At 70.8% G+C, this 362,001-nt stretch carries 315 protein-coding genes, 3 tRNA genes, 8 pseudogenes and 1 riboswitch; of the genes and pseudogenes, 192 read left to right on the top strand and 134 right to left on the bottom strand.

The features are described from left to right. Positions 1-177: 177 nt before the first annotated feature. Genes ACIO1C_RS24630 through ACIO1C_RS24620 form a run of 3 tightly spaced genes read right to left on the bottom strand, consistent with a single transcriptional unit; the run spans position 178 to position 3,232 of the window. Positions 178-1,338, bottom strand: a complete 1,161-nt coding sequence (locus tag ACIO1C_RS24630) for an Mrp/NBP35 family ATP-binding protein (protein WP_401866857.1) — start codon at positions 1,336-1,338, stop codon at positions 178-180. A 42-nt stretch (positions 1,339-1,380) separates the two neighbouring features. Beyond that, entirely contained in the window at positions 1,381-1,968 is a 588-nt protein-coding gene (locus tag ACIO1C_RS24625) for a DUF1003 domain-containing protein (RefSeq protein WP_401866855.1), read from the bottom strand. Further along, the gene (locus tag ACIO1C_RS24620) at positions 1,958-3,232 is read right to left on the bottom strand and encodes a magnesium transporter MgtE N-terminal domain-containing protein (protein WP_401866853.1); all 1,275 of its coding nucleotides are present in this window, start codon (positions 3,230-3,232) and stop codon (positions 1,958-1,960) included. Before ACIO1C_RS24620 ends, ACIO1C_RS24625 begins: the two co-directional genes overlap by 11 nt. Before the next feature lie 236 nt (positions 3,233-3,468). Here ACIO1C_RS24620 and ACIO1C_RS24615 point away from each other — a divergent pair, with 236 nt between their 5' ends. Next, complete coding sequence (locus ACIO1C_RS24615; RefSeq protein WP_401866851.1) at positions 3,469-4,248, top strand: hypothetical protein; 780 nt, start codon at positions 3,469-3,471, stop codon at positions 4,246-4,248. 96 nt (positions 4,249-4,344) lie between these two features. On the opposite strand, the gene ACIO1C_RS24610 is transcribed toward ACIO1C_RS24615, so the two are convergent. Both ACIO1C_RS24610 and ACIO1C_RS24605 read right to left on the bottom strand, forming a co-directional pair. Continuing rightward, positions 4,345-4,860 carry a hypothetical protein gene (locus tag ACIO1C_RS24610; protein ID WP_401866849.1) on the bottom strand — a complete coding sequence of 172 codons (516 nt, stop codon included), beginning with the start codon at positions 4,858-4,860 and terminating at the stop codon, positions 4,345-4,347. Between the two features lie 43 nt (positions 4,861-4,903). Next, a complete protein-coding gene (locus tag ACIO1C_RS24605; RefSeq protein WP_401866847.1) occupies positions 4,904-6,031 on the bottom strand; it encodes a magnesium and cobalt transport protein CorA in 1,128 nt (375 codons plus the stop codon). Between the two features lie 421 nt (positions 6,032-6,452). Between ACIO1C_RS24605 and ACIO1C_RS24600 the strand changes: the two genes are divergently transcribed. From ACIO1C_RS24600 to ACIO1C_RS24585, 4 genes are all read left to right on the top strand, one after another. Continuing rightward, positions 6,453-7,055 (top strand): suppressor of fused domain protein, encoded by a 603-nt coding sequence (locus ACIO1C_RS24600; RefSeq protein WP_401866845.1) that lies wholly within the window; start codon positions 6,453-6,455, stop codon positions 7,053-7,055. A gap of 152 nt (positions 7,056-7,207) precedes the next feature. Then, positions 7,208-7,846, top strand: a complete 639-nt coding sequence (locus ACIO1C_RS24595; RefSeq protein ID WP_401866843.1) for a DUF6758 family protein — start codon at positions 7,208-7,210, stop codon at positions 7,844-7,846. A 120-nt stretch (positions 7,847-7,966) separates the two neighbouring features. Then, positions 7,967-8,836 carry a PHP domain-containing protein gene (locus ACIO1C_RS24590; protein WP_401866841.1) on the top strand — a complete coding sequence of 290 codons (870 nt, stop codon included), beginning with the start codon at positions 7,967-7,969 and terminating at the stop codon, positions 8,834-8,836. Positions 8,837-8,998: 162 nt separating this feature from the next. Continuing rightward, positions 8,999-9,604, top strand: coding sequence for a MarC family protein (locus ACIO1C_RS24585; protein WP_401866839.1), 606 nt, complete (start codon positions 8,999-9,001; stop codon positions 9,602-9,604). A gap of 120 nt (positions 9,605-9,724) precedes the next feature. On the opposite strand, the gene ACIO1C_RS24580 is transcribed toward ACIO1C_RS24585, so the two are convergent. Then, a complete protein-coding gene (locus ACIO1C_RS24580) occupies positions 9,725-9,877 on the bottom strand; it encodes a hypothetical protein (RefSeq protein WP_327234611.1) in 153 nt (50 codons plus the stop codon). A gap of 177 nt (positions 9,878-10,054) precedes the next feature. Here ACIO1C_RS24580 and ACIO1C_RS24575 point away from each other — a divergent pair, with 177 nt between their 5' ends. Further along, entirely contained in the window at positions 10,055-10,966 is a 912-nt protein-coding gene (locus tag ACIO1C_RS24575) for an NYN domain-containing protein (protein WP_327234610.1), read from the top strand. Here the strand turns inward: ACIO1C_RS24575 and ACIO1C_RS24570 are convergent. Together ACIO1C_RS24570 and ACIO1C_RS24565 are read right to left on the bottom strand one after the other, a co-directional pair. Next, positions 10,960-11,871 (bottom strand): alpha/beta fold hydrolase, encoded by a 912-nt coding sequence (locus ACIO1C_RS24570; RefSeq protein WP_401866836.1) that lies wholly within the window; start codon positions 11,869-11,871, stop codon positions 10,960-10,962. The two genes, ACIO1C_RS24575 and ACIO1C_RS24570, sit on opposite strands and share 7 nt — an antisense overlap. 600 nt (positions 11,872-12,471) lie before the next feature. After that, positions 12,472-14,346 (bottom strand): DEAD/DEAH box helicase, encoded by a 1,875-nt coding sequence (locus ACIO1C_RS24565; protein ID WP_401866834.1) that lies wholly within the window; start codon positions 14,344-14,346, stop codon positions 12,472-12,474. A 483-nt stretch (positions 14,347-14,829) separates the two neighbouring features. Here ACIO1C_RS24565 and ACIO1C_RS24560 point away from each other — a divergent pair, with 483 nt between their 5' ends. Continuing rightward, entirely contained in the window at positions 14,830-15,576 is a 747-nt protein-coding gene (locus ACIO1C_RS24560) for a ferritin-like fold-containing protein (protein ID WP_401866832.1), read from the top strand. 127 nt (positions 15,577-15,703) lie between these two features. On the opposite strand, the gene ACIO1C_RS24555 is transcribed toward ACIO1C_RS24560, so the two are convergent. From ACIO1C_RS24555 to ACIO1C_RS24540, 4 genes are all read right to left on the bottom strand, one after another. Next, a complete protein-coding gene (locus ACIO1C_RS24555) occupies positions 15,704-15,973 on the bottom strand; it encodes a hypothetical protein (RefSeq protein ID WP_327234606.1) in 270 nt (89 codons plus the stop codon). Between the two features lie 148 nt (positions 15,974-16,121). After that, complete coding sequence (locus ACIO1C_RS24550) at positions 16,122-16,349, bottom strand: DUF3107 domain-containing protein (RefSeq protein ID WP_161307078.1); 228 nt, start codon at positions 16,347-16,349, stop codon at positions 16,122-16,124. A 144-nt stretch (positions 16,350-16,493) separates the two neighbouring features. Continuing rightward, entirely contained in the window at positions 16,494-17,135 is a 642-nt protein-coding gene (locus ACIO1C_RS24545; RefSeq protein WP_401866830.1) for a TetR/AcrR family transcriptional regulator, read from the bottom strand. 143 nt (positions 17,136-17,278) lie between these two features. Beyond that, positions 17,279-17,518, bottom strand: coding sequence for a hypothetical protein (locus ACIO1C_RS24540; RefSeq protein ID WP_401866828.1), 240 nt, complete (start codon positions 17,516-17,518; stop codon positions 17,279-17,281). Positions 17,519-17,663: 145 nt separating this feature from the next. On the opposite strand from ACIO1C_RS24540, the gene ACIO1C_RS24535 reads away from it, so the two are divergent. The 12 genes from ACIO1C_RS24535 to moeZ all read left to right on the top strand — a co-directional run bounded on the left by ACIO1C_RS24535 (position 17,664) and on the right by moeZ (position 32,286). Further along, positions 17,664-18,623, top strand: a complete 960-nt coding sequence (locus tag ACIO1C_RS24535) for an alpha/beta fold hydrolase (protein ID WP_401866827.1) — start codon at positions 17,664-17,666, stop codon at positions 18,621-18,623. 7 nt (positions 18,624-18,630) lie between these two features. Further along, positions 18,631-19,971 carry a DUF3152 domain-containing protein gene (locus ACIO1C_RS24530; RefSeq protein ID WP_401866825.1) on the top strand — a complete coding sequence of 447 codons (1,341 nt, stop codon included), beginning with the start codon at positions 18,631-18,633 and terminating at the stop codon, positions 19,969-19,971. 57 nt (positions 19,972-20,028) lie between these two features. Beyond that, complete coding sequence (locus ACIO1C_RS24525) at positions 20,029-20,127, top strand: Ms4533A family Cys-rich leader peptide (protein WP_327234602.1); 99 nt, start codon at positions 20,029-20,031, stop codon at positions 20,125-20,127. Between the two features lie 205 nt (positions 20,128-20,332). Further along, positions 20,333-22,066, top strand: coding sequence for an ABC transporter substrate-binding protein (locus tag ACIO1C_RS24520; protein ID WP_401866823.1), 1,734 nt, complete (start codon positions 20,333-20,335; stop codon positions 22,064-22,066). Further along, entirely contained in the window at positions 22,063-23,085 is a 1,023-nt protein-coding gene (locus ACIO1C_RS24515) for an ABC transporter permease (RefSeq protein ID WP_401866821.1), read from the top strand. The genes ACIO1C_RS24520 and ACIO1C_RS24515 overlap by 4 nt, the downstream gene beginning before the upstream one ends. Further along, positions 23,082-24,071 carry an ABC transporter permease gene (locus ACIO1C_RS24510; protein ID WP_401866819.1) on the top strand — a complete coding sequence of 330 codons (990 nt, stop codon included), beginning with the start codon at positions 23,082-23,084 and terminating at the stop codon, positions 24,069-24,071. The genes ACIO1C_RS24515 and ACIO1C_RS24510 overlap by 4 nt, the downstream gene beginning before the upstream one ends. Beyond that, positions 24,068-25,795 (top strand): ABC transporter ATP-binding protein, encoded by a 1,728-nt coding sequence (locus ACIO1C_RS24505; RefSeq protein WP_401866817.1) that lies wholly within the window; start codon positions 24,068-24,070, stop codon positions 25,793-25,795. The genes ACIO1C_RS24510 and ACIO1C_RS24505 overlap by 4 nt, the downstream gene beginning before the upstream one ends. Before the next feature lie 189 nt (positions 25,796-25,984). Further along, positions 25,985-27,799 carry a glycosyltransferase gene (locus ACIO1C_RS24500; protein ID WP_401866815.1) on the top strand — a complete coding sequence of 605 codons (1,815 nt, stop codon included), beginning with the start codon at positions 25,985-25,987 and terminating at the stop codon, positions 27,797-27,799. Beyond that, entirely contained in the window at positions 27,792-29,132 is a 1,341-nt protein-coding gene (locus ACIO1C_RS24495) for a hypothetical protein (RefSeq protein ID WP_401866814.1), read from the top strand. Before ACIO1C_RS24500 ends, ACIO1C_RS24495 begins: the two co-directional genes overlap by 8 nt. Positions 29,133-29,310: 178 nt before the next feature. Continuing rightward, positions 29,311-30,285: an NAD-dependent epimerase/dehydratase family protein gene (locus ACIO1C_RS24490; RefSeq protein WP_401866812.1), complete on the top strand. Its 975-nt coding sequence runs from the start codon at positions 29,311-29,313 to the stop codon at positions 30,283-30,285. Further along, positions 30,273-31,037 carry a spherulation-specific family 4 protein gene (locus tag ACIO1C_RS24485; protein WP_401866810.1) on the top strand — a complete coding sequence of 255 codons (765 nt, stop codon included), beginning with the start codon at positions 30,273-30,275 and terminating at the stop codon, positions 31,035-31,037. The genes ACIO1C_RS24490 and ACIO1C_RS24485 overlap by 13 nt, the downstream gene beginning before the upstream one ends. Positions 31,038-31,107: 70 nt before the next feature. Continuing rightward, a complete protein-coding gene (gene moeZ, locus ACIO1C_RS24480; protein WP_401866897.1) occupies positions 31,108-32,286 on the top strand; it encodes an adenylyltransferase/sulfurtransferase MoeZ in 1,179 nt (392 codons plus the stop codon). Positions 32,287-32,373: 87 nt separating this feature from the next. Here the strand turns inward: moeZ and ACIO1C_RS24475 are convergent, their stop codons facing one another. Then, entirely contained in the window at positions 32,374-33,966 is a 1,593-nt protein-coding gene (locus ACIO1C_RS24475; protein ID WP_401866809.1) for an alpha/beta hydrolase, read from the bottom strand. A 158-nt stretch (positions 33,967-34,124) separates the two neighbouring features. Here ACIO1C_RS24475 and ACIO1C_RS24470 point away from each other — a divergent pair, with 158 nt between their 5' ends. Beyond that, positions 34,125-34,568 (top strand): SRPBCC domain-containing protein, encoded by a 444-nt coding sequence (locus ACIO1C_RS24470; RefSeq protein WP_401866807.1) that lies wholly within the window; start codon positions 34,125-34,127, stop codon positions 34,566-34,568. Positions 34,569-34,610: 42 nt separating this feature from the next. Here ACIO1C_RS24470 and ACIO1C_RS24465 read toward each other — a convergent pair whose 3' ends face one another. Next, a complete protein-coding gene (locus ACIO1C_RS24465; RefSeq protein ID WP_401866895.1) occupies positions 34,611-37,496 on the bottom strand; it encodes a YbhN family protein in 2,886 nt (961 codons plus the stop codon). Positions 37,497-37,978: 482 nt separating this feature from the next. On the opposite strand from ACIO1C_RS24465, the gene ACIO1C_RS24460 reads away from it, so the two are divergent. From ACIO1C_RS24460 to nudC, 5 genes are all read left to right on the top strand, one after another. Beyond that, positions 37,979-38,404 (top strand): MGMT family protein, encoded by a 426-nt coding sequence (locus ACIO1C_RS24460; protein ID WP_401866805.1) that lies wholly within the window; start codon positions 37,979-37,981, stop codon positions 38,402-38,404. Positions 38,405-38,709: 305 nt separating this feature from the next. Further along, the gene (locus ACIO1C_RS24455; RefSeq protein WP_401866803.1) at positions 38,710-42,492 is read left to right on the top strand and encodes a UvrD-helicase domain-containing protein; all 3,783 of its coding nucleotides are present in this window, start codon (positions 38,710-38,712) and stop codon (positions 42,490-42,492) included. A gap of 160 nt (positions 42,493-42,652) precedes the next feature. Next, positions 42,653-46,369, top strand: coding sequence for a UvrD-helicase domain-containing protein (locus ACIO1C_RS24450; RefSeq protein WP_401866801.1), 3,717 nt, complete (start codon positions 42,653-42,655; stop codon positions 46,367-46,369). A 10-nt stretch (positions 46,370-46,379) separates the two neighbouring features. Continuing rightward, the gene (locus tag ACIO1C_RS24445; protein ID WP_401866799.1) at positions 46,380-47,774 is read left to right on the top strand and encodes a dipeptidase; all 1,395 of its coding nucleotides are present in this window, start codon (positions 46,380-46,382) and stop codon (positions 47,772-47,774) included. 36 nt (positions 47,775-47,810) lie between these two features. After that, a complete protein-coding gene (gene nudC / locus ACIO1C_RS24440; protein WP_401866797.1) occupies positions 47,811-48,761 on the top strand; it encodes an NAD(+) diphosphatase in 951 nt (316 codons plus the stop codon). 98 nt (positions 48,762-48,859) lie between these two features. On the opposite strand, the gene ACIO1C_RS24435 is transcribed toward nudC, so the two are convergent. Next, complete coding sequence (locus tag ACIO1C_RS24435; protein WP_401866795.1) at positions 48,860-49,114, bottom strand: mycoredoxin; 255 nt, start codon at positions 49,112-49,114, stop codon at positions 48,860-48,862. 210 nt (positions 49,115-49,324) lie between these two features. On the opposite strand from ACIO1C_RS24435, the gene ACIO1C_RS24430 reads away from it, so the two are divergent. The 4 genes from ACIO1C_RS24430 (at position 49,325) to ACIO1C_RS24415 (ending at position 52,999) form a co-directional block, all read left to right on the top strand. Then, entirely contained in the window at positions 49,325-51,589 is a 2,265-nt protein-coding gene (locus ACIO1C_RS24430; RefSeq protein ID WP_401866793.1) for an ATP-dependent DNA helicase UvrD2, read from the top strand. Positions 51,590-51,751: 162 nt separating this feature from the next. Next, a complete protein-coding gene (locus ACIO1C_RS24425) occupies positions 51,752-52,132 on the top strand; it encodes a hypothetical protein (protein ID WP_401866791.1) in 381 nt (126 codons plus the stop codon). Positions 52,133-52,304: 172 nt separating this feature from the next. Continuing rightward, entirely contained in the window at positions 52,305-52,676 is a 372-nt protein-coding gene (locus tag ACIO1C_RS24420; protein ID WP_327234585.1) for a WhiB family transcriptional regulator, read from the top strand. Beyond that, entirely contained in the window at positions 52,673-52,999 is a 327-nt protein-coding gene (locus ACIO1C_RS24415; RefSeq protein WP_401866789.1) for a hypothetical protein, read from the top strand. The genes ACIO1C_RS24420 and ACIO1C_RS24415 overlap by 4 nt, the downstream gene beginning before the upstream one ends. Before the next feature lie 87 nt (positions 53,000-53,086). Here ACIO1C_RS24415 and ACIO1C_RS24410 read toward each other — a convergent pair whose 3' ends face one another. Both ACIO1C_RS24410 and ACIO1C_RS24405 read right to left on the bottom strand, forming a co-directional pair. Continuing rightward, on the bottom strand, positions 53,087-54,484 hold the full coding sequence (locus ACIO1C_RS24410; RefSeq protein ID WP_401866787.1) for an ABC1 kinase family protein: 1,398 nt from the start codon (positions 54,482-54,484) through the stop codon (positions 53,087-53,089). 34 nt (positions 54,485-54,518) lie between these two features. Then, positions 54,519-55,667, bottom strand: a complete 1,149-nt coding sequence (locus ACIO1C_RS24405; protein WP_401866785.1) for a TOMM precursor leader peptide-binding protein — start codon at positions 55,665-55,667, stop codon at positions 54,519-54,521. 221 nt (positions 55,668-55,888) lie between these two features. Between ACIO1C_RS24405 and ACIO1C_RS24400 the strand changes: the two genes are divergently transcribed. The 4 genes from ACIO1C_RS24400 to ACIO1C_RS24385 all read left to right on the top strand — a co-directional run bounded on the left by ACIO1C_RS24400 (position 55,889) and on the right by ACIO1C_RS24385 (position 59,715). Further along, positions 55,889-56,443, top strand: a complete 555-nt coding sequence (locus ACIO1C_RS24400) for a M48 family metallopeptidase (RefSeq protein ID WP_401866783.1) — start codon at positions 55,889-55,891, stop codon at positions 56,441-56,443. A 171-nt stretch (positions 56,444-56,614) separates the two neighbouring features. After that, positions 56,615-58,246, top strand: coding sequence for a TerD family protein (locus tag ACIO1C_RS24395; RefSeq protein ID WP_401866781.1), 1,632 nt, complete (start codon positions 56,615-56,617; stop codon positions 58,244-58,246). Positions 58,247-58,259: 13 nt separating this feature from the next. Next, positions 58,260-58,940 (top strand): AIM24 family protein, encoded by a 681-nt coding sequence (locus ACIO1C_RS24390; RefSeq protein ID WP_401866779.1) that lies wholly within the window; start codon positions 58,260-58,262, stop codon positions 58,938-58,940. Between the two features lie 16 nt (positions 58,941-58,956). Then, complete coding sequence (locus tag ACIO1C_RS24385; RefSeq protein ID WP_401866777.1) at positions 58,957-59,715, top strand: AIM24 family protein; 759 nt, start codon at positions 58,957-58,959, stop codon at positions 59,713-59,715. Positions 59,716-59,788: 73 nt separating this feature from the next. Here ACIO1C_RS24385 and ACIO1C_RS24380 read toward each other — a convergent pair whose 3' ends face one another. Together ACIO1C_RS24380 and ACIO1C_RS24375 are read right to left on the bottom strand one after the other, a co-directional pair. Then, entirely contained in the window at positions 59,789-60,325 is a 537-nt protein-coding gene (locus tag ACIO1C_RS24380; RefSeq protein WP_401866776.1) for an NUDIX hydrolase, read from the bottom strand. Further along, the gene (locus tag ACIO1C_RS24375) at positions 60,322-61,773 is read right to left on the bottom strand and encodes a zinc-dependent metalloprotease (RefSeq protein ID WP_401866774.1); all 1,452 of its coding nucleotides are present in this window, start codon (positions 61,771-61,773) and stop codon (positions 60,322-60,324) included. Before ACIO1C_RS24375 ends, ACIO1C_RS24380 begins: the two co-directional genes overlap by 4 nt. A 276-nt stretch (positions 61,774-62,049) precedes the next feature. Between ACIO1C_RS24375 and ACIO1C_RS24370 the strand changes: the two genes are divergently transcribed. The 3 genes from ACIO1C_RS24370 to ACIO1C_RS24360 all read left to right on the top strand — a co-directional run bounded on the left by ACIO1C_RS24370 (position 62,050) and on the right by ACIO1C_RS24360 (position 65,238). Beyond that, positions 62,050-63,162, top strand: a complete 1,113-nt coding sequence (locus tag ACIO1C_RS24370) for an SDR family oxidoreductase (RefSeq protein WP_401866772.1) — start codon at positions 62,050-62,052, stop codon at positions 63,160-63,162. Positions 63,163-63,238: 76 nt separating this feature from the next. Further along, positions 63,239-63,706, top strand: coding sequence for a molybdenum cofactor biosynthesis protein MoaE (locus ACIO1C_RS24365; protein WP_401866771.1), 468 nt, complete (start codon positions 63,239-63,241; stop codon positions 63,704-63,706). Positions 63,707-64,149: 443 nt separating this feature from the next. After that, positions 64,150-65,238: a PDZ domain-containing protein gene (locus tag ACIO1C_RS24360; RefSeq protein WP_401866769.1), complete on the top strand. Its 1,089-nt coding sequence runs from the start codon at positions 64,150-64,152 to the stop codon at positions 65,236-65,238. A gap of 38 nt (positions 65,239-65,276) precedes the next feature. On the opposite strand, the gene ACIO1C_RS24355 is transcribed toward ACIO1C_RS24360, so the two are convergent. Beyond that, the gene (locus tag ACIO1C_RS24355; RefSeq protein ID WP_401866768.1) at positions 65,277-65,831 is read right to left on the bottom strand and encodes a PPA1309 family protein; all 555 of its coding nucleotides are present in this window, start codon (positions 65,829-65,831) and stop codon (positions 65,277-65,279) included. A gap of 176 nt (positions 65,832-66,007) precedes the next feature. On the opposite strand from ACIO1C_RS24355, the gene ACIO1C_RS24350 reads away from it, so the two are divergent. The 4 genes from ACIO1C_RS24350 (at position 66,008) to ACIO1C_RS24335 (ending at position 71,478) form a co-directional block, all read left to right on the top strand. Continuing rightward, entirely contained in the window at positions 66,008-68,986 is a 2,979-nt protein-coding gene (locus tag ACIO1C_RS24350; RefSeq protein WP_401866766.1) for a UPF0182 family protein, read from the top strand. A gap of 77 nt (positions 68,987-69,063) precedes the next feature. Continuing rightward, positions 69,064-69,137, top strand: a tRNA-Met gene (locus ACIO1C_RS24345). A 194-nt stretch (positions 69,138-69,331) separates the two neighbouring features. Next, complete coding sequence (locus ACIO1C_RS24340; protein WP_401866764.1) at positions 69,332-71,347, top strand: tetratricopeptide repeat protein; 2,016 nt, start codon at positions 69,332-69,334, stop codon at positions 71,345-71,347. A gap of 57 nt (positions 71,348-71,404) precedes the next feature. Beyond that, positions 71,405-71,478 (top strand) — tRNA-Met (locus ACIO1C_RS24335). A 123-nt stretch (positions 71,479-71,601) separates the two neighbouring features. Here the strand turns inward: ACIO1C_RS24335 and ACIO1C_RS24330 are convergent. Then, the gene (locus tag ACIO1C_RS24330; protein ID WP_161311743.1) at positions 71,602-72,018 is read right to left on the bottom strand and encodes a Fur family transcriptional regulator; all 417 of its coding nucleotides are present in this window, start codon (positions 72,016-72,018) and stop codon (positions 71,602-71,604) included. Positions 72,019-72,159: 141 nt separating this feature from the next. On the opposite strand from ACIO1C_RS24330, the gene ACIO1C_RS24325 reads away from it, so the two are divergent. Beyond that, positions 72,160-73,611, top strand: a complete 1,452-nt coding sequence (locus ACIO1C_RS24325; RefSeq protein ID WP_401866762.1) for a catalase — start codon at positions 72,160-72,162, stop codon at positions 73,609-73,611. Positions 73,612-73,709: 98 nt separating this feature from the next. On the opposite strand, the gene ACIO1C_RS24320 is transcribed toward ACIO1C_RS24325, so the two are convergent. Both ACIO1C_RS24320 and hisN read right to left on the bottom strand, forming a co-directional pair. After that, a complete protein-coding gene (locus ACIO1C_RS24320) occupies positions 73,710-74,111 on the bottom strand; it encodes a cyclic nucleotide-binding/CBS domain-containing protein (protein ID WP_401866760.1) in 402 nt (133 codons plus the stop codon). A gap of 219 nt (positions 74,112-74,330) precedes the next feature. Beyond that, on the bottom strand, positions 74,331-75,131 hold the full coding sequence (hisN, locus tag ACIO1C_RS24315; RefSeq protein WP_401866759.1) for a histidinol-phosphatase: 801 nt from the start codon (positions 75,129-75,131) through the stop codon (positions 74,331-74,333). Between the two features lie 171 nt (positions 75,132-75,302). Between hisN and ACIO1C_RS24310 the strand changes: the two genes are divergently transcribed. Beyond that, complete coding sequence (locus ACIO1C_RS24310; RefSeq protein WP_401866757.1) at positions 75,303-75,935, top strand: TetR/AcrR family transcriptional regulator; 633 nt, start codon at positions 75,303-75,305, stop codon at positions 75,933-75,935. Between the two features lie 24 nt (positions 75,936-75,959). Here ACIO1C_RS24310 and ACIO1C_RS24305 read toward each other — a convergent pair whose 3' ends face one another. From ACIO1C_RS24305 to ACIO1C_RS24290, 4 genes are all read right to left on the bottom strand, one after another. Further along, positions 75,960-76,283 (bottom strand): multidrug efflux SMR transporter, encoded by a 324-nt coding sequence (locus tag ACIO1C_RS24305; protein ID WP_161308152.1) that lies wholly within the window; start codon positions 76,281-76,283, stop codon positions 75,960-75,962. Positions 76,284-76,372: 89 nt separating this feature from the next. After that, positions 76,373-77,383: a ribosome small subunit-dependent GTPase A gene (rsgA, locus tag ACIO1C_RS24300; protein WP_161308151.1), complete on the bottom strand. Its 1,011-nt coding sequence runs from the start codon at positions 77,381-77,383 to the stop codon at positions 76,373-76,375. Positions 77,384-77,387: 4 nt separating this feature from the next. Beyond that, positions 77,388-78,773 carry a 3-phosphoshikimate 1-carboxyvinyltransferase gene (gene aroA / locus ACIO1C_RS24295; RefSeq protein WP_401866755.1) on the bottom strand — a complete coding sequence of 462 codons (1,386 nt, stop codon included), beginning with the start codon at positions 78,771-78,773 and terminating at the stop codon, positions 77,388-77,390. Between the two features lie 114 nt (positions 78,774-78,887). Next, positions 78,888-79,610 (bottom strand): M50 family metallopeptidase, encoded by a 723-nt coding sequence (locus ACIO1C_RS24290; protein ID WP_401866753.1) that lies wholly within the window; start codon positions 79,608-79,610, stop codon positions 78,888-78,890. Between the two features lie 49 nt (positions 79,611-79,659). Here ACIO1C_RS24290 and ACIO1C_RS24285 point away from each other — a divergent pair, with 49 nt between their 5' ends. The 8 genes and pseudogenes from ACIO1C_RS24285 (at position 79,660) to def (ending at position 87,704) form a co-directional block, all read left to right on the top strand. After that, positions 79,660-80,475 carry an SOS response-associated peptidase gene (locus ACIO1C_RS24285; RefSeq protein ID WP_401866751.1) on the top strand — a complete coding sequence of 272 codons (816 nt, stop codon included), beginning with the start codon at positions 79,660-79,662 and terminating at the stop codon, positions 80,473-80,475. Positions 80,476-80,572: 97 nt separating this feature from the next. Then, the gene (locus tag ACIO1C_RS24280; protein WP_401866749.1) at positions 80,573-81,277 is read left to right on the top strand and encodes an alpha/beta family hydrolase; all 705 of its coding nucleotides are present in this window, start codon (positions 80,573-80,575) and stop codon (positions 81,275-81,277) included. A 273-nt stretch (positions 81,278-81,550) separates the two neighbouring features. Next, positions 81,551-82,210 (top strand): sigma-70 family RNA polymerase sigma factor, encoded by a 660-nt coding sequence (locus ACIO1C_RS24275; protein WP_208298586.1) that lies wholly within the window; start codon positions 81,551-81,553, stop codon positions 82,208-82,210. Then, on the top strand, positions 82,207-82,527 hold the full coding sequence (gene rsrA, locus ACIO1C_RS24270; RefSeq protein ID WP_401866747.1) for a mycothiol system anti-sigma-R factor: 321 nt from the start codon (positions 82,207-82,209) through the stop codon (positions 82,525-82,527). The genes ACIO1C_RS24275 and rsrA overlap by 4 nt, the downstream gene beginning before the upstream one ends. Before the next feature lie 289 nt (positions 82,528-82,816). After that, positions 82,817-84,196: pseudogene (locus tag ACIO1C_RS24265) on the top strand (HD-GYP domain-containing protein); the annotation flags it as partial. Between the two features lie 245 nt (positions 84,197-84,441). Beyond that, entirely contained in the window at positions 84,442-85,791 is a 1,350-nt protein-coding gene (locus tag ACIO1C_RS24260; protein ID WP_401866745.1) for an HD-GYP domain-containing protein, read from the top strand. Positions 85,792-85,896: 105 nt separating this feature from the next. Continuing rightward, a complete protein-coding gene (locus ACIO1C_RS24255; RefSeq protein ID WP_161308126.1) occupies positions 85,897-86,901 on the top strand; it encodes a hypothetical protein in 1,005 nt (334 codons plus the stop codon). A gap of 146 nt (positions 86,902-87,047) precedes the next feature. Next, positions 87,048-87,704, top strand: coding sequence for a peptide deformylase (def, locus tag ACIO1C_RS24250; protein ID WP_401866743.1), 657 nt, complete (start codon positions 87,048-87,050; stop codon positions 87,702-87,704). Here def and ACIO1C_RS24245 read toward each other — a convergent pair. From ACIO1C_RS24245 to ACIO1C_RS24235, 3 genes are all read right to left on the bottom strand, one after another. Next, positions 87,680-88,687: a GlxA family transcriptional regulator gene (locus ACIO1C_RS24245; protein WP_401866741.1), complete on the bottom strand. Its 1,008-nt coding sequence runs from the start codon at positions 88,685-88,687 to the stop codon at positions 87,680-87,682. The two genes, def and ACIO1C_RS24245, sit on opposite strands and share 25 nt — an antisense overlap. A 157-nt stretch (positions 88,688-88,844) precedes the next feature. After that, positions 88,845-89,306 carry a DUF2809 domain-containing protein gene (locus ACIO1C_RS24240; protein ID WP_401866739.1) on the bottom strand — a complete coding sequence of 154 codons (462 nt, stop codon included), beginning with the start codon at positions 89,304-89,306 and terminating at the stop codon, positions 88,845-88,847. After that, positions 89,303-91,258 carry an SMI1/KNR4 family protein gene (locus tag ACIO1C_RS24235; protein WP_401866737.1) on the bottom strand — a complete coding sequence of 652 codons (1,956 nt, stop codon included), beginning with the start codon at positions 91,256-91,258 and terminating at the stop codon, positions 89,303-89,305. The genes ACIO1C_RS24240 and ACIO1C_RS24235 overlap by 4 nt, the downstream gene beginning before the upstream one ends. Before the next feature lie 120 nt (positions 91,259-91,378). On the opposite strand from ACIO1C_RS24235, the gene ACIO1C_RS24230 reads away from it, so the two are divergent. Beyond that, positions 91,379-91,990, top strand: coding sequence for a DUF6584 family protein (locus tag ACIO1C_RS24230; RefSeq protein WP_401866735.1), 612 nt, complete (start codon positions 91,379-91,381; stop codon positions 91,988-91,990). Here ACIO1C_RS24230 and ACIO1C_RS24225 read toward each other — a convergent pair. Together ACIO1C_RS24225 and ACIO1C_RS24220 are read right to left on the bottom strand one after the other, a co-directional pair. Further along, a complete protein-coding gene (locus ACIO1C_RS24225; protein ID WP_401866733.1) occupies positions 91,884-92,912 on the bottom strand; it encodes a ribonucleotide-diphosphate reductase subunit beta in 1,029 nt (342 codons plus the stop codon). The two genes, ACIO1C_RS24230 and ACIO1C_RS24225, sit on opposite strands and share 107 nt — an antisense overlap. After that, positions 92,912-95,353 carry a ribonucleoside-diphosphate reductase subunit alpha gene (locus ACIO1C_RS24220; RefSeq protein WP_401866731.1) on the bottom strand — a complete coding sequence of 814 codons (2,442 nt, stop codon included), beginning with the start codon at positions 95,351-95,353 and terminating at the stop codon, positions 92,912-92,914. Before ACIO1C_RS24220 ends, ACIO1C_RS24225 begins: the two co-directional genes overlap by 1 nt. Positions 95,354-95,496: 143 nt before the next feature. Next, positions 95,497-95,629: riboswitch (cobalamin riboswitch) on the bottom strand. Between the two features lie 102 nt (positions 95,630-95,731). Between ACIO1C_RS24220 and ACIO1C_RS24215 the strand changes: the two genes are divergently transcribed. Next, positions 95,732-96,316: a Uma2 family endonuclease gene (locus tag ACIO1C_RS24215; protein WP_401866730.1), complete on the top strand. Its 585-nt coding sequence runs from the start codon at positions 95,732-95,734 to the stop codon at positions 96,314-96,316. A 62-nt stretch (positions 96,317-96,378) separates the two neighbouring features. Here ACIO1C_RS24215 and mctP read toward each other — a convergent pair whose 3' ends face one another. The 3 genes from mctP to ACIO1C_RS24200 form a co-directional block, all read right to left on the bottom strand. After that, on the bottom strand, positions 96,379-98,013 hold the full coding sequence (mctP, locus tag ACIO1C_RS24210; RefSeq protein WP_401866728.1) for a monocarboxylate uptake permease MctP: 1,635 nt from the start codon (positions 98,011-98,013) through the stop codon (positions 96,379-96,381). After that, positions 98,010-98,303, bottom strand: a complete 294-nt coding sequence (locus ACIO1C_RS24205; protein WP_401866727.1) for a DUF3311 domain-containing protein — start codon at positions 98,301-98,303, stop codon at positions 98,010-98,012. The genes mctP and ACIO1C_RS24205 overlap by 4 nt, the downstream gene beginning before the upstream one ends. 124 nt (positions 98,304-98,427) lie before the next feature. After that, positions 98,428-99,192, bottom strand: a complete 765-nt coding sequence (locus ACIO1C_RS24200; protein WP_327238539.1) for a GntR family transcriptional regulator — start codon at positions 99,190-99,192, stop codon at positions 98,428-98,430. Positions 99,193-99,473: 281 nt separating this feature from the next. On the opposite strand from ACIO1C_RS24200, the gene ACIO1C_RS24195 reads away from it, so the two are divergent. The 4 genes from ACIO1C_RS24195 (at position 99,474) to ACIO1C_RS24180 (ending at position 104,399) form a co-directional block, all read left to right on the top strand. Next, positions 99,474-100,760 carry an extracellular solute-binding protein gene (locus tag ACIO1C_RS24195; RefSeq protein ID WP_401866726.1) on the top strand — a complete coding sequence of 429 codons (1,287 nt, stop codon included), beginning with the start codon at positions 99,474-99,476 and terminating at the stop codon, positions 100,758-100,760. A 131-nt stretch (positions 100,761-100,891) separates the two neighbouring features. Continuing rightward, on the top strand, positions 100,892-101,914 hold the full coding sequence (locus ACIO1C_RS24190) for a carbohydrate ABC transporter permease (protein ID WP_401866724.1): 1,023 nt from the start codon (positions 100,892-100,894) through the stop codon (positions 101,912-101,914). Between the two features lie 68 nt (positions 101,915-101,982). After that, entirely contained in the window at positions 101,983-102,801 is an 819-nt protein-coding gene (locus ACIO1C_RS24185) for a carbohydrate ABC transporter permease (protein ID WP_327238538.1), read from the top strand. An 8-nt stretch (positions 102,802-102,809) separates the two neighbouring features. Then, the gene (locus ACIO1C_RS24180; protein WP_401866722.1) at positions 102,810-104,399 is read left to right on the top strand and encodes a glycoside hydrolase family 3 protein; all 1,590 of its coding nucleotides are present in this window, start codon (positions 102,810-102,812) and stop codon (positions 104,397-104,399) included. Positions 104,400-104,518: 119 nt separating this feature from the next. On the opposite strand, the gene nagB is transcribed toward ACIO1C_RS24180, so the two are convergent. After that, positions 104,519-105,301, bottom strand: coding sequence for a glucosamine-6-phosphate deaminase (gene nagB / locus ACIO1C_RS24175; RefSeq protein ID WP_401866720.1), 783 nt, complete (start codon positions 105,299-105,301; stop codon positions 104,519-104,521). Between the two features lie 527 nt (positions 105,302-105,828). Between nagB and ACIO1C_RS24170 the strand changes: the two genes are divergently transcribed. Beyond that, a complete protein-coding gene (locus ACIO1C_RS24170; RefSeq protein ID WP_327238537.1) occupies positions 105,829-107,325 on the top strand; it encodes a PAS domain-containing sensor histidine kinase in 1,497 nt (498 codons plus the stop codon). Between the two features lie 228 nt (positions 107,326-107,553). On the opposite strand, the gene ACIO1C_RS24165 is transcribed toward ACIO1C_RS24170, so the two are convergent. Together ACIO1C_RS24165 and ACIO1C_RS24160 are read right to left on the bottom strand one after the other, a co-directional pair. Next, positions 107,554-107,811, bottom strand: a complete 258-nt coding sequence (locus tag ACIO1C_RS24165) for a WhiB family transcriptional regulator (RefSeq protein WP_004937597.1) — start codon at positions 107,809-107,811, stop codon at positions 107,554-107,556. A gap of 315 nt (positions 107,812-108,126) precedes the next feature. Continuing rightward, positions 108,127-109,095: a diacylglycerol/lipid kinase family protein gene (locus ACIO1C_RS24160; RefSeq protein WP_401866718.1), complete on the bottom strand. Its 969-nt coding sequence runs from the start codon at positions 109,093-109,095 to the stop codon at positions 108,127-108,129. A gap of 120 nt (positions 109,096-109,215) precedes the next feature. Here ACIO1C_RS24160 and ACIO1C_RS24155 point away from each other — a divergent pair, with 120 nt between their 5' ends. Then, on the top strand, positions 109,216-109,692 hold the full coding sequence (locus tag ACIO1C_RS24155; protein ID WP_401866716.1) for a hypothetical protein: 477 nt from the start codon (positions 109,216-109,218) through the stop codon (positions 109,690-109,692). Positions 109,693-110,198: 506 nt separating this feature from the next. Here the strand turns inward: ACIO1C_RS24155 and ACIO1C_RS24150 are convergent. The 4 genes from ACIO1C_RS24150 to ACIO1C_RS24135 form a co-directional block, all read right to left on the bottom strand. Next, positions 110,199-111,263 carry an RNA polymerase sigma factor SigF gene (locus ACIO1C_RS24150; RefSeq protein WP_401866714.1) on the bottom strand — a complete coding sequence of 355 codons (1,065 nt, stop codon included), beginning with the start codon at positions 111,261-111,263 and terminating at the stop codon, positions 110,199-110,201. Further along, positions 111,260-111,673 carry an anti-sigma regulatory factor gene (locus ACIO1C_RS24145; protein WP_161306966.1) on the bottom strand — a complete coding sequence of 138 codons (414 nt, stop codon included), beginning with the start codon at positions 111,671-111,673 and terminating at the stop codon, positions 111,260-111,262. The genes ACIO1C_RS24150 and ACIO1C_RS24145 overlap by 4 nt, the downstream gene beginning before the upstream one ends. Positions 111,674-111,915: 242 nt before the next feature. Beyond that, positions 111,916-112,176, bottom strand: coding sequence for a UBP-type zinc finger domain-containing protein (locus tag ACIO1C_RS24140; RefSeq protein WP_401866713.1), 261 nt, complete (start codon positions 112,174-112,176; stop codon positions 111,916-111,918). 10 nt (positions 112,177-112,186) lie between these two features. Beyond that, positions 112,187-113,482 (bottom strand): RNA-guided endonuclease InsQ/TnpB family protein, encoded by a 1,296-nt coding sequence (locus tag ACIO1C_RS24135; RefSeq protein WP_401866892.1) that lies wholly within the window; start codon positions 113,480-113,482, stop codon positions 112,187-112,189. A 107-nt stretch (positions 113,483-113,589) separates the two neighbouring features. Between ACIO1C_RS24135 and ACIO1C_RS24130 the strand changes: the two genes are divergently transcribed. Further along, entirely contained in the window at positions 113,590-115,188 is a 1,599-nt protein-coding gene (locus ACIO1C_RS24130; RefSeq protein ID WP_401866711.1) for a Na+/H+ antiporter, read from the top strand. Positions 115,189-115,194: 6 nt separating this feature from the next. Here ACIO1C_RS24130 and ACIO1C_RS24125 read toward each other — a convergent pair whose 3' ends face one another. Beyond that, positions 115,195-116,112, bottom strand: a complete 918-nt coding sequence (locus ACIO1C_RS24125; RefSeq protein ID WP_401866709.1) for a 1-aminocyclopropane-1-carboxylate deaminase/D-cysteine desulfhydrase — start codon at positions 116,110-116,112, stop codon at positions 115,195-115,197. A gap of 52 nt (positions 116,113-116,164) precedes the next feature. Then, a complete protein-coding gene (locus ACIO1C_RS24120; protein WP_401866890.1) occupies positions 116,165-116,743 on the bottom strand; it encodes an N-acetylmuramoyl-L-alanine amidase in 579 nt (192 codons plus the stop codon). Between the two features lie 312 nt (positions 116,744-117,055). Here ACIO1C_RS24120 and ACIO1C_RS24115 point away from each other — a divergent pair, with 312 nt between their 5' ends. The 4 genes from ACIO1C_RS24115 to ACIO1C_RS24100 all read left to right on the top strand — a co-directional run bounded on the left by ACIO1C_RS24115 (position 117,056) and on the right by ACIO1C_RS24100 (position 120,786). Next, positions 117,056-118,462, top strand: a complete 1,407-nt coding sequence (locus tag ACIO1C_RS24115) for a family 2B encapsulin nanocompartment shell protein (RefSeq protein ID WP_401866707.1) — start codon at positions 117,056-117,058, stop codon at positions 118,460-118,462. A 91-nt stretch (positions 118,463-118,553) separates the two neighbouring features. After that, complete coding sequence (locus tag ACIO1C_RS24110) at positions 118,554-119,594, top strand: family 2 encapsulin nanocompartment cargo protein polyprenyl transferase (RefSeq protein ID WP_401866705.1); 1,041 nt, start codon at positions 118,554-118,556, stop codon at positions 119,592-119,594. Positions 119,595-119,717: 123 nt separating this feature from the next. Continuing rightward, positions 119,718-120,302: a dihydrofolate reductase family protein gene (locus ACIO1C_RS24105; protein ID WP_401866703.1), complete on the top strand. Its 585-nt coding sequence runs from the start codon at positions 119,718-119,720 to the stop codon at positions 120,300-120,302. Between the two features lie 43 nt (positions 120,303-120,345). Next, positions 120,346-120,786, top strand: a complete 441-nt coding sequence (locus ACIO1C_RS24100; protein ID WP_401866701.1) for a DUF6304 family protein — start codon at positions 120,346-120,348, stop codon at positions 120,784-120,786. Positions 120,787-120,898: 112 nt separating this feature from the next. Here the strand turns inward: ACIO1C_RS24100 and ACIO1C_RS24095 are convergent, their stop codons facing one another. Beyond that, complete coding sequence (locus tag ACIO1C_RS24095; protein ID WP_401866699.1) at positions 120,899-121,567, bottom strand: hypothetical protein; 669 nt, start codon at positions 121,565-121,567, stop codon at positions 120,899-120,901. A 147-nt stretch (positions 121,568-121,714) separates the two neighbouring features. Next, positions 121,715-122,389 carry a snapalysin gene (snpA, locus tag ACIO1C_RS24090; RefSeq protein ID WP_327234545.1) on the bottom strand — a complete coding sequence of 225 codons (675 nt, stop codon included), beginning with the start codon at positions 122,387-122,389 and terminating at the stop codon, positions 121,715-121,717. 190 nt (positions 122,390-122,579) lie between these two features. On the opposite strand from snpA, the gene ACIO1C_RS24085 reads away from it, so the two are divergent. The 4 genes from ACIO1C_RS24085 to ACIO1C_RS24070 all read left to right on the top strand — a co-directional run bounded on the left by ACIO1C_RS24085 (position 122,580) and on the right by ACIO1C_RS24070 (position 127,296). After that, positions 122,580-123,572 (top strand): LysR family transcriptional regulator, encoded by a 993-nt coding sequence (locus tag ACIO1C_RS24085; RefSeq protein ID WP_401866697.1) that lies wholly within the window; start codon positions 122,580-122,582, stop codon positions 123,570-123,572. 106 nt (positions 123,573-123,678) lie between these two features. Then, positions 123,679-124,077: a RidA family protein gene (locus tag ACIO1C_RS24080; RefSeq protein WP_401866695.1), complete on the top strand. Its 399-nt coding sequence runs from the start codon at positions 123,679-123,681 to the stop codon at positions 124,075-124,077. A gap of 225 nt (positions 124,078-124,302) precedes the next feature. Then, complete coding sequence (locus ACIO1C_RS24075; protein ID WP_401866693.1) at positions 124,303-126,030, top strand: lysyl oxidase family protein; 1,728 nt, start codon at positions 124,303-124,305, stop codon at positions 126,028-126,030. 546 nt (positions 126,031-126,576) lie between these two features. Further along, a complete protein-coding gene (locus ACIO1C_RS24070) occupies positions 126,577-127,296 on the top strand; it encodes a hypothetical protein (protein ID WP_401866691.1) in 720 nt (239 codons plus the stop codon). An 85-nt stretch (positions 127,297-127,381) separates the two neighbouring features. Here the strand turns inward: ACIO1C_RS24070 and sodN are convergent, their stop codons facing one another. Continuing rightward, positions 127,382-127,777, bottom strand: coding sequence for a superoxide dismutase, Ni (gene sodN / locus ACIO1C_RS24065; RefSeq protein ID WP_167027254.1), 396 nt, complete (start codon positions 127,775-127,777; stop codon positions 127,382-127,384). Between the two features lie 151 nt (positions 127,778-127,928). On the opposite strand from sodN, the gene sodX reads away from it, so the two are divergent. Continuing rightward, positions 127,929-128,348: a nickel-type superoxide dismutase maturation protease gene (gene sodX, locus ACIO1C_RS24060; RefSeq protein WP_327234540.1), complete on the top strand. Its 420-nt coding sequence runs from the start codon at positions 127,929-127,931 to the stop codon at positions 128,346-128,348. Here the strand turns inward: sodX and ACIO1C_RS24055 are convergent. Continuing rightward, entirely contained in the window at positions 128,252-128,881 is a 630-nt protein-coding gene (locus tag ACIO1C_RS24055) for a CGNR zinc finger domain-containing protein (protein ID WP_401866688.1), read from the bottom strand. The two genes, sodX and ACIO1C_RS24055, sit on opposite strands and share 97 nt — an antisense overlap. A gap of 100 nt (positions 128,882-128,981) precedes the next feature. Between ACIO1C_RS24055 and ACIO1C_RS24050 the strand changes: the two genes are divergently transcribed. Next, positions 128,982-129,737: a class I SAM-dependent methyltransferase gene (locus ACIO1C_RS24050; protein WP_401866687.1), complete on the top strand. Its 756-nt coding sequence runs from the start codon at positions 128,982-128,984 to the stop codon at positions 129,735-129,737. A gap of 105 nt (positions 129,738-129,842) precedes the next feature. Here the strand turns inward: ACIO1C_RS24050 and ACIO1C_RS24045 are convergent, their stop codons facing one another. The 3 genes from ACIO1C_RS24045 to ACIO1C_RS24035 form a co-directional block, all read right to left on the bottom strand. Continuing rightward, positions 129,843-130,595: an amino acid ABC transporter ATP-binding protein gene (locus tag ACIO1C_RS24045; RefSeq protein WP_401866888.1), complete on the bottom strand. Its 753-nt coding sequence runs from the start codon at positions 130,593-130,595 to the stop codon at positions 129,843-129,845. A 5-nt stretch (positions 130,596-130,600) separates the two neighbouring features. Then, a complete protein-coding gene (locus ACIO1C_RS24040) occupies positions 130,601-131,536 on the bottom strand; it encodes an amino acid ABC transporter permease (RefSeq protein WP_401866685.1) in 936 nt (311 codons plus the stop codon). A 116-nt stretch (positions 131,537-131,652) separates the two neighbouring features. Continuing rightward, positions 131,653-132,609, bottom strand: a complete 957-nt coding sequence (locus ACIO1C_RS24035; RefSeq protein ID WP_401866683.1) for an ABC transporter substrate-binding protein — start codon at positions 132,607-132,609, stop codon at positions 131,653-131,655. A gap of 543 nt (positions 132,610-133,152) precedes the next feature. Between ACIO1C_RS24035 and ACIO1C_RS24030 the strand changes: the two genes are divergently transcribed. Together ACIO1C_RS24030 and ACIO1C_RS24025 are read left to right on the top strand one after the other, a co-directional pair. Further along, positions 133,153-134,442 carry an NADP-dependent malic enzyme gene (locus ACIO1C_RS24030; protein ID WP_401866681.1) on the top strand — a complete coding sequence of 430 codons (1,290 nt, stop codon included), beginning with the start codon at positions 133,153-133,155 and terminating at the stop codon, positions 134,440-134,442. Between the two features lie 103 nt (positions 134,443-134,545). Then, positions 134,546-135,514: a zinc-binding dehydrogenase gene (locus ACIO1C_RS24025; RefSeq protein ID WP_401866679.1), complete on the top strand. Its 969-nt coding sequence runs from the start codon at positions 134,546-134,548 to the stop codon at positions 135,512-135,514. Here the strand turns inward: ACIO1C_RS24025 and ACIO1C_RS24020 are convergent. Next, entirely contained in the window at positions 135,498-136,379 is an 882-nt protein-coding gene (locus tag ACIO1C_RS24020; protein WP_401866677.1) for an MBL fold metallo-hydrolase, read from the bottom strand. The genes ACIO1C_RS24025 and ACIO1C_RS24020 overlap by 17 nt on opposite strands. A 64-nt stretch (positions 136,380-136,443) precedes the next feature. Here ACIO1C_RS24020 and ACIO1C_RS24015 point away from each other — a divergent pair, with 64 nt between their 5' ends. Further along, entirely contained in the window at positions 136,444-136,653 is a 210-nt protein-coding gene (locus ACIO1C_RS24015; protein ID WP_401866675.1) for a helix-turn-helix domain-containing protein, read from the top strand. After that, positions 136,653-137,147: a Clp protease N-terminal domain-containing protein gene (locus ACIO1C_RS24010; protein WP_401866887.1), complete on the top strand. Its 495-nt coding sequence runs from the start codon at positions 136,653-136,655 to the stop codon at positions 137,145-137,147. The genes ACIO1C_RS24015 and ACIO1C_RS24010 overlap by 1 nt, the downstream gene beginning before the upstream one ends. 539 nt (positions 137,148-137,686) lie before the next feature. Here the strand turns inward: ACIO1C_RS24010 and ACIO1C_RS24005 are convergent. Next, positions 137,687-138,652 carry a helix-turn-helix transcriptional regulator gene (locus tag ACIO1C_RS24005; RefSeq protein ID WP_401866674.1) on the bottom strand — a complete coding sequence of 322 codons (966 nt, stop codon included), beginning with the start codon at positions 138,650-138,652 and terminating at the stop codon, positions 137,687-137,689. A gap of 1 nt (position 138,653) precedes the next feature. Then, entirely contained in the window at positions 138,654-139,568 is a 915-nt protein-coding gene (locus ACIO1C_RS24000; protein WP_401866672.1) for a DUF4097 family beta strand repeat-containing protein, read from the bottom strand. A gap of 255 nt (positions 139,569-139,823) precedes the next feature. Between ACIO1C_RS24000 and ACIO1C_RS23995 the strand changes: the two genes are divergently transcribed. After that, positions 139,824-140,555, top strand: a complete 732-nt coding sequence (locus ACIO1C_RS23995; protein ID WP_401866670.1) for a phosphotransferase family protein — start codon at positions 139,824-139,826, stop codon at positions 140,553-140,555. A gap of 23 nt (positions 140,556-140,578) precedes the next feature. On the opposite strand, the gene ACIO1C_RS23990 is transcribed toward ACIO1C_RS23995, so the two are convergent. From ACIO1C_RS23990 to ACIO1C_RS23970, 5 genes are all read right to left on the bottom strand, one after another. After that, complete coding sequence (locus ACIO1C_RS23990) at positions 140,579-140,758, bottom strand: DUF6104 family protein (protein ID WP_327234531.1); 180 nt, start codon at positions 140,756-140,758, stop codon at positions 140,579-140,581. 103 nt (positions 140,759-140,861) lie between these two features. Further along, complete coding sequence (locus ACIO1C_RS23985; protein WP_401866668.1) at positions 140,862-144,770, bottom strand: multifunctional oxoglutarate decarboxylase/oxoglutarate dehydrogenase thiamine pyrophosphate-binding subunit/dihydrolipoyllysine-residue succinyltransferase subunit; 3,909 nt, start codon at positions 144,768-144,770, stop codon at positions 140,862-140,864. A 280-nt stretch (positions 144,771-145,050) separates the two neighbouring features. Further along, positions 145,051-146,106 carry a HAMP domain-containing sensor histidine kinase gene (locus ACIO1C_RS23980; protein WP_161311204.1) on the bottom strand — a complete coding sequence of 352 codons (1,056 nt, stop codon included), beginning with the start codon at positions 146,104-146,106 and terminating at the stop codon, positions 145,051-145,053. A 149-nt stretch (positions 146,107-146,255) separates the two neighbouring features. Further along, positions 146,256-146,993 (bottom strand): response regulator transcription factor, encoded by a 738-nt coding sequence (locus ACIO1C_RS23975; protein WP_161311201.1) that lies wholly within the window; start codon positions 146,991-146,993, stop codon positions 146,256-146,258. A gap of 118 nt (positions 146,994-147,111) precedes the next feature. Next, positions 147,112-147,840 (bottom strand): spermidine synthase, encoded by a 729-nt coding sequence (locus tag ACIO1C_RS23970; protein WP_401866666.1) that lies wholly within the window; start codon positions 147,838-147,840, stop codon positions 147,112-147,114. 248 nt (positions 147,841-148,088) lie between these two features. Here ACIO1C_RS23970 and lon point away from each other — a divergent pair, with 248 nt between their 5' ends. Further along, on the top strand, positions 148,089-150,497 hold the full coding sequence (lon, locus tag ACIO1C_RS23965; RefSeq protein ID WP_401866664.1) for an endopeptidase La: 2,409 nt from the start codon (positions 148,089-148,091) through the stop codon (positions 150,495-150,497). Between the two features lie 108 nt (positions 150,498-150,605). Here lon and ACIO1C_RS23960 read toward each other — a convergent pair. The 3 genes and pseudogenes from ACIO1C_RS23960 to ACIO1C_RS23950 form a co-directional block, all read right to left on the bottom strand. Then, positions 150,606-151,379, bottom strand: a pseudogene (locus ACIO1C_RS23960) (GntR family transcriptional regulator). A gap of 2 nt (positions 151,380-151,381) precedes the next feature. Beyond that, positions 151,382-151,924 carry a GntR family transcriptional regulator gene (locus tag ACIO1C_RS23955; protein ID WP_401866662.1) on the bottom strand — a complete coding sequence of 181 codons (543 nt, stop codon included), beginning with the start codon at positions 151,922-151,924 and terminating at the stop codon, positions 151,382-151,384. A gap of 51 nt (positions 151,925-151,975) precedes the next feature. Beyond that, positions 151,976-152,818, bottom strand: a complete 843-nt coding sequence (locus ACIO1C_RS23950; protein WP_401866660.1) for a lysozyme — start codon at positions 152,816-152,818, stop codon at positions 151,976-151,978. 218 nt (positions 152,819-153,036) lie between these two features. On the opposite strand from ACIO1C_RS23950, the gene ACIO1C_RS23945 reads away from it, so the two are divergent. Further along, positions 153,037-153,525, top strand: coding sequence for a MarR family winged helix-turn-helix transcriptional regulator (locus ACIO1C_RS23945; RefSeq protein ID WP_401866658.1), 489 nt, complete (start codon positions 153,037-153,039; stop codon positions 153,523-153,525). An 89-nt stretch (positions 153,526-153,614) separates the two neighbouring features. Here ACIO1C_RS23945 and ACIO1C_RS23940 read toward each other — a convergent pair whose 3' ends face one another. Then, entirely contained in the window at positions 153,615-154,406 is a 792-nt protein-coding gene (locus tag ACIO1C_RS23940; RefSeq protein WP_401866656.1) for a hypothetical protein, read from the bottom strand. 328 nt (positions 154,407-154,734) lie between these two features. Between ACIO1C_RS23940 and ACIO1C_RS23935 the strand changes: the two genes are divergently transcribed. From ACIO1C_RS23935 to ACIO1C_RS23910, 6 genes are all read left to right on the top strand, one after another. Then, the gene (locus ACIO1C_RS23935) at positions 154,735-158,421 is read left to right on the top strand and encodes a nitrate- and nitrite sensing domain-containing protein (RefSeq protein ID WP_401866654.1); all 3,687 of its coding nucleotides are present in this window, start codon (positions 154,735-154,737) and stop codon (positions 158,419-158,421) included. Continuing rightward, entirely contained in the window at positions 158,418-158,900 is a 483-nt protein-coding gene (locus ACIO1C_RS23930; protein ID WP_161312859.1) for a roadblock/LC7 domain-containing protein, read from the top strand. The genes ACIO1C_RS23935 and ACIO1C_RS23930 overlap by 4 nt, the downstream gene beginning before the upstream one ends. Continuing rightward, positions 158,897-159,367: a DUF742 domain-containing protein gene (locus ACIO1C_RS23925; protein WP_401866652.1), complete on the top strand. Its 471-nt coding sequence runs from the start codon at positions 158,897-158,899 to the stop codon at positions 159,365-159,367. Before ACIO1C_RS23930 ends, ACIO1C_RS23925 begins: the two co-directional genes overlap by 4 nt. Before the next feature lie 160 nt (positions 159,368-159,527). Further along, positions 159,528-160,121 (top strand): ATP/GTP-binding protein, encoded by a 594-nt coding sequence (locus ACIO1C_RS23920; RefSeq protein ID WP_161312870.1) that lies wholly within the window; start codon positions 159,528-159,530, stop codon positions 160,119-160,121. 5 nt (positions 160,122-160,126) lie between these two features. Next, positions 160,127-161,407, top strand: a complete 1,281-nt coding sequence (locus ACIO1C_RS23915) for a styrene monooxygenase/indole monooxygenase family protein (RefSeq protein ID WP_401866650.1) — start codon at positions 160,127-160,129, stop codon at positions 161,405-161,407. Positions 161,408-161,484: 77 nt separating this feature from the next. Beyond that, a complete protein-coding gene (locus tag ACIO1C_RS23910; protein ID WP_401866648.1) occupies positions 161,485-162,714 on the top strand; it encodes an acyl-CoA dehydrogenase family protein in 1,230 nt (409 codons plus the stop codon). 9 nt (positions 162,715-162,723) lie between these two features. Here the strand turns inward: ACIO1C_RS23910 and ACIO1C_RS23905 are convergent, their stop codons facing one another. The 4 genes from ACIO1C_RS23905 to ACIO1C_RS23890 all read right to left on the bottom strand — a co-directional run bounded on the left by ACIO1C_RS23905 (position 162,724) and on the right by ACIO1C_RS23890 (position 166,718). Then, the gene (locus ACIO1C_RS23905; protein ID WP_401866646.1) at positions 162,724-164,205 is read right to left on the bottom strand and encodes an NlpC/P60 family protein; all 1,482 of its coding nucleotides are present in this window, start codon (positions 164,203-164,205) and stop codon (positions 162,724-162,726) included. A gap of 151 nt (positions 164,206-164,356) precedes the next feature. Beyond that, a complete protein-coding gene (locus ACIO1C_RS23900) occupies positions 164,357-164,641 on the bottom strand; it encodes a hypothetical protein (RefSeq protein WP_401866644.1) in 285 nt (94 codons plus the stop codon). Between the two features lie 48 nt (positions 164,642-164,689). Beyond that, positions 164,690-165,667 carry a diiron oxygenase gene (locus ACIO1C_RS23895; protein ID WP_401866642.1) on the bottom strand — a complete coding sequence of 326 codons (978 nt, stop codon included), beginning with the start codon at positions 165,665-165,667 and terminating at the stop codon, positions 164,690-164,692. A gap of 109 nt (positions 165,668-165,776) precedes the next feature. Beyond that, on the bottom strand, positions 165,777-166,718 hold the full coding sequence (locus ACIO1C_RS23890) for an ornithine cyclodeaminase family protein (RefSeq protein WP_401866640.1): 942 nt from the start codon (positions 166,716-166,718) through the stop codon (positions 165,777-165,779). A gap of 128 nt (positions 166,719-166,846) precedes the next feature. Here ACIO1C_RS23890 and ACIO1C_RS23885 point away from each other — a divergent pair, with 128 nt between their 5' ends. Then, positions 166,847-167,752: an ADP-ribosylglycohydrolase family protein gene (locus tag ACIO1C_RS23885; protein ID WP_401866638.1), complete on the top strand. Its 906-nt coding sequence runs from the start codon at positions 166,847-166,849 to the stop codon at positions 167,750-167,752. Positions 167,753-167,781: 29 nt separating this feature from the next. Here ACIO1C_RS23885 and ACIO1C_RS23880 read toward each other — a convergent pair whose 3' ends face one another. The 6 genes from ACIO1C_RS23880 to ACIO1C_RS23855 form a co-directional block, all read right to left on the bottom strand. After that, complete coding sequence (locus ACIO1C_RS23880) at positions 167,782-168,246, bottom strand: DUF3291 domain-containing protein (protein WP_401866636.1); 465 nt, start codon at positions 168,244-168,246, stop codon at positions 167,782-167,784. Beyond that, the gene (locus ACIO1C_RS23875) at positions 168,243-169,364 is read right to left on the bottom strand and encodes an amidase family protein (RefSeq protein ID WP_401866634.1); all 1,122 of its coding nucleotides are present in this window, start codon (positions 169,362-169,364) and stop codon (positions 168,243-168,245) included. The genes ACIO1C_RS23880 and ACIO1C_RS23875 overlap by 4 nt, the downstream gene beginning before the upstream one ends. 52 nt (positions 169,365-169,416) lie before the next feature. Further along, on the bottom strand, positions 169,417-171,453 hold the full coding sequence (locus ACIO1C_RS23870) for a hypothetical protein (protein ID WP_401866632.1): 2,037 nt from the start codon (positions 171,451-171,453) through the stop codon (positions 169,417-169,419). A gap of 152 nt (positions 171,454-171,605) precedes the next feature. Next, positions 171,606-173,078, bottom strand: coding sequence for a penicillin-binding transpeptidase domain-containing protein (locus ACIO1C_RS23865; RefSeq protein WP_401866630.1), 1,473 nt, complete (start codon positions 173,076-173,078; stop codon positions 171,606-171,608). Further along, positions 173,078-174,466 (bottom strand): FtsW/RodA/SpoVE family cell cycle protein, encoded by a 1,389-nt coding sequence (locus tag ACIO1C_RS23860; protein WP_401866628.1) that lies wholly within the window; start codon positions 174,464-174,466, stop codon positions 173,078-173,080. Before ACIO1C_RS23860 ends, ACIO1C_RS23865 begins: the two co-directional genes overlap by 1 nt. Positions 174,467-174,569: 103 nt before the next feature. After that, positions 174,570-174,899 carry a zinc-ribbon domain-containing protein gene (locus ACIO1C_RS23855; protein ID WP_401866626.1) on the bottom strand — a complete coding sequence of 110 codons (330 nt, stop codon included), beginning with the start codon at positions 174,897-174,899 and terminating at the stop codon, positions 174,570-174,572. 103 nt (positions 174,900-175,002) lie between these two features. Here ACIO1C_RS23855 and ACIO1C_RS23850 point away from each other — a divergent pair, with 103 nt between their 5' ends. Beyond that, complete coding sequence (locus ACIO1C_RS23850; protein WP_401866624.1) at positions 175,003-175,845, top strand: nuclease-related domain-containing protein; 843 nt, start codon at positions 175,003-175,005, stop codon at positions 175,843-175,845. A gap of 25 nt (positions 175,846-175,870) precedes the next feature. On the opposite strand, the gene ligD is transcribed toward ACIO1C_RS23850, so the two are convergent. Next, positions 175,871-176,764, bottom strand: a complete 894-nt coding sequence (ligD, locus tag ACIO1C_RS23845) for a non-homologous end-joining DNA ligase (protein ID WP_401866622.1) — start codon at positions 176,762-176,764, stop codon at positions 175,871-175,873. Between the two features lie 81 nt (positions 176,765-176,845). On the opposite strand from ligD, the gene ACIO1C_RS23840 reads away from it, so the two are divergent. The 3 genes from ACIO1C_RS23840 (at position 176,846) to ACIO1C_RS23830 (ending at position 178,684) form a co-directional block, all read left to right on the top strand. Then, complete coding sequence (locus tag ACIO1C_RS23840) at positions 176,846-177,817, top strand: Ku protein (RefSeq protein ID WP_401866620.1); 972 nt, start codon at positions 176,846-176,848, stop codon at positions 177,815-177,817. Positions 177,818-177,868: 51 nt separating this feature from the next. Further along, positions 177,869-178,501, top strand: a complete 633-nt coding sequence (locus ACIO1C_RS23835; protein ID WP_401866884.1) for a response regulator — start codon at positions 177,869-177,871, stop codon at positions 178,499-178,501. 111 nt (positions 178,502-178,612) lie between these two features. Next, positions 178,613-178,684: transfer RNA gene (locus tag ACIO1C_RS23830), tRNA-Arg, on the top strand. Between the two features lie 91 nt (positions 178,685-178,775). On the opposite strand, the gene ACIO1C_RS23825 is transcribed toward ACIO1C_RS23830, so the two are convergent. Next, positions 178,776-179,516 (bottom strand): SDR family NAD(P)-dependent oxidoreductase, encoded by a 741-nt coding sequence (locus tag ACIO1C_RS23825; RefSeq protein ID WP_401866618.1) that lies wholly within the window; start codon positions 179,514-179,516, stop codon positions 178,776-178,778. A gap of 94 nt (positions 179,517-179,610) precedes the next feature. Between ACIO1C_RS23825 and ACIO1C_RS23820 the strand changes: the two genes are divergently transcribed. Next, positions 179,611-180,228, top strand: coding sequence for a TetR/AcrR family transcriptional regulator (locus ACIO1C_RS23820; protein WP_401866617.1), 618 nt, complete (start codon positions 179,611-179,613; stop codon positions 180,226-180,228). Between the two features lie 7 nt (positions 180,229-180,235). Here ACIO1C_RS23820 and ACIO1C_RS23815 read toward each other — a convergent pair whose 3' ends face one another. After that, a complete protein-coding gene (locus ACIO1C_RS23815; RefSeq protein ID WP_401866615.1) occupies positions 180,236-180,637 on the bottom strand; it encodes a hypothetical protein in 402 nt (133 codons plus the stop codon). A 100-nt stretch (positions 180,638-180,737) separates the two neighbouring features. On the opposite strand from ACIO1C_RS23815, the gene ACIO1C_RS23810 reads away from it, so the two are divergent. The 24 genes and pseudogenes from ACIO1C_RS23810 (at position 180,738) to ACIO1C_RS23695 (ending at position 205,775) form a co-directional block, all read left to right on the top strand. Continuing rightward, positions 180,738-181,220, top strand: a complete 483-nt coding sequence (locus ACIO1C_RS23810) for a response regulator (RefSeq protein WP_401866613.1) — start codon at positions 180,738-180,740, stop codon at positions 181,218-181,220. Between the two features lie 167 nt (positions 181,221-181,387). Next, complete coding sequence (nrtL, locus tag ACIO1C_RS23805) at positions 181,388-182,494, top strand: ArgS-related anticodon-binding protein NrtL (protein WP_401866611.1); 1,107 nt, start codon at positions 181,388-181,390, stop codon at positions 182,492-182,494. An 81-nt stretch (positions 182,495-182,575) separates the two neighbouring features. Further along, positions 182,576-183,967 carry a diaminopimelate decarboxylase gene (gene lysA / locus ACIO1C_RS23800; RefSeq protein WP_401866609.1) on the top strand — a complete coding sequence of 464 codons (1,392 nt, stop codon included), beginning with the start codon at positions 182,576-182,578 and terminating at the stop codon, positions 183,965-183,967. Between the two features lie 95 nt (positions 183,968-184,062). After that, positions 184,063-185,352: a homoserine dehydrogenase gene (locus tag ACIO1C_RS23795; protein ID WP_401866883.1), complete on the top strand. Its 1,290-nt coding sequence runs from the start codon at positions 184,063-184,065 to the stop codon at positions 185,350-185,352. Positions 185,353-185,359: 7 nt separating this feature from the next. Then, positions 185,360-186,451, top strand: a complete 1,092-nt coding sequence (gene thrC, locus ACIO1C_RS23790; RefSeq protein ID WP_401866607.1) for a threonine synthase — start codon at positions 185,360-185,362, stop codon at positions 186,449-186,451. Positions 186,452-186,747: 296 nt separating this feature from the next. Beyond that, the gene (thrB, locus tag ACIO1C_RS23785) at positions 186,748-187,674 is read left to right on the top strand and encodes a homoserine kinase (protein ID WP_401866605.1); all 927 of its coding nucleotides are present in this window, start codon (positions 186,748-186,750) and stop codon (positions 187,672-187,674) included. A 433-nt stretch (positions 187,675-188,107) separates the two neighbouring features. Next, a complete protein-coding gene (gene rho / locus ACIO1C_RS23780) occupies positions 188,108-190,198 on the top strand; it encodes a transcription termination factor Rho (protein WP_401866603.1) in 2,091 nt (696 codons plus the stop codon). 209 nt (positions 190,199-190,407) lie between these two features. Next, positions 190,408-191,508, top strand: coding sequence for an LCP family protein (locus ACIO1C_RS23775; RefSeq protein ID WP_401866601.1), 1,101 nt, complete (start codon positions 190,408-190,410; stop codon positions 191,506-191,508). Positions 191,509-191,729: 221 nt separating this feature from the next. Next, positions 191,730-191,951, top strand: coding sequence for a 50S ribosomal protein L31 (rpmE, locus tag ACIO1C_RS23770; RefSeq protein WP_161309761.1), 222 nt, complete (start codon positions 191,730-191,732; stop codon positions 191,949-191,951). Between the two features lie 120 nt (positions 191,952-192,071). Beyond that, entirely contained in the window at positions 192,072-193,151 is a 1,080-nt protein-coding gene (prfA, locus tag ACIO1C_RS23765) for a peptide chain release factor 1 (protein ID WP_161309762.1), read from the top strand. Between the two features lie 106 nt (positions 193,152-193,257). Continuing rightward, a complete protein-coding gene (gene prmC, locus ACIO1C_RS23760) occupies positions 193,258-194,097 on the top strand; it encodes a peptide chain release factor N(5)-glutamine methyltransferase (RefSeq protein WP_401866881.1) in 840 nt (279 codons plus the stop codon). A 55-nt stretch (positions 194,098-194,152) separates the two neighbouring features. Then, entirely contained in the window at positions 194,153-194,800 is a 648-nt protein-coding gene (locus ACIO1C_RS23755) for an L-threonylcarbamoyladenylate synthase (RefSeq protein WP_401866598.1), read from the top strand. Beyond that, complete coding sequence (locus tag ACIO1C_RS23750) at positions 194,797-195,462, top strand: protein-tyrosine-phosphatase (RefSeq protein WP_327234494.1); 666 nt, start codon at positions 194,797-194,799, stop codon at positions 195,460-195,462. Before ACIO1C_RS23755 ends, ACIO1C_RS23750 begins: the two co-directional genes overlap by 4 nt. Positions 195,463-195,677: 215 nt before the next feature. After that, the gene (locus tag ACIO1C_RS23745; RefSeq protein ID WP_401866596.1) at positions 195,678-197,009 is read left to right on the top strand and encodes an MraY family glycosyltransferase; all 1,332 of its coding nucleotides are present in this window, start codon (positions 195,678-195,680) and stop codon (positions 197,007-197,009) included. Between the two features lie 273 nt (positions 197,010-197,282). Next, positions 197,283-197,720, top strand: coding sequence for a hypothetical protein (locus ACIO1C_RS23740; RefSeq protein ID WP_401866594.1), 438 nt, complete (start codon positions 197,283-197,285; stop codon positions 197,718-197,720). A 213-nt stretch (positions 197,721-197,933) separates the two neighbouring features. Continuing rightward, positions 197,934-198,773: pseudogene (atpB, locus tag ACIO1C_RS23735) on the top strand (F0F1 ATP synthase subunit A); the annotation flags it as partial. Between the two features lie 146 nt (positions 198,774-198,919). Further along, positions 198,920-199,156: a F0F1 ATP synthase subunit C gene (locus ACIO1C_RS23730; RefSeq protein WP_327234492.1), complete on the top strand. Its 237-nt coding sequence runs from the start codon at positions 198,920-198,922 to the stop codon at positions 199,154-199,156. A gap of 42 nt (positions 199,157-199,198) precedes the next feature. Next, positions 199,199-199,756, top strand: a complete 558-nt coding sequence (locus ACIO1C_RS23725; RefSeq protein ID WP_401866592.1) for a F0F1 ATP synthase subunit B — start codon at positions 199,199-199,201, stop codon at positions 199,754-199,756. Next, positions 199,753-200,568 (top strand): F0F1 ATP synthase subunit delta, encoded by an 816-nt coding sequence (locus ACIO1C_RS23720; protein WP_401866590.1) that lies wholly within the window; start codon positions 199,753-199,755, stop codon positions 200,566-200,568. Before ACIO1C_RS23725 ends, ACIO1C_RS23720 begins: the two co-directional genes overlap by 4 nt. A 137-nt stretch (positions 200,569-200,705) precedes the next feature. After that, a complete protein-coding gene (gene atpA, locus ACIO1C_RS23715; protein WP_401866588.1) occupies positions 200,706-202,298 on the top strand; it encodes a F0F1 ATP synthase subunit alpha in 1,593 nt (530 codons plus the stop codon). 20 nt (positions 202,299-202,318) lie between these two features. Next, complete coding sequence (locus tag ACIO1C_RS23710; RefSeq protein ID WP_401866586.1) at positions 202,319-203,236, top strand: F0F1 ATP synthase subunit gamma; 918 nt, start codon at positions 202,319-202,321, stop codon at positions 203,234-203,236. Further along, positions 203,236-204,690 carry a F0F1 ATP synthase subunit beta gene (atpD, locus tag ACIO1C_RS23705; RefSeq protein ID WP_401866584.1) on the top strand — a complete coding sequence of 485 codons (1,455 nt, stop codon included), beginning with the start codon at positions 203,236-203,238 and terminating at the stop codon, positions 204,688-204,690. Before ACIO1C_RS23710 ends, atpD begins: the two co-directional genes overlap by 1 nt. A 134-nt stretch (positions 204,691-204,824) precedes the next feature. Further along, complete coding sequence (locus ACIO1C_RS23700) at positions 204,825-205,199, top strand: F0F1 ATP synthase subunit epsilon (protein WP_327234486.1); 375 nt, start codon at positions 204,825-204,827, stop codon at positions 205,197-205,199. 129 nt (positions 205,200-205,328) lie between these two features. Then, on the top strand, positions 205,329-205,775 hold the full coding sequence (locus ACIO1C_RS23695) for a DUF2550 domain-containing protein (RefSeq protein WP_161309773.1): 447 nt from the start codon (positions 205,329-205,331) through the stop codon (positions 205,773-205,775). 78 nt (positions 205,776-205,853) lie between these two features. Here the strand turns inward: ACIO1C_RS23695 and ACIO1C_RS23690 are convergent, their stop codons facing one another. The 4 genes and pseudogenes from ACIO1C_RS23690 to ACIO1C_RS23675 all read right to left on the bottom strand — a co-directional run bounded on the left by ACIO1C_RS23690 (position 205,854) and on the right by ACIO1C_RS23675 (position 209,147). Beyond that, complete coding sequence (locus ACIO1C_RS23690; RefSeq protein WP_401866880.1) at positions 205,854-207,626, bottom strand: glycosyl hydrolase family 18 protein; 1,773 nt, start codon at positions 207,624-207,626, stop codon at positions 205,854-205,856. A 261-nt stretch (positions 207,627-207,887) separates the two neighbouring features. Beyond that, positions 207,888-208,121, bottom strand: a pseudogene (locus ACIO1C_RS23685) (helix-turn-helix transcriptional regulator); the annotation flags it as partial. 16 nt (positions 208,122-208,137) lie between these two features. Beyond that, positions 208,138-208,359, bottom strand: coding sequence for a hypothetical protein (locus tag ACIO1C_RS23680; protein WP_401866582.1), 222 nt, complete (start codon positions 208,357-208,359; stop codon positions 208,138-208,140). A gap of 215 nt (positions 208,360-208,574) precedes the next feature. Continuing rightward, positions 208,575-209,147, bottom strand: coding sequence for a cob(I)yrinic acid a,c-diamide adenosyltransferase (locus ACIO1C_RS23675; protein WP_401866580.1), 573 nt, complete (start codon positions 209,145-209,147; stop codon positions 208,575-208,577). Positions 209,148-209,373: 226 nt separating this feature from the next. Here ACIO1C_RS23675 and ACIO1C_RS23670 point away from each other — a divergent pair, with 226 nt between their 5' ends. From ACIO1C_RS23670 to ACIO1C_RS23660, 3 genes are all read left to right on the top strand, one after another. Then, positions 209,374-210,222, top strand: a complete 849-nt coding sequence (locus ACIO1C_RS23670) for a 3-hydroxyacyl-CoA dehydrogenase family protein (RefSeq protein WP_401866578.1) — start codon at positions 209,374-209,376, stop codon at positions 210,220-210,222. 156 nt (positions 210,223-210,378) lie between these two features. After that, positions 210,379-210,702: an STAS domain-containing protein gene (locus ACIO1C_RS23665; protein ID WP_401866576.1), complete on the top strand. Its 324-nt coding sequence runs from the start codon at positions 210,379-210,381 to the stop codon at positions 210,700-210,702. Between the two features lie 257 nt (positions 210,703-210,959). Further along, the gene (locus ACIO1C_RS23660) at positions 210,960-213,551 is read left to right on the top strand and encodes an ATP-binding protein (protein ID WP_401866574.1); all 2,592 of its coding nucleotides are present in this window, start codon (positions 210,960-210,962) and stop codon (positions 213,549-213,551) included. 90 nt (positions 213,552-213,641) lie between these two features. Here ACIO1C_RS23660 and ACIO1C_RS23655 read toward each other — a convergent pair whose 3' ends face one another. Both ACIO1C_RS23655 and ACIO1C_RS23650 read right to left on the bottom strand, forming a co-directional pair. After that, positions 213,642-213,884 (bottom strand): hypothetical protein, encoded by a 243-nt coding sequence (locus ACIO1C_RS23655; RefSeq protein WP_401866573.1) that lies wholly within the window; start codon positions 213,882-213,884, stop codon positions 213,642-213,644. 5 nt (positions 213,885-213,889) lie between these two features. After that, a complete protein-coding gene (locus ACIO1C_RS23650) occupies positions 213,890-214,153 on the bottom strand; it encodes a hypothetical protein (protein ID WP_401866571.1) in 264 nt (87 codons plus the stop codon). A 179-nt stretch (positions 214,154-214,332) separates the two neighbouring features. On the opposite strand from ACIO1C_RS23650, the gene ACIO1C_RS23645 reads away from it, so the two are divergent. After that, complete coding sequence (locus ACIO1C_RS23645; RefSeq protein ID WP_401866569.1) at positions 214,333-215,028, top strand: type 1 glutamine amidotransferase domain-containing protein; 696 nt, start codon at positions 214,333-214,335, stop codon at positions 215,026-215,028. A 36-nt stretch (positions 215,029-215,064) separates the two neighbouring features. Here the strand turns inward: ACIO1C_RS23645 and ACIO1C_RS23640 are convergent, their stop codons facing one another. Together ACIO1C_RS23640 and ACIO1C_RS23635 are read right to left on the bottom strand one after the other, a co-directional pair. Next, positions 215,065-215,778, bottom strand: a complete 714-nt coding sequence (locus ACIO1C_RS23640; protein WP_401866568.1) for an SDR family NAD(P)-dependent oxidoreductase — start codon at positions 215,776-215,778, stop codon at positions 215,065-215,067. A 139-nt stretch (positions 215,779-215,917) separates the two neighbouring features. Beyond that, the gene (locus tag ACIO1C_RS23635) at positions 215,918-216,376 is read right to left on the bottom strand and encodes a MarR family winged helix-turn-helix transcriptional regulator (protein ID WP_401866566.1); all 459 of its coding nucleotides are present in this window, start codon (positions 216,374-216,376) and stop codon (positions 215,918-215,920) included. Positions 216,377-216,439: 63 nt separating this feature from the next. Here ACIO1C_RS23635 and ACIO1C_RS23630 point away from each other — a divergent pair, with 63 nt between their 5' ends. From ACIO1C_RS23630 to ACIO1C_RS23615, 4 genes are all read left to right on the top strand, one after another. After that, complete coding sequence (locus ACIO1C_RS23630) at positions 216,440-216,808, top strand: VOC family protein (RefSeq protein ID WP_401866564.1); 369 nt, start codon at positions 216,440-216,442, stop codon at positions 216,806-216,808. Between the two features lie 211 nt (positions 216,809-217,019). After that, positions 217,020-217,976 carry a MerR family transcriptional regulator gene (locus tag ACIO1C_RS23625; protein ID WP_401866562.1) on the top strand — a complete coding sequence of 319 codons (957 nt, stop codon included), beginning with the start codon at positions 217,020-217,022 and terminating at the stop codon, positions 217,974-217,976. Between the two features lie 214 nt (positions 217,977-218,190). Next, a complete protein-coding gene (locus ACIO1C_RS23620; protein ID WP_401866560.1) occupies positions 218,191-218,772 on the top strand; it encodes a DUF6232 family protein in 582 nt (193 codons plus the stop codon). Continuing rightward, a complete protein-coding gene (locus tag ACIO1C_RS23615; RefSeq protein ID WP_401866558.1) occupies positions 218,769-219,113 on the top strand; it encodes a hypothetical protein in 345 nt (114 codons plus the stop codon). The genes ACIO1C_RS23620 and ACIO1C_RS23615 overlap by 4 nt, the downstream gene beginning before the upstream one ends. A 156-nt stretch (positions 219,114-219,269) precedes the next feature. Here ACIO1C_RS23615 and ACIO1C_RS23610 read toward each other — a convergent pair whose 3' ends face one another. After that, complete coding sequence (locus ACIO1C_RS23610; protein ID WP_401866556.1) at positions 219,270-219,836, bottom strand: ATP-binding protein; 567 nt, start codon at positions 219,834-219,836, stop codon at positions 219,270-219,272. Between the two features lie 4 nt (positions 219,837-219,840). Beyond that, positions 219,841-220,191 carry a recombinase family protein gene (locus tag ACIO1C_RS23605; RefSeq protein WP_401866554.1) on the bottom strand — a complete coding sequence of 117 codons (351 nt, stop codon included), beginning with the start codon at positions 220,189-220,191 and terminating at the stop codon, positions 219,841-219,843. A gap of 385 nt (positions 220,192-220,576) precedes the next feature. Between ACIO1C_RS23605 and ACIO1C_RS23600 the strand changes: the two genes are divergently transcribed. Then, positions 220,577-221,395, top strand: a complete 819-nt coding sequence (locus ACIO1C_RS23600) for a helix-turn-helix domain-containing protein (RefSeq protein ID WP_401866553.1) — start codon at positions 220,577-220,579, stop codon at positions 221,393-221,395. Between the two features lie 13 nt (positions 221,396-221,408). Further along, positions 221,409-221,615, top strand: coding sequence for a DUF397 domain-containing protein (locus tag ACIO1C_RS23595; RefSeq protein ID WP_401866551.1), 207 nt, complete (start codon positions 221,409-221,411; stop codon positions 221,613-221,615). 66 nt (positions 221,616-221,681) lie between these two features. Here the strand turns inward: ACIO1C_RS23595 and nucS are convergent, their stop codons facing one another. After that, positions 221,682-222,341: an endonuclease NucS gene (nucS, locus tag ACIO1C_RS23590; protein ID WP_327234469.1), complete on the bottom strand. Its 660-nt coding sequence runs from the start codon at positions 222,339-222,341 to the stop codon at positions 221,682-221,684. 213 nt (positions 222,342-222,554) lie between these two features. On the opposite strand from nucS, the gene ACIO1C_RS23585 reads away from it, so the two are divergent. Next, on the top strand, positions 222,555-222,947 hold the full coding sequence (locus ACIO1C_RS23585; RefSeq protein WP_167027054.1) for an SCO5389 family protein: 393 nt from the start codon (positions 222,555-222,557) through the stop codon (positions 222,945-222,947). A 66-nt stretch (positions 222,948-223,013) separates the two neighbouring features. Here the strand turns inward: ACIO1C_RS23585 and ACIO1C_RS23580 are convergent, their stop codons facing one another. Next, positions 223,014-224,027 carry an LLM class flavin-dependent oxidoreductase gene (locus ACIO1C_RS23580; protein WP_401866550.1) on the bottom strand — a complete coding sequence of 338 codons (1,014 nt, stop codon included), beginning with the start codon at positions 224,025-224,027 and terminating at the stop codon, positions 223,014-223,016. Between the two features lie 211 nt (positions 224,028-224,238). Between ACIO1C_RS23580 and ACIO1C_RS23575 the strand changes: the two genes are divergently transcribed. After that, positions 224,239-224,568, top strand: a complete 330-nt coding sequence (locus ACIO1C_RS23575) for an ATP/GTP-binding protein (protein WP_401866548.1) — start codon at positions 224,239-224,241, stop codon at positions 224,566-224,568. Positions 224,569-224,614: 46 nt separating this feature from the next. Here ACIO1C_RS23575 and ACIO1C_RS23570 read toward each other — a convergent pair whose 3' ends face one another. From ACIO1C_RS23570 to mce, 7 genes are all read right to left on the bottom strand, one after another. Next, the gene (locus tag ACIO1C_RS23570; RefSeq protein WP_401866547.1) at positions 224,615-225,478 is read right to left on the bottom strand and encodes an ABC transporter permease subunit; all 864 of its coding nucleotides are present in this window, start codon (positions 225,476-225,478) and stop codon (positions 224,615-224,617) included. Continuing rightward, positions 225,475-226,662, bottom strand: a complete 1,188-nt coding sequence (locus tag ACIO1C_RS23565) for an ABC transporter ATP-binding protein (protein ID WP_401866545.1) — start codon at positions 226,660-226,662, stop codon at positions 225,475-225,477. Before ACIO1C_RS23565 ends, ACIO1C_RS23570 begins: the two co-directional genes overlap by 4 nt. A gap of 193 nt (positions 226,663-226,855) precedes the next feature. After that, positions 226,856-227,635, bottom strand: a complete 780-nt coding sequence (locus ACIO1C_RS23560; RefSeq protein WP_401866878.1) for an ABC transporter permease subunit — start codon at positions 227,633-227,635, stop codon at positions 226,856-226,858. A gap of 9 nt (positions 227,636-227,644) precedes the next feature. Then, positions 227,645-228,595 (bottom strand): ABC transporter ATP-binding protein, encoded by a 951-nt coding sequence (locus ACIO1C_RS23555; RefSeq protein ID WP_401866543.1) that lies wholly within the window; start codon positions 228,593-228,595, stop codon positions 227,645-227,647. A gap of 119 nt (positions 228,596-228,714) precedes the next feature. Beyond that, the gene (locus ACIO1C_RS23550) at positions 228,715-229,653 is read right to left on the bottom strand and encodes a cellulose-binding protein (protein ID WP_401866541.1); all 939 of its coding nucleotides are present in this window, start codon (positions 229,651-229,653) and stop codon (positions 228,715-228,717) included. Between the two features lie 133 nt (positions 229,654-229,786). Further along, on the bottom strand, positions 229,787-233,503 hold the full coding sequence (gene scy, locus ACIO1C_RS23545) for a polarized growth protein Scy (RefSeq protein ID WP_401866540.1): 3,717 nt from the start codon (positions 233,501-233,503) through the stop codon (positions 229,787-229,789). Positions 233,504-233,663: 160 nt separating this feature from the next. Next, positions 233,664-234,092, bottom strand: a complete 429-nt coding sequence (mce, locus tag ACIO1C_RS23540; protein WP_167027030.1) for a methylmalonyl-CoA epimerase — start codon at positions 234,090-234,092, stop codon at positions 233,664-233,666. A 169-nt stretch (positions 234,093-234,261) separates the two neighbouring features. On the opposite strand from mce, the gene ACIO1C_RS23535 reads away from it, so the two are divergent. The 3 genes from ACIO1C_RS23535 (at position 234,262) to ACIO1C_RS23525 (ending at position 237,467) form a co-directional block, all read left to right on the top strand. Continuing rightward, complete coding sequence (locus tag ACIO1C_RS23535; RefSeq protein WP_401866538.1) at positions 234,262-235,470, top strand: acetyl-CoA C-acetyltransferase; 1,209 nt, start codon at positions 234,262-234,264, stop codon at positions 235,468-235,470. An 87-nt stretch (positions 235,471-235,557) separates the two neighbouring features. Further along, positions 235,558-236,532, top strand: a complete 975-nt coding sequence (meaB, locus tag ACIO1C_RS23530; protein WP_401866876.1) for a methylmalonyl Co-A mutase-associated GTPase MeaB — start codon at positions 235,558-235,560, stop codon at positions 236,530-236,532. An 83-nt stretch (positions 236,533-236,615) separates the two neighbouring features. After that, positions 236,616-237,467, top strand: coding sequence for a hypothetical protein (locus ACIO1C_RS23525; RefSeq protein WP_401866536.1), 852 nt, complete (start codon positions 236,616-236,618; stop codon positions 237,465-237,467). Between the two features lie 115 nt (positions 237,468-237,582). On the opposite strand, the gene ACIO1C_RS23520 is transcribed toward ACIO1C_RS23525, so the two are convergent. Continuing rightward, positions 237,583-238,299: a PepSY domain-containing protein gene (locus tag ACIO1C_RS23520; protein ID WP_401866534.1), complete on the bottom strand. Its 717-nt coding sequence runs from the start codon at positions 238,297-238,299 to the stop codon at positions 237,583-237,585. A gap of 116 nt (positions 238,300-238,415) precedes the next feature. On the opposite strand from ACIO1C_RS23520, the gene ACIO1C_RS23515 reads away from it, so the two are divergent. Then, entirely contained in the window at positions 238,416-239,078 is a 663-nt protein-coding gene (locus tag ACIO1C_RS23515; protein WP_401866532.1) for a response regulator transcription factor, read from the top strand. Between the two features lie 29 nt (positions 239,079-239,107). Then, positions 239,108-240,682, top strand: coding sequence for an ATP-binding protein (locus tag ACIO1C_RS23510; protein WP_401866874.1), 1,575 nt, complete (start codon positions 239,108-239,110; stop codon positions 240,680-240,682). 39 nt (positions 240,683-240,721) lie between these two features. Here ACIO1C_RS23510 and ACIO1C_RS23505 read toward each other — a convergent pair whose 3' ends face one another. The 4 genes from ACIO1C_RS23505 to ACIO1C_RS23490 form a co-directional block, all read right to left on the bottom strand. Beyond that, positions 240,722-241,198 (bottom strand): MarR family winged helix-turn-helix transcriptional regulator, encoded by a 477-nt coding sequence (locus ACIO1C_RS23505; protein WP_401866530.1) that lies wholly within the window; start codon positions 241,196-241,198, stop codon positions 240,722-240,724. Between the two features lie 135 nt (positions 241,199-241,333). Beyond that, positions 241,334-242,101, bottom strand: a complete 768-nt coding sequence (locus ACIO1C_RS23500; RefSeq protein ID WP_401866872.1) for an AIM24 family protein — start codon at positions 242,099-242,101, stop codon at positions 241,334-241,336. Between the two features lie 23 nt (positions 242,102-242,124). Further along, positions 242,125-242,775 carry an AIM24 family protein gene (locus ACIO1C_RS23495; protein ID WP_401866528.1) on the bottom strand — a complete coding sequence of 217 codons (651 nt, stop codon included), beginning with the start codon at positions 242,773-242,775 and terminating at the stop codon, positions 242,125-242,127. Next, positions 242,775-243,455, bottom strand: a complete 681-nt coding sequence (locus tag ACIO1C_RS23490; protein ID WP_401866526.1) for an AIM24 family protein — start codon at positions 243,453-243,455, stop codon at positions 242,775-242,777. Before ACIO1C_RS23490 ends, ACIO1C_RS23495 begins: the two co-directional genes overlap by 1 nt. A gap of 144 nt (positions 243,456-243,599) precedes the next feature. Between ACIO1C_RS23490 and ACIO1C_RS23485 the strand changes: the two genes are divergently transcribed. From ACIO1C_RS23485 to ACIO1C_RS23470, 4 genes are all read left to right on the top strand, one after another. Then, positions 243,600-243,941: a DUF3817 domain-containing protein gene (locus tag ACIO1C_RS23485; protein ID WP_401866525.1), complete on the top strand. Its 342-nt coding sequence runs from the start codon at positions 243,600-243,602 to the stop codon at positions 243,939-243,941. Beyond that, positions 243,938-244,231, top strand: a complete 294-nt coding sequence (locus tag ACIO1C_RS23480; protein ID WP_401866523.1) for an MTH1187 family thiamine-binding protein — start codon at positions 243,938-243,940, stop codon at positions 244,229-244,231. The genes ACIO1C_RS23485 and ACIO1C_RS23480 overlap by 4 nt, the downstream gene beginning before the upstream one ends. Before the next feature lie 145 nt (positions 244,232-244,376). Next, positions 244,377-246,239 carry a glycosyltransferase family 2 protein gene (locus tag ACIO1C_RS23475; protein WP_401866522.1) on the top strand — a complete coding sequence of 621 codons (1,863 nt, stop codon included), beginning with the start codon at positions 244,377-244,379 and terminating at the stop codon, positions 246,237-246,239. Further along, entirely contained in the window at positions 246,236-248,200 is a 1,965-nt protein-coding gene (locus ACIO1C_RS23470) for a galactose oxidase-like domain-containing protein (RefSeq protein WP_401866520.1), read from the top strand. The genes ACIO1C_RS23475 and ACIO1C_RS23470 overlap by 4 nt, the downstream gene beginning before the upstream one ends. A gap of 31 nt (positions 248,201-248,231) precedes the next feature. Here the strand turns inward: ACIO1C_RS23470 and ACIO1C_RS23465 are convergent, their stop codons facing one another. Both ACIO1C_RS23465 and ACIO1C_RS23460 read right to left on the bottom strand, forming a co-directional pair. Continuing rightward, positions 248,232-249,272 carry a glycoside hydrolase family 6 protein gene (locus ACIO1C_RS23465; protein WP_401866870.1) on the bottom strand — a complete coding sequence of 347 codons (1,041 nt, stop codon included), beginning with the start codon at positions 249,270-249,272 and terminating at the stop codon, positions 248,232-248,234. A gap of 124 nt (positions 249,273-249,396) precedes the next feature. Continuing rightward, the gene (locus ACIO1C_RS23460) at positions 249,397-250,422 is read right to left on the bottom strand and encodes a DUF5937 family protein (RefSeq protein ID WP_401866519.1); all 1,026 of its coding nucleotides are present in this window, start codon (positions 250,420-250,422) and stop codon (positions 249,397-249,399) included. A gap of 94 nt (positions 250,423-250,516) precedes the next feature. Between ACIO1C_RS23460 and ACIO1C_RS23455 the strand changes: the two genes are divergently transcribed. The 5 genes and pseudogenes from ACIO1C_RS23455 (at position 250,517) to ACIO1C_RS23435 (ending at position 257,970) form a co-directional block, all read left to right on the top strand. Next, positions 250,517-251,842 (top strand): MFS transporter, encoded by a 1,326-nt coding sequence (locus ACIO1C_RS23455; RefSeq protein ID WP_401866518.1) that lies wholly within the window; start codon positions 250,517-250,519, stop codon positions 251,840-251,842. A gap of 10 nt (positions 251,843-251,852) precedes the next feature. Continuing rightward, positions 251,853-252,362, top strand: coding sequence for a MarR family winged helix-turn-helix transcriptional regulator (locus ACIO1C_RS23450; protein ID WP_401866517.1), 510 nt, complete (start codon positions 251,853-251,855; stop codon positions 252,360-252,362). Between the two features lie 89 nt (positions 252,363-252,451). Continuing rightward, on the top strand, positions 252,452-252,790 hold the full coding sequence (locus ACIO1C_RS23445; protein WP_401866515.1) for a DUF3817 domain-containing protein: 339 nt from the start codon (positions 252,452-252,454) through the stop codon (positions 252,788-252,790). A gap of 81 nt (positions 252,791-252,871) precedes the next feature. Next, a pseudogene (locus ACIO1C_RS23440) lies at positions 252,872-257,605 on the top strand (putative T7SS-secreted protein). After that, complete coding sequence (locus ACIO1C_RS23435) at positions 257,605-257,970, top strand: DUF6086 family protein (protein WP_401866513.1); 366 nt, start codon at positions 257,605-257,607, stop codon at positions 257,968-257,970. Before ACIO1C_RS23440 ends, ACIO1C_RS23435 begins: the two are co-directional and overlap by 1 nt. Positions 257,971-257,995: 25 nt before the next feature. Here the strand turns inward: ACIO1C_RS23435 and ACIO1C_RS23430 are convergent, their stop codons facing one another. After that, entirely contained in the window at positions 257,996-258,466 is a 471-nt protein-coding gene (locus ACIO1C_RS23430; RefSeq protein WP_401866511.1) for a DUF4334 domain-containing protein, read from the bottom strand. Positions 258,467-258,527: 61 nt separating this feature from the next. Continuing rightward, on the bottom strand, positions 258,528-258,779 hold the full coding sequence (locus ACIO1C_RS23425) for a hypothetical protein (protein WP_401866510.1): 252 nt from the start codon (positions 258,777-258,779) through the stop codon (positions 258,528-258,530). Here ACIO1C_RS23425 and ACIO1C_RS23420 point away from each other — a divergent pair. The 4 genes and pseudogenes from ACIO1C_RS23420 to ACIO1C_RS23405 form a co-directional block, all read left to right on the top strand. Further along, positions 258,688-259,080 (top strand): annotated as a pseudogene (locus ACIO1C_RS23420) (hypothetical protein); the annotation flags it as partial. The gene ACIO1C_RS23425 and the pseudogene ACIO1C_RS23420 overlap by 92 nt on opposite strands. Before the next feature lie 86 nt (positions 259,081-259,166). Continuing rightward, positions 259,167-259,289 (top strand): annotated as a pseudogene (locus tag ACIO1C_RS23415) (DUF3817 domain-containing protein); the annotation flags it as partial. A gap of 749 nt (positions 259,290-260,038) precedes the next feature. Further along, complete coding sequence (locus tag ACIO1C_RS23410; RefSeq protein ID WP_401866508.1) at positions 260,039-263,644, top strand: LamG-like jellyroll fold domain-containing protein; 3,606 nt, start codon at positions 260,039-260,041, stop codon at positions 263,642-263,644. Positions 263,645-263,807: 163 nt separating this feature from the next. Next, the gene (locus tag ACIO1C_RS23405; protein WP_401866506.1) at positions 263,808-270,782 is read left to right on the top strand and encodes a polymorphic toxin-type HINT domain-containing protein; all 6,975 of its coding nucleotides are present in this window, start codon (positions 263,808-263,810) and stop codon (positions 270,780-270,782) included. Positions 270,783-271,360: 578 nt separating this feature from the next. Here ACIO1C_RS23405 and ACIO1C_RS23400 read toward each other — a convergent pair. From ACIO1C_RS23400 to ACIO1C_RS23375, 6 genes are all read right to left on the bottom strand, one after another. After that, a complete protein-coding gene (locus ACIO1C_RS23400) occupies positions 271,361-272,668 on the bottom strand; it encodes a tyrosine-type recombinase/integrase (protein WP_401866505.1) in 1,308 nt (435 codons plus the stop codon). Beyond that, positions 272,668-272,889: a helix-turn-helix domain-containing protein gene (locus tag ACIO1C_RS23395; protein ID WP_401866503.1), complete on the bottom strand. Its 222-nt coding sequence runs from the start codon at positions 272,887-272,889 to the stop codon at positions 272,668-272,670. Before ACIO1C_RS23395 ends, ACIO1C_RS23400 begins: the two co-directional genes overlap by 1 nt. Further along, on the bottom strand, positions 272,889-274,319 hold the full coding sequence (locus ACIO1C_RS23390; RefSeq protein WP_401866501.1) for a replication initiator: 1,431 nt from the start codon (positions 274,317-274,319) through the stop codon (positions 272,889-272,891). Before ACIO1C_RS23390 ends, ACIO1C_RS23395 begins: the two co-directional genes overlap by 1 nt. Positions 274,320-274,470: 151 nt before the next feature. Then, a complete protein-coding gene (locus ACIO1C_RS23385) occupies positions 274,471-275,217 on the bottom strand; it encodes a DUF2637 domain-containing protein (RefSeq protein ID WP_401866499.1) in 747 nt (248 codons plus the stop codon). Between the two features lie 36 nt (positions 275,218-275,253). Next, entirely contained in the window at positions 275,254-276,657 is a 1,404-nt protein-coding gene (locus tag ACIO1C_RS23380; protein ID WP_401866497.1) for a cell division protein FtsK, read from the bottom strand. Next, positions 276,654-277,007, bottom strand: coding sequence for a hypothetical protein (locus ACIO1C_RS23375; protein WP_401866495.1), 354 nt, complete (start codon positions 277,005-277,007; stop codon positions 276,654-276,656). The genes ACIO1C_RS23380 and ACIO1C_RS23375 overlap by 4 nt, the downstream gene beginning before the upstream one ends. Before the next feature lie 155 nt (positions 277,008-277,162). Here ACIO1C_RS23375 and ACIO1C_RS23370 point away from each other — a divergent pair, with 155 nt between their 5' ends. From ACIO1C_RS23370 to ACIO1C_RS23345, 6 genes are all read left to right on the top strand, one after another. Continuing rightward, a complete protein-coding gene (locus ACIO1C_RS23370; RefSeq protein ID WP_401866494.1) occupies positions 277,163-278,002 on the top strand; it encodes a GntR family transcriptional regulator in 840 nt (279 codons plus the stop codon). A 579-nt stretch (positions 278,003-278,581) separates the two neighbouring features. Beyond that, positions 278,582-279,829, top strand: coding sequence for a helix-turn-helix domain-containing protein (locus ACIO1C_RS23365; RefSeq protein WP_401866492.1), 1,248 nt, complete (start codon positions 278,582-278,584; stop codon positions 279,827-279,829). A 157-nt stretch (positions 279,830-279,986) separates the two neighbouring features. Beyond that, on the top strand, positions 279,987-280,325 hold the full coding sequence (locus ACIO1C_RS23360) for a hypothetical protein (RefSeq protein ID WP_401866490.1): 339 nt from the start codon (positions 279,987-279,989) through the stop codon (positions 280,323-280,325). Beyond that, the gene (locus tag ACIO1C_RS23355; RefSeq protein ID WP_401866488.1) at positions 280,318-280,605 is read left to right on the top strand and encodes a hypothetical protein; all 288 of its coding nucleotides are present in this window, start codon (positions 280,318-280,320) and stop codon (positions 280,603-280,605) included. Before ACIO1C_RS23360 ends, ACIO1C_RS23355 begins: the two co-directional genes overlap by 8 nt. Before the next feature lie 180 nt (positions 280,606-280,785). After that, positions 280,786-281,154 (top strand): hypothetical protein, encoded by a 369-nt coding sequence (locus tag ACIO1C_RS23350; protein ID WP_401866486.1) that lies wholly within the window; start codon positions 280,786-280,788, stop codon positions 281,152-281,154. A gap of 19 nt (positions 281,155-281,173) precedes the next feature. Beyond that, positions 281,174-281,590 carry a hypothetical protein gene (locus ACIO1C_RS23345; protein WP_401866484.1) on the top strand — a complete coding sequence of 139 codons (417 nt, stop codon included), beginning with the start codon at positions 281,174-281,176 and terminating at the stop codon, positions 281,588-281,590. Between the two features lie 897 nt (positions 281,591-282,487). Here the strand turns inward: ACIO1C_RS23345 and ACIO1C_RS23340 are convergent. Continuing rightward, complete coding sequence (locus ACIO1C_RS23340) at positions 282,488-282,823, bottom strand: hypothetical protein (RefSeq protein ID WP_161308249.1); 336 nt, start codon at positions 282,821-282,823, stop codon at positions 282,488-282,490. Between the two features lie 180 nt (positions 282,824-283,003). On the opposite strand from ACIO1C_RS23340, the gene ACIO1C_RS23335 reads away from it, so the two are divergent. The 14 genes from ACIO1C_RS23335 to ACIO1C_RS23270 all read left to right on the top strand — a co-directional run bounded on the left by ACIO1C_RS23335 (position 283,004) and on the right by ACIO1C_RS23270 (position 294,805). Next, positions 283,004-283,846, top strand: coding sequence for a helix-turn-helix domain-containing protein (locus ACIO1C_RS23335; RefSeq protein WP_401866482.1), 843 nt, complete (start codon positions 283,004-283,006; stop codon positions 283,844-283,846). Beyond that, the gene (locus ACIO1C_RS23330; protein WP_401866480.1) at positions 283,828-284,037 is read left to right on the top strand and encodes a DUF397 domain-containing protein; all 210 of its coding nucleotides are present in this window, start codon (positions 283,828-283,830) and stop codon (positions 284,035-284,037) included. Before ACIO1C_RS23335 ends, ACIO1C_RS23330 begins: the two co-directional genes overlap by 19 nt. A 98-nt stretch (positions 284,038-284,135) precedes the next feature. Further along, positions 284,136-284,330: a DUF397 domain-containing protein gene (locus tag ACIO1C_RS23325; RefSeq protein WP_401866479.1), complete on the top strand. Its 195-nt coding sequence runs from the start codon at positions 284,136-284,138 to the stop codon at positions 284,328-284,330. A gap of 106 nt (positions 284,331-284,436) precedes the next feature. Next, positions 284,437-284,652 carry a DUF397 domain-containing protein gene (locus ACIO1C_RS23320; protein WP_401866868.1) on the top strand — a complete coding sequence of 72 codons (216 nt, stop codon included), beginning with the start codon at positions 284,437-284,439 and terminating at the stop codon, positions 284,650-284,652. A 95-nt stretch (positions 284,653-284,747) separates the two neighbouring features. Continuing rightward, a complete protein-coding gene (locus tag ACIO1C_RS23315) occupies positions 284,748-286,448 on the top strand; it encodes a methylmalonyl-CoA mutase (RefSeq protein ID WP_401866477.1) in 1,701 nt (566 codons plus the stop codon). Positions 286,449-286,551: 103 nt separating this feature from the next. After that, complete coding sequence (locus tag ACIO1C_RS23310) at positions 286,552-287,061, top strand: MarR family winged helix-turn-helix transcriptional regulator (protein ID WP_401866475.1); 510 nt, start codon at positions 286,552-286,554, stop codon at positions 287,059-287,061. Continuing rightward, positions 287,058-287,909 carry an ATP-binding cassette domain-containing protein gene (locus tag ACIO1C_RS23305; protein WP_401866473.1) on the top strand — a complete coding sequence of 284 codons (852 nt, stop codon included), beginning with the start codon at positions 287,058-287,060 and terminating at the stop codon, positions 287,907-287,909. The genes ACIO1C_RS23310 and ACIO1C_RS23305 overlap by 4 nt, the downstream gene beginning before the upstream one ends. Continuing rightward, the gene (locus ACIO1C_RS23300) at positions 287,869-288,798 is read left to right on the top strand and encodes an ABC transporter permease (protein ID WP_401866471.1); all 930 of its coding nucleotides are present in this window, start codon (positions 287,869-287,871) and stop codon (positions 288,796-288,798) included. Before ACIO1C_RS23305 ends, ACIO1C_RS23300 begins: the two co-directional genes overlap by 41 nt. A 171-nt stretch (positions 288,799-288,969) precedes the next feature. Further along, positions 288,970-289,914 carry a helix-turn-helix domain-containing protein gene (locus ACIO1C_RS23295; protein WP_401866469.1) on the top strand — a complete coding sequence of 315 codons (945 nt, stop codon included), beginning with the start codon at positions 288,970-288,972 and terminating at the stop codon, positions 289,912-289,914. Between the two features lie 2 nt (positions 289,915-289,916). After that, positions 289,917-290,351: an SgcJ/EcaC family oxidoreductase gene (locus ACIO1C_RS23290; protein WP_401866467.1), complete on the top strand. Its 435-nt coding sequence runs from the start codon at positions 289,917-289,919 to the stop codon at positions 290,349-290,351. 219 nt (positions 290,352-290,570) lie between these two features. Beyond that, on the top strand, positions 290,571-291,548 hold the full coding sequence (locus ACIO1C_RS23285) for a tetratricopeptide repeat protein (RefSeq protein ID WP_401866465.1): 978 nt from the start codon (positions 290,571-290,573) through the stop codon (positions 291,546-291,548). 699 nt (positions 291,549-292,247) lie between these two features. After that, entirely contained in the window at positions 292,248-292,814 is a 567-nt protein-coding gene (locus ACIO1C_RS23280) for a DUF6230 family protein (RefSeq protein ID WP_401866463.1), read from the top strand. A 112-nt stretch (positions 292,815-292,926) separates the two neighbouring features. Beyond that, a complete protein-coding gene (locus tag ACIO1C_RS23275) occupies positions 292,927-293,481 on the top strand; it encodes a DUF6114 domain-containing protein (RefSeq protein ID WP_401866461.1) in 555 nt (184 codons plus the stop codon). Continuing rightward, complete coding sequence (locus ACIO1C_RS23270) at positions 293,471-294,805, top strand: hypothetical protein (RefSeq protein ID WP_401866459.1); 1,335 nt, start codon at positions 293,471-293,473, stop codon at positions 294,803-294,805. Before ACIO1C_RS23275 ends, ACIO1C_RS23270 begins: the two co-directional genes overlap by 11 nt. Before the next feature lie 84 nt (positions 294,806-294,889). Here ACIO1C_RS23270 and pyk read toward each other — a convergent pair whose 3' ends face one another. From pyk to pta, 3 genes are all read right to left on the bottom strand, one after another. Beyond that, entirely contained in the window at positions 294,890-296,320 is a 1,431-nt protein-coding gene (gene pyk, locus ACIO1C_RS23265) for a pyruvate kinase (RefSeq protein WP_401866457.1), read from the bottom strand. 74 nt (positions 296,321-296,394) lie between these two features. After that, the gene (locus ACIO1C_RS23260; protein ID WP_401866455.1) at positions 296,395-297,639 is read right to left on the bottom strand and encodes an acetate kinase; all 1,245 of its coding nucleotides are present in this window, start codon (positions 297,637-297,639) and stop codon (positions 296,395-296,397) included. Beyond that, positions 297,636-299,717, bottom strand: a complete 2,082-nt coding sequence (gene pta, locus ACIO1C_RS23255) for a phosphate acetyltransferase (RefSeq protein ID WP_401866454.1) — start codon at positions 299,715-299,717, stop codon at positions 297,636-297,638. Before pta ends, ACIO1C_RS23260 begins: the two co-directional genes overlap by 4 nt. 269 nt (positions 299,718-299,986) lie before the next feature. Between pta and ACIO1C_RS23250 the strand changes: the two genes are divergently transcribed. The 3 genes from ACIO1C_RS23250 (at position 299,987) to eccCb (ending at position 305,902) form a co-directional block, all read left to right on the top strand. Beyond that, positions 299,987-301,012: an ATP-dependent 6-phosphofructokinase gene (locus tag ACIO1C_RS23250; RefSeq protein ID WP_401866453.1), complete on the top strand. Its 1,026-nt coding sequence runs from the start codon at positions 299,987-299,989 to the stop codon at positions 301,010-301,012. A gap of 117 nt (positions 301,013-301,129) precedes the next feature. Further along, on the top strand, positions 301,130-301,522 hold the full coding sequence (locus tag ACIO1C_RS23245) for a hypothetical protein (protein WP_401866451.1): 393 nt from the start codon (positions 301,130-301,132) through the stop codon (positions 301,520-301,522). A gap of 15 nt (positions 301,523-301,537) precedes the next feature. After that, complete coding sequence (eccCb, locus tag ACIO1C_RS23240; RefSeq protein ID WP_401866449.1) at positions 301,538-305,902, top strand: type VII secretion protein EccCb; 4,365 nt, start codon at positions 301,538-301,540, stop codon at positions 305,900-305,902. 37 nt (positions 305,903-305,939) lie between these two features. Here eccCb and ACIO1C_RS23235 read toward each other — a convergent pair whose 3' ends face one another. Together ACIO1C_RS23235 and ACIO1C_RS23230 are read right to left on the bottom strand one after the other, a co-directional pair. Continuing rightward, positions 305,940-306,614 carry a response regulator gene (locus ACIO1C_RS23235; protein ID WP_401866447.1) on the bottom strand — a complete coding sequence of 225 codons (675 nt, stop codon included), beginning with the start codon at positions 306,612-306,614 and terminating at the stop codon, positions 305,940-305,942. Continuing rightward, positions 306,611-308,365: an ATP-binding protein gene (locus ACIO1C_RS23230; RefSeq protein ID WP_401866445.1), complete on the bottom strand. Its 1,755-nt coding sequence runs from the start codon at positions 308,363-308,365 to the stop codon at positions 306,611-306,613. The genes ACIO1C_RS23235 and ACIO1C_RS23230 overlap by 4 nt, the downstream gene beginning before the upstream one ends. Before the next feature lie 134 nt (positions 308,366-308,499). On the opposite strand from ACIO1C_RS23230, the gene ACIO1C_RS23225 reads away from it, so the two are divergent. Continuing rightward, positions 308,500-309,903, top strand: a complete 1,404-nt coding sequence (locus ACIO1C_RS23225; RefSeq protein ID WP_401866443.1) for a cation:dicarboxylate symporter family transporter — start codon at positions 308,500-308,502, stop codon at positions 309,901-309,903. Positions 309,904-310,036: 133 nt separating this feature from the next. Continuing rightward, on the top strand, positions 310,037-311,032 hold the full coding sequence (locus ACIO1C_RS23220) for a GNAT family N-acetyltransferase (RefSeq protein WP_401866441.1): 996 nt from the start codon (positions 310,037-310,039) through the stop codon (positions 311,030-311,032). A gap of 60 nt (positions 311,033-311,092) precedes the next feature. On the opposite strand, the gene ACIO1C_RS23215 is transcribed toward ACIO1C_RS23220, so the two are convergent. After that, a complete protein-coding gene (locus ACIO1C_RS23215) occupies positions 311,093-311,926 on the bottom strand; it encodes a MerR family transcriptional regulator (RefSeq protein WP_401866439.1) in 834 nt (277 codons plus the stop codon). A gap of 140 nt (positions 311,927-312,066) precedes the next feature. Here ACIO1C_RS23215 and ACIO1C_RS23210 point away from each other — a divergent pair, with 140 nt between their 5' ends. Then, entirely contained in the window at positions 312,067-312,426 is a 360-nt protein-coding gene (locus ACIO1C_RS23210; RefSeq protein ID WP_401866438.1) for a nuclear transport factor 2 family protein, read from the top strand. Positions 312,427-312,459: 33 nt separating this feature from the next. Here the strand turns inward: ACIO1C_RS23210 and ACIO1C_RS23205 are convergent, their stop codons facing one another. Beyond that, on the bottom strand, positions 312,460-313,071 hold the full coding sequence (locus ACIO1C_RS23205) for a CAP family protein (protein WP_401866437.1): 612 nt from the start codon (positions 313,069-313,071) through the stop codon (positions 312,460-312,462). Between the two features lie 357 nt (positions 313,072-313,428). Here ACIO1C_RS23205 and ACIO1C_RS23200 point away from each other — a divergent pair, with 357 nt between their 5' ends. Next, positions 313,429-314,142 (top strand): tectonin domain-containing protein, encoded by a 714-nt coding sequence (locus ACIO1C_RS23200; RefSeq protein WP_401866435.1) that lies wholly within the window; start codon positions 313,429-313,431, stop codon positions 314,140-314,142. Positions 314,143-314,363: 221 nt separating this feature from the next. Next, the gene (gene murF, locus ACIO1C_RS23195) at positions 314,364-315,773 is read left to right on the top strand and encodes a UDP-N-acetylmuramoyl-tripeptide--D-alanyl-D-alanine ligase (protein WP_401866433.1); all 1,410 of its coding nucleotides are present in this window, start codon (positions 314,364-314,366) and stop codon (positions 315,771-315,773) included. A 100-nt stretch (positions 315,774-315,873) separates the two neighbouring features. On the opposite strand, the gene ACIO1C_RS23190 is transcribed toward murF, so the two are convergent. Beyond that, positions 315,874-316,599, bottom strand: a complete 726-nt coding sequence (locus tag ACIO1C_RS23190; RefSeq protein ID WP_401866431.1) for a dienelactone hydrolase family protein — start codon at positions 316,597-316,599, stop codon at positions 315,874-315,876. A gap of 274 nt (positions 316,600-316,873) precedes the next feature. On the opposite strand from ACIO1C_RS23190, the gene ACIO1C_RS23185 reads away from it, so the two are divergent. The 4 genes from ACIO1C_RS23185 to ACIO1C_RS23170 all read left to right on the top strand — a co-directional run bounded on the left by ACIO1C_RS23185 (position 316,874) and on the right by ACIO1C_RS23170 (position 318,843). Next, positions 316,874-317,260: a hypothetical protein gene (locus tag ACIO1C_RS23185; RefSeq protein WP_401866430.1), complete on the top strand. Its 387-nt coding sequence runs from the start codon at positions 316,874-316,876 to the stop codon at positions 317,258-317,260. A gap of 193 nt (positions 317,261-317,453) precedes the next feature. Next, positions 317,454-317,951: a hypothetical protein gene (locus ACIO1C_RS23180; protein ID WP_401866428.1), complete on the top strand. Its 498-nt coding sequence runs from the start codon at positions 317,454-317,456 to the stop codon at positions 317,949-317,951. A gap of 74 nt (positions 317,952-318,025) precedes the next feature. Beyond that, positions 318,026-318,364 carry a YciI family protein gene (locus ACIO1C_RS23175; protein WP_401866427.1) on the top strand — a complete coding sequence of 113 codons (339 nt, stop codon included), beginning with the start codon at positions 318,026-318,028 and terminating at the stop codon, positions 318,362-318,364. A 77-nt stretch (positions 318,365-318,441) separates the two neighbouring features. Continuing rightward, positions 318,442-318,843: a DUF2255 family protein gene (locus ACIO1C_RS23170; protein WP_401866426.1), complete on the top strand. Its 402-nt coding sequence runs from the start codon at positions 318,442-318,444 to the stop codon at positions 318,841-318,843. Between the two features lie 224 nt (positions 318,844-319,067). Here the strand turns inward: ACIO1C_RS23170 and ACIO1C_RS23165 are convergent, their stop codons facing one another. Together ACIO1C_RS23165 and ACIO1C_RS23160 are read right to left on the bottom strand one after the other, a co-directional pair. Further along, the gene (locus ACIO1C_RS23165) at positions 319,068-319,481 is read right to left on the bottom strand and encodes a hypothetical protein (RefSeq protein WP_401866424.1); all 414 of its coding nucleotides are present in this window, start codon (positions 319,479-319,481) and stop codon (positions 319,068-319,070) included. After that, positions 319,478-319,921: an ATP-binding protein gene (locus ACIO1C_RS23160; protein ID WP_401866423.1), complete on the bottom strand. Its 444-nt coding sequence runs from the start codon at positions 319,919-319,921 to the stop codon at positions 319,478-319,480. Before ACIO1C_RS23160 ends, ACIO1C_RS23165 begins: the two co-directional genes overlap by 4 nt. Positions 319,922-320,185: 264 nt before the next feature. Here ACIO1C_RS23160 and ACIO1C_RS23155 point away from each other — a divergent pair, with 264 nt between their 5' ends. Both ACIO1C_RS23155 and ACIO1C_RS23150 read left to right on the top strand, forming a co-directional pair. Continuing rightward, positions 320,186-321,061, top strand: coding sequence for a helix-turn-helix domain-containing protein (locus ACIO1C_RS23155; protein WP_401866422.1), 876 nt, complete (start codon positions 320,186-320,188; stop codon positions 321,059-321,061). Beyond that, positions 321,061-321,285: a DUF397 domain-containing protein gene (locus ACIO1C_RS23150; RefSeq protein WP_401866421.1), complete on the top strand. Its 225-nt coding sequence runs from the start codon at positions 321,061-321,063 to the stop codon at positions 321,283-321,285. The genes ACIO1C_RS23155 and ACIO1C_RS23150 overlap by 1 nt, the downstream gene beginning before the upstream one ends. Positions 321,286-321,376: 91 nt before the next feature. Here the strand turns inward: ACIO1C_RS23150 and ACIO1C_RS23145 are convergent, their stop codons facing one another. Continuing rightward, positions 321,377-321,814, bottom strand: a complete 438-nt coding sequence (locus ACIO1C_RS23145; RefSeq protein WP_401866419.1) for a hypothetical protein — start codon at positions 321,812-321,814, stop codon at positions 321,377-321,379. Positions 321,815-321,917: 103 nt separating this feature from the next. Then, positions 321,918-323,402, bottom strand: a complete 1,485-nt coding sequence (locus ACIO1C_RS23140; RefSeq protein WP_401866417.1) for an aldehyde dehydrogenase family protein — start codon at positions 323,400-323,402, stop codon at positions 321,918-321,920. A gap of 104 nt (positions 323,403-323,506) precedes the next feature. Here ACIO1C_RS23140 and ACIO1C_RS23135 point away from each other — a divergent pair, with 104 nt between their 5' ends. Then, a complete protein-coding gene (locus ACIO1C_RS23135) occupies positions 323,507-324,070 on the top strand; it encodes a TetR family transcriptional regulator (RefSeq protein WP_401866416.1) in 564 nt (187 codons plus the stop codon). A gap of 35 nt (positions 324,071-324,105) precedes the next feature. Here ACIO1C_RS23135 and ACIO1C_RS23130 read toward each other — a convergent pair whose 3' ends face one another. The 3 genes from ACIO1C_RS23130 to ACIO1C_RS23120 form a co-directional block, all read right to left on the bottom strand. Next, positions 324,106-324,309 (bottom strand): hypothetical protein, encoded by a 204-nt coding sequence (locus ACIO1C_RS23130; protein WP_401866414.1) that lies wholly within the window; start codon positions 324,307-324,309, stop codon positions 324,106-324,108. Positions 324,310-324,496: 187 nt separating this feature from the next. Next, on the bottom strand, positions 324,497-324,838 hold the full coding sequence (locus ACIO1C_RS23125; protein ID WP_401866412.1) for a hypothetical protein: 342 nt from the start codon (positions 324,836-324,838) through the stop codon (positions 324,497-324,499). Between the two features lie 68 nt (positions 324,839-324,906). Continuing rightward, positions 324,907-325,917, bottom strand: a complete 1,011-nt coding sequence (locus tag ACIO1C_RS23120; RefSeq protein WP_401866410.1) for an aldo/keto reductase — start codon at positions 325,915-325,917, stop codon at positions 324,907-324,909. 157 nt (positions 325,918-326,074) lie between these two features. Between ACIO1C_RS23120 and ACIO1C_RS23115 the strand changes: the two genes are divergently transcribed. The 5 genes from ACIO1C_RS23115 (at position 326,075) to ACIO1C_RS23095 (ending at position 332,601) form a co-directional block, all read left to right on the top strand. Next, entirely contained in the window at positions 326,075-326,956 is an 882-nt protein-coding gene (locus ACIO1C_RS23115; protein ID WP_401866408.1) for a helix-turn-helix transcriptional regulator, read from the top strand. A 46-nt stretch (positions 326,957-327,002) separates the two neighbouring features. Further along, entirely contained in the window at positions 327,003-327,449 is a 447-nt protein-coding gene (locus tag ACIO1C_RS23110; RefSeq protein ID WP_401866406.1) for a MerR family transcriptional regulator, read from the top strand. Then, complete coding sequence (trxA, locus tag ACIO1C_RS23105) at positions 327,446-327,778, top strand: thioredoxin (protein WP_401866405.1); 333 nt, start codon at positions 327,446-327,448, stop codon at positions 327,776-327,778. The genes ACIO1C_RS23110 and trxA overlap by 4 nt, the downstream gene beginning before the upstream one ends. A gap of 137 nt (positions 327,779-327,915) precedes the next feature. Further along, positions 327,916-330,300 carry a HelD family protein gene (locus ACIO1C_RS23100; protein ID WP_401866403.1) on the top strand — a complete coding sequence of 795 codons (2,385 nt, stop codon included), beginning with the start codon at positions 327,916-327,918 and terminating at the stop codon, positions 330,298-330,300. A gap of 165 nt (positions 330,301-330,465) precedes the next feature. Continuing rightward, on the top strand, positions 330,466-332,601 hold the full coding sequence (locus tag ACIO1C_RS23095; protein WP_401866401.1) for a SpoIIE family protein phosphatase: 2,136 nt from the start codon (positions 330,466-330,468) through the stop codon (positions 332,599-332,601). Positions 332,602-332,822: 221 nt separating this feature from the next. Here the strand turns inward: ACIO1C_RS23095 and glgB are convergent, their stop codons facing one another. The 4 genes from glgB to ACIO1C_RS23075 all read right to left on the bottom strand — a co-directional run bounded on the left by glgB (position 332,823) and on the right by ACIO1C_RS23075 (position 340,908). Further along, a complete protein-coding gene (gene glgB / locus ACIO1C_RS23090; RefSeq protein WP_401866399.1) occupies positions 332,823-335,225 on the bottom strand; it encodes a 1,4-alpha-glucan branching enzyme in 2,403 nt (800 codons plus the stop codon). A 361-nt stretch (positions 335,226-335,586) separates the two neighbouring features. Beyond that, positions 335,587-337,008, bottom strand: a complete 1,422-nt coding sequence (locus ACIO1C_RS23085; RefSeq protein ID WP_401866398.1) for a maltokinase — start codon at positions 337,006-337,008, stop codon at positions 335,587-335,589. A 190-nt stretch (positions 337,009-337,198) separates the two neighbouring features. Next, entirely contained in the window at positions 337,199-338,923 is a 1,725-nt protein-coding gene (gene treS, locus ACIO1C_RS23080; protein WP_401866396.1) for a maltose alpha-D-glucosyltransferase, read from the bottom strand. Further along, positions 338,920-340,908 carry a maltotransferase domain-containing protein gene (locus ACIO1C_RS23075; RefSeq protein ID WP_401866866.1) on the bottom strand — a complete coding sequence of 663 codons (1,989 nt, stop codon included), beginning with the start codon at positions 340,906-340,908 and terminating at the stop codon, positions 338,920-338,922. The genes treS and ACIO1C_RS23075 overlap by 4 nt, the downstream gene beginning before the upstream one ends. Positions 340,909-341,428: 520 nt before the next feature. Here ACIO1C_RS23075 and glgP point away from each other — a divergent pair. From glgP to ACIO1C_RS23055, 4 genes and pseudogenes are all read left to right on the top strand, one after another. Continuing rightward, positions 341,429-344,137: an alpha-glucan family phosphorylase gene (gene glgP, locus ACIO1C_RS23070; RefSeq protein WP_401866394.1), complete on the top strand. Its 2,709-nt coding sequence runs from the start codon at positions 341,429-341,431 to the stop codon at positions 344,135-344,137. A gap of 183 nt (positions 344,138-344,320) precedes the next feature. Beyond that, a pseudogene (locus ACIO1C_RS23065) lies at positions 344,321-345,550 on the top strand (alginate lyase family protein); the annotation flags it as partial. Next, a complete protein-coding gene (locus tag ACIO1C_RS23060; RefSeq protein WP_401866864.1) occupies positions 345,551-345,997 on the top strand; it encodes a ricin-type beta-trefoil lectin domain protein in 447 nt (148 codons plus the stop codon). It abuts the pseudogene before it with no gap. 177 nt (positions 345,998-346,174) lie between these two features. After that, entirely contained in the window at positions 346,175-347,419 is a 1,245-nt protein-coding gene (locus tag ACIO1C_RS23055) for an alginate lyase family protein (protein WP_401866392.1), read from the top strand. Between the two features lie 113 nt (positions 347,420-347,532). Here the strand turns inward: ACIO1C_RS23055 and ACIO1C_RS23050 are convergent, their stop codons facing one another. The 4 genes from ACIO1C_RS23050 to glgX all read right to left on the bottom strand — a co-directional run bounded on the left by ACIO1C_RS23050 (position 347,533) and on the right by glgX (position 356,042). Next, positions 347,533-349,566: a M4 family metallopeptidase gene (locus ACIO1C_RS23050; RefSeq protein WP_401866390.1), complete on the bottom strand. Its 2,034-nt coding sequence runs from the start codon at positions 349,564-349,566 to the stop codon at positions 347,533-347,535. A 424-nt stretch (positions 349,567-349,990) separates the two neighbouring features. Further along, positions 349,991-351,841 carry an ABC transporter ATP-binding protein gene (locus tag ACIO1C_RS23045; protein WP_401866863.1) on the bottom strand — a complete coding sequence of 617 codons (1,851 nt, stop codon included), beginning with the start codon at positions 351,839-351,841 and terminating at the stop codon, positions 349,991-349,993. A gap of 44 nt (positions 351,842-351,885) precedes the next feature. Next, complete coding sequence (locus ACIO1C_RS23040; protein WP_401866388.1) at positions 351,886-353,763, bottom strand: ABC transporter ATP-binding protein; 1,878 nt, start codon at positions 353,761-353,763, stop codon at positions 351,886-351,888. A gap of 83 nt (positions 353,764-353,846) precedes the next feature. After that, on the bottom strand, positions 353,847-356,042 hold the full coding sequence (glgX, locus tag ACIO1C_RS23035) for a glycogen debranching protein GlgX (protein ID WP_401866861.1): 2,196 nt from the start codon (positions 356,040-356,042) through the stop codon (positions 353,847-353,849). A 342-nt stretch (positions 356,043-356,384) separates the two neighbouring features. On the opposite strand from glgX, the gene ACIO1C_RS23030 reads away from it, so the two are divergent. The 6 genes from ACIO1C_RS23030 (at position 356,385) to ACIO1C_RS23005 (ending at position 361,832) form a co-directional block, all read left to right on the top strand. Next, entirely contained in the window at positions 356,385-357,605 is a 1,221-nt protein-coding gene (locus ACIO1C_RS23030) for an Ig-like domain-containing protein (RefSeq protein ID WP_401866386.1), read from the top strand. A gap of 144 nt (positions 357,606-357,749) precedes the next feature. Continuing rightward, on the top strand, positions 357,750-359,039 hold the full coding sequence (locus tag ACIO1C_RS23025) for an Ig-like domain-containing protein (protein WP_401866859.1): 1,290 nt from the start codon (positions 357,750-357,752) through the stop codon (positions 359,037-359,039). A gap of 111 nt (positions 359,040-359,150) precedes the next feature. Further along, positions 359,151-359,921 carry an enoyl-CoA hydratase/isomerase family protein gene (locus ACIO1C_RS23020; RefSeq protein WP_401866385.1) on the top strand — a complete coding sequence of 257 codons (771 nt, stop codon included), beginning with the start codon at positions 359,151-359,153 and terminating at the stop codon, positions 359,919-359,921. A 255-nt stretch (positions 359,922-360,176) separates the two neighbouring features. Further along, positions 360,177-360,689, top strand: a complete 513-nt coding sequence (locus tag ACIO1C_RS23015) for an ATP-binding protein (protein WP_401866383.1) — start codon at positions 360,177-360,179, stop codon at positions 360,687-360,689. Between the two features lie 183 nt (positions 360,690-360,872). After that, positions 360,873-361,514: an ADP-ribosyltransferase gene (locus ACIO1C_RS23010; RefSeq protein ID WP_401866381.1), complete on the top strand. Its 642-nt coding sequence runs from the start codon at positions 360,873-360,875 to the stop codon at positions 361,512-361,514. 102 nt (positions 361,515-361,616) lie between these two features. Next, entirely contained in the window at positions 361,617-361,832 is a 216-nt protein-coding gene (locus ACIO1C_RS23005; protein WP_161309364.1) for an EF-hand domain-containing protein, read from the top strand. Positions 361,833-362,001: the final 169 nt, after the last annotated feature.

Below are 362,001 nucleotides of genomic sequence, written 5' to 3'. Positions count from 1 at the left end.
GCGCGACCGGCGGCGGCAGGGGGGCGTCCGGCCGGGGGTCCGGGGCGAGCGCGCACCCCCCCCCGCCCCCCCCCGGGCCCCCCCCCCCCCCGGCCCCCCCCCCCGGGGGGGGGGGGGGCGGCCGCGCCCCCCCCCCCTCACCCTGTCCCCGGCCCGCGTCACCACGGGCTCAGAGGCTCAGAACTTGTTCCTCGGGGTGATCCCCAGCGACATGCCCGACAGGCCCCGCTGACGGGCACCCAGCTTGTTCGCGATGTCCCGCAGCGCCACGCCCGCCGGCGACTCCGGGTCGGAGAGCACGACCGGCTTGCCCTCGTCGCCGCCCTCCCGCAGCCGTACGTCGATCGGGATCGCGCCCAGCACCGGCACCGTCGCCCCGGTCGTCTTCGTCAGCCCGTCCGCGACCGCCTTGCCGCCGCCCGTACCGAACACGTCGATCATCTCGTCGCAGTGCGGACACGGCAGACCCGACATGTTCTCGACCACGCCGACGATCTTCTGATGCGTCTGTACGGCGATGGAGCCGGCCCGCTCCGCCACCTCGGCCGCGGCCTGCTGCGGGGTGGTGACCACCAGGATCTCCGCGTTCGGCACCAGCTGCGCCACCGAGATCGCGATGTCGCCGGTCCCCGGCGGGAGGTCGAGCAGCAGCACGTCCAGATCGCCCCAGTACACGTCCGCGAGGAACTGCTGGAGCGCCCGGTGCAGCATCGGCCCGCGCCACACCACCGGCGCGTTGCCCGGCGTGAACATCCCGATCGAGATGACCTTCACCCCGTTCGCCGACGGCGGCATGATCATGTTCTCGACCTGGGTGGGCTTGCCGGCCACCCCGAGCATCCGCGGAATGCTGTGCCCGTAGATGTCCGCGTCGACCACCCCGACCTTGAGCCCGTCGGCCGCCATCGCCGCCGCCAGGTTCACGGTCACCGACGACTTGCCGACGCCGCCCTTGCCGGACGCCACCGCGTACACCCGGGTCAGCGACCCCGGCTGGGCGAACGGGACCTCGCGCTCGGCCTTGCCGCCGCGCAGCGACGCCGCCAGGTCCTTGCGCTGCTCGTCGCTCATCACGTCCAGCGTGACGTCGACGCGGGTGACGCCCGCCACCCGGGCGACCGCCTCCGTGACGGTCCGGGTGATGGTGTCGCGCATCGGGCAGCCGGACACGGTCAGGTAAATGGTCACGGCCACCGCGCCGTCGCCGCCGATCTCCACCGATTTGACCATGCCCAGGTCGGTGATCGGCCGGTGGATCTCGGGGTCGTTCACCGTCGCCAGTGCGTCGCGCACCGCGTCTTCCGCGGGAAGGACGGTTCCGTACGTGTCGGTAGCCATACCGAGATGGTACGGCGCCCGGCACCGCCACCGTGAAGACCGTCAGCGGTCGGATTCCTCACGCGCCTGGCCGCCCTCCGCCAGACGGTCCCGCTGCTCACCCAGGTCCTTCATCAGGTCCTGGAGCTCGGAGCGCAGCCAGTCGCGCGTGGCGACCTCGCCGAGCCCCATCCGCAGCGCCGCGATCTCCCGCGTCAGGTACTCGGTGTCCGCGATCGACCGCTCGTTCTGCACCCGCTCCTGCTCCTGCGTGACGCGGTCCCGGTCGTCCTGGCGGTTCTGCGCCAGCAGGATCAGCGGCGCCGCGTACGACGCCTGGAGGGACAGGGCCAGCGTCAGGAAGATGAACGGGTACTCGTCGAAGCGCAGCGCCTTCGGGACGGTGATGTTCCAGATCACCCACAGGATGATCACCAGCGTCATCAGGACGATGAAGCGCCCCGTCCCCAGGAAACGGGCCACCCGCTCCGAGAGCCGCCCGAAGGCCTCCGGGTCGTAGTCGGGGAGCAGCCTGCGCCGCTGCGCCCGGGGCTGGTCGAGCCGTACGCGGGGCCCGCGGGTCAGCGCCGTCGACCCAGCCCGGGCCCGCTCTCTGGCGGCGCCGTCCTTCTCCGTACGGTCACTCGCCACGGCCGCCCTCCTCCAGGCCGCGGAAGCCCGTCTCCCGCCAGTCGTCCGGCAGCATGTGGTCCAGCACGTCATCGACCGTCACCGCGCCGAGCAGCGAGCCGCTCTCGTCCACGACGGGCGCCGAGACCATGTTGTACGCGGCCAGATGACTGGTGATCGCCGGCAGCGGGGTGCCCGGGGACAGCGGCGGCAGGTCCGTGTCCACGATGGAGCTGACCAGCGTGAACGGCGGGTCCCGCAGCAGCCGCTGGAAGTGCACCGTGCCCAGGTACTTGCCCGTCGGGGTGTCGTCGGGCGGCCGGCAGACGTACACCTGCGCGGCGAGCGCGGGGGACAGGTCCTGCTGCCGTACGCGCGCCAGCGCGTCCGCCACCGTCGCGTCGGGGCGCAGCACGATCGGCTCGGTCGTCATGAGACCGCCCGCGGTGCGTTCCTCGTACGACATCAGGCGCCGCACGTCCGCCGCGTCGTGCGGCTGCATCAGGGTCAGCAGCCGCTCCTTGTCCTCGTCGGGCAGCTCGGACAGCAGGTCGGCCGCGTCGTCCGGGTCCATCGCCTCCAGGACGTCCGCCGCGCGCTCCTCCTTGAGCTTGCCGAGGATCTCCACCTGGTCGTCCTCGGGCAGCTCCTCCAGGACGTCCGCGAGCCGGTCGTCGTCGAGGGCCGCCGCCACCTCCGCGCGCCGTTTGGGCGTCAGATGGTGCAGCACGTTGGCCAGTTCGACCGGGCGCAGCCGCTCGAAGGTCGCGACCAGGTTCTCCGCGCCCTGCCCGTCCTCCTCCAGCGAGAAGCCGGTGACGGCCGACCACTCGACGGTCAGCGCCTCGCCGCGCCGCCGCAGCGCGCCGCCCTTGCCGCGCCGTACGAAGACCTTGTCGATCTCCCACTCGCGGCGGGCCGGGAGCTGATGGATCGCCACATCGAGGACCGTCACCTCGTCGTCGCTCTCCACCAGCCGCACCCGGCGGTCCAGCAGCTCGCCGAGGACCAGACGCTCCGTCGGCCGCTGTTCAAAGCGGCGCACGTTCACCACACCCGTGGTGATCACCTGGCCCGACTCGATGCCGGTGACCCGGGTCATGGGCAGGAAGATCCGGCGCCTGCTGAGCACCTCGACGACGAGGCCGAGCAGCCGCGGGGGACGCCGCCCGACGCGGAGCATCGCGACCAGGTCGCGCACCCGCCCCACCTGGTCGCCACTGGGATCGAAGACCGGCACCCCGGCGAGGTGCGAGACGAAGACCCGAGGCGCGCCTGCCGCCATCCGAGCGCCTCCTTGATCGTCCGTTGTCGTTCCGCCGCTGTTCCGCCGACCGGGCTCTTGCCCGTGATTGTCCTTCTATCCTGCGGGATTACGGGTTCAGGCTAGCCCGTACCCGTGCGGCACGCCCTGGTGGATCCGTCCGTACGGCGTCCCCGAGGCTCCGTGCCCGACCCCTCGCCCGGCCCCGGTACGCTGCGGTCTGCCACCTCCCACCGCGTATGAGAGGCAGTGTGTACGTGACCGCTCCCATGTCCTCCGGCCGTGCCCGCCGGGCCGTGTTCTCCCTCGCGTTGTGCGCCGGGCTCGTGGCACTCCTCGCGGCGTGCAGCAGCCCCGAGGACCCGGACGCGGGGACCAACGGGGTGGGGAAGCTGACGGCGGCCGGGATCGAGAAGAAGGCGCAGGCGGCGGTGGACGGCGCGGGGGCCGTGCGGCTCTCCGGGGCCCTGGTCAGCCAGGGGGAGACGTACCGCCTCAACATGCGTCTCAAGGAGAACGGCGGCACCGGGTCGGTGACGTCCAAGGACGACACCTTCGAGCTGCTGCGCATCGAGGACGAGCTGTTCCTCAAGGCCGACGCCGGTTTCTGGACGCACGAGAGCGATTCGGACGGCAAGGAGGGCGTGCCGCCCAGCACGAGCGACACCGAGGCGGCGGACAAGCTCCAGGACAAGTACGTGAAGGTGCCGCGGGAGGACCCCTCGTACAAGCAGCTGCGCGGCTTCACCGACATCAAGGTGCTGCTCGGCGGACTGCTGTCGCTCCACGGCGAACTGACGAAGGGTGACTACAGCAAGGTCGGCGGCATCCGCACGATCAAGGTCATCGCCAGCAAGGGCGCGGGCGGCACGCTCGACGTGTCGCTGGTGGGGGTGCCGTATCCGCTCCAGCTGATGCGGGCGGGCGGCGCGGGGACGCTGACGCTGACGGACTGGGGCAAGGAGTTCACCCTGGAGGCGCCGCCGAAGGGGCAGACGGTCGACTACGGCAGCGACCTGCCGGAGTCGTCCTCCTAGGGCGTGTCCGCGAAGTGGTGTCCGGCTCGCGACGCGCTCCAGGGCGGCTGACGGCCCGTCCGGCCCGCGGGTGGTTTTCGCGCGGGGACGGCGGGCTCAGCCCTTGGCGCGCTTCCCGCGCGGGAAGAGGAGCCGTCCCAGGGCCGCCGGAACCGGCTGACGGGTCGTCGCCCCGGTGGGCAGCGGCGCGGCCGCCAGCGAGCCGTCGGGCAGGTCCCGCAGTACGTCACCGGGCGTCAGCCGCAGGACCCGGCACTCGCGCGCCCAGCGCTCCGGCATCACCTCGGCGTCGGGCGCGTTCAGCCGCTTCCCCTTCAGCTCGGCGACGGCCGCCTCCCACTCCTCCGAGCGCGGTACGAGTTCGGCCACGGACGCCGTCCAGGCGACCAGCCGGCCGCCCTTGTCCTTGCTCCGTACGGTCACCTCGGCGGCTGCCCCGTCGGCGAGACCGGGCAGGGGCTGCTCTCCCGGGCCGTCGCCGACGAGGTACAGGGCGCCTTCGTGCCACACGTACCAGAGCGCCCTCTCGGGCCCGGAGCCCCGCACCCAGACGATGCCGGACTTCTTCGTGGCCTCCTCGACGAGCGCCTGGCCGAGCAGTGGTTCAGTCATGCGCCGCAGCTTAGACCGACCGGCAAACGCGGGCTGATACGGCTCAGAGCCAGCCGTTGCGCTTGAGGGTGCGGTGGATCGTCAGGCAGGCCACCCCGATCGCGACCAGCACCATCGGGTAGCCGTACTTCCAGTGCAGCTCCGGCATGTGGTCGAAGTTCATGCCGTAGATCCCGCAGACCGCCGTCGGGACGGCGATGATCGCCGCCCAGGAGGTGATCTTGCGCATGTCCTCGTTCTGCGCGACCGTCGCCTGCGCCAGGTTGGCCTGGAGGATCGAGTTCAGCAGCTCGTCGAAGCCGATGACCTGCTCGTGCACCCGGGCCAGGTGGTCGGCCACGTCGCGGAAGTACTTCTGGATGTCCGGGTCGACCAACCGCATGGGCCGCTCGCTCAGCAGCTGCATCGGCCGCAGCAGCGGTGACACCGCCCGCTTGAACTCCAGCACCTCGCGCTTGAGCTGGTAGATCCGCCCCGCGTCCGAGCCGCGCGGCCCCGCCGCCTTCGACGGCGCCGAGAACACGTCGATCTCGACCTCGTCGATGTCGTCCTGCACGGCCGCCGCCACCGCGACGTACCCGTCCACCACATGGTCGGCGATGGAGTGCAGGACCGCCGAGGGCCCCTTGGCCAGCAGCTCCTCGTCCTCCTCCAGGCGGTGGCGGAGGGTGCGCAGCGAGCCCTTGCCGCCGTGCCGGACGGTGATCACGAAGTCCCGGCCCGTGAAGCACATCACCTCACCGGTCTCGACCACCTCGCTCGTCGCGGTCAGTTCGGTGTGTTCGACGTAGTGGATCGTCTTGAAGACGGTGAACAAGGTGTCGTCGTACCGCTCCAGCTTGGGCCGCTGGTGCGCGTGCACCGCGTCCTCCACCGCCAGCGGGTGCAGCCCGAACTCGGCGGCGATCCCGGCGAACTCCTCCTCCGTCGGCTCGTGCAGGCCGATCCAGGCGAATCCGCCGCTCTCCCGCACCCGCAGCATCGCCTCGTGGGGCGTGACACACGGGTCCTTCTTCACCCGCCGGCCGTCGCGGTAGACGGCGCAGTCCACGACCGCGGTCGACGCGGAGGGGTCGCGGGTGGCGTCGTACGTGTCGTACTTGCCGTAACTGGAACTGGTCTTGCGCAGGGACGGACGGACCGCTGCGCGCAGGTCACGAATCATCGACATGGCGGGCTCCTTCACGGAGAGGCCGTCGGCGAGGCGTGGCACAGCCCGGAATGGGGACGTGATGCGTACGTCCGCAAAGCGGGCGGTACCGCGGAGTCGCGGTAACGGCGTTCGCTACAGACAGGCGAGAAAAAAGGGAGCTGAAGCGCTCTTCCGTCGTGCGAACTGCCGCAGGCCCGAGAGGGGCGGGGCCTCAGATCACAGAGGAAAGGAAAGGTGCGGAAGAGCGGCTGGTACTGGCCGGGTGACTTCGATCCACCGCAGCCCCACCTCCTCCGGCCGGTCCCCCGTGGGGGACGACGTGTGTCGGGACTCGAGAGACACGCTTCTGCGTGCTGTCCCTACCGGCGGCCAAGACTATCAGCTGACAGCGGGCCAATAGATCCTCCTGCCCGTTCCTGACGCGATCTATGCTCCCGGCATGGGAGAAATACTTGCTCGGGTCGAGGCCCACCTCAGGACCGCTCTGGGCGAACCGGACGCGCGCGCGGCGGTGACCTTCGTGGGCACGGACCGCTTCGAGGTGCTGCGCTTCCAGGACTCCCCGGGCGGCGGCGACGACGAGGTGGTGCGGTACGCGACGCTCGGCATGTCCGCGCAGCCGATGGGGGACCCGGCGCAGATGCTCGCCGACCCGGTGAAGGGGCCGCGGGCGGAGCTGGTCCTGTCGGTACGGGCCGGGCTCGCCGCCACCGACCAGGTGCTGCGCCCGCTGGCCGTACTGGCCGCGTCGCCGCAGGTCGAAGGGGTGGTCGTGGCCCCGGGTGCCTCGCTGGACGTCGGCGGGCCGCTGTGGCCGGGGGCGCCGTTCCACTCGGTCCTGGTGGGGGAGCCGGGCGGGCTGGTGGCGGATCTGGCGCTGGACGCGCCGCTGGATCCGGTGCGGTTCCTGCCGCTGCTGCCGATGACGGTGAACGAGGCGGCGTGGAAGCGGGTGCGGGGGGCGCGGGAACTCCAGGAGCGGTGGCTGTCCCGGGGCACCGACCTGCGTGATCCGCTGCGCCGGTCGGTCCCGCTGGACTGAGCGCCCTGGCTCGAACCCGACGGTCGGCGAACCGCCCGTCCGCGATGATCAGTGACGATCAGGGACGATCGGGGACGATCAGGGACGTCTCCCCGGACCGGCCAGGTGATCGTCCTTGACGGGGCGTCGAGCGGGGAGGACCGTGGGGCGCTATGAGGGGCGAACCCAGTTGCCCGAAGTGCGGTGGCCGGATCAGGGCGCCCGGCCTCTTCGCCGACTCGTGGGAGTGTGGCGCGCACGGCGCGATCCAGCCGCTCCAGCCGGTGATACCGCCCAGCGTGGAAGCGCTCGGCGTGGTGGTGAACCGGGCGCGCGTCCCCGTCTGGATGCCCTGGCCCCTGCCCGTCGGCTGGCTCTACACCGGCGTCGCCTACGCGGGCGACGATCGCAGCGGCGGACGCGCCACCGCCGTCGCCTGCTCGGGCCCCGCGCCGCTCGGCGGGGTCGGGGAACTGCTGCTGGTCGCCGAGGAGCTGGGGGTCGGGCTCGGGGCGCGGTACGCCGGGATCGGCGGCCCGGACCCGGGGCCGCGGATACGGGTCGACCGCCCGCCGCACGCCAAGCTGCTCGCCGCCGGGCGGCCCACTCCTCTGTGGCAGGTGGACGGTGCTCCGGACGACCGGGCGGTGTTCGCGGGGGAGGCGCTCGGGCTGTGGCTCTGGGCGATCGTCTGGCCGGAGCAGTCGGGGCTGCTCCTGTACGACGAGTTGGTGCTGACGGACCTGCGGGACGCGGGCGCGGAGGTGGAGCTGCTGCCCTGCGGGGCGCTCTCGCCGCGACTGCTGTCCTGACGGGGCTTCCCTCCTGACGCGGCTTCCCTCCGGCATCCGGAACCGGGCGTTCGAATCCCCTGTTCCCCCCGTTATCCTGGAGCGTCCCCCAGCCCGTCCCGAGCCCCGGAGTCCCGCGTCGTGCGCATCGACCTGCACACCCACTCCACCGCCTCGGACGGCACGGACACCCCCGCCGAACTGGTCCGCAACGCGGCCGCCGCCGGACTCGACGTCGTCGCCCTGACCGACCACGACTCCACCCGGGGCCACGCCGAGGCGATCGCCGCCCTGCCCGGCCTGGACCGGGACCTGACCTTCGTCACCGGCGCCGAACTCTCCTGCCGTATCGACGGCGTCGGGCTGCACATGCTCGCGTACCTCTTCGACCCCGACGAGCCCGAGCTGCTGCGCGAGCGCGAACTGGTACGGGACGACCGCGTCCCCCGCGCACAGGCGATGGTCCGCAAGCTCCAGGAGATGGGCGTCCCGATCACCTGGGAGCAGGTCGCGCGGATCGCGGGCGACGCCTCCCTCGGCCGCCCGCACATCGCCACCGCCCTCGTCGACCTGGGGATCGTCGAGACCGTCTCCGACGCCTTCACGCCCCAGTGGCTCGGCAACGGGGGCCGCGCGTACGCCTCCAAGCACGAGCTGGACCCCTTCGACGCCATCCGCCTGGTCAAGGCGGCCGGCGGGGTCACCGTCTTCGCCCACCCCCAGGCCGTCACGCGCGGCGCGGTGGTGCCGGAGTCTGCCATCGAGCGCCTCGCCGCCGCGGGACTCGACGGCATCGAGATCGACCACATGGACCACGACGCGCCGACCCGCGCCCGGCTGCGCGGCCTCGCCGCCGACCTGGGACTGCTGGGCACGGGGTCGAGCGACTATCACGGCACCCGGAAGTTCGTGGAACTCGGCGCGTGCACCACCGATCCGGAGATCTACGGCGAGATCACCCGGCGCGCCTCGGGCGCCTTCCCGGTACCGGGCGCGGGCGGACGCCCGTAACCGACGACGCGGTACGCCTCCCGGCGCCGATTCCGTACCTCCGCACACCCCACCCCACACCTCTCACCGCACACCCGCGCGGCCCCGCCGTGTTCTGCGCTTCTCCGCCCACCCACCGAACGGGCCCGACCGACGGCCCGTCACTCCCGCTAGGCCCTCACCGTGTTCGACCTCGCCATATTCGGCTCCCTCTTCCTCACCCTGTTCGTGATCATGGACCCGCCCGGGATCACGCCGATCTTCCTCGCCCTCACCTCGGGCCGGCCTGCCAAGGTCCAGCGCTCCATGGCCTGGCAGGCGGCGGCCGTCGCCTTCGGCGTGATCGCGGTCTTCGGCGTCGCCGGCCAGCAGATCCTGGACTACCTGCACGTCTCCGTGCCCGCCCTGATGATCGCCGGCGGACTGCTCCTGCTGCTCATCGCGCTCGACCTGCTGACCGGCAAGACCGACGAGCCGAAGCAGACCAAGGACGTCAACGTCGCCCTCGTACCCCTGGGCATGCCCCTGCTCGCCGGTCCGGGGGCGATCGTCTCCGTCATCCTGGCCGTGCAGCACGCGGACGGCGCGGCGGCGCAGATCTCCGTCTGGGCGGCGATCGTGGCGATGCACGCCGTGCTCTGGGTGACGATGCGGTACTCGCTGGTCATCATCCGGCTGATCAAGGACGGCGGGGTGGTGCTGGTGACCCGGCTGGCGGGGATGATGCTCTCGGCGATCGCCGTTCAGCAGATCATCAATGGCATCACCCAGGTCGTCCAGAACGCCTGAGCAGACAGCAGCGCCCCCGTACGGGTGATCCGTACAGGGGCGCTTTCACAAGGCGTCGGTCGTCAGGCGTCCGTCGTGCGTGATCGGTCGTCGAGCGGTGGTCCGGGTATGGGGTAAGTGTTACGAGGCCGAGGTCTCGGCCGGTCGGATGTAGATGCGCTGCCCCATCGCTGCGGCCTGCTGCACGATCCGATTGACGGAGGCGGCGTCCACGACGGTCGAGTCCACTGCGGAACCGTCGACATCGTCAAGACGCATGATTTCGAAGCGCACGCGCTTCTCCCTTCGTCTGATCCTCCTGCTGGAGAACTATGGATGGCGGGCTTGCCCACCGTTGCTTACAAGAGTCTGCAACGGCTTGCCCTCTGCAAACATTCCCTACGCTAAGGAAATTTTTCGGGTGGCTAACTACTGGCGGGTACGGTGCGGTCCACGGAGAATGAAGCGCGTATGAACGAGGCAGAGATCAATCCAGAGCTCCACGACATCGGTGCCCGTCTGGAGCGCACCAACGAGCTGCTCCAGCGCATGCTCGCCGAGGTCGCCAAGACCCCGTCCACGCATGCCATCTTCGTCGACGCGGGTTACGTCTATGCTGCGGCCGGGTTGCTTGTAGCGGGCACGGAAGACCGGCGGTCCTTCGACCTGGACGCCGAAGGCATCATCGAGGCCTTCATCGACAAGGCCAGGATCATCTTCGCGGACAGCCGGCTGCTGCGCGTCTACTGGTACGACGGGGCCAGACGGCGGATCCACACCCCGGAGCAGCAGTTCATCGCCGAGCTGCCGGACGTCAAGGTCAGGCTCGGCAACCTGAACGCGAACAACCAGCAGAAGGGCGTCGACTCGCTGATCCGCACGGATCTCGAATCGCTCGCCCGGCACCGCGCCATCAGCGACGCCGCCCTGGTCGGCGGGGACGAGGACCTGGTGTCCGCGGTCGAGGCGGCGCAGGGGTACGGGGCCCGGGTCCACTTGTGGGGCATCGAGGCGTCCGAGGGGCGGAACCAGGCGGAGCCGCTGCTGTGGGAGGTCGACAGCCAGCGCACGTTCGACCTGGACTTCTACAAGCCCTTCGTCACGCGGCGGCCGGTCACGACGTACGAGCACGAGGGCGATCCGCCGCCCTCCCGCGACCAGGTGCGCTTCATCGGCGCGCAGATCGCGGCGACGTGGCTGGCGGAGCGGGGCCGGATGGCGATGGGGGAGCTGCTGCCGGGCCATCCGTACCTGCCGGGGCCGGTGGACCAGGATCTGCTGATCGAGGCGGAGAAGCTGCTCCAGCGGTCGCTGCGGGGGCACTCCATGCTGCGGCGGGCGCTGCGGGACGGGTTCTGGCAGCACCTCCAGTCCAACTACTGACGCCGTTCTTTCGGGGTGCGCGTTGTCCAGTACGCGTCGTCCCAGAAGTCGGCGAGTGCCTCGGCCGTCGCGGCGGGGCGGTCGGTGTTCGGCGAGTGCTGGGCGCCTGTGATCACGGTCCTGCGGGCGCCCAGCCGGACGGCCATCGCGTCCAGCCAGGCCACGGGCCAGGTGTCGTCGCGCTCGCCCGACATCACGTGCTTGGGCAGCGGCTGTACGGCGGCCAGCTCGGCGACCCGGTCCGGCTCGGAGCACAGCTGGCGGCCGGCGGCGATCAGCTGGGCGGGGTGGGTGCGCAGCCAGCGGCGGCGCAGGTCGGCGCCGTCCGTGGGGGTCTCCTCGGTGGGCGCGTCCATCGCCCGCATGGCCTCCCACACGTCCTCCATCGACATGGTGGTGAGGGCGTCGCGGAGCAGCTTCAGCTTCTCCCGCTGGGCGGGGGCGACCTCGGCGGGGCCGGAGGACAGCAGCGTCAGCGAACGGAACGGGGTGCGGTCGAGGAGGACGGCGGCGCGGGCCAGGTGGCCGCCGAAGGAGTGGCCGAGGAGGTGCAGGGGGGCGCCTGCGCCGTTTGCCCCGCCTGCGCCGTTTGCCCCGAGGGCTTCGGCCTGGGCGAGGATGTCGGCGGCCAACTCGCCCTGCGTGTAGGCCTCTTCGGTGTCGGGCCCGTCGGTCTCGTACTGGCCCCTGCCGTCCACGGCGACGACCCGGTAGCCGGCCTGGGTGAGGGGCTCCAGCAGCGCGATGAAGTCCTCCTTGCTGCCGGTGAACCCGGGAACGAGCAGCGCGGTGCCCTGCGGGACGCCGACGGGGCGCGCGTCGAGCGCGGCGAAGCGGCCGCGGCGGGTTTGGAGGTGGGTGGCGCGGGTGCGGGGCGGGGGCGTCCAGGTGGGGGGCCGGCTCATGTTCCTGAGGCTAACCCGTTGGGCGCGGTGTGCCCGGCGGGCGGCGCGGGTTACCGATGTCCTCAATCGCCGGACGGGCTTGATTTGCCCGCTGCGGGCTGGCTTTTCGGGTGCGGGTTGTTGCCGGGGGCCGGTCAGGGGTCGTGTCCTGCACTGCATGTTTTACGTCGCGTTCAGCACCTTGTCTTAGCAACGGTCGCCATGCGACACAAAACACGCTCTACGTTCCGGACACGACCCCTGCCCGTCCCCCTTCCAGGCCCGCGCCAAAACAACTCGGCCCGTCCGGCGTTTGAGGACATCAGTAAGCCGCGCGCATGCACTGCGCGGTAGAGGCTTCGGGGCGGGCGGGGTCGTTGAGTCTCCCGTCCGGCGTGAGGGGGGTGGGGTCGGAGGAGGTGCGTGTGTCCGGACGTAGAGCGTGTTTTGTGTCGCGTGGCGACCGTCAATCAATTGGACCGGTTGAACGCGACGTAAAACATGCAGTCCGGACATACGTGCCTCCGGAGGCCCCGCCCCCCGTCACCACGACAAACCAAGCCCGTCCGGCGATTGAGGACAACAGGCACGGCCGCCAGGCCGGGCGCACCGCCCACCCGGTCAGGCTTCCGGCGTCTCCACGGCGACCTTCGCGCGCGTACGCCGACGCGGCTTCGTCTCGGCGACCACGGCCTCGGGGGCCACGGCCTCCGCAACAGCCGCCTCGGCCGCCTCGGCGGCCTCCGCAGGCTTCGCGGCACGCGTCCGGCGGCGACGCGGCTTGGCCGCGCCCTCCGCGTCCGGCTCCGCCACCGGCGGCTCCGCCACGATCACCGGCGTCGCCGTCTGGAACGTCGCTTCCGGAGCGGCGTCCACCGCCGCGCGGGTGCGGCGACGGCGGCGCGGGGTGCGCGCCTCCGCCGACTCCACCGCGTCCGGCGTCTCCAGCACGACGGCCGTCTGGAACTGGGGCTCAGGCGCCTGGGTCGGCGGCGCCAGCGGCTCCAGCCGGACCCGGGGCTGGGCCGAGGACTGCTGGGCCCTGGAGCTCCGGGCCGAAGAAGGCGCCTTCGCCGAGACCGGGGCCGCAACCGGGGCCGCGACCTCGGCAGGGGCCGAAGCCTGGGCCGGCGCCGAAGAAGACGCCACGACCGCAGCCGTGTTCCCTTCCGAACCGCCACGCGTCCGGCGCCGCTGACGCGGCGTACGCGTACGGGCGGGGCGCTCCTCCCGTACCGCGGTGGCAACCGCCGCCGCAGGCGACTTGCGGCCACGGCCGCCCGTCTCGCCCAAGTCCTCGACCTGCTCCGCCGACAGACCCGCGCGGGTCCGGTCGGTGCGGGGCAGGATGCCCTTCGTGCCGGCCGGGATGTTCAGCTCCTCGAACAGGTGCGGAGACGTCGAGTACGTCTCCGGCGGGTCCGGGAAGCCGAGGTCCAGCGCCTTGTTGATCAGCTGCCAGCGGGGGATGTCGTCCCAGTCCACGAGCGTCACGGCGATGCCGGACGCGCCCGCGCGGCCGGTGCGGCCGATGCGGTGGAGGTACGTCTTCTCCTCCTCGGGCGACTGGTAGTTGATGACGTGCGTCACACCTTCGACGTCGATACCGCGCGCGGCGACGTCCGTGCAGACCAGCACGTCCACCTTGCCGTTGCGGAAGGCGCGCAGCGCCTGCTCGCGGGCGCCCTGGCCCAGGTCGCCGTGGACGGCGCCGGACGCGAAGCCGCGCTGGGCGAGCTGGTCCGCGATGTCCGCCGCCGTGCGCTTCGTACGGCAGAAGATCATCGCGAGGCCGCGGCCCTCGGCCTGGAGGATGCGCGCGACCAGCTCCGGCTTGTCCATGGAGTGGGCGCGGTAGATGCGCTGGGTCGTGTTGGCGACCGTCGCGCCCGCGTCGTCCGGCGAGGTGGCGCTGATGTGCGTCGGCTGCGACATGTACCGGCGGGCCAGCCCGATGACGGCGCCCGGCATGGTCGCCGAGAACAGCATCGTCTGGCGCTTCGGCGGCAGCAGCTGGATGATCCGCTCGACGTCGGGCAGGAAGCCCAGGTCGAGCATCTCGTCGGCCTCGTCCAGGACGAGGGCGCGGATGTGCGAGAGGTCGAGCTTCTTCTGGCCCGCGAGGTCGAGCAGCCGGCCCGGGGTGCCGACGATCACGTCGACGCCCTTCTTGAGTGCTTCGACCTGGGGCTCGTACGCCCGGCCGCCGTAGATGGCGAGCACGCGTACGTTCCGCACCTTGCCGGCGGTCAGGAGGTCGTTGGTGACCTGCTGGCACAGCTCGCGGGTCGGTACGACCACGAGCGCCTGCGGCGCGTTCGTGAGCTTCTCGGGGGCCGCGCGGCCCGCCTCGACGTCCGCGGGGACGGTGACGCGCTCCAGGAGGGGGAGACCGAAGCCCAGGGTCTTGCCCGTGCCGGTCTTGGCCTGTCCGATGACATCCTTGCCGGACAGGGCGACCGGGAGGGTCATCTCCTGGATGGGGAACGGGGACATGATGCCGACGGCTTCGAGTGCTTCTGCCGTCTCGGGGAGGATTCCGAGGTCTCGGAAAGTCGTAGTCAGGGTGCTGCCTCTTCTGTGAGACGCGACGCGAGGCGAACGCTGGGGGTCGTACCGCACCTGGGTACTCGGCCGGCCGTGGATTGGCCGGATGGCGCGGGACCACTGCCGTCGCTCGAGCGCTCGTGCCGCTGAGGGGGCCCCTCATCTGGGAGTCGTTCGCACCTGTGCGTACGATTCCGCGCGGAGGGCGGTCGGGGCGGAGCCGATCGGGCCACCGACCGGGCATCCTCGTAAGGCCTGGCCGCGGGGGATCCCACAGTCAGACACTGCGATGGCCCGCCGAATACTCGGCAGGCGCATTACCACTGTACCCCGGAATCGCGCACATGTGTCGGGCGAATTCGTCGGAACGGTGTGGCGGCCGTGTCCGACCGGCCCCTTCCGGGGTGCGCGGAGCGGGCTATTGTGCGGTCCATGGAGACGCCCGACAACGCCACCGCGCCCGTAACCGCAGCCCAGGAACCCACCGGAATCGCCGCCCAGGACTGGGAGACGGCGTCCACGGAGCCGCAGTACCGCGCCGCGGTCGTGGATCTGCTGGGAGCGCTCGCGTACGGCGAGCTGGCGGCCTTCGAACGGCTCGCCGAGGACGCCAAGCTGGCGCCGACGCTGGCCGACAAGGCGGCGCTGGCCAAAATGGCCGCCGCGGAATTCGGCCACTTCGACCGGCTGAACGACCGGCTGCGCGCGATCGACGCCGAGCCCACCGAGGCGATGGAGCCGTTCGCCAAGGCGCTCGACGACTTCCACCGCCAGACCGCGCCGTCGGACTGGCTGGAGGGCCTGGTCAAGGCGTACGTCGGCGACTCGATCGCCAGCGACTTCTACCGGGAGGTGGCGGCCCGGCTGGACACCGACACCCGCGCCCTGGTGCTGGCCGTCCTGGACGACACCGGGCACGGGAACTTCGCCGTCGAGAAGGTACGGGCCGCGATCGAGGCGGAGCCGAGGGTGGGCGGCCGGCTCGCGCTCTGGGCGCGGCGGCTGATGGGTGAGGCACTGTCGCAGGCGCAGCGGGTCGTGGCCGACCGTGACGCGCTGTCGACGATGCTGGTGGGCGGGGTGGCGGACGGGTTCGACCTCGCGGAGGTCGGGCGGATGTTCTCCCGGATCACGGAGGCGCACACGAAGCGGATGGCCGCGCTTGGCCTGGCGGCCTAGGTTCGGGGTGTACGGCGGGTCGTTTCGGGTTACGGCTCCGGCCGGGGGTGCGGCGCGGCCTTCGGCCGCAGTGTCCTCAATCGCCGGACGGGCTTGAGAGAGCCCCGACGGGCTTGAAGTGGCTGCCTCAGGACGGCATGGCTTCCCGGTAACGCCGGCGTGCCGGACGCAGGAGCAAGGACACCACCACCGCTCCCACCGTCGCCGCGCCCGCCAGGGTCGGCAGGGCGTGGCCCGGGCCGAGGGCCATGTGCGTCAGGTACGCGCCGAACACCGTGCCCAGGGTGCCCGCGAGGAACACCGTGCGGCGGGCCGGAAGCCGGTGCGGCAGGAGGTGGGCCGCGGCCCACGAAAGACCGAGTCCGAGCAGGACCGAGACAAGAGCTTCCGAGACCACTGCTGTTCACCTCACGACGCCGGGAGTGGGTCCTACGATCATGCGAAACCGCTGACCCGTCACTACCCGCGGTGGACCGGACACAACCCTCGCAGCGCGAAGGCCCGGCGGAACCCCGCCGGGCCTTCCCGTCACTCCTTGCCGAAGGCTAGAGCGCGCCGAATCCGACGCGTCGTGTCGCCGGCTCACCGATCTCCACGTAAGCGATCCGCTCGGCCGGTACGAGGACCTTCCGCCCCTTGTCGTCCGTGAGGCTGAGCAGCTGCGCCTTGCCGGCGAGCGCGTCGGCCACGGCGCGCTCGACCTCCTCGGCGGACTGCCCGCTCTCCAGAACGATCTCGCGGGGCGTGTGCTGCACGCCGATCTTGACCTCCACCGCTATGTCCCTCCGAACGGTCAGTGCGTTGCGCGGCGAGCCGCGCTGTACGCAGCACACATTAGCCCGGAGAGACCATCGGGAAGGCGCCGGACGAGCACGCCCGCAGCGAACACGGGACGCCCGCCCCGGGAACGCCGCCGGTCAGTGCTGCTCGCTCCCGTGCAGCGGGAAGCCGGCGATACCGCGCCAGGCCAGGGAGGTGAGGAGCTGGACCGCCTGCTCACGCGGGATGGCGGACTCGCTGGAGAGCCAGTACCGGGCCACCACCTGGGAGACCCCGCCGAGGCCCACGGCCAGCAGCATGGACTCCTCCTTGGACAGCCCGGTGTCCGAGGCGATCACGTCCGAGATCGCCTCGGCGCACTGGAGGGCGACCAGGTCGACCCGCTTGCGCACCTCGGGCTCGTTGGTGAGGTCCGACTCGAACACCAGGCGGAACGCGCCGCCCTCGTCCTCCACGTACGCGAAGTAGGCGTCCATCGTCGCCTCGACCCGGAGCTTGTTGTCCGTGGTCGACGCCAGCGCCGTACGGACCGCCTGGAGCAGTGACTCGCAGTGCTGGTCCAGCAGCGCCAGGTACAGCTCCAGCTTGCCGGGGAAGTGCTGGTAGAGGACGGGCTTGCTGACGCCCGCCCGCTCCGCGATGTCGTCCATCGCCGCCGAGTGGTAGCCCTGCGCGACGAATACCTCCTGCGCCGCGCCCAGCAGCTGGTTGCGTCGCGCGCGGCGCGGCAGACGGGTGCCTCGCGGGCGTGCCGCCTCGGTCTGCTCTATGGCTGTCACGCCGCCTCCCAAAAATTCGTTCTGTGCGCGCGGTGCGCCGCGCCGCCATCGTACTTTTGGGCAACGGGGCCGCGTGTGGTGCGGAAGCACAATTTCACGGACCGGACGGCCGGTGACGTCCCTGATCCTCCCGTACGGCGGGATCAGCGGTATTCGTCCTCGTCGAGGATCACCGTCCTCGCCTGTTCCGCGGCGTCACCCTCGTCCACCTCGGCCGGGTCGCCGCCGAGCGGTCCGCCGGAGGCGGCGTCGTTGTCGTCCTCGTCGTCGGGGCGGACCTCCGCGCGCTGCTCCGCGGCGTCGTCCTCCGGCGTCTCGGTGCCGATCTCGTCGATGTCGTCGATCTCGTCGATGCCCTCGACGTCCCTGGGGTCGGCCGTCATCACTGCCCTTTCTCTTCGCGTAGGAAAGGGGCGGGGGGCGAAGGCCCCTTCCTCCGAGGGTAGGAGCAGGGGCCGCGCGGCGCCATGGGGGACTGTGACGGCGAACACACGAATCCGTGCGTGATCGTCTCGTAACATTGCCCGCATGTCTTCGACCGAGCTGCCGGAAACCCTTGCCGCCGCCGTGGCTCCACGGGTCAGCGCCGTACGGATCAGGCAGGGGGAGCGGCTGCGCCCGGTGGTGCTTCCCGGGCTCACCCTGACCGTACGGTCCCGGCCCGCGACGCACACCGGAGCACCGCCCGCGCTCTACGTCCACGGGCTCGGCGGCTCGTCGGAGAACTGGTCGGCGCTGATGCCGCTCCTGGAGGACGTGGTGGACGGCGAGGCCGTCGACCTGCCCGGCTTCGGGGACTCGCCGCCGCCGGACGACGGGAACTACTCGATCACCGGCCAGGCCCGCGCGGTGGTCCGGCTGCTGGACGCGGACCGGCGCGGGCCCGTGCACCTCTTCGGCAACTCGCTCGGCGGCGCGATCGCCACGCGCGTCGCCGCCGCCCGCCCCGATCTCGTCCGGACGCTCACGCTGATCTCGCCGGCGCTGCCCGAGCTGCGGATCCAGCGCAGCGCCGTCCCCACCGCGCTGGTGGCCCTCCCCGGCATGACGGCGCTCTTCGGGCGGCTGACCCGGGGCTGGACGGCGGAGGAGCGCACCCGCGGACTGCTGGCCCTCTGTTACGGCGATCCCTCGCTCGTCACCGACGAGGAACTGGCCAACGCGGTCAAGGAGATGGAGCGCAGGCTCGAACTCCCCTATTTCTGGGACGTGATGGCGCGCTCGGCGCGCAGCATCGTGAACGAGTACACCCTCGGCGGTCAACACGGTCTGTGGCGGCAGGCCGAACGGGTCCTGGCGCCGACGCTGCTGGTGTACGGGGGCCGGGATCAGCTCGTTTCGTACCGTATGGCCCGCCGGGCGTCGGCCGCGTTCCGTGATTCACGGCTCCTGACGCTTCCCGACGCCGGGCATGTTGCCATGATGGAGTATCCGGAGCGGGTCGCCCAGGCCTGCCGGGACCTCATCGACGACAACCACAGGAGCTGACCGGGGCGTGGGACGACACAGTCGCAAAGGCCCCGTGCCGCAGGGCTCGCGGAACAGAGGCGGCCAGGCGCCCGGCGCACCGGTCGCCGACCCCCCGGCCGCCGGACCCGAAGGCCCCGGGGGCGGGCGGCGGCGCTCCGACGGCGCCGCCGGGTCCGAGCAGCACCGGGGCACGCCGGACGCCCCCGCCGCGCCCGGCGGACCGCAGGTGCGCGGCGGGCATCCCGAACAGCGGGAGCCCGGGGGCGGTTGGGGCTCCCCGCAGCGCTACGGCGACCGGCAGGGCGTGGCGATGCCCACGGGCCGTACCCGCTCCGGCGCCGGGACCGTGTCACGTGTCCCGGGGCCCCGGCGGGAGTTCGTCGACGCGTTCGACGGCTTCGACGCGTTCGACACCACCGGCTCCCTCCGTACGGTCTCAGGACCGGGGACGGCGCCCGGCTTCGGCCCGGCGCCCTGCGACCTCGACGGGCCGCCCGCCGGTCCGCCCGGCGCGGCGACGGACAGCGCCCGCCCCGCCCGGGGCGGCAAGGGCCGCGCCCTGACCGGCATCGCGGCCGCCGCGGTGACCACCGTCCTCGCCGTCGTCGTGGCCGGACAGGTCGCCGACGGCGGCCCCCGCGAGGTGAGCGCCAAGGCGTCCGGCGGTACGGACCGCGGCACTGCGGACGACATCACCTCCCGCTCGGAGGGCCGGCCCACCCCGCCCCTGGAGGCGGCGCCGGAGCGGGTCGTGGCGGCGCCCCTCACGTACGCACAGCTGATGACCAAGCAGTTCCCGCTCGACCCGAAGCTCAAGGCGTCCGGCGACTTCGGCGCCGTACCGGGACTCGACAAGGGGCCCGGCAAGGGGCAGAAGTTCCGCTACCGGGTCGACGTGGAGAAGGGACTCGGCCTGGACGGGGAGCTGTTCGCGGAGGCCGTGCAGAAGACGCTCAACGACGACCGGAGCTGGGCGCACAACGGCGCCATGACCTTCGAGCGGATCTCCAGCGGCGATCCCGACTTCGTGATCACCCTCGCCAGCCCGGGGACCACCGCGTTCTGGTGCGCCAAGTCCGGTCTCGACACCACCGTCGACAACGTGTCCTGCGACTCGGCCTCCACCGACCGCGTCATGATCAACGCGTTCCGCTGGGCGCGGGGCTCGGAGACGTACGGCGACCGGGCGATGTTCGCGTACCGGCAGATGCTGATCAACCACGAGGTGGGGCACCGGCTCGGGCACAGTCATGTGAGCTGCCGCACGCCGGGGACCCTCGCGCCCGTCATGCAGCAACAGACCAAGTCCCTGAACGTGGAGGGGATCAGGTGCAAGCCGAACCCCTGGGTGTATCCCACACGTTGAGACCGCCGTCTCAAATCACATTGACATCCGGACGCGGGGTCGTTCATATTTCTCGGCATGTCTCCCCGCCGCACCGCCACCTCCGGTCATGCCGCCATTGAGCTCGCGCTCATCGGCGTGACCGCGCTGTGCGTGGCGGACATTCTCTGTCGCTGACGCCTGCCCTCGCGCGCGCCGGCCTTCCCGCCGTCGTTCACCGCACTGGGCGTACTCCGTCCGTACGCAGGCGCGGCCAGCCGGTTCACTCTCCCCACCTCGGTCACTGCTGCCTGCCTCCGGCCGGAGGGCGATTCCCGCCGTCCGATCTCCCGGCACCACCCCAACCCCCCTGCCTGTGCAGCACACCGAGAGGCTTCTTCCGATGCGTCAACCGTCCGTCATTTCCCGCCGCGTGGCAGTGGCAGCCGTCACCCTGGCCATGGCCGCGGGCGCCGCCGCCTGCGGCCCCGAGGACAACGATGCCAAGGGCGACGGCGGCGCGGCCTCGGCCTCCGGCAAGCCGCAGAAGGGCGGGACGCTCTCGGTGCTCAACAACGAGCCGCAGACCGACTTCGACCCGGCGCGCCTCTACACGTCCGGCGGCGGCAACGTCCCCTCGCTCGTGTTCCGTACGCTCACCACCCGCAACCGGGAGAACGGCGCGGAGGGCAACAAGGTCGTCCCCGACCTCGCCACCGACACCGGCCGCCCCAACGCGGACGCCACCGAGTGGGCGTACACCCTCAAGGACGGGCTGAAGTTCGAGGACGGCTCCCCGATCACCAGCGCCGACATCAAGTACGGCATCGAGCGCTCCTTCGCGGCCGAACTGTCCGGCGGCGCCCCGTACCTGCGCGACTGGCTCATCGGCGGGTCCACGTACGAGGGCCCGTACAAGGACAAGAAGGGCCTCGCCTCGATCGAGACGCCCGACGCGAAGACCATCGTCTTCAAGCTCAACAAGCCCGAGGGCGACTTCCCCTTCCTCGCCACCGCCACGCAGTTCGCGCCGGTGCCGAAGGCCAAGGACACCGGGACGAAGTACGAGGAGAAGCCCGTCTCGTCCGGCCCCTACAAGGTCGTCAAGAACGAGGGCGACGGCGAGCACCTCGTCCTGGAGCGGAACCCCAACTGGTCGGAGAAGACCGACGACGAGCGGCACGCCTACCCGGACAGGATCGACGTGAAGGCGGGCCTCGACGCGGCCGTCATCAACCAGCGCCTGTCCACCAGCACGGGCGCCGACGCCGCCGCGATCACCACCGACACCAACCTGGGACCGGCCGAGCTGGCCCAGGTCGGCAGCGACAAGAACCTCGCCTCGCGTGTCGGCACCGGGCACTTCGGGTACACCAACTACCTCGCCTTCAACCCGAAGGTGAAGCCGTTCGACAACCCCAAGGTGCGCCAGGCCATCTCGTACGCGATCAACCGCACCAGCGTCGTCAACGCCGCCGGCGGCTCCGCGCTCGCCGAGCCCGCGACGACCTTCCTGCCCAACCAGCCGGCCTTCGGCTACACGCCGTACGACCCGTTCCCGGCGGGCAAGACCGGTGACCCGGTCAAGGCCAAGGAGGTGCTGAAGGAGGCCGGTTACCCGAAGGGGCTGACCATCACCCTCACGCACTCCACCGAGCAGAACCGCGAGACGAGCCCCGAGGTCGCCACCGCCGTCCAGGAGGCGCTCAAGAAGGCCGGCATCACCGTCAAGCTCGACGGCCTGGAGAACAACGCCTTCGGCGAGGCCCGCAAGACCGTCTCCAAGGAGCCCGGCTTCTTCCTCTCCCGCTGGGGAGCCGACTGGCCGTCCGGCGGTCCCTTCCTCGCCCCGATCTTCGACGGCCGCCAGATCGTCAAGGACGGCGCGGGCAACTTCAACCACGCGCAGCTGAACGACCCCGCGGTCAACAAGGAGATCGACGAGATCAACAAGCTGACCGACCCGGCCGCCGCCGCGAAGCGCTGGGGCGCGCTCGACAAGAAGATCGGCGAGCAGGCGCTCGACGTCCCCCTCTTCCACCCCGTGTACAAGCGGTTGGTCGGCAAGGACGTCAAGAACGTCGTCATCAGTGACTGGACCGGCGTCCTCGACATCTCGCAGGTCTCCGTCAAGTGACCGCCGCTGATCTCCTGACGTCCGAGGCGGCGACCCCCGTCGCCGCCTCGGGCGGGCGCCAGGTGTGGCGACGGCTGCGCTCCCGCCCCTCGGCGGTCGTCGCGGCCGTCGTCCTCGTCCTGCTGGTGGTTCTGGCGCTCGCCGCGCCGCTGCTCGCCGCGCTGGAGGGCCAGGACGCCAACACGTACCACGACAGCCTGGTGGACTCCGCGCGCGGCGGGGTGCCGACCGGCTCCTTCGGCGGGGTGAGCGCCGACCACTGGCTCGGTGTCGAACCCGGCACCGGGCGCGACCTGTTCGTACGGATGCTGTACGGCGCCCGGGTCTCCCTCCTCGTCGCCCTCGGCGCCACCGTCGTCCAGCTCGCCATCGGGGTGGCCGTCGGCCTCGCGGCCGGCCTCGGCAACCGCTTCCTCGACACCTTCCTCAGCCGCGTCACCGACGTGATGGTCGCGCTGCCGTTCCTGGTCATGGGCATCGCCCTGACGGCCGTGGTCCCCTCCGAGTTCCCCCGCTCGCTGCTGCTGATCCTGATCATCGGCCTGCTCAACTGGGGCGGTACGTCGAGGATCGTGCGGGCCCAGACCCTCAGCCTCAAAGAACTCGACTTCGTCGCCGCCGCCCGCCTCGGCGGCTCCGGCAAGCTGCGGGTGGCCCGGCGCGAACTGCTGCCGTCGCTCGCCGCGCCCGTCATCACGTACGCCTCGATCCTGCTGCCCTCGAACATCGTGACCGAGGCCTCGCTCTCCTTCCTCGGCGTCGGCGTCAAACCGCCGACCCCCTCCTGGGGACAGATGCTGTCGAGCGCGCAGACGTGGTTCCGCGCCGACCCCATGTACGTGCTGCTGCCCTCCGGGGTGCTGTTCGTGACCGTCCTCGCCTTCACCGTGCTCGGCGACGCGGTCCGCACCGCGCTCGACCCGCGCGAGGCCAGCCGGCTGCGGATCGGCCGCACCCGCAAGAACGCGGCCCGTACCCCCCGTACCGCACGCAAGACGCCCGAGGGAACGGCCTCATGACGCGCTACCTGCTCAGACGGCTCGGCGGCGCGCTGCTCGTCCTGCTCGTCCTGTCCGTCGTGATCTACGCACTCTTCTACGTGGCCCCGGGCGACCCGGCCCGGCTCGCCTGCGGGGAGCGCTGCTCGCCGCAGCAGGTCGCGCAGGTCAGGGAACAGCTCAAGCTGACCGACCCGGTGTGGTTGCAGTACGCCCACTTCATCCAGGGCATCGTGGCCGGCCGGGACTACTCGACCGGTACGGCCATGCTGCACTGCGACGCGCCCTGCCTCGGCTTCTCGTACCAGACCGACCAGCAGGTCACGCAGCTGATCATCCAGCGGCTCCCCGCCACCGCCTCCCTCGCGTTCGGCGCGATGGTGGTGTGGCTGGTCATCGGGGTCGGCACCGGCCTGCTGTCCGCGCTGCGGCGCGGGGGGATCACCGAGCGGGTCCTGACCCTGTTCACCCTCGCGGGCACCAGCACCCCCGTCTTCATCCTCGGGCTGCTGATCCTGATGGTGGTCTGCGCGTACCTCCAGTGGCTGCCGTTCCCGTCGTACGTGCCGCTCACCGAGGACCCCGAGCAATGGGCGTGGAACATGCTCCTGCCGTGGTTCACCCTCGGCCTGTTCGAGAGCGCCAAGTACGCGCGGCTCACGCGCAGTTCGACACTGGAGACACTCGCCGAGGACCACATCCGCACCTTCCGCGCGTACGGCGTGGGGGAGCGGACGGTGGTCGGCAAGCACGCGCTGCGGGGCGCCGTACCGCCGGTCATCGCGCTCAACGCGCTCGATGTCGGTACGGTCCTCGGCGGCGCCGTCCTCACCGAATCGCTCTTCAACATCCCCGGCATCGGCAAGACGCTGATCGACGCCGTGAAGGTGATCGACCTGCCGGTGGTGGTCGGGGTGGTCCTGGTGATCGGTACCGCCGTTGTCCTGGCGAACGTGCTCGCCGATCTGCTGTACGCCGTGGCCGACCGGAGGGTGGTGCTCCAGTGACCGAACGACTGGTGACGGAAGGTGGGCCCTTGGTTGTCGTCAAGGGACTCACCGTCGATTTCACGACGGGGCAGGAGTCGGTACGGGCCGTGGACGGCCTGTCCTTCACGCTCGACGCGGGCCGGGCGATCGGCCTGGTCGGGGAGTCCGGCAGCGGCAAGAGCACCGTGGCCGCCGCCCTGCTCGGGCTGCACCGGGGGACGGGCGCGGAGGTCGGCGGCACGGTCCTGGTGGACGGTACGGACGTGAGCACGGCCTCCGACCGCGAACTGCGGGCGCTGCGCGGGGCGGTGGCGGCGATGGTCTTCCAGGACCCGCTGTCCTCCCTGGACCCGTACTACGCGGTCGGCGACCAGATCGCCGAGGTCTACCGCGTGCACACGGACGCCTCGCGCAAGGCGGCGCGGGCGCGGGCCGTCGAGGTCCTCGACCGGGTCGGCATCCCGGACGCGGCGCGGCGGTCCCGGTCCCGGCCGCACGAGTTCAGCGGCGGGATGCGGCAACGCGCGCTCATCGCGATGGCGTTGGCGTGCGAACCCCGGCTGCTCATCGCGGACGAGCCGACGACGGCCCTTGACGTCACCGTCCAGGCCCAGATCCTGGACCTGCTGCACGACCTGCGCCGGGAGACGGGCATGGGCCTGCTGCTGGTGACGCACGACGTGGGGGTGGCGGCGGAGAGCGTGGACGAGGTGCTGGTGATGCGCCACGGCCGCCAGGTCGAGACGGGCACGGTGACAGAGGTCCTGAGCGCCCCGAGGGAGGCGTACACGCGGGCACTGCTGGCGGCGGTCCCAAGGGTGGACTCACCCCTGACGAGGACGTCCGGGCCACACCCAGCCCGTCCGGCGCTTGAGGACGGAACCGCCCACCCCGTGGGCGCGCACCGCGACGACGACGTCCTCCTGGAGGCCGTGGACCTCCGCAGAGAGTTCAAGCGCGGCCGCACAACCATCACCGCGGTCGACGGCGTCAGCCTAAGCGTCCGCCCCGGCGAAACCCTCGGCATCGTGGGCGAGAGCGGCAGCGGCAAGACCACCCTCGGCCGCATGCTCGTCCGCCTCCTCGACCCCACCGCCGGACAGCTCCGCTACCGGGACGCCGACATCGGCGCCCTGTCCGAGAAGGAGCTGCGCCCCTACCGGCGCGAACTCCAGATGGTCTTCCAGGACCCCGTCTCCTCGCTCAACCCGCGCAGGTCCATCGGCGAGTCCGTCGCCGACCCGCTGCGGGCCGCCGGCGTGCTCGACCAGGCGAAGACCGTCGCGCGTGTACGGGAACTGCTGGAGCGCGTCGGGCTCGACCCCGACCGGTACGACCGGTACCCGCACGAGTTCAGCGGAGGCCAGCGCCAACGCGTCGGCATCGCACGGGCCCTGGCCGCCGAACCCCGGCTGATCGTCTGTGACGAGCCCGTCTCCGCGCTCGACGTCACGACCCAGGCCCAGGTCACCGCCCTGCTCGCCGAACTCCAGCGGGAGCTGGGCCTCGCGCTGGTCTTCATCGCGCACGACCTCGCCGTCGTCCGGCACGTCAGCGACCGGGTCGCGGTCATGCGGGCGGGCCGGATCGTCGAACAGGGCACGGTCGAGGAGGTGTACGGGGCGCCCTCCGACCCGTACACCCGCCAACTGCTCGCCGCCGTGCCCGCGCTCGATCCCGCGGTCGCCGCCGAGCGCAGGGCGGCGCGTACCGGACCGCGCAAGGACGTGGCCGTAGTCTGACGGTGCGTGACGTAAGCGCACCGTAGCGCGACGGAACGCCACCGGTGCGGGAAAGTTACGTGGATTCACCCCTTCTGGTGGTGCGACGGACAACCGTCCGTCGCACCACCGTCATGTCCGCTTACGGTCGTCCCGCTGCGAGTCGCCGATCAACGGCGGCCGCTCACAAGGGAGATCGGGGGTGTCCTCGTGCGGATCGGACTGCTCACGGACGGTGGCTATCCGTATGCGACGGGTGAGTCCAGGCTGTGGTGCGACCGGCTCGTGCGCGGGCTCGCGCGGCACGAGTTCGACCTCTACGCGCTGAGCCGCAGCGCACGCCAGGAGCGGGGCGGCTGGATCCAACTGCCGCCCCACGTCCGGCGGGTGCGCACCGCGCCGCTCTGGGCCCCGGCGGACGACGGCCGTACGTACGGACGCCGCGACCGCCGCCGGTTCGCCGCGCACTTCGGCCGGCTCGCCACGGGGATCTGCGCCACCGGGAGCGGCCGGGCGGGGCACGGCTTGAGCGACGGCTTCGGCGACACCTTCAGCGACACCTTCAGCGACGGCTTCAGTGACGACTTCAGCGAAGGGCTGTACGGGCTCGCGGACCTGGCGCGGGAGCGCGGCGGGCTGTACGCGGCCCTGCGCTCCGAGGTGGCCGTACGGATCCTGGAGGCCGCCTGCCGCGCGCCCGGCGCACGCCGGGGTGTCCAGCACGCGACCGTCCCCGACTACCTCGCCTTCGCCGACCGGCTGGAGCGCGCGCTGCGCCCCCTTTCGCTCCCTTGGTACGGGGACAGCGGCTCCTGGTACGGGGACGGCGCCTCCGGCGCGGACCGGGGTACGGACCCCGGCGCGCGGGACGGCCTCGGGGCGGTCGACCTCTGCCACGCGGCGTCCGGCGGCTCGGCCGCGCTGCCGGGTCTGCTGGCCAAACGCTTCTTCGGCGTTCCGCTGCTGGTCACGGAGTACGGCGTGCGGCTGCGGGCGCACTACCTGGCGACGGGCGGCCCCGACGCGCCCTTCGGGGACTCCGCCGAGGACCCCGGGTCGGGTGCGCCGCTCCGGACGCTGCTCGCCGCGTTCGAGGGCCTGCTGGCCGCCGAGGTGTACCGGCGGGCCGACCTCGTCACCCCCGGCAACACCCACGCGCGCCGCTGGCAGGAGCGGTGCGGGGCCGACCGTACAAAACTGCGCACGGTCTACCCCGGGATGGAGGCGGAGCGTTTCTCCACGGTCGGGGAGGCCGCGGGGAAGGCCGGCCACGGCGGCGATCCCGGCACGCTCGTCTGGGTCGGCAGGATCGAACCGGCCAAGGACCTCATCTCGCTCCTGCACGCCTTCGCCCAGGTGCGGCGGGCGGAGCCGGGGGCGCGGCTGCGGATCATGGGCGCGGCGGCAGAGGGGGCCGAGGCGGCGGCGTATCTCGCCCACTGCCGGGCCCTGGCCGACCGGCTCTTCCCCGGCGGGGCCGCCGACGCGCACCCCGCCGGAGAACACCCCGTCTCCTTCGAGGAGATCGGCGGCCCCGGGGCACCCGAACTGCCCGACGCCTACGCGGCGGGCGGGGTCGTCGTGCTCTCCAGCGTGGTCGAGGGCTTCCCGGTCAGCCTGGTGGAGGCGATGTTCTGCGGCCGCGCGACCGTCTCCACGGACGTGGGCGCGGTGGTCGAGATCGTCGGCGGCACCGGGCTCGTCGTGCCCCCGCGCAATCCGCGGGCACTCGCCGACGCGTGTGTCGCGCTGCTGCGCGACCCGGAGCGCCGCGAACGGCTCGGCGCGGTGGCGCGCGCCCGCGCGCTCGAACTCTTCACCGTCGAACAGAACCGCGCCGCGTTCCACGGCATCTACCTGGAACTCATCTCGCGCGCCCCCGTGCACCGCCCGGCGGACACGGTGGACGCCGCAGGCTCCCCCCTCCCCTTCGCCCGCCCGGCGGAGGGATACGTCCCCGGCCGCTGGACCACCTCCCGCGAACCGGTCGGCGCCCGCGCGGGAGCCGGAGGCCTCCATGTCTGACCACGCCCCCCGCACGCCCCCCACCCCGGCGCGCACGCCCCGCACCCCCGCCCGCGCGACCCCGCCCGCGCACCGCGACACGCCCCCGCCGACGGCCCCCCAGCCGTCGACCCCTCTGACGGGCCACGTCCCGGCCGGCGAGACGCGCATAGCCCGGCCCGCCATGACGGCGGGCCCCCTCGCCCCGGCCGCCGGGCCCGCCGACCCCGCTGCCGTCGTCTTCACGCCGCTCGTCACCGGCGGGCCCGTACGGCGGCCCGCCGCCCACGGCGGATCCGCCGATCCCGTCCGGGGGCTGATGCACCGGCACCGGGAGCTGTGCGAACGGGCCGTCGACCCCCTGGAGATCGCCGCCGGACTCGAGGCGTACGGAATGACCGACCGGACCGCCGCGCGGTTCCGGCACCGTGACGTGTTCTCGCTCGCCGAGGAGCTGTACGCACGCGTCCCGCGCGGGGCACACGGGACCGCCCGCCCGGCGCGCGTCGCCGATGCCCGCGCCGGGTGGGCGGGGCGGACCGGACGCGGCGGCTGGGCCCTCCTGGTCCTCCTCCCCGGGCTTGTCAGCGCCCTGACCCTGCTCGGCCTCGACCACAGCGGGGGACAGCGACATCTCGCGGTCGGCCTCGCGGGCGCCCTCGCGCTCTCCGGCGCCCTGTCCGCGTGCCTGCGGCGCGGCCCCCTGCGCGCCGACGACCGCCGTACCGTCCCCGCCGCGGGCCTCTCCGTCCACTGGCTGCTCGTCTATCTGGTCTGCGGCGACGGACTCCTCGACCAGCTGGTCGGCGGCGGCCCCGACGGCCCCTGGCCCGCGTCCCTCACCCCGCTCGCCGCGCTTTCGTTCGCCGTCGCGCCCGCCGCCTGGTGCGCCCACCTCTTCTCCGTACGGGCGCGGCGCAGACTCCACCACAGCCGGGGTCTCGCCGACTTCACCGCCCGCGCACGCCCCCTGCTGCTCACGCTCGTGGGCCTGTACACCGTGGCGCTGGCCGGGCTTGTCGCGGCCGCCGGGCGGGTCTTCGGCGAGGGGGGCGCGCCCGCGCACGCCGTCGCCGTGGGCACGCTCCTCCTCCTCGCCCGGCTGCTCACCGTCCATGGCTTCCCCGGGCCCGCCGCCACCGGACTCGTCACCGCCTGCGCCGTCGAGGCCCTGGCCTGCGCGTCCGTGCTCGCGGGCCGCCTCCCCGGCGCCGACCTGCTCGCCGTACCGGTCGCCGGCCTCGTCCAGGCCTGGGGCCCGGGCGCCGTCCCCGCCCTCGCCTGCGGCGGCGCCGCGCTCGGCCTGCTCGCCCACGCCGCCCTCGTACTCGCCCGCGCCTCGGCCCACACCTGAGGAGCCACCCCCCTACCCCCGTATGCCCTAGGACCGCACCACCCCCGTATGCCCCTACGAGCACCACCCCTGTACGCCCCCATAAGGAGACGACCCACATGACCCCGCACTCCCCAGCCCCGGCCCCGGCGCCCGCGCCGGACCACCGCCCCCGTCGGCACAGAGGGGCGGTCGCGCGATGAGGGTCCTGCTGCTCGGCGCCAACGGTTTCCTCGGCCGCTTCGTGGCCGACCGGCTGCTCGCCGACCCCGCCGTGCATCTCACCGCACTGGGCCGGGGCGACGACGCCGACGTACGGTTCGACCTCGCCGGCGGCAGCCCCGGCGCGCTCACCCGCTTCCTGGACGCCGTCCACCCCGGGGTGGTCATCAACTGCGCCGGCGCCACGCGCGGCGGCGCCCGCGAACTGGTCCGCCACAACACCGTCGCCGTCGCCACCGTCTGCGAGGCCCTGCGCCGCAGCGGCTGCGGCGCGCGCCTCGTCCAGCTCGGCTGCGCGTCCGAGTACGGGCCCTCCCCGCAGGGCTCGTCGACCGCCGAGGACGCCGTGCCCCGGCCGGGCGGCCCGTACGGCGTGAGCAAGCTCGCCGCGTCCGAACTCGTCCTCGGCTCCGGCCTCGACGCCGTCGTCCTGCGGGTCTTCTCGCCCGTCGGCCCCGGCACCCCCGCCGGCTCCCCGCTCGGCCGCCTCGCGGAGGCCATGCGCCGCGCCATGCAGTCCGGCGACGGCGAGCTGAAGCTCGCCGGCCTCGGCGTGCAGCGGGACTTCGTGGATGTACGGGACGTGGCGCGCGCGGTCCACGCCGCCTCCCTCTCCGCCGCGCAGGGCGTCGTCAACATCGGCACCGGACGCGCCGTGAAGCTGCGCGACGCCGCCGCCGTCCTCGCCAGGGTCGCGGGCTACGCGGGCGCCCTGCACGAACTGGACGCGCCCGGCGGCCCGGTCCGCACCGGTCACGCCGCCCTCGGCGCGCAGCGCGGTGAACCGCTCGTGGAACACCTGGGCATCGGGCCCTCCCCGTACCCCGACGGCTGCGGCAACTGGCAGCAGGCGGACGTACGCACCGCCCGCGACCGGCTCGGCTGGCGTCCCCGCATCAACCTGGAGGAGTCCCTCGCGGACATCTGGATGGAGGCGGCATGCCGCATCTGACCACCGCCGGAGGCCGTCTCTCCGCCACCGGCGCGGACCGCCTCGGCCTCGGTGTCCCCGGATACGCGCACCCGCTGCTCGCCCCCGTCGAGTGGGCCGGGCTGACCCGCGCGGGCACGCCCCTGCACTGGGCCGTCCTCAACGTCGCGGACGGCCCGGGCTCCCGTCCCGACCCGCACTGCCTGGAGGCCGCGGGCCGCCTCGGCAACGCGGGCGTGCGGGTGCTCGGGCATCTCGACCTGGCGTACGGGGAGCGGTCGTTCGGCGAGATCGTCGCCGAGGCACAGGACTACACCGACTGGTACCGGGTCGGCGGCTTCTACCTGGACCGGTGTCCCTCGACCGGCTCGGACCTGACCGGCATACGGCTGACGGCGGCCACCCTGGAGGTGGTGTCCGGCGGCGGCCACCTCGTCCTGGGCCACGGGACCCATCCGCACCCCGGGTACGCCGAGATCGCCGGCCAACTGGTCACGTTCTCCGGGCCCTGGGACAGATACCGCTGGTCACAGGCGGCCGAGTGGACCGCCGACCACCCGCCGGAGCGGTTCGTCCACCTCGTCCACGGGGTCCCGCGCACCCATCTCGACGAGGCGATGCGCGTCGCCCGCTGGCAGGGCGCGGGCACGATCTTCTTCACCGACCGCTTCACCGACCGGGGCGACAGGACGGGAGAGAACAACCCCTTTGCGACGTTGCCCGGCTACTGGGACGAAATCGTCTCGCGAGTCGGACCAGGTGTCTCGGAATGAGCCGGGCCGTGGCAGTGTTACAGGGAAGAATCCTTATTGAATGACCGACCAACCCCATGTTGAGGTCCCTGTGTCGCTGCCCCCCCTGGTCGAGCCCGCTGCCGAGCTCACCGTCGACGAGGTCCGCAGGTACTCCCGTCATCTGATCATCCCGGACGTCGGGATGGACGGGCAGAAGCGGCTGAAGAACGCGAAGGTGCTGTGTGTGGGGGCCGGTGGCCTCGGCTCACCGGCCCTGATGTACCTGGCGGCGGCCGGTGTCGGCACGCTCGGCATCGTGGAGTTCGACGAGGTCGACGAGTCGAACCTCCAGCGCCAGATCATCCACAGCCAGGCCGACATCGGCCGGTCCAAGGCGCAGTCCGCCCGTGACTCCGTCCTCGGGATCAACCCCTATGTGAACGTGGTCCTCCACGAAGAGCGGCTCGAAGCCGAGAACGTGATGGACATCTTCTCGCAGTACGACCTGATCGTGGACGGCACGGACAACTTCGCCACCCGCTATCTCGTCAACGACGCCTGCGTACTGCTGAACAAGCCGTACGTATGGGGTTCGATCTACCGCTTCGACGGCCAGGCCAGCGTCTTCTGGTCCGAGCACGGCCCGTGCTACCGCTGCCTCTACCCGGAGCCCCCGCCCCCCGGCATGGTCCCCTCGTGTGCCGAGGGCGGCGTGCTGGGCGTGCTCTGCGCGTCCATCGGGTCCATCCAGGTGACCGAGGCGATCAAGGTCCTCACGGGCGTCGGCGAGTCGCTCGTCGGCCGGCTGATGATCTACGACGCCCTGGAGATGCAGTACCGCCAGGTCAAGGTCCGCAAGGACCCGGACTGCGCGGTCTGCGGGGAGAACCCGACCGTCACCGAGCTGATCGACTACGAGGCCTTCTGCGGCGTCGTGTCCGAGGAGGCCCAGGAGGCGGCGGCCGGCTCGACCATCACTCCCAAGCAGCTCAAGGAGTGGATGGACGACGGCGAGAACATCGAGGTCATCGACGTCCGGGAGCCGAACGAGTACGAGATCGTCTCGATCCCCGGCGCCAAGCTGATCCCGAAGAACGAGTTCATCATGGGTACGGCCCTGGCGGGCCTGCCGCAGGACAAGAAGATCGTCCTGCACTGCAAGACGGGTGTCCGCAGCGCCGAGGTGCTTGCCGTGCTGAAGTCGGCGGGCTTCTCGGACGCGGTGCACGTGGGTGGCGGGGTCATCGGCTGGGTCAACACGATCGAGCCGGAGAAGCCGGTCTACTAGACCGCGTCCTAGGACGTCAGGTGTACGACTGTGGGGCGGGCCGGACGCGGCCCGCCCCACAGTCATGTCCGGCTGTCTCTCAGGCTTTCAGGTGCAGACCGTGCCCGCCTTCGGCACCTTCCCGTTCAGCAGGAAGCCGTTCACCGCCTTCTGGACGCAGGCGTTGCCGCTGTTGTACGCCCCGTGGCCCTGCCCCTTGTACGTGATCTCCACGCCGACGCCCTTGCCGAGCGCGTCGACCATCGCCCTGGCCCCCGCGTACGGCGTCGCGGGGTCACCGGTGTTGCCGATGACCAGGATCGGCGCGGCGCCCGGCGCGCTGACGTCCGGGTGGGCCCACTGCCCCGGGACCGGCCAGCGCGAGCAGGACATCATGCCCCAGCCCAGGAAGTCCCCGAAGACGGGCGACGCCTTCCGGAACTCGGGCAGCCTCGCCCTGGTCTGCTCCAGGGTGTAACGGTCCTTGGAGTCGACGCAGTTGATCGCCGCGTTCGCCGCCTGGAGGTTGCTGTACCGGCCCTGCTGGTCGCGGCCGTTCATCGAGTCCGACAGGGCCAGCAGCAGGGCGCCGCTGCCCGCGTCCGCCTCGTCGAGCCCCTGTTCCAGCAGCGGCCAGAACTCCTGGGAGTACAGGGTCTGGGCGATGCCGTTGGTGGCCTCGGTCTGGGTCAGCTTCCGGGTTCCGATGCCGGCGATGGGCTTCTTGTCGAGCTGCCCGAGCAGCCCGGTGATGAACGCCTCGATCTCCTTCGGGGTGGTCCCCGGCAGCTTGCACGCGCCGCCGCGCGACACACAGTCCTTGGCGAAGTTGTCCAGCGCGAGCTGGAAGCCCCGCGCCTGGCCGAGCGAGCCCTGCTCGGAGTCCTGGCTCGGGTCGACCACCGCGTCGAAGACCGTCCTGCCGACGGACTTCGGGAACTGGTGGGCGTACACGCCGCCCAGTTCGGTGCCGTACGAGATCCCGAAGTAGTTCAGCTTCTTGTCGCCGAGGACCTGGCGCATCATCTCCATGTCCCGCGCGGCGCTGGTCGTGCCCACGTGGGGGAGTGCCTGGCCCGAGTTCTTCTCGCAGGCCGAGGCGTAGGCGGAGAGGTTCTTGGTGAAGGTCTTCTCCTCCGCCGCGGTGTCGGGGGTGGCGTCCTGCGCGTAGTACGTGTCCAGCTGCTTGTCGCTCTCGCACTCCACGCCGTCGCTGCGGCCCACTCCGCGCGGGTCGAAGCTGACGAGGTCGTACCGGCCGCGCAGGGTCTCGTAGTCCGGGGCGAAGGACGGCAGCGCGGTGATCCCGGAGCCGCCGGGGCCGCCGAAGTTGAAGACGAGCGAGCCGAGGCGCTTGCTCTTGTCACGGGCCTCGGCCCGGATCAGGGCCAGCGCGATGGTGTCGCCGTCCGGCTTCGCGTAGTCGAGCGGCACGTCCATGGACGCGCACTGCCACCGCACGCCCCCGGGGAGCGGCGAGGGGGCCGTACCGCCGCCCTGCGCGGCGCTGGGCGCCTTGCACGCCGTCCAGTCCAGCCGCTGGGAGGCGAGGTCCTTGGGCCTGTTCCGGTCGCCGCCGTCCCTGCTGACGGGGCCCGCGCTCATGGAGCCCCCGCTGTCGGAGCATCCGGTGACGGCCAGGAGGGCGGCGGCGGTGGCAGCGGCGAGCGGCGCGGTGCGCCGGGCGGAGGGGGTCGGCATGGATCCATCCTGCGCCCGGTCCCGCCGGGGCGCCCGGGGCCGCGGGCCAAGCGGGTGGCGGGCCCGACGTACACCGGACCGAATTGGACCGATGACTTTCGGGGCCCGCCCCGGTCTGCACTGATACAACCCGGCAAGAGTGAGACATGGAGCCTGAGATGACCAAGGAACAGACGACCGCCGACGGTTTCTCCTACACGCTGGAGCGCACGTTGGAGGCTCCTGTGGCGGCGGTGTGGAACGCCTGGACCACCCCGGAGCCCTACGCGCAGTGGGCCTACGCCGCCCCGGGGTCCGTCGAGATGGACGTGCGGCCGGGCGGTAAGTGGAAGGCGACGGTGGTCACCCCGGACGGCGGGGAGTTCCCGCTGACCGGCTCGTACGCCGAGGTCGAGGTGAACCGGCGCCTGGTGACCGGCATGGACGTGCCGGGGAAGGACGAGCCCGCGCTCATGACCGTGGAACTCGCCGAGGAGGGTGCCCACGGGACCCGCCTCACGGTGGCCCAGACGTGCGACACCGCCGACCAGCGCGACACCGCCGAGCAGGGCACCACGATGCTCCTGGACAGCCTGACGGCCTTCCTGAAGAGCGCGAACTGACACCGCACGGCTCTCGCGCTGCCGGGCGGGTGCGGAGACTACCTACAGCGCTCCCTTGCGCGTCAGGTGGTTGAACGACACCCAGCCCGGCAGCACCGGCAGCCACAGCGTCATCAGGCGGAACAGCAGCACCGCCGGCGCCGCGACCTCCTTGGGCAGGCCGACCGCCAGCAGACCCAGCGTCAGCGCGCCCTCCACGGCGCCCACACCGCCGGGCGTCGGCGCCGCCGAGCCCAGCGCGTTGCCGGCCAGGAAGACCACGGCGATGCTCGCGTAGCTGAGCTGCTGGTTGCCGTTGTCGAACGCCCGGATCGACGCGTCCAGGCACATCACGAACGTGCCGGTCAGCAGCAGCATCCCGCCGATGCCCGTGAGCAGCTTCATCGGCTGCTGGAGCACGTCGAGCATGCGCGGCACGACCCCGGCGAACAGCGACCGCAGCCGGGTCACCACGAACTTCCGCAGGAACGGGATCGCCGTCACGACCAGCACCAGCACCGCGACCGTGAGGAGGCCCGCGATCACCGTCCTGGACGGGGTCAGGGAGGCCGTCTTCTCCGTACCGGTGAGATAGCCGAACGAGAGCAGCAGCACGATGTGCGCGCCGAGCCCGAAGAGCTGCGAGGCGCCCACACTCGCCACGGCGAGCCCCGGCCGGACGCCGGACCGTTGCAGGAAGCGCGTGTTCAGCGCGACCCCGCCGACCGCCGCCGGGGCGACGATCTTGACGAAGGACCCGGCGACCTGCGCCTCGACGGTCCGTTTGAACGACACCCGCTCCGGTACGAAGCCCAGCAGGCTCATCGAGGCGGCGACGTAACTGAGCGCCGAGAACGCCGCCGCGGCGGCCACCCAGCCCCAGTGCGCCTCGCCGACGACCGTGCCGAAGTCGACCTGGGTGATCTGCGTCAGCAGGAAGTACGCGGCGACCGCGCCCGCGATGAAACTGAGGAGCGTACGGGGCTTGATCCGTTCGAGGCGCACCGGCTCGACCGGCGCCTGGGGCCTGATCAGCAGCACCTGCTGGCGGATCTGCGAGAGCAGATCCTCCTCGCGCGCCTCGTCCAGCGCGTCGTCTATGGCGCGCTTCTCCGCCTGCTTCTCGGCCCGCAGGGACTTCCGTACGGCCCGCCGGGGACCCTCGCCCTCGACGGCGGCCGCACGGGCCGCGCCCTCGGCTGTCTGTCCCGCGTGTGCGGCGCCGTCGGCGGGGTGGTCTCCCGCGTGTGCCGCGTGGGTCTCCTCCAGCCGGGCGTGTTTGTTCGCCGCGGACGCCTTGAGCACCGCGTCCCGCTCGCGCTGCGAGCGCTCGCGCGCGAGCCGGCGCAGCGTCGCGCGCGTGGAGCGGCTCAGCGCGATCGGCTGGAGCAGCGGCAGGCTGTCCGCGATCGCGTCGGGGCCCAGCACCTCGACCCCGGCGGCGACCGAGCGCTCCGCGCCCACCCGCAGCCCTATGGTCGTGAGCAGCTGGGCGGTGTCCATCCGTAGGACGACGTCGCCCGCCGCGATCTCGCCGCCGCGCAGCTCGGTCAGGACGACCCTGCCGGAACGATCCACCACCAGCGCGTCGCCGGTGAGCCTGCGGTGCGCGATGCGGCGCGACTGGAGGGCGCTGACCTGGCGCCAGGCGCTGCGCACCAGCTCGTCGGTGATCTCGTTGTCGGCGAGCGCGTCCAAGGACCGGCCGCCGAGGTGCTCGTACACGAGCATGACGGCGTCGGGGCCCAGCTCCGAGGTGGCGATGAGCTTGGGGGCGTTGGCGCCGGCGGCGATGGCCGCGTACGCGAGCAGGGCTTCCTGTTCGAGGGCCTGGCGCAGGGAGGGGATGGATCTGCGGGTGGTGATGGAGCGCAGGGTCAGCTGCCGCCACACGCGGTAGAAGAAGCCCTGCGCCTGCTGTTCGCGGTCCACGACCGTGACGTCGAGCGGGGAGCCGTCCTCCAGGGGGACGAAGTAGCGGCGGCCCCGGTCGCCCTGCTCGGCGGAGTCGGGGACGTCCTCGGCGCGCATGGCGCTGATCGGGCGGAAACCCACCCGGCGCAGACCCGCCATCAGCGTCTGCCCGGTGGGACGGACGTTGGGCGAGCCGACCGTGTAGAGCGTGCCGTACGCGACGGTCCAGCCGATCAGGACGGTGAGGATGATCGAGAACGGGGTGGTGTACCCGGCGACCAGCATGGCGAAGGCGTCGAGCAGCAGCACCACCCACAGGACAACCCGCCAGCGGGGTCTGCGGGCCATCCCGACGGCCGTCATGTAGGCGATGACGGGGGCGAGATAGCCGTGTACGGGGTCGGTCAGCCCGGCGCCCAGCTGAGGTCTGGTCAGCGCCTCCTGGATGGAGTCGGGCGCGGACCGGGCGACCCAGAGGTCGGTGGCGAGGGTGACGCCGTGCGCGAGGACGGCGGCGAGGACGCCGTCGGCGATGCGCAGTCCGTCGCGCTTGATCAGCCGCTCGATGGCGAAGGCGACCGGGACCAGGAGGACGGCGATGGAGGACGCCAGGCCGGCCAGCTTGACCATCAGGTCGGGGGCCTGTCCTGTGCCCTTGCTGATGTCCTGTTCGAGGCCGGCGGTGGTGCCGTGGGCGAAGGCGGAGAGGCCGATGACCAGGCCGATGGCGAGCAGGCCGATCAGCAGGCGGAGCAGGTCGGAGGGGCGGTGCACACGGGCGGCGAGGAGCGGCTCGTCGCCGGAGAGGCGGTCGACGCGGGTGGCGCCGCCGGTGGTGTCGTCGCAGGCTTCGTCGGCGTCGGCGTCGGCGTCGGCGTCGGTGGCGGCTTTGGCGTCGGCCTTGGCTTTGGCGTCCGAGCGGGTGGCTCCGGTGTGCTCGCCGCGCGACGTGGGGAAGCCGGAGGGGTCCGACGGGTCGGCGGGGTCCGACTGCGTCGGTGATCCGTGGGACGTGGGGGGTTCGTGGGGCGTGATGGGCGCGTGGGACGGCTCGGGCCGTGACCCGGAGCCGGCACCCGACCCCGTACCTGATCCTCCGCCACCCCCACCCCCAGCCCCAGCCCCCGGCCCTCCGCCGGATCCGGAGGCCGCCCCGGGGCCCGGCCCGGAGTGCGCCCTCGCGCGGCCGTCGTCGGAGGACCGTCCCGGCCGCGGCCCGGTGGACGCGTCGGGGCGCGACTCAGCCCCTGAAGTGTCCGCCGCCGCAGGTGGCTGCACGCCCTGCCCCTCCGCCGAGTCCGTCTCTTCTTGATCTCGTATCACCAGTCACCGCCCGCATGATGGTGGCACGAGCGGCCGACAGACGGGGGCATCAGGGTGCATTGCGGGGGCGTGGAGTGTGCGAGATACGTCCCTTTGCGTGTGTATGCACACACGGTGACCGAACGAATGCGCTGGGGCGCGAGGGGGTGACGGGGGCGGGCGGGTTGTCGGTGGCGTGCGGCAGGATGGGTCGGATGAGGCACGAGGAGCGGGACAAGCCGGACACGGGGCTGTCCGGGGAGCGGGAGGGGCCGGAGGAGCCGGGCGACCTGCCCGCGTACGCGGAGCGGGTGCTGGAGGTCGCCGAGCTGGTCCCGGCCGGCCGCGTGATGACGTACGGAGATGTCGCGGAGTGGCTCGGCGAGGGCGGCCCGCGCCAGGTCGGCCGGGTGCTGGCGCTGTACGGCGGCGGTGTGCCGTGGTGGCGTGTCGTCCGCTCGGACGGGGTGCTGCTCGCCGGCCACGAACTGCGGGCCCTGGACCACTACCGCGACGAGGGCACCCCGCTGCGCGAGGCCGCGCGCAGCGCCGAGGGCCATCTGCCGCGCCTCGACATGAGACGGGCCCGATGGGACGGCGGGGCTGCTGACGCGGACGCCGGCGACGGGGCTCATATATGACAGCTTCCGCCATCCGGCCGCGCGGCGGGGAATCCGGCGGCGGCGCGGGGGACCGGACGGAGTACGGATCTCCGTACCGACCTGTGTACGGGGCGGCGTACGGCGGTACCGCGCGCGGCCCCCGGTACGGCCCGGAGCGCCCGCGTCCCCACCCGGGAACGGCGTAGCGTCGGCGCCACGCGCCCCGTGCGCGTCGCCACGGCCCGGGCGTCCCGCCCCGCCCCGTACTCCCACCGCTCTCTCCCGCTCCCGTACGCTCCCCAACTCCAGCTCCAGCAGCACCCTCTCCAGGACCGGCGATCCACGTGAGTTCCTCCTCCCCCTCCACCGGGCGTACCCCGCACCGTCGGGTACGGCAGCGGACTCCTGGCGCGTACCGACTGGTCCGTACCGCGCCCGCGCCGGTGGACCCCCCTGTGCTGGACGCGGCGCAGCGCGCGGTGGTTGACCACGGCGCCGGGCCGCTGCTGGTGCTGGCGGGTCCCGGCACGGGCAAGACCACGACGCTCGTGGAGTCGGTGGCGGCGCGGGTCGAGGGGGGCGCGGATCCGGAGCGGATGCTGGTGCTCACGTTCAGCCGCAAGGCGGCGGTGGAGCTGCGCGACCGTACGGCGGTGCGACTCGGCGGCACGCGCGGGCCGCAGGCGACCACGTTCCACTCCTTCTGTTACGCCCTGATCCGCGCGCACCAGGAGGCCGAGCTCTTCACGGAACCGCTGCGGCTGCTGTCGGGGCCCGAGCAGGACGTGGCCGTAAGGGACCTGCTGGCGGGTCAGCTCGACCTGGAACGGGAGGGGCGGTCGCACGTCCGGTGGCCGGACGAGCTGCGGGCGTGCCTGACCACACGCGGCTTCGCCGACGAGGTACGGGCGGTGCTGGCCCGCAGCCGTGAACTGGGCCTGGGTCCGGACGCGCTGGCGGCGTTCGCGCGGCGTACGGGCCGGCCGGACTGGTCGGCGGCGGCGTCCTTCCTCGCCGAGTACTTGGACGTCCTGGACATGCAGGGGGTCCTCGACTACGCGGAACTGGTCCACCGGGCCGTGCTGCTGGCGTCCCGTCCCGAGGTGGCGGCGCAGCTGGCCGGGCGGTACGACGTGGTGTTCGTGGACGAGTACCAGGACACGGACCCGGCGCAGGTGAGGCTGTTGGAGGCGCTGGCGGGGCAGGGGCGCACGCTGGTCGCCTTCGGCGACCCCGACCAGTCGATCTACGCGTTCCGCGGCGCGGACGTGAACGGCATCCTCGACTTCCCGTACGCGTTCCCCGGCCAGGACGGCTGCCCGGCGCGGGTGGAGGTCCTGACGACGTCCCGCCGCTCCGGCGAGGGGCTCCTGGCCGCGACGCGGCTGCTGACCCGCCGGATGCCGCTGCCCCGGCTCCCCGCCGAGAAGATCCGGGCGCACCGCGAACTGGCGGCGGTCCGGGAGGGCGGCCGGGTCGAGACGTACACGTACCCGACGGCCTCCACGGAGCTGGAGAACATCGCGGACATCCTGCGCCGCGCGCACCTGGAGGACGGCGTCCCCTGGTCGGACATGGCGGTCCTGGTCCGCGCGGGAGGCCGCACGATCCCCTCGATCCGCCGCGCCCTGACGTCGGCGGGCGTCCCCCTGGACGTGGACGGCGACGACGTCCCCCTCCGCCACGAACCGGCCGTGTCCCCCCTCCTGACGGCCCTGAGAGCGGTGGCGGAGGCGGCGACCCACCCTCCGGCCCCGGCTCTGCTGCCGGCACCGGGGGCGCCCGACGAGGCGGCCGGTTCCGGCCGGGCACTGTCCGAGGACGAACCCGCCCCCGGGCTGCCGGAGGCGCCCCCGCCCGGCAGGGCGGGCGGACCGGCCGTGCCCGGCCAGGCACGGCCCGTGGTTGAGGCCGGCCCCCCGGGGGCGCCCGGGGCGTCCGCGTCCCCTGAGGGTGCGCGGGACGGGGCCGCCGCCCCTGGGGGGCGGGGGCTCTCCGTGGACGGGACCGACTCTGTATCGGCTACGGGTGGGTCCGGCAACGCGCCGCATGGCGACGATGTGGCCGTGCACGCGTCGGCCGGTGCGGTGACCGTCGGTGCGGACGCGGCAGGTGGGCCCGGGGCGCGCGGGACGGGGGACGGTCTCGGAGGTGTGGGTGGCGACGGCCCGGACGGTCCTGGCGTCGGCGATCCCCGGTCCCCGGAGGAGCGCGGCGTGGGCGATTCCCGTCCCCCGGACGGGCGCGGCGTCGGGTGGCTCGGGGTCGAGACCGCGCTCTCGTTGCTCGCCTCGCCCCTCGGCGGGATGGACACCGCCGATCTGCGGCGGCTCGGGCGGGCGTTGCGTGACGAGGAGCGCGCCGCCGGGAACCGGCTGCCGCCGCCCTCCGACACGCTGCTCGCCCTCGCGCTCGCGCAGCCCGAGCGGCTCGTCGCCCACGACCCGGCGTACGCCAGGGGCGCCCAGCGCCTCGGCGCGCTGCTGCGCAAGGCGCGTGAGCTGCTCGAAGGCGGCGGCACCGCCGAAGAGGCCCTCTGGGAGCTGTGGGACGGCACGCCCTGGCCGGGACGGCTGGAGCGGGCCGCCCTGCGCGGTGGCGCGGCCGGCCGCAACGCCGACCGCGACCTCGACGCGGTCTGCGCCCTCTTCGACGCCGCCGCCCGCGCCGAGGAGCGCACCGGCGGCCGGGGCGCGCTCAACTTCCTCGAAGAGCTGGACGCCCAGGACATCGCCGCCGACACCCTCAGCCGCCGCGCCGTACGCCCCGACGCCGTACGGCTCATGACGGCCCACCGCTCGAAGGGCCTGGAGTGGCGGCTCGTTGTTGTCGCGGGCGTACAGGAGGGACTCTGGCCCGACCTGCGGCGCCGCGGGTCCCTCCTGGAGGCCGACAGGATCGGCCGCGACGGACTCGCCGAACCGCTCAGTCCCGGCGCCCTTCTTACGGAGGAGCGCCGCCTGTTCTACGTGGCCGCCACCCGCGCCCGCGAACGCCTCGTCGTCACCGCCGTCAAGGCGCCCGCCGACGACGGCGACCAGCCCTCCCGCTTCCTCGCCGAACTGGGCGTCGAACCCCGGGACGTCACCGGCCGCCCCCGCCGCCCCCTCGCCGTCGCCCCGCTCGTCGCCGAACTGCGCGCCACCACCGTCGACCCGGAGGCCACCCCCGCCCTGCGCGACGCCGCCGCCCGCCGCCTCGCCCGGCTCGCCGCGCTGACCGACGAGGACGGCCACGCCCTCGTCCCCGCCGCGCACCCGCACAGCTGGTGGGGGCTGTACGAGCCGACCCGCAGCACGGTCCCGCTGCGCGACAGGGACCTCCCCGTCGCGCTCTCCGGGAGCACCCTCGACCAGCTGGAGAACACCTGCGCCCTCCAGTGGTTCCTGGGCCGCGAGGTGAAGGCGGACGCCCCCGCCACCGCCGCCCAGGGCTTCGGCAACGTCGTGCACGTCCTGGCCGACGAGGTGGCCTCCGGCCGTACCCCCGCCGATCTCGCCGTCCTCATGGAGCGCCTGGACTCCGTGTGGGACGGACTCGCCTTCGACGCCCCCTGGAAGTCCACGCAGGAGAAGGAGCACGCGCGCGTGGCGCTCGAACGCTTCCTGCGCTGGCACGTGACGGACCGGGGCGGCCGTACCGCCACCGCCACCGAGCACGGCTTTGACGTCACCCTCGAAGCGGGTCCGTACGAAGTACGGATCAGGGGCTCCATGGACCGCGTCGAGCAGGACGCGGAAGGCCGGGCGTACGTGGTCGACTTCAAGACCGGCAAAGCCGCGCCCACCAAGGACGAGGTGGCGCACCACCCGCAGCTCGCGGTCTACCAGCTCGCGGTCCGCGAGGGCGCCCTCGACGAGGTCTTCGACGGCCGCCGCCCCGAGCCGGGCGGCGCCGAACTCGTCCAACTGCGCCAGGCCGCGCCCAAGAAGGAGGGCGGCGAGGACTTCCCCAAGGTCCAGGCCCAGGAGCCGCTCGCGGGCGAGTGGGTCGGCGACCTCCTGGCCTCCGCGGCCGGCCGCGTCCTGGACGAACGCTTCACCCCGGCCACCGGCCAGCACTGCGCGCACTGCGCCTTCCGCGCGTCGTGCAGCGCGCAGCCCGAGGGCCGCCAGATCGTGGAGTGAGCGCGGGGCCGCCGGAATTGACGCCCCCGGCGCCCCGGCGCCCCGGCGCCCCGGAGTCCTGGACACCAGCGCCCCGGAGTCCAAGACACCCGCCGGCCCCCGGCTCCGGGCGGACGCCCGCCGCCCGGCGCTGTCAGTGGTGGCCGATAGCCTTCCTGGGGTGTCCGCACACCTCACCCACCCCGAGCAGCTCAAGGAGCTCCTCGGCATCCCCTTCACCCCGGAGCAGACGGCCTGCATCACCGCGCCGCCCGCCCCGCAGGTCATCGTGGCCGGAGCCGGGTCGGGGAAGACGACGGTCATGGCCGCCCGGGTGGTGTGGCTGGTGGGGACCGGGCAGGTCGCCCCCGAGCAGGTCCTCGGGCTGACGTTCACCAACAAGGCCGCGGGCGAGCTGGCCGAGCGGGTCCGCAAGGCGCTGGTACGGGCCGGTGTCACCGACCCCGACACGATCGACCCCGACCACCCCCCGGGCGAACCCCGCATCTCCACGTACCACGCCTTCGCCGGACAGCTCCTCACCGACCACGGCCTGCGCATAGGCCTGGAGCCCACGGCCCGGCTGCTCGCGGACGCCACCCGCTTCCAGCTCGCCGCGCGCGTGCTGCGGGACGCGCCGGGGCCGTACCCCGCTCTGACCAAATCCCTCCCCGCGCTGGTCAGCGACCTCCTCGCGCTCGACGCCGAGCTGTCGGAGCATCTCGTACGGCCCGGCACCCTCGGCGCCCACGACGTCGCGCTGCTGCGCACCCTGGACGGCGTCCGGCTCAGCAACGCCGAGCTGCGCAAGGTCCCCGAGGCCGCCATCGCCCGCCGTGAACTGCTCGACCTGGTCGGGCGCTACCGCGCGGCGAAGAGCGCCCGCGACCTCCTCGACTTCGGCGACCAGATCGCCCTCTCCGCCGAGCTGGCGACGACCAGACCCGAGGTCGGCCGGATCCTCCGGGAGGAGTTCCGGGTGGTCCTCCTCGACGAGTACCAGGACACGTCCGTCGCCCAGCGGCTCCTCCTGTCCGGCCTCTTCGGCGGCGGCACGGGCCACGCGGTGACCGCCGTCGGCGACCCCTGCCAGGCGATCTACGGCTGGCGCGGCGCGTCCGTCGCCAACCTGGACGACTTCCCCGTCCACTTCCCGTACGCGGACGGGACGCCCGCCACCCGCTTCTCCCTCAGCGAGAACCGCCGCAGCGGCGGCCGCCTCCTCGACCTGGCCAACGGCCTCGCCACGCCCCTGCGCGCCATGCACGAAGGCGTCGAGGCGCTGCGCCCCGCGCCCGGCGCGGAGCGCGACGGCATGGTGCGCTGCGCCCTCCTGCCCACCCACGCGGAGGAGATCGCCTGGCTCGCCGACTCCCTCGCGCATCTGGTGCGTACGGGCAAGGAACCGGGCGAAGTGGCCGTCCTGTGCCGTACGGCAGGCGACTTCGCCGAGATCCAGGGCGCGCTGGTGGCCCGGGAGGTGCCGGTCGAGGTGGTGGGGCTCTCCGGGCTGCTGCACCTCCCGGAGGTCGCCGACCTCGTCGCGGTGTGCGAGGTCCTCCAGGACCCGGGGGCGAACGCGTCGCTCGTACGGCTCCTCAGCGGCCCGCGCTGGCGCGTCGGCGCCCGCGACCTGGCGCTGCTGGGGCGCAGGGCGCGGCTGCTGGTGCACCGGGGACCTGGGCCGGACGGGGAGGACAGCACGGAGGCGCGGCTGGCGGCGGCCGTCGAGGGGACGGACCCGGCGGAGGTGATTTCCCTCGCGGACGCCCTGGACACGTTCCTGGAGTCGGCGGGCGCCCCGGACGACGGTCTGCCGTTCTCCGCCGCCGCCCGGGTCCGCTTCGCGCGGCTCGCCACCGAGCTGCGCGACCTGCGCCGGTCGCTGGCCGACCCGCTGATGGACGTCCTGCACCGCGTCCTCGCCACGACGGGCCTGGAGGTCGAACTGGCCGCGTCACCGCACGCGCTGGCCGCCCGCCGCCGGGAGACGCTGAACAACTTCCTGGACATGGCGGCCTCCTTCGCCGCGCTCGACGGGGAGGCAGGACTGCTGGCGTTCCTCGCCTTCCTAAGGACGGCCGCGCAGTACGAGAAGGGGCTGGACAACGCGCTGCCTGGCGGCGAGAACACCGTGAAGGTGCTCACCGCGCACAAGGCCAAGGGCCTGGAGTGGGACGTGGTCGCCGTCCCCGGGCTGGTCGCCGGCCAGTTCCCCAGCAACCGGGCGCGCGAGGCGTGGACGTCCCAGGCGAAGGTCCTCCCGCACCCGCTGCGAGGCGACGCCCCCACGCTGCCGGAGGTCGCCTCCTGGGACGCGAGGGGCCTCACGGCGTTCAAGGACGAGATGAAGGCGCACCAGCACACGGAGGAACTGCGCCTCGGTTACGTCACCTTCACGCGCCCGCGCTCGCTGCTGCTCGGCTCCGGCCACTGGTGGGGCCCGACCCAGAAGCGCACCCGCGGCCCGTCGGACTTCCTGCACGCGCTGTATGACCACTGCGTGGCCGGCCACGGCGAGATCGAGGCGTGGGCGGGCGAACCGGCCGAGGGCGAGGAGAACCCGTCCCTGCGGGCCCCCTCGGCGCCCCAGCCCTGGCCCCTCCCGCTGGACCCCGACGCCCTGGAGCGCCGCCGCGCGGCGGCGGACACGGTGCTGGCCCATCTGGACGAGCTGCGCTCGGGCGCTGCCGGGGAGCCGCCGCCTGCCCTCGCCGACGAGCCGTGGGAGTCCCCTTTCGAAGACGAGGCTTTCGGGGAGGAGCCGGACGACCTGGAGGACACGTACGCACCGCCGGACGTCGACCACGCTCCGGCCGAAGACGACAACAATGCCGCCGCTCCCGCCGGGGCGGCGCACGAGGACCTCCTGGACTGGGACGACTGGCCGACGGACCCCGACGCCGCCGGCCCGGTGGACCTCGACGCGGCCGGGCCGCCGGGGCCCGAAACGCCGCACACCGGGCCCGTACCCGAGCACGCCGGGCCGGCGCACGCGCGTGTCGAGCCCGAGCCGGAGCAGGCCGAGCCCGGGCCTCCGCCCGCGCCCGCCGCACCCGCGCGCACCGGATCCGCGGCCTCCGTCCCCGCTCCTCGCGGAGCGCCCGCGCCCCCCCGCCCCGCGCCCGAGGAGGCCCGGATCCTCGCCTCCTGGGACCGTGATCTCGACGCGCTCGCCCGAGAGCTGCGCCGCTCGCGGGCGGGCGTCCGCGACGTCCCCGTACCGCCCTCGCTCTCCGCCTCCCAGCTGATGCGCCTCGCCGCCGATCCGGACGGCTTCGCCCATGAGCTGGCGCGCCCCATGCCCCGGCCGCCGCAGCCCGCCGCCCGCCGGGGCACCCGGTTCCACGCGTGGGTGGAGTCGCGGTTCGAGGAGCTGCCACTGCCCCTGCTCGGCCCCGACGAGCTGCCCGGCGGCGACGAGGACGAGCCGGAGATCGCCGACGAGCGCGACCTGGCCGCGCTCAAGGCGGCCTTCGAGCGCACCCCGTACGCGCGCCGGACGCCGTACCGGGTGGAGGCGCCGTTCCAGCTGACGCTCGCGGGGCGGGTGATCCGCGGCCGGATCGACGCCGTCTACCGCACCACCGACCCCGGGACCGGCGCGGACACGTACGAGATCATCGACTGGAAGACCAGCCGTGCCCGTACCGCCGACCCCCTCCAGCTCGCCGTGTACCGCCTCGCCTGGGCCGAGCAGCACGCCCTCCCGCCGTCCGCCGTCACGGCCGCGTTCCTGTACGTGCGGACCGGTGACGTCGTCCGCCCCGACCGCCTCCTCTCCCGCACCGAGCTGGAAGCGATCCTCACGGGTGAAGACGGGGGCGGAGACGGCGACAGAGACGGAGAAGGGGGCGGAGAACGGACAGCAGACCGGACGACCGCCGGATCCGGTTAGGCTCGATGTCATGAGCGACACCCCGGACAGCGTCGTCCGTACGTACATCGAGTCCCACCGCGCCGCGTTCCTCGACGACCTGGCGGACTGGCTCCGCATCCCGTCCGTGTCCGCCCAGCCCGATCACGCCGCCGACGTGCGCCGCAGCGCCGACTGGCTGGCCGCCAAACTCCAGGAGACGGGCTTCCCGGTCACCGAGATCTGGGAGACCCCGGGCGCCCCCGCCGTCTTCGCGGAATGGCCCTCCGACGACCCCGAGGCGCCCACCGTGCTGGTCTACGGCCACCACGACGTGCAGCCCGCCGCCCGCGAGGACGGCTGGTCGAGCGACCCCTTCGAACCGGTCGTACGGGACGGCAGGATGTACGGACGCGGCGCCGCGGACGACAAGGGGCAGGTGTTCTTCCACACACTCGGCGTCCGCGCCCATCTCGCCGCCACCGGCCGCACCACCCCCGCCGTCCACCTGAAACTGCTCGTCGAGGGCGAGGAGGAGTCCGGCTCCCCGCACTTCCGCGCCCTGGCCGAGGCCCGCGCGGCCCGCCTCGCCGCCGATGTCGTGATCGTCTCCGACACCGGCATGTGGGCGGAGGACACCCCGACCGTCTGCACCGGCATGCGCGGCCTCGCCGACTGCGAGATCGAGTTGTACGGCCCCGACCAGGACATCCACTCCGGTTCCTTCGGCGGAGCCGTCCCCAACCCGGCCACGGTCGCCGCCCGCATCGTCGCGTCCCTGCACGACGAGGACGAACGGGTCGCGGTCCCCGGCTTCTACGAAGGCGTCACCCCGCTCACCGGCGAAGAGCGCGCGCTGTTCGCCGCGCTGCCCTTCGACGAGGAGCGCTGGCTGCGTACGGCCAAGTCGCACGGCACCCTCGGCGAGGCCGGGCACTCCACCCTGGAGCGGATCTGGGCCCGCCCGACCGCCGAGGTCAACGGCATCGGCGGCGGCTACCAGGGCCCCGGCGGCAAGACGATCGTGCCGTCCTCCGCCCAGGTGAAGCTCTCGTTCCGGCTGGTGGCGGGACAGGACCCCGACCGGATCGAGCGGGCCGTACGGGACTGGATCGAGGCCCGCGTCCCGAACGGCGTCCGCCACAAGATCACCTTCGGCGCCGCCACCCGCCCCTGTCTGACCCCGCTCGACCACCCGGCCCTCCAGTCGCTCGTACGGGCCATGGGCCGCGCCTTCGAACGCACGGTCCTCTTCACCCGCGAAGGCGGCTCGGGACCCGCCGCCGACCTCCAGGACGTCCTCGCCGCACCCGTGCTCTTCCTGGGCATCTCCGTACCGTCCGACGGCTGGCACGCACCCGACGAGAAGGTCGAACTGGACCTGCTGCTCAAGGGCGTGGAGACCACCGCCTACCTCTGGGGCGACCTTGCCGCCGCTCTCCGCTGAACAGAACCCATCCATCCGGGGGAGTTGGAAGTACCTGTGAGCACCATCAGCAGTGCCGATCTCGCACACCGACCGATCGGTCTCACCGCGCCCAGCGGTGTCGACCGCGCCGCACACCACCGTCTCGACGAGGCCTGGCTGGCGGCTGCCTGGAGCCACCCCACGACCCGGGTCTTCGTGGTGTCGGGCGGACAGGTGCTGATCGACGACACCCCGGACGGCCGCACCGAGCTGGTCATGACCCCCGCCTTCGAGGCGCCCGTCACCGAGACCCACCGCTACTTCCTCGGCACGGACGAGGACGGCGTCAGCTTCTTCGCGCTCCAGAAGGACGCGCTGCCCGGCCGCATGGACCAGTCGGCGCGCGCGGCGGGCCTGCGCGAGGCGGGCCTGCTGCTGTCGCAGCGGGACGCCGGCCTGATGGTGCACGCCGTCGCGCTGGAGAACTGGCAGCGGCTGCACCGCTTCTGCTCGCGCTGCGGCGAGCGCACGGTGATCGCGGCGGCGGGCCACATCCGCCGCTGCCCGGCCTGCGGCGCCGAGCACTACCCGAGGACCGACCCCGCGGTGATCATGCTGGTCACGGACGAGGAGGACCGGGCGCTGCTCGGGCGGCAGGTGCACTGGCCCGAGGGCCGGTTCTCCACGCTGGCGGGCTTCGTGGAGCCCGGGGAGTCCATCGAGCAGTCGGTGGCCCGCGAGGTCTTCGAGGAGGCGGGGGTCACGGTCGGCGAGGTCGAGTACGTGGCCAGCCAGCCGTGGCCGTTCCCCTCCAGCCTGATGCTGGGCTTCATGGCCAGGGCCACGTCCTCGGAGATCACCGTGGACGGCGAGGAGATCGAGGAGGCGCGCTGGTTCTCCCGGGAGGACCTGCGCACCGCGATCGAGACGGGCGAGATCCTGCCCCCGGCGGGCATCTCGATCGCCGCGCGCCTGGTGGAGCTCTGGTACGGCAAGCCCCTGCCGAAGCCGCTGCCGCAGGAGTAACAGCCGGTCCCCGGCAGGGTCACACGCACAGCACTGATCCCCTCCGAGGCGTCGGCCTCGGAGGGGATCGGTGTCGGAGGAGCGGGGTGGCCGCGGCGTCAGACGCCGAGCGCCTGCTTCACCTGCGCGAGGCTCGGGTTGGTCATCGTGACGTCGACGCCGGTCGGCGCGACCACGACCACGGTCGGCACCGTCTGGTTGCCGCCGTTCGCCTTCTCGACGAAGGCCGCGGACGCGGCGTCCTGCTCGATGTTGATCTCCGTGTACGCGATGCCTTCGCGGTCCAACTGGCCCTTCAGCCGACGGCAGTATCCGCACCACGTGGTGCTGTACATCGTCACAGTGCCCGCCATGTCCCTCGCGCTCCTCTGCTTCGCTCTCGCTCTGTGCGCCGGCCGTGGGCCGTGGGCCCCGGTGGGTGCACCGGCGTCCGCCGCAATCCGTGGAACGTACGCGGGGCGGCGGCCATTCCCGTAACGGTCCGGACCGTATTCGTATGACAGACGCGGCACAGCTGTGGACAACGGGAACAGCTGTCTCCGGCGACCTGACAGCATGGCGGGGTGACAGCAGCAACGCATTCCCCACTGTTCCCGCAGGACCCGCACGAGGGCCGGACCGCCGGTCCCGGTCAGATCGTCGACCCGCCGCGGGACGCCGACGCGGTGCTCGAAGGGCTCGACCCCGAGCAGCGCGAGGTCGCGACGGCCCTGCACGGCCCGGTGTGCGTGCTGGCCGGGGCCGGTACGGGCAAGACGCGCGCGATCACCCACCGGATCGCGTACGGCGTGCGGGCGGGGATCCTCCAGCCGGGCAGCGTGCTGGCCGTCACGTTCACCAACCGCGCCGCCGGCGAGATGCGCGGGCGGCTGCGCCAGCTCGGCGCGGGCGGGGTCCAGGCGCGTACGTTCCACTCGGCGGCGCTGCGCCAGCTCCAGTTCTTCTGGCCCAAGGTCGTCGGCGGTGAGATGCCGAGGCTGCTGGAGCGCAAGGTCCAGCTGGTCGCCGAGGCGGCGGCGCGCTGCCGGATCAGGCTGGACCGCAACGAGCTGCGGGACGTCACGGGCGAGATCGAGTGGGCGAAGGTCACCCAGACCGTGCCCGCGGACTATCCGGCGGCGGTCGCCAAGTCGCTGCGCGACGCCCCGCGCGACGCGGCCGAGATCGGCCAGGTCTACGGGATGTACGAACAGCTCAAGCGCGACCGCTCGGTGATCGACTTCGAGGACGTCCTGCTGCTGACGGTCGGCATCCTCCAGGACCGGCACGACATCGCCGACCAGATCCGCCGCCAGTACCAGCACTTCGTGGTGGACGAGTACCAGGACGTGAGCCCGCTCCAGCAGCGCCTCCTGGAGCTGTGGCTGGGGGACCGGGAGAGCCTGTGCGTCGTCGGCGACGCCAGCCAGACCATCTACTCGTTCACCGGCGCGACCCCGGACCACCTGCTGAACTTCCGCACGCGGCACCCGGGCGCCACGGTGGTGAAGCTGGTCCGTGACTACCGCTCCACCCCCCAGGTCGTCCACCTGGCCAACGGCCTGCTCAACCAGGCGCGCGGCCGGGCCGCCGAACACCGCCTGGAGCTGATCTCCCAGCGGGGGGCCGGCCCCGAACCGGTCTACACGGAGTACGCGGACGAGCCGGCGGAGGCCGAGACCACCGCCCGCCGGATCCGTGACCTGATCGCCGCGGGCGTCCCGGCGGGCGAGATCGCCGTGCTGTACCGGATCAACGCCCAGTCGGAGGTCTACGAACAGGCCCTGGCGGACGTGGGGGTGGCGTACCAACTGCGCGGCGCGGAGCGCTTCTTCGAACGCAAGGAAGTACGGGAAGCGGGCGCCGCCCTGCGCAGCGCGGCCCGCTTCGGGGGCAACGACGCGGTGCTCGACGACGTGGTCGAGCTGCCCTCGCAGGTGCGTGCGGTGCTCTCGACGTCGGGGTGGACCACCGAGCCCCCGACGGGCTCCGGCGCGGTCAGGGACCGCTGGGAGTCGCTCGCCGCGCTGGTGCGGCTGGCCGAGGACTTCGTACGGGCCAAGCCGTCCGCGACGCTCTCCGACCTGGTGGCCGAGCTGGACGAGCGCGCGGCCGCCCAGCACGCGCCCACCGTGCAGGGCGTCACGCTCGCGTCGCTGCACTCGGCCAAGGGCCTGGAGTGGGACGCCGTGTTCCTGGTCGGGCTCACCGAGGGCATGATGCCGATCACCTACGCGAAGACGGACGAACAGGTCGAGGAGGAGCGCCGTCTCCTCTATGTCGGCGTCACCCGCGCGCGGGTGCACCTCTCTCTCTCCTGGGCGCTCTCCCGCTCGCCCGGCGGCCGGGCCTCCCGGCGTCCCTCGCGCTTCCTCAACGGACTGCGGCCGGGCTCCGCGGTGCCGGGCAGCAGGCGCGCCGGCGCGGGACAGGGCGGGTCCTCCGAGCGCCCCGGCGCGGGCGGCACTGTGGGTGGGGCCCTGGGCGGGGCCGCGGGCGCGCGGCGCAAACGGCGCGGCCCCGTGCTCTGCCGGGTGTGCGGGAAGACGCTCACCGAGGCGGGCGAGATGAAACTGACGCGCTGCGAGGACTGCCCGTCCGACATGGACGAGGCGCTGTACGAGCGGCTGCGCGACTGGCGCGCCGGGCAGGCCAAGCGGCTGGGCCAGCCGGCCTATTGCGTCTTCACCGACAAGACGCTTATGGCGATCGCCGAGGCGGTGCCGGGCAGCGAGGGGGAGTTGACCGGGATCGCCGGGGTCGGCGGCCGGAAGCTGGACCGGTTCGGCGCCGACGTACTGGCCATCTGCGCAGGTGAAGAGGTTGAGGGCGGTCCGGAGGACGAGTGAAGGAAAATCGACGGGAAAATAGTTTGCGCCCGCCCCGGGAATCCCCATAGGTTCTTAACCACGGGAACAAGAGCTTCACGAAGCTCTCTCCCCGTGCTCTACTTGTCCATACGCATGACTGGCTCCGGCCGGTCCCAGAGACGCCGAGAGGAGGCGATTCCAGTGTCCAGGATTTTTGAGATCAAGACCGGTACCACCGTTGTCAACACCGGCGGCTCCGCTGTCAGCACCGTCAAAATGACCGATCTGCTGGTCGCCTCCGTGTGCTCGCTCGACGTGTCGCGTATCGAACTGAACGGCAATGGTCTGCCCGGCGTCTCCTCCGTCGTGCCGTCCGCCGGCTTCGCGGGTCTTCCCGTCCTGCCGGTGGCACGCGATGAGCGACCGATCCAGGCACTGGAAGCAGGAGCGGCAGCGGTGGAGGCCCAGGCCTACGCCTACGCGGCGGCCAGTGCCGAGACCGGACGGCAGACGAGCAAGACGACCAAGCACCACAAGATGTGGGCCTTCCGTGGGCCTGAACCCTGGAGTGATCCAGCCTGATCCACCATCAGGCCGGCGCCTTCAGGGCCGCGGAACCCCACCCGGGATCCGCGGCCCTTCTGTTTGTCCCGAACGGGACGGACGGAGCGAAGGGGCCTCGGGATTGAGAACAACAGGTACCAGCCGCAGCCCGGCCGACCGGCCGGAACGACCAGACGAGGAATCACACCCCGTGCAACTCGAAGCGCACGCCCCGTCCGTACCGCCTTCCGAAACGATCCCCCCGCCCGGCCTCACGGAGGACTCCACCTTGATCCCCCTCACCGCGCTCACCGCGCTCGACGACGCCATCGAGAACCTCGGCGTACCCGTTCCGTGCCGTGCCTACGACCCGGAGGTCTTCTTCGCGGAGTCCCCGGCCGACGTCGAGTACGCCAAGGCGCTCTGCCGCACCTGCCCGCTGGTCGAGGCCTGCCTCGCCGGGGCCAAGGAGCGCCGCGAGCCCTGGGGCGTCTGGGGTGGCGAGCTCTTCGTCCAGGGCGTGGTCGTGGCCCGCAAGCGGCCCCGCGGCCGTCCGCGCAAGAACCCGGTCGCAGCGGCATGACCATCAGCGGAACCATCGACCGTCCCTACACGCACGATCCCAAGAAGCAGGCTCCGATGACCTCTTCCCTGCGTGAGCCCACCGGCTCCGCGGCCCCAGCCGTCAGCAGCACCACCGACGCGGACGACTCGCGTCAGAACAGGACCCGCGAAATGCAACTCATTCCAGAAGCCATGGCTCGTGTCCATATGGCGGACCGCATGCGTGAAGCCGACGCGGAACGCCGGGCCGTGCGCCTGGTCGCCGCCCGTCGGATGCAGCGCCGCGCCGAGCGCGTCTCGATGCGCGCCCGCCGCGCGCTGGCCATGGCGGTCATGCAGTAACAGACCCACCGCTCCACAGCACATCAGTACGCGGTGAGTCCCAGGAAACGGGGGGCCGGTCCTCAGGACCGGCCCCCCGTCGTCACGTCACGTCTCGTCCGGCCCGGCCTCTTCGGCGGTGCCGTCCTCGGCGGCGTCCTCTTCTTCCTCGTCCGGCAGGAAACCGGGCAGCCAGTCCTCCAGCTCGTCCCGCAGCCGCACGGTCGCGTTCAGCTGGCAGAGCACGCCGATGGTGCTCAGCGTGACGCGGTGGATCAGCAGATAGGCGGGCGGCAGATTCAACTGCCTGCCCAACTGGTGGGCGGGCGACCGGGGATCGGCGATCCTGGCGGCCTGGTTGCGCATCCAGCTCCGGGTGAACGTGAACTCATCAGCCGCCGCCGGCTCGATGATCGGCAGCAGATAGTCCAGCACCGCGTCCGGGTCGAGATCGATGGACTCCTTGACGAACCCGTCCTCACGCAGCAGGTCGTACACCCCCTCCGCGTCCCCCTCCAGCGTCATCCGCAGCGCGTAGCCGATGGTGTCGGGCAGCCCGCCGGGCAGCCGGTCGACCGTCCCGAAGTCGAGCACCCCCAGCCGGTACTCGCCGTCCTCCACGCCCTCCTCCGGGGGCAGCAGCCGGAAGTTCCCCGGATGCGGGTCCGCGTGCAGCAGACCCGTACGCGCGGGACCCGAGAAGAGGAAGCGGGCCAGCAGCTGGCCGGCGCGGTCCCGCTCCTCGGCGGAACCACCGGAGATCACGTCCGCCAGCGGCTTTCCGTCGATCCACTCGGTGATCAGCACCTGCTCGCTCTGGTGCACCACGTCGGGCACCAGCACATCGGGATCGTCCGCGAACTCCGCCGCGTGCTCCCGCTGCGACTCGGCCTCCAGCGCGTAGTCCAGCTCCTCGGAGACCCGGTCGCGCATCTCGGTGATCAGCGGCTTCATGTCCATGCCCGGGATCAGCGGCCCCAGCAGCCGGACGAACCGGCTCAGCTGGGTCAGGTCCGACAGCAGGGCCTCCCCGGCGCCCGGATACTGCACTTTGACCGCGACGATCCGGCCGTCGTGCCACACCGCCCGGTGCACCTGCCCGATCGACGCCGCCGCCGCGGGCTTCTCCTCGAACTCCAGGAACAGCTCGCGCCAGTCCTCGCCCAGCCGCTCGGTCAGCACGGCGTGCACCGTGCTGCTCGGCATCGGGGGCGCCGCCTCCTGGAGCTTGGTCAGCGCCGCCCGGTAGGGCCCGGCGACCTCCTCGGGCAGCGCGGACTCGAAGACGGACAGCGCCTGCCCGAACTTCATCGCACCGCCCTTCAGCTCCCCGAGGACCTTGAAGAGCTGGTCCGCCGTGCGCTGCTGCAACTCCTTGGAGACGATCTCCGCGGACTTCCCGCCGATCCGTCTGCCCAGGCCCCAGGTGGCCCGTCCCGCGAAACCGATTGGCAGCGCCGCCAGCTTCGCGGTGCGGGTGACCGCCTTCCGGGGAAGATCAGACATCAAGCCCTCCAGACAGCCATGCCGCGTACGGCGGTTACCCAGTCATTGTGTCGTGCTGTGGCAAGGCTTCCGCCAGGCGCTCCCCCTCCTGTCGCCCGGCCGCCCCGCAGGGGCATTCCGGATGGGGTGCCATCCGGCGTGACCGCCAGTCGAGCTGGGGAAGTGACACCTCCCATCGTGCACCTGTCGTGGCCGGCAGTTCACCATCCAGGAACGACAGGGCGTGCGCCGCCGCCAGTCCCGCCACTGTCGTGGCCAGTCCGGCATCGCAGGCCTGCGCCCCCGCGGCCCCCCGCCCGGACCGCCACTGGGCCAGCAGCCGGGGCCACCCCGGGTCCAGGTCCGCCCGCTCCAGCGCCAGGCACCCCGCGCACGCCGAGCCGCCCGGCAGCACCAGCGGCCCCACCACACCCGTGGCCTCGATCACGCCCGCGTACAGATGCGGCGTCCCCGAGGCGATCCAGGCCTCCGCCACCACCGGATCGGGGGCGTGGACCGCCAGGCCGTCCCGCGGCGCCACGACCACCAGGGCCAGCGGCGGCTCCCCGCCGGCCGGCGACCACGCCCGCTCCGCCTCCCTCGGCGCCCGGCCCGGCGCCGACCGCCGCACCAGCTGCCGGGCCGCCGTGTCTCTCCGTTCCCCCACGGACCCGTACGGCAGCCCGCCCGGCGCCACATCGCCCTCCTGGGTGAACCCGCCGTCCAGCACATCCACCCGCCCCACCCCGGCCGCCGCGAGCACCGCCGCCACGGCCGCCCCGACCCGCCCGGCGCCCCTGACCTGGACCCGCAGCGCCCGCCGCGCCGCCATCCGCGCCATCCCCGCCCCCGGCTCCCGGTGGATGACGGAGAGCGACGCCAGGTCGGGCCGCAGCCGCTCCACCACCCCCGCCCGCTCCCGCAGCGCGTCCGCCGCCGCGCCACCCCCCGCCGGGTCGTCCAGCACCCCCGCCGCGGCCAGCCGCTCCACCAGCGCGTCCGCCCGGCCGTCCGGCAGCCCGATCGCCCGCGCCTCCTCCCGCAGCAGCGGCAGCCCCCGCGTCCCGTCCAGCAGCTCCAGGAAGCTCCCCGTCGCGGTGTCGACCGGCCCCACCAGCACCGCGTGCGCCCGGGTCACCCCGAACTGGACCGTCTGCCGCTCCCGCCAGGCCCGCCGCAGCGCGGGCTTCACCCTCGGATGCATCTCGCCGTCCCCCGTTCCTTTCCGGCTCCCCGAACTCCGTCCCCGCCCTGTTTCCCGCTCGTCCAGCTGTTTCCAGAATGCAAGGAACCGCATCCCGGCGCGAAAAGTTATCCACAGGCGTGGGATATCAGTCGTTCAAATGGTGGACGCCACTCAGTGGATCAAGAAAGGACCGACCCGGAGGCGGGACTTCCCGCACACACAGCGGGTAACGTCGTGGCGTGTCCGCCGATCCCTCACCCCGCCTCACGGCGACGAGCGCCGTCGAGGTGCGCCGGAGCGCCCGCAGGAGCCGGACCGTGTCGGCGTACCGCGAGGGCGACCGGACGATCGTGCTCATTCCCGCCCGCATGTCGGAGGCGGAGGAGCGGCGCTGGGTGACGGTGATGCTCGACAAGCTCGCCGCCCAGGAGAGCAAGCGGGTCATCGGCGACGAGGCGCTGATCGAGCGGGCCGAGCGGCTGTCCGCCCAGTACTTCGAGGGCCGTGCCCGGCCGGTGTCGGTCCGGTGGGTGACCAATCAGAACACCCGCTGGGGCTCGTGCACCCCCGCCGAGGGGAGCATCCGCCTCTCGCACCGGCTCCAGGGCATGCCGGAGTACGTCGTCGACTACGTCCTCGTCCATGAGCTGGCGCACCTGCTGGTCCCGGGCCACGGGCCGCGCTTCTGGCGGCTGCTGGAGTCCTATCCCCGTACCGAACGCGCCCGCGGCTATCTGGAAGGCGTCGTGGCGGCGGACCGGCTGCCCCATTCGCCGTCGACCCGCGACGACTGAACGCCCTTTGAACACCCTGGGGCGGCCGATCACCGTGGAGACGGCTGATCATCCTTGATCCGCGTCTCTGCCCGATCCTGTACCGAATGCGTACCGGCTTGGTCCAATGTCGGACACAGCCGTTAGCCTGACGCGACGTATTTCATTCGGGATGGGGGACGGTCGTTACGCATGGCGAGGGAATTCCAACGCGGGCACAAGGCCAAGATCAGTGATCTCACTCCGGGGACGGATCTGTACGTAGGTGTGCAGATCGCCGCTCCCGGGCTGAGCTTCGACATCAGCTGTTTCGGCCTCGACGCCGACGAACAGCTTTCGGACGACCGCTACTTCATTTTCTTCAACCAGCCGAAGTCCCCCGAGGAATCAGTCCAGTTGCTGGGCGCGCAGGCGGGCGACACCGAGTCGTTCCGCGTGACACTCGACCGGATCCCGGCGACCATCCACAAGCTCTCGTTCACCGCCACCATCGACGGCGCCGGACAGATGTCCCAGGTCGCCCCGGGATACATCCGCATCGTCGCGGGCGGTGAGGAAGTGGTCCGGTACGCGTTCAACGGCTCGGAGTTCACCACCGAACGCGCCGTGATGCTCGGCGACTTCTACCTCAAGGACGTATGGCGCTTCGCCGCCGTCGGCCAGGGCTTCGACGGCGGACTGGACGCGCTGCTCAAGAACTTCGGCGGCGAGGTCGCCGAGGAGGAGCCCGCCGCGCCCCAGCCGCAGGCCGGCGGCCCCGCGCCGTCGTTCGCCCCGCCGTCGTTCGCGCCCCCGCCGGGTGGCGCCCCCGCCCCGTCCTTCGGCGCACCGCCCGCGGCCCCGGCGCCCCAGGCCCCGCCGCCCGCGCCCTCGTTCGGCGCCCCGGCCGGACCTCCCGCCCCCGCGCCGACCCCTCCGCCCGTGCACGCGGCCCCCACGCTCATGGCGCCGATGTCCCCGCCGGGCGGCACCGTACCCCCGCCGCCCGCGCCGTCCCCGTACGGACAACCGCCCCAGCCTCCGCAGTTCGGCCAGCCGCCCCAGCCACCGCAGTTCGGCCAGGTGCCGGGCCAGGCCGCCGGTCAGATCCCGGGCCAGGTCCCGCCGCCCGGCCCGCCCCAGGGCCTTCCCCAGGGTGTCCCGCAAGGCGTCCCCCAGGGCGGAGCCGGCCTGACAGCGGCCCTCCAGCCGTACAAGGAACTGGCCACCGGCCAGCGCTGGACCCCGCAGAACGGCCAGCTCATGCGGGTCGACCTCGCCATGGGCGGTACGCCGGTCCTCGCCCGCCAGGGCAGCATGGTCATGTATCAGGGCAAGGTCGAGTTCGGCCACAAGGGCGCGGGCTTCGCGGGCCGGATCGTCGGCAACGCGACCGGCCAGGAGATGCAGCTGATGCGCTGCTCAGGCCGGGGCCAGGTGTTCCTCGCCGAGGACGCCGCGCACCTCCACCCCATCGAACTCCAGGGCGACGGCATCTGCGTCTCCGCGGAGAACGTGCTCGCCTTCGACGAGGGCCTTCAGTACGAGGTCCGCCGTATCGAGGGCCACGGCATCCCCGGCGGCGCGCTGTTCACCATGCAGTTCCAGGGCACGGGCACCGTCGTCGTCAAGACGCACGGCACCCCGGTGGTCCTGCCCGTCACCCCGACGACCTTCGCCGACTGCAACGCCGTCGTCGCCTGGTCGTCCGCCTCCCAGGTGATCATCTCCAGCCAGGTCAGGCTGCGCCGCAACGCGTACCCGGGCCACAGCGGGGAGACCGTGAACCTCCAGTTCCGGGGCGCCCCCGGCAACTTTGTCATTGTCCAGCCGTACGAGGTCTGAGGGAGCCCGGACTATGAACCAGCAGCTCGCGGGCTACGCCCCCACCCCCATCGCGGCCCGGATGGAGAACCACGGCCGCGCCATGCTCAAGGTCGCGATGGCCTCGGGACAGGATCTCTTCGCCCGTACCGGCTCGATGGTCGCCTACGAAGGCTTCATCCAGTACGAGCCCAACCCGCCGGCCCTGCGCCAGGTCGCCTCCCAGTGGGTGACCGGCGAGGCCGCGCCGCTCATGAAGTGCGCCGGTGACGGCCTGCTCTACCTCGCCGACTACGGCGCGGACGTCGTCGTGATCAATCTCAACAACGACGCGCTCTCGGTCAACGGCAGCAACCTGCTCGCCTTCGACGCCCACCTCCAGTGGGGCGTCGAGAAGGTCAAGGGCATGGCCAAGTTCGCCGGCCAGGGCCTTTGGAATGTGCAGATCTCCGGGAGCGGCTGGGTCGCCCTGACCTCGCGCGGCACCCCGATCGTCGTCGACTGCGGCCGGGGCGAGGACGAGACGTACGTGGACCCGGACGCGCTCGTCGCCTGGTCACCGGCGCTCAAAGTGAAGGGCAAGCGCAGCTTCAAGGCCTCCGCCCTGGTCGGCAGGGGCAGCGGAGAGGCCTACCAGATGGCCTTCTCGGGCCAGGGAATCGTGGTCGTACAGCCGAGCGAGGACAGCACCGACCGCCTGCGGATCCGGGGCTGAGGGGGAGCAGGGAACCATGCAGAGTCCGCTTTTCGCATATACGGAACAGCAGTCCCAGGACCGCTACGTCGTGCAGAACCCGCAGCTGCTGCGGGTCGCCCTGACCGGCCAGGACGACGTCCTCGCCCGCAAGGGCGCGATGGTGGCGTACCAGGGACTGATGGACTTCGACGGTGAGTACCAGTCGGGCAGCCAGCGGCGCGCCAGGGCGCGTACGGGCGAGGGCCTCGACCTCATGCGCTGCTCCGGGCAGGGCACGGTCTATCTCGCCAACCTCGCGCAGTACATCCACGTCGTGGACGTGGAGCACGACGGCATGACCGTCGACAGCGCCTACGTCCTGGCGCTCGACTCCGCGCTGCACACCGAGGTCATCGCGGTGGACAGCCAGTACGGCATCTCCGGCTCCGGCAAGTACCAGCTGAACATCTCGGGCCGGGGCAAGGTCGCGCTGATGACCTCGGGCCAGCCGCTGATGTTGCAGGTCACGCCGGACAAGTACGTCAACGCGGACGCCGACGCGGTGGTCGCGTGGTCGACGTCGCTACGGGTCCAGATGCAGGCGCAGACCCATTCGTCGGGCGTCACCCGGCGGCGCGGCAGCACCGGCGAGGGCTGGGAGCTGAGTTTCCTGGGACAGGGGTTCGCGCTGGTCCAGCCCAGCGAGGTCATGCCGCCGCAGAACGCGGGGATCGGCCAGGGCGTCGCAGCGCAGTTCGGCGTGGGCGCCCAGGGCGCCCACGCCCAGAACCAGGGCAACGCCTGGAGCCGTTAGGGCCTGTCCACCGGGCTGAGGTGACAGACGGAAGGGGGCGTCCTCCCAAGGAGGACGCCCCCTTCCGTCACACTCAGGCTCCGAGCGCCGCCCTGGTGCGCTCGATCAGCCTCAGCACCGAGCCGTCCGCCACCTTCGCGGCCTCCTCGAAGCCGAACCAGCGCAGGTCCAGGGACTCGTCACTGATCCGCTCCAGCGCCCCGGCCGGCGCCGGCGCCGCGTACTGGACGTCGAGGTGCCAGTTGCACGGCGCCGGAATCGGGTGCCGGTCCAGCTGTACGGGTCCCACGGGCAGCAGCGTCAGGTCCGGGATCCCGGACTCCTCCGTGGCCTCCCGGAGCGCCGCCCCCGCCAGCGTCTTGTCGGAGGGCTCGCAGTGGCCGCCCATCTGGAGCCACATGTTCAGCTTCCGGTGCAGGGTGAGCAGCACCTTCCCCCGCTCCGGGTCGATCACCAGCGCGCTGGCCGTCACGTGCCCGGCCTCGCACGCCTTCCACATCCCGTCCGGATGAGCCGCCAGATGGTCCAGGTAGAGCCCGCGCAACTCCTCCTGACCGCCCCGGGAGTCGTATTCCTTCAGTACGAGAACTGCGTCGTGGTGCAGGCTCACTTGTCGGGGTTGTCCTCGTCGTTCCCGGCGGGCTCGTCCGGCTCCGCATCGTGCTTCTTCAGATCCGGCTTGCCGCCCGCCGCCTCACCGAGCATCTTGTCCAGCTCGGAGAAGTCCAGCTGCTCGTGGTGGACAAAACCGTCGGGATCGTCCAGGTCCGAGGCCGTCGGCAGGTTGTCCGGGTGCTCCCACAGCGCGTCCCGGCCGTCGGCCCCCCGCGCGTCCGTGAGCGAGGCCCACAGCCGAGCGGCGTCCCGCAGCCTGCGCGGGCGCAGCTGGAGCCCGATGAGCGTGGCGAAGGTCTGCTCGGCGGGACCGCCCGAGGCACGCCGCCTGCGCAGCGTCTCGCGCAGCGCGTCGGACGCCGAGAGCCGGTCCTTCGCGGCCTCGTGCACCACCGCGTCGACCCAGCCCTCCACCAGCGCCAGAGCCGTCTCCAGACGGGCCAGGGCGGCCTTCTGCTCGGGCGTGTCCTCCGGCTGGAACATGCCGGACTGGAGCGCCTCCTGGAGCTCCTCCGGATTGGCCGGGTCGAACTGGCCGACCACGTCCTCCAGCTTGCTGGTGTCGACCTTGATCCCGCGCGCGTACGCCTCGACCGCGCCGAACAGATGCGACCGCAGCCACGGCACATGCGTGAAGAGCCGCTGGTGGGCGGCCTCGCGCAGGGCCAGATACAGCCGGACCTCGTCCTTGGGGACGCCCAGGTCCTTCGTGAACGCCTCGATGTTCAGCGGCAGCAGCGCCGCCTTGCCGACCGGCGCCAGCGGGAGCCCGATGTCCGTCGAGCCGACCACCTCGCCCGCGAGCACGCCCACGGCCTGTCCGATCTGCTGGCCGAACATGGCGCCTCCCATGGAGCGCATCATGCCGATCAGCGGACCCGCCACATCACGCATCTCCTCGGGCAGCACGTCGCCCATGGCGGCGCCCACCCGCTCCGCGACCGGGTCCACGAGCTGCTGCCACGCGGGCAGCGTCGCCTCGACCCACTCCGCGCGGCTCCACGCCACGGCCGTGTGGGCCCCGGAGGGCAGGGACGTCACGCCGTCCAGCCACAGGTCGGCCAGCCGCACCGCCTCGTTGACCGCCGAGCGGTCGGAGGGGCCGACGCTCGCGTCCTTCGTCCCGTCGGAGGTGCCCTGCGCGACCGTCTGGCGCGCGATCTGCTTGGCCATGTCCCAGTTCACGGGACCGCCCTCGTAGCTGAGCATCTGGCCGAGCTGCTGGAAGGCCGCCCCCAGGTCGTTCGGGTTCAGAGAACCGAACATCGCGGCGAACGGATTGTCTCCGCCGCCCGCGCCGCCCGGCAGGCCGAACCCGAAGTTCCCGAAGGGATTGCCGGGACCACCGGCACCCTGACCACCTCCGGCGGGGTCCTTCTTCTTGCCGTCGCCGTCCTCCGGCTCCTCCGGCGGAAGGCCGAATCCGAATGGAGAGTCACTCACGGGGTTCCTCGGCTCGTAGGGCCGGCGGCTTCTCGCCGACGGCGGCTGCCCGACTACACACCCAGCCTAAGACCGACCGGCACCTGGGGCGTCGGTCTGAGCGGCACGGCGTCAGCAGGCTGATCTGCGGACCGCCACCGCCTCGAACTGCGCCGACACCCGGGCGGCTTCCGGGCTCGGTGCTGAGTCGGCCGACGGTCTGCGGCAGGATGGACATCACCTGGTACGGACGCGTGCGTTCACATCCGTACTGAAGACAACCGCTGGAGACGCCCGGTGAGTTCCCCAGATCCGCAGGTTCGCGCAGCGCGAAACCGATCGACTCCGACCCCGTCCCGAGGCCCGGTCGTCGCGGTCACCGGCGCCGCCTCCGGCGTCGGTGACCTGCTCACCCGCCGTCTGGCGGCCTCGGAGGAGATCAAACAGGTCGTCGCCCTCGACGAGCGCCGCGGGGACGTGCCGGAGGCCCAGTGGCACATCCTCGACATCCGCGACCCGGCCATCGCCGAGAAACTGCGCGGGGTGGACGTCGTCGTGCACCTCGCGCTCGACCTGGATCTGGAGACCGACGCCGCCGCCCGTACCGCGTACAACGTGCGCGGCACCCAGACCGTCCTGACGGCGGCGGCCGCCGCCGGCGTCCACCGGGTCGTGCTCTGCACCTCCGCCATGGTCTACGGGGCGCTGCCCGACAACGGCATCCCGCTCTCCGAGGACGCCGAGCTGCGCGCCACGGCCGAGGCCACGGGGGTCGGCGATCTCCTGGAGATCGAGCGGCTCGGCCGCAGGGCGCCCCGCGCGCACCCCGGGCTCCATGTCACGGTCGTCCGGCCCGCCGTCCTCGTCGGCGGTACGGACACGGCCCTCACCCGCTACTTCGAGTCGCCCCGGCTGCTCGTCGTCGCGGGCTCCCGCCCCACCTGGCAGTTCTGCCACGTCGAGGACCTGGTCAGCGCGCTGGAGTACGCCGCTCTCGAAAAGGTCGACGGCGAGCTGGCGGTGGGCTGCGACGGCTGGCTGGAGCAGGAGGAGGTCGAGGAGCTGAGCGGGATCCGCCGGATGGAGCTGCCGTCGGCGGTCGCCCTGGGCGCCGCGGCCCGCCTGCACCGCATCGGGCTCACCCCCTCGCCCGCCGGTGACCTCGCGTACACGATGCATCCCTGGGTGGTCAGCGTCAGCCGGCTGCACGACGCGGGCTGGCGGGCCACCTGGACGAACGAGGAGGTCCTGGCCGCCCTGCTGGCGGAGGTCGAGGGGCGCCACACGGTCGCGGGCCGCCGGCTCGGCCGCAAGGACGCCACCGCGGCGGGCGCGGCGGGGGCGACGGTGGCCCTGCTCGGCACGGCCGCGCTGGTACGCCGGGCCCGCAAGGCCCGCCGCCGCATCTAGCCAGTCGTACGGCCGGGCGCGCCGCCCAGCGGAAGACGGCTTCCACCATGCGGTCTTGTACGGCACGATGGGCGGTATGGCGACCACTCCCACCCACCCCGGTGAGCAGACGGCACAGGACCCGATCCGGCTGCTGGCGATACGCGACACCCCTCTGAGCGTGGACGAGGTCTTCCACGCGGTCGGGGACGACGCCGCCGGCGGCACCGCCCTGTTCGTCGGTACGGTGCGCAACCACGACGGCGGCGCGGACGTGGACGCGCTCGGCTACACCGGCCACCCGTCGGCCGAGGAGGAGCTGCGCCGCGTCGCGGAGAAGGTCGTGGCCGACTTCCCGGTGCGCGCGCTGGCCGCCGTCCACCGGGTGGGCGATCTGGCGGTCGGCGATCTGGCGGTGGTCGTGGCCGTCTCCTGCCCGCACCGGGCCGAGGCGTTCGAGGCCTGCCGCAGGCTGATCGACGACCTCAAGCGCGAGGTTCCCATCTGGAAACACCAGACCTATTCCGACGGGACCGACGACTGGGTGGGGGCGCGGAACGACTGAATCCGGTTCCGGATGCGCCCGCCGACCCGCGGGCGGGCCCCCGCGGACGGGTCGGCGGGGCCCAAACCGGTCGGGCACCCGTACGGCCCGATTTGCGTAACCGGTGCCCTGCCCGGAGCGTTGGACCAGCAGATGGTTAATCTGCTGATCGGTCGGTCGCAGGCGCTGCGAACGCTCATGGGGGTCGGGAGGTCCGAATGGCCGCACTCACCTGGTTGCTCATTCCACTTTTTGCCGCGGTAGGTGCCGCGATATGGGGAAGCTGGGCCCAGAGGAACCGCACGACGGGAGACATAGCCACGCTCAACGGCTACGCACGGTTCCGTGACGCGATGGAAAAGGTACATTCCGGCTCAGGACCGGCCTGACGACGACGGCCGGGGGCTCCTCGTACGGACCGGCCCCAGGGGTGCACTGACAGACCCTTCCCGTACTGTCGTTCCATGCCACGGCGCACCGCGACCATGCTCGCTTCCACCCTCGCCCTCATCGGGTTGCTCTGCGCGGGCCTGCTGCTCCCCGTGCCGTACGCGGAGATGAGCCCCGGGCCGACGGTGAACACCCTCGGTGAAGCGCGTGGCGAGCCGGTGTTGCAGGTGTCGGGGCACAAGACGTACCCGACGTCGGGTCATCTGAACATGACGACGGTCCGGGTGACCGGAGCCGATTACAGGATGAACGTCGTCGAAGCGGTGTACGGCTGGCTGGCACACGACAACGTCGTGGTGCCGCACGACACCCTCTACCCGGACGGCAAGACGGAAGAGCAGTCCACACAGGAGAACGCCGAGGAGTTCAGCCAGTCCCAGGAGAGCGCCAAGGTCGCCGCCCTGGAGGAGCTGAACATCCCGGTCACCTCTTGGATCATCGTCGCGTCCGTCGTCAAGGACAGCCCCGCCGAGGGCACACTGCACGCCGGGGACGTCATCAAGGCGGTGGACGGCTCCCCCGTGAAGGACCCGGCGGACGTCGCCAAGCTCGTCACCAAGCACCGGCCGGGCCAGGACGTCGTCTTCACGGTGGTCCCCGCCAAGGACGCGAAGGCGGCCGAGAAGGCCGGCAAGGAGCCGACGGGCACCAAGGACGTCACCATCACCACCAAGAAGTCCGACGACGGCGACCGCGCGATCGTCGGCATCCAGGCCGGGACCGACCACACGTTCCCGTTCACGGTCGACATCAAGCTCGCCGACGTCGGCGGGCCGAGCGCCGGGCTGATGTTCGCCCTCGGCATCGTCGACAAGCTCACCCCCGGCTCCCTCACGGGCGGCAAGTTCGTCGCCGGTACGGGCACGATCGACGACCAGGGCAAGGTCGGCCCCATCGGGGGGATCGAGATGAAGCTTGTCGGCGCGCGCGACGCGGGCGCCGGGTACTTCCTCACCCCGGCGGAGAACTGCGCCGCCGCGGCCTCGGACATCCCCGACGGGCTCACGCTGATCAAGGTGAAGACCATCGCCGACGCCAAGACGTCCTTGGACAAGGTCCGCTCGGGGGACACGGCCGGCCTGCCGAGCTGTTCGGCAAGCTGACCGGCCGCGCCACCGTCACAGCGGGTCGGACCGGGTGATTACGCCTCGAAGGTGGCGGACAGTGCCTCGGCCAGGCCCGGGACCAGGCCGGAGCCGGTGAGGACCTCGGTCGGCGAGTCCTTCTCGCGCAGCCGCAGCGCCGAGTCCCGCGCGCCGTCACGCAGCACCGCCACCGTCATCCGTACCTCCTGACGGTCGGGGTGGGAGGCGACCCAGTCGGCCAGGCCGGCCTCGTCGAGGCCGTCCGGGACGGACGCCTCCGCGGACGGCGGCAGCATCAGCCGCTCGACGGTCATCGCGCAGCCCGCCACCGCCCCGGGCCACGCGATCGTGGCGAGGAACTCGTCCAGCGGGGTGCCGGCCGGGATCTCGTCCTGCTCGATAGGGGTGAGGGGCGCGGTCGCGTCGCCGTCGTCGAGGCCCAGCTGGGCCGCGAGCTCCGGCTCGTCGGTGCGCAGCCGGGCGGTGTCGACGAGGGCGAAGAGCCGGGCCGGCTGGTCCCAGCCGAGCCCCGCCGCGTACTCGTCGATTTCGAGGACCGCGCGGGTCAGCGGGCTCGCGGCCATGGGGGTACCTGAGGAAACGTTGGACATGGCCGATATCCTGCCCCCTCGGGGACCGCGGACGGGAACTAGGTAAAGCCTCAGTAAGTTGCATGAGTGGGTCCTACGATCGCGGGACCGCTGCAAGGCTGATCCGTTCGACGCTGATTTTAACGACGCTGATCCATACGACCGCGAACTTCGAGGTGCGCACGTTGGCTTTCCAGATGCCGGACCGCGGCGCAGGCCCCGCCGGGCCACGGATGAGAGTGGCCCGCCCGTCCCGGCGTGTCCGGACCCTGCTCATGACGCTGGGGGTGCTGGCCGTACTGGCCATGCTCTTCGTCATGTTCGCCGGGTTCTGGACCGACTGGCTCTGGTACCGCTCGGTCGATTACTCATCGGTTTTCACCACCACGCTCTGGACCAAGGTCGGACTGTTCGCGGTCTTCGGCCTGTTGATGGCCGCCGCCGTCGGGTTCAACATCTGGCTGGCGCACCGGCTGAGGCCGCCGCTGAGCGCCATGTCGATGGAGCAGCAGAACCTCGACCGTTACCGGATGGGTATCGCCCCGTACAAGAAGTGGGTGCTTCTCGCGATCACGGCCCTCGTCGGGCTGATCGCCGGAGCGTCCGCCTCGGGCCAGTGGCGTACGTGGCTGATGTACGTCAACGGGGTGTCCTTCGGGCAGAAGGACCCGCAGTTCCACCTGGACGTGTCCTTCTACGCGTTCGACCTGCCGTGGTACCGCTTCCTGCTGGCCTTCGGCTTCGCGGCCGCCGTGCTCTCCGTGATCGCCGCCGCCGTGACCCACTACCTGTACGGCGGGCTGCGGGTGACGAGCCCGGGAGCGCGCGCGACCGGCGCCGCCACCGGCCACCTCTCCGTGCTGATCGGCGTCTTCGTCTCGCTGAAGGCCGTGGCGTACTGGCTCGACCGGTACGGACTGGCCGTGAAGTCCAGTGACTTCAAGGCGGCGGACAACTGGACGGGTCTGCGGTACGTGGACGCCAACGCGTACCTGCCGGCGAAGACGATCCTGTTCTGCATCGCCGTGATCTGCGCGGTGCTGTTCTTCTCGACCATCTGGCGCCGCACGTGGCAGCTGCCGGTGATCGGCTTCGGCCTGCTGGTGCTGTCGGCGGTCCTCATCGGCGGCCTCTACCCGGCGATCGTGCAGAAGTTCCAGGTCGAGCCGAACGAGCAGGCCAAGGAAGCGCCGTACATCAAGAAGAACATCGACGCGACGCGCACCGCGTACGGCATCGCGGACGCCGATGTGCAGGACTACTCGGGGCAGAGCGATCCGGCGAAGCGGACCGACCAGCGCAAGGCGGCCGACTCCGCGGCCAGTTACCGGCTGGTCGACCCGAACGTGGTCTCGCCCGCGTTCCAGCAGATCCAGCAGGAGCGCAAGTACTACCAGTTCCCGGCGACGCTCGACGTGGACCGCTACGCGGGCGCGGACGGCAAGCCGCAGGACACGGTCATCGGCCTGCGCGAGCTGAACATCAACGGTATCCCCAAGAGCAACTGGATCAACGATCACTTCACGTACACCCACGGGTACGGTGCGATCGCGGCCAAGGGCACGGCCCCGGTGATGTCGAACGACAACGGGAAGACGATCGGCGCCCCCGACTTCACCGAGTCGGGTCTGCCGACGACCGGCGGGCTCCCCACGTACGAGCAGCGGATCTACTACGGCGAGAAGACCGAGCAGTACTCGATCGTCGGGGGCCCGCAGAAGGAGCTCGACTACGAGAAGAACGGCGAGAAGACGACGAGCTACGCCGGCAAGAGCGGCGTGGACCTCTCGAACCCGGTGAACCGCGCGGCGTACGCCGTGGCGTTCAGCGAGCCGCAGATGATCTACTCCGGTGCCATCGGCGAGGGTTCGCGGATCCTGTACAACCGGACGCCGAAGGACCGGGTCGAGGCGGTCGCCCCCTGGCTGACCATCGACGGCGACGCCTACCCGGCGGTGGTCAAGGGGCGGATCCAGTGGATCGTCGACGCCTACACCACGACCAACGGCTACCCCTACGCGTCGCGTACGACGCTGGGGGACACGACGGCCGACTCGCTGACCGACAACCAGCGCGCGGTCGTGGCGCAGCAGAATCAGGTCAACTACATCCGGAACTCGGTGAAGGCGACCGTCGACGCCTACGACGGCAAGGTCACGCTCTACCAGTGGGACACCGAGGACCCGGTCCTCAAGACCTGGATGAAGGCCTTCCCCGGCACGGTGAAGCCCAAGGCGGACATCGACCCGGACCTGCTGGCGCACCTGCGCTACCCGCAGGACATGTTCAAGGTGCAGCGCGAACTGCTCACCCGCTACCACGTCACCAACGCCTCGCAGTTCTACAGCGGCAGTGACGCGTGGCAGGTGCCGGACGACCCGACCAACAAGGACAGCAGTGCGGTTCCGCCGTACTACCTGAGCCTCAAGATGCCGGGCCAGACGGACCAGCGGTTCTCGCTGACGACCACCTTCACGCCCAACGGGCGCCCCAACCTGGGGGCGTTCATGGCGGTGGACGCGGACGCGACCAGTCCGGACTTCGGCAAGATCAGAGTCCTGAGAGTGACCTCCAACGTCCAGGGTCCACAACAGGTCCAGAGCGAGCTGAACGGTGTCGACAAGGTCGCCGAGTTCGTACGGAACCTGAGAGGCACCGACTCGGACATCGAGTACGGAAATCTCCTGACGGTGCCGCTCGACGGAGGGTTCCTCTACATCGAGCCGGTGTACGCGCGCGGTGGCAGCGCCAACTACCCGCTGCTCAAGATGGTGGCCGCCTCCTACGGAGGAGGCAAACCGGTCTTTGAGGAGAGCCTGACCCAGGCGCTCAACGCGGTGTTCGGTACGGAGGGCTCCCAGCCACCGTCGACCACGCCACCACCGCCGGGCGACACCACCAAGCCGCCGCCCACCGGCAGCACGGCGCTCAAGCAGGCCATCGCCGACGCCCAGAAGGCGTACGACGAGGGTCAGGCGGCGCTCGCGAAGCAGGACTGGACGGCGTACGGCAAGGCCCAGGACGAGCTCCAGGCGGCGCTCAAGCGGGCCGCCGAGGCGGACGCGACGGCCGGCACGTCGGAGAAGCCGGGCGACAAGCCGTCCGGCTCGGCGTCGGGGAAGCCCGGTGACAAGCCCTCGGGCTCGTCCACGGAGAAGCCGTCAACCGGAACGTGAGCCGGTGAGCCTCGCGAGCCCCCTGAGTGACTGAGAAAGCGTCACCCCCGCGTCGTGGTACGGTTGGGACACAACGACGCGGGGTGGAGCAGCTCGGTAGCTCGCTGGGCTCATAACCCAGAGGTCGCAGGTTCAAATCCTGTCCCCGCTACGCGAAGTCAAGGGCCCGGATCCTTCTAGGATCCGGGCCCTTGACGTGTGCCGCCGCCACCTGTGTCTCAGGTAGGCCGCGTTGGTTCCCCATCGGGTTTGACTTGTCTCTCTGTGGGCAAGTCGACAAAACGCAACGATGACCTCTCCGGCCGCGATATACCAGCTGTACGTGGGTGGACAGGTGGTGCGACGATGGTATTTATGGGGGATAGGGCAACTCTGTTGGAGACAGGGCGGTTTGTGCAGCAACACGAGGCCTCGGACGCCGAGGCGGAAGCGCGTCACCGCCGCGCCGCCGAGAACGGCGACACCGCGTCGATGAGCGTGCTCGGCGCCCTGCTGCTGCGCCGTGGCGACCTCGACGCCGCCGAGCCCTACCTGCGCGCCGCGACCGCCGAGGGCGAGCGTGCCGCCGCCAACAACCTGGGTGTCCTGCTCCACCAGCGCGGCTATGTCGAGGAGGCGGCGGGCTGGTGGCGGATCGCCGCCGTCGCCGGATCCGCCGCCGCCGCCCACGCCCTCGGCCGCCACTACCGCGAGCGCGGCGACGAGCCCGCCGCCGAGTACTGGCTGCGCCAGTCCGCCGAGCAGGGCCACGCCCTCGGCGCCTACGCGCTCGCCGACCTGCTGGAGCACCGCAGCGACGTCGGCGCCGAGCGCTGGCTGCGCGCCGCCGCCGAGCAGGGGCACCGCGAGGCGTCGTACCGGCTGGCCCGCGCGCTGGAGCGCCGGGCCAAGGAGAGCGCGCGCTCCGGCGCGGACGTCGTCTACAGCAGCAACAGGGGCCAGTACGAGACCGGTACGGGCCGGCCGGTCCCCCCGGGCGCCCGGGGCTCCGCCGCGCCCTCCCCGCCGCGTGCGGACCGCGCTGACCGCACGGACCGCGCAGTCCGCCTCGATCGCACGGACCGCGCCGACGGTCTCGACCGTCTCGACCGCCTCGACCGGCCGGGCCGCCCCGGCCGCCAGGACCGCCGTGCCGGGGCCGACGGGCCGACGCTGATCAGCGAGGCGGCGCAGTGGTACCAGCAGGCCGCCGCACGCGGCCACCGCCGTGCGGCCCTGCACCTCGGCGCGATCCTGGAGAAACGCGGCGAGCTCAAGGAGGCCGGCCGCTGGTACCTGACCGCCGCCAAGGACGGCGAGGCCAGGGCCGCCTGCGCGCTGGGCTTCCTGCTGCGAGACGCCGGGGACGAGGAGAGCGCGGCCGTCTGGTGGCTGCGCGCCGCCCAGGACGGGGACGGCAACGCCGCCAACGCCCTCGGCGCGCTCCACGCCGCCCGCGGCGAGCCGCAGACCGCCGAGCGGTGGTACCGCGCCGCGATGGACGCGGGCGACGTCAACGGCGCGTACAACCTCGGGCTCCTCTGCGCCGCCCAGGACCGTACCGTCCAGGCCGAGCAGTGGTACCGCCGCGCCGCCTACGCGGGCCACCGCGAAGCCGCCAACGCGCTCGCCGTCCTGCTCCTCCAGGCCGACGACGCGACCGGCGCCGAGCCCTGGTTCTCCAAGGCCGCCGAGGCGGGCAGCGTGGACGCCGCGTTCAACCTGGGCATCCTGCACGCGGGCCGCGACGAGGACCGTACGGCCCTGCGGTGGTACGAACGCGCGGCGGCGGCCGGGCACACGGAAGCGGCCCTCCAGGTGGGCATCGCCTACCTGCGGGACGGCGACGAGCAGTCCGCCGAGCGGCACCTGCGCTGCGCCGCGGGCGGCGGCAGCGCCGAGGCCGCCTTCCGGCTGGCCACGGTGCTCGACGCGCGCCGGCCGCCCCCGGGGCCGCCCGCGCTCGGGGAGACGTATCCGGAGAAGAGCGAGTGCGAGCAGTGGTACGAGCGCGCCGCCGAGCAGGGCCACCGCCGGGCGCAGGTGCGCGTCGGCATGCTCGCGGCGGGCCGCGGGGACATGACCGACGCCGCCCGCTGGTACCGCGAGGCCGCCGAGGCGGGCAGCCGGAACGGCGCCTTCAACCTCGGCCTCCTACTGGCCCGTGAGGGCGGCGAGCGGGAGGCGGCCCTGTGGTGGACCCGGGCCGCGCAGGCCGGGCACGGCCGGGCCGCGCTGCGCCTCGCGCTGCTCGCGGCCCGCCGGGGCGAGCTGACCGAGGGGCAGCGCTGGTGCGCCCGCGCCGTCGAGCTGGGCCCCTCGGAGGTGTCGGAACGGGCGGCGCGGCTGCGCGAGGCACTCCACCAGGAGCTGACGGCGTGAGCCCGGCGGAGGTCATTTGCGCTGGTCGACGCCTTGACGTAATGTTCAGTTCAACGGCGCGGGGTGGAGCAGCTCGGTAGCTCGCTGGGCTCATAACCCAGAGGTCGCAGGTTCAAATCCTGTCCCCGCTACTGATAACCGAGGCCCGGATCCCGCAAGGGATCCGGGCCTCGGTTCTGCGCGACGACGGAAAGTGCCCGGCTCCCCAGGATCAGGAGCCGGGCACTTCTGTGTCTCTGCTTTACACCGCTGCTTTACGCCGCCGCGCAGTTCGGGCACGTACCGCGGTACGTCACCTCGACGTCCGAGATCGAGAACCCGAACCGCTCGCCGTCCGGAAGGGACGCCAGCGGGTCACCCGTCGGATGCACGTCCTTGATCGCGCCGCACTGGGCGCAGACCAAGTGGTGGTGCGGGTGATGGGCGTTGGGGTCGTACCGCTTGGCGCGGCGGTCCGTGGACACCTCGATGACCTCGCCCAGCGTGACCATCTCACCAAGGGTGTTGTAGACGGTCGCGCGGGAGATCTCCGGGAGCCTGGCGACGGCACGCGCGTGCACCTCGTCGGCTGTCAGGTGCACATGGTCGCCGTCGAGGACCTCGGCCACGACACGCCGCTGTGCGGTCATACGCCAGCCGCGCTCGCGAAGTCGTTCCAACAGGTCACTCATGGGCCCAGCCTAACAGTGAAGGGACTCAGGTCCCGAACGAGTGTGACTTTGGATGTTTACTTGACTTAGACAGAGTCCATCGTAGGATCGGGATCGGCAAACGCCAAGGGACTGAACGCAGTAATGACGCTGGAGGCGCACGTGACGCAGGGACCACTGACGACGGAGTCCGGGGCTCCGCTGGCCGACAACCAGAACAGTGAGACCGCTGGTGCCGGTGGTCCCGTCCTGGTGCAGGATCAGGCGCTGCTCGAGAAGCTCGCGCACTTCAACCGCGAGCGCATCCCGGAGCGCATCGTGCACGCCCGCGGCGCCGGCGCGTACGGCACGTTCACGCTCACGCGTGACGTCTCGCAGTGGACCCGGGCGAAGTTCCTCTCCGAGGTCGGCAAGCAGACCGAGACGTTCCTGCGCTTCTCCACCGTCGCGGGCAACCTGGGCTCGGCGGACGCCGTGCGCGACCCCCGCGGCTTCGCGCTGAAGTTCTACACCGAAGAGGGCAACTACGACCTCGTCGGCAACAACACCCCGGTGTTCTTCATCAAGGACGCCATCAAGTTCCCCGACTTCATCCACACCCAGAAGCGCGACCCGTACACGGGCTCGCAGGAGGCGGACAACGTCTGGGACTTCTGGGGTCTGTCGCCCGAGTCCACCCACCAGGTGACGTGGCTGTTCAGCGACCGCGGCATCCCGGCGACGCTGCGCCACATGAACGGGTACGGCTCGCACACGTACCAGTGGAACAACGAGGCCGGCGAGGTCTTCTGGGTCAAGTACCACTTCAAGACGGACCAGGGGATCAAGAACCTCACCACGGAGGAGGCCGTCCAGGTCTCCGGCCTGGACCCGGACAGCCACCAGCGTGACCTGCGCGAGTCCATCGAGCGCGGCGACTTCCCCTCCTGGACCGTGCAGGTCCAGATCATGCCGGCGGCCGAGGCGGCCACGTACCGCTTCAACCCGTTCGACCTGACCAAGGTGTGGCCGCACGCGGACTACCCGCCGATCGAGATCGGCAAGCTGGAGCTCAACCGCAACCCGGAGAACATCTTCGCCGAGGTCGAGCAGTCCATCTTCTCGCCGGCGCACTTCGTGCCGGGCATCGGTCCCTCCCCGGACAAGATGCTCCAGGGCCGTCTCTTCGCGTACGGCGACGCCCACCGCTACCGCGTCGGCATCAACGCCGACCACCTGCCGGTGAACCGCCCGCACGCCACGGAGGCGCGGACGAACAGCCGGGACGGCTTCCTGTACGACGGCCGTCACAAGGGCACCAAGAACTACGAGCCCAACAGCTTCGGCGGCCCCTTCCAGAGCGACCGTCCGCTGTGGCAGCCGACCCCGGTCACCGGTGTCACCGGCAACACCGAGGCGCCCGTGCACGCGGAGGACAACGACTTCGTCCAGGCGGGCAACCTGTACCGGCTGCTCTCCGAGGACGAGAAGAGCCGCCTGATCGACAACCTCGCCGGCTTCATCTCGAAGGTGTCGCGTGACGACATCGCCGAGCGCGCGGTGAACAACTTCCGCCAGGCGGACGGCGACTTCGGCAAGCGGCTGGAGTCCGCGGTCCAGGCCCTGCGCGGCTGACAGCTTCGCCTCGCCGAGACGTCAGGGGCCGGATCCTTCGGGATCCGGCCCCTTTCGCCGTGTTTCGCGGTGTTGTCGGGGCCACCGGCCCGGTCGTATCACCCCGCCATGACCGCGGCCCGGGTCTTGGCCGGGGCCCAGCAGCGGATGATGTCGCGTACGGAGACGACGCCGACCGGTTCGTGATCGTCGAGCACGATCAGGTGGCGGAAGCCGCCGTACGTCATCGCTTCCGCCGCCTGTTCGAGCGTCCACGACGGGGCGGCGAAGACGACGTCGCCCGTGGTGTGGGTGCCCGCGGTCTCGGCGTCGGGGCTCTGTCCCGCGCCGAGCGAGACCAGGATGTCCCGCTCGGTGAGGATGCCGATCCCGCAGTGGTCGGCGTCGAGGACGACGGCGGCGCCGACCCGGCGGGCCGCCATCAGCCGGGCGGCCTGGCGGAGGGTGTGGGCGGGGCCGATGGTGAGGACCACCGAACTCATGGCGTCACGGACGAGCATGGGATGGAGCCACCTCCTAGGTGAATCGTCGCGCGGGGTACGCGGGGCGCACACGGCGCGTGCGCGATGCGTACGGAACGTAACGAGAAGCGATTCACAAGTTCACAAGTGGGGGGACTCCCAGAGTCGCACCGATGCGCCGGGTCAACAAGAGGGGCGTAGGAGTGCGGAGGGGGCTTGAAAAGATCACACAAAGCGCCGTCGAGGCATGCCTCACGCTCAGTAGCGCTGGTTCAGGTAGCCGAGCAGCTCCTCGTGGAGCACGCCGTTCGAGGCCGCCGCGTTGCCGCTGTGCGGTCCCGGCTGCCCGTCGAGCCCCGTGAAGCTGCCGCCCGCCTCCTGGACCACGACCGCCACCGCCGCCATGTCCCACAGCGACAGCTCAGGCTCCGCGCACATGTCCACCGAGCCCTCGGCGACCATCATGTAGGGCCAGAAGTCGCCGTAGGCGCGGGTGCGCCAGACGGCCCGGGACAGGTCGAGGAAGCCGTCGAGCCGGCCCTGCTCCTCCCAGCCGGTGATGGAGGAGTACGCGAACGACGCGTCGCCCACGTTCGCGACGTCCGAGACCCGCAGCCGGGTCGCCGAGGAGAGGCTGCGGCCGGTGTAGGCGCCGCCGCCCTTCGCCGCCCACCAGCGCCGGCCCAGCGCGGGCGCGGACACGACGCCGACGACCGGTTCGTACCCGCCCTCGGTGGCCACCATCAGGGAGATCAGCGTCGCCCAGACGGGCACCCCGCGCACGTAGTTCTTGGTGCCGTCGATGGGGTCGATCACCCAGCGGCGCGGCCCCGTGCCCTCGATGCCGAACTCCTCGCCCAGGATCGCGTCCCGTGGCCTGGCCCGCTGGAGATGGCCACGGATCAGCTCCTCGGCGGCCTTGTCGGCCTCGGTCACCGGAGTCATGTCCGGTTTGGTCTCGACCTTGAGGTCGAGCGCCTTGAACCGGTCCATCGTCGCGGCGTCGGCGGCGTCCGCGAGAACGTGGGCGAGGCGCAGATCATCGTGGTAGTCGGGCATGGGCGTCACAGTATCGACCGGTCACCGGGCCGGGCTACGGGGCACGGCCCGGGGGCGGGGGGCGGCGTTGACGCGGTACGGGGACGCGCACCGCGCGCGTTGCCGCGACTCTTGACACTGCGCGACGGCCCGTCAACTCTGAGCGCAGAGCCGACACCCCCGGAGGCAACGATGCCTACCGCACGTGAAGCCCTGCTCGACGCCGCCCAGTCGGCGCTCGCCGAGCTGCCCTGGCAGGCCGTCAGGATGGTCGAGGTGGCGTCCGCCGCCGGGGTGTCCCGGCAGACCCTCTACAACGAGTTCAGCGGCAAGGACGGACTCGCCCGCGCGCTGGTGCGCCGCGAGGCCGACCTCTATCTGCGGGGCGTGGAAGGGCAGTTGGCCGGTACGGACACCCCGGCGGAACCGGCCGACCGGCTGGCGGCCGTCGCCGAGTGGACCGTCGCCCGGGCGGGGGACCGGCCCCTGCTGCGGGCGCTGCTCACCGGCTGCTGGAGGGAGTGGCTGCCCGCGCCGCGCCCGTTACGTACCCCTGGGGCGCCCGAGGCGGTCCCCGCGCGGCGCGCGGCCGACGCGGGACCGCCCGTACCGGCCGAACTGGTGGCGCTCGTACCGGCTGAACTGGTGGCCCTTGTACGGGACCGGTCGGCGAGCACGCTGGACGGGGGGCGTACGGATCACAATCTGCACCGGTGCGAACTGGCCGTACGCCTGGCGCTCTCCCACCTGGTCGCGCCCGGCGCACAACCGGTGGGTCAACTGGTCCGCAGGGCCGTCACGGCGGCGCCCGGCGTGCAGGGCTGACAGACGGCGCCCGCCCCGTGAGGCTCAGTGCGCCGAGCCCGAGAGCTGGAGGCCGATGACGCCGATGATCACCAGCGAGATGGAGACCAGCTTGAGGACCGAGACGATGTCACCGAGGAAGATCATTCCGTAGATCGCGGTGCCCGCCGCGCCGATGCCCGTCCACACCGCGTACGCCGGACCGACGTCGAGCTTCTTCAGCGAGAGCGTCAGCAGACCGAAACTGCCGAGGGCGAAACACGCGAAGGCGATGGTCGGCCACAGCCGGGTGAAGCCGTGCGAGAGCTTGAGACAGACCGCGAAACCCGTCTCCAGGATCCCGGCGACCACTACCAGCAGCCACGCCATCTTCTGGGGCCTCCCGCGTCGGTGACTGCTCGGTGTCGCTCGGTGCGATTATGCACTTACCAACGCCCGGGGTCCGCAAACGTGTTGTGTCAGTCGCCTTCGCGTCGCTCGCGTGTGGCGAGGAGCCGCCGCAGCGAGTAGAGCCGGGCCGGGCTCGCGTGTCCCTCCGCGACCCACGCGTCCAGCGCGCAGTCCGGCTCGTCGTGGCTGCACGCGCGCGGGCAGCCCTCCGTCCCCGGCACCAGGTCGGGGAAGGCCAGGATGACGCGCGACGGGTCGACGTGGTGCAGCCCGAAGGACCGGATCCCCGGGGTGTCGATGACCCAGCCGTCCGCCTTCGCGAGCGGCAGGGCGAGCGCCGAGGTGGTGGTGTGCCGGCCGCGCCCCGTGACCGCGTTGACCAGGCCCGTACTCCGGTGCCTGTCCTCCGGGACGAGCGCGTTGACGAGCGTGGTCTTGCCGACGCCGGAGTGCCCGACGAACGCGGTCGCCTTGCCCTCCAGATACTCCCGCACCCGGTCCGCCGCGAACCCGCTCTCCAACTCGTCGCGCCGCGTGACGACATAGTGGATGCCGAGGTCCTGGTACGTCTCCAGCAGCTCGTCCGCCGACGCCAGGTCGGACTTGGTCAGCACCAGCAGCGGTTCGAGTCCGGCGTCGAACGCCGCGACCAGGCAGCGGTCGATCAGCCGGGGGCGCGGCTCGGGGTCGGCGAGCGCGGTGACGATTGCGAGCTGGTCGGCGTTGGCGACGACCACCCGCTCGTAGGGGTCGTCGTCGTCGGCCGTGCGCCGCAGGACCGAGGTGCGCTTCCCGATCCGTACGATCCGCGCCAGCGTGTCCTTCTTGCCCGACAGGTCACCGACGATGTCGACCCGGTCGCCCACCACCGCGGCCTTGCGGCCCAGCTCGCGGGCGGTCATCGCGAGCACGACCCGGTCCTCGACGAGGCAGGTGAGCCGGCCGCGGTCCACGGTCAGGACCATGCCTTCCGAGGCGTCCTCGTGCTTGGGCCTGATGTTCGTACGAGGCCGGTTGCCCTTCGGGTTCGGGCGGGTACGGATGTCGTCCTCGTCGGGGTTCTTGCCGTAGCGGCGCATCGCGTCAGGCTCCCGCGCCCGCACCCGGGCCGGGGCTCGCTCCCGCGAGCATGTCGGTCCACATCTGCGGGAAGTCCGGCAGCGTCTTGGCCGTCGTCCCCACGTTCTCGATCTCGACGCCGTCGACCACCAGGCCGATGATCGACCCGGCCGTGGCCATGCGGTGGTCGTCGTACGTGTGGAAGACGCCGCCGTGCAGGGGGCGGGGGCGGATGTGCAGCCCGTCGGCGGTCTCCGTGACATCACCGCCCAGCTCGTTGATCTCCTTGGTCAGCGCGGCCAGCCGGTCCGTCTCGTGCAGCCGCAGGTGGGAGACCCCGCGCAGGGTGGACGGGGAGTCGGCGAGGGCGGCGACGGCCGCGATGCCCGGCGTCAGCTCACCGACCTCGCTCAGGTCGACGTCGATGCCGTGGATCCGGCCCGTGCCGGTCAGGGTGAGGGCACTGCCCTCGTTGGTCACGCTCCACTCGCAGGAGCCGCCCATCTCCGTGAAGATCTCGCGCAGCGCGTCCCCGGGCTGCGTGGTGTGCTCCGGCCAGTCGGGGATCGTGACCCGGCCGCCGGTCACCAGCGCGGCGGCGAGGAAGGGCTGGGCGTTGGAGAGGTCGGGCTCGACGGTCAGGTCCCGGCCGAGCAGCGCGCTGGGGGAGACCCGCCAGACGTTCGGCTCGCCGCCCGTCTCCGGCTCGTCGACCTGGGCGCCGACCGCGCGCAGCATGTCGACCGTCATCCGGATGTGCGGCATCGACGGCAGGGACGACCCCACGTGCCGTACTTCCACGCCCTGGTTGAACCGCGCGCCCGACAGGAGCAGCGCCGAGACGAACTGCGACGACGAGGAGGCGTCGATCTCCACGGAGCCGCCGTCCAGCGCCCCGCCGCCCTGCACGGTCAGCGGGAGCGAGCCGCGGCCCTCGTCGTCGATCCGCGCCCCGAGGACGCGCAGCGCCTCGATGACGGCGCCCAGGGGGCGCTCGTAGGACCGGGGGTCCCCGTCGAAGTGCACCGGGCCGTCGGCCAGGGCCGCGACCGGCGGCAGGAAGCGCATCACCGTGCCGGCGTTGCCGACGTCGACGGTCGCGGGGCCGTACAGACCCGCCGGGATGACCCGCCACGCCTCGCCCGTGAAGCCGTCCCGGCCCGCGGCGGCGGAGCTGGACGACACCGTCTCCTCGATCCCGACGCCCATGGCGCGCAGGGCCTCGGCCATCAGCAGGGAGTCGCGGGAGCGCAGCGGGCGGCGCAGCCACCCGGGCTCGGCGGCCAGCGCGGCGAGGATCAGTCCGCGGTTCGTGACCGATTTGGATCCGGGCACGGTGACCGTCGCTTCGACGGCCCCGCGCGCGTAGGGGGCGGGCCAGAGGGCGGGCTGCACGGAGCTTTCGGTCATGCCTTCACTTTAGTGGTTTCGCGCCGACTCGGATCCTGACAAAAAGCGCGGAAACCCGGACGTAACCCAGGTTTGGTAAGGCGGCTACACGGGCGGCGCGGGATCGGGCGCGGGTCAGAGACCCAGCATCCAGCGCCCGCCGCCGATGAGTGAGCAGACCGAGACGGCGTGGAAGAGGAACAGCCACAGCACGGGCGGTACGTTCGTCAGCCGCGCCAGCTGGTCCGCGTCCGAGTCGCCCGCCCCGCCGTGCCGGCGCTTGGACTGGAGCTCGAAGGCCGGCCGTACGCCCCCGAGCAGCAGGAACCACACGGCGGTGTACGCGAACGCCGACTGGACCGTCGGGCCGGTGAGCCAGGAGATCAGCAGGAAGGCCGCGCCGGTCAGGATCACGGTGAGCGCCCCGTACGCGTTGCGGATCATCACCAGCATCGCGATCAGCAGAGCGGTCGCGAGCCACAGCAGCAGCGTGATGTGGTGCGCGGAGAGCAGCCAGGCGCCGCCGAGCCCGAGCAGCGGGGGCGCGGTGTAGCCGGCGGCGGCCGTCAGGATCATGCCGATCCCGGCGGGCTTGCCGCGGCTGACGGTCAGGCCCGAGGTGTCCGAGTGCAGCCGGATCCCGTTCAGGCGGCGGCCGGTGACCAGTGCGATCAGTCCGTGGCCGCCCTCGTGGGCGATGGTGATGGTGTTGCGCGACACCCGCCAGACGGGGTGGGGCACCACGGTGGCGAGGGCGACGACCCCCGTCACGACCACCAGCCATTGGGCCGGCGCCGGCTGACTGCCGAAGACGCGGTCCCACAGGTTGGATATGGACGTGACGTCGATGCTGGCCATTTCTCGGTCGGCTCCTCAACTGGGACGGCGTCGTGGCAGTCTGGCACTTATGTGCGGACGGTATGCGGCGAGCCGGCGGCCCGAGGACCTCCAAGGGCTCTTCGGGGTGGAGAAGTGGGAGCCCGAGGAGACCCTGGCGCCCGATTGGAACGTGGCTCCGACCAAAGAGGTCTACGCGGTTCTGGAACGTCCTGTGAAGGACGCGGAAGAGCCGGATCCGGTTCGGCAGTTGCGCAGGCTCAGGTGGGGGCTCGTGCCGTCGTGGTCGAAGACGCCCGAGGGCGGGGCCCGCATGATCAACGCGCGGGCCGAGACCGTCCACGAGAAGCCGTCCTTCCGCCGTCCCTTCCTCGCCCGGCGCTGCATCCTGCCGGCCGACGGGTATTACGAGTGGGTGACCGGCGTCGACGAGCGGGAGCTGGAGGTGCGGGGGAAGAAGAAGCGCCCGCGCAAGCAGCCGTACTTCGTCACGCCGGCCGACGGTTCGGTCATGGCGCTGGCGGGTCTGTACGAGTTCTGGCGCGACCGGACGCTGCCCGACGAGCACCCGGGCGCCTGGTGGGTGACCTGCTCGGTGATCACGACCGAGGCGGAGAAGTCCCCGCTGGCCGTGGCGCCCGCCGAGGGTCCCGGATCGCTCGCCGACATCCACCCCCGTATGCCGCTGATGCTGACGCCGGACCGCTGGGACGCGTGGCTGGACCCGGCCCGTACGGACCCCGACGACCTGCGTGAGCTGCTCGCGCCGCCGCCGCCCGGGCTGATGCGGGCGTATCCGGTGGCGACGGCGGTCAGCAATGTCCGCAACAACGGGCCGGAGCTGCTGGAGGAACTGGCCGCGCCGGAGGAGAGCACGCTGTTCTGAGGCGGGCTGAGGCGGGCTGAGGCGGGCTGAGGCGTTCTGAAGCGTGGATGACACGTGCTGAGGCGTTCCGGAGCGCGGGCGCGGCAGGATGTGCGTTGTGACTCCTGACACGCGTGGGACGCGGATCCAGACCGTCGGCACTCCGGGCGGCGACGCCCGTATCACCTGGCACCCGGCGGAGGCCCCCCGGCTGGTCCTCGCCCTCGGCCACGGCGCGGGCGGCGGTGTCGAGGCCCGCGACCTCCGGGCCCTCGCCACCGCGCTGCCCCCGCTCGGCGTCACCGTCGCGCTGGTGGAGCAGCCCTGGCGGGTGGCGGGCAGGAAGCTCGCGCCGGCGCCGAAGACCCTGGACGCGGGATGGCGCGCGGTGTGGCCCGCGCTGGCGGAGGCGGGGTCGCCGGTGGTCGCGGGCGGGCGCAGCGCCGGCGCGCGGGTGGCCTGCCGTACGGCCACGGAGCTGGGGGCGTACGCCGTACTGGCCCTCAGCTTCCCCCTGCACCCGCCGGGGAAGCCGGAGAAGTCCCGGGCGGCCGAACTGCTGGGCGCGGGGGTGCCCACGCTGGTGGTCCAGGGCGGAAACGACCCGTTCGGGAAGCCCGCGGAGTTCCCGGACGCGGGTGACGCGTGTGACGCGGGCGGGGAGAACCTCGCGGGTACGGACGGTGGAGGCGCGTACGCGCTGTGCGAGGTGCCGGGCGCCGACCACGCGTTCGCCGTGGCGAAGGGCGCCGCCGTGTCGCAGGAGCAGGCCCTCGCGATCATCACCGCGAACGTGGCGGAATGGGCGGCGAAATTGGCCTGAGGACCGGGTCGTGGCCGGGAATGTGGGACAGATGTCCACTGTTCCACTAGGCAACGGAACACAGAGCATGGAGAGGGAGTCCGTCGTATGGGTTCGACCATCTGCCCGCGCCGCTCAGACGCCAGTGAACTGGAGTGGACGGTGCTTTCCGCGTCCAAGAACGCTCCGGTCCGGGCGGCCGGCGGAGCGGACCACCGGCCCTCGTTGTCACAAGGTCGACTATTCTCCGATTCGAGTGGGTCCGCTTTCGGGCCCGCCACAGCGTTGGAGGAGGTGGGTCCGGTCACTGGGACCGACGCAGGGACCGACGACGGCGGCATCGAAGAGACCACGGCCGAGCGCAACGCCCGTTTCGAGCGGGACGCGCTGGGCTTCCTCGACCAGATGTATTCCGCCGCGCTGCGCATGACGCGCAACCCGGCGGACGCCGAGGACCTCGTGCAGGAGACGTATGCCAAGGCGTACGGCTCCTTCCACCAGTTCCGCGAGGGGACCAACCTCAAGGCCTGGATGTATCGCATCCTCACCAATACCTTCATCAACTCGTACCGCAAGAAGCAGCGTGAACCCCAGCGCAGTGCCGCCGAGGAGATCGAGGACTGGCAGCTCGCGCGCGCCGAGTCGCACATGTCGACCGGTCTGCGCTCCGCGGAGGCGCAGGCGCTCGACCACCTCCCGGACTCCGACGTGAAGTCGGCGTTGCAGGCGATCCCGGAGGAGTTCCGCATCGCGGTGTATCTCGCCGATGTAGAGGGCTTTGCCTACAAGGAGATCGCGGACATCATGGGGACACCCATCGGTACGGTGATGTCGCGACTGCACCGGGGGCGCCGCCAGCTGCGCGGCATGCTGGAGGACTACGCCCGCGAGCGCGGGCTCGTCCCGGCCGGTGCCGGGGAGTCGTCGGACGATCGGAAAGGTTCGGGCTCATGAGCTGCGGAGAGCCGCATGAGACGGATTGCTCCGAGGTACTCGATCATTTGTATGAGTTCCTCGACAACGAGATGCCGGACAACGACTGCACCAAGTTCGAGGTGCACTTCGAGGAGTGCTCCCCGTGCCTGGAGAAGTACGGCCTTGAGCAGGCCGTGAAGAAGCTCGTCAAGCGCTGCTGCGGCCAGGACGACGTGCCGTCCGACCTGCGGGCCAAGGTCATGGGCCGGATCGATCTGATCCGGTCGGGCGAGATCGGGCCGGAGCGGCAGGTGTCGGCGGCGGGCGCGGACGTGCCGCGGGCGGCGCAGGACTGACGTACGGTACGGGCCCTCCGAGCAGGGCCTCGCACCACGGGCCTCGCACCACCCCACAGCCCCCCTTCGCACGGGGCACGAGGGCGTGCCGCGCATCGCGCGGTGCGCCCTCAGCCGTGTCCGCGGCGCTGTGCCGCCCGTACCGCCGTATCACCGGCGGACCGGCCATGTCACTCAAAGGTGCTAATCGTCCTCATCCGGCCTCCGTCCGTCCCCCGACTCGCTAGCCTGACGCTTTGTTTCGGGCCCTTCCGGGCCGGATCGAGGAGCCGAGGAAGGGCGAGAACCCGTGAGGGCCATACCGGGTGCGGCGCGCGCGTACATTCTGGGCGCCGCGCTCTGCGCCGCCGTCTGCCTCCTTCCCGCGTTCCGCCCCGGCACCCCGTGGCGGGCCGTCGCGCTGCTCGCCACGCTGTACGCCTTCTGCGAGATGCCGGCCCGCTGCCGCTTCCTCGGGCGCTCGCTGCACGGCTCCGTGCCGGTCGCCGCCGGATCGTTCCTTCCCGTCCTCCTCGCCTCCGCCCTGTTGCTGCCGCCCGCCGCCGCCGCGCTGGTCGCCGTGCCCGGCGCGCTGCTGGGGCGCGTCGAGCAGCGGCCGAAGGGCGCGCGCCGGGTCTGGCGGGCCGCGCAGCTCTCCCTCGCCACCTGGGCGGCGGCGCGGGTCCAGGTCCTGTTCGGCGGTCCCGTCGCCCTCGGGGGTGGTGGCTACGGGCTCAAGACGCCGGACTTTCCCTATGTGTTGCTACCCGCCGGGGCGGCGACGCTCGCCTTCTGTCTGGTTCTCGCCACGCTCGACGGCGGGGTGCTGGCGGCGGCCGAGCGGCTGCCGCTGCGGAGCGCGTGGCGCGGGCTGTTCGTCCGCTCGCTGGCCCCGCACGGGGCGCACGGCCTCGCCGGGCTGATGATGGCGGTGCTGTGGCGGAGCCCGTACGGCCCGCTCTCCGCGTTCTTCGTCCTGCTGCCCATGTACATCTCCTGCTGGGTCTTCGCGCAGTACCACCGCGAGTCCGCCGCGCACCAGGCCACGATCAGGGCGCTCGTGCAGGCCGTCGACATCAAGGACAAGTACACGCGCGGGCACAGCGAACGGGTGGGGCGCGCCTCGGTGTTGATCGCCCAGGAGCTGGGCATGGACCGGGACCGGGTGGAGGTGCTCCGGTTCGCCGGGATCCTGCACGACGTCGGCAAGCTCGGCGTACCGACGCGGGTGCTGCGCAAGGACGGGCCGCTGACACCCGACGAGCGGCGGGTGATCGAGCTGCACCCCGAGTACGGGCACGAGATGGTGCGCGGCATCGGCTTCCTCGGGGAGGCGCGGGAGGCGATCCTGCACCACCACGAGCGGCTGGACGGCAGCGGGTACCCGTACGGGCTGTCGGGCGCCCAGATCCCCGAGTTCGCACGGGTGGTGGCGGTGGCGGACGCGTTCGACGCGATGACGTCGACCCGCTCGTACAGCAGGGCGAGACCGGTGGGCACGGCGGTGGCCGAACTGGAGCGCTGCGCGGGCACCCAGTTCGACCCTCACATGGTGAACGCCCTGGTCCGGGCCCTGTCCCGGCACGGCTGGCAGACGACGGTGACGGCGGACGAGGCGGGGGCGCCTCCGGCGCCGGGTGGGGGTCCGCCACCGGGCGCGGCGCCGCCGTCGGCAGCGGGTCCCCACCCGGCCGCCGGGCCGCCGACGGCGGGACCGCCGCCGGGGGCGGGCGGGACGGCGCCGACGACACAGCCGGGCCCCGCACTGCCGCTGCCTCCACCGAAGCCCGCTTCCGGCCCGGTCGCGGAGCCTCCCGCCCTGGGGTGGGTACCGGCCCCCGCTCCAGCCCCCGGTGGCCCCCACACCCGCCGTCGCGGTCTCCCGCCCGCGTCCCGTCTCTCCGTCTCCCCGCGCGTGCCCCCCAGGGGGCGCAAGTGAGTGCGGGCGCGGTTCCGACGCCGGCGCTCGCGGGCGGGGCGCGGCCCGCGTTCGCCGTTGTCGGGGTGTACGGCGCCGCCGCCCTCCTCACCGGGGCCGCGCTCGGCGCGACGCTCTGGCATGGGCTCGCCGAGCCCCGTACCGCCCTCGCCTTCGGCCTGCTCGTCGTCGTCGGGGAGCTCGCCCGCTGGGGCGCACTCCCCGGCGAGCGGGAGCCCGCGCCCCTCGGGGCCGCCGGTGCGCTCGCGTACGCCCTCCTCGGCGAGAACGCCGGGCAGCGCACCACCCACGGCGTCCTCCAGACCCTCGCCGTCGTGGTCGCGGCCACCCTCGCCGGATCCGTACCGCACATCGCCAAGGGCCGCGGCCCCGCGCTCGACCACCTGGTCCGCCGCGTCCTGACCGTCGCCTTCGCCGCCGTGTGCTTCCAGCCGCTGTACAACGCGGGCTACACCTCCGCCTACCTCCCCGGCGGCTCCGACGGCCTTCCGGAGCGCTTCGGCAAGGGCCCCTTCTACGCCGTGACGCTCCTGCTCCTCCTCGTCCTCACCGCCCTCTGCGACGCCGTCCTCGCCGCCGTGATGGTCCGCGCCCGCACCCGCCACCCCTTCGGCCCCCTCCTCCGCGACGAGCTGCGTGCCCTCCTGCACATCGGCTCCGCCGTCTGCGCCACCGGCGCCGTCATCGCCCTCGGGGTCGCCGTCGCGGGACTCTGGGCGCTGCCCGTGTTCTGCGTACCGCTGCTGCTGACCCAGCTGTCCTACCGGCGGTACGCCGCCGTGCGGACCACGTACCGCCAGACCATCGCCTCCCTCGCCCGCGCCACCGAGATCGCCGGCTACACCCCCCACGGCCACGCCCGCAGAGTCGCGGAGCTGAGCCGCGCCGTCGGCCGTGAGCTGGGCCTCTCCGGACCGGAGCTGACCGTCCTCGAATACGCCGCCCTCATGCACGACATCGGACAGCTCTCCCTCGTCGACCCCGTCCCCGAAGGCGCCACCGCCCTCCTCCCGGCCGACGAACAGCGCCGTATCGCCCTGCTCGGCGGCGCGGTCGTCCGCCAGACCGGAGTGCCCGCCGCCGTCGCCGTCGTGGTGGAACGCCAGGCCGATCCGTACCGCGAACAACCCCTCTCCGCCAGGATCGTCCGCACCGTCAATGCGTACGACGACCTCACCGGGGAATGTGCCAGTGCGAGTGGATCGCCCGGCGGACCGCTCAGCGGACCGCTCGGCGCACTGGAGCGGCTGCGGCTCGGGACGGGGCACGACTACCAGCCCGAGGTCGTGGAATCCCTGGCACGCGTGCTGTCCCGCGGCGGCCCCGCCCCCGGCAGGGTCGGGTAACCCATGGGTAATGAGCGGGCGTGGGACCGGGCATGGTTGGATGCGAAGAAGAGGAAGAAGAGGGTGTCCGGGGGCACAGACCCGAGCGACCGGCAGGCGGGAATCGTGAGGATCTTCGGGAAGGTACGGCATCGGCCCTCCGCCTCGTGGCGGCAGGCCACCGACCGCGCGTTCACGCTGATCGGTGACGGCCGGTACGAGGACGCGGGCGCGCTGCTCACCCGTGCGGCGGACCTGGAGCCCTGGCTCTCGGAGTCGTGGTTCAACCTGGCGCTGCTGCACAAGTTCCGCCACGACTGGGAGCAGGCGCGCGCCGCCGGGCTGCGCGCCGTCGCGCTGCTCGACAAGGAGACCGGCGCTCCCGACTGGTGGAACGTCGGCATCGCCGCCACCGCCCTCCAGGACTGGCCGCTGGCCCGCCGTGCCTGGCAGGCGTACGGGCTGAAGGTGCCCGGCAATCCGCACAGCGTCGAGGCCAACGGCGAGCCCGAGGGCATGGAGCTGGGCAGCGCCGCCGTCCGGCTCTCGCCGGAGGGCGAGGCCGAGGTCGTGTGGGGCCGCAGGCTCGACCCGGCCCGCATCGAGCTGCTCTCGATCCCGCTGCCGTCGTCGGGCCGGCGCTGGGGCGAGGTCGTGCTCCACGACGGCGTACCGCACGGTGAGCGCACGACGGCCGCCGGGCCGGACGGCAACACCCGCGCGTACCCCGTCTTCGACGAGATCGAGCTGTGGGCGCCGTCGCCCGTCCCGACCTGGGTGGTGCTGCTGGAGGCGGCCACCGAGGAGGACCGGGACGCCCTGGAGCGCCTCGCGGCCGACGCGGGTTTCGCGGCCGAGGACTGGTCGTCGTCCGTACGACTGCTGTGCCGGGCCTGCTCGGAGAGCCGGATGCCGAGCGCCGAGGGCGACGGGGAGCACCTGGACCCGCACGACCACAGCGAGCCGGGGCACCCGGGTCCGCTGGGGCACCGTACGGCCGGCGAGCTGTGGGTGCCGGAGCGCGAGTGCGGGATCGCGGCGCCGCAGGGGTTGGTGCGGGGGCTGCTGGACGGGTGGGTCGCGGACAGTCCGGACACCCGGGAGTGGCGCGATCTCGAAGAGGTCTGCTGAGGTCCGCCTTCGCCGGGCAGAGGCAGGAGACGCCGGCCGGATCCCGCCGACGGCTGAACGGCACTGAGTGCTGCCCTTAGGCTGTACGGGCACATCGTGCCGATCGTGCGGGCAGCATCGGGAACCGAGGAAGGCGTACTGCGGACATGGCGCAGCAGGAGACGGACCAGCGGATCGACAGTGGGACCACCGTGGCGGGGACGGCGGACGGGTTCGCCGACGACACGGAGGGCGCCGCGGAGCGTGAGCTGGCACACCGCGAGCGCGGCACGCCCCGCCCGATCACCGTCGTCGGGAATCCGGTGCTCCACAAGGAGTGCCGGGACGTCACGGAGTTCGACGACTCCCTCGCCGCGCTGATCGACGACATGTTCGCCAGCCAGCACACGGCGGAGGGCGTCGGCCTCGCCGCCAACCAGATCGGCGTGGACCTCAAGGTCTTCGTGTACGACTGCCCGGACGACGACGGCAAGCGCCACGTCGGGGCCATCTGCAACCCGGTGCTGGAGGAACTGCCGCCCGAGGAGCGCCACTTGGACGACTCCAACGAGGGCTGCCTGTCGGTCCCGACGGCGTACGCGGCCCTGCCCCGCCCCGACTACGCGGTGGTGCGCGGCCAGGACGCCCAGGGCAATCCGGTCAAGGTGGCGGGCACCGGTTACTTCGCCCGCTGCCTCCAGCACGAGACGGATCACCTGTACGGATACCTGTACATCGACCGGCTGTCGAAGCGGGACCGCAAGGACGCGCTCAAGCAGATGGAAGAGGGAACGCCGCGCTACGAGACGGTCCCGAACGCCTGAGCGCCTGAGGCCAGGACGGAAGCGGGGGCCGGGGCCGGCCCCTGGAACGTGCGCCGGTACGCGTTCGGCGTCGTCCCGAGGGTCCGCAGGAAGTGATGGCGGAGCCCCGCCGCGTTCCCGAACCCGGCGCGCCCCGCGACCCGGTCGACCGTCTCGTCCGTCCCTTCCAGCAACTCCTGCGCCAGCAGCACCCGCTGGCGCAGGAGCCAGCGGTACGGAGTGGTCCCCGTCTCCTGCTGGAAGCGGCGGGCGAAGGTGCGCGGTGACATGTGGGCCCGCGCGGCCAGCTGCTCCACGGTCATCTCGCGGTCCAGGTGGCGCTCCATCCAGGACAGCACCTCCCCGACGGTGTCGCAGGCGACGGGCAGCGGCCGCTCGATGAACTGGGCCTGGCCGCCGTCGCGGTGGGGCGGGACGACCATGCGGCGGGCGAGCGCGTTGGCGATCTCCGGGCCGTGTTCCTGCCGTACGAGATACAGGCACGCGTCGATGCCGGCGGCCGTACCGGCGGACGTGATCACGGGGCCGTCCTCGACGTACAGCACGGCGGGCTCCACCCGCGCCTCGGGAAAACGCCGGGCGAGGTCGGTCGCGTGCCGCCAGTGCACGGTGCAGCGGCGCCCGTCGAGGAGGCCCGCGGCGCCGAGCAGATAGCCGCCGGTGCAGACGCTGAGCACCCGTGCGCCCCGGTCCACGGCACGCCGCAGCGCCGCCAGCAGCTCCTCGGGGAACTCGCGCACCGCGTAGGCGTCGCCCGCGGGTACGGCGATGAGGTCGGCCTCCTCCAGCCGTTCGAGCCCGGCCAGCGAGCCGAGGGTGAACCCGGCGTGGGTACGCAGCACGGGCCCCTCCCCGGAGACCACCGCGAAGTCGTAGACGGGCAGCCCGTCGTCGCTGCGATCCAGCCCGAACACCTCGCAGACGACTCCGAGTTCGAAGGGGTGGACTCCGTCGAGCAGGACGGCGGCGACGTTTTTCATCATGCGACCAGTGTGGCAGTAATTCGAGGTTCGACGACAGTCCTGCCACTGCCTTCTGTCGAACATCTCCACGACGCTGGATGCATGGACACCTTCCTGGCGTTTGTCGCCCTTACGGCCCTGTTCGTCCTCCTGGCCCTCCCGGCCCTGCTCTGGCTCCTCAAGGATCTGTCGATCGACCGCCAGTTGCGCCACGCGACGGTCCGGAGGGGGGATCCGAAGGCCGCACGGGGCGACGGACGGGCGCCGAGCGGGCCGAGCGCGCCGGCACCGAGTGCAGGACTGCTGCCGCGCCGGCGCCGACCGCGTACCACAGCAGGTCAGGTGCGTTGAAGGTCGAACCCAGCACCAGCCGGGCGAGCCCGCTGCGCGCGGCGAGGCCGGCCGGGACCGGGGTGAGCTGGAGCAGTTCGACCGCGCAGCTGAACACGAACGCGCCGACGGCGACGGTGCGGGGCCGTACCCGGGGGACGGCGCACACGACGAGGGTGTGGACGAGCGCGGTGTACAGCGCGTCGCCCGCGTACTTGGCGAGATCGCCGTCCGCCCACGCCCTGATCCCGAGCCCCGCGGCGACGGTCGACACGGCACACGCGAGAGCTGTCAGCCGTGTACGGATCACGGCGTGAGCGGAGAGCCGGACCACGGCGGGACCTCCAGGCTGTGCAGGCGGCCCAGCACCACCGCGTCGTGGTTCACCGACACCCCGAACTCCGCTGTCAGGGCCTCGCACAGCCACCGCGCCGGTGCGCTGTGGTCGACGGCGGCCGGGTCGTCCGTGACGGGCCCGGTCGCGAGACGGCGGCGGGGGTCGAGGGCGGGCGGGACCTCTCCCCGGGCCTCGGGTTCGGTGATCCCGGGCGGCCCGACGGTGACCTCCCACACGATCCGCCCGGCCTCGGCGGCCGTGACCCGCAGAATCGGCGCGTCCGGTTCGAGGTTCATCGTGCTGCCCATACTCAGGACGAGGCCGCCGGAAACCGCCGACGCGGCCGGGGCGGGCGACCGCATCACTCCCTGTCCTGCCCTCTCCACCAGGGCGAAGGCCCAGCCCCCGGCCTCGGTGTCCGTGCCGGCCCGGCCCACCGCCGCCGCCGAGGGGAACCCGTTCGCGAACACGGGCGGGACCACCAACTGTCCCGGCCGGTCCTTCATCACCAGCGGTGGCTCCGGCGGCGGGAACGCCGTTTCGCGCCGCCTCTCCTCCGTCACCGGATGCGGCGACAGCCCGCGCCCGGTGCCCAGGAGACCCGGCAGCTCCGTCGGCTCCACTCCGCGCGCCAACACCAGCCACCACTTGGCCCGGAACCCGCGCTCCTCCGCCACCAGCCACGCCAGCCCGTCCGGCTCCACGGCGGCCTCCGCCGCGGCGGCCCTGTGCGAGGCCGAGAGCAACTCCCGTCCCCGCCGGGGTGTCAGCAGCGGCCCCAGCACACCGTCCGCGACGAGCCCCAGCGGGACCACGTGCTCCTCGTCGTAGGGGCGCCACTCCCGCATGCTGTCGCGCAGCGTCGCCCACGCCTCGTCCACGGAACCCCAGCGCGCGAGCTCCCATGCCCGTGCCACCGCTTCCCCGAACGGACCCTCGACGGTGTGGCGGTACGTGCCGTCGGCGACCGCGTGCGACACCGACTCGATCACCGCGGGATCGACCGCCGGGAAATCCTTCCGCAACCACTTCTGCTCGGGCCCCTCGCCGGAATAGTCCCGTTTTGCCGCGGCCCGGCATCTCATCGGGAGCAACTCCCGCACCGTGTACGCCGAGTCGGGGAAGCGCGCGGCGGATCCTCCGCCCGCCGGAGGTCCGCCCAGCAGGACGGCGAGCTGATTCTGGATCGAGGCCGCGCGTTTACGGCCGGCCCGCACCGCCGGCGCCAGCAGCGTCAACGCCCCGTCCGGATCACCGGCCAGGGCCAGCCGCCGTGCGCGCTCCACGTCCGCGTCCAGGGCGTCTGTGCAGGGGCTCACGAAGTGGGGATCGCGGACAGCGGCGTCGGCGAGGAATCTCTCGTGGGCGGACTCCATGTACGCCCGGAACGACGGGTACCGGGCGGGCTCCGAGCCGCTCCACGCCGACCGGACCCGCACGGCCCACTCGCCGTCCTCCGCCACGTCCAGCGGGTCGAGCAGCACGTCCACGAGGGCCGAGTCGTCGGCGAGCCGCAGCGACCGGCCCCCCGGCCCCGCCCCGTCCCGGGCGTTCTTGTCGTCCCGGCCGGCGTGCTCCTTCCGTATCACCCCCGGATCGGCCGGGCCACCGTCGATCCGGATCGTTTCCGTCCGTGCCAGCAGCCATACCGACGGGCCGATCATCCGCCACCCGTCGGTGACCTCCAGGAACGCCCGGAACGACGGCGGCAGCGGACGCCCCGCCCGCGCCTCCAACACCGCGACGGCCTTCGGATCCGCCGGCTCGAACCCGAGCCACCGCCGCTCCCGCGCCTCACGCAGCCCGTGCCTGTCCGCCACGGCCGGATCGACCGAGGCCGACTCCGCGCTCCACCCGCGCAGGAACGGCCGCCAGTCGAACTCCTCGCCCGGGTGGGGACGGCCGTGCCGCGTGTTCGTCGTCATGTGCCCATCGTGTACGGCCCCACTGACAACGCGCCGCCCGCCCCTGACAACGCGGCGCCCGCCCCGCACCCTCCCGGAAAAGCCTTCGCCTCGATCCGCCGGCTCACCGACCATGGGCGCATGGCACCCACAGACACCCTGGCGCGGGTCGAGGCGGACCTGGCCGCCGGGCGGACACCTCTGGCGCGTCAGCGGTTGCGCGGCCTCGTCGCCTCTTACCCGTGCGACCTGACGCTCCGGCGCCGGCTCGCCGACATCCACCGGCTCTACGGCGACCGTGCCGAGGCCGGGCGGTGGACGTACCTCGAAGAGGACAGGGACGCCGGCGAGACCGCCGCCTTCGAGGCGCGGTACGCCACCCCCGAGCGGCTCATGCGGGCGCTGGCCTGGCACGGGCCCGAGGCGCTCGCCGCCTCCACGTTCGCCGCCGCGCAGCTGGCCGCCGTACGGACCGCCTGCTCGGCCGCTTTCGGGCGGCCCGTCGACTGGGACTCCGTACCGACGGCCGCAGCGGACGAACCCCAGGGGGACGCACGGCCGTTCGGCCTGCTCGGGAAGCTCCCAGAAGCGCGCCCCCCCCCCGCCGCAGCGGAGGCGGGGCGCGCCCCGGTCGTACAACAGCGGCCTAGAAGTCGTCGTCGAAGCCGACCGACCCCTCCACCGCCACCTGGTACGCCGACGGGCGGCGTTCGAAGAAGTTGGTCAGTTCCTGCACACCCTGGAGCTCCATGAAGGAGAACGGATTCTCCGAGCCGTACACCGGCGCGAAGCCCAGCCGCTGGAGGCGCTGGTCGGCGACGCACTGGAGGTACTCGCGCATCGACTCCGTGTTCATGCCCGGCAGGCCGTCGCCGCACAGGTCGCGGCCGAACTGCAACTCCGCCTCGACGGCCTCCTTCAGCATGTCCGTGACCTGCTGCTGGAGCGCGTCGTCGAACAGCTCCGGCTCCTCCTTGCGTACGGTGTCCACGACCTCGAAGGCGAAGTTCATGTGCATCGTCTCGTCACGGAACACCCAGTTGGTGCCGGTGGCCAGGCCGTGCAGCAGACCGCGCGAGCGGAACCAGTACACGTACGCGAAGGCTCCGTAGAAGAACAGCCCCTCGATGCACGCCGCGAAGCAGCTCAGGTTCAGCAGGAAGCGGCGGCGGTCCGCCTTTGTCTCCAGGCGGTCGATCTTCTCCACCGAGTCCATCCAGCGGAAGCAGAACTGCGCCTTCTCGCGGATCGACGGGATCTCCTCCACCGCGTCGAAGGCCGCCGCGCGGTCGTCCGGGTCGGGCAGATAGGTGTCGAGCAGCGTCAGGTAGAACTGGACGTGCACGGCCTCCTCGAAGAGCTGGCGGGAGAGGTACAGCCGCGCCTCGGGGGAGTTGATGTGCTTGTAGAGCGTCAGCACCAGGTTGTTCGAGACGATCGAGTCGCCCGTCGCGAAGAACGCGACCAGCCGGCCGATCATGTGCTGCTCGCCGGGCGAGAGCTTGGCGAGGTCGGCGACGTCGGAGTGGAGGTCGACCTCCTCCACCGACCAGGTGTTCTTGATCGCGTCGCGGTAGCGCTCGTAGAAGTCCGGGTAGCGCATGGGGCGCAGGGTCAGCTCGAAGCCCGGGTCGAGCAGGTTCTTCTCGGCGGGACTCTTCTCGGGGGAACTCATTACTGGCAGGCCTCGCAGGACTCGGGGTTCTCCAGGGAGCAGGCGATCGCGTCCGCGTCCGGAACCATCGGGTTCGCGGGGGCCGGGGACGCCTGCTGGAGCGGGATGGTGGTGGCGGCCGCGCCGGCGGGCGCGGGCACGGTGGCCGCCGCCTGGGCGCTCCCCGCCGCGCGGGCGATGCGCGTCGCGGGGCGCGAGCGCAGGTAGTACGTGGTCTTGAGGCCCTTCTTCCAGGCGTACGCGTACATCGAGCTGAGCTTCCCGATGGTCGGCGTCTCCAGGAACAGGTTCAGCGACTGGCTCTGGTCGAGGAACGGCGTACGGGCCGCCGCCATGTCGATCAGACCGCGCTGCGGGATCTCCCACGCGGTGCGGTAGAGCTCGCGCACCTCCGCCGGGATCCAGGTGAAGCCGGCCACCGAGCCGCTGGACTCGCGCAGCGCCTCACGGGTCTGCGCGTCCCAGACGCCCAGGTCCTTGAGCTCCTGGACCAGGTACGAGTTGACCTGGAGGAACTCGCCCGACAGCGTCTCGCGCTTGAAGAGGTTGGAGACCTGCGGCTCGATGCACTCGTACACGCCCGCGATCGAGGCGATGGTCGCCGTCGGCGCGATCGCGAGGAGCAGGGAGTTGCGCATGCCGCTCTTCGCGACGCGGGCGCGCAGCGCGTCCCAGCGCTCCGGCCAGTTCAGCTCGACGTCGTAGTGGTCGGGGTGCAGCACGCCGGCGGCGGTACGGGTCTCCGACCACGCCGGGAGCGGGCCGTTGCGCTCGGCGAGCGCGCAGGACGCCTCGTACGCGGCCAGCATGATCCGCTCGGCGATCTTCGTGGAGAGCGCGGCGGCCTCGGCGGAGTCGAACGGCAGGCGCTTCTTGAAGAAGACGTCCTGGAGGCCCATCGCGCCCAGGCCCACCGGACGCCACTTGGCATTGGAGCGGCCGGCCTGCTCGGTCGGGTAGAAGTTGATGTCCACGACCCGGTCGAGGAAGGTGACGGCCGTACGGACGGTCTCGTCCAGCCGCTCCCAGTCGATCTCGCCCGAATCGAGCACGAAGGCGCCGAGGTTGACCGAGCCGAGGTTGCAGACGGCGGTCTCGCCGTCGTCCGTGACCTCCAGGATCTCCGTGCAGAGGTTGGAGGAGTGGACGACCTTGCCGGGCAGGGCGGTCTGGTTGGCCGTACGGTTCGACGCGTCCTTGAAGGTCATCCAGCCGTTGCCGGTCTGGGCGAGCGTACGCATCATGCGGCCGTACAGCTCACGGGCCGGGATGGTCTTCCGGGCCAGGCCGGCGGCCTCCGCCCCGCGGTACGCGGCGTCGAACTCGTCGCCCCACAGGTCCACGAACTCCGGCACGTCGGCGGGGGAGAACAGCGACCACTCGCCGTCCGCCTCGACGCGGCGCATGAACTCGTCCGGGATCCAGTGGGCGAGGTTCAGGTTGTGCGTACGGCGGGCCTCCTCACCGGTGTTGTCGCGCAGCTCCAGGAACTCCTCCAGGTCCGCGTGCCAGGTCTCCAGGTAGACACAGGCCGCGCCCTTGCGCCGGCCGCCCTGGTTGACCGCCGCGACCGAGGAGTCCAGGGTCCGCAGGAACGGGACGATGCCGTTCGAGTGCCCGTTCGTGCCGCGGATCAGCGAGCCGCGCGAGCGGATGCGGGAGTACGAGAGGCCGATGCCGCCCGCGTGCTTCGACAGGCGCGCGACCTGGTGGTAGCGGTCGTAGATCGAGTCCAGCTCGTCCAGCGGGGAGTCCAGCAGGTAGCAGGAGGACATCTGCGGGTGGCGCGTACCGGAGTTGAAGAGCGTCGGAGAGGACGGGAGGTAGTCCAGGCGGCTCATCAGGCGGTAGAGGGAGGCGACCTCCTCCAGCGCGCGGACGCCGGTGTCCTCGGCGAGACCGGCGCCGACGCGCAGCATGAAGTGCTGGGGGGTCTCGACGACCTTGCGGGTGATCGGGTGGCGGAGCAGGTACCGGCTGAAGAGGGTACGGAGCCCGAAGTAGCCGAAGCGGTCGTCGGCGTCCGGGTCGATCAGCGCGTCCAGGAAGTCGGCGTGCAGCGCGACGAAGTCGGCCGTACGGTCCGCGATCAGGCCCTCGCGGTGCCCCACCGCGACGGACGCGGAGAACGCCACGGCGCCCTGGCTCGCGGCCTCTTCGGCGATGGTACGGGTGAGCAGCCGGGCGGCGAGCCGGGAGTAGGCCGGGTCCTCGGAGATGAGCCCCGCGGCCGCCTCGGTGGCGAGCTCGCGCAGCTCGGCCTCGTCCGACCGGGCGTTGCGGCCGCGCAGCGCGGCGCCGGCGACGCGTCCGGGGTCGGTGTCGGGCAGATCGGCGGTCAGGTCGGTCAGGAGCCGCAACAACGCGGTCCCGGGTCCGTCGGTCTCCTGCGCGGAGACCTCGGAGATGCCTGAAGCCGGATCGGCTGGCGCGATGGTCACGTGGTGCTCTCCCTCGCTCGGCTCTGGGCCGTCGGCGGGGAAGCGGGGGCGCGTGGATCCGGCACGGCCCGTCTCCGGGCAGCACGAACCACGGCGTCTCCGGCCCAGCCTCGGGGCCCGGACGTCCTGGCATCCGGTTCGGTCGAGCCGGACGCGTCGCCGGCAGGTATTCGGACTCACGGGTATGACAAAGCACACCACAGCAGACCGTTGCGGGACAGTTCCGGATTCACACCGGATTCCCCTGCGTCGACAACGAGGTTGAGCATACATCTGGGGGGCGCACGGTGAAGCACCCCCTAGATGTTGTGTCGCGCCCCACTTCGCCCGCCTGTGTCGGACCTCTCCGCTATCGTCGTTGGGACAAGGAGGTGCGTCATGACAGCCCCTGATTACACGACCCAGATCCTTCCCGAGGAGTTCGACGAAGCCACCCGGATACTGGCCCGGACGATAGAGGGCATCCGGCTGGAACTCATCGACGGGAAGATCAGGAGCAGGGTTGTGCCGGACGGGGACCACGACACCATCGTCGAATGGCTGACGCGTATCTGCATGCAGTCCCGGCCCGAGCTGTGGCTCTACCCCGATCGCGGGCTCCAGGTACAGGAGTACCGAAGCGGGAGGGCACGCCCGGACGGTGTGCTGGCCCCCAGCCGCGTCTTCGCAGGCCAAGGAGAATGGGCCGACCCCACCCCCGTCCTCATGGCCGTCGAAGTCACTTCGTACGACTCCGACACCGACGAGCGGGACCGCGTGCAGAAGCCGCGTGCGTACGCCCAGACCGGCATCCCGGTCTATCTGCTGATCGACAGGGACAGCTGCGTAGTGACCGTTTACAGCGAGCCTGATGGCGCTAGGTACGAGAACACCCACACCGTGCCGTTCGGCAAGGACGTCAGGCTCCCTGACCCCGTGGGGATCACCCTGGAGACCGAGCAGCTCAAGGAATGGGTGCGCTGACGACGGACGGGCCGCCGGATGGTTCCGGCGGCCCGTCGTGTGTCATGCGTTCCCGCAGCCCCTCAGCGCACCGGGTCCGGGTCCGCCGGAGCCAGGGGGAGGTCCTTCTTCACGCCGGGGTCGCCGATGTCCGCCGTGTAGTCCGACGGGCTGGTCTCGTCCACGCCCTCCGGGGCCTTGGCCGCCTTCAGGACGAAGGTCAGGACCACGCTCACCACGAGGTTCAGCACGAACGCCGTCAGGCCGATGTAGCCGATCTCGCCGATTCCGGGGATCTCCTTCGAGGAGCCGCCGAAGTGCGCCTGCGTCGGGCTCGCCACGCCGTACGCCGCGATCGTGCCGTACAGCATGCCCACCGCCCAACCCGTGAGCAGGGCCCAGCGGTGGAACCAGCGGGTGAAGAGGCCCCCGACCAGCGCCGGCATCGTCTGGAGGATCCAGATCCCGCCCAGCAGCTGGAAGTTGATCGCGACCGTCTTGTCCATCGTCAGGACGAAGGCCAGCGCCCCCACCTTCACCAGCAGCGACACCATCTTGGAGACCTTCGTCTCCTGCGCCGGGGTCGCGTCCGGTTTGATGAAGTCCTTGTAGATGTTGCGGGTGAAGAGATTCGCCGCCGCGATCGACATGATCGCGGCCGGCACCAGCGCCCCGATGCCGATCGCCGCGAAGGCCACCCCGGCGAACCAGTCGGGGAACATGTTCTCGAAGAGCTGCGGGATCGCCAGCTGCCCGTTGTCGACCTTCACCCCGGCGGCGATCGCCATGAAGCCGAGCAGCGCCAGCAGGCCCAGCATCAGCGAATACAGCGGCAGGATCGTGGTGTTGCGCCGGATCACCTCACGGCTGCGGCTGGAGAGCGTCGCCGTGACCGAGTGCGGATACATGAAGAGCGCGAGCGCCGAGCCGAGCGCCAGCGTCGCGTAGCCCCACTGCTGGGCCTCGCCCGGCGCGAGCGCGCCGCGTGGCGCCCCGGTCGCCGGGTTCTTCTGCGCGAACGCGTCGCCCGCCTTCGCGAAGATGTCGTCGAAGCCGCCCAGTTTGATCGGGATGTAGATGATGGCCACGATGATCACCAGATAGATCAGGGTGTCCTTCACGAACGCGATCAGCGCGGGCGCCCGCAGACCCGAGGAGTACGTGTACGCGGCGAGCACCGCGAACGCGATCAGCAGCGGCAGGTCCTTCACGAACCAGTTCGTGTCCTCGCCGCCGCCGACGCCCATCACGTCCAGCACCGCCTGGATGCCGACCAGTTGCAGCGCGATGTACGGCATCGTCGCGAGGATGCCGGTGACGGCGACCGCCAGCGACAGGCCCTTCGAGCCGAACCGGCCCCGGACGAAGTCCGAGGTGGTCACGTACCCGTGCTTGTGCGACACCGACCAGAGCCGGGGGAGGAAGGTGAAGATCAGCGGATAGACGAGGATCGTGTACGGCACGGCGAAGAAGCCCGCCGCGCCCGCCGCGTAGATCGCCGCCGGCACGGCCACGAAGGTGTACGCCGTGTAGAGGTCACCGCCGAGCAGGAACCAGGTGACCCACGTCCCGAACGACCGCCCGCCCAGGCCCCATTCGTCGAGGCTCTGCTCGTTCTCCGCGCGGCGCCAGCGCGCCGCGAGGAACCCCATGACCGTGACGGCCAGGAAGAAGAAGATGAAGACGCCGAGGGCGACGCCGTTCACACCGTCGTTCATCGCGACGCACCTCCCGCGCGGGACCCCGTACGGGAGCGCTGGTCGCGCTTCCACAGCTGGTGGGCGATCATCGTCAGCACGGCCGACACGACGACCCAGAGCATCTGGTACCAGTAGAAGAACGGGATCCCGATGTACGTCGGTTCGGTCTTCGCGTACGAACCCACCCAGAGCAGCGCCACGAAGGGCGCGATCAGGCAGAAGGCGATGATCACACGTGCGGGTGTGACCGTCGGTGGAGGGTTCTCCTCAGGTGCTTCTGAAGGTGCTGCTGGAGGTGCTTCTGACATGCGCGGCTCCGTCCCCTCACTGCTCGCCGTGTGACTGATCGCTTTCGCAACGCGCAGGAAATCTAGGGGACGGCCCCGGCCGAGGGAAGACCGCGACCGGTCGGTCAGTCGGTCAGTCGGTCGGTCAGTCGGTCGGCCTGCGCAATCTCGCCACGAACTTGTAACGATCGCCGCGGTACACCGACCGTACCCACTCCACCGGTTCGCCGTTCCCGTCGATCGAGTGGCGCGACAGCATCAGCATCGGCAGCCCGACGTCGGTGCCCAGCAGCCCGGCCTCCCGCGGGGTGGCGAGCGAGGTCTCGATCGTCTCCTCGGCCTCGGCGAGGCGCACGTCGTACACCTCCGCCAACGCCGTGTAGAGCGACGTGTACTTGACGAGCGAGCGGCGCAGCGCGGGGAAGCGTTTCGCCGACAGGTGCGTGGTCTCGATCGCCATCGGCTCCCCGCTGGCGAGCCGCAGCCGTTCGATCCGCAGCACCCGCCCGCCTGCGGTGATGTCGAGCAGCCCGGCGAGCGTGTCGTCCGCCGTGACGTACCCGATGTCCAGCAACTGGGATGTGGGTTCCAGTCCTTGGGCCCTCATGTCCTCCGTGTAGGAGGTGAGCTGGAGGGCCTGCGAGACCTTGGGCTTGGCCACGAACGTGCCCTTGCCCTGGATGCGTTCGAGCCGTCCCTCGACGACCAGTTCCTGGAGTGCCTGCCGAACCGTCGTTCTCGACGTGTCGAACTCGGCGGCGAGAGTACGCTCTGGCGGAACCGGTGTGCCGGGGGGCAGCGTCCCCGTCATATCGAGCAAGTGCCGCTTGAGACGGTAGTACTTGGGCACGCGCGCCGTGCGTACGGGAGCCGTACCCTCGGACTCCGTACCGCTCCCGTCCGTGGCCATGGCCTGCCTTCCCGACTGTGCTGCTGCCGTCACCGGCTCCTCCGTCTGTCGCGGCTCACATGGTGGCACGGACCGCTCACGGGTCGTCGCCCCTCCTCAGGTGTCGGTCCGATAACGGACGCGACTGTCCTTCTTATACACCCTTGACACCCCCAAAGGTCTAGGCCAAGCTCCCGGTACTGGTCTAAACCATTTAAGGCCAAGCCCCCGACCCCACAGTCACTACTAGTCGTATGGCTTCGCGGTGGGCAGCAGTTGCAGGCATCCCTGAGGAGGGTGGCGTGAAGCGCAAGCTCGTCGCGGCGATAGGTGTCGCGGGCATGATGGTCAGCATCGCCGCATGTGGTTCGGACGACGACAAAGGTAGCGACACAAAGGCCGGCGGCAGCAAGAACCTGACCGTCTGGGTCATGGACGGCTCCGCCCCCGACGCCTGGATCAAGGGTGTCAACAAGGAGTTCGAGGCGGCCCACAAGGGCGTCAAGGTCAAGGTCGAGATCCAGCAGTGGAACGGCATCCAGGAGAAGGTCACCACGGCCCTCTCCGAGGACACCCCGCCGGACGTCCTCGAACTCGGCAACACCCAGACCGCGGGCTACGCGGTCACCGGCGGTCTCGCGGACCTCACCGGTGACAAGGCGGCGCTCGGCTACGACGGCTGGAACAAGGGCATGCTGGCCTCCACCGAGCTGGACGGAAAGCTGTACTCCGCCCCTTGGTACGCCGCCAGCCGCGTCGTCGTCTACGACAAGGCCATCTTCAAGAAGGCCAAGGTGACCCCGCCGACCACGCGTGACGAGTGGATCGCCGGCCTCAAGAAGATCCAGGCGTCGGACAAGAAGGTCCAGCCGATCTACCTGCCCGGCCAGAGCTGGTACGTGTACTCCGGCTTCGTCTGGGACGAGGGCAGCGACCTCGCGGTCAAGGACGGCGACCAGTGGAAGGGCAACCTGGCCTCCCCCGAGGCCACGGCCGCCATCAACTTCTACAAGGAACTCCAGTCCTTCTCCACCGGCCCCAAGGACAAGGACGAGGCGACCCCTCAGCAGTCCACCGACGTCGTGCCCAAGGGTGACGTCGCGTCCTGGATCGGCCTCGGCTGGGAGGCCGGCGGCGCGATCGACGCCATCAAGAAGGCCGGCAAGACCGCCGACTTCGGCTACTTCCCGATCCCGGGCAAGACCGCCGACAAGCCGGGCTCCGTCTTCTTCGGCGGCTCCAACCTCGCGGTGGCCGAGCGCTCCCCGAACAAGGACCTCGCCAAGGAGTGGCTGGCCCTCGCCGCGGGCAAGGACCAGATGGCCAAGTACGCGGAGGCCACCGGCGGCGCCCTGCTGCCGAACAACGACGCGTCGCAGTTCGCGCCCCCCGCGGCCTCGTTCGCCGAGGCCATGGCCAAGTCGGCGCCCGTCGGCAAGATCACCCCGGTCACCCCGGGCTGGGCGAACGTCGAGACCGCGCCCAACCCGATCAAGGACTTCATGACGAAGGTCCTGAACGGTGAGGACCCGAAGAAGGCCGGCGAAGCGGCCGACAAGGTCATCAACGAGCGCCTCAACCAGCAGTAGTCGTCACCACCCGGTGGTGCGGGCGGTGTTCTGCACCGGCCGCGCCACCGGGTTTTGTTCGTGCACAGCGGCCCGTCGTCCACGGGTCGCGCCCGGCGGGCGCGGGAGCCCCAGAACCGCGAGGAAAGACCATGACCGTGCACTCCCAGGGAGCGGTGACCGCCGCACCCGAGGACGCGCCCGGAAGGGCGGCAGGGGAGTCGACGACTCCGCCTCCCCCCACCGGATCCCAGGAAATCCACACCCCTCCACGCGGTAGACGCTCCCGGCTCGGCGGGCTGGTGCCGTACCTGCTGATCGCCCCCGCGGTCCTCTCGATGGCGGTGCTGCTCCTCTATCCGCTCGTCAAGAACGTGATCCTCTCCTTCCAGCAGGTCAACAGGAAGGAACTGATCACCCGGCTCCCCGAATGGGTCGGCTTCGACAACTACACGGAGCTGCTCAAGGACCCGGACTTCTGGACCGTCGTCGTCCGGAGCCTCGTCTTCACGGTCGCCAACGTCGTCCTGATCATGCTCCTCGGATCGCTGATCGGCGTGCTGCTCAACCGCCTCGGCACCAAGATGCGCCTGGTCCTCTCGCTCGCGCTCATGCTCGCCTGGGCCATGCCCATCGTCGCCTCCGTGACCGTCTTCCGGTGGCTCTTCGACGAGCAGTTCGGCGTCGCGAACTGGGTGCTCCGTACCCTCGGATTCTCCGGCTACGAACAGCACAACTGGTTCGAGACCGGCTTCTCCACCCTCGTCATCGTCACGCTGCTGATCGTCTGGGGCTCGATCCCCTTTGTCGCGCTCAACATGTACGCCGGTCTCACCACCATCGGCAGCGAGCTGTACGAGGCCGCGAAGATGGACGGCGCGAACGGCTGGCGCACCTTCTGGTCGGTGGTCTTCCCGAACCTCAGGCCCTTCTTCATGATCACCACGTTCCTGGAGATCATCTGGGTCTTCAAGGCATTCGCGCAGGTGTACGCGATGAACCAGGGCGGCCCGGACCACGCGTCCGAGACCCTCCCCGTGTACGCGTACATCACCGGCCAGGGCCTGTTCCGCTACGGCCTCGCCGCCGCGATCTCCGTACTGACCATCGTGATGCTGATCGCCATCATGTCCTTCTACTTCCGCCTGATCCTGAAGCAGGAGGAGGAGCAGTGAGCACCACCCTCACCAAGCCGCCCGCCGACGCGGTCCCCGCCGCCCCCGCGGTCCGCAACAAGAAGCCCGTGCGGCCCGGCGCGATCGCCAAGAACGTCGGCGCGCTCCTCATCGCCCTGGTCCTGATCTTCCCGGTCTACTGGATGTTCGCGTCCTCGCTGAAGCCGCAGAGCCAGATCCTCACCAAGGACCCGGTCTTCGTCTTCACCCCGACCTTCGAGAACTACACCAAGGCGACCGGCGTCGACCTGTTCTGGACGTACGTCACGAACAGCCTGATCGTCACGATCGGCGCGGTGCTCATCTCGCTGGTCGTCGCCCTGGCCGCCGCCTTCGCCATCGCACGGATGAAATTCCGCGGGCGCAAGGGCCTGGTGCTCGGCGTCATGATGGCCCAGATGGCACCGTGGGAAGTCATGGTCATCGTGGTCTACATGATCGCCCGTGACGGCGACTACCTCAACAGCCTCGGCACCCTGACGGCGATCTACTTCGTCATGGTGCTGCCCTTCACCATCTGGACCCTGCGCGGCTTCATCGCCGCCGTCCCGGTCGAGCTGGAGGAGGCGGCGCTGATCGACGGCTGCAACCGCGGCCAGGCGTTCATGAAGGTGATCTTCCCCCTGCTGGCCCCCGGCCTGATGTCGACCTCGCTCTTCGGCTTCATCACCGCCTGGAACGAGTTCGCGATGGTCCTGATCCTGAACAAGGAGAAGGAGTCGCAGACGCTGCCGCTCTGGCTGACCCAGTTCCAGACCGCCTTCGGCAGCGACTGGGGTGCGACCATGGCCGCGTCCACGCTCTTCGCCCTCCCCGTGCTCCTCGTCTTCGCCTTCCTCCAGCGCCGCGCCGTCGGCGGTCTGACGGCCGGCGCGGTGAAGGGATAACACCACCCATGACCACACTCCTGACGGGTACGGACACCCTCACCCGCGACGCCCTCGCCGTCCTCCAGCCGGGCTTCGCCGGGGCCACGGCCCCGGACTGGGTCCTGCGGCGGATCGGCGAAGGCCTGTCCTCCGTCGCCCTGTTCGGCCGCAACATCCGCACCCCGGACCAGATCGCCGCGCTCACCGCCCAGCTGCGGGCCGAGCGCGACGACCTCCTCGTCGCCATCGACGAGGAGGGTGGTGACGTCACCCGCCTGGAGGTCAGGCACGGCTCGTCCTTCCCCGGCAACTACGCGCTGGGTACGGTCGACGACCTCGACCTCACCCGGGGCGTCGCCAGGGAGCTGGGCCGCCGGCTCGCCGCGTGCGGGGTGAACTTCAACTGGGCGCCCTCCGCCGACGTCAACTCGAACCGGAACAATCCGGTCATCGGGGTACGGTCCTTCGGCGCCGATCCCGACCTGGTGGCCCGGCACACCGCCGCGTACGTCGACGGTCTCCAGAGCGCCGGCGTCGCCGCCTGCGCCAAGCACTTCCCCGGGCACGGCGACACCGCCGTGGACTCACACCACGCGATGCCCCGCATCGAGGTGGACCTGGACACACTGCACGCCCGTGACCTGCTGCCCTTCCGGGCGGCCGTCGCGGCGGGTTCCAAAGCGGTGATGAGCGCGCACATCCTGCTTCCCGCGCTCGACCCGAACCGCCCGGCGACGCTGAGCCCGCAGATCCTGCTCGGCCTGCTCCGTGAGGAACTGGGCTTCGACGGCCTCATCGTCACCGACGGCATGGACATGGAAGCCATCGTCGCCACGTACGGGATCGAGCGCGGCACCGCCCTCGCGATCGCGGCGGGCGCCGACGCGATCTGCGTCGGCGGCGGCCCGTCGGACGAGGGAACCGTACTGCGGCTGCGCGACGCGCTGGTGGCGGCGGTACGGGACGGCGAACTGGCCGAGGAGCGTCTGGCCGACGCGGCCGCGCGGGTGCGCGCGCTCGCCGACTGGACGGTTCGGGTCAGGGGGGCTTCGGAGCCGGGCGCGGATTCACCGGAGGGGACCGCGCCCGGCACCACAAGCGTGACCCTGAACGGCGCTGTGAGCGCTCCCGCGACCGGCACCGCGGACGACGCCCCGATCGGCCTGGTGGCCGCGCGGCGCGCGGTGCGGGTCACCGGGGCGGGCAAGCCGCTCGACGAGGCGCCGTACGTCGCCGCCTTCACCCCCATCGCGAACATCGCCGTCGGCGACGAGACGCCGTGGGGCGTGGCCCCGGAGCTGGCGCGGCTGCTGCCCGGCACCGAGACGGGCGCGTACAACAGCGCCGGGATCGACGGTACGGACACCGCCGCGCTGACCGGGAAGGTGCTCGCGGCCGCCGGTGACCGCACGATCGTCGCCGTCGTGCGGGACGTGCACCGGCACGCGTGGATGGCGGACGCCCTGGACGCGCTCCTCGCGGCGCGGCCCACGACGGTGGTGGTCGAGATGGGCGTGAACGAGGCGGAGCCCAGGGGCGCGCTGCACATCGCCACGCACGGCGCGGCACGGGTGTGCGGCACGGCGGCGGCCGAGGTCATCGCGGGCCGCGTCTGAGGAGCTGAGTCCCGGCCGGTGGCGTTGTCCTGGCCGGGACGGAAATGACGAGTGCCGGACCGCCCCCCGTGGGTGGTCCGGCACTCGTCTTCGTACGTCCGGAGAAAGCGTGGTGGTCCTTACAGCCCCTGCCAGTCCGGCTTGGCGGCGTAGGTGTCCCGGAAGTACTCCGCGAGCTTGAGCTTCGAGGCCGCGGCCTCGTCCACGACGACCGTGGCGTGCGGGTGCAGTTGCAGCGCGGAGGCGGGCACCAGCGCGGCGACCGGTCCCTCGACCGTCTGGGCCACGGCCTCCGCCTTGCCCTCGCCGGTGGCGAGCAGGATCAGGTGGCGTGCTTCCAGGATCGTCCCGATGCCCTGGGTGATCACGTGGTGCGGGACGTCGTCGATGCTGTCGAAGAAGCGCGCGTTGTCCTCGCGGGTCTGCCGGGTCAGCGTCTTGATGCGGGTGCGCGAGGCGAGCGAGGAGCACGGCTCGTTGAAGCCTATGTGCCCGTCCGTGCCTATGCCGAGCAGCTGGAGGTCCACTCCGCCGGCCTCGGCGAGCGCGCGGTCGTACGCCTCACACGCCGCCAGGATGTCCTCGGCACTGCCGTCGGGGCCCAGGAAGGACTCCTCGGAGAGGCCCAGCGGCGCCAGGACCTCGCGCAGGACGACCGAGCGGTACGACTCCGGGTGGCCCTGCGGCAGTCCCACGTACTCGTCGAGCTGGGCGATCCTGGCGCCCGAGGCGTCCACCGCCCCGGACCCGACGAGGGCCGACAGCGCCCGGTAGATGGGCAGCGGGGTCGATCCCGTGGCCACACCGAGGAGGGCGTCGCGCTTGCGGTGCAGCAGCGCGGCGATGGTGTCCGCGATGAGTTCGCCGCCTGCCGTGGCGTCCTGGACGATGACAACTTCCACGCTGGGGCCTGCCGATCTGAGGAGAGGGCTTTTTGTGGTATAGACCAATCTAGCAGAGGGGACGCACAGGTCCAGGGGTCCAGAGGGCCGGGCGGGCGGGTGCGTGCGCCGGGCGCGGATGACGGAAACGCGCCGGGGCGCGGGGCCGGGGCGGGCGCCCCCGGGGGCCGAAACACCCGCGGGCCGCGGCGCCGCGACGGGACCCTCAACCCGTCCGGCACCGCAGCCCGGAGTTACTACGGCCGGCAGGTGTGCGGTCCCGCACGGCCGTGGGGGAGGCCTCGGCGCAGTCAGGGCAGAGAGCGCCGGGTACCTCGTTCCGCGCTCCTGTGCGGGGAGCGCGGAAGCTCTTTACCGAATCATTGTGGACTAGACCATTCCGCCCTGTCCATCCATTCGGCAGGCGATTTCCGGCCCTTGGCGGCCCCGGAGAGAGCGGGCCGGTGGCCGGCCCGCGGCCCGCCCGGGAGGCCTGATCGCGGTTCGTCCTGGTTCCTGCCGCGGGTACGCTCCCCTGTGTGCCCTCCATGAACGACCTCGTCCGCCAGCACACCGCCCTGAGCGAATCCGACCTCGAGTGGCTTCACCTGCTGGTCTCGGAGTGGCAGCTGCTCTCCGACCTGTCCTTCGCCGACCTCGTGCTGTGGGTGCCCACCCGGGACGGTACGCGCTATGTCTCCGTGGCCCAGATGCGCCCCAACACCGGCCCCACCTCCTACCAGGACGACATGGTCGGCCACCTCGTCCCCCGGGGCCGCAGACCGCTGCTGGACGCCGCGCTGGACGAGGGGCGGATCGTCCGCGAGGGCGACCCGGAGTGGCGCGAGGAGGTGCCCGTACGCGTCGAGTCCATCCCCGTACGCCGGGAGGGCCGCGTCCTCGGCGTCATCGCCCGCAACACCAACCTGCTGACGGTCCGCACGCCCAGCCGGCTGGAGCTGACCTACCTCCAGTCCGCCTCCGACCTCGCCCAGATGATCGCGGCCGGCTCCTTCCCGTTCCCCGGCCAGCAGGTCGACATGGACGCCTCCCCGCGCGTCGGCGACGGACTCATCCGGCTCGACGCCGACGGGGTCGTCCAGTACGCGAGCCCCAACGCCCTCTCGGCGTATCACCGGTTGGGACTGGCGTCCGACCTGGTGGGACATCACCTCGGACGGACGACCGACGAACTGGCGCCCGCCCGGGGCCCGGTGGACGAGGCCATGGTCAAACTGGCCAGCGGCTACGCCCCCCGGGAGACCGAGGTCGAGGGCAGCGGCGGGGTCATCCAGCTGCGCGCCATCCCGCTCAAACCCAAGGGCGTCCGGATCGGTTCGCTGGTCCTCTGCCGTGACGTGACGGAACTGCGCCGCCGCGAGCGGGAGTTGATCACGAAGGACGCCACGATCAGGGAGATCCACCACCGGGTCAAGAACAACCTCCAGACGGTCGCCGCGCTGCTCAGGCTCCAGGCCAGGAGGATGGACTCACCGCAGGGCCGGGAGGCCCTCAACGAGGCCGTACGGCGCGTCGGTTCGATCGCGATCGTCCATGAGACGCTGTCCCAGAATCTGGACGAGCGGGTTGAGTTCGACGAGATCGCCGACCGGGTCCTCGCGATGGTGGCGGAGATCTCTCCCGGGGTGGTCGCCTGCCGGCGTACCGGACGCTTCGGGATCCTGGACGCCGAGGTCGCCACCCCGCTCTCGATGGTCCTCGCCGAAATCCTCCAGAACGCGCTGGAACACGCCTTCGCGCCGGGCGAACAGGGCCGGGTCGAGGTCTCGGCGGTCCGCAGCGGCGAACAGCCGGCGGCGAAACGCGGCGAAGGGGTGCGCTCCGACGCCCGGTTGCTGATCACCGTTCAGGACGACGGTGTCGGTCTGCCCGAGGGGTTCGACCCGCAGCGGACCGGAAATCTGGGGCTCCAGATCGTACGGACCCTGGTGGAGGGGGAGTTGGGCGGCAGCTTCGACATGGTCCCCAACCCCGGGGGCGGCACCCGTGTGGTCCTCGACATACCGGTGGAGCCGCAGAAGTAGTCGCCAGAAGTAGCCGTAGGGGTGAGGCCGTTCGACCCCGTTCGTCTCACCCCAAGCATCGAGCCCCTCACCCCAAGCATCGAGCCCCGGACCGTGGTGACGGTCCGGGGCTCGGTTCGAAGCTCACATTGCGATGCGCATCGGGGGGTACTGCGCGCTGCGTTTCGGGGGCGGGGCCGTGCGCACTCTCTGTGCGCTCCGCCTGGCCGGGGCTCGTTGCGGGGTGGGTCAGGCGGTCGCGTTACGCGCCCGGTTGCGAGCGGCGCGGCGCTTCATTGCGCGGCGCTCGTCCTCGCTGAGGCCACCCCAGACACCCGAGTCCTGGCCGGACTCGAGCGCCCACTGCAAGCACTGCTCCATGACGGGGCAGCGACGGCAGACGGCCTTGGCTTCCTCGATCTGCAGCAGCGCAGGACCGGTGTTGCCGATGGGGAAGAAGAGCTCGGGGTCTTCCTCGCGGCAAACGGCGTTGTGACGCCAGTCCATGGCTGCTACCTCTCTTGGTGTGACGAACATGTTGCTTGTGAATGTGAACGCTTTCACGAATCCCCCGACAAGGGAAGGGCCGACCGCCAGACAAGCTGGTGTGGTCCTTGAATGAGGAGGGGTTCTGGTTCTCAGGGAGGCCGGTGTTGCGGGCCGTCCCGATCGCCATGTAGAGATTCGCAAACCTCGGCGGCGGATACAACCCCTTCAGGAAAGTTTTTTTTGATTCCTCGGTGACGACTCCGTCACAGCCGTACTTCCATGGGGTGGATGCCAGCCTAAACGTTCGAGTGGAAGGACTTTGTGTCCTTCCACTCACACAATCACACGCAGTGCACGGCGAACGCCTGTGAACGTCACACTGGTGCGCAGTCCCAGGTGGTCGCCGTCCATCTGGAAGGGCAGACGCGCCTTGGAATGCAAGGTGAAGTCCGTCAGGTCGTGGAGCGACACGGCATGGCGCCCGTGGGGTCCTTTTTCAGGGGACGAAGTGAGCAATTGGGTCGCGTACCGCGCCACCGCCGCAGGGCTCAGACTGTTCAGCCCGAGCACGTCCAGCGCGGTGTCGAACGAGGCGCCGGGAGACGCGTACAGCGGACGATTGCCCAGGTAGGACCAGGGGGCGGTGTTGCAGACTATGGACAGGACGAGGTCCGTCACGGGGTCCTCGCCGGGGCGGTCCAGGGTGATCATCCCGTGCCGGCGGTGGGGCTCCTCCAGGAATTGCCGTACCACCTGGCGCACATAGAGGGCGTGCGTCGATCTTTTCCCGCGCTCCCTCTGTTGTTCGACCCTTCCGACCACTCCCGCGTCGAATCCGAATCCGGCACAGAAAGTGAACCATCGTGACGGAACCGATTCGTCCTCCGTCCCCGGAGTCCCGGCCGCCAGTCCCAGGCCGACCGTACGTTCGCTCTGCCGGGCCAGGGCGTCCAGAATCGCGCCGGTCGCCTCGACCGCGTCATTGGGCAGTCCGAGCGCACGGGCGAACACATTGGTCGAACCGCCGGGAACCACCGCGAGACGCGGCAGCCGGTCCGGGTCGGGCCCGTTGTGGAGCAGCCCGTTCACGACCTCGTTGACCGTCCCGTCCCCGCCGAGGGCGACCACCAGTTCTATGTCGTCCGAGTCCGCCGCCCGCCGGCCCAGGTCCCGGGCGTGCCCGCGGTACTCCGTCGTCACGGCCTCCAGCTTCATCTTGCTGGCGAGCGCGTGGATCAGCACGTCACGGGTGCGGGCACTGGTGGTGGTTGCTGCCGGATTGACCACGAGGAGTGCGCGCATGGTCAGCAGATTACCGGCCGGGGCGCGGTCAGGTCGCCTCGGGACGGGGGAGGCCTACCCGGCGGTACGGGAAGAGGCCTGGCCGGCCGCGCGGGAAAAGGCGGCGGCTACCCTGCTGGGGTGAGCAGCAGCGAAGAGACCGGCCCCGCGTCCACGCCCGCGTCCCCGCCCGCGCAGGCCCCCGCGTCCGGCCCGCGGCCCCCGCGTGTGACCGCGCTGGCGGCGCTCTGCGGGCTCGAGGCCCTCACGCTGCTCGGCGCCGGCGGGTATCTGCTGGTCATGGGGTTGCTGGGACGGCCGGACAGCCCCCGGCAGGCCGAGACGGGCGGCCTCACCGTGATCGCCCTCGCCCTGCTCCCGCTGCTGGCGGTCCGGGGCCTGCTGCTGCGGCGCTCCTGGAGCCGGGGCCCCGCGCTGATCATCCAGATCATGGCGCTGCCGGTCGCGTGGACCCTGCTCCAGGCGTCGGGCATCTGGATCCCGGCCGGCATCGCGCTCGCGGCGGTGGCCGTGACCGGGTTGGTCCTGCTGCTCCACCCGACGACGACCGAGGCGCTCGGGATCGGCCCCGGGGCGCGCGACTCGACCGGCGACTGACTCCTGAGGCGTGTCCGCGAAGCGCCGTCCGGCCCGCGACGGCGGCCACGTGCGTGCGTCGCGTCGTCCCGCCCCCGACGGCCGGTACCTGCGCGCGTCGTCCCGCCCCCGACGGCCGGTACCCGCACGCGTCGCGTCGTCCGACCGGGCGAGCGCACCGGCTACGCGCCCGGTCCTCGGCCTTGCGCCGGCCCGCGCGGGACGCCGCGGCCACGCCCTGCGGGCCACGCCCTGCTGGCGAACGACGCCTCTGAGCGGTCACGCCCCAGGGGCGGTTCGGCAGGTGACTCCGCCCGCTACTCTCGGCGGCGGTCGGCCCTGATCGCCACCGCACCGGGTGCGGGCGCCGCGTCGGCGGTGCACCGTCGCGGCCCCGGCGGGGCGTGGCCCGCCCGGCGACCGCCCGGTGGCCCGGCCCGGCCCCCGCCACCCGGCGGGCTGTCCACCGGCCCGGCCCCGGAGGGCGGGGGCGGGGAGCCTCGGAGCCGTACCGATTGATGCTTGTCCTACTCCTCGACCAGCAGGCGCTCGCGCAGCTGCGCCAGCGTCCGGGCCAGGAGGCGGGAGACGTGCATCTGCGAGATGCCGACCTCCTGCGCGATCTGGGACTGCGTCATGTTGCCGAAGAACCGGAGCAGCAGGATCCGCTTCTCGCGCGGCGGCAGATCCTCCAACAGCGGCTTGAGCGACTCGCGGTACTCGACGCCTTCCAGCGCCTCGTCCTCCGAGCCCAGCGTGTCCGCCACGGCCGGCGACTCGTCGTCCGTGTCCGGGACGTCCAGCGAGAGCGTCGAGTAGGCGTTCGCCGACTCCAGCCCCTCCAGGACCTCCTCCTCGGAGATGCCCAGCCGCTCGGCCAGCTCATGGACCGTCGGCGACCGCCCGTGCTGCTGCGACAGCTCCGCCGTAGCCGTCGTCAGCGACAGCCGCAGCTCCTGGAGCCGCCGCGGCACCCGCACCGCCCAGCCCTTGTCCCGGAAATGCCGCTTGATCTCCCCGACGACCGTCGGCGTCGCGTACGTCGAGAACTCGACACCGCGCTCCGGGTCGAACCGGTCCACCGACTTGATCAGACCGATCGTCGCGACCTGCGTCAGATCGTCCAGCGGTTCGCCGCGATTGCGGAATCGTCTCGCCAGATGCTCCACCAGCGGCAGGTGCATCCGCACCAGCTGGTTCCGCAGATCCGCCTTCTCCGGCGACCCGTCCGGCAGCTCGCGCAGCGTGACGAACATCAGCCGCGCACCGCTGCGGTCGTGGGGATCGTGCTGCTTCTGCTCGGTGCGCTCGGTGCGCTCGGTCTGCTCGGTCTGCTTGGGGTGCTGCTGCTCGCTCTGCTCGCTCATCGTGGCCGCCCGCTCTGCCTGCGCCTGCTCCGCCGCGGCCTTCTGGCCGTCAAGCCCGTCCTCCGGGTGGGGACGGGCCTGCTGCTCCGGGATGCCCGCGGGAGCGAGCACGGGCTCCACCGGAGCCCCGTGCCCTTCTCGCGGTCCCGCCGGCCGGGATCCTTCCGGCCGCGCGTCCCGTGGGACGCGCCCCTCGTCACGCACCGGCCCTTCCCCGTTCCTCACGCCGGCCCGGGTCCCGCGCCGCGCTGTTTGTACAGGCTGATGGAGACCGTACGGTCCTCCGCGACCGTCGAGTCGACCTTTCCGGCCAGTGCGGAGAGCACCGTCCATGCGAAGGTGTCCCGTTCCGGAGCCCGCCCGTCGGTGGTCGGCGCCGAGACGGTCACCTCCAGGGAGTCCTCGACGAGCCGGAAGACGCAGCTGAGGACGGAGCCGGGCACGGCCTGCTGGAGCAGGATCGCGCAGGCCTCGTCCACCGCGATGCGGAGGTCCTCGATCTCGTCGAGGGTGAAGTCCAAACGCGCCGCGAGGCCGGCCGTGGCCGTACGCAGCACGGACAGGTAGGCACCCGCAGCGGGCAGCCGGACTTCCACGAAGTCCTGGGTCCCGGGCTCGCCTGCGATCTGGGACACCCTCACCTCCAAGGTGGCACAAGCTCTTCAGGGCTCCGGACAAGGGACGTCCCGAAGCCTCGCGGTACGTAGTCGGTACGCAGCCGGTCTGGACTGGCGACGCTATCGCGATCCATAGTGCCCTGTCGCCGGACCCCCGTCCGACGGGTGTCACTCATGGTAAGCCTATGAGTACGGAAAGTCGCCGGACGTGCGGCGCCCTCAAATACAAGAAACCGGCGGAGGGTTGACGTACCCAAGCGTCAGACGATCGAACCGTCCGCGTAACACCACCGCCAGCTCTCTCCGGGTTCGATACTCCTCATGACCTCATGATCGGTGTTCTTGAAATGCTGTGTGGCGTGTTGGTACGGCGAGGAGTCGCAGCACCCCACGTTCCCGCAGACGAGGCAGAGCCGTAGCTGGACCGGATGACTCCCGACCGCGAGGCACTCCAGACAGGTGTCGCTCTGCGGTTCGGGCTCGGGGCGCGGCAGTTCCGCGGCATGCAGGCACTCGCTCATGATGGCCAGGTTACGACGCCCGACGAGGGCGACGGCGACTCGTGAGGACGGTGTGGTGACTCCGCCCCCGGCCGGAGCCGCGGGCTTCTCGCTCTGCCGGGTCGGCGTGACGACGGGCCAGCCCGGCCCGTAGAACGTTGGTGGCTCCGACTGTGTCGGCGTGTCCGGTGTGGCCGCAGGCGACGCAGTGGAATTTCTCCTGTGTGGGCCGGTTTTCCTTGGCGGTGTGCCCGCATTCGGGGCACACGCGGGAGGTGTTGCGGGGGTCCACGGCGATCACTTCCCGTCCGGCGCTTTCAGCCTTGGCGTGCAGGATCGCGAGGAACACCCCCCATCCGGCGTCGGCGATGCTGCGGTTGAGTGCGGCCTTCGCGGCTGCCCCGTTGGGCAGGAATCCGCCCGGACGGTCGGGATTGGGCTTGGGTGCGGGGGCCTTCTTCATGTTGCGGATCTTGAGGTCCTCGTGCGCGATGAAGTCGTGCGTACGGACCAGAGCGAGGGCGGTCTTGTGCGCGTGGTCGAGGCGTCGGCGTCGTACCTTGCCGTGCAGCCCCGCGACCTTCTCCACGGCTCGCCGGTGGTGGGCGGTGCGGTCCTTCGCCTTGCGGCGCGGGAACCGGGACAGGGCCCGCTGTGCGGCTTCGAGCTTCGCGGCGGCGGTGCGGCCGTGGCGTGGGTTGGGGACGAATCCGCCGTCTGAGTCGGCGAGGAAGTGGGCGATACCCAGGTCGATCCCGACCACGCTGCCGGTCGGAGGGAGCGGCTCGGGTCGCTCCTGCTCGGCGGTCAGCACGACGAACCACTTGCGGCCCTCACGCTTCACCGACACCGTCTTGACCCTGCCGATCACCGGTCGGTGCCGGTTGACTTTCACCTGCCCGACGCCCTGGAGGCGGACACGGGTGGCCCGATCGTGCGGGGCCGCGTCCCAGCGGCAGCCGTCGCCGTCCTTCGGGAACTCGACCGTGTCGAACCAGTTCACCCCGCGAAAGCGGGGGTAGCCGGGTGCGTCTCCGGCTTTCACCCGGCGGAAGAACGCGGCGAAGGCTTTGTCCAGGCGGCGCAGCGTCGCCTGCTGCGAGGAGAACGACCAGCGTCCTTGATGCTCCGGGTCGAACGCCCGGATATCCCTGAGCTGTGCGGACTGCGTGCCGTACTTGACGCTGGTCCTCGACGGGTGCCGGTAGGCGTCGCGGCGTTCCTGCAAGGCCCCGTTGTAGAGGGAGCAGTGGTCACGGAGCATCTCGCCCAGGGCGGCCGTCTGCCGCACGGTGGGCCGCATCAGGAATTTGTACGCACGGATCACCCCGCCACCCCCTCCGATACGCACGGAGCACTCAATACTCCGCTTCTGGGCCAGGGATTGTATTCCCGCCTTGTCCGGAGCCCGGGATATCCTGCGAAGATCTGGGGATGGACGTATTGCCGCTGGTCGCGTTGGTGGCGGGGAGCGCGGCGATCGCCGGCGCGGCCCGCAGGACGCCGGTGCCCGCTCCGCTGCTGCTGGTGACCGTGGGGCTGATCGCCGCGTACGTGCCGGGCGTGCCGGACTACACGCTGGATCCGCACATCGTGCTGCCCCTGCTGCTGCCGCCGCTCCTGTACACGGCCGCGGTGGACAGTTCGTACCTCGATCTGCGCGCCAACATCCGGCCCGTCGCGCTGCTCTCGGTGGGGTACGTGCTCTTCGCGACGGTCGTGGTCGGCTATCTCGCCTATCTGCTGGTGCCGGACCTGCCGCTGACCGCCGCCCTGGTGCTCGGCGCCGTCGTCGCGCCGCCGGACGCCGTCGCGGCCACCGCCATCGCCCGGAAACTGGGTCTGCCGAGCCGGATAACGACCATCCTCCAGGGCGAGTCGCTGGTCAACGACGCGACCGCGATCACCGCCTTCAAGGTGGCGCTCGCCGCGGCCGTCGGCGAGGGCGCGAGCTGGGGCGGCGGGCTCGCCGAGTTCGCGCTCGCCTCCTTGGGAGGCGTCGGCATCGGGCTGGTGATGATGGTGCCGCTGCACTGGCTCCGTACGCATCTGAGGGAGGCGCTGCTCCAGAACACCCTCTCCCTGCTGATCCCGTTCGTCGCCTACGCGGCGGCCGAACAGGTCGGGGCCTCGGGGGTGCTGGCCGTCGTGGTCGTCGCCCTCTACCTCGGCCACCGCTCCTGGCAGGTCGACTTCGCGACGCGGCTCCAGGAGGCGGCGGTCTGGAAGATGGTCGCCTTTGTCCTGGAGTCGTCCGTCTTCGCGCTGATCGGACTGCAACTGCCCTTCGTCCTCAGGGGCCTGGGGGAGTACGGCGTCGGGGAGGCGCTCCTGTACGCCGTCGGCGTCTTCGTCACCGTGGTGGTGGTCCGGTACATCTGGGTCTATCCGGCGACCTTCCTGCCGCGCAAGCTGTTCCCCAAGATCAGGGAGCGTGAGCCCGACACCGACTGGCGGTCGCCGCTGATCGTCGGGTGGGCGGGGATGCGCGGGGTGGTCTCCCTGGCGATCGCCTTCTCGATCCCGCTGACGATGCACGACGACCAGCCCTTCCCGGGGCGCAACCTCGTCCTGTTCCTGACCTTCACCACCGTCATCGGGACGCTGGTCGTGCAGGGGCTCACCCTGCCGCCGCTGATCCGGCTGCTGAGGATCCCGGGGCGCGACGTCCAGGCCGAGACGCTGGCCGAGGCGCAGGCGCAGAGCGAGGCGTCCAGGGCGGCGGAGGAGCGGCTGGACGAGCTGCTCGCCGACGAGAGCAACGCGCTGCCGCAGCCGCTGGCCACGCGGCTGCGCGCCGTCCTGGAGCGCCGCCGTAACGCCGTGTGGGAGCGGCTCGGGACGGTCAACGAGGTGACGGGGGAGTCGGCCGACGACACGTACCGGCGGCTGTCGGGGGAGATCCTGGAGACGGAACGTTCGGTCTTCGTGGAGCTGCGGGACCGCCGGGCGATCGACGACGAGATGATGCGGACGCTGCTGCGGCGGCTGGACCTGGAGGAGGCGTCGGCGTACCGGGAGGAGACGCCCTAGCCTTCGTCAGGGGGCGCCCGTGATCACCGCGGCCACCGTCGTGCCCCCGGGGAACGCGCCCTCCTCGGTCAGCGCCGTCAGGCCGTAGAGCATCTTGGCCACGTACAGCCGCTCGACCGGCAGCCCGTGCCGCGCCCCGAAGTCCTCGGCGAACGTGTCGAGGGCGGGGGTGGTACGGGCGTAGCCGCCGAACGTGAAGCGGCCGTCGAGGCGCCAGTCGCCCGTGGGGCCGCCGAACGCGGCGCGCTGGAGCTCCCGTATCCCCGCCTCCAGGAAGTCCCCGCCGACCACCGGGAACCCCAGCGCGCGCTGTCCGGGGCCGAGCCCGGCCGCGAGGCCGGCGAGCGTCCCGCCCGTCCCGCAGGCGACGGCCACGACGTCGGCCGTCCCGCGCAGCTCCTCGCCGAGGGCGGCGCAGCCGCGTGCGGCCAGGGCGTTGCTGCCGCCTTCCGGGACGACGTGGACGGCGTCGGGGCGGAGTTCCGCCTCCGTGAGAAGCGCGCTCAGGACGGCGGGTTCGGTCTTGCGGCGGTAGGTCGCGCGGTCGACGAAGAGCAGTCGCATCCCGTCCGCCGCGCAGCGGGCGAGGGAGGGGTTGAGCGGCCGGTCCGCCAGCTCCTGGCCCCGGACGACACCGACCGTGGCGAGGCCCAGCAGCCGGCCCGCGGCGGCCGTGGCGCGCAGGTGGTTGGAGTAGGCGCCCCCGAAGGTCAGCAGGGTGTGCCGGCCCGCCTCGGCGGCGGCCCGGAGATTGGGCGCGAGTTTGCGCCATTTGTTGCCCGGCAGCTCCGGGTGGATCAGGTCGTCGCGCTTGAGGAGCAGCCGTACGCCGTGCCGGGAGAAGCGCTCGTCCTCCACGGCGGTGAGCGGGGACGGGAGCCGGGGCCGCAGGGCGGCGAGGTCGGGGGCTCCGGGCGGGGTCACGGCCCCATTGTCGCGGGGCGGCCGCGTGTGTTCACCCCGTGGCCGCGTGTGGTCACTTCAGGCGGTCGCGGATACGGGTCCGCATCGACGCCATCGTGAACCCGCGCGGGTCGACCTTGCCCGGCTGCCACTCCAGATGGCCGATGACGGACGGCGCGCTCCAGCCGTGGTAGCGGCAGATCGCGGCGGCGGCCTTCTCGATGGCCTCCAGCTGGACGGCGGGCCAGGGGTCCTTCCCGTCGCCCAGGTTCTCGCACTCGAAGCCGTAGAAGTAGCGGTTGCCGTCGGTGTTCGACTCGTTGTCCGCCGGGAGGGCCTTCTCGGCGATCACGGCGCGCAGGACGTCGTCGTCCCCGCTCCCCGCGTGGTTGGCCCGCCCGTAGCCGACCAGGTGGACCCGGCCGTCCTTGGCGATGACACCGTGGCACAGCGGGCCCGGCAGGGCCGCGTACCCGTCCCGGCAGATGCGGACCGTGGCCGCGGTCCCCTTGGTGACCGTGTGATGGATCATCACGCCGTGGACCGGGCCCCAGGGGCCCTTGTGGTTGCGGTTGTGGGTACGCCAGTCGCCGACCTGGACGACGGTCAGCCCTTCGTTCTTCAACACGTCGAGAAACTTGCTCGCGGACATGGGTGAGGACACGGCCGGCCCCTTCGGACGGTAAGCGGAATATCCCGTACCGCGCTCCTACCCCAAGGGCCGCGCCACCAACAGCCGTTCGTATCGCCTTCGCACGGCGTTCGCACGGTGTGCGAACCGATCCGGACACGGGAACGAAGAGGGCGCCGAAACGGGCCCCCGATGGGCCGACCGGATGATTTTCGGCGTGTTGTGCCCCGTTCCAGGTGATCCAGTCCCACTCATTTGTGTAATGGCGCGCCGACTCTCCGTGCTGAAAGTGTCTGTCGTGCAGGTCAGTACATGAACTGAAGGGGAGACTTCATGTCGGTTGGTGACGAGGTCCGCGAGTCGCAGGCGCCGCCCCAGCAGAGTCTGGGAACGGACGCCGCGCGCAACTTGGCGACCACCACCAAGTCGGTACCGCAGATGCAGGAGATCACCTCGCGGTGGCTCCTGCGGATGCTGCCGTGGGTGCAGGTACAGGGCGGCACCTACCGGGTCAACCGCAGGCTCAGTTACGCGGTCGGGGACGGGCGGGTGACGTTCGTGCAGACCGGGGACCGGGTGGCGGTCATCCCCGCGGAGCTGGGCGAGCTGCCCGCCCTGCGGGGGTACGGGGACGAGGCGGCGCTCGCCGAGCTCGCGGGGCGCTGCGAGCAGCAGGAGTTCGCGGCCGGGCAGGTACTCGCGTCCGCCGGGGACACGGCGGACCGGGTCTACCTGCTGGCGCACGGCCGGGCGGAGAAGGTCGGGACGGGGCCCTACGGGGACGACGCGGTGCTGGAGACGCTCGCGGACGGGGCGTACTTCGGCGATCAGGCCCTGGTGGACGGGGAGGCCACCTGGGACTACAGCGTCCGTGCGGCGACGGCGTGCACGGTGCTGGTCCTGACCAGGGCGGACGTCCTGAACCTGGCGGACCGCGCCACCTCGCTGCGCGAGCACCTGGACGCGCTGGCGAGCGTGCCGCACCAGCGGACCAACAAGTACGGCGAGGCCGAGATCGAGCTGTCCGCCGGGCACGTGGGGGAGGCGGTCGTTCCTCACACGTTCGTGGACTACGAGGGAGAGCCGCGGGAGTACGAACTGAGCGTGGCCCAGACGGTGCTGAAGGTGCACAGCAGGGTCGCGGACCTGTACAACCAGCCGATGAACCAGACCGAGCAGCAGTTGCGGCTCACGGTCGAGGCGCTGCGCGAGCGCCAGGAGTTCGAGCTGATCAACAACCGCGAGTTCGGTCTGCTGCACAACAGCGACTACGGCCAGCGGCTCCAGCCCCACGGCGGCGGGCCCAGCCCCGACGACATGGACGAGCTGCTCTCGCGCCGCCGCGGCTCGAAGCTCTTCCTGGCGCATCCGCGGGCCATCGCGGCCTTCGGGCGTGAGTGCAACAAGCGCGGGATCTACCCGGACAGCGTGGAGGTCGGTGGGCACCACGTGCCCGCGTGGCGGGGTGTGCCGATCTTCCCGTCCAACAAGATCCCGATCTCGGCCGCCAGGACGACCTCGATCCTCTGCATGCGTACGGGCGAGGCCGAGCAGGGCGTCATCGGGCTCCAGCAGAGCGGCATCCCGGACGAGATCGAGCCGAGCCTGTCCGTCCGCTTCATGGGGATCGACGAGCAGGCGATCATCTCCTACCTGGTCACGGCGTACTACTCGGCGGCGATCCTGGTGCCGGACGCGGTGGGCGTGCTGGAGAACGTGGAAGTGGGCCGCTGGAGCTGAGCCGGCCGGCCGGAGGGGTCGGCGCCGCGCCGGCCCCTCCCGGCACCCGCACGCCCGGTCCGACACAGTGACAGAGGAAGTGACCGTGACCATGACCAGTACGGATGCCGCCACCGAGGGCCACGAGGCGGTAGCCCTCCTGGACCGCACCCGCACCGCCGTCCATCCCCAACTGCGCTCCACGGTGGAGTCGTTGCCGGACTCCATACGCCGTGTCGCGATGTACCACTTCGGCTGGGAGCACGCCGACGGCACGCCGGCCTCGGGAAGGGCGGGCAAGGCCATCAGGCCCGCGCTCGTGCTCGCCTCGGCCCGGGCGCTCGGCGGGGACCCGCTCCATGCCGTCCGGGCGGCGGTCGCCGTCGAACTGGCCCACAACTTCACGCTGCTCCACGACGACGTCATCGACGAGGACCTCACGCGGCGCCACCGCGCGACCGCCTGGACGGTGTTCGGCACCCCGGACGCCATCATCGCGGGCGACGCGATGATGGCCCTCGCCCTGCGGCTCCTGGCCGAGGACCCGCATCCGGCGTCGGGCGCGGCCTCCGCCCGGCTCGCCGCGTGTGTCATCGAGCTGTGCGCGGGGCAGCAGGCGGACTGCGCCTTCGAACAGCGGGCCCCCGACGAGGTCTCCCTGGACGAGTGCGTGGCGATGGCGATGGCCAAGACCGGTGCGCTGCTGGGCAGTTCGTGCGCGCTGGGCGCGCTGTACGCGGGCGCGGGCGAGGAGGAGATCGCCGCGATGGACGCCTTCGGCCGGGAGGCGGGCCTCGCTTTCCAGCTGATCGACGACCTGATCGGGATCTGGGGGGACCCCGACCGTACGGGCAAACCGGCCGGCGCCGACCTCGCCGCGCACAAGAAGTCGCTGCCGGTGGTCGCCGCGCTGGCCTCGGGGACTGAGGCGGCGGAGGAGCTGGCCGAGCTGTACCGGTCGCCGATGGACGGCGCCGCGATCCGCCGGGCGGCGGACGCGGTGGAGCGGGCCGGGGGGCGTGACTGGGCGCAGGTCCAGGCGGCCGACCGGATGGCCAGGGCCGTACAGCAGCTGTCCCGGGCGGTGCCCGACCTCACCGCGGCGGGCGATCTGCTGGCGCTGGCGGAGTTCGTGACGCGCCGCACGCGGTGAGGTGCGGCGGGGAAAGGGGTTGCATCACCACTACGGTCTGAGCACTATGGATGAAGTGGTCAGGTGCTCCGTCACGTCCTGGGGCGCCTGACCGCCTTCTGTCCCGCGACCCAGAGGATCCGTGTGCGCAAGCTGACCTATTTTGTCGCTGCTTCGATCGACGGCTTCATCGGCGATCCGACCGGGGACGCCACCTGCTTCATGCGCTTCGTGGACGAGGAGTTCCTCGCCTACCTGACGTCGGACTGTCCGGAGACGATGGCGAGCCCCGGCCGCCGGGCGCTCGGCATCGACCACCTCAAGAACGAACGGTTCGACACCGTCGTCCAGGGCCGGGCCAGTTATGACCTGGCGCTGGCCGAGAACGTGACCAGTCCGTACGCGCACATGCGGCAGTACGTGGCCTCACGGAGCATCAAGGAGAGCCCGGATCCGGCCGTGGAGATCGTGGCCGGAGATCTGGCCGAAAAGGTTCGGGAACTGAAAGCGGAGGACGGCGACCTGGGGATCTACCTCTGCGGAGGCGCCGATCTGGCCGGACAGTTGAAGGAGGAGGTGGACGAACTGGTCATCAAGACCTATCCGCTGGTCCTCGGCTCGGGAATGCCGATGTTCGCGGCCGATTTCGCGATCGGGGAGTTCACGCTGGAGTCCGTGGAGACGTTCGGAAATGGTGTGGTGGTCCGGAAATACGTCAGGAAGCGGTGACCCGTGCTGCGGGGGAAGATCCCTTACCGCTACAGTCCGCGCCATGACAGCGGAGTCGACGGATTCATGGGCAGGCTGGTACCGGGACCGCCTGGGCGCGGAAGCGATCACGATCCTCTCGGGTGGACAGCAAGTACGCACCAGCATCAGGGGAGTTGAGTACGAGGGCACGGAGTTCGCCACGCTGGAGCCGGTGGGCGCGGGCGCGGTGCTGTCCTCCTGCGTCATGGAGTGGGACATGCCGATGCCGGTCAGCACGGAGGGCGCGGTCCAGCGGGCCACGCTCAACTGCCTGCTGGCGCTGGGGGAACGGGCGTCCGGTGACCCGCTCGGGCGCGCGGAGCTGAGCCTGACGCTGCGGTGCGGCGGCGCGGCGTACGAATCGGGCATCGCCGGGGGCGGGTTCGAGGAGGCGCTCGGCCGTATCCGCCGCCAGCTGCCGACCGACACGGAGCTGGGCGGCAGGCCGCTGGTGGGAGCCTGACCCGTGCCTGACCCATGCCCGGCCCGCGACCGGCCCGTGCCCGCTCCCCCGCCGGCGAACCTTCTGCTGTCGCTGTACGGGTGCGCCGCGCCGCCCGGCCGCCGGACGACCCCTACGCGCCCGGGTGGTCGTCGAGGAGGACAAACTCCTCCTCGACGTCGGCCGGCCGGAAGCCGGCCCCGGCCAGGGCGTCGAGCAGCGCGTCCAGCCGGGCCCGGGCAGACGGCCGGCCGGCCCCGAAGGCGCGCTGGGTCACGTACCGCTCCTGGACCCCGCCGGACAGCGCGCGCCGGGCGGTGCGCGAGACCCGCGCGGTGTGCTGTTCCACGACGGCGGCGAGCCGCTGGGTGTCGTACGGGATCCGCGGCCGCAGCGTGACGCGGTGGGCGAAGTGGCAGTGCGCGGGCAGTACGGACGCCTCGGCGTCGGTCCCCGGCACCCCCGCGTTCCAGGGCGCCGCCGCGATCGTCGTCCGTACCACCGGGAATCCGCTCTCCGCGAGCCGGCCGGACCACAGCTCGGCAACGCGCCGCTGGGCGTCGAGGCTGCCCGTACCCCGCAGGGTCAGCACCGGGCGGGAGGGCGTGCGGCCGCGGTCCCGTACACCGGTGGTGAGGTCGAGCCCCTGGGCGCCGGCCCAGGCGGCCAGCCGGGCGGCCGACTCCGGCCGGTCGGCCCGTACCGTCAGCCGTGTCGCGAAGTCGCCCTCGACGGTCAGGGCTGGATCGCGCCGGGCCGCGGCGGCGATATCCGTCCTGCCGATATCCGTACTGAAGTCCACCGCACGACGTTACCAAGGGGGAGGGGCGCCCCGTGGTGCACTTCGGGACGCCCCTGTGAAGCCGCGCTGTCATGCGCGTGTCGTACGTGGTTGTCGCGCTGTGACGGGCCTGGTGAGGGGCCTTGTGAGGGGCCTTTGTGGCGAGGGTCAGGACAGCTTGGCCACGGCGGCCGCGAGGCCGTTGACCCACAGCTGGTTCACGCGCGAGCGCTCCGCCGCGTTCGGCTGGGAGTTCTGGCAGGACGTGCCGGGGCCGCCGCCGGACATCAGCTCGCTGCACGGACCGCTGTAGTGGTCCGGGAGGCCGAGCACGTGCCCGGTCTCGTGCGCGGTGACGCGGGTCGAGTTGTACTGCTGGTTCTGGGCGTAGTCGAGGAAGATGTAGCCACTTCCGTGGCCGTTGGTGCTGGCGAACGAGCCGCGCGGGTCGTTGCCCTCGCGGTACGTGAAGTCGGCGTTGCTGCCCGACTGGAGCTTCACATTGCTGACGGAGCTGTTCCAGATCGAGGTGCTGCTGGCTATCTGGCTGCGGAAGCTGGGCGCGGCCGACGCGTTGTAGACGACGGTCACCACGGCGGCGCCGGGGTTCGCCGCGCGCTTCTCGGCGACCGACTTGAGGACCGCGTCGAAGAACGCCTTGTTGTTGGCGGCTTCGGCCTTCGAGCCTTCGTAGGCGGCGTACGAGGACGCGGCCGGGACGCCGGTGGGGGCGGCGTCGGCGGGCGCGGCGGAGGCGGGTGCGGCGCTCAGCGCGGTCGCGAGGGCCAGGCCGAGGCCGGCGATCGCGGAGAGAGCGGACTTCGAGACTCTCGGGTGACGCATGTGGGGGGCTCCTAGTCGTCCGGTGAACGGGTTCGGTACCGGAGAGTCTCGGGGAGTCCGCCTCGTGACGGATGATGTCAATCGGCGATAGCACCAGCGCATATCCCTGGTTGGCTTTCTTCGAATGCGCTCCGGATTACTGCGATTTGGGTGTCTGGTGCGGCTCAGGACCCGGCTCTACTCTTCGGGAATGGAGCTGGAGGTCAGGCATCTGCGTGCCCTGTGTGCCATCGCCGAAGCGGGCAGTCTGCGCAAGGCGGCCCGGCAGCTGGGGATGAGCCAGCCGTCGCTGACGACCCAGCTGCGGCGGATCGAGAACGCGCTCGGCGCGGAGCTGTTCGCCCGCGAACGCACGGGCTGTCGGCCGACTCCGCTGGGCCACTCGGTGCTGAGCCGCGCCCGGCCGCTGGTCGACGGGATGGCGACGCTGGTCGCCGAGGCGCGGGCGGCCGCGGATCTGGCGGGCGGGCCCCGGCTGCGGATCGGCTCGACCGCGAGCCGGGCGCTCGGCGGCTGGCTGCGGCGGCTGAGGGGGCGGCTGCCCGGTACGGACATCTCGCTCCACATGGACGTCTCCGCCGGGGCGTTGCTGCGGATGGTCGCCGCCGGGCGGCTGGACGTGGCGTTCGTGCACGAGGTGGAGGGCTGCCCGCTGACGGTCCCGGACGGCCTCGAACGGCGCGTACTGGTCGAGCGTGAACCGCAGTTCGTCTCCATGGCCCGCGACCATCCCGCCGCCGCGAGCCCTGTGGTGGAACTGGCCGACCTGGCGGGGGACCGCTGGGTGGTCGACCCGACGGTGGACGGCGAATGGGACGGCCTGCGCCGGGTCCTGGTCGCGGCGGGCCTCAACCCGGCGGTCCTGCACGGGGATTACCTCACCGCGGCCACGCTGATCGCCGTCGGCGAGGCGGTCGCCCCCTGCCAGCCCACGTCGGGCCCGCGCGACGACATGGCGATCCGCCCGCTGCGCGACGATCCGCTGGCCGTACGCCTCCAGCTGTTCTCGCGCCCGGGAACCACACCCGCCGCCGGGGAACGCCCTGCGGGCATACGGTCCATGGCGGACGAGGTGTACGCGGACCTGGAGGCGGCGTACCGGGAGGCGGCGCTGCGGGCGGTGGGTTACCGTCAGTGGCTGACCCACCACAAGAGCCCCCTGCTGCACGCGCCGGCGGCGTAGGGGGCCAGGGCCTGTCCGGCGGGCGGCGGGACAGTTCCCGGCCGCGAGGACGATTTCTGGCCGGGGAGGCGCTTCCCGGCCGGCGAGACCGAGGAGATGCGACAAGGTGGCCCGACGTGTGACCGTCCCCGGCCTGTTCCCCCCGCCGGACTACGCGCACGCCGCCGTCGTGGAGACGGACCGGCGCCTGGCCTTCCTGGCCGGAGCCGTACCGCTCGACCCGGACGGGGAACTGGTCGGTCCCGGAGACCTCACCGCCCAGACCGGGCAGGTGCTCGCCAATCTGGCGACCGCGCTGGCCGCGCTCGGATGCGGCCTGGGTGATGTCGTCGCCACGACCGTGTACGTGGTCGCGACGGATCCGGCTGATCTCGGCCGCGTCTGGGAGACCGTCCGCGCGGGGGGACTTTCCCTGGGCCCGCACACGTCCACGCTGCTCGGTGTCGCGTGCCTGGGGTACGCGGGGCAGTTGGTGGAGATCACGGCGGTGGCGGAGCTGCCCTGACCGGTCCCGCGCACTCGCGCGCTCGCGCGGGCGGACAAATACCACATCCCGGGATCCCGTCGGCCTCCATCCGGTCGACAATGGCTTGATCCGCGTTCAAAGGTCTGGTTCCGGCCAAGGATGGGTGACTTTCGAGGGCGTCAGGCAACCCGGGGCGACGTGCCTCCGATCTCACAGGGTGTTCACAGGTCCGATGCCACTGTGGCACTCGCAGACGAGGAACCGATGACCAGAGATCACCGCAATCGTTTCGGGCGGTCGGCGCTGGCCGCCTCCGCCGCCCTCGCCGTCGTCGCGGGCGTGGCAGGTGCCGCGCCCGTCGCCGGGGCGGCGGCGCCCGCCGGTCCGAAGATCAGCCTGATCGCCGCCTCCACCACCGTGATCCTCGACCGGTGGGAGGGGGAACCGGGGGTCTATCTGGACCTCGGCGCGTACGTCACCGTCGACGGCGGCCCCCTCGAATTCAAGGTGACGCGCGCGTCGTACAAGACGCCCGTGGTCGCCGACCAGGTGATCCACGACGGGAAGAAGACACGGACGAAGCGGCTGCCGACCGGGCTGGTCAAGGACTTCTCCGGTCTGCCGGGCTTCATCGAGGTGTCCGTCAAGAACGCGGCGGGCAAGCAGGTGTTGAAGACCAGCGAGTCGTTCTGCCCGAACAACGCGTCCGGGCGCATCCGCCCCGACGCCCCGGCCACCTCGAAGTATCCGGAGAGCTGCCCGACCAACCCGTTCACGCTCGGTTCGGTGTGGGGCGTGGAGAAGGGCTGGGCGTCGAACACCAGCAACGGCTACTACTCCGACCCCGTCGACCTGCCGGCCGGCGGCTACACGGCCACGGTCTCGGTCGGGAAGAAGTACCGCGACCTGCTGGGCATCGCGAACAAGCCGCAGACGATCAAGGTGACGGTACGGGAGCAGACGGACGGGGGCGAGGGTACGGCCAGGTCGGCGGCGCTCTCCGGCCACGACGCGGCGATGCAGGGCCACGACATGAGCAGCATGGGCACCGCCCACGGCTCGACCAACACGACCCACAGCACCGGCACCAACACCCCCACCGGCACCGGCCCCGCCCACGTCTACAGCAACGGCCGCGGAGCCGACGCCCCCACCCCGCCCGCCCGTCCCCACGCGATCGGCCCGCGTGCCCTCACCCACCTGGGCGACGGCCCGGGACACACCGACGGCTCGCGCATCGCGCCCGCCCTCAAGCCCAACGCGAAGCGCCCCACGGGCGCGGCGAAGGTGCCCGACGTACCCAAGCCCGACCTCCGCTCCCTGCCGGCCTGGGACATCGGCATCTCCGACGGGGAGGACGGCGACATCCCCGGCAAGGACTACATGGTGTTCAGCGCCAACGTCTGGAACGCCGGCCCCGCGCCCCTGGTCGTGGACGGATTCCGCAGTCCGGGCAAGGAGTTGATGGACGCGTACCAGTACTTCTACGACGCCAAGGGCAAGCAGGTCGGCTACACGCCCACCGGCACGATGGAGTGGGACCCCCGCGTGGGCCACGAGCACTGGCACTTCACCGACTTCGCCAGCTACCGCCTGCTGAGCGCCGACAAGTCCGAGATCGTACGCAGCGGCAAGGAGGCGTTCTGCCTCGCCAACACGGACGCCATCGACTACACGGTGAAGAACGCCAACTGGCACCCCAACAACACGGACCTGTCCACCGCCTGCGGCCAGCAGAACTCGATCTCCGTACGCGAGGTCCTCGACGTCGGCTCCGGTGACACGTACACCCAGTACCGCCCCGGCCAGTCCTTCGACGTCACGGACCTGCCGAACGGCACGTACTACATCGAGGTCATCGCCAACCCCGAACACCGCCTGCAAGAAACGAACCTCAAGAACAACGTAGCCCTGCGCAAGGTGGTCCTGACCGGCAAAACAGGCACCCGCAAGGTGACGGTCCCCCCGATCGACCTGATCACCACGCCCTGACCCCGCACCCCACGAGAGCGCCGCACCCACGAACAGGGTGCGGCCCTCGCGCGCGGCTGCGGGCCTTCGCCACCCACCGCCGCACTTTCACGCCACCGTACAAGTCTGTGACCTGCGCAAACGCGGCGAGGAAAGCGAAACGCCGCGCTCGCGCCAGGACGCGCCGGTCTGTAGCGCGAACTGCTGCACGCACCCCGCGATGGCTGTGACCACAGACCACAGTCAGGACGCTCACCGACAGCTGCCCCCACTCGGAGTGGAGGGCTGACAGCTTGCGCTTCCCGCACTTCTTCGGTCGAATCATCGTTCAGTACCTTCCTCACATGCTTCCCGACGATCATCCGGGACCGCTGCTCGGCGTGAGCAGAGGAACGTGGGCAAGAGAGGCTGAACTCGAAAAACCTACCGCGCGGATCACGGGGGTTGGCCGGGAGCGGGCATTCGCCACTGTTCGCCAGCCCCCGCCGGATGAAGAACCACCCGCCGAGGCGGGGGCGAGGCGTTGCCTTGTAACGTCGTTGGCCCGGTGCGGTGAGGAAAGAGTTCGTGGCCAAAGAACGTGTGACCGTCTGTCTGGCTCCCTGTGAGCCCGTGGATCTCCAAGAAGCCATCGGCGCGGCCATGGCGCCGTACTTCTACTACCCGGAGGAACGGCCCGATCCGGACTGGGTCGGGGAATGGGACTACTGGTACGTCTCCGGCGCCGGCTGCGAGTTCGCCGTGCGGGCGGGGTGCGAGGGCGATCCGAGGATCGTGCGGGAGGAGGGACCCGAGGCGGTCGACCGGCCGCCTCTGCCCCCGGACCGGTGTCATGGCGGGCCGCGAGGGCTGCTGGACTTCGAGACCGACCGGGCGGAGGTGGCGGAAGAGGCGTCGCGCGCGTGGTCGGAGTGGCAGGAGTTCGCGGACGGCTGTCCGGTCTCCCTGGCGCAGGGTCACTTCTTGCAGAGGACGTACGACGATCCCGTCGGCTATCCGCAGAAGCGTGCGCTGGACGACTTCTCACACCAGCCGGTGATCAGGGCGCTGCACGCACGGCCGGAGCTGGAAGAGCGATTCAGCGGCGACCCGGTGGGGCGCTTCGGGCAGCGGCGGGAGTTGTACGTCGAGGCGCGGGTCGCGCACGTGCTGCCGACCACCGCCCTGCTCACCCTGGACGGACGCTGGACAGAGGCCGCCACCCACGAACACCGCCGCTGGGCGTCCACCTATCTCGACGCCCTGCCGGCGGACACCATGGTCGTACGGGTCCTGTACCACTCCTGAACAAGACCGCACCCGCACCGTCAGCGCGCCGGGATCGGGGCGGGCTGCGGGGCGGGTGCGGAAGTGGGGCGTGACCATGGGCGGGTCAGGCCTTCTTTGTCTCCCAGAAGATCTTGTCGATCTGGGCGATGTAGTCCAGGGCCTTCTGGCCCGTCGCCGGGTCCGTGGAGGCCTTGGCGGCCGAGAGGGCCTTCAGGGCGTCGTTGACCAGCTGGTGGAGCTCGGGGTACTTCTCGAAGTGCGGCGGCTTGAAGTAGTCGCTCCAGAGCACCGACACGTGGTGCTTGGCGAGCTCGGCGCGCTGCTCCTTGATGACCGTCGCGCGGGCCTGGAAGTGTGCGTCGTCGTTGCCCGCCATCTTTTCCTGGACGGCCTTGACCGACTCGGCTTCGATGCGGGCCTGGGCGGGGTCGTACACGCCGCAGGGGAGGTCGCAGTGGGCGCTGACCTTCACCTTGGGGGCAAACAGGCGGGAGAGCATGGAGCTGTCCTTCCTCGTGATCGTCTTCTCAGGTGGGACATTACTCCGTGAGAAGCGTGATTTCGCGAGTGCCCCCGTGGGCTTAGGACAAAAGTCCGGGGCCAAAATGGGACAGGCGGCGGAACGGACCGCGGGACCGGGAGGGTGTCGGATGACGGAGCACGAGCGTGAGCCGAGAGCGCCGTTGGGGATCGCGGAAGTGACCGGGCCGTCCATGTACCCGACGCTCCGGCACGGCGACCAACTCCTCGTCCACTACCGCGCCCCCGTCAGGGCCGGCGACGTGGCCGTGCTCAAGCACCCGCTCCAGCAGGACCTGCTCATCGTGAAGCGGCTGGTGGAGCGGCGCGACGGCGGATGGTGGGTGCTCGGGGACAATCCGGGGGCCGAGGGGGACAGCCGGGTGTTCGGCGCCGTTCCCGAGGAGCTGTTGCTGGGGCGGGTGAGGGCCAGGTACCGGCCGCCGGCGGACGGTCAGCGGTCCGTGCTCGGGACGGTCTCGTGGCTCGTCTCGGCGCTGAGGCCGGTGCTCGCCGACCGCTCGGTCTCCAGGCGCTTGCGCGCCCGGTAGGCGGCCACGTTGGCGCGGGTCGCGCAGCGGTCCGAGCAGTAGCGGCGCGAGCGGTTGGTCGAGGTGTCCAGGTAAGCGTTGCGGCACGGCGCCGCCTGGCACAGCCCCAGCCGGTCCACGCCGAACCCGGTGAGGTGGAAGGCCAGCCCCATCGCCGCCGTCGCCGCGTACCCCGCGGTCGCGTTGGACGGGTGCTCCGCCAGGTGCATGTGCCAGCGCGGGCGGCCCTCCTCGTCCAGGAAGTCGTGCCCGGAGACCTGCGGGCTGACCGGGAACTCCAGCAGCAGCGAGTTCAGCAGGTCGACCGCCTGGGCGCCCTCGCCCTCGTCGGCCGCCGTGAAGACGGCGCGCAGCCGTGCCCGTACCGCCCGGAAACGCGTGAGGTCCGCCTCCGTCGCCCTGCGGGCCAGCTGGGTGCTCGCGCCGAAGAGGGCACGGATGTCGTCCACCGAGGTCAGCGTGTCCGTGCCACGGGCCGGCTCCTCGGTGTTGACCAGGCGCACGGCGTAGTCCGAGTAAGAGGCCAGTTCCACTTGTAGTCCTTACGGCTGCGGTCTAGGTTGGTTCGTCGGAAGAGGATGTAATGGGCCGTTGCCCTATAAGGGTATTACGGATGGGTGGAGGAGACGTTTCATGTCGCTTGTCGACGCCGACTGGATGGCCTGGCAGCAGAGCTGGGACCGCCAGCAGGAGTGGTACATGCCCGACCGCGAGGAGCGCTTCCGGGTGATGCTGGACATGGTCGAGGCCCTCGTCGGCCCCGAACCGAGGGTGCTGGACCTCGCGTGCGGTACGGGCAGTATCACCGACCGGCTGTTCAGGAGGTTCCCCGGCGCCACGAGCACCGGCGTCGACCTCGACCCCGCGCTGCTCACCATCGCCCGCGGCTCCTTCGCCGGGGACGACCGCGTCACCTTCGTGACCGCCGACCTCAAGGACCCGGACTGGCCGGGGCTGCTCCCCGCGGGACCGTACGACGCCGTCCTCACCGCCACCGCCCTGCACTGGCTCCACAGCGAACCGCTGGCGGTGCTGTACGGGCAGCTCGCCGGGGTCGTCAGGGAGGGCGGGGTCTTCATGAACGCCGATCACATGCCGGCCGACGACACCCCCCGTATCAACGCGGCCGAGCGCGCCCACCGGCACGCCGCGATGGAACGCGCGAAGGCCGAGGGGGCCCTCGACTGGGCCGACTGGTGGGACCTGGCCGCCAAGGACCCGGTCCTGGCCGGACCGACCGCCGAGCGCTTCCGTATCTACGGCGAACACGCGGACGGCGACACCCCCTCCGCCGCCTGGCACGCGCGCACCCTCCGCGAGGCGGGCTTCGCGGAGGCGCGGACGGTCTGGTCCTCGCCGTCCGACGCGCTTGTCCTCGCGGTGCGGTAAGGGCGGAGTGGAAAGGCCGCAAGGCGGAGAGTGAGGCGGGCGGTACGAAGATGGACGCGGCGGTACGGACATCTCCGTACCGCCCCTCCTCCCGACCCCGCCCCGCTACAGCACCTTCGACAGGAACGACTTCGTACGGTCGTGCTGCGGGTTCGTCAGGACGTCCCTCGGGTGTCCCGACTCGACCACCACCCCGTCGTCCATGAACACCAGCGCGTCCCCGACCTCCCGCGCGAAGCCCATCTCATGGGTGACCACGATCATGGTCATGCCCTCCTCCGCCAGCCCGCGCATGACGTCGAGGACGTCACCCACCAGCTCCGGGTCGAGCGCCGACGTCGGCTCGTCGAAGAGCATCAGCTTCGGCTCCATCGCCAGAGCCCGCGCGATCGCCACCCGCTGCTGCTGGCCGCCGGACAGCTGCGCCGGGTAGCTGGCGGCCTTGTCGCCGAGGCCCACCCGGTCGAGCAGCAGTACGGCCCGCGCGCGGGCCACGGCCTTCGTCTCGCCGCGGACCTGGACCGGCGCCTCCATGATGTTCTCGATCGCCGTCATGTGCGGGAAGAGGTTGAAGCGCTGGAAGACCATGCCGATGTCCCGGCGCTTCCTGGCGACCTCGCTGTCCTTCAGCTCGTACAGCTTGTCGCCCTTCTGGCGGTAGCCGACCAGCTCCCCGTCCACGGACAGCCGGCCGGCGTTGATCTGCTCCAGATGGTTGATGCACCGCAGGAACGTCGATTTGCCGGAACCGGACGGGCCGATCAGGCAGAAGACCTCCCGGGGGGCGACCTCCAGGTCGATTCCCTTGAGGATGTGCGCGGCGCCGAAGGACTTGTGGACGCCCTCCGCCCTCACCATGGCGGTCATGCGGCGGCTCCCGAACGAGTGCTGAATCCGGCCAGATTCCTCTTGACCTTCTGGAACGGCGTCAGCGGCAGCGAGCGGCTGGAACCACGCGCGTAGTACCGCTCCAGATAGAACTGCCCGACGCTGAAGACCGTGGTCAGGATCAGGTACCAGGCCGCCGCGAGGAAGAGCATCTCCGCCGCCGCGCCCGAGGTGGTCCCGATGTCCTGCGCCGTCCTCAGCAACTCGGTGAACTGCACCGCCGAGACGAGCGACGTCGTCTTCAGCATGTTGATGACCTCGTTGCCGGTGGGCGGCACTATCACCCGCATGGCCTGCGGGATGACCACCCGGCGCAGCGTCTTGCCGTGGCTCATGCCCAGCGCGTGCGACGCCTCGGTCTGGCCCTCGTCGACCGAGAGCAGGCCGGCCCGGCAGATCTCCGCCATGTACGCGGCCTCGTTGAGGCCGAGTCCCAGCAGCGCCGTCAGGAACGGCGTCATGAACGAGGACCAGTAGTCCTTGTAGATGGGGCCGAGGTTGATGTACTCGAAGACCAGTCCGAGATTGAACCAGACCAGCAGTTGTACGTAGACGGGCGTACCGCGGAAGAACCAGATGTAGAACCACGCGATGGACGACGTCACCGGGTTCTTCGACAGGCGCATGACCGCGAGGATCACGCCCCCGACCACCCCCATCACCATCGCCAGGACGGTGAGGAGGAGGGTGTTGCCGACCCCGGAGAGGATCCGGCCGTCGAAGAAGTAGTCGGGGATGGCGCCCCAGTTCACCTTGCCCTGCGAGAAGGCGTAGATGAGCGAGACGAGCAGGGCGATGGCGACCACGGCGGACACGTACCGGCCGTAGTGCCGGACCGGGATCGCCTTGATGGCCTCGGGCCCGGCGGGGGGCGTGTCGACGGGCCCCGCCTTTTCGATGTCAGCAGTCACAGGTGTTGCCTCTCAGCGCCGGATGTCCGGTCGGGACGCCCGGCCGGGACATTCGCTCGGAATGCCCCGGCGGGGATGGTCAGGAACGTCCGGTCGGGACAGTCGGGAACGTCCGGTCAGGAACCGCCGTTGAGCTTGGCCTCGGTGACCGCGCCGGACTCGGCGCCCCACTTGGCGAGGACCTTGCCGTACTCGCCGTTCTTGATGATCGCGTTCATCGCCGCCTGGAGCGCGGCGGAGAGCTCCTTGTTGTCCTTCGCGACGGCGATGCCGTACGGAGCGGCCTCGACGGTGTCGCCGACCAGCTCGAAGTCGTTGCCGCCGCCCGAGGTCTTCACCGCGTACGCGGCGATCGGGGAGTCCGAGGAACCGGCGTCGGCGCCGCCGGAGCGCAGCCGTACCTGGGCCTGCTGGTCGTTGTCGAAGGACTCGATGGCGAGCTTCTTGCCGGCCGGACACTTCTTCGCCTGGTCCTTGGCGAGGTCCTCGGAGACGGTGGCGCGCTGCACGACGATCTTCTTGCCGCAGAGGTCGTCCCAGGTCTTGATCCCCTGGTTCTTGCCCTTCTGGGTGTAGATCGAGACACCGGCGGTGTAGTAGTCGACGAAGTCGACACCCTCGCCGACCTTCTTGCCGTCCTCGACGCCGTCCTGACGGTCCTTGGTGTCGGTCATCGCGGACATCGCGATGTCGTAGCGCTTGGCGCGCAGCCCGGTGACCAGGGTGTCGAAGGTGCCGTTCTCGAACTCGAACTTCACACCGAGCTGCTTGCCCAGCGCGTCCGCGAGGTCCGGGTCGATGCCGACGGTCTTGCCGGACTTGTCCTTGAACTCCACCGGCGCGTACGCGATGTCGGAGCCGACCTTGACGACACCCTTGTCCTGGATGGTCTGGGGCAGCTGGTCGAAGAGCGGTGCCTTGTTGGTGTCGGCGGACGCGGCGCTGTCCTTCTTGCCGCTGTCGGTCTGGTCGCCACAGGCGGTCAGCAGCATGGCGCCCGCGACCGCGATCGCGCCGGCCGCGGCGATCCGGGACTTCGCGGCGGTCGTACGACGTGTGGTGCTAGCGGTCATGATGAGAATCCTCCGGCGGGTCGGGCGGGTGATGAACCGCCACAAAGGCGGGACAATCCGGCTGGCACACACCTTCGATTTTCGCAACGGTGTGTGATGAGAGGCATCTTGCCATTCGGACTGACCCGTTCAGGGGACCAGTCATGTCAAAATCGGGTAACGGGACTCACCCCTACCCCGTCCGCCCCGTCCATCACGGCGGGACCATTTACCGAGTTGTCTCTTTCCGACCGGAAAATCTCCCGTTCGTACCGGCTTGTGCGCGCGATTCGCGCGGTCCGCCGTAGGTGTCCACATTTTCGGTTATGAGGCATGTCACCGCGTCGGTGTGGAGTCGCAGACGGCGTTGTCCGTCCGGTATGAAGGACGTTTACGCCCCGCATCCGGGGCCCGGGGCGCGTGTGCGGCGCGCCCGCGCGTATGTACCACCCCCTGGCCGAGCCAGCTGGACCGCCGGGCCGGGGCACGTACGCGGTGCTCACCCACCCCTCCTCGACCAGGAGTGGACACCCTCAACTGATGAAGACCTAAGGGGTCACAGAAATGGCAGCGGAGATCGTCAATCCTCGCAGCGCGAACGGTACGGACAGGGTGGCAGGAGCCGGGGGTGTCCCCGGAAGCGTTCCCGGGGTCGCGGAAGCCGGGACCGTCCCCGGGGGTACGGAGAGCACGCCCGACGAGCCCTTCGATCCCGCCTTCGCGCTGCACCGCGGGGGCAAGATGGCCATCCGGGCGACCGTGCCGGTGCGCGACAAGGACGATCTGTCCCTCGCGTACACGCCCGGGGTGGCCAAGGTGTGCAGCGCGATCGCGGAGAACCCGGAGCTCGTCCACGACTACACCTGGAAGTCGCAGGTCGTCGCCGTCGTGACGGACGGGACGGCGGTGCTGGGGCTGGGTGACATCGGCCCCGAGGCTTCGCTGCCCGTGATGGAGGGCAAGGCCATCCTGTTCAAGCAGTTCGGCGGGGTCGACGCCGTGCCGCTCGCGCTGGCCACCACCGACACGGACGAGATCATCGAGACCGTCGTGCGGCTCGCGCCGTCCTTCGGCGGGGTCAACCTGGAGGACATCTCGGCGCCCCGCTGCTTCGAGATCGAGCGCAGGCTCCAGGAGCGGCTGGACATCCCGGTCTTCCACGACGACCAGCACGGCACGGCCGTCGTCACCCTCGCCGCCCTGAACAACGCGGCGAAGCTGACCGGGCGCACCCTCGGGGATCTGCGGGCCGTCATCTCCGGGGCGGGCGCGGCCGGGGTGGCGATCGCCAAGTTCCTGCTCGCCGCCGGCATCGGCGACGTGGCCGTCGCCGACCGCAAGGGCATCGTCAGCATCGACCGCGACGACCTGACGGACGTCAAGCGGGAGCTGGCCGAGATCACCAACCGGGCGGGCCACTCCGGTTCGCTGGACGCCGCGCTGTCCGGCGCGGACGTGTTCATCGGGGTGTCGGGCGGTACGGTCCCGGAGCCCGCGATCGCCTCGATGGCGCCGGGGGCGTTCGTCTTCGCGATGGCCAACCCGAACCCCGAGGTCCACCCCGACATCGCGCACCAGTACGCGGCGGTGGTGGCCACCGGGCGCAGCGACTACCCGAACCAGATCAACAACGTCCTCGCCTTCCCCGGGATCTTCGCGGGCGCCCTCCAGGTGCGGGCGTCGCGGATCACCGAGGGCATGAAGATCGCGGCGGCGAACGCGCTGGCGGACGTCGTGGGCGACGAACTGGCGGCGGACTATGTGATCCCGTCCCCGTTCGACGCCCGGGTCGCCCCGGCGGTGACGGCGGCGGTGGCCGCGGCGGCACGGGCGGAGGGCGTGGCGCGGCGCTGACGGGGACGACGGGGGCCGCGTCGCGCGTCTTCCGCGTGACGCGGCCCGTGTCACACGTCGTTCCGGTACCGCCCCGCCCGGCCGCCGCCCTATCGTCAGGGCCATGTTCGCCGCCTACGCAGCCCGCATCGACCGTGACCACCCGCTGAACGGCCTGGAGCTGGGCGAACGCCCGGCGCCCGGGACGCGGCCCGGCTGGACCACCGTGACCGTACGGGCCGCCTCCCTCAACCACCACGACCTCTGGTCGCTGCGCGGCGTGGGGCTGCCCGACGACCGGCTGCCGATGATCCTCGGCTGCGACGCCGCCGGTGTCGACGAGGACGGCAACGAGGTGGTCGTCCACTCGGTGATCGGGGCGACGGGCCACGGCGTCGGGCCGCGCGAGACGCCGTCGATCCTGACCGAGCGCTACCAGGGCACCTTCGCCGAGCAGGTCACCGTACCCACCTGGAACGTCCTGCCCAAGCCGCCCGAGCTGACCTTCGAGCAGGCCGCCTGTCTGCCGACCGCCTGGCTCACCGCGTACCGCATGCTCTTCACCAACGCCGGTGTACGGCCCGGGGATTCGGTCCTCGTCCAGGGCGCGGGCGGCGGGGTCGCGACGGCCGCGATCGCCCTCGGCAGCGCCGCCGGGCTGCGGGTCTACGCCACCAGCCGCGACGAGACGAAGCGGGCGCGGGCCCTCGAACTGGGCGCGGCGGAGGTCTTCGAGCCGGGCGCGCGCCTGCCCCGGCGGGTCGACGCCGTCATCGAGACGGTCGGCGCGGCGACCTGGTCGCACTCCCTCAAGTGCCTGCGCCGGGGCGGCACGTTGGTGATCTCGGGCGCGACGAGCGGCGACGCGCCGGCCCATGCCGAGCTGACGCGGATCTTCTTCCTGGAGCTCAAGGTCGTCGGCTCGACGATGGGGTCCAAGGACGAGTTGGAGGACCTGTTGTCGTTCTGCGCGCTGACGGGCGTACGGCCGGTGATCGACGAGGTGCTGCCGCTGGAGCGGGCGCGGGAGGGCTTCGAGAAGCTGGAGGCCGGGAGCCAGTTCGGGAAGATCGTGCTCACTCCGTCCGCGTAGGCCCCTCGTGGACGAGGACGAAGTCGCCGTACGGATACGACCCCGGCCGGCCCCCGGTCTCGTCCAACGCCCGCCGTAGCGTGCGCAGATGGGCGGTGGTCAGCGCGAGCGGCGCCTCGTCCGGCTGGTGGACCGTGCCGCGCGGATACTCCACGTCCGGTGTGGTGGTCATCTCGATGTGGCACCCGAGGACGTGGGTGACGTCCCTCGCGCCGCAGAAGCCGAGCAGCCGGTCGACGGTACGGCCGTACGCGTCCGCGTCGTTCACGTAGAGCCGTCCGGGGTAGAGCGAGTCGCCGGTCAGCAGCAGCCCGGTGTACCGGTCGTGGAAGACGACGGCGGCGTCCTGGTGGCCGGGGCCGGGGACGACGTCGATGATCCGCCCGCCGAGATCGACCGTCCCGAGCCCCTCGGGCCACGCGTCCAGCCCGAACGCCTCGGTGACGGCGGCGAGTTCCGGCCCCACGACGGTGGTGTGCGGGCGCCCCTCGAACTGGCCGTCGGCGGCGATGTGGTCGCCGTGGCCGTGGGTGTGGGCGACGAGCAGTCCGTACTCCTCACGGGGATGGCGGGCCAGCCATTCCGCGATCTCCCGGTCGACGGTCGCGCGCAGCGGGAAGAGGGCCGGGTCGGCGGTCGCGCCGGTGTCGAGCAGGAGGGCGCGCTCGTTGCCGAAGAGCAGGAACAGGAACGGTGCTTCGAAGTGCACGGACTTGTTCTGGCGCAGGACCAGGGTGTGTTCGTTGTACGTGTGCACGTGCACGTGCAGGGGCTCGTCGGGGCGGCCGGGGCCGGCGGGGCCGACGGGGCCGGCCAAGCCGGCGAGGGTGCCGGGTGCGGGGGTGTGCGCGAGGTAGTCGATCACCGGGCCACTCTAAGCATGTCAACGCTGGTTGACGGCAGGTGGCGTGTCAACCTACATTGACACCGTGACGGAAGCAACGGATCTCGCCGAACGGGCGAACGACCGCGACCCACGGGTCGGGCTGAGAGCCGTCGCCGCGCTGCGGCGGCTGCTGGAACAGCTCGAAGCCGTCCAGGTGCGCAGCGCCCGTAACCAGGGGTGGTCATGGCAGGAGATCGCGAACGAACTGGGCATCAGCCGGCAGGCGGCGCACAAGAAGTACGGGAGGCGATGATGTTCGAACGGTTCACCGAGGGCGCGCGGGGCGTGGTGACCGGCGCGGTCGGACACGCGGAGCGCGTGGAGGCGGAGCTGGTGACGGAGGAGCACATGCTGCTGGCGCTCCTGGACCAGGAGGGCACGCGCACGTCCTTCGCGTTCGCGTGCCTGGGCCTCACGCCCACGGACCGCCGGTCGTCGATGGAGACGGCGCTGGCGGAGGCGCGACGGCCTCCGGCTGTGGCGGGCGCGGGGGCGCGGGCGCGGGCGCGCGGCTGGTCGGGGCGGTTGCGGTTCGCGCCCGGCGCGAAGGGGACGCTGGAGAAATCGCTCCGGATCGCGGTGGGGCGCGGGGACCGGCGCGTGGGGGGCGAACACATGCTTCTTGCGCTGGTTGCGCGGGCGGGGGTGGTGTCGGAGGTGCTGGCGTCGCATGGGGCGACGTATGCGGGGGTTGAGCGCGCGATGTTCGGGGGCGCGTCTGCCCGGGGCGCGGGCGCGGCTTACTGATTGTCCTCAATCGCCGGACGGGCTTGGCGGCTCCGCCGCGTGGTCACCGCGCTTCGCGCGAGTTGCGACGCTTTACGTCCGGACACACGCACCTCCTCCGACCCCGCCCCCCTCACGCCGCCGGGGAGACTGAACGACCCCGCCCGCCCCGGAGCCTCTGCCGCCCGGTGCATGCGCGCGGCTTACTGATGTCCTCAATCGCCGGACGGGCTTAAAGACCCGGAGCGGGCCGGGTTGTTTTGGCGCGGGCCTGGAAGGGGGACGGGCAGGGGTCGTGTCCGGAACGTAGAGCGTGTTTTGTGTCGCATGGCGATCGTCACGCAATTCGGAGTTGCTGAACGCGACGTAAAACATGCAGTGCAGGACACGGCCCCTGCCCGGCCCCCGGCAACGACCCGCGCACAAAAAGCCGGCCCGCAGCGGGCAAAATCAAGCCCGTCCGGCGATTGAGGACAACACGGACCGCAACCCGGTCACCGAGAACGCGCGGCCCACCGGCCCCAGAACGCCCGTCCGGCGATTGAGGACAAGCAGTGACCTCAACCCACACCAGGCCGAAGCACCGCCGCGACCCGCGTCGCCGCCGTCGACAAGTGCCGCCTCGCTTCGGCGAGCTGCGCCTCCGTCACCCCGTTGTCCCGCGCAGCATCGCGGATGTCGTCGCGGAAGCGGTCCAGCAGCCGGTCCAGGTCGCGTGCCGGGTCGCCCGTCCCCGTGGCGTCCTCTCCCCAGCCGGCCGCGTCGGCGGCGTCCTTCGAGGCCGACCCGGTCGGGCGCGGCGAGCCCCCCGACCCCCCGTACACCCCCCGCAACTGACCCGTAAGCTCCGACAACCCCTCCCGCAGCCCCGTAGGCCAGTCACCCCGCGCGAAGTGTCCCTGCACCTGGTCCTGGACCTGCTTCGCGATCCGCTGCATCTCCTGGCGCGCCGTCTCCTGCGCCTCCTTGGCCTGCCGACGCGCCTGCTGCGCGTCCTCGCGGGCCCGGCGGGACTCGTCCTTCGCCCGGCGGGCCTGTTCCTTCCAGCCCTGCTGCGCGCGCCGCAGTTCCTCCTTCGCCGCCCACCAGTCGCCCGGCGCGGCGGCCTCGTCGGAGCCGGTCGCCTTGGACGACGACCGGCGGTTCTCCGACGCCGCCGCCCGCATCTCGCTGCGCAACTGCCCCGCCGCCCCCCGCACGTCGTCGCGGATCTCGGCGGCCAGTTCGGAGACGGAGTCGCGGATCTCCAACTCCAGGTCGGCCAGTTCACCGCTGCGCCCGGCCAACTCCGCGCGCCCCGCGTCCGTGATCGAGTAGACCTTGCGGCCGCCCTCGGTGGCGTGCGTGACCAGGCCCTCGGCCTCCAGCTTGGCCAGGCGTGGGTAGACCGTGCCCGCGGAGGGGGCGTACAGGCCGTGGAAGCGTTCCTCCAGCAGCCGGATCACCTCGTAGCCGTGGCGCGGGGCCTCGTCCAGGAGCTTGAGCAGGTAGAGGCGGAGTCGTCCGTGGGCGAAGACCGGGGGCATGTCAGAGCTCCTTCGTGGCGGCGGGGGCGCCCGGCGCGGGCGCCGGGGGCGGGGGCGCGGCGGGGGAGTCGTACGGTTCCGCCGCGGGCCTCCGCAGCAGCGCGATCGAGCCGGACACCGTGGTCGCCTTGAGGCTCCCCGTGCCCGCCCCCAGCGTGCCGGTGATGTTCTTCGACCCCCACCGCCCGCCGACCCGCAGGTCGTCGAACGCGTTGGAGACCCTGCCGCTCGCCGTGTTCGCCTCCACCTGGGCGTCCGTCAGGTGCGGCAGCCGGATCGCGACCTCGCCGGAGACCGTGGCGACCTGGATCTCCGTGGGCCTGCCCGCGTGGTCCAGGTCGATGACCATGTCACCGCTGACCGACTCGGCGCGTACGGAGGAGCCCGCGCCGTCGAGGACCGTCAGGTCGCCCGAGACCGACTGGAAGTGGAGGTCGCCGCTGACGGCCTGGGCCTCCAGGTTGCCGGAGACGGACTCCGCGCCGACCGGCCCCGAGAGGCCGACGAGCGTGGTGTCTCCGGTGACGCCGCGTACGTCCGTACGCCCCCGGATCCCCGAGACCACGGCCTCCGCGTTCACCACCCCGACCTCGACGGACGACCCGGCGGGGACGGCGACCGAGACGACGGCCTTGCGGCGCCAGCCCTGGGGGTCCAGCCACTTGAGGAAGCCCTTCCAGGGCAGGTCCTCGTACGCGACCGTCAGCGTGGAGCCCTCCTGGGTCACGATCAGTGGGGGCCCCTGGATCCCGGAGATCTCCAGGTGGGCCGCGCCGTCCGTGCCGACCACGTTCACCGTGCCGTCGACGATGCGCACGCTGAGCGCCGTGACCGGGTCGTCGAAGACAAGTTTCCTCGGCTCTGAGACGGACCACTCCATGGTGCTGACCTCCCGGGGCCGGACGTGACGCAACATATCGCGTCTCCTGGGAAACACGATATATCGTGGTTATGAGAAGTCAAGGCCCGCGCCGCGCCGCACCCTTGGGCCGACACCGCACCTGTGGTCGGATGGTCTTCGTCCGCCGACCATCTCGGGAGGGAAGCAGATGACCGGCCACGGCCTGCCCGACGCCGAGACGGCAGTGGCGTTCCCGCTCTGCTGCCCCGCGGCCTGGCCGCACCGCCGGACGCGACCGTCGTCGGCCACCGCGGTCTCGACTGGATCGTCATGCGCGACCTCGGCGCCGTCCTGCACCGGCCCTGGACCACCGCCGCCGCCACGACGACCGCCCTGCGCGCCGCGCTGTTGTACGTTCCGGGAGCCTCGGACCCCGGCCTCCTCGACGTCCCGTGGCTGGAGCGCGAGGGCCATGCCGCCTACGTCCACCACATTCCGGCCGGCCACGACAACCTCGACGCACTGGCCCACGAGCCGCGGTTCAAGGCGCTGTTCACTCATGAGCAGGTCCACGCCCTGCACACCTGCCTGGACGCGGCCGCGGAGCTGACCTCACGCGCCGCCTCGCTCCCCACCACTCTCGTCCACGGCGATCTCACTCCGCGCAACGCCGGCCTGGACAGCGACGACACCCTCGTCCTCATCGACTGGGAGCACGTCGGCGCCGGCCCCGTGGGCTTCGACCTGGGCACCTTCGTCTCCCTCTACCGTACGTTCGGCGGCCACGGCGAGCTGGACGAGCCGGCCCTCCTGGAGGCCTACGGCCGAGCCCTCGGCGAGCTGGCCGGCACCGAGCTGCGCCACGCCGCCGCCGTGGGCTTCGCCACCGTCCACCTCACCTGGGGGCCGCACCTGCGTCTCGGCCCCGGTCTGACGGCGGTCCGCCAGGGTTTCCACGCCGACGACCCGGGGGTACTCGCCCGGCACCTCGACGACATCCGCTCGGGATGCCTGCGGGCGCTGTCGTGGGCGTCAGCGGCCGGAGTGGCCGCAGGCCACTGACCAGCGCCACTGGCCGCTACGCGTCACTCGTCGTCCTCGTCGTCCGACCTCGCCAGCCACGTGGCCAGCCGCTCCACCGGCACCTCGAAATCGGGGTTGAGGTCGACGAAGACGCGCAGCTGCTCGGCGAGCCAGGCGAAGGTCACCTCCTCCTCGCCGCGTCGCTTGTCCAGTTCCTCGATCCCTCGGTCCGTGAAGTACATACGACCAGCGTAACGACCCTGTGGAGCGGTGGAGAACGCCTGAGGGCCCGGCTCCGCGAGACGTGCTCGCGGGGCCGGGCCCTCAGGGCCGTACCACCAGAGGTCAGGCGTCGAAGACCTCGTTGACCAGCTGGGCCTGCTCCGCCTGGTGGCGCTTGGCCGAGCCGACCGCCGGGGACGAGGAGTGCGGCCGCGAGATGCGGCGCAGGCGCTCGCCGTGCGGGATGTCGGCGCCGACCGCCAGGTCCAGGTGGTCGATCAGGTTGAGCGCGATGAACGGCCACGCGCCCTGGTTCGCCGGCTCCTCCTGGGCCCACAGGTACTTGTCGGCGTTCGGGAACTTGGCGATCTCCGCCTGGAGTTCCTGGCCGGGCAGCGGGTACAGCCGCTCCAGGCGCAGGATCGCCGTGTCCGTCGAACCACGCTTCTGCCGCTCGGCCTCCAGGTCGTAGTAGACCTTGCCGGCGCAGAAGACGACCTTGCGCACCGCGGCCGGATCGACCGTGCCCGCCGCGACCGCCGTGTCGCCGATCACCGGGCGGAAGCCGCCGGTGGTGAACTCCTCCGCCTTCGACGCGGCCGCCTTGAGGCGCAGCAGCAGCTTCGGGGTGAAGACGATCAGCGGCTTGTGGTGCGGGTTGTGGACCTGCCAGCGCAGCAGGTGGAAGTAGTTCGACGGCAGCGTCGGCATGGCGACCGTCATGTTGTTCTGCGCGCACATCTGGAGGAAGCGCTCGGGGCGCGCGGACGAGTGGTCCGGGCCCTGGCCCTCGTACCCGTGCGGCAGCAGCAGGGTGACGCCGGACGTCTGGCCCCACTTCTGCTCGGCCGAGGAGATGAACTCGTCGACGACCGTCTGCGCGCCGTTGACGAAGTCACCGAACTGCGCCTCCCACATGACCAGCGATTCCGGCCTGGCGAGGGAGTAGCCGTACTCGAAGCCCATCGCCGCGTACTCGCTGAGCAGCGAGTCGTAGACGTTGTACCGGGCCTGGTCGTCGGTCAGGTAGAGCAGCGGGGTGTAGTCCTCGCCGGTCTCCTGGTCGACCAGGACCGCGTGGCGCTGGCCGAACGTACCGCGGCGGGTGTCCTGGCCCGACAGCCGGACCGGCGTGCCCTCCATCAGCAGCGAGCCGATGGCGAGGGTCTCGCCCATGCCCCAGTCGATCGTGCCGTCGTCCACGGACGACGCGCGGCGCTGGAGCTGCGGCATCAGACGGGGGTGGACGGTGACCGTGTCGGGGATGGAGACCTGCGACTCGGCGATCCGCTTGACGACCTCCTGGGAGACGGCCGTGGTGACCGCGACCGGGAACTCCGCCTGGGCGTCCGGGACATGGGTCGGGGCGGGCTGCGAGGTGGCCTCGCGGACCTCCGCGAAGACCTTCTCCAGCTGGCCCTGGAAGTCCTGGAGCGCCTGCTCCGCCTCTTCCAGCGTGATGTCGCCGCGACCGATGAGCGACTCGGTGTAGAGCTTGCGCACCGAGCGCTTCTTGTCGATCAGGTTGTACATCTGCGGGTTGGTGAACTGCGGGTTGTCGCCCTCGTTGTGACCGCGGCGGCGGTAGCAGATGAGGTCGATCACGACGTCCTTGTTGAACGTCTGGCGGAACTCGAACGCCAGGCGCCCGACGCGGACGACCGCCTCCGGGTCGTCACCGTTCACGTGGATGATCGGCGCCTCGATCATGCGCGCGACGTCGGTCGCGTACATGGAGGAGCGGGACGCCTCCGGGGCGGCGGTGAAGCCGACCTGGTTGTTGATCACGATGTGGACCGTGCCGCCGGTGCGGTAGCCGCGCAGCTGCGACATGTTGAGCGTCTCGGCGACCACACCCTGGCCCGCGAAGGCCGCGTCGCCGTGGAGCGCGACGGGCAGGACGGTGAAGTCCGTGCCGGCCTTGTTGATGATGTCCTGCTTGGCGCGGGCGATGCCTTCGAGGATCGGGTCGACCGCCTCCAGGTGCGAGGGGTTCGCGGCCAGCGAGACCTTGATCTGCTCGCCGTCCAGACCGGTGAAGGTGCCGCTGGCGCCCAGGTGGTACTTCACGTCGCCGGAGCCGTGCATCGACTTCGGGTCGAGGTTGCCCTCGAACTCGCGGAAGATCTGCGCGTACGACTTGCCCACGATGTTCGCGAGGACGTTGAGGCGGCCGCGGTGGGCCATGCCGACGACGACCTCGTCCAGGCGCGCCTCGGCGGCGGAGTCGAGGACCGCGTCCAGCAGCGGGATGACGGACTCGCCGCCCTCCAGCGAGAAGCGCTTCTGGCCCACGTACTTGGTCTGGAGGAACGTCTCGAACGCCTCCGCGGCGTTCAGCCGGCGCAGGATCCGCAGCTGCTCCTCGCGCTCCGGCTTGCCGCGCGGGCGCTCGACGCGGTCCTGGAGCCACTTGCGCTGCTTCGGGTCCTGGATGTGCATGAACTCGATGCCGGTCGTGCGGCAGTACGACTCGCGCAGCACGCCCAGGATGTCGCGCAGCTTCATCATGGACTTGCCGGCGAACCCGCCGACCGCGAACTCCCGCTCCAGGTCCCACAGCGTGAGCCCGTGCTCGGTGATGTCCAGGTCGGGGTGCTTGCGCTGGCGGTACTCCAGCGGGTCGGTGTCGGCCATGACGTGGCCGCGCACCCGGTAGGAGTGGATCAGCTCGAAGACCCGGGCGGGCTTGGTGACGTCCTCGTCGTGGGAGGCGTCGATGTCCTTGAGCCAGCGGACCGGCTCGTACGGGATCCGCAGCGACTTGAAGATCTCGTCGAAGAAGTCGTTCTCGCCGAGCAGCAGTTGGCTGAGGATTCGCAGGAACTCGCCGGAGGCGGCGCCCTGGATGACGCGGTGGTCGTACGTGGAGGTCAGCGTCATGACCTTGGAGATGCCCAGCTTGTTCAGGGTGTCCTGCGAGGTGCCCTGGAACTCGGCGGGGTAGTCCATCGCGCCGACACCGAGGATGAGGCCCTGACCGGGCATCAGGCGCGGCACGGAGTGGACGGTGCCGATGCCGCCGGGGTTGGTCAGCGACGCGGTGACTCCGGTGAAGTCCTCCATCGTCAGCTTGTTCGTACGGGCGCGCCGGACGATGTCCTCGTACGCCTGCCAGAACTCGAAGAAGTTGAGCGTCTCGGCCTTCTTGATGCCGGCGACGACGAGCTGGCGGTCGCCGTTCGGCTTCACCAGGTCGATGGCCAGGCCCAGGTTGACGTGTTCGGGCTTGACGAGGGTCGGCTTGCCGTCCTTCTCCGTGAAGGAGTAGTTCATCGTCGGCATGGCCTTGAGCGCCTGCACCATCGCGTACCCGATGAGGTGCGTGAAGGAGATCTTGCCGCCACGCGCGCGCTTCAGGTGGTTGTTGATGACGATGCGGTTGTCGAACAGCAGCTTCACCGGGACCGCGCGCACGGACGTGGCCGTGGGCAGCTCCAGCGACGCGTTCATGTTCTTCGCGACCGCGGCGGACGGGCCGCGCAGCGTCACGTACTCCGGGCCTTCGGCGGCGGCCGGCGCGGCGGGGGCGTTGCCGTTCGTCGACGGCTTCGCCGCGGCCGGGGCCGTCGCGGGCTTCGGGGTGACCGGCGCGGTGGTCACGGGCGCGGGCTGTGCCTGCTGTACGGGAGCGGCGGCGGCCGGGGCCTGCGCGGCGGGGGCGGGCTGTGCCTGCGGGGCCGGGGCGGCGGCCGGTGCCTGCGCCGGTGCGGCGGGCTGTGCCGGTGCCGTGGCCTGCGCCGGAGCCGGGGTGGCTGTCGGGGCCGGGGTGGCGGTCGGCGCGGCGGCCGGGGTCACCGCGGCCCCCGCGACGGCGCTCTCCGCCGGCTTGTCCGCCGTGCCGGACGTGCCCGGCTTGTAGTCGGCGAAGAAGTCCCACCAGGCGCGGTCGACCGAATTCGGGTCCTGGAGGTACTGCTGGTAGATCTCGTCGACGAGCCACTCATTGGCGCCGAAGGCGGCGGCGGGGTTCTTCCCCTGCCCGTCTTCATCGGTCGAGATACTCGGCTTACTGGGGGACTGAGACGACACGGCGTGAACCGCCCTCTTCCGCTTCACAAGGTGATGGACAGCGGGAATCAAGGCTACGCCTAACCGGGCCCCCAGGTGCAGGCCAGGCGGGCCATCGTCGTGCAAGTCACATCTGACGGCAGGTTTCAGCGTATGAAATGGCGGGAAACAAGCCTGGTTCGCCTCGCCGGGAGAGCGCCCGTGAAGCACTGTGCCCGGCTACGGCGGGTCCGCGGCCCGCAGTCCGCCCGTCCCCGACTCCGTACCCGGAGATCGTGCGCTTACAAGTCCGAACTCTACGTCAATCCCGGGCCTGGGGAATTCCTGGAAGAGTGACGCGTATCCGGCAGCCGCGCGCGGATTCGGCCACACCGATGCGCCCGCCGTGCAGATCGACCGCCCAGCGGGCGATCGCCAGCCCCAGACCGGTGCCCCCGTCGCTGCCGGGACCGTGCGGCGAGGGCGCGCTGCCGCGGTTGAACCGCTCGAAGACCCGGTGCCGTTCGGCCTCCGGTATCCCGGGACCTTCGTCCTGGACCTCCAGGTCCAACGACTCGGGGCGGGGGCCGCGCCGGGCCCGTACGGTCACCCGTCCGTGCGGCGGGCTGTGCTTGACCGCGTTGTCGATGAGGTTGGCGACGACCTGGTGCAGGCGCTCCGCGTCGGCGTGCGCGGTCAGTTCCGGCGGCGAGACGTCCAGATGGAGGTGGACGTCCGTACGGGTGTGATTGCCGGACCCGGAGCTGAGCGCGCGCTGCGACGCGGCCAGATTGGCCTCTTTGAGTACGCCGGACAGGTACGGCCACACCTCGAAGCGCTGGGCCCTGAGCGTCACGACGCCGTTGTCGAGCCTGGACAGGTCGAGCAACGTCTCGGTGAGCCGCCCCAGCCGTTCCGTCTGCCGCAGGGCGGTGCGCATCGTCTCCGGGTCCGCGGCGGACACGCCGTCCACGACGTTCTCCAGGACCGCGCGCAGCGCCGCGATGGGGGTGCGCAGCTCGTGCGAGACGTTGGCGACCAGCTCCTTGCGGTGCCGGTCCACGGCCTCCAGGTCGTCCGCCATGCGGTTGATGGTGGCGGCGAGGTCGCCCAACTCGTCGCGGCGGTCGATGCCGCTGACCCGGCGGGTGTAGTCGCCGTGGGATATGCCCTTCGCGACGGTGTTCATCTCGTCGAGCGGCGCGGTGAGGCCGTGCGCCACGAACTGGGTGATGAGGAGGGTGGCGATCACCGAGAAGACGGTGATGAAGCGCAGCTCCGTCTCCGTACGGAGGGCCACCATCAGCAGGCCCGTGGTGATGAAGACGGAGACGACCACCAGCGTGCCGAGCTTGGTCTTGATGGAGAAGGGACGCAGCCCGGTCTTCTCCGGGACCCCGGCGCGCCGGCCGGGGTGCTTGGGCCGGCCGCCCGGGCCGGTCCTGGGTGCGCCGTACGGGCCGTCGAAAGGACCGCCCCGACCGCCGCGCGGGGTGGCTCCCCGGCGCGCGCCGTCCCGGGGCCGGGTCATGGGGCCGGGGTCTCCAGGGCGTAACCCACCCCGTGGACCGTACGGATCCGCTCGGCGCCGATCTTCCGGCGCAGCGCCTTGATGTGGCTGTCGACCGTACGGGTGCCCGACGCGTCCGCCCAGTCCCACACCTCGGCGAGGAGCTGCTCGCGGGAGAGCACCGCGCGCGGGGTGCTCGCCAGGCAGACCAGCAGGTCGAACTCGGTGGGCGTCAGGTGCACGTCCTCGCCGCGCACCCGGACCCGGCGCTGCGCGTGGTCGATCTCCAGCTCGCCGAGGCGCAGGATGCCGCTGCGCGGGGTGACGGCGGCCAGCGCCGCGCGCTCCACGCGGCGCAGCAGCACATGCACGCGCGCCGCCAGCTCCCGCATGGAGAAGGGCTTGGTCATGTAGTCGTCGGCGCCGACGCCGAGCCCCACCAGCATGTCCGTCTCGTCGTCGCGGGCCGTCAGCATCAGCACCGGCACGGGGCGCTGCGCCTGGACGCGGCGGCAGACCTCCAGGCCGTCGAAGCCGGGCAGCATCACGTCGAGGACCATCACGTCCGGCTGCCAGGCCTCCGCCGCGTCGACGGCCGCGGGGCCGTCCACCGCCGTCTGGACCAGGAAACCCTCGGCCCGCAGCCGGGCGGCGATGGCGTCGACGATGGTCGCGTCGTCCTCGACGACCAGGACCCTTCGCTGGGCTCCCGGCGTCGCCGCGACCCCGTTGTGGCTGGTCTGTGTCTGCTCCATGGCCCCGCCCCTGCTGGCTGGTACGCGTTCCGCGATCGTCGATCCGGTGTATGCGATCTCCATGTAGATGTAGATCGCGTGTGTCGGGAGCAGCGTAGAGGCAGGAACAGGGTCACGGCTACGCAGTGCGAGCGGCGAGATGAACGACGTCCGGTACGCCCCGGGCAACAGGGATCTCTTCGGTCCCAACGCGGCCGAACCCGGCATTCCGTAGCGCTTCGCCGAAGGCGGGCGACGGCCGCGCGGACCAAATGGCCAGTACACCGCCGGGATTGAGGCGCTCGCGGCACGCCGCGAGCCCGGCCGGCGTGTACAGACTCCCGTTGTCCTCGGTGACCGTCCAGTCGGGACCGTTGTCGATGTCGAGGCACAGGGCGTCGTAGCTGTCCGTGGCGGTCTCCATGTGAGGGACCAGATCGGTGTGCAGGACCACCGTGCGCGGGTCGGCGAGCGCCGCGCCCGAGATCCGGGCGAGCGGGCCGGTGCGGTGCCAGTCGATGACGGCCTGTTCGCGCTCGACGACCACGATCCTGCCCCAGCGGGGGTCGGCGGCGGCGTGCGCGAGGGAGAAGCCGACGCCGAGTCCGCCGACGAGGACGGAGGGCCGTTGATCGCGGCGGTCCCCGGGGAGGGCGGCGAGCGCGGCGTCGATGAGGAGGCGCTCGGAGCGGCCGTCGGAGGTGTCCATCAGGAAGCACCCGTTGGCGATGATCTCCAGCTCGGCGCCGCGCTGCCGGAGGACGACCTCGCCGTACGGGCCGTCGCGGCGGTCGAGGACGACGGGGCGGTCGTCGTGATCCGGTGAGTGGTGCGATTCCGGGCCTGGTGCCTGGACGGATACGGGCATGGTGCGGCCTCTCCGGGGGACTGCTGGTGTCGTCGCTCTCGGTCCCATCCTGGTGCGCGGCGGGGGCCGCCGACAAACCGTTTCGGGTACGGGAAGCGTCACCCCCTTCAGGGCGTTACAGCTCCCGAGCCCCCGCCTCCAGTACGAGTACGAGAGTGATCGCTCAGAGCGAACGCCCCCGAGGGAACAACAGGAGGCTCACAAGCATTGAGCGGGTATAGCTCAACTTGAATGCTGAAGGGGAGATCATGGCTCTCACGTCCACATCGCTCACGCTTCCCGTGCTGCCGCTCGACGACGAGGTCGTGCTGCCCGGAATGGTGGTTCCGCTCGACCTGTCCGACGCCGAGGTCCGGGCGGCCGTGGAGGCCGCGCAGGCAGCGGCCCGCGCCGAAGGGGGCGGGGGCAAGCCGCAGGTGCTGCTCGTCCCGCGCATCGATGGGACGTACGCCGGCACGGGCGTGCGGGGCACCGTCGAACAGGTCGGCCGGCTCTCCGACGGCGACCCCGGCGCACTGATCCGCGGCCGTGGCCGCGTGCAGATCGGCGCGGGGACCTCCGGACCCGGCGCGGCCCTCTGGGTCGAGGGTCTGAGCGTCGAGGAACTGGCGCCGGACCCGCTGCCCGGTTCCGTCACCGACCTGATGAAGGAGTACAAGGCCCTCGCCGCGGACTGGCTGAAGAAGCGCGGCGCGTGGCAGGTGGTCGACCGCGTCCAGCAGATCGAGGACGTGTCGCAGCTGGCGGACAACGCCGGGTACTCACCGTTCCTCTCGACCGCGCAGAAGGTCGAGCTGCTGGAGACCACCGACCCGGTGGCCCGGCTCAAGCTCGCCACCGACCAGCTCCGGGAACACCTCGCGGAGCAGGACGTCGCGGAGTCCATCGCCAAGGACGTCCAGGAGGGTGTCGACAAGCAGCAGCGGGAGTTCCTGCTGCGGCGCCAGCTCGAAGCCGTACGGAAGGAGCTGCGCGGGCTCAACGGCGAGGGTGACGAGGACGAGTCCGACGACTACCGGACCCGTGTCGAGGCCGCCGACCTGCCCGAGAAGGTGCGGGAAGCCGCCCTCAAGGAGGTCGAGAAGCTGGAGCGCTCGTCGGACCAGAGCCCCGAGGGCTCCTGGATCCGCACGTGGCTGGACACCGTCCTCGAACTGCCCTGGAACGTCAGGACCGAGGACGAGTACGACATCAGGGGCGCCCAGCGGATCCTCGACGCCGAGCACGCGGGCCTGGAGGACGTGAAGGAGCGCATCACCGAGTACCTGGCCGTGCGCAAGCGGCGCGCGGAGCGCGGGCTCGGGGTGGTCGGCGGCCGTCGCGGCGGTGCCGTACTGGCCCTGGTCGGCCCTCCCGGCGTCGGCAAGACCTCGCTCGGTGAGTCGGTCGCGCACTCCATGGGACGTAAGTTCGTGCGGGTGGCGCTGGGCGGCGTCCGTGACGAGGCGGAGATCCGCGGACACCGGCGTACGTACGTCGGCGCGCTGCCGGGCCGTATCGTCCGGGCGATCAAGGAGGCCGGTTCGATGAACCCGGTCGTCCTGCTCGACGAGATCGACAAGGTCGGCTCCGACTACCGGGGCGACCCGGCGGCGGCGCTGCTCGAAGTCCTGGACCCGGCGCAGAACCACACCTTCCGCGACCACTACCTGGAGGTCGAACTCGACCTGTCCGACGTGGTGTTCCTCGCCACGGCGAACGTCCTGGAAGCGATTCCGGAGGCGCTGCTCGACCGGATGGAGCTGGTCAGGCTCGACGGCTACACCGAGGACGAGAAGGTCGTCATCGCCAGGGACCACCTGCTGCCCCGGCAGCTGGAGCGCGCGGGCCTGGAGCCCGGCGAGGTCACGCTGGAGGACGAGGCGCTGCGCAGGCTGGCGGGCGAGTACACCCGCGAGGCGGGCGTCCGTAACCTGGAGCGGTCCATCGCCAGACTCCTCCGCAAGGTCGCGGCGGAACACGAACTGGGCCGCAGGGAACTGCCGTTCACACTGGGCCCCGACGACCTCCGCAAGCTGATCGGCCGTCCGCACCACGTCCCCGAGTCCGCCCAGGACCCGGCGGAGCGCCGCACGGCGGTCCCGGGCGTGGCGACGGGCCTCGCGGTCACCGGTGCGGGCGGTGACGTCCTCTTCGTGGAGGCGTCGCTGGCCGATCCGGAGACGGGTGGCTCGGGTCTGACCCTGACCGGTCAGCTGGGTGACGTGATGAAGGAGTCGGCACAGATCGCGCTCTCCTTCCTCCGCTCGCGCGGCGCGGAACTGGAACTGCCGGTCGCGGACCTCAAGGACCGGGGCGTGCACATCCACTTCCCGGCGGGCGCGGTCCCGAAGGACGGCCCGAGCGCGGGCATCACGATGACGACGGCCCTGGCCTCGCTCCTCAGCGGCCGCCTGGTCCGCACGGACGTCGCCATGACCGGCGAGGTCTCACTGACCGGCCGCGTCCTGCCCATCGGCGGCCTGAAGCAGAAGCTCCTGGCGGCCCACCGCGCGGGCATCACGACGGTCGTGATCCCGAAGCGCAACGAGGCGGACCTGGACGACGTCCCGGCGGAGATCCTGGACAAACTGGAGATCCACCCGGTGACGGACGTACGCCAGGTCCTGGACATCGCCCTGTCCCCGGCGGAAATGAGGGTCCCGGCGGCGGCGTAAGGGCCCCGACCCGCTGACGACGGCCGCGCCCGCCTGGAACGTAGATTCCGGGGGGGCGCGGCCGTCGTTGTGTGCCTTGCGGCCGGATCCCGGCCCGCGCCGGTCACGTCACTCGGGCGTGAACTCGTACCGCAACTCGTAGAGATGACCGGCCTTGATCATGACGGTGGCCTCGATCGGGCGGTGGTCGTCGCTGTAGACGACGCGCAGCGTACGCAGCACGGGGAGGTCGCCGGGCAGCCGCAGCGCCTCGTACTGCTCCTGCGTGGGCACGCGGGCGGAGACGTGGTCGACGCTCAGGCGGGGCGGATGGCCGAGGCCGGCCAGGAGCGTCGGGGTGCCACCCTTGATCCGGCTGCGTTCCATGAGCGGCGTGCCGCGGGCGATGTCCGGTGGCTAGTACGAGTGCACGAGCTCCACGGGTTCGTCGTCCTGCGTCAGCAGCTGGTGTCGGAGCAGGGCGGTGCCGCCTTCCGGCAGGCCCAGGGAGGCGGCGACATCGGCCGGTGCGGTGACCTCGGCGACGGTGATGAGCTTGCTCCGGGCCTGGGCGCCCTGTTTCGCCGCCTCGCTCAGCCAGCGGTACGGCTCCCCGGCCTCGGCCGGTGCCATGTAGTCGGCGGGCCGTACCGTCCGCTGCCGGTGCTCCCGTACGGTCACGGCGGCGCCCGCGCGCCCGACGACCAGCCGCTCGTCCTTGAGGAGTGGCAGCGCCTTCTGCACGGTGGCGTTGGAGGCGTCGAACCGCTCCTTGAGCTGGGCCGTGGAGGGCACCTTGGCGCCGGGCGCCAGCTCGCCGGTCATGATCTCGTCGCGCAGGTCGGCGGCCAGCCGCTCGTGGAGCGACCGGCGGTCGTACGCGTCTTCCTCGGTCCTGGGCATGGTCAGCCGATCCGGATCTCGTAGCGCAGCCGCTGGAGTCGGGCGGGCATGGTGATCAGGTCGAGCTGGATGGGCCGGTCGGCGCTGTCGAAGGTGACGCGCGTCAGGTGCAGCAGGGGTTCGCCGGGTGGGATGTCCAGGGCCTCTTGCTCCTCTTCGCCGGGCAGGCGGGCGGTCACGTCCTCACGGACGCGTACGCCCACGTGACCCAGCTCGGCGAGGAGGGTGACGGCCCCGCCGGGGATCTTGGCCGTCCCGGCCAGACGGGTGCCGCGTGCGAGGGCGGCGGGGTAGTAGGTGTCCGTCAACTCACTGGGCCGGTCTTCGAGGTACATGACTCGCCTGCGAACGATCACCGTCTCCTCTCCGTCGAGGCCCAGCAGGTCGGCCACGTCCGGAGACATCGGCACCTCGTCCGCGTGGACGACGCGCTGACCGCCCCGCCGCCCCCGCGCGGCCAACTCCGCACCCCAGGCGTCCTGCTGCCCGTCGGGCCGCGGAGTCAGATACGGCAATGAGGAACTGACCCACTCGCTGACGCTCACGACGTCCTCCTGCTCCTGGTGGCCCTGCGGGGGCGGTCGTGCGGGGTGGTCTCAGCCGGTGGCCAGGGACTTTACGCCCGACAGGGGGCCGTTGAACTTGTTGTGGTCTCCTACCGTCGGGCCCGAGGACGTGTACTGCCAGATCGTCTGGAATTCCCAGCCCGCCGGGAGTTCGCCGACCGTCTTGTCGTAGCGGGCGATCCAGAGCGGGTTCGTGGTGCCGAAGCCCGCGTAGTTGTCCGTGCAGTCGCGCCACCAGTTCGTGGACGTGTAGATCAGGGCCGCGCGGCCCGTGCGGGTCTTGTACGTCGTCAGGAAGTCGCGGATCCAGGAGACCAGTTGGGTGGGGGTCTTGCCGTAGCAGGCCGCGCCGTACGGGTTCCACTCGATGTCCAGGACCCCCGGCAGCGTCCTGCCGTCGGAGGACCACGTCCCGCCGCCGTCCGCGAAGTACGTCGCCTGCTCGGCGCCGCCGGAGTCGTCCGGGGCGGCGAAGTGGTACGCGCCTCGGATCATTCCGGTGTTGTACGAGCCCTCGTACTGCTGGCCGAAGTAGGGATTCTTGTAGTAGCTGCCTTCCGTGGCTTTTACGTACGCCCACTTCACCCCGCTGTCCCACAGCTTGGCCCAGTCGACGTCCTTCTGGTGGCTGGAGACGTCCACCCCCTCTGTTTGCGCCACCCGTACGTCGGCGGGCGCGTCGCCTTGGCCCTCGTGCGTCAGGACTCCCGTGCCCATGTGCGCCGACCCCCTCGCCGGGGGGACGGAGGTGGGGGCGGCGGGCGTTGCCGTCGACGTCGACGGGAGTGTGAGGAGGAGTGCGGGGACGGCCAGGAGCGTGGCCGCCGTGGACCGTAACAAGCGGCCGGTCGTCGTGAATCCGGGCGTGGGCATGCGTGGTGCCTCCAGGGGGCGGGCCGGTGATCCGGATGGGGGATTTGGGCGGGTGATCCGGATGGTGATCCGGACGGGCAGCACGACGCTACGCACGGTCACCCACCCGCACGTGGCGCGGCACGCTGATGCCACTCCTACGAGCCTGCGAAATACTGTTCGGTACCCGCGGCAACGGCCGCCGGCCAGGAAAACCTTCAGGAGCGGGAAAGCGCGCGATGGCTGCTGACGTACACGCGAGCGGTACGGCACACGACCGGGCCCCGGCGGGCGGGCGCGGGGTGGACCACGAGTTCCTCGCTCTGGAGCGCGAGCTGGCCGTCTTCCTGCGCCGCGCCAGAGCCAACTCCGGCGAGATGGCCCGCGAGGTCCACCCGGAGCTGGAGCCCGCCGCGTACGGACTGCTCGTACGGCTGGAGGAGAGCGGCGGCCAGCGCGCCACCGCCCTCGCCGGGTACTTCGGCGTCGGCAAGGCCACCATGAGCCGTCAGCTGCGCGCCCTGGAGGAGCTGGGCCTCGTCACCCGCGAGCCCGACCCCGCCGACGGGCGCGCCTCGCTCGTGCGGATCACCGACGAGGGCCTGGCCCGCTTCCGCCAGGTGCGGGACGCGCGCCGCGACATGTACGTACGCCGGCTCGCCGAATGGGACCGCACCGAGGTCGCCGAGCTGGCCCGGCTCCTTCATCAGCTGAACAGCCGCGTCTAGGGCCTGTCCGGCGGGGCGCGAGGAGATCTGTGCGTACGTCACGGCTCCATGTACGTCACGGGTCCACGCAAGTCACCGGTCCACGTACGTCACAGCTCCACGTACGCCACCGTCGCGTCGTCACTCGTCTTCCAGCGCCGGAACACCGCCCCGTCCGGGTCCGCCGACTCCGCCGCCCGCACCCGGTCCACCAGCTCCTGCGGGCCGCTCTTGCGCACCAGCGCCAGGCAGTCCGCCCAGCCGCCCTCCCGGAACATCTCCACCCACCGCGCCGCCCCGTCCGTGAGGGCCAGGGCGCCGCGCACCTCCGCCGCGGGCGTCCGGCCCGTCACCGCCTTCGACGCGACCGCCGGGTCCGCCGCCGCCGTGAAGAAACCGCCCTCCGCGTTGCGCAGGGCGTCCGCCGTCGCGACCAGGCGCAGCGCCTCCCGGGGGATCCGGTCCAGGCGGTCGTCCAGCACGGCCCGTACCGCGCCGTCCGGCGACTCCAGCAGCAGGGTCGAGTCCGACAGCACCAGGTGCTCCACCGCGTCCGTGCCCCAGCGGACCAGGACGACCGTCGCCTGAGGCGTCCGTACGTGAGAAAGGTCACAGGTGTCACGGTGAGCGTCCGCCGTGCGCAGGATCGCCGCGGACAGGATCGCGTCGAGGGTCATATCCCGCCGTGAACCGGACAGTTCGACCAGTGCGCCGCCCAGCCGGGCGGTGAACCAGGGCACGCCGTGAACACAACCGTCACAAGCGTCGTCACCCGCCGGCGGGGTCACCCCGTCCAGGACCACCAGCACACCACCCTCGCCGCCCGCGGGCAGCGACACGGCTGTCCAGTCCTCATTGGGGCGTTCGGTGGTGCCGGGGGCGGTGACGAGTTCGATGCGCATGGAGGCCAGTCTGCACGACCCCCGCACCCTTCCGCATGGGTCCTTCACGCCGTCTGCATGGTTGGTCAGTGGCCTTTACACCCAGGTCAGACGGTGTGTTTCGGTGGTGGAGCATCCCTCCGGGGAGCTGCGGGCGCGCATCCTGCCAAAGCGTGCGCGTAAGGTCCACCCGGCGTAACAGGTTCCGGTAGTGCGCCCCCTGGGAAGAGTTGTTGGTCAACTCCTCTGTGATGTTGACTCGTTCAGGTGGCGGAGCGGCCGATGTCTCGTCGCTGACCGGATGTCATCTCCGCTTCATGGGCGGACGAGAACAAGAATGTGAGCACCGGTGCGAAAGAAGCGGCCTCGGGGCAACGGCGTCACGCGCGGTGAGACTCCGGGCGGCCCCCTGAACCCTGGAGCGAACGGGACCACCGGTGTCACCGGTGCCACGGGTGCTACTGCCGTGCCCGCCGGACGCCGGGCGCGGGTGCGCAACCGGCTCGTCGTCGGCGTTGCCCTTGTCGGGGTGACCGTTGTCGCGGCGGGCGCTCCCGGCCTCCTCATCGTCTCCGCCGACCTCAACGACGCGCAGAACCTGGTCACCCTCGCCCAGCTGAACCAGCAGGCCGTGACCCTCTCCCACTCCCTCGCGGACGAGCGCGACGAGGTCGTCGTGTTCATCGCGGCGGGGCGCGAGCAGGCGGGCGGCGGCGAGGGCGAAGGTGGCGACGGCGACAAGAAGAACGGGCACGAGGTCTCCGCGACCCGCAGCACCCGCGTCGACCGCCAGATCGACGAGATCCGCGCCGCCGCGACGGCCTCTCCCGGCCTCCTCCGCGATCTCGCCACCGTCCCCTCCCTCCGGCGCGCCGCCCTCACCGGCAAGGGCTCGGCCCTGGAGGCGTACCGCGCGTACTCGGACGTCATCGCCAAGCTCCAGGCCCTCGCCGACGAACTGGCCGAGAAGGCCCCGGCCGAGGCCGCCGACGGCACCCGCGCGCCCGCCGACCTCGGCCGCGCCGTCGAGCAGGCCTCCGCCACCCGCGGACTGCTGCTCGCCGCGCTCGCCGTGCCCGGCGCGCAGAGCGCGGAGCCCCAGTTCGACCCGGTCACGGGTCTGGCGCTGGAGCCGTCCGCCGGCAGCGACAGCAAGAAGAACGACGCGCTCCGCGACTCCCTCAGCGCGGCCGCCCAGCAGTCCCGCGTCCGGGAGCTGGGCGCCCTCGCCGACTTCGACCAGGCCGCGGGCGCCGAGGCGCGCGACTCCTTCGCGGCCACCGTCACCGGCCCGGACGTCAAGGCCGCCGACGGTTTCCTGACTCAGCTCACCGACCGGCCCGAACTGTCCGAGTCCGAGCGCCAGGCCGACCAGGAGAAGGTCGGCGCCGCGCTCTCCGCCCGGATCGACCAGATGCGCGGCGTCGAGTCCGGCCTCGGCTCCAGCCAGGTCGCCCGCCTGGAGACGCTGCGTGACGACGGCGTCACCGACCTGGAGCTGCGTATCGCGCTCCTCGGCGGCTGTCTGCTGATCGCCGTCGGCGTGTCCACGGCCGTCGCCCGTACGCTCACCCGCCCGCTCGCCGTCCTGCGGATCGGCGCGGCCCGCGTCTCGGGTGCGCCCGAGACCGAGGAGCCGATCAGGTTCACCGGCCGCAACGACGAGTTCGCCCAGGTCGTACGGTCCCTCAACACGCTGCACGGCAAGCTCCTCGACCTCTCCACCCGTACGGACCAACTGGACAGCGACCGCGACGACTTGATCGGCGCGCGCGAGAAGGTCGTCGCGCAGCGGTCCGAACTCCAGGAAGCCACGGCCGAGATAGGCGTCCAGCTCCAGCAGCTGCGCCACACCGTGCACCACACCTTCGTCAACCTGTCGCTGCGCACGCTCGGCCTGGTCGAGCGCCAACTAGCCGTCATCGAGGGCCTGGAGGAGCGGGAGCAGGAGCCGGACCGGCTCGCCACGCTCTTCAAGGTCGACCACCTGGCGACGGTCATGCGGCGGCACAGCGAGAACCTGCTGCTGCTCGCGGGGTACGAACACGCCCACGCGCCCACCGGGACCGTGCCGCTCGTGGACGTACTGCGCGCGGCGGTCAGTGAGATCGAGCGGTACGAGCGGGTCACGATCCAGGAGCTGCCGCAGCACATCCAGGTGGCCGGGTTCGTCGCGGACGACCTCAGCCACCTCGTGGCCGAACTGCTGGAGAACGCCGCGTCGTTCTCGCCGTCGGACGCCGAAGTGGAGCTCTCCGGCTGGCTGTTGGAGAACGGCGAGGTGATGCTCTCCGTCGAGGACCAGGGCGTCGGCCTGTCGGCGGCGCGGCTGGAGGAGCTGAACGCGCTCCTCGCCGAGCCGACGGCGGAGCCCGAGGCGGGCACCGGCCAGGTGGCCGACGGGCTCGGGCTGCGGGTGACCGGGCTGCTGGCCGCCCGTCATGGCGTACGGGTCGAACTGCGCGAGCACGAGCAGGGGGGCGTGGCCGCGGTGGTCGTACTGCCGCAGGCGCTGCTCCCGGCGGTGGCGGCGGAGCCGCGGGAGCCGCGGTCGAAGGAGAAGGCGAAGGACAAGCCGAAGGACAAGGCGCCCACGTTCCGGCTGCCGGGCTCGGTGGCGGAGTCCAACTCCAACGCCCTGCCGGGCCGTTCGGAACCGGACCCGTTGGTGGTGGCGGCGGAACAGGCGATCCTGAAGGCAGAGGCGACCGGGTCGCTGCACGCGGCTTCCGCCGACGCCGACGCCGACGCCGACGACCTGGCGGGCGACGCGGACTCGGGTGCGGACGCGGCGGACGGCGCTGCCCGCGCCCGAGGCACGGACACGGGCGCGGGCCCGGACGCGGCGGGCACCGCCCTGCCGCAGCGGGGCGCCGGTGGGAAGTCGGCGGAGGCCGACGAGGAAGCGTTGTGGGCGGCTGCGGAAGCCCGAAGCGGGGCTGCCGGATCCGTTCGGGACGCGGCGGACGCCGCCGTGCCGGGGCGGGACGCCGGTGTGGATCCGGCGGAAGCCGAGGAAGCGCTGTGGGCGGCCGCTGAGGCCCGGAGCGGCCGGAGTGGGGCCGCCGGGCCGGGCCGGGACGCGGACGCCGCCGAGGAGGCCCTGTGGGCCGCCGCCGAGGCCCGGAGCCAGGGGGCCGGGGCCGTCACGGGTGCCGTGCCCGCCTCCGCCGCTACCGACGCGTTGAGCGAGGCCCTCAGCCGGCTGAACACCGAGGACGCCGCCGCCGCTGCCGCCGCCGAGGAGGCCCTCTGGGCCGCCGCGGAAGCGCGGAGCGCCGCTACCGGTCAGGCCGGCGGGGTGGACGCGGCCGAGGCCGCCGCCGAAGCGCGCGGCGCGTCGTCGGGCGGTCCGGACGAGGAGCACGTCTCCGCCGCCACCACCCTGAGCGAGGCCGTCGACCGGTTGAACGCCGAGGACGCCGCCGCCGCCGAGGAGGCCCTGTGGGCCGCCGCCGAGGCGCGGAGCGCGGCCGGGGGTCAGGTCGGGGGCGTGGACGCGGCGGAGGCCGCGGCGGCCGCTCTGCGGGCCGCCGCCACGGCGCGCGAGGCCACGTCCGACGCTCCCGTACGAGACGGGCGCGGCGCCCCCGAGGGCACCCGTACCCGGCCCGGACCCGACACCGACCCCGACAACGCCCCCGTCGCCCCGGGGCCGTACGCCATCGGGCCCGACGCCCATGAACGCACCCCCGACCAGGACACCTTCACGATGCGGCTGCCCCGGCAGCCGGGCGCGGCTCCGGCCCGGACGGGGGACGGATCCCCCGCCCCCGCCCGGGGGGAACGTGTCACCGACAAGGGCCTGCCCAAACGGACCCCCAAGATCGTCACGCCAGTCCCCCTCGCCCCCCAGGAGCGGACCGGGAGCATCGACGCGGAAGAGCTGCGCCGCAGGCTCGGCGGCTTCCACCAGGGGGCGAAGAACGGCCGGCGCGACGTCGAGGCCGAGCTCGCGGAGCTGACAGAGCCCGAAGAGCAGACCGCGGTACACACCGAAGAGACGGGGGAGACAGTCGAGGAGGCACGCAGTTGACTGCGACCGGCACATTCGGACTGAGCAGCGAAGCCCGTAACCTGCACTGGCTGTTGAGCAATCTGGTCGAGGAGGTACCAGGAGCGCGTTCGGTCGCCGTCGTCTCGTCCGACGGACTGCTGCTCCTCTCCTCCGACCCGGAGCAGAACGCCGAGGCGGCCACCACCGTGACCCGGGAAGGCCCGCGCGGCTCCAGCGCCGATCTGGCCACCATCGTGTCCGGCATCGGCAGCCTCACGATCGGCGCGGCCAAGCTCATGGACGGCGGCGGGGTCAAGCAGACCATGGTCGCCATGGAGGAGGGCAGTGTCTTCGTCATGGTGATCAGCGACGGCTCGCTGCTCGGGGTGCACGCCACCCCGGACTGCGACATGAGCGAGGTGGCGTACCACATGGCACTGTTCGTGGGCCGCGCCGGACACGTACTGACACCCGAAGTACGGGACGAGCTACGCAAATCGATGGAGAGCGCCGAATGACGCCCGCCGACGGTGTCACCGGTGCGACCGCCGACGCCACCGAAGGCGGCGGCGGCAAGCCGGGCGGCGATCGAGGACGCAGGCTGCCGGTGCGCGGATCGGACCGCAGGCCCACCCGGGTCCGGCCCTACTCGCTCACCGGCGGCCGCACCCGCTTCGGCCATGTCCTGCTCGTGGAGACCTTCGTCGCCGCGATCGAACCGGCCGAGGAACGCAAGGAGTTGACCGACGGCGGACCGCCCGCGGGCGTGATGCCGGAGATGCTGGCGATCGTCGAGCTGTGCCGCCGTATGCGTACGGTCGCCGAGATATCGGCGCTGCTCAAGATGCCGTTGGGCGTGGTCAGGGTGCTGCTCAGCGACCTGGCCGACCAGGGAAAGATTCGTGTGTACGGGACAGGGCACGGCGACGGCCAGCCCGACAGAGCGCTGCTGGAAAGGGTGCTGAGTGGACTCCGCCGTATCTGACCTCTCCGATGTCGCCGAACAGGGGGCGACCGGAAAAGAGGCCACCGACCGGGAGGTCGAGGACAAGAACAAGGTCGGCACCGCCGACACGCAGGACCTCTTCACCCGGGACCCCGGAAGGAAGAAGGCCACGGCGGAAGCACCCGACGACGCGCCCCTCATGGTGCCCGAAGAGGACGCCAGGGCCTGGCAGTTGGACCGTACGCGCGCACCCGTCGCGACCAAGATCGTGATCGCGGGCGGGTTCGGCGTCGGCAAGACGACCTTCGTCGGGTCGGTCTCCGAGATCCCGCCGCTCCAGACCGAGGCGCTGATGACCCAGGCGGGCGCCGAGCTGGACGACGTCACGCACACGCCCGACAAGCTCACCACGACCGTGGCGATGGACTACGGCCGTATCACGCTCGACGACGACCTGGTGCTGTACCTGTTCGGTACGCCCGGCCAGCAGCGTTTCTGGTTCATGTGGGACGACCTGGTGCGGGGCGCGATCGGCGCGGTCGTCCTGGCCGACACCCGGCGCCTGCCCGACTGCTTCCCGGCGCTGGACTACTTCGAGAGCTGCGGGCTGCCGTACATCGTGGCCGTCAACCACTTCGAGGGCACTCCGCCCTTCGAGCCGGAGGACGTGCGCGAGGCGCTGACCGTACCGGAGCACGTGCCGATATTGATCATGGACGCGCGTGAACGGCTCACGGCGGTCAAGTCGCTCTTCACCCTGGTGCGTCACGCGCTCGCGTCCTCACCCGAGTAACCGCCGTGCGGAGGGTGCTCATCGTCGGGGCCGGTCAGTCCGGGCTTCAACTCGCCCTCGGACTCCAGTCGCACGGCTACGAGGTCACACTGATGTCGAACCGTACGGCGGACGAGATCAGGACCGGCCGGGTGATGTCCACCCAGTGCATGTTCCACACGGCTCTCCAGCACGAACGCGATCTCCGGCTGGACTTCTGGGAGGCGCAGGCGCCCAAGATCATGGGCGTCGGCGTCTCCGTCGCCGATCCCGCCGCGCCGGCCGAGCTGTCCCGTCCCGTGGACTGGCTCGGCCGGCTCGACGCGTTCGCCCAATCCGTCGACCAGCGGGTGAAGATGGCGGGCTGGATGGACACATTCGCCCGGCGCGGGGGCCAGTTGGTCATCCACGGCGCGGCCGTCTCCGACCTGGACTACTTCTCGCGTACGTACGACCTGGTCCTCGTGTCGGCGGGCAAGGGCGAGATCGTCTCCATGTTCGGCCGCGACGCGGCGCGTTCGCCGTACAGCAGCCCGCGCCGGGCACTGGCCGTCGCGTACGTGCACGGGCTCGGCCCCCGGCCCGAGCACCCCGCCGACGACGCGGTCCGCTGCAACCTGGTGCCGGGGGTGGGGGAGTTGTTCGTGATGCCGACGCTCACCACCGGCGGGCGCGCGGACATCCTGTTCTGGGAAGGGGTGCCGGGCGGCCCGCTGGACGTCTTCGAGGGGGTACGGGATCCGGCGGACGTGCTCTCGCTCGTCCTGGAGCTGATGGAGCGGTTCACACCGTGGGAGTACGGGCGGGCGACGAAGATCGAACTGACGGACGCGAACGCCACGCTGTGCGGGCGCTACACCCCGACGGTCCGTGACCCGGTCGGCCGGCTGCCGGGCGGCGGTCTGGTGCTCGGCGTCGCGGACGTGGTCGTCGCCAACGATCCGGTCACCGGGCAGGGGTCCAACTCCGCGTCGAAGTGCGCGGCGGTGTATCTGGACGCGATCCTCACGCGCGGGGACCGGGAGTTCGACGAGGCGTGGATGCGGACGGCGTTCGACCGTTTCTGGGACAGCGCGCGGCATGTCACCAAGTGGACCAACGCGATGCTGGAGCCGCCCCGGGACCACGTCCTGCGCCTGATCGCGGCGGGCACGCAGTACCCGGCGGTCGCGGACCGCATCGCGAACGGCTTCAACGACCCGGCGGACTTCGAGGACTTCTTCTACGAGGAGGAGAAGGCGGAGGGGTATCTGGCGAAGGTGGCGGGGGCGGCGAAGGCGGCGGGGGCGGGCGGCTCCGAGGCTTAGGAGACGTCTGTGGCGGACCGTAGCACCACTGTCCTTTATTGGATGAAATGGTCGCTTCGGGGTTAGCCTTGGACCGCATGACCGATACGAAGGCTCCCAGCACACCCGACCCCGGGGTCGAGGTCGCGGGACGGCCGTCGCGCTCCGGCCTGACCGGCGGAGAGCAGGCACTCGTGGCCGCGGCGGCAGAGCTCGTACCCCTCCTGCGGGACAACGCGGACCGGGCGGACCGCGACCGGAAACTGCCCGAGGAGAACATCGCCGCCCTGCGGGAGGCGGGTCTGCTCCGGCTCTCGGTGCCCGCCGCCTACGGAGGTCACGCGGTCGGAACGCGTGCGCTGCTGGCGGTTCTGGAGGAATTGGGCCGGGGCTGCGCCTCGACGGCCTGGGTGCTGTCCATCTTCTACAGCGGCGGCGTTTTCGCGGGTCTGCTGGGCGACCCGGTACGACAGCAAATCTGGGCCGGAAATCCTGACGCGACACTCTGCGGGGTGATCGGCGTGCCCGTCCCCGTCCGGACGGTGGACGGCGGTCTTGTCCTCGACGGTCAGTGGGGCTGGGCCTCGGGTCTGCACCACGCGGACTGGATAGGCCTCGACGTCGTGACCGAGCGGGGAGGCGCCCCGGAGCGGGGTGTGGCACTGCTGACGACCGCGGAACTCTCCACCCGGGACACCTGGCACATGACCGGCATGCGGGGCACCGGCAGCGACAGTGTGGTGGCGGAGGAGGTATTCGTACCGGAGGAACGGTTCCTGTCCTTCGCCAGGTCGGCGACCGGCGCCTATCGGCGCGGCGGTGAGGACGAAGCCCTGACGCGTACGCCCTTTCCCGAGGGCCTGATGGTTCCCTTCATCGGATCGCTGCTGGGCATGGGCAGGGCGGTGTACGAGCAGATCGTGGACAAGCTGAAGGCCGGCCGTCCCGTGGTCTCGGCGGCGAGCCCGCACGCGCGGGCCGTCGACGCCCCGGGCGTGCAGGCGAATGTGGCGGACGCGGCCACGCTCATCGACAGTGCGGTGCTCCAGGCGGGGCGCGCCGCCGACGACATCGACCGGGCCGCGCGCACCGGAGTGGCTCTGACTCCCGTGGTCCAGGCGCGCCTTCGGGTGGACACCAGTTTCGCCGCACGGCAGATCCGCCGGGCGGTGGACCTGCTGCTGGACGTCGGCGGGGCGAGTCGCTTCGACCTGTCGAGTCCGGTGCAGCGGATCTGGCGCGATCTCGGGACCGCGTCGCGGCATCCGGCGTTCACCGCCGAGATCAACCGGGAACGGTACAGCCGTCTGCTTCTCGGCATCGACTGACCCAGTCCCTCAGGCGCCCGGGGTGGCGGGGACAGTTCGAGGGGCGTCGTACATGCTCACGTCATTGCCGAGGTCGGAGGAGTCGGAGGAGTCGGAGGAGTTGGGGGAGTCGGAGGAGGCCGCGTCGGCGTCCGGCGGGAGTACGGGTGGCTCGTACGACGTCATGGGGTCGGCGTCCGGGTCCGGGCGTACGGCGCCGAGCAGCGGGTTCGCCGCGATCGGCGAGACCTTGATCCGGGCGCCGGGGCGGGGGGCCTGGATCACCATCCCGTCGCCGAGGTAGATCGCCACGTGGGTGGCCTTGGGGAAGTAGACGACCAGGTCGCCCGGGCGCAGCCGGTCCAGCGGCACGCGGGGGAGGTCGCGCCACTGCTGCTGGCTGGTGCGGGGGACGGCGACCCCGGCGCGCGCCCAGGCCTCGGAGGTCAGTCCGGAGCAGTCGAAGGACCCGGGCCCCTCCGCGCCCCACTCGTACGGCTTCCCGATCTGGTCCACGGCGTACGAGAGCGCGTCGCCGCCTTGCGGGGAGGGGGCGCCGGACCGCGCCGGGCGGTCGGATCCTGTCCGGAGGCCGGCTTCTGCCCGGCCGGCCGGCCCGGCTGATCGCGCCGACCCGACCTGCCTCCCGGCTGATCCCGCCGACCCGCCCTGCCCCTTGGGGCCGCCCTCCGCGCTCGCACCCGGTGGGTCCCCGAGCGCGCCCGACGTGATCAGCTCCCGCTGGGCCTTGTCCGTGGCGGCCTTCTCCAGTGCTGCCAGCGCCGCGATCTGGCCGGGGGTGAGGGAGGCGAGCAGCTTCTCGACCTCGCCGAGCCGGGCCCGTACCGTGTCGTGCTCCTTCTTCTGCCGTGCGGCGAGCACCTGTTGGCGCCGGAGGGCCCAGCGCGCGGCGTCCGCCAGGGCGCTCGCCCGCCGCTCGCCGCCGGTCAGGCGCGTGAGGGTCTCGGCGCGGACGCGGGCGGCGCGTTTCATGAGATGGCCCTCGTCCAGGGCGGACCGGGGGTCGCGGGCGAGGAGGAACCGCGCGTAGCCGGAGAGCCCGGACCGGCCCTGGTACTGCTCACGGGCCAGGCGGCCGGCGTCGTCGCGGCTGAGGGCGAGCGCGGTACGGGCCCGGTCGAGCCCGCTGGTCAGGCGCCGGGCCTCGGCCCGCAGCCGCTCCAGCTCCACCTCGGTGCCGTTGAACGCCTCCCCGGCCTCCTCGGCGTCCTGATAGAGCCGCTGAAGCCTGGCGAGCATCCCCGCGATACCACCGGGGGCGGTCGCGCCGGGGCCGGATGCGCCGGGGACCGTACCTGCGGGGCCGCCCGCGCCCGGGGCCGTACCCGTGGGGCCGCCCGCGTCACCCGGGCCCTCCGGCGCGATCCGGCCCGAGCCGACCGGGGCAGGTTCCGGTTCCGCCGTCGCCGTCGGGGCCAGCGGCACCACCGTGAGGGCCGTGGCGGTGATCAGCGCCGTCGTGCAGAAGGATCGCAGCGTTCTTGCTGACACTCCCTCACCTCCCGTTGCGGGACGGATCGTCCGGTACCCGACGATGATGGGGTGGTGGGGCGGTGCTACTGGTGTGGCTATCGCACCATTGGGCGGTTCGGCGCAAGAACATCACCCTGGGCGGGGAACTCCGGCCACGGTCGGCGCGCCGTCAGCCCGTGCGGTTCGGTTTTGACCAGGGCCAGCGGGGACGGCCGCCCTCGCCGGGGGTGCGGCCCTCGGGGGCGTACACGTACTTCCAGCCCCGCTGGATCCCGAGGCGCTTCGTGTGGCCGGCCGGTTCGCGGCGGTAGGTGAGCACGGTGGGCGGGCCGCCCTCGGCGTCCGGGACCGGGACCTCGTACCACTTGGGTGGGTTGCCCGTCGCTCCGGTCAGGACGGGCAGGACGCGCCCGTCCAGCGGGCCGCCGGCAAAGAGGGTGTCTTCGGTTCTCACCCGCCCATCCTCGCGCAGGCCGGCCCCGCTTCGCGGACACGCCCCCGGTCAGGCCAGGAGGCCCGACGCCTTCCACATCCTGCGGCCCGCGCCGCGCAGCACGCCGATGTCGTCCAGGAAGTCTGTCAGCTTCCGCGCCCCCGACTGCATCACCTCCCGGCGGTGGCCGCTCAGGCGGACCTGGGTGACGGCCTCCCGCCGGTCGAGTCCGACGTGGTCGTACACGCTCGGATTGACGAAGCAGACGGAGAAGACACGCGCGGCCTGGCCGCAGCTGAGGCGGGTGAGTTCCTGCTCCCACTTGGGCGCGGTCACCATCTGCCGCCGCAACTCCTCGCGGGCGTACCGGACATGGCGCGCCTCCTCCACCACATGGATCCGCGTCACGCCCCGGACGAGCGGCTGGACCCGCTCGTCCGGAAACGTCAGCCGCTGCATCCAGTCCAGGATCTCCTCGCCCAGGAGCGTCGCGGCGAAGGAACCCGGCGTGGTGGAGACGGTCTTCAGGACGCGCGCCAGGTTGTGGTAGAGCCTCGGCACCGGGTACGAAGGCGTGCCGCCCTTGTCGATCATCTTCGCGAACATCATCGAGTGCCGGCACTCGTCCGCTATCTCCGTGAGCGCGTAACGGACGTGGTTGCTGGTCACGGGCTTGTCGTAGATGTGCCGGACCAGCAGCTGCATGAGGATGATCTCGAACCAGATGCCGAGCGAGGCGAGCGAGGCGGCCTCGTGCCTGGCCAGGTCCATCCGCTGTCCCTCGGACATCTTCCGCCAGAGCGGGGTGTCGTAGAGGGAGACCAGCTCCGGCGGCCAGAACCACTTGCCGCTCTCGGCCGGCGCGTCCCAGTCCACCTCCTTGTCGGGGTCGAAGGAGTGCTTGGCGGAGGCTTCGAGGAGCCGCGCGGCGACCTGCTCCCGGTCCCTGAGCGGACCGAGCGCGTCACGGAGGATCTCCACGTCCCGCTCGGTGGCGGGAGCGGACGCGGGGGACGGGACGGGCGTCGGAGCAGTGGCTCGGGGCATGGGTGGGAACACCTCATCGCTGGGTTACCGGCGGTCACCCTTTATGAGACTACCTGTCAGTAGGGGCGTCAATCCCTCTGTGAGATCGGTTCCGGGCCGAGTTGGGGCGTCAGGTCGCCTCCGGCGGGAGCAGCGCCGCTGCCAGCGCCACCTCCGTGCCCGCCAGTCCTACCGAGCAGAACACCGTGATCTGTTCGGGAGCGGTACGGCACGGCGTCGCGCCCGCCAGTACGGCCCCCAGCTCCCCCATGCGCTCGGGCGCGAAGAGGTGGGGTTCGGGGTAACCGGCCGCCTGGGCGCGGGAGTCGGTGAAGGCCACGTCGGCCCGGGACGGCAGTGCGGCGGGGACCTCGTGGCCGGCGGCGGTCTTGGGGCCGAGCGTGCTGACGTGTGTCCCCGGTGCGATCCAGTCCATGTCCAGGACCGGGGTGGTGCTGTCGGTGGCCACGATCACCACGTCCCGTTCGCGTACGGCGTCCTCCACCGAGCCCACCGCCCTGACGCGGACGCCCAGTTCGTCCGCCGCCCGGCGCGCGAAGGCGGCGGTGCGCTCCGCGCTGCGGGCCGCCACAACGACATCCTCCAGCCGTCGGACCGCGCCGAGCGCCCAGAGCTGCGTCCACGCCTGCCGGCCCGCCCCGACGATCCCCAGGCGGACGGGCCCCGGGTTGGCCGCCACGTCCACCGCGACCGCCCCGATGGCGCCGGTCCGCCGGGGCCCCAGCTCCGAACCGTGCACCAGCGCCTTCAACCGGCCGTCGGCGCTGTCCCACACGGCCACCAGCTGCTCGGCGCCGACGACGGTGTCGTACGCGCGGAAGCCGTACAGCCCTCGCGTACTCGTGCGGAGGTGTCCTGCCGTGATGACCAGGGCGGATCCGTCGCCGAGGACGGCGTTCAGGCGCGGGGGAGCGTGCAGGGCGCCGGTGTGGTGGGCGAGGAGAGCGGCCCGTACGGCACCGACGGCCGTGGCCGCGTCGAGGGCGCGTACGTCATCGTCGTCGAAGAGGAGCGGGGACACGGGAAGCGGGGACACGGGAAGCGGGGACACGGAAGGGGCACGCACCTTTCACCGCCGGGCACCAGGGGCAGGCACTACCGATCGCTGTTGATCAGCATGGCACGGGCCGCTGGCACAACGGATGTACGCCCGGACCGGGAACGCGGGACGATGGGCGCATGACCATCCCGACCGCTCGTGAAGAAGGCGCCGACCGCGCGGCCGCCCGTCGCAGCCTCGAAGGGCTCGCACTGGGCGACGCGTTCGGCGAACGCTGGTTCCCGCTCTTCCGCGACCCCGACCAGGCGTTCAAGGACATCCAGGCCCGGCGCACCCCGCCGGAAGCGGAGTGGCACTGGACGGACGACACGGCGCTCGCCCTCGCCGTCCACCAGGTGCTCGGGGAGTACGGAACCGTCGACCAGGACCGTCTCGCGGCCTGCTTCGCCCTCACCTTCGACGCCGATCCGGCCCGGGGGTACGGACACGGCATGCACGTCCTGCTCCCCGCCCTCCTCACCGAACCGGAGCGCTGGCGCGCACTCGCCCCCGAGCTGTTCGAGGGCGGCAGCCTCGGCAACGGCGCGGCGATGCGGGTGGCGCCACTCGGCGCCTGGTTCGCCGCCGACCTGGCGCGCGTGTCCGAACAGGCCGTGCTGTCCGCCGAGGTGACGCACGCCCACCCGCAGGGCATCGCGGGCGCGGTGGCGGTCGCCGTGGCGGCGGCGCTCTCGGTACGGGGAGAGCTGTCCGTGGCGGCGGTGGCGGAGGCCACTCCCGAGGGGGTGGTACGGGACGGCCTGGCGCGCGCCGCCGAGCTGCCGTTCACCACCGCTCCCTGGAAGGCCGCCGACGTCCTCGGCAACGGGCAGCGCATCCGGGCCGACGACACCGTCCCGTTCGCGGTCTGGACGGCGGCCCGCCACCCCGACGACCTGACGGCCGCGCTGTGGTCGACGGCGGAGGGGTTCGGGGACGTGGACACGACGTGCGCCATCGCGGGCGGGATCGTGGGGGCGCGGACGGGGGTGTCCGGGGTTCCGGGGGAGTGGCTGGAGAGGCGGGAGGGGTTGCCGTTGCCGTAATCGCACCTCACGTGCCGACCCCGCCGCTCTCAGACCTGGTCGTCCCCGCCCGGCGGCGGGAAGCTCTCCCTCAGCGTGAACGTGTACGCGGCCGGCCCGTTCTCCCGCAGGTGGCGCAGATGCCGTTCCGCCTCCGCCACCGTCGGGCGGTGGCCCGCCGGCACCCACCACAGGGCCGTCATGGCCTCCTCCACCCGCTCGAACCACTCTCTGCGCCGGGTGAGCAGTTCGCGGTGCTGCCCCTCGTACATGAAGGCTTTCAGGGCGTCCTGGTCCCGCCACACCGACAGGTTCACGATCAGCCACTCGTCGCCGAAGACGGGGACGTCCGTGGCATTGCCGCTGTCGCTCCGCAACCGCCACACAAAGCCGTCGGACTGGTCGGCCACGGCGTTCACCGGGTCCAGGGCGTCCACGAAGTCCTTCAACTCAACGGAATCCAAGGGGTACTTGAGTCGGGCTATGTTCACCTGGGCAAGCTCGTACGCGGTCATGGCCGCACCCTAATCGCGACCTTCTCCGCCGCGACGGCCATTTCCACCAGCCGGACATCGGCTCCCCGCCGCGCCACCAGTTGCAGCCCGACGGGACAGCCGTCGGCGGTGAAGCCGGCCGGGATGCTCGCCGCGGGATGGCCGCTCAGATTGAACGCCCAGGTCAGCGCGGTGGAGTAGACCTCGCCTGGGCCCTCGTGCCCATGCGGCCTGTTGGGGGTGACCGGGGTCAGCAGCAGCTCCGTCCCGGCGAAGAGGCGGTCGAGCCGCCGGTCGTTCTCGGCCCGCACGCCCGTCGTGTCGCCCGGGTCCCGTACGCCCTCCGCATCGCCCGCGTCCCCTGTGCCCGCTGCCCCGCCCCGTACCTCCCGCCACGCGTCACGTGGGTCCAGCAGCGTGAACGGCGTCCGCCGGCGCGGCAGTTGTACGACTCCGGCCGCCACCAGCCGGTCCACCGCCGCCCATACGACCGCCGCCACCCCGGGATCCGTCCGGGCGAAGCCCAAGTCCGCCGAGAAGACGGCGGGCAGGGGCAGCGGGAGCGGCGGGGGGATCCGTACCTCCGCCGGTGTGCCCAGCACAAAGTCCAGATACGTCCGCGCCTCCGCCGCCGACCGGGTCAGCACCCCGGCCGACGCCAGCCCCGTCCGGTCGGGCGACGGCAGCAGGCCGTTGGTGGTCTTGAGGCCGAACACCCCGCACCAGGCCGCCGGGATCCGTACCGACCCCGCTCCGTCGCTGCCCGTCGCCAGCGGCACCATGCCCGCCGCGACCGCCACCGCCGAACCGGCCGAGGACCCGCCGGGGGTGCGGTCGGCGCGGTAGGGGTTGACCGTACGGCCGTGTCGGCCCTGCCCCCAGGTCTGCCAGTACGTACCGGGGCCCGGCACGGCCGTCGACCCGACCGGCACGGCACCGGCCGCGATCAGCCGTTCCGCCGCGTACGAACGGATTCCCGTCGGGCCCTTCACGGCGAACGGCATTCCTGCGAGGGGCAGTTGGCGGTCCACCGTCCGCGCCCGCTCGCGGGCCTCCTCGCCCCACACCTCGACAAACGCGCACAGCCCGGGGTCCAGCCGCCCGATCCGCGCCAGCGCCTCCTCGACCCGTTCGGTCACCGGCCCCCCGCCCCCTCGATGCGCCCGCCCGGCCCGCGGCCCGCCCAGCCCGTCACGTGCGGCGCCGGAAGAGACCGCGCAGCGTCGGCCTCCGTACCGCCTTCGCGCCCGCCTTCCCGTCCGCGCCTGCTTTCCCGTCCGCGCCCGCACCCGCTGCCACACCCGCGCCCGCCACCGCGCCCGGAGCCGCGCTCGCCCCGCCCCCCGCCAGCAACTCCTTCCCCCGCGCCGCCACTTCCTCCTCGTCCGGCTCCTCCTCGTCCTCCCGCCGGATCGACTCCAACAGATCGGCCGCGAGCCCGGTGAAGGCCGGGTCCAGCCACGCGCACGCCAGGACGAAGTGGCACAGCGAGCCCAGGATCTCCACCGGCCGGGTGCGGAACGCCTCCGCCGCGTCCAGCATCCGTTCCACCAGCCGGCGCCCGATGTCCTCGCGGGTCGCCGGATCGCTCCAGGCGATCGCCAGCAGCGCGAAGCCGGCCGCCTCGGTCACCCAGTCCTCCGGCCCGTCCAGCAGGTCCAGCAGGATCCCGCGCCGCACCGACCCCTCCCACGGCTCGTCGGTGCCGTGGTGCGCGATGCCGAGGCAGGCGAACGCCTGCACGCTCCGTATCCACAGCTCCGGCAGGTGCTCCGTGAGGAACCGCCCCTGCTCGTCCTCGCGCGGCAGCGGCGGACGGACCAGGACGCCGAGCAGGTCGGCGGGGGCGATCGCCGCCAGTTCCACGGCGTGGTCGTACGCGGCGGGCAGGTGCGGCCAGCGCAGCTCCGCCACCGCCCTGACCGCCTCCGCGACGGCGGCGGGCGGCTCGGGCACGGCCGCCTCGGCGACCAGGCCCTCGTACCGCCACACCGCCGTGGCCACCTCGCGCCGCGCCGGGCGCGGATCGGGATCCGGTACGGCCCCGAAGCGCACCTCGCCCTTGGGGAAGGCCCGTTGGAGGGTCAGTACGGCGCTGGGCGCCTCGATCACGGACGTGTTCAGCCGAAGGGCACTGTCCCGGTGGGCGGGGTCCCCGCCCTCCGCCGCCCGCTCCAGGAACTGGTGCAACACGTTGACCGTGGCCTCCCGCGCCCCCGTCACCCCCGACAGCCAGGGCAGATCCTCGCTGTGGCGCTGGAGGACCGTGTGCGCGTACGCGTGCTCGGGGTGGTCCCGCAGATGGTCGGCCAGCGCCAGCAGATGCGTACGGCCCCCGTCCACGGCGAAGCGCACCCCGTGGATCGCCGGGGCGGCCTGCGGATGGGCCGGATCGACCGCCAGCGCACGCTCCAGCCAGGGCAGGCCCGACTCCGGGCGCCCCGACATCGCGTACAACTCGGCCACGTCCACGTACAGGGACAGGTCCGAGGGGTCGCGTGCCAGCTCCGCCTCCCAGCAGGCCAGGGCCTCGTCCACGCGCCCGGCGGCGCGCAGCGCGTAGCCGAGCATCACCGCCGGGGTGTGGCCCGGGTCGAGCCGCTGCGCGTGGCCGGCCCAGGCGATCGCCTGGTCGTACGCGGCGAAGCGCCGGGCCAGGCCCGAGGCCATGGTCAGCAGGAGGGTGTGGTCCGGGTGCAGGGCGAGCGAGGCGCGCGCGAGATCCAGGAAGGGCCGCAGGGGCGCGGCCAGTTCGGGCGGCAGCGGGTCGGGTATGCCTCCGCCGACGATGCGGGCGATGACGCTCGCGAGGTTCTGCGGCGAGACCAGCCCGGCGAGATCCGGCCGGGCGACCCAGGCGACCCCGGCCCAGGGGCGGTCCGGCTGTTCCCGTACCACCGCCGCCAGGGTGGAGAGGGCCTCGTCCCAGCGGCCGGCGGCGGCGAGCAGATGCGCGTGGCACGCCACCGAGCCGATGTAGGGGCGCTCGTCCGAGAACAGGTCCAGCGCCGCCTCCGCCCCGCCCGCGCGCCCGGCGAACTCCGTCAACGCCTCGTGCGCCTCGGGGAGTTGTGGCGCCTCCGCGAGGGCGTTGCCGAGGTGGGTGGCGGCGTGCGGCAGGTCACCCCCGTCCATCGCCAGGCGGGCCAGGGCGATTTCGCCCTCGGCGTTGAGTTTCTCCTCGCCGTCCACAGAACAGTGGTGCAGGTCTTCCAGTTCGTCGGCCATGAAGGCCCCCCTTGCCGCGCGGCCCCACCGTGCCGTACCGGTGCGGCACGCGGGAATGCGCAGACCCTAGCGGAGCCGTGTGGCGCGGCAGGTGCCGGGGAATGCCGGAGGCCCCCGCCTCGCTCGTCCAGGCCCCGCTCGTCCAGGCCTTACTACTCCAGGCCTTGCTCCTCCGCCAGCGCCGCCTCCATCACCGCCCGCGCGATCGGCGCCGCGTCGCCGCCGCCGCTGATGTCCGAGCGGTCCGCCTCCGCGTCCTCGACCACCACCGCCACCGCGACCGCCGGCTCTCCCGCGTCGTCGGCCCGGGCCCAGGCGATGAACCAGGCGTACGGGACACCGGCGTTGCCGATGCCGTGCTGCGCCGTGCCCGTCTTCCCGCCGACCGTGGCGCCGTCGATGCCCGCGTTCGTTCCCGTGCCCTCCTCGACGACGTCGACCATCAACCGCCGTACCTGCCGGGCCGTGGAGCGGTCCATCACCTGCCGGTAGGTCCGCTCGCCGGTGCGGGAGACGGTTTTGCCGTGGGCGGACGTCGTCCGGTCGACCAGGTAAGGGCGCCTGAGCTCACCGCCGTTGGCGACCGCCGAGGCCACCATCGCCATCTGGAGCGGGGTCGCCCTGGTGTCGAACTGCCCGATCGAGGACAGCGCCAGCTGATCGTCCGTCATGTCGGTGTCGAAGTTGGACGCGGCGACCCCGGACGGGATCCGGATCCCGGTGTCGTTGAAGCCGAACTTCTCCACCGTGCCGAGCATGCGGTCCATCCCGACCTTCACCCCGAGCCCCGCCATCACCGAGTTGCAGGAGAAGGCGATTGCGAAGGCCAGCGAGGCCCGGTCGCACCCCTCCACCTCGTTGGGCAGCGTGGTGGTCGTGCCCGGCAGGACGTACGGGTCGGGTACGGAGGTCGGCGCGTCGACGTCCGAGACCACCCCCGAGTCCAGCGCCGCCGCAGCGGTCACGATCTTGAAGGCGGAGCCCGGCGGATAGGTCTGCCGGATCGCCCGGTTGAGCATCGGCTGGGCCTCCGCGCCGGTCAGCGCGGTCCACGCCTCCGTCACGGCGGGACCGGTGCCCGACAGCTGTGCCGGGCTGTACGACGGGCTGCTGACCAGCGCCAGGATGCGGCCGCTCGCGGGCTGGATCGCCGCGACCGCGCCCCGCCGCCCGGCCAGCCCGTCGAACGCGGCCCGCTGCATCGACGCCCGCACGGTCGTGACGACCCGGCCGCCGGGCTGGCGGCCGCGTGTGACGTCGTTCCAGAAGGGCAGGGGCGCCAGCAGCGGGTTCGTACCGGTGAGGATGTTGTCCTCGGCGTTCTCCAGCAGGGTCGTGCCGTACGTCTGGGAGGCGTAGCCCGTGACGGGCGCGTACAGGGGGCCGTCCCTGTACGTGCGCTCGAAGCGCAGTTGCTCGCCGGTGTCCTTGGAGCCCGTGACCGTCCTGCCGTCGACGAGGATGTCGCCGCGCCGCTGCTCGAAACGGGCCACGGTCTGGCGGCGGTTGGCGGGGTTGTTGTCGAGCGTGTCGGCCTCGATGACCTGGATCCGGCCCGCGTTGACGAACAGGGCGACCAGCAGGAGCAGGCAGAAGACGGTGGTGTGGCGAATCTGACGGATCATCAGCGTGCCTCCGTCCCCTCGGCCACCGGGACCACGATGTCCGGCTCCACCGGTTCGGGGCGCGGGGCGCGGGCCGAGTCGCTGACCCGGATCAGCAGGGCCACGATGATCCAGTTGGTGACGACCGAAGAGCCGCCCTGCGCGAGGAAGGGCATCGCCATGCCGGTCAGCGGGATCAGCCCCATCACACCGCCCGCGATCACGAAGACCTGGAGGGCGAGGATGGAGGAGAGCCCGACGGCCAGGAGCTGTCCGAAGGGGTGGGGCAGGGCGAGGCCGGCGCGGTAGCCGCGGCCGACGAGCAGCGCGTACAGCAGGAAGATCGCGGTCAGTCCGACCAGGCCCAGTTCCTCGCCGGCGGTGGCCAGGATGAAGTCGGACTTGGCGGCGAAGCCGATCAGGACGGACTCCCCGAGGCCGAGTCCCGTGCCGAACATCCCGCCGGCGGCGAACGCGAAGAGGGACTGCGCGAGCTGGCCCGGCCCCTGGCCCGCGTCGATGGACGCGAACGGGGAGAGCCAGTCCTCCACCCGGCCGTGGACGTGTGGTTCGTACGACCCGACCACGAAGGCCCCGACCCCCGCGAGCAGCAGGCCGACCGCGATCCAGCCGATCCGCCCCGTCGCCACGTACAGCAGGATCACGAAGAGCCCGAAGAAGAGGAGCGAGGTGCCGAGGTCCCGTTCGAGGACCAGGACGATGACGCTGAGGAGCCAGATCGCGACGATCGGCCCGAGCACCCGGCCGGTGGGCAGCTGGAGCTTCCACCAGAGGCGGCGGCCGGTGTAGGCGAGGGCGTTGCGGTTCGCGGCGAGGTACGAGGCGAAGAAGACCGCGAGCAGGATCTTGGCGAACTCCCCGGGCTGGAAGGAGAGTCCGCCGATCCTGATCCAGATCTTGGCCCCGTTCACGGCCGGGAAGAAGATCGGCACGATCAGCAGGACGAGCGCGGCGGCGACGCAGAGGTAGGCGTACCGCTGGAGGACGCGCGCCTCGCGCAGGAACAGGACGGCCGCGATGAACAGCGCGACGCCGAGCGTGGACCAGACCAGCTGGGCGGGCGCGGCCCGGTCGTGCGGGGTCTCCAGGTCGAGCCGGTAGATGAGCACCAGGCCGAGGCCGTTGAGGAGGACCGCGATGGGGAGCAGGAGCGGGTCCGCGTAGGGGGCGCGGAGGCGGACGGCGAGGTGCGCGAGGAGCGCGAGCAGGCCGAGGCCGGCGCCGTAGCGGGCCGCGTCGGGGGGTACGGCGTCGCTCCTGCCGAGCCCGACGCCGATGTATCCGAAGACGGAGATGAGGACGGCGCAGACGAGGAGGGAGAGTTCGACACCCCGGCGCTTGGGGAGGCGTGGCTCGGGCGGGGGCGGATCCGCCCTCGTTGCGGTCATGCTCCGCAACGTAGCAAGGAGGCGCGGCTTATGCCCGCTTATGTCACGGCGCGAGGCATGTCGAACTCACGTCAGGGGGTGCCGGTGTGTCCGGGTGCGGGTCCTAGTGCTGGTACGGGTTCTGCTGGCCCTGGCCCTGGCCGCCGCCGCCCTGTCCGTACGCCTGGCCCCCGCCCTGCCCGTACCCCGGCCCGGGTGCCGCGCTCTGCGCCAGCAGCTGGTCCGCCTGCTCCTTCTGCAACCGCTGCTCGGCGCCGCAGAACGTGCACTGCGTCTGGTACTTCGTGGAGAAGGGGAACAGCGGCACGAAGAAGAGCGTGAACTTGGTGACACGCTTGCGGAGGGTGTGCGCCGAAGGGTTGCCGCAACTGCCGCACACCAGCGTCAATATGGCCAGTTGATAGAGATAGCCCTTGGTACCAAAAATGATCATGGGTGGGATTCCTTCCGGGGGACACGTGTCTGGGGAGAGTGTGCCGTACGGAGGCGACGCGTCCGGGGGCATTTCCGTCCGCCGACGTGGGGAGTGATGAGGAATGACCCGATTACGTGTCGCCCCGGCGCTCCGGCACAGCCAGGACCGGCTGTACGTGACGCTGCCGGACGGTACGGGCGTGGCCTGGTACGACAGGGGCGCCGGACGCGTCAGCCTCCTGCCGGGGGCGGGGCGCGAGGAGGTGCTGGCCGCGCTCGCGCCGTACCTGAGCGGTGAGGTGACCGTGGGGCCCCCGCCCGTGCCGACCCCCGCCGAGCTGGACCGGCTGGCGCTCCACCCCGACGACGACCTGGCGCCCAACCGGCCGGGGGAGGAGCTGCACGCCGCGCTGGACGGGCTGCCGTCACCGGGGCGGGCGGGGCCGCGGCGGGATCCGCGCCACGGCGAGCTGCTGGCGCGGCAGGTGGTGGGGGACCGGCTGGACGGACTCGACCGGTCGGCGGGCGTGGGTGTGCGGGTCCGGGTGCTCCACTCCGTACCCCTGCCGGGGGCGGATCCGGCCGTCCGGATCGACCATCTGCTGATCGGCCCGGCCGGTGTCCTGGCGATCCGTACGCTGCCTGCCCGCAACCGGCGGATCCGCGTCGCCGACCCGATGGTCCGTACGGGCTTCTCGGCGCCCGTGCCCCTGCTCGGCCACCTCCGCGAGGCGGCGGAACGGGCCTCGGGGGCGCTGGCGACGGCGGTGCGGCCGGTGCTCGTGGTGGTGGGGGCGTCCCGGCTGGAGGTCGCTCCGCCGCCGTTGGACGTACGGATCGTGCGCGACACGGAGGTGGCGGCGCCGGCGGACGCGGAGGGCGTCCTGAAACCGGCCGACGTCGAGTCCCTGTACGCGACGGCGCGGGACCGGAGGGCCTGGTCGGGGGGCCGGCGGGGGCGCTGAGGTCCCGCGAGCCACACGCCGCCGCTCAGAATCCCGGAGGCAGCCGCCCCGCCCGCCCGGTGTCCAGGAGCGGGGCGAGGATGTCCCCGTACCGCTCCAGCCGTCCCGCCAGATCGTCCAGCCGGAGCACCAGCTGCTCCGCGTCCGTGCAGCGCTCGACCTCCTCCCAGGTCAGCGGGGTGGAGACGGTCGGTTCCCGCCGCGCCCGGAGGGTGTAGGGGACGGCGGTCGTCTTCGCGGCGTTGTTCTGGCTGTGGTCGACGAAGACCTTCCCCGGCCGCAGGGAGCGGTTCATGCGGTGCAGCGCCAGCCCGGGCCGGGCGCTCTCCGCCTCGACCGCCAGGCGTTTCGCGTACGCCGACACCTCCTCGGAGTCCGTGGGCTCCAGCGCCACCAGCAGGTGCAGCCCCTTGGAGCCGGAGGTCTTCGCGTACGCCGTGAGCCCGTCCGCCGCCAGCCGCTCCCGCAGCCACAGCGCCACCGCGCAGCACTCGACGGCCGTCGCGGGCGCCCCGGGGTCCAGGTCGAACACCAGCCGGTCGGCGCGGCGCGGTGCCTCGACCCGCCACTGGGGGGTGTGGAACTCCACCACCAGGTTCGCCGCCCACATCAGCGTGGGCAGGTCCGCGACCACCACCTGGCGGCCGACCTGCGCGGTCGAGCGGGGCACGTCGGCGATCCGCACCCAGGCGGGCGTACCGGGCGGCGGATTTTTGGTGAAGAAGCGCTGGCCGTCCGGGCCGTCCGGATAGCGCAGGAAGGAGACGGGCCGGTGCGCCAGATGGGCCAGCAGGGGGGCCGCCGTCCGGGCGTAGTAGTGCAGGACCTCGCCCTTGGTGGTGCCGGTGGCGGCGTACAGCACCTTGTCGAGGTTGCTCAGGCTCAGGCGCCGCCCCTCCACTTCTGTGATCGGCGTCATACGATGAGAATCCCACAGGTTCCTCGCATTCCGGTGAATTCAGAACATTCGGGTTCAGGCGCACGAAAGGGAGGGATCGACGTGCGATCCATCTGGAACGGCGCGATCTCCTTCGGGCTGGTCAGCATCCCGATCAAGCTGGTGAACGCCACCGAGAACCACTCCATCTCCTTCCGCCAGATCCACAAGGAGGACGGCGGGCGCATCCGCTACCGGAAGGTGTGCGAGCTGGAGGAGCGGGAGGTGTCGTCGGCGGAGATCGGCAAGGCGTACGAGGACTCCGACGGGTCCATGATCCCGATCACGGACGAGGACCTGGCGTCGCTGCCCCTGCCGACGGCGAAGACGATCGAGATCGTGGCGTTTGTGCCGGCGGCCTCGATCGACCCGCTCCAGATGGACGCGTCGTACTACCTCTCGGCGAACGGGGTGCCGGCCGCGAAGCCGTACACACTGCTGCGGGAGGCGCTCAAGCGCAGCGAGAAGGTCGCCATCGCGAAGTACGCGCTGCGCGGGCGCGAGCGCCTCGGCATGCTGCGGGTGGTCGACGACGTGATCGCGATGCACGGCCTGCTCTGGCCGGACGAGATCCGCGCCCCCGAGGGGGTCGCGCCGGAGGCCCCGGTCTCGGTACGGGACGCCGAACTCGACCTGGCCGACGCCCTGATGGACACCCTCGGCTCGGTCGACCTGAAGACCCTGCACGACGACTACCGGGAGGCGGTCGAGGAGCTGATCGCCGCCAAGGCGTCGGGCGGGGCGGTGGCCGAGAAGGGGCCCGCCGAGCGTGGCGGCGGCAAGGTGCTCGACCTCATGTCGGCGCTGGAGAGCAGCGTACGGGCGGCGAAGGAGTCGCGGGGCGACGAGGAGGCGCAGGTCACCCAGCTCCCTCGGCGGAAGCAGGCGGCCAAGAAGGCGGCGGCGAAGAAGACGCAGCCGGCGAAGAAGTCCACGGCGAAGAAGGCGGCGACGGCCAAGAAGACCGCGGGAACGAAGAAGACCACCGAGACGAAGAAGACGTCTCCGGCACGGAACAGGCGGTCCTCGGCCTGATGACAGACTGCGCGCGTGACCGGAACCCCTACCGCCCAGACCCTCCGCATCATCCTGGCGGAGGACAGCGTGCTGCTCAGAGAAGGCCTGACCGCCCTGCTGGACCGCTTCGGCCACCAGGTCGTGGCGGCGGTCGGCGACGCGGACGCCCTGACGGCGGCGGTTGCCCGGCACACCCCCGACCTCGTGGTCACGGACGTACGGATGCCACCGGGCTTCCAGGACGAGGGACTGCACGCGGCCGTGGCACTCCGTGAGAGCCACCCGTCCCTCCCGGTCCTGGTCCTCAGCCAGTACGTCCAGCGCACCTACGCCGCCGACCTCCTCGACTCCGGTGACGGCACGGGCGTCGGCTACCTCCTCAAGGACCGGGTCGGCCAGGTCGAGGACTTCGAGGCGGCACTCCGGGCGGTGGCCGCCGGCGGCACGGTCGTGGACCCCGAGGTCGTACGCCAACTGCTGCGCCGTCGCCGCGATCCCCTGGAACGCCTGACCCCCCGCGAGCGGGAGGTGCTCGCCCTGATCGCGGAGGGCAGGTCCAACGCGTCGGTCGCCCGCCAACTCGTCGTCTCCGAGGCCGCCGTGGGCAAACACATCGGCAACATCCTCGCGAAACTGGACCTCCCCCCGGCGCACGACACCCACCGCCGGGTCCTGGCGGTCCTCACGTACCTCCGCGCCTGACACGGCCCCCGACCGCCGCCCCCGGCCCCGGAGCGCCACCCCGAAATACCTGTTCACGGCCACCCCACCGGAGCTGGTAAGGTTTCACCCGTCGCCGCACAAAGCGACAACGCCCCCGTAGCTCAGGGGATAGAGCATCGGCCTCCGGAGCCGGGTGCGCAGGTTCGAATCCTGCCGGGGGCACTTCCGGACAGACCCTCTGATCAGCTGAAACGCTGAGCAGAGGGTCTTTTTCATGCCGTCGTACCGCGTGAGTGCGCGCGCGCCGTGCGCATCACGCGGTGTAGCCGCCGTCGACGGCGAGCGACGTGCCGGTGATCCAGGCCGCGTCGGGGCCCGCGAGGAAGGCCACCGCGCCGGCGGTGTCCGAGGCCGCGCCGAGGACCTTCGCCGCGGTCCGCAGGCGCTCCTCCCCGGCCTCGGCCGTGCCGTCCGGGTTCATGTCCGTGACGGTCGGGCCCGGGTCGACGATGTTGACCGTGATGCGCTGCGGCGCCAGGTCGTGCGCCAGCCCCTTGGTGAAGCCGATGAGGGCGGACTTGCTCATCGAGTACAGCGTCACGTCCGGTACGGGGACGCGGTTGGCCCAGCAGCTGCCGATGTTGATCACACGGCCGCCGTCCGTCATGTGCGCGACGGCCGCCTGCGTGGCGAGGAAGACGGCCCGCACGTGGACGGCGAGCGTCCGGTCGATCTCTTCGAGGGTGACGTCCTGGAAAGGTCCGTAAGGGAAAACACCGGCGTTGTTGACCAGGATGTCCAGGCCGCCGAATTCGGCCGCCGCGCGGGCGACGGAGTCGGCGACCGCGACCGGGTCCGCGCTGTCGGCCCGGAGCGCCAGGCCCCGGCGGCCGAGGCCTTCTATGGAGGCGACAACTTCCCGCGCCTTGTCGGCGGCGTTCACATAGGTCAGGGCGACATCGGCTCCCTCCCGCGCCAGTCGGAGGGCCGTGGCCGCGCCGATCCCACGACTGCCACCGGTCACCAGCGCGATTTTTCCCGCAAGTTGCGACATTTTGCTCCGCCTTGATTCCATTCCGGAATGGATGCTGCACAAATCCCTAACAGGTAAGCTGAGGCAGGGTCAAGCCCCGTTGGAGGATGGGAATATGACAGAGCGAGGCAGGCCGCTCACGTTCGACCGGGCGGCGGCGTTGCGGCGCGCGATGGAGACGTTCTGGGAGCTCGGGTACGAAGGCGCCAGGATGACCGACCTCACCGACGCGATGGGCATCAACTCGACCAGCCTCTACAACTCCTTCGGATCGAAGGAGCAGTTGTTCTACGAGGCGGTGGCCCTCTACGACCACACCGTCGGATCGGCCACCCACCGGGCCCTGCGCGACCGGCCCACCGCGCGGGGGGCGATCGAGGCGATGCTGCGCGGGAACATCGACGCCTTCACCGACCCCCGGACGCCGAGCGGGTGCATGATCGTGCTCGCGGCGACCAATTGCAGTACGCGCAACAAGGGCGTGGGCGACCACCTGGCCTGGCGGCGGCGGAACGCGGTGGCGGCGCTGGAGGAACGGCTGGAACAGGCCGTGGACGAGGGCGAGTTGCCCCCGGACGCGCACGTGGAGGGCATCGCCGCCTTCTACTCCACGGTGCTCCACGGGCTGTCCGTGGAGGCGCGTGACGGTGTCGCGGTGCGGAAGCTGGAGTCGGCCGTGGACCTCGCGATGTCGGCCTGGGACCTGCTCGTACGGCAGGGGGCGACGCCCTGACCGCCCGTCAGTTGTCCTGCGGGGGGCGGGACATGCGCAGGGCGAGTTCGCGCAGGAGGTCCTCGGACGTGATGTCCGTACGGCCGGCGTCGTGGAGCTCGGCCAGCTCGGAGTAGACGTACGTGAACGCCCCGATCAGCTGCATGATGGCCGGCAGCGCCGCCTCGGTGACCGCGTGGGCCGCCTCCAGCGGGGTCGCCTCGGACGACACCGCGAACGAGGGGAAGACCTCGGCGAGCAGCGACCCGATCTGCCCCTCGCCGGAGCCCCGCCCGGGGGCCGCGCCCGGCTCCGCGCCGGCGGTGCCGGTGCCGTCCGTGCCGCCAGGGTGCCGGCCCGTCGTACGGATCCACTCCGCGGACTGGGTGAGGATGCCGATGGCCCTGAGGACAACTTCGTTCTGCTCCATGCGTGGAGCGTAGGCGGTACGGGCGGGGCGGGCGGCTCTCCGCGCCCCCGGCCGTCCGGTGCGTCGCGCCCGCCGTCCCGCCTCCGGGGCCGACCGGCAATTGGCCAAAACCCGGACGCGGCGCGGAAGTCCGACCTACTCTCGATATGTGTCAGGCGCATCCGGCCGGGTGCTCGTTGTCGACGACAACCGAGTGATCAGGCAGCTGATCAGGGTCAATCTCGAGCTGGAGGGCTTCGAGGTCGTGACCGCGGCCGACGGTGCCGAATGCCTGGAGGTCGTGCACGAGGTCAGGCCGGATGTCATCACCCTCGACGTGGTCATGCCGCGCCTCGACGGCCTGCGGACGGCCGCGCGGCTGCGCGCCGATCCGCGCACCAGCCGGCTGCCCCTCGCGATCGTCAGCGCCTGCACGCAGTACGAGGTCGAGGCCGGGCTCACGGCCGGGGTGGACGCGTTCCTCGCGAAGCCCTTCGAACCGGCCGAGCTGATCCAGCTCGTCCGGCGGCTGACCCACCAGGAAGGCCCCCCGTCCTTCGACGGACGGTACGGCGCGGGCCACGCGGGAAGCGCGCGGGGCTGACCACGGAGATCCCCGGGGGCCGGCCGCTTCCTGCCGACGGCATCGCGGACGGCGTCCCTGACGGCCGCGGCCGTCCCCTGCCGACATCGCCGCCGACACCCTCGGCCGCCGACCGCATCGCGGAACGAGGTCGCGGAGGGGACCCCCTCCTCCCCTACGCTGGTCCCGTGACCCCCGCCGATCTCTCCACGACCGTGCTGCGCGCCGTGCGCCGCGCGGTGGCGGACGGCGCCCTGAGCGTGGCCGTGCCCGAGCGGGTGACGGTCGAGCGGCCCCGGCCCGGCGGGAGCGGGGACTACGCGACCAACGCGGCGCTGCGCCTGGCGGCCGGCGCGGGCCTGGCGCCCCGCGAGGTGGCGGAGATCCTGCGCGCCCGGGTCGCCCCCGCCGACGGCATCGCCCGGGTCGAGATCACCGGCCCCGGCTTCCTGAACTTCACGCTGGCCGAGGACGACGGCGCGGACCTGGTCCGTACGGTGCTGAGCGCGGGCCCCCACTACGGCCACGGCAACGCCCTGACGGGCACCACGGCGGTCTTCGTGAACCCGCACGGGCCACGCGCCCGCGTCTGGACGGAAACGGTGGTCGCCGTGCTCCGGAGCCAGGGCGCGACGGCGTCGATCGCACCCGCGGTCCCCGGCGGCCGGGACGCGGCGGTCGCGCCCCGTGGCGCCCGCCCGGACGTGAGTGTGACGAACCCCACAGCCGCATCCGCCGCACCGCCCCCCGTACCCGAGACCCTCCGGGTCGTCCCCGCCCCCGACGGGGACGACCTCTTCGCCCGGCTGGGGGCCGACGCGGCCCGCTGGGCCCTGTTGCGGACCGCCGCGCACGACCGGCCGCCGAGCGGCTCCGTGGCCGGCGAGCTGCTCGTACAGCGCGAGAGCAACCCCCTCTTCCGCGTGCGGTACGCGTACGCCCGCACCCGCGCCCTCACCCGCGCCGCCGAGCGGCTGGGCATCACGCGGGGCACGCCCGAGAACGCGGCCCAGGCACCCCACCCCACGGAAGCCACCCTCACCCGCCTCCTCCGCGACCACCCCGCCGTCCTCGAAGCCGCCGCGCGCCACCGTGCGCCCGACCGGCTCGCCCGCGGGCTCGAACAGGTCGCCGAGGCCGTCCTGCGTTTCCAGGAGAGCGGCCGGCCGCTGCCCCTCGGGGACGAGAAACCCTCGGCCGCCCACCGCTCCCGGATCGCGCTCGCCGAGGCCGCCGGAGCCGTGCTGGCCGGCGGCCTCCTCCTCCTCGGCGTCGATGCCCCGGAATTCCTTTAGATCGTCCAGATCGTCGTCCAGATCGTCGTTGAGATCGCCCAGATCGTCGTTGAGACCTGAGAGACCTAAGAGAGCCACGAGATGAGCCGTTCCGCACACCCCGCAGGGCCCCGCCACGCCGATGTCTTCCCCGACGGGCACTACTCCGCCCCCGCCGCCGACCTCAACGTCCTGGACGAGAAGGTCTGGTCGCGTACGGTCCGGCGCAACGACGACGGCGTCGCCACCGTCGCGGGGATCGAGGTGACGCGGCTGGCCGAGGAGTTCGGCACCCCGGCCTACTTCCTCGACGAGGCCGACTTCCGGGCCCGCTGCCGCGCCTGGTCCGACGCCTTCGGCCCGAACGCCGACGTGTTCTACGCCGGCAAGGCGTTCCTCTCCCGCGCCGTCGTGCGCTGGCTCACCGAAGAAGGGCTCAATCTCGACGTCTGCTCCGGCGGTGAGCTGGCCACCGCCCTCGCCGGCGGCATGCCCCCCGAGCGCATCGCCTTCCACGGCAACAACAAGTCCACCGAGGAGATCGAGCGCGCCGTCTCCGTCGGCGTGGGCCGGATCGTCCTCGACTCCTTCCAGGAGATCGTCCGCGTCGCGCACATCGCGCAGCGCCTCGGCCGCCGCCAGCCTGTCCAGATCCGCGTCACCGTCGGCGTCGAGGCGCACACGCACGAGTTCATCGCCACCGCCCACGAGGACCAGAAGTTCGGCATCGCGCTCGCCGACGGCCAGGCCGCGGAGGCCGTCAGGCGGGCCCTCAAGCTCGACGGCATCGAGCTGATCGGCATCCACTCGCACATCGGCTCGCAGATCTTCGACATGGCCGGATTCGAGGTCTCCGCCCGCCGCGTCGTCCAGCTGCTCGCCGAGATCCGCGACGAGCACGGCGTGGAGCTGCCCGAGATCGACCTCGGCGGCGGCCTCGGCATCGCGTACACCTCCGAGGACGACCCCAAGGAGCCGTACGACATCGCGAAGTCGCTGCTCGACATCGTCACGCGCGAGTGTGACGCCGCCCGCCTCACCACCCCCCGGATCTCCGTCGAGCCGGGGCGCGCGATCGTCGGCCCCACCGCCTTCACGTTGTACGAGGTCGGCACGATCAAGCCACTCGAAGGGCTGCGGACGTACGTCAGTGTCGACGGCGGCATGTCCGACAACATCCGTACGGCCCTCTACAACGCCGACTACAGCGTGGCGTTGGTCTCACGCCGCTCCGAGGCGGAGCCCATGCTGTCGCGCGTGGTCGGCAAGCACTGCGAGAGCGGTGACATCGTCGTACGGGACGCGTACCTGCCCGCCGACCTGGCGCCCGGCGACCTGATCGCCGTCCCCGCCACCGGCGCGTACTGCCGTTCGATGGCGAGCAACTACAACCACGCGCTCCGCCCGCCCGTCGTGGCGGTCAGGGACGGCGAGGCCAGGGTCGTGGTCCGCCGCGAGACGGAGGAAGATCTCCTGCGGCTGGACATCGGATGATGGAATTGGTGTCTCGGGATCTGGACGGACGGTAGATACTTCCGTCCGGTGCGTGAGACTGGTTCACACTCAGTAAGAGGAAACGAGGTCGGATGATGCGTACGCGTCCGCTGAAGGTGGCGCTCCTGGGCTGTGGCGTGGTCGGCTCAGAGGTGGCGCGCATCATGACGACGCACGCCGACGACCTCGCCGCGCGGATCGGCGCCCCGGTGGAACTCGCCGGGGTCGCCGTCCGCCGCCCGTCCAAGGTCCGCGAGGGCATCGACCCCGCGCTGATCACGACCGACGCCACCGCCCTGGTCAAACGCGGCGACATCGACGTGGTCATCGAGGTCATCGGCGGCATCGAGCCCGCCCGTACGCTCATCACCACCGCCTTCGAACACGGCGCGTCCGTCGTCTCCGCCAACAAGGCGCTGCTCGCCAAGGACGGCACGACCCTCTACGACGCCGCCGCGCTGCACGGCAGGGACCTCTACTTCGAGGCCGCCGTCGCGGGCGCCATCCCGCTGATCAGGCCGCTGCGCGAGTCCCTGGCGGGAGACACCGTCAACCGGGTCCTCGGCATCGTCAACGGCACGACGAACTTCATCCTCGACCGGATGGACACCGCGGGCGCCGGCTACTCGGAAGCGCTGGACGAGGCCACCGCGCTCGGATACGCGGAGGCCGACCCGACCGCCGACGTCGAGGGCTTCGACGCCGCCGCCAAGGCCGCCATCCTCGCCGGGATCGCCTTCCACACCCGCGTACGCCTCGACGAGGTGCACCGCGAGGGCATCACGGAGGTCACCTCCGCCGACCTCGTCTCCGCCCAGCGCATGGGCTGCACGGTCAAGCTCCTCGCGATCTGCGAGCGCGCGGCCGACGGGAAGTCGGTCACCGCCCGGGTCCACCCCGCGATGATCCCGCTCAGCCACCCGCTCGCCTCCGTGCGCGAGGCGTACAACGCGGTCTTCGTCGAGGCCGAGGCCGCCGGGCAGCTGATGTTCTACGGCCCCGGCGCGGGTGGCGCCCCGACCGCGTCGGCCGTCCTCGGCGACCTGGTCGCGGTCTGCCGCAACAAGCTGGGCGGCGCCACCGGGCCCGGCGAGTCCGCCTACACCCGGCTGCCCGTCAGCTCGATGGGCGAGGTCGTCACGCGGTACCACATCAACCTCGACGTGGCCGACAAGCCGGGCGTGCTCGCCCAGGTCGCGACGGTCTTCGCCGAGCACGGCGTATCCATCGATACGGTCCGCCAGAAGGGAAAGGACGGCGAGGCCTCCCTCGTCGTCGTCACCCACCGCGCGGCCGACGCGGCCCTCTCCGGGACCGTCGAGGCGCTGCGCAAGCTCGACACCGTGCGCGGTGTCGCCAGCATCATGCGTGTTGAAGGGGAGTAAGGGACCCATGACCACCAGCATCGGCGCCCAGCGGGGCACCCATCAGTGGCGCGGCATCATCGAGGAGTACCGGGACCGCCTCCCGGTGACGGACGGAGCGGCCGTCATCACCCTCCGGGAGGGCGGTACGCCGCTGGTCCCCGCGCAGGTGCTGTCCGAGCGCACGGGCTGTGAGGTGCATCTCAAGGTCGAGGGCGCCAACCCCACCGGCTCCTTCAAGGACCGCGGCATGACCATGGCCATCACCCGGGCCAAGGAGGAGGGCGCGAAGGCGGTCATCTGCGCCTCCACCGGCAACACCTCCGCGTCGGCCGCCGCCTACGCGGTCCGCGCCGGCATGGTCTGCGCCGTGCTCGTACCGCAGGGGAAGATCGCCCTGGGCAAGATGGGCCAGGCCCTCGTCCACGGCGCGAAGATCCTCCAGGTCGAGGGGAACTTCGACGACTGCCTGACCCTGGCCCGCTCGCTCTCCGACAACTACCCGGTGGCGCTGGTCAATTCGGTCAATCCGGTCCGTATCGAGGGCCAGAAGACCGCGGCGTTCGAGATCGTGGACGCGCTCGGCGACGCCCCGGACATCCACGTACTGCCCGTCGGGAACGCCGGCAACATCACGGCTTACTGGAAGGGCTACACCCAGTACGCCGCGAACGGGCCCGCCGCCCGCACCCCGCGCATGTGGGGCTTCCAGGCGTCGGGTTCGGCCCCGATCGTGCGCGGCGAGATCGTCAAGGACCCGCACACCGTCGCCACCGCGATCCGGATCGGCAACCCGGCGTCCTGGCAGTTCGCGCTCAACGCGCGTGACGAGTCGGGCGGGTTCATCGACGAGGTGACGGACCGCCAGATCCTGTCCGCCTACCGCCTGTTGGCCGCGCAGGAGGGCGTGTTCGTGGAGCCCGCCTCGGCCGCGTCCGTCGCCGGACTGCTCAAGGCCGTGGACGAGGGCAAGGTCGACCCGGGCCAGCGCATCGTCTGCACGGTCACCGGCAACGGCCTCAAGGACCCGGAATGGGCCACCGCCGGTGCGCCGCAGCCCTCGGTCGTACCGGTCGACGCGGTGGTCGCCGCACGCCGCCTGGGACTCGCGGACGCGTAGGACACGGCGGTTGGACACTTCGCGGGAGATTCTTGATCACGGGCGCACACGCAGGCACGCGACACGCATCGTGCGCCTCCTGTGCGCCCTATGTCGCCATGGAACCTTCCTTCGATAAGCTGGGACCAACCCGCGGTGCCGCAACGTGCTGCCGCGCTGTCGACCCCGCGGCACGGGCGTCCGGTATACCGTCGTACCGCCGAAATCCCGCCGTATCGTAAAACCCCACGCACATCCCCACGCAGGCCCCGCCGATCCCCACGCACGTCCCGCAGTCAAGGAGAGTCGTCAGAACGATGGCCGGTCCCTCGTTCCGCGCCGCCGCCGTACGGGTGCGCACCCCCGCCACCAGCGCCAACCTCGGTCCTGGCTTCGACGCCTTCGGCCTGTCGCTGGGGCTGTACGACGACGTGGTCGTCCGCGTCGCCGACTCCGGCCTGCACGTCGACATCGCGGGAGAGGGCGCCGAGACGCTTCCCCGCGACGAGGACCACCTGCTCGTACGGTCCCTGCGCACGGCCTTCGACCTGCTCGGCGGGCAGCCGCGCGGCCTGGAGGTCGTGTGCGCCAACCGCATCCCGCACGGCCGCGGGCTCGGCTCGTCCTCGGCGGCGATCTGCGCCGGCATCCTCGCCGCCCGCGCGGTGACGATAGGCGGCGACGCCCGCCTGGACGACGCGTCGTTGCTGGAGCTGGCGAGCGAGATCGAGGGACACCCCGACAACGTCGCGGCGTGTCTGCTGGGCGGTTTCACCCTGGCCTGGACGGACGGGGGAGCGGCCCGCGCCATCAGGATGGAACCGGCCCGTTCCATCGTTCCGGTGGTTTTTGTGCCCGGCAGGCCCGTGCTGACGGAGATGGCGCGCGGGCTGCTCCCGCGCTCCGTCCCCCATGTGGACGCGGCGGCCAACGCGGGGCGGGCCGCCCTGCTCGTCGAGGCGCTGACCAGGCGTCCCGAACTGCTGCTGCCCGCCACCGAGGACCGGCTGCACCAGGACTACCGGGCCCCGGCGATGCCGGAGAGCATCGCGCTCGTCAACCGGCTGCGCGCGGACGGTGTGCCCGCGGTCATCTCCGGCGCGGGCCCCACGGTGCTGGCGCTGGCCGAGGATGGTGCGGCCGACAAGGTCGCACGACTGGCGGGCGAGGGCTGGGCGGCGAACCGGCTGTCCCTCGACGCCGGGGGCGCGTGTGTGCTGCCGCTCGGTCCGGACAGGGCCTAGGCAGGCGGAGAAAAGCACGGACAGGGCCGACAGGGCCCACAAGGCCGGTAAGCCGGGATTGCCGGTGAGTGAGAGGGGGAATGTTTGTTGGAGCCGGTAGTGTTAACCTCAAGTCTGCAACCGACGTCTTTCAGGCGCGGTGCATCGTGTCCCGTTTCGGGACCACCTTTCTTCCGGGAGCCTCCCCAACTGCCTGAGCAGCCTGCCTGAGCAGTTTTGAGCACGCACCGGAACCGGCACGACACCCCCCGTTTTTCCCAGCGGTGGGCCGAGCAGGGGGACCTCGGGCCGGACCCATGGCACGTACGCATGTTTCTCCGCCGTACCCGGCGGGACCACCGCCCCGGCACGGTCCACAAGATGGGACCGCAGCCGGCAGCACAACCGGTCGCCGAGCCAGAAGGCCGACGTCCGCTCCAGGGAAGGACCCTTCGTGAGCGACACCACCGATCTGATGGGCGTGACTGCCGACAACAGCGTCGACACGACCGCGCCCGCCGAAGGTGCTGCCACTGGCACCACCGCACGGCGCCGCCGCTCCGGCACCGGCCTTGAGGGCATGGTCCTGGCCGAGCTTCAGCAGGTCGCGTCCGGCCTCGGCATCAGGGGCACCGCGCGCATGCGCAAGAGCCAGCTGATCGAGGTCATCAAGGAGACGCAGGCCGGTTCCTCGTCCGCGCCGAAGAGCGCCGAGACCGCCGGCTCCGACGCCGAGACCAAGCCGAAGCGCCGCGCCACCTCCAAGGCCCGTACGGGCGAGTCCGCCGCTGCCGCCGCCGCGCAGGAGGCCGGCCAGGCCGAGCAGGCCGTGGCCCAGCAGCAGATCGACATCCCCGGTCAGCCGGCCAGTGACGACCAGCCCGCCGGCGAGCGCCGCCGCCGCAGGGCCACCGCCCAGGCGGGCAGCCCCGAGGGCGCCCGTTCCGAGGCGAGGACCGACACCAGGACCGAGGCCGCGCCGGCCGACGTCAAGGTCGAGGCGCAGCCCGACACCAAGGCCGAGGCCGCCGTCTCCGTGTCCGCGCAGGGGAACGCGCAGGGCGACGCCGACGGCCGCCGCGACCGCCAGGACCGCGGCCAGCGCGGCGAGCGTGACCGCGGCGACCGCCGTGACCGCCAGCGCGACCGCCGGGGTAAGGGCGACGAGCAGGGCGGCCAGCAGCAGGGCGGCGGCCAGGGCCAGCAGCGCCAGCAGCGCGACAGCCGGGGCGCGGGCGCCCCGGCCCAGACGGGCCCCCAGAACAGCGGCCCGCAGAACAACGGCCCCCAGGACGACTACGACGACGAGGCGGGCGGCCGCCGAGGCCGCCGCGGACGCTACCGCGACCGCCGGGGCCGTCGTGGCCGCGAGGAATTCGGCCCCGACCAGCCGCAGGTGGCCGACGACGACGTGCTGATCCCCGTCGCGGGCATCCTCGACATCCTCGACAACTACGCGTTCATCAGGACCTCCGGCTACCTGCCGGGCCCCAACGACGTGTACGTGTCTCTCGCCCAGGTCCGCAAGAACGGCCTGCGCAAGGGTGACCACGTCACCGGCGCGGTGCGCCAGCCCAAGGACGGCGAGCGGCGCGAGAAGTTCAACGCGCTCGTGCGGCTCGACTCCGCGAACGGCATGGCGGCCGACTCCGGCCGCGGCCGCCCGGAGTTCCAGAAGCTGACCCCGCTCTACCCGCAGGACCGGCTCCGCCTGGAGACCGACCCGGGTGTGCTGACGACGCGGATCATCGACCTCGTCGCCCCCATCGGCAAGGGCCAGCGCGGTCTGATCGTGGCCCCGCCGAAGACCGGTAAGACCATGATCCTCCAGGCCATCGCCAACGCGATCACGGTCAACAGCCCCGAGTGCCACCTGATGGTCGTCCTCGTGGACGAGCGGCCGGAAGAGGTCACCGACATGCAGCGGTCGGTCAAGGGCGAGGTCATCTCCTCGACCTTCGACCGCCCGGCCGAGGACCACACCACCGTCGCCGAGCTGGCCATCGAGCGGGCCAAGCGCCTGGTCGAGCTGGGTCACGACGTGGTCGTCCTGCTGGACTCCATCACCCGACTGGGCCGTGCGTACAACCTCGCCGCGCCCGCCTCGGGACGCATCCTGTCCGGTGGTGTCGACTCGACCGCGCTCTACCCGCCGAAGCGCTTCTTCGGCGCGGCGCGCAACATCGAGGACGGCGGCTCGCTGACCATCCTCGCCACCGCGCTCGTCGAGACCGGCTCGCGCATGGACGAGGTGATCTTCGAGGAGTTCAAGGGCACCGGCAACATGGAGCTCAAGCTCGACAGGAAGCTCTCCGACAAGCGCATCTTCCCGGCGGTGGACGTGGACGCGTCCTCCACCCGTAAGGAAGAGATCCTGCTCGGCAGCGACGAGCTGGCCGTCGTCTGGAAGCTGCGCCGGGTGCTGCACGCGCTCGACCAGCAGTCCTCGATCGAACTGCTCCTGGACAAAATGAAGCAGACGAAGTCGAACGCGGAGTTCCTGCTCCAGATCCAGAAGACGACGCCGGGCAACGGCAACGACTGACGGTTCCGCCGCTCGTACGCTCCCCAGAACCGCCCCGGCACCCCGTGCCGGGGCGGTTCTGTACGTTCCGCCCGGGTTGTGGAACCCCGCTCGGTCCTTCACCGTCTGTATATGTGACGATAAACAGCCCGGTGACGAGAAACGGTACGTTTCGGGCCTCGATCCCGGCGGGAGGTAGCGGTACCGGCACCACGGACTGAGGGAGACCCATGACCGAACCGAGCGGCGGGCCCGTAGGGGCCGGCGGCAGACGCCACAGGGCGCCCGGCGGACGCCGCCGGCCGGTCGTCGTCCTGGTGTGGTGCCTGGCCGTCCTGCTCGTGCTCTGCGGCGGCGGTCTCACGTACGTCTATTTCAAGCTCAACGGCAACATCAAGGGCGTCGACATCAACGCCCAGCTGGGGACCGCGCGCCCCCACGACGTCGACAACGGCTCCGAGGACATCCTGGTCCTGGGCTCGGACTCGCGGGCCGGCAAGAACGACGAGTACGGCCGCGACAGCGGTACGGCCCGTTCGGACACGGCGATGGTCGTGCACGTCTACAAGGGCCACAAGAAGGCCGGCGTGGTGTCGATACCGCGCGACACCCTGGTGGACCGGCCCGCGTGCACCGACTCCAAGGGCCGCCCGGTCCCGGCCGCGCACCTCGCCATGTTCAATTCGGCGTACGAGGTCGGCGGCCCCGCGTGCGCGGTGAAGACCGTCGAGTCGCTGTCCGGCATCCGCATGGACCACTACATCGAGGTCGACTTCACCGGCTTCAAGAAGATCGTCGACGAGCTGGGCGGGGTGAAGATCACCACCACCAGGGCCATCGACGACCCCAAGAGCCACCTGAAGCTGGCGGCCGGCACCCACACACTCCACGGGGAGCAGGCGCTGGGCCTGGTCAGGACCCGGCACAGCATCGGCGACGGCAGCGACCTGGGCCGTATCCAGCTCCAGCAGGTCTTCATCAAGTCGCTGATCAGCCAGATCAAGAGCGTCGGGGTGTTCAGCAACCCCAAGAAGCTCTTCGACCTCGCCGACACCGCCACCAGCGCGATCACCCCCGACTCCCAGCTCGACTCGGTGAACAAGCTGATCGGCTTCGCGGGCGGCCTCAAGGACATCGGCGGCAAGAACCTCAAGATGATCACGCTGCCGGTGCGCTACGACCCGGCCGACGGGAACCGCGTACTGCCGCTCCCGAAGGAGTCCGGACAGGTCTGGACCGCCCTCGCGCACGACCGCCCGATCCCGGCGTCCGCCACCAAGGACTCGGCGGGCGACAAGGAGAACGTGGGCCGGGTGGTCGAGGGCGGCTGACGTACATCCCCCGGGGAGTGCATCCCCCCGGGCAGTGCATCCCCCCTGGGAGTACATCCGTCCGTACGCCCCCCCGGAATACATCCGGGCGCCCCCCGGTTTGGGCAGATGCGGCCGGTCCTGGCAGACTGGTCCGTCGGCCCCGGTTCACGTACGAGCACTCCGCGCGTGCGACCCGGCGCCTTCCCCGCCCCCGGCGGGGATGTTCCCTAGGAGACACCTTGAAGCGCGACATCCACCCCACGTACGTCGAGACCCAGGTCAGCTGCACCTGCGGTGCGTCGTTCACCACCCGGAGCACGATCGAGTCGGGCACCATCCGCGCCGACCTCTGCTCCGAGTGCCACCCGTTCTACACGGGCAAGCAGAAGATCCTCGACACCGGTGGCCGCGTGGCCCGCTTCGAGGCCCGCTTCGGCAAGGCCGCCGCCGCCAAGAAGTAGCGAGCATCCCGCGCCGGTCCTCGGTGCCCTCTTCCGGGCGCCGAGACCGGCGCTTTGGCGTCCCGAAGCACCTTCGAAGCCCGTGTGCAGCACCTTCGCATCAACCCAGGAGAGACCCCGATGTTCGAGGCGGTCGAGGAACTGATCGGCGAGCACGCCGATCTGGAGAAGAAGCTCGCCGACCCGTCGGTCCACTCGGACCAGGCCAACGCGCGCAAGCTCAACAAGCGTTACGCCGAGCTGACCCCGATCATCACCACGTACCGCTCCTGGAAGCAGACCGGGGACGACATCGGGACGGCCCGCGAGTTCGCGGTCGACGACCCCGACTTCGCCGCCGAGGTCAAGGACCTGGAGAAGCAGCGCGAGCAGCTCACCGAGAAGCTCCGGCTGCTGCTGGTGCCCCGCGACCCCAGCGACGACAAGGACGTCATCCTGGAGGTCAAGGCGGGCGCGGGCGGCGACGAGTCGGCGCTCTTCGCCGGCGACCTGCTCCGGATGTACCTGCGGTACGCCGAGCGCGTCGGCTGGAAGACCGAGATCATCGACGCCACCGAGTCCGAGCTGGGCGGGTACAAGGACGTCCAGGTCGCGGTGAAGACCAAGGGCGGCAACGGCGCCACCGAGCCCGGCCAGGGCGTCTGGGCACGGCTCAAGTACGAGGGCGGGGTGCACCGCGTGCAGCGGGTGCCCGCGACCGAGTCGCAGGGCCGCATCCACACCTCCGCCGCCGGTGTCCTCGTGACCCCGGAGGCCGAGGAGATCGAGGTCGAGATCAACCCCAACGACCTGCGGATCGACGTCTACCGCTCCTCGGGGCCCGGCGGCCAGTCCGTCAACACCACCGACTCCGCCGTGCGCATCACCCACGTGCCGACCGGGGTCGTCGCGTCCTGCCAGAACGAGAAGAGCCAGCTCCAGAACAAGGAGCAGGCCATGCGCATCCTGCGCTCGCGGCTGCTCGCCGCCGCGCAGGAGGAGGCCGACCTCGCCGCTTCGGACGTCCGTCGCAGCCAGGTACGCACGGTCGACCGCTCGGAGAAGATCCGTACGTACAACTTCGCGGAAAACCGGATCTCGGACCACCGTGTCGGCTTCAAGGCGTACAACTTGGACCAGGTGCTCGACGGGGAGCTGGACGCGGTCATCCAGGCCTGTGTGGACGCCGATTCCGCCGCGAAGCTCGCCGCCGCCCAGTAAACCCGTCCCCGACCCACTCTCGCAGTCCGGAGGAACCAGCGTGCAGCCATCATCTGGGGGGCCCAGCGACCCTCAGCGGCTCCGCCGCGGGCCCGCGCCCCGCAGTCTGCTGCTCGCCGAGGTGGCCCAGGCCACCCAGCGGCTGGCGGACGCGGGCGTGCCCTCACCGCGCTTCGACGCGGAGGAGCTCGCCGCCTACGTGCACAGCGTCAAGCGGGGAGAGCTGCACCACGTCAAGGACACGGACTTCGACGCCCGGTACTGGGAGACGATCGCCCGCCGGGAGGCCCGTGAGCCGCTCCAGCACATCACCGGCCGCGCCTTCTTCCGCTACCTGGAGCTCCAGGTGGGCCCCGGGGTCTTCGTGCCCCGCCCGGAGACCGAGTCGGTCGTCGGCTGGGCGATAGACGCCGTACGGGCCATGGACGTCGTCGAGCCCCTCATCGTGGACCTCTGCTCGGGCTCCGGCGCGATCGCGCTCGCCATGGCGCAGGAGGTGCCGCGCTCGCGCGTGCACGCCGTGGAGCTGTCCGAGGACGCCCTCACATGGACGCGGAAGAACGCCGAGGGGTCCCGGGTCACCGTGCACCAGGGAGACGCCCTGACGGCCCTCCCGGAGCTCGAAGGACAGGTCGACCTGGTCATCTCCAACCCGCCGTACATCCCGCTCACCGAGTGGGAGTACGTCGCCCCCGAGGCCCGTGACCACGACCCGGAGATGGCACTCTTCTCCGGCGAGGACGGCCTCGACACGATCCGCGGCATCGAGCGCACCGCGCACCGCCTGCTGCGGCCCGGCGGGCTCGTCGTGATCGAGCACGCGGACACCCAGGGCGGCCAGGTGCCCTGGATCTTCAGCGAGGAGTCCGGCTGGGCGGACGCCGCGGACCACCCCGACCTCAACAAACGCCCCCGCTTCGCCACGGCCCGCAAGGCCATGCCGTGAGCGTGCGGACCCCCGGCGGCACTCACAGAGTTTCGAAGAACGAGGAGTCAGGCTGATGGCACGGCGATACGACTGCAACGACGCGACCGACCGTACGACGGGTCTGCGTGAGGCCGCGTCGGCGATTCGCCGCGGTGAGCTGGTCGTGCTGCCCACCGACACCGTCTACGGGCTCGGCGCGGACGCCTTCAGCGGCGAGGCCGTCGCCGACCTGCTCGACGCCAAGGGGCGCGGCCGCAACATGCCCACCCCTGTCCTCATCGGCTCCCCGAACACCCTCCACGGCCTCGTCACGGACTTCTCCGAGCAGGCCTGGGAACTGGTCGACGCCTTCTGGCCGGGCGCGCTCACCCTCGTCGCCAAGCACCAGCCGTCCCTCCAGTGGGACCTCGGCGACACCCGGGGCACGGTCGCCATCCGCATGCCCCTGCACCCCGTCGCGATCGAGCTGCTCACGGAGGTCGGCCCGATGGCCGTCTCCAGCGCCAACCTCACGGGACACCCGGCTCCCGAGGACTGCGACGCCGCCCAGGAGATGCTCGGGGACTCCGTCTCCGTCTACCTCGACGGCGGCCCGACGCCCGGCATCGTCCCGTCCTCGATCGTGGACGTCACCGGCAAGGTCCCCGTGCTGCTGCGGGCCGGATCGCTCGACGCGGCCGAGCTCCGCAAGGTGGTACCCGACCTCGAGGTGGCCAATTGACCGCCCCTGAGGGGCGTGGCATAGCGGAGACCGCATACACCGGCAGCAACATCGACACCTTCCGCATCCTCCACGTCAGTACCGGCAACGTCTGCCGCTCGCCCATCACCGAGCGGCTGAACCGGCATGCCCTGAGCGTGCGCCTCGGCGCGCGCCTGACCGACGGGCTGATCGTGGAGAGCGCGGGCACCTGGGGCCACGAAGGGGCCCCCATGGAGTCCAACGCCGAGGCGGTCCTCGCCGACTTCGGCGCCGACGCGTCCGGGTTCGTCGGCCGCGAATTGCTCGACGAGCACGTCATCCGCGCCGACCTGGTCCTCACCGCGACCCGCGACCACCGCGCGCAGGTGATCTCCATGGGCCACTCGGCGGGGCTGCGCACCTTCACGCTCAAGGAGTTCACCCGGCTGGTACGGGCCATAGACCCGGCCACGCTGCCCGATCCGCTGGACGAGGGCATGGTGGAGCGCGCCCGCGCCCTGGTCCGCGCCGCGGCGGCCCTGCGCGGCTGGCTGCTGGCGCCCAGCGCGGAGGCCGACGAGGTCTACGACCCGTACGGCGCCCCCATCACGTTCTTCCGTTCGATCGGCGACGAGATCAACCAGGCGCTGGACCCGGTGGTCACGGCGCTCACCGGGGTGCCGGCCCGCCGCGTCTTCTAGGGCGTGTCCGCGGACCCCGCACACCGGCTCTTCCCGGCCGGCCGCTGTCCGCCGTACGGCCCCCTTTCCCGCATGGAATTGGTGTCGACAGGAAGCCGTGCAACCATCTGCCAGAACCGTGTGTCCTCCTCCTGGGGGACGCGGTATCCGTCCGCGCTTCCGGCGCGGGCTAATGTGTGGGCCTCAGATGGCCAGCGATTCCTGTGGGGCAGCCTGTGCGTGATTACCTGCTGACGCTCTGTGTGACGGCCGCGGTGACCTACCTGCTGACCGGCCCGGTGCGGAAGTTCGCGATCGCGACCGGCGCCATGCCGGAGATCCGCGCCCGTGACGTGCACCGGGAGCCGACTCCGAGGCTCGGCGGGATCGCCATGTTCCTCGGGCTCTGCGCCGGACTGCTCGTCGCGGACAACCTCCAGAACCTGAGCGGGGTCTTCGAGCGCTCCAACGAGCCCCGCGCGCTGCTCTCGGGCGCCGCGCTGATCTGGCTGGTCGGGGTCCTGGACGACAAGTTCGAGATCGACGCCCTGATCAAGCTCGGGGCGCAGATGATCGCCGCCGGTGTGATGGTCATGCAGGGCCTCACCATCCTGTGGATCCCGGTCCCCGGTGTCGGCACCGTCGCGCTGACCGCCTGGCAGGGCAATCTGCTGACCGTCGCGCTGGTGGTCATCTCGATCAACGCGGTGAACTTCGTGGACGGCCTGGACGGCCTCGCGGCCGGCATGGTGTGCATCGCGGCCAGCGCGTTCTTCCTCTACTCGTACCGGCTCTGGGTCGGGTACGGCATCGAGGAGGCCGCCCCCGCGACGCTGTTCGCCGCCATCCTCATGGGGATGTGCCTGGGGTTCCTGCCCCACAACATGCATCCAGCGCGGATCTTCATGGGTGACTCGGGCTCGATGCTCATCGGCCTGGTGCTCGCCGCGAGCGCCATCTCCATCACCGGCCAGGTCGACCCGGACCGGCTGGGCCTGTTCGCCGGGTCCGAGCGGGAGGTCACGCACGAGATGCTGCCGGTCTTCATCCCGCTGCTGCTCCCGCTGACGATCATCGCCATCCCGTTCGCGGACCTGGTGCTGGCCATCGTGCGCCGTACCTGGAACGGCCAGTCGCCGTTCGCGGCCGACCGGGGGCACCTGCACCACCGCCTGCTGGAGATCGGGCACTCGCACAGCAGGTCGGTCCTGATCATGTACTTCTGGTCCGCGCTGATCGCGTTCGGTGTGGTGCTCTACTCGGTGCACTCGACGGCGATGTGGATCCTGCTGCTCATCGTGCCGCTGAGCGCGCTGGGTCTGGTGCTCCTGCTGCTGCCCCGGTTCACACCGCGGGCGCCGCGTTGGGCGGAGTCGTTCGTCCCGCCCCGCTACCGGCGCCGCCGGCGGGCGGAGATCACGGTGGAGGACATCGTGCCCGGACTCGCCCCCGACGCGGGGGAGATGCCGGAGGAACGCACGCCTGTTCCCGCCGGCGTCAACGGCGCGACCGCCCTCGGCGCTCGTTCGCGTCTTCCTGAACGCGGCAAGGCCGGTTCCCGGCGATGACGTTTTTCCATTTACCGCATTGAGGTCCAATACCACACAACACGCCCCCTCTTGTGACGCACATGGGCGCGGTCACTCTCACGTGTGACAGGTGGCACACCACCAGGGTAAAGACCTCATCAAATAGTTTGTGATACTGTTCACGAGACCCGGCGACAGAGCCGAAGGACCGTAGTGCGACGGTTCGTTGGCCCGAGAAACCTTCTCTCGGACCGGGCCTACGCTCGTCCATGACGACACCATCTGCCCCACCCAGCAAGCGGAGCTGCCGCCATGCCGTCCAACGACGTCCGGAACCTCCTTCACACCGCCGTGCCCACTGCCGCCGCCGGTGCCATCGCCGCTGTCGTCAGTGGTGTGGTCGCGGGGGGAAAGGGCGCTCTGGGCGCGGCCGTCGGCGCGCTGATCGTGATCCTGTTCATGGGGATCGGGTTGGTGGTGCTCGAACGGACGGCGAAATCGCTGCCGCACCTGTTCCAGGCGATGGGCCTGATGCTGTACACGGCCCAGCTGTTGCTGCTTTTCATCTTCGTGGCCGCGTTCAAGAACACCACTCTGTTCAATCCGAAGGCCTTCGCCGCCACGCTCGTCGCGGCCACCCTCGTGTGGATCGCCGCGCAGGCGCGTGCGCACATGAAGGCCAAGATCCTCTACGTCGAGCCCGAATCCTCGAAGGGCAGCGAGCCCCAGAAGTCGGGGTCCTCGACGTGAGGGGTAGGGCCGGGATAAGCGACTGTTCGGGACCCTGCTATCGTCCGGTGCCAACTGCGGCATTGCGGGCGCGGGCATCCGAGCTGACGCCTGTTGTTTCGACGCGAGGCTCGAAACCCGACCGCCGCTCCCACACCTGTTCCACCTGTCCAGTGCCGAACCGCGGCTCCGCGCCGCGCCGACACAACGAGGTTGCCGTACCTATGCGCCATGCTGAAGGAGCCCGCGGTGAGTGCTGACCCGACGCAGGTGCTCGCCTTCGAGACCGACTGTCACATCTTCGACGGGTGTGGTTTCCCGGCACCCGGCCTGCACTCGTTCCTGTTCAAGCCCCTTGTGGGGCACGGCGGTAACGGCACCAGTTGGTACTTCGACAAGACCATGCTGCTCGCCGTTCTCGGCTCGATCATCATCGTCGCCTTCTTCTGGGCGGCGTTCCGCAAGCCGAAGCTCGTCCCGGGCAAGCTCCAGATGGTGGCCGAGGCCGGATACGACTTCGTACGCCGCGGCATCGTCTACGAGACGCTCGGCAAGCGCGAGGGCGAGAAGTACGTTCCGCTCGTCGTCTCGCTGTTCTTCTTCGTCTGGATGATGAACCTCTGGTCGATCGTCCCGCTCGCCCAGTTCCCGGTGACGGCGATCATCTCGTACCCGATCGGGCTCGCACTGATCGTCTACGTCCTCTGGGTCTCGCTGACGTTCAAGCGGCACGGCTTCATCGGCGCCTTCAAGAACTTCGGCGGCTACGACAAGTCGCTCGGTCCCGTACTGCCGCTGGCCATGGGCATCGAGCTCTTCTCGAACCTGCTGGTCCGGCCCTTCACGCACGCGGTGCGACTGTTCGCGAACATGTTCGCGGGCCACACGCTGATCCTGCTGTTCACGATCGCCAGCTGGTACCTGCTGAACGGCATCGGTATCGCCTACGCGGCGGTGTCGTTCGTGATGGTCCTCGTGATGACCGCCTTCGAGCTCTTCATCCAGGCGTTGCAGGCCTACGTGTTCGTCCTGCTGACCTGCACCTTCATCCAGGGTGCTCTCGCGGAGGGCCACGGTGAGTCCCACCCCGAGCCGACCCGCGAGAAGCAGGGCGTGCTCGCCGAAGCCCACTGATCGTCTCCCCTTACCCCGACCTCCGCTCCCGTAATTTGTCCGGTGGCCAACCCCCACCGGTCCGTGAAAGAGAAGGAAGAACTGGCATGTCCCAGACTCTTGCTGCCGCCGCTGTCTCCGGTTCGCTCGGCTCCGTCGGCTACGGCCTCGCCGCCATCGGCCCCGGCGTCGGCGTCGGCATCATCTTCGGTAACGGCACCCAGGCCCTCGCCCGCCAGCCCGAGGCCGCCGGCCTCATCCGCGCCAACCAGATCCTTGGTTTCGCGTTCTGTGAGGCGCTCGCCCTCATCGGTCTGGTCATGCCGTTCGTCTACGGCACCTGATCTCCAGATCCGCCGCAGACTCACTAGACGAAAGGCACTGATGTGAGCCATCCCCTGGTTCAGCTCGCGGTCGAGGAATCGGAGAACCCGCTGGTTCCCCCGATCCCCGAACTCATCATCGGCCTGCTCGCCTTCATCATCGTCTTCGGTTTCCTCGCCAAGAAGCTCCTCCCGAACATCAACAAGGTTCTCGAAGAGCGTCGCGAGGCCATCGAGGGCGGCATCGAGAAGGCCGACGCCGCCAAGGCCGAGGCCGAGAGCGTCCTGGAGCAGTACAAGGCGCAGCTCGCCGAGGCACGTCACGAGGCCGCACGTCTCCGCCAGGAGGCGACCGAGCAGGGCGCCGCGATCATCCAGGAGATGAAAGCGGAAGGCCAGCGGCAGCGTGAGGAGATCATCGCCGCAGGTCACACGCAGATCGAGGCGGACCGCAAGGCCGCGGCCGGCGCCCTGCGCCGCGACGTGGGCAAGCTCGCCACCGATCTCGCGGGCAAGCTCGTCGGTGAGTCCCTGGAGGACTCCGCCCGGCAGAGCCGCACGATCGACCGCTTCCTCGACGAGCTCGAGGACGGCGCGTCCAAGACGGAGGCCACACGATGAACGGAGCGAGCCGCGAGGCGCTGGCTGCCGCTCGTGAGCGTCTGGACGCGTTGACCGACAGCACGTCGGTCGACGCCGCGAAGCTCGCGGACGAGCTGGCCGCCGTCACGGCGCTGCTCCAGCGCGAGGTTTCGCTGCGCCGGGTCCTGACCGACCCGGCGCAGGACGGCGAGGGCAAGGCCCAGCTGGCGGCGCGGCTGCTGGACGGGCAGGTGGGCGGCACGACCGCCGACCTGGTCTCCGGCATGGTCCGCTCCCGCTGGTCCCAGCCGCGCGACCTGGTCGACGCGGTCGAGGAGCTGGCGGCCATCGCAGACCTGACCGCCGCGCAGCGGACCGGTTCGCTGGACAACGTGGAGGACGAGCTGTTCCGGTTCGGCCGGATCGTCCTCTCCAGCCCCGACCTGCGAGCCGCGCTGACCGACAGGTCGGCCACCGTCCAGGCGAAGACCGCGCTGCTCAGGACCCTGCTCGGCGGTCGCGCCGAAGCGGTGACCGAGCGCCTGGTCGTGCGACTCGTCGCACAGCCGCGTGGACGTAGCCTTGAAGCAGGAATCCACACGCTGTCCACGATCGCCGCGGAACGGCGCGACCGGCTGGTCGCCGTCGTCACGTCGGCGGTCCCGCTCAACGACAGCCAGAAGCAGCGCCTCGGCGCCGTACTGGCACGGCTTTACGGCCACCCGATGCACCTGAACCTGGACGTGGACCCCGAGGTCCTCGGCGGGATCTCGGTACGCGTCGGCGACGAGGTCATCAACGGCACGATCGCGGACCGTCTCGACGAGGCGGCCCGGCGACTGGCCGGCTGACCCGCACCACAGCAGAACAGCAGGACGAGCGGCCCGGTTGGGCCGTGCAGAGATTGCAGAAGATTCCTGGGGGTCGCCCCCAGACCCGCAGACCCCCAAAGAAACTTCGGGCCCAACAAGGAGAGCAGGGAACCCAGATGGCGGAGCTCACGATCCGGCCGGAGGAGATCCGGGACGCGCTGGACACTTTTGTCCAGTCGTACCAGCCGGACGCGGCCTCGCGCGAGGAGGTCGGTACGGTCAGCGTGGCCGGCGACGGTATCGCCAAGATCGAGGGACTTCCCTCGGCCATGGCGAACGAGCTGCTCAAGTTCGAGGACGGCACCCTCGGTCTCGCCCTCAACCTTGAGGAGCGCGAGATCGGTGCCATCGTCCTCGGCGAATTCAGCGGCATCGAGGAGGGACAGCCGGTCAGTCGTACCGGCGAGGTCCTGTCCGTCGCCGTGGGCGAGGGATACCTGGGTCGCGTCGTCGACCCGCTCGGCAACCCGATCGACGGCCTCGGCGAGATCGCGACCGAGGGCCGCCGCGCCCTTGAGTTGCAGGCCCCTGGCGTCATGGTCCGCAAGTCGGTGCACGAGCCGATGCAGACCGGCTACAAGGCCGTCGACTCCATGGTGCCGATCGGCCGCGGCCAGCGACAGCTGATCATCGGCGACCGCCAGACGGGCAAGACCGCCCTGGCCGTCGACACGATCATCAACCAGCGCGACAACTGGCGCTCGGGCGACGTGAACAAGCAGGTGCGCTGCATCTACGTCGCCATCGGCCAGAAGGGCTCCACCATCGCGTCCGTGCGCGGTGCGCTGGACGAGGCCGGCGCCCTGGAGTACACGACCATCGTCGCGGCCCCCGCGTCCGACCCGGCCGGCTTCAAGTACCTGGCGCCGTACACCGGCTCGGCCATCGGCCAGCACTGGATGTACCAGGGCAAGCACGTCCTGATCATCTTCGACGACCTCTCGAAGCAGGCCGACGCGTACCGCGCCGTGTCCCTGCTGCTGCGCCGTCCGCCGGGCCGCGAGGCCTACCCGGGCGACGTCTTCTACCTGCACTCGCGTCTCCTGGAGCGCTGCGCCAAGCTCTCCGACGAGCTGGGCGCCGGTTCGATGACCGGTCTGCCGATCGTCGAGACGAAGGCCAACGACGTGTCGGCGTTCATCCCGACCAACGTCATCTCCATCACCGACGGCCAGTGCTTCCTGGAGTCCGACCTGTTCAACGCCGGCCAGCGGCCCGCGCTGAACGTCGGTATCTCGGTCTCCCGCGTCGGTGGCTCCGCCCAGCACAAGGCCATGCGCCAGGTGTCGGGACGACTGCGCGTGGACCTCGCCCAGTTCCGTGAGCTGGAGGCGTTCGCGTCCTTCGGTTCCGACCTGGACGCGGCGTCCAAGGCGTCGCTCGCCCGTGGCCAGCGCCTGGTCGAGCTGCTGAAGCAGTCGCAGTACGCGCCGATGCCCGTCGAGGAGCAGGTCGTCTCCGTGTGGGCCGGTACCACCGGCAAGCTGGACGACGTACCGGTCCTGGACATCCGCCGGTTCGAGTCGGAGCTGCTGGAGTACCTGCGCCGCGAGCGCAAGGACCTCCTCACCAGCATCGCCGAGGGCGGCAAGATGTCCGACGACACGATCCAGTCGATCGGCGACGCGATCACCGCCTTCAAGCAGCAGTTCGAGACCTCGGACGGCAAGCTGCTCGGCGAGGACGCCCCGGCCGGCGCGGCCAAGTGACGACGGAAGGGACCTGACTCATGGGAGCCCAGCTCCGGGTCTACAAGCGTCGCATCAAATCCGTCACCGCGACCAAGAAGATCACCAAGGCGATGGAGATGATCGCCGCCTCGCGCATCGTCAAGGCGCAGCGCCAGGTGGCGGCCTCCACCCCGTACGCGACCGAGCTGACCCGCGCGGTCACCGCGGTGGCCACGGGGTCCACGACCAAGCACGCCCTGACCACCGAGGCCGAGTCCCCGGTCCGGGCCGCGGTCCTGCTCGTCACGAGCGACCGCGGACTGGCCGGCGGCTACTCCTCGAACGCCATCAAGGCGGCGGAGCGGCTGACCGAGCGGCTCCGCGGTGAGGGCAAGGAGGTCGACGCGTACATCGTCGGCCGCAAGGGTGTCGCCTACTACGGCTTCCGTGAGCGCAAGGTCACGGAGTCGTGGACGGGCTTCACCGACAACCCGACGTACGCGGACGCCAAGAAGGTCGCGGCTCCGCTGATCGCGGCCGTCCAGCAGGACACGGCCGAGGGCGGCGTGGACGAGCTCCACATCGTCTTCACCGAGTTCGTGTCGATGCTGACGCAGACGCCGGTGGCGAACCGGCTGCTGCCGCTCAGCCTCGAACAGGCGGCCGAGGAGGCGGGCACGAAGGGCGAGATCCTTCCGCTGTTCGACTTCGAGCCGTCGGCGGAGGACGTCCTCGACGCCCTGCTGCCGCGGTACGTCGAGAGCCGTATCTACAACGCGCTGCTCCAGGCCGCCGCTTCCAAGCACGCGGCGACCCGGCGTGCGATGAAGTCGGCGACCGACAACGCCGGGGATCTCATCAAGAGCCTTTCCCGGCTCGCCAACGCGGCCCGCCAGGCCGAAATCACCCAGGAAATCAGCGAGATCGTCGGAGGCGCGAGCGCCCTCGCCGACGCGACCGCGGGGAGTGACAATTAATGACGACCACTGTTGAGACGGCGACCCCGGGGAGCACGGCCACGGGCCGCGTCGCCCGGGTCATCGGCCCGGTCGTCGACGTGGAGTTCCCCGTCGACGCGATGCCGGAGATCTACAACGCGCTGCACGTCGAGGTCTCCGACCCGGCCGAGGCCGGCAAGAAGAAGATCCTCACGCTTGAGGTCGCCCAGCACCTGGGTGACGGCGTGGTCCGCGCGATCTCGATGCAGCCCACCGACGGTCTGGTCCGCCAGGCCCCGGTGACCGACACGGGCTCCGGTATCACGGTGCCGGTCGGCAACGTGACCAAGGGCAAGGTGTTCAACACCCTCGGTCAGATCCTGAACCACCCCGAGGCCGAGGCGGAGATCACCGAGCGCTGGCCGATCCACCGCAAGGCCCCGGCCTTCGACCAGCTCGAGTCGAAGACCGAGATGTTCGAGACCGGCCTGAAGGTCGTCGACCTGCTGACCCCGTACGTCAAGGGCGGCAAGATCGGTCTGTTCGGAGGTGCGGGCGTCGGCAAGACGGTCCTCATCCAGGAAATGATCATGCGTGTCGCCAACCTGCACGACGGTGTGTCCGTCTTCGCGGGTGTCGGTGAGCGTACGCGTGAGGGCAACGACCTCATCGACGAGATGACCGAGTCGGGCGTCCTGGAGAAGACCGCGCTGGTCTTCGGCCAGATGGACGAGCCGCCGGGCACCCGTCTGCGGGTCGCCCTGTCCGCCCTGACCATGGCGGAGTACTTCCGCGATGTGCAGAAGCAGGACGTGCTGCTCTTCATCGACAACATCTTCCGTTACACCCAGGCCGGTTCCGAGGTCTCCACGCTGCTCGGCCGTATGCCGTCCGCGGTGGGTTACCAGCCGACCCTGGCCGACGAGATGGGTGTGCTCCAGGAGCGCATCACCTCGACGCGTGGTCACTCGATCACCTCGATGCAGGCGATCTACGTCCCCGCGGACGACCTGACCGACCCGGCCCCGGCCACGACCTTCGCGCACCTCGACGCGACGACCGTGCTGTCGCGTCCGATCTCGGAGAAGGGCATCTACCCGGCGGTGGACCCGCTGGACTCGACGTCCCGCATCCTGGACCCGCGCTACATCTCGCAGGCCCACTACGACACGGCCAGCCGCGTCAAGGGGATCCTCCAGAAGTACAAGGACCTCCAGGACATCATCGCGATCCTCGGGATCGACGAGCTGGGCGAGGAGGACAAGCTCGTCGTCCACCGTGCCCGTCGCGTCGAGCGCTTCCTGTCGCAGAACACCCACGCCGCCAAGCAGTTCACCGGCGTGGACGGCTCCGACGTACCGCTCGACGAGTCGATCACCGCGTTCAACTCGATCTGCGACGGGGACTACGACCACTTCCCCGAGCAGGCGTTCTTCATGTGCGGTGGCATTGAGGACCTCAAGGCCAACGCCAAGGAGCTCGGCGTCTCCTGACCCGGTCTTCCGACCTGGTGGACGCTCGGAGGGGGGCGGGTCATCCTGCCCCCCTCCGACGCATCCACCGGTACCCCATAGAATCAATACCAACACCCGGCCGCAGGGCCGGGTGGTGACCCGAGGAGCCACCCTTGGCTGCTGAGCTGCATGTCGAGCTGGTCGCCGCCGACCGTAGTGTCTGGTCCGGCGAGGCCACCCTGGTCGTCGCGCGCACCACGTCCGGCGACATCGGCGTCATGCCCGGTCACCAGCCCCTGCTGGGTGTGCTGGAATCGGGCCCGGTGACCATCCGTACGAGCGACGGCGGCACCGTCGTCGCCGCGGTGCACGGCGGTTTCATCTCGTTCGCCGACAACAAGCTCTCGCTGCTGGCGGAGGTTGCCGAGCTGGCGGACGAGATCGACGCCCAGCGCGCGGAGCGTGCGCTGGAACGTGCGAAGTCCGGCGACGACGATGCCGCCGAGCGGCGCGCCGACGTCCGGATGCGCGCGGTGTCGGTGCGCTGAGCAGCGCGCTGCCACGACGGAATTACCCTCAGCCGCGGCCCTGGCTGGACTTCCAGACCGGGTCGCGGCTGAGGCGATGCAGGTGCAGTTCTGGGTCCGGTACTGGATATGGCGAGGAGGTCGGTGTTGATGGTCCTCGCTCTGCTCGTAAGCGGACTGGTCGTCGTACTGGTTGCGGTGGGGCTCTTCGTCTTCGGTCTGCGCCGGCGGCTGATCCAGCGCTCCGGAGGGACCTTCGACGCCAGCCTGCGATGGGACGTGCCGGAGGAGACCGACCTCTCCGGCAAGGGCTGGGTGTACGGCGTCGCCCGCTACAACGGTGACAGCGTCAACTGGTTCCGGGTCTTCTCGTACGCCCCCCGCCCCCGCCGCACGCTGGACCGCGCGTCGATCGAGGTGACGGCCCGCCGTGGCCCGCAGGGCGAGGAGGAACTCGCGCTGCTCTCCGACGCGGTGGTCCTCGGCTGTGTGCACCAGGGGGTCCGGCTGGAGCTGGCGATGAGCGAGGACGCGCTCACGGGCTTCCTGGCGTGGCTGGAGGCGGCGCCTCCGGGCCAGCGGGTGAACGTGGCGTAGGCGTGGAGGACATGGTGAAGGGGGCGGCGCTCAGAGCGCCGCCCCCTTCATTCATGCGGGTGTGTCACATGCCGGGCTCTACTGGAGACCGTTGCTGATCGCCGTCACCAGCTCGCCGTTGGCGGTGTCACCGGTGAAGTCCCAGAAGAACGCGCCGCCCAGGCCCTGCTGCTTGGCCCAGGTCATCTTGCCCGCGATGGTGGCCGGGGTGTCGTAGCTCCACCAGTTGTTTCCGCAGTAGGAGTACGACGTCCCGCCGACGGTGCCGGTGGGCGGGCACGAGGTCTTGAGGACCTTGTAGTCCTCGATGCCGGCCTCGTACTTGCCGGGCGCCGCGCCCGTCGCCGAGCCGCCCGGGGCGGCCTGGGTGACGCCGGTCCAGCCGCGGCCGTAGAAGCCGATGCCGAGCAGCAGCTTGGCCGCCGGCACGCCCTGCGCCTTGAACTTGGCGATCGCGTCGGCGGAGGTGAAGCCCTGCTGCGGGATGCCGGTGTAGGAGTTCAGCGCGGAGTGCGGGGCCGTCGGGCCCGCCGCGTTGAAGGAACCGAAGAAGTCGTACGTCATGACGTTGAACCAGTTCATGTACTGGGCCGCGCCGGCGTAGTCCGTCTTCTCGATCTTGCCACCGGCCGAACCGTCGGCCGTGACGGCCGCGGTGACCAGGTAGTTCGCGCCGAACTTCGCGCGCATGGCCTGCATCATGTTCTTGAAGGCGGCCGGGCCGCTGGTGTCGCAGGACAGACCGCAGGAGTTCGGGTACTCCCAGTCCAGGTCGATGCCGTCGAACACATCGGCCCAGCGCGGGTCCTCGATCAGGTCGTAGCAGGACTGCGCGAACGCGGTCGGGTTCTTCACGGCGTCGGTGAAGCCACCGGACCAGGTCCAGCCGCCGAAGGACCAGAGAACCTTGATGTTCGGGTTCGCGGCCTTGAGCTTGCGCAGCTGGTTGAAGTTGCCGCGCAGCGGCTGGTCCCACGTGTCGGCGACCCCGTCGACGGCCTGGTCGGCGGTGTACGCCTTGTCCGTCGCGGCGTACGCGTCACCCATGACGCACTTGCCGCCGGTGACGTTGCCGAAGGAGTAGTTGATGTGCGTGATCTTCGAGGCGGAGCCCGACGTCACCAGGTTCTTGACGTGGTAGTTCCGGTCGTAGACGCCCCACTCGGTGAAGTACCCGAGCTTGATCTTGCTGCCGGTGCCGGGGGTGCCGGGGTCCGTGGTGCCACCGGTGGTGCGGACCGCGCGGGCGCCGCTGACGGGGCCCACCTGGTCGATGGTGTCACGGGCCTGGACGGTGTACGAGTAGTCCGTACCGGCGGTGAGGCCGGTGTTCGTGTACGAGGTGCCGGTGACCGTGGCGACCTTCGTGCCGTTACGGAAGACGTCGTAGTTCTTGATGCCCTTGTCGTCCGTCGCCGCCGACCAGTTCAGCGTGACCGCCGTGTTGGTGATGTTGCTGGCGGTGGGGGTGCCGGGGGCCGAGGGGAGCGCGTCGCCGGGGACGCTGGGGCCGCCGTCGCAGGAGGCGCCGTTGAGCTTACAGCCGGAGGGCGATCCCGGTCCCGTGCCGTTGAATCCGAAGGATATGGACGCGCCGGGGGCCAGCGTGCCGTTCCAGGTCTTGTTCTTGCCCGTCCAGTGGTTGCCCGAACCGGTGACGTCCGCGTCCCACGCGGAGGTCACGGCGGTGCCGGAGGGGAAGTCCCACTCGACGGTCCAGGAGCTGAGGGTCGTGGTGCCGGTGTTCTTCACCGTCCACTTGCCCTCGAAGCCCGTGCCCCAGTCGGAGGGCTTGGTGAAGGTGGCCGTCGCCGACGCGGCGGCTTCGGCGGGGGCGGCGAGCCCGACCATCGCGGCCAGGGGCAGCAGCAGCGCGGTGAGGCCCGCGACCGCTCTGGATCTGAATCTGGCCTTGAGAGGCTGGATGTTCAAAGGTGCTCCTCGGTGGAGTGAGTACCGGACAATTCGGGGGTGGTCCGTGCACTGGGCACACCACGTCGGCTCACCGCAGTGTGTGCGGTGAGAGTAGGAAGGTCTGGACCAATCGTCAATAGGTCCAGACCACCTACGCCGATAGGTGGCCTGGGCACCCAACTCCTGGGCGAGCACGGCCGCTTGCACCCGGCTGCGCGGCGAAAGCTTCCCCAGCACCCTACTGACGTGCGTCTTCACCGTAGCCTCCGCCATGTCGAGGCGTACGGCGATCGCCGCGTTCGACAGCCCCTCACCCAGACATGACAGCACTTCACGCTCCCGCCGGGTAAGCGCTTCCAGCGCTTCCCGTACGGCCGGGTCCGCCGCGCGCACCGCCGACTGGTCCTCGGCGACCAGCACCCGGATCGTCATCGCCCGTCACGTTCCCTCATCGCCCGTCACGTTCCTTGCCGGCGGGCGGCCGGGCCCGTACCCGCCATATCTTCCGGCCGCCGTCGTCGGTGACGGGACCGGAGGCCAACACACCGTCCAGCAGCGCCACCTGGCGGGTCCGCGGCCTGACCCCGCGGTACGCGGCGGGGCGACGGCGGCCGGGGGCGGCGGTCCTGCTCCTGGAGCCGCTGCCGGAGGTCGTCCTGCCGGCCGCCACGGCGGTCGACCTCAGGAACGGCGCCGAGCCGGACGGGAAACACGGCCTGGCCGCGCTCCACCTCGGCCACCCCGTCGCGTACGGGCACTCCACGGTCCGCTGGATCGACGGGCACGTCGCCCACCGCTGGGCGGCCCGCCCCCGCGCAAGCCCAAGAAGGACCCGGCGTCCGTCGGCGGCGGCTCCCGGAAGGACGGCTGACCCGCGCTCTCGCCCTACCGCTCGCCGCCCGGCACCCACAGCACGTCCCCGACCTCCTTGTTGGCCACCCGCGCCAGAATGAACAGGAGGTCGGAGAGGCGGTTCAGGTACGTTGCCGTCAGGGCGTTCATGATGTCGCCGTGCACCTCCAGCGCCGCCCAGGTCGAGCGCTCCGCGCGCCGTACGACCGTGCACGCCTGGTGCAGCAGCGCCGCGCCGGGGGCGCCGCCCGGGAGGATGAAGCTGCGGAGCTTCTCCACCTCCTCCAGGAAGCGGTCGCAGTCCGCCTCCAGCTTGTCGACGTACGCCTGCTCGACCCGCAGCGGCGGGTACTCGGGGTTCTCCACCACCGGGTTGCACAGGTCCGCGCCCACGTCGAAGAGGTCGTTCTGGACCCGGACGAGGACCTTCACGATCTCCTCGGGGAGCCGGCCCAGCGCGATTGCCGTACCGATGCACGCGTTCGCCTCGTTGGCGTCGGCGTACGCGGCGATCCGCAGATCGGTCTTGACCGTACGGCTCATGTCGCCGAGCGCCGTGGTGCCCTTGTCGCCGGTGCGGGTGTAGATACGCGTCAGATTGACCATACGACCAGCGTAGTGACGGCCCCGGAGGTGCTACGCCGTACGGGGGAGAACCCGCACAAGTGCCCGGCGCGGGGCCCCTGATGGGCCCCCACGGTGTGATGTCCGTCATGTGAGACGTGACGCGCATCTCTTCGCCGCCATCCGGCCGCCCGCGAACGCTAATCTCCGGCAGAGCACGCAAATGTAAACCCGGCGTTAAGACCGGGGGCGATTCAAGGGGTGTGTCGTGGCCAGGAAGCTCGCCGTCATCGGGGCCGGACTCATGGGGTCCGGGATCGCGCAGGTCTCGGCCCAGGCCGGCTGGGACGTCGTCCTGCGTGACGTCACCGACGCGGCCCTGGCCCGCGGGATCGACGGCATCAGAGCCTCGTACGGCAAGTTTGTGGCCAAGGGCAAGCTCGAAGAGGCCGACGCCGACGCCGCGCTGGGCCGGATCACGACCACCACCGACCTGGACGCCGTCGCCGACGCGGACCTCGTGGTGGAGGCCGTGTTCGAGCGGCTGGACGTCAAGCACGAGATCTTCCGTGAGCTCGACAAGCTCGTACGGGACGACGCCGTCCTCGCCTCCAACACCTCGGCCATCCCGATCACGAAGATCGCCGCCGTGACGGACCGTCCGGAGCGTGTCGTCGGTACGCACTTCTTCTCGCCGGTGCCGATGATGCGGCTGTGCGAACTGGTCCGCGGGTACAAGACCAGCGACGAAGCGCTCGCCACCGCGCGGGAGTTCGCCGAGTCCGTCGGCAAGACGTGTGTGGTGGTCAACCGCGACGTGGCGGGCTTTGTGACCACCCGGCTGATCTCCGCGCTCGTCGTGGAGGCCGCCAAGCTCTACGAGTCGGGCGTCGCGTCCGCCGAGGACATCGACACCGCCTGCAAGCTGGGCTTCGGACACGCGATGGGCCCGCTCGCCACCGCCGATCTGACGGGCGTCGACATCCTGCTCCACGCCACCGAGAACATCTACACCGAGTCGCAGGACGAGAAGTTCGCCCCGCCGGAGCTGATGCGCCGGATGGTGGACGCGGGTGACATCGGACGCAAGAGCGGGCAGGGGTTCTACAAGCACTGAGCCGCGCCTGAGCCGCACCGACCGTCGCGACCTCACCCCACCGGGTGAATTCGGTATCGGTTCGCTCACAGACGGCAACTTCCACGGCTGCGTGACAGTCAGTGGGTTGCGAGACCGAACAGGCCACGGAGCACTGACCACTCTCGGGGAGCGCATATGCACATCAGGGGCGACCACGCCGAGCTGGTAGTCGAGGGCCGCCTCGACGTACGCAGCGCGGCGGACGCCCGTACGGTCCTGCACGCGGCCGTCGACGACGGAGCCGGCGACCTCGTGCTCGACCTGACCGCTCTGGACTCCTGGGACGCCACGGGACTCGGCGTCATCATGGGGGCCCACCGACGGGCGGGACGGTGTGGACGGAGACTCGTCCTGCGCAACGTCCCGCCGCAGATGCAGCGGCTGCTCGTGGCCACCCGGCTGCACCGCATCCTCGCCATCGAGGGCGGAATCGCTGCGGAGTCGCTGCCGCGGGTGTGAGGCGTGTGGGCGTGAGGCCTGCGCGCCCCGCGCGCCTCGGTGCGCCGTACGCACTCCCCAATGCGCCGCACAATCCTCACGAGAACGTGACTTCCTGGGCAGGCCACCACCCCGCCTGTTCGTAGATACTGTCCGGAGCTTAGGGTTTCGGCCGTCTGCGGATCGACCGACCCATGGAGCAGGCACCGGACCGGAGCGACAGACAAGCGTGCGAGGCCGGGGGGCAACCGCACGCCACGATCTGGGGGACTTTCACGATGGACCCGATGAGCCGGGGAGCGGAAGAACACGGCCACGACGGCGAACCCGCCGCCGCGAGCACCGACGAGCAGCCGCCGGCGCGCGAGCCCCTCACACCGGCGCTCGGACACCTCAAGGGCGCGGGACCGGCCACCCCCGCGCGCGCCCGTACGGTCCAGTTGATATCCGGCGACTTCCTGCTCACCGTCAACCCCGTCGACGGCACGGAGATAGAGCCCTGCCCGCCGGGCCGTAAACCCGCCGCACCCATCCGGCGCAGCGCCACCGAGCGCACCGACCTCCAGCGCGCCGGCCGCCCGCCCGTGCCGGCCGGGCCCGCCGCGCCGCCCCTCCCGCTCCTGGAGCGCGGCGCCGAGCACAAGGAACTGGTCGAGCTGCTCGGCCGCGGCCGTTCCGTACGCCTCACCGGACAGCCCGGATCCGGCCGCACCGCGCTGATCGAGGCCGTCGGCGCCGAGTGCGCGGACCTCGCGCCCGACGGTGTCGTACGGCTCTCCGGCCACCGCCGCACCACCACCGAGCTGCTGTACGACCTGTACGCGGCGGTCTACCGCATCGAGCTGTCCCGCCCCGACCGGGCCGCCCTGCTCGAACGGGTCCGCGACATCGGGGCCGTCGTCCTCCTCGACGACCTGGAGATCGGCGGGGAAGCCCTCGACGAGCTGCTCGCCGCGACCCCCGAATGCGCGTACCTGCTCGCCACCGCGCCCGACGCCGACCCGCCCTCCGCCACCGCGCGCCTGCACGAGGTCCTGCTCGGCGGCATCGGGCGAGGGGGCTCGCTGGAACTGATGGAACGCGCCGTCGACCGCCCCCTCACCGACGAGGAGGCGAACTGGGCGGGGGACCTCTGGTTCGAGTCCGAGGGTCTGCCCCTGCGCTTCGTCCAGGCCGGCGCGCTGCTGCGCCAGCGCGACGTCCTGCGGGGCGCGTCCGCCGAGGCCCTGGACGAGTTCGAGCCGTTCGCGGAGACCACCGGTGACGTACCGCTCGTCATCCGGCTCGGCGCCCCCGACGGCTACGACCCGCCCCTGCCCACCGTCGGCGAGGGCGCCGCGCCCGCGGCCCTGCTCGCCTCCCGGCTGAGCGAGTCCGCCCGCGCCACCCTGCGCTTCGCCGTCGCGCTCGGCGGTGAGGTGCCGCACCAGGCGCACCTGCCCGCGCTGATCGGCGACACCCACGCGGACGCCGCCCTCGGCGAACTGATGGCCTGTGCGCTGATCTCGCCGGTCGGCACCCGCTACCGGCTGGCGACCGGCGTCGCCGTCCAGCTGGAGGCGGTGGGGTACGGCGAGGACGCGGTGTCCCACGCCCACACGGCGGCCCAGCACTACGCCTGGTGGTCCGCGCACCCCTCGGTCACGCCGGAGCGCGCCGCCGCGGAGGCCGACGCGATCCTCGCCGCGATGGCGCCGCTCGTCACGAGCCAGGAGGCGGGGCACGCCAGCGCGGCCGTCCTGCTGGCCCGCAGCGCCGCGCCCGCGTTCCTGGCCGGGCTGCACTGGGGCGCGTGGGAGCGGGCCCTGCGGTCCGGCTCCGAGGCCGCCAGGCTGGCGGGAGAGGTCGCCGAAGAGGCGTACTTTCACCACGAGTTGGGGGTCCTCGCGCTGTGCGTGGGGAATCTGGAGCGCGCCCGTGCGGAGCTGGAGGCCTCGATCGGGATGCGGGGCGCCGTCGCCGACCGCAGCGGTACGGTCGCCGGCCGCCGCGCGCTGGCCCTCGTCACGGACCGCGAGGGCGGACTGACCGGGATCCCCGGCCTGTCGGGCTTCGGGGTGGCGGGGAACGCCTTCGGCGCCCGTACGACCCCGCAGGGCGACGCGACGCCCCCCACGCCGAAGGCGCTCGCGCTGGGCGGCGGCTCCGGGGTGGTGGCGGCGCTGCCCGCGCTGCCTCCGGGCGGCGGGGACAACCAGGCCGGCGGGAACAACATGCTGGTCACCCGGCAGGACACCCCGGTCGGCGGCACCCCGTCGGTCGGCGCACCCCCCGCGCCGCACCGCCGCCGACGCCGCTCGGTCCTGGGCGGCGCGCGCCGGAACCTGGTCGCGGCGGGCACGGGCGCGGTGCTGGCCGCCGTACTGGGCACGGTCGTGACCCTGGGCGCGACGTCCAACAACGACAACAACCAGCTCGACCACGGGACGCCGGGGCAGTCGGTGGACCCGGAGGACGGCGACGGCGGCGTACCGCAGGACCAGCCGGACGCCGGCTCGACGAACCGCCCCGGCGGCGGAAACGCGGCGGTCCCGGGCGAGGCGGGCCCCCCGTCCCCGACAGGCACGGGCACCGCGTCAGGCAGCCCGACCACCACAAAGAGCCCGTCCCCCACCACAAGCTCCACCGCGACGGACCCGGACGACGACGACCCGTCCACCCCCACCAAGTCACCCACGAAGTCCCCGTCGCACCCGACAACCCCGTCGGACACCCCCACGGACCCCCCGAGCGAAACCCCGTCGGACACCCCCACGGAAACCCCCACCGAGACCCCGTCGTCGGACGCGACACCCCCGACGGCCAGCTCCTCCCAGCCGAGCCTGAGCGCGGGCACGCCGTCAGGCACACCTGGCGGCGTCATCGCCTGACCCGTACAACACACCGCCCGGCCCACCGAAATCTACGGCGGACCGGGCGGTTCGGCTCTCGGACGCCAGCGACTCCGTCCATCGGAGCCGTCAGACGTAGACGACGCGGACGACGGTCACCACGAGCACAGCCGCGCTGATGTAGTAGCGGACGACAACTCCACCGACGGTGGCCTCGCGGCGATCGGCGTCCGCCTTGACCGGCGTGGAGCCGTGCCCGTACGGATCGGCGGTCAGGCGGCGTATGCCGGCGTCGAAGACGGTCTGTAACGCACGAGGCATCGCGCTGCGGGCCTGGTCAGCGGGCGGCGCGTACTGAAGCCGGTAGCTCATGCGACCTACGAGCCGGGCGGGGCATCCTTCGCACCGATGTCCTCGCCGCGGGCCAGCCTCTCGAAGAGGGCGTCGTCCTCGTCGTCCGCACGGGTGCCGGCCAGTGCCCAGCGCACCAGGGTCGCGGGGAGTTCGGCGGCGGGCGCGTGCTCGATCTCGCGATTGAACTCTGCGGCCCTGCCCGCGTCCATGGTCGCGCGCACGGCCGCGATCGTGCCGGGCAGCTCTACGAGTTCCCCGCCGATGACGGTCTTGAGAGTGGTATCCACGCTGTTCTCCTTCCGCGTCGTACGGTACGCGCGGCTGTACAGCCGGTGGGCGCCTCGTCACCGAAATTCACTCGTCCGGGTCGGCCCACGGGTCCCTGAACACATGCGTCCGATCGGGCACCTGATTAGGCTGAAAGTGGATAAATCGGCTTCATCATCCGAATGGAGGCGCATGAGTGATGGCGAAGATCCTTTTCATAGTGAGCGGGGCGACGTACTGGGTGCTCAAGGACGGCACCAGGTATGCCACCGGCTACTGGGCCGAGGAGTTTGCGAACCCGTACAAGGAGATCACCGACGCCGGGCACGAGGTGGTGGTCGCGACGCCCGGTGGGGTGACGCCGAACGTCGACATGATGAGCCTGCGCCCCTCCATGGTGGGCGGCGAACAGGAAGCCCTCGATCTTGAGGCCGTCATCCGCGACGCGGAGGTGATGCGGCGGCCGATCAAGCTGTCGGACGTACGGCTTGAGGACTACGACGCGGTCTATCTGCCCGGGGGCCACGGCCCGATGTCGGACCTGGCATTCGACGCGGACGTCGGTCGGCTGCTGTCGGCGCAGCTTGCCTCGGGCAATCCGCTCTTCATCGTGTGCCACGCCCCCGCGGCGCTGCTCGCCACCAGGATCCATGGTGAGTCGCCGTTCAAGGGCTACAAGGTCACCGGCTTCACCAACGAGGAGGAAGAAGGCGTCGGACTGGCCTCCAGGGCCACATGGCTGCTGGAGACCGACCTCAAGGAGAAGGTCGGCGTCCAGTTCAGCCGCGGCCCGGCCTGGGAGCCGTACATGGTGGAGGACCGCAACCTGGTCACGGGGCAGAACCCCCACTCGGCCGCCGTCCTGGGAGAGCGGCTGCTCAAGGCCCTGGTCTGAGACTCGGAGGAGAGGGCGAGCAACCCACCCCCCACCTCAGTGCCCCGCGCTCTGCCCCCCGTCGACGTGCGAGATCTCACCGGTGACAAACGGGGCCTGCTCCAGGTAGAGCACGGCCCGGAGGACATCGTCGACCTCGCCCATCCGACCGACCGGGTGGCGCGCCGCCTGGAACCCGCCGGGGTCCGTCGGGTGCATCGGGGTCCGGATGACGCCGAGCGAGACGGCGTTCACCCGGACACCGCGGGTGGCGTATTCGATCGCCAGCGACTTCGTGACGCCGTTCAGCCCACCTTTGGTGAGGGACGTAAGGGCCCCGCCCACGGCGGCGTCGGCGTTCTCGACAAGGCTGCTTGAAATATTCACCACATGCCCCCCACCCTCCCGGGAGAGCATCGCGGCGATCACGCTGCGCGAGACCTCGAAGAACCCGCGCACGTTCACCCCGACCACCAACTCGAAGTCCTCGTCGGTGTACTCGACGAACGGCTTGGAGACGAACACCCCGGCACCGTTGACCAGTGTGTCGATACGCCCGAACCGTTCGAGGGTCGCGCCGACCAGCCGCGCCCCGGCCCCGGGCTCGGTCACGTCGGCGGCCAGCGCGAGCACCCCGGCATCACTGGACGCCGGGGCGGCCCGGTCGGTGGCGGTGACCGCGTACCCCAGTCCGCGATAGGCCGCGACGAGGGCCCCGCCGATACCCCCGGAGGCCCCCGTGATGATGGCGACCTTCTGCTCGCTGCCCACAAGAGTCTCCCGTCATCCGAACCACATCCAAGCCGCGCCGGACGTCCACACCTTTCCGGATACGAGGCGATCGGCAGAGCGACTCCGCCAGGACCACGAAGCATGGAAACCATTCGGCGTACGCGCCCACGGCGCAGAGCTATGCGCCGTCGCTGCCGTCGCGCAGGGACCGAACCATGCTCCGCAGTATCCGGAACGCGTCCGACTGCTCGGTCTCGCTCATGCCCGCCAGCATTCTGACCTCGACGGACCGGACCGCCGCGGTCGCCTTCTCCAGGCTCCGCCGGCCGCGAGGCGTGAGCCGTGCGGGAAGAACCTTCCCGACGGGCGCCTCCGCGGGCCTGGTCACGTAGCCGTCTCGTTCCAGGGTCTGGAGCAGCACGTTCATCGACTGCCGTGTCACGAACGCGCCCCGCGCGAGCTCGGAGTTCGACAAGCCCGGCCGTTGAGCCAGCAGCTCTAGGCAGGAGTAGTGCGTCACGCTCATCCCGAGTGGCCGCAGCACCTCCTCCATGGCTGCGCGCAGGGCGCTCGAAGCCTCTTTGAGCAGGTAGCCCAGTGATGTGTCCAGGTTGATGCCGGCACCTATTTGACTCATGTCAGGATTCTGACATACGTTGGCTGGTGTCAGTAAACTGACACGAAAAGAAGGAGCGACATCATGCCCGCCACCGGCCCCGACTTCATCTCACTCCAGGCGCGCGACCTCGACGCTTCCCAGGCGTTCTACGAGCAGTACCTCGGCCTCGTCCGCTCGCAGGCCGGACCTCCGCACGCCGTCGTCTTCGAGACGAAGCCGATCGCGTTCGCACTCCGTGACGTCGTCCCCGGCACCGATCTCGCATCCGTCACCCAGCCCGGCATCGGCGCCGCGATCTGGCTCCACGCCACCGACGTCCAGGCCATCCACGACGCCCTCGTCACCGACGGCCACACCATCGTCTCCGCACCGATCGACGGCCCCTTCGGCCGGACCTTCACCTTTGCCGACCCGGACGGCTACCACATCACCCTCCACGACCGCGCCTGACACGACCGACGCCCCCAGGCCATGGACGACGAGCTCAACCAGCTACGGCCGTCCCGCGGACCCTGTTCCTTCGCCCCGCCCTCGGGGACGCGGACATCGCTCTGTACGCGGTGAAGGTGGCGCGGAGCAGTGTGTGGGGGGTTGCACCTTCCGTAGCGGCATGTGGTCCTGTGGACTCGCGTCCCGATCCGTTGGGGAAAGGTCCTTGCTCATGCGTTCGTCCTTCGTGCCGCCCCGCCAGGTCAAGATCGGTGACGCGGCGGCCTTCACCGGCAGCACGCCACGGGCGATTCGCCACTACCACGAGATCGGCCTGCTCCCCGAGCCTGAGCGGGGCGGCGACGACCGCCGCCGCTACGGGTACGAGGACATGATCCGCCTGCTGTGGATTCGCAGGATGGCCGACGCAGGGATCGCCCTGGACGACATCCGTGACGCCTTCACCACCGGCACGGCTTCCGCCGGTGCGGACAGCGGAGACGGTATCGCGGGCATCCTGGAGCGGTTGGAGGAAACCCTCGCCGAGCAGGAGGCGGAGTCGAGGCGGCAGCGGACCGCCGTGCGGCGGATGCGCGCCGAAGGCAGCCGGATGGGCCTGCTCTCCGACTTCGTCACCGCACGCCTCACGAGCCTGCCTGAGGGCTCCCTTCGCCAGGCGGACCTGGACAGTCTGCTGGTCACTGAGCGGATCTTCGGCCCGCTCGGCGCGGCCGTCCAGGCCACCCGCTTCGTCGCCCTGGCCACGCATCCCACGCTGCGGGAGGATTCCGACCGCGTCGATGACGCCGAGGAGGCACTCGACGACAGCGTCGCCGTCGATGATCCACGGGTGGTTCAAGTGGCCGCCGAGCGGCACGCCTTCGAAAGCGCCCTTCAGGCCGTCATCGAGGAGTCCGGCCTGGGCATGGGCGACGATGACCTCTTCGACGCCTGGGACACTCTGCACCCTGGTACCGCCGATGACGGCGAGGACGAGGACGAGGACGAGGCCGACCTCAGCTCTGACAGACGGGAGGCTGACTCCATGAGCGCGTCCGAAGCCACCGGCAAAATGCCCTACGACTTCTCCCCGGCCCGCCTGCGCTGTATGGAACTGGCCGAAGAACTATCCGCACGGTCGGCACCAGCGCCGACAACGCGGCCTGCGAGAGTTTCCACGCCTCCCTGAACGCGAGACCTTCCGGGCACCCACGACTACGGCGACGCCGGCACCACGCCGCTGAACTCACAGTCGCCACGTGATCAATAACCGCGTGCCCACCTTCACGGGGAGAAGGCCCATGGACTCGGAATTGGCTGCTTCTCGTCTCCCGCGCGGAGCTGAGTTGCTGCTTAATAGGGCTCCCGCGCGTGCGGGTGAGTGACGAGTACACGGGGAGCACATGAACACCACGGGGGGCTTTGGGCCGCCGTCGACACCCACGCCACCGTCAGGACCGCCGCCCTCCCGCCCGCCGGATCCTCCGTCCGGGCCTCCCTCGACGCCGCCGCCGCTACCGCCGCTGCCGACCCCGGACGGCGTCCTGGAGATTTCGGTCAAGCGCCGGATGCTCTGGATCGGCGCGGCGGCCCTGCCGCTGCACAACCTCACCCGGGTCGAGGCCATCAAGCTCAGGCCGGATCGGAACCTCGTCCGCTACCTGATGGGGCTGGCGCTTGTCGCCGTCGTCTACTCGGTGACCGACTGGACACTGGTTCTCCTCCTACTGATCGTTCTGGCCGCCTTCTTCGTTGCGGCGCTGATCAAACCGGAGAGGCCGGTCCTGGTGGTGGAGACGGCAGGCGGCTCCTTGGTGCTCGTGACCCTGCCGAGCGTGGACGAGCTGCGGGTGATCGCCGGGCGCATCGTCCACGCGATCGACCACCCGGAGGCGGAGTTCACGGCGTACGTCAACCAGTTGAACAACTACAACGGCCCCGTCTTCAACCAGAGCGGCGGTCAGAACACGGGGATCAGGCTGTGAGCGAACCGACGCACCACTCGACCTACAACGCGCCGGTTTTCAACCAGAACGGCGGTCAGAACATCGGCATCAACTACGGCTACGTCGGTGCCGCTCAGGACCCGGAATTGCGCGCGGCCGTCGAGGAGTTGACCGCTCGGCTCCGCGACCTCGCCGCCCACCTCACCCCGGACCAGGCGCGTGCGGTCGAGGAGACCCTGCCTGTCCTCGCCCTGGACCGCGAAGCCATGACCGAACGCGGCCTCACCCTGGCCCGTCTCGGCCAGATCACCGCGGCGGTCGGCCCGGTGGCCCAGCCCGTCGGGGACGCGCTGGGACGATTGCTCGGACTGCTTGGCTAGTACTGCGAGCGTGTGTGGCGTGGCGGTGTGTCGGTTCGGGGGCTGTGGCCTCGTCTGCCCGTACGCCTCACCAACGGTCAGCCATGCGAACGTCACCCGCGCGGCGAGGGCCCGCTCGCGTCTTTTACCGCGTTAGATGTGTGCCCGTAGCCCGAATTACAGCCTGCGCAGGCCTTCCAGAACGCGTTCCATCAGTGCGCTTTCGGCCTGTTCTCTTGCCTTGCCCTCGGGGACCCGGACGTCGCTCGGTACGCGGTGAGGGAGCGGGGGTGTCTCGGGGGTGAGATCGGGGGCTTTGGTGAGCGGCAACTCGGCCCACACGATCTTGCCCCCGGCCGGTGGGCGAAAGGTGCCCCACCTTCTGGTGAGCGACTGGACCAGCAGGAGTCCACGTCCACCTTCGTCGTCTGCTGACGGTGCCTTGGTCGCCGGCATCTCGCTGCCTCTGTCCCACACCTCGACGTACAGGTTCATGTCTACGATGCGGAGCTGTACGCCGAGGACATGCTCCGCCTTGACGTCCGACCACGTCGGCTCTGGGGTGTTCGGGCCGGTTGCCTTGACGGCGTTCGTCACCAGTTCGGAGATGATCAGCAGCGCGTCATCCACGACGTCGGTCGCGTCCCACCAGCGCAAGGTGCACTTGGCGAAGGTGCGGGCGCAGCACACCGCCGTGGGAACAGCCGCCAGCGTCAACCGGTCCCAAGCGCGAAGTCGCGACACGCCACTACCTCTTGTCTGCCGACGAGAGGTTGTCTTGGGTCGTACGTGTCGCGAGCACGTGGACGTGTGCCTGAAAGCGGTCTTCCAGGCAGTCGAGCAGCGCGTCTTGAAGCACGTCGTTCGTGGACAGATGGCGCAGCGACGGCAGTACGACGTCGTGCGCGTCCGCACGCCGTAACGCGACCCCCAGCTCGTAGAAGGCTTCGTGCGAGCCGGACTCGACGTCGTGGAAGACCGCCGCCAGCTGGAAGCCGGCCGCTTGGGCGAAGTGCCGCATCCCTTGTTCGGTTGTGTACACCTGCTGATCGGTGACGTCGGAGAAGAGCCGCATGCAGCCGTAGATGAGTGGTTTCACAACGTGCCTCCCTTGCATCGGGAGCCGTGCGGATTCACACGCTGCCGCACCGGCCAGGCAAGTCGGCACGTTCTTGTGACCCTCGGTCGCCACGGATGACCGAGCGTGTTCTCGGCCGGACATGCCGCGCCGAGGTGCATCCCGCTTCTGGGTGCACCTTCGTCACATCACCACCGGCCGGAACTGATCGTGCCAGGCTTGCGTTTGCTCAGCATGCCTCAGCCTGGCAGTACTGTGCAAGGTCATCGAATGCATACCTTGCACACGCAATCTGACTTGCTGTGATGGGTGGGGTTCGGTCAAACTCGTCCGTGACAGCCGTGCACATGAAGGGATGGGGCGAGTGGCGCCGAAACGGCAAGCACCCCCGATTCGTCTCCGCCGCTTGGCGGCCGAACTGCGGCGGCTGCGCGAGATAAGCGGTCTGACCAGGGATGACGTCGCTGAACAGACAGGCATCAACGCCGCGACGCTCTACCGGATCGAGACGGCCAAGGTGCGTCCGCAGCAGCGGACGCTGGTCGGACTGCTGGATCTGTACGGAGTCGCCGACCCACAGCGCTCGGAGATCTTGGCGCTTTCCCGTACCGCGGACGAACAAGGCTGGCTGCGGCCGTATCACGCCGATCTGCCCAATGAATACACTGCGTACATCAGCTTCGAAGCCGAAGCGCGCGGCGTCCGGAACTACGAGTCATTGTTCGTTCCTGGTCTGCTCCAGACCGAGGACTACGCGCGCGCCGTGATCCGGGGCGGAGCTCCGACGGCCACCCCCAAGGAGGTTGACCAGCGGGTACAGGCGCGGGTCGAACGGCAGGCCGTCTTCGAAAAGCAACACCCGCTTGAACTCTGGGCGATCGTGGACGAAGCAACGCTGCGGAGAAGTGTTGGTGGCTCCAAAGTCATGGCCGACCAGCTGAACCGTCTGGTCGCGTCAGCCGCCGAGCCGCACATCACGCTCCAGGTCATCCCCTTTGACACGGGCGCGCACCCCGGGATGCCGGGCAGTTTCGTGCTGATGGACTTTCCGGAAACCTCAGATCCTTCGGTCGTCTACATCGACAGCATGGCCGGTGATCTTTTCCTCGAGGCTGAGGAGGACATCCGGCGGTACAGCCAGATCTTCGATCACCTGCGCGCCCAGGCGATGAGTCCGAATGACTCGGCTGCCTTGATCGGGACGTTGGTTCGAGAGGCCAAATGAGAGAAGGGTAGAGATGAAGCAGGTGGATCTTTCCCACGCTGTGTGGCAGAAGAGCAGTTACAGCAGTGCCAACGGTCAGTGCGTGGAGGTTGCCTACGTCAGTGACGTGGTGGCCATGCGTGACAGCAAGAACCCGATCGGTCCGGCCCTGATCTTCACCCCTGGCGAGTTCAACGCGTTCATATGTGGGGTTGCGGACGGGGAGTTCGGCCGGTCGTAGCCGTCCGCCGGCAGCCGTACGACAAGAAGGGCCCGACCCGCTCGCGAGGTCGGGCCCTTCCGTGCGTCAGAACAGGCGCAGTTTGTCGTCCTCGATGCCTCGCATCGCGTTGTAGTCCAGGACCAGGCAGCCGATGCCTCGGTCCGTGGCCAGGACCCTTGCCTGGGGTTTGATCTCCTGGGCCGCGAACACGCCCTTCACCGGGGCCAGGTGGGGGTCGCGGTTGAGCAACTCCAGGTAACGGGTCAGCTGTTCCACGCCGTCGATGTCGCCTCGGCGCTTCAGTTCCACCGCTACCGTCGCGCCGTCCGCGTCCCGGCACAGGATGTCCACCGGGCCGATCGCCGTCGGGTATTCGCGGCGGATCAGGGTGTAGCCCTCGCCCAGGGTCTCGATGCGGTCGGCGAGGAGTTCCTGGAGGTGTGCCTCCACGCCGTCCTTGATCAGGCCGGGGTCGACGCCCAGCTCGTGGGACGAGTCGTGGAGGACCTCCTCCATCGTGATGATCAGTTTCTCGCCCGCTTTGTTCACCACCGTCCAAGAGCCGTCATCCTCTTTGAGGGTGCAGGGCGGGGACATCCAGTTGAGGGGTTTGTACGCCCGGTCGTCGGCGTGGATCGACACACTGCCGTCGGCTTTGACCAGGATGAGGCGGGGCGCGGAGGGCAGGTGGGCGGTGAGCCGGCCCGCGTAGTCCACGGAGCAGCGGGCAATGACGAGACGCATGGTCGGCAACGCTACTCGACCACCGAGGTCGCGCGCGATTCGCCCCGGAAGCCCCGTTCGTTATTGGCCGGTTGTGTTCCCATTCGCCTGGTGCGGGCCCGACCACACGCCTAACGTGGATACCTGAGGTCGCCGGTCGTGCACGCTGCGTCGTCGTCGCCTCTTTTCCGTGCCCGCAAGACCCCGGTCTTCGGGGTCGCGAGAGGAGAACCCATGTCGCTCGACGTCTCACCGGCACTGTTGGAACAGGCCGAGCGAGGCGAGGTCGACGAAGCGGCTTTCGTCGACTGCGTCCGGACCTCCCTGCCCTACGCGTGGGAGATGATCAGTTCTCTGGTGGCTCAGCTGAAGGTGGACGGTGGACAGTTCGCCGACAACCAGACGCCGCCGCCGGACGAGCAGGCACGTGGTCAGTTGCTGCGCGCCCTCGCGAGTGATGCCATTCGCGGTGCGTTGCAGCGGCACTTCGGAGTGCGTCTCGCCTTCCAGAACTGCCACCGTGTCGCGGTGTTCCCGCTGGATCCCTCGGTCGACGAGCGGCTGGCCCGATTCACCTCGATACGTGGCCAGTTGCTCAACCAGTCCCCCGAACTCCGGGACTGCTGACGTCCCTCGCCGCCACTCCGCCGCCTGAATCGGCGGAGTGGCGGCGCTCAGCGGTCAGTTCAGCGGTCAGTCCACCAGGGGGAGTACGTCTGCGCCCAGCCGCCGTACGTTCTCCTCCGTCGTCGCCAGGTCGCCCGAGCCCTCGACGAGCAGTGCGAAGCGTGTGATCCCGGTACGTTCCGCCGTGGCCGCCAGGCGGTCGGCGGCGAGCCGGGGAGAGCCCACCGGGTGCATGCCGCAGAGCAGATCCGTATAGGCGACGGGGTCGCGCATGGGCCGCTCCCGGCCGTCCACCGTCACATGGGCACCGAGCCCCTGCCGCAGCCAGCCGGGCATCGCCTTGACGAGGCTCTCCCTCGCCTCCGCGGCGGTGTCCGCGATCTGGGCGACCCCCGCCGACACATGGGACACGCGCGGATCGTGTCCGGCCGCGCACGCGTACGTACGCCACAGGGCGACCATCTCCGCCTTCTCGCCGTCTCCCGTGTGCATGCCCAGCAGCATCGGCAGCCCGCGCTCGCCCGCCAGTTGCACGCTCCGGGGCGAGGTGCACGCGACGACCACCTCGGGGCCCGCCGTGTCCAGCAACTCGTCCGGCCGCGGCACGACCGCGACCTCGCGGAAGGTGAAACGGCCGCCCGCCGCTCCGACCCGGCTCTCGCGCAGCCAGCGCAGGAGCAGGTCGAGGGATTCGGGGAAGTCCTCCTCGAAGGCCCGCAGGCCGTTGCCGAACACCTCCAGGTCCACCCAGGGGCCGCCCCGGCCCACCCCGAGCGAGAACCGGCCGCCGGAGATGAGATGCAGCAGCGCGGCCTGCTCGCCGAGGGCCACCGGATGCACGTTCGGCAACACACTGACCGCCGTACCCACCCTGAGGCGCCGGGTCCTGCCGAGCAGCAGCCCGGCCAGGGTCACCGCCGACGGGCACACGCCGTACGGCACGAAGTGGTGTTCGGCCAGCCAGACCGCGTCCAGCCCCGACTCCTCGCCGACCTCGGCGGTACGCACCGCCCGGTGCAGCGCCTCCCCCTGTCCCTGGCCCGGAAACTGGGCCGCGAGCACAAAAGCTCCCACACGCATCGCTCTCTGCCTCCTTGCGGCCGACGCGACTCCCCCTTACCGGCAACAACGTCTGACACGTGCCAAAGGCACGGCTCTCCACAAAGTTCTTGCGATTGTCCGGTAAGTCCCTCTTGGGGTGGGAGTCGTCCTGGGCCGTGTGCGACGTCTACCCGCGAGCCTGGGCCGTAGGCTGGACGGGAACCGTGCTGCCTGCCCCGTGAGGTGTCCTGTGTCCCCGCGCCGCAACCGCCCCCGAGGCGGCGAGAAACCGACCGATCCCGCCGGTGACGCGGGGGACCGGTACGGCGGTTTCCAGCGCTCGGAGGGGTGGCAGGGCGAGCAGTGGTCCGTGCGCCACGTCGCCGGCGCGAGCGCCGCGGGCAAGCGCTACCGCTGCCCGGGATGCGACCAGGAGATCCCCTCGGGGGTCGCGCACGTGGTGGCCTGGCCCGAGTACGGCGGGGTGGAGGACCGGCGGCACTGGCACCAGGCGTGCTGGAACGCGAAGGACCGCCGCACCTCGCGGGTGCAGCGGTCCCGTAACGCGCCTCGGTACTGAAGCCCGGTATTGAAGCCCCGGTAGCCCCGGTATTGAGCCCCGCGACTCAGACGTCGCGGCGGTCCAGTGAGAAGAAGGCGCCCGTCATCGCGACCGCCGTCACCCCGATCATGATCCACAGCGGCTGCCAGCCGGACGGCCCCGCGCCGTCGGCGGAGACGCCCGCGTTGTCGTAGAAGACCGCGAGCTGGTTGGGGATCGAGTAGTTGAACAGCCCGTCGCGCAGCGCGCTGAGCGACTGGGCGAACATGAACATCGCCAGCACCAGCGGCATCAGGACGACCCCGATCATGATGGTGATCGCGCCCGCCGAGTGCCGGATCAGCGCCCCGACGGCCAGTGCCAGCAGCCCCAGCGTGGCCAGGTAGAGGCTGATCCCGACCGTCGAGCGGAACCACTGCTCCCCGGACGGCGAGGGCGCGTCGATGATCGCCACCTGGAGCGCGCCCACGACCGCCGTGGTGACCACGGCGAGGACGAAGATCAGCAGGAAGAAGACCAGCGACTTGGCGCCCAGCACCCGCACGCGGCTGGGGCACGCGGTCAGGGTCGTACGGATCATGCCGGTCGTGTACTCGGACGAGATCGTCAGCACGCCCAGCGTGATCACACAGATCGAGCCGAGCAGCACACCGAAGAAGCCGAGGGTCAGCACGTCGTCGTTGAGCGAGTCGGTGGACGAGGAGACCACCAGGGCGGTGAGCGTCCCGATGCCGACCATCAGGACGAGCATCACCCCGAGGGTCCACATCGTGGAACGTACGGACCGGAGCTTGGTCCACTCGGAGGCCACGGCGTCGCCGAGCGTGGCCCGGCGGACGGGGATCGGGGAGACATAGCCGCCCACCGGGCCCGCGCCCCGCTGGGGGGCCGGCGGCTGCGGAGCCTGCTGCTGGTACGGGGTCGTCATCGGGCGTCCTCGTTGCTGTCGCGCTTGGTCGTCTGAACGGCCGGGGCGGGAGCGGGAGCCTCCGCCGGTGCCGGAGCCTGTACGGCGGCCGGCGCGGGAGCCGCGCCCGGTGCCGGCGGGGACGCGTACGGATTCTGGCCGGGCGGCGGGGGCGCGTACCACCCCTGCTGCGGTGCCTCCTGGACCACCGGCGGTACGGGGGTGCCGTACCCCTGGCTTTGTCCCCAGCCCTGCTGGGGCGGCGGCTGGAAGCCCTCCAGCGCGTCCGCCGTCGACCGGTAGTCCACCGCGCCCTGCGTCATCCGCATGTACGCCTCCTCCAAGGAGGCCTGGTGCGGCGACAGTTCCCAGATCCGTACGTCCGCGTCGTGCGCGAGATCGCTGATCCGGGGGAGCGGCAGCCCCGTGACGCGCAGCGCGCCGTCCGGCTCGGACAGCACCTGGCCGCCGGCCTCCGCCAGCGCGGACGTCAGCTTCTCCCGCCGCGGCGGGTCGATCGGCGCGGTGCGCACCCGCGCGAAGTCCGCGGAGTTCGCGGAGATGAAGTCCGTGACGCTCATGTCGGCGAGCAGCTGCCCGCGCCCGATCACGATCAGATGGTCGGCGGTGACGGCCATCTCGCTCATCAGGTGCGAGGAGACGAAGACCGTACGGCCCTCGGAGGCCAGCCGCTTCATCAGGTTGCGGACCCAGAGGATGCCCTCGGGGTCGAGACCGTTGACCGGCTCGTCGAACAGCAGCACCTGCGGATCGCCGAGCAGCGCCGCCGCGATGCCGAGCCGCTGGCCCATGCCGAGGGAGAAGCCCTTGGAGCGCCGCCGTGCCACGTCCTGGAGGCCGACGACCCCGAGGACCTCGTCCACCCGGGCCGCCGGGATGCCCGACAGCTGGGCCAGCGAGAGCAGGTGCGTACGGGCGGTACGGCCGCCGTGCACGGCCTTCGCGTCGAGCAGCGCGCCGACCTTGCGCGGCGCGTTCGGCAGCTGCCGGAAGGGATGTCCGCCGACCGTGACCCGCCCGGACGTCGGCTGGTCGAGGCCGAGGATCATCCGCATCGTCGTGGACTTGCCCGAACCGTTGGGGCCCAGGAACCCGGTCACGGTGCCGGGCCGTACCTGGAAGGAAAGGTTGTGCACGGCCGTCTTCGCGCCGTAGCGCTTCGTCAGGCCGATCGCCTCGATCATTCGCCAGCCCCATCGACAGGTCAGGTCGTCGGGGCAGTGGCCGCTTCCGGACCGAAGGCCCCCCGTTTGAGTTAGGAGGATATCCGGGCCTTGACGGTTCCGGCCAAGTCGTTACAACGGTGCGGCGCGCCCGGCGGCGGTGCGGCGCGCCCGGTCAGGCGTCGCGATCAGGCGTCGCGGTCAGGCGTCGCGGTCAGGCGTCGCGCCTCTTCAGCACGATCCAGCCACCCACCAGCGCCGCCGCGACCCACAGGACCAGGATCCCCAGGCCCTCCCAGGGCCCGTACGGCGCCCGGTCCGAGTTCATGGCGTCGGGCACCACCTGGAGGATCTTCCGGCCGGCCTGGTCGGGGAAGTACCGCGCGACGTCCTTGGCGCCGGGGACCGCCGCCAGGATCTGCGAGACCAGGAAGAAGAACGGCATCAGGATGCCCAGCGACAGGATCGAGCTGCGCAGCATCGCCGCCACGCCCATCGAGAAGACGGCGATCAGCGCCATGTAGAGCCCGCTGCCGATGACCGCGCGCAGGACGTCCGGCTCGCCGATGGTCGTGCTGTGGTCGCCGAGCAGCGCCTGGCCGAGGAAGAAGGAGAGGAAGCCGGTGAGGAGCCCGACGATCAGGGCCAGCACCCCGGCCACGAAGATCTTGGAGAAGAGGAAGAGGGAGCGCCGGGGCACGGCGGCCAGTGAGGTACGGATCATGCCCGACGAGTACTCGGAGCCGACCACGAGCACCCCGAAGACCACCATCGCGAGCTGGCCCAGGACCATCCCGGAGAAGCTGGCGAACGTCGGGTCGAAGGTGGCCCGCTGGGCGTTGTCGAGATCGTCGAACGTCGCGTTGTACACCGCGCAGAGGACAGCGCCCAGGGCGACGGTCACCACCAGGGCGCTGATCAGGGTCCAGGTGGTGGAGGAGACCGTACGGATCTTGGTCCACTCGGACTGGAGAACCGCCGGTGCCGCTGTCAGTGCCATGGGTCAGGCTCCCTTGCCCTCGAACTCCCGGGGCGGGCCGCCGTCGGCCGCCGCGTGGGCGTGGTACTCGACGGACTCCGCCGTCATCTGCATGAAGGCGTCCTCCAGCGACGCGCGCTGCGCGCTCAGCTCGTGCAGCACGATGCCGTGGCGCGCGGCCAGCTCGCCCAGCTCCTCGGTCTCGGCGCCGTCGATCTCCAGGACCCCGCCCTCCGTCTCGACCGGCGTGTACCCCTCCGCCGTGAGCACGTCGTTCAGCCGCTCGCGCTGCGGGGAGCGCAGGCGCGCGTAACTGCGGGAGTTGTCGTGGATGAACTGGGCCATCGAGGTGTTCGCGAGCAGCCGTCCCTGCCCGATCACGATCAAGTGATCCGCCGTCAGGGCCATTTCACTCATCAGATGACTGGAGACGAAGATCGTCCGGCCCTCCGCCGCGAGGGCCTTCATGAGATTGCGGATCCAGTGAATTCCTTCTGGGTCCAGGCCATTGACCGGTTCGTCGAACATCAGGATCTCGGGATCACCCAGCAGCGCCGAGGCGATTCCGAGGCGTTGGCCCATACCAAGGGAGAAACCCTTGGACTTTTTCCGCCCCACGGCCGTCAGTCCGACCATGTCCAGCACCTCGGACACCCGGCGCTCCGGGATCCGATTGCTCTGCGCGAGACACAGGAGATTGTTGTACGCGCTCCGGCCGCCGTGCATGGCCTTGGCCTCCAGCAGCGCCCCTATGTGCTTGAGCGGCTCGGTGAGGTCGCGGTAGCGCTTGCCGTCGATCCTGACCGAGCCGCCGCTCGGGTTGTCCAGATCGAGCATCATCCGCATCGTGGTCGACTTGCCCGCGCCGTTGGGCCCCAGAAAACCCGTCACCACACCGGGTCTGACCTCGAAGGAGAGCTGATCGACGGCGACCTTGCGGCCGAAGCGCTTGGTGAGACCCTCAACCTCGATCATGCGGACAACCTAAAGGCACAAAAAGCCCCCCGCCACCGGAGTGGCAGGGGGCTTACGCGATCGTTACCCGCTGGGGCTCGCGGCCGCGAACCCGCTGGGGCGCGGGTCCGCGAAGTGGGTCAGCGCGACTGCTGCGCCGGCACCCCGCGGGAGATCGGCTCGTCGTCGGCCGGGGAGCCGGCGGCGGCCACCGCGGCACCGGTCAGCGTGGCCAGCATCTCGCGGACGTTGGTCAGCTGGGCGTTGATCGAGTCGCGGCGGTTGGTGAGCGCCGCCAGCTCGCGCTCCGACTCGCTGCGGATCCGGTCGGCCTTGGCGTTCGCGTCGGCCACGATGTCCTCGGACTGACGCTGAGCGGTCTCCACCGTCTGACGGGCGCGGCGCTCCGCGTCCGTACGCAGCTTCTCCGCCTCCAGACGCAGCTGCTCGGCGCGGTGCTCGATCTCCGCCAGGCGCTTCTCGGCCTTCGCCTGACGCGTCGCGAGGTCACGCTCGGACTGCTCACGCCGCTTGGCGAGGTTCGTCTCGAAGTCCGCGGCGGCCTGGGCGGCCTTGGCGCGGGTCTCCTCGAAGAGCGCGTCCGCCTCCTCGCGCTTGGCCTGCGCGTCCTTCTGCGCCTCCGAACGCAGCGTCGAGGCATCGCCCTTCGCCTTCTCGACGATGCGCGTGCCCTCGTCCTCGGCCCGCGCCTTGCGCTCCGTCGAGAACGACTCGGCGTCGTTACGGACCTGCTGGGCCGCCGACTCGGCGAGCTCGCGGTGCTGTTCCGCCGCGCGACGGGCCTCCTCGCGCAGGTCCTTGGCCTCCTCCTCGGCGAGGCGGAGGATCTTCTCTACGCGGGCGCCGAGGCCGGCGTACGACGGCTCCGCGTCGCTGACCTGGGCCTGAGCATTCTGCGTTTCGAGATGCAGCTCCTCGATGCGCTTTTCCAGCGCGGTGATGCGGGCCAGGGCGCTGTCACGGTCGGCGACGAGTTTGGTAATGCGGTCGTCCACCTGACCACGGTCGTAACCACGCCGCACGAGCTCGAAGCCGAATGGGGAGGATGTGTCACTCATGGGGTTCCTGTCGAATGAGACCGGTGAGGTGATAGGGGGAATCCTAGGGGCCGGAGCGGCGTGTCATCGTGTTGATGCCGGTTTGATATGGAGAATGTCCAGCCTTTTGAGTGGCTGAGGGCGTTTTCAAGCCCTAGCCGTCGGAAGACTTGCCACCCGAACGATTCGTTCCGGCCGCCGCGCCCGCCTTGACCGGGTTGTCCTTCGCCGGGCCCGACGGTGCCTCCAATGACCCCAACGCTTCGAGCACGTCCTGGACACGGGAGATCTCCGTCTGGATGTCCGCGCGTCTGCGGGTGAGAACATCCAGGTCCCGCTCGCCGTCCTCGACCATCTGCTTGGCGGCCTGCTGGGCGTCCGCGCGCAACTTCTCGCCCTCCTTGGTCAGTTCGGCCTTCTTCAGCTCGGCCTCCTTGAGGAGACCCTCCGCCTTGCGTACGGCGGCGATCCTGACCCTGCTCGCCTCGGAGTTGGCCTCGGAGACCAGCTCCTCCGCCTTCCGCGCGGCCTCGGCACGCTGTTCCTCCGCGGCCTTCATCAAGGCGTCGACCCGCTCGCCGGCCGTCCGCAGCTGCTCGGACGTCTCGCGCCGGGCCCGCTCGTGCAGTTGCTCGATCTCGGCCTCGACGCGCTGACGCAGTTCCTCGCCCCGCTCGCGTATGGCCGTGGCGTCGCGCCGGGCCCCCACGAGCAGTCCGTCCGCGTCCGTACGGGCCTTCTCCACCAGGGAGTTGCCCTCGATCGTGGCCTCCGCGTCGATGCGCTCGGCCTCCTTGCGGGCGGCGGCGACCATCCGGTCCGCCTGCTCCTCGGCCTCGGTGGCGGCGCGCAACGCCTCCTCCTGGGCCTTGTTGATGAGCTGGTCCGCCTGCTCCGCCGCGTCCGCACGGCGCTTGGCCGCGTCCTTGCGCGCCTCGTCGAGCAGCCAGTCCGTCTCTTCCTGCGCCTCGTTCCTGAGCCGCTCCGCCGCGTCCTCGGTCTCCGCCTTGATCCGCTCGGCCTCGGCCCGCAGCCGCTCGGCGGCCTGCTGCGCCGAACCCAACGCCTCGGCGGCCTCGGCGCGCATCCGCTCGACCTCGCTGGTCGCCTCCGTGACCAGCCGGTCGGCCTGCGCGGCCGCGTCGCCGCGGATCCGGTTGGCGTCCTCCCTGGCCTCGGCCCTGGCCCGCGAGGCGTCCTGCTCCGACGCCACCAGCGAATCGGACGCCTCGGTCCTGGCCCGCTGCGCGTACTCCGCGCTGTCGGCCCGCAGCCGCTCCGCCTCCGCGATCGCGTCGCCGACCGTCCGCTCGGCGAGCGCCTGCGCCGCCTCGGACTCCGCGCTCGCGCGCGTACGGATCCGGTTGGCGTCCTCCGTGGCCCGCTCCCGCTCCGCGTACGCGTCGCCGCGCACCCGGTCGGCCTCCTCCTGCGCCTCCGTGCGCGTACGGTCCGCCGCGTGCTCGGCGGCCGACCGCAGCCCGGCGATCTCCTGCTCGGCCTGGTCCTGGAGACCGGCCACCGCCTCCCGTACCTGCTGGGCCGTCTGCTCGGCGGCGGCCACCAGCTCCGTCGCGCGCCGGTCGGCCTCCTCGACCAGCCGCTGCGCCTCCGCCTGCGCCTCCTCGACCCGCTTGCGGGCCGAGGCGAGCAGCTCTTCGCTCTGTTCGCGGACGCTCGCGCGCTCCTGGTCCGCCTCCGCGCGGGCGGCGGCCAGCGTCTCCTCCGCCTCGCGGCGGCGCCGGGCCGCCTCGTCCTGCGCGGCGGCCAGCGCCTCCGCGGCCTCCGCACCGACCCGCTCGGCGGCGGCGGCGGCCTCGGCCCTGATCCGGTCGGCGGTCTCCTGCGCCTCGTTCTTGAGCCGCTCCGCCTCCGTCGCGGCCTCCGCGCGCAGCCGTACCGCGTGCGTCTCCGCCTCCGCGCGGGACTGCGCGGAGTCCGCCGCCGCTTCCGTACGGAGCCGCTCGGCCTCCTGCTCGGCCTGCGCCTGGAGCGTACGGATCCGCTCGGCGGCCTCCGCGCGCAGCCGGTCCGTCTCCTCGCCGGCCTCCCGGCGGATCCGCTCGCTCTCGCCGCGGGCGTCGGTGAGCGCCACCTCGGCCGACGCGAGGCGCTGCTCGGCCTCCGTGTGCAGCCGGGTCAGCTCGCCCGCCGCCTCGGCCTTGCGGGACTCGACCCCCCGCTCCGTCTCCTCGCGCAGCGCCGCCGCGGCCTCCTCGGCCGCCTTCTTCGTCGCCTCGGCCTGCTCCTCGCCCTCCACCCGCAGCCGCTCGGCCTCGGCGCGGGTGCGCTCCAGCGTCTCCTCGGCCTGCCGGCGCAGGGTCGTGGCGCGCTCGATGGCTTCGGTACGGACCCGCTCGCTCTCCGCCGTCGCGTTCGACCGCGCCTCGTCCGCGTCGGCCTTCGCCTTGGTCAGCAGCTCCTCGGCGGACCTGGCCGCCTCCTCGATCTGCTGGACGGCCTCCCGCCGCGCCTCGCCCCGGATCCGCTCGCCCTCGGCGACCGCGTCGGCCCGCAGCTGCTCGGCCTCGCCGCGCAGCCGGCGCGCCTCCTCCTGGAGCTCGACGGTCTTGGCGCGGTACTCCTTCGTGTCGTCCTTGGCCGCGCCCTTGAGCTGGTCGGCCTGCTCGGCCGCCTCCCCGCGCAGCCGGTCCGCCTCGGCCTCGGCCTCGCGGCGGATCCGCTCGGCCTCCTCGCCCGCCGACCGGATGGTGGCCTGGGCGTCGTCGGATGCCTTGTTCAGGACCTCCTCCGCCGTACGGGCCGCCTTGGCGAGCTGCGCGGCGGAGTCCTCCGCCGCGACCGTACGGGCCCGCTCGGCCGCTTCCGCGACCAGCTTCTCCGACTCGGCGCGGGCATCGGCGAGCGCCTGCTCCGCCTCGGCCTTGGTCGCCTCGGCCTCCTGCGTGGCCTCGCCGACCAGCCGGGCGATCTCGGACTTGGCCGTACGCGTGCGCTGTTCGTTCTGCGACTCGGCGGCGGCCATCCGCTTGGCCGCGGCCTCCTTGGACTCCGCGTCGACCTTCTCGGCCTCCGCGCGGGCCTCGCGCAGCCGCTCCTCGGCCTGCTGCATCCGCTGCTCGGCGGCCCGGCTGATGTCGCCGGCCTGCTGGCGGGCCTGGTCGGACTCGGCGGTGCTGGACGTACGGAGCTGCTCGGCGTGGCTCGTGACCTCCTGCGCCTGCGCGGACGCGGCGTTCAGCAGCCGCTCGGCGTCCCTGCGGGCGCGCTGGAGGAGCGCCTCGGCCTCGGCGCGGGTCGACTCGGCCTCGGAGCTGAGCCGGCGGCGGGCCTCGTCGGTGACCCGGGCGGCCTCCGCGCGGGCGGCGGCCAGCGACTGCTCGGCCTCGGCGCGGGACTCGTCGAGGAGCCGGCGGGCCTGGGACTCGGTCCTGGCGCGCAGCTGCTCGGCCCAGGCGACGTTCTCGTTGACGTGCGACTCGACGGTCTGGCGGCGCTCGGCCAGCTCCTGGTCGAGGCGCTGGCGGCGCTGGACGGCCTCCGCGTGCAGCTCGGCCTGGAGCCTGGCCTGGTGCTCGGCGTGCTCCTGGAGGATGCGCTGCGTCTGGGCCCGGGCGTCGCGCAGCTCGCGCTCGGCGTCCGTGCGCATCTGCTCGGCCTGGATCTGGGCGTTACGGAGCAGCTGGTCGGCCTGGTAGCCGAGGTCGGCGTTGTCGTAGGAGGGACGGGTCGCCAGATTGCGGCGCGCCTCGTGCAGCTTGGCGCGCAATACCTCGACCTGGTAACCGAGGTCCTCGGCGTGCTGGACGGCCTTCTCCCGCGCGGTCTTCAGCCGTTCCATCTCGGCTTCGAACCGCGAGAGGTGGTCGTCGTCAGCTCGGTGGCTCTCCTGGCGTTCGTAGCCCCGCACTGCGCGGTCCCATCCGTCCCCTGGTCGCAACTGCCCTATAGAGCCCGTTCTTTCGGTGAACGGCCCCCCGGGGAATGGTGTCAGATCTTCGGTCGGGGCGCGGCCCCGGCCCGGCCCCGGCCCGGAGCGGTCCACTCTACCGGGCCGGGAATGCTTGAGGTCAGTGCTCCGGGGCCGAGGTGACCAGTTCTGTGAGGACTCCGTGACAGTCTTTGGGATGCAAAAAGGTGATGCGGGAGCCCATGGAACCGGTGCGGGGCTCGTCGTACAGCACCCGGACGCCCTTCTCGCGGATGTCCTGGGCGTCGCCGTCGACGTCCGCCGTGCCGAACGCGAGGTGATGCACGCCCTCACCGTTCTTGGCCAGCCACTTCCCGACGGCCGAGTCCTCCCGGATCGGCTCCAGCAGCTGGAGGTACGAGGCCCCGCCGTCGGAGGTCCCGTTGATCCTGAGCATGGCCTCGCGGACCCCCTGTTCCTCGTTGACCTCGGTGTGGAACACCTCGAAGCCGTAGGTGGCGCGGTAGAACTCGACGGTGGCGTCGAGATCGAAGCAGGCGATTCCGATGTGGTCGATGCGCGTCAGCATGGTCCCAGTGCAGCGGTACGGCGCCGGTTACGCAACGTGCGCGCCGTCACACGCGCCGCCGGGTGACCGGGGGTGCTACCCCTCAGTACATTGGGGTTAACCCTCGTTCACCTCCTCACGCCGCACCGCAGCGGCAACACAAAGGGGATCGCGTCTGATGTCTGCTCTCATGTCCGATACGAACAAGACGAACAAGACCACCTCGGTGATCGTCGCGGGCGCCCGTACCCCCATGGGCAGGCTGCTCGGCTCCCTCAAGACCTTCTCCGGCGCGGACCTCGGCGGGCTCGCGATCAAGGCGGCGCTGGAGCGAGCCGGGATCGGCGGCGAGCAGGTGGAGTACGTGATCATGGGCCAGGTGCTCCAGGCCGGCGCGGGACAGATCCCGGCCCGCCAGGCCGCCGTCAAGGGCGGCATCCCGATGAACGTCCCCGCGCTGACGATCAACAAGGTCTGCCTCTCCGGCCTCGACGCGATCGCGCTCGCGGACCAGCTGATCCGCGCGGGCGAGTTCGACATCGTGGTGGCCGGCGGGCAGGAGTCGATGACCAACGCGCCTCACCTGCTGCCCAAGTCCCGCGAGGGATACAAGTACGGAGCCGTCGAGATGCTCGACGCCATGGCGTACGACGGGCTGACCGACTCCTTCGAGGACATCCCCATGGGCGCCTCGACGGAGAAGCACAACACGCGCCTGGGCATCGCCCGCCCCGCCCAGGACGAGTTCGGCGCGCTGTCCCACCAGCGGGCGGCGGCGGCCCGCAAGAACGGGATCTTCGAGGCCGAGATCGTGCCGGTGGAGGTCCCGCAGCGCAAGGGCGACCCGCTGCTCTTCGCCGAGGACGAGGGCATCAGGCCCGAGACGACGGTGGACTCGCTGGCCCGGCTGCGGCCCGCCTTCGCCAAGGACGGCACGATCACGGCGGGCACGTCGTCGCAGATCTCCGACGGCGCGGCGGCGGTCGTGGTGATGAGCCGGGCCAAGGCCGAGGAGCTGGGCCTGGAGTGGCTCGCGGAGATCGGCGCGCACGGCAATGTGGCGGGACCCGACAACTCGCTCCAGTCGCAGCCCTCCCACGCCATCAGGCACGCCCTGAAGAAGGAGGGCCTGGAGGTCGGGGCCCTCGACCTGATCGAGATCAACGAGGCCTTCGCGGCGGTGGCGGTCCAGTCAATGAAGGATCTCGGGGTCTCCCCGGAAAAGGTGAACGTGAACGGCGGGGCGATCGCCCTCGGGCACCCGATCGGCATGTCCGGCGCCCGGCTGGTGCTGCACCTGGCGCTGGAGCTCAAGCGGCGCGGCGGCGGCGTCGGGGCGGCGGCGCTCTGCGGGGGCGGCGGCCAGGGCGACGCGCTGATCGTACGGGTGGCGAAGTAGCCGGTCCCTGAATGGCCGGTCCCTGAGTAGCTGGTCCCTGAGATTCGTACGACATGGCAAGCAGCAGTAGGAGGAACGGGAGCTGTGATGCAGGACGTCCCCGGCCTGGTGGCCCAGGCACGTGAGGGCAGGCCGCGGGCCGTGGCCCGGCTGATCTCCCTGGTGGAGGGGGCGTCCCCGCAGCTGCGCGAGGTGATGGCGGCGCTGGCACCGCTCGCGGGCGGCGCGTACGTGGTCGGTCTCACCGGTTCGCCCGGGGTCGGCAAGTCGACGTCGACCTCGGCGCTGGTGACCGCGTACCGCAGGGCCGGCAAGCGGGTCGCGGTGCTGGCCGTCGACCCGTCGTCGCCGTTCTCCGGCGGGGCGCTGCTGGGCGACCGGGTACGGATGTCCGAGCACGCGTCGGACCCCGGCGTCTACATCCGCTCCATGGCGACCCGCGGCCACCTCGGCGGCCTCGCCTGGTCCGCGCCGCAGGCGATCCGCGTCCTGGACGCGGCCGGGTGCGACGTGATCCTGGTGGAGACGGTCGGGGTCGGCCAGTCGGAGGTGGAGATCGCCTCCCAGGCCGACACGTGTGTGGTGCTGCTCGCCCCGGGCATGGGCGACGGCATCCAGGCGGCGAAGGCCGGGATCCTGGAGATCGGAGACGTGTACGTCGTCAACAAGGCGGACCGCGACGGCGCGGACGCGACGGCCCGCGAGCTGAACCACATGCTGGGGCTGGGCGCGGCCCGGGGCGCCGGCGACTGGCGGCCGCCGATCGTGAAGACCGTCGCGGCCCGGGGCCAGGGCATGGACGAGGTGGTCGAGGCGCTGGAGAAACACCGCGCGTGGATGGAGGAGCACGACGTCCTCACCACGCGCCGGGCCGCCCGCGCGGCCCGCGAGGTGGAGACGATCGCGGTCACCGCGCTCCGCGAACGCATCGCGGACCTGCACGGCGACCGCCGCCTGGAGACCCTGGCGGGCCGGGTCGTGGCGGGCGAGCTGGACCCGTACACGGCGGCGGACGAACTGATCGCGGGCCTCACGGAGCACGAGCCCGGACAGCGGTCCTGACACGGCCGTGGCACGGCCCTGACGCGGCCCTGAAAGGCGGAAACGGCACGCGCCGCCCGTGAACGTCTCGTTAGGGTTTCGCCATGACCCGACATACCAAGGCGAACAGTTCAACTCCGCCCACCTCAGTGGTACTTCGCGACCGCTCGGCGCGGCTGTGCGCGGAGCCGGGGGCGCTCCTGCTCGACCGGGACGGGACACGAAGACGCATACCGCTGGCGGCGGTCGAGAGAGTCCGGGCCGACGACGCCCGGCAGCGGTCGGTCGCGGTGGTGCTGACGGCGGCCGACGGCGTCCCGGGCACGGTGTTCCGGCTGAACTGCCGCAACAGCGCGGCCGTCACGGCGTTCGCGGACGCGGTCAACGGCGCGCTGCCCCGCCGGGAGGACGGCGCCCCGCGGCGGGACGGCGCGGAGCTGGTGCGGGTGCTGCCGCCGAAGCGCCGTCAACCGTGGGAGCCCAACTGGTGGTTCGCCGGCATCACCGCCGGCCTGGTGTTCTTCGTGGCCGGTTTTGTGACCCTGGTCGCGAGGGGCGACGTGATGGGGGCGATCCTGTGGATCATCGGCGTCTCGCCCCTCGTCAAGGGGCTGGCCGTCCTTTTCCTCGTGGTCAGGGCGCTGTGCGACCGGCTGATCCTGTGGCGCCGCGGTATCACCGTGCTGGCGGTGCGCTACGGCAGCGGTTACGCGTTCACCGACGCCAAGGGCACGGAGCGCCGGGTCGAGATCGACGGCGCCGCGAAACCCGTGAGTACGAAGCCGGCCCGGTACGAGGTCAGTTACGACCCTCTCCGCCCCGGGCGGACCGCGGCGGTCCTTCCCGTGGGGAGCTGGATCCTCAGGACCCTGGGTGTTGTCTTCCTCCTGCTGCCCGTGGTCGCTCTCGGGCTCTATCTCGTGCCCTTCCAACTGGTCGAGTCGCTCTTCCTCTGAGCGGAAACCGGGCAGCTGAGCGGAAACCGGGCAGCGGGCAGCCGAACGGCCCGGCCGGGGAGCCGGGCCGTTCAGGCGGTCGCGGTGGGGGACGCGACGGCTCGGGGGAGGCCGGTCAGTCGTCGTCGCCGTGGTCGTCGTGGTCGTCGTGGCGGGCGTCGTCGTCGCTCGGGTCGTCGTCACGGTCGTGGCGGTCGTCGGTTGTCCTGGCGGCCGCGACCTGGCCCGTCTTCGTGTGGACGGTCAGTTCGTGCGTACGGCCGTCCTTGCCCCGTACGTCGACGTCCCAGGCGCTCGCGTGGTCGTCGTCCAGGTCCACGGAGGTGACCGTGCCGGGGACGGAGGCCAGGGCGGCCGCCGCGGCCTCCTGGGCGTCGACCGTGGCGGCACCGAGCGCGGCGCGCTCGTCGCGGTTCTCCCGGTCGTCGTCGCCGTCGTCGTCATGGCGGTCGTCGGCGCGCACCGTACCGGCCGCGTCGATCCTCAGCTCGTGCCACCGGCCGTCCTTGCCGAGCAGCTCGACCTCCCAGACGCTCCCGCGGTCGTCGTCGCGGTCGACCGAGGACACGGCGCCGGGGTACTTCTTGAGCGCGGCGGCGGCCGCCTCGCTCGCGGTGCCCGGCGCACCGGCCGCCGGGATCGTGGCCGTACTGCTCCTGTCGTCCGCCGACGGGTCCGTGACGGCCGGGACGGTGAGGGGGGACGCCGGAGCGGTCCGGGTCGCGCCGCCGTTGTCGTCGCGTCCTTCGCCGCCCACGGCGACCGCCGTGTACGTACCGCCGCCGACGAGTGCCGCCGCGGTGACGGCCGCGATCACCAGATTGCGCTTCATGGGGATTCCTTCCAAAGTCGGTCCGTAGCGAGTGACTTCAATCTGGCGCAGCGACCCTGAAGGCAGGCTGAAGCCACCTGAAGAGATCTTCAGGTTGGGTTTGCGAAGCTGGTGGCATGCGCCTGCTGATCGTGGAGGACGAAAAAAGGCTCGCGGTCTCGCTGGCCAGGGGACTGACGGCCGAGGGCTTCGCCGTGGACGTGGTCCACGACGGCCTGGAAGGGCTGCACCGGGCCGGGGAGGGCGTCTACGACCTCGTCGTGCTCGACATCATGCTGCCCGGCATGAACGGCTACCGCGTCTGCGCCGCCCTGCGCGACGCGGGCAACGAGGTGCCGATCCTGATGCTGACCGCGAAGGACGGCGAGTACGACGAGGCCGAGGGGCTCGACACCGGCGCCGACGACTACCTGACCAAGCCGTTCTCGTACGTGGTTCTCGTGGCCCGGGTCAGGGCGCTGCTGCGCCGCCGGGGTGCGGCCGGCGCCTCCCCCGTGCTGCGGGCCGGTGCCCTGCGCATCGACACGGCCGCCCGCCGCGTCTTCCGCGAGGAGACCGAAGTGTCGCTCACCGCCAAGGAGTTCGCCGTCCTGGAACAACTCGCCGTCCGGGTGGGCGAGGTGGTCGGCAAGCCGGAGATCCTGGAGCACGTCTGGGACTTCGCGTACGACGGCGACCCGAACATCATCGAGGTCTACATCAGCGCGCTGCGCCGCAAGATCGGCGCCGCGAGCATCCAGACCGTGCGGGGGGCCGGGTACCGGCTGGTGGCCACGTGAGCCGCCCGCCGGGCCGCCGGGGCGGCCGGTTGTCCTCCGTACGGGCCAAGGCGTCCCTCGGCGCCACGCTGGTCGTCGCGGTCGCCCTGGTGGCGGCGGGGCTCGCGGTGCTGCTGTCGCTGCGCTCCGACCTCACCGACCAGGCGGACCGGCAGGCGGACGCGGCCGCGCGCGAGGTGGCGCTCGACATCATCGCCGAGCAGGTGCCCGGCAGGACCCCGTACAGCCGCCTGGAGCTGCCCGGCGCCGAGGAGCGCCCGGTCCAGGTCGCCGACGAGCAGGGCCGGCTGATCGCGGTCAGCGACGACCTGGAGGGGATAAGCGGTACGGGCGTGGCGGCGGTGACGCCCGTAGGGAGCCCCGCCCCGCAGCCGACCGCCGCCGGCCAGGACGACGACGATGCCGCCGGCTCCGACGATGCCGCCGGCTCCGACGATGCCGCCGGCTCGGACGACGACGCCTCCGACGCCTCCGACGACGACAACGGCTCCGGAGGCGGCGGCAGCAGCCGCCACAGCGGCGGCAGCGACGACGACGACGATCCGGCGATCGGTGCCGTCGGGAAGCCCGGCCCCCTGACGACGGGCCGGGCCACGGTGGACGGTACGACCGGCGAGTACCGCTTCTCGTCGATCGAGGTGACGGACACCTCCGGCCGTACGGTCGTCGTCCACGCGGGCGCCTCGCTGGCGGCCCGCCAGAGCGCCGTCGGCACGGCCGCGGCGGCGATGCTCGTCGGGCTGCCGGTGCTGCTGCTGGTCGTCGGGGGAGTGACCTGGCTGGTGACCCGGCGGGCGCTGCGCCCGGTGGAGGGCATCCGGCGCGAGATGGCGGCGATCACCGCCTCCGAGGACCTCTCCCGGCGGGTCCCCGAGCCCGCCACGCACGACGAGGTCGCCCGGCTGGCCCGTACGACCAACGAGACGCTCACCGCGCTGGAGGCCTCCGTCGAGCGCCAGCGCCGCTTTGTCGCGGACGCCTCGCACGAGCTGCGCAGCCCGATCGCCTCGCTCCGCACCCAGCTCGAAGTGGGCGACGCGCACCCGGAGTTGCTGGACGTCCCGGGCGCGGTCGCCGACACCGTACGGCTCCAGCAGCTCGCCGCCGACCTCCTGCTGCTGGCGCGGCTGGACGCGGGGGAGCGGCCGGGGCAGGCCCGCTTCGACCTGGGCGACCTGGCCGCCGAGGAGATCGCCGCGCGCACGACGGACCGCGTGAAGGTGTGCCTGGAGGCGCGGGAGGCCGGGGCGGACGAGGCGCTCGAAGTGACGGGCAGCCGGGGGCAGTTGGCGCGGGTCCTCGGCAATCTCCTGGACAACGCCCAGCGGCACGCCGCGTCGGCGGTCACCGCCTCCGTCCACCGGCGGGGCGGCCGGATCGTGCTGGCGGTCGCCGACGACGGTCCTGGCGTGCCGGAGGCGGAGCGGGAGCGGGTCTTCGAGCGGTTCGTACGGCTGGACGACGCCCGCGCCCGCGACGACGGCGGCGCGGGCCTCGGCCTCGCCATCGCCCGCGACGTGGCCCGCCGCCACGGCGGCACGCTCACGGTCACCCGGGCGCCCGCGGGCGGCGCCCTCTTCGAGCTGGCACTGCCCCCGGCGTGAGGAGGCCCGGTTCGCGCCGGGCGTCCCCCCATCCACCGGTCAGAGCTTGCCGCGCCGCCCGCGCAAATGCTCGGCGACCGGCGTGAGCGACGCGCTCAGGGCCGCCAGCGCCTCGGGCGACAGCAGGTCGATGAAGTGCTTCCGTACGGAGTCGACGTGGAAGGGCGCGACCTTCTGCATGGTCTCCATGCCCGCGTCCGTCAGCACCGCGAACAGACCGCGCCGGTCCGACTCGCAGTTCTCCCGGCGCACCAGGCCGGCCGTCTCCATCCGCGTGATCTGGTGCGAGAGGCGGCTCTTCGACTGGAGTGTGGCGGCGGCGAGGTCACTCATCCGCATCCGCCGTTCCGCGGACTCGGACAGATTGACCAGGATCTCGTAGTCGTTCATGGTCAGGCCGAACGGTTGGAGATCCTTCTCCAGCTGATGGGTCAACAGTCTGTTGACATCCAGGTGCGTGCGCCACGCGCATTGCTCAGCCTCGGTCAGCCAGCGGGTTTCCGTCTCGGTCTCCATATGAGCATTCTACCTAAGAAGTTGAATTTTGGACGAATCCTCGGTGGTGACGTGCCGCACCCGCCCACGGCATTCCCCGAGGCGTCCCGGGGGAAACGGCGCAGACGTTCGACGTCACCCTCCGTAGACTACCTCTCACAGACCGAAGCGGCGCTGGAGATCCCCCAGCTGACCGGGCAACCGGGGAGCGGCGCCCTGTTGACCCGCGCCGGGACCATGCCCGGGCACACCGGGCCCGCCGCCCGGCACCCCCGCCTGCTGGGGCACCGCGCCTGTCGGCTGCTCGGCCATCAGGACCTCGGTCGACTGGAGCAGGACCGTCCCCGCGCCGACGAACTCGAACTGGTGCTCCTCGCCGGACGCCCCGCCGATCCCCGTCATGGCCCGCAGTCCGCCCAGCAGACCGGTCATGTACCCGTGGTCGTAGTGGTGGCAGGGGGACGGACAGTCCGCCCAGCCCACCAGCGCCTGCGGATCCACCTTGAGCGGCGGCTCCATGAAGACCACGGGCCCGTTCGACGCGGCCACGAACTTCCCCGTACCGATCAGGGTCAGGAAGCCCGGCACGATCGACTGCTTGAGGGCCAGCGTGGGCTGGTACGCCAGCAGGTTCCCGGAACGGATCGTCAGATTCCCGTCCGCCAGGTCGTACGAGTTCACGTCGAAGGCCCGGTCGGCGAGCAGCATCTTCCCGCTGCCCTCCGCCACCACCCAGTCCGCCGCGTGCAGCGGCGAGTGGAAGCTCGTCCGCAGCAGCCCCTCGAACCGGCCGTGGCCGATCCCGTTGAAGTCGATGCGCCCGTAGTAGGCGATCATCTTGCCCTTCTGGAGGAACCACTGGCTCCCCTTGAGCTCCACGCAGAAGGTGTACGCGTTGACGTTGTCGTCGCTCGGCAGCGTCATCGGGTCATGGATCACGGGCCCGTTCACAGCTTCTCCTCCGACGCCTGGACGTACACCGCACCGTTGCCGCTCAGCTCCAGCTGGAACGCCTCGCCCGAGCCGCGCCCCACCATGTCGCGCCAGCCGAGGGCGGTGGAGAGCTTGTTCCGTACGTCCCCGTGGTGGGCGACGTACGCCTGCGGGTCCACATGGACCGGACGGCCCGGCGTGATCGGCACCTCGATCACCCCGCCGTGTGCCATGACCGCGACCGCGCCGTGGCCCTTGAGGGTGGTGGTGAAGAGCCCCTGTCCGGTCACCTGGCCGCGCACCATGCCCATGACCCCGCCCTGCGAGCCCATGAACATCGTGCCCTGCTGGAGCGTGCCGTCGAAGGCGAGCAGCCGGTCGGCCTCGACGTACAAGGTGTCGCCGGTCAGCCCGATCACCTGGATGTGGTGGCCGCCGTGCCCGAACATCACCGTGCCGTTGCCCTCGACGGTCATCAGCGGCGCCGCCTCGCCCGCCACCCGCCGGCCGATCATCGAGGCCAGGCCGCCCTGGCCGCCCTGCATGTTCGGGGTGAAGCTGACCTCGCCGCGGTACGCGAGCATCGCGCCGCGCTGGCTGAACATCTTCTGGCCGGGCAGGACGGTCGCCTCGACCATCTTCGAGTTGATCTCACGGAACGGCATCAGACGTCACCCCCGATGGTGTTCCGCTCGCTCGGCTGCACGTACACGAGCCCGTCGCCCTCGAAGCGGATCTGGAAGGCCTCGCCCGAGCCCTCGCCCATCAGTGTCCGGAAGGTCACGCCGGACTGGAAGTTCTGCTGGAGGTTGCCCTGGTGCGCGATGTACGCGCCCGGGTCGACCGAGAGCGGGTACTGCGGGGTCACCCGCAGGACGACCGCCGGGCCGTCGGACATGATCGCCGCCTGGCCCGTGCCCTCGACGGTGGTGGTGAACAGGCCGTTGCCCGTCGCGCCCCCGCGCAGACCGGTGAACGACGTGCCCGTACGGAGGCCCGCGTCCGTGCAGAGCAGGTTGCTGGACTCCACGTACAGCTTGTCGCCGTGCAGCGAGACGAGGTTGATCTCACTCGCCCGGTCGGCGAAGTAGCAGGTGCCCTGGCCCTTCACCTCCATCATGACCATCTGTTCGCCGGTCAGCCGGCGGGTCACCATCCCGCGGATCCCCTCACCGCCGCCGGACATCTTCTTGAAGGCCATCTGGCCGTCGTACGCGACCATCGAGCCGTTCTTCGCCTTCACCGCGTCGCCGGACATGTCGACGGCGAGCACCTTGCTGCCTTGCAGTCGGAACTGAGCCACAGGACGACGGTAGTCGGCCGGGGTCCCCCGGGAACAGAGCATCCAGGCTCTTCCCCTCCCTGACCGGACCCTGATAAAGCGGCGACCGGACCCTGATAAAGCGGCGCGGGGGCGGCCTGCGACAATGGGGCGGCGCTTGTGCACGCATTCACAAGATCCCATTACAACGACGAAGGTGCCTGCCTCGTGGACATCAAGACCGCCTCCGCCCTTCACCGCCTCCGCCTGGTCTCCGCGCCCGAGGCCGTGTCCTTCCTGCTGCTGCTCGTCTGCTCGGTGCTCAAGCGCACGACGGACTTCAACGCCGTCCCGGCGATGGGCATGATCCACGGTGTGCTCTTCATCCTGTACGTGGTCTTCTGGGCCCTCGCGTGGCAGCGCACCCGGTGGTCCTTCGGGACGGCCGCCCTCTACTTCATCCTCTCCGTCCTGCCGACCGGCGGCTTCTTCGCCGAGCGCAAGCTCAAGCGCGCCGCCGACGACGAGGTCGCCTCGCGCATCCGCGGGGAAGCTAAGGTCGGCGCATGATCGTTGCCTTCTCCGTCTCGCCCGTCGGTGCCGGTGAGGACGTCGGCGAGTACGTCGCCGACGCCGTCCGTATCGTCCGCGAGTCCGGCCTGCCGAACCGTACCGACGCCATGTTCACCTCGATCGAGGGCGAGTGGGACGAGGTGATGGACGTCGTCAAACGGGCCGTCGCCGCCGTCGAGGCCCGCTCCCCTCGCGTCTCGCTCGTCCTCAAGGCCGACATCCGACAGGGCGTCACCGACGGTCTGACGTCCAAGGTCGAGACGGTCGAACGCCACCTCGCGGGCTGACCCCCGTAGACCTCGCGGACTGACCCCTACTCCACCCGGGGCCAGTCCGCCCTTTACGCCACCCGCTCGGCCCGTCTCCAGTCGACACGCCGGTCGATCTCCCTTTTTGTGGGGGTATCGACCTTGCTGATCAGCTGGAGGCACCGTGCGGCCCGAAGGCTACGACTACGACAGCCACAGTTGCCTGTCCGGTCCCCTCATGGAACCGGACCCGGCGGCCGTCTACCGGGTGGGGTACCGGAGTCTGCTGGCCAAGGAGCCGCACCGAATACGCGCCATCCTCCTGATGACCCTGGCGCCGCTGCTCTCGGGCGTCCTGCTGCTCTACCTCGTGTGGCCCAGCCACCGCACCGAGCGGGAGGGCGGCCAGCGCTGGCTCATCGCCTTCGACCACGTGATGCTCGTGTCGATCGGGCTCATCGCCTTCTTCATGCTGGTGAACGTGGCCTCGGTCGCCCACGCCACCCTCGTCGCCAGGGACCCCGTCCCCGTCCCCGCCGAGGTCGGCACCCGCGTCGCGTTCCTCACCACGTACGTCCCCGGCAAGGAACCGCTCTCCATGGTGCGGGCCACCCTCGAAGGGGCCGTGAGCCTGCGTCACCAGGGCCTCCTGGACATCTGGCTGCTGGACGAGGGCGACGACCCGCAGGCGCGGGCGCTCTGCGAGGAGCTGGGGGTCTGGCACTTCACCCGGAACGGCGTACCGGAGTGGAACCGCGCCAAGGGCGCCCACAAGGCGCGTACCAAACACGGCAACTACAACGCGTGGCTCGCCCGGCACGGCGACGACTACGACTTCTTCGCCTCCGTCGACACCGACCACGTACCGCTGCCCAACTTCCTGGAGCGGATGCTGGGCTTCTTCCGCGACCCGGACATCGCCTTCGTCGTCGGACCGCAGGTGTACGGGAACTACACCTCGCCCGTCACCAAGGCCGCCGAGTCCCAGCAGTTCCTCTTCCACGCGCTGATCCAGCGGGCGGGCAACCGCTACCACGCGCCGATGTTCGTCGGCACGAACAACGTCGTACGGATCACCGCCCTCAAGCAGGCCGGCGGCCTCTTCGACTCGATCACCGAGGACATGGCGACCGGGTTCGAACTGCACCGCAGGAAGAACCCCCTCACGGGCCGGTTCTGGCGTTCCGTCTACACCCCCGACGTGCTCGCGGTCGGTGAGGGCCCCGCCTCCTGGACCGACTTCTTCACCCAGCAGCTGCGCTGGTCCCGGGGCACGTACGAGACGCTCCTCAAGCAGTACTGGAAGGCACCCTTCCGGATGCCGCCGGGCCGGCTCGTCAGCTACACGCTGATGCTCGTCTACTACCCGATGACGGCGGTCAACTGGTTCCTCGGGATCCTCAGCTGCGTCCTGTTCCTCTGGCTGGGCGCCTCGGGGACCCAGGTCTCGTCCTCGGTCCTGCTGATGCTCTACAGCGACGCCGCCGCCTTCCAGGTCGGCCTCTACCTCTGGAACCGGCGGCACAACGTCTCGCCCCACGAGCCCCGGGGCTCGGGCGGCCTCGCCGGGATGGCGATGTCCGCGCTCTCCGCCCCGATCTACCTCAGGTCGCTCGGCTCGGCGGTGCTGCGCACCCGTGGCCGCTTCGTGGTCACGCCCAAGGGCGGCGAGACCACCACCGACCGGCTGATGACCTTCCGGATCCACCTCTTCTGGGCCGCCGTGCTGGTCAGCTCGCTCATCGCGTCCGTCTGCCTGGGGCACACCCACGCGGCGATGCGCACCTGGGCCGTCCTGGCCCTCGCGATAGCGCTCGCGCCGGTCGCGATCTGGGCGGGGACGGTACGGCGCGACCGGCGCGCGGCCGACCTCGCGGCCCGTCCGGTGGCCACCGCCCCGGGTCCGGTCACCGCCCCGGGTCCGGTCATCACCCTGGATCCGGTCACCGTCCCGGATCCGGTCCCGGCGGCGCCGCCCGGCGAGGAGCCCGCGCCGGCGCTCGCCCCGACGCTCGCCTCGACGACAACTGGAGGAACTGAGTCATGAGGTACCGGTACCGGCCGACGGACAAGTTCAGGAAGACGCTGCTGGGCGGCGGGGCACTGGTGGTCCTCGCGGGGCTCAACGCCCCCGCCGCGCTCTCCTTCGCGGGGGAGAAGTACCACGCGTACAAGATCTCGCAGCCCGGCTACAAGCAGCGGTACGGCTCCTGGGACCTGCTCGACGTGCCGGAGGAGTTCCGTACGAACGCGATCCACGCGGCCCTGCTGCACACCGGCAAGGTCCTGATCATCGCGGGCTCGGGCAACAGCCAGAAGAAGTTCGACAAGGGCTCCTTCGACACCATCCTCTGGAACCCGGCGGACAACAGCTTCCGCAAGATTCCCACCCCCGAGGACTTCTTCTGCTCGGGCCACTCCCAACTGCCCGACGGGCGGCTGCTGGTGGCCGGCGGCACGGCGCGGTACGAGGTGCTCGACGGAGAGGTCGACCGGGCGGGCGGCGGGATGCGGGTCAAGAACGAGAACCCGGACAGGGCCGTCACCTTCAAGAAGGGCACGCGCTTCCGCTCCCCCTCGGGGGTCGAGTACGTCAGCAGGTTCGACGTCACCGTGCCCAAGGCGAAACGGCAGTTCAAGATCTCGTACGCGCGCACCGGCCGGATGATGCCGTGGAGGACGAAGGTGACGGCGGGCGAGGCGCGCGTCTTCGTGGAGGCGGCGAAGGCGGGTCCCGAGGCGCTGACGACCGAGGCGGCGCAGTACGAGATCCTCGGCCTCAAGGGCAAGGACGCCGACAACCTGTACGGCCTCGCGCAGAAACTCACCACGGAGAAGCAGGACTTCCAGGGCATCAAGGCGGCGTACGAGTTCGACCCCAGGGCCGAGAAGTACATCCCCGTCAGCCCGATGAAGGAGGCCCGCTGGTACCCGACGCTGGTGACCCTGGACGACGGCAAGGTGCTCGCCGTCTCCGGGCTCGACGACGTGGGCGCCGTACTGACCGGGGACAACGAGATCTACGACCCGGCGACCAAGAAGTGGTCCAAGGGGCCGACCCGCTACTTCCCCACCTACCCCGCGCTGTTCCTCACGAAGGGCGGCAAGCTCTTCTACTCCGGTTCCAACGCCGGGTACGGGCCCGCCGGGAAGGGCCGGCAGCCGGGCGTGTGGGACGTCAAGAAGAACACCTTCGCCCGGGTCAACGGACTCACGGACGTCGACCAGACCGAGACGTCGGCCTCGCTGATGCTGCCGCCCGCGCAGGACCAGAAGGTGATGATCCTGGGCGGCGGCGGGGTCGGCGAGTCGTCGCTGGCGACCTCCCGTACGGCGATCGTCGACCTCAAGCGGGACAACCCCGGCTTCGAGAAGGGTCCCTCGCTGCCACAGGGCACGCGCTACCTGAGCAGTGTGCTGATGCCGGACGACTCCGTCTTCACCACCGGCGGATCCTCGGACTACCGGGGGCGTTCGGCCAGCGACATCCACAAGGCGCAGTTCTACGACCCGCCGCGCAACGCGTTCCGGCGGGCCGCCGACCCGACGGTGGGGCGCAACTACCACTCCGAGGCGCTGCTGCTCCCCGACGGCCGGGTGGTCACCTTCGGCTCGGACCCGCTCTTCGACGACGAGGACAACACCAAACTCGGCACGTTCGAGCAGCGGGTGGAGATCTACACGCCGCCGTACCTGCACGGGGGCGGGGACAAGAACCGCCCGGTGCTGGGGAAGGGGCCGGCCGCGCTCGTCGCGGGCGGGCGGGCGACCTTCCCGACGGCGGACGCGGACCGGATCGCCAAGGCCCGGCTGATGCGGCCGAGCGCGGTGACGCACACGACGGACGTGGAGCAGCGCTCGATCGCCCTGACGCTGACGAAGGGCGCGGGAGAGGTGACGGTCGAGGTGCCGAAGGACCCGACGCTGGTGCCGCCGGGCTGGTACATGCTGTTCGTCACGGACGCGGACGGGGTGCCGTCGGAGGCGAAGTGGCTGAAGGTGGGGTGAGTGTCCTGCCGGGTCGTGCGCGCGTGCGGGTTCAGCTCTTCGCCCTCCTGGCCAGCCCCAGGGCGTAGTCCGGCCACCACGTGCCGGCGGCCGGGCCGCCCCGGCAGGGGCCGTCCGACTCGCCGGGGCGCTTGATCCACAGATAGGCGTCGACCAGTTTGTCGCCGGTCCGGGTGGTCGGGGGTGTGCCGAGCGCCCGTCCCGGCGGATTGCACCACGCCTGGGCACGGTCGCCGGGCAGCGGTCCCTGGCCGTTACGGCTGGTGTCGACGGTGAAGTGGGCGCCGCCGAGCAGGGCGGAGAGCCGGGCGCCGAACGCCCTGACCGTGTCGTTCGACTGGAAGTTCGACACATTGAGGGAAAAGCCGTCGGCGGCGTTGACGCCGGCCCGCTCCAAGGGGCCCGCGAGCCGGGCCGGGTCGGAGATCCAGGCCGGATTGCCCGCGTCGAGGTAGACGCGGGTGCGCGGCTGCTGCTTGAGCCGGCTGACCGCCTGGGCCAGCAGCGTGTAGCGCTCCTCGTGGTGTTCGGCCGGCGTGCAGCCGTCCGCGAGGTGCGCGATCGCGTCGGGCTCCAGGATCACCACGGCCGGGGCGCCGCCGAGGGCGGTGGCGAAGGAGTGGACCCAGTTCCGGTACGCGGAGGCGTCGGGGGCGCCGCCCGCCGAGTAGAGGCCGCAGTCGCGGTGGGGGATGTTGTAGGCGACGAAGACCGGGGTGCGCCCGTCGGCGGCGGCGCCCCGTACGGCGTGCTCGACCTGCGGTACGGGGTTGTCGCCGGACGGCCACACGGCGACCGGGCGCTCGGCGATCCGTCGCAGGGCCTGGGCGTCGGCGGCGCGGCCCCGCCGCTCCCATCGCGCGACCTGGCGGGCCGCCTCGCTGTCGGGGTCGACCCAGAACGGCGACGCCCCGTCCGGGGCCGCCTCGCCGTGGCCGACGGAGGAGCCGCCGCGCTGGGCGTCTCCGTCGCCGGCCTCCGGGGACGACGAACACCCGCCCAGTGCCAGGGCGAGGACGAGGGCGACGATCGAGGCGGCGGTGATGGGTGAGCGCGGTCTGCGGCCGGACATCCAGCCCCCTCGGGCGATAACGGCGACGATGACGATGACGATGACGATGACGATGACGATGATGACGACGCCGACGCCGACGACGTATGACGTACGACAGGTCCGGCACATCGTGACATAACGGTCAGTCAGGGAGGGGCTGCGACACCGCGAGGGTGATGCCCAGCGGGGTCCGCTCGTAGAGCACCTGGTGGCCGTACCGCCGCGAGGTCAGCAGCCCGGACTCGCGCAGCACCGAGAGATGCGCGGAGACGGAGGAGGGCGCGAGGCCGAGCCGGTGCGCGAGCGCGGTGGTCCCGGCGGGCTCGTCCAGGGCGCACAGGACGTCGGCGCGGGCGCGGCCGAGCAGCCGGGCGAGGACGTCGGGCGTACGGTCGGCGGCCTCCGTCCACAGCCCGCCGATGCCGCGTGCGGGGTAGATCAGGGCGGGCTGCCAGGGCGCCTCGTACCCGCTGACGACCCGGGGCCAGCAGAAGACACTCGGCATCAGGACGAGCCCCTGGCCACCGAGCACCCGGACGTGGTCGCCGTGCGTCCCGACGATGGTGAGCGTGGCGCCGCCGCCGGACGCGCCGTCCGGGGTGGCCTCGCCCCACCTGAGCTGCGGGCTCAGCTCCCCGAGCAGCCGCTCGAAGCCGCCGTCCGCCAGCCGGCGCGAGTGGTAGGCCACATCGGCTTCCAGCAGCGCGCGCAGCCGTGGCCACTCCGGCTCGATCAGCGCCTGCCACGCCCGCTCCAGCAGATCGGCCAACTCCCGTACGGCCCGCGCGGGATCGGCCAGCATCGCGCGACCGGCCGGGGTGCCGGCCGCGCCGGGGGTGTCGGCGAGGGCGAGCGCGATGTCGGTGCGGGCGGCCTCGGGGGAGGTGGCCCGTACGCCCTCGATCTCCTCCTCGAAGGACGCGAGGGCGCTGAGCGGCGCCGGGCAGAGGAAGTCGGGATTGTGCCCGGCGTCGGGCATCAGGAGGTACAGCGGCCCCAGATCGATCCCGGCCGCCGCGTCCCGCACCCGCCGGAGCCAGGGCAGGTGATAGCCGTGCCGCTCGGGCCGCGCGAGGGTCCGTACCGCTTCCTGCGTCTCCCAGAGCGGGGAGACGGCGAACCGGAAGCGGAGCAGATCGCTCTCGCCGAAGTGAAGGTGAAAGGGCATGGCCTGATCGGCTCCGGAGGTGTCGGGGGGCCAGAAGATTCGCCCGTACCCGAAAGTCTACCGACCCCGGACCCACCCCGGGCAGTCTGCGACCATGCCCGCCAAGAAGGACACAGCACCCACCACCGCCGCCCCCCGTGGGTACCGCGCCGTCTTCGCCGTCCGCGAGTTCAGGTTCGTCTTCGCCGCGCACCTCCTCTCCCTCCTCGGCGTCGTCGTCAGCGAGATCGCGCTGACCGTCCTCGTCTACGACCTCACCGGCTCCCCGTTCCTGAGCGCCCTCACCTTCGCGCTCGGGCTGCTGCCGTACCTGTTCGGCGGGATCCTGTTCGCCGGGGTCGCCGACCGGTACCCGGCCCGGCGGACGCTCGTGACCTGCGACCTGATCTGCGCGGCCTGCGTCGCGGTGATGGTGCTGCCCAGCACCCCCGTCGCCGGCCTGCTCGCGCTGCGGTGCGCGGTGGCGGCGGTCTCGCCGGTCTTCACCGGGACCCGGATGGCCGCGCTCACCGACATCCTCGGCGAGGGGGACCTCTACGTCCTCGGCCGCTCCCTCCTGCGGATCGTCTCGCAGAGCGCCCTGCTCGCGGGCTACGGCGTCGGCGGGGTGCTCCTCGCCGTCATCCCGGCACGCGGCGCGATCGGCGTCACCTTCGGTACGTTCCTCTGCTCGGCCGCCCTCCTGCGGCTCGGCACCCGCAAGCGCCCGGCCCGCAAGGCTGCCGGGAAGAGCGCCGGGAAGAGCGCCACCGGAAACCGGGCGGACAAGCCCCACGGCATGATGCGCGAGTCCCTGGCGAGCGCCGGCTTCCTCCTCCGCGACCGCCGCATCCGCGTGCTGCTCCTGCTCTTCTGGATCCCCGCGATGTTCGTCGTCGCCCCCGAAGCCCTCGCCGCCCCGTACGCCGACGCCATCGACGCCGGCCCCGCCGCCCTCGGCCTGATGATGTGCGCCATGCCGGTCGGCCACATCTCGGCGGAGCTGTACGTCGGTACGGCACTGTCGCCACGCGCCCGCAGCCGTATCGTCCTGCCCGTCGCCGCCCTCGGCCTCGTACCCCTGCTCGTCTACGCGGCCCGCCCCGGCCTCGGCTGGGCCCTGCCCGCGCTCGCCCTCTCCGGCGTCGGCGCCGCGTACGTCATCGGCCTCGACCAGTGGTTCGTCGCCGCCGTCCCCGAGGAGCGGCGCGGCAGCGCGATGACCCTGCTCACCGCCGGTCTGATGACGATCCAGGGCCTCGGCATGGCAGTGGCCGGGGCCGCCGCCGAGTTCTTCCCCGTCCACCACGTCGTCGCCTGGTCCGGTGGCATCGGCACCGTGTGCTGTCTGCTGCTCGTACGGGAGGCGCGCAGGACCGCCCCGGAGGCCGGGGCGACCGAAGTGCGAGACGGGTCGGGCCGGCAAGTGACCACTGGGTAAGGTCGTGGCCGTGTCAAAGCCGCTCAGCCTTCCCTTCGACCCGATCGCCCGCGCCGACGAACTCTGGCAGCAGCGCTGGGGTCCGGTGCCCTCCATGGGGGCGATCACCTCGATCATGCGCGCCCACCAGATCCTGCTCGCCGAGGTCGACGCCGTCGTCAGACCGTACGAACTCACCTTCGCCCGCTACGAGGCACTGGTGCTGCTCACCTTCTCCAAGGCCGGCGAACTGCCGATGTCGAAGATCGGCGAGCGGCTGATGGTCCACCCGACCTCCGTCACCAACACGGTGGACCGGCTGGTGAAATCGGGTCTGGTCGACAAACGGCCCAACCCCAACGACGGTCGTGGCACCCTCGCTTCCATCACCGACAAGGGCCGCGAGGTGGTCGAGTCCGCCACGCGCGACCTGATGCGGATGGACTTCGGCCTGGGCGCGTACGACGCCGAGGAGTGCGCCGAGATCTTCGCGATGCTGCGCCCGCTGCGGGTCGCGGCGCAGGACTTCGAGGACGAGTAGGGCCCCCACGAGAGGCGACCAGCGGCCCCGGGAGGCGACAGGCGCCCCCCGCGAAGATCGCCCGGAACGTGCCGGTTACGCTGAGTGCCATGAAACGAAGCGTGCTGACCCGCTACCGGATCATGGCCTACGTGACCGGCGTGCTGCTGGTCCTGCTGACTCTCGGCGTGATCGCCAAGTACGTGCTGGACATCGACGGCGCCAGCGGCTTCACGAGCGTCGTCGGTATCGCGCACGGCTGGCTCTACATCCTCTACCTGGTCTTCGCCTTCGACCTGGGCGCCAAGGCCAAGTGGCCGGTCAAGCGCCAGATCTGGGTGCTGCTCGCCGGTACGGTCCCCACGGCCGCGTTTTTCGTGGAGCGCAGGGTCACCCGGGAACTGGAGTCCAGGATCACCGAGGAAGCCCCCCTCACGGCGAAGGTGTAACCCCCACGCCCCACCGCGATCCGCCCTACGCTTGACCCCGCGTTCGCAGCGCGGGCGACAGCCGTCGGGGGGAGCTGAGTCGTGGGCATCGGTGACTTTGTCAGTGACATCACGCCGGACGTGGTGGAGGACGCGGTCGAGGACGGCGTCGAGTGGGCCGGTGACCGGGTCGAGGACGCCGGGAACTGGACCGCCGACCGGCTGGACGACGCGGGCTGGGAGTCCGGTGCAGATTGGGTACGGGACAAGTCCCGGTCGCTCGCGAACCGGATGGGTGCCGAGGTCGACGAGCTGGATCTCGGGCAGACCGAGGACAAGACGAAGCTGATCCACGGATCACCGTCGGAACTCCGCTCCACCGCCTCTCATCTCAAGGACTTCCAGACCGCCTTCGACAACGTCGGCAAAGGGTTGGGCGGTCTGGACTCCGCCTCGCTCAAGGGCCAGGCGGCCGACGCGTTCCGGGCGACGGTCGCGATCGAGCCGCCGAAGTGGTTCAAGGGCGCGGACGCGTTCGAGAAGGCCGGGGCCGCCCTGGAAGCGTTCGCGGGGACGGTGGAGTGGGCGCAGGGGCAGGCGCAGGCGGCGATCGACAAGTGGAAGGCCGGGACGAAGGCCTCCGAGGAGGCGCGGGACGCGCACAACGCCAAGGTCGACACCTACAACAAGGCCGCCGACGCGTACAACGCCAAGCCCGCCGACCAGCGCGACCCCGCCACCCTGCCGCCGAAGCCGGGCGAGTTCAGCGATCCGGGTACGGCCCGGATGCGGGAGGCGCAAGAACTCCTGGCCGAGGCCCGCCGCCAGCGCAACACCGCCGCCGAGACCGCCCGTACCGCTGTGCGGGCCGCCCGTGACACCGCGCCGCCGAAGCCCTCGTACGCCGAACAGGCCACCGACGGCCTCAATGAACTCAACGTCATGCAGGACCACTTCGGCGGGGGGGATCGTCAAGGGGACGGCCGGGCTGCTGACCTTCGCCCGCAGCATCAACCCCACCGACCCCTACAACCTCACCCACCCCGCCGAGTACGCGCTGTCGCTGAACAACACCGTCGCCGGACTCGTCCAGGTCGCCAACGACCCCTGGGGCGCGGGCAAACAGATGGTCACCGACTTCATGAAGGACCCCGCGGAGGGCTTGGGGCGTCTCGTCCCCGACCTGCTGATGACCGCCGCGACCGGCGGGGCGGGCGCCGGGGTCAAGGGCGCACGGACCGCCAAGGAACTCGCCGACCTCGCCGCCGACGCCAACCGCGCCCGCCGCGCCTTGGACGACGTACCCAAGGGCACCCACAACCGCCCCGACGGCGAACGTACGACCACCGGCACCGACCCCGTCGACCTCGCGTCGGGCCGGATGTTCCTGCCGCAGACCGATGTGGTGCTGCCGGGGATCCTCCCGCTGGTCTTCACCCGCCGCGTCGAATCCGGTTACACCTCAGGCCGCTTCTTCGGCCCGTCCTGGTCCTCCACCGCCGACGAACGCCTGGAGATCGACGCCACCGGCGTCATCCACGTCACCCCCGACGGCCTCCTGATCACCTACCCCCGCCCCGTCCCCGGCCTCCCCACCCACCCGGAGACCGGCACCTCACGCAGCACCCTCAGCCGTGACGAGCGGGGCGACTACACCCTCACCGACCCCGACAGCGGTCTGACGCGCCACTTCACCGCCCCACCCGCCACCGAACCGGGCGGCGACGGCGACGCCTGGCTCGTCCAGATCACCGACCGCAACCACCACACGATCACCCTCGACCGCACCGACGACGGCACCCCCCAGGCGATCGTCCACTCCGCCGGCCACCACCTGACGCTGACCACCACAGACGGCCGCATCACCGCCCTGACCCTCGCCGGAACGAACGGCGAAGCGCCGCCTCGGCCCGTCATGTCGTACGGCTACACGGACGGCAACCTCACCACCGTCACCAAGCCCTCCGGCGCCGCCCTCACCTTCACCTACGACACCCGCCGCCGCGTGACCGCCTGGATCGACTCCAACAACCGGCGCTACGACTACGCGTACGACGACCAGGACCGTACGGTCGCCGAGGGCGGCGAGGCGGGACACGTACAACTCACCCTCGCGTACACCGACCCGGACCCCGCCACAGGCCACCGCACCACCACCCTCACCACCGCCCAGGGCCACACCACCCACCACCTCATCGGCCCCGGCAGCCGCGTCCTCGCCACCACCGACCCCCTCGGCCACACCACCCGCCACACCTACGACACCCGGGGCAACCCGCTCACCCGCACCGACCCCCTGGGCCGCACCACCGTCTTTTCGTACGACGAGAACGGCCGGCTCTCCACCGTCACCCGCCCCGACGGCAGCGAAGTGCGCTGTACGCGGGACGGGTTCGGCCGGCTGACGGAGTTCACCGGCCCCGACGGCGCCCGCCGGAAGCAGGAGTTCGACGAGCGCGGCAACCGGACCGCCCTCACCGACGCCGCCGGGCAGACCACCCACTACACGTACGACGCCCACGGCCGTCCCACCACGCTCACCGACGCGTCGGGCGCGGTCACCACCGTGCGCTGCGACCCGTCGGGCTGCCGGTCGAGATCATCAGCCCGGCCGGTGGCGTCACCCGTTACGCACGCGACCCCTTCGGCCGCCCCGTGCGCATCACGGACCCGCTGGGCGCGGTCACGCTCCTGGAGTGGACCCCCGACGGCGAACTCGCCCGCCGTACCGGCCCGGACGGCGCGACCGAGTCCTGGACCTACGACGGCGAGGGCAACCGCACCAGCCACACGGACGCCGTCGGCGGCACCACCCGCTTCGCGTACGGCCACTTCGACCTCCTCGTGTCCCGGACGGGCCCGGACGGCGCGCGCCACGAGTTCGACCACGACGCGGGCCTCCGCCTGACGCGGGTCACGGACCCGCAGGGCTTGATTTGGTCCTACAGCTACGATCCGGCCGGTCGGCTGATCTCCGAGACCGACTTCGACCGGCGCACGGTCAGCTACACCCTGGACCCGGCCGGGCAGCTCACGGCCCGGACCAACGCACTCGGTGAGACCATCGCCTACACCCACGATCCGCTCGGTCGGGTGACCGGGAAGAACGCCTCGGGCGAGGCGACCACGTACGCCTACGACCCGGCCGGGCGCCTGGTCCACGCCGTCGGTCCCGACAGCGAGCTGCTCTACCAGTACGACCAACGAGGCCGCGTCAAGACGGAACTGGCCGACGGCCGCGCCACGACGTACGCGTACGACACCCTGGGGCGTCGCACCCGGCGTGTCACCCCCACCGGCCAGGTCACCACCTACGGGTACGACAGCGCGGGCCGTCCCACCCATCTGACCGCCGGCGGCCACCGCATCGCCTTCACCCACGACGCCGCCGGCCGCGAACTGGAACGCGCCGTCGGCGACCACCTCACTTTCACCTCCGCCTGGGACGACGCCGGCCGTCTGGCCACCCAGCAACTCGCCACCGGTGCCCGCACCCTGAACCGCCGCACCTACACCTACCGCGCCGACGGTCACCTGATCGCCCTGGACGACACCCTGCGCGGCACGCAGCGCTTCGACCTGGACCCGGCGGGCCGGGTCACGACGGTCACGGCCGCCGACTGGACCGAGAAGTACACCTACGACGCGGTCGGGAACCAGACGTCGGCCTCCTGGCCGTCCGCCCACGCGGGGTATGAATCCACAGGCCCCCGCGCCTACAGCGGCACCACCCTCACCCGTGCCGGAGCCGTCCGCTACGAGTACGACGCGGCCGGCCGTATCACCCTGCGCCAGAAGACCCGTCTGTCCCGCAAGCCCGACACCTGGCGCTACACCTGGGACGCGGAGGACCGCCTCACCGCTGTCACCACCCCCGACGGCACACGGTGGCGCTACCGTTACGACCCTCTCGGCCGCCGTACGGCCAAACAGCGTCTCGCCGACGACGGCCGGACCGTCGCCGAGGAGACCCGGTTCACCTGGGACGGTACGGTCCTGGCCGAACAGACCACGACCCACCCCGACCGGCTCCCTCACCCGGTCACGCTCACCTGGGACCACCGGGGCCGTACGCCCCTCGCCCAGACCGAGCGACTGTCCGACGAGACCACCCAGCGCGAGATCGACAGCCGTTTCTTCGCCATCGCCACCGACCTCGTCGGCACCCCTACCGAACTGGTCGACGAAGCCGGCGACATCGCGTGGCGCACCCGCGCCACACTCTGGGGCACGACGACCTGGGCCAGGACCGGCGCCGCGTACACCCCCCTCCGCTTCCCCGGCCAGTACCACGACCCCGAAACCGGCTTCCACTACAACCATCACCGCTACTACGACCCGGAAACCGCCCGCTACACCACCCCCGACCCCCTCGGTCTCGCACCCGCCCCCAACCCCGTCACCTACGTCCACAACCCGCACACCTGGTCCGACCCTCTCGGGCTGACGCCTTACAGCCCCCGTGACGGAGTGTCGAACCGTGAACGACCTCCGGTGGAAGGCGACTCCAATTACATCGTGGACAATCCTGCCAACTGGGCGGACACCATCACGGATATCGACAGGATCGAGGACGGGATACTCTGGGAGGAGAAGACGGCCACGGGGCAGAATCCGAACATGAGAGTCGAATCATGGGTGGACAAGCACGTCCACAAGAAGCTCGATTCCTATGTCCGGGCAAGGTCTCATCTGGAGGGCTGGGAGAACGCCCCGATCGGTCTCGACTTCGTCCAACCAGGGGCCACCCCCGAATTCGGGAGCGCGGTCGGAGAAGCAGTGGACGCCTGGCGTCGTGACAACCCTGGAGCCGACGTGAGAACACGGTGGTCCTGATGAGTTGCTTCTTCTCCGTCGACGGGGTCGACGTGTGGAATCCTTCGAACAGGGTGGCGAGACTCTTCACCGGTCAGGCTGAAGTGGCCGCCGACGTCTACGGCGTGGGCAGTGGACTGGGGGGGATCGTGGACGACGAGTGCGAAGTCGACCGCGAGATCTTCTCGCAGTTCATCGACACGCTCGTCGCCAAGCATCGGGAATCGAACAATCAAGTGCTCAGGGTTCTGCTTGAGGGGGTGATCCCTGTGGGCCTGGTTCTTCTGGATCGGGCCGGAGAAACGATGGACGGCATGGATGCCGAGGCGATCGCGTATTGGCGGGAGCGTCGCATCACCCTGTCCCGAAGCATGCCTCCCGGCTAAACGGGTCACAGGTCGGCGGCAGGAGCTATGACGCTTCGCGCTCGAGCCAGAAGTAGAACGGGGGATCGACTCCCAAGGTTGATGCCAGCTTTCCTTCCATGACGGCCATGAGGGAACTGTCGTCGACCCGTGCGAAATGGTCGACCCATGGCATGCAGTCATAGACCAGAGCTGCCGTGACCTCGTCGCGGAATTCCATCGACCACATGGAGGCTTCGCCGTTCCCGCAGGGTTCGGTGTTCGAGTAGATTTCGCCGGCCTCGTTCCGGCACAGGAGCGGCTTGACATCGAGCGGGCCGTTGAATTGCTTGCCGTACCAGTTCATTTCTTCAAGCGCGCCGTTGACGGCGTGCCCGGTGGCAAACATCCCACCCCGCCACCTCCCGAGGAGCTCCTGAGTTGTCACTGGGGTCAGACGGGGCCAGAATTCGGTGAGCTGATCGGAGGAAACATGATCGGTTGACCGGAGTTCGTCAAATGCACGTTTGGTCTCCATGCCGAAATTTTACGCCGCGGCCGCGGTTCCGGCCACGGCTTCCGGATCCTCGCATTTGTGATCAGGCCTCGGGCAGACCCCCTGGTGAAAGCCTGAGGGCTGTGCGGCTTCGGGTGTTGGCTTCGGATACTCGGGCGCTGAGTAGTTCGGTGGGGGTCGGGGGGCGGACTCGGGTGGGGTCGGCGTCCCATTCCCGGCCGCCGCCGAGGGGGCGGAGTTGGATGTACGGGCCGACCCCGCCCATGACGATGCCGACGCGGTCGCGGGCGGGGTCGTGGACGGTGTCGCCGACGGCCGGGGGGCCGTCCGTCACCGGGTGGTGCCCTTCACGATCACGGCGGCGAGTGCGAGGGCGACCGGGGCCGAGCAGACGCCCAGGTAGACGAGGGCGTAGGGAGAAGGGCGAGACGGTCGGCGGTCCGGAGGACGTGCAGGCGCTCGATACGTATTACGGGACGCCGGGGTTACTGCTGGCCGTGTGGGAACTGGCCGTGAGTGACAAGGCGCAGTTCCGCGAGCGCTACCGGCGGTACATGGCGCTGGAGGCCGAGGCGGTCAGCCTGTGGCACTTCGCGGTGAGTGTCCCGCCGGGTCTGTTGCAGACGCGGGCTACGCGCGAGAGGGTCTGGCGGGCGACGACGCACCGCCGTTCCGCACGATTCTGTCGGAGGCTGTGCTGCGGACGCCGTTCCGGGATGTGGCCGAGTGGCCCGTCAAGCGCCAGATCTGGGTCCTGCTCGCCGGTACGGTCCCGACGGCCGTGTTCTTCGTGGAACGCAAGGTCACCCGTGAGCTGGAGCCCAGGATCACCGAGGACACCCCCCCTCACGGCGAAGGTGTAACCCCGCTTTCTCCCTCAGCTCGCACCCGAGGTAGGTCCGAGCCTCTCGGTGTCCACCACACGGTCGGTTTCGAGACCGCTCTCGTGGACACCGATCAGCTCGCGGGGGAGCTGTGGAGCATCCTCACCCACCGAGACCCTGCCGAGCTGCCCTTGCGCCCAGGGTTCTGCATGATTTTCGGCCATGGCATCGTCGCGGGAGCCGCCGACTCTCCTTGCTGAGAGGCCTACGGCCGAAGCCCGCTCGCGGGCGCCCACTGTTGCCTTAGGGCTGCCGCAGGAAGCGTGCCGTCGCGCACGGCTGCCCCCGAGAGGGCCTCAACCTCGCGCATTCCCACACAGACCGAACGGCCCCGACCTCGCACGTGTGTTGCCGTCGGCGACAAGGGTCGTGAAAGGCGAAAGCAGGCCAGAGGCCTTGAGTACTCCTTGACGTGTGCCGATCATGGTGGATATTTTGCCTTCACTTTGAAGATCTTGTGACTCCGAAGTGGGGATTTTATGGAGTCGGGGGGCGGTGGGGGATGGGCTCGTCCGTGTGGTCTCGCGGTGTCGGCAGAGCGTTCGTGACTGTGGTTTCGGTCGCGGTCGTCGGGGGTGTGCTGCCGGTGTCCGGCTACGGCGTAGTGGCCCAGGCCGCGTCCACGTCGGCTTCGGAGACCGCGGGGGCGGGGGCTGTCCCGGCGGAGGCTCAGTCTGCTGCGGTCCGGGCGACGGAGTCGGGGGAGCCGGTGGAGGTGCTCTTCGAGCGCACCGAGTACTCCCAGGTGTTCGCACAGCCGGATGGCGGCTTCAAGCTGACCCAGTCGACCACGCCGCAGCGGACGCGGGGCTCGGGCGGTACTTGGCGGGCGGTGGACGCCACTCTGGAGAAGCGTGCCGATGGTCGCATCGCGCCGAAGGGCGCGGTCGCGGACCTTTCCTTCTCCGGCAGGGGGCCGGGTTCCGACATGATCCGGATCGGGGATCGTCAGGGGCGCGCTCTGACCCTGGGGTGGGAACGGGAGTTGCCGGAGCCTGTGCTGGATGGGGATACAGCCACATACCGTGAGGTGCTTCCCGGGGTCGATCTTCTGCTGACCGCGACACCGGAGTCGTACCGCGAGGTGTTGGTGGTCAAGACACCACAGGCGGCGGCGAGTCCGGCACTGGACAGGGTGGTGCTGAACGTTGTGGGCGAGGGCCTCAAGGTCCGGTCCACTGCCAACGGCGGTCTTGTGGCGGCGAATGAGGACGGGGTGGAGGTATTCACCGGGCCGCCGGGACGTATGTGGGATTCCGCTGGCGAGGCGCAGGCTCCGGCCCCTCGGACCCTGAAGGGCTCGAAGGCGGCTACGGCTGAGAGCGACGACGAGGAGACGATCGACCCGTCCGTCGGCCCGAGTGACGGCGACGCTTCGGCCATCATGCCCGTGGAGGTGTCGGACGACAGTGTCGCCGTGGTGCCGGACGGAGAGGTCCTGGCGGGCGAGAAGACGGTCTATCCCGTCTACATCGATCCGGCGGTCGGGATCGGGCACACGTACCGTACGGTCCTGTCCTCGGACGGTGACAGCTTCTGGAAGTTCGATGGTTCCGGCTACGGTATCGGCCGATGCGGCAACAACTCGCAGGGTGCTTGCACCACCGGTGCCTGGTACACGAACCGGATGTACTTCCAGTTCAACTCCGCCAGTTCGCTGAACGGCAAGTACGTGATCGACGCTACGTTCCGGGCCTATGAGACGTGGTCGTTCGACTGCAACGCGGCCTGGGTGGACCTGGAGCGGACGGACGGCATTTCGTCGGGCAGTAAGTGGCCGGGGCCGGGCGGTCCCAAGTCCGACAACACCTGGGATCAGATGGGTGACCAATTGGTCTCGGCCGGCCGCGGCACTGCTTGCTCTCCGGAACAGCCGAACGTGTGGGTCGAGTTCAACGACAATCCGGGTGAGGCGGACGAGAACCTCAACTCCACGGTGCGGAATTTCGCTGACGGCAAGATCGACAATCTCACGCTCATGCTGAAGGCGAAGGACGAGTCGGACGTCACCGCCTGGAAGCGTTTCGACGACAACGCAGAGCTTTCCGTGGATTTCGCCTACCGGCCTGGGGTGCCCACTCGCTATGGACTGTGGCCGGGCAACCCTGGTGCGGACCCGGACGATGTGGTGTGTGCCACGTCGTCGGCGAACCCGATGATCGTGACTCGGGCCGAGCCTTTCGTACAGGCGGCGGTACAGACCAAGGTGGAGAGCAACAAGGGCGAGTCGGAAGGCCTGTTGCAGGCTGAGTGGGTGATGGAGCGGCGACAGGCCGACGGCACGTGGGTAGCCAGCTGGAGCGACTACAAGCCTGACAGCGGATGGGTTCCGGACGGCACCGTGGAGAGCGCGAAAGTTTCCCCACGGGCGGACAAGACAACCTATCGAGTCAAGGCCAGAACCCAGTCGCACTGGAGCATCCCGGGGAAGTCGGGAGACCTCTTCTCGTCGTACACACCCTGGTGCTACCTCAAGATTGATGCGGATCGGCCCAAGGCTCCCGTGGTCACAGCAGTTCAGGGCGGCGTCTACACCCTGTGTGCGACCGAGGACTGTGCGGGGCAGGGAGGTCCCGGCACGCGGGGCAAGCTCCATTTCGCGCAGAACGCGGCAGACACGGACGTCGTGAAGTACGAGTGGCGACTGCCCGGAATGACGAAGACCGACTTCGTCACCGGCTCCAGCGTGGACGATGACATTGTTCCCCTCGTGGCCGGACGGCAGACCTTGCAAGTGCGCGGCTGGGACGCGGGTGGTTCGGGGGAGTGGGGTTACGCCAAGCTCAAGGTGGCCGCTGCCCAAGGTGCCTCCGGCCGCTGGCACTTCGACGACTATCCGGCGGGTTCGCAGGAGAAGCTGGCAAAGGACACCGCGGTCGAAGGCGGCATCCGGCACAACGCCACGCTGTACACCGAAGGCGCCGGCTTCTCCTCGCTGGCGAGGCGTGGTGATGCCGACCAGTCACTGTGGCTGGACAGCTCGGACCCGTCCAGGCAGCAGGCATACGCGGCGACGTCGACACCCGTCCTCAACACCGCTGATTCCTTCACCGTGTCGACCTGGGCGTATCTCACCGACGCCTCGGTCAACCGTGTAGTGCTCGCTCAGCCGGGCAGCGCGGCGAACGCGTTCGCGCTCTACTACTCCACCTCGCTCAAGGCCTGGGTGTTCAATCGCAGCGACCAGGACAGGGCCGGCCCGGTGTTCCTGCGTTCGGTGGCTGACCAGGTGAACCCGCAGCTCAAGGTGTGGACGCACCTGGCGGGCGTGTTCAAGACAGAGGGGGATGACGGAATACCCGACACCGATCCGGGCAACGACACAATCCAGTTGTTCGTCAATGGCCGGCCCCAGGGGCAGCCGGTGAAGCCGGCCGCTTTGTCCTCCACCTACCAGCCCTGGTCCGCCTCCGGCGGCCTGCAGTGGGCCCGCTCGGTCTGGGCCGGCGTCGGGAGTGAGTTCTTCCGAGGCCGACTGGACGAGACGGCCGTGTGGCAGCGGGCTCTGACCGAGGCCGAAATCCGCCTGGACGGTGCTCTCAGGGAGAACGAGTCGCCGGCAACCGAGTTGATGGCGGAGTGGGACGCTTCCGCGTCGACAGGAACTGCCTTGGCGGAGAAGTCGGGCTACCCCTTCGCAGCGATGACCCTCAAGGGACACGCTAAATACGCTGAGACTCCACAACTGCTGACCTTGGACGGCGCCGACAGCTATGCGTCCACCACGGGACCAGCGGTGGACGAGGCCGGGTCTTTCACCGTCAGCGCCCTTACGCGGGTGGACTCTTCGGGGCTGGTCGGCAAACCGGACGGCTACACCGTCACAGTCGCCGCACAGAAGCTCGGCAACGAGGCGTCGTGGGCGTTGAAGCTCATCAAGCTGGCAGACGACGTCGACGGCGACAGCAGACCTGAGTGCCTGTGGCGCTTCGAACGCACCACAGTCGATGCGACCGGCAACAAGACACTCAGCACCCAGGTGTCGTCCACCGCCACGGCTGTGCTGGATGAAGCGGTACAGGTCACCGGGGTGTACAACGCGGCCGAGGAGTTCGCCGACGGCGACATGAGCCGGTTCGGCAAGCTCCACCTGTTCGTCGGAGCCGATGAGCAGGTGGATGAAGCCACCGAGCCGAACTTCCCCCATCCGCAGCAGGGCACAGGCGAACTCGCCATCGGCCGCGCGCACAGTAACGGAACGCCGGGACAGTACCTGCCGGGTGCCGTCGAGGACCTGCGGATCTGGGCGGGCTCCATGGAGAGCCGTCAGATCGCCGAACGAGTCCTCGGCGACACCACGCCGACGACGGGATAGCTCCGTCCAGGCGGGACTGCTGCCGTAACCGGTGCCTGCGCCCGCTCCCGCGCACACAAGCAAAGACGCAGACCGACACGCGCACATCAGTGCGGGTCAGACGATGACGATGGGGCGGACGAGGGTCATGAGGGCTTCACACGGGGTAGGGCGTCGGCGCTGGATGGGGCGCGCGGCGGCTGTTCTTGCGCTGGCCATGCTGCCGGGCCTGCTGACGCCCACCGAATTCATAGCCGAGGCCCAGGCCGAAGCACTCGGTCGGCCGAAACTGCCCGCCCCTCGCGAGGCCGATTTGCGTCCGTTCAGCGGGGCGCCGGACAGGAAGAGCGCCGCGGCGCTGAAGAAGGCGGAGGCAGCTGACAAGGCCGCAGCCCAACGCGCCCGTGACGAGCAGGCCGTGGCGCCCGTGTGGCCGACGCCGGGCACCGTGACCGTGACCGTGCCGACGACGGGCACCACCCGTGCCGCGGCGGGCTCGCTGCCCATCGTGGTAGCTGCCCCCAATTCCAAGCGGAAGGTCCCGGCCGACGAAGTCACCGTCACGGTCCTGAACCGTGACAAGGCCCGGGCGGCAGGCGTCGACGGGGTGCTTCTGACTGCCGAGGGAACGCAGAACGGCACTGCCGCCCGACTGGCTGTGGACTACGGCAAGTTCGCCTCCGGCGGCGGAGACTTCGGAGGCCGGCTCCGCCTGGTCCAGCTGCCCGCCTGCGCGTTGACCACACCCGAGAAGCGTGCCTGCCGGATCCAGACAGAACTTCCCTCCGCCAACAACCGCCAAGACGCCGTGGTCACAGGAGATATCACTCTCACCGCGCCTACAGAGGCGAAGGCCGAACAGCGGTCCTCCGGGGAAGCACCGCAAGCCCACCGGGCAACGGTTCTTGCGCTGGCCGCTGGGGCCGCGTCAGGACTCGGCAGTTACCAGGCCACCCCGCTGTCCGCGTCCTCCAACTGGCAGGCCGGCGGCTCGTCGGCATCGTTCACCTGGAGCTACCCCTTCGGAGTACCCGCTCCGGCGGCCGGTCCCAGGCCGGACCTCGCCCTCTCCTACGACTCCGGCAGCGTGGACGGCCGGACCGCGAACACCAACAACCAGGGGTCCCTGGTGGGAGAGGGCTTCGACCTCACCTCCTCCTACATCGAGCGCAAATACGACTCCTGTGACGACGACGGCCAGAGCGGCAAGTACGACCTGTGCTGGAAGTACACCAACGCGTCACTGGTGCTCAACGGCAGAGCGTCCGAGCTGGTGAAGGACGACACGGACGGCAAGTGGCGTCTGGCGAACGACGACGCGTCCAAGGTCGAACTGCTGACCGACACCGCCCTCGGCAACGGTGACAGCAGCGGCGAATACTGGCGCGTCACGACAGGTGACGGAACCCGCTACACATTCGGCCTCCACAAACTGCCGGGCGCCCCTGCCGGCGAGCGCACCAACTCCGTATGGACGGCACCCGTCTTCGGCGACGACGAGGGCGAGCCCGGCTACGCCGGCGGCACCAGCTTCGCAACCCGGTGGGACATGCAGGCCTGGCGGTGGAACCTCGACATGGTCGAGGACACCTACGGCAACGCCATGACGTACTGGTACGCGGCGGAGAAGAACTACTACGCGAAGAACGGGGTCGATTCCCCGGGCACCGAGTACACCCGCGGTGGCTACCTGGAAGAGATTCGGTACGGCCAGCGCGCCGGCACACTGTTCACGGCCACCCCGGCCGCCTCCCACAAGGTCACCTTCTCTGTCGCCGAGCGCTGCCTGGCCGCCTCACCCGGCTGCACCACCCTGGACGAAGAACACCGGACCAACTGGCCCGACGTGCCGTACGACGCCATCTGCAAGCAAGGCGACGCCTGCACCGACCTCAGCAGTCCCACCTTCTTCACTCGCAAGCGTCTGACAAGCGTCAACACATACTTCTGGAACACCAAACTCGCCACTCCGGGCTTCGACTTGGTCGACACCTGGAAGCTCAAGCACCTCTACCTGGACCCGGGAGAGGTCGGTGACTCCTCCGACCAGTCTTTGTGGCTCGACGAACTCCAGCGGGTGGGCAGCTACGGAACCGACATCACGATGCCGGCCGTGACGTTCGGCCATCAGATGCTGAAGAACCGGGTCGACGGCACCGCCGACAACGTCCTGCCCCTCGGCAAACCCCGCCTGTCCACGATCGTCTCCGAAACCGGCCAGCAGACCAGCGTCACCTACATGCCCGCCGACTGCACCGCCGGCATGACCAAACCGGCCGAGGACAACAACACCAGACGCTGCTACCCCGTCTACTGGGCACCCAACGGTGGATCGGTCCCCACGCTCGACTGGTTCCAGAAATACCCCGTCTCGGACGTGAATCTGAGCTCCAAGTACGGGGGCACACTCCCGGTCAACCACCACTTCGACTACGCGGGCGGCGGGGCCTGGCACTACAACGACGACCCCATGACAGCCCAGAAAGAGCGCACTTGGTCCATCTGGCGCGGTTTCGGGAAGGTGACCCACACCGTCGGAGACGACACCGGACCCAAGTCCAAGGATGTGACGGTCTACCTGCGCGGCATGCACGGGGACAAACAGAAGGACGGCTCCACCCGCACCGAAAAGGTCTCCGGCATCAAGGCCGAAGAGATCACGGATCTCGACCAGTACGCCGGCTTCACCCGTGAACAGGTCACCTACGACGGTGCCAACGAGGTCTCCGGCAGAATCGACGACCCCTGGTCCAAGAAGACCGCCACCCAGCACAAGTCGTACGCCGACACCGAGGCGTACTACCTGCGTACGGAAGCCAGCCACGCCCGGACCCGAGTGACCTCCGGAACCAGCGGCACGGACAAGACACGCACCACACAAACCACATTCGACGGCTACGGCATGCCCACGACGGTCCAGGACTCCGGCACGGAAGCATCCGGCGACGAAGTCTGCACCCGCACCTGGTACGCCCGTAACGCCGACGCCGGTCTCACCACGCCCGTCTCACGTGAGCAGATGGTCTCCAAGCCGTGCAGCGTGGCGATGAGCGCACTCGACCTGCCGGCCGACGACTCCCGTCCCGGTGATGTGATCGCCGACACCGCCACCTCGTACGACACGATCACGTGGTCGGCCGATCAGAGGCCCACCCAGGGGGCGGTGCGTTGGATAGGCCGCGTGGACGGCTACGAGACGTCGGACACTCCCCGCTGGCAGAAGGTCACCGCCACCGACTACGACACCCTCGGCCGCGCGACCCTCGTGTCCAACGCCGCCGCCGTCGGCAAGACCACCCGTACTACCTACTTCCCCGCGGCAGCCGGCCCACTGACGCAACTGGACGTCATCAACGCCAAGGAACACAAGAGCATCACGGTGATGGATGCCGCCCGCGGCCTCCCTCTGAAGACGACGGACCCGAACGGCAAAATCACCGAACAGGGTTATGACGCCCTCGGCCGGCTGACCGAGGTCTGGCTGCCGAACCGGTCCAGGGTGATCGCCCAGGGCGGCAACTACAAGTTCGGCTACAACATCTCCAACACCGCACCCTCAGTGGTCTCCACCTCGACTCTCGGAAAGACCCAGTACAACACCAGCTATGCCATTTACGACCCGCTGCAAAGAGTGCGCCAGACGCAGGCTCCCTCTCCCGTCGGCGGACGGATCGTCAACGAGACCCTCTACGACGACCGCGGCCTCGCCGTCGAGAGCAACGCCGATCTCTGGGACACGAACGCACCCTCCGGCACTCTGGTCGCCACGGCAGGCGGTTCGGCCCCTCTGCACACCGACACCAGCCACGACGGCACGGGCCGTCCGACGCAGGTCGTCACCAAGACCGGCAACACCACTCGGTGGACCACTCAGACCACGTACACCGGGGAATCCGTCACTACCACCGCTCCCGCCGGCGGGAGCGCCGTAACCGTGGTGGCCAATCTCCTCGGACAGGTCACCGAGCGCCGCCAGTACCCCAATCCCACCCCGACCGGCACGCCGGCCACCACCGCATTCACCTATGCCCCAGGCGGCCAGACCAAGACCATCACCGGTCCCGACGAAAAACAGTGGTCCTACGGATACGACCTCAACGGACGTCGCACCAAAGCCACCGACCCCGACAGCGGGACCACCGTCTCCTTCTACGACGACCTGGACCAGCTCGAGTCGACCACGGACTCCGAGAACAGAAAGCTGATCTACGGCTACGACGAACTCGGCCGCAAGACGGGCCTGTGGCAGAACGAGAAAACCGAGGCCAACAAGCTCGCCGCCTGGAATTTCGACAGTGTCCCCAATGCCAAGGGCTATCCCGAGTCCGCCGTCCGCTACGTCGGAGGCACGACAGGCAAGGCCTACACCCAGAAAGTCACGACTTACAACGGCCTCTACCAGCCGCTGACCTCGGAGCTGCAGCTTCCGCCGGCCGCCGATGAACCTCTCGTCGCCGCCGGAGTCCCCCAGACCCTGCAGTTCGCAACGGCCTACAACGTCGACGGCACCGCCCAGTACACGCGGGAGCCCAAGGTCGCGGGACTGCCCTCCACGGGCACCCAGCCCTATGAACAGATCGACTACGGCTACAACCCTCTCGGAATGCCCGACACCGCCAAGGGCGTCACCGGCTACCTGCTCGGCACCACGTACACGCCTGTCGGACTGTTGGAACAGCAGACCCTGGGAAGCGACGCGGCAGGCAAGAAGGTCTTCGTCGCCAACCAGTACGAGAACGGCACCCGCCGCCTTAAAGAGTCCGACGTCACCACCGACACCCACAGCTACATGCTGCAGGACCTGCAGTACTCCTACGACGACGCCGGCAACATCACCAGCATCTCCGATGCCGCCACGTGGCAAGGAACATCCCAGGCCGACAACCAATGCTTCCGGTACGACGGTCAGAGCCACCTCACCGAAGCCTGGACCCCCAAGACCGCTGACTGCTCCGACACCGGCCGCACCACTTCCAACCTGGGTGGCGCTGCCCCCTACTGGTTCAGCTACCAGTACAACGAAGACGGCCAACGCCGAACGGAAACCCAGCACGGACTGTCCGGCGACACCACCATCTCCCACTCCTACGGCACTCCTGCCGGGCAACCGCACCCCCTGGTAAAGACGGAAGCGACCGTCCCGGGCAGCTCCACACCGATCACGCGCACCTACGAGTACGACAAAACCGGAAACACGACCAGCCGGCCCGGAACCCAAGCAGCGCAGACGCTGATCTGGAACAGCGAAGGGCAACTCGCCCAGACCCGCGAACCCGCCAGCGGAACCAAACCCGCCACGAGCACCAACTACCTGTACGGCGCCGACGGTGAACTCCTCATCCGCCGTGCCGCCACCACCGACGGCGAATCGATCCTGTATCTCGGCGCCACCGAGGTGAAATTCACCGTCTCCAACAGCGGCACGACGAAGGCACTCTCCGGCACTCGCTACTACGCCGGCGGCGCGATACGAACGGTCACCGCGGGCAGCAGTGATCTCTCCTTCCAGGCTGGCGACCACCACGGCACCATGAGTCTGACCGTCAAGAACAACGCGACGCAGGCCGCCACCCGCCGCTACCTCACGCCGTTCGGAGCCCCTCGCGGAGGCGAGCCCACCACCTGGCCGGACGACAAGGGTTTCCTGGGCAAGCCGGCGGACAGAACGACCGGACTGACCCACATAGGCGCCCGCGAATACGACCCGGGCATCGGCCAGTTCATCAGCGTCGACCCCATCCTCGACGGCAACAACCCTTTGTCCCTCAACGGCTACAGCTACGCGAACAATAGCCCCGTCACGCAGTCGGACCCCTCCGGACTGTTCTGCGACGGCTGCAGCGCGAACAACCCAGACACGGTCTGGACGCCGGACAACGGACCCGGATGCACCCACAACGCGTGCTATGACGACAGTGGGGATGTCCTCTACCCGATTGATCACAGCGAGTCGAGCAGCGGCAACGACAGCAGCAGTGGCAGCGGTAGTGGCAACGCCAGCACCGGCGGTAACTCGAACGCGCAGCCCGAAATCGTTCCCGGTGTAGCCATACCCACCGAGGAAGACCTCCGCAACCGAGGCTACGACCCGTGGCGAAACAAGACATACTCGCAACTCCTCGTCATGTGGGCCGATGGAAAGTGCCTGAGTGACGCAAGGAGCGATGCTTGCGGAGCCCTTGACCAACTGGGCTGGCTCAGCCCGACGGGTGACTTCCTCGAAGTAATCGGCGTACGCGACGCCATCCGCTGTGCTCACGGAAGTGTCAGCGGCTGTGTCTGGACAGCAGTGGGATTCCTGCCGATAGGAAAACTCGGCAAAGCGGCCAAACTCCTCAAGAAGGGCGACGACGCTGCCGCGCTTCGCCTGGCGGACGACGAGGTTAACGGGCTTCGCGTGGGCTGCAGTTTCCTTCCCGGAACCCGCGTCCTCATGGCCGACGGTACAACCAAAGCCATCGAGGACCTGAGAGTCGACGATGAAATCCTTGCCACAGAGCCTAAAACTGGAGAAACCTCACCGCAGAAGGTGACGGCCGAGCTTTTGAGCGAGGGGCTTAAGAACCTCGTAAAGGTCACCGTCAAGGGTAAATCGGGAGCTCAGCAAAAACTCATCTCCACCGATAATCATCCATTCTGGGTCATTGGCCTACGTAAGTGGGTGGAGGCGGCGGATCTCAAGCCGGGGCAGTGGCTCCGCACGTCTGCCGGGACGCGCGTCCAGATCGACGCTCTTCAGCCATGGACGCAAACAGCCCGCGTGCACAACCTGAGCGTCTCGGGTCCGCGCACGTACTATGTGCTGGCGGGTGAGACTCCGGTACTCGTTCACAATGCAACGCCAGGTCAGAAGTGCGATCTGACACTGGGGGCTGGTCCGAATGCCCGAGAGGGAGTTGGTCTGGAGGACGGCGACATCGAAGCAGATGGCGTTCGAGATCTGATCAATGAATCAGGAAATGCGCACGGCTGCCACACTTGCGATGCCACGACCCCTGGCACCAAGGAGGGGGATTGGATTCCAGATCACCAGCCGCCGTCTAGCCTCGTCGCTCCCGGATCTCCGCAGACGGCGTATCCTCACTGTCTGCCCTGTGCTAGGCGGCAGGGTGGGGTCGTCTCACAACTTTCACAAGGAAAGAGCAAGAAGGAATGGTAGCTAATAGCCCTGCGGTTGCATTCCTGGCGAAAATCGAGCACGGGTGCCTGATCTTGCGGGATGCGGGAAGTGACGATGACGTCAGCGACTGGGATCCGGAGTCGAGCAGCTGGTATCGAGAGGGTAGTTCGCTCATCTTCGGCGTTCAGGCCAGTGTTGACGGTCCTGTCGAATGCGAGGTGTGGAAGTCGGCTCCGCCTGTGGTGCTTCCTGCGAACCTCTTGGAGGTGTCACTCCCATGTCCGTCTGGGTGGCTCGTATTGCACGACCCGAACGAATATGCCCGAATGCAATTCACGGGATTCCGTGGCTCTGTGATCTGTTCGGTAATGGTGGATGATCTGCAATTTCCGTCAAAGGTTCAGATCTTGCTGAGGGAAGAAGGCAAGTAGTTTCTTGACGCTTGCAGGAACGGGCGAGGTTCCATTCGGGGGTCTCGCCCGTTTCTCGCGGCGTGAGGGAGCTGTTTCCCTGGGGGTATGACCTTTCCGCACGGTTCCGAACTGCAAAGTTGAAGCCCCGTCAGCTGCGTCCTGGCGGGGCTTCTGCACGGGTGACGGCAGTAGTTGACGGCAACGTCAGCGGACGATGGCTCCGCACAGTGGCGGGTCGTTGCCGTCGTCGCGGGTCGGCTCGTGGCCGGCAGGACCGTCGAGCGCAGTGCTGAGGGTGTCGATGGCGTTGCGCTGGAGGCGGAGCCGGACGTGGGCGTAGACGGTGGCGGTGACGCCGATGTGGGCGTGGCCGAGGAGTTCCTTGATGACGACGAGTTCGACGCCCTGTTCCAGCAGCAGGGTGGCGGTTGAGTGGCGGAGGTCGTGGAAGCGGATGCGGCGGAGGCCGGCCTTGCGGAGGAGCGTGATGAAAGTCCGGGTGAGGTTGGTCGGATCGACCGGACCGCCCTGCGGCGTGGTGAAAACATGCCCGCTGTGCTGCCACGCGGTGCCCGTGGCCTCCCGCTCGCGCTGTTGCTGTTCGTGGTGGAGCTTTAGCGACTGGGCGCAGCGGGTCGGCAGGGCGATGCGGCGTTCGGAGGCCCGGGTCTGGGTGGGCAGCGTGGTGAGCCCGCCGGTGCTGGTGCGCTGGAGTGTGCGGCGGATGGCGGCGGTGCCGGCGTCGAGGTTGAGGTCTTCCCAGTGGAGGCCGAGGAGTTCGCCCTTGCGGAGTCCGGTGTGCAGAGCGAGTTCGAACAGCGGCTGCAACCGGTGACCGCTGGTAGCGGTCAGGAACATGCGGGCTTCGTCGGCGGTGAGGGGTTCGAAGCGGCGGGGCCGTGGGGTGCCGGTGCGAACGTTGCGGGCGACGTTGCGCGGGATCTCTTCCTCGCGTACCGCGTGCTCCAGGGCGGACTTGAGCACGGAGTGCACGTAGGCCAGGGTCAGCGGCGAGAGCCGCTTGGAGCAGCACTTTCCGACAGCGCAGCAGCGGGGCTGGTCGCGGGCGGTGTCGAGGCCGCGGGTGCAGCACTGGCAGGTGGTGCGGAGCTGGTTGAGCCAGGTGCGCACATCCTTGGCGGTGAGCTTGGCGAGCTTCTTCCGACCGAGGCCGGGGATGAGGTAGAGGCGGGTGACGGCGGTGTAGCGGGCGTGAGTGTTCTCGCGGAGCTGGTGGACGGCGACAGCGTCGAGCCAGTACGTCAGGTACGCGGCCACGCTGCCCTGAGCGGACGGGATGGGGAGGCCGCGGTTGCTGGCGGCGATCTTCTCCGTGAGCTTGGCCAGGGCCTCCTTCCTGGTGGTGCCGTAGACGCGGATGCGCTTGCGGGTGTTGCCGGGGGCCAGCACGTATCCGGCCGCTTCCCAGCGGCTGTCCTTGCGCTTGTAGACGGTCCCGTCGCCGTTGGCTCGGACGCGGCGGGAGGCAGGGGTGTCGCGGGGCGTGGTCATCAGGCGGCGTCCTGTTCGAGGCGAATACGGATGAAGTCGGTGAGGGCGTGGGTGGGAATGCGGCGGGCGCGGCCGAGGGTGATCGAGGCGAGTTGCCCCGTGCGGAGTAGGTCGTAGACGGCGGAGCGGCCGAGCTGGAGGCGGGCCATGACCTGGGGGACTGTCAGCAACTCCAGGGCCGCGTTGGCGGGTTGGAGGACGGCAGCCGCAGGAGAGACCATCAGCAGCCCCCTTCGGCCGTGAACTGTCGTTCCAGTTCCTTGCGGTGCCGGACGTGGGCGGCGAGGAGGGCCGCGCCGGGGCTGTAGCCCGTGCCGAGGTAGTCCCAGTGGCCGACGACGAGGGTGGTCGTCGGGTCGGGCTCGGGAAGGCTGGCGTGAGCGTGGGCCTGTTCGGTGCGCCAGATGTGGCGGGTTTCGCGCAGCGCGCCGAGGGTGGTCGAATAGCTGCGGGACTTGGTGGAGAAGTGGCCCCGGAAGCCGAGCATGTGGGCCCACTTCCAGAGCTTGAGGTCGGCGAACTCGGCGAGCTTGCCCAGCTCCCAGCAGGTGCGGATCATCTGCCGCACGTGCCGGGCGACGGCGAGGCGGGGCAGCGGCCGGGCCTGCCCGGTGCCGTCGCAGGCGGTGCAGGGGAGCGGGGTTCCGTGGGGCAGGAGGGTTGCGCCGCGTCCCTGGCAGGGGCGGCAGTACAGGGCGCGGTCGAGGGTGCCGGAGGCGTCGGCGGACTTGGTGGCGTACTTGGCCACGTATGCGGCGACCGCTTGATCGGTCAGTTCGGCGTCGGTGCCGAAAGCGGCGATCTCGCGTACGTCGAGCTGCTGGCCCCAGCCGAGTTCGCGTTCCCCGACCGCGTCCGACACGAGCGTGATGCGGACGCGCGGCGCGGCGGCGCGGATGGCGTCGCTGAGCACGCGGACGGTGGCATACGGGGGCGGAGGCTGGGTGCTGCCGTCGGGGCCGTCGAGCCGGATCACGGCGTGAAAATGGACCAGGCCGCGCTTCTGATACTCGGCGACCTTGGCGAAGGAGACCCGCAGAACCGCGCGGGCGGCCTTCTGAGTGAGGCCGAGTCGGGTGGCGAGCTCGCGGCGCAGGTAGGTGGTGAAGCGTGCCCACAAGGCCCCGGCGTGGGCGTTGAAGAGGACCGCGCCCGCGTAGTCGTACGTCGCCGGATTCAGCGGTGTGCCGAGCAGAGGGTCAGCGGGTTCGTGGCGGGTGCCGCAGCGGCAGGGGCGGGCGTCGGGGCGGTTGTGGACGGGGCCGAAGGAGGGGGCGGTGAGGGTGGCGAAGACGCGGGGGTGGGTGCAGACGGTGTCGGGCACGGTCTTGCCGCCGGAGAGGCCGGCGCGGATGAGGTGGTAGGTGTCGGCGGCGTAGAGGCGGGAGCAGGCAGGGCAGCGGGAGGAGCGGCGGTTGCCGCACGCGGTGAGCAGGCTGCCCGTGGGCTCGTCGGAGGAGGCGTAGGAGCGCAGGACCTCGCCGGTCGTGGTGTCGACGGTGGTGGTGTGGCCGGTCAGGCGGACGGGTTCGGTGCAGCCGCCGACGTGTTCGATTTGCTGCTGTGCGCGGTTGAAGTCGGGGTGGTTGACGAGGTGGAGCAGGTCCCGTACGGCGGGGCTTGCCACGTGGCGCAGGTCCAGGGTGACCATTCGGGGCGTGTCCCTATCTGTTCGGGTGGGTGGCCCCGAGCAGCAACCAGCGGAGCCAGAGGGCGTGTTGGTGCTGCTCGGGGCATGGCGAACCAGGCCCAGGGGCGGGCGTGGGTTCAGCGAGGGGGATGTGGCCGGTGGGGGCCGGGGCTCAGAGCTGAGCGAGTGCGGTGGTGGCCACCGGCAGGGCGATGCCCATGCGTGTGCCCAGGTGGGCGGCGGTGATCGGTGTTCCGTGCTCGGCGCGGTGGGTGTCCGCGATGCGCCGGGCCGCGTCCAGCAGGGCGGCCGGAAGGGCAGGGCCGGAAGCGGGTCGGCCCGTCGTGGTGACGGCGACCGGCAGAGCGGCGGCCGCAGCGGGCTCCAGTTCCTCGATCAGGGAGGCGGCGATCTGCGGGGCGGGCGTCGGGGGTGCCGATTCGGGTGATGGTGCGACGTCGGGCACCGGCTCGGTGGCAAGGGTGGCGGCGGTGGCCTCCAGGTGCTGGTTGGGGCGGGTGTGGGTGTGGAACTGGGCGAGGAAGGCGGGGCCGACGTGGCCCCAGCCGAGGAGCAGGAGCGGGGCGACGGTGTCCAGGCAGGCCCGTCCGTAGCGTCCGGCCAACAGCGGTTCGGCGGTGTTCAGTCCGAGGGTGAGCAGGCCGCACAGGTGCAGCAGCCGGGTGCCGGCCTTCAGCTCCGCCTTGGGGACGCCGCGCAGAGCGAGGAAGCGCAGGGCGACCAGGAGCCCGACCACGGACAGGTCGACCATGGGGGCGATCAGTGGCGCGATCGGGTGGGGGACGCCGAGCCGCAGGGCGAGTGCCCAGACGTTGCCGAAGGAGAAGACGAAGGCCAGGGACGCGATGACCGCCATGACCACGGTCACGGTGCGCCGGGTGAACCGTTCCTCCGCCATGTCCTCAACCTCCCTTCCGGTGTGGGCTTTTCGGGGCTACTTGGCGAGCGACGGCAGGGGTGCCGTGGTCAGGCCGGGCGAGGCGAGAAGGGCGTCCAGGCACAGGTCCGGATCGGCGGTCAGGTGCGAGGTGGCTTCGGCGACGCGGGCGGCGTCGGCGTCGGAGACGTAGGGGGTGCGGATGCGGGTGTAGCCGGGGCGGCCCTGCATCGCCATCACCGCGACGCCGACGTAGGCGGGGTCCTGCAAGGTGACCGGGCTGGCATCGGGCCAGTTGCGGATGTCGTCGCCGAGTGCGGCCACAGCGGCTTCCACGGTCTTCTGTGCGAAGGACAGCCCGATGGGGCACACGTCGCGGATGAAAGTGGGGATGGCGTCGCCGGTGGTCTTCTGGCTGATCAGGATCACCAGGATGCCGACGCTGCGGCCCTTCTTGACCATGTCCTCCACCAGCCGGGCGTTCTCCGCCGTCAGCGCGGCCAGCCGTTTCGTGGCCGGGTCGCTGCCCTTGTACTCGCGGAAGTACGTGTGCGCCTCATCAATGATCAGGACGGTGAGCGGCCACTGCGGCGAGGGCCCGACGTGCCACATGTTCTTCACGCCCAGCACGTCACGGATGGTCGCCGAACGCCGCTTGCGCAGCTCCACCAGGCGCTTGAACAGCGCGTTCGCTTCATCGAGATCGTCTCCGCAGAACGCGAACATCCGCTTCACCAGGTCGGCGTAGTCGCCCTCCGAGGCCCGCGACACCTTGCCGTCAGCCGTCACGAACTGCACGGACGCAGACGGCGCGAAGTCACAGACGAACTTGTTGACCCCCGAGGTCTTGCCCGCACCCGGGACGCCGGCCACCGTCACCCCGGGCACGTTGGCCAGGGACACGCACACCTTCGCGGCGTACTCGTCGATGCCCAGCTCCCAGCGCGTCAGGTCCACGGGCGGGAGGCCAGTGGGCCGGTGCGTGGTCGGCGTGGTCAGCGGGTCGGAGCGCACGCCCCGGATCACCACCCTGCCGGGGCCGTCCGGCAGCACGGACACCCGCGTGCACCGCCAGGCATCCGCCAGGAACCGCGCCGACTTTTGGTACTCCTCCAACCCGACCTTCGGCAGAGTCTTCGCTCGCACGACCACGCCGAACCGGTCCGGCTTCACCTTGATCCGGGGAGTGAGCACCCGAGGTGCGGGGGCGGGGCTGTCTTTGGACGCGGTGATCTGCGCGAGCAGTCCAGGCGTTTTGTCGGTGACCGTCAGCCCGGCCATCCGCGCGAGCCGCACCCAGCCCCAGCGCACCCGCACGGCCTGCCGCATGCTGACCCGCGTGCCCCGGTCGGCCCGCACATAGCGCACCACCGTCACCAGCAGCCACACACCGACCAGCACGGCCACGGCCAGCAGCACGTCCGGCGCGTACTCCAGCACTGAATTTTCGAAGCGGATCACTGGGCCGCCTCCACCGTCACCAGCTCCAGACGGGCGGCCCGGTAGGCAACGCCCTCGGAGAGCTGACCGTTGAAGATCCGCGCCCACGGGGTCGCGAACAGCTCGACGGGCCGCACCATCACGCCCGGCTTGAGCCCGGCGGCCAGGCCGGTCTCCGGGACGGTGATCTTCAGGACCTCGGCCCGGCCGTCCTCCATGAGCATCACGGTCACCGTGTACAGCGACGCCCCGGTCTCCCGATCGGTGGCGACCTCCCCGGTCTGCTGGTCCTTGATCTTCAGCACCGGCTCGGTGCCCGCGATGCACACCGCCGACGGCAGCAGAGCAACACGGATACGGGTCATGGCCATGCCATCACACCCCTTGTTCGATGGAGCCGCTTGATCGACTCGCCATGACCATAGCGCTACGGCGATACAGACGCAACGCTCGATTAGGTGGGACGGTCGATCAGGTCGGCCACGCGGGCATGCGTCGTAGGCGCTACGGCCGCTACGGTTGGCTCATGACACTGCCTTTGGACGAGGACCCGCGGCCCCCCTATCTCCAGGCTGCCGAAGTGCTGCGGGCCGCTATCCTCAGCGGCGAACTCCAGCCCGGCGAGCGCCTGCCGTCGGCACGTGACCTGCAAGAGCGGTTCGGCGTCGCCAGTTCCACGGTTCAGAACGCCCTGCGCGTCCTGCGGCAGGAGGGGCTGGTCTTTTCCGTGCTCGGCCGGGGCAGTTACGTCAGCCTGCCTCTCGACGAGAAGGACATCGAGGGGCGAGAGGCAGAAGAGGAGGGCCCTTTCCCGCCCGGGTGGCGCTCGGCCCGAGCCGAGGACAACCGTCCTCCTTTCGTCCGAACAGCGGACACCCTGCGCGAAGAGATCGAAGAAGGGGTCTTCCCTCCGGGCAGTCAACTTCCCTCGGCGCGTGAGCTGCAAGAGCGGTTCGGCATCGCCAACTCCACCGCGCAGAACGCCCTCCGCCTCCTGAAGAGCGAGGGGCTGATCTACGCAGTCAAGGGACGTGGCGTCTTCGTCCGCACCGTCCCCACGCCGGGCAAGCACTACAGCTCCAAGGTCGTTCAGCACCTCCAGCGCGAGGAGCTCGAACGCCAGGCCCGGAGTACGGCCGGCGAGTTCTCACACCTTTCCGACGCCGAGCTCAAGGCGCTCGCCAGCCAACTCCACGACGAGCTCAACCGAACCCGCGACGCCTACAAGGCGGCGGTCGAGAAGGGGCGGAAAATCACCAGAGAACTGGCCCGCCGAGGCCAACTCGCGCCACCGCTCCACGACGACCCCGCAGCAGCCCGCAAGGAACTCGAAGACAAGCTCTCCCAGGCGAAGAAGCGCCGCTGACAAGCGGTCCACATCCCATCAGACGGCCCTGTCCAGCCGTCGCAGTGGGTGAGCTGTTCAGAGTTTCTTTACTTGATCAAGGCGACCCGCTTGCGCGGGTCGCGCGCGCCCGGCCCCACGGGGCCGCCGCCCGCTCCTGTCGCCGCCCCGCTCGCCGCCGACCCCGCCGGACCGGGCGCGCAACAGCCAGCACAGCGAACCACTTCCGGGGCTCCGCCCCAGACCCCGGCCCTCCCTCCGAGGGGCAGGGGGCCGAGTCAAGGTGCGGCCTCGTCGTGGTGTGGGGTCGCGGGTCGCGGGAAGGGTCCCTCGCCGCCCGGTCACCGAAGGCGTACCAGGAACCCCCGGGGGCCGCCAAGGCCGAGCGCACGCGTCACGATGTGAGCCTTGGCGGCCCCCGGGGAACCCTGGCACGGCGAAGCTGCCCGACCGACGAGGGACCCCTCCCGCTCAGGCCCCGATTCTGCCGGAGTTCCGGCGCGCCAGGTGGTGGGGTAGCCCCTGTGGGTGGGTGTCTGCCGGATCGTCCCCGGGTGATGTGCCGCCCGGGCGTACCGTGGAGTGGGAGGTGGTGAGTTGATGATTACGGAGCTGGCCGACAACGTCCGAAAGTACCGGCGTCGCGCGGGGATGAGCCAGGAGGAACTGGCCCATGCCGCAGGCGTATCGCCGGGCACGGTTCGCAAGGCCGAGCAGGGCGGCACTCTCCGCATGGAGACCCTGCACACGCTCGCCCGAGCGCTTGGGGTGACCACCGCCGCGTTGATGGCGTCCGATGCCCCGGAGCCCGTCGGGCAGACCGAGGAGCCGAACCGCGTCAATCTGATCCAGCTCCGCGCCGCCCTCACTCCAGCCGTCGGACTTGTGGACCAGGACGCCGAAGCCGTGGGCGAGGAACCGAACCTGCGCACCTTCCGACGGACGCTGCAAGACGCACGGGTGCTGTACTTCTCCGACAGCTACAAGAGCGTCGCCGCCCAACTGCCGGTCCTGCTGCGTGATGCCGGGAGGGCCGTCGCCTACTACGACAGCGGGGACGAGCACCGGCAGGCTCTGCTGGCCCGTGCCGAGGCGCTGCGTCTGGCCGGCACCTACCTCACCCAGGTACGGCAGTACGACATCGCGTACGCCGCCGTGCGCGGCGCCATCATGGACGCCCGTCAGGCCGGGGACATGCTTGCGGCGGGCTCCGGTGTCGGCTGCATGTGTTGGCTGCTGGTGCGGCAGGGCCGCTTGGACGAGGCGGAACAGGTCGCTGCCCGGAGCATGGACGCGGTGGAGCCGAAGATCACCGGGGCCGAGCCGGACCACTACGCGGTGTGGGGCGGCCTGGCGATGGAGGCCGCTGCCGCAGCCGCGAGGAACAACCGTCCCGACGAGGCGAAGGCGTACCGTCAGGCCGCCCGGGTCGCGGCAACCGCGGTCGGCACAGCGCATCGCAACGTCTCCCGGCACTGGTCCGTCTTCGGGCCGGTCACCGTCGCGGTCAAGGCACTTGAGGATTCCCTGGTCGTCGGCGACGCCCGCGCGGTGGTGCGCAAGGCAGGCGAGCAGGAGGAGTTGTCGCCCAAGGCGTGGAAGCGCCTGGGCAGGCCCAGCACCAACGACGGGAACCGCTTCACCCTCGATGTGGCGCGCGCCCACACCCGGACCGGCGACCTGTCCGCCGCCATGGACGAGTTGACCCGCGCTCGGGAAGCCGCCCCGCAGTGGCTGCGGCACCAGAACGGGGCCGCCGAGACCATGCAAGAGATCCTCGGCAAACGCAAGCGCACCCTCACGACAGAGATGCGCGAAATGGCCGACTACCTGGGCGTCGTCGGGTAGCTGCCACGCAGCGTGGCAGTTCGTGAACCAAGAGTCGCGAACTGCCATGACTCCTGGCTGGGGTGACGATCAGTCAGTGCCTAGGGTCGGTGTGTCCACCATCAGTGACCCAGGCCGGGGGTGCCCAGTGAGCCAGCCCAGGAGCGATGCCGACCGCATGCGTCGCAGAGAGCTGTACGACGCCGCGTCGGGCGGGGGAGGTCCCCGCTTACTGCCGTGGACCAGCCCGGAGGGGAAGCCCTGCTACCTGAGCACCGACGGCCGGGGCTACCTCTCCACCCTCGCCGACAGCATCGAGACGGTACAGCTCAGCATGGGCCAGGAACTGCTGGAGTACGCCCGAGACGCCACGGCACCTGGCGCGAAATCCCGGTCGGCGACCGAATACCGCTGGCTGGCCCGCCGGTTGGCAGAAGCCCTGACGGACGCGCTCAGGGTCGCGGAATCGCGCGGACAGCGCATCCCGGATCAGGAAGTGGCGACCGAGGATGCCTGACTCTCCGAACGCCGGCGCACCAGTACGCGATGCCTCTCGGGGGCGCTACCGCTTCCGCGAGTACCGCGTGACCACCGTCCCCGACCCTCTGGCGCTGCCGACCATGGAGGCGGTCTGCGTCACTGGCGAAGAGCGCAGCTGCGGTGCCACGTCAGGCACGCTGCACACCTCGGACGAGCTGACCCGTTGGATCGCCGGACACCGCGCCCAGAGCGGCCACGAACTGTATGAGCAGACCGTCCGCGCCCTCGTCCGTGCCGAGCCTGGCCCATGGCACTGAAGTCCCCGAGGGTGACACCACGCCAGCGGCAACGCGACCGCGCGGCCCGAGCCCTTGACGGCAGTAGCGACGGCAACACCCACGGATTCCCCCGCACAACCACGGACACCAGAGGAACCCGAAACAGGCGCTGACCTGCAAAGAAGCAGGTAGAAGGTGTCCGCGTAGCACACGTACTATGTGCTGGCAGGAACCACGCCGATCCTGGTCCACAATGACGACAAGAACCTCTGCAAGCTGCTTGGGATCACTCAGCCGCAGCTCAATAAGCTGGTCGGCGATGCCTATCGCGATCACATTGCAGACTCCTACCGGCAGCGGGGAATGAACGTCATCACGGACGCAACAAATCCAGGTCCGCTGACCTTCCCTACTCCATGGGGTGATCGTGTCTACGATATTGGAATTCTCGATTCGAATGGCGGTGTCGCGCATTACATAGAGACGAAGTCGGGGAATGCAGGGAAAAATGCATTGCAGATGAAGAAGGATGCTTACATTGAGCAGAAATTCGGGGTTCGTGCCAACTATGTCTTTGACGGCAACTGAGTGTCAGAGGTAAGTAATCATGGCATTTGAGTGTGGTGCCCTCGGGCGTTCAGGCGGCAAGACTGCTCTGGAGTGCTTGCATTACCTTCTGGCGTACTTGCTGGCTGAAGATTCCGACGTCTCCCCCGGTTCGATCAGGGAAGGCGAGGGCTGGGCTGCCACCAGAATCCAGATCGCCCGCCCCGGAGAAGCGATCATGGAGCAGTACGTTCAGGTGAGCGTCGGCGGAGAGATTGTGGACATTTACCTTGAGAGTGCTCGTGAGATGTTGAGCGACGACGATCTTCAGGGGCGGGATCTCATGATGACAACTGTTCTCAGTGGAGTAACTGATCCCGTGGTCAATGATCGAATCATGGCCTACGCACTGACGGAGTGGAACGGAGTTTCATGGGACGAGACATCCGGATTTACCGTCCCGGGATCGCCTGATTAGCACCATTCCGTAGCCGGGTTAAGCCGTCAATGGAATTCCTGCTGACCCTGCCTGACTTCCGATCGGGCAGGGCTGGCAAGATGAACCATTCTGGGCTTGATAGAGATCCCGGAGGGTGCTCTGTGAGGGTGCGGGCGGTTCGGCGGCGCCGGCAGGATTTCGCATAGATTGCCGCCTCACGCTCCGGGCGATAGGGAAATGTGACCTCGGCGTCCCTACTGGAATCTATTCTCAGTAGGGACGCCGAGGCGCTTGGTGGCGGTAGTTGATGACGCCGCACAGCAAGCTCGGGGCGCACAGCCTGCAGGCGCGGTGGTCTGGATCATCGCCGTACGCCGGGGATGGCGTCCGTCTCTGTCGTGGGCTCAAGCTGTGGCCTGCGGGGAAGCCGAAAGTAATCGGCCTGGTCCGTTCGTAGCAGCGAGCGTTACGTCGCATGGGCGTAGCTACTTGGCACCCTTCGTCAACGCGTACGGAAGTTGCGACCTTCACCCGTAGCTGGATGCCCGGTCGCGCACTGAACCGCGTGGTTCGCAATCCTCGGCTATGGGGATTGGGGGCCCTCCTCTGGTGGCAAGCCTGCTCACCTACTCGTGGGCTCTTCTGGCCGTGGGTGCGCTGTGCACCGTATGTGGCCATCTCCTGAAGCCCATCGGTCAGTGGGTGGGGAATCATGTAGGCCGAGGGCTGTGCGGCTTCGGGTGTTGGCTTCGGATACTCGGGCGCTGAGTAGTTCGGTGGGGGTCGGGGGGCGGACTCGGGTGGGGTCGGCGTCCCATTCCCGGCCGCCGCCGAGGGGGCGGAGTTGGATGTACGGGCCGACCCCGCCCATGACGATGCCGACGCGGTCGCGGGCGGGGTCGTGGACGGTGTCGCCGACGGCCGGGGGGCCGTCTGTCACCGGCCGGTGCCCTTGACGATCACGGCGGCGAGAGCCAGCGCGACCGGGGCGGAGCAGACGCCCAAGTAGACGAGGGCGTAACGGGTGGCCCGGCCCGCGTCGTCGTCCGTGTCGCCTTCCGTCTCCGGCCAAGGGGTACGTACATCCATGGCGGGCAGTTGGATCCCCGCCGCCGTCAGCGCCTCGGCGAGCGCGTCCCTCGCGTCAACCGCCTCCTGGATCTTGGCCGTTCCGACCAGGCCCTCCGGAGGTACGAGAACGCTGTGTGCGGGGGCGGGAGTTGCTCCCGGTGTGCGGCGGGGGAGCGGCGAGTGGGGAGGCTGCGGCGTCATGGGGGGCCTTCCTTCGGCTGTTCTTGCGCGGAATCTCCGCCCCGGTCGCGAGTCGCGTATTACTGTGCGTGAGGGGCGTGTTACGAGAATGCGCCACCGGGGGTACGGGCCCCGCTGTGGGCGGGTGCTGCTTCCCTCGCATCCGAAGCACGTTCCACACCTTCCACGGAGGGCAGCACCATGCCGACGAGACGAGTGGTCACCAGCCGCAGCAGGGAACCCCGCGCACGGTTCGCGGAGGAACTGCGCGCCATGCGGGTTCAGCGCGGCGAAAGCCTGCGGCAGCTGGGCGAACGGGGGGGCTGGGACTGGTCGTTGTTCGGCAAGATGGAGAAGGGCGAGACGGTGGGCGGCCCGGAGGTCGTCCAAGCCCTCGACACGTACTACGGGACGCCGGGGTTACTGCTGGCCGTGTGGGAACTGGCCGTGAGTGGCAAGGCGCAGTTCCGCGAGCGCTACCGGCGGTACATGTCGCTGGAGGCCGACGCGGTGAGCCTGTGGCACTTCGCGGTGAGTGTCCCGCCGGGCCTGTTGCAGACGCCGGGCTACGCACGAGAGGTTCTGGCCGCCGGTGGCCTCAGGGGCGAGGAGTTGGACCAGCAGGTCGAGGCACGGATGGGTCGGCGAGAGCTGCTGGCGAGCGACGACGCACCACCGTTCCGCACGATCCTGTCGGAGGCGGTGCTGCGGACGCCGTTGCGGGACGCGGCTGAGTGGCGGGCGCAGCTGGAGTACTTGCTGGATGCGGGCGAGCGCAGGAATGTGACAGTGCAGGTGTTGCCTTTCAGCGCGGGGCTGCATGGCTTGCTGAGCGCTGACATGTGGTATCTGCGGCTGCCGGACGCTCGGACGGTGGCCTACGCGGAGAACGGCTACCAGGGCGAACTGATCGAGGAAACGGCACCTGTTGAGCGGTTGCAGCTCAGGTACGATGCGGTGCGCGACATGGCTCTGTCCCCTGCCGAGTCGCGGAAGTTCATCCTGCGCCTGTTGGAGGAAGTGACGTGCGATCCGTCGACCTGAGCGTTGTGACTTGGCGTAAGAGCAGCTACAGCAATCAGGACGGTGGCGCTTGCGTCGAAGTCTCAAACGACTTCGACGCCATCGTCCCTGTCCGGGACAGCAAGAACCCGCATGGCCCTGCGCTCGCCTTTCCGGCCGATGGCTGGTCGTCGTTCGTCTCGGCCGTGAAGAGCGGCGCGCTGGGAGTCTGAGACGCCAGTTGTACGAGACGGGCTCCCGCAGGCTGGTTGTGCCGGTCTGCGGGGCCCGAGTAGCCGGAGTTCACCGTGCGCAGCCTGGAGGACGTGCCGTGAGCGCTACCACATGGCGTAAGAGCAGCTACAGCAATTCCGACGGCGGACAGTGCGTCGAGGTCTCCGACGACTTCGTTGCCGTCGTCCCTGTTCGGGACAGTAAGGACCCGCATGGCCCTGCGCTCGCCTTTCCGGCCGATGGCTGGTCGTCGTTCGTCTCGGCCGTGAAGAGCGGCGCGCTGGGAGTCTGAGGCATCGACTGTACGAGAGGAAGCGTCGTGCGATCCCTTGGCCTGACCGTAGTGGCTTGGCGTAAAGAGCAGCTACAGCAATCCGGACGGTGGTGCCTGCGTCGAGATCTCAGAGGCGCCCATCGACCTGAGCGCCAGCACGTGGCGTAAGAGCAGTCACAGCAACTCGGACGGCGGCGCTTGCGTCGAGGTCGCCGACAGCTTCGTCGCGGTCGTTCCCGTCCGGGACAGCAAGAACCCGCGCGGCCCCGTGCTCGCCTTCCCGGTCGGCGGCTGGTCGTCCTTTGTGGCGGCCGTGAAGGACGGTGCGCTGAGCGTCTGAGGCGCCCGTTGTGCGACCGCCCCGCGCCCTTCCCATCGACATTTACTTGGACGTCCTAGTAAATTGGATGCATGGAAGGCAAGGAGGGTGAAGGTATGGACGCTCACGCCGTCGAAGAAGGCCGCCGTCGCTGGCAGGACCGGTACGACAAGGCCCGCAAGCGCGACGCGGACTTCACCACGCTGTCCGGGGACGTGGTGGAGCCGGTGTACGGGCCCCGGCCCGGGGACACGTACGAGGGCTTCGAGCGGATCGGCTGGCCGGGGGAGTACCCGTTCACGCGTGGGCTGCACCCGACCGGGTACCGGGGCAGGACGTGGACCATCCGGCAGTTCGCCGGCTTCGGGAACGCCCTCCAGACGAACGAGCGCTACAAGACCATCCTCGCCAACGGCGGCGGCGGGCTCTCCGTGGCCTTCGACATGCCGACCCTGATGGGCCGCGACTCCGACGACCCGCGCGCCCTGGGCGAGGTCGGCCACTGCGGGGTCGCCATCGACTCCGCCGCCGACATGGAGATCCTCTTCGGGGACATCCCGCTCGGCGACGTCACGACGTCGATGACGATCAGCGGCCCGGCCGTCCCCGTCTTCTGCATGTACCTCGTCGCGGCGGAGCGCCAGGGTGTCGACCCGGCCGTCCTCAACGGCACGCTCCAGACCGACATCTTCAAGGAGTACATCGCGCAGAAGGAGTGGCTGTTCCAGCCCGAGCCCCATCTGCGCCTGATCGGCGACCTCATGGAGCACTGCGCGAGCTCCATCCCCGCGTACAAGCCCCTCTCGGTCTCCGGCTACCACATCCGCGAGGCGGGGGCGACGGCCGCGCAGGAGCTGGCGTACACCCTCGCCGACGGCTTCGGCTATGTGGAACTGGGCCTGAGCCGGGGCCTGGACGTGGACGCCTTCGCCTCCGGGCTCTCCTTCTTCTTCGACGCGCACCTCGACTTCTTCGAGGAGATCGCCAAGTTCCGCGCGGCCCGGCGGATCTGGGCCCGCTGGATGAAGGAGGAGTACGGCGCCAGGACCGACAAGGCGCAGTGGCTGCGCTTCCACACCCAGACGGCCGGGGTGTCGCTGACCGCGCAGCAGCCGTACAACAACGTCGTACGGACGGCGGTGGAGGCCCTGTCGGCCATCCTCGGCGGGACGAACTCCCTGCACACGAACGCGCTGGACGAGACCCTCGCCCTGCCGAGCGAGCAGGCCGCCGAGATCGCGCTGCGCACACAGCAGGTGCTGATGGAGGAGACCGGCGTCGCCAATGTGGCCGACCCGCTCGGCGGCTCGTGGTTCGTGGAGCAGCTGACCGACCGGATCGAGGCCGAGGCCGAGAAGATCTTCGAGCAGATCAAGGAGCGCGGGCTGCGGGCCCATCCGGACGGACAGCACCCGATCGGCCCCATGACCTCGGGAATTCTCCGGGGCATAGAGGACGGGTGGTTCACGGGCGAGATCGCCGAGTCGGCGTTCCAGTACCAGCGGTCCCTGGAGAAGGGCGACAAGCGGGTGGTCGGCGTCAACGTGCTCCACGGCTCGGTCACCGGCGACCTGGAGATCCTGCGGGTCAGCCACGAGGTCGAGCGGGACCAGGTCAGGGTCCTCGGCGAGCGCAGGGCCGCGCGGGACGACGCACGGGTCACCACTGCCTTGGAGGCGATGCTGACGGCCGCCCGCGACGGGTCGAACATGATCGCGCCGATGCTGGAGGCGGTACGGGCGGAGGCGACGCTCGGTGAGATCTGCGGGGTCCTGCGGGACGAGTGGGGCACGTACACGGAGCCGCCCGGCTTCTGAGACGCGGCTCCGACGACGCGGGCTTTTTTCCCCCGGACCGGTTGTATGGGGTCCGGGGGATGCTTTTGGCATTTAGCTCTTAGTGAGAGCTAAAATAGGTGGCATGACCACAGAGACGCCGGAGACCGCCGCCGGAACGACGGAGACCGCCGAGGGCACCGCCCACGCCGACGCCCTCGCGGACGCGCTCGCCGGGGTCCAGCGGCTCGTCCGGCGGCGTCTGCGGCGTGAGCTGGACGTCTCGCCGATGCGCGGCGCGCAGATCGAGCTGCTGCGCCTGGTCGCGGCCCGCCCCGGCATTGGAGTGTCGGCCGCCGCCCGGGAGCTGCACCTCGCCAACAACTCCGTATCGACCCTGGTCAACCAGCTCAGCGGGGCCGGCTACCTGCGCCGCGAGACCGACCCGGACGACCGGCGCTCCGCCGTACTGCTGCCCACCCCCGAGGCCACGGAGCGGCTCGCCGCCTGGGCGTCGCGGCGCGGCGCGCTGATGCGCGAACAGCTGGCGCGGCTGACCGTGGAGGACAGGGCGGCCCTCGCGGCCGCCGTCCCCGCACTGAACAGACTCGCCCGGAACCTCCGCGAAGACCACGAAGAGGGGGAGCGCGCATGACCGACGAGAAGACCGACGCCGTCACCTGTGCCGGGCTCGACTACGCCTTCAACGGTACGAAGGCCGTCGACGACCTGGACCTGTCCGTCGGCGCCGGCGAGGTCTTCGGGCTGCTCGGCCCCAACGGCGCGGGCAAGACCACCGCCATCCGCTGCGTCACCACCCTGCTGCCCGTCCCGGCCGGCATGGTCCGGGTCTTCGGCCACGACGCGGCGAAGGAGCCCATGGCCGTACGCCGCCTGCTCGGCTACGTACCCCAGCAGCTCTCCGCCGACGCGACCCTGACCGGCCGGGAGAACGTCACCCTGTTCGCCCGGGTCTTCGACGTCCCCCGCCGGGAGCGGGCCGAACGGGTCGCGCAGGCCCTGGCGGCCGTCGACCTCACCGACGCGGCCGACCGGATGGCCAAGACGTACTCCGGCGGCATGATCCGCCGTCTCGAACTGGCCCAGGCGCTCGTCAGCGCCCCCCGGCTCCTCATGCTGGACGAGCCGACGATCGGCCTGGACCCGATCGCCCGCACCAGCGTGTGGGAGCACATCAACGCCGTACGGAAGGCGACCGGCATGACCGTTCTTGTCACGACCCACTACATGGACGAGGCCGAGCAGTACTGCGACCGGATCGCCCTGATGCACCACGGCCGGATCCGCGGCCTCGGCACCCCCGGCGAGCTGCGCGGCGAACTGCGCGCCCGGCGCGTGGCAGCGGGCACCGCCACGGAGAAGGACCCGCTCCCGACCCTGGAGGACGTCTTCCGCGACGTGGCCGGCAGCGGCCTGGACGAGGAGGGAGGGGACTTCCGCGATGTCCGTACGACCCGGCGCACCGCCTCCCGTGTCGGCTGACGGCCAGGGCGGCGGCCAGGGCGGCGGCCCGAGCGGCGGCCCCGGCGGCGCCCCGGCCCCCGGGAGCAAGCCCGACCTCAGCAAGCTGAACCTGCTCCTCGTCCCGCCGCGCCCCCGCACCGGCTGGCGGGTCCTGCTCGCCCGGGTCGCCGCGATGTGCGCGGTGGAACTCCAGAAGCTGCGCCACGACCGCACCGAGCTCTACACGCGCGCGGTCCAGCCCGCGCTGTGGCTGCTGATCTTCGGCGAGACCTTCACCCGCATCCACGCCATCCCGACGGGCGGCACGCCGTACCTCGACTTCCTGGCGCCCGGCATCATCGCCCAGTCCGCGATGTTCATCGCGATCTTCTACGGGATCATGATCATCTGGGAACGGGACGCCGGCGTCCTCACCAAACTGCTCGTCACCCCCACCCCCAGATCCGCGTTGATCACCGGCAAGGCGTTCGCCGCCGGGGTGAAGGCGCTGATCCAGGCGGTCGTGGTGATCGTCATCGCGGCGGCGCTCGGCGTCGGCCTGACCTGGAACCCGCTGCGGCTGCTCGGGGTGGCCGTCGTGGTGATCCTCGGCTCGGCCTTCTTCGCCTGCCTGTCGATGACGATCGCGGGGATCGTGCTGACCCGCGACCGGCTGATGGGCGTCGGCCAGGCCATCACGATGCCGCTGTTCTTCGCCTCCAACGCCCTGTACCCGGTGGCGATCATGCCCGGCTGGCTCCAGGTGATCAGCCGGATCAACCCGCTGAGCTACCAGGTCGACGCGCTGAGAGGCCTGTTGCTCGGGACGTCGTCCCATCATCTGCTGCTGGACTTCGGGGTGTTGGCGTTCGCCGCCGCCGTGGGCGTGGCCGCGGCCTCCTCGCTGCTGGGCCGCCTGGCCCGCTGAGGGGCCCGGCCCGCTGAGGGGCCCGGCGGCGCACGGCCGGCCGGTCGCCGGCCACGAACCGCGTGGCAGCGGTGAAGATGGAACACTGCCGTGATGGACGGTGATGGGCCGCGGCTGAGCGGCGTCGCGAAAGCCGGGGCCCGAACGAAAAGCGCCGACGGCTTTCTGGAGATGCTTGAGCGCAGCAACCTGCCGCCGCTGCGCGGCGACCGGCACACGGGCGGGGACTTCCGCGCCGGCGTGGTGAGCCGCGCCCTGGGCCCCTTGCGCCTGACCGAGCTGGTGACCCCGGAGGGCGAATGCTTCCGCGACGCCCGCTCCGCACGTGCCCGCGACAGCGAGCTGTGGCAGGTCGAGGTGGTGACGCGAGGACAGGTACGCGCCGAGCAGGGCGGCAGCACCGCCGTGCTGGGACCCATGGACCTGGTCCTCATCGACCCGGTACGGCCGGTGCGGTTCGCCAGTTCCGCGACCACCCACGTGACCATGCTGATGCCGCGAAACCTGCTGCGGCTCGGCGCGGACGACGCCGCGCGGCTGGTCGGCGTAGGGATTCGTGGTGACCGGGGCCCCGGGGCTCTGGTGTCCTCGCTCGTACGGGACATGACGCGGACCCTGGACGGGTTCCGCGCCCACGAGGCGGACCGGTCGGCGGCCGCGCTGATCGAACTGCTCTCGGTGACGCTGGCGTCCCGCCTGGGGGACGTCCGCCCGGTCGACGACGACGTACTCCGTACGAGAGTCGTCGGCTTCATCGAGGCGAGACTGTCCGACCGGGATCTCACCCCGGCCAAGGTGGCCGCGGCACACCATGTGTCGGTGCGCCGGCTGCACAAGCTCTTCCAGGACCAGCCCCTGACCGTGGCCGCCCTGATCCGCCGGCGGCGCCTGGAGCGGTGCTACGCGGATCTGGCCCGGAGGAACACCACGGTCGCCGCGGTGGCCGCCTCGTGGGGTTTCGCGGACCCGGCGCACTTCAGTCGTCTGTTCAAGGCCGCCTACGGACACAGCCCGCGGGCACGCGTGTCCAACGACGGTGCACTGATCGTCAATGACCGTCTCGCCGGACCCGGCAAGGATGGCGGTGGAAAAGAAGAACAGCGGAAAGGGCCCTGAAAATGAATGCGTCGCTCGGCACACTGCGTGCTGTCCCTGCCCGGATGATCGAGGGGTGGAACCGTGGTGACGCGGCCGCGTTCGCCGCGGACTTCGCGCAGGACGCCGAACTCATCGATTTCGACGGCACTGTCCACAAGGGCCGTGACACGGTGATCGCGTTTCAGCAGCCGGTCTTCGACACGGTACTGAAGGGCTCCCGGCTCGTGCGGAGCGAGGTGGAGTTCACCCGGCTCGTCGGGCCGGGCTGCGCCGTGGTGCACCACCGCTTCGGCATGACGATGGCCGGCGAGGAGGAACCGCCGCCGACCCGTTACTTCCTCCAGCTGTTCGCGATGGTCTGGCAGAACGACCGCTGGGAGATCGCGACGCTGCAGAACGCGCGCCTGGTCTCGCTGGAGTCCGCCATGACCCTGGACGCGCAGGCGACCACGTAACGGAGGCCGGTGCCCGCCTGGCCGGTCCGGCCGGCCGGTGACCTGCTGTGAGGCAGTTCACGGCAGAGATCCCACGTGCGTCTCGCGGGTGAAAGTTAGGCTGCGACCGGTGCCGGAAGCCGTGCCGTACCGCCGTTCGGCCCGCGACGACAGCCGCGGGGAGGAATGGGTGTACACGCCGCTTTTCTCAAGCGCGCGCGGAGGGGGGAGGATGTACTCATGCAGCCTAGGAACATGTCCATGAGCGGCGTTGTCGACCTCGCCGCGGTGAAGGCGGCCGGTGAGGCCAAGGCGAAGGCGGAGCAGGCACGCGCCGAGGCCGCCCGCCACGGCGGGACCGCCGCCGTACCCCCCTCCAGCCTCGTGATCGACGTCGACGAGGCCGGCTTTGAACGCGATGTCCTCCAGCGGTCCTCCGAGGTCCCGGTCGTCATCGACTTCTGGGCCGAGTGGTGCGAGCCGTGCAAGCAGCTGAGCCCGGTGCTGGAGCGCCTCGCGCACGAGTACAACGGCCGGTTCGTGCTGGCCAAGATCGATGTCGACGCCAACCAGATGCTGATGCAGCAGTTCGGGATCCAGGGCATCCCCGCGGTCTTCGCGGTGGTCGCCGGGCAGGCGCTGCCCCTCTTCCAGGGCGCGGCCCCCGAGGCCCAGATCCGCGGGACCCTGGACCAGCTGATCCAGGTCGGCGAGGAGCGTTTCGGCCTGACCGGCATCGCGGTCGACGCGGAGGCGGAGGGCGCGCAAACGGCCGAGGCGGAGGAGGTCGTACCGGTCGGACCGTACGACGCCCTGCTCGAAGCCGCCGTACAGGCCCTGGACGCCAACGACTTCGGCGGCGCGGCGCAGGCGTACCGCAACGTCCTCGCCGACGACCCCGGCAACACCGAGGCCAAGCTGGGCCTGGCCCAGGCCGAACTGCTCACGCGCGTCCGGGACATGGACCCCCAGCAGGTGCGCGAGGACGCGGCGGGCAAGCCGGCGGACGTCCAGGCGCAGATCGCCGCGGCCGACCTGGACCTGGTCGGCGGTCATGTGGAGGACGCGTTCTCCCGGCTGGTGGAGACGGTCCGCCGGACGGTGGGCGACGACCGGGACGCGGCGCGGGTACGGCTGCTGGAGCTGTTCGAGGTCATCGGCGGGGACGATCCGCGGGTGACGGCGGCACGTCAGGCGCTGGCGAGGGTGCTGTTCTGACGCTGCGGGATTCTGTACGGGGATCCTGTACGGGCGGCTTCCGGCGCCCGGTATTCCGTATCCGGCCAATTCACACACGCAGCAGCCGCGTTTTGCTAAAACTTGGGGAACGCGGCTGCTGTTACTGCCAGTAAATCAACCGGCTTGCTCTGTCCGGTTTTTGGTGCCGATCCCCCCTTCTGTCGCCCCCCTTCGCGGCACCCTGAGTGGCGGGTCGGCGCCGGTGGGTCGCGGGCCGGTTATCTCGCCGTTACTAGCCAGTAACGAGCCCCCTTGTGTAGAGCTCGTGAATGCACGACGATCGGCGACGCTCGGTCCAATACCGCACCGGCACGGCAGCCAGCCGCGCCCGCCGGTCGAGGGTTCCCCGCCGAGTGGGCCGGCGGTACCGCCGCCGGGCCGGACAGGGGGGTTCCTGCTCGCGGGCAGGGCCTGTCCAGAGGTTGCGCGAAGGCGTGGCCAGTGGTTGTCGCTCGGGGGTGATCGCCGGAGAATCGGACGCGGCCCGCACGCACGTTGCGGCCCGCGCACCCGATCCGGGCGCTCCCCTTCCCGAGGACGTAGCACTTCTCCCATCCCAGGACGGGCCAGACCCGATCCGGAGATGTACGTCCGAGAAGGAGGAAATACATGGAGTCCCCAGCCCAAGTCCGTGGCGGGACCAGATGGCGGCGGTTCGCCGTTGTCATGGTGCCGAGTGTGGCCGCCACGGCCGCGATCGGTGTCGCTCTCGCACAGGGCGCGCTCGCCGCGTCGTTCAGTGTGTCTGGGCAGAGTTTCAAGGTGAAGGCGGCTCAGCTGGACGGTACCGATTTTGTCCAGTACGGCGGGGTCGCACCGGGACCCGGCGGTGTCTCGCATCCGGTGGTTGTCTCGGGGTTCAAGACCGCGACGATCACCAAGATGTGCCAGTCCGTGGCCACGAAGCTGCCGATCATCAACGAGAGCGTGACGCTGGTTCTCAACGCGGGCGGCGGCAAAGAAAAGGTCTCAGCGACAAATCTGTATCTCGACGTCGCTTCGCTTCAGACGGACGAGGCCACGTTCGGGGACATGGAGATCGGCGTTCCCGCCGGCCCGCTCAAGAAGGCGGGTGAAAAGGGAGACCTCAGCCCTTACGCCTTCGGACAGAAGGCCGCGACGGCCAAGCTGACGAACGTCAGGCAGACGGCCTGGGCGACCACTGCCGGGTCGTTCACCCTGCCGGACCTGAGTCTGAGCCTCAAGGTCGGGGATCCCAAGAACAACGAGTGCTATCAGGACTGAGCGCTCGACTCGGGCGGGCCGAGCCGCCCCGGGACCCTTCCCCGGTGCTGTTCGGCTCGCTCGGCCCCACTCCTACCGCAACCGCAACACCGCTTCCAGGGAGCTGTTTTCCATGAAGGCCGAGGCCGCGACCACAGATCCCCGCGGATTCACCTACTGGCGGCTTCGGTTCCGAGCCTGGCGTGGCAACCGCCCCTTCTGGGCCGGCCTGTTCACCCTCCTCGGCGGAATCCCGATCGCCTACTTCCCGTACGGGAATCTCAAGCTGGGCAACCTCACGCTGGCCATGTCCACCACGGCCGGGGCGGGTTCGCTGATCATCGGTGTCCTGCTGGTCACCCTGGGTCTGACGATGTGGTACCACAGCCTCGTCCGGGTGTTCTCCGGCGTGGCCGCGATCCTGCTGGCCCTGGTCTCGATCCCCATCTCCAACTTCGGCGGCTTCCTGCTCGGTTACCTCTTCGCGTTGGTGGGGGGCGGGCTCGCGCTCGCCTGGGTCCCCGTCAAGCACTACGTGCCCGAGGAGCCCGCGGAGGAGTACGACGAGTGGGCCCCGGAGCCCGATCGCCCCGGCGACCCCCTCCTCCCCGCCCCGCGCGAAGGGGCGGAACCGAACGTGACGGAAACGACTGCCGAGGCCAATGGCGGGAGGAACAGTGCGGGGTGACCACGCGCAGTGGACCGCGGCCGGGGACGACGACCCCCGGGTGCGGAGGGGGCCGCGTCACGCGGCACCCAAGAAGTCGCTCCTGAACAAGCTCCAGATACCCGCCGGCAAGGCGATGGCCCTGGCCGCGATGCCGACGGCGGTCTTCGTGGGCATGGGGCTCACCCCCCGGCTCGCGCTGGCCAGTGACAATCAGGACATCCCCTTCCTGCCGGGGCCGTGTGTGACCCGTTCCGACGAGCCCGACCCCTCGGAGTCGCCGAGCGGCTCGCCGTCGCCGTCGCCCTCGTCGTCGGAGTCCGCCGACCCGTCGGACCCGTCGGACCCGGCGGACCCGTCAACGCCGACCCCGTCCGACAGCGGTACGGCCCCCGCGCCGCAGCCGTCGGCGAGTTCGGCCCCCGCGCCGCAGCCCCCGGACCCGCCCCAGGGCGAACCGCAGCCCACGCCCACCCCGAAGCCCACGAAGACCAGGAACCCGCTGGACCCGCTGGGCCTCGGAGACGCGCTCGGCGACCTGCTCGGTGGCGGGAGCAAGAAGACGACGCCCCCGCCGGAGCCGGACAACACGGCGACGGCGACCCCGGAGCAGCCCGTACCGACCCCGTCGAAGACGCGGTCGTCGACCGACAGGCCGACCTCGACGCCGGAGCCGGACCGGCCCACCGGCCAAGCGTCCGACACCACCGACACCACCGACCCCGCCAAGGCCGCCGAGGACGCCATCAAGGACGCCGCCGACAAGGCCGGCGCCACGGTGGAGGAGCTGGACAAGGACGCGAAGGGGCTCGACACCCGCAAGGACGAGGAGATCCCGGAGGACGCGGACGGCAAGGAGCCGTTCCCGTGCCCGACCGCGGACCCCGAGGCTTTGGCCAACGCGAAGCAGGAGCAGGGCGTTCCCCGGCTGGCCAATGAGCCCTGGACGCTGGAGAGTTCACTGCTGACCCTGAACGGCCTCGACTACCACGGCATTGTGGAGGTGGAGACCGCGAGCGGCGAGCTCAAGAAGGTGCTCAAATTCACGGCCTCGTCCCTGGACATCAAGGACCTGCACCAGAGCTGGATCCACCCCGCGGGCGGACTGGGCCACACGACGGGCGGCCCGGGCACCACGTCGACCATCCGGGGTGCCGAGGTGACCATGTACACGGAACAGCTGAAGGGCAACCTCTTCGGTCTGATCCCGATCACCTTCAGCCCGGCGACCCCGCCTCCGCTGAACATCCCGTTCGCGTTCTTCACGGACGTCACGGTGCTCCAGGCGGGCCAGTTCGGCGGCACGCTGACGATCCCGGACCTCAAGAACTACGTCACGAACTGAACGTACGAGCACCGCGTACGGCTGTGGGCCGCACCCCCGATCCGGGATGCGGCCCACAGCCGTACAAGGAAAGACCAAACGCGGTCAGTCGCGGCCCTGGCCGCCGAGGTGGTGCACCCGGACCATGTTCGTCGTGCCCGGGATCCCCGGAGGCGAACCGGCGGTGATGATCATGATGTCGCCGTCGTTGTAGCGCTTGAGCTTCAGCAGCTCCACGTCCACCAGGTCGACCATCTCGTCCGTGCTGTTGACCCACGGCACGATGAAGGACTCCACGCCCCAGCTCAGCGAGAGCTGGTTGCGCGTCGACTCGTCCGTCGTGAAGGCCAGGATCGGCTGCGCGGCGCGGTAGCGGGAGAGGCGGCGGGCCGTGTCGCCGGACTGGGTGAAGGCGACCAGCGTCTTGGCGCTCAGGAAGTCGGCGATCTCACAGGCCGCGCGGGCGACCGAACCACCCTGCGTACGGGGCTTCCTGCCCGGGTTCAGCGGCTGGAGGCCCTTGGAGAGCAGCTCCTCCTCGGCCGCGACCACGATCTTCGACATCGTCTTGACCGTCTCGACCGGGTACGCGCCCACCGAGGACTCGGCGGAGAGCATGACCGCGTCCGCGCCGTCCAGGATCGCGTTCGCGACGTCGGACGCCTCGGCGCGGGTGGGACGGGAGTTGGTGATCATCGACTCCATCATCTGGGTCGCCACGATCACCGGCTTGGCGTTGCGGCGGCACATCTCGATGAGCCGCTTCTGGACCATCGGGACCTTTTCGAGCGGATACTCGACGGCCAGGTCACCGCGGGCCACCATGATGCTGTCGAACGCCGCGACGACGCTCGCCATGTTCTCGACGGCCTGCGGCTTCTCGACCTTGGCGATGACGGGGACCCGGCGGCCCTCCTCGTCCATGATCTTGTGCGCGTCCAGGATGTCGTCACCGTCGCGCACGAAGGAGAGCGCGATCATGTCGCAGCCCAGGCGCAGCGCGAAGCGCAGGTCCTCGACGTCCTTCTCCGACATCGCGGTCACGTTCACCGCCGCGCCGGGCAGGTTGATGCCCTTGTGGTCGGAGATCACCCCGCCCTCGATGACGATGGTCTTGACCCGGGGGCCCTCGACCTCGACGACCCGCAGCTCGACGTTGCCGTCGTTGATCAGGATCTGGTCGCCCTTGGAGACGTCCCCGGGCAGCCCCTTGTAGGTGGTGCCACAGATGGACTTGTCACCCGGGACGTCCTCCGTCGTGATGGTGAACTCGTCCCCGCGGACCAGCTCCACCGGACCCTCGGCGAAGGTCTCCAGACGGATCTTGGGGCCCTGGAGGTCCACCATCACGCCGACGGCGCGACCGGTGTCGGCGGCGGCCTGACGGACGCGGTGGTACCGCTCCTCGTGCTCGGCGTGACTTCCGTGGCTCATATTCAGGCGGGCCACATTCATTCCGGCCTCGATGAGCGACTTCAGTTGCTCGTACGAGTCGACGGCGGGGCCCAGTGTGCAGACGATTTTGGAACGGCGCATGAGGCGGATCCTATCGGTTTGTTTCGGCGCGGAATATTCCGTCTGGTGGAAAGTACAAATGGGCGGACTGCCGCTCAGGAGAGAGGCGTTCGAATCTCGTCCTTTCGTACGTTCTCCGTGCCGACCAGCGCGAAAGTCCGCTGCGCGATTTCCAGCTCCTCGTCGGTCGGGACGACGGCCACCACGACCCGCGCACCGTCCTGCGAGATGATCCGCGGCTCGTCGGAACGTACGGTATTGCGTTCCGGGTCCACCGTGAGACCCATGGGCTCCAGACCTGCGACGGCGGCCTCGCGGACCGCCGCCGCGTTCTCCCCGACGCCCGCCGTGAAAGCCACCGCGTCCACCCGGCCGAGCACGGCGGTGTACGCGCCGATGTACTTCTTCAACCGGTGGATGTAGACGTCGAAGGCCAGTCGGGCGCGCTGGTCACCGGCGTCGGAGCGGCGCAGGATCTCGCGCATGTCGTTGTCCCCGCAGAGGCCGGTCAGACCGCTTCTCTTGTTGAGAAGTTCATCGGTCTCGTCGACGGACATCCCGGCCACCCGCTGGAGGTGGAGGGGGACGGCGGGATCGATGTCACCGGATCGGGTGCCCATCACCAGCCCCTCCAGCGGCGTCATTCCCATCGAGGTGTCCACACACCGCCCGCCCCGGACCGCCGACGCGGAGGCGCCGTTCCCCAGATGCAGGACGATCACGTTCACGTCGGCCGGGTCCTTGCCCAGGAGCGAGGCGGTTTTACGCGAGACGTAGGCGTGCGAGGTCCCGTGGAAGCCGTATCTGCGGATGAGATGCGCGTCCGCCGTCTCGACGTCGATGGCGTAGCGGGCGGCGTACTCCGGCATCGTCCGGTGGAAGGCGGTGTCGAACACGGCGACCTGCGGGAGGTCCGGCCGCAGCTTCCGGGCGGTACGGATCCCGGTCAGGTTCGCCGGGTTGTGCAGCGGCGCCAGCGGCACCAGCCGCTCGATCTCGGCCAGTACGTCGTCGTCCACCACGACCGGTTCGCCGAACCGCGGCCCGCCGTGCACGACCCGGTGGCCGAAGGCCGCCAGCGCGGGGGAGTCGAGGCCCAGCCCGTCCTCGGCCAGCTCCTCGCCGACGGCCTTGAGCGCGGCCGTGTGGTCGGCGAAACCGCCCTTGCGCTCGCGCTTCTCTCCCGTACGAGGGGTGTGGACGAGCCTCGGGTCCTTCTCGCCGATGCGCTCCACCAGACCGACCGCGAGGCGGCTCGCGTCCGCCATGTCCAGCAGCTGGTACTTCAGCGACGAGGAACCGGAGTTGAGAACGAGTACCCGGGTGGGAGAGTCCGTCATGCCGTTCCGTCCTGGGCCTGGATCGCCGTGATCGCGACCGTGTTGACGATGTCCTGCACGAGCGCGCCCCGCGACAGGTCGTTGACGGGCTTGCGCAGCCCCTGGAGGACCGGCCCCACCGCCACGGCGCCGGCCGAACGCTGCACGGCCTTGTAGGTGTTGTTCCCGGTGTTGAGATCAGGAAAGATGAAAACTGTCGCCTGCCCAGCCACGTCCGAGCCCGGCATCTTGGTCGCCGCGACGGACGGCTCGACGGCCGCGTCGTACTGGATCGGGCCCTCGATCCGCAGCTCGGGGCGGGCCGCCCGTACCAGCTTCGTCGCCTCCCGCACCTTCTCGACGTCCGCGCCGGAACCGGACGTGCCCGTCGAGTACGAGAGCATCGCGATGCGCGGCTCGACCCCGAAGCGGGCGGCCGTGGCCGCCGCCTGGACCGCGATGTCCGCGAGCTGCTCGGCGTCCGGGTCCGGGTTCACCGCGCAGTCGCCGTACACCAGCACCCTGTCGGCGAGGCACATGAAGAAGACCGACGAGACGATCGAGGCGGTCTCCTTGGTCTTGATGATCTCGAACGCCGGGCGGATCGTCGCGGCCGTCGAGTGCACACAGCCCGACACCATGCCGTCGGCGAGGCCCTCCTCGACCATCAGCGTGCCGAAGTAGTTCACGTCCGCCACCACGTCGTACGCCAGCTCCACCGTCACGCCCTTGTGGGCGCGCAGCTCCGCGTACCGCTCGGCGAAGCGCCGGCGCAGGTCGGAGGCGGTCGGATCGATCAACTGCGTGGACGGGGCGCTCAGATCGATCCCCAGGTCCGCGGCCTTCTTGCGGATGACCTCCGGGTCGCCGAGCAGGGTCAGGTCGCAGACGTTCCTGCGCAGCAGCACGTCCGCCGCCCGCAGTACGCGCTCCTCGGAGCCCTCGGGCAGGACGACCCGGCGGCGGTGCGACCTGGCCTGCTCCAGCAGTTCGTGCTCGAACATCATCGGGGTGATCCGGCCGCTGCGGGCCACCGACATCCGCTCCAGCAGGTCCGCCGTGTCCACGTGGCGCTCGAACAGCCCGAGCGCGGTCTCCGCCTTGCGCGGGGTCGCCGCGCTCAACTTCCCCTCCAGGCCGAACAGCTCGGTCGCCGTCGGGAACGACCCGCCGGCCACCGAGATCACCGGCGTGCCCGGCGCCAGCCGGGACGCCAGCGTCAGCACCAGGTCCGCGGGCCGCTCGTCCAGCGTCAGGAGCACCCCCGCGATCGGCGGGGTGCCCGCCGAGTGCGCGGCGAGCGCGCCCACCACCAGGTCGGCGCGGTCGCCCGGGGTGACCACCATGCAGCCCGGGGTGAGCGCGCCCAGGAAGTTCGGCAGCATCGCCCCGCCGAACACGAAGTCCAGCGCGTCCCTCGCCAGGCCCGCGTCGTCACCGAGCAGCACCTCGCCGCCCAGGGCCTGGGTGATCTGCGCGACGGTCGGGGCGGCGAGCGCGGGCTGGTCGGGCAGGACGTAGCAGGGCACCGGGAGCTGCGACACCAGCCCCTCGGCGATGGCCGTCCGGTCCTCGGCGGCGACCCGGTTGACCACGACGCTCAGCACGTCACAGCCGAGGGCCTCGTACGCCCGGTGGGCGTTGCGCGCCTCCGACCGTACGGACTCCGCGGACTGGTCCTTGCCGCCCACCACCGCTATCACCGACGCGCCGAACTCGTTCGCCAGCCGCGCGTTGAGCGACAGCTCGTCGGGGAGCTGGGTGGCGGCGAAGTCGGTGCCGAGGACGAGGACGACCTCGTACTCCCGCGCCACCCGGTGGAAGCGGTCCACCAGGCGCGACACCAGCTCGTCCGTGCCGCGCTCGGCCTGGAGCGCGGTCGCCTCGTGGTAGTCGAGGCCGTACACCGCGGAAGGCTCCTGTGACAGCCGGTAGCGGGTGCGGAGCAGCTCGAAGAGCCGGTCGGGGCCGTCGTGCACCAGCGGACGGAAGACGCCCACGCGGTCCACCTGGCGGGTCAGGAGTTCCATGACCCCCAGCTCCACGACCTGCCGGCCGTCCCCGCGATCGATCCCGGTCACGTACACGCTGCGCGTCACGCGTGCTCTCCTGTCCCTGTCGGTGGGTGTTCGTCGTTTGTTCGTCGGGTGTTTCGTCGGTGATGTTTCGGTGGTGTCTGCGGGCGGCAATTCCCTCTTGACAATACCTCTGGGTACGGCTAGGAGCCGTTGGTCCCGTCCCCCGGACTCGGGGTGGCCGGATGCGCGGCTTCGCCGCCCCGCGTGGGAGGATCGAAGCGGCTCATGCGTGGGGTGCGGAGGGCCCGCCCCCGGAAAGCACAGCACTAGCGAGCGGGAGACACGGCACGATGCGTATCGGAATTCTCACCGCGGGCGGCGACTGCCCCGGCCTGAACGCAGTGATCCGGTCGGTCGTGCACCGGGCCATGACCGGGTACGGCGACGAAGTCATCGGCTTCGAGGACGGCTTCAAAGGACTCCTCGACGGCTACTACCGCCCGCTGGACCTGAACGCGGTCAGCGGCATCCTCGCGCGGGGCGGCACCATCCTCGGCTCGGCCCGCCTGGAGCGCGACCGGTTGCGCGAAGCTGCCGAGAACTGCGCGGAGTTGGCCCGCCGGTACGACATCGACGCGCTCATCCCGATCGGCGGCGAGGGCACGCTCACCGCCGCGCGGCTGCTGTCGGACGCGGGGATGGCCGTCGTCGGCGTCCCGAAGACGATCGACAACGACATCTACTCGACGGACCGTACGTTCGGCTTCGACACGGCGGTCATGGTCGCGACCGAGGCGATCGACCGCCTCAAGACCACGGCGGAGTCCCACCAGCGCGTCATGGTCGTCGAGGTCATGGGCCGCCACGCGGGGTGGATCGCGCTGGAGTCCGGCATGGCGGGCGGCGCGCACGGAATCTGCCTGCCGGAACGGCCCTTCGAGGTGGACAGCCTGGTGAAGATGGTCGAGGCGAGGTTCTCCCGGGGGAAGAAGTTCGCCGTCATCTGCGTCGCGGAAGGCGCGCATCCGGCCGAGGGTTCGATGGAGTACGGCAAGGGCGAGATCGACCAGTTCGGCCACGAGCGCTTCCGGGGCATCGGCAACCGCCTGGCCGCCGAGCTGGAACACCGCCTCGGCAAGGAGGCCCGCCCGGTGATCCTGGGCCACGTCCAGCGCGGCGGCACGCCGACGGCGTACGACCGCGTGCTCGCCACCCGCTTCGGGTGGCACGCGGTGGAGGCGGTGCACCGGGGTGAGTTCGGCCGGATGACCGCGCTGCGGGGGACGTCGGTGGAGATGGTTCCGCTGGCGGAGGCCGTGACGCAGCTGAAGCGGGTCCCGGAGAACCGGATGCGCGAGGCGGAGTCGGTCTTCTAGACGTCCTCGACTCCCTTGGACAGACGCCCTCGGAGTGGTCAACGGGCATGCTCACAAGGGTTGTTCTGTGCCAAGCTGGGGCTCTGACCGACCGGAGAGCAACGGGGGAACCATTCCATGCGACCCATGCGGATCGCCGTCGCCGTCGAGGCGGCGGAAGGCGACGCGGAAGAGACCGACGCCCTGACCCGGGAGCTCCAGGAGGAACTGCTGCTGCTCGACGCGGCCGCGTCCGTCGATCGCCCGGAGGGCGGAGACGCCCCGGCGGGTTCCAAGGGCGGCACGGTCACGACGCTCGGGGCCCTGCTCGTCACCGGAGCGTTCTCACGGGCGGCTCTGAACACGCTGGTCAGCCTGGTGAGCGAGTGGCGGCAGCGGGCGCAGGCGCGCCGCGTGGAACTCACCGAGGGTGACGACTCGCTGATCGTCGAAGGTGTTTCGAGCAGTGACCAGAAGGCGCTGATCGAGGCGTGGCTCCAGCGCCGGTCCGGCAGCGACCCCCAGCCGTAGGCCCGGGGAGACACCGTGAGCCGCGTCGCCCTGCTCATCGCCACCACGGACTACATCGACTCCGGACTGCGCCGCCTGCGCTCTCCCGCCTCCGACGCCCGCCGTCTGGGCGCGCTGCTGGAGGACAAGGCGATCGGCTACTTCGACCGGGTCATCCCTCTGGTCAACGACTCGAAGGCGGAGATCGAGGAGCACGTCGAGCGCACGCTGCGTGACCTCGGGCCCCACGACACCCTGCTGCTCTACGTGTCCTGCCACGGCATCCGGGACAAGCACGGACGCCTGTTCTTCACGACGCTGCGCACCAAGCGGGACCTGCCCGAATCGACCGCGATCTCCGCGCGGTTCATCGAGGAGCAGATGAGCCGCTGCCGCGCCAGAGGCAAGGTGCTCCTGCTCGACTGCTGCTTCGGAGGGGCGTACGTCCAGGGCATGGCGCCCTTCGCGCCCGACGACGGTGACTTGTCGGTGCAGGCGGCCGGCAAGGGCACGTACGTCATGACCGCCTCGGACGTCCTGGAGTTCGCCTTCGAGGGCGAGACGGTGAAGAGCCGGTCGGGAGTCTTCCACTCGGTGTTCACCGAAGCGATCATCGACGGCCTGAGCACCGGGCGCGCGGACATCGACAACGACGGTGTGATCACGGCGCACGAGCTGTTCCAGCACGTCGAGCGGCACGTCCGGGCGAGCGGGGCCCCGCAGACGCCGACCGAGTTCCGCTCCGGAGTGCAGGGCAACATCCCCCTCGCGACCGCCGCGTTGTGGCACCGGGGGCGGACCGCGGAGACCGATCCCTTCGTCTCCGACAGCCTCTCCCTGGGGGAGTTGCTGCCGGCGCTCGTGACAGGCCCCGACCGCGGTCTCTGCGCGCCCGACTGGCCGCCGAACGGACAGCTCACCGTGCCGCTCGGGAGGATGTACGACCCGGCGCAGGGTCTCCAGGAGACCTTGACGCTCGACCTGTCCGGGGGCGCGCCGCACATCGGCGTCGTGGGCGGCAGGTGGAGCGGCAAGACGTCGGTCCTGCGCACCCTCGCCTGTTCGCTGGCGCTCACCCACACCCCGGACGAGGTGCAGATATACGCCCTGCACGGCGAACCGGACGGGATGACGCGCCTGGACGCCCTGCCGCATGTGGGGATGGTGGCGGACTACGCCCGCGGCGACGACGTACGCACCCTGGTCGACGGCATCATGGCCACGCTGAAACGGCGCGAGAGGCTCTGCAACGCCCTGCGTATCCGGTCCCCGAAGGCCTTCCGCCAGAAGCGGACGCAGGGGGCGCTGGAAGGCGAGTCGAACGGCGAAGTGTTCCTCCTCGTCGACTCCTGGCCGGACTTCGCGGCGCGCTACCCGGAGGAGTCCCGCCTGCTGCTCGGCGTCGCCCAGCAGGGTGTCTACTACGGCATCCACCTGGCGGTCTCCACCGACCGGTGGAAGGACCTGCCCGAAGACCTCTTCCTGCACCTCGGTACGTGGGTCGAACTCGCCCTCGCCGACCCGCAGGAGTCGCGGATCGACAGTGACCTCGCCGGCGGGATCCCGCCGGGCCAGCCCGGCTTCGGACTGACCCGGGGACGGCGCTACGTCCGGCTGGCGGTCCCCGCGCTGGCCACGGCGGGGAGCCCGGGGGAGACGGCCACGCCCCCGGGGACCGGTGACGAGGGTGCGGAACTCGACGCGCTCCTGCACCAGGTGGCCGCGGCGTGGCGGAGGCCGGGCGCCCGCCCGCTGAGCACGTACCGGGACGACGGCGACTCCGTCCCCCGCCTCCTGGAGCTGCTGCCGCTCCCCGGGGAATGGGACGCCGACCCCTCGTCCGCCTGGACCACGAAGCCGGAGCGCAGACTCACCACCCCGGTGGGCGTCGACGCCAACGGTGCCCCGGTCGTGCTGGACCTGAAAGAGGCCGCACTGGGAGGCTGGGGCCCGCACGGTGTGTGTGTCGGCGCCACCGGTTCCGGCAAGTCGGAGCTGCTGCGGACCCTGGTCCTCGGGCTGGCGGTCACCCACTCCCCCGAGACGCTGAACTTCGTCCTGGTGGACTTCAAGGGCGGTGCCACCTTCGCGGGGATGGCCCGCCTGCCCCATGTGGCGGCGGTCATCACCAACCTGGCCGACGAGCCGTCCCTGGTCGGCCGCATGGGCGACGCGATCCGCGGCGAGGTCAACCGCCGGCAGCAGGTACTGCGCGACGCGGGCAACTACCCCAACATCCATGAGTACGAACGGGCGCGCGCGGCGGGGACACCGCTGATGCCGCTGCCGACCCTGGTCATGGTCATCGACGAGTTCACCGAGCTGCTGACCGCCGAGCCCGGCTTCCTGGACGTGCTCGTCCAGATCGGCCGCATCGGCCGTTCGCTGGGCATTCACCTGCTCCTGGCCTCGCAGCGCCTGGAGGAGGGACAACTGCGCGGTCTGGACACCCATCTGTCGTACCGCATCGGTCTGCGTACCTTCTCGGCCGGGGAATCACGCGCGGTACTGGGCGTGCCGGACGCCTACACGCTGCCGTCCGTGCCCGGCTCCGGTTATCTGCGGTTCGACATGGACCACATGGTCGGCTTCCGGGCGGCCTACGCGTCCGGCTGGGCCGGGGCGGACGCGCGCGGCGCCGACGGCGACTCCCCGATGGACCTCATCCTGAACCGCCTCAAGGATCAAGGCCCCCCGGCCCACCCGATCTGGCTGCCGCCGCTGGACCAGGCACCGCCGCTCGACGCACTGCTGCCGGGCCTGACGGTCGCCGAGGGGCGCGGCCTGACGTCCCCCGGCCACACGGCCGAAGACCTGCCGCTCGTCGTGCCGTTGGGCCTGGTGGACAAGCCGTACGAGCAGCGTCGCGACGTCCTGTGGCGCGACTTCGCCGGCGCCGCGGGCAACATGCTGATCACCGGTGGCCCGCAGTCCGGCAAGTCGACCCTGCTGCGCACCCTGGTGTCGTCCTTCGCCCTCACCCACACCCCGCAGGAAGTCCAGTTCTACGGACTGGACTTCGGCGGAGGAGGTCTGTCCGCCGTGGCGGAACTGCCGCATGTGGGCGATGTCGCCTCCCGGCTCGACCCGGAGCGGGTCCGGCGGACCGTGACGGAGGTGGCCGGGATCCTGGACCGGCGCGAGGAGTACTTCCGCTCCTTGCGTATCGAATCCATGGCGGCCTACCGGCGCGGTCGTGCGCGCGGAGAGATCACCGACCAGCCATGGGGGGACGTCTTCCTCGTCGTGGACGGCTGGGGAAGTCTCCGCCAGGAGTACGAGACGCTGGCGGAGACCGTCACCGACCTCGCGTCGCGTGGCCTCGGCCACGGAATCCACGTCGTCCTCACCGCCAACCGCGACGCGGACGTGCGTCCGGCGCTCAGGGACCACCTGATGAACCGGCTCGAACTCCGGCTCGGCGACCCCGCGGAGTCGGAGTTCTCCGTCTCCGTCGCCGCGAACGTCCCGGCGGGCACTCCCGGGCGCGGGCAGACGCCCGAGAAGCTGCACTTCATCGCGGCGCTGCCACGGATCGACGGCGTCGCCTCCGACGAGGACCTGCCCGACGCGACTGCCTCCATGAGCCGCGCCGTCGCACAGGCCTGGCAGGGCCCGCCCGCCCCACCGGTCCGGTTGCTCCCCGGAGTGCTGTTCGCCGACCAGCTGCCGACAGGCAACGCCACCCCGGCCTACGGTGTCGCCTTCGGCATCGACGAGAGCGCCCTGCAACCCGTTTACGTCAACTTCGAGACCGATCCCTTCTTCCTGGTCCTCGGGGAGAGCGAGTCCGGGAAGACCGCGCTCCTGCGCCTGCTGGCCAAGCAGATCTGCGAGCGGTACACGCCCGACGAGGCGCGCGTCGTCGTGGTCGACTACCGGCGGAGCTTGTTGGGCAGCGTGCCGGACTCGCATCTGATCGAGTACGCCGCCTCGCCCACCACGGTGGACACGCACATGGAGGCACTCAGGGATCTCTTCGTGAAGCGTCTCCCGCCGGAGGACGTCACTCAGCGGCAACTGCGCGACCGGAGCTGGTGGTCCGGTCCGAGGATGTTCGTGTTCGTCGACGACTACGACCTGGTCGCGACCTCGCGCGGCAACGCGTTGGCCGTGCTCACCGAACATCTCCCCTTCGCCCGCGACGCCGGCGTCTGCTTCATCATCGCCCGCACCTCCGCCGGCGCCTCCCGCGCCGCGTACGAGCCGTTCACCCAGAGGGTCCGGGAACTGGGCGCCCAGGGCGTGGTGCTCTCGGGCGACCCCACGGAGGGCGAGATCCTGGGCAACGTCCGGGCCCGGCCGCTGCCTCCTGGCCGGGGCCACTTCGTCTCCCGCCGGAAGGGCGCCACCCTGATCCAGGTGGGCTGGCAGCCAATAAGCCCGTCCGCCGCTCAATAAGCCCGTCCGGCGTTTGAGGACAAGGCGGCACGCCCGCCTAACGCCACCGATACTGGAGCTCCGGCCGACCCACGTGCCCGTACTGGGGGCTCCGTTCCGCCCGCCCCACCGTCACCAGGTGCTCCAGATACCGCCGCGCGGTAATCCGCGAGATCCCCGCCCGCTCCGCCGCCTCCGCCGCCGTGAGGCCACTCGCGGACTCCCGCAACGTCCGCGTCACCGCCTCCAGCGTCGGCCCGCTCAGCCCCTTCGGCAGGGACGCCGGACCAGGCGTACGGAGCGCGCCGAGCGCCCGGTCCACCTCGTCCTGACCACTCGCCTCCCCCGACGACGCGCGGAACTCCGCGTACCGCACCAGCCGGTCCCGCAGCGTCGCGAACGTGAAGGGCTTGAGCACGTATTGCACGACCCCGAGCGACACCCCCTCCCGTACGATCCCCAGATCCCGCGCCGACGTCACCGCGATGACGTCCGCCTGGTGCCCGCCGGCCCGCAGGCTCCGCAGGAGGTGGAGGCCGTGGCCGTCGGGCAGGTACAGGTCGAGCAGGATCAGGTCGATCGCCGTACGCTCCAGCACCCGCCCCGCCTCCGCCCGCGAGTGCGCGACACCCGCGACGGCGAAGCCGGGCACCCGGCGTACGTACAGCTGATGGGCGTCGGCGGCGACGGGGTCGTCCTCGACGACCAGCACCCGGATGACGCTCCCGGTCACGACGCGGCCCCTCTCGGCCGGGGAACAACGGACACGCCACCCGAGCCGGACGCGCCACCCGAGCCGGACGCGCCACCCGAGCCGGACGCGACAGCGCCACCGACCGCACCCCCGCCGGAGGCGACCGGCAGCCGTACGGTGAACTCCGCCCCGCCCTCCGGCCCCTGCGACAGCTCCACCGTCCCCCGCGCCCGGTGCACCGCCTGCTGGACCAGCGCCAGGCCCAGCCCCCGCCCCGGCCCCCGTGTCGACCAGCCGCGCCGGAACACCTCGGCCCGGTCGCCCGGTTCGACCCCGGCGCCGGTGTCCCGTACCCCCAGCAGCAGCACCCCGTCCTCGACCAGCGCCGTCACGGTGACACGAGCGGCACCGACGGAACCGCCTCCGCCCCCCGCCGCCCCGGCGGCCCCCGCCCCCGCCGCGTCCACCGCGTTGTCGATGAGGTTCCCCAGAATCGTCACCAGGTCGCGCGCGGGCAGCGACGCCGGCAGCACCCCGTCGTCGATCCGGCTGTCCTCCGCCAGGACCAGCTCCACACCCCGCTCGTTCGCCTGCGCCGCCTTCCCCAACAGCAGCGCCGCCAGCACCGGTTCGGCCACCGCGCCCACCACCCGGTCCGTCAGCACCTGAGCCAGCTCCAGTTCCGCCGTCGCGAACTCCACCGCCTGTTCCACGCGGTCCAGTTCGATGAGCGACACGACGGTGTGCAGCCGGTTCGCCGCCTCGTGCGCCTGCGACCGCAACGCCTGCGTGAAGCCCCGCTCCGAGTCCAACTCGCCCGACAGCGCCTGGAGTTCGGTGTGGTCGCGCAATGTGATGACCGTGCCCCGCTGCTCACCCCCCACCACAGGACGGGTGTTGACCACCACGATCCGGTCGTCGGTCATGTGCACCTCGTCGACCCGGGGCTCCGACGCCAGCAGTGCCCCCGTCAGCGGCACCGGCAGCCCCAGGGCCGCGACCGGCCGCCCCACGGCCGAGTCGTCCAGGCCGAGCAGCTCCCGCCCGCCGTCGTTGATCAGCGCGATCCTGCGCTGTCCGTCGAGCATCAGCAGCCCTTCCCGTACGGCGTGCAGCGCGGCCTGGTGGTAGTCGTGCATCCGGCTCAGCTCCGCCGCGTTCATGCCGTGCGTGTGCCGCCGCAGCCGCGCGTTGACGACGTACGTCCCCAGCCCGCCCAGCATCAGCGCCACCCCCGCCGCCAGGAACAGCACCCGCACCTGCTCGGTCACCTGCGTGGAGATGCGGTCGACGGTGATGCCGACGCTGATCAGCCCGGTGATCTCCCCGCCGTCCTTGATCGGGGTCACGGCCCGCATGGAGGCGCCGAGCGTGCCGGTGTAGGTCTCGGTGAACGTGTGTCCTTCGAGCGCCGGGGCCGTACGCCCCAGGAAGGGCATGCCGATCTGCTTCGGATCGGGGTGCGTCCAGCGGATCCCTCGCGGATTCATGATCGTCACGAAGTCGACCCCGGTGTCGTGCCGGACCCGCTCCGCGTACGGCTGGAGGGCCGCCGTCGGGTCGGGCGTACGGATCGCCTCCCGTACGGAGGGCGAATCGGCCATGGCGCGCGCCGCGGCCAGAACCTGCCTGCGTGCCGTCTCGTCCGCCTGGGCACGATCGGTGACGTACGCGAAGACCGCGCAGCCCGCCACGACGGCCGCCACCAGCACGACCTGCATCGCGAAGAGCTGGCCCGCCAGGCTGCGGGGGCGGGGGAGGCGGCGGAGCAGCCGTCGGAGCAGACGCATGGCCCAAGTCTGCCTGTCCGGAATCGTATGAACGAAATGAACGCAAGGGTGACCGGGGTCACACGGTGGTGGATAGTCGCCGGGACCCCAGTCGGGACGACGGGGGCATCGCAGGGACGAGTCAAGGAGGACCCGTGGCCGCAGCAAGGCGGGACCGTACGCATTATCTGTACATAGCGGTGATCGTAGCCGTCGCGCTCGGCATCCTGGTGGGCTTCGCGGCTCCTGGCGTCGCCGTCGAACTCAAGCCGCTGGGCACGGGCTTCGTGAACCTGATCAAGATGATGATCTCCCCGATCATCTTCTGCACGATCGTGCTCGGAGTCGGCTCGGTCAGGAAGGCCGCCAAGGTCGGCGCGGTCGGCGGACTGGCCCTCGGCTACTTCATGGTGATGTCGACCGTCGCCCTGGCCATCGGCCTGGTCGTCGGCAACATCCTGGAGCCGGGCTCTGGCCTGCACCTCACCGAGGCCACGAAGGGCGTGGGCGCGGCGCAGGCGGAGGGCGCGAGCGAGTCCCTGCCGGACTTCCTGCTCGGCATCATCCCCAAGACCATGGTGTCCGCCTTCACGGAGGGCGAGGTCCTCCAGACGCTGCTGGTCGCGCTGCTCGCGGGCTTCGCGCTCCAGGCGATGGGCAAGGCGGGTGAGCCGGTGCTGCGGGGCATCGGGCACATCCAGCGGCTCGTCTTCCGGATCCTCGCCATGATCATGTGGGCCGCTCCGGTCGGCGCCTTCGGCGCGATGGCCGCGGTGGTCGGCGAGACGGGCGTGGACGCGCTCAAGTCGCTCGCCGTCATCATGATCGGCTTCTACATCACCTGTGCGATCTTCGTCTTCGTCATCCTCGGCGCGCTGCTGCGGTTCGTCGCCGGGATCAACCTGCTGCTCCTGCTCAAGTACCTGGGCCGCGAGTTCCTGCTGATCCTCTCCACCTCGTCGTCGGAGTCGGCCCTGCCGCGCCTGATCGCGAAGATGGAGCACATGGGCATCAGCAAGCCCGTCGTCGGCATCACCGTGCCGACCGGCTACTCCTTCAACCTCGACGGCACCGCCATCTACCTGACGATGTCCTCGCTCTTCATCGCGCAGTCGATGGGCGACCCGCTCTCGATCGGTGAGCAGATCTCGCTCCTCCTCTTCATGATCGTTGCGTCCAAGGGCGCGGCGGGTGTCACCGGCGCCGGTCTGGCGACCCTGGCCGGCGGCCTCCAGTCGCACCGCCCCGAGCTGGTGGACGGGGTCGGCCTGATCGTGGGCATCGACCGCTTCATGAGCGAGGCGCGCGCCATGACGAACTTCGCGGGCAACGCGGTGGCGACCGTCCTGGTCGGCACGTGGACCAAGGAGATCGACAAGGAGCGGGCGGGCGAGGTCCTGGCGGGCCGCATCCCGTTCGACGAGACGACGCTCCTGGACGACCACGGTCCGCACGTCGGTGACTCCGACGCCTCCGACGCCTCCGACTCCGACTCCGAAACCCCGGCGTCCGAGCCCACCGGGAAGATCGTCACCGAGAAGACCCAGGCCGGGGTCTGACCCCCCTCCATACCCCTGGCCTTTCCCAGGACCGGCCCGTACGACGCACACGTACGGGTCGGTCCGCATTTCCGTGGCGTGGCCAATAGTCGTATTTGGGCGATTGGTCGCTTTTTCGTCTACGGTTCGGATCATGAGCGCAGACCCCGTCTGGTCGGTACGCCCGCTTCGCGCGGCTGATGTGGACGGCGCCGTGGAGTTGTTGATCCGTGCGAGCGCGGCCGACATCCGGCACCTTTTGCGTACGGACCTGTCCGTCACCGTCCGGGACGCCGTCGGCGGCGCCCTGGTCGCCGAGGGGGACGGACGGCTGGTGGGCGCGGCGAAGGTGACCGCCGACCCCGTCTTCCCCGGCACGGCCACCGCCCTGGTCGCCGTCGACCCGGCGGAGCGCGGGCGGGGGATCGGGACGGCGCTCGCGGACCGGCTGATGGGCGCGTGGGAGCGGGCCGGTGGCGGGCGGGCCGGTGGCGGCGGGACCGTGAGCAGCATGCTGCGGGACGACCTCCCCCGCGGGCGGGCGTTCGCCGAGCGGTACGGCTTCGGTGTCGTCCATCACAGCGTCGGCTTCCGCTTCGACCTGTGCGGGCACGAAGGGGAGTTGGCCGCGCGGGCCAAGTCCGCGCTGGAGCACGCGGGCGTACAGGTCCGGCTGGCGACCATGCTCGCGGAGGAGCGGACGATCGTGGACTGTTTCGAGCGGTGCGGGCAGGGCCTTCCGCTTCCGCTGGAGGCCCGGCCCGACCCGCGCGCGTGGCTCGCGCTGTGCCCGCCCGACACCGTCTTCCTGCTCGCCGAACCGTCCCCGGCGGACGCGGGCCCGGCGCCCGGGACGGCCGCGGTGACCGGGACCGTACGCCCCGAGGGCATGACGATCCTCTTCCCCCGGACGGACGCGAACAGCTGGCACGTGGCCTTCACGGGCACCGACCCCGACCACCGGGGCCAGGGCGTGGCGACGGCGGTGAAGGCGGCCTCGCTGCTGTACGCGTGCCGGGCCGGCGTCGAGACGGTCACGACGCACAACGACGAGTCGAACCACGCCATGATCCGCGTGAACACCGTGCTGGGCATGGTCCCGGACGTCGGCTACTGGACCCTGACCCGTACGCCGGCCACCGCTGACTGACCAGCTCGGACCGGCGGCGGGGATGATGCAGCCACGAGCGGTGAGTGTGCGATCGGGCGATCATGGTCCCGTTTCGTGGTCGTCGTCCGCGCGGAAAATGGGCCAGCCGATCTCCGTGATCCACTGGGAGGCCTCGGGTGTGTCACGTGCGTCGCGCAGGTAGTACTCGCGCAGCGGGCCGGCGATGCCGATCTCGTGCCGTGCCGTGTAGGCGCCCAGTTCGCCGTAGGTGAGGTCGGCGTCGGCCAATGAGCCGCGGTGGGTGATGACCGCCAGCTCGGCGGCCGGAACGACCAGGGCCTCGACCCGGCCGATGGGGCGTACGTGCCCCTCCACCGGGACGAAGACGGTGGCCCGGCCGCGGTCGTCCTGGAAGATCTCATCGGCGTACAGGCCGCCGCCGGGACCGGCCGGATTCAGGTCCTGGGCCTGGACCGCGGCGCGCAGTTCTGCCCACGCGCCCTGCCACCACGCCAGCAGGTCGGCGCGGTCCACCACGGTGCTGATGCCCATGGCCGGGCAGGCGGGCACCGTGCGGTGCTCGACCGGGGCCGCTGCCGGGCGTCGCAGCAGGTTGCGCAGGGAGTCGACCGCCGAGCGGGTCCGGGCCAGCTCGGATTCCAGGCGGTCCAGGTGGGTGGCGATCAAGGCGCTGCGTGTGGCGACGTCCGGGGTGGCCAGGACGGCTTTGACGTCCGTGATCGGCATGTCCAGGTCGCGGAGCCGGCGGATGACCTGTGCGGTGGGAATCTGGTCGGGTGTGTAGTAGCGGTAGCCGGTGTCCGGGTCGACCTCGGCGGGGTGCAGGAGGCCGACCTGGTGGTAGTGCCGGAGCGTCTTGACGCTCAGGTGCGTCACCCTGGAGAAGTCCCCGACCATCAGTGCCTGCCTCATGGGGTCAGTATCGACTCTCCCCCTGCCGGAGGGTCCACGTGCGGGCCGAGTGTTGACCCTCCCGCCGGGGGAGCGCCGAAGGTGGTGATCAGGCCCACCGAAGCGGTGGCGCAAACCCCGTCTCAGGGAGGTTCGCTCTCATGTCGGACACCACACTGATTCCGGTACTGGCCCAGCACGTACGTGCCGTCAACGCCTTCGACGTGGACGCCGTCCTCGCCACCTTCGCCGAGGACGCTTTTGTCAACGACGCGCGCCGTGAGTTCTGCGGCGCCGCCGCCATCCGCCGCTGGGTGACCAAGGAAATGGTCGGTGACAAGGTCACTCTGGAGGTGACCGAGGTCGTGGACCACTACGGAGACCAGATCGTGCGGGCCCGCTACGACGGCCAGTACGACAAGACCAACCTGCCAGGAGACCTGATCATGACCAACTACTTCACCGTGTGTGACGGCAAGATCACTTCCCTGATCGTCATCCGCAACGAACCCGCCTACTGACCACCCGCCTACTGACTCGTGCTGACCCGTGCCCTAACGCACCTCGTCCCGTACGTTCTCCCGGAACCGGCCCTCCTCGTTCCCCGGCGGGCTGAACGTCACCACGACGTAGTTCTCGAACCACTCCTCGCCCCGCCCGGTCGCCCTGGCCGCGCCGATCCTCTTCGATCCGCGCCACACCAACTGGGTGAAGTGCCCGGTGGCGCGGCTGAATTCGCCGGCCCGGAAGTCGTACGAGGCGACCTCGTCGTACCACGCCTTCACGGCCGTCGGTCCGGGCAGGTGGTTCGGCTCGGCGGAGCCGGACCAGTACAGGTTCTCTCCGTACCCCCGGTCCAGGCCGCGGTGGCCCTCGCGCAACCGCTCGTGTGAAGACACCTCCCGTGCGCGGGACTTGGCGTACGCGTTCAGTTTCCGGTCCAGCCGCACCGGCCGCGCGCCGTGTCTCGCGCGGTAGGTGTTGACCGCCTTCACCACCTGCTGGAGGAACGCCCGGTCGGTGGTGTCGGGCAGGGGGCGGCGCGCCTCCACCGACGAGGCCGAGTGGGCCGAGTGGGGCGGCCGGCTCGGTGGCGTGGCGCCCGCCGTCACACCGACCAGGGCCGCCGTCGCGAGCAGGACACCGATTTTCTTCCGTTTCAGCACGGTTCATCCATGGCCAGCCAACTCGCCCATGAATCAGTAGATTTGGCCAACGGCAGGGTCGGTATCCGGCCGTCGGGGGCGTATCCGAACGGAAAGGGCGGGTAGCTGGGCGATCTTGATCCCGGTTCGGTGACGTGGCCGAACCAGGCGCTCGTGTCAATCCCTCCTGGGTGGGACGGCGGTTCGAGCCGAACTGCTGGCGGCCGAGCGTCTTGCGCCTCCCGTCCCGCAGAGCGAAAGGATTTCAAACGCTGATTTACCGTCGGTTTGGTATTAGTACGTATATTCACCCGTTTTTTGGGCCGTCTCTTTGCCGAGGATGGCAGGTAACACCGGTTCGGCGAAGGGGATTTCAGCATGGCGGATTGGGTGAAGGTCGCAGGCAGTCTCTCGGCCATCTCGGCGGGGTCCAGGACGACGGTGTGGGGTGTGAACGCGGCGAGCGCGATCTACCGGTACACCAACTACGACGCCAACCCCTGGATCAACATCCCGGGGGCGCTGAGTGACATCGGCGCGGGTGCGGACGGCACCGTGTGGGGCGTCAACGGCGGTAACCAGATCTTCCGGTACGCGGGGGACCAGGGGGCCTCGAACCCTTGGACGAACATCAACGGCAGCCTCGTCCGCATCGACGCGGGGTCCCGGACGAACGTATGGGGGGTGGACTCCGCCGACGCCATCTACCGGTACACCAACCACGACCCCAACCCGTGGATCAAGATCCCCGGGGCGCTGAGTGACATCGGCGCGGGCGCGGACGGCACGGTGTGGGGCGTGAACGGCGGCAACCAGGTCTTCCGGTACACCGGGGACCAGGACGGCTCGAACCCGTGGAAGCACGTCAACGGCAGCCTGAAGCGCATCGCGGTGGGCTCCCGGACCAACGTGTGGGGCGTCGACCCGGGCGGCAGTATCTACCGGTACACCAACAACGACGCCAGCGGCGGCAACCCGTGGATCAAGATCCCCGGAACCGCCACCGACATCGCCGCCGGCGCCGACGGCACCGTGTGGCACATCAACAGCGGCGCCGAAATCTACCGGTACACCGGCGACCAGCCGAGCTGATCTCGTCCGTGTCACCTGTCCGGTCCCCGACCCGCTGTGTCGGGGACCGTACGGACCGCTGCCGCCGCCAGTGATCACTGTCCCGGTCGTCCCGGACCCGGTTTCTTCGGTGCTCTGGCAGGTCTCCGCAGCGCCGGGCGGTGAAGGCGTTACGGTCGCAGGGCCGGACCGGTCGGCCGGTGGCCGCGCCGGGAACCCCCTGCTGACGCGGAGGTCGTCTCGTGATCCCCCTCTCCCTCGAAGCCGTCGCGGCGGCCGTCGGCGGCCGTCTGTACGACGTGCCGGACCCCTCCGTGCTGATGAGCGCGCCCGCGGTGGTGGACTCGCGCGCGGTAGGGCCCGGTGGGTTGTTCGCGGCGCTGCCCGGTGAGCACGCCGACGGGCACGCCTTCGCGGCGAACGCGGTGAAGGCCGGTGCGGTGGCGGTCCTGGCCATCCGTCCCGTCGGCGTCCCGGCCGTGGTCGTGGACGACGTGCTGGACGCGCTCGCCGCGCTGGCCCGTACCGTACTGGCCGCCGTACCGGAGGCGACGGTCATCGGGCTGACCGGCTCGGCGGGCAAGACCAGCACCAAGGACCTGCTCGCGCAGGTGCTCCCCGAGATCGGCCCGACGATCGCCACGGTGAAGTCGTTCAACGGCGAGATCGGCATGCCGCTGACGGTCACCCACCTGGACCGGAGTGTGCGGTACGTCGTGCTGGAGATGGGCGCGCGGGGCATCGGCCACATCGCTCATCTGACCCGTATCGCCCCGCCCGCCGTCGGTCTGGTCCTCAACGTGGGGACGGCGCACGTGGGGGAATTCGGCGGGCGCGAGCAGATCGCCCAGGCGAAGGGGGAGTTGGTCGAGGCGCTTCCGGAGGACGGGCTGGCGGTCCTGAACGCCGACGATCCGCTGGTCGCCGCCATGGCGCCCCGTACCCGCGCCCGGGTGCTGACCTTCGGTGTCGGGAACGACGCGGATGTACGGGCCCTGGACGTCGCCGTCGACACCTCGGGCCGCCCCTCGTTCACGCTCGCCGCCGACGGCGCCCGGGCGCGGGTCGACCTGTCCCTGCACGGTGTGCACCACGTGTCGAACGCGCTGGCCGCGGCGGCCGTCGCGATCGGGCTGGGGGTCGGTGTGGAGAAGACGGCGGGGGCCCTGTCCCGCGCGGTCCTGGTGGCCTCGGGGCGCATGGAGGTCACCGACCGGCCGGACGGGGTACGGATCATCAACGACGCGTTCAACGCGAACCCCGACTCGATGAAGGCGGCGTTCACGGCTCTCGCGGCCATGGCCACGGATGGGCGCCGGACCGTCGCGATCCTGGGCGAGATGAAGGAACTCGGCGCCGACGGCACCGAAGAACACCGGGGGGTGGGCCGCCTGGTCGCCGCCGCCGGCATCGACGTACTGATCGCGGTAGGCGCCGACGACGCACGGACGCTGGCCACCGCCGCGCACGCGGACAACCCGCGGCTGACGGTGGCGCACGCCGACGACCGGGACCGGGCCCTGACACTGGCCCACGACCTGATCCGGCCGGGAGACATCGTCCTGGTGAAGGGCTCCCACAGCGTCGAACTGGAGCACACGGCCCAGCGCTTGGCGGCGGAAGCGCGCTTCCCTGGCGGCGGCGGGGCCTGAGTACGCGTATGTGGCACGCGTACGTGGCCGTGTTCGCCGGGGCGGTGCTCATCCGCACGATCGGTCTGTACAGGCCCGGTCTCCGAGTGAGGGTGTGGGCTCAGGTGGCGGCGAGGGCACGGTCGAGGAGGGGCAACAGGCGGTCCCAATGCCGTCGCAGCGCCGCTGGGTCGAAGGCATCGGTGTCGGACATGGTGAAGCCGTGGACGGTGTCGGGGTAGATCTCGGAGGTGTGATCGACACCTGCGGCGTCCAGGGCCTGGTTGAGTTCGCCGAGGGCCTCGGGCGTCAAGTCGCCTTCGGCGTGGCCGAGGTGGACCTGGGCAGTGAGCCCGGAGAGAGCGTCGACGTCCACGGGGCCGTGGAACGCGGCGAGGGCGGCCACGTGGCCCGGGTGGGCCGCGGCGGTGCGCGTCGCCAGAAGACCGCCGATGCAGTAGCCGGTCACCGCGACCGGCCCGGCCGCGACCTCGGGCTGGGTGGTGAGGAACCCGAGGTAGGCGTCGGCGTCGCGGAGGACACGTTCGGCGGTGTGCGCCTCGATCAAGGGCATCAACCGCGCGAAGACCGCGGACCGGACCTCGTCCCCGATGTGCTCGGGAAGTTCGATCACCGGTGCCGGACCCTGCCGGTAGAAGAAATTGGGGACGAGAACGTAGTACCCGTGCCCGGCCAGTTCACGGGCCATCTCCCGCAGCACGGGCCGGACCCCGAAGCCGTCGGGATACATCAGCACCCCTGGGTGCCGCTCGCCCCCGTCGGGGAACGCGGCGAACGCGTCGGACCGGCCGTCCGCGGTGGGAATCCGCACTGTCTTGATGGGCATGACTTCTCCTGTCGTGGTTGACGTGTCGAGCTGTGAGATCAACACGACAGGAGGCGGAGCCCGCGCGGCGGCGCGGGATCCTGGAACCAACAGCGGGCCGATACCGGCCCGTACGGCGCTCAGAGGGGCGCCGGGTCGTCAATCCGTGTGTGGCGCGATGCCGTCCCGGTAGTCATCGCCGCACAACCTAGCCCACCGCACAAGATCGATGCCAGCCCCGGCCTCCGTTTCCCGGCCCCCGGCCCCCGGCCCCGGGGGATCTATCCTCCCGGTCATGGGGAACAGGGAGCTGAGAGCGCTGATAGCCGTGGTGAGTGCGAGCGCGCTGTGCTGGGGGGTGGCCGGAGCGGTGCACTTAGGATTCGTCCACCACCGAGGTTCGGGACGTACCGGCTCCTGGAGCCTTCCCGCCGGGGGCGGATGGTACGAGTTCGCGGTCGTCGTCGGATTCATCGTGACGGTGTACTCCGTCCCTGGTCTACTGCGGCGCGGCGAGTGGTGGCCGGCTCTGAGCCTGAGTCTCGGAGCCGCTGTGGGAGCAGTCTCGGTACTGGCGTTGGGGCAAGGGCCGCGGTACTGGGTCGCCGCCCTGCTCATGACACTCGTGGGAGCCGCGGCCCCGCTGGTGAACAGGCTCTGGGGCCGCCACCACCCCATGTGAACAGGCCCCAGGGGTTGGTCCGGTCGGGGAGGTCGAGGCGGCGGGCCAGGGCCCGTTCGACGGTGTGCGCGATGGTTAACAGGTCAACAGGTCAACAGGTCAACAGGTCGACGGGGGCGGGCCCGGGGCGGCAATCCGTTCGCGCGGTGGGGAGACCGAGCGCGCGGAACGCTTCCTCGTATCTCCGCCCGAAGTGCCCCTGCTCCGGTGGGAGGACGAACTTCCCGAGCCGTGCGTGCTGCATCCCGAAGAGGTGGACACCCACCCCTGGGCGGAGGACGACACGCTGCCCGCCCCACTGATCGCCCGCATCGACTCCTGGGACGACGCCCAAGTGGCGGAACACGGCCCCGGCGCCCCCAGCTACCAGTCCGATCTCTCCATCCCTCCCGGATGGCGGGTCGGCGGCTTTCCCAGCTGGGCGTCGACGGGCCCGATGGCCGTCGACTGCGCGTCCTGCGGAACACCGACGCGGCTGCTGCTGACGGCCGAGGGCTACGAGATGGACGCCGGCTCGCTCAGCTGGCTGCCGCTGGAGGACCGCCACGCTTTCCCGCGAGGGAAGGCACCGACCGGGGCCGGTCGGTCCGTTGCGCAGCCCACGCGCCTCCGCTTCGGCCGGGACCGGGACCTGCACGTCTTCACGTGTCCGGCCGACCCCGGACATCAGCCCCGATGGGTGCTTTCTTAAGGACGGCGTCGGGGTGTTCGTCGTAGGGTGATCGGCGGCTGACGGAGACCAACGACCTGGGGAGCCGGGCACGTATGACGCGGTACCTGATTTCGTTCGACGACGGCACGATGATCATCCCCGAGGAGGATCTGCCCGAGGTGTCCGATGCCTCCCACGCGGTGGTGCGGCAGGCTCAGGACGCCGGTGTGTGGGTCTTCGGCGGGGGGCTGCTGACGCAGCGGGCGAGCGTCGTGGCCACGGACGGGACCGTCACCGACGGCCCGTACCCGGAGACCAAGGCGGTGCTCGGCGGGTTCTCGATCATTGACGTGCCGACACGTGAGGACGCGCTGGAGTGGGCCGCCAAGTTCGCCGCCTCGTGCCGGTGTGCGCAGGAGGTACGGGAGATCGCGGACGACCCGGACGCCTGACCTGGCCGACCTGGCCGACCTGTCTGGCCCGTCCGACATGTCCGGCCCGCGGTGCCGCCACGCTCACGATCGAGGGAATGGGGAAGGCGCGCCCGGCCGCCCACGAGGATGCGGCCATGACTGCCGCAATTGATTACCTCGCCAACACCGACACCGTTCGGATCGCCACCGAGCTGAGCGACGGAGGTGAGGTCGTGACCCCGATCTGGTCGGTCGTTGTCGACGACACGGCCTACATCCGCAGCGCCTACGGTCCTGAGTCGAAGTGGTACCGCCGGGTCAGCCGCAGCGGCCGGGCGAAGTTCGTGGATGGCGCTCAGCGCTACCCGGTGACGGTCGAGCCGGTCAACGACGATGCGGTCAACGCGAACGTGGACGGCGCGTACAGGACGAAGTACGCCGCAAGCCCTTCGCTCCCGGATCTCCTCAGCCCGGACGTCCGCGGCCTGACCTTGCGCGTGATCCCGCAAGGCGGCTGAGCACAACGGCTCGGCCTGTCCGCCGGTCCGTACCGGCCCCGGTCTCCTGTTCGTCCGGCCTTCGCGGACGAGCGGGAGACCGCGTGCCCGCCACGTCCTCGCCCCGTCCCCGCCGTCGACGGGGAAACGGGCCGATGGTGCTCAGCGACGCCAGAGCGCGAGGACGAGCGAGCCCCCGACGGCCGTCACCGCGAGGACGTAGAGGGCCTGCGCCCCGAGCGGGCTCAATGTTCCTTTCCCGTCCGGTGCGACCGGTACAACGCGGCGAGCGATTCGGTGACCGCCGCCAGGGCGCGCATGTGCTCGTACGCGGTGAGGGGCGGTGTGTCCGGGCCCGGACGTACGCGCGGATCGAGCAACACGTACGCCTCCCGGTGCACCGCCCGCGCCGCTGGCGTGTCGGTGTCACCCAGGTCTTCGCGCAGCAACAGGTCGACGTGTCCCCGGAGTTTGGTGGTAGTGATGTCCACCCAAACTCTTTCAGGGAGGTCGAGGCGGCGGGCCATGGCCTGTTCGACGGTGTGCGCGATGGTCAACAGGTCGACGGGCAGGGCGTCTTGCGGCGTGCGCCGCAGGGCGGCGAGTAATCGGCGGAGTGTGTGACTGTCCGCCGAGAAGAGGGAATCCTCCCGCGTCACGGCGAACTCACCTCCGCCGTGGCCACGGTGCACCAGGTACGAGTCCCCCGCCGCCCCCACGCCCGCGCGAGCGCCGCGACGAGGAACATGCCGCGTCCGCTCTCGTCCTCGGCGTTCAGCGGACGCACCTCCACGCACGCGCGTGACTGGTCGTCCACTTCGATCCGTACGTCGCCGGCCTCGTCGTACGCGAAGAGGAACCGCACCCGGTCGCCCCGCCCGTGCACCACGGCGTTGGTGACGATCTCGCTGACGAGCAGTTCGACGGTCTGAACGGTGTCCTCGGAGAGTTCCCGCTGCCGGAGCAGCGCCCCGGCAACGCGCCGCGCGTACGCGACACGGCGGGGATCCGGCTCGAAGGAGAGGCTCAGCCGTAGTGCGTCCCCTATTCCGACGAGGTTGGTGAGGGCGGGAGTTGGGCGCTGCGCGAGGGGAGGCATCGGGAGTCCTTAGCGTTGAGCCATGGGGATGCGCATGCTCACGCACAGCTCTGATATGAAAGCGGTGCGTGAGTTTCGCGTACAGCCTGACACCAGAGCGACTAGCGTTGGAACCGATCAGGTGGAATCTGCCGACCAAGTTCGCTCGTGAAATCCCGCTCATGTGTGGGCCGTTCGCGGAGAACCGAGATGTTTCGCCGCGACGCAGAACGTTCGTTGCGGGAGCGGAAGAACCACCGCACACTGATTGCGGGAGGACAGCAGATGATGACGGACATGGAATCGGCGACGCCTGCTCTATGTCGATTACAACTGGGCTACGAGCTGCGCAAGTTGCGAGTGGCCGCCGGCTTCACTTCCCGTGAGGTCGTCAAGAAGCTGATCTGGAGCCCGTCCAAGCTGACGCGCCTGGAGACCGGCGAGAACGCCACCGTGGAACCGTCCGACATCATGGCGCTCTGCAAGATCTACGCGGCGGACCCGGACATGTGCGAGCTGCTGGAGGGCTACGCCGTCGTCACCAAGACGAAGCGGGAGTGGTGGCAGTCGGCGGTCTACCGCTCGGTCATCAGCCCAGGTTTCAGGGCGTTCCTGAGCATGGAGGGGGCCGCGTCGGCGCTGCACAGCTACGAGTCCGAGTGGGTCCCGGGGCTGCTCCAGACCGAGGAGTACGTACGCGTCATCCACGAGGCACACACAGCGCTCAGCCGTGAGGAGGTGGACCGCAAGGTCGTGCTGCGCATGAAGCGGCAGAAAGTCCTGCACCGTGATCCGCCGTTGAAGTTCGCCGCGGTCATCAGCGAGGCCGTACTGCGGCGCCAGGTCGGCGGCCCGGATGTCATGCGGGCACAACTGGCACACCTGATCGAGGCTGCCTCCGCGCCGAACGTCCGATTGCAGGTGTTGCCGTTCAGCGTGGGCTCCCACCCGGGCATGAACGGGGCCTTCGCGACCTTCCAGTTCCGCGACCCGGTCATGCTCAAGCCGATCGTCTACCTGGAGAACCTGGCCGACCACTGGGTCACCCGGAACGACGCGGACGTGGAGCTGTACGAAGACGCGTTCAGAGATCTCCAAGCTCTTGCTCCGGGGCCGCAGGAGTCCCTGAGCATCATGAAGCAAGCGATGAAGGAGCATTGATGCACCCGGCGAACACGACCCACGCGCTGACCGGCGCGGAGTGGTTCAAGTCCAGCTACAGCGACAACAACGGCGGCAACTGCGTAGAGGGCGCCCGCCTCGCCGGCGGCGCGATGGCCGTACGCGACTCCAAGCTCCCCGACAGCCCTGCGTTCGTGACGAACGCCCCCGCGTGGACCGCGTTTGTCGGGGCCCTCGCCGAGGGGGACTTCGGCGCGGCGTAACCGTAACCGCAAAGGGCTGCTCCCCACCCCGGGAGCAGCCCTTTTACGGCAGTCGCCCCGCCCCGGCCGTGGCTCCGCTCCGGATCACCGGTCACATGAGAGGGCGATTCGAAGCCGCGTACTCGTCCGCGATGTTGAAGACGCTGGCACAGCGTGGGCATTCCGCGCCGCCGAAGAGATGGGTGATTCCGTCGGCGAGCACAACTTCCCCGTCGCGGACGGCGGTCGCGTGCATCCAACGACCCAGGCCGGAGAGCCCCTTGGGGGAGGCCGGCCTCAGTTCGCGTCGGTCCACGTCGCCCAGGTTCCAGTCCCGGATCGCTGAGTAGCGTCCGTAACCGCCGATGGCGATCGTCACCTCCACAGCGCAGTGAGGGCAGGCGACCTGGTAGAAGTCGTCCGAGAAGTCCCCCAGGACCGCACTCCAGTGGTAGTGCCCTTCGACCGCGATCAAGTCGCGGAACGGCGCGAGGTAGTCATCCGGCCGCGACCACAGGTGCCGACAGTCGTACATCTGTGTCCAGTTCACCACCTGAGCATTGAACCGTCCCGAGGTGCTGTCCCGAGATGCAGTCCCGAGGTGCCGTCCCAAGGGGCCGGGGACGGCCCCGCGCCAAGGTTCCGGCCACGCGTCAGAGGTGGACCATCACCGTCTTCGTCTCCGTGTACGCGTCCAGGACCTCGATGCCGTGTTCCCGGCCCAGGCCCGACTGCTTGAAGCCGCCGAACGGGACCGAACCCGCGCTCATGTCCGCGTACGCGTTGATCCAGACCGTGCCCGCGCGCAAGCCGCTCGCCGTGCGGTGGGCGCGTTCCAGGTTCGTGGTCCACACCGACGCGGACAGGCCGTAGATGGTGTCGTTGCCCTGGGCTATCGCGTCGGCGGTGTCCGTGAACGTCAGCAGGGACGCGATCGGGCCGAAGATCTCCTCCCGTACGACACGGGCGTCGGCGCCGACGTTCTCGATCAGGGTGGGCGGCATGTACAGGCCGTGGCCGAGTTCGCCGGCCGTGTGGAGTGTGCCGCCCTCCTCGCGGGCGATGTCCAGGTACGAGGACACCTTCGCGAAGTGCTGCGGCGAGGCCAGCGGGCCCATCCGGGTGTCCGGGTGGAAGGGGTCGCCGAGGGTGAACGACTTCATCTCCTGGAGCAGGAGTTCGCGGAAGCGCTCGCGGACGGACTCCTGGACGAAGATCCGGGTCCCGGCGACGCAGCCCTCGCCGCTGCCCTGGGCGAATCCGGCCACGGCGCCCTTGGCCGCGGCCTCCAGGTCGGCGTCGTCGAAGACGATCGTGGGGGACTTGCCGCCCAGTTCCAGCGTCACCCGCTTGAGGTCCTTGCTGGAGACCTCCAGGATGCGCTTGCCGACGGCGAGGGACCCGGTGAAGGAGATCTTGTCGACGCCCGGGTGGTTGGTGAGGGCCTCGCCCGTCGTGACGCCGTCGCCGGTCACGATGTTGACGACGCCGGGCGGCAGGTCGGTGGTCAGGAGGAGTTCGCCGATCCGCAGCGCGGACAGCGGTGACCAGGCGGCCGGCTTGGCGACCACCGTGTTGCCGGTGGCCAGCGCGGGCCCCAGTTTCCAGGCCAGTTGGAGGACCGGCCCGTTCCAGGCGGTGATCGCTCCGACCACGCCCAGCGGCTGGCGCAGGGTGTAGTTGAAGACCGCGGGATCGGACGGCGCGGTCTGGCCGTAGATCTTCGTCGGCCAGCCCGCGTAATGCCGGAAGACCTCCACGGAGTGGTCCACGAGCCAGCGGGTCATCCACAGCGGGCCGCCCATGTCGAGCGAGTCCAGGACGGCCAGTTCCTCGGCGTGGGCCTCGATGACGTCGGCGATCTGGAGCAGCACCTTGCTGCGCTGGTACGGGGTGATGTCGGCCCACGACGGCGCCTCGAAGGCCCGCCGGGCGGCGGCCACCGCCAGATCCATGTCCTCGGGACCGCCGGCGGCCACGTGCGCCAGCACCTGGCCGGTGGCGGGATCGGACGTCTCGAAGGTCGCGCGGGCACGGGGCGCGGTCCACACGCCGTCGATCAGCAGTTTCTTGGCCGCGCCGTCGAGGAACGCGGGGGCGGGGCGCGCGGCGGCGTCCAGCGTCAGGGGAATGGTCATGAGGGTCTCCTCGTCAAAGACAAACGAACTGGTTCGTTCTCTTTCTCGAACGTACCCCGGTCGCCGCCACGAGGCAAACGAACCAGTTCGTTTAAGATGGAGGCATGGACAAGGGACAGGCCAGCAGACGACGCCTCCTCGACGCCGGCGCCGTCGAATTCGCCGCCCACGGCATCGCCGGCGCGCGGGTCGACCGCATCTCGGCCGACGCGAAGGTCAGCAAGGCCCAGATGTACGCGTACTACGGCAGCAAGGAGAGCCTTTTCGACGCGGTCCTCATCGACCAGGTCGCGGGCATCCTCGACGCCGCGCCACTGACACCCGAGGATCTGCCCGGCTACGCCGTCCGCCTCTACGACGCGTACCTCGACCGTCCCCAACTGGTCCGCCTGGCCACCTGGGCCCGCCTGGAACGCACCCCCACCGGATTCCTGTTCACGGAGGCCGACGAGATCCCCAAGATCGAGGCCATCACCCGCGCCCAGGCCGCCGGGCACATCGACCCCGCCCTGCCGGCGGCCGACGTGCACTCGATGGTGATCTCCATGGCCATGACCTGGTCACCGAGCAGCCTCACCTACACCGCGACCACAGCCGACCCCGCCGCCGACCACGACCGCCGCCGCACCACCCTGGCCACGGCGGTCCGCCACGCCTTCACCCCCTGACCGACCCGCGGCGAACACGGCTCGCGCGCTGCTCCCTACCCCGGGAGCACTCCGAGCCGCCGCTCGACGCGGAGGCGTGCCGCGCGGGCACGGCGGTCGTCGTACGGGGTGAGGAGCCGTATCGCCGATCTCCAGTGCTCGTGCGCCTCCGTCAGGTCCGTGCCGGCCAGCGCCGTCGCCAGGCCGTCCAGGGCCAGTGCTTCGTGCCAGGCATCGTCCAGTTCGTGGTGGGCCGCCACGGCCCGGCGGTGGAAGTGCGCCGCCTCCTGCGCCCATCAGCGTGAGTAACTGTGCTGCCTGTCTTCCCCGGTAAACCTCACGCCTGGCTGCCGTATGTGCGATGCCCGCCTACGCCTCGTACCTCATGGCCATCATGGAGGGCTTGAGCCGGGCGGTGGAGAGCATGTCTCTGGCTGCACTGCCTGGCTACGCCCGCCAGCCCCACTCCGGCCAACGGCCCTCCCACCCGAAGGACGAAGTGCTGCTGCGGTCGGGGCCGGGATCGGAGTTCAGGCCGGGGTTGAGTCCGGCGTCGGGGGCGAGGCCGGCGTCGGCGGCCGTCGGGTCGGCCCTCCGGCCGTCCTGGTCCAGGATCCGGGTGACCCGTTCGACGGCGGCGTCGAAGGGCAACGGGAGGACCAGCTCGATCTCGTGGACGTCCTTTTTCAGCAGGCTGTGGACCAGGCCGAGCAGCCGCGCGCTCCCGCCCCATGCCGTGGCCAGCGTGCCGAGTTCACGGGTCAGGATCGTGTCCTCGTCGTCATGCATGGTGTTCTCATCCCCGCCGCGGCCCGGTCTCCGTCTGCCCGCTCATACAATCAGATGCCCCGGCCCCCTCAGAAGCGCCGCAGGCGCTTGTCGGCCAGGGCCGGGGGTGTGTAGTAGATGTCGTCCTGGTTGAGGTTCGTGCCCGGGGGGACGATTTCGTCGATGCGGTCCAGGACGTCCGGGCTCAGCTCGGTTTCCGCGCCCGCCAGCAGGTCGTCCAGGTGTTCGGGGCGGCGGGGGCCGATGAGGACCGACGTGATCGCCGGGTGGGATCGTACGAACGCCGTGGCCAGGTGCGACAGCGGCATCCCCGCCTCGACCGCCAGTTCCGTCAGCCGTCTGACCGCCTCCGCCTTCGTCTGGTTCGCCGGGACGGACAGGTCGAAGGTCTTCGGGCCCAGCGCCGCGCGGGCGCCCTTCGACGGGTTCGCGCGGCCCGAGAGCCAGCCGGAGCTGAGCGGGCCGTAGGTCAGGACGCCCATGCCGTACCGCTGGGTGGTCGGCAGGACGCTCGACTCGATGCCGCGCAGCAGGATCGAGTACGGGGGCTGTTCCGTACGGAACGGACGGTGGCCGTGCCGCTCCGCCGTCCACCGCGCCTCCACGATCAGCTCGGCGGGCGTGCACGAGGAGCCGATGGCCCGGACCTTGCCCGAGCGGACCAGGTCGGAGAGGGCGGCGAGCGTCTCGTCGATGTCCGTGTGGGGGTCGGGGCGGTGCATCTGGTAGAGGTCGATGTGGTCGGTGCCGAGCCGCCGCAGGCTGTTCTCCACCGCTTGTACGATCCAACGCGGCGAGCCGCCCCGGCGGTTGAGGTCGTCGCCCATCGGCCAGCCGAACTTCGTCGCCAGGACGACCTCGTCACGGCGGCCCTTGAGCGCCTTGCCGACGATCTCCTCCGACTCGCCCTCGCTGTAGACGTCGGCGGTGTCCACGAAGTTCACCCCGGCGTCCAGGGCGCGGTGGATCATCCGTACCGACTCGTCGTGGTCGGTGTTGCCCATCGCGCCGAACATCATCGTGCCGAGCGCGACCTCGCTGACCGACATGCCCGTACCGCCCAGAATCCTGCGCTTCATCTCGCTCCTCGACCCTTCCGATCGGTGTGGCTCACCTTCCACACAACCATCGGTGCGTCCGGTTCGCAGGGGTGGTGGGGAGTCCCCTTTCACCGGGGGTCCGGCAGTACCCCTCTCGGGCGGTGTGGGGCCGACGGCCCCGGCCTACGCTGGATGGATGACCGATATCTCCTCCTCAGGCGGGAGCAACACCGAGCTGCGGGAGTTCCTGCGCTCGCGCCGCGCGCGCGTCACCCCCGAGGACGCCGGGCTGCCCCCGCACACCGGGGCACGCCGGGTCCCGGGGCTGCGGCGGGAGGAGGTCGCCCAGCTGGCGGGGGTGAGTGTGGACTACTACGTACGGCTGGAGCGGGGGCGCGGCAGCAACGTCTCGGAGAGCGTGCTGGACGCCGTCGCGCGCGCCCTGCGTCTGGACGACACCGAGCGCGGTCACCTCTTCGCCCTGGCCAGGCCCACCCGCAAGCAGGGCCGGCCGCTGCCGCCCCAGCGCGTACGGCCCGGGATGTACCGGATCCTGGACACGCTGACCGACACCCCGGCGCTGGTGCTCGGCCGCCGTCTGGACGTCCTGGCGGCGAACCCGATGGCGCGGGCGTTCTACACGGACTTCGAGGCGCTGCCGCGGCGGGAGCGGAACATGGCCCGTTTCCTCTTCCTGGACGAGGCGGCCCGCGAGCTGTACGTGGACTGGGAGGCGTCCGCGCGCGGTACGGTCGCCGCGCTGCACCTCTACGCGGGGCGCAACCCCCACGACCCCCGGCTGGCCGAGCTGATCGGTGACCTGTCGCTGGGGGACCAGGACTTCCGCCGCTGGTGGGCCGACCATGACGTGCTGCGCCGTACGTACGGGAGCAAGCGCTACCACCACCCGCTGGTGGGCGAGCTGACGCTGGACTACGAGGCGCTCAACCCGACCGGTGACCCGGACCAGACCCTCGGCATCCACACCGCCGAGCCGGGCAGTCCCTCGGCGCACGCGCTGAGTCTGCTGGCCAGCTGGACACGGGAGCCGGCGGCCGGGGGCGTCACAGAGCCCTGAGGCACTCCTTGCCTTGACGCCCACGTCAACGCTTACCGTCAATGACATGCGCATCGGCGAGCTGGCGGAACGGGCGGGCACCACCACCCGGGCCCTGCGGTACTACGAATCACGCGGGCTGCTGCCCGCCCGGCGGGCGGTGAACGGCTACCGCACGTACGACGAGGACGATCTGCGGCTCCTCCAGCAGATCAGGACGCTCCAGGACTTCGGGTTCGACCTGGAGGAGACCCGGCCGTTCGTCGAGTGCCTGCGCGCCGGGCACCCGGCGGGCGACGCGTGTCCCGCCTCGCTCGACGTCTACCGCCGCAAGCTCACGGAGCTGGACGGGCTGATCGGCCAGCTCCAGTCGGTCCGCGCGCAGGTCGGGGCGCAGCTGGCGCAGGCCGAGGCGGAACTGCCGGGCGGTCCGGAGCCTCTGTGCGACCTGACGGACGCGCTTGCCCGGGGAATTCATCAAACTCGTCCAACTCACGGAGGTACGGACGCATGATCACGATCGAGGGTGTCGACGCCGTCACGGACACGGACTTCGACGCGGTGGTAATAGGGGCCGAGTTGCCGGTCCTCGTGGAATTCACCGCCGACTGGTGCCCGCCGTGCCGGCAGCTCGCGCCCGTCCTCAGCGCCGTCGCCGCCGAGGAGGCCGGCCGGCTCAAGATCGTCCAGCTCGACGTGGACACCAACCCGGAGATCACGACGCGGTACGGCGTGCTCGCCATGCCGACACTGCTGCTGTTCCGCGACGGTGAGCCGGTGAAGTCGATGGTCGGCGCCCGGCCGAAGCGCCGGCTGCTGGAGGAGCTGGCTGACGTGCTCTGACGCCTTTCGACGCGCACCCAAAGGCGTCGGCGCGCATCAAAAAAGCCCCCACCGAATTGACGGTCGGGGCTTGCGTTCGCGTATATTGGTTGTTTCATGTCTCCGTGCTATTTGCGATGAAAGACATGACTCAAGCAATGGATGCAGCGTATTGGACAGGGGCTCAATTGTCAACCGAGGAATTGCAGAACGAACAGCAATTCGTCACTCTCCTCTACGAGCGCCTCGACGCCCTGAGGGAGCAGGCCGAGGACGCGGTGGAGGCCACCGCCGGACAGGTCGGCACCGGTCGGCAGGCGAGGGTCGAGCGTGACATCACCGTGGCCGAGCAGTCCGGCCGGGTCTCCTCGCTCAACGCCGTGGAGTCCGGGCTGTGTTTCGGCAGGATCGACCTCGCGGACGACACGACCCACCACATCGGGCGCATCGGCATACGGCGCGACGACGAGGAACGCACCCCCCTGCTGGTCGACTGGCGCGCCCCCGTGGCCCGGCCCTTCTACCTCGCCACCGGCTTCGAGCCGATGGGGCTCCGGCGGCGCCGCCACCTGACCACCCAGGAGCGGCGGGTCACCGCCCTGCACGACGAGATCATGGATCTCACCGACACGCGGCGCACGGGGTACGAGGACGCGGACGCCGACGCCGTCCTGCTCTCCGCGCTCAACTCCGCCCGTACGGGCCGGATGGCCGACATCGTCCAGACCATCCAGGCCGAGCAGGACCGCGTCATCCGCGCCCCGTACCGGGGCGTGCTGGTGGTCGAGGGCGGGCCCGGCACCGGCAAGACGGCGGTCGCGCTGCACCGGGCCGCGTACCTGCTCTACGCCTACCGCGAGCAGCTGGCCCGCCGCGCCGTGCTGATCGTCGGGCCCAACCCGGCCTTCCTCGGCTACATCGGCGAGGTGCTGCCCTCGCTCGGTGAGACCGGGGTGCTGCTGGCGACGACCGGGGAACTGTTCCCCGGCGTACGGGCCGTCGGGACGGACACCCCGGCGGCGGCCGAGGTCAAGGGCCGCCTCGCGATGGCGGAGGTGCTGGCCGAGGAGATCGCCGACCGGCAGTCGCTGCCCCAGCCGAGCGTCGAGATCGCGCACGAGGACCACGGCACGCTCGTCCTGGACCGCGAGACGGCGGCCGAGGCCAGGCAGCGGGCCCGCGAGACCGGCCTGCCGCACAACCTGGCGCGGCCGGCCTTCGCCTTCCGGATCATCGACGCGCTCACCGCGCAGCTCGCGGAGCGTATCGGCGCGGATCCGGAGGGCGGGCCCAACCTGCTGGCCCCGGAGGACGTGGCGCAGCTCGGCAAGGAGGTCGCCACCAGCCGTGAGGTGCACGCGGCGATCGAGTCGCTGTGGCCGGCGCTGACCCCGCAGCAGTTGGTCGCCGACTTCCTGGCCGCGCCCTGGCGGCTGGACGCGCGCGACGCGGCGGCCGTACGCCGTCCCGGGATCAGGACCGGCGCGGACGCGCCGATCGACTGGACCCCGGCGGACGTGCCGCTGCTGGACGAGGCGGCGGAGCTGCTCGGCGAGGACGACAGTGCGGCACGCGCCGCCGCCGCGCTCGAACGGCAGGAGCAGATCGCCTACGCGCAGGGCGTGTTGGAGCTGTCGTACGGCTCCCGCACGCAGGAGTTCGAGGACGAGGACGAGTCGGAGGTGCTGGCGGCCCACGACATCATCGACGCGGAACGGTTCGCGGACCGGCACGAGGAGGCGGACACGCGCAGCGCCGCGGAGCGCGCGGCGGCCGACCGTACCTGGGCCTTCGGGCATATCGTCGTGGACGAGGCGCAGGAACTGTCCGCGATGGCCTGGCGGTTGCTGATGCGCCGCTGCCCGAGCCGGTCCATGACGCTGGTCGGCGACCCGGCGCAGACCGGGGACGCGGCGGGCTGCGACTCGTGGCAGCAGATCCTCCAGCCGTACGTGGGCACGCGCTGGGAGCTGTCGCGGCTGGGCGTCAACTACCGTACGCCCGCAGAGATCATGGAGGTCGCGGCGGAGGTACGGCGGCTGGCGGACCCGCTCTTCGAGCCGCCGAGGTCCGTACGGTCGACGGGCACGGCCCCTCTCGTACGGGCGGTGGCACCGGCCCTGATGGCGCGTACGGCAGCCGAGCTGGCGGCGGAGCACCCCAGCGAGGGGCGCCTCGCGGTGATCGCGCCGCCGGCGCTCGTCCCGGAACTCGGCGCCGAACTGCCCGACGCGTCCTGGGGTGTCGCGCCCGACCTGACCCGCCGGGTGGTCGTGCTCGACCCGCGTCAGGCGAAGGGGCTGGAGTTCGACACGGTGATCGTGGTCGACCCGGAGGGGATCCTGGACGGCTCGCCGCGCGGGACGAACGATCTGTACGTGGCCCTGACGAGGACGACGCAGCGGCTGGGGATCGTACGCAACGCGGAGGTGCCGTCCCGGTTGAAGTCGACGAGCGTGACCGGGACGACCGGGACGACCGGCGGGGAGGCGCCGGAGGAGGAGCCCGGTCGGGAGGCGGGGCGGGAGCCGGGGCGGCCGTAGGGGTCCCCGGCTGGTATGCCGCGCGCCTGGTATGCCGCGCCCCCGGGCCCGGGATGTCGCCGTCCCGGGCGGGGACTAACATCCACATATGGGTGATATTCGATCTGACCGGTTCGACGTCCCCCTGGGAGAAGCGGGCGGCGACGCGGCCCCTGCTGGGGCGGCGTGAGCGTGGCGGAGGACGGCGCCTCCACCACGGTGGAGATGGAACGAGCCCTGACGGACGTGGGACAGGCCACCGGTGCGCACCTCGGCGCGGTGTACCTGCTGGAGCCCGGGGACCAGGTCGTACGCATGGCCTTCGTGACCGGCGTGTCCCGGAGGGTGGCCACGCCCTGGTCCCAGGTGGCGCTCGCCTCGACGGTCCCGGTGGCCGAGGTGGTGCGCGAGGGGCGGCCGGTGTGGGTGCCCAGCCACACGGAGCTGGCCCGCCGCTTCCCCCGTACGGCCATCGCCCTGCCGTACCACGTCGCCCTGGGCGTCGTACCCCTGTCGTCCGGTACCACCCGCTGGGGCGCGCTGCTCCAGATCTGGCCCGGTACGCACGCGCCCGAGCTGTCCGACGCGGAGACGCGGGCGCTCGACGAGGGCGCGGGACGTATCAGCGACCTCCTGCTGCGGGCCGCGGAGGAGGGGCGTCCGATACGGTCCACGGAGCTGCGCGCGGTGCGCCCGCCGCCGGCCAGGCACGCGGAGCCCGGAGCCGAACTCACCGAGCGCTTTCCGGAAGGCACCTGCGCCCTGGACCTCGAAGGCCGCATCACCTTCCTCAACCACACCGCCGTCGACCTGCTGGGCGGCACCCACGACGGTCTGCTGGGGGCCCGGCCCTGGGAGGCGCTGCCCTGGCTGAACGACCCGGTCTACGAGAACGCGTACCTCGGCGCGCTGTTCAGCCGGCTGCCCGTGTCCTTCACCGTCCTGCGGCCCCCCGACCGGTGGCTCGCCTTCCACCTCTACCCCGACTCCACCGGGGTCAGCGTCCGCGTCACCGCCGGCGTGGCGCCCGGCGACGGGCACGACCCGGTCCTGACGCCGGCGCCGGCCGCCGCGGGGAACGCCCGCCCGGGCGCCCTCTTCCAGCTGCTGCACCTGTCGTCCGTCCTCACCGACGCCGTCGGGGTGCGGGACGTGACGGAGACCGTCACCGACCAGATCATGCCGGTCATCAACGCCCAGGCCCTGGCCCTGGTCACCGCCGACGCGGGGCGGCTGTCGGTGGTCGGCTTCCGCGGTTTCCGGAAGGAGATCGCGGTCGGCTTCGACGGCCTCGCCCTGACCGCGGACACCCCGGTCGTCCGGGCGGTCCTGAACGGCACACCTCTCTTCTCGACGGACGGCGACGAACTCAGACGCACCTCGCCGAACGTTCGACTGAGCCCGGAGAAAGCCTCATTCGCCTACCTGCCGATGTTCGCCTCCGGACGGACGATCGGCTGCTGCGTGCTGGGGTACGACCGGCCGCACGCCTTCCCGCCGGACGAGCGCACCGCCCTCATCTCCCTGGCCGGGGTGATCGCGCAGGCGCTGGAGCGGGCCCGGCTGTACGACTCCAAGAACCAGGTCGCGCTGGGTCTCCAGGCCGCGCTGCTGCCCCACGACCTGCCGAAGATCCCCGGGCTCCAAGTCGCGGCGCGCTACCTCCCGGCGACCCGGGGGCTGGACATCGGCGGCGACTTCTACGACCTGATCCGGCTGGACGACACGTCGGTCGCGGCGGTCATCGGTGACGTGCAGGGCCACAACGTGAACGCGGCGGCGCTGATGGGGCAGGTCCGTACCGCCGTCCACACGCACGCGAGCGCGGGCGCGCCTCCGGACGAGGTGCTCGCGCGTACCAACCGCCTGCTGATCGACCTGCGTTCCACGCTCTTCACCAGCTGCCTGTACGCCCACCTCGACCTGCGGCACCACCGGGCGCGGTTCGCGACGGCGGGGCACCTGCCGCCGATCCTGCGCCATGCCGACGGCCGTACGGAGATCGTGGACGTCCCGACCGGGATCCTCCTCGGCATCGAGCCGGAGGCGGAGTACGGGACGGTGGACGTGCCACTGCCGCCGGGCGCGGTGCTCGCGCTCTACACGGACGGCCTGGTCGAGGTGCCCGGCACGAACCTGGACACGTCGATCGCGGCGCTGGCGGGGCGGTTGGCGCGGGCGGATACGCGTTCGCTGGACACGCTGTCGGAGTCCCTGGTCCGGCGGGCGGGCCGGACTCGGCAGTCGTTCCGGGGGAGCGACGACATTGCGCTGCTGCTGTTGAAGGTGGAGCGGTGTGCGGGTGCGGGTGCGGGTGCGTGACGGTGGGGGCGTGGGGTTGTCCTCAAGCGCCGGACGGGCTTGAATTTCCCGCCCGTCCGGCGGATGAGCCGTCCCGCGCTTGCGGACGAAGCCTGGTCACATCAAGCCCCGTCCCGCACTTGCGGAGCAAGCTTGGCCACGTCAATCCCCTCCCGCACTTGCGGACGAGGCGCGGCCCCTATCAAGCCCGTCCGGCGATTGAGGACAAGGCCGCTCACGCGTCAGGGCGTCGGGCGCAGCCAGATCGTGGACAGGGGCGGGAGCGTCAGGTGGAGGGACGCCGGGTGGCCGTGGGACGGGGTGGATTCCGGCTTCACCGGCTCCGGGTTCAGGACGTCACTGCCCCCGTACCTCGCCGCGTCCGTGTTCAGGACCTCCGTCCACGCCGCGTACCGCTCCGGCACCCCGAGCCGGTACTCGTGCCGCACCACCGGCGCGAAGTGCGAGACCGCCAGCAACGGCGACCCCGCCGCGTCGAAGCGCAGGAACGCGAACACGTTGTCCTCCGCCGCCCCGCCGTCCACCCACGCGAAGCCCTCCGGGGAGGTGTCCCGCTCCCACAGCGCCGGTGTGGAGCCGTAGACCGTGTTCAGGTCGCGGACCAGGTCCCGTACCCCCCGGTGGTCCGGCGCCGCCTCGTACGACGGGTCCAGCAGCCACCAGTCCGGGCCGTGCCCCTCCGACCACTCCGCGCCCTGCGCGAACTCCTGCCCCATGAAGAGCAGTTGCTTGCCCGGGTGCGCCCACATGAAGCCGAGATAGGCCCGTTCGTTCGCGCGCTGCTGCCACCAGTCGCCGGGCATCTTGGAGACCAGCGACTGCTTTCCGTGCACGACCTCGTCGTGCGAGATCGGCAGGACGTAGTTCTCGCTGTACGCGTACACCATGGAGAAGGTCATCTCGCCGTGGTGGTACTTCCGGTGCACCGGCTCCTTGGAGACGTAGTCCAGCGAGTCGTGCATCCAGCCCATGTTCCACTTCAGCCCGAAGCCGAGACCGCCGAAGCCGTCCGGGCCGACGAGATGCGTCGCGCGGGTGACCCCGTTCCACGCCGTGGACTCCTCGGCGATGGTCACCACCCCCGGACAGCGCCGGTACACGGTCGCGTTCATCTCCTGGAGGAACCCGACCGCGTCCAGATTCTCCCGGCCGCCACGCTCGTTGGGGGTCCACTGGCCCGCCTCGCGGGAGTAGTCCAGGTAGAGCATCGACGCCACCGCGTCGACGCGCAGGCCGTCGATGTGGAACTCCTCGCACCAGAACACCGCGTTGGCGACGAGGAAGTTACGGACCTCCGTGCGGCCGTAGTCGAACTCCAGCGTGCCCCAGTCGGGGTGTTCGGCGCGCTGCGGGTCCTCGGACTCGTACAGCGGCCGCCCGTCGAAGCGCGCCAGCGCCCACTCGTCCTTGGGGAAGTGGGCCGGCACCCAGTCCACGATCACACCGATGCCCGCGCGGTGGAGCGCGTCCACGAGGAAACGGAAGTCGTCGGGGGTGCCGAGGCGGGAGGTCGGGGCGTAGAAGCCGGTGACCTGGTAGCCCCAGGAACCGCCGAAGGGGTGCTCGGCGACGGGCATCAGCTCGACGTGCGTGAAGCCGAGATCCTTGACGTACGCGGGCAGTTGGACGGCCAGTTGACGGTACGTCAGACCCGGGCGCCAGGACGCGAGATGGATCTCGTACACGGAGAACGGCGCCTCGTGCACGGCGCGGTCGGCGCGGTGCGCCAGCCACTCCTCGTCCTGCCAGACGTGGTGGGACGCGGTCACGATGGACGCGGTGGCGGGCGGCACTTCGGTGCGGCGGGCCATCGGGTCCGCGCGCATGGTGTGCGTGCCGTCCGGGCGGGTGATGTCGAACTTGTACAGCGCGCCTTCGCCGATGCCCGGCACGAACAGCTCCCACACACCGGTGGCGCCGAGCGAGCGCATGGGCAGGCTGGTGCCGTCCCAGTAGTTGAAGTCGCCGGAGACCCTGACGCCGCGGGCGTTGGGCGCCCAGACCGTGAAGCGGGTGCCGGTGACGCCCTGGTGGGTCATCGGGCGGGCGCCGAGCGCCTTCCACAGCTCCTCGTGGCGGCCCTCGCCGATCAGGTGCAGGTCGAGGTCGCCGAGGGCGGGGAGGAAGCGGTACGGGTCGTGGACCTCGACGTCGTCGACTCCGTCGGTGTCCCCGTAGCGGATGAGGAGGGAGTACGCGGGGACGGCGGGGAGGGGAAGGACCCCGGAGAAGAAGCCGTCGCCGTCGTCGTGGAGCGGGGTCCGCGTGTCGTCGGTGACGACGGTGACGGCGTGCGCGTACGGGCGCAGGGTGCGGATGGCGATGCCGCCCTTGACGGGGTGGGCGCCGAGGAGGGCGTGCGGGTCGTGGTGCGAGCCGCTGAGCAGGCGCTCGCGGTCGGTGGGGTCGAGGGGCGGGGCGGAGGGCTCCGCCGCGTCGGTGGCTTGTTCCGGTCGCTGGGACACCGTGGCCTCCTTGGCCTCCTTGGCCTGCTTGGCCGGTTTCGGCTGCTTCGCCTTCGCCTTGGCCTCTTTGCCGCTTGCCGGCTTCCGGGTGCGGTCGGCGGGGGCCGGGACGGACGGTGTGCCGGACGGGGTGTCGGGCGACGACGGACGGGCGGTCACGGGCGGTGCCTCCTCGTTGGGCGGGGTGAGGTGTCTCGGTGCGGTGCGCGGCCTGCGGCCTCGCGGTGTCCTCAATCGCCGGACGGGCTTGATTGTCGCGGCCCGCGGTGGGGATGCGCGAGCGGTCGGTGGGGGTGCGCGGCCTGCGGCCTCGCGGTGTCCTCAATCGCCGGACGGCCTTGATCGTGCTCGGCCGGACGGGCGCGATCGTGCTCGGGCGGACGGGCCGGATGGTGCTCGGGTGAGCGGGCCGGATGGTGCTCCGCCCGGCGAGCGGGGTCCCGCTGGGTTGCGCGGGCCGGGAAATCAAGCCCGTCCGGCGCTTGAGGACAACCCAGGACCGGCGCCGCGCGGCACCGCGTCATCGTTCGCCCGCCAGCCGGCGGATCGCGGCCATGGGGACCGGGAGCCAGTCCGGGCGGTGGCGGGCCTCGTACAGGACCTCGTACACCGCCTTGTCCGTCTCGTACGCCCGCAGCAGCTCCGGCTCGGAGCGCGGATCCGTGCCCGACGCCTGCGCGTACCCCTCGCAGAACGCCGCGCGGCACCGCGTCGCCCAGTCCGCCCGCCACGGTTCGTGCGAACGCGCCGCGTAGTCGAAGGAACGCAGCATGCCCGCCACGTCCCGGACCGGTGGTTGCGGGCGGCGGCGTTCCGCCAGTGGTATGGCCGGTTCGCCCTCGAAGTCGATCACCGACCAGCGGCCGTCAGGGGTGCGCAGCGCCTGGCCGAGATGGAGATCGCCGTGCACCCGCTGGGCCGGGCGGCCCCGTGCCGCCTCGTCCAGGCCGGCGAGCGCGTCGAAGGCGGCCCGCAGCCCCGGCACGTACGGCATCAGCGCCGGTACCGCCTGCGCCGCCACGTCCAGGCGGCCCGTCATCGCGTCCGCGAACTGCCCGGCCTGCCGGCGGCCCAGCGTCACGGTCGGCAGGGCCACGGCCAGCGCGAGATGCACCTCGGCGGTGGCCCGCCCCAGCGAGCGCGCCTCCGACGTGAACTCCCGGTCCGCGCCCAGCGCCGCCAGCGCCAGCTGCCAGCCGTCCCGCGACCCGCGCAGATACGGCTGGAGCACACCGAGCGTGAGGGTGTCGTCGCTGCCCGTCGGATCGTCCGCCTCGAACCACGCCACCGGCGCCGGCACCCGGTCGCAGCCCTCGGCGGCGAGGGCCAGCGGCAGCTCCAGGTCCGGGTGCGGACCGGGAAAGACCCGGCGGAGGATCTTGAGGATGTAGGCGTCCCCGTAGACGAGGGACGAATTGGACTGCTCCGCGTCCAGGAGCTTCCCGGTCAGGGAGTCGGGGATCGGCCGCGCGCGGTCGAACCGTAGCGGTCCCCATGACCCTGGGTTGCGCAATCGTTCCAGCAGCAGCTCCGCGACCCGCGGGTCGTGCAGGCCCTCGTACACCGTGAGCCCGGCCAGCGGGCCCTGGGCCGCCCGGCCGACGCGCGCCGCCGCCAGGTGCGGGGGCAGGGCCTCCCGGACGCCGAGCAGCAGCTGGTAGCAGTCGCCGGCCGAGGCGGAGACCCCGGCGGCGCCCTGTTCGACCCGTACCAGCAGGTGGAGCAGGGCCGGGTCGCCCGGGCGCATCGGCTGGAGCTCGGTGACCGTCACCGGCACGAAGCCGGTGACCGTACGCCCCTTGCCGGCGAACCAGCGCTGGCGGGGCAGCCAGTCGTGGAGCAGTGGCGCGAGCGACCCCAGGAGCGCCGCCGCGTCGGTGGGTGACACGGCGCGGTCGGGCGCGCCGTACGGCGTGATCCGGGTGGATGCAGCCTTCGTCATGGCCTCGCGTCCTTTCCCCGGGCACACCACAGGATGCGCAGAGTGTCCCGGATTGCGGCATCTGCTGTCCGGCTGTGCGGGACGTGTCGGGTGACGATGATCCGTACGGACTCGATTCCGTACGCGTCGGACGTGGGGAACGTGCCCCGTGCGGGGCGGTGGAAACCGCCCCGCACGTCATCCGGTCGCGTCAGCTCGACGCGACATCCTTCCTGAGCCTGAACCAGTAGAAACCGTGCCCCGCCAGCGTGAGCAGGTAGGGCCACTCGCCGATGGCGGGGAAACGCACCCCACCGATCAGCTCCACCGGGTGCCGCCCGCTGAACTCCTTGAGATCGAGCTCGGTGGGCTGGGCGAACCGCGAGAAGTTGTGGACGCACAGGACGAGGTCGTCGCCCTTGCCGTCCTGGGAGGGCGCCTCCCGCAGGAACGCCAGCACCGCCGGGTTCGACGACGGCAGCTCCGTGTACGAGCCGAGCCCGAAGGCCGGGTTCTGCTTGCGGATCTCGATCATCCGGCGGGTCCAGTGCAGCAGCGAGGACGGCGAGGCCATCGACGCTTCCACATTGGTGACCTGGTACCCGTAGACCGGGTCCATGATCGTCGGGAGGTAGAGCCGGCCGGGGTCGCTGGACGAGAATCCCGCGTTCCGGTCGGGGGTCCACTGCATCGGGGTCCGTACGGCGTCCCGGTCACCGAGCCAGATGTTGTCGCCCATCCCGATCTCGTCCCCGTAGTAGAGGATCGGGGATCCCGGCAGCGACAGCAGCAGAGCCGTGAACAGCTCGATCTGGTTGCGGTCGTTGTCGAGCAGGGGGGCGAGGCGGCGCCGGATGCCGATGTTGGCGCGCATCCGGGGGTCCTTGGCGTACTCCGCGTACATGTAGTCGCGCTCTTCGTCCGTGACCATCTCGAGTGTCAGCTCGTCGTGGTTGCGGAGGAAGATGCCCCACTGGCAGTTCGTAGGGATCGCGGGGGTCTTCGCCAGGATTTCCGAGACCGGGTAGCGGGACTCCCGCCGTACGGCCATGAAGATCCGCGGCATCACGGGGAAGTGGAAGGCCATGTGGCACTCGTCGCCGCCCTTGGCGTAGTCACCGAAGTAGTCGACGACGTCCTCGGGCCACTGGTTGGCCTCGGCGAGCAGCACCGTGTCGGGGTAGTGCGCGTCGATCTCCTTGCGCACCCGCTTGAGGAAGGCGTGGGTGGCCGGGAGGTTCTCGCAGTTGGTGCCTTCCTTCTGGTAGAGGTACGGCACGGCGTCCAGCCGGAAGCCGTCGATGCCCAGGTCCAGCCAGAAGCGCAGCGCGGAGATGATCTCCTCCTGCACGGCCGGGTTCTCGTAGTTGAGGTCCGGCTGGTGCGAGAAGAAGCGGTGCCAGTAGTACTGCTTGCGCACCGGGTCGAAGGTCCAGTTGGAGGTCTCCGTGTCGACGAAGATGATCCGGGCGTCCTGGTACTGCTTGTCGTCGTCGGCCCAGACGTAGTAGTCGCCGTACGGTCCGTCGGGGTCCTTGCGGGACTCCTGGAACCAGTCGTGCTGGTCGCTGGTGTGGTTCATGACGAAGTCGATGACCACACGCATGCCGCGCTGGTGCGTGGCATCGACGAACTCCACGAAGTCGGCGAGATCGCCGAACTCGGGGAGGACGGCGGTGTAGTCGGAGACGTCGTAGCCGCCGTCGCGCAGCGGCGACTTGAAGAACGGCGGCAGCCAGAGGCAGTCGACACCGAGCCATTGGAGGTAGTCCAGCTTGGCGGTGATGCCCTTGAGATCACCGATGCCGTCTCCGTTGCTGTCCTGGAACGAACGCACCAGAACCTCGTAGAAGACGGCTCGTTTGAACCAGTCGGGATGACGGTCCTGGGCCGGGGTGTCCTCGAACGTGTCGTGGACGGGCTCGTTGACGATCATGATGTGGGTGACCCTCCGATCGGCGGGGACGGTCGCAGGACCACGACGTGCGCGGGCGTGACGCCCGGCTCTAGGCGCACGTAGTTGGCCCTGCCCCAGTGATAGGTCTCGCCGGTGAGCTCGTCGCGCACCGGGACGGTCTCGTGCCATTCGAGGCCGAGCCGCTCCATGTCCAACGAGACCGTCGCCTCCTGGGTGTGGTGAGGGTCGAGGTTGACGACCACCAGAACGATGTTCGAGCCCGCCCGCTTGCTGTACGCGATGACCGCGTCGTTGTCGGCATCGTGGAAGTGGATGTCGCGCAGCTGTTGCAGCGCGGGGTGCCGTCGTCTGATCCGGTTGAGCGTGGTGATCAGCGGCGCGATCGTACGGCCTTCACGCTCGGCCGCCTCCCAGTCCCGGGGCCTCAGCTGGTACTTCTCGGAGTCACGGTACTCCTCGCTGCCCGGCTTGGCGGGGGTGTTCTCGCAGAGTTCATATCCCGCGTACACACCCCACGACGGCACCATCGTCGCGGCGAGCACCGCGCGCACCTCGAACGCGGGCCTCCCGCCCTCCTGGAGATAGGCGTGGAGGATGTCAGGAGTGTTCACGAAGAAGTTCGGACGCATGTACGCGGAGGTCTCGCGGGACAGCTCGACCAGGTAGTCCGTCAGCTCCTGCTTGCCGGTCCGCCAGGTGAAATACGTATACGACTGCTGGAAGCCGACCGCCGCCAGCGTGCGCATCATCGCGGGGCGGGTGAACGCCTCGGCGAGGAAGATGACATCGGGGTCGGTGCGGTTGATGTTGTTGATCACCTTCTCCCAGAAGAGCACCGGCTTCGTGTGCGGGTTGTCGACGCGGAAGATCCGTACCCCGTGGGACATCCAGTACCGCAGCACGCGCACGGTCTCCCGGACCAGGCCGCGCAGGTCGCTGTCGAAGGCGATCGGGTAGATGTCCTGGTACTTCTTCGGGGGGTTCTCGGCGTAGGCGATGGAGCCGTCCGCGCGGTGGTGGAACCACTCCGGCTTCTTCACGACCCAGGGGTGGTCGGGGGAGCACTGGAGGGCGAAGTCGAGCGCGACCTCCATGCGCAGGGTGCGCGCCGTCTCGACGAAGTGGTCGAAGTCCTCGATCGTGCCGAGGTCGGGGTGGATCGCGTCGTGGCCGCCGTCGGGCGAGCCGATCGCCCAGGGCACGCCGACGTCCTCAGGACCCGGGGTGAGGGTGTTGTTGGGGCCCTTGCGGTGGGTGGTGCCGATGGGGTGGACCGGGGGCAGATAGACGACGTCGAACCCCATCGCGGCGACCGCGGGCAGCCGTTCGGCGGCGGTACGGAAGGTGCCGCTGACGGGCGGCTCGCCCTCCTTCACCACCGCGCCCTCGGAGCGCGGGAACAGCTCGTACCAGGAACCGAACAGGGCCCGCTTGCGCTCGACCAGCAGGCGCGCGGGGCGCGAGGAGGTGACCAGCTCGCGCAGCGGGTGACGGCCGAGCGCGGCGGTGGCGTCCTGGGAGAGGGCGGCGGCCAGCCGGGCCCCGGCGGGGCGGCCCCGGTCGCGCAGCGCGTCGACGGCGGCGAGCACGGCCTCCCGGCCGTCCTTCTTCGGTACGCCGACGGCGGCGCGCTCGAAGAGGTCGGCCCCCTCGGCGAGGACCAGTTCGGTGTCGATGCCCGCCGGGATCTTGATCCCGGCGGTGTGGCGCCAGGTCGCGACGGGGTCGCTCCAGGCCTCCACGGTGTAGGTCCAGCGGCCTTCCTCGGTGGGGGTGACCTCGGCGCCCCAGCGGTCGGTGCCGGGGGCGAGCTCGTGCATGGGGGTCCACGGGCCGGGGCGGCCCGATGGATCCGTGAGGACGACATTGGCCGCCACCGCGTCATGGCCCTCGCGGAAGACGGTGGCGGTGACCTGGAAGGTTTCACCGCTCACCGCCTTCGCGGGGCGTTTGCCGCAGTCGACGAGCGGATGGACGTCCAGGACGGGAATGCGACCAATCAGCGGTTTCACTGGATCACCTGGGTGCTGTGCGGGCGTGACAGGCAGGGCGGGTGCTTCGGGTGGTACGGGTGGTCTGGTGGAAGGGGTGGTTGAAACGGGGGGAACTGGGGGAACGGGGGGAACGGGCGATGTGGAAGAGGACCTGTGGGGGCTCCGTAAGTTCTGTGGTCTTTTGGGATGTTTTACCGTTCTTTGTAGCTGCTCGGTCGGCGACTGAGAGGCTGCGGGCATGTCGGCTCCCGTCCGCGTTCACTCGAATAGCGCTGGATCGTGTGCCGTACGTACCGCATGAGCCTTCCCAATATTTTCCGCCGGACAATCTGTTCGCGCGTATCTCCTACGTCATCAGCAGATGAACGGCTACCCTCTCCACCCCCTCCGGCCACCTCCTCAGGGGGGCGCACACGTTCAATGCGCCGTGGTTGGAACGGGGGGCGTACGGCTACCGTCGGGGGGACGGTGGGACGCACATCGTCGTGTGTCCCCTCTGGCCCGTACGTCCCCTGCGAAGGTGGAGCACGTGAAGGCAATCCGTCGGTTCACCGTCCGCCCCGTCCTGCCCGACCCGCTGCGACCACTCGGCGACCTGGCGCGCAATCTGCGCTGGTCCTGGCACACCGAGACCCGAGAGCTCTTCGAGTCCGTCGACCCCGCCGGCTGGCGGGAGGCCGACGGCGACCCCGTGCGGTTCCTCGGGGGCGTCTCCGCGGCGCGCCTCGCCGAGCTGGCCGAGGACCGCGCCTTCCTGCGCACCCTGAGCGCCGCGGCCGCCGACCTCGACACGTATCTGCACGGCCCCCGCTGGTACCAGGAGAGCGACGGAGGCGGCGGAGAGCTGCCCGCCGCCGTCGGCTACTTCTCGCCCGAGTTCGGCGTCACCGCCGCGCTGCCGCAGTACTCGGGCGGGCTCGGCATCCTCGCCGGCGACCACCTCAAGGCCGCCAGCGACCTCGGCGTACCGCTGATCGGCGTAGGCCTGCTCTACCGGCACGGATACTTCCGGCAGTCCCTCTCCAGGGACGGCTGGCAGCAGGAGCAGTACCCCGTCCTCGATCCGAACGAGCTGCCGCTGACCCTCCTGCGCGAGGAGGACGGCACCCCCGCGCAGGTGGCCCTCACCCTGCCGGGACACCGCACCCTGCGCGCCTGCGTCTGGCAGGCGCAGGTGGGCCGGGTCCCGCTGCTGATGCTCGACTCGGACGTCGAGGAGAACGGCCCCGGCGAGCGGAACGTCACCGACCGGCTCTACGGAGGCGGCAGCGAGCACCGGCTGCTCCAGGAGATGCTGCTCGGCATCGGCGGGGTGCGCGCGGTGCGTACGTACTGCCGGCTCACCGGCCACGCCGCGCCCGAGGTGTTCCACACCAACGAGGGGCACGCCGGCTTCCTCGGCCTGGAGCGCATCCGTGAACTCGCGGACACCGGGCTCGCGTTCGACGCGGCCCTGGAGGCCGTCAGGGCCGGTACGGTCTTCACCACCCACACGCCCGTGCCCGCCGGCATCGACCGCTTCGACCGCTCGCTCGTCGCCCACCACTTCGGCGACGACGGCGAGCTGCCCGGGGTGGACGCCGAGCGCATCCTCGCCCTCGGCCTGGAGACCTATCCGGGCGGCCAGCCCCACCTCTTCAACATGGCCGTGATGGGGCTGCGGCTCGCCCAGCGGGCCAACGGGGTCTCCACCCTGCACGGCGCCGTCAGCCGCGAGATGTTCTCCGGGCTGTGGCCGGGCTTCGACCCGGAGGAGGTGCCGATCGGCTCCGTGACCAACGGCGTGCACGCGCCGACCTGGGTCGCGCCCGAGGTCGCCCGGCTGGGCGCCGAGCGGGTCGGCGCCGAACGGGCCGAACACGCGCTGTCCGTGGGCGGTTCGCCCCGCTGGGACTCGGTGGAGGACATCCCGGACGGCGACATCTGGGCCGTACGGAGGTCGCTGCGCGGGCAGTTGGTCGAGGAGGTACGGGACCGGCTGCGCGCGTCCTGGCTCCAGCGGGGCGCGGCGGAGGCCGAACTGGGCTGGATCGACGGCGTGTTGGACCCGGATGTCCTGACCATCGGCTTCGCCCGCCGGGTCCCCTCGTACAAACGCCTCACACTGATGCTGCGCGACCGCGACCGGCTCAGGGCGATGCTGCTCCACCCGGAGCGGCCCGTCCAGATCGTCGTGGCGGGCAAGGCGCATCCGGCGGACGACGGCGGCAAGCGGCTGGTGCAGGAGCTGGTGCGGTTCGCCGACGATCCGCGGGTGCGCCACCGCATCGTCTTCCTGCCCGACTACGGCATGCGGATGGCGAAGAAGCTCTACCCGGGCTGCGACGTCTGGCTGAACAACCCGCTGCGCCCGCTGGAGGCGTGCGGGACCAGCGGGATGAAGGCCGCGCTCAACGGCTGTCTCAACCTGTCGGTGCTGGACGGCTGGTGGGACGAATGGTTCGAGCCGGACTTCGGGTGGGCCATCCCGACGGCGGACGGGGTGACCGCCGACGAGAACCGCAGGGACGACCTGGAGGCGGGCGCGCTCTACGAGCTGATCGAGGACCGGGTCGCGCCGCGTTTCTACGACCGGGACGGGCGGGACGGCCGCGACGGCCGGGACGGCGGCGGGGAAAGTGTCGGCGGTGGCGGCGAGGGTCTGCCGGGCCGGTGGATCGAGATGGTCCGGCGCACCCTGGTCACGCTGGGGCCGAAGGTGCTCGCGGGGCGGATGGTCCGTGACTACGTGGAGCGGCTGTACGCGCCCGCCGCCCGCGCCCACCGCGCCCTGGACGCCGCCACCGCCACCGAACTGGCCGAGTGGAAGGGCCGGGCGCGGGCGCTGTGGCCCCGGGTCTCGGTGGACCACGTCGAGACGGTCCCGTCCGCCACGGCCTCGGTGGAGACCACGGCCGGCGGCACGGCGGAGCTGGGCTCGACCCTCGCCCTGCGCGTCCGGATCGGCCTCGGCGACCTGCGCCCCGACGAGGTGGAGGTGCAGGCGGTGGCCGGGCGGGTCGGCTCCGACGACGCGATCGCGGACGCGCAGACCTTCCCGCTCAAGCCGGCCGGCGGCCCCGATGCCGAAGGCCGCTGGGTGTACGAGGGGCCGCTCGCCCTGGACCGTACGGGCCCGTACGGCTACACGGTCCGGGTCCTGCCGGCGCACCCGCTGCTCGCCACGAGCGCGGAGCTGGGGCTGGTCGCCCTGCCCGCGGAGGCGGCGGGGGACGGCGCGGGGGTGCTGATGCGCTGACGCGTGGGTTTCTGAGTCGTAGCTGGTCAGGGCCGGGTTCCCAGGAGCCCGGCCCTCGGCGTGCACACAGCGGGCCCATAGGTCTAGACCTTGACGTGCTCATGAGGATCGCTTTACGTTCAGCGTTCAACAAGGGTTCCCCACCCTGGTTACCTGGTTACGCCGACCGGAAGGCATCCCCCCATGCGTCCTCGGATCATCCCCAGAGTCCTCGGACTCGCCGCCGCCCTGACCGCGGTGACCGTCACCGCCCTCATGGCGCCGGCCGCCGCCACGCCCGTGAAGGCGGCCCCCGCCGCGGCCCCGGCCGTCGCCGCCGCGCCCGCCGTCTTCACCCACCCCGGGGTGAACCTCAGCACCGCCCAGCTCGACTTCGTCCGCGGCAAGGTGCAGGCCGGGGCGCAGCCCTGGAAGGCCGCGTACGACCAGATGATGGCGAGCAAGTACGCCTCCCTGACCCGTACCGCCAAACCCCGCGCGATCGTGGAGTGCGGGCCGGTCTCCAACCCCAACAACGGCTGCACGGACGAGCGGGAGGACGCGATCGCCGCGTACACCGACGCCCTCGCCTGGTACATCACGCGCGACGAGCGCTACGCGCGCAAGTCCATCGAGCTGATGGACGCCTGGTCCAACTCGATCCAGAACCACACCAACGACAACGCGCCGCTCCAGACCGGCTGGGCCGGCTCGTCCTGGCCCAAGGCCGCCGAGATCATCAAGTACGCCTACGGCAACTGGCCCAACTCCGCCCGCTTCTCCACCATGTTGCGCAACGTCTACCTCCCCAGGCTGGTGAACGGCTCCAACCGCACCGGGAACTGGGACCTGACCATGCTGGAGGCGGCGGTCAGCATCTCCGTCTTCCTTGAGGACAGGGCGGGTTACGACCGCGCGATCGGGCACTACCTGGAGCGCGTCCCCGCCTTCGTCTACCTCTCCTCGGACGGCGCGCTGCCGAGGACCGTGGCGAGCCAGAACCTCACCACCCGGGACCAGATCGTCGGATTCTGGTTCGGCGCCAACACCTTCGGCTCCACGATGAACGGTCTCACCCAGGAGACCTGCCGGGACTTCGTCCACACCGGTTACGGCATCTCGTCCATCTCGCACGTCGCGGAGACCGCCCTCCTCCAGGGGCAGGACCTCTACCCGCAGGTCGGCGAGCGGCTGCGGCAGGCGCTCGGCTTCCAGGCGAAGTACGAACTCCAGGCCGAACCCGTCCCGGCCGGCCTGTGCGGGGGCTCGCTCACCCGCGGGCTCGCGGCGGTCACCGAAGTCGGCTTCAACGCCCTGCACACCCGCCAGGGCATCGCGATGGCCAACACCCAGACGCTCACCGAGCGGCAGCGGCCCTCCGGCACCAACAACCTGTTCGTCGCCTGGGAGACCCTGACCAACGCCGAGAACCCGGTGGTCCCCGGCCCCGGCGGCGGCACGCCGCCCACCGACCCGCCCACCGACCCGCCCACGTCGCCGAGCGGGCGGATCACCGGCTACGGCGGCAAGTGCGCGGACATCAACGCGGCCAGTTCCGCCAACGGCACGGCCGTGCAGATCTATGACTGCAACGGCAGCTCCGCCCAGACCTGGACCGTGTCCCAGGACGGCACGATCCGGGGGCTCGGCAAGTGCCTCGACGTGGCCGCGGCCGGCACGGCCAACGGGACGGCGGTGCAGATCTACGACTGCAACGGCACCGGTTCGCAGCAGTGGCAGAAGGCCGCGAACGGCACCCTGGTCAACCCGCAGTCCGGGCGCTGCCTGGACGTGACGGGGCCCAGCACCGCCAACGGCACCAAGCTCCAGATCTGGAGCTGCGCGGGCGCGGCTAACCAACTGTGGCAGCTGCCGGTCTGATCGGGGGGCCATGTGATCGGTCCACGGATGTGGACCGATCAATCGGCATAGGTCCAGACCTTGACGTGTTCATGCGTTGGTTCTAAGTTCCTCGTTCCAACAGGGTTCACAACTTCACCCAGCGTTCACATGGGTGAACCGAGTTGAGGACCTCCACTGACCCGGAAGGCCCCCCACATGCGCCCCGGACCCATCGCGAGAGTCCTCGGACTCTCCGCCGCCCTGGCCGGCGTCACCGCCGGCGTCTTCATGGCTCCCGCCTCCGCCGCCAAGGCCCCGGAGGAGGTGAAGGCCGCGGTCGCCGCCCCGGCCGTCGCCGCCGCTCCGGCGACCTTCACGCACCCGGGCGTGAACCTCAACACCGCCCAGCTCGACTTCATCCGGAGCAAGGTGCAGGCCGGGGCGCAGCCCTGGAAGGCCGCGTACGACCAGATGGTCGCGAGCAAGTACGCGTCCCTGTCCCGTACGGCCAAGCCCCGCGCCACCGTCGAGTGCGGCTCGTACTCCAATCCCAACAACGGCTGCACGGACGAGCGTGAGGACGCGATCGCCGCGTACACCGACGCGCTGATCTGGTACATCACGCGCAACGACGCCTACGCGCAGAAGGCGATCCAGCTCATGGACGCCTGGTCCGGCACCATCAAGGACCACACCAACTCCAACGCGCCGCTCCAGACCGGCTGGGCCGGCTCCTCCTGGCCCAAGGCCGCGGAGATCATCAAGTACGTGCGCGGCAACTGGGCCAACTCGGGCCGGTTCGACACGATGCTGCGCAACGTCTACCTGCCGAAGCTCCTCGCCGGTTCCAACTCCAATGGGAACTGGGAGCTGACGATGGTGGAGGCGTCCACCAGCATCGCCGTCTACCTCAACGACAAGGGCGCTTACGACAGTTCGATCAGCCGCTACCTGACCCGGGTGCCGGCCTACATCTACCTGGCGTCGGACGGCGCGCTGCCGAAGACGGTCCCGAGCCAGAACCTCAACACCACGGCGAAGATCGTCAGTTACTGGCAGGGCCAGAGCACGTTCGGCTCGGCGATGACGGGTCTCACCCAGGAGACCTGCCGGGACTTCGTCCACACCGGTTACGGCATCTCGTCGGTCTCGCACGTCCTGGAGACCGCGCGCCTCCAGGGCCAGGACCTGTACCCGCAGGTCGGCGAGCGGCTGCGGCAGGCGCTGGGCTTCCAGTCCCGGTACGAGATCCAGGCGCAGCCCGTCCCGTCCAACCTGTGCGGCGGCAGTGTGGTCCGCGGCCTCGGCCCGATCACCGAGGTCGGGTTCAACACCCTGAACACGCTCCACGGTGTGGCGATGGCCAACACCCAGACGCTCACCGAGCGGCAGCGTCCTTCCGGGACGAACAACCTGTTCGTCGCGTGGGAGACCCTGACGAACGCGGGCAACCCCAACTAGCCCGTACCGGCGGTCCGTACCGGCGCCCTACGCACAACAAAGTGCCGCCCGGAGTGATCACACTCCGGGCGGCACTGTTGTTCAGGCGGTGCGGGTCAGGCCGTGGGCCCGGGTCAGAACTGGAGCTTGAAGCTGTTGATCCGGCCGGTGTCCGCCGCCGCGACGTCCTGGACCTTGAGCTTCCAGGCACCATTGGCGACCTCCGAGGAGGCGTTCACGGTGTACGTCTCGACCACGTTGTCCGCCGAGTCGCCGCTGCTGGCCGGCTTGACACGGTAGGCCGTGCCGTCCGGGGCCACCAGGTCGATGACCAGGTCACCGCGCCAGGTGTGCGTGATGTCCACGCTGACCTGGAGGTTGGTGGGCGCGTTGCCCGCGATGCCGGTGACGTTGACCGTCGAGGTCACCGCGGCGCCGTTGTCCGGGATGGCGACCTGGGTGGTGGACTCGAAGACCTTGCTCGGGTCCGGCGGCGGGGTGCCCGAGCGGGTGCCGACGGCGATGGCGGCCCAGGCGTCCTGCACGGCCTTGTACTCGACGCTGCTCGTGCCGCCGTAGAGGTCACTGGCGACCGCGAGTGTGCCGGTACGGGCGGCCGCGTAGTTCGTGGAGGTGGTGAACTTCGTGGAGAGCGCCTTGAACCAGATCTGCTCGGCCTTGGCCCGGCCGATGCCGGTCACCGGCAGGCCGTCCGAGGTCGGCGAGTCGTAGGTGACGCCGTTGATGGTCTTGACGCCGCTGCCCTCGGAGAGCAGGTAGAAGAAGTGGTTCGCCGGACCCGAGGAGTAGTGGACGTCGATGCCGCCGAGGCCCGAGTACCACGAGTCCTTGGACGCGCCGTCCTTGCTCGGCTTGTCCATGTAGCGCAGCGGGGTGCCGTTGCCGTTGATGTCGATCTTCTCGCCGACCAGGTAGTCCGCGGGGTCCGCGGGCTGGTTGGAGTAGAACTCGACGGCCGCGGCGAAGATGTCGGAGGTGGCCTCGTTGAGGCCGCCCGACTCACCGCTGTAGATCAGGCCGGCGGTGTTGGCGGTGACGCCGTGGGACATCTCGTGGGCCGCCACGTCGATGGACGTGAGGGGCTTCGCGTTGCCCGAGCCGTCGCCGTACGTCATGCAGAAGCAGCTGTCCTGCCAGAACGCATTGACGTAGTTGTTGCCGTAGTGCACGCGGGAGTACGCGCCGACTCCGTCACCGCGGATGCCGGTGCGCCCGTGCACGTTCTTGAAGTAGTCCCACGTCTCCGCGGCACCGTAGGCGGCGTCGGCGCCCGCGGTCTCCAGGTTGGAGGCGACGCCGTTGCCCCAGACGTCGTCAGGACCCGAGAAGAGCGTGCCGGTGCCCGACGTACCCCGGTTGAGGTTGTACGTCTTGTGGTTGCCGCGCGTGGAGTCGGTCAGGTTCCAGGTCGAGCCCGACTGGACGGACCCGAGGGTGACCTGACCGCTGTACTGCGTGTTGCCCACGCCGTTCTCGACGCCCTGCCACTCGAAGATCTTCTTGCCGGTGGCGGCGTCCGTGACCACGTGCAGCTCGTTCGGGGTCCCGTCCTCCTGGAGCCCGCCGACGACCGTCTCGTACGCCAGGGTCGGGGTGCCCTGGGCGGCCCAGACGACCTTGCGCGGGGCGCGGTCGGCGGCGGTCTTCTTCGAACCGTCCGCCACGGCGAGGCCGAGGGCCTGCTTCTCGGCGACGGCCGGAGTGACGTCCGCGGAGGTGTCGACGTTCTTCAGGACGGCCTTCGACGCCTTCGTGACCGACTCGGTCTTCCCCGCCTTCGTCTCCTGGACGACGAGGTCACCGCCGAGGACCGGCAGGCCCGCGTAGGTGCGCTCGTAGCGGGTGTGCGTGGTGCCGTCGACGTCCTGCACGACGTCACGGACCGCGAGCTTCTCCTGTGCGCCCAGGCCGAGCGTCTTGGCGGTGTCCGCCTTGGACGCGTCGGCCGCCTTTATCAGCGCGGTGCGCTGGGCGGGGGAGAGATCGCGCGGCAGCGCACCGGGGTCCGCCTTGCCGGCGACCGGTGCCTTGGGGGCGCTGTCGGGCTGTGCGGTGGCGGTGCCTGCCTGCACACCGACGGTGAGAAGAGCTGCTGCGGCGATCAGAGCGCCGGTCGCGGTGGCACGACGGCTGGGCGTGGGTCTCACGCGAACTCCTTCTGCGATGGGGGTGACGGGCCGCACGGTGAGCAGCCCGGGCAGAGCTAGCGGAGCGAATGCTGCGGTACGAGTGGGGCTGTACCGGTGGTGCGGAGAACGGGGGAAGAGTCGCAGCCGTGACACCCGTCTGTCAGGACCGCGTCAAGAAGTTGGCCGGAAATCGTCCGGTGCCCGAAAGGCCCTGTTCGTTAAGCGGACGTTTCGCCGGTGATCACCGCGATGCCGCCGCGGGTTCTCCCCGCCCCGACCTGCCGGACTTCGTCCCGGCCAAACTCGAATGTGTCATCGATGAACACAGTGTTGACCACGTGAAAGCGAACGCACGCACGGCCGACTCGAACTGTGGCGCATTCCATGCCCTGAACCGGACGCCGGGAGGGCGGGCCCGGCTGCCCGGGCCGGCCCGCCCGCCTCACGCCAGGCTGTCGCGCCACGCGCGGTGCAGGCCCGCGAAGCGGCCCGTGCCCGCGATCAGGTCCGCCGGGCGGCCGTCCTCGACCACGCGGCCGTGTTCCATCACCAGGACCCGGTCCGCGATCTCGACCGTCGAGAGGCGGTGGGCGATCACCACCGCCGTACGGCCGTGCAGGACCGTGTCCATCGCGCGCTGCACCGCCCGCTCGCCCGGGATGTCCAGCGAGCTGGTCGCCTCGTCGAGGATCAGCACCGCCGGGTCGGCGAGCAGGGCCCGCGCGAAGGCGACCAGTTGGCGCTGACCGGCGGAGATGCGGCCGCCCCGCTTGCGGACGTCCGTGTCGTAGCCGTCCGGCAGCGTCGCGATGAACTCGTGCGCCCCGATGGCCTTCGCCGCCCCCTCGATGTCCTCGCGGGTCGCGTCCGGGCGGCCGATCGCGATGTTCTCCGCGACCGTGCCGGAGAACAGGAACGCCTCCTGCGTCACCATCACGACCCCGCGCCGCAGTTCGGGGGTGTCCAGCTCGCGCAGGTCGACCCCGTCGAGCAGGACGCGGCCCTCCGTCGGGTCGTAGAAGCGCGCCAGCAGCTTGGCCAGCGTGGACTTGCCCGCGCCCGTCGAGCCGACCACCGCGACCGTCTGGCCCGCCGGGAGGGTCAGGTCGAAGCGCGGCAGGATCTCCCCGCCCGTACGGTACGAGAAGCTCACCCCGTCGAAGACGACCTCGCGGCCGGGCAGATCGCCGGCGCGCGCGGGCAGCGGACGCGGCGAGGACGCCTCCGGCACCGAGGGCGTCTGGGCCAGCAGCCCCGCGATCTTCTCCAGGGAAGCGGCCGCCGACTGGTACGAGTTGAGGAACATCCCGAGCCGGTCGATCGGGTCGTACAGCCGCCGCAGGTAGAGCACCGCCGCGGCCAGCACCCCGAGCGCCAGCGTGCCGTCCGCCACCCGGTACGCGCCCCAGAGCACGATCCCGGCGACGGCCACGTTCGCGACGAGCCGGGAGCCGATCACGTAACGGGCCATCTCCAGCAGGGCGTCGCCGTTGCTGAGCCGGTGGCGGTCGTTGAGCCGCTCGAAGTCCGCGTCGTTGGCGCGCTCGCGCCGGAAGGCCTGCACCGGCCTGATGCCGTTCATCGTCTCCGCGAACTTCACGATGACGGCGGCGATCGCGGTCGAGCGGATGCCGAAGATACGGCCCGCCCGCTTCTGGTAGAGCCGTACCAGCAGATACAGCGGCACGAACGAGACCACGGCCAGCGCGCCCAGCCCCAGGTCCAGGTAGAGCAGCATCGCCGAGATGTAGACGAACGCCAGCACCACCGCGATGAGTTCCTGGAGGCCCTCGCTGAGCAGCTCCCGCAGCGACTCCACGTCCGTGGTCGACCGGGAGATCAGCCGGCCCGAGGTGTAGCGCTCGTGGAAGTCCACACTCAGCGCCTGGGCATGGCGGAAGATCCGGCCGCGCAGGTCGAGGAGCACGTCCTGGTTGATCCGCGCGGAGGCCAGGATGAACGCCCACTGGAAGCCGCCCGAGCCCAGCGCGCAGATGAGATACCCGGCGCCCACGGCGACGACGGGACCGTGGTCGCCGTCCCGGAACGCCGGCACCCCCCGGTCGATGGCGTACGCGACGAGCAGCGGGCCCGCCTGGGACGCGGCCTGCTGGAGCAGCAGGAGCAGCGCGGCCACGATCACCCGGGGGCGGTGGGCGCGCAGCAGCGAGCGCAGCAGGGTGCCGGTGGCGCGCGGGGGAGCGGGCAGGGCGTCACGGTCGAAGGGGTCGCCGGACGACGGGGCCTCCCCGGGGGAGAGCGGGGCGTCGGCGGCAGTGGCGGCAGTGTTCATGGGCTTCCCGCCGCCCGCGTCCGTACCGGTCGTGGTGGGCGTACTCATCGCGCGTTCTCCTCCGCGGCCTCAACAGCCTCAATGGCCTCAGCGGCCTCGACAACCTCAGCGGCCTGTGCCGCCTCCAGCGCTTCGGCGCTCCCCGGCGCGTTGGCGCCCGACATCAGCCACGCGTACTCCTCACTGCTCCGCAGCAGCTCCTGATGCGTGCCGACCGCCGTGATCCGGCCCCCCGAGATCAGCGCCACCCGGTCGGCCAGCAGCACCGTCGACGGCCGGTGCGCCACCACCAGCGCGGTCGTCTCCCGCAGCACCCGCCGCAGGGCCGCCTCCACCAGCGCCTCCGTGTGCACGTCCAGCGCCGAGAGCGGGTCGTCCAGCACCAGGAAGCGCGGCCGTCCCACCACCGCCCTGGCCAGCGCGAGCCGTTGGCGCTGGCCACCGGAGAGGCTGTGCCCCTGCTCGCCGACCTGGGTCGCCGTACCCTCCGGCAGATCCTTCACGAACCCGGCCTGGGCCACGTCCAGCGCCCGCCCCAGAGCCTCCTCGCTCGCGCCCTCGGCGCCCATCAGCACGTTCTCCCCGACACTCGCCGAGAACAGCGTCGGCTCCTCGAACGCCACCGACACCAGCTCCCGCAGCCGCGCGCGCGGCATCAGCCCGACGTCCTGGCCGTCGAGCGTGATCCGCCCCGCCGTCACCTCGTGCAGCCGCGGGACCAGCGCGGTGAGCGTCGTCTTGCCGGAACCGGTCGCCCCGACCAGCGCCATCGTCTCGCCCGGCCTGATGTGCAGGTCGATCCGGTCCAGTACGGACACGGAGTCCGCCTCGGCGTCGGGATAGCGGAACGACACCCCCTGGAACCGCAGCCCGCCCGCGCCCTCCGGCGCCGCGCTCCCGCTGCCCGCCGCGTCCGCGTCGTCCTCGACCTCTTCCGGTACGTCCATCACCTCGAAGAAGCGCTCGGTGGCCGTCGCCGACTCCTGGCTCATCGCCAGCAGGAACCCCATCGACTCCACCGGCCACCGTAGCGCCAGCGCCGTCGAGAGGAACGCCACCAGCGTGCCCGCCGACAGATCACCGTCCGCCACCTGGATCGTGCCCAGCACCAGGGCCGCGCCGATGGCCAGCTCCGGAAGCGTCATGATCAGCGCCCAGATGGCGGCCAGCAGCCGTGCCTTGGCCAGCTCGGTGGTCCGCAGCTTCCCGGCGAGCGTGTGGAAGGCGCGGGACTGGCTGCGGTGCCGGCCGAAGCCCTTGATGATCCGGATGCCGAGCACACCCTCCTCGACCACCGTCGTCAGATCCCCGACCTGGTCCTGCGCCCGGCGCGCGACGGATGTGTACCGCGACTCGAAGAGCGAGCAGAGGATCACCAGCGGCACGACGGGAGCCAGCAGCACCAGCCCGAGCGACCAGTCCTGCATGAGCAGGATCACGAAGCCGGCCAGGATCGTGACCGTGTTGACCACCAGGAAGGTCAGCGGGAACGCGAAGAACATCCGCAGCAGCATCAGGTCCGTCGTACCGCGCGAGAGCAGCTGCCCCGACGGCCAGCGGTCGTGGAAGGCGACCGGGAGCCGTTGCAGGTGACGGTAGAGGTCGGCGCGCATCGACGCCTCGACCGCGGCCAGCGGACGCGCCACCAGCCAGCGCCGGAACCCGAACAGCACCGCCTCGGCGATCCCGAGGAGCAGCAGGTACAGCGCCCCCAGCCAGATGCCGCCGGTGTCCCGGTCGGTGACCGGGCCGTCCACCATCCACTTGAGGATCAGGGGGAAGACCAGGCCGAGACAGGATGCGACGATCGCGACAAAAGCCGCACTGGCGAGGCGGTGGCGTACGGGTCGCACGTAGGGCCACAGTCGCAGCAGGGACTGTGCGGTGGACCGTTCCTTGGTGGCTGCATGTTTTTCGGGCATCAGGGGCGAGCCTACGGTTCACCACTGACATCGCTCATGTGGTTTTCCCGACACCCGCCCCCCCGCCGGGGCCCCGCGCGTCCTCAGGCGCCGGGGTCCGGCTCCGCCCGTACCCGGAACAGCAGCACCGACCTCCCCGGCAGCGTCACTCCCGCCCCCGCCTCGTGGACCGTGCCAGGCTCCTCCGTCTGCTCCTCCAGCGAGGTGTCCACGACCAGTTCGTACGCCTCCGCCCACGGCGGCCCCGGCAGCACGAACTCCACCGGCCCGGGTCCCGCGTGCAGGACCGTGAGGAAGCTGTCGTCCGTGATCTTCTCGCCCCGCGCGTCCCGCCCCGGGATGTCCCGCCCGGAGAGGAAGAGCCCGAGCGTCGAGGCCGGCGCGTACCAGTCGCCGTCCGTCATCTCCGTACCGTGCGGGGTGAACCACGCGAGGTCCCGCAGCCCGTCGGGCGCCTGCGGCCGGCCGGAGAAGAAGGCGCGGCGGCGCAGGACGGGATGCGCGTGCCGCAGCGCCAGCAGCCGGCGGGTCAGCCGGTACAGGCCGTGCGCGCCCGGCTGGTCCAGCAGCGACCAGTCGAGCCAGCTGACCGCGTTGTCCTGGCAGTACGCGTTGTTGCTGCCCCCCTGCGTGCGGCCCATCTCGTCGCCCGCGACCAGCATCGGGACTCCCGTCGACACCAGCAGTGTGGTGAGCAGGTTGCGCAGCTGGCGCCGCCGCAGGGTGTTGACGGCCGGGTCGTCGCTCTCGCCCTCCACCCCGCAGTTCCAGGACCGATTGTCGTTGGTCCCGTCCCGGTTGTCCTCGCCGTTGGCCTCGTTGCGCTTGTGCTCGTACGACACCAGGTCGCGCAGGGTGAAGCCGTCGTGCGCGGTGATGAAGTTGACGGAGGCGTACGGCCGCCGGCCGCCCCACGCGTACAGGTCGCTGGACCCGGACAGCCGGTAGCCGAGATCCCGTACGTCGGGCAGCGCGCCGCGCCAGAAGTCCCGTACGGCGTCGCGGTACCGGTCGTTCCACTCCGTCCACAGCGGCGGGAAGGCCCCCACCTGGTAGCCGCCGTTGCCGACGTCCCACGGCTCGGCGATCAGCTTCACCCGGCGCAGCACCGGGTCCTGGGCGATCACCGCGAGGAACGGCGACAGCATGTCGACGTCGTGCATGGAGCGGGCCAGGGCCGCCGCCAGGTCGAAGCGGAAGCCGTCGACGCCCATCTCCGTCACCCAGTAGCGCAGTGAGTCGGTGATCAGGCGCAGGACCTGCGGCTGGACCACGTGGAGGGTGTTGCCGCAGCCGGTGTAGTCCGTGTAGCTGCGGGGGTCGGACTGGAGGCGGTAGTACCCGCGGTTGTCGATGCCCCGCAGGGAGAGGGTCGGGCCGTGCTCGCCGGCCTCGGCGGTGTGGTTGTAGACCACGTCGAGGATCACCTCGATGCCCGCCGCGTGCAGGGCGCGCACCATCTCCTTGAACTCCTCGACCTGCTGGCCCCGGGTACCGCCCGCCGCGTAGCCCGCGTGCGGGGCGAAGTAGCCGATCGAGTTGTAGCCCCAGTAGTTGTGCAGGCCCCGGCGCAACAGATGGTCCTCGTGGGCGAACTGGTGCACCGGGAGCAGCTCGACGGCGGTCACGCCGAGCCGCTGGAGGTGGTCGATCGCGGCGGGATGGGCCAGGCCCGCGTACGTGCCGCGCAGCTCCTCCGGGATGCCGGGGTGGAGCTTGGTGAAGCCCTTCACGTGCAGTTCGTAGATGACGGAGTCGGCCCAGGGGGTCTTCGGGCGCCGGTCGTCGGCCCACTCGTCGTCGGGCGCGTCGTCGTGGACGACGACCCCCTTGGGGACGTACGGGGCGGAGTCGCGTTCGTCGCGGACGGTGTCGGCCACCTGCTGCTGCGGCCAGTCGCGCACATGGCCGTAGACCTCGGGCGGCAGCCGGAAGTCGCCGTCGACCGCGCGGGCGTACGGGTCGAGCAGCAGCTTCGCCGGGTTCCAGCGGGCGCCGGTCCAGGGGTCCCAGCGGCCGTGGACCCGGAAGCCGTACCGCTGGCCCGGGCGGACACCGGGCACGAAGCCGTGCCAGATCTCATGGGTCAGCTCGGTCAGCGGCAGCCGCGTCTCGATCGTCCCCGGACCGCGCGGGCCGTCGTCGAAGAGGCACACCTCGACGGCCTCGGCGCCCCCGGCCCAGAGCGCGAAGTTGGTGCCCGCGACGCCGTCGGGCCCGACGCGGTAGCGCGCCCCGAGGGGGGTGGCCGCCCCGGGCCACACGTCCGGACGGCGTATCCCGGTCCTGGCGCGGAGGTCGTCGACGGCGACGGCGAGGGCGGCCCCGTTCCCGTTCCCGGCCCCGTCTCCGTCGAACGCCTCCGTGCCGGTGCCGGCCTCTGTCTGTTTCCCCGTCCCCGTCCCCGTCCCCGCTCTCTCCCGCTCCCGCACCGACTCCTGCACTGCCTTCTGCTCGGCTGCGCTCGCCACCTGACCGGCCTCCCGCGGCTCGTCGGCCTCGCGGATCGGTGCGCACGGCGTCCCGGCCGTGGCTCTCCTCGCGTGGTCCTCCCTCTGTTCTTCCCTCATGAGACCCCGCCCTCACGTTTCCCCCGGAGGGGGGTGGTCGTTGGGCGGGACGTGAGACACGTACTGAAGCGGGCAGGGACCGGCGCGGCCGTCGCTCTGGCAGGAGCAGGACTGGTGGCGGCCCTCGCCGGGCTCGTGGGATGCACCGGTGGCGGGGGACCGCCCGAAGGGAAGTCGGGGGCTCCGGGGGACACGATCCGGATCACCCCCGAGGACGGGGCGACGTCCGTCCGGGTGTCCGGGCGGATCGAGGTGAGGGTTCCCGACGGCCGTATCCAGCGCGTCACGGTCGCGCGGGTCGAGGACGGCCGGCGCACCGAGCTGCCGGGCCGTATCTCCCAGGACGGCCGGTCCTGGCGTCCGGGCGGCGGCGCGCGCGTCGCGCCCTCGGCCAAGTACAGCGTCGACGCGGTGGCCGTGGACGGGGCGGGCCGGCGCTCCGCCCGGCACACCACGTTCACGACGGCCGTCCCCAAGGACCGCTTCATCGGCTACTTCTCGCCCGAGAACCGCTCCACCGTCGGCGCCGGGATGATCGTCTCCTTCGACTTCAACCGGACGATCCGGGACCGCGCGGCCGTCGAGCGGGCCATCGAGGTCACCGCCGACCCGCCGGTGGAGGTCGTCGGCCACTGGTTCGGCGACGAGCGGCTCGACTTCCGGCCACGGGAGTACTGGGCCCCCGGCACCGAGGTCACCGTCGCGGTGCGGCTGCGGGACGTCGAGGCCGCGCCGGGTGTCCTCGGCATCCAGGAGCGGACGACCGGCTTCACCGTGGGCCGCTCGCAGATCTCCCTCGTGGACGCGGAGAAGCACACGATGGAGGTACGGCGGGACGGCGAGCTGATCTCGACCCTGCCGATCACGGCGGGCGCCGCCAAGACCCCCACGTACAACGGGAAGATGGTGGTCACGGAGTTGCACGACGTCACACGCATGGACGGCAGGACGGTCGGCTTCGGCGGGGAGTACGACATCAAGGACGTGCCGCACGCGATCCGGCTGACGACCTCCGGCACCTTCCTGCACGGCAACTACTGGGCCGCGCCGGGCACGTTCGGCTCCGCCAACGTCAGCCACGGCTGTGTCGGACTGCTGGACGTCAAGGGCGGCGGCGAGGAGACCCCGGCGGGGTGGTTCTTCGACCGGACCCTGATCGGTGACGTCGTGGAGGTCGTCCGCTCACGTGACCGGATCGTGGCTCCCGACAACGGACTTGGCGGCTGGAACATGGACTGGACGGAGTGGAGGAAGGGCTCCGCACTCCGCTGACCTGCACCCGTTGGGACGGAACGGTGACAATCACGAGATCTTCCCCATGCACGCGATGTGATTGTCTGACGCTGGGCGCGGGCAATCGGCGCGCGAGAGTGCGGGCCGTGGCGGGGCCAGGCCGTGCGAGGGGAGACGACCATGGTGAACGGCTTGCCGATATCGCGGACATCGGCTGGACCGGTCCACGGGCCACAGGGCCGGGGACAGGACGGACGGCGGGGACGCGGGAAGCGCGGACTGCTGGCGCTGGCGCTGGGAGGAGTGCTCCTGGTGGTCACCGCGTGCGGCGGCGGGGACGACGCCGCCGACAAGGGCGCCTCCGGTGAGAAGGGCGGCGCCAAGGGCGCGGCGGCGGTGGCGAACGCGGCGTCCGTCGCGGTCGTGACGGTCGCGCCGAAGGACGGCTCCAAGGCGGTCGCGACGACGGGGGTCCTCAAGGTCTCCGCCGACAAGGGCAAGTTGACCTCGGTCACCGTCAAGGACGACAAGGGCAACGTGGTCGAGGGGAAGACGACCCCCGACGGCGCCGACTGGGAACCGACCCAGCACCTCGCCGGCTCGACCAAGTACAAGGTGCACGCGATAGCCAAGGACGCCGAGGGCCGGGAGTCCGCCAAGGACACCACCTTCACGACACTCGTGCCGCAGAACACCTTCATCGGCCAGTACACGCCGGAGAACGGTTCGACCGTCGGCGTCGGCATGCCGGTCTCGATCAACTTCTCCCGGGGCATCACCGAGCCCGACGCCGTGGAGAAGGCCATCACGGTGACGGCGGAGCCGTCCGTACCGGTCGACGGACACTGGTTCGGCAACGACCGGCTGGACTTCCGGCCCGAGAAGTACTGGGCCGCGGGCACGAAGGTGACCGTCAAGCTCAACCTCGACGGGGTCGAGGGACGCCCGGGGGTCTACGGCGAGCAGGCCAAGTCGTTCTCGTTCACCATCGGCCGCAGCCAGGTCTCGACGGTCGACGCGAGCGCCCACACGATGAAGGTCGTGCGGGACGGCAAGCAGATCAAGAACATCCCGATCACCGCGGGCGCGCCGTCGACCACCACGTACAACGGCCAGATGGTGATGAGTGAGAAGTACGAGGTCACGCGGATGAACGGCGCGACCGTCGGCTTCGGCGGCGAGTACGACATCAAGGACGTGCCGCACGCGATCCGGCTGTCCACCTCGGGCACCTTCGTACACGGCAACTACTGGGCGTCCTCGGGGACGTTCGGCTCCGCCAACGTCAGCCACGGCTGCGTGGGGCTGCGGGACGTCAGGGGCGGCGGCAAGAACGGCACGCCGTCCGCGTGGTTCTTCGAGCAGTCGATCATCGGCGACGTGGTGATCGTCAAGAACTCCAAGGACAAGCAGATCGCCCCGGACAACGGCCTCAACGGCTGGAACATGTCCTGGGCGGAGTGGACGAAGTAGGTCCCCTCCCCGTCCGTACGACCTGAACGCACCACCTGAACGGCCGGGCCCGGCGCACTGTGACCAAGTGCACCGGGCCCGCCGCCGTTAATCCCCGTTAACCTGCCACCCATGGCTACCGTGAACCTCGAAGTCTCCGACGGCGTCGGCACGATCCGGCTCGACCGTCCCCCGATGAACGCGCTGAACGCCTCGATCCAGGACCGGCTGCGCGAGCTGGCCGAGGAGGCCGGCCGGCGCGACGACGTACGCGCCGTGATCCTGTACGGCGGCGAGAAGGTCTTCGCGGCCGGCGCCGACATCAAGGAGATGCGGGACATGGACCACGCGGCCATGGTCCTGCGCTCCCGGGCCCTCCAGGAGGCGTTCACCGCCGTCGCCCGCATCCCCAAGCCCGTCGTCGCGGCCGTCACCGGCTACGCGCTCGGCGGGGGCTGCGAACTGACACTCTGCGCCGACTACCGGATCGCCGCCGACAACGCGAAGCTCGGCCAGCCCGAGATCCTGCTGGGACTGATCCCGGGCGCCGGCGGCACCCAGCGGCTCGCCCGGCTGATCGGCCCCTCCCGCGCCAAGGACCTCATCTTCACGGGCCGTCAGGTACGGGCCGACGAGGCCCTCGCGATCGGTCTGGTCGACCGGGTGGTCCCGGCGGCCGAGGTGTACGAGCAGGCGCACGCCTGGGCCGCCGCGCTCGCCAAGGGGCCCGCGCTCGCGCTGCGCGCGGCCAAGGAGAGCGTGGACGCGGGTCTGGAGACGGACCTGGAGACGGGCCTCACGATCGAACGCACCTGGTTCGCAAGCCTGTTCGCGACCGAGGACCGGGAGCGCGGCATGCGCTCGTTCGTGGAGGACGGTCCCGGCAAGGCGCGGTTCGTCTGATCCCACGCTCCCGATCCCCTGTCCGTCAACCGTGTGCACGGCTTATCACAACCTTAAGAGAACCTTAAGGAAAATGCCGTGATCGCTGTTGGTGATCATCTGAACGCGGGTTGTCATCCCAGGTCAGAGGGGCTGTCGAGGACCGTCTGGTGCCTTAGGCATATGCCAGGCGGTCTGCCTGGAATGACTCATTCCGGGGGGTTGAATCCCCCGGAACGCCCCCGGAAAAGGCTCCGGGCGGCCATGATGGGAGACATGGCGGGCCTGGAGGGTGTGGAGCAGCCGCGGCAACGCGGCAGTGCGACCGCTGCGCGTTGGATTCCGGCCGCCGAGGACGAACAGGCGCTCAAAGCGCTGGAGTTGTACGGCAATCCGACGGACGGCGAGGTGCGGCTTCCCTCCCGCCCGGAGTCCGCCGCGGCGGCCCGCAGGATCACCCACAGTGTTGTGCTGCGGCAGTGGGCCCTCTCCCCGCAGACGGCCGAGCACGCGGTGCTGCTCGTCTCCGAACTCGTCGGCAACGCGGTGCGTCACACGGGCGCGCGGGTCTTCGGGTTACGCATGGTCCGTCGCCGTGGCTGGATCCGGATCGAGGTGCGCGACCCGTCGCGCGGACTTCCCTGTCTGATGCCGGTGCAGGAAATGGACACCAGCGGGCGCGGCCTCTTCCTGGTCGACAAGCTGTCCGACCGGTGGGGCGTGGACCTGCTGCCCCGGGGCAAGACCACCTGGTTCGAGATGCGCGTCGCCGACCGCCAGGCCCCCTGACACCCCCTCCGGCCCTTCCCTCCCCCCCTGCGGGCTCACTGCCCCGCCCCCCTCTCCCTGGGCCGCCCGGGTGACTTTCCCTGGCCGCAACTCGCCACTCGATGGCAGGAGTTCGACAGGGACACGCCGCCGTTCGGGTGACGGTCCCCCTACGGCCACCGTACGGGCGGGAGGGTGCTCCCCATGATCACCTCCCGTCTGCGGCGCCGGGCCGCCGCCCTCGCCCTGTCCGTCACCGCCGTACTGGTCCCCGCCTCGATCACCGAGGCCGCGCCCGCCGCCTCCCGTACCGCCGCTCCCGCCGCCGTGACCGCCGCCCCCGCCGCGACGGCGGCCCCCGCGTCCTGTCCCGTCCTCTACGACCCGCTCTTCGCCGCCGCGGACCGCCGGGTGGACCTGAGCCGGATCACTCCCGAGCCCGCGTGGCGCTCCGACTGCCGGCAGCTGTACCGCGCCGACGGCCGCGCGCCCGAGGTCGTCTTCGCCCAGGGCTTCCAGCCCAGGGCGCCGCTCGACGGGCAGTACGACGTCGAGAAGTACGTGCTCGTCAACCAGGACTCGCCGTACGTCTCCACCACCTTCGACCACGACCTGTACAAGCAGTGGGAGAGCGGCTTCAACTACTACGTCGACGCCCCCGGCGGCATCGACGTCAACAAGACCATCGGGGACACCCACAAGTGGGCGTCCCGGGAAGAGGTCGCCTTCCCCGGCGGCATCGCCCGCGAACGCATCATCGGCGCGTGCCCGGTGGACAGGAAGAGGAAGGTCGAGATCATGGCGGAGTGCGTGGACAACCCGCACTACCGCCCCTGGCGCGGCTGACCCGGGCGCGGCTGACCCCGCCGCGCGGGCTGCCGCCGTTCGGGTGAGTGCGGGCGGATAATCTGGGTCCGTCAACACAGCATGAACGAAGGGGCGGACACAGTGGCGGACATTGACGACGCGCGTAAGGCATTCGACCGGTTCGACGCCGACGGCGACGGGCTCATCACGGCCGTGGAGTACAAGAGCGCCATGGCGCAGCTCGGTGACTTCCACGTCACCGAGACCGTGGCGCAGGCCGTCATCAACGCCCATGACGCCAACGGCGACGGCCTGCTGACCTTCGACGAGTTCTGGGCCGCCCGCAAGGGCGAGTGACCCGCGTCGGGTGACCCCGCGTCGGGGGGGGGGGGGGGGGGGGGGGGGGGGGGGGGGGGCGGCCCCCCCCCCCCCGGGGGGGGGTGGGGGGGGGGGGGGGGGGGGGGGGGGGGGCGCGGCGGGCGGGGGGGGCGGGGGGGCGGGGGGCGGGGGGGGGGTCGGGGATGTC

The sequence above is a fragment of the Streptomyces sp. NPDC087420 genome (assembly GCF_044744165.1).
GTDB lineage: Bacteria > Actinomycetota > Actinomycetes > Streptomycetales > Streptomycetaceae > Streptomyces.
The sequence above is the reverse complement of the archived record's forward strand: the minus strand, read 5'-3'. Positions and strand labels throughout refer to the sequence as shown.

Excerpts from the sequence above, each read along its gene's own strand:
- ACIO1C_RS24630 (WP_401866857.1), bottom strand. The coding sequence starts at position 1,338 with ATGGCTACCGACACGTACGGAACCGTCCTTCCCGCGGAAGACGCGGTG.
- ACIO1C_RS24620 (WP_401866853.1), bottom strand. The coding sequence starts at position 3,232 with ATGGCGGCAGGCGCGCCTCGGGTCTTCGTCTCGCACCTCGCCGGGGTG.
- ACIO1C_RS24610 (WP_401866849.1), bottom strand. The coding sequence starts at position 4,860 with ATGACTGAACCACTGCTCGGCCAGGCGCTCGTCGAGGAGGCCACGAAG.
- ACIO1C_RS24605 (WP_401866847.1), bottom strand. The coding sequence starts at position 6,031 with ATGTCGATGATTCGTGACCTGCGCGCAGCGGTCCGTCCGTCCCTGCGC.
- ACIO1C_RS24600 (WP_401866845.1), top strand. The coding sequence starts at position 6,453 with ATGGGAGAAATACTTGCTCGGGTCGAGGCCCACCTCAGGACCGCTCTG.
- ACIO1C_RS24595 (WP_401866843.1), top strand. The coding sequence starts at position 7,208 with ATGAGGGGCGAACCCAGTTGCCCGAAGTGCGGTGGCCGGATCAGGGCG.
- ACIO1C_RS24575 (WP_327234610.1), top strand. The coding sequence starts at position 10,055 with ATGAACGAGGCAGAGATCAATCCAGAGCTCCACGACATCGGTGCCCGT.
- ACIO1C_RS24570 (WP_401866836.1), bottom strand. The coding sequence starts at position 11,871 with ATGAGCCGGCCCCCCACCTGGACGCCCCCGCCCCGCACCCGCGCCACC.
- ACIO1C_RS24565 (WP_401866834.1), bottom strand. The coding sequence starts at position 14,346 with ATGTCCCCGTTCCCCATCCAGGAGATGACCCTCCCGGTCGCCCTGTCC.
- ACIO1C_RS24560 (WP_401866832.1), top strand. The coding sequence starts at position 14,830 with ATGGAGACGCCCGACAACGCCACCGCGCCCGTAACCGCAGCCCAGGAA.
- ACIO1C_RS24540 (WP_401866828.1), bottom strand. The coding sequence starts at position 17,518 with ATGACGGCCGACCCCAGGGACGTCGAGGGCATCGACGAGATCGACGAC.
- ACIO1C_RS24535 (WP_401866827.1), top strand. The coding sequence starts at position 17,664 with ATGTCTTCGACCGAGCTGCCGGAAACCCTTGCCGCCGCCGTGGCTCCA.
- ACIO1C_RS24525 (WP_327234602.1), top strand. The coding sequence starts at position 20,029 with ATGTCTCCCCGCCGCACCGCCACCTCCGGTCATGCCGCCATTGAGCTC.
- ACIO1C_RS24520 (WP_401866823.1), top strand. The coding sequence starts at position 20,333 with ATGCGTCAACCGTCCGTCATTTCCCGCCGCGTGGCAGTGGCAGCCGTC.
- ACIO1C_RS24510 (WP_401866819.1), top strand. The coding sequence starts at position 23,082 with ATGACGCGCTACCTGCTCAGACGGCTCGGCGGCGCGCTGCTCGTCCTG.
- ACIO1C_RS24495 (WP_401866814.1), top strand. The coding sequence starts at position 27,792 with ATGTCTGACCACGCCCCCCGCACGCCCCCCACCCCGGCGCGCACGCCC.
- ACIO1C_RS24490 (WP_401866812.1), top strand. The coding sequence starts at position 29,311 with ATGAGGGTCCTGCTGCTCGGCGCCAACGGTTTCCTCGGCCGCTTCGTG.
- ACIO1C_RS24485 (WP_401866810.1), top strand. The coding sequence starts at position 30,273 with ATGCCGCATCTGACCACCGCCGGAGGCCGTCTCTCCGCCACCGGCGCG.
- ACIO1C_RS24475 (WP_401866809.1), bottom strand. The coding sequence starts at position 33,966 with ATGCCGACCCCCTCCGCCCGGCGCACCGCGCCGCTCGCCGCTGCCACC.
- ACIO1C_RS24470 (WP_401866807.1), top strand. The coding sequence starts at position 34,125 with ATGACCAAGGAACAGACGACCGCCGACGGTTTCTCCTACACGCTGGAG.
- ACIO1C_RS24460 (WP_401866805.1), top strand. The coding sequence starts at position 37,979 with ATGAGGCACGAGGAGCGGGACAAGCCGGACACGGGGCTGTCCGGGGAG.
- ACIO1C_RS24445 (WP_401866799.1), top strand. The coding sequence starts at position 46,380 with ATGAGCGACACCCCGGACAGCGTCGTCCGTACGTACATCGAGTCCCAC.
- ACIO1C_RS24435 (WP_401866795.1), bottom strand. The coding sequence starts at position 49,114 with ATGGCGGGCACTGTGACGATGTACAGCACCACGTGGTGCGGATACTGC.
- ACIO1C_RS24415 (WP_401866789.1), top strand. The coding sequence starts at position 52,673 with ATGACCATCAGCGGAACCATCGACCGTCCCTACACGCACGATCCCAAG.
- ACIO1C_RS24410 (WP_401866787.1), bottom strand. The coding sequence starts at position 54,484 with ATGTCTGATCTTCCCCGGAAGGCGGTCACCCGCACCGCGAAGCTGGCG.
- ACIO1C_RS24405 (WP_401866785.1), bottom strand. The coding sequence starts at position 55,667 with ATGCATCCGAGGGTGAAGCCCGCGCTGCGGCGGGCCTGGCGGGAGCGG.
- ACIO1C_RS24395 (WP_401866781.1), top strand. The coding sequence starts at position 56,615 with ATGGCGAGGGAATTCCAACGCGGGCACAAGGCCAAGATCAGTGATCTC.
- ACIO1C_RS24390 (WP_401866779.1), top strand. The coding sequence starts at position 58,260 with ATGAACCAGCAGCTCGCGGGCTACGCCCCCACCCCCATCGCGGCCCGG.
- ACIO1C_RS24385 (WP_401866777.1), top strand. The coding sequence starts at position 58,957 with ATGCAGAGTCCGCTTTTCGCATATACGGAACAGCAGTCCCAGGACCGC.
- ACIO1C_RS24365 (WP_401866771.1), top strand. The coding sequence starts at position 63,239 with ATGGCGACCACTCCCACCCACCCCGGTGAGCAGACGGCACAGGACCCG.
- ACIO1C_RS24360 (WP_401866769.1), top strand. The coding sequence starts at position 64,150 with ATGCCACGGCGCACCGCGACCATGCTCGCTTCCACCCTCGCCCTCATC.
- ACIO1C_RS24355 (WP_401866768.1), bottom strand. The coding sequence starts at position 65,831 with ATGTCCAACGTTTCCTCAGGTACCCCCATGGCCGCGAGCCCGCTGACC.
- ACIO1C_RS24350 (WP_401866766.1), top strand. The coding sequence starts at position 66,008 with ATGCCGGACCGCGGCGCAGGCCCCGCCGGGCCACGGATGAGAGTGGCC.
- ACIO1C_RS24340 (WP_401866764.1), top strand. The coding sequence starts at position 69,332 with ATGGTATTTATGGGGGATAGGGCAACTCTGTTGGAGACAGGGCGGTTT.
- ACIO1C_RS24330 (WP_161311743.1), bottom strand. The coding sequence starts at position 72,018 with ATGAGTGACCTGTTGGAACGACTTCGCGAGCGCGGCTGGCGTATGACC.
- ACIO1C_RS24320 (WP_401866760.1), bottom strand. The coding sequence starts at position 74,111 with ATGCTCGTCCGTGACGCCATGAGTTCGGTGGTCCTCACCATCGGCCCC.
- hisN (WP_401866759.1), bottom strand. The coding sequence starts at position 75,131 with ATGCCCGACTACCACGATGATCTGCGCCTCGCCCACGTTCTCGCGGAC.
- ACIO1C_RS24310 (WP_401866757.1), top strand. The coding sequence starts at position 75,303 with ATGCCTACCGCACGTGAAGCCCTGCTCGACGCCGCCCAGTCGGCGCTC.
- ACIO1C_RS24305 (WP_161308152.1), bottom strand. The coding sequence starts at position 76,283 with ATGGCGTGGCTGCTGGTAGTGGTCGCCGGGATCCTGGAGACGGGTTTC.
- rsgA (WP_161308151.1), bottom strand. The coding sequence starts at position 77,383 with ATGCGCCGCTACGGCAAGAACCCCGACGAGGACGACATCCGTACCCGC.
- aroA (WP_401866755.1), bottom strand. The coding sequence starts at position 78,773 with ATGACCGAAAGCTCCGTGCAGCCCGCCCTCTGGCCCGCCCCCTACGCG.
- ACIO1C_RS24290 (WP_401866753.1), bottom strand. The coding sequence starts at position 79,610 with ATGGCCAGCATCGACGTCACGTCCATATCCAACCTGTGGGACCGCGTC.
- ACIO1C_RS24285 (WP_401866751.1), top strand. The coding sequence starts at position 79,660 with ATGTGCGGACGGTATGCGGCGAGCCGGCGGCCCGAGGACCTCCAAGGG.
- rsrA (WP_401866747.1), top strand. The coding sequence starts at position 82,207 with ATGAGCTGCGGAGAGCCGCATGAGACGGATTGCTCCGAGGTACTCGAT.
- def (WP_401866743.1), top strand. The coding sequence starts at position 87,048 with ATGGCGCAGCAGGAGACGGACCAGCGGATCGACAGTGGGACCACCGTG.
- ACIO1C_RS24245 (WP_401866741.1), bottom strand. The coding sequence starts at position 88,687 with ATGATGAAAAACGTCGCCGCCGTCCTGCTCGACGGAGTCCACCCCTTC.
- ACIO1C_RS24235 (WP_401866737.1), bottom strand. The coding sequence starts at position 91,258 with ATGACGACGAACACGCGGCACGGCCGTCCCCACCCGGGCGAGGAGTTC.
- ACIO1C_RS24230 (WP_401866735.1), top strand. The coding sequence starts at position 91,379 with ATGGCACCCACAGACACCCTGGCGCGGGTCGAGGCGGACCTGGCCGCC.
- ACIO1C_RS24225 (WP_401866733.1), bottom strand. The coding sequence starts at position 92,912 with ATGAGTTCCCCCGAGAAGAGTCCCGCCGAGAAGAACCTGCTCGACCCG.
- ACIO1C_RS24215 (WP_401866730.1), top strand. The coding sequence starts at position 95,732 with ATGACAGCCCCTGATTACACGACCCAGATCCTTCCCGAGGAGTTCGAC.
- mctP (WP_401866728.1), bottom strand. The coding sequence starts at position 98,013 with ATGAACGACGGTGTGAACGGCGTCGCCCTCGGCGTCTTCATCTTCTTC.
- ACIO1C_RS24205 (WP_401866727.1), bottom strand. The coding sequence starts at position 98,303 with ATGTCAGAAGCACCTCCAGCAGCACCTTCAGAAGCACCTGAGGAGAAC.
- ACIO1C_RS24200 (WP_327238539.1), bottom strand. The coding sequence starts at position 99,192 with ATGGCCACGGACGGGAGCGGTACGGAGTCCGAGGGTACGGCTCCCGTA.
- ACIO1C_RS24190 (WP_401866724.1), top strand. The coding sequence starts at position 100,892 with ATGACCGTGCACTCCCAGGGAGCGGTGACCGCCGCACCCGAGGACGCG.
- ACIO1C_RS24180 (WP_401866722.1), top strand. The coding sequence starts at position 102,810 with ATGACCACACTCCTGACGGGTACGGACACCCTCACCCGCGACGCCCTC.
- ACIO1C_RS24170 (WP_327238537.1), top strand. The coding sequence starts at position 105,829 with ATGAACGACCTCGTCCGCCAGCACACCGCCCTGAGCGAATCCGACCTC.
- ACIO1C_RS24165 (WP_004937597.1), bottom strand. The coding sequence starts at position 107,811 with ATGGACTGGCGTCACAACGCCGTTTGCCGCGAGGAAGACCCCGAGCTC.
- ACIO1C_RS24160 (WP_401866718.1), bottom strand. The coding sequence starts at position 109,095 with ATGCGCGCACTCCTCGTGGTCAATCCGGCAGCAACCACCACCAGTGCC.
- ACIO1C_RS24140 (WP_401866713.1), bottom strand. The coding sequence starts at position 112,176 with ATGAGCGAGTGCCTGCATGCCGCGGAACTGCCGCGCCCCGAGCCCGAA.
- ACIO1C_RS24130 (WP_401866711.1), top strand. The coding sequence starts at position 113,590 with ATGGACGTATTGCCGCTGGTCGCGTTGGTGGCGGGGAGCGCGGCGATC.
- ACIO1C_RS24120 (WP_401866890.1), bottom strand. The coding sequence starts at position 116,743 with ATGTCCGCGAGCAAGTTTCTCGACGTGTTGAAGAACGAAGGGCTGACC.
- ACIO1C_RS24115 (WP_401866707.1), top strand. The coding sequence starts at position 117,056 with ATGTCGGTTGGTGACGAGGTCCGCGAGTCGCAGGCGCCGCCCCAGCAG.
- ACIO1C_RS24110 (WP_401866705.1), top strand. The coding sequence starts at position 118,554 with ATGACCAGTACGGATGCCGCCACCGAGGGCCACGAGGCGGTAGCCCTC.
- ACIO1C_RS24100 (WP_401866701.1), top strand. The coding sequence starts at position 120,346 with ATGACAGCGGAGTCGACGGATTCATGGGCAGGCTGGTACCGGGACCGC.
- snpA (WP_327234545.1), bottom strand. The coding sequence starts at position 122,389 with ATGCGTCACCCGAGAGTCTCGAAGTCCGCTCTCTCCGCGATCGCCGGC.
- ACIO1C_RS24085 (WP_401866697.1), top strand. The coding sequence starts at position 122,580 with ATGGAGCTGGAGGTCAGGCATCTGCGTGCCCTGTGTGCCATCGCCGAA.
- ACIO1C_RS24075 (WP_401866693.1), top strand. The coding sequence starts at position 124,303 with ATGACCAGAGATCACCGCAATCGTTTCGGGCGGTCGGCGCTGGCCGCC.
- sodN (WP_167027254.1), bottom strand. The coding sequence starts at position 127,777 with ATGCTCTCCCGCCTGTTTGCCCCCAAGGTGAAGGTCAGCGCCCACTGC.
- sodX (WP_327234540.1), top strand. The coding sequence starts at position 127,929 with ATGACGGAGCACGAGCGTGAGCCGAGAGCGCCGTTGGGGATCGCGGAA.
- ACIO1C_RS24050 (WP_401866687.1), top strand. The coding sequence starts at position 128,982 with ATGTCGCTTGTCGACGCCGACTGGATGGCCTGGCAGCAGAGCTGGGAC.
- ACIO1C_RS24045 (WP_401866888.1), bottom strand. The coding sequence starts at position 130,595 with ATGGTGAGGGCGGAGGGCGTCCACAAGTCCTTCGGCGCCGCGCACATC.
- ACIO1C_RS24035 (WP_401866683.1), bottom strand. The coding sequence starts at position 132,609 with ATGACCGCTAGCACCACACGTCGTACGACCGCCGCGAAGTCCCGGATC.
- ACIO1C_RS24030 (WP_401866681.1), top strand. The coding sequence starts at position 133,153 with ATGGCAGCGGAGATCGTCAATCCTCGCAGCGCGAACGGTACGGACAGG.
- ACIO1C_RS24025 (WP_401866679.1), top strand. The coding sequence starts at position 134,546 with ATGTTCGCCGCCTACGCAGCCCGCATCGACCGTGACCACCCGCTGAAC.
- ACIO1C_RS24010 (WP_401866887.1), top strand. The coding sequence starts at position 136,653 with ATGTTCGAACGGTTCACCGAGGGCGCGCGGGGCGTGGTGACCGGCGCG.
- ACIO1C_RS24005 (WP_401866674.1), bottom strand. The coding sequence starts at position 138,652 with ATGCCCCCGGTCTTCGCCCACGGACGACTCCGCCTCTACCTGCTCAAG.
- ACIO1C_RS24000 (WP_401866672.1), bottom strand. The coding sequence starts at position 139,568 with ATGTTGCGTCACGTCCGGCCCCGGGAGGTCAGCACCATGGAGTGGTCC.
- ACIO1C_RS23995 (WP_401866670.1), top strand. The coding sequence starts at position 139,824 with ATGCGCGACCTCGGCGCCGTCCTGCACCGGCCCTGGACCACCGCCGCC.
- ACIO1C_RS23990 (WP_327234531.1), bottom strand. The coding sequence starts at position 140,758 with ATGTACTTCACGGACCGAGGGATCGAGGAACTGGACAAGCGACGCGGC.
- ACIO1C_RS23975 (WP_161311201.1), bottom strand. The coding sequence starts at position 146,993 with ATGGAGCAGACACAGACCAGCCACAACGGGGTCGCGGCGACGCCGGGA.
- ACIO1C_RS23970 (WP_401866666.1), bottom strand. The coding sequence starts at position 147,840 with ATGCCCGTATCCGTCCAGGCACCAGGCCCGGAATCGCACCACTCACCG.
- lon (WP_401866664.1), top strand. The coding sequence starts at position 148,089 with ATGGCTCTCACGTCCACATCGCTCACGCTTCCCGTGCTGCCGCTCGAC.
- ACIO1C_RS23950 (WP_401866660.1), bottom strand. The coding sequence starts at position 152,818 with ATGCCCACGCCCGGATTCACGACGACCGGCCGCTTGTTACGGTCCACG.
- ACIO1C_RS23945 (WP_401866658.1), top strand. The coding sequence starts at position 153,037 with ATGGCTGCTGACGTACACGCGAGCGGTACGGCACACGACCGGGCCCCG.
- ACIO1C_RS23940 (WP_401866656.1), bottom strand. The coding sequence starts at position 154,406 with ATGCGCATCGAACTCGTCACCGCCCCCGGCACCACCGAACGCCCCAAT.
- ACIO1C_RS23925 (WP_401866652.1), top strand. The coding sequence starts at position 158,897 with ATGACGCCCGCCGACGGTGTCACCGGTGCGACCGCCGACGCCACCGAA.
- ACIO1C_RS23920 (WP_161312870.1), top strand. The coding sequence starts at position 159,528 with ATGGTGCCCGAAGAGGACGCCAGGGCCTGGCAGTTGGACCGTACGCGC.
- ACIO1C_RS23910 (WP_401866648.1), top strand. The coding sequence starts at position 161,485 with ATGACCGATACGAAGGCTCCCAGCACACCCGACCCCGGGGTCGAGGTC.
- ACIO1C_RS23895 (WP_401866642.1), bottom strand. The coding sequence starts at position 165,667 with ATGCCCCGAGCCACTGCTCCGACGCCCGTCCCGTCCCCCGCGTCCGCT.
- ACIO1C_RS23885 (WP_401866638.1), top strand. The coding sequence starts at position 166,847 with ATGACCATCCCGACCGCTCGTGAAGAAGGCGCCGACCGCGCGGCCGCC.
- ACIO1C_RS23880 (WP_401866636.1), bottom strand. The coding sequence starts at position 168,246 with ATGACCGCGTACGAGCTTGCCCAGGTGAACATAGCCCGACTCAAGTAC.
- ACIO1C_RS23870 (WP_401866632.1), bottom strand. The coding sequence starts at position 171,453 with ATGGCCGACGAACTGGAAGACCTGCACCACTGTTCTGTGGACGGCGAG.
- ACIO1C_RS23865 (WP_401866630.1), bottom strand. The coding sequence starts at position 173,078 with ATGATCCGTCAGATTCGCCACACCACCGTCTTCTGCCTGCTCCTGCTG.
- ACIO1C_RS23860 (WP_401866628.1), bottom strand. The coding sequence starts at position 174,466 with ATGACCGCAACGAGGGCGGATCCGCCCCCGCCCGAGCCACGCCTCCCC.
- ACIO1C_RS23855 (WP_401866626.1), bottom strand. The coding sequence starts at position 174,899 with ATGATCATTTTTGGTACCAAGGGCTATCTCTATCAACTGGCCATATTG.
- ACIO1C_RS23850 (WP_401866624.1), top strand. The coding sequence starts at position 175,003 with ATGACCCGATTACGTGTCGCCCCGGCGCTCCGGCACAGCCAGGACCGG.
- ligD (WP_401866622.1), bottom strand. The coding sequence starts at position 176,764 with ATGACGCCGATCACAGAAGTGGAGGGGCGGCGCCTGAGCCTGAGCAAC.
- ACIO1C_RS23825 (WP_401866618.1), bottom strand. The coding sequence starts at position 179,516 with ATGTCGCAACTTGCGGGAAAAATCGCGCTGGTGACCGGTGGCAGTCGT.
- ACIO1C_RS23820 (WP_401866617.1), top strand. The coding sequence starts at position 179,611 with ATGACAGAGCGAGGCAGGCCGCTCACGTTCGACCGGGCGGCGGCGTTG.
- ACIO1C_RS23815 (WP_401866615.1), bottom strand. The coding sequence starts at position 180,637 with ATGGAGCAGAACGAAGTTGTCCTCAGGGCCATCGGCATCCTCACCCAG.
- lysA (WP_401866609.1), top strand. The coding sequence starts at position 182,576 with ATGAGCCGTTCCGCACACCCCGCAGGGCCCCGCCACGCCGATGTCTTC.
- ACIO1C_RS23795 (WP_401866883.1), top strand. The coding sequence starts at position 184,063 with ATGCGTACGCGTCCGCTGAAGGTGGCGCTCCTGGGCTGTGGCGTGGTC.
- thrC (WP_401866607.1), top strand. The coding sequence starts at position 185,360 with ATGACCACCAGCATCGGCGCCCAGCGGGGCACCCATCAGTGGCGCGGC.
- thrB (WP_401866605.1), top strand. The coding sequence starts at position 186,748 with ATGGCCGGTCCCTCGTTCCGCGCCGCCGCCGTACGGGTGCGCACCCCC.
- ACIO1C_RS23775 (WP_401866601.1), top strand. The coding sequence starts at position 190,408 with ATGACCGAACCGAGCGGCGGGCCCGTAGGGGCCGGCGGCAGACGCCAC.
- prfA (WP_161309762.1), top strand. The coding sequence starts at position 192,072 with ATGTTCGAGGCGGTCGAGGAACTGATCGGCGAGCACGCCGATCTGGAG.
- ACIO1C_RS23755 (WP_401866598.1), top strand. The coding sequence starts at position 194,153 with ATGGCACGGCGATACGACTGCAACGACGCGACCGACCGTACGACGGGT.
- ACIO1C_RS23740 (WP_401866594.1), top strand. The coding sequence starts at position 197,283 with ATGCCGTCCAACGACGTCCGGAACCTCCTTCACACCGCCGTGCCCACT.
- ACIO1C_RS23730 (WP_327234492.1), top strand. The coding sequence starts at position 198,920 with ATGTCCCAGACTCTTGCTGCCGCCGCTGTCTCCGGTTCGCTCGGCTCC.
- ACIO1C_RS23720 (WP_401866590.1), top strand. The coding sequence starts at position 199,753 with ATGAACGGAGCGAGCCGCGAGGCGCTGGCTGCCGCTCGTGAGCGTCTG.
- atpA (WP_401866588.1), top strand. The coding sequence starts at position 200,706 with ATGGCGGAGCTCACGATCCGGCCGGAGGAGATCCGGGACGCGCTGGAC.
- ACIO1C_RS23710 (WP_401866586.1), top strand. The coding sequence starts at position 202,319 with ATGGGAGCCCAGCTCCGGGTCTACAAGCGTCGCATCAAATCCGTCACC.
- atpD (WP_401866584.1), top strand. The coding sequence starts at position 203,236 with ATGACGACCACTGTTGAGACGGCGACCCCGGGGAGCACGGCCACGGGC.
- ACIO1C_RS23695 (WP_161309773.1), top strand. The coding sequence starts at position 205,329 with ATGGTCCTCGCTCTGCTCGTAAGCGGACTGGTCGTCGTACTGGTTGCG.
- ACIO1C_RS23690 (WP_401866880.1), bottom strand. The coding sequence starts at position 207,626 with ATGGTCGGGCTCGCCGCCCCCGCCGAAGCCGCCGCGTCGGCGACGGCC.
- ACIO1C_RS23675 (WP_401866580.1), bottom strand. The coding sequence starts at position 209,147 with ATGGTCAATCTGACGCGTATCTACACCCGCACCGGCGACAAGGGCACC.
- ACIO1C_RS23665 (WP_401866576.1), top strand. The coding sequence starts at position 210,379 with ATGCACATCAGGGGCGACCACGCCGAGCTGGTAGTCGAGGGCCGCCTC.
- ACIO1C_RS23660 (WP_401866574.1), top strand. The coding sequence starts at position 210,960 with ATGGACCCGATGAGCCGGGGAGCGGAAGAACACGGCCACGACGGCGAA.
- ACIO1C_RS23655 (WP_401866573.1), bottom strand. The coding sequence starts at position 213,884 with ATGAGCTACCGGCTTCAGTACGCGCCGCCCGCTGACCAGGCCCGCAGC.
- ACIO1C_RS23645 (WP_401866569.1), top strand. The coding sequence starts at position 214,333 with ATGGCGAAGATCCTTTTCATAGTGAGCGGGGCGACGTACTGGGTGCTC.
- ACIO1C_RS23635 (WP_401866566.1), bottom strand. The coding sequence starts at position 216,376 with ATGAGTCAAATAGGTGCCGGCATCAACCTGGACACATCACTGGGCTAC.
- ACIO1C_RS23630 (WP_401866564.1), top strand. The coding sequence starts at position 216,440 with ATGCCCGCCACCGGCCCCGACTTCATCTCACTCCAGGCGCGCGACCTC.
- ACIO1C_RS23625 (WP_401866562.1), top strand. The coding sequence starts at position 217,020 with ATGCGTTCGTCCTTCGTGCCGCCCCGCCAGGTCAAGATCGGTGACGCG.
- ACIO1C_RS23620 (WP_401866560.1), top strand. The coding sequence starts at position 218,191 with ATGAACACCACGGGGGGCTTTGGGCCGCCGTCGACACCCACGCCACCG.
- ACIO1C_RS23595 (WP_401866551.1), top strand. The coding sequence starts at position 221,409 with ATGAAGCAGGTGGATCTTTCCCACGCTGTGTGGCAGAAGAGCAGTTAC.
- nucS (WP_327234469.1), bottom strand. The coding sequence starts at position 222,341 with ATGCGTCTCGTCATTGCCCGCTGCTCCGTGGACTACGCGGGCCGGCTC.
- ACIO1C_RS23585 (WP_167027054.1), top strand. The coding sequence starts at position 222,555 with ATGTCGCTCGACGTCTCACCGGCACTGTTGGAACAGGCCGAGCGAGGC.
- ACIO1C_RS23580 (WP_401866550.1), bottom strand. The coding sequence starts at position 224,027 with ATGCGTGTGGGAGCTTTTGTGCTCGCGGCCCAGTTTCCGGGCCAGGGA.
- ACIO1C_RS23570 (WP_401866547.1), bottom strand. The coding sequence starts at position 225,478 with ATGACGACCCCGTACCAGCAGCAGGCTCCGCAGCCGCCGGCCCCCCAG.
- ACIO1C_RS23565 (WP_401866545.1), bottom strand. The coding sequence starts at position 226,662 with ATGATCGAGGCGATCGGCCTGACGAAGCGCTACGGCGCGAAGACGGCC.
- ACIO1C_RS23555 (WP_401866543.1), bottom strand. The coding sequence starts at position 228,595 with ATGATCGAGGTTGAGGGTCTCACCAAGCGCTTCGGCCGCAAGGTCGCC.
- ACIO1C_RS23550 (WP_401866541.1), bottom strand. The coding sequence starts at position 229,653 with ATGAGTGACACATCCTCCCCATTCGGCTTCGAGCTCGTGCGGCGTGGT.
- mce (WP_167027030.1), bottom strand. The coding sequence starts at position 234,092 with ATGCTGACGCGCATCGACCACATCGGAATCGCCTGCTTCGATCTCGAC.
- ACIO1C_RS23535 (WP_401866538.1), top strand. The coding sequence starts at position 234,262 with ATGTCCGATACGAACAAGACGAACAAGACCACCTCGGTGATCGTCGCG.
- meaB (WP_401866876.1), top strand. The coding sequence starts at position 235,558 with ATGCAGGACGTCCCCGGCCTGGTGGCCCAGGCACGTGAGGGCAGGCCG.
- ACIO1C_RS23525 (WP_401866536.1), top strand. The coding sequence starts at position 236,616 with ATGACCCGACATACCAAGGCGAACAGTTCAACTCCGCCCACCTCAGTG.
- ACIO1C_RS23520 (WP_401866534.1), bottom strand. The coding sequence starts at position 238,299 with ATGAAGCGCAATCTGGTGATCGCGGCCGTCACCGCGGCGGCACTCGTC.
- ACIO1C_RS23515 (WP_401866532.1), top strand. The coding sequence starts at position 238,416 with ATGCGCCTGCTGATCGTGGAGGACGAAAAAAGGCTCGCGGTCTCGCTG.
- ACIO1C_RS23505 (WP_401866530.1), bottom strand. The coding sequence starts at position 241,198 with ATGGAGACCGAGACGGAAACCCGCTGGCTGACCGAGGCTGAGCAATGC.
- ACIO1C_RS23500 (WP_401866872.1), bottom strand. The coding sequence starts at position 242,101 with ATGACGCTGCCGAGCGACGACAACGTCAACGCGTACACCTTCTGCGTG.
- ACIO1C_RS23495 (WP_401866528.1), bottom strand. The coding sequence starts at position 242,775 with ATGCCGTTCCGTGAGATCAACTCGAAGATGGTCGAGGCGACCGTCCTG.
- ACIO1C_RS23490 (WP_401866526.1), bottom strand. The coding sequence starts at position 243,455 with ATGCTCTGTTCCCGGGGGACCCCGGCCGACTACCGTCGTCCTGTGGCT.
- ACIO1C_RS23480 (WP_401866523.1), top strand. The coding sequence starts at position 243,938 with ATGATCGTTGCCTTCTCCGTCTCGCCCGTCGGTGCCGGTGAGGACGTC.
- ACIO1C_RS23470 (WP_401866520.1), top strand. The coding sequence starts at position 246,236 with ATGAGGTACCGGTACCGGCCGACGGACAAGTTCAGGAAGACGCTGCTG.
- ACIO1C_RS23465 (WP_401866870.1), bottom strand. The coding sequence starts at position 249,272 with ATGTCCGGCCGCAGACCGCGCTCACCCATCACCGCCGCCTCGATCGTC.
- ACIO1C_RS23460 (WP_401866519.1), bottom strand. The coding sequence starts at position 250,422 with ATGCCCTTTCACCTTCACTTCGGCGAGAGCGATCTGCTCCGCTTCCGG.
- ACIO1C_RS23455 (WP_401866518.1), top strand. The coding sequence starts at position 250,517 with ATGCCCGCCAAGAAGGACACAGCACCCACCACCGCCGCCCCCCGTGGG.
- ACIO1C_RS23445 (WP_401866515.1), top strand. The coding sequence starts at position 252,452 with ATGAAACGAAGCGTGCTGACCCGCTACCGGATCATGGCCTACGTGACC.
- ACIO1C_RS23435 (WP_401866513.1), top strand. The coding sequence starts at position 257,605 with ATGAGTTGCTTCTTCTCCGTCGACGGGGTCGACGTGTGGAATCCTTCG.
- ACIO1C_RS23430 (WP_401866511.1), bottom strand. The coding sequence starts at position 258,466 with ATGGAGACCAAACGTGCATTTGACGAACTCCGGTCAACCGATCATGTT.
- ACIO1C_RS23405 (WP_401866506.1), top strand. The coding sequence starts at position 263,808 with ATGGGGCGCGCGGCGGCTGTTCTTGCGCTGGCCATGCTGCCGGGCCTG.
- ACIO1C_RS23400 (WP_401866505.1), bottom strand. The coding sequence starts at position 272,668 with ATGACCACGCCCCGCGACACCCCTGCCTCCCGCCGCGTCCGAGCCAAC.
- ACIO1C_RS23395 (WP_401866503.1), bottom strand. The coding sequence starts at position 272,889 with ATGGTCTCTCCTGCGGCTGCCGTCCTCCAACCCGCCAACGCGGCCCTG.
- ACIO1C_RS23390 (WP_401866501.1), bottom strand. The coding sequence starts at position 274,319 with ATGGTCACCCTGGACCTGCGCCACGTGGCAAGCCCCGCCGTACGGGAC.
- ACIO1C_RS23385 (WP_401866499.1), bottom strand. The coding sequence starts at position 275,217 with ATGGCGGAGGAACGGTTCACCCGGCGCACCGTGACCGTGGTCATGGCG.
- ACIO1C_RS23375 (WP_401866495.1), bottom strand. The coding sequence starts at position 277,007 with ATGGCCATGACCCGTATCCGTGTTGCTCTGCTGCCGTCGGCGGTGTGC.
- ACIO1C_RS23370 (WP_401866494.1), top strand. The coding sequence starts at position 277,163 with ATGACACTGCCTTTGGACGAGGACCCGCGGCCCCCCTATCTCCAGGCT.
- ACIO1C_RS23365 (WP_401866492.1), top strand. The coding sequence starts at position 278,582 with ATGATTACGGAGCTGGCCGACAACGTCCGAAAGTACCGGCGTCGCGCG.
- ACIO1C_RS23360 (WP_401866490.1), top strand. The coding sequence starts at position 279,987 with ATGCGTCGCAGAGAGCTGTACGACGCCGCGTCGGGCGGGGGAGGTCCC.
- ACIO1C_RS23355 (WP_401866488.1), top strand. The coding sequence starts at position 280,318 with ATGCCTGACTCTCCGAACGCCGGCGCACCAGTACGCGATGCCTCTCGG.
- ACIO1C_RS23345 (WP_401866484.1), top strand. The coding sequence starts at position 281,174 with ATGGCATTTGAGTGTGGTGCCCTCGGGCGTTCAGGCGGCAAGACTGCT.
- ACIO1C_RS23340 (WP_161308249.1), bottom strand. The coding sequence starts at position 282,823 with ATGACGCCGCAGCCTCCCCACTCGCCGCTCCCCCGCCGCACACCGGGA.
- ACIO1C_RS23335 (WP_401866482.1), top strand. The coding sequence starts at position 283,004 with ATGCCGACGAGACGAGTGGTCACCAGCCGCAGCAGGGAACCCCGCGCA.
- ACIO1C_RS23315 (WP_401866477.1), top strand. The coding sequence starts at position 284,748 with ATGGACGCTCACGCCGTCGAAGAAGGCCGCCGTCGCTGGCAGGACCGG.
- ACIO1C_RS23310 (WP_401866475.1), top strand. The coding sequence starts at position 286,552 with ATGACCACAGAGACGCCGGAGACCGCCGCCGGAACGACGGAGACCGCC.
- ACIO1C_RS23305 (WP_401866473.1), top strand. The coding sequence starts at position 287,058 with ATGACCGACGAGAAGACCGACGCCGTCACCTGTGCCGGGCTCGACTAC.
- ACIO1C_RS23300 (WP_401866471.1), top strand. The coding sequence starts at position 287,869 with ATGTCCGTACGACCCGGCGCACCGCCTCCCGTGTCGGCTGACGGCCAG.
- ACIO1C_RS23295 (WP_401866469.1), top strand. The coding sequence starts at position 288,970 with ATGCTTGAGCGCAGCAACCTGCCGCCGCTGCGCGGCGACCGGCACACG.
- ACIO1C_RS23290 (WP_401866467.1), top strand. The coding sequence starts at position 289,917 with ATGAATGCGTCGCTCGGCACACTGCGTGCTGTCCCTGCCCGGATGATC.
- ACIO1C_RS23285 (WP_401866465.1), top strand. The coding sequence starts at position 290,571 with ATGCAGCCTAGGAACATGTCCATGAGCGGCGTTGTCGACCTCGCCGCG.
- ACIO1C_RS23275 (WP_401866461.1), top strand. The coding sequence starts at position 292,927 with ATGAAGGCCGAGGCCGCGACCACAGATCCCCGCGGATTCACCTACTGG.
- pyk (WP_401866457.1), bottom strand. The coding sequence starts at position 296,320 with ATGCGCCGTTCCAAAATCGTCTGCACACTGGGCCCCGCCGTCGACTCG.
- ACIO1C_RS23260 (WP_401866455.1), bottom strand. The coding sequence starts at position 297,639 with ATGACGGACTCTCCCACCCGGGTACTCGTTCTCAACTCCGGTTCCTCG.
- ACIO1C_RS23250 (WP_401866453.1), top strand. The coding sequence starts at position 299,987 with ATGCGTATCGGAATTCTCACCGCGGGCGGCGACTGCCCCGGCCTGAAC.
- ACIO1C_RS23245 (WP_401866451.1), top strand. The coding sequence starts at position 301,130 with ATGCGACCCATGCGGATCGCCGTCGCCGTCGAGGCGGCGGAAGGCGAC.
- ACIO1C_RS23230 (WP_401866445.1), bottom strand. The coding sequence starts at position 308,365 with ATGCGTCTGCTCCGACGGCTGCTCCGCCGCCTCCCCCGCCCCCGCAGC.
- ACIO1C_RS23220 (WP_401866441.1), top strand. The coding sequence starts at position 310,037 with ATGAGCGCAGACCCCGTCTGGTCGGTACGCCCGCTTCGCGCGGCTGAT.
- ACIO1C_RS23215 (WP_401866439.1), bottom strand. The coding sequence starts at position 311,926 with ATGAGGCAGGCACTGATGGTCGGGGACTTCTCCAGGGTGACGCACCTG.
- ACIO1C_RS23210 (WP_401866438.1), top strand. The coding sequence starts at position 312,067 with ATGTCGGACACCACACTGATTCCGGTACTGGCCCAGCACGTACGTGCC.
- ACIO1C_RS23200 (WP_401866435.1), top strand. The coding sequence starts at position 313,429 with ATGGCGGATTGGGTGAAGGTCGCAGGCAGTCTCTCGGCCATCTCGGCG.
- ACIO1C_RS23190 (WP_401866431.1), bottom strand. The coding sequence starts at position 316,599 with ATGCCCATCAAGACAGTGCGGATTCCCACCGCGGACGGCCGGTCCGAC.
- ACIO1C_RS23185 (WP_401866430.1), top strand. The coding sequence starts at position 316,874 with ATGGGGAACAGGGAGCTGAGAGCGCTGATAGCCGTGGTGAGTGCGAGC.
- ACIO1C_RS23175 (WP_401866427.1), top strand. The coding sequence starts at position 318,026 with ATGACGCGGTACCTGATTTCGTTCGACGACGGCACGATGATCATCCCC.
- ACIO1C_RS23170 (WP_401866426.1), top strand. The coding sequence starts at position 318,442 with ATGGGGAAGGCGCGCCCGGCCGCCCACGAGGATGCGGCCATGACTGCC.
- ACIO1C_RS23160 (WP_401866423.1), bottom strand. The coding sequence starts at position 319,921 with ATGCCTCCCCTCGCGCAGCGCCCAACTCCCGCCCTCACCAACCTCGTC.
- ACIO1C_RS23155 (WP_401866422.1), top strand. The coding sequence starts at position 320,186 with ATGATGACGGACATGGAATCGGCGACGCCTGCTCTATGTCGATTACAA.
- ACIO1C_RS23150 (WP_401866421.1), top strand. The coding sequence starts at position 321,061 with ATGCACCCGGCGAACACGACCCACGCGCTGACCGGCGCGGAGTGGTTC.
- ACIO1C_RS23140 (WP_401866417.1), bottom strand. The coding sequence starts at position 323,402 with ATGACCATTCCCCTGACGCTGGACGCCGCCGCGCGCCCCGCCCCCGCG.
- ACIO1C_RS23135 (WP_401866416.1), top strand. The coding sequence starts at position 323,507 with ATGGACAAGGGACAGGCCAGCAGACGACGCCTCCTCGACGCCGGCGCC.
- ACIO1C_RS23125 (WP_401866412.1), bottom strand. The coding sequence starts at position 324,838 with ATGCATGACGACGAGGACACGATCCTGACCCGTGAACTCGGCACGCTG.
- ACIO1C_RS23120 (WP_401866410.1), bottom strand. The coding sequence starts at position 325,917 with ATGAAGCGCAGGATTCTGGGCGGTACGGGCATGTCGGTCAGCGAGGTC.
- ACIO1C_RS23115 (WP_401866408.1), top strand. The coding sequence starts at position 326,075 with ATGACCGATATCTCCTCCTCAGGCGGGAGCAACACCGAGCTGCGGGAG.
- ACIO1C_RS23110 (WP_401866406.1), top strand. The coding sequence starts at position 327,003 with ATGCGCATCGGCGAGCTGGCGGAACGGGCGGGCACCACCACCCGGGCC.
- trxA (WP_401866405.1), top strand. The coding sequence starts at position 327,446 with ATGATCACGATCGAGGGTGTCGACGCCGTCACGGACACGGACTTCGAC.
- ACIO1C_RS23100 (WP_401866403.1), top strand. The coding sequence starts at position 327,916 with ATGGATGCAGCGTATTGGACAGGGGCTCAATTGTCAACCGAGGAATTG.
- ACIO1C_RS23085 (WP_401866398.1), bottom strand. The coding sequence starts at position 337,008 with ATGACGAAGGCTGCATCCACCCGGATCACGCCGTACGGCGCGCCCGAC.
- treS (WP_401866396.1), bottom strand. The coding sequence starts at position 338,923 with ATGATCGTCAACGAGCCCGTCCACGACACGTTCGAGGACACCCCGGCC.
- ACIO1C_RS23055 (WP_401866392.1), top strand. The coding sequence starts at position 346,175 with ATGCGCCCCGGACCCATCGCGAGAGTCCTCGGACTCTCCGCCGCCCTG.
- ACIO1C_RS23045 (WP_401866863.1), bottom strand. The coding sequence starts at position 351,841 with ATGAACACTGCCGCCACTGCCGCCGACGCCCCGCTCTCCCCCGGGGAG.
- ACIO1C_RS23040 (WP_401866388.1), bottom strand. The coding sequence starts at position 353,763 with ATGCCCGAAAAACATGCAGCCACCAAGGAACGGTCCACCGCACAGTCC.
- ACIO1C_RS23020 (WP_401866385.1), top strand. The coding sequence starts at position 359,151 with ATGGCTACCGTGAACCTCGAAGTCTCCGACGGCGTCGGCACGATCCGG.
- ACIO1C_RS23015 (WP_401866383.1), top strand. The coding sequence starts at position 360,177 with ATGGCGGGCCTGGAGGGTGTGGAGCAGCCGCGGCAACGCGGCAGTGCG.
- ACIO1C_RS23010 (WP_401866381.1), top strand. The coding sequence starts at position 360,873 with ATGATCACCTCCCGTCTGCGGCGCCGGGCCGCCGCCCTCGCCCTGTCC.